This is a genomic window from Streptomyces sp. NBC_00086 (genome assembly GCF_026343255.1).
Taxonomy (GTDB): domain Bacteria; phylum Actinomycetota; class Actinomycetes; order Streptomycetales; family Streptomycetaceae; genus Streptomyces.
In genome coordinates, this window is the sequence record NZ_JAPELZ010000001.1 from 5,472,765 (window position 1) to 5,920,717 (window position 447,953).

Annotated in this window: 444 protein-coding genes, 9 tRNA genes, 1 other RNA gene, 7 pseudogenes and 1 riboswitch (1 of these 462 only partly in view); of the genes and pseudogenes, 291 read left to right on the forward strand and 170 right to left on the reverse strand. The window is 71.5% G+C overall.

The features are described from left to right. Nucleotides 1-396: 396 nt before the first annotated feature. From OG276_RS24595 to OG276_RS24605, 3 genes are read left to right on the forward strand one after another with little or no spacing between them, the layout of a single operon-like run. Nucleotides 397-663, forward strand: a complete 267-nt coding sequence (locus OG276_RS24595; protein ID WP_266908807.1) for a hypothetical protein — start codon at nucleotides 397-399, stop codon at nucleotides 661-663. 15 nt (nucleotides 664-678) lie between these two features. Beyond that, on the forward strand, nucleotides 679-2,727 hold the full coding sequence (locus OG276_RS24600) for a 4-alpha-glucanotransferase (RefSeq protein ID WP_266908809.1): 2,049 nt from the start codon (nucleotides 679-681) through the stop codon (nucleotides 2,725-2,727). Nucleotides 2,728-2,747: 20 nt separating this feature from the next. Beyond that, nucleotides 2,748-2,987 carry a hypothetical protein gene (locus OG276_RS24605; RefSeq protein WP_266908811.1) on the forward strand — a complete coding sequence of 80 codons (240 nt, stop codon included), beginning with the start codon at nucleotides 2,748-2,750 and terminating at the stop codon, nucleotides 2,985-2,987. A gap of 128 nt (nucleotides 2,988-3,115) precedes the next feature. Here the strand turns inward: OG276_RS24605 and OG276_RS24610 are convergent, their stop codons facing one another. Next, the gene (locus OG276_RS24610; RefSeq protein WP_266908813.1) at nucleotides 3,116-3,607 is read right to left on the reverse strand and encodes a MarR family winged helix-turn-helix transcriptional regulator; all 492 of its coding nucleotides are present in this window, start codon (nucleotides 3,605-3,607) and stop codon (nucleotides 3,116-3,118) included. 143 nt (nucleotides 3,608-3,750) lie between these two features. On the opposite strand from OG276_RS24610, the gene OG276_RS24615 reads away from it, so the two are divergent. From OG276_RS24615 to OG276_RS24625, 3 genes are all read left to right on the forward strand, one after another. Further along, complete coding sequence (locus OG276_RS24615) at nucleotides 3,751-4,692, forward strand: EamA family transporter (RefSeq protein ID WP_266908816.1); 942 nt, start codon at nucleotides 3,751-3,753, stop codon at nucleotides 4,690-4,692. Nucleotides 4,693-4,812: 120 nt separating this feature from the next. Then, entirely contained in the window at nucleotides 4,813-5,697 is an 885-nt protein-coding gene (locus OG276_RS24620) for a DMT family transporter (RefSeq protein ID WP_266913092.1), read from the forward strand. A 10-nt stretch (nucleotides 5,698-5,707) separates the two neighbouring features. Then, complete coding sequence (locus OG276_RS24625; RefSeq protein ID WP_266908818.1) at nucleotides 5,708-6,610, forward strand: LysR family transcriptional regulator; 903 nt, start codon at nucleotides 5,708-5,710, stop codon at nucleotides 6,608-6,610. 211 nt (nucleotides 6,611-6,821) lie between these two features. Here the strand turns inward: OG276_RS24625 and pepN (OG276_RS24630) are convergent, their stop codons facing one another. Beyond that, nucleotides 6,822-9,392, reverse strand: a complete 2,571-nt coding sequence (pepN, locus tag OG276_RS24630; RefSeq protein WP_266908820.1) for an aminopeptidase N — start codon at nucleotides 9,390-9,392, stop codon at nucleotides 6,822-6,824. A 140-nt stretch (nucleotides 9,393-9,532) separates the two neighbouring features. Between pepN (OG276_RS24630) and OG276_RS24635 the strand changes: the two genes are divergently transcribed. Then, nucleotides 9,533-10,030 carry a DUF1203 domain-containing protein gene (locus OG276_RS24635; RefSeq protein ID WP_266908822.1) on the forward strand — a complete coding sequence of 166 codons (498 nt, stop codon included), beginning with the start codon at nucleotides 9,533-9,535 and terminating at the stop codon, nucleotides 10,028-10,030. 82 nt (nucleotides 10,031-10,112) lie between these two features. On the opposite strand, the gene OG276_RS24640 is transcribed toward OG276_RS24635, so the two are convergent. Further along, the gene (locus OG276_RS24640; protein ID WP_266908824.1) at nucleotides 10,113-11,141 is read right to left on the reverse strand and encodes an aspartate-semialdehyde dehydrogenase; all 1,029 of its coding nucleotides are present in this window, start codon (nucleotides 11,139-11,141) and stop codon (nucleotides 10,113-10,115) included. A gap of 252 nt (nucleotides 11,142-11,393) precedes the next feature. Between OG276_RS24640 and OG276_RS24645 the strand changes: the two genes are divergently transcribed. After that, nucleotides 11,394-12,881 (forward strand): M28 family metallopeptidase, encoded by a 1,488-nt coding sequence (locus OG276_RS24645; protein ID WP_266908826.1) that lies wholly within the window; start codon nucleotides 11,394-11,396, stop codon nucleotides 12,879-12,881. Between the two features lie 101 nt (nucleotides 12,882-12,982). On the opposite strand, the gene OG276_RS24650 is transcribed toward OG276_RS24645, so the two are convergent. Together OG276_RS24650 and OG276_RS24655 are read right to left on the reverse strand one after the other, a co-directional pair. Continuing rightward, nucleotides 12,983-16,315, reverse strand: a complete 3,333-nt coding sequence (locus OG276_RS24650) for a S8 family serine peptidase (protein WP_266908828.1) — start codon at nucleotides 16,313-16,315, stop codon at nucleotides 12,983-12,985. A 273-nt stretch (nucleotides 16,316-16,588) separates the two neighbouring features. After that, complete coding sequence (locus OG276_RS24655) at nucleotides 16,589-17,149, reverse strand: CGNR zinc finger domain-containing protein (protein ID WP_266908830.1); 561 nt, start codon at nucleotides 17,147-17,149, stop codon at nucleotides 16,589-16,591. A gap of 120 nt (nucleotides 17,150-17,269) precedes the next feature. Here OG276_RS24655 and OG276_RS24660 point away from each other — a divergent pair, with 120 nt between their 5' ends. Both OG276_RS24660 and OG276_RS24665 read left to right on the forward strand, forming a co-directional pair. Then, nucleotides 17,270-17,728 carry a VOC family protein gene (locus OG276_RS24660; protein ID WP_266908831.1) on the forward strand — a complete coding sequence of 153 codons (459 nt, stop codon included), beginning with the start codon at nucleotides 17,270-17,272 and terminating at the stop codon, nucleotides 17,726-17,728. Next, on the forward strand, nucleotides 17,728-18,633 hold the full coding sequence (locus OG276_RS24665; RefSeq protein ID WP_266908832.1) for a pyridoxamine 5'-phosphate oxidase family protein: 906 nt from the start codon (nucleotides 17,728-17,730) through the stop codon (nucleotides 18,631-18,633). The genes OG276_RS24660 and OG276_RS24665 overlap by 1 nt, the downstream gene beginning before the upstream one ends. A 5-nt stretch (nucleotides 18,634-18,638) precedes the next feature. Here the strand turns inward: OG276_RS24665 and OG276_RS24670 are convergent, their stop codons facing one another. Next, complete coding sequence (locus OG276_RS24670) at nucleotides 18,639-19,598, reverse strand: hypothetical protein (protein ID WP_266908834.1); 960 nt, start codon at nucleotides 19,596-19,598, stop codon at nucleotides 18,639-18,641. Nucleotides 19,599-19,844: 246 nt separating this feature from the next. Beyond that, entirely contained in the window at nucleotides 19,845-22,400 is a 2,556-nt protein-coding gene (pepN, locus tag OG276_RS24675; RefSeq protein ID WP_266908836.1) for an aminopeptidase N, read from the reverse strand. 110 nt (nucleotides 22,401-22,510) lie between these two features. Here pepN (OG276_RS24675) and OG276_RS24680 point away from each other — a divergent pair, with 110 nt between their 5' ends. Then, nucleotides 22,511-23,158 (forward strand): DsbA family protein, encoded by a 648-nt coding sequence (locus OG276_RS24680; protein ID WP_266908838.1) that lies wholly within the window; start codon nucleotides 22,511-22,513, stop codon nucleotides 23,156-23,158. Nucleotides 23,159-23,207: 49 nt separating this feature from the next. After that, nucleotides 23,208-23,936, forward strand: a complete 729-nt coding sequence (locus OG276_RS24685; protein ID WP_266908840.1) for a hypothetical protein — start codon at nucleotides 23,208-23,210, stop codon at nucleotides 23,934-23,936. Nucleotides 23,937-23,974: 38 nt separating this feature from the next. On the opposite strand, the gene OG276_RS24690 is transcribed toward OG276_RS24685, so the two are convergent. Further along, nucleotides 23,975-24,631 carry a superoxide dismutase gene (locus OG276_RS24690; RefSeq protein ID WP_266908842.1) on the reverse strand — a complete coding sequence of 219 codons (657 nt, stop codon included), beginning with the start codon at nucleotides 24,629-24,631 and terminating at the stop codon, nucleotides 23,975-23,977. A gap of 182 nt (nucleotides 24,632-24,813) precedes the next feature. Then, nucleotides 24,814-26,229, reverse strand: coding sequence for an amino acid permease (locus OG276_RS24695; protein WP_266908844.1), 1,416 nt, complete (start codon nucleotides 26,227-26,229; stop codon nucleotides 24,814-24,816). Nucleotides 26,230-26,394: 165 nt separating this feature from the next. On the opposite strand from OG276_RS24695, the gene OG276_RS24700 reads away from it, so the two are divergent. Next, nucleotides 26,395-27,177 (forward strand): SDR family NAD(P)-dependent oxidoreductase, encoded by a 783-nt coding sequence (locus OG276_RS24700; protein WP_266908846.1) that lies wholly within the window; start codon nucleotides 26,395-26,397, stop codon nucleotides 27,175-27,177. A gap of 105 nt (nucleotides 27,178-27,282) precedes the next feature. Here OG276_RS24700 and OG276_RS24705 read toward each other — a convergent pair whose 3' ends face one another. Then, entirely contained in the window at nucleotides 27,283-28,680 is a 1,398-nt protein-coding gene (locus OG276_RS24705; RefSeq protein WP_266908848.1) for an amino acid permease, read from the reverse strand. A gap of 284 nt (nucleotides 28,681-28,964) precedes the next feature. Here OG276_RS24705 and OG276_RS24710 point away from each other — a divergent pair, with 284 nt between their 5' ends. After that, nucleotides 28,965-29,546, forward strand: a complete 582-nt coding sequence (locus OG276_RS24710) for a biotin transporter BioY (RefSeq protein ID WP_266908850.1) — start codon at nucleotides 28,965-28,967, stop codon at nucleotides 29,544-29,546. A 70-nt stretch (nucleotides 29,547-29,616) separates the two neighbouring features. On the opposite strand, the gene OG276_RS24715 is transcribed toward OG276_RS24710, so the two are convergent. Then, nucleotides 29,617-31,056 carry an amino acid permease gene (locus OG276_RS24715; protein WP_266908852.1) on the reverse strand — a complete coding sequence of 480 codons (1,440 nt, stop codon included), beginning with the start codon at nucleotides 31,054-31,056 and terminating at the stop codon, nucleotides 29,617-29,619. Nucleotides 31,057-31,276: 220 nt separating this feature from the next. Between OG276_RS24715 and OG276_RS24720 the strand changes: the two genes are divergently transcribed. Together OG276_RS24720 and OG276_RS24725 are read left to right on the forward strand one after the other, a co-directional pair. Continuing rightward, nucleotides 31,277-31,762, forward strand: a complete 486-nt coding sequence (locus tag OG276_RS24720; protein ID WP_266908854.1) for a ribose-5-phosphate isomerase — start codon at nucleotides 31,277-31,279, stop codon at nucleotides 31,760-31,762. A 140-nt stretch (nucleotides 31,763-31,902) separates the two neighbouring features. Further along, nucleotides 31,903-32,709: an Fpg/Nei family DNA glycosylase gene (locus OG276_RS24725; RefSeq protein ID WP_266908856.1), complete on the forward strand. Its 807-nt coding sequence runs from the start codon at nucleotides 31,903-31,905 to the stop codon at nucleotides 32,707-32,709. Between the two features lie 200 nt (nucleotides 32,710-32,909). On the opposite strand, the gene OG276_RS24730 is transcribed toward OG276_RS24725, so the two are convergent. Next, nucleotides 32,910-34,145, reverse strand: a complete 1,236-nt coding sequence (locus tag OG276_RS24730; protein ID WP_266908858.1) for a GNAT family N-acetyltransferase — start codon at nucleotides 34,143-34,145, stop codon at nucleotides 32,910-32,912. 117 nt (nucleotides 34,146-34,262) lie between these two features. Between OG276_RS24730 and OG276_RS24735 the strand changes: the two genes are divergently transcribed. The 6 genes from OG276_RS24735 to OG276_RS24760 all read left to right on the forward strand — a co-directional run bounded on the left by OG276_RS24735 (nucleotide 34,263) and on the right by OG276_RS24760 (nucleotide 42,586). Further along, nucleotides 34,263-35,408, forward strand: a complete 1,146-nt coding sequence (locus OG276_RS24735) for a PP2C family protein-serine/threonine phosphatase (RefSeq protein WP_266908860.1) — start codon at nucleotides 34,263-34,265, stop codon at nucleotides 35,406-35,408. A 789-nt stretch (nucleotides 35,409-36,197) separates the two neighbouring features. Beyond that, nucleotides 36,198-37,121 (forward strand): ABC transporter ATP-binding protein, encoded by a 924-nt coding sequence (locus tag OG276_RS24740; protein WP_266908862.1) that lies wholly within the window; start codon nucleotides 36,198-36,200, stop codon nucleotides 37,119-37,121. After that, nucleotides 37,121-39,556, forward strand: a complete 2,436-nt coding sequence (locus OG276_RS24745) for an FtsX-like permease family protein (RefSeq protein ID WP_266908864.1) — start codon at nucleotides 37,121-37,123, stop codon at nucleotides 39,554-39,556. The genes OG276_RS24740 and OG276_RS24745 overlap by 1 nt, the downstream gene beginning before the upstream one ends. A 792-nt stretch (nucleotides 39,557-40,348) precedes the next feature. Further along, nucleotides 40,349-41,809, forward strand: a complete 1,461-nt coding sequence (locus OG276_RS24750) for a pyridoxal-dependent decarboxylase (protein ID WP_266908866.1) — start codon at nucleotides 40,349-40,351, stop codon at nucleotides 41,807-41,809. Then, nucleotides 41,806-42,261: an HD domain-containing protein gene (locus tag OG276_RS24755; RefSeq protein WP_266908867.1), complete on the forward strand. Its 456-nt coding sequence runs from the start codon at nucleotides 41,806-41,808 to the stop codon at nucleotides 42,259-42,261. The genes OG276_RS24750 and OG276_RS24755 overlap by 4 nt, the downstream gene beginning before the upstream one ends. 130 nt (nucleotides 42,262-42,391) lie before the next feature. Continuing rightward, nucleotides 42,392-42,586 (forward strand): hypothetical protein, encoded by a 195-nt coding sequence (locus OG276_RS24760; RefSeq protein ID WP_250739483.1) that lies wholly within the window; start codon nucleotides 42,392-42,394, stop codon nucleotides 42,584-42,586. A 23-nt stretch (nucleotides 42,587-42,609) separates the two neighbouring features. On the opposite strand, the gene OG276_RS24765 is transcribed toward OG276_RS24760, so the two are convergent. From OG276_RS24765 to OG276_RS24775, 3 genes are all read right to left on the reverse strand, one after another. Continuing rightward, entirely contained in the window at nucleotides 42,610-42,960 is a 351-nt protein-coding gene (locus OG276_RS24765; RefSeq protein ID WP_266908869.1) for a hypothetical protein, read from the reverse strand. 741 nt (nucleotides 42,961-43,701) lie between these two features. Next, nucleotides 43,702-43,971 (reverse strand): hypothetical protein, encoded by a 270-nt coding sequence (locus OG276_RS24770; protein WP_266908871.1) that lies wholly within the window; start codon nucleotides 43,969-43,971, stop codon nucleotides 43,702-43,704. 83 nt (nucleotides 43,972-44,054) lie between these two features. Then, nucleotides 44,055-44,810, reverse strand: a complete 756-nt coding sequence (locus OG276_RS24775; protein WP_266908873.1) for a GntR family transcriptional regulator — start codon at nucleotides 44,808-44,810, stop codon at nucleotides 44,055-44,057. A 78-nt stretch (nucleotides 44,811-44,888) separates the two neighbouring features. Here OG276_RS24775 and OG276_RS24780 point away from each other — a divergent pair, with 78 nt between their 5' ends. The 5 genes from OG276_RS24780 to OG276_RS24800 all read left to right on the forward strand — a co-directional run bounded on the left by OG276_RS24780 (nucleotide 44,889) and on the right by OG276_RS24800 (nucleotide 47,191). Continuing rightward, entirely contained in the window at nucleotides 44,889-45,167 is a 279-nt protein-coding gene (locus OG276_RS24780) for a hypothetical protein (RefSeq protein ID WP_266908875.1), read from the forward strand. A 251-nt stretch (nucleotides 45,168-45,418) separates the two neighbouring features. Next, nucleotides 45,419-45,643 carry a hypothetical protein gene (locus OG276_RS24785; protein WP_266908877.1) on the forward strand — a complete coding sequence of 75 codons (225 nt, stop codon included), beginning with the start codon at nucleotides 45,419-45,421 and terminating at the stop codon, nucleotides 45,641-45,643. Next, entirely contained in the window at nucleotides 45,640-46,368 is a 729-nt protein-coding gene (locus tag OG276_RS24790) for a GntR family transcriptional regulator (RefSeq protein WP_266908879.1), read from the forward strand. The genes OG276_RS24785 and OG276_RS24790 overlap by 4 nt, the downstream gene beginning before the upstream one ends. Continuing rightward, complete coding sequence (locus OG276_RS24795) at nucleotides 46,365-46,709, forward strand: hypothetical protein (RefSeq protein WP_266908881.1); 345 nt, start codon at nucleotides 46,365-46,367, stop codon at nucleotides 46,707-46,709. The genes OG276_RS24790 and OG276_RS24795 overlap by 4 nt, the downstream gene beginning before the upstream one ends. Nucleotides 46,710-46,924: 215 nt before the next feature. Beyond that, on the forward strand, nucleotides 46,925-47,191 hold the full coding sequence (locus tag OG276_RS24800; protein WP_266908883.1) for a hypothetical protein: 267 nt from the start codon (nucleotides 46,925-46,927) through the stop codon (nucleotides 47,189-47,191). A 103-nt stretch (nucleotides 47,192-47,294) separates the two neighbouring features. On the opposite strand, the gene OG276_RS24805 is transcribed toward OG276_RS24800, so the two are convergent. After that, on the reverse strand, nucleotides 47,295-47,585 hold the full coding sequence (locus tag OG276_RS24805) for a hypothetical protein (RefSeq protein ID WP_266908885.1): 291 nt from the start codon (nucleotides 47,583-47,585) through the stop codon (nucleotides 47,295-47,297). A 327-nt stretch (nucleotides 47,586-47,912) separates the two neighbouring features. Here OG276_RS24805 and OG276_RS24810 point away from each other — a divergent pair, with 327 nt between their 5' ends. Both OG276_RS24810 and OG276_RS40970 read left to right on the forward strand, forming a co-directional pair. After that, complete coding sequence (locus OG276_RS24810; RefSeq protein ID WP_323182365.1) at nucleotides 47,913-48,110, forward strand: hypothetical protein; 198 nt, start codon at nucleotides 47,913-47,915, stop codon at nucleotides 48,108-48,110. Nucleotides 48,111-48,234: 124 nt separating this feature from the next. Beyond that, nucleotides 48,235-48,900 carry an endonuclease domain-containing protein gene (locus OG276_RS40970; protein ID WP_353963462.1) on the forward strand — a complete coding sequence of 222 codons (666 nt, stop codon included), beginning with the start codon at nucleotides 48,235-48,237 and terminating at the stop codon, nucleotides 48,898-48,900. Between the two features lie 78 nt (nucleotides 48,901-48,978). Here the strand turns inward: OG276_RS40970 and OG276_RS24815 are convergent, their stop codons facing one another. Continuing rightward, the gene (locus tag OG276_RS24815; RefSeq protein ID WP_266908887.1) at nucleotides 48,979-50,277 is read right to left on the reverse strand and encodes a hypothetical protein; all 1,299 of its coding nucleotides are present in this window, start codon (nucleotides 50,275-50,277) and stop codon (nucleotides 48,979-48,981) included. Nucleotides 50,278-50,747: 470 nt separating this feature from the next. Between OG276_RS24815 and OG276_RS24820 the strand changes: the two genes are divergently transcribed. Next, nucleotides 50,748-51,104 carry a hypothetical protein gene (locus OG276_RS24820; RefSeq protein WP_266908889.1) on the forward strand — a complete coding sequence of 119 codons (357 nt, stop codon included), beginning with the start codon at nucleotides 50,748-50,750 and terminating at the stop codon, nucleotides 51,102-51,104. 443 nt (nucleotides 51,105-51,547) lie between these two features. Here OG276_RS24820 and OG276_RS24825 read toward each other — a convergent pair whose 3' ends face one another. After that, the gene (locus OG276_RS24825; RefSeq protein WP_266908891.1) at nucleotides 51,548-52,024 is read right to left on the reverse strand and encodes a hypothetical protein; all 477 of its coding nucleotides are present in this window, start codon (nucleotides 52,022-52,024) and stop codon (nucleotides 51,548-51,550) included. Nucleotides 52,025-52,035: 11 nt separating this feature from the next. Then, the gene (locus OG276_RS24830; RefSeq protein WP_266908893.1) at nucleotides 52,036-52,506 is read right to left on the reverse strand and encodes an NUDIX hydrolase; all 471 of its coding nucleotides are present in this window, start codon (nucleotides 52,504-52,506) and stop codon (nucleotides 52,036-52,038) included. Nucleotides 52,507-52,524: 18 nt separating this feature from the next. Here OG276_RS24830 and OG276_RS24835 point away from each other — a divergent pair, with 18 nt between their 5' ends. The 11 genes from OG276_RS24835 (at nucleotide 52,525) to OG276_RS24885 (ending at nucleotide 59,654) form a co-directional block, all read left to right on the forward strand. Beyond that, entirely contained in the window at nucleotides 52,525-53,307 is a 783-nt protein-coding gene (locus OG276_RS24835) for a GntR family transcriptional regulator (RefSeq protein WP_266908895.1), read from the forward strand. Between the two features lie 139 nt (nucleotides 53,308-53,446). Continuing rightward, entirely contained in the window at nucleotides 53,447-53,788 is a 342-nt protein-coding gene (locus tag OG276_RS24840; protein ID WP_052871649.1) for a hypothetical protein, read from the forward strand. A gap of 2 nt (nucleotides 53,789-53,790) precedes the next feature. Beyond that, nucleotides 53,791-55,152, forward strand: a complete 1,362-nt coding sequence (locus OG276_RS24845; RefSeq protein WP_266908898.1) for an FtsK/SpoIIIE domain-containing protein — start codon at nucleotides 53,791-53,793, stop codon at nucleotides 55,150-55,152. Nucleotides 55,153-55,230: 78 nt separating this feature from the next. Then, entirely contained in the window at nucleotides 55,231-55,884 is a 654-nt protein-coding gene (locus OG276_RS24850) for a DUF2637 domain-containing protein (RefSeq protein WP_266908900.1), read from the forward strand. 9 nt (nucleotides 55,885-55,893) lie between these two features. Further along, a complete protein-coding gene (locus OG276_RS24855; RefSeq protein WP_266908902.1) occupies nucleotides 55,894-56,085 on the forward strand; it encodes a mobile element transfer protein in 192 nt (63 codons plus the stop codon). Nucleotides 56,086-56,102: 17 nt separating this feature from the next. Beyond that, complete coding sequence (locus OG276_RS24860; RefSeq protein WP_266908904.1) at nucleotides 56,103-56,261, forward strand: hypothetical protein; 159 nt, start codon at nucleotides 56,103-56,105, stop codon at nucleotides 56,259-56,261. Between the two features lie 23 nt (nucleotides 56,262-56,284). Continuing rightward, complete coding sequence (locus tag OG276_RS24865; protein WP_266908906.1) at nucleotides 56,285-56,605, forward strand: DUF1180 domain-containing protein; 321 nt, start codon at nucleotides 56,285-56,287, stop codon at nucleotides 56,603-56,605. An 89-nt stretch (nucleotides 56,606-56,694) separates the two neighbouring features. After that, nucleotides 56,695-56,877 (forward strand): hypothetical protein, encoded by a 183-nt coding sequence (locus OG276_RS24870; RefSeq protein ID WP_266908908.1) that lies wholly within the window; start codon nucleotides 56,695-56,697, stop codon nucleotides 56,875-56,877. 47 nt (nucleotides 56,878-56,924) lie between these two features. Next, nucleotides 56,925-58,250, forward strand: a complete 1,326-nt coding sequence (repSA, locus tag OG276_RS24875) for a replication initiator protein RepSA (RefSeq protein ID WP_266913094.1) — start codon at nucleotides 56,925-56,927, stop codon at nucleotides 58,248-58,250. Further along, on the forward strand, nucleotides 58,243-58,446 hold the full coding sequence (locus OG276_RS24880; protein ID WP_266908910.1) for an excisionase family DNA-binding protein: 204 nt from the start codon (nucleotides 58,243-58,245) through the stop codon (nucleotides 58,444-58,446). Before repSA ends, OG276_RS24880 begins: the two co-directional genes overlap by 8 nt. After that, the gene (locus OG276_RS24885) at nucleotides 58,446-59,654 is read left to right on the forward strand and encodes a tyrosine-type recombinase/integrase (protein ID WP_266908912.1); all 1,209 of its coding nucleotides are present in this window, start codon (nucleotides 58,446-58,448) and stop codon (nucleotides 59,652-59,654) included. The genes OG276_RS24880 and OG276_RS24885 overlap by 1 nt, the downstream gene beginning before the upstream one ends. A 69-nt stretch (nucleotides 59,655-59,723) precedes the next feature. Here the strand turns inward: OG276_RS24885 and OG276_RS24890 are convergent. Next, a tRNA-Gly gene (locus OG276_RS24890) sits at nucleotides 59,724-59,794 on the reverse strand. Between the two features lie 200 nt (nucleotides 59,795-59,994). On the opposite strand from OG276_RS24890, the gene OG276_RS24895 reads away from it, so the two are divergent. The 5 genes from OG276_RS24895 to clpX all read left to right on the forward strand — a co-directional run bounded on the left by OG276_RS24895 (nucleotide 59,995) and on the right by clpX (nucleotide 64,814). Then, a tRNA-Pro gene (locus OG276_RS24895) sits at nucleotides 59,995-60,071 on the forward strand. A gap of 187 nt (nucleotides 60,072-60,258) precedes the next feature. Then, nucleotides 60,259-61,671 (forward strand): trigger factor, encoded by a 1,413-nt coding sequence (gene tig / locus OG276_RS24900; RefSeq protein ID WP_266908914.1) that lies wholly within the window; start codon nucleotides 60,259-60,261, stop codon nucleotides 61,669-61,671. Between the two features lie 321 nt (nucleotides 61,672-61,992). Then, nucleotides 61,993-62,610: an ATP-dependent Clp protease proteolytic subunit gene (locus OG276_RS24905; RefSeq protein WP_250739480.1), complete on the forward strand. Its 618-nt coding sequence runs from the start codon at nucleotides 61,993-61,995 to the stop codon at nucleotides 62,608-62,610. 112 nt (nucleotides 62,611-62,722) lie between these two features. Continuing rightward, nucleotides 62,723-63,373: an ATP-dependent Clp protease proteolytic subunit gene (locus tag OG276_RS24910; protein WP_243334852.1), complete on the forward strand. Its 651-nt coding sequence runs from the start codon at nucleotides 62,723-62,725 to the stop codon at nucleotides 63,371-63,373. 154 nt (nucleotides 63,374-63,527) lie between these two features. Beyond that, on the forward strand, nucleotides 63,528-64,814 hold the full coding sequence (clpX, locus tag OG276_RS24915) for an ATP-dependent Clp protease ATP-binding subunit ClpX (RefSeq protein WP_250739478.1): 1,287 nt from the start codon (nucleotides 63,528-63,530) through the stop codon (nucleotides 64,812-64,814). A gap of 508 nt (nucleotides 64,815-65,322) precedes the next feature. Here the strand turns inward: clpX and OG276_RS24920 are convergent. Next, nucleotides 65,323-66,294: a hypothetical protein gene (locus tag OG276_RS24920; protein ID WP_266908918.1), complete on the reverse strand. Its 972-nt coding sequence runs from the start codon at nucleotides 66,292-66,294 to the stop codon at nucleotides 65,323-65,325. 127 nt (nucleotides 66,295-66,421) lie between these two features. Between OG276_RS24920 and OG276_RS24925 the strand changes: the two genes are divergently transcribed. Then, nucleotides 66,422-69,043, forward strand: a complete 2,622-nt coding sequence (locus tag OG276_RS24925) for a valine--tRNA ligase (protein ID WP_266908920.1) — start codon at nucleotides 66,422-66,424, stop codon at nucleotides 69,041-69,043. 88 nt (nucleotides 69,044-69,131) lie between these two features. On the opposite strand, the gene OG276_RS24930 is transcribed toward OG276_RS24925, so the two are convergent. Further along, a complete protein-coding gene (locus tag OG276_RS24930) occupies nucleotides 69,132-69,713 on the reverse strand; it encodes a vitamin K epoxide reductase family protein (RefSeq protein WP_266908922.1) in 582 nt (193 codons plus the stop codon). Between the two features lie 152 nt (nucleotides 69,714-69,865). Between OG276_RS24930 and OG276_RS24935 the strand changes: the two genes are divergently transcribed. Beyond that, entirely contained in the window at nucleotides 69,866-71,017 is a 1,152-nt protein-coding gene (locus tag OG276_RS24935) for a sensor histidine kinase (RefSeq protein WP_266908924.1), read from the forward strand. Nucleotides 71,018-71,047: 30 nt separating this feature from the next. On the opposite strand, the gene OG276_RS24940 is transcribed toward OG276_RS24935, so the two are convergent. After that, nucleotides 71,048-72,097: a rod shape-determining protein gene (locus OG276_RS24940; RefSeq protein ID WP_266908926.1), complete on the reverse strand. Its 1,050-nt coding sequence runs from the start codon at nucleotides 72,095-72,097 to the stop codon at nucleotides 71,048-71,050. 118 nt (nucleotides 72,098-72,215) lie between these two features. On the opposite strand from OG276_RS24940, the gene OG276_RS24945 reads away from it, so the two are divergent. From OG276_RS24945 to galE, 19 genes are all read left to right on the forward strand, one after another. Beyond that, nucleotides 72,216-73,730 (forward strand): folylpolyglutamate synthase/dihydrofolate synthase family protein, encoded by a 1,515-nt coding sequence (locus OG276_RS24945; RefSeq protein WP_266908928.1) that lies wholly within the window; start codon nucleotides 72,216-72,218, stop codon nucleotides 73,728-73,730. Between the two features lie 3 nt (nucleotides 73,731-73,733). After that, complete coding sequence (locus OG276_RS24950) at nucleotides 73,734-74,093, forward strand: DUF4233 domain-containing protein (protein WP_266908930.1); 360 nt, start codon at nucleotides 73,734-73,736, stop codon at nucleotides 74,091-74,093. 106 nt (nucleotides 74,094-74,199) lie between these two features. Beyond that, a complete protein-coding gene (gene ndk, locus OG276_RS24955) occupies nucleotides 74,200-74,610 on the forward strand; it encodes a nucleoside-diphosphate kinase (protein WP_214950910.1) in 411 nt (136 codons plus the stop codon). Nucleotides 74,611-74,906: 296 nt separating this feature from the next. Then, nucleotides 74,907-75,926, forward strand: coding sequence for a rod shape-determining protein (locus OG276_RS24960; protein WP_069923827.1), 1,020 nt, complete (start codon nucleotides 74,907-74,909; stop codon nucleotides 75,924-75,926). Nucleotides 75,927-76,090: 164 nt separating this feature from the next. Continuing rightward, nucleotides 76,091-77,038 (forward strand): rod shape-determining protein MreC, encoded by a 948-nt coding sequence (gene mreC / locus OG276_RS24965; RefSeq protein WP_266908932.1) that lies wholly within the window; start codon nucleotides 76,091-76,093, stop codon nucleotides 77,036-77,038. 12 nt (nucleotides 77,039-77,050) lie between these two features. Next, complete coding sequence (gene mreD, locus OG276_RS24970) at nucleotides 77,051-77,755, forward strand: rod shape-determining protein MreD (RefSeq protein ID WP_266908934.1); 705 nt, start codon at nucleotides 77,051-77,053, stop codon at nucleotides 77,753-77,755. Nucleotides 77,756-77,768: 13 nt separating this feature from the next. Beyond that, complete coding sequence (gene mrdA, locus OG276_RS24975; RefSeq protein ID WP_266908935.1) at nucleotides 77,769-79,949, forward strand: penicillin-binding protein 2; 2,181 nt, start codon at nucleotides 77,769-77,771, stop codon at nucleotides 79,947-79,949. A gap of 15 nt (nucleotides 79,950-79,964) precedes the next feature. Next, the gene (gene rodA, locus OG276_RS24980) at nucleotides 79,965-81,167 is read left to right on the forward strand and encodes a rod shape-determining protein RodA (protein WP_266908937.1); all 1,203 of its coding nucleotides are present in this window, start codon (nucleotides 79,965-79,967) and stop codon (nucleotides 81,165-81,167) included. Nucleotides 81,168-81,328: 161 nt separating this feature from the next. Further along, nucleotides 81,329-82,852, forward strand: a complete 1,524-nt coding sequence (locus tag OG276_RS24985; RefSeq protein ID WP_266908939.1) for a CYTH and CHAD domain-containing protein — start codon at nucleotides 81,329-81,331, stop codon at nucleotides 82,850-82,852. Between the two features lie 73 nt (nucleotides 82,853-82,925). Next, nucleotides 82,926-84,851 (forward strand): TIGR03960 family B12-binding radical SAM protein, encoded by a 1,926-nt coding sequence (locus OG276_RS24990; RefSeq protein ID WP_266908941.1) that lies wholly within the window; start codon nucleotides 82,926-82,928, stop codon nucleotides 84,849-84,851. A 190-nt stretch (nucleotides 84,852-85,041) separates the two neighbouring features. Further along, nucleotides 85,042-87,993 (forward strand): hypothetical protein, encoded by a 2,952-nt coding sequence (locus OG276_RS24995; protein WP_266908942.1) that lies wholly within the window; start codon nucleotides 85,042-85,044, stop codon nucleotides 87,991-87,993. 113 nt (nucleotides 87,994-88,106) lie between these two features. Beyond that, nucleotides 88,107-89,198, forward strand: a complete 1,092-nt coding sequence (locus OG276_RS25000; RefSeq protein WP_266908943.1) for a hypothetical protein — start codon at nucleotides 88,107-88,109, stop codon at nucleotides 89,196-89,198. 126 nt (nucleotides 89,199-89,324) lie between these two features. Further along, on the forward strand, nucleotides 89,325-90,116 hold the full coding sequence (locus tag OG276_RS25005) for a TIGR03936 family radical SAM-associated protein (RefSeq protein ID WP_266908944.1): 792 nt from the start codon (nucleotides 89,325-89,327) through the stop codon (nucleotides 90,114-90,116). Between the two features lie 242 nt (nucleotides 90,117-90,358). Continuing rightward, complete coding sequence (locus OG276_RS25010) at nucleotides 90,359-94,441, forward strand: Rne/Rng family ribonuclease (RefSeq protein WP_266908945.1); 4,083 nt, start codon at nucleotides 90,359-90,361, stop codon at nucleotides 94,439-94,441. Nucleotides 94,442-94,922: 481 nt separating this feature from the next. Next, nucleotides 94,923-95,243, forward strand: coding sequence for a 50S ribosomal protein L21 (gene rplU / locus OG276_RS25015; RefSeq protein ID WP_214950890.1), 321 nt, complete (start codon nucleotides 94,923-94,925; stop codon nucleotides 95,241-95,243). A 13-nt stretch (nucleotides 95,244-95,256) separates the two neighbouring features. Next, on the forward strand, nucleotides 95,257-95,511 hold the full coding sequence (rpmA, locus tag OG276_RS25020; RefSeq protein WP_030013081.1) for a 50S ribosomal protein L27: 255 nt from the start codon (nucleotides 95,257-95,259) through the stop codon (nucleotides 95,509-95,511). A 179-nt stretch (nucleotides 95,512-95,690) separates the two neighbouring features. Then, complete coding sequence (gene obgE, locus OG276_RS25025; RefSeq protein ID WP_266908946.1) at nucleotides 95,691-97,133, forward strand: GTPase ObgE; 1,443 nt, start codon at nucleotides 95,691-95,693, stop codon at nucleotides 97,131-97,133. 131 nt (nucleotides 97,134-97,264) lie between these two features. Further along, entirely contained in the window at nucleotides 97,265-98,887 is a 1,623-nt protein-coding gene (locus OG276_RS25030) for a glycosyltransferase family 2 protein (RefSeq protein WP_266908947.1), read from the forward strand. A gap of 113 nt (nucleotides 98,888-99,000) precedes the next feature. Continuing rightward, entirely contained in the window at nucleotides 99,001-99,990 is a 990-nt protein-coding gene (gene galE / locus OG276_RS25035; RefSeq protein WP_266908948.1) for a UDP-glucose 4-epimerase GalE, read from the forward strand. 103 nt (nucleotides 99,991-100,093) lie between these two features. On the opposite strand, the gene OG276_RS25040 is transcribed toward galE, so the two are convergent. Further along, on the reverse strand, nucleotides 100,094-101,290 hold the full coding sequence (locus OG276_RS25040) for a glycosyltransferase (protein WP_266908949.1): 1,197 nt from the start codon (nucleotides 101,288-101,290) through the stop codon (nucleotides 100,094-100,096). Then, nucleotides 101,287-104,166, reverse strand: coding sequence for a bifunctional glycosyltransferase family 2 protein/CDP-glycerol:glycerophosphate glycerophosphotransferase (locus tag OG276_RS25045; protein ID WP_266908950.1), 2,880 nt, complete (start codon nucleotides 104,164-104,166; stop codon nucleotides 101,287-101,289). The genes OG276_RS25040 and OG276_RS25045 overlap by 4 nt, the downstream gene beginning before the upstream one ends. A 154-nt stretch (nucleotides 104,167-104,320) precedes the next feature. Between OG276_RS25045 and OG276_RS25050 the strand changes: the two genes are divergently transcribed. From OG276_RS25050 to OG276_RS25080, 7 genes are all read left to right on the forward strand, one after another. Continuing rightward, nucleotides 104,321-105,322, forward strand: a complete 1,002-nt coding sequence (locus OG276_RS25050) for a glycosyltransferase family 2 protein (protein ID WP_266908951.1) — start codon at nucleotides 104,321-104,323, stop codon at nucleotides 105,320-105,322. Further along, complete coding sequence (locus tag OG276_RS25055; protein WP_266908952.1) at nucleotides 105,322-105,780, forward strand: GtrA family protein; 459 nt, start codon at nucleotides 105,322-105,324, stop codon at nucleotides 105,778-105,780. Before OG276_RS25050 ends, OG276_RS25055 begins: the two co-directional genes overlap by 1 nt. Before the next feature lie 123 nt (nucleotides 105,781-105,903). Next, the gene (gene proB, locus OG276_RS25060; RefSeq protein WP_266908953.1) at nucleotides 105,904-107,031 is read left to right on the forward strand and encodes a glutamate 5-kinase; all 1,128 of its coding nucleotides are present in this window, start codon (nucleotides 105,904-105,906) and stop codon (nucleotides 107,029-107,031) included. Between the two features lie 97 nt (nucleotides 107,032-107,128). After that, on the forward strand, nucleotides 107,129-107,527 hold the full coding sequence (locus OG276_RS25065) for a hypothetical protein (RefSeq protein WP_266913096.1): 399 nt from the start codon (nucleotides 107,129-107,131) through the stop codon (nucleotides 107,525-107,527). A 143-nt stretch (nucleotides 107,528-107,670) separates the two neighbouring features. Continuing rightward, nucleotides 107,671-108,948: a glutamate-5-semialdehyde dehydrogenase gene (locus OG276_RS25070; RefSeq protein WP_266908954.1), complete on the forward strand. Its 1,278-nt coding sequence runs from the start codon at nucleotides 107,671-107,673 to the stop codon at nucleotides 108,946-108,948. A 77-nt stretch (nucleotides 108,949-109,025) separates the two neighbouring features. Then, nucleotides 109,026-109,595, forward strand: coding sequence for a hypothetical protein (locus OG276_RS25075; protein ID WP_266908955.1), 570 nt, complete (start codon nucleotides 109,026-109,028; stop codon nucleotides 109,593-109,595). Nucleotides 109,596-109,663: 68 nt separating this feature from the next. Further along, nucleotides 109,664-110,836 (forward strand): hypothetical protein, encoded by a 1,173-nt coding sequence (locus tag OG276_RS25080; protein WP_266908956.1) that lies wholly within the window; start codon nucleotides 109,664-109,666, stop codon nucleotides 110,834-110,836. Between the two features lie 2 nt (nucleotides 110,837-110,838). On the opposite strand, the gene OG276_RS25085 is transcribed toward OG276_RS25080, so the two are convergent. Next, entirely contained in the window at nucleotides 110,839-111,960 is a 1,122-nt protein-coding gene (locus tag OG276_RS25085; RefSeq protein ID WP_266908957.1) for a M48 family metallopeptidase, read from the reverse strand. 141 nt (nucleotides 111,961-112,101) lie between these two features. On the opposite strand from OG276_RS25085, the gene OG276_RS25090 reads away from it, so the two are divergent. The 14 genes and pseudogenes from OG276_RS25090 to OG276_RS25155 all read left to right on the forward strand — a co-directional run bounded on the left by OG276_RS25090 (nucleotide 112,102) and on the right by OG276_RS25155 (nucleotide 126,935). Further along, entirely contained in the window at nucleotides 112,102-112,269 is a 168-nt protein-coding gene (locus OG276_RS25090; RefSeq protein WP_266877591.1) for a hypothetical protein, read from the forward strand. Nucleotides 112,270-112,349: 80 nt separating this feature from the next. Continuing rightward, a complete protein-coding gene (nadD, locus tag OG276_RS25095) occupies nucleotides 112,350-112,967 on the forward strand; it encodes a nicotinate-nucleotide adenylyltransferase (protein WP_243334788.1) in 618 nt (205 codons plus the stop codon). A gap of 23 nt (nucleotides 112,968-112,990) precedes the next feature. After that, nucleotides 112,991-114,709 (forward strand): LCP family protein, encoded by a 1,719-nt coding sequence (locus tag OG276_RS25100; protein ID WP_266908958.1) that lies wholly within the window; start codon nucleotides 112,991-112,993, stop codon nucleotides 114,707-114,709. A 141-nt stretch (nucleotides 114,710-114,850) separates the two neighbouring features. After that, nucleotides 114,851-115,297: a ribosome silencing factor gene (rsfS, locus tag OG276_RS25105; RefSeq protein ID WP_250739445.1), complete on the forward strand. Its 447-nt coding sequence runs from the start codon at nucleotides 114,851-114,853 to the stop codon at nucleotides 115,295-115,297. Then, nucleotides 115,294-115,983 carry a histidine phosphatase family protein gene (locus OG276_RS25110; RefSeq protein ID WP_266913098.1) on the forward strand — a complete coding sequence of 230 codons (690 nt, stop codon included), beginning with the start codon at nucleotides 115,294-115,296 and terminating at the stop codon, nucleotides 115,981-115,983. The genes rsfS and OG276_RS25110 overlap by 4 nt, the downstream gene beginning before the upstream one ends. A 112-nt stretch (nucleotides 115,984-116,095) precedes the next feature. Next, a tRNA-Ala gene (locus tag OG276_RS25115) sits at nucleotides 116,096-116,168 on the forward strand. A gap of 136 nt (nucleotides 116,169-116,304) precedes the next feature. Next, nucleotides 116,305-116,538 carry a hypothetical protein gene (locus OG276_RS25120; RefSeq protein WP_007264019.1) on the forward strand — a complete coding sequence of 78 codons (234 nt, stop codon included), beginning with the start codon at nucleotides 116,305-116,307 and terminating at the stop codon, nucleotides 116,536-116,538. 232 nt (nucleotides 116,539-116,770) lie between these two features. Then, nucleotides 116,771-116,843: transfer RNA gene (locus tag OG276_RS25125), tRNA-Ala, on the forward strand. Nucleotides 116,844-117,160: 317 nt separating this feature from the next. Further along, the gene (gene leuS / locus OG276_RS25130; RefSeq protein ID WP_266908959.1) at nucleotides 117,161-120,034 is read left to right on the forward strand and encodes a leucine--tRNA ligase; all 2,874 of its coding nucleotides are present in this window, start codon (nucleotides 117,161-117,163) and stop codon (nucleotides 120,032-120,034) included. Between the two features lie 188 nt (nucleotides 120,035-120,222). After that, a complete protein-coding gene (locus tag OG276_RS25135) occupies nucleotides 120,223-120,897 on the forward strand; it encodes a hypothetical protein (protein WP_266908960.1) in 675 nt (224 codons plus the stop codon). Between the two features lie 369 nt (nucleotides 120,898-121,266). Beyond that, on the forward strand, nucleotides 121,267-122,112 hold the full coding sequence (locus OG276_RS25140; RefSeq protein WP_266908961.1) for a DegV family protein: 846 nt from the start codon (nucleotides 121,267-121,269) through the stop codon (nucleotides 122,110-122,112). Nucleotides 122,113-122,210: 98 nt separating this feature from the next. Beyond that, the gene (locus tag OG276_RS25145; RefSeq protein ID WP_266908962.1) at nucleotides 122,211-123,290 is read left to right on the forward strand and encodes a ComEA family DNA-binding protein; all 1,080 of its coding nucleotides are present in this window, start codon (nucleotides 122,211-122,213) and stop codon (nucleotides 123,288-123,290) included. A 413-nt stretch (nucleotides 123,291-123,703) separates the two neighbouring features. Beyond that, a pseudogene (locus OG276_RS25150) lies at nucleotides 123,704-125,917 on the forward strand (ComEC/Rec2 family competence protein); the annotation flags it as partial. 136 nt (nucleotides 125,918-126,053) lie between these two features. Beyond that, on the forward strand, nucleotides 126,054-126,935 hold the full coding sequence (locus OG276_RS25155) for a YceI family protein (protein ID WP_266908963.1): 882 nt from the start codon (nucleotides 126,054-126,056) through the stop codon (nucleotides 126,933-126,935). 50 nt (nucleotides 126,936-126,985) lie between these two features. Here the strand turns inward: OG276_RS25155 and OG276_RS25160 are convergent, their stop codons facing one another. Together OG276_RS25160 and OG276_RS25165 are read right to left on the reverse strand one after the other, a co-directional pair. Further along, nucleotides 126,986-127,408, reverse strand: a complete 423-nt coding sequence (locus OG276_RS25160; protein ID WP_266908964.1) for a hypothetical protein — start codon at nucleotides 127,406-127,408, stop codon at nucleotides 126,986-126,988. 369 nt (nucleotides 127,409-127,777) lie between these two features. Continuing rightward, nucleotides 127,778-128,020, reverse strand: a complete 243-nt coding sequence (locus OG276_RS25165; RefSeq protein WP_266908965.1) for a hypothetical protein — start codon at nucleotides 128,018-128,020, stop codon at nucleotides 127,778-127,780. Between the two features lie 74 nt (nucleotides 128,021-128,094). On the opposite strand from OG276_RS25165, the gene holA reads away from it, so the two are divergent. Further along, nucleotides 128,095-129,087, forward strand: a complete 993-nt coding sequence (gene holA, locus OG276_RS25170) for a DNA polymerase III subunit delta (RefSeq protein WP_266908966.1) — start codon at nucleotides 128,095-128,097, stop codon at nucleotides 129,085-129,087. A gap of 467 nt (nucleotides 129,088-129,554) precedes the next feature. On the opposite strand, the gene OG276_RS25175 is transcribed toward holA, so the two are convergent. Beyond that, on the reverse strand, nucleotides 129,555-130,976 hold the full coding sequence (locus OG276_RS25175) for an MFS transporter (protein ID WP_266908967.1): 1,422 nt from the start codon (nucleotides 130,974-130,976) through the stop codon (nucleotides 129,555-129,557). Nucleotides 130,977-131,068: 92 nt separating this feature from the next. Between OG276_RS25175 and OG276_RS25180 the strand changes: the two genes are divergently transcribed. After that, nucleotides 131,069-131,716 carry a TetR/AcrR family transcriptional regulator gene (locus OG276_RS25180; protein ID WP_266908968.1) on the forward strand — a complete coding sequence of 216 codons (648 nt, stop codon included), beginning with the start codon at nucleotides 131,069-131,071 and terminating at the stop codon, nucleotides 131,714-131,716. Nucleotides 131,717-132,237: 521 nt separating this feature from the next. On the opposite strand, the gene rpsT is transcribed toward OG276_RS25180, so the two are convergent. Next, a complete protein-coding gene (gene rpsT, locus OG276_RS25185) occupies nucleotides 132,238-132,504 on the reverse strand; it encodes a 30S ribosomal protein S20 (RefSeq protein ID WP_250739437.1) in 267 nt (88 codons plus the stop codon). Between the two features lie 244 nt (nucleotides 132,505-132,748). On the opposite strand from rpsT, the gene lepA reads away from it, so the two are divergent. The 3 genes from lepA to hemW all read left to right on the forward strand — a co-directional run bounded on the left by lepA (nucleotide 132,749) and on the right by hemW (nucleotide 138,062). Continuing rightward, the gene (gene lepA, locus OG276_RS25190; protein ID WP_266908969.1) at nucleotides 132,749-134,614 is read left to right on the forward strand and encodes a translation elongation factor 4; all 1,866 of its coding nucleotides are present in this window, start codon (nucleotides 132,749-132,751) and stop codon (nucleotides 134,612-134,614) included. A gap of 255 nt (nucleotides 134,615-134,869) precedes the next feature. Beyond that, nucleotides 134,870-136,762, forward strand: coding sequence for a long-chain fatty acid--CoA ligase (locus OG276_RS25195; protein ID WP_266908970.1), 1,893 nt, complete (start codon nucleotides 134,870-134,872; stop codon nucleotides 136,760-136,762). 67 nt (nucleotides 136,763-136,829) lie between these two features. Then, a complete protein-coding gene (hemW, locus tag OG276_RS25200) occupies nucleotides 136,830-138,062 on the forward strand; it encodes a radical SAM family heme chaperone HemW (protein ID WP_266908971.1) in 1,233 nt (410 codons plus the stop codon). Between the two features lie 188 nt (nucleotides 138,063-138,250). Here hemW and OG276_RS25205 read toward each other — a convergent pair whose 3' ends face one another. Together OG276_RS25205 and OG276_RS25210 are read right to left on the reverse strand one after the other, a co-directional pair. Next, nucleotides 138,251-139,048, reverse strand: coding sequence for a DUF3097 domain-containing protein (locus OG276_RS25205; RefSeq protein WP_266908972.1), 798 nt, complete (start codon nucleotides 139,046-139,048; stop codon nucleotides 138,251-138,253). A gap of 28 nt (nucleotides 139,049-139,076) precedes the next feature. Beyond that, nucleotides 139,077-139,802: an MBL fold metallo-hydrolase gene (locus OG276_RS25210; protein WP_266908973.1), complete on the reverse strand. Its 726-nt coding sequence runs from the start codon at nucleotides 139,800-139,802 to the stop codon at nucleotides 139,077-139,079. A 151-nt stretch (nucleotides 139,803-139,953) separates the two neighbouring features. On the opposite strand from OG276_RS25210, the gene hrcA reads away from it, so the two are divergent. From hrcA to OG276_RS25240, 6 genes are all read left to right on the forward strand, one after another. Then, nucleotides 139,954-140,970: a heat-inducible transcriptional repressor HrcA gene (gene hrcA, locus OG276_RS25215; RefSeq protein ID WP_266908974.1), complete on the forward strand. Its 1,017-nt coding sequence runs from the start codon at nucleotides 139,954-139,956 to the stop codon at nucleotides 140,968-140,970. Further along, nucleotides 140,971-142,107 carry a molecular chaperone DnaJ gene (dnaJ, locus tag OG276_RS25220; RefSeq protein WP_243334753.1) on the forward strand — a complete coding sequence of 379 codons (1,137 nt, stop codon included), beginning with the start codon at nucleotides 140,971-140,973 and terminating at the stop codon, nucleotides 142,105-142,107. A gap of 204 nt (nucleotides 142,108-142,311) precedes the next feature. Continuing rightward, entirely contained in the window at nucleotides 142,312-143,403 is a 1,092-nt protein-coding gene (locus OG276_RS25225; RefSeq protein WP_266908975.1) for a nitronate monooxygenase, read from the forward strand. Beyond that, nucleotides 143,400-144,143 (forward strand): 16S rRNA (uracil(1498)-N(3))-methyltransferase, encoded by a 744-nt coding sequence (locus tag OG276_RS25230; RefSeq protein WP_266908976.1) that lies wholly within the window; start codon nucleotides 143,400-143,402, stop codon nucleotides 144,141-144,143. Before OG276_RS25225 ends, OG276_RS25230 begins: the two co-directional genes overlap by 4 nt. Before the next feature lie 75 nt (nucleotides 144,144-144,218). Continuing rightward, a complete protein-coding gene (locus tag OG276_RS25235) occupies nucleotides 144,219-144,578 on the forward strand; it encodes a histidine triad nucleotide-binding protein (protein WP_266908977.1) in 360 nt (119 codons plus the stop codon). Between the two features lie 3 nt (nucleotides 144,579-144,581). After that, nucleotides 144,582-145,490: a ribonuclease Z gene (locus tag OG276_RS25240; RefSeq protein WP_266908978.1), complete on the forward strand. Its 909-nt coding sequence runs from the start codon at nucleotides 144,582-144,584 to the stop codon at nucleotides 145,488-145,490. A gap of 186 nt (nucleotides 145,491-145,676) precedes the next feature. On the opposite strand, the gene OG276_RS25245 is transcribed toward OG276_RS25240, so the two are convergent. After that, nucleotides 145,677-147,068 (reverse strand): MFS transporter, encoded by a 1,392-nt coding sequence (locus tag OG276_RS25245; RefSeq protein WP_266908979.1) that lies wholly within the window; start codon nucleotides 147,066-147,068, stop codon nucleotides 145,677-145,679. A gap of 225 nt (nucleotides 147,069-147,293) precedes the next feature. Here OG276_RS25245 and OG276_RS25250 point away from each other — a divergent pair, with 225 nt between their 5' ends. From OG276_RS25250 to OG276_RS25275, 6 genes are all read left to right on the forward strand, one after another. Then, nucleotides 147,294-148,394: a carbohydrate kinase family protein gene (locus OG276_RS25250; RefSeq protein ID WP_266913099.1), complete on the forward strand. Its 1,101-nt coding sequence runs from the start codon at nucleotides 147,294-147,296 to the stop codon at nucleotides 148,392-148,394. Nucleotides 148,395-148,707: 313 nt separating this feature from the next. Next, the gene (locus tag OG276_RS25255) at nucleotides 148,708-149,754 is read left to right on the forward strand and encodes a PhoH family protein (RefSeq protein ID WP_266908980.1); all 1,047 of its coding nucleotides are present in this window, start codon (nucleotides 148,708-148,710) and stop codon (nucleotides 149,752-149,754) included. A 13-nt stretch (nucleotides 149,755-149,767) separates the two neighbouring features. Next, nucleotides 149,768-150,265, forward strand: a complete 498-nt coding sequence (gene ybeY / locus OG276_RS25260; protein WP_266877564.1) for an rRNA maturation RNase YbeY — start codon at nucleotides 149,768-149,770, stop codon at nucleotides 150,263-150,265. Next, nucleotides 150,262-151,569, forward strand: a complete 1,308-nt coding sequence (locus tag OG276_RS25265) for a hemolysin family protein (protein ID WP_266908981.1) — start codon at nucleotides 150,262-150,264, stop codon at nucleotides 151,567-151,569. The genes ybeY and OG276_RS25265 overlap by 4 nt, the downstream gene beginning before the upstream one ends. Beyond that, nucleotides 151,566-151,928 carry an MmcQ/YjbR family DNA-binding protein gene (locus tag OG276_RS25270; RefSeq protein WP_266908982.1) on the forward strand — a complete coding sequence of 121 codons (363 nt, stop codon included), beginning with the start codon at nucleotides 151,566-151,568 and terminating at the stop codon, nucleotides 151,926-151,928. The genes OG276_RS25265 and OG276_RS25270 overlap by 4 nt, the downstream gene beginning before the upstream one ends. Before the next feature lie 213 nt (nucleotides 151,929-152,141). Next, on the forward strand, nucleotides 152,142-152,498 hold the full coding sequence (locus OG276_RS25275; protein ID WP_243334727.1) for a cytidine deaminase: 357 nt from the start codon (nucleotides 152,142-152,144) through the stop codon (nucleotides 152,496-152,498). Between the two features lie 64 nt (nucleotides 152,499-152,562). On the opposite strand, the gene OG276_RS25280 is transcribed toward OG276_RS25275, so the two are convergent. Continuing rightward, nucleotides 152,563-153,108: a hypothetical protein gene (locus OG276_RS25280; protein WP_266908983.1), complete on the reverse strand. Its 546-nt coding sequence runs from the start codon at nucleotides 153,106-153,108 to the stop codon at nucleotides 152,563-152,565. A 42-nt stretch (nucleotides 153,109-153,150) separates the two neighbouring features. Next, entirely contained in the window at nucleotides 153,151-154,491 is a 1,341-nt protein-coding gene (locus OG276_RS25285) for an MFS transporter (RefSeq protein ID WP_266908984.1), read from the reverse strand. 71 nt (nucleotides 154,492-154,562) lie between these two features. On the opposite strand from OG276_RS25285, the gene OG276_RS25290 reads away from it, so the two are divergent. The 4 genes and pseudogenes from OG276_RS25290 to era all read left to right on the forward strand — a co-directional run bounded on the left by OG276_RS25290 (nucleotide 154,563) and on the right by era (nucleotide 159,655). Continuing rightward, nucleotides 154,563-155,603: a GlxA family transcriptional regulator gene (locus OG276_RS25290; RefSeq protein WP_266908985.1), complete on the forward strand. Its 1,041-nt coding sequence runs from the start codon at nucleotides 154,563-154,565 to the stop codon at nucleotides 155,601-155,603. Between the two features lie 144 nt (nucleotides 155,604-155,747). Beyond that, on the forward strand, nucleotides 155,748-157,172 hold the full coding sequence (locus tag OG276_RS25295; RefSeq protein ID WP_266908986.1) for a beta-xylosidase: 1,425 nt from the start codon (nucleotides 155,748-155,750) through the stop codon (nucleotides 157,170-157,172). 626 nt (nucleotides 157,173-157,798) lie between these two features. Continuing rightward, nucleotides 157,799-158,185, forward strand: a pseudogene (locus tag OG276_RS25300) (DUF916 domain-containing protein); the annotation flags it as partial. A gap of 528 nt (nucleotides 158,186-158,713) precedes the next feature. Further along, nucleotides 158,714-159,655, forward strand: coding sequence for a GTPase Era (era, locus tag OG276_RS25305; protein ID WP_243335076.1), 942 nt, complete (start codon nucleotides 158,714-158,716; stop codon nucleotides 159,653-159,655). Nucleotides 159,656-159,667: 12 nt separating this feature from the next. Here the strand turns inward: era and OG276_RS25310 are convergent, their stop codons facing one another. The 4 genes from OG276_RS25310 to OG276_RS25325 all read right to left on the reverse strand — a co-directional run bounded on the left by OG276_RS25310 (nucleotide 159,668) and on the right by OG276_RS25325 (nucleotide 162,762). Further along, a complete protein-coding gene (locus tag OG276_RS25310; RefSeq protein WP_266908987.1) occupies nucleotides 159,668-160,351 on the reverse strand; it encodes a bifunctional 2-polyprenyl-6-hydroxyphenol methylase/3-demethylubiquinol 3-O-methyltransferase UbiG in 684 nt (227 codons plus the stop codon). Between the two features lie 170 nt (nucleotides 160,352-160,521). Beyond that, nucleotides 160,522-161,343 carry a GNAT family N-acetyltransferase gene (locus OG276_RS25315; RefSeq protein WP_266908988.1) on the reverse strand — a complete coding sequence of 274 codons (822 nt, stop codon included), beginning with the start codon at nucleotides 161,341-161,343 and terminating at the stop codon, nucleotides 160,522-160,524. 27 nt (nucleotides 161,344-161,370) lie between these two features. Then, a complete protein-coding gene (locus OG276_RS25320; protein ID WP_266908989.1) occupies nucleotides 161,371-161,640 on the reverse strand; it encodes a protealysin inhibitor emfourin in 270 nt (89 codons plus the stop codon). 66 nt (nucleotides 161,641-161,706) lie between these two features. After that, nucleotides 161,707-162,762 (reverse strand): M4 family metallopeptidase, encoded by a 1,056-nt coding sequence (locus OG276_RS25325; RefSeq protein WP_266908990.1) that lies wholly within the window; start codon nucleotides 162,760-162,762, stop codon nucleotides 161,707-161,709. A gap of 376 nt (nucleotides 162,763-163,138) precedes the next feature. Between OG276_RS25325 and leuA the strand changes: the two genes are divergently transcribed. Beyond that, the gene (leuA, locus tag OG276_RS25330) at nucleotides 163,139-164,902 is read left to right on the forward strand and encodes a 2-isopropylmalate synthase (RefSeq protein ID WP_266908991.1); all 1,764 of its coding nucleotides are present in this window, start codon (nucleotides 163,139-163,141) and stop codon (nucleotides 164,900-164,902) included. Between the two features lie 369 nt (nucleotides 164,903-165,271). Next, nucleotides 165,272-165,967 carry a TerB family tellurite resistance protein gene (locus OG276_RS25335; RefSeq protein ID WP_266908992.1) on the forward strand — a complete coding sequence of 232 codons (696 nt, stop codon included), beginning with the start codon at nucleotides 165,272-165,274 and terminating at the stop codon, nucleotides 165,965-165,967. Nucleotides 165,968-166,043: 76 nt separating this feature from the next. Here OG276_RS25335 and OG276_RS25340 read toward each other — a convergent pair whose 3' ends face one another. Next, nucleotides 166,044-166,946, reverse strand: a complete 903-nt coding sequence (locus OG276_RS25340; RefSeq protein WP_266908993.1) for an alpha/beta fold hydrolase — start codon at nucleotides 166,944-166,946, stop codon at nucleotides 166,044-166,046. Nucleotides 166,947-167,003: 57 nt separating this feature from the next. Here OG276_RS25340 and OG276_RS25345 point away from each other — a divergent pair, with 57 nt between their 5' ends. The 5 genes from OG276_RS25345 (at nucleotide 167,004) to OG276_RS25365 (ending at nucleotide 171,935) form a co-directional block, all read left to right on the forward strand. Then, nucleotides 167,004-167,780 carry a TetR/AcrR family transcriptional regulator gene (locus tag OG276_RS25345; protein ID WP_266908994.1) on the forward strand — a complete coding sequence of 259 codons (777 nt, stop codon included), beginning with the start codon at nucleotides 167,004-167,006 and terminating at the stop codon, nucleotides 167,778-167,780. Nucleotides 167,781-168,137: 357 nt separating this feature from the next. Continuing rightward, complete coding sequence (locus OG276_RS25350) at nucleotides 168,138-169,646, forward strand: nucleobase:cation symporter-2 family protein (protein WP_266908995.1); 1,509 nt, start codon at nucleotides 168,138-168,140, stop codon at nucleotides 169,644-169,646. 116 nt (nucleotides 169,647-169,762) lie between these two features. Next, a complete protein-coding gene (recO, locus tag OG276_RS25355; RefSeq protein ID WP_266908996.1) occupies nucleotides 169,763-170,509 on the forward strand; it encodes a DNA repair protein RecO in 747 nt (248 codons plus the stop codon). An 11-nt stretch (nucleotides 170,510-170,520) separates the two neighbouring features. Next, a complete protein-coding gene (locus OG276_RS25360; protein ID WP_266908997.1) occupies nucleotides 170,521-171,348 on the forward strand; it encodes an isoprenyl transferase in 828 nt (275 codons plus the stop codon). 17 nt (nucleotides 171,349-171,365) lie between these two features. Beyond that, on the forward strand, nucleotides 171,366-171,935 hold the full coding sequence (locus OG276_RS25365; RefSeq protein WP_266908998.1) for a YcxB family protein: 570 nt from the start codon (nucleotides 171,366-171,368) through the stop codon (nucleotides 171,933-171,935). On the opposite strand, the gene OG276_RS25370 is transcribed toward OG276_RS25365, so the two are convergent. From OG276_RS25370 to OG276_RS25385, 4 genes are read right to left on the reverse strand one after another with little or no spacing between them, the layout of a single operon-like run. Further along, nucleotides 171,932-172,363, reverse strand: a complete 432-nt coding sequence (locus OG276_RS25370) for a Fur family transcriptional regulator (RefSeq protein WP_266908999.1) — start codon at nucleotides 172,361-172,363, stop codon at nucleotides 171,932-171,934. The genes OG276_RS25365 and OG276_RS25370 overlap by 4 nt on opposite strands. Nucleotides 172,364-172,422: 59 nt before the next feature. Beyond that, nucleotides 172,423-173,289, reverse strand: a complete 867-nt coding sequence (locus OG276_RS25375) for a metal ABC transporter permease (RefSeq protein ID WP_266909000.1) — start codon at nucleotides 173,287-173,289, stop codon at nucleotides 172,423-172,425. After that, nucleotides 173,289-174,080 (reverse strand): metal ABC transporter ATP-binding protein, encoded by a 792-nt coding sequence (locus OG276_RS25380; RefSeq protein ID WP_266909001.1) that lies wholly within the window; start codon nucleotides 174,078-174,080, stop codon nucleotides 173,289-173,291. The genes OG276_RS25375 and OG276_RS25380 overlap by 1 nt, the downstream gene beginning before the upstream one ends. Before the next feature lie 35 nt (nucleotides 174,081-174,115). Then, nucleotides 174,116-175,099 (reverse strand): metal ABC transporter substrate-binding protein, encoded by a 984-nt coding sequence (locus OG276_RS25385; RefSeq protein WP_266909002.1) that lies wholly within the window; start codon nucleotides 175,097-175,099, stop codon nucleotides 174,116-174,118. 156 nt (nucleotides 175,100-175,255) lie between these two features. Here OG276_RS25385 and OG276_RS25390 point away from each other — a divergent pair, with 156 nt between their 5' ends. Then, the gene (locus tag OG276_RS25390) at nucleotides 175,256-176,638 is read left to right on the forward strand and encodes a glycine--tRNA ligase (protein ID WP_266909003.1); all 1,383 of its coding nucleotides are present in this window, start codon (nucleotides 175,256-175,258) and stop codon (nucleotides 176,636-176,638) included. A 69-nt stretch (nucleotides 176,639-176,707) separates the two neighbouring features. On the opposite strand, the gene OG276_RS25395 is transcribed toward OG276_RS25390, so the two are convergent. The 6 genes from OG276_RS25395 to OG276_RS25420 form a co-directional block, all read right to left on the reverse strand. Then, complete coding sequence (locus OG276_RS25395; protein ID WP_266909004.1) at nucleotides 176,708-177,436, reverse strand: VC0807 family protein; 729 nt, start codon at nucleotides 177,434-177,436, stop codon at nucleotides 176,708-176,710. Nucleotides 177,437-177,581: 145 nt separating this feature from the next. Then, nucleotides 177,582-178,175, reverse strand: coding sequence for a TetR/AcrR family transcriptional regulator (locus tag OG276_RS25400; protein ID WP_266909005.1), 594 nt, complete (start codon nucleotides 178,173-178,175; stop codon nucleotides 177,582-177,584). 21 nt (nucleotides 178,176-178,196) lie between these two features. Next, on the reverse strand, nucleotides 178,197-179,228 hold the full coding sequence (locus OG276_RS25405; protein ID WP_266909006.1) for an aldo/keto reductase: 1,032 nt from the start codon (nucleotides 179,226-179,228) through the stop codon (nucleotides 178,197-178,199). 125 nt (nucleotides 179,229-179,353) lie between these two features. Then, the gene (locus OG276_RS25410; protein WP_266909007.1) at nucleotides 179,354-179,782 is read right to left on the reverse strand and encodes a MarR family winged helix-turn-helix transcriptional regulator; all 429 of its coding nucleotides are present in this window, start codon (nucleotides 179,780-179,782) and stop codon (nucleotides 179,354-179,356) included. After that, nucleotides 179,782-180,210, reverse strand: a complete 429-nt coding sequence (locus OG276_RS25415) for a polyketide cyclase (protein ID WP_266909008.1) — start codon at nucleotides 180,208-180,210, stop codon at nucleotides 179,782-179,784. The genes OG276_RS25410 and OG276_RS25415 overlap by 1 nt, the downstream gene beginning before the upstream one ends. A 90-nt stretch (nucleotides 180,211-180,300) precedes the next feature. Then, nucleotides 180,301-180,645, reverse strand: coding sequence for a DoxX family protein (locus OG276_RS25420; RefSeq protein WP_266909009.1), 345 nt, complete (start codon nucleotides 180,643-180,645; stop codon nucleotides 180,301-180,303). A 90-nt stretch (nucleotides 180,646-180,735) separates the two neighbouring features. Between OG276_RS25420 and OG276_RS25425 the strand changes: the two genes are divergently transcribed. After that, nucleotides 180,736-181,191 carry a MarR family winged helix-turn-helix transcriptional regulator gene (locus OG276_RS25425; protein WP_266909010.1) on the forward strand — a complete coding sequence of 152 codons (456 nt, stop codon included), beginning with the start codon at nucleotides 180,736-180,738 and terminating at the stop codon, nucleotides 181,189-181,191. A gap of 71 nt (nucleotides 181,192-181,262) precedes the next feature. Here the strand turns inward: OG276_RS25425 and OG276_RS25430 are convergent, their stop codons facing one another. Continuing rightward, entirely contained in the window at nucleotides 181,263-182,723 is a 1,461-nt protein-coding gene (locus OG276_RS25430) for an MFS transporter (RefSeq protein WP_266909011.1), read from the reverse strand. Between the two features lie 64 nt (nucleotides 182,724-182,787). Here OG276_RS25430 and dusB point away from each other — a divergent pair, with 64 nt between their 5' ends. From dusB to OG276_RS25445, 3 genes are all read left to right on the forward strand, one after another. Next, nucleotides 182,788-183,930 (forward strand): tRNA dihydrouridine synthase DusB, encoded by a 1,143-nt coding sequence (gene dusB / locus OG276_RS25435; RefSeq protein ID WP_266909012.1) that lies wholly within the window; start codon nucleotides 182,788-182,790, stop codon nucleotides 183,928-183,930. Between the two features lie 375 nt (nucleotides 183,931-184,305). Then, the gene (gene ppdK / locus OG276_RS25440) at nucleotides 184,306-187,014 is read left to right on the forward strand and encodes a pyruvate, phosphate dikinase (protein WP_266909013.1); all 2,709 of its coding nucleotides are present in this window, start codon (nucleotides 184,306-184,308) and stop codon (nucleotides 187,012-187,014) included. A gap of 493 nt (nucleotides 187,015-187,507) precedes the next feature. Next, the gene (locus tag OG276_RS25445) at nucleotides 187,508-188,596 is read left to right on the forward strand and encodes a helix-turn-helix domain-containing protein (protein ID WP_266909014.1); all 1,089 of its coding nucleotides are present in this window, start codon (nucleotides 187,508-187,510) and stop codon (nucleotides 188,594-188,596) included. A gap of 139 nt (nucleotides 188,597-188,735) precedes the next feature. On the opposite strand, the gene OG276_RS25450 is transcribed toward OG276_RS25445, so the two are convergent. After that, the gene (locus OG276_RS25450) at nucleotides 188,736-189,896 is read right to left on the reverse strand and encodes an alkaline phosphatase PhoX (protein WP_266909015.1); all 1,161 of its coding nucleotides are present in this window, start codon (nucleotides 189,894-189,896) and stop codon (nucleotides 188,736-188,738) included. Between the two features lie 257 nt (nucleotides 189,897-190,153). On the opposite strand from OG276_RS25450, the gene OG276_RS25455 reads away from it, so the two are divergent. Together OG276_RS25455 and OG276_RS25460 are read left to right on the forward strand one after the other, a co-directional pair. After that, nucleotides 190,154-190,618, forward strand: coding sequence for a group III truncated hemoglobin (locus OG276_RS25455; RefSeq protein ID WP_266909016.1), 465 nt, complete (start codon nucleotides 190,154-190,156; stop codon nucleotides 190,616-190,618). A 123-nt stretch (nucleotides 190,619-190,741) separates the two neighbouring features. Next, a complete protein-coding gene (locus tag OG276_RS25460) occupies nucleotides 190,742-191,149 on the forward strand; it encodes a VOC family protein (protein ID WP_266909017.1) in 408 nt (135 codons plus the stop codon). 3 nt (nucleotides 191,150-191,152) lie between these two features. On the opposite strand, the gene nirD is transcribed toward OG276_RS25460, so the two are convergent. From nirD to OG276_RS25475, 3 genes are all read right to left on the reverse strand, one after another. Next, a complete protein-coding gene (nirD, locus tag OG276_RS25465; protein WP_266909018.1) occupies nucleotides 191,153-191,488 on the reverse strand; it encodes a nitrite reductase small subunit NirD in 336 nt (111 codons plus the stop codon). Continuing rightward, nucleotides 191,485-193,974 (reverse strand): nitrite reductase large subunit NirB, encoded by a 2,490-nt coding sequence (gene nirB, locus OG276_RS25470; RefSeq protein ID WP_266913101.1) that lies wholly within the window; start codon nucleotides 193,972-193,974, stop codon nucleotides 191,485-191,487. The genes nirD and nirB overlap by 4 nt, the downstream gene beginning before the upstream one ends. 98 nt (nucleotides 193,975-194,072) lie before the next feature. Continuing rightward, nucleotides 194,073-195,434: an NAD(P)/FAD-dependent oxidoreductase gene (locus OG276_RS25475; protein ID WP_266909019.1), complete on the reverse strand. Its 1,362-nt coding sequence runs from the start codon at nucleotides 195,432-195,434 to the stop codon at nucleotides 194,073-194,075. Nucleotides 195,435-195,600: 166 nt separating this feature from the next. Between OG276_RS25475 and OG276_RS25480 the strand changes: the two genes are divergently transcribed. From OG276_RS25480 to OG276_RS25495, 4 genes are all read left to right on the forward strand, one after another. Then, nucleotides 195,601-196,902, forward strand: a complete 1,302-nt coding sequence (locus tag OG276_RS25480; protein WP_266909020.1) for a ferredoxin reductase family protein — start codon at nucleotides 195,601-195,603, stop codon at nucleotides 196,900-196,902. Between the two features lie 689 nt (nucleotides 196,903-197,591). Then, entirely contained in the window at nucleotides 197,592-198,368 is a 777-nt protein-coding gene (locus OG276_RS25485; RefSeq protein WP_266909021.1) for a TSUP family transporter, read from the forward strand. 49 nt (nucleotides 198,369-198,417) lie between these two features. Next, nucleotides 198,418-199,410 carry a class I SAM-dependent methyltransferase gene (locus OG276_RS25490; RefSeq protein WP_266909022.1) on the forward strand — a complete coding sequence of 331 codons (993 nt, stop codon included), beginning with the start codon at nucleotides 198,418-198,420 and terminating at the stop codon, nucleotides 199,408-199,410. Then, complete coding sequence (locus OG276_RS25495) at nucleotides 199,407-199,919, forward strand: hypothetical protein (protein ID WP_266909023.1); 513 nt, start codon at nucleotides 199,407-199,409, stop codon at nucleotides 199,917-199,919. Before OG276_RS25490 ends, OG276_RS25495 begins: the two co-directional genes overlap by 4 nt. A gap of 16 nt (nucleotides 199,920-199,935) precedes the next feature. On the opposite strand, the gene OG276_RS25500 is transcribed toward OG276_RS25495, so the two are convergent. Beyond that, nucleotides 199,936-201,354: an MFS transporter gene (locus OG276_RS25500; RefSeq protein ID WP_266909024.1), complete on the reverse strand. Its 1,419-nt coding sequence runs from the start codon at nucleotides 201,352-201,354 to the stop codon at nucleotides 199,936-199,938. Nucleotides 201,355-201,468: 114 nt separating this feature from the next. Between OG276_RS25500 and OG276_RS25505 the strand changes: the two genes are divergently transcribed. Further along, nucleotides 201,469-202,059, forward strand: a complete 591-nt coding sequence (locus OG276_RS25505) for a helix-turn-helix domain-containing protein (protein ID WP_266909025.1) — start codon at nucleotides 201,469-201,471, stop codon at nucleotides 202,057-202,059. Nucleotides 202,060-202,086: 27 nt separating this feature from the next. Here the strand turns inward: OG276_RS25505 and OG276_RS25510 are convergent, their stop codons facing one another. From OG276_RS25510 to OG276_RS25525, 4 genes are all read right to left on the reverse strand, one after another. After that, nucleotides 202,087-202,719, reverse strand: coding sequence for a class F sortase (locus OG276_RS25510; RefSeq protein WP_266909026.1), 633 nt, complete (start codon nucleotides 202,717-202,719; stop codon nucleotides 202,087-202,089). Nucleotides 202,720-202,855: 136 nt separating this feature from the next. After that, nucleotides 202,856-203,419: a hypothetical protein gene (locus OG276_RS25515; RefSeq protein WP_266909027.1), complete on the reverse strand. Its 564-nt coding sequence runs from the start codon at nucleotides 203,417-203,419 to the stop codon at nucleotides 202,856-202,858. Between the two features lie 229 nt (nucleotides 203,420-203,648). After that, the gene (locus tag OG276_RS25520; RefSeq protein ID WP_266909028.1) at nucleotides 203,649-204,926 is read right to left on the reverse strand and encodes a HAMP domain-containing sensor histidine kinase; all 1,278 of its coding nucleotides are present in this window, start codon (nucleotides 204,924-204,926) and stop codon (nucleotides 203,649-203,651) included. Next, nucleotides 204,923-205,633, reverse strand: coding sequence for a hypothetical protein (locus tag OG276_RS25525; protein ID WP_266909029.1), 711 nt, complete (start codon nucleotides 205,631-205,633; stop codon nucleotides 204,923-204,925). Before OG276_RS25525 ends, OG276_RS25520 begins: the two co-directional genes overlap by 4 nt. A 310-nt stretch (nucleotides 205,634-205,943) precedes the next feature. Here OG276_RS25525 and OG276_RS25530 point away from each other — a divergent pair, with 310 nt between their 5' ends. Further along, entirely contained in the window at nucleotides 205,944-206,372 is a 429-nt protein-coding gene (locus OG276_RS25530; RefSeq protein WP_266913103.1) for a gamma-glutamylcyclotransferase family protein, read from the forward strand. Between the two features lie 97 nt (nucleotides 206,373-206,469). Here the strand turns inward: OG276_RS25530 and OG276_RS25535 are convergent, their stop codons facing one another. Beyond that, the gene (locus tag OG276_RS25535) at nucleotides 206,470-206,886 is read right to left on the reverse strand and encodes a DUF2690 domain-containing protein (RefSeq protein WP_266909030.1); all 417 of its coding nucleotides are present in this window, start codon (nucleotides 206,884-206,886) and stop codon (nucleotides 206,470-206,472) included. Between the two features lie 206 nt (nucleotides 206,887-207,092). On the opposite strand from OG276_RS25535, the gene OG276_RS25540 reads away from it, so the two are divergent. Together OG276_RS25540 and OG276_RS25545 are read left to right on the forward strand one after the other, a co-directional pair. Beyond that, entirely contained in the window at nucleotides 207,093-208,403 is a 1,311-nt protein-coding gene (locus tag OG276_RS25540) for a sensor histidine kinase (RefSeq protein WP_266909031.1), read from the forward strand. Then, nucleotides 208,400-209,062: a response regulator transcription factor gene (locus OG276_RS25545; protein ID WP_266909032.1), complete on the forward strand. Its 663-nt coding sequence runs from the start codon at nucleotides 208,400-208,402 to the stop codon at nucleotides 209,060-209,062. The genes OG276_RS25540 and OG276_RS25545 overlap by 4 nt, the downstream gene beginning before the upstream one ends. Here OG276_RS25545 and dnaG read toward each other — a convergent pair. The 4 genes from dnaG to OG276_RS25565 all read right to left on the reverse strand — a co-directional run bounded on the left by dnaG (nucleotide 209,059) and on the right by OG276_RS25565 (nucleotide 214,548). Further along, nucleotides 209,059-210,990 carry a DNA primase gene (gene dnaG, locus OG276_RS25550; protein ID WP_266909033.1) on the reverse strand — a complete coding sequence of 644 codons (1,932 nt, stop codon included), beginning with the start codon at nucleotides 210,988-210,990 and terminating at the stop codon, nucleotides 209,059-209,061. The two genes, OG276_RS25545 and dnaG, sit on opposite strands and share 4 nt — an antisense overlap. 34 nt (nucleotides 210,991-211,024) lie before the next feature. Further along, nucleotides 211,025-212,299: an NAD(P)/FAD-dependent oxidoreductase gene (locus OG276_RS25555; protein WP_266909034.1), complete on the reverse strand. Its 1,275-nt coding sequence runs from the start codon at nucleotides 212,297-212,299 to the stop codon at nucleotides 211,025-211,027. Nucleotides 212,300-212,392: 93 nt separating this feature from the next. Beyond that, nucleotides 212,393-213,736 (reverse strand): deoxyguanosinetriphosphate triphosphohydrolase, encoded by a 1,344-nt coding sequence (locus OG276_RS25560; protein WP_266909035.1) that lies wholly within the window; start codon nucleotides 213,734-213,736, stop codon nucleotides 212,393-212,395. A 77-nt stretch (nucleotides 213,737-213,813) separates the two neighbouring features. Continuing rightward, nucleotides 213,814-214,548 carry a sirohydrochlorin chelatase gene (locus OG276_RS25565; RefSeq protein WP_266909036.1) on the reverse strand — a complete coding sequence of 245 codons (735 nt, stop codon included), beginning with the start codon at nucleotides 214,546-214,548 and terminating at the stop codon, nucleotides 213,814-213,816. Nucleotides 214,549-215,269: 721 nt separating this feature from the next. On the opposite strand from OG276_RS25565, the gene OG276_RS25570 reads away from it, so the two are divergent. From OG276_RS25570 to OG276_RS25580, 3 genes are all read left to right on the forward strand, one after another. Beyond that, a complete protein-coding gene (locus OG276_RS25570; RefSeq protein WP_266913105.1) occupies nucleotides 215,270-215,884 on the forward strand; it encodes a vancomycin high temperature exclusion protein in 615 nt (204 codons plus the stop codon). Nucleotides 215,885-215,899: 15 nt separating this feature from the next. After that, nucleotides 215,900-216,721: a glucose 1-dehydrogenase gene (locus OG276_RS25575; RefSeq protein ID WP_266909037.1), complete on the forward strand. Its 822-nt coding sequence runs from the start codon at nucleotides 215,900-215,902 to the stop codon at nucleotides 216,719-216,721. Between the two features lie 228 nt (nucleotides 216,722-216,949). Further along, a complete protein-coding gene (locus OG276_RS25580; protein ID WP_266909038.1) occupies nucleotides 216,950-219,055 on the forward strand; it encodes a molybdopterin oxidoreductase family protein in 2,106 nt (701 codons plus the stop codon). Here the strand turns inward: OG276_RS25580 and OG276_RS25585 are convergent. Further along, on the reverse strand, nucleotides 219,052-220,035 hold the full coding sequence (locus tag OG276_RS25585) for a nucleotidyl transferase AbiEii/AbiGii toxin family protein (protein ID WP_266909039.1): 984 nt from the start codon (nucleotides 220,033-220,035) through the stop codon (nucleotides 219,052-219,054). The genes OG276_RS25580 and OG276_RS25585 overlap by 4 nt on opposite strands. Next, the gene (locus tag OG276_RS25590; protein ID WP_266909040.1) at nucleotides 220,032-220,613 is read right to left on the reverse strand and encodes a hypothetical protein; all 582 of its coding nucleotides are present in this window, start codon (nucleotides 220,611-220,613) and stop codon (nucleotides 220,032-220,034) included. The genes OG276_RS25585 and OG276_RS25590 overlap by 4 nt, the downstream gene beginning before the upstream one ends. Before the next feature lie 175 nt (nucleotides 220,614-220,788). On the opposite strand from OG276_RS25590, the gene OG276_RS25595 reads away from it, so the two are divergent. After that, on the forward strand, nucleotides 220,789-221,895 hold the full coding sequence (locus OG276_RS25595) for an RNA polymerase sigma factor (protein ID WP_266909041.1): 1,107 nt from the start codon (nucleotides 220,789-220,791) through the stop codon (nucleotides 221,893-221,895). Nucleotides 221,896-221,960: 65 nt separating this feature from the next. Here OG276_RS25595 and OG276_RS25600 read toward each other — a convergent pair whose 3' ends face one another. Further along, nucleotides 221,961-223,886, reverse strand: a complete 1,926-nt coding sequence (locus OG276_RS25600; protein WP_266909042.1) for an ABC transporter ATP-binding protein — start codon at nucleotides 223,884-223,886, stop codon at nucleotides 221,961-221,963. After that, on the reverse strand, nucleotides 223,883-225,616 hold the full coding sequence (locus tag OG276_RS25605) for an ABC transporter ATP-binding protein (RefSeq protein ID WP_266909043.1): 1,734 nt from the start codon (nucleotides 225,614-225,616) through the stop codon (nucleotides 223,883-223,885). Before OG276_RS25605 ends, OG276_RS25600 begins: the two co-directional genes overlap by 4 nt. Before the next feature lie 226 nt (nucleotides 225,617-225,842). On the opposite strand from OG276_RS25605, the gene OG276_RS25610 reads away from it, so the two are divergent. Beyond that, complete coding sequence (locus OG276_RS25610) at nucleotides 225,843-226,208, forward strand: hypothetical protein (protein ID WP_266909044.1); 366 nt, start codon at nucleotides 225,843-225,845, stop codon at nucleotides 226,206-226,208. Between the two features lie 4 nt (nucleotides 226,209-226,212). Here the strand turns inward: OG276_RS25610 and OG276_RS25615 are convergent, their stop codons facing one another. Both OG276_RS25615 and OG276_RS25620 read right to left on the reverse strand, forming a co-directional pair. After that, on the reverse strand, nucleotides 226,213-227,652 hold the full coding sequence (locus OG276_RS25615; RefSeq protein WP_266909045.1) for an FGGY family carbohydrate kinase: 1,440 nt from the start codon (nucleotides 227,650-227,652) through the stop codon (nucleotides 226,213-226,215). Between the two features lie 151 nt (nucleotides 227,653-227,803). Continuing rightward, on the reverse strand, nucleotides 227,804-228,112 hold the full coding sequence (locus OG276_RS25620; RefSeq protein ID WP_266909046.1) for a YtxH domain-containing protein: 309 nt from the start codon (nucleotides 228,110-228,112) through the stop codon (nucleotides 227,804-227,806). A 146-nt stretch (nucleotides 228,113-228,258) separates the two neighbouring features. On the opposite strand from OG276_RS25620, the gene OG276_RS25625 reads away from it, so the two are divergent. The 3 genes from OG276_RS25625 to OG276_RS25635 all read left to right on the forward strand — a co-directional run bounded on the left by OG276_RS25625 (nucleotide 228,259) and on the right by OG276_RS25635 (nucleotide 228,671). Further along, a tRNA-Asn gene (locus OG276_RS25625) sits at nucleotides 228,259-228,331 on the forward strand. Between the two features lie 5 nt (nucleotides 228,332-228,336). Next, nucleotides 228,337-228,409, forward strand: a tRNA-Asn gene (locus tag OG276_RS25630). A 188-nt stretch (nucleotides 228,410-228,597) separates the two neighbouring features. Further along, nucleotides 228,598-228,671: transfer RNA gene (locus OG276_RS25635), tRNA-Ile, on the forward strand. 199 nt (nucleotides 228,672-228,870) lie between these two features. Here OG276_RS25635 and OG276_RS25640 read toward each other — a convergent pair. The 3 genes from OG276_RS25640 to OG276_RS25650 all read right to left on the reverse strand — a co-directional run bounded on the left by OG276_RS25640 (nucleotide 228,871) and on the right by OG276_RS25650 (nucleotide 230,933). After that, nucleotides 228,871-229,698: a SigB/SigF/SigG family RNA polymerase sigma factor gene (locus OG276_RS25640; protein ID WP_266909047.1), complete on the reverse strand. Its 828-nt coding sequence runs from the start codon at nucleotides 229,696-229,698 to the stop codon at nucleotides 228,871-228,873. A 195-nt stretch (nucleotides 229,699-229,893) separates the two neighbouring features. Next, the gene (locus OG276_RS25645; RefSeq protein WP_266909048.1) at nucleotides 229,894-230,349 is read right to left on the reverse strand and encodes a hypothetical protein; all 456 of its coding nucleotides are present in this window, start codon (nucleotides 230,347-230,349) and stop codon (nucleotides 229,894-229,896) included. Continuing rightward, nucleotides 230,346-230,933 (reverse strand): hypothetical protein, encoded by a 588-nt coding sequence (locus OG276_RS25650; RefSeq protein ID WP_266909049.1) that lies wholly within the window; start codon nucleotides 230,931-230,933, stop codon nucleotides 230,346-230,348. Before OG276_RS25650 ends, OG276_RS25645 begins: the two co-directional genes overlap by 4 nt. A gap of 417 nt (nucleotides 230,934-231,350) precedes the next feature. On the opposite strand from OG276_RS25650, the gene OG276_RS25655 reads away from it, so the two are divergent. After that, the gene (locus tag OG276_RS25655; protein WP_266909050.1) at nucleotides 231,351-231,707 is read left to right on the forward strand and encodes a hypothetical protein; all 357 of its coding nucleotides are present in this window, start codon (nucleotides 231,351-231,353) and stop codon (nucleotides 231,705-231,707) included. A gap of 42 nt (nucleotides 231,708-231,749) precedes the next feature. On the opposite strand, the gene OG276_RS25660 is transcribed toward OG276_RS25655, so the two are convergent. The 5 genes from OG276_RS25660 to OG276_RS25680 form a co-directional block, all read right to left on the reverse strand. Beyond that, nucleotides 231,750-232,466 (reverse strand): GAF and ANTAR domain-containing protein, encoded by a 717-nt coding sequence (locus OG276_RS25660; protein WP_266909051.1) that lies wholly within the window; start codon nucleotides 232,464-232,466, stop codon nucleotides 231,750-231,752. 18 nt (nucleotides 232,467-232,484) lie between these two features. Further along, entirely contained in the window at nucleotides 232,485-233,219 is a 735-nt protein-coding gene (locus tag OG276_RS25665) for an ANTAR domain-containing protein (protein WP_266909052.1), read from the reverse strand. Further along, nucleotides 233,216-233,899, reverse strand: coding sequence for a hypothetical protein (locus OG276_RS25670; RefSeq protein WP_266909053.1), 684 nt, complete (start codon nucleotides 233,897-233,899; stop codon nucleotides 233,216-233,218). Before OG276_RS25670 ends, OG276_RS25665 begins: the two co-directional genes overlap by 4 nt. After that, nucleotides 233,896-234,072 carry a hypothetical protein gene (locus OG276_RS25675; protein WP_266909054.1) on the reverse strand — a complete coding sequence of 59 codons (177 nt, stop codon included), beginning with the start codon at nucleotides 234,070-234,072 and terminating at the stop codon, nucleotides 233,896-233,898. The genes OG276_RS25670 and OG276_RS25675 overlap by 4 nt, the downstream gene beginning before the upstream one ends. 426 nt (nucleotides 234,073-234,498) lie before the next feature. Next, a complete protein-coding gene (locus OG276_RS25680) occupies nucleotides 234,499-235,692 on the reverse strand; it encodes a glutamate--cysteine ligase (protein WP_266909055.1) in 1,194 nt (397 codons plus the stop codon). Between the two features lie 269 nt (nucleotides 235,693-235,961). Here OG276_RS25680 and OG276_RS25685 point away from each other — a divergent pair, with 269 nt between their 5' ends. Further along, nucleotides 235,962-237,233, forward strand: coding sequence for an MFS transporter (locus tag OG276_RS25685; RefSeq protein WP_266909056.1), 1,272 nt, complete (start codon nucleotides 235,962-235,964; stop codon nucleotides 237,231-237,233). A gap of 230 nt (nucleotides 237,234-237,463) precedes the next feature. Here the strand turns inward: OG276_RS25685 and OG276_RS25690 are convergent, their stop codons facing one another. Next, nucleotides 237,464-237,862: a cupin domain-containing protein gene (locus OG276_RS25690; RefSeq protein WP_266909057.1), complete on the reverse strand. Its 399-nt coding sequence runs from the start codon at nucleotides 237,860-237,862 to the stop codon at nucleotides 237,464-237,466. 49 nt (nucleotides 237,863-237,911) lie between these two features. Between OG276_RS25690 and OG276_RS25695 the strand changes: the two genes are divergently transcribed. Both OG276_RS25695 and OG276_RS25700 read left to right on the forward strand, forming a co-directional pair. After that, nucleotides 237,912-238,748 (forward strand): AraC family transcriptional regulator, encoded by an 837-nt coding sequence (locus tag OG276_RS25695; RefSeq protein ID WP_266909058.1) that lies wholly within the window; start codon nucleotides 237,912-237,914, stop codon nucleotides 238,746-238,748. Nucleotides 238,749-238,860: 112 nt separating this feature from the next. After that, a complete protein-coding gene (locus OG276_RS25700; RefSeq protein ID WP_266909059.1) occupies nucleotides 238,861-239,958 on the forward strand; it encodes an esterase-like activity of phytase family protein in 1,098 nt (365 codons plus the stop codon). Between the two features lie 20 nt (nucleotides 239,959-239,978). On the opposite strand, the gene OG276_RS25705 is transcribed toward OG276_RS25700, so the two are convergent. The 3 genes from OG276_RS25705 to OG276_RS25715 form a co-directional block, all read right to left on the reverse strand. Then, on the reverse strand, nucleotides 239,979-241,328 hold the full coding sequence (locus OG276_RS25705) for a carboxyl transferase domain-containing protein (RefSeq protein WP_266909060.1): 1,350 nt from the start codon (nucleotides 241,326-241,328) through the stop codon (nucleotides 239,979-239,981). 380 nt (nucleotides 241,329-241,708) lie between these two features. Continuing rightward, entirely contained in the window at nucleotides 241,709-243,304 is a 1,596-nt protein-coding gene (locus OG276_RS25710) for a GAF domain-containing protein (RefSeq protein WP_266909061.1), read from the reverse strand. Further along, complete coding sequence (locus tag OG276_RS25715; RefSeq protein ID WP_250745591.1) at nucleotides 243,301-244,338, reverse strand: rod shape-determining protein; 1,038 nt, start codon at nucleotides 244,336-244,338, stop codon at nucleotides 243,301-243,303. The genes OG276_RS25710 and OG276_RS25715 overlap by 4 nt, the downstream gene beginning before the upstream one ends. A 242-nt stretch (nucleotides 244,339-244,580) precedes the next feature. On the opposite strand from OG276_RS25715, the gene OG276_RS25720 reads away from it, so the two are divergent. Further along, on the forward strand, nucleotides 244,581-245,285 hold the full coding sequence (locus OG276_RS25720; RefSeq protein ID WP_266909062.1) for a triacylglycerol lipase: 705 nt from the start codon (nucleotides 244,581-244,583) through the stop codon (nucleotides 245,283-245,285). Here OG276_RS25720 and OG276_RS25725 read toward each other — a convergent pair. Further along, a complete protein-coding gene (locus OG276_RS25725) occupies nucleotides 245,282-245,878 on the reverse strand; it encodes a hypothetical protein (protein ID WP_266909063.1) in 597 nt (198 codons plus the stop codon). The two genes, OG276_RS25720 and OG276_RS25725, sit on opposite strands and share 4 nt — an antisense overlap. A gap of 80 nt (nucleotides 245,879-245,958) precedes the next feature. Here OG276_RS25725 and OG276_RS25730 point away from each other — a divergent pair, with 80 nt between their 5' ends. Beyond that, a complete protein-coding gene (locus tag OG276_RS25730) occupies nucleotides 245,959-246,723 on the forward strand; it encodes a hypothetical protein (protein WP_266909064.1) in 765 nt (254 codons plus the stop codon). Between the two features lie 82 nt (nucleotides 246,724-246,805). Here the strand turns inward: OG276_RS25730 and OG276_RS25735 are convergent, their stop codons facing one another. Continuing rightward, a complete protein-coding gene (locus OG276_RS25735) occupies nucleotides 246,806-247,228 on the reverse strand; it encodes a MarR family winged helix-turn-helix transcriptional regulator (protein ID WP_266909065.1) in 423 nt (140 codons plus the stop codon). A 104-nt stretch (nucleotides 247,229-247,332) separates the two neighbouring features. On the opposite strand from OG276_RS25735, the gene OG276_RS25740 reads away from it, so the two are divergent. From OG276_RS25740 to OG276_RS25750, 3 genes are all read left to right on the forward strand, one after another. Next, the gene (locus OG276_RS25740) at nucleotides 247,333-248,355 is read left to right on the forward strand and encodes an NADP-dependent oxidoreductase (RefSeq protein ID WP_266909066.1); all 1,023 of its coding nucleotides are present in this window, start codon (nucleotides 247,333-247,335) and stop codon (nucleotides 248,353-248,355) included. A 66-nt stretch (nucleotides 248,356-248,421) separates the two neighbouring features. After that, nucleotides 248,422-248,844, forward strand: a complete 423-nt coding sequence (locus OG276_RS25745) for an organic hydroperoxide resistance protein (RefSeq protein ID WP_266909067.1) — start codon at nucleotides 248,422-248,424, stop codon at nucleotides 248,842-248,844. A 135-nt stretch (nucleotides 248,845-248,979) separates the two neighbouring features. Further along, nucleotides 248,980-249,843 (forward strand): EI24 domain-containing protein, encoded by an 864-nt coding sequence (locus tag OG276_RS25750; protein WP_266909068.1) that lies wholly within the window; start codon nucleotides 248,980-248,982, stop codon nucleotides 249,841-249,843. On the opposite strand, the gene OG276_RS25755 is transcribed toward OG276_RS25750, so the two are convergent. Next, nucleotides 249,833-250,765, reverse strand: a complete 933-nt coding sequence (locus OG276_RS25755; protein WP_266909069.1) for an NAD(P)-dependent oxidoreductase — start codon at nucleotides 250,763-250,765, stop codon at nucleotides 249,833-249,835. The genes OG276_RS25750 and OG276_RS25755 overlap by 11 nt on opposite strands. 97 nt (nucleotides 250,766-250,862) lie before the next feature. On the opposite strand from OG276_RS25755, the gene OG276_RS25760 reads away from it, so the two are divergent. Continuing rightward, complete coding sequence (locus tag OG276_RS25760) at nucleotides 250,863-251,213, forward strand: helix-turn-helix domain-containing protein (RefSeq protein WP_266909070.1); 351 nt, start codon at nucleotides 250,863-250,865, stop codon at nucleotides 251,211-251,213. A 16-nt stretch (nucleotides 251,214-251,229) separates the two neighbouring features. Here the strand turns inward: OG276_RS25760 and OG276_RS25765 are convergent, their stop codons facing one another. From OG276_RS25765 to OG276_RS25775, 3 genes are all read right to left on the reverse strand, one after another. Next, nucleotides 251,230-251,964, reverse strand: coding sequence for a class I SAM-dependent methyltransferase (locus OG276_RS25765; protein WP_266909071.1), 735 nt, complete (start codon nucleotides 251,962-251,964; stop codon nucleotides 251,230-251,232). Nucleotides 251,965-252,236: 272 nt separating this feature from the next. Beyond that, a complete protein-coding gene (locus OG276_RS25770; RefSeq protein WP_266909072.1) occupies nucleotides 252,237-253,010 on the reverse strand; it encodes a carbon-nitrogen hydrolase family protein in 774 nt (257 codons plus the stop codon). A gap of 25 nt (nucleotides 253,011-253,035) precedes the next feature. Further along, nucleotides 253,036-253,623, reverse strand: coding sequence for a TetR/AcrR family transcriptional regulator (locus OG276_RS25775; RefSeq protein ID WP_266909073.1), 588 nt, complete (start codon nucleotides 253,621-253,623; stop codon nucleotides 253,036-253,038). A 166-nt stretch (nucleotides 253,624-253,789) separates the two neighbouring features. Between OG276_RS25775 and OG276_RS25780 the strand changes: the two genes are divergently transcribed. Further along, a complete protein-coding gene (locus OG276_RS25780; RefSeq protein WP_266909074.1) occupies nucleotides 253,790-256,249 on the forward strand; it encodes a beta-glucosidase in 2,460 nt (819 codons plus the stop codon). A gap of 90 nt (nucleotides 256,250-256,339) precedes the next feature. Here OG276_RS25780 and OG276_RS25785 read toward each other — a convergent pair whose 3' ends face one another. Beyond that, nucleotides 256,340-257,251, reverse strand: a complete 912-nt coding sequence (locus OG276_RS25785; RefSeq protein WP_266909075.1) for a GDSL-type esterase/lipase family protein — start codon at nucleotides 257,249-257,251, stop codon at nucleotides 256,340-256,342. A 250-nt stretch (nucleotides 257,252-257,501) separates the two neighbouring features. On the opposite strand from OG276_RS25785, the gene OG276_RS25790 reads away from it, so the two are divergent. Continuing rightward, nucleotides 257,502-257,996: a DUF3145 domain-containing protein gene (locus OG276_RS25790; RefSeq protein ID WP_243329390.1), complete on the forward strand. Its 495-nt coding sequence runs from the start codon at nucleotides 257,502-257,504 to the stop codon at nucleotides 257,994-257,996. A 139-nt stretch (nucleotides 257,997-258,135) separates the two neighbouring features. Here the strand turns inward: OG276_RS25790 and fabF are convergent, their stop codons facing one another. The 5 genes from fabF to OG276_RS25815 form a co-directional block, all read right to left on the reverse strand. Continuing rightward, nucleotides 258,136-259,401, reverse strand: coding sequence for a beta-ketoacyl-ACP synthase II (gene fabF / locus OG276_RS25795; protein WP_250745573.1), 1,266 nt, complete (start codon nucleotides 259,399-259,401; stop codon nucleotides 258,136-258,138). A gap of 76 nt (nucleotides 259,402-259,477) precedes the next feature. Then, nucleotides 259,478-259,726 carry an acyl carrier protein gene (locus OG276_RS25800; RefSeq protein ID WP_243329395.1) on the reverse strand — a complete coding sequence of 83 codons (249 nt, stop codon included), beginning with the start codon at nucleotides 259,724-259,726 and terminating at the stop codon, nucleotides 259,478-259,480. 61 nt (nucleotides 259,727-259,787) lie between these two features. After that, entirely contained in the window at nucleotides 259,788-260,792 is a 1,005-nt protein-coding gene (locus OG276_RS25805; RefSeq protein ID WP_266909076.1) for a ketoacyl-ACP synthase III, read from the reverse strand. Between the two features lie 19 nt (nucleotides 260,793-260,811). Further along, nucleotides 260,812-261,744 (reverse strand): ACP S-malonyltransferase, encoded by a 933-nt coding sequence (locus OG276_RS25810; RefSeq protein WP_266909077.1) that lies wholly within the window; start codon nucleotides 261,742-261,744, stop codon nucleotides 260,812-260,814. A gap of 89 nt (nucleotides 261,745-261,833) precedes the next feature. After that, the gene (locus OG276_RS25815) at nucleotides 261,834-263,051 is read right to left on the reverse strand and encodes a CdaR family transcriptional regulator (RefSeq protein ID WP_266909078.1); all 1,218 of its coding nucleotides are present in this window, start codon (nucleotides 263,049-263,051) and stop codon (nucleotides 261,834-261,836) included. Nucleotides 263,052-263,132: 81 nt separating this feature from the next. Between OG276_RS25815 and OG276_RS25820 the strand changes: the two genes are divergently transcribed. Beyond that, a complete protein-coding gene (locus OG276_RS25820; RefSeq protein ID WP_266909079.1) occupies nucleotides 263,133-263,837 on the forward strand; it encodes a pirin family protein in 705 nt (234 codons plus the stop codon). Nucleotides 263,838-263,860: 23 nt separating this feature from the next. Here OG276_RS25820 and OG276_RS25825 read toward each other — a convergent pair whose 3' ends face one another. Beyond that, nucleotides 263,861-264,688, reverse strand: coding sequence for a serine hydrolase (locus OG276_RS25825; RefSeq protein ID WP_266909080.1), 828 nt, complete (start codon nucleotides 264,686-264,688; stop codon nucleotides 263,861-263,863). A gap of 51 nt (nucleotides 264,689-264,739) precedes the next feature. Here OG276_RS25825 and OG276_RS25830 point away from each other — a divergent pair, with 51 nt between their 5' ends. Continuing rightward, complete coding sequence (locus OG276_RS25830) at nucleotides 264,740-265,156, forward strand: MerR family transcriptional regulator (RefSeq protein ID WP_266909081.1); 417 nt, start codon at nucleotides 264,740-264,742, stop codon at nucleotides 265,154-265,156. Continuing rightward, nucleotides 265,153-266,175: an aldo/keto reductase gene (locus OG276_RS25835; RefSeq protein ID WP_266909082.1), complete on the forward strand. Its 1,023-nt coding sequence runs from the start codon at nucleotides 265,153-265,155 to the stop codon at nucleotides 266,173-266,175. The genes OG276_RS25830 and OG276_RS25835 overlap by 4 nt, the downstream gene beginning before the upstream one ends. A gap of 211 nt (nucleotides 266,176-266,386) precedes the next feature. Here the strand turns inward: OG276_RS25835 and OG276_RS25840 are convergent, their stop codons facing one another. The 3 genes from OG276_RS25840 to OG276_RS25850 all read right to left on the reverse strand — a co-directional run bounded on the left by OG276_RS25840 (nucleotide 266,387) and on the right by OG276_RS25850 (nucleotide 269,373). Beyond that, entirely contained in the window at nucleotides 266,387-267,241 is an 855-nt protein-coding gene (locus tag OG276_RS25840; protein WP_266909083.1) for a DUF4429 domain-containing protein, read from the reverse strand. Nucleotides 267,242-267,314: 73 nt separating this feature from the next. Next, a complete protein-coding gene (locus OG276_RS25845; RefSeq protein WP_323182414.1) occupies nucleotides 267,315-268,454 on the reverse strand; it encodes an alpha/beta hydrolase in 1,140 nt (379 codons plus the stop codon). A gap of 259 nt (nucleotides 268,455-268,713) precedes the next feature. Continuing rightward, nucleotides 268,714-269,373, reverse strand: coding sequence for a TetR family transcriptional regulator (locus OG276_RS25850; protein ID WP_266913109.1), 660 nt, complete (start codon nucleotides 269,371-269,373; stop codon nucleotides 268,714-268,716). A 91-nt stretch (nucleotides 269,374-269,464) separates the two neighbouring features. Here OG276_RS25850 and OG276_RS25855 point away from each other — a divergent pair, with 91 nt between their 5' ends. Beyond that, nucleotides 269,465-271,081, forward strand: a complete 1,617-nt coding sequence (locus OG276_RS25855; protein WP_266909084.1) for an MFS transporter — start codon at nucleotides 269,465-269,467, stop codon at nucleotides 271,079-271,081. 261 nt (nucleotides 271,082-271,342) lie between these two features. Further along, the gene (locus OG276_RS25860; protein ID WP_266909085.1) at nucleotides 271,343-271,873 is read left to right on the forward strand and encodes a peptidase inhibitor family I36 protein; all 531 of its coding nucleotides are present in this window, start codon (nucleotides 271,343-271,345) and stop codon (nucleotides 271,871-271,873) included. Nucleotides 271,874-272,156: 283 nt separating this feature from the next. On the opposite strand, the pseudogene OG276_RS25865 reads toward OG276_RS25860, so the two are convergent. Then, a pseudogene (locus OG276_RS25865) lies at nucleotides 272,157-272,882 on the reverse strand (potassium channel family protein); the annotation flags it as partial. A gap of 72 nt (nucleotides 272,883-272,954) precedes the next feature. Next, the gene (aceE, locus tag OG276_RS25870) at nucleotides 272,955-275,687 is read right to left on the reverse strand and encodes a pyruvate dehydrogenase (acetyl-transferring), homodimeric type (protein WP_266909086.1); all 2,733 of its coding nucleotides are present in this window, start codon (nucleotides 275,685-275,687) and stop codon (nucleotides 272,955-272,957) included. A gap of 446 nt (nucleotides 275,688-276,133) precedes the next feature. Here aceE and OG276_RS25875 point away from each other — a divergent pair, with 446 nt between their 5' ends. From OG276_RS25875 to OG276_RS25900, 6 genes are all read left to right on the forward strand, one after another. Continuing rightward, nucleotides 276,134-276,559, forward strand: a complete 426-nt coding sequence (locus OG276_RS25875; RefSeq protein WP_243329420.1) for a DUF3052 domain-containing protein — start codon at nucleotides 276,134-276,136, stop codon at nucleotides 276,557-276,559. Nucleotides 276,560-276,776: 217 nt separating this feature from the next. Further along, nucleotides 276,777-277,235 carry a peroxiredoxin gene (locus tag OG276_RS25880; RefSeq protein ID WP_266909087.1) on the forward strand — a complete coding sequence of 153 codons (459 nt, stop codon included), beginning with the start codon at nucleotides 276,777-276,779 and terminating at the stop codon, nucleotides 277,233-277,235. 160 nt (nucleotides 277,236-277,395) lie between these two features. Then, entirely contained in the window at nucleotides 277,396-277,971 is a 576-nt protein-coding gene (locus tag OG276_RS25885) for a TerD family protein (RefSeq protein WP_266909088.1), read from the forward strand. Nucleotides 277,972-278,185: 214 nt separating this feature from the next. Next, the gene (locus tag OG276_RS25890; RefSeq protein WP_266909089.1) at nucleotides 278,186-278,761 is read left to right on the forward strand and encodes a TerD family protein; all 576 of its coding nucleotides are present in this window, start codon (nucleotides 278,186-278,188) and stop codon (nucleotides 278,759-278,761) included. 25 nt (nucleotides 278,762-278,786) lie between these two features. Next, nucleotides 278,787-279,902 (forward strand): DUF475 domain-containing protein, encoded by a 1,116-nt coding sequence (locus tag OG276_RS25895; RefSeq protein ID WP_266913111.1) that lies wholly within the window; start codon nucleotides 278,787-278,789, stop codon nucleotides 279,900-279,902. A 148-nt stretch (nucleotides 279,903-280,050) separates the two neighbouring features. Beyond that, the gene (locus OG276_RS25900) at nucleotides 280,051-280,791 is read left to right on the forward strand and encodes a Tellurium resistance (protein WP_250745558.1); all 741 of its coding nucleotides are present in this window, start codon (nucleotides 280,051-280,053) and stop codon (nucleotides 280,789-280,791) included. A gap of 43 nt (nucleotides 280,792-280,834) precedes the next feature. Here the strand turns inward: OG276_RS25900 and OG276_RS25905 are convergent, their stop codons facing one another. After that, nucleotides 280,835-281,593 (reverse strand): TerD family protein, encoded by a 759-nt coding sequence (locus OG276_RS25905; protein WP_266909090.1) that lies wholly within the window; start codon nucleotides 281,591-281,593, stop codon nucleotides 280,835-280,837. A gap of 193 nt (nucleotides 281,594-281,786) precedes the next feature. Between OG276_RS25905 and OG276_RS25910 the strand changes: the two genes are divergently transcribed. From OG276_RS25910 to OG276_RS25925, 4 genes are read left to right on the forward strand one after another with little or no spacing between them, the layout of a single operon-like run. Next, entirely contained in the window at nucleotides 281,787-282,953 is a 1,167-nt protein-coding gene (locus OG276_RS25910) for an HpcH/HpaI aldolase/citrate lyase family protein (protein ID WP_266909091.1), read from the forward strand. Then, complete coding sequence (locus OG276_RS25915) at nucleotides 282,950-285,568, forward strand: phosphoribosyltransferase (protein WP_266909092.1); 2,619 nt, start codon at nucleotides 282,950-282,952, stop codon at nucleotides 285,566-285,568. Before OG276_RS25910 ends, OG276_RS25915 begins: the two co-directional genes overlap by 4 nt. Continuing rightward, nucleotides 285,565-286,395, forward strand: a complete 831-nt coding sequence (locus OG276_RS25920; RefSeq protein ID WP_266909093.1) for an HAD family hydrolase — start codon at nucleotides 285,565-285,567, stop codon at nucleotides 286,393-286,395. Before OG276_RS25915 ends, OG276_RS25920 begins: the two co-directional genes overlap by 4 nt. Before the next feature lie 19 nt (nucleotides 286,396-286,414). Then, a complete protein-coding gene (locus OG276_RS25925) occupies nucleotides 286,415-287,074 on the forward strand; it encodes an O-methyltransferase (RefSeq protein WP_266909094.1) in 660 nt (219 codons plus the stop codon). On the opposite strand, the gene OG276_RS25930 is transcribed toward OG276_RS25925, so the two are convergent. From OG276_RS25930 to OG276_RS25960, 7 genes are all read right to left on the reverse strand, one after another. Continuing rightward, complete coding sequence (locus tag OG276_RS25930) at nucleotides 287,071-287,286, reverse strand: zinc ribbon domain-containing protein (RefSeq protein WP_266909095.1); 216 nt, start codon at nucleotides 287,284-287,286, stop codon at nucleotides 287,071-287,073. The two genes, OG276_RS25925 and OG276_RS25930, sit on opposite strands and share 4 nt — an antisense overlap. Before the next feature lie 398 nt (nucleotides 287,287-287,684). Then, on the reverse strand, nucleotides 287,685-288,668 hold the full coding sequence (locus OG276_RS25935) for a sugar kinase (RefSeq protein ID WP_266913113.1): 984 nt from the start codon (nucleotides 288,666-288,668) through the stop codon (nucleotides 287,685-287,687). An 8-nt stretch (nucleotides 288,669-288,676) separates the two neighbouring features. Further along, nucleotides 288,677-289,294 carry a bifunctional 4-hydroxy-2-oxoglutarate aldolase/2-dehydro-3-deoxy-phosphogluconate aldolase gene (locus tag OG276_RS25940; protein WP_266909096.1) on the reverse strand — a complete coding sequence of 206 codons (618 nt, stop codon included), beginning with the start codon at nucleotides 289,292-289,294 and terminating at the stop codon, nucleotides 288,677-288,679. Nucleotides 289,295-289,361: 67 nt separating this feature from the next. Beyond that, entirely contained in the window at nucleotides 289,362-289,844 is a 483-nt protein-coding gene (locus OG276_RS25945; RefSeq protein ID WP_266909097.1) for a hypothetical protein, read from the reverse strand. A 113-nt stretch (nucleotides 289,845-289,957) separates the two neighbouring features. Further along, a complete protein-coding gene (locus OG276_RS25950) occupies nucleotides 289,958-290,650 on the reverse strand; it encodes a FadR/GntR family transcriptional regulator (RefSeq protein ID WP_266909098.1) in 693 nt (230 codons plus the stop codon). 315 nt (nucleotides 290,651-290,965) lie between these two features. Further along, entirely contained in the window at nucleotides 290,966-291,508 is a 543-nt protein-coding gene (locus tag OG276_RS25955; RefSeq protein ID WP_266913115.1) for a DUF4383 domain-containing protein, read from the reverse strand. Between the two features lie 252 nt (nucleotides 291,509-291,760). Further along, nucleotides 291,761-293,008 (reverse strand): hypothetical protein, encoded by a 1,248-nt coding sequence (locus OG276_RS25960; protein ID WP_266909099.1) that lies wholly within the window; start codon nucleotides 293,006-293,008, stop codon nucleotides 291,761-291,763. Between the two features lie 116 nt (nucleotides 293,009-293,124). Here OG276_RS25960 and OG276_RS25965 point away from each other — a divergent pair. Next, nucleotides 293,125-293,199: transfer RNA gene (locus OG276_RS25965), tRNA-Val, on the forward strand. 95 nt (nucleotides 293,200-293,294) lie between these two features. On the opposite strand, the gene OG276_RS25970 is transcribed toward OG276_RS25965, so the two are convergent. Further along, nucleotides 293,295-294,644, reverse strand: coding sequence for a hypothetical protein (locus OG276_RS25970; protein ID WP_266909100.1), 1,350 nt, complete (start codon nucleotides 294,642-294,644; stop codon nucleotides 293,295-293,297). Nucleotides 294,645-295,024: 380 nt separating this feature from the next. Continuing rightward, nucleotides 295,025-295,513, reverse strand: coding sequence for a helix-turn-helix transcriptional regulator (locus OG276_RS25975; RefSeq protein WP_266909101.1), 489 nt, complete (start codon nucleotides 295,511-295,513; stop codon nucleotides 295,025-295,027). A 211-nt stretch (nucleotides 295,514-295,724) separates the two neighbouring features. On the opposite strand from OG276_RS25975, the gene OG276_RS25980 reads away from it, so the two are divergent. The 35 genes from OG276_RS25980 to OG276_RS26150 all read left to right on the forward strand — a co-directional run bounded on the left by OG276_RS25980 (nucleotide 295,725) and on the right by OG276_RS26150 (nucleotide 312,513). Next, nucleotides 295,725-295,928 (forward strand): helix-turn-helix domain-containing protein, encoded by a 204-nt coding sequence (locus tag OG276_RS25980; protein WP_266909102.1) that lies wholly within the window; start codon nucleotides 295,725-295,727, stop codon nucleotides 295,926-295,928. Beyond that, on the forward strand, nucleotides 295,925-296,185 hold the full coding sequence (locus OG276_RS25985; protein ID WP_266909103.1) for a hypothetical protein: 261 nt from the start codon (nucleotides 295,925-295,927) through the stop codon (nucleotides 296,183-296,185). The genes OG276_RS25980 and OG276_RS25985 overlap by 4 nt, the downstream gene beginning before the upstream one ends. Before the next feature lie 102 nt (nucleotides 296,186-296,287). Next, nucleotides 296,288-296,566 (forward strand): hypothetical protein, encoded by a 279-nt coding sequence (locus OG276_RS25990; protein WP_266909104.1) that lies wholly within the window; start codon nucleotides 296,288-296,290, stop codon nucleotides 296,564-296,566. Next, nucleotides 296,559-296,819, forward strand: a complete 261-nt coding sequence (locus OG276_RS25995) for a hypothetical protein (protein ID WP_266909105.1) — start codon at nucleotides 296,559-296,561, stop codon at nucleotides 296,817-296,819. Before OG276_RS25990 ends, OG276_RS25995 begins: the two co-directional genes overlap by 8 nt. Further along, nucleotides 296,816-297,031 (forward strand): hypothetical protein, encoded by a 216-nt coding sequence (locus tag OG276_RS26000; RefSeq protein WP_266909106.1) that lies wholly within the window; start codon nucleotides 296,816-296,818, stop codon nucleotides 297,029-297,031. Before OG276_RS25995 ends, OG276_RS26000 begins: the two co-directional genes overlap by 4 nt. Beyond that, nucleotides 297,028-297,216: a hypothetical protein gene (locus OG276_RS26005; protein WP_266909107.1), complete on the forward strand. Its 189-nt coding sequence runs from the start codon at nucleotides 297,028-297,030 to the stop codon at nucleotides 297,214-297,216. Before OG276_RS26000 ends, OG276_RS26005 begins: the two co-directional genes overlap by 4 nt. Next, nucleotides 297,213-297,512 carry a phiSA1p31-related protein gene (locus OG276_RS26010; protein ID WP_266909108.1) on the forward strand — a complete coding sequence of 100 codons (300 nt, stop codon included), beginning with the start codon at nucleotides 297,213-297,215 and terminating at the stop codon, nucleotides 297,510-297,512. The genes OG276_RS26005 and OG276_RS26010 overlap by 4 nt, the downstream gene beginning before the upstream one ends. Next, nucleotides 297,512-297,754 (forward strand): hypothetical protein, encoded by a 243-nt coding sequence (locus OG276_RS26015; protein WP_266909109.1) that lies wholly within the window; start codon nucleotides 297,512-297,514, stop codon nucleotides 297,752-297,754. The genes OG276_RS26010 and OG276_RS26015 overlap by 1 nt, the downstream gene beginning before the upstream one ends. Beyond that, entirely contained in the window at nucleotides 297,747-297,929 is a 183-nt protein-coding gene (locus tag OG276_RS26020; protein WP_266909110.1) for a hypothetical protein, read from the forward strand. The genes OG276_RS26015 and OG276_RS26020 overlap by 8 nt, the downstream gene beginning before the upstream one ends. Before the next feature lie 4 nt (nucleotides 297,930-297,933). Next, complete coding sequence (locus OG276_RS26025) at nucleotides 297,934-298,314, forward strand: hypothetical protein (RefSeq protein ID WP_266909111.1); 381 nt, start codon at nucleotides 297,934-297,936, stop codon at nucleotides 298,312-298,314. Further along, on the forward strand, nucleotides 298,311-298,592 hold the full coding sequence (locus OG276_RS26030) for a hypothetical protein (RefSeq protein ID WP_266909112.1): 282 nt from the start codon (nucleotides 298,311-298,313) through the stop codon (nucleotides 298,590-298,592). The genes OG276_RS26025 and OG276_RS26030 overlap by 4 nt, the downstream gene beginning before the upstream one ends. Further along, the gene (locus tag OG276_RS26035; protein WP_266909113.1) at nucleotides 298,589-298,972 is read left to right on the forward strand and encodes a hypothetical protein; all 384 of its coding nucleotides are present in this window, start codon (nucleotides 298,589-298,591) and stop codon (nucleotides 298,970-298,972) included. Before OG276_RS26030 ends, OG276_RS26035 begins: the two co-directional genes overlap by 4 nt. A gap of 115 nt (nucleotides 298,973-299,087) precedes the next feature. Further along, a complete protein-coding gene (locus OG276_RS26040; protein ID WP_266909114.1) occupies nucleotides 299,088-299,729 on the forward strand; it encodes a hypothetical protein in 642 nt (213 codons plus the stop codon). Nucleotides 299,730-299,839: 110 nt separating this feature from the next. Next, on the forward strand, nucleotides 299,840-300,073 hold the full coding sequence (locus tag OG276_RS26045; RefSeq protein ID WP_266909115.1) for a hypothetical protein: 234 nt from the start codon (nucleotides 299,840-299,842) through the stop codon (nucleotides 300,071-300,073). Further along, on the forward strand, nucleotides 300,073-300,933 hold the full coding sequence (locus OG276_RS26050; RefSeq protein ID WP_266909116.1) for a YqaJ viral recombinase family protein: 861 nt from the start codon (nucleotides 300,073-300,075) through the stop codon (nucleotides 300,931-300,933). The genes OG276_RS26045 and OG276_RS26050 overlap by 1 nt, the downstream gene beginning before the upstream one ends. An 8-nt stretch (nucleotides 300,934-300,941) precedes the next feature. Beyond that, nucleotides 300,942-301,907: an AAA family ATPase gene (locus OG276_RS26055; protein ID WP_266909117.1), complete on the forward strand. Its 966-nt coding sequence runs from the start codon at nucleotides 300,942-300,944 to the stop codon at nucleotides 301,905-301,907. Nucleotides 301,908-301,978: 71 nt separating this feature from the next. Next, nucleotides 301,979-302,344: a hypothetical protein gene (locus OG276_RS26060; protein WP_266909118.1), complete on the forward strand. Its 366-nt coding sequence runs from the start codon at nucleotides 301,979-301,981 to the stop codon at nucleotides 302,342-302,344. Then, complete coding sequence (locus OG276_RS26065) at nucleotides 302,341-302,610, forward strand: hypothetical protein (protein WP_266909119.1); 270 nt, start codon at nucleotides 302,341-302,343, stop codon at nucleotides 302,608-302,610. Before OG276_RS26060 ends, OG276_RS26065 begins: the two co-directional genes overlap by 4 nt. Next, on the forward strand, nucleotides 302,607-303,443 hold the full coding sequence (locus tag OG276_RS26070) for a hypothetical protein (RefSeq protein WP_266909120.1): 837 nt from the start codon (nucleotides 302,607-302,609) through the stop codon (nucleotides 303,441-303,443). Before OG276_RS26065 ends, OG276_RS26070 begins: the two co-directional genes overlap by 4 nt. After that, complete coding sequence (locus tag OG276_RS26075) at nucleotides 303,443-305,122, forward strand: DNA cytosine methyltransferase (RefSeq protein ID WP_266909121.1); 1,680 nt, start codon at nucleotides 303,443-303,445, stop codon at nucleotides 305,120-305,122. The genes OG276_RS26070 and OG276_RS26075 overlap by 1 nt, the downstream gene beginning before the upstream one ends. An 84-nt stretch (nucleotides 305,123-305,206) precedes the next feature. Then, the gene (locus OG276_RS26080; RefSeq protein WP_266909122.1) at nucleotides 305,207-306,028 is read left to right on the forward strand and encodes a helix-turn-helix domain-containing protein; all 822 of its coding nucleotides are present in this window, start codon (nucleotides 305,207-305,209) and stop codon (nucleotides 306,026-306,028) included. Continuing rightward, nucleotides 306,028-307,350, forward strand: a complete 1,323-nt coding sequence (locus tag OG276_RS26085; protein WP_266909123.1) for an AAA family ATPase — start codon at nucleotides 306,028-306,030, stop codon at nucleotides 307,348-307,350. Before OG276_RS26080 ends, OG276_RS26085 begins: the two co-directional genes overlap by 1 nt. Then, a complete protein-coding gene (locus OG276_RS26090; RefSeq protein WP_266909124.1) occupies nucleotides 307,347-307,526 on the forward strand; it encodes a hypothetical protein in 180 nt (59 codons plus the stop codon). The genes OG276_RS26085 and OG276_RS26090 overlap by 4 nt, the downstream gene beginning before the upstream one ends. Continuing rightward, entirely contained in the window at nucleotides 307,526-307,966 is a 441-nt protein-coding gene (locus tag OG276_RS26095) for a hypothetical protein (RefSeq protein WP_266909125.1), read from the forward strand. The genes OG276_RS26090 and OG276_RS26095 overlap by 1 nt, the downstream gene beginning before the upstream one ends. An 85-nt stretch (nucleotides 307,967-308,051) precedes the next feature. After that, the gene (locus OG276_RS26100; protein WP_266909126.1) at nucleotides 308,052-308,333 is read left to right on the forward strand and encodes a hypothetical protein; all 282 of its coding nucleotides are present in this window, start codon (nucleotides 308,052-308,054) and stop codon (nucleotides 308,331-308,333) included. Continuing rightward, entirely contained in the window at nucleotides 308,330-308,707 is a 378-nt protein-coding gene (locus OG276_RS26105) for a hypothetical protein (RefSeq protein WP_266909127.1), read from the forward strand. Before OG276_RS26100 ends, OG276_RS26105 begins: the two co-directional genes overlap by 4 nt. Before the next feature lie 73 nt (nucleotides 308,708-308,780). Beyond that, nucleotides 308,781-309,119: a hypothetical protein gene (locus tag OG276_RS26110; RefSeq protein WP_266909128.1), complete on the forward strand. Its 339-nt coding sequence runs from the start codon at nucleotides 308,781-308,783 to the stop codon at nucleotides 309,117-309,119. 73 nt (nucleotides 309,120-309,192) lie between these two features. Next, on the forward strand, nucleotides 309,193-309,537 hold the full coding sequence (locus OG276_RS26115) for a hypothetical protein (RefSeq protein WP_266909129.1): 345 nt from the start codon (nucleotides 309,193-309,195) through the stop codon (nucleotides 309,535-309,537). Beyond that, nucleotides 309,534-309,884 carry a LuxR C-terminal-related transcriptional regulator gene (locus tag OG276_RS26120; RefSeq protein ID WP_266909130.1) on the forward strand — a complete coding sequence of 117 codons (351 nt, stop codon included), beginning with the start codon at nucleotides 309,534-309,536 and terminating at the stop codon, nucleotides 309,882-309,884. Before OG276_RS26115 ends, OG276_RS26120 begins: the two co-directional genes overlap by 4 nt. 116 nt (nucleotides 309,885-310,000) lie before the next feature. Beyond that, nucleotides 310,001-310,249 carry a hypothetical protein gene (locus OG276_RS26125; protein ID WP_266909131.1) on the forward strand — a complete coding sequence of 83 codons (249 nt, stop codon included), beginning with the start codon at nucleotides 310,001-310,003 and terminating at the stop codon, nucleotides 310,247-310,249. Next, nucleotides 310,222-310,494: a hypothetical protein gene (locus OG276_RS26130; RefSeq protein ID WP_266909132.1), complete on the forward strand. Its 273-nt coding sequence runs from the start codon at nucleotides 310,222-310,224 to the stop codon at nucleotides 310,492-310,494. Before OG276_RS26125 ends, OG276_RS26130 begins: the two co-directional genes overlap by 28 nt. Next, complete coding sequence (locus OG276_RS26135) at nucleotides 310,491-310,655, forward strand: hypothetical protein (RefSeq protein ID WP_266909133.1); 165 nt, start codon at nucleotides 310,491-310,493, stop codon at nucleotides 310,653-310,655. Before OG276_RS26130 ends, OG276_RS26135 begins: the two co-directional genes overlap by 4 nt. Continuing rightward, nucleotides 310,655-311,674, forward strand: a complete 1,020-nt coding sequence (locus OG276_RS26140; RefSeq protein ID WP_266909134.1) for a hypothetical protein — start codon at nucleotides 310,655-310,657, stop codon at nucleotides 311,672-311,674. Before OG276_RS26135 ends, OG276_RS26140 begins: the two co-directional genes overlap by 1 nt. Beyond that, a complete protein-coding gene (locus OG276_RS26145; RefSeq protein ID WP_266909135.1) occupies nucleotides 311,667-311,852 on the forward strand; it encodes a hypothetical protein in 186 nt (61 codons plus the stop codon). Before OG276_RS26140 ends, OG276_RS26145 begins: the two co-directional genes overlap by 8 nt. 31 nt (nucleotides 311,853-311,883) lie before the next feature. Further along, entirely contained in the window at nucleotides 311,884-312,513 is a 630-nt protein-coding gene (locus OG276_RS26150; RefSeq protein WP_266909136.1) for a hypothetical protein, read from the forward strand. A 49-nt stretch (nucleotides 312,514-312,562) separates the two neighbouring features. Here OG276_RS26150 and OG276_RS26155 read toward each other — a convergent pair whose 3' ends face one another. Continuing rightward, a complete protein-coding gene (locus OG276_RS26155; RefSeq protein WP_266909137.1) occupies nucleotides 312,563-313,333 on the reverse strand; it encodes a GntR family transcriptional regulator in 771 nt (256 codons plus the stop codon). A 256-nt stretch (nucleotides 313,334-313,589) separates the two neighbouring features. Here OG276_RS26155 and OG276_RS26160 point away from each other — a divergent pair, with 256 nt between their 5' ends. The 10 genes from OG276_RS26160 (at nucleotide 313,590) to OG276_RS26205 (ending at nucleotide 320,768) form a co-directional block, all read left to right on the forward strand. Further along, nucleotides 313,590-313,823 (forward strand): helix-turn-helix domain-containing protein, encoded by a 234-nt coding sequence (locus OG276_RS26160; RefSeq protein WP_266909138.1) that lies wholly within the window; start codon nucleotides 313,590-313,592, stop codon nucleotides 313,821-313,823. 204 nt (nucleotides 313,824-314,027) lie between these two features. Continuing rightward, nucleotides 314,028-314,258 carry a hypothetical protein gene (locus OG276_RS26165; RefSeq protein ID WP_266909139.1) on the forward strand — a complete coding sequence of 77 codons (231 nt, stop codon included), beginning with the start codon at nucleotides 314,028-314,030 and terminating at the stop codon, nucleotides 314,256-314,258. Between the two features lie 37 nt (nucleotides 314,259-314,295). Next, nucleotides 314,296-314,457 (forward strand): hypothetical protein, encoded by a 162-nt coding sequence (locus OG276_RS26170; protein ID WP_266909140.1) that lies wholly within the window; start codon nucleotides 314,296-314,298, stop codon nucleotides 314,455-314,457. A gap of 25 nt (nucleotides 314,458-314,482) precedes the next feature. After that, nucleotides 314,483-315,568: a hypothetical protein gene (locus OG276_RS26175; RefSeq protein WP_266909141.1), complete on the forward strand. Its 1,086-nt coding sequence runs from the start codon at nucleotides 314,483-314,485 to the stop codon at nucleotides 315,566-315,568. Nucleotides 315,569-315,751: 183 nt separating this feature from the next. Next, a complete protein-coding gene (locus OG276_RS26180; RefSeq protein WP_266909142.1) occupies nucleotides 315,752-315,937 on the forward strand; it encodes a hypothetical protein in 186 nt (61 codons plus the stop codon). 115 nt (nucleotides 315,938-316,052) lie between these two features. Beyond that, a complete protein-coding gene (locus tag OG276_RS26185; protein ID WP_266909143.1) occupies nucleotides 316,053-317,138 on the forward strand; it encodes a hypothetical protein in 1,086 nt (361 codons plus the stop codon). A 2-nt stretch (nucleotides 317,139-317,140) separates the two neighbouring features. Further along, complete coding sequence (locus OG276_RS26190) at nucleotides 317,141-317,509, forward strand: hypothetical protein (RefSeq protein ID WP_266909144.1); 369 nt, start codon at nucleotides 317,141-317,143, stop codon at nucleotides 317,507-317,509. A 67-nt stretch (nucleotides 317,510-317,576) separates the two neighbouring features. Further along, entirely contained in the window at nucleotides 317,577-320,069 is a 2,493-nt protein-coding gene (locus OG276_RS26195) for a hypothetical protein (protein ID WP_266909145.1), read from the forward strand. 22 nt (nucleotides 320,070-320,091) lie between these two features. Then, entirely contained in the window at nucleotides 320,092-320,319 is a 228-nt protein-coding gene (locus OG276_RS26200) for a hypothetical protein (RefSeq protein ID WP_266909146.1), read from the forward strand. A gap of 8 nt (nucleotides 320,320-320,327) precedes the next feature. Beyond that, nucleotides 320,328-320,768: a hypothetical protein gene (locus tag OG276_RS26205; RefSeq protein ID WP_266909147.1), complete on the forward strand. Its 441-nt coding sequence runs from the start codon at nucleotides 320,328-320,330 to the stop codon at nucleotides 320,766-320,768. 2 nt (nucleotides 320,769-320,770) lie between these two features. Here the strand turns inward: OG276_RS26205 and OG276_RS26210 are convergent, their stop codons facing one another. Further along, nucleotides 320,771-320,971, reverse strand: a complete 201-nt coding sequence (locus tag OG276_RS26210; protein ID WP_266909148.1) for a hypothetical protein — start codon at nucleotides 320,969-320,971, stop codon at nucleotides 320,771-320,773. Nucleotides 320,972-321,176: 205 nt separating this feature from the next. Here OG276_RS26210 and OG276_RS26215 point away from each other — a divergent pair, with 205 nt between their 5' ends. The 18 genes from OG276_RS26215 to OG276_RS26295 all read left to right on the forward strand — a co-directional run bounded on the left by OG276_RS26215 (nucleotide 321,177) and on the right by OG276_RS26295 (nucleotide 336,083). Further along, complete coding sequence (locus OG276_RS26215; protein ID WP_266909149.1) at nucleotides 321,177-321,410, forward strand: DNA-binding protein; 234 nt, start codon at nucleotides 321,177-321,179, stop codon at nucleotides 321,408-321,410. 119 nt (nucleotides 321,411-321,529) lie between these two features. Beyond that, nucleotides 321,530-324,040: a hypothetical protein gene (locus tag OG276_RS26220; RefSeq protein ID WP_266909150.1), complete on the forward strand. Its 2,511-nt coding sequence runs from the start codon at nucleotides 321,530-321,532 to the stop codon at nucleotides 324,038-324,040. A gap of 30 nt (nucleotides 324,041-324,070) precedes the next feature. Then, on the forward strand, nucleotides 324,071-324,769 hold the full coding sequence (locus OG276_RS26225; protein ID WP_266909151.1) for a hypothetical protein: 699 nt from the start codon (nucleotides 324,071-324,073) through the stop codon (nucleotides 324,767-324,769). Further along, nucleotides 324,766-325,359, forward strand: a complete 594-nt coding sequence (locus OG276_RS26230; protein WP_266909152.1) for a bifunctional 2-polyprenyl-6-hydroxyphenol methylase/3-demethylubiquinol 3-O-methyltransferase UbiG — start codon at nucleotides 324,766-324,768, stop codon at nucleotides 325,357-325,359. Before OG276_RS26225 ends, OG276_RS26230 begins: the two co-directional genes overlap by 4 nt. Continuing rightward, complete coding sequence (locus tag OG276_RS26235; RefSeq protein WP_266909153.1) at nucleotides 325,359-326,240, forward strand: NAD-dependent epimerase/dehydratase family protein; 882 nt, start codon at nucleotides 325,359-325,361, stop codon at nucleotides 326,238-326,240. Before OG276_RS26230 ends, OG276_RS26235 begins: the two co-directional genes overlap by 1 nt. 17 nt (nucleotides 326,241-326,257) lie before the next feature. Beyond that, nucleotides 326,258-326,437, forward strand: coding sequence for a hypothetical protein (locus OG276_RS26240; RefSeq protein WP_266909154.1), 180 nt, complete (start codon nucleotides 326,258-326,260; stop codon nucleotides 326,435-326,437). Beyond that, nucleotides 326,437-326,766 carry a hypothetical protein gene (locus tag OG276_RS26245; protein WP_266909155.1) on the forward strand — a complete coding sequence of 110 codons (330 nt, stop codon included), beginning with the start codon at nucleotides 326,437-326,439 and terminating at the stop codon, nucleotides 326,764-326,766. The genes OG276_RS26240 and OG276_RS26245 overlap by 1 nt, the downstream gene beginning before the upstream one ends. 294 nt (nucleotides 326,767-327,060) lie before the next feature. Then, nucleotides 327,061-327,261 (forward strand): hypothetical protein, encoded by a 201-nt coding sequence (locus tag OG276_RS26250; protein WP_266909156.1) that lies wholly within the window; start codon nucleotides 327,061-327,063, stop codon nucleotides 327,259-327,261. A 212-nt stretch (nucleotides 327,262-327,473) separates the two neighbouring features. Then, nucleotides 327,474-328,145 carry an HNH endonuclease gene (locus OG276_RS40975; protein ID WP_353963463.1) on the forward strand — a complete coding sequence of 224 codons (672 nt, stop codon included), beginning with the start codon at nucleotides 327,474-327,476 and terminating at the stop codon, nucleotides 328,143-328,145. 148 nt (nucleotides 328,146-328,293) lie between these two features. Further along, on the forward strand, nucleotides 328,294-328,728 hold the full coding sequence (locus tag OG276_RS26255; RefSeq protein WP_266909157.1) for a hypothetical protein: 435 nt from the start codon (nucleotides 328,294-328,296) through the stop codon (nucleotides 328,726-328,728). After that, the gene (locus OG276_RS26260; protein ID WP_266909158.1) at nucleotides 328,721-330,451 is read left to right on the forward strand and encodes a terminase; all 1,731 of its coding nucleotides are present in this window, start codon (nucleotides 328,721-328,723) and stop codon (nucleotides 330,449-330,451) included. Before OG276_RS26255 ends, OG276_RS26260 begins: the two co-directional genes overlap by 8 nt. Then, on the forward strand, nucleotides 330,448-331,878 hold the full coding sequence (locus tag OG276_RS26265; RefSeq protein WP_266909159.1) for a phage portal protein: 1,431 nt from the start codon (nucleotides 330,448-330,450) through the stop codon (nucleotides 331,876-331,878). Before OG276_RS26260 ends, OG276_RS26265 begins: the two co-directional genes overlap by 4 nt. Further along, complete coding sequence (locus OG276_RS26270) at nucleotides 331,859-332,671, forward strand: hypothetical protein (protein ID WP_266909160.1); 813 nt, start codon at nucleotides 331,859-331,861, stop codon at nucleotides 332,669-332,671. Before OG276_RS26265 ends, OG276_RS26270 begins: the two co-directional genes overlap by 20 nt. Nucleotides 332,672-332,674: 3 nt before the next feature. Next, nucleotides 332,675-333,310, forward strand: coding sequence for a hypothetical protein (locus tag OG276_RS26275; RefSeq protein WP_266909161.1), 636 nt, complete (start codon nucleotides 332,675-332,677; stop codon nucleotides 333,308-333,310). A 15-nt stretch (nucleotides 333,311-333,325) separates the two neighbouring features. Further along, a complete protein-coding gene (locus OG276_RS26280) occupies nucleotides 333,326-334,282 on the forward strand; it encodes a phage major capsid protein (protein WP_266909162.1) in 957 nt (318 codons plus the stop codon). Between the two features lie 29 nt (nucleotides 334,283-334,311). After that, the gene (locus OG276_RS26285; RefSeq protein ID WP_266909163.1) at nucleotides 334,312-335,295 is read left to right on the forward strand and encodes a glycosyltransferase family 4 protein; all 984 of its coding nucleotides are present in this window, start codon (nucleotides 334,312-334,314) and stop codon (nucleotides 335,293-335,295) included. Between the two features lie 9 nt (nucleotides 335,296-335,304). Continuing rightward, nucleotides 335,305-335,721: a hypothetical protein gene (locus OG276_RS26290; protein ID WP_266909164.1), complete on the forward strand. Its 417-nt coding sequence runs from the start codon at nucleotides 335,305-335,307 to the stop codon at nucleotides 335,719-335,721. Then, entirely contained in the window at nucleotides 335,721-336,083 is a 363-nt protein-coding gene (locus tag OG276_RS26295) for a hypothetical protein (protein ID WP_266909165.1), read from the forward strand. The genes OG276_RS26290 and OG276_RS26295 overlap by 1 nt, the downstream gene beginning before the upstream one ends. Here the strand turns inward: OG276_RS26295 and OG276_RS26300 are convergent. Beyond that, a complete protein-coding gene (locus OG276_RS26300) occupies nucleotides 336,073-336,402 on the reverse strand; it encodes a DUF4429 domain-containing protein (protein ID WP_266909166.1) in 330 nt (109 codons plus the stop codon). The genes OG276_RS26295 and OG276_RS26300 overlap by 11 nt on opposite strands. A 28-nt stretch (nucleotides 336,403-336,430) precedes the next feature. On the opposite strand from OG276_RS26300, the gene OG276_RS26305 reads away from it, so the two are divergent. The 20 genes from OG276_RS26305 (at nucleotide 336,431) to OG276_RS26400 (ending at nucleotide 352,419) form a co-directional block, all read left to right on the forward strand. Further along, nucleotides 336,431-336,763 (forward strand): HK97 gp10 family phage protein, encoded by a 333-nt coding sequence (locus OG276_RS26305; protein ID WP_266909167.1) that lies wholly within the window; start codon nucleotides 336,431-336,433, stop codon nucleotides 336,761-336,763. Then, nucleotides 336,763-337,164 carry a hypothetical protein gene (locus OG276_RS26310; protein ID WP_266909168.1) on the forward strand — a complete coding sequence of 134 codons (402 nt, stop codon included), beginning with the start codon at nucleotides 336,763-336,765 and terminating at the stop codon, nucleotides 337,162-337,164. The genes OG276_RS26305 and OG276_RS26310 overlap by 1 nt, the downstream gene beginning before the upstream one ends. 74 nt (nucleotides 337,165-337,238) lie before the next feature. Next, nucleotides 337,239-337,823: a phage tail protein gene (locus OG276_RS26315; protein ID WP_266909169.1), complete on the forward strand. Its 585-nt coding sequence runs from the start codon at nucleotides 337,239-337,241 to the stop codon at nucleotides 337,821-337,823. Between the two features lie 94 nt (nucleotides 337,824-337,917). Continuing rightward, nucleotides 337,918-338,244, forward strand: a complete 327-nt coding sequence (locus OG276_RS26320) for a hypothetical protein (RefSeq protein ID WP_266909170.1) — start codon at nucleotides 337,918-337,920, stop codon at nucleotides 338,242-338,244. A gap of 65 nt (nucleotides 338,245-338,309) precedes the next feature. Next, nucleotides 338,310-338,660, forward strand: a complete 351-nt coding sequence (locus OG276_RS26325; RefSeq protein ID WP_266909171.1) for a hypothetical protein — start codon at nucleotides 338,310-338,312, stop codon at nucleotides 338,658-338,660. Nucleotides 338,661-338,679: 19 nt separating this feature from the next. Next, the gene (locus tag OG276_RS26330) at nucleotides 338,680-342,966 is read left to right on the forward strand and encodes a hypothetical protein (RefSeq protein WP_266909172.1); all 4,287 of its coding nucleotides are present in this window, start codon (nucleotides 338,680-338,682) and stop codon (nucleotides 342,964-342,966) included. Then, nucleotides 342,966-344,372, forward strand: coding sequence for a hypothetical protein (locus tag OG276_RS26335; protein WP_266909173.1), 1,407 nt, complete (start codon nucleotides 342,966-342,968; stop codon nucleotides 344,370-344,372). The genes OG276_RS26330 and OG276_RS26335 overlap by 1 nt, the downstream gene beginning before the upstream one ends. A gap of 2 nt (nucleotides 344,373-344,374) precedes the next feature. Next, complete coding sequence (locus OG276_RS26340) at nucleotides 344,375-345,463, forward strand: DUF5047 domain-containing protein (RefSeq protein ID WP_266909174.1); 1,089 nt, start codon at nucleotides 344,375-344,377, stop codon at nucleotides 345,461-345,463. Beyond that, nucleotides 345,463-345,687, forward strand: a complete 225-nt coding sequence (locus tag OG276_RS26345; RefSeq protein ID WP_266909175.1) for a hypothetical protein — start codon at nucleotides 345,463-345,465, stop codon at nucleotides 345,685-345,687. The genes OG276_RS26340 and OG276_RS26345 overlap by 1 nt, the downstream gene beginning before the upstream one ends. An 8-nt stretch (nucleotides 345,688-345,695) precedes the next feature. Next, nucleotides 345,696-346,259 carry a hypothetical protein gene (locus OG276_RS26350; RefSeq protein WP_266909176.1) on the forward strand — a complete coding sequence of 188 codons (564 nt, stop codon included), beginning with the start codon at nucleotides 345,696-345,698 and terminating at the stop codon, nucleotides 346,257-346,259. 9 nt (nucleotides 346,260-346,268) lie between these two features. Continuing rightward, nucleotides 346,269-348,119, forward strand: coding sequence for a glycerophosphodiester phosphodiesterase family protein (locus OG276_RS26355; protein ID WP_266909177.1), 1,851 nt, complete (start codon nucleotides 346,269-346,271; stop codon nucleotides 348,117-348,119). An 8-nt stretch (nucleotides 348,120-348,127) separates the two neighbouring features. Continuing rightward, nucleotides 348,128-349,039: a hypothetical protein gene (locus tag OG276_RS26360; protein WP_266909178.1), complete on the forward strand. Its 912-nt coding sequence runs from the start codon at nucleotides 348,128-348,130 to the stop codon at nucleotides 349,037-349,039. A 10-nt stretch (nucleotides 349,040-349,049) separates the two neighbouring features. Then, nucleotides 349,050-349,409 carry a hypothetical protein gene (locus OG276_RS26365; RefSeq protein ID WP_266909179.1) on the forward strand — a complete coding sequence of 120 codons (360 nt, stop codon included), beginning with the start codon at nucleotides 349,050-349,052 and terminating at the stop codon, nucleotides 349,407-349,409. A gap of 562 nt (nucleotides 349,410-349,971) precedes the next feature. Continuing rightward, entirely contained in the window at nucleotides 349,972-350,190 is a 219-nt protein-coding gene (locus tag OG276_RS26370; protein WP_266909180.1) for a hypothetical protein, read from the forward strand. A 125-nt stretch (nucleotides 350,191-350,315) separates the two neighbouring features. Further along, a complete protein-coding gene (locus OG276_RS26375) occupies nucleotides 350,316-351,023 on the forward strand; it encodes a recombinase family protein (protein WP_266909181.1) in 708 nt (235 codons plus the stop codon). A gap of 22 nt (nucleotides 351,024-351,045) precedes the next feature. Further along, nucleotides 351,046-351,489, forward strand: a complete 444-nt coding sequence (locus OG276_RS26380; RefSeq protein ID WP_266909182.1) for a helix-turn-helix domain-containing protein — start codon at nucleotides 351,046-351,048, stop codon at nucleotides 351,487-351,489. Continuing rightward, a complete protein-coding gene (locus OG276_RS26385) occupies nucleotides 351,486-351,704 on the forward strand; it encodes a hypothetical protein (protein ID WP_266909183.1) in 219 nt (72 codons plus the stop codon). Before OG276_RS26380 ends, OG276_RS26385 begins: the two co-directional genes overlap by 4 nt. Before the next feature lie 32 nt (nucleotides 351,705-351,736). Further along, nucleotides 351,737-351,997: a hypothetical protein gene (locus OG276_RS26390; protein WP_266909184.1), complete on the forward strand. Its 261-nt coding sequence runs from the start codon at nucleotides 351,737-351,739 to the stop codon at nucleotides 351,995-351,997. A gap of 38 nt (nucleotides 351,998-352,035) precedes the next feature. Next, the gene (locus OG276_RS26395) at nucleotides 352,036-352,263 is read left to right on the forward strand and encodes a hypothetical protein (RefSeq protein WP_266909185.1); all 228 of its coding nucleotides are present in this window, start codon (nucleotides 352,036-352,038) and stop codon (nucleotides 352,261-352,263) included. A 36-nt stretch (nucleotides 352,264-352,299) separates the two neighbouring features. Then, a tRNA-Cys gene (locus tag OG276_RS26400) sits at nucleotides 352,300-352,419 on the forward strand. A 28-nt stretch (nucleotides 352,420-352,447) separates the two neighbouring features. Here OG276_RS26400 and OG276_RS26405 read toward each other — a convergent pair. The 3 genes from OG276_RS26405 to OG276_RS26415 form a co-directional block, all read right to left on the reverse strand. After that, the gene (locus OG276_RS26405; protein WP_266909186.1) at nucleotides 352,448-352,690 is read right to left on the reverse strand and encodes a hypothetical protein; all 243 of its coding nucleotides are present in this window, start codon (nucleotides 352,688-352,690) and stop codon (nucleotides 352,448-352,450) included. Between the two features lie 177 nt (nucleotides 352,691-352,867). Then, on the reverse strand, nucleotides 352,868-353,119 hold the full coding sequence (locus tag OG276_RS26410; RefSeq protein ID WP_266909187.1) for a hypothetical protein: 252 nt from the start codon (nucleotides 353,117-353,119) through the stop codon (nucleotides 352,868-352,870). Nucleotides 353,120-353,128: 9 nt separating this feature from the next. After that, entirely contained in the window at nucleotides 353,129-353,293 is a 165-nt protein-coding gene (locus tag OG276_RS26415) for a hypothetical protein (protein WP_266909188.1), read from the reverse strand. Nucleotides 353,294-353,340: 47 nt separating this feature from the next. On the opposite strand from OG276_RS26415, the gene OG276_RS26420 reads away from it, so the two are divergent. Continuing rightward, nucleotides 353,341-354,003 (forward strand): HAD family hydrolase, encoded by a 663-nt coding sequence (locus OG276_RS26420; RefSeq protein ID WP_266909189.1) that lies wholly within the window; start codon nucleotides 353,341-353,343, stop codon nucleotides 354,001-354,003. Here OG276_RS26420 and OG276_RS26425 read toward each other — a convergent pair. Then, the gene (locus OG276_RS26425; RefSeq protein ID WP_266909190.1) at nucleotides 353,984-355,204 is read right to left on the reverse strand and encodes a transcriptional regulator; all 1,221 of its coding nucleotides are present in this window, start codon (nucleotides 355,202-355,204) and stop codon (nucleotides 353,984-353,986) included. The genes OG276_RS26420 and OG276_RS26425 overlap by 20 nt on opposite strands. Before the next feature lie 192 nt (nucleotides 355,205-355,396). Here OG276_RS26425 and OG276_RS26430 point away from each other — a divergent pair, with 192 nt between their 5' ends. Next, on the forward strand, nucleotides 355,397-355,600 hold the full coding sequence (locus OG276_RS26430) for a hypothetical protein (protein ID WP_266909191.1): 204 nt from the start codon (nucleotides 355,397-355,399) through the stop codon (nucleotides 355,598-355,600). Beyond that, nucleotides 355,597-355,773, forward strand: coding sequence for a hypothetical protein (locus OG276_RS26435; RefSeq protein WP_266909192.1), 177 nt, complete (start codon nucleotides 355,597-355,599; stop codon nucleotides 355,771-355,773). Before OG276_RS26430 ends, OG276_RS26435 begins: the two co-directional genes overlap by 4 nt. Before the next feature lie 239 nt (nucleotides 355,774-356,012). On the opposite strand, the gene OG276_RS26440 is transcribed toward OG276_RS26435, so the two are convergent. After that, nucleotides 356,013-356,252 (reverse strand): helix-turn-helix domain-containing protein, encoded by a 240-nt coding sequence (locus OG276_RS26440; protein WP_266909193.1) that lies wholly within the window; start codon nucleotides 356,250-356,252, stop codon nucleotides 356,013-356,015. A 548-nt stretch (nucleotides 356,253-356,800) separates the two neighbouring features. Here OG276_RS26440 and OG276_RS26445 point away from each other — a divergent pair. The 3 genes and pseudogenes from OG276_RS26445 to OG276_RS26455 form a co-directional block, all read left to right on the forward strand. Further along, a pseudogene (locus tag OG276_RS26445) lies at nucleotides 356,801-357,111 on the forward strand (NUDIX hydrolase); the annotation flags it as partial. Then, nucleotides 357,108-357,320 carry an e9imm peptide gene (locus OG276_RS26450; RefSeq protein ID WP_266909194.1) on the forward strand — a complete coding sequence of 71 codons (213 nt, stop codon included), beginning with the start codon at nucleotides 357,108-357,110 and terminating at the stop codon, nucleotides 357,318-357,320. The pseudogene OG276_RS26445 and the gene OG276_RS26450, both read left to right, overlap by 4 nt. A 440-nt stretch (nucleotides 357,321-357,760) precedes the next feature. Next, nucleotides 357,761-358,054, forward strand: coding sequence for a hypothetical protein (locus tag OG276_RS26455; RefSeq protein ID WP_266909195.1), 294 nt, complete (start codon nucleotides 357,761-357,763; stop codon nucleotides 358,052-358,054). Between the two features lie 109 nt (nucleotides 358,055-358,163). Here OG276_RS26455 and OG276_RS26460 read toward each other — a convergent pair whose 3' ends face one another. Further along, nucleotides 358,164-358,718 carry a hypothetical protein gene (locus tag OG276_RS26460; RefSeq protein WP_266909196.1) on the reverse strand — a complete coding sequence of 185 codons (555 nt, stop codon included), beginning with the start codon at nucleotides 358,716-358,718 and terminating at the stop codon, nucleotides 358,164-358,166. Nucleotides 358,719-358,860: 142 nt separating this feature from the next. Between OG276_RS26460 and OG276_RS26465 the strand changes: the two genes are divergently transcribed. Further along, nucleotides 358,861-359,091 carry a DUF2277 domain-containing protein gene (locus tag OG276_RS26465; protein ID WP_266909197.1) on the forward strand — a complete coding sequence of 77 codons (231 nt, stop codon included), beginning with the start codon at nucleotides 358,861-358,863 and terminating at the stop codon, nucleotides 359,089-359,091. Here the strand turns inward: OG276_RS26465 and OG276_RS26470 are convergent. The 6 genes and pseudogenes from OG276_RS26470 to OG276_RS26495 all read right to left on the reverse strand — a co-directional run bounded on the left by OG276_RS26470 (nucleotide 359,055) and on the right by OG276_RS26495 (nucleotide 365,194). Beyond that, nucleotides 359,055-359,860: pseudogene (locus OG276_RS26470) on the reverse strand (universal stress protein). The gene OG276_RS26465 and the pseudogene OG276_RS26470 overlap by 37 nt on opposite strands. Nucleotides 359,861-360,038: 178 nt before the next feature. Beyond that, nucleotides 360,039-360,554, reverse strand: coding sequence for a hypothetical protein (locus tag OG276_RS26475; protein WP_266909198.1), 516 nt, complete (start codon nucleotides 360,552-360,554; stop codon nucleotides 360,039-360,041). A gap of 786 nt (nucleotides 360,555-361,340) precedes the next feature. After that, complete coding sequence (locus OG276_RS26480; protein ID WP_266909199.1) at nucleotides 361,341-361,967, reverse strand: DedA family protein; 627 nt, start codon at nucleotides 361,965-361,967, stop codon at nucleotides 361,341-361,343. Between the two features lie 171 nt (nucleotides 361,968-362,138). Further along, complete coding sequence (locus OG276_RS26485; protein ID WP_266909200.1) at nucleotides 362,139-363,791, reverse strand: alkaline phosphatase D family protein; 1,653 nt, start codon at nucleotides 363,789-363,791, stop codon at nucleotides 362,139-362,141. 119 nt (nucleotides 363,792-363,910) lie between these two features. After that, complete coding sequence (locus tag OG276_RS26490) at nucleotides 363,911-364,576, reverse strand: HNH endonuclease family protein (protein ID WP_266909201.1); 666 nt, start codon at nucleotides 364,574-364,576, stop codon at nucleotides 363,911-363,913. A gap of 411 nt (nucleotides 364,577-364,987) precedes the next feature. After that, nucleotides 364,988-365,194 (reverse strand): hypothetical protein, encoded by a 207-nt coding sequence (locus tag OG276_RS26495; RefSeq protein WP_266909202.1) that lies wholly within the window; start codon nucleotides 365,192-365,194, stop codon nucleotides 364,988-364,990. Nucleotides 365,195-365,298: 104 nt separating this feature from the next. Between OG276_RS26495 and OG276_RS26500 the strand changes: the two genes are divergently transcribed. Continuing rightward, nucleotides 365,299-365,751, forward strand: coding sequence for a VOC family protein (locus tag OG276_RS26500; protein ID WP_266909203.1), 453 nt, complete (start codon nucleotides 365,299-365,301; stop codon nucleotides 365,749-365,751). Between the two features lie 419 nt (nucleotides 365,752-366,170). Here the strand turns inward: OG276_RS26500 and OG276_RS26505 are convergent, their stop codons facing one another. Together OG276_RS26505 and OG276_RS26510 are read right to left on the reverse strand one after the other, a co-directional pair. Beyond that, nucleotides 366,171-366,851 (reverse strand): HAD-IA family hydrolase, encoded by a 681-nt coding sequence (locus tag OG276_RS26505; protein WP_266909204.1) that lies wholly within the window; start codon nucleotides 366,849-366,851, stop codon nucleotides 366,171-366,173. Between the two features lie 132 nt (nucleotides 366,852-366,983). Next, nucleotides 366,984-368,075, reverse strand: coding sequence for a peptidoglycan-binding protein (locus OG276_RS26510; RefSeq protein ID WP_266909205.1), 1,092 nt, complete (start codon nucleotides 368,073-368,075; stop codon nucleotides 366,984-366,986). A 722-nt stretch (nucleotides 368,076-368,797) separates the two neighbouring features. Between OG276_RS26510 and OG276_RS26515 the strand changes: the two genes are divergently transcribed. Continuing rightward, nucleotides 368,798-370,858 (forward strand): MFS transporter, encoded by a 2,061-nt coding sequence (locus OG276_RS26515; protein WP_266909206.1) that lies wholly within the window; start codon nucleotides 368,798-368,800, stop codon nucleotides 370,856-370,858. A 20-nt stretch (nucleotides 370,859-370,878) separates the two neighbouring features. Here the strand turns inward: OG276_RS26515 and OG276_RS26520 are convergent, their stop codons facing one another. Beyond that, a complete protein-coding gene (locus OG276_RS26520; protein WP_266913117.1) occupies nucleotides 370,879-371,310 on the reverse strand; it encodes a GNAT family N-acetyltransferase in 432 nt (143 codons plus the stop codon). Nucleotides 371,311-371,631: 321 nt separating this feature from the next. On the opposite strand from OG276_RS26520, the gene OG276_RS26525 reads away from it, so the two are divergent. Then, nucleotides 371,632-372,027: a nuclear transport factor 2 family protein gene (locus OG276_RS26525; RefSeq protein WP_266909207.1), complete on the forward strand. Its 396-nt coding sequence runs from the start codon at nucleotides 371,632-371,634 to the stop codon at nucleotides 372,025-372,027. 54 nt (nucleotides 372,028-372,081) lie between these two features. Here OG276_RS26525 and OG276_RS26530 read toward each other — a convergent pair whose 3' ends face one another. Continuing rightward, nucleotides 372,082-372,453 (reverse strand): antibiotic biosynthesis monooxygenase, encoded by a 372-nt coding sequence (locus OG276_RS26530; RefSeq protein ID WP_266909208.1) that lies wholly within the window; start codon nucleotides 372,451-372,453, stop codon nucleotides 372,082-372,084. A gap of 224 nt (nucleotides 372,454-372,677) precedes the next feature. Here OG276_RS26530 and OG276_RS26535 point away from each other — a divergent pair, with 224 nt between their 5' ends. Continuing rightward, nucleotides 372,678-374,618 (forward strand): bifunctional glycosyltransferase 87/phosphatase PAP2 family protein, encoded by a 1,941-nt coding sequence (locus OG276_RS26535; RefSeq protein ID WP_266913119.1) that lies wholly within the window; start codon nucleotides 372,678-372,680, stop codon nucleotides 374,616-374,618. A 436-nt stretch (nucleotides 374,619-375,054) separates the two neighbouring features. Here the strand turns inward: OG276_RS26535 and OG276_RS26540 are convergent, their stop codons facing one another. Beyond that, a complete protein-coding gene (locus tag OG276_RS26540; protein ID WP_266909209.1) occupies nucleotides 375,055-375,405 on the reverse strand; it encodes a DUF6193 family natural product biosynthesis protein in 351 nt (116 codons plus the stop codon). A 145-nt stretch (nucleotides 375,406-375,550) separates the two neighbouring features. Then, entirely contained in the window at nucleotides 375,551-376,795 is a 1,245-nt protein-coding gene (locus OG276_RS26545) for a cytochrome P450 (RefSeq protein ID WP_266909210.1), read from the reverse strand. Between the two features lie 275 nt (nucleotides 376,796-377,070). On the opposite strand from OG276_RS26545, the gene OG276_RS26550 reads away from it, so the two are divergent. Further along, nucleotides 377,071-378,240, forward strand: a complete 1,170-nt coding sequence (locus OG276_RS26550) for a steroid 3-ketoacyl-CoA thiolase (RefSeq protein ID WP_266877343.1) — start codon at nucleotides 377,071-377,073, stop codon at nucleotides 378,238-378,240. Nucleotides 378,241-378,404: 164 nt separating this feature from the next. Here OG276_RS26550 and OG276_RS26555 read toward each other — a convergent pair whose 3' ends face one another. The 7 genes from OG276_RS26555 to OG276_RS26585 all read right to left on the reverse strand — a co-directional run bounded on the left by OG276_RS26555 (nucleotide 378,405) and on the right by OG276_RS26585 (nucleotide 386,789). Beyond that, on the reverse strand, nucleotides 378,405-378,809 hold the full coding sequence (locus OG276_RS26555) for a transglycosylase SLT domain-containing protein (protein ID WP_266909211.1): 405 nt from the start codon (nucleotides 378,807-378,809) through the stop codon (nucleotides 378,405-378,407). Nucleotides 378,810-379,142: 333 nt separating this feature from the next. Continuing rightward, complete coding sequence (locus OG276_RS26560) at nucleotides 379,143-380,075, reverse strand: ECF transporter S component (RefSeq protein ID WP_266909212.1); 933 nt, start codon at nucleotides 380,073-380,075, stop codon at nucleotides 379,143-379,145. Continuing rightward, nucleotides 380,072-382,153 (reverse strand): ABC transporter ATP-binding protein, encoded by a 2,082-nt coding sequence (locus OG276_RS26565; RefSeq protein WP_266909213.1) that lies wholly within the window; start codon nucleotides 382,151-382,153, stop codon nucleotides 380,072-380,074. Before OG276_RS26565 ends, OG276_RS26560 begins: the two co-directional genes overlap by 4 nt. Then, nucleotides 382,150-383,490, reverse strand: a complete 1,341-nt coding sequence (locus tag OG276_RS26570) for an energy-coupling factor transporter transmembrane component T (protein WP_266909214.1) — start codon at nucleotides 383,488-383,490, stop codon at nucleotides 382,150-382,152. The genes OG276_RS26565 and OG276_RS26570 overlap by 4 nt, the downstream gene beginning before the upstream one ends. Next, entirely contained in the window at nucleotides 383,487-384,161 is a 675-nt protein-coding gene (locus tag OG276_RS26575; RefSeq protein WP_266909215.1) for an SCO2322 family protein, read from the reverse strand. The genes OG276_RS26570 and OG276_RS26575 overlap by 4 nt, the downstream gene beginning before the upstream one ends. Next, on the reverse strand, nucleotides 384,161-385,423 hold the full coding sequence (locus OG276_RS26580) for a prenyltransferase/squalene oxidase repeat-containing protein (protein ID WP_266909216.1): 1,263 nt from the start codon (nucleotides 385,421-385,423) through the stop codon (nucleotides 384,161-384,163). Before OG276_RS26580 ends, OG276_RS26575 begins: the two co-directional genes overlap by 1 nt. A gap of 142 nt (nucleotides 385,424-385,565) precedes the next feature. Then, nucleotides 385,566-385,645: riboswitch (cobalamin riboswitch) on the reverse strand. 79 nt (nucleotides 385,646-385,724) lie between these two features. Then, the gene (locus OG276_RS26585) at nucleotides 385,725-386,789 is read right to left on the reverse strand and encodes an MBL fold metallo-hydrolase (RefSeq protein WP_266909217.1); all 1,065 of its coding nucleotides are present in this window, start codon (nucleotides 386,787-386,789) and stop codon (nucleotides 385,725-385,727) included. A 267-nt stretch (nucleotides 386,790-387,056) separates the two neighbouring features. Between OG276_RS26585 and OG276_RS26590 the strand changes: the two genes are divergently transcribed. The 3 genes from OG276_RS26590 (at nucleotide 387,057) to OG276_RS26600 (ending at nucleotide 389,708) form a co-directional block, all read left to right on the forward strand. Continuing rightward, the gene (locus tag OG276_RS26590) at nucleotides 387,057-388,535 is read left to right on the forward strand and encodes an aldehyde dehydrogenase (protein WP_266909218.1); all 1,479 of its coding nucleotides are present in this window, start codon (nucleotides 387,057-387,059) and stop codon (nucleotides 388,533-388,535) included. Next, nucleotides 388,535-388,768, forward strand: coding sequence for a ferredoxin (locus tag OG276_RS26595; RefSeq protein ID WP_266909219.1), 234 nt, complete (start codon nucleotides 388,535-388,537; stop codon nucleotides 388,766-388,768). Before OG276_RS26590 ends, OG276_RS26595 begins: the two co-directional genes overlap by 1 nt. A gap of 286 nt (nucleotides 388,769-389,054) precedes the next feature. Beyond that, nucleotides 389,055-389,708 carry a hypothetical protein gene (locus OG276_RS26600; RefSeq protein ID WP_266909220.1) on the forward strand — a complete coding sequence of 218 codons (654 nt, stop codon included), beginning with the start codon at nucleotides 389,055-389,057 and terminating at the stop codon, nucleotides 389,706-389,708. 28 nt (nucleotides 389,709-389,736) lie between these two features. On the opposite strand, the gene OG276_RS26605 is transcribed toward OG276_RS26600, so the two are convergent. Next, a complete protein-coding gene (locus OG276_RS26605) occupies nucleotides 389,737-390,405 on the reverse strand; it encodes a TetR family transcriptional regulator (protein WP_266909221.1) in 669 nt (222 codons plus the stop codon). Between the two features lie 260 nt (nucleotides 390,406-390,665). On the opposite strand from OG276_RS26605, the gene OG276_RS26610 reads away from it, so the two are divergent. The 3 genes from OG276_RS26610 to OG276_RS26620 all read left to right on the forward strand — a co-directional run bounded on the left by OG276_RS26610 (nucleotide 390,666) and on the right by OG276_RS26620 (nucleotide 393,956). Then, complete coding sequence (locus tag OG276_RS26610; protein WP_266909222.1) at nucleotides 390,666-392,051, forward strand: glycosyltransferase family 4 protein; 1,386 nt, start codon at nucleotides 390,666-390,668, stop codon at nucleotides 392,049-392,051. Nucleotides 392,052-392,112: 61 nt separating this feature from the next. Beyond that, on the forward strand, nucleotides 392,113-392,871 hold the full coding sequence (locus OG276_RS26615) for a class I SAM-dependent methyltransferase (protein WP_266909223.1): 759 nt from the start codon (nucleotides 392,113-392,115) through the stop codon (nucleotides 392,869-392,871). Further along, complete coding sequence (locus OG276_RS26620) at nucleotides 392,868-393,956, forward strand: prenyltransferase (protein ID WP_266909224.1); 1,089 nt, start codon at nucleotides 392,868-392,870, stop codon at nucleotides 393,954-393,956. Before OG276_RS26615 ends, OG276_RS26620 begins: the two co-directional genes overlap by 4 nt. Before the next feature lie 80 nt (nucleotides 393,957-394,036). On the opposite strand, the gene OG276_RS26625 is transcribed toward OG276_RS26620, so the two are convergent. From OG276_RS26625 to OG276_RS26640, 4 genes are all read right to left on the reverse strand, one after another. Continuing rightward, on the reverse strand, nucleotides 394,037-395,716 hold the full coding sequence (locus OG276_RS26625) for a hypothetical protein (RefSeq protein ID WP_266909225.1): 1,680 nt from the start codon (nucleotides 395,714-395,716) through the stop codon (nucleotides 394,037-394,039). 14 nt (nucleotides 395,717-395,730) lie between these two features. Continuing rightward, complete coding sequence (locus tag OG276_RS26630; RefSeq protein WP_266909226.1) at nucleotides 395,731-397,071, reverse strand: hypothetical protein; 1,341 nt, start codon at nucleotides 397,069-397,071, stop codon at nucleotides 395,731-395,733. A gap of 164 nt (nucleotides 397,072-397,235) precedes the next feature. Further along, nucleotides 397,236-397,430 (reverse strand): hypothetical protein, encoded by a 195-nt coding sequence (locus tag OG276_RS26635; protein WP_266909227.1) that lies wholly within the window; start codon nucleotides 397,428-397,430, stop codon nucleotides 397,236-397,238. Between the two features lie 221 nt (nucleotides 397,431-397,651). Beyond that, nucleotides 397,652-397,954 (reverse strand): hypothetical protein, encoded by a 303-nt coding sequence (locus OG276_RS26640; protein WP_266909228.1) that lies wholly within the window; start codon nucleotides 397,952-397,954, stop codon nucleotides 397,652-397,654. A 127-nt stretch (nucleotides 397,955-398,081) separates the two neighbouring features. Here OG276_RS26640 and OG276_RS26645 point away from each other — a divergent pair, with 127 nt between their 5' ends. Next, nucleotides 398,082-398,726 carry a hypothetical protein gene (locus OG276_RS26645; RefSeq protein ID WP_266909229.1) on the forward strand — a complete coding sequence of 215 codons (645 nt, stop codon included), beginning with the start codon at nucleotides 398,082-398,084 and terminating at the stop codon, nucleotides 398,724-398,726. A 100-nt stretch (nucleotides 398,727-398,826) separates the two neighbouring features. Then, nucleotides 398,827-399,240, forward strand: a complete 414-nt coding sequence (locus OG276_RS26650; protein ID WP_266909230.1) for a hypothetical protein — start codon at nucleotides 398,827-398,829, stop codon at nucleotides 399,238-399,240. A gap of 38 nt (nucleotides 399,241-399,278) precedes the next feature. On the opposite strand, the gene OG276_RS26655 is transcribed toward OG276_RS26650, so the two are convergent. From OG276_RS26655 to OG276_RS26675, 5 genes are all read right to left on the reverse strand, one after another. Then, on the reverse strand, nucleotides 399,279-400,010 hold the full coding sequence (locus OG276_RS26655) for a hypothetical protein (RefSeq protein WP_266909231.1): 732 nt from the start codon (nucleotides 400,008-400,010) through the stop codon (nucleotides 399,279-399,281). Nucleotides 400,011-400,151: 141 nt separating this feature from the next. Further along, a complete protein-coding gene (locus OG276_RS26660; RefSeq protein ID WP_266909232.1) occupies nucleotides 400,152-401,162 on the reverse strand; it encodes an LLM class F420-dependent oxidoreductase in 1,011 nt (336 codons plus the stop codon). 106 nt (nucleotides 401,163-401,268) lie between these two features. Continuing rightward, entirely contained in the window at nucleotides 401,269-402,087 is an 819-nt protein-coding gene (locus OG276_RS26665) for a hypothetical protein (RefSeq protein WP_266909233.1), read from the reverse strand. A 148-nt stretch (nucleotides 402,088-402,235) separates the two neighbouring features. Beyond that, complete coding sequence (locus tag OG276_RS26670; RefSeq protein WP_266909234.1) at nucleotides 402,236-403,228, reverse strand: N-acetylmuramoyl-L-alanine amidase; 993 nt, start codon at nucleotides 403,226-403,228, stop codon at nucleotides 402,236-402,238. A 131-nt stretch (nucleotides 403,229-403,359) separates the two neighbouring features. Then, complete coding sequence (locus OG276_RS26675) at nucleotides 403,360-404,001, reverse strand: class I SAM-dependent methyltransferase (RefSeq protein WP_266909235.1); 642 nt, start codon at nucleotides 403,999-404,001, stop codon at nucleotides 403,360-403,362. A 204-nt stretch (nucleotides 404,002-404,205) separates the two neighbouring features. Between OG276_RS26675 and OG276_RS26680 the strand changes: the two genes are divergently transcribed. Then, nucleotides 404,206-404,829: a hypothetical protein gene (locus OG276_RS26680; protein ID WP_266909236.1), complete on the forward strand. Its 624-nt coding sequence runs from the start codon at nucleotides 404,206-404,208 to the stop codon at nucleotides 404,827-404,829. A 128-nt stretch (nucleotides 404,830-404,957) separates the two neighbouring features. On the opposite strand, the gene OG276_RS26685 is transcribed toward OG276_RS26680, so the two are convergent. Further along, the gene (locus OG276_RS26685) at nucleotides 404,958-405,539 is read right to left on the reverse strand and encodes an AAA family ATPase (RefSeq protein ID WP_266909237.1); all 582 of its coding nucleotides are present in this window, start codon (nucleotides 405,537-405,539) and stop codon (nucleotides 404,958-404,960) included. Nucleotides 405,540-405,632: 93 nt separating this feature from the next. Continuing rightward, nucleotides 405,633-406,517: a LysR family transcriptional regulator gene (locus OG276_RS26690; RefSeq protein WP_266909238.1), complete on the reverse strand. Its 885-nt coding sequence runs from the start codon at nucleotides 406,515-406,517 to the stop codon at nucleotides 405,633-405,635. Nucleotides 406,518-406,594: 77 nt separating this feature from the next. Between OG276_RS26690 and OG276_RS26695 the strand changes: the two genes are divergently transcribed. From OG276_RS26695 to OG276_RS26710, 4 genes are all read left to right on the forward strand, one after another. Next, nucleotides 406,595-407,332 carry a hypothetical protein gene (locus OG276_RS26695; protein WP_266909239.1) on the forward strand — a complete coding sequence of 246 codons (738 nt, stop codon included), beginning with the start codon at nucleotides 406,595-406,597 and terminating at the stop codon, nucleotides 407,330-407,332. Between the two features lie 195 nt (nucleotides 407,333-407,527). Then, nucleotides 407,528-409,519 (forward strand): serine/threonine-protein kinase, encoded by a 1,992-nt coding sequence (locus OG276_RS26700; RefSeq protein WP_266909240.1) that lies wholly within the window; start codon nucleotides 407,528-407,530, stop codon nucleotides 409,517-409,519. A 122-nt stretch (nucleotides 409,520-409,641) separates the two neighbouring features. Continuing rightward, complete coding sequence (locus OG276_RS26705; protein WP_266909241.1) at nucleotides 409,642-411,771, forward strand: acyl-CoA dehydrogenase; 2,130 nt, start codon at nucleotides 409,642-409,644, stop codon at nucleotides 411,769-411,771. A gap of 23 nt (nucleotides 411,772-411,794) precedes the next feature. Beyond that, a complete protein-coding gene (locus tag OG276_RS26710; RefSeq protein WP_266909242.1) occupies nucleotides 411,795-412,982 on the forward strand; it encodes a lipid-transfer protein in 1,188 nt (395 codons plus the stop codon). Between the two features lie 824 nt (nucleotides 412,983-413,806). On the opposite strand, the gene OG276_RS40845 is transcribed toward OG276_RS26710, so the two are convergent. Further along, nucleotides 413,807-414,277, reverse strand: a complete 471-nt coding sequence (locus OG276_RS40845; RefSeq protein WP_323182415.1) for an amidohydrolase family protein — start codon at nucleotides 414,275-414,277, stop codon at nucleotides 413,807-413,809. 450 nt (nucleotides 414,278-414,727) lie between these two features. Beyond that, nucleotides 414,728-415,228: pseudogene (locus tag OG276_RS40850) on the reverse strand (amidohydrolase family protein); the annotation flags it as partial. 248 nt (nucleotides 415,229-415,476) lie between these two features. Here OG276_RS40850 and OG276_RS26720 point away from each other — a divergent pair. After that, nucleotides 415,477-416,718, forward strand: a complete 1,242-nt coding sequence (locus OG276_RS26720) for a cytochrome P450 (RefSeq protein ID WP_266913121.1) — start codon at nucleotides 415,477-415,479, stop codon at nucleotides 416,716-416,718. Nucleotides 416,719-416,847: 129 nt separating this feature from the next. Here the strand turns inward: OG276_RS26720 and OG276_RS26725 are convergent, their stop codons facing one another. Next, nucleotides 416,848-417,216, reverse strand: coding sequence for a DNA-binding response regulator (locus OG276_RS26725; protein WP_266913123.1), 369 nt, complete (start codon nucleotides 417,214-417,216; stop codon nucleotides 416,848-416,850). Between the two features lie 352 nt (nucleotides 417,217-417,568). Here OG276_RS26725 and OG276_RS26730 point away from each other — a divergent pair, with 352 nt between their 5' ends. From OG276_RS26730 to OG276_RS26740, 3 genes are all read left to right on the forward strand, one after another. Further along, complete coding sequence (locus OG276_RS26730; protein ID WP_266909244.1) at nucleotides 417,569-418,441, forward strand: MaoC/PaaZ C-terminal domain-containing protein; 873 nt, start codon at nucleotides 417,569-417,571, stop codon at nucleotides 418,439-418,441. A gap of 74 nt (nucleotides 418,442-418,515) precedes the next feature. Further along, nucleotides 418,516-419,592: a Zn-dependent alcohol dehydrogenase gene (locus OG276_RS26735; RefSeq protein WP_266909245.1), complete on the forward strand. Its 1,077-nt coding sequence runs from the start codon at nucleotides 418,516-418,518 to the stop codon at nucleotides 419,590-419,592. 24 nt (nucleotides 419,593-419,616) lie between these two features. Continuing rightward, on the forward strand, nucleotides 419,617-420,561 hold the full coding sequence (locus OG276_RS26740; protein WP_266909246.1) for a 3-oxoacyl-ACP reductase: 945 nt from the start codon (nucleotides 419,617-419,619) through the stop codon (nucleotides 420,559-420,561). A gap of 71 nt (nucleotides 420,562-420,632) precedes the next feature. Here the strand turns inward: OG276_RS26740 and OG276_RS26745 are convergent, their stop codons facing one another. The 3 genes from OG276_RS26745 to OG276_RS26755 form a co-directional block, all read right to left on the reverse strand. Next, the gene (locus OG276_RS26745; protein ID WP_266909247.1) at nucleotides 420,633-421,274 is read right to left on the reverse strand and encodes an HAD family hydrolase; all 642 of its coding nucleotides are present in this window, start codon (nucleotides 421,272-421,274) and stop codon (nucleotides 420,633-420,635) included. Nucleotides 421,275-421,311: 37 nt separating this feature from the next. Continuing rightward, nucleotides 421,312-422,442, reverse strand: a complete 1,131-nt coding sequence (locus tag OG276_RS26750) for a hypothetical protein (RefSeq protein ID WP_266909248.1) — start codon at nucleotides 422,440-422,442, stop codon at nucleotides 421,312-421,314. A 269-nt stretch (nucleotides 422,443-422,711) separates the two neighbouring features. Continuing rightward, nucleotides 422,712-425,138, reverse strand: a complete 2,427-nt coding sequence (locus OG276_RS26755) for a serine/threonine-protein kinase (protein WP_266909249.1) — start codon at nucleotides 425,136-425,138, stop codon at nucleotides 422,712-422,714. 101 nt (nucleotides 425,139-425,239) lie between these two features. Between OG276_RS26755 and OG276_RS26760 the strand changes: the two genes are divergently transcribed. The 4 genes from OG276_RS26760 (at nucleotide 425,240) to OG276_RS26775 (ending at nucleotide 428,834) form a co-directional block, all read left to right on the forward strand. Beyond that, complete coding sequence (locus tag OG276_RS26760) at nucleotides 425,240-426,097, forward strand: Nif3-like dinuclear metal center hexameric protein (RefSeq protein WP_266909250.1); 858 nt, start codon at nucleotides 425,240-425,242, stop codon at nucleotides 426,095-426,097. Then, complete coding sequence (locus OG276_RS26765) at nucleotides 426,094-426,837, forward strand: zinc ribbon domain-containing protein (RefSeq protein WP_266913125.1); 744 nt, start codon at nucleotides 426,094-426,096, stop codon at nucleotides 426,835-426,837. The genes OG276_RS26760 and OG276_RS26765 overlap by 4 nt, the downstream gene beginning before the upstream one ends. Then, nucleotides 426,837-428,249, forward strand: coding sequence for a bifunctional RNase H/acid phosphatase (locus tag OG276_RS26770; protein WP_266909251.1), 1,413 nt, complete (start codon nucleotides 426,837-426,839; stop codon nucleotides 428,247-428,249). The genes OG276_RS26765 and OG276_RS26770 overlap by 1 nt, the downstream gene beginning before the upstream one ends. Nucleotides 428,250-428,456: 207 nt before the next feature. Further along, on the forward strand, nucleotides 428,457-428,834 hold the full coding sequence (locus OG276_RS26775) for a hypothetical protein (protein WP_266909252.1): 378 nt from the start codon (nucleotides 428,457-428,459) through the stop codon (nucleotides 428,832-428,834). Nucleotides 428,835-428,899: 65 nt separating this feature from the next. Here OG276_RS26775 and rnpB read toward each other — a convergent pair. Then, an RNA gene (gene rnpB / locus OG276_RS26780) (RNase P RNA component class A) lies at nucleotides 428,900-429,301 on the reverse strand. Nucleotides 429,302-429,379: 78 nt separating this feature from the next. Here rnpB and OG276_RS26785 point away from each other — a divergent pair. Continuing rightward, entirely contained in the window at nucleotides 429,380-430,147 is a 768-nt protein-coding gene (locus tag OG276_RS26785) for a MerR family transcriptional regulator (RefSeq protein ID WP_266909253.1), read from the forward strand. After that, nucleotides 430,144-430,980 (forward strand): hypothetical protein, encoded by an 837-nt coding sequence (locus tag OG276_RS26790; RefSeq protein WP_266909254.1) that lies wholly within the window; start codon nucleotides 430,144-430,146, stop codon nucleotides 430,978-430,980. Before OG276_RS26785 ends, OG276_RS26790 begins: the two co-directional genes overlap by 4 nt. 153 nt (nucleotides 430,981-431,133) lie before the next feature. Here the strand turns inward: OG276_RS26790 and OG276_RS26795 are convergent, their stop codons facing one another. From OG276_RS26795 to OG276_RS26820, 6 genes are all read right to left on the reverse strand, one after another. Next, nucleotides 431,134-431,730 (reverse strand): hypothetical protein, encoded by a 597-nt coding sequence (locus tag OG276_RS26795; protein ID WP_266909255.1) that lies wholly within the window; start codon nucleotides 431,728-431,730, stop codon nucleotides 431,134-431,136. Beyond that, nucleotides 431,727-432,899, reverse strand: a complete 1,173-nt coding sequence (locus OG276_RS26800) for an MAB_1171c family putative transporter (RefSeq protein WP_266909256.1) — start codon at nucleotides 432,897-432,899, stop codon at nucleotides 431,727-431,729. The genes OG276_RS26795 and OG276_RS26800 overlap by 4 nt, the downstream gene beginning before the upstream one ends. A 1-nt stretch (nucleotide 432,900) precedes the next feature. Beyond that, nucleotides 432,901-433,602, reverse strand: a complete 702-nt coding sequence (locus tag OG276_RS26805; protein WP_266909257.1) for a hypothetical protein — start codon at nucleotides 433,600-433,602, stop codon at nucleotides 432,901-432,903. 142 nt (nucleotides 433,603-433,744) lie between these two features. Next, on the reverse strand, nucleotides 433,745-434,257 hold the full coding sequence (locus tag OG276_RS26810) for an XRE family transcriptional regulator (protein ID WP_266909258.1): 513 nt from the start codon (nucleotides 434,255-434,257) through the stop codon (nucleotides 433,745-433,747). Between the two features lie 596 nt (nucleotides 434,258-434,853). Continuing rightward, entirely contained in the window at nucleotides 434,854-435,759 is a 906-nt protein-coding gene (locus OG276_RS26815; protein ID WP_266909259.1) for an AraC family transcriptional regulator, read from the reverse strand. 165 nt (nucleotides 435,760-435,924) lie between these two features. Beyond that, a complete protein-coding gene (locus OG276_RS26820; protein WP_266909260.1) occupies nucleotides 435,925-437,367 on the reverse strand; it encodes an RNB domain-containing ribonuclease in 1,443 nt (480 codons plus the stop codon). 169 nt (nucleotides 437,368-437,536) lie between these two features. Between OG276_RS26820 and yaaA the strand changes: the two genes are divergently transcribed. Further along, a complete protein-coding gene (yaaA, locus tag OG276_RS26825) occupies nucleotides 437,537-438,337 on the forward strand; it encodes a peroxide stress protein YaaA (protein WP_266909261.1) in 801 nt (266 codons plus the stop codon). Between the two features lie 214 nt (nucleotides 438,338-438,551). Here the strand turns inward: yaaA and OG276_RS26830 are convergent, their stop codons facing one another. Then, entirely contained in the window at nucleotides 438,552-439,181 is a 630-nt protein-coding gene (locus OG276_RS26830; protein WP_266909262.1) for a MerR family transcriptional regulator, read from the reverse strand. A gap of 112 nt (nucleotides 439,182-439,293) precedes the next feature. On the opposite strand from OG276_RS26830, the gene OG276_RS26835 reads away from it, so the two are divergent. Then, nucleotides 439,294-440,307: a hypothetical protein gene (locus OG276_RS26835; protein WP_266909263.1), complete on the forward strand. Its 1,014-nt coding sequence runs from the start codon at nucleotides 439,294-439,296 to the stop codon at nucleotides 440,305-440,307. 22 nt (nucleotides 440,308-440,329) lie between these two features. On the opposite strand, the gene OG276_RS26840 is transcribed toward OG276_RS26835, so the two are convergent. Both OG276_RS26840 and OG276_RS26845 read right to left on the reverse strand, forming a co-directional pair. Beyond that, the gene (locus OG276_RS26840; protein ID WP_266909264.1) at nucleotides 440,330-441,079 is read right to left on the reverse strand and encodes a bifunctional DNA primase/polymerase; all 750 of its coding nucleotides are present in this window, start codon (nucleotides 441,077-441,079) and stop codon (nucleotides 440,330-440,332) included. Between the two features lie 144 nt (nucleotides 441,080-441,223). Then, nucleotides 441,224-441,868: a TetR/AcrR family transcriptional regulator gene (locus OG276_RS26845; RefSeq protein WP_266909265.1), complete on the reverse strand. Its 645-nt coding sequence runs from the start codon at nucleotides 441,866-441,868 to the stop codon at nucleotides 441,224-441,226. Between the two features lie 97 nt (nucleotides 441,869-441,965). Between OG276_RS26845 and ddaH the strand changes: the two are divergent. Then, nucleotides 441,966-442,802: pseudogene (gene ddaH, locus OG276_RS26850) on the forward strand (dimethylargininase); the annotation flags it as partial. 72 nt (nucleotides 442,803-442,874) lie between these two features. Here the strand turns inward: ddaH and OG276_RS26855 are convergent. Further along, nucleotides 442,875-443,879, reverse strand: coding sequence for a small ribosomal subunit Rsm22 family protein (locus OG276_RS26855; protein WP_266909267.1), 1,005 nt, complete (start codon nucleotides 443,877-443,879; stop codon nucleotides 442,875-442,877). A gap of 56 nt (nucleotides 443,880-443,935) precedes the next feature. After that, nucleotides 443,936-445,267: a Bcr/CflA family multidrug efflux MFS transporter gene (locus OG276_RS26860; protein ID WP_266909268.1), complete on the reverse strand. Its 1,332-nt coding sequence runs from the start codon at nucleotides 445,265-445,267 to the stop codon at nucleotides 443,936-443,938. Nucleotides 445,268-445,375: 108 nt separating this feature from the next. On the opposite strand from OG276_RS26860, the gene OG276_RS26865 reads away from it, so the two are divergent. From OG276_RS26865 to OG276_RS26875, 3 genes are all read left to right on the forward strand, one after another. Then, nucleotides 445,376-446,146, forward strand: coding sequence for an SDR family oxidoreductase (locus tag OG276_RS26865; RefSeq protein ID WP_266909269.1), 771 nt, complete (start codon nucleotides 445,376-445,378; stop codon nucleotides 446,144-446,146). Between the two features lie 119 nt (nucleotides 446,147-446,265). Next, nucleotides 446,266-447,129 carry a PhzF family phenazine biosynthesis protein gene (locus tag OG276_RS26870; RefSeq protein ID WP_266909270.1) on the forward strand — a complete coding sequence of 288 codons (864 nt, stop codon included), beginning with the start codon at nucleotides 446,266-446,268 and terminating at the stop codon, nucleotides 447,127-447,129. Beyond that, nucleotides 447,129-447,716, forward strand: a complete 588-nt coding sequence (locus OG276_RS26875) for a GNAT family N-acetyltransferase (protein WP_266909271.1) — start codon at nucleotides 447,129-447,131, stop codon at nucleotides 447,714-447,716. Before OG276_RS26870 ends, OG276_RS26875 begins: the two co-directional genes overlap by 1 nt. Nucleotide 447,717: 1 nt before the next feature. Here the strand turns inward: OG276_RS26875 and efeU are convergent, their stop codons facing one another. Further along, a protein-coding gene (gene efeU, locus OG276_RS26880) for an iron uptake transporter permease EfeU (RefSeq protein ID WP_266909272.1) crosses the window boundary here: on the reverse strand, nucleotides 447,718-447,953 show its final stretch. The gene runs 625 nt beyond the window's last position; only the last 236 of its 861 coding nucleotides appear in the window; its start codon lies beyond the right edge, outside the window — the gene reads right to left on this strand; it ends in the stop codon at nucleotides 447,718-447,720.

Below are 447,953 nucleotides of genomic sequence, written 5' to 3' on the forward strand. Positions count from 1 at the left end.
AGCCACCCCGTCCCGAGTCGTCCCCCGCTCGTACGAACGAGCCAGAGCCCACCATCCGTACGGGTGGGGTGTCAACGTCCGCGGGTGATCTGACCTGGATCGGCCAGGAATGCGATGCCGCCGACTGGGTAGGGCTGTCATGTCCTCCGGGCCGCGCGCCGGAGGGTGTTCCCGACGATTCCGCACGCCAGGGCGAAGGTTTTCGGCGTGCGCCGGTCGCCGCGGAGCTCCGCAACACCTCCCGCGCACGGCCCGAACACAGGCACGTCTGTACGGATTCACGGATCGCACAGGAGAATTTCCTCTGTCGGTGGTGCGCGGACGGTGCGCGGACCGACACAGTGGGAGCCGTCCACGGGTCCTGACCGATCCTCACGTACGAAGGAGTGCCTGCCGGTGAACGCCAAGGCCGTGAAAACCGAGAACGTCATCACCTCCACCAGTTCCACCGTCTCCATATCCGCCGGATCCGCCCCGAAACGGCGTCCGCCGCTCGCCCACCTGCCGGCGCAGTCCGGACCGGACGAGCGGCCCCTCACCAGCGAGCCGTCGCTCGCCGACGCCGCGCACGCGCCGTTGACCAGTGAGCCCCCGCTCGCCTACGAGGCCCCGCTGACCAGCGAGCCGACCACCCATGCCGCGGCGGCCGCCGCGGGTGACTAGACGACAAGGAACCTGATGGACGACCTCGCCCGGCTCGCGGCCCTGTACGGAGTCGCCACCACCTACCAGCCCGCCGAGGACGTCACCCTCCGGGTCCCGGAGGCCACCGTCGCCGCCGTGCTGCGGCAGCTGGGGGTGAACACGGACACCCCGGAGTCCGTACGGGCGCACCTGGCCGCGGCCGAACACGACGCGGCCCACCGGCTGTTGCCGCGCGTGCTGGTGTGGTGGGCCGGGTCCCGGCCGCCCGTGGAGCTGGGCGCGCTCCCGCCGGGGACCCGGACGCGGCTGGAGGCGGAGGCCGAGGGGGACGGGCCGCCCGAGGCGGCGGGCCGCGCGGTCCCGCAGGAGCCGCCGGCGGCCTGGAGCGCGGCCGACGCGGGGGAGCCGCCGCTCGGCGTGCACCGGGTCCACGCCGAGGCCCCCGACGGCCGCACCGCCACCGCCACCCTGATCGTGGCCCCCGACCGGGCCCCGGCGGCGCCCGAGCGCACCCACGGGCTGCTCGTCCAGCTCTACTCCGTGCTCTCCGAACGCTCCTGGGGCATGGGCGACCTGGGCGACCTGGCGGAGCTGGCGCGCTGGGCGGGGCGCGTCCACGGAGCCGGCTTCGTCCAGGTCAACCCGCTGCACGCGGCCGTGCCCGGCACCCCGACCGACCCCTCCCCGTACCGGCCGTCCTCGCGCCGCTTCCCCGACCCGGTGCACCTGCGGATCGAGGACGTCCCCGAGTACGCCGACTGCCCGGACCGGGCCGCCCTCGCGGAACTCGCCGACCGGGGCGCCCGGTTGCGGCGCGAGGTGCTGGAGAAGGGGGCGCTGATCGACCGGGACGCCGTCTGGTCCCTCAAGCGGGCCGCCCTGGAGCTGCTGTACGCCGTCCCGCGCAGCCCCGAACGGGAGGCGGCCTACGAAAACTTCCGCGCCGAGCAGGGCGCGGAGCTGGACCTGCACGCCGCCTGGTGCGCCGGGCACGCGGGGGAGGATCCGAAGGCGCGGGCCGACTTCCACCGCTGGCTGGTCTGGCTGACGGACACCCAGCTCGCCGCCGCCCAGCGGGCCGCCAAGGACGCCGGGATGGCGATCGGCATCGTGCACGACCTGGCCGTCGGGGTGCATCCGCAGGGCTCGGACACCTTCGGGCTGCCCTTCTACGCCAAGGGCTGCTCCGTCGGCGCCCCGCCGGACGCCTTCAACGCGCGCGGCCAGGACTGGGGGCTGCCCCCGTGGCGGCCCGACCGGCTGGCCTCGGCCGGGTACGCGCCGCTGCGGGCCCTGCTGCGGGGGGTGTTCCGGTACGCCGGCGCCCTGCGCATCGACCACGTCATGGGACTGTTCCGGCTCTGGTGGATCCCGGAGGGGACCCCGCCCGCCGAAGGCGCGTACGTCTCGTACGACGGGGAGGCGATGCTCGCCCTGCTGGTCCTGGAGGCGCACCGGGCGGGAGCCCTGGTCATCGGAGAGGACCTCGGCACCGTGCAGCCGGGGGTCCGTCAGGCGCTGGCCCGGCGCGGGGTGCTGGGCACCTCGGTGCTCTGGTTCGAACGGGACTGGGGCGGGGACGGGGAGCCGCTGGAGCCGGAGCGCTGGCGGGCCGACTGCCTGGCCACCGTGACCACCCACGATCTGCCGCCCACGGCCGCCAAACTGGCCGGCTCCCACGTGGAACTGCGCGACCGGCTGGGCCTGCTGACCCGTCCGGCGGAGCGGGAGCGCGCCGAGGACGAGGCCGACACCGCGCGCTGGCTGGACGTACTGGAGGACCTCGGGCTCGACACCAAGGGCGAGGAGGCCGCCGTACGGTCCCTGTACGGGTTCCTGTTGCGCACCCCGGCCCGGCTGGTGGGGGTCTGGCTGCCCGACGCGGTGGGGGACCGGCGGCCGCAGAACCTGCCCGGCACCTGGGACCAGTACCCCAACTGGCGGCTCCCGGTCGCCGACGCGGAGGGCCGGCCGCTGACCCTGGAGGCACTGGCCGCCTCGCCGCGGGCGAACGCCCTGCTGGGGGCGGTGCGGGGGGCGGCGGGAACCCGTACGGCACCCCCGGGCGCGCGCGGCGTTTAGGTGTTCGCTACGTTTGCACCGTGGACAAGAAGAACGCTCTGCGCGCCGGCGCCGTCACGGCCGGAACGACGCTGATGATGCTGCTGATGACGTCTCCCGCCCTCGCGGTCACCCGTGACGACGGCGACGACCCGGGTCCGGGCCTGAGCGTCGCCGAGACGCTCGGCCTCTACGTGGCCGCGCCGATCGTGCTGTTCCTGCTCATCGCCGGTCTGGTGATGGTCGGCGACAAGTCGCGCAAGACGCAGAACGAGAGCTGACTCCAGCGAGCCCGACCCCTCCGGGGGTTCCTCGCTCGATCCGATTCTTCCGGGGCGCCGGGGGTCCATGAGGACCCCCGGCGTCTCGTCGTACCCGGGCCCGGTCGTGGCCCGGACCGCCGGCCCGGCTAAGGGACTCCTGCCATCACCTTGCGCAGCAGGCCGGTGAGCGCCTCGGTCTCCGCCGCGTCGAGCCCGGTGAGCGCTTCGTGCTGCACCTCCAGTCCCGCCTCGACCGCCTCGTCGATGAGCGCGAGGCCCCGGTCGGTGATCGTCACCCGCAGCCCCCGCCGGTCGTCCGGATCGGGGCTCCGGCGGAGCAGCCCGGCCTTCTCCAGCTTGTCCAGCCGTCCCGTCATCCCGCCCGTGGTCAGCATCAGCGTGGCCGAGAGCTGGCGGGGCGAGAGGGTGTACGGGCTTCCGCTCCGGCGCAGCGTGGCCACGACGTCGAACTCCCCGCGCGAGATTCCGTAGCGCGCGTAGGCCTTCTCCATTGCGTCGCCCATGGCTTTGGAGATCCGGTAGATCCGGCCGAAGACGGCCATCGGCGCGGTGTCCAGATCGGGGCGCACCGCGAACCACTGGTCGGCGATCGCGTCGACGGGGTCTTTGTCGGTCATAGGCGCAGTATCCGGCTTCCACTTATTCGTTGGCAAGGAAAGTTGCTTACAGGAAAGTAGCTTAGTGCTAAGCTACTTTCAAGTGAGCTACTCGCCGCAGCCGCTCGCTTGAGCTACTCGTCCCTGCCAGAGGAGTACCCGTCGTGAAGCGCCTCGCCGCCCTCGCACTGACCGCCCTCGCCCCCATCTCCTGGGGCTCCACCTACTTCGTGGCCTCCGAGCTGCTGCCGCCCGACCGGCCGCTGTTCACCGGGGTCATGCGGGCCCTGCCCGCCGGGCTGCTGCTCACCGCCCTCGCGCGGAAACTGCCCACGGGGCAGTGGTGGTGGAAGGCCGCGGTCCTCGGCGGGCTCAACATCGGCGCCTTCTTCCCGCTCCTCTTCCTCTCCGCCTACCGCCTGCCCGGCGGGGTCGCCGCCGTACTGGGCTCCGCGGGGCCGCTGTTCGTCGTGGGGCTCGCCGCCCTCCTCCTGGGCGAGCGGGCCCGGCTTCGGACCGTGCTCGCGGCCGTCGTGGCGGCCTTCGGCGTCGGCATGGTGGTGCTGACCGCGCAGGCGCAGCTCGACCCGGTCGGGCTGGTGGCCGGCGTCGTCTCCTCCGCCTCGATGGGTGCGGGCATCGTCATGACCAAGCGCTGGGGGCGGCCGGAGGGCGTCGGCCCGCTGGCCATGACCGGCTGGCAGCTCACCGCGGGCGGACTGATCATCATCCCGGTCGCCGCCCTGGTGGAAGGGGCGCCGCCGGTCCTCGACGGTGAGGCCTTCCTCGGCTACGGCTACATGATGCTGATCAACACCGGCATCGCGTACTGGCTCTGGTTCCGCGGCATCGGACAGCTCACCGCCACCTCGGTCACCCTCCTCGGCCCGCTCTCGCCGCTCACCGCGGCCGTCATCGGCTGGGCCGCCCTGGGGCAGGAGCTGTCGCCGGTGCAGGTGCTGGGCATGGTGATCGCCTTCGGTGCCACCGTCGCGGGGCAGCTCGCCGCGGGCGCGCCGCGACCGAAGACCGCACCGTTCAGTTCTGCTGAAGAAACCAATCGAAATGTTTCGATGGACCTGACGGGTGCCTCGGTGCGACGGTAGACCAACGAACCGACACTCCGAACCCCGAGGGGGAGACACACAGTGGCCGTCACGGACCGCGTCCGCACCGTCCCGCAGGAAGCCCGGCAGGAAGCCCACGAGGAAGTCCAGCAGGAAGCACTGCCCGGCAAGGCGAAGAAGGGAGCCGCCGGTCTCGGCGTCCTCCTCGCCCTGATCGCCACGGTCGTCTGGTCCGGCAGCTTCGTCGCCACCCGGGGCATGGCGGACAGCATCCCGCCCGTCCAGGCCGTCTTCTGGCGCTGGGTGATCGCCACCGTGGCCGTCGCCCCCTTCGCCGCCCGGCAGGCCTGGCAGCAGCGGGCCCTGATCCGCAAGCACTTCGGCTACATCGCCCTGGCCACCCTCTTCGGCGTCACCCTCTACAACACGCTCGTCCACCAGGCCGGACTGACCACCTCCGCATCCAACATGGGCATGATCATGGCCGCCTCGCCGGTCATCATGGCCCTGTACGCCCGGCTCGGCGGCGAGAAGCTCGGAGCCCGGCGCACCTTCGGACTGGCCCTCGCGGCCCTCGGCGTGCTCCTCCTGGTCGGCAAGGGGTCCATCCGCTTCGACTTCGCCGCCGGCGACCTGTGGATGTTCGGCGCCGCCCTGTCCTTCGCCACGTACAGCGCGCTCCTCAAGCGCAAGCCCGCCGAACTGGGCGGCCTCGCCTTCCTGCTCACCACCTTCGTGCTCGGCGCACTGATGCTCGCCCCCGTCTACGCCGTGTCCGTCGGCGTCCAGGGCGGCTTCCAGGTCACCCCCTCCACCGCCGGAATGCTCCTGTACGTCGGCGTCTTCTCCTCCGCCGTCGCCTTCTTCGCCTGGAACAAGGCCGTCGCGATGATCGGCGCCGCCCGCGCCGGAGTCGTCTACTACCTCCAGCCCGTCTGCGTCGCGGGCCTCGGCCTGCTGCTCCTCGGCGAGACCACCGGCCCGACGCAGCTCCTCTGCATGGCGCTGATCCTGGGCGGCGTGGGTCTGGGTGCCCGGCGGTAGGTTCGGTCCCATGATCGAGTGGGACATCAAGAAGCTGCGGATCCTGCGGACCCTCGCCGAACAGGGGACCGTGACCGCGACGGCCGAGGCGCTGCACATGACGCCCTCGGCCGTTTCGCAGCAGCTGACCAACCTCGCCAGGATGCTCGGGGTCCCGCTGCTGGAGGCCCAAGGCCGCCGGGTCCGCCTCACCGACGCCGCGCACCTCGTACTGCGGCACGCGGAGGCCGTGTTCGCGCAGCTGGAGCGGGCCGACGCGGAACTCACCGGATACCTCGCGGGGGAAGCGGGGGAGGTCCGGATCGGGGCCTTCTCCACCGCCGTACCGGTCCTCGTGGTCCCGGCGGTCGCGGCCCTCAGGCGCTCGCACCCCGGCGTGGAGGTCCGCGTACGGGAGACCGAGGCGGCCGAGTCCTACGAGCTGCTGTCCGCCGGAGTCGTCGACCTCGCGCTCTCCCTCGCGGCGCACGCCCCGACCGCCCGCGATCCCCGCTTCACCCGCCGGACCCTGCTGGAGGACCCCCTCGACGTGGCCCTGCCGCCGGAGCATCCGCTGGCCGGGGCGGGGGAGCTGCGGCTCGCGGACCTGTCCGGGGACCCGTGGATCTACGGGGGCTCCGGCCCCTGGTCGGAGATCACCCGCAATGCGTGCGAGGCGGCCGGGTTCGTGCCCGAACAGGCCCACTCGGCGTCCGGGTGGACCGCGATCCTGGCCATGGTCGAGGCGGGCATGGGGGTCGCGCTGGTTCCCCGCATGGTGGCGAGCCGCGCGGCCGGCGTCGCCGTCCGGGGCCTGCCCCACGACCGGCCCACCCGGCACGTCATCGCCGCCCTGCGGCGGGGCTCCGAATCCGCCCCGGCCGTGGCCCACGTCCTGGCGGCCCTGCGCTCCGTCGCCACCGCCCGGCCGTAGCGGTGGGGGCGGGGCCGCTGCGCGGGGCCATCCCCTACCCGCCCTTCCACCGTTCCCCGGGCTCCGCCCGGACCCGGTCCTCAAACGCCGGACGGGCTGGATGGGGCCGGCGCCGGCCCGCACGTGAACGCCGGCGAGGCTGGGAAATCCAGCCTCGCCGGCGTTTGAGGCGCGGGGTCCGGGGCGGAGCCCCGGGAGCGGACCCGCAGGGTCAGGCCTGGGCGTCCGCCGTCTGGGCGCGCAGCGCCCGCTCTACGCCGGCGCGGGACTCGGAGACGAGACGCCGCAGGGCCGCGTTCGGCTCGGCCGAGGCCAGCCAGGCGTCCGTCGCCGCGAGGGTCTCCGGGGAGACCTGGAGGGTCGGGTAGAGCCCCACCGCGATCTGCTGCGCGATCTCGTGGCTCCGGGTCTCCCAGACCCCCTTGACCGCCGCGAAGTACTTCGCCGTGTACGGGGCGAGGAGCTCGCGCTGGTCGGTCTGGACGAAGCCGCCGATCACCGCCTCCTGCACCGCGTTCGGGAGCGAGTCGCCCTCGACGACCGAAGCCCAGGCCTCGGCCTTGGCCTCCGCCGTCGGACGCGCCGCGCGGGCGGTCGCCGCGTGCCGCTCGCCCGCCGCGGTCTTGTCCCGCTCCAGCTCGGCCGCGATGGCCGCCTCGTCGGCGACGCCGGTGGCGACCAGGCGCTCCAGGAACGCCCAGCGCAGCTCGGTGTCCACGGCCAGACCCTTGACCTCCGCCGAGCCGTCCAGCAGCGCCGCCAGGTAGGTCAGCTGCTCCTCGGTACGGGCCGTCGCCGCGAAGGCGCGGGCCCACGCCAGCTGGTGGTCGCTGCCCGGCTCGGCCGCGCGCAGGTGCTCCAGCGAGGCCTCCGTCCAGGTGGCCAGGCCCTGGTCGCGCCACGCCGGGTCGGCGTACAGCTCGATGGCCAGCTTGACCTGGCGGTGCAGCGACTGGACGACGCCGATGTCCGATTCCTTGCCGATGCCCGACAGGACGAGGGCCAGGTAGTCGCGGGTGGCCAGTTCGCCGTCGCGGGTCATGTCCCAGGCCGAGGCCCAGCACAGCGCGCGCGGCAGCGATTCGGTGAAGTCGCCCAGGTGCGCGGTGACGTTGGCGAGGGACACCTCGTCGAGGCGGACCTTGGCGTACGACAGGTCGTCGTCGTTCAGCAGGACCACGGCCGGACGGGTCCGGCCGATCAGCTCCGGCACGGCGGTGAGGTCGCCGTCGATGTCCAGCTCGATCCGCTCGCCGCGCACCAGCTTGCCGTCGGCCAGGTCGTACAGGCCGACCGCGATGCGGTGCGGGCGCAGGACCGGCTCGCCCTTGGCACCGGCGGGCAGCGCCGGGGCCTCCTGGCGGACGGCGAAGGCGGTGATGGAGCCGTTCTCGTCCGTCTCGATCTCGGGGCGCAGGATGTTGATGCCGGCCGTCTCCAGCCACGCCTTCGACCAGGCGGTCAGATCGCGGCCGGAGGTCTCCTCCAGGGCGCCCAGCAGGTCCGACAGCCGCGTGTTCCCGAAGGCGTGCGCCTTGAAGTACGCCTGCACACCCTTGAAGAAGGCGTCCTGGCCGACGTAGGCCACGAGCTGCTTGAGGACCGAGGCGCCCTTGGCGTACGTGATGCCGTCGAAGTTGACCAGGACGTCGTCCAGGTCACGGATGTCGGCCATGATCGGGTGCGTGGAGGGCAGCTGGTCCTGCCGGTACGCCCAGGTCTTCATGGAGTTGGCGAAGGAGGTCCAGGCGTGCGGCCACTTCGAGCCCTCCGCGTACGCCTGGCAGGCGATGGAGGTGTAGGTGGCGAACGACTCGTTCAGCCACAGGTCGTTCCACCACTCCATGGTGACGAGGTCGCCGAACCACATGTGCGCGAGCTCGTGCAGGATCGTCTCGGCGCGCGTCTCGTACGCCGCGTCCGTCACCTTCGAGCGGAAGACGTACTGGTCGCGGATGGTGACCGCGCCCGCGTTCTCCATCGCGCCCGCGTTGAACTCCGGCACGAAGAGCTGGTCGTACTTCGCGAACGGGTAGTCGTACGCGAACTTCTCCTGGAACCAGGTGAAGCCCTGCCGGGTCACGTCGAAGATCTCGTCGGCGTCGAGGAACTCGGCGAGCGAGGGACGGCAGTAGATGCCGAGCGGGACGGACTGCCCGTCCGCGCCCTCGTAGGAGCTGTGCACCGCGTGGTACGGGCCCACGATCAGGGCCGTGATGTACGTGGAGATGCGCGGGGTGGGCTCGAAGCGCCAGACGTTGTCGGCGGGAGCATCCGGTGTCGGGGAGTTCGAGATGACCGTCCAGCCCGCGGGGGCCGTCACGGTGAACCGGAACGTCGCCTTCAGGTCGGGCTGCTCGAAGCTCGCGAACACGCGGCGCGCGTCCGGCACCTCGAACTGGGTGTACAGGTACGCCTGCTCGTCGACCGGGTCGACGAAGCGGTGCAGACCCTCACCGGTGTTCGTGTACGCGCAGTCGGCGACGACGCGGAGCTCGTTGGCCCCGGCGGCCAGGTGCGCGAGCGCGATCCGGGAATCCCGGAAGACGGCCGCCACGTCGAGGGACTTGCCGTTGAGGACGACCTCGTGCACGGCCGGAGCGACCAGGTCGATGAAGGTCTCGGCGCCGGCCTCGGCGGACTGGAAGCGCACGGTGGTCACGGAGGGGTAGGTGCCACCCTCCTGCGCGCCGCTGAGATCGAGTTCGATCTCGTACGAGTCGACACTGAGCAGCTTCGCGCGCTGCTGAGCCTCTTCACGGGTCAGATTCGTGCCTGGCACGCGGTCATCTCCTTCGATGGTGACGTTCCGGCCCATCCTTCCACGCGGGCCGGGCCACTGGGCCGGAGTAATCCACGGGCGAAACTCGACGTCCGATTTCCGCCAGCTCCGACCGGTCCGCCGGCAGCACCCTGGACCCCATGACCACCCACACCGCGCTCGCCATCGCCCCACCCGTCCTCGCGCTCCTGCGCACCCTCGACGACGCCGGACGGCCCTGCACGCCCTACGAGGACCCGGAGGGCGGCGCCCCGCTGCGCTGCTGCCTGCGCCGCAGCGCCCCCGGCGAGCGGATCGCCCTCGTCGTGTACGCCCCGCTGCGCCGCTGGGCCGCCGCGACCGGCGTCGACCCGGGGGCCTACGACGAGCAGGGCCCGGTCTTCATCCACGCCGCAGACTGCGGCGGACCGGCGCCGGAGACCGGCCTCCCCTTCGCCCACCCCGGCGCCCTGCGCACGGCCCGCCGCTACGACGCGGCGGGCCACATCCTCGGCGGACGGGTGCTCGACCTCGCCGAGGACCCGGACGCGGTGATCGGGCGCGCGCTGACGGAGGCCTTCGAGGACCCGCGGACCGCGCTCGTCCACGTCCGCGCGGCCGAGTACGGCTGCTACCTCTTCGAGGTCCGCAGGGTGTAGCCGGGACCGCCGACGGGCGGAACGCCGAAGGGCGGCACCGTCACGGTGCCGCCCTCCGGCCGTACGAGCCGTGCGCGCGGGATCAGCCGCGCAGCTCCTCCGCGACCAGCTCCGCGATCTGGACCGCGTTCAGCGCGGCGCCCTTGCGGAGGTTGTCGTTGGAGAGGAACAGCGCGAGGCCGTTCTCGGTGGTCTCGTCGACGCGGATGCGGCCCACGTACGAGGCGTCCTTGCCGGCGGCCTGCAGCGGGGTCGGGATCTCCGAGAGCTCGACGCCCGGGGCGTCCTTCAGCAGCTCGTAGGCGCGCTCGACGCTCAGCGGACGGGTGAAGCGGACGTTGACCTGGAGGGAGTGGCCGGCGAAGACCGGCACGCGCACGCAGGTGCCCGAGACCTTGAGCTCCGGGATCTCCAGGATCTTGCGGGACTCGTTGCGGAGCTTCTGCTCCTCGTCGGTCTCGAAGGAGCCGTCGTCGACGATCGAGCCCGCGAGGGGGATCACGTTGTAGGCGATCGGACGCTTGTAGACGGCGGGCTCGGGGAACTCCACCGCGTCGCCGTCGAAGGTCAGCTGGTCGGCGGCCTCGGAGACCGCGCAGGCCTGGCCCTTGAGCTCGGCGACGCCCGCCAGGCCCGAGCCGGACACGGCCTGGTAGGTGGTGGCGATCAGCGCGGTCAGACCGGCCTCGTCGTGCAGCGGGCGCAGCACCGGCATCGCGGCCATCGTGGTGCAGTTCGGGTTCGCGATGATGCCCTTGGGGCGGTTCCGGATCGCGTGCGGGTTGACCTCGGAGACCACGAGGGGGACCTCGGGGTCGCGGCGCCAGGCGGAGGAGTTGTCGATCACGACGGCGCCCTGGGAGGCGACCTTCTCGGCGAGGGCCTTGGAGGTGGCGCCGCCCGCGGAGAAGAGCACGATGTCCAGGCCGGAGTAGTCGGCCGTGGAGGCGTCCTCGATGGTGATCTCGCGGCCCTCCCATTCGAGGGTGGAGCCGGCCGAACGGGCCGAGGCGAACAGCCGCAGCTCGTCCACCGGGAACTTGCGCTCGGCCAGGATGCCGCGCATGACTCCGCCGACCTGTCCGGTGGCTCCGACGATTCCGACCCTCACGGTGACTCCTCTTGGTACGTACGACGCGGGCGCGCGTGAAGCCATCATGCGTTCGACCCCACGAGCCTTGTCCAATCCATTGTCCGAGGAGCGGACGGTGTTCTCCGTGTGAACCCCCGTGACAACTCCGTGGCGGCCGTGTTGCACCGCCGCCCGGTGGGCGTTTCGCCTGGTCGCGGCCGATTACGGTCCCGTCTGTCGCGTCCGAAATCCGGACGGGCGTTCCGTCATCCGAACTCGGGGAGATTCACCGTGCGTGCCATCCGCCACCGCCGCCGGTCCATACCGGCGCTCGCCGCCCTCGCGGCCGCCGCCGTCGCCGCACCCGTCCTGCTCGCCGCCACCCCGGCGGCCGCCCACCCGCGCGAGGGCCGGCTGGCCAAGGAGCTGGTGGAGGAGGTCACCGCCCGCGGCGCCTACCGCCACCTGGCGAAGTTCCAGCAGATCGCCGACGCCAACGGCGGCAACCGCGCCGCCGGCACGCCCGGCCACGCGGCCTCCGCCGCCTACGTCCACGACACGCTGAAGAAGGCCGGGTACCAGGTCTCGTACCAGGACTTCGACATCCACGAGGCGCACACGAGGACGGAGAAGACCACCGTCCTCGGCGCGGAGTCCCGTGAGCTGGCCACCGCCGCCTTCACCTTCACCAAGTCCACCCCGGCCGGCGGCCTGACCGCCGCGCTCGCCCTCGCCCGGGTCGACGAGAGCCCCGGCTGCGACGCCGCCGACTACCAGGCCGGCGCCTTCACCGGGAAGATCGCCCTGGTCAAGCGAGGCACCTGCACCTTCGTCGAGAAGCAGCGGGCCGCCGCCGCGGCGGGCGCGATCGGCGTGATCGTCTACAACCACAGCGGGACCACCCCGGTCCGCGGCAGCTTCTCCTCGCCCGCCGAGGGGATCATCCCGAGCGCCGGCATCACCCTCGCCGACGGGGAGGCGCTGACCGCGGCCGCCGCCAAGGGGGAGGTGAGCGTGCGGCTGGAGCTCGACCAGGAGCACGTGAAGAAGACCACGCGCAACGTGATCGCCGAGACCCGCGGCGGCCGCGCGGACCGCGTGGTCACCGTCGGCGCCCACCTGGACTCGGTCCCCGAGGGCCCGGGCATCAACGACAACGGGTCCGGCTCGGCCGGTCTGCTGGAGGTGGCCCTCAAGCTCGCGGACGAGGGCGCCAACAAGAAGGGCAAGGGCAAGCAGACCGCCAACAAGGTCCGCTTCGCCTGGTGGTCGGCGGAGGAGCTCGGCCTGCTGGGCTCCGAGCACTACGTCGCGCAGCTGTCGGAGCGGCAGAAGAAGGACATCGCCCTGTACCTGAACTTCGACATGATCGCCTCGCCGAACCCGGTGCAGTTCGTCTACGACGGCGACGACTCGGACAAGACGGGCGAGGGCGCGGGCCCGGCCGGCTCCGCGCAGATCGAGGCGCTGATCAACGGCTTCCTCGACAAGAAGGGCAAGCCGCACGAGGGCAGCGACTTCGACGGCCGCTCCGACTACGGCCCCTTCATCGCGAACGGCATCCCGGCCGGCGGCACCTTCACCGGCGCCGAGGGCATCAAGACGCCGGAGCAGGCCGCGCGGTACGGCGGCACGGCCGGGGCCCCGTACGACCCGAACTACCACGGGGCCGGGGACAACCTGAAGAACATCGACCTGAAGGCCTTCGACACCAACCTGGACGTGATCGCCCACGCGGTGGGCACGTACGCGCAGGACCTGGGCTCGCTGGGGAAGTAGCCCGCACCCGAGGGGGAAGCCGGAGGGGGAACCGGCGGGGAAACAGGCGGGGGCGGTGCTCTGACGAGCACCGCCCCCGCTGTGTTCAGGCTCCTACCGGGTTACGGCAGGACCTTCTCGATCTGCACGCTGCCGGTGCCGGCGGCGGTGCCGCGGGCGTTGAGCAGCTTGACTTCGCCGAAGAACTGGCGGCCTTCCGGAGCGGCGCTGTTGACCAGCACGTTCGCGGAGACGGTTGCCGAGGCACCGTTGGCGAGGTTGACCGCGGCGGCCTCGTCGACCTGGACGGTGCCCAGGGCGGCCGAGTAGTAGACGTCGCGGTAGTCGTACGTGGTGGAGCCGGACGGGATCGCGTAGCCGAACACCTCGATGGTGTAGGTGCCCGCGGCCGGGTTGACGAGGCTCACGGCCTCCTCGGAGTCGCCGTCGGCGGAGGTGCCGACCTTGACGCCGTCCTTGTACACGTCCAGGTCGAGGTCGGCGGCGGCGTCGGAGACGTTGCCGATCGCGATGTCGAGGCGGGAGACGCCCTCGCCGATCGTGACCTCGGTGGTGTGGGTCTCACCGGCGGCGATGGTCGGCTTGGCGACCTTCGCGGAGCCGAGCGAACCACCCTGGAGCTTGCCGCCCGTGATGGCGGCCCCGTCGTTCTTCACCGTCCACTGGACCGGCGCCGGGGTGCCCAGCTTGACCTCGGGCAGGACCTTGACCGCGGGGTCGAAGGCCGCGCCGAGCACGGAGACGTCCAGCTTGTACGGGTTGTCGAGCAGCGGCGACGTACGACGCGACTCGACCTCGATCTCCCAGACGCCCGGCTGCGGGTTCGGGTACGAACGCAGGTCGGGGCGGCACTGGTTGGCCGGGTTGTCGTAGTTCGGGTAGCACTGGGTCGTCGCGCTGTCCTCGACGCCCACGCCGTACGGGTGGATCGAGATGAAGCGCGTCTGGCTGCCCGCGTTCAGACCGCCGAGGGCGACCTCGAGGGTCTTCGCGCCCGCCGGGACGGTCACGAAGTACGACTTGTGGCTGTTGCGCTGCACGGAGGAGGTGTCCGAGTAGCTGAACGAGGGCTTCGCCAGCGGGGTCGAGACGACGACCGTGGAGAGGATCTGCTTGTCGATGCCCTCGGTGAAGGGGTCGTCGAGCTGCAGGATGCCGCTGTGGACGCCGGCCGTCGTGGCCTTGGCCTCGACCTTGATGGTGACCGGCTTGTTCAGGGGCAGGGTGACGTAGTCGTAGCCGCCGATGACCTTGAACGTGCCGTCGTTGTTGCGCCAGCTCAGCTCGTGCGGGGTGCCGTACTTGACGCCCGTGGTGCGGGTGACGACGACGTCGTAGACCTTCTTCTGGCCGACCTTCAGGCCGCCCTCACGGTCGTAGACGCCGGTGCCGAAGCCCGGGGTCTTCAGGAACTGGTCGATCGCGGTGTCGACCGGCGCCTTGACGGTGAACTCGTTGGCCTTCGCGCCGCGCTGGATGGACTCCCACGCGCCGGGGATGTTGATCAGGCCCGCGCCCTGGGCGTGCGCCGGAACGTCCGCGATCTTCTTCGCGCTGCTGGTGAGCGCGATGCGCAGGTTCGCCGGGGTGAGGGCGATCTTGTGCTGCTTGGCGGCCGAGATCAGCAGGGCGCTGGCGCCCGCCGCCTGCGGCGAGGACATCGAGGTGCCCTGGAGCATGCCGTAACCGGCCGGCAGGGTGTAGCCGGCCTCCTTCACCGGTGCACCGGGCAGCCAGGTCTGGATGGTGTTGATCGACGCGCCGGGGGCGGTGATCGTCGGCGTGAAGCCGCCGTCCTCACGCGGACCGCGCGAGGAGAAGGGGAACATGTTGTACTTCTTGGCCACGCCGGAGCCGTAGTTGGCCGCCCAGGTCTCCTTGGAGACCGCCGCACCCACGGAGATGACCTTGTCCGCGAGACCGGGGTCGCCGATGGTGTTGATGCCGGGGCCCTCGTTGCCCGCCGAGATGACGAGCTGGACACCGTAGGTGTCGATGAGGTTCTTGTAGAGCTCGGAGCGCGCGTTGTTGCCGTCGTTCAGGGCCGGCAGGCCGCCGATCGACATGTTGACGATGTCCACGCCGCGGTTGACGACGAGGTCGATCATGCCCTCGGTCAGCGCGATGTTGGTGCAGCCGCCGGACCAGGAGCAGGCGCGCGAGGAGACGAGCTTGGCGCCGGGCGCCTCGCCGTTCATCGCGCCGCCGAACAGGCCGTTGGCGGCGGTGATGCCCGCGACGTGCGTGCCGTGCTCGGACTCGATGATGCCGACGTTGACGAAGTCGGCCTTCTTGCCGACCCAGTCACCGCCCAGCGGGTCCATCGGGACGTCCTTGCGGATCTCGATCACGAACGGGATGCGCTCGGCGACCTCGGTCGCCGGGTTGTCCGTGCCGAAGTAGCCGATCTGGTAGCCGTCCTTGTACGGCTTCATCGGCTCGTTGTTCGTGAAGTCGTTGTCCTGGTCGGTGTCGACGCGGACGGTCCCGGCGACCGGGTCGTAGAGCAGGCCGAACCGGTCGGTGGTGTCCCCGTCCCGGTTGACGTCGCCCTTCATGTCACCGTTGGCGGTGATCGACTCGGTGAAACGGCTCCACTGGAAGGAGCCCTCCGGAGCCTTCCAGCTGCCGCCGCCCGCGGTGAAGGTGCCACCGGCGACCGGGGTGATCTGCGCCCGCCAGGTGGCGTCGCTGTCGGTGATCGGGTCGGTCGCGGTGACCCAGTCGACGATCTTGCGCTCGCCGGTGGTGGTCTTCTGGAGCGCCGGGTGGCCGAGGTCGACGCCCGAGTCCATGATGCCGATGGTCACACCGCGGCCGTCGGCCTTCGGGTTGCTCTTGAGGAAGTCCAGCGCACCGGTCTCGAAGGACGGGTTGTACGGGTTCTTCGCCGGGGTGTTCTTGCCCGGCCCGGGGTAGGTCTCGGCGGCGGTCCGCTTCACCGTCCCCGTCTCGCGGTCCGCGTCCGGACGGGGGTCCGGGAGCTGGATCTCGTGCCGCAGGTCGATGCCGTGCACGGAGGACAGCTTGGCGGCCGCCTTCAGCGCGGCCTCCGCCTTGTCGGTCGGCAGCGTGGCGCGCACGTAGCCGAGCTTGTCGTACGTCTGGCCCACCGAGGCGCCCTGGACGTCGTCGAGCTGCTTGGCCACCTGCTGGGTCTCGCCGGGGGCCGTCGCGACCATGACCGTGACGGTCTTCTCGCCCTTGGTCTTGGCTTCCTGGAGCAGTTCGGCGTCGGCCGAGCCGAGCTTCTGGTCGGCCGACTTCACCGCGGGGCTGGGCGCGGGGGTATTCGTGCCGGTCGCCGCGAAGACGGGCATGGCACCGGTGGCCGCGAGGGCGGCCACCAGGCCGGCCGCGGCCGCGACGCGCGCGGCGCGTCGGGTCGCGGGTATGGCGCCGTCTTTGGAACGAGCGGGGGAGTCGAGGGTCATCAGCATCCCTGGCTAAGTGAAAGGTACGGTCCGGATTTCGGTGCCGGATGACCGGTCAGCCTCGCCTAAGTGACAGCTCTTTGGGGAGAGTTGTCACGGACCGATACCTGCCATGGCGGACTCCCGCCATCTCGGGGCATACGCCAGAAGGCCCGTACCGGAGCGAACCGGTGCGAACCTTCGGGGTGGAACATGGATTTGTAGACTTCCCGACCGTGCGTCAGGGGTGATGCCGGTCCCCGTCTCAGATCAGGTGTGACAACTTCCCGGCATTCAGCGCTCGCGCGTGCGCGCGTAGTGGCGGGATGCTTTCGCCCGGTTTCCGCAGGCCGACATCGAGCACCAGCGCCGGGTGCCGTTGCGCGAGGTGTCGTGGAAGCGCAGCACGCAGGTCTCGGAGGCGCACTTGCGGATCCGCCCGGGGTCGGAGCCCAGCAGCTCCAGGTAGTCGCGGGCGGCCGTCCAGGCCGGACCCCAGGTCGGATCGTCGAACTCGGTCCGCTCGCCCGGCCCTTCGGCGGTCAGGGTCGCCCGGATCCGCCCGTGCTCCAGGACGGCGTCGACCAGGGTGCGGGCGCTCTCGTCCGCCGGGTCCGCGACCGCGCGGGCCAGTGCCTCGCGGGCGGTGAGCAGGTGGACCAGGGTCGCGGCGTCGGCGCGGAAGCGGCCGGCCAGCCCCGTGCTCTCCAGCCAGAGGGCGAGCCCTTCGACGCGGGTGAGCCCGAAGGCCCCTGCGAAGAGGTCGACGCCTTCGCCGTCCTGGACCCATCGGGTGTTGACCAGGTCCAGGGCCACCGGTTCCCCGGTCAGGGGTCGTGGGTCCGCCGTCGTCATGTCCGCCTCCTCGTGGCACTAACCCCTCAAGAGTACGTGAGCGGTTGACTCCCCTGGTTCTAACCATTAATCTCGATTTAGAAGGTTAGGAATTTGGGTAGTTCTGGGGAAGGAACCGTTGTGACGACCGTCATCAGCAAGCTGCGCACCGGCCACGTGGGCCTGAACGTCACGGATCTCGCCCGGTCGCTGGTCTTCTACCGCGACGGCCTCGGCTTCGAGCTGCTCGGCGAGGGCAAGGAAGAGGACCGGCGCTTCGCCTTCCTCGGCCAGGACGGCGAGCTCGTGCTGACCTTGTGGCAGCAGGCCGAGGGGGCCTACGCGCCCGGCGCGGCCGGACTGCACCACCTCGCGCTCTCCGCGGACGCCGTCGAGGAGGTCAGGGAGTACGAGGAGCGGCTGCGCGGCCTGGGCGTCGATTTCGCCTACGAAGGGGTCGTCCCCCACGGCGAGGGGGCCGCCTCCGGCGGCATCTTCTTCCACGACCTCGACGGGACCCGTCTGGAGATCTCCGTGCCGAGCGGCGCCGAAGGCGCCGAGGCTCCCACCACAGGGGCCCCGACCTGCGGGTTCTTCTAATGTCCGGGTATCACTGGGGCTCGCTGGCCGTCCAGGAGCGGGTCGGCGTCCGGGAGCACGCCGTGCACGTCGGCCAGTCCATCACCCCGCACATCAAGGACGTCGCGGCGGCCTTCCTGGGGCTGCAGCCGCACCTCGTCGTCGGCGCGGCCGATCCCGGAGGCCTGCTCTGGGCCTCACTGCTGACCGGCGCCCCCGGCTTCGTACGGGCCACCGGGCCGGACCGGATCACGGTCAGGGGAGGGATCCCCGAGGGCGATCCGCTGGCCGAGGCGCTCGCCACCGCCGGCACCCGGGTCGGGACCATCTCCCTCGACCCGCGCACCCGGCGCCGGATGCGGCTGGGCGGAACCCTGGAGGTGACCGCCGGCGGGTTCGCGCTGGCGGCCGAGCGGGTCTTCGCCAACTGTCCCAAGTACCTCCAGAAGCGGCAGCCTGTCCAGCTCGTCGCCGAAGGAGCCGGTGTCGTGCGGCGCGGGGACGCGCTCACCCCCGACCAGGAACGGGCCGTCCGCGCCGCCGACACCTTCTTCGTCGCCACCTCCGCGGGGGCGGACGGGGCCGACGCGAGCCACCGGGGCGGAATGCCGGGCTTCGTCGAGGTGCTGTCCCCGACGGAACTGGCCTGGCCGGACTACGCGGGCAACGCGATGTTCCTGACCCTGGGGAACCTGCTCGCGGACCCGCGGGCCGGGCTGCTGTTCCCGGACTGGGAGAGCGGGGCGCTGCTCCAGCTCAGCGGGCGGGCGGAGCCCGAGTTCGGGGCGGGCGGGGAGCGGCGGGTCCGCTTCCGGATCGAGTCGGTGGTTCAGAGCCTGCACCCGGGGCGGCTGCTGTGGAGCGCCCCGGAGTACTCGCCGGCCAATCCGGCGCTGCCCGCGCCGCCTTGGCAGCCTGCGGGGTAGGGCCCTCACCTGGGCAGGACGACGAGGTAGGCGGCGGGCTCGCGGTCGTCGGACGCCGTCAGGGCGGTCCGTACGACCGCCGCCTGCTGCTCGGGCCAGTCGCGGAGCTTGCGCGGGGTGATGTGTAGGACGGTGATTCCGCACCGCTCCAGGGTCTCCCGCTTGCGGACGGACTCCGACCACGCCTCGTCCTCGCCCTGGCGCGGGGCCCGGGTGTCGATCTCCACGGCCACCGCCTGCTCCGGCCAGTACGCGTCGACCCCGCCCAGGTGCGGGCCGCCGGGCAGCCGCAGGTCCACGTTCCAGACGGGCTCGGGGAGCTCGTAGCCCCGTACGAGCTGGTACAGCCGGTCCTCGGCGATGGCCCGGCCCTCGGCGAGCAGCGACTCGACGGCGTCCACCACGTGCGGGCGGTTCAGCAGCCGGGCCACCGTCAGCTCCCGCACCACGGCGGCCGGTTCGCAGTGCCCGCCGCGGACGGCTTCGCTGAGCAGGCGGCGGACCGTACCGGCGTCGGAGAGGTGGGCGACGGCGTCGGCGACGGCGCGGGCCACGGGGGCGACGGGCAGGCCCGTGACCTCCACCGGCCGGGGCGGGGTGTGCGTCCGGACGATGCGGACCTGTCCGGCGGAGCGCAGCCGACGGGTGTTCGGGACGAGCACGTCGATCTGGGGGAGGCCGAGCAGGGCGGGGGCGGAGGAGAACCGGTACAGCGCGAGGGCGGCCAGCCCGGTGATCATGACCTCGTCCCCGCGGCGTCCGGCGTAGAGGAGCGCCGCGTGCAGCCGCTCCTCGCTCGTCGCGGTACCGGCGTGGAGCAGGAACACCCCCGGCAGGATCTGCTGCCAGGACCGCTCGGCGGCGTCGGAGGCGGAGACCCCGTGCTCGCGGAGCTGGGCCAGCGACAGCACGCGGGGGCGGTTGTCGGTGAGGTGGGCGAGGGGGAGGGGTGCGTTGTGGTTCATGACGCTGAGATTCCCTCAGGCCATGGCCTCGCTAACCCCTGTTACACATCCGTCGGCAAATCGGGACAAGACGGGGCTAAAGTACGGACGTTCGACTGCCGATGGGCTGCGCGGCGCACCCCCGATTTCCTGGGACGCAAACGCCGGCGGGCTGGAAAATCCAGCCCCGCCGGCGTTTGAGGCGCGGGGTCTGGGGCGGAGCCCCAGGGAACGGTGGAAGGGCGGGTAGGGGACAGCCCCGCAGGGCTAGCCCGCCGCCACGTCGCAGGCCTGCGCGCGCAGCGCCCGCGCCAGGTCGTCACGGGACTCCAGGACGAGCCGTCGCAGCGCCGGCGCAGCCGACTCGTGCGCCGACAGCCACGCGTCAGTCGCGTCCAGCGTCTCCTGGGAGTCCTGGAGGGACGGGTACAGCCCCCGCACCACGTCCATGCCGATCTGGATCGACCGGTCGGCCCAGATCCGCTCGATCACGGCGAAGTAGGGCTCCGCGTAAGGCGCCAGCAGCCCCCGCTGCGAAGACTGCTGCATCCCCGCGATCGTCGCCTCGACCAACGCGTTCGACAGCGTGTCCGACTCCACCACCGCGGCCCACGCCTGGTCCTTGACCGCCGCGGACGGCCGCGCCGCCATGCACCGCACCTGGTGCCGCTTGCCCGACGCCGTGTCGTCCCGCGCCAGTTCCGCCGCGAGGACCTCCTCGCCGATCGCCCCGTGCGCGGCCAGCGGCAGCAGGAAGTCCCAGCGCAGCTCCTGGTCCACCTCCAGCCCGTCGATCCGCGCCGATCCCTCCAGCAGCCCCAGCAGCAGCTGGAAGTCGCCCTCGGTCGCCGCACCCGCCGCGAAGAAGCGGGCCCAGGTGAGCTGGTGCTCCGACCCCGGCTCGGCGAACCGCAGTTCCTGCAGCGCGCACGCCGCCAGCACCTTGCCGCCCTGCTCCCGCCAGTCGGGCGCCGCGTAGTGGTTGACCGCGGTCAGGGCCTGCGCGTGCAGCATCTGCAGGACGCCGACGTCCGTCTCCCGGCCCGCGTGGGCCAGTACGAGCGAGACGAAGTCCCGCGCCGGCATCAGCCCGTCACGCGTCAGGTTCCACAGCGCCGACCAGCACAGCGCGCGGCTGAGCGGGTCCGCCACCGAGCCCAGGTGCGAGCGCAGCGTGGCCAGCGACGACTCGTCGAAGCGGATCTTGCAGTAGGTCAGGTCCTCGTCGTTGACGAGCACCAGGGCGGGCTTCTCCTGCCCCGCCAGCTCGCCGACGACCGTCCGGGCCCCCGCGACGTCCGCCTCGGCCCGTGCGTAGCGCACCAGCGCGCCGTCCGGGTCCAGCCGGTACAGGCCCACCGCGACCCGGTGCGGGCGCAGCTCGGCGCCGTCCTGGACCACCGCCAGCTCGGTCACCCGGCCGCCCGCGTCGCAGGTCACCACCGGGGTCAGCGCGTTCACGCCGGCCGTCTGCAGCCAGGCCCGCGACCATTCGGCCATGTCCCGGCCGGAGACGTCCGCGAGTACCGACAGCAGGTCGTCCAGGGTGGTGTTCCCGTAGGCGTTCGCCTTGAAGTAGCGCCGCGCGCCCTCCAGGAAGGCGTCCCGGCCCACGTAGGCCACGAGCTGCTTGAGCACCGCCGCGCCCTTGGCGTAGGTGATGCCGTCGAAGTTCAGCTTGGCGTCCTCCAGGTCACGGATGTCGGCCGTGATCGGGTGGGTGGACGGCAGCTGGTCGGCCCGGTAGGCCCACGCCTTGCGGCTGTTGGCGAAGGTGACCCACGCCTGGTCGAAGCGGGTGGCCTCGACCAGTGCGAAGGAGCCCATGAAGTCCGCGAAGGACTCCTTCAGCCACAGGTCGTCCCACCACTTCATGGTGACCAGGTCGCCGAACCACATGTGCGCCATCTCGTGCAGGATCGTGTTCGCGCGCCGCTCGTACGAGGCCTGCGTGACCTTCCCGCGGAAGATGTACTCCTCCCGGAAGGTCACCATCCCCGGGTTCTCCATCGCGCCCAGGTTGTACTCCGGCACGAAGGCCTGGTCGTACTTCCCGAAGGGGTACGGGTAGTCGAAGATCTCGTGGAAGAGATCGAAGCCCTGCTTCGTGACGAGGAACACCTCGTCCGCGTCGAAGTGCTTCGCCAGCCCCTTGCGGCAGATCGCGCCGAGCGGGATCGTCAGGTCCCCGCGCGTGTAGGAGTCCGTGACGTAGTGGTACGGCCCCGCCACCACGCAGGTGATGTACGTGGAGATCGGCGCGGTCTCGGCGAACCGCCGGGTCTGCCCCTCGCGGGACTCCTCGACCCCGTTGCTCCAGACCTGCCAGCCCTCGGGCGCCGTCACCTCGAAGCGGTACGGGGCCTTGAGGTCGGGCTGCTCGAAGTTCGCGTACACCCGCCGGGCGTCGGCCGGTTCGTACTGGGTGTAGAGGTAGACCTCGCCGTCCTCCGGGTCCACGAAGCGGTGCATGCCCTCGCCGGTCCGGCTGTACGCGCAGTCGGCGTCGACCACGAGCACGTTCTCGGAGGCCAGGTCGTCCAGGGCGATCCGCGCGCCGTCGAAGACGACGGCCGGGTCCAGCTCGCGCCCGTTGAGGCTCACGCTGTTCACCGCGGGCGCGATGAGGTCCGCGAAGCTCGATGCCCCCGGAGCGGCGGCGCGGAAGCGGACGGTGGTCACCGAGCGGAAGGTCCTGGGGCCGTCGGCCGGTTCGGCCTCGTCCACCGCGGACCTCAGGTCGAGGACCACCTCGTACCCGTCGACGGACAGCAGCTCGGCCCGCTCGCGGGCCTCGTCACGGGACAGATTCTCTCCGGGCACGTGCACTCCTTCGTGCGTGATCGCGATACCTGACCGAATCCTCCCACGGGGGAATGCGTGTGCGGTCGGAGCGGTTGGGCAGGGAGGAACGTTCCGATCTGAGGAGAGACATGGCTGACACCCAGGTGCGCGAGAAGACCGCCGTCGACTTCTGGTTCGACCCGCTCTGCCCCTGGGCCTGGATGACGTCCCGCTGGATGCTGGAGGTCGAGAAGGTCCGTGACGTAGAGGTCCGCTGGCACGTGATGAGCCTCGCGGTCCTCAACGAGAACAAGCTCGACGAACTGCCCGAGCAGTACCGCGAGCTGCTCGGCCCCAAGGGCTGGGCTCCCGTGCGCGTGGTCGTCGCCGCCCAGCAGAAGTTCGGCGACGAGGTGACCGGCAAGCTCTACACCGCGCTGGGCACCCGCTTCCACAACGGGGGAACGGGCCCGACCCGCGAGGCCATCGCCGAGGCCCTGAACGAGGTGGGCCTGCCCGCCGAGCTGCTCCACTACGCGGACTCCGACGAGTACGACGAGGTCCTGCGCGACTCCCACAACGACGGCATCAACCGCGTCGGCCAGGAGGTCGGCACCCCGGTCATCTCCGTGCCCGGCGCCGACGGCGAAGAGGTCGCCTTCTTCGGCCCGGTCGTCACCCCCGCCCCGCGCGGCGAGGCCGCGGCCCGCCTCTGGGACGGCACCCTGCTCGTCGCCTCCACCCCGGGCTTCTACGAGATCAAGCGCACCCGCACGCAGGGCCCGATCTTCGACTAGTCGCGGCTCCCGGGAGGCGGGCGTCCCCTTCCTCCCTTAACGTCCCCCTATGGGGACCAGCTCGACGCACGACAGTACGCGCGGGGAACCGCTCGGCCGCAGCGGCGGCCGGGCGGAGCCCGCGATACCGAACGGCAACGCCGCGCACGCCGCCCTGCCCGCACGCCCCCGAGACCGGGTGCTGCGGGCAGCTTGCGTCGTGGTGCCCCCGCTGTGGACGGCCCTCGGGGTCCACCAGGCCGCCGGCACCCTGCGCCACTACCTCCGCGGCACGGGCCGCCCGTACCGGGTCGACGCGCGGGCCCTGCTCGCCGTGCCCGCCGTACGGCAGGACGTGGACCGGCGCCTGGCCGAGTGGCGCCGGGACGCGCGGGCGCTCGGCGAGCCCGGCGCGTACGCGGCGGACAGCGGCTGGCGCGGGGTGCTGATCAGCCGGCGCGCCCGCGAGGGAGGCAGCGCGGACTGGTGGCTGGCGCTGCGCGGGGCCCAGTACCGGATCAGCGGCACGGTACGGGTCCACGAGGACGGCTCCGTGGTGAGCGACTACCGGTTCCAGGTGCACAAGAGCTGGAACTTCGACCGGGGCGAGTCGGAGTTCGGCGTCCCCTTCACCCCGTTCGCCCGGCTCCACGAGACCGGGCTGGCGCGGGAGTTCACGGTGGTCGGGGAGGTGGACGGACTGGTCGACCAGGCGGCCGGCGCGGGAAGCGCAGAAGGCCCCCGCGAGTCACGTCCTCACGGGGGCCTTCTGGTGGACACGCCCGCGAGTGAAGGTTGAGAAGACGATCACGAGGCGGACGGGCTGGGTGGCGCTGATCAGCCCTTGACGGGGATCAGCAGCGGGGTGTTCGCCTTGGCGTCTGCGTAGCGCTTGGCCACGTCCTGCCAGTTGACGACGTTCCACATCGCCTCGATGAAGTCCACCTTCTGGTTCTTGTACTGAAGGTAGAAGGCGTGCTCCCAGGCGTCGAACACGAGGACCGGGGTGCTGGCCACGCCGACGTTGCCCTGGTGGTCGTAGATCTGCTCGACGATCAGGCGGCCGCTGACGGGCTCGTACGCGAGCACGCCCCAGCCGGAGCCCTGGGTCGCGGAGGACGCGAAGGTCAGCTGCTTCCTGAACTTCGCGAAGGAGCCGAAGGATTCGGTGATCGCGTCGGCCAGCTCGCCCAGGCCGTCGGCCGCGGTGGGCTCGCCGCCGCCCTCGCCGGTCTTCGGGCTGGCCATGTTGTGCCAGTAGATGCTGTGCAGGATGTGGCCGGAGAGGTGGAAGGCCAGGTTCTTCTCCAGGCCGTTCAGCGCACCCCAGTTCTCCTTGTCGCGCGCCTCCGCCAGCTGCTCCAGCGTGTTGTTGGCGCCCGTGACGTAGGCCGCGTGGTGCTTGTCGTGGTGCAGCTCGATGATCTGCGGGTTGATCACCGGTTCGAGAGCCGCGTAGTCGTAAGGAAGCTCAGGAAGCGTGTAAATGGCCATGCGTGTATCCGGTCCCCTCGGCGTGCCAACTGCTTATTGCAATCAATGCGCAACTGCACGCTAGCAGTATCTATTCCTCAGTTCTCATAAGGGTCACCTCACTTGACCGGACCTCCACAACGCCGAAGGCCGGGCCCATGCGATCGCATGAGCCCGGCCTTCGGGACGGCTGTACGGCGGGGTTACGCGGCTTCGCGCGCCGCCGCCCGGCGCTGGATGACGTAGCCGGTGGCGGCCAGGGCCACGGTCAGGCCGCCGGTGAAGACGAGCTGGATCCGGGTGTCGTCGCCCATCGCCATCAGGACCAGGACCCCGACGAGCCCGGCCAGCGCGACCCAGGTCAGATACGGGAAGCCCCACATCTTCACGACCAGCTTCTCGGGGGCCTCGCGCTCCGTGCGGCGCCGCAGCACGAACTGCGAGACGGCGATGAAGCCCCAGACCACGAGGATGACCCCGCCGACCATGTTCAGCAGCCAGGCGAAGAGGGTGTCCGGGTACCAGTACGACAGCAGCACGGTGACGAAGCCGAAACCGGAGGAGGCCAGCACCGCCCGGCGCGGCACCCGGCCGGAGAGCTTGCCCAGTGCCTTGGGGCCCTGGCCGCGGGCGACCAGGGAGTAGGCCATGCGGGAGGAGCCGTAGATGTTCGCGTTCATCGCGGACAGCAGGGCGATCAGGATGACCACGTTCATGACCTGCCCGGCGTGCGGGATGCCCAGGTGGTCCAGGGTGGCCGCGTACGGGCCCTCGGTGGTGACCGCCGGGTCGTTCCACGGCAGCAGCGTGACGATGACCAGCATCGAGCCGACGTAGACGATCGCGATCCGCCACATGGTGGTCTTCACGGCCTTGGCGACGCCCCGGACCGGGTTGTCGGACTCGGCGGCCGCGATGGTCACCGTCTCCAGACCGCCGTACGCGACCACGGAGGCGAGCAGGCCGACCAGCAGCCCGTCCACGCCATTGGGCAGGAAGCCGCCGTCGTGCAGCAGGTTGGCGGTGCCGGGGGAGCCGGTGCCGGGCAGCATGCCGAGGACGGCCAGCACGCCCAGGCCCAGGAAGAGGCCGATCGCGCCGATCTTCAGGGCGGCGAACCAGAACTCGAACTCGCCGAAGTGGGAGACGGCGGCCAGGTTGGAGCCGCAGAACATCGCCATGAAGACCAGCACCCACATCCACGAGGGGGTGCCCGGGAACCAGCCCGTCATGATGTGCGCCGCGCCGATGGCCTCGATGGCCACGCCCACGCACAGCAGGGTCCAGAACATCCAGCCGGCGGTGAAACCGGCCCACGGGCCGATGGCCCGCTCCGCGTGCACCGAGAAGGAGCCGGAGGCGGGGTTCGCGGCGGACATCTCGCCGAGCATCCGCATCACGAACATCACGAGCAGCCCGGAAGCGGCGTACGCGAGCACGATCGAGGGCCCGGCCGCCGCGATGCCGGCGCCGGAGCCGACGAAGAGACCCGCGCCGATGACCCCGCCGAGGGCGATCATCGAAAGGTGGCGCTGCTTGAGTCCGTTGCCGAGGGGCGATCCGGCTTCGGGCCGGTTCGCGGCCTCTTGCTCGGGCGGGGTCAGGGTGCTCTGGCTCATGGGGAGGTGCCTGTCCGGTGTGCGGTGGGACGGGAGGGAGTGCCCCAGTCTCGCCCGTGTCCGCTCCCCGGACCTTATGTGTCCGTTATCCGGACAGGCGGATGACCGGGTGTGATCATCCCCGTACGCTGGCGCATCGGACCGGAGCGCACGACGGAGGGCCGAATGGACCACGGAATAAGGGAATTGGCCGCGACGGGCCGGGGCGTGCTCGTCACCGGAGCCTCGCGGGGCATCGGACGGGCGATCGCCACGGCGTTCGCCGAGCAGGGCGACCGGGTCGCGGTGCACTGCACGGTCCGCGGGCCCGACGCCGAGCGGACCCTCGCGGAGCTGCCGGGCGAGGGGCACGTCCTCGTCGCCGGCGACCTCGCCGACCCGGCGCGCGTGGAAGCCCTCGCCGCCGAGGCCCAGAAGGCGCTCGGCGGGATCGACGTCCTCGTGAACAATGCCGCCGTGATGGTCGCGCATCCGCTGCCCACCACCTCGTACGCCGACTGGCAGGCCGCCTGGCAGCACACTGCCGCGGTCAACCTCTTCGGCGCCGCCAACCTGGCCTACTGCGCGGCCCGCCACATGATCGACGGCGGCCGCGAGGGGCGCATCGTCAACATCGGCTCGCGCGGTGCCTTCCGGGGCGAGCCCGACCACCCCGCCTACGGCGCCACCAAGGCCGCGCTGCACGCGCTGGGCCAGTCCCTCGCCGTCTCCCTCGCCCCGCACGGCATCGCGGTGGCCGCCGTCGCACCCGGTTTCGTCGCCACCGAGCGGGTCGCCGGCCGGCTGGAGGGGGAGGAAGGCGAGCGGATCCGGGCGCAGAGCCCCTTCGGCCGGGTGGGAACCCCGCAGGAGATCGCCGCCGCCGTGCTCCACCTGGCCTCGCCCGCGGCGCGCTGGAGCTCGGGCGCCGTCCTCGACGTCAACGGGGCCTCGTACCTGCGCACCTGATGCCTCTGGGGCCTGATGCACCTGGCACCTGACGCCTCGCGCACCTGACGCGCGAAGGCCCCCGCGCGGGGTGCGCGGGGGCCTTCGCGGGGGACCGGCCGGTGGTCAGGCCTTCGCGGCCCGGAGCTCGCGGACCCATGCCACCAGCAGCACCGCGGCCGCGGCACCCGAGGACCACAGCAACTGCGGCCGCGCCGAATCGTCGAACAGCATCAGGACCAGCACCGTGGCCATCCCGATCAGCGCCGCCCACGTCGCGTACGGGAACAGCCACATCGGCAGCGTCAGCCGCTCCGGCATGTCCCGCTCGATCTTCCTGCGCAGCTTCAGCTGCGAGACCGCGATCAGGGCCCACACGAAGATCAGCACCGCGCCGACCGCGTTGAGCATGTAGAGGAAGATCGTGTCCGGCCACAGCAGGTTCAGCACCACCGAGACGAACCCGAAGGCCACCGACGCGAAGACCGCCCGGCGCGGCACCCCGCCGCCCGACACCTTCAGCAGGGACTTCGGCGCCTCGCCCCGCTCCGCCAGCGAGAACACCATGCGCGAGGACCCGTACAGGTTCGCGTTGAGCGCCGACAGCAGGGCCACGAAGATCACGACGTCCATGATCTGGCCGGCGTGCGCGATGCCGATCGAGTCGAGGACGGCCACGTACGGGCTCTGGCCCGGCGTCAGCGAGTCCCACGGCAGCAGGGTCACGATGACCAGCATCGAGCCGACGTAGAAGAAGAGGATGCGCCACACGGCGCTGCGCACCGCGCGGGACACGGACCGGGCGGGGTCGTCCGACTCGGCGGCCGCGATGGTGACGACCTCCAGGCCGCCGAAGGCGAAGACGACGGCCAGCATGCCGGCGACCACACCGCTCGCGCCGTTCGGGAAGAAGCCGCCCTGGCCGGTCAGGTTGGCCATCCCGACCGGATCCGTGTCCGGCAGCAGGCCGAAGACGGCCAGCGCGCCGAGGACCAGGAACAGCACGATCGCGCCGACCTTGAGCGCCGCGAACCAGAACTCGAACTCGCCGAAGTTCCGCACGGCGGCCAGGTTGCTCACGGTGAAGACCACCATGAAGACGAGCACCCAGACCCACTGGTCCACCGAGGGCAGCCAGCCGTTCGCGATCTTCGCCGCGGCGGTCGCCTCCACGGCCAGCACCACGACCAGCAGGAACCAGTACAGCCAGCCGGCCGAGAAACCGGCCCAGCGGCCGAGCGCCTTCTCCGCGTAGACCGAGAAGGAGCCGGAGGCGGGCATCGCCGCCGACATCTCCCCGAGCGCCCGCATCACCAGCATCGCGAGGATGCCCGCGAGCAGGTACGAGCAGATGATCGCGGGACCGGCGATGGTGATGCCGGCGCCGGAGCCGACGAACAGCCCGGCGCCGATCACGCCGCCGAGGCCCAGCATGGTCAGGTGGCGCTGTTTGAGGCTGTGGCTCAGGGGCTCGGGTGGGAGCTCGTCCGTGGTGCCGGGAGGGGCGGACGGGAGGTCGCGCATGAAGGGTGCTCGTACTCTCTAAGGCCTCGCGGCGGTGGGGGCTCCGCGACAGTTGGAGGGACCCTACAGTCTCTCCGGAGAGCACCCATCCGCGCAAAACGGACGTGTTGTCGTTCATTGCCCGTGATGCGGATCACTGCACCCGGGGCGCGGAGTGGGGTCTTTGTGTACTCCCCACCAAACCGGGGAGTACGGCTTTGTCCCGGGCAGCCCTGATGCGGCCCCGGACCCGGAACTAACGTCGGTGATCGTCCCTGTCGACCCCACCTCCCGCGGAGTCCCCGATGAGCACCGCTTCCGTTCCCTTCCGCCCCGGCGCCGTCCTCGCCGACCTGCTGCCCGCGAGCCGCGTCCGCGATATCGCGCTCGTGGCCGGCGGAGCCGCGCTCACCGGCCTGGCCGCGCAGATCGCCGTCCACGTCGACGGCCTGGCCGCCCCGATCACCGGGCAGACCTTCGCCGCGCTGCTCGTGGGCACCGCGCTGGGCGCCGGCCGCGGCTTCCTCTCGCTGGCCCTCTACACCCTGGTCGGCATGGCCGGCGTGCCGTGGTTCGCGGGCGGCGCTTCCGGCGCGGGCGGCGCGACCTTCGGGTACGTCCTCGGCATGCTGCTGGCCTCCACCCTCGTCGGCGCCCTCGCGCGGCGCGGCGCCGACCGCTCGGTGCTGCGTACGGCGGGCGCGATGGTGCTGGGCTCCGCGGTCGTCTACGCCGTCGGTGTCCCCTACCTCGCGCTGTCCACCGGGATGTCCCTCGGCGCGGCCGTCGCGGGCGGGCTGACGCCCTTCCTGATCGGCGACGCGCTCAAGGCCGCGCTGGCGATGGGCCTGCTGCCGGCCGCCTGGAAGCTCCTCGGCCGCGCGTGAGCGCTCGTACTCCACACGGCAGCCCCGGACCGCACTGCGCGGTCCGGGGCTGCCGTCGTTTCCGGAGCTGTTACGCGGAGGCCTTCAGGGCGGCCTTGCGGCGCAGCTGTCGTGCCACGCCGATCGCGATCACCACGGCCGCGACCAGCAGCGACAGCAGGACGGTCTCGCGGTTGTCCTTGTCGTAGACCATGTAGCCGAGGACGAAGGTGATCATCGCGGCGGTGGCCCAGGTCAGGTACGGGAAGAACCACATCTTCACCGTCACCTTCTCCGGGGCCTCGCGCATGAGGATCCCGCGCATCCGCAGCTGGGTCAGGCAGATGACCAGCCACACGAACAGCGCGATCGCGCCCGAGGCGTTCAGCAGGAAGCTGAAGACGGTGTCCTTGAAGGCGTAGTTGAAGTAGACGGCGGCGAAGCCGAAGACGACCGAGCCGAGGATGGCGGCCATCGGCACGCCCCGCTTGTTCACCTTGGCGAAGGACTTCGGGGCGTCACCGCGCTCGCCCAGCGAGAAGGCCATGCGGGAGGCGGTGTACAGGCCGGAGTTCAGGCAGGACAGCACGGCCGTCAGGACGATGACGTTCATGATCTGGCCGGCGTGCGCGATGCCGATCGAGTCCAGGGCCGCGACGTACGAGCCCTTCTCCACGATCGAGGCGTCGTTCCACGGCAGCAGGGTCAGCACGATGAAGATCGAGCCCAAGTAGAAGACGCCGATGCGCCAGATCACCGAGTTGGTGGCCTTGGTGACCGCGCGCCGCGGGTCCTCGGACTCGCCGGCGGCCAGCGTGACGATCTCGCTGCCCATGAAGGAGAAGACGACCATCAGCACACCGGTGAGGACTGAGCCCCAGCCGTTCGGCATGAAGCCGCCCGTGTCGGTGAGGTGGGCGAAGCCCGCGCCCGGGTTGTCCGAGCCCGGCAGCACGCCGAAGACGGCCAGCAGGCCGATGATCACGAAGCCGCCGATGGCGACCACCTTGATGCCGGCGAACCAGAACTCGAACTCGCCGTACGAGGCGACCGAGCCGAGGTTGGTGACCGTCAGCACGGCCATCACGATCAGCGCCCAGGCCCACTGCGGGACGGCCGGGACCCAGCTTTCGAGGATGACGGCGCCGGCGGTGGCCTCCACGGCCAGGACGACGACCCAGAAGAACCAGTACAGCCAGCCGATGGAGAAGCCGGCCCAGCGGCCGAGCGCCCGGTCGGCGTACGCGGAGAAGGAGCCGGAGTTCGGGCTGGCGGCGGCCATCTCGCCCAGCATCCGCATGACGAAGACGACCATCGCGCCGACCAGCGCGTAGGACAGCAGGATGGCGGGACCGGTCTTGGCGATACCGCCGCCGGAACCGACGAAGAGCCCGGCGCCGATCACGCCGCCGATGGCGATCATGGACAGGTGGCGGTTCTTGAGACCGGCCTTCAGGCCGTCGGAGGGCTTGCCTTCACCGGGATCGCCGGTGGGGGAGCCTTCCTTCTGAAGGGTCGTCGTGGAGCTCATGAACGGATCCTTAGGTTCTCGGGTGGCGAGCCCCGGCATTCAAACCTGAGATGAACGCAGGGCGGAAGACCCCAATCCGGATCGTTGCTTCGGGACGAACGACCAGGACCTGGGTCCCGCGGTGTCCCATCTGCGTTCTTTGGGTTTACTTGAGCTTTAGAAGTGACTTACGCGACACCCCGCGGCGGGTCCCCGGGCCGGCGCGTGCCACACTCGAACCATGCGCGTGTACCTCGGATCCGACCATGCCGGCTTTGAGCTCAAGAACCACCTGGTGGACTGGCTCAAGAACAACGGCCACGAGCCCGTCGACTGCGGGCCCCACATCTACGACGCGGTGGACGACTACCCGCCGTTCTGCCTGCGGGCAGCCGAAGGGACCGCCGCGGACGCCGACTCCCTCGGCATCGTGATCGGCGGCTCCGGCAACGGCGAGCAGATCGCCGCGAACAAGGTCAAGGGCATCCGCGCCATCCTCGCGTGGAGCGTCCAGACCGCCGAGCTCGGCCGCGAGCACAACAACGCCAACGTCATCTCCATCGGCGGCCGGATGCACACCCAGGACGAGGTCGTCAGCTTCATCGACGCCTTCCTGAAGACCCCGTACTCCGGCGAAGAGCGCCACACCCGCCGGATCGACATGCTCTCCGCCTACGAGACCACCGGCGAGCTCCCCCCGATCCCGGCCCACCACCCGCAGGGCTGATCCCGCTTCCGGCCGCGACGCCCTCCGGGGCGGCGCGGCCGGTTTTTCATTTCCGGCCCGCTTTCCGGTCGGCTTCCCGGCCCGCTTCCCCGCCGGCTTCCCCGCCCGCGTCTCCGCCCGCTTCTCCGAGGAGTACCGCCGTGCCCGAGGGGCATACGATCCACCGCCTCGCCGAGGACCACACCGAGCGCTTCGCCGCCCGCCCGGTCCGCGTGAGCAGCCCGCAGGGCCGGTTCGCCGAGAGCGCGGCCCTCCTCGACGGACGCGAGCTGGAATCCGCCGAGGCGCACGGCAAGCACCTGTTCCTCGAACTCGGCGACGCCTGGATCCACATCCACCTCGGCCTCTTCGGAAAGCTCGGCTTCGGCCCCGCCCCGGCCCCGCCGGCCACCGACACGGTCCGCCTCCGGCTGCTGAACGAGGACCACTACGCCGACCTGCGCGGACCCACCGCCTGCGCGCTCATCGGCGAGGGCGAGAAGAAGGCGATACACGACCGGCTCGGCCCGGACCCGCTGCGCCCCACCGACGACCCCGACCGCGCCTGGGCCCGGATCTCCCGCTCCCGCACCACCGTGGCCGCCCTGCTCATGGACCAGAAGGTCGTCTCGGGCGTCGGCAACGTCTACCGCGCCGAGGTCCTCTTCCGGCACGGCATCGACCCCTACCGCCCGGGCAAGGACCTCACCCGCCGCGAATGGGACGCGATCTGGGCCGACCTCGTCCTCCTCATGCGCGAGGGCGTGCGCAACAACCGCATCGACACGGTCCGCGACGAGCACCTGCCCGAGGCCATGGGCCGCCCGCCGAGGGTGGACGACCACGGCGGCGAGGTGTACGTCTACCGCAGGGCCAACATGCCCTGCCACATCTGCGGCGGCGAGATCCGCACCGCCGGTCTCGCCGCCCGCAACCTCTTCTGGTGCCCGGGGTGCCAGGGCCGCTAGGGCCTGTCGTCAAATTCCCGCCTGCCCCGCGGCGTCTGGCACGCGCTCTCGCCGCACCGGGCGAAAGCCCGAGTACGTCCAGTACTCGGACTTCCGCCCGGCACGACGAGAGCACGCACCAGACGCCGCGGGGCCGCCCTTCGGGCGACGACGGGAATTTGACGACAGGCCCTAGGGCCGCCCCTTCCGGGGCGCCCCCGCTAGAAGCCGTGCGGCAGCCACGGGGCCACGTCTCCCGCGAAGGCTCGGGAGGTACGGGCCAGCGCGCCCGGCCGCACCTCGCGCACCAGGCCGGCCGCGCCCAGCGAGTTCAGGGTGACCCCGCCCAGGTACGCCGCGCCCAGCTCCCGTACCGACAGCTCCAGGTCGGCCGGGTCATCCGTCCGGGTACAGACCGCGGCCCCGTCCGCCCCGACGGCCAGCCGCCAGCGCCCCGCGTTCCACGGGCAGAAGGCGTCCTCCACCTCCAGCACCACGTCCGGCGCGGCCCCGTACGCCCGCGCGGCCAGCGCCGCCGGCAGGTCCACGAGCCGTACGTGCAACGCGTCGCGCAGCCGCACCTGCGTCCGCCGGACATCGGTGACCAGGTGCAGCAGCGCATCGTCCGCCGGCCGCTTGACGGCCCGTACGGTCCAGGTCAGGTCGATGGAGCACACGTACCGCCACAGCGCCGCGTACGCCGCCGGATCGAGCGCGTCGAGGTCCGCCACGTCCACCCGGCCGTCCGAACCGGTCAGGTCCCACTCGGGCTTGACCCGGTAGCGGGCGTACCCGACCACCTCGCCGTCCGCCCGCTCGGCGACCACGCACTTCAGCGGCGACCCGCCGTGCCGCGTCGCCTCCGGATCGAGCAGCGCCTGCAGCTCCCAGCCGGGCTGCCGGGCCGGCATCCCGGGACGGCCCGCGACCAGCGCCGCGTAGACCCGCTCGCAGTCGGCCAGGGCCTTGCGCGGATCGACCAGCCGCAGCCGTACGTCGTCGGTCCCCGGCGGCACGGAGAGCCGTACGCGGGTCTTGTCGATCTCCACGGACATCGAGTACGCGGCGGTGCCGTAGCCGAAGCGCCCGTAGATCGCCGGATCCGAGGCCGTCAGCACGGCGATCGGCTCACCACCCGCCCGGACCTCGTCCAGTTGGCGGCGCATCAGCGAGGTCAGCACGCCCCGCCTGCGGTGCGTGGGGGAGACCCCCACCATCGTGACCCCGGCGGCGGGCACGAGCGCCCCGCCCGGCACCGAGAGCCGGAAGGAGAAGGCCCCCGCCGTGCCGACGCAGGTCCCGTCGTCCCAGACTCCGAGGGACCGCTCCGTCTCCGTCAGCGACCGGTAGAGTTCCCGCTCCTCGGGGGATTCGGGCACTCCACCGAACGCCAGTTCCAGCTGGTCGTACCAGACATCCCACTCATCAGCCAGCAATACGCGCGTCTCAAGAGGCATACGGCCATCCCTATCAGGGCAATCCGTCCCGGTCGATCTCTTTTCGGGTCGCCGATGGGCCCATCTCAGGGGGTACCCCTGCGCGCGCACAGCCAGGATGGATAGGGTCCCGAAGCAATGGCCGGAGCACACGTGGAGTCCCTCCTGGCCCGGACCCGCATGACGTGGCACCGGGCGCGCACCGCGCTGCGCAAATCCGCCGTCGACTACTTCCGCGGCGACGCCTCCGACTGGCTGGCCTTCGGCGGCCTGATCCTGACCATCCCGGCCATCGCCTGCGGCACGCTGATGCTGCCCGTGTGGTTCTCGCCCGCCGCGCTCGTCCTGCCGATCGTGGCCGGGGGCCTGCTGCTGCGCCCCGCCAGTCTTCTCGCCCTGTACGCGGCCTCCGCGGCCGCCCTCATCGTCGAGGCCCTCGTCCTCGGCCCGTACACCCAGGGCCCGGCGCGGGTCACTCCCGGCACTGTCCTCGTCGTCGCCGCCTGCGGCTTCTTCGGCCTGGTCATCGCCCAGTTCCGCAGCCGCGTGGGCGTGCCCTGGCGGCGCGGCGGCACCATGCTCTTCGACCTGCGCGAACGCATCCGGGTCCAGAGCAAACTGCCCGCCCTGCCGCGCGGCTGGCACCGGGAGATGGCCCTGCGGCCGGCCGGCGGCCAGTCCTTCTCCGGCGACTTCGTCGTCGCCGCCCGCACCAACGGCGGCCGCACCCTGGAGATCGTCCTCACCGACGTCTCCGGCAAGGGCATGGAGGCGGGCTCCCGCGCCCTCCTCCTCTCGGGCGCCTTCGGCGGCCTCCTCGGAGCGCTCCCCCCGCACGGCTTCCTGCCCGCCGCCAACGGCTACCTGCTCCGCCAGGACTGGGACGAGGGCTTCGCCACCTCCATCCACCTCGTCCTGGACCTGGAGACCGGCGACTACGAACTCCTCTCCGCCGGCCACCTGCCCGCCCTCCAGCTCTCCGCCGGCACCGGCCGCTGGCAGGAGATGACCGGCGAAGGCCCGCTCCTCGGCGTCTACGACGGCGCGGACTTCACCCCCGCCCGGGGCAACCTCCGCCCCGGCGACGTCCTGATGCTCTTCACCGACGGCCTGGTCGAAACGGCCGAGCGCGACATCAGCGAGGGCATCGACCGCCTCACCGGCGAGGCCGACCGCTACGTCGCCGCCGGCTGGGAGGGCGCGACCTGGCACCTCATCGAAAAGGTGGCCAAGGACGTCAACGACGACAGAGCCCTCCTCCTGATCCGCCGCGCCCCTTTTTAACGCGTCCCTCGCACCGCGCACCTTTCTTACGCGTCCCTCGCACGGTCCGGCCCTGGCGGGCCTCCCCGGCTTCGGCCCGCTGCGCCGGACTCCGTCCGGCGGTGGCTGGTCGGGGGTGCCGCCGCTGCCGTCGCGGCGTGGGGCCGGTGGGCGGGTGCGGCTGGATTGGCCCTGCGGGGCGAGTTCCCCTACCCGCCCTTCGCCCGTTCCCCGGGCTCCGCCCGGACCCTTGCCGGGTGCGGCGACGTCGCCGGGGGCCAGCCCCCGGACCCCCGCGCCTCAAACGCCGGCGAGGCTGGATGCGGCCTCCGGCAAGCCGGCCCAGGACGTGCTGCGTTGCGTGCTGCGCCGACAATCCAGCGCAAGCCGTGTTGCGCAAGCCGTGCTGCCCGAGAGGTGCTGTGCAAGCCGTGCTGCGCAAGCCGTGCTGCCCAAGTGGTGCTGTGCGAGCTGTACTGCGCGCACGTCCAATCCAGCGCGGGCCAAATCCAGCCTCGCCGGCGTTTGAGGCGCGGGGTCTGGGGCGGAGCCCCAGGAGCACTTCAGCCCGTCCGGCGCTTGAGGACCGGGTCAGGGCGGAGCCCTGGGAACGGTGGAAGGGCGGGTAGGGGACTTCGCCCCGCAGGGCAACCCTCGCCGCGGCCGCCGCAGCGCACCCCCCGACCGATGCTCGGGTTACCCCCACCCCCGGTCCGCCAGCTCCCGTCATGGCCCCGCCCACCGCCCCCTCCGTAGCGTCGGAGACACGATCACCACCGGGCGATCGACCGGCACGGAAGGCGGCACACCATGGGGCTCCGGCGCAGCAAGCGACAGGCCGACCAGCAGACGCAGCAGACGCAGCACGGGCACCCGGGCCAGGCCAGCCAGGCCGAGGCGTCCCACGACGCCAGCGCCAGCGCCACCGCCCCCGCCGTCGAACTCCGCTCCGTCCGCCGCCAATACGGCCGCGGCGCCACCGCCGTACACGCCCTGCGCGGCATCGACCTCAGCCTCCCCCGCGGCAGCTTCACCGCGGTGATGGGCCCCTCCGGCTCCGGAAAGTCCACCTTCCTCCAGTGCGCCGCCGGGCTGGACCTCCCCACCGAGGGTTCCGTCCGCCTGGGCGGCACCGAGATCACCGGCATGAACGAGAACCAGCTCACCGAACTCCGCCGCAGCCGCCTCGGCTTCGTCTTCCAGGCCTTCAACCTCCTCCCCTCCCTCACCGTCGAGCAGAACGTCCTGCTCCCCATGCGCCTGGCCGGCAGCCGCGGCCCCACCGCCACCCAGGGCCGGGCCCGCGCCGCAGACCTGCTCGCCCGCGTCGGCCTGGAAGGCAAGGGCCGCCGCCGCCCCGCCGAACTCTCCGGCGGCCAGCAGCAGCGCGTGGCCATCGCCCGCGCCCTGGTCACCCGCCCCGACGTGGTCTTCGCCGACGAGCCCACCGGCGCCCTCGACACCACCACCGCCGCCGAGGTCCTCGGCCTGCTCCGCGATGCCGTGGACACCCTCGGCGCCACCGTCGTCATGGTCACCCACGACCCGGCCGCCGCCGCCCACGCCGACCAGGTGCTCTTCCTCGCCGACGGCCTCATCACCGACCGGCTCCCGCGCAGCTCCGCCGCCACGATCGCCTCCCGCATGACGGCCCTGACCGCGCGAGCGTCCGCCGTGTCCGCCGCGCCTGCTGCCCCGTCCACCGCTCCCCGGTACGCAGGAGCAGCCGCCTGATGTCGCTCCGCCCCCGTGCCAACGGCCTGGCCCGCGCCGTGCTCCGGTTCCGGCCCGCCGCCTTCGCCGGCACCTTCGTCGCCCTGTTCCTGGCCGTCGCCATCGTCTCCGCCTGCGGGATCCTGCTGGAGACCGGGGCCCGCGCGAACACCCCGCCGACGCGGTACGCCGCAGCTCCCGTCGTCGTCGCCGCCGATCAGCAGGCCCGCATGCGGATGGGCCGCGGCGACGGCGCCTACGAGGTCTCCGCGCCGCTCCCGGACCGGGCCAGGGTGGACGCCGCGCTGCTGGAGCGACTGGCCCCGCTGGGGCGGGCGGTGCCGGACGTGGTGTTCCCCGTACGGGACGGAGCGGGCGGCACGCTCGACGCCTCCGGCTGGGGCTCCACCGCCTTCAGCCCGGCGGAGCTCCGCGCGGGCAGCCCCCCGGCCGGCCCGGGCGAAGTCGTCCTGGGCGGGGCCGGCGGCCCCGACCGGGTCACGCTCGACACCCCCGCCGGGCCGCGGGAGTTCCGCGTGGTGGGGCGCGCGGACCGGCCCGGAGCCTGGTTCGCCGACACCGAGGCCCGCACCCTGTCGGGACACCCCGACGCCCTCGACGCCATCGTGCTGTTCGGGGCCGACGCGGCGCGGGCCCGGGCCGCCGTCGACGGCCGCGCCCAGGTACTGACCGGTGACGCCCGCGCCCTGGACGCACGGCTCGCGGGGGCCCAGGAGGTCCTGACCGGCCTCGGCGGCTCCTTCGGCGGGATCGCCACGCTCGTCGCCGTCTTCACCGCAGCCGGCACCGTCGCCCTCTCCGTCGGGCAGCGCTCCCGCGAGTTCGCCCTGCTGCGCGCCGTCGGAGCCACCCCGCGCCAGATCCGCCGTACGGTCGCCACCGAAGCCCTGCTCGTCGCGCCGGTCGCGGGCGCGCTGGGCTGCCTACCCGGCATCGCGCTCGCGGCCTGGTGGTTCGGGCAGCTCAAGGCGAAGGGCGCCGTTCCGGCCGGGATCGACCTCGTCGTCTCCTGGATCCCCCTGGTCAGCGCGGTCGGTCTCGCACTGGCCGCCGCCCTGGTCGCCGGCTGGGCCGCATCCCGCCGTCCCGCCCGCATCCGGCCCGGCCTGGCCCTCGCCTCGGCCGCCGTGGAACGGCTGCGACCCGGGTGGATCCGTACCCCGCTCGGCCTCGCCGCCCTGGCCGGCGGAACGGCCTGCGCGACCCTGGCTGCCACCAGCAGCGGCCCGGACGCCGCCAACGCCGCCCTCGGCGTCGTCATGCTCTTCATGCTCGCCGTCGCCCTGCTCGGCCCCCTGATCGCCCGCGCCTGCACCGCCGTCTTCGGGCTCCCGCTGCGCGCGGGCGGCGCACCCGGCGAGCTGGCCGCCGCCAACTCCCGTACGCACGCCCGCCGTCTCGCGTCCGCCATCACCCCGATCGTGCTCGCCATGGCCTTCTCCTCCACCCTGGTCTTCCTCCACACCAGCGAGGACCGGGCCGTACGGCAGCAGCAGGAGGCCGGACTGCTGGCCGACCACATCGTGTCCCTCGGCGGGTCCGACCCGCACGGCGACACGGACGGGACGGCCGTCCACGGCACGGCCGTCGACCGCGCGGCCGTCGACCGGGCGGTCGCGGCCGGGGCCGTCGCCCTCACCCGTACCTCCGTCCTCACCGTCGTCGGCTCCGGCGGCGACCGGACCTTCCACACCGCCTCCGCGCAGGGCGTCACCGGGGACCTGACCAAGGTCCAGGACCTGGGCGTCCGTTCGGGGGACCTCGCCCGGCTCGCCCCCGGCACGGTCGCCATCGACCGCACCCTGGCCGAGGCCACCCACACCGGGACCGGCGACCGCGTCGACCTGCGCCTGCCCGACGGAACCCGTGCCGCCCCCGAGATCGTGGCCGTCTACACCCGCGGCCTCGGCCTCGGCGAGGTCACCCTCCCCGCCGCCGACCTGGCCGGCCACACCACCGCCGGCCGCCCCACGGAACTCCTGTTCCGCGGCCCGGCCCCCGAAGGCCTCGGCCCGGTGCTGTCGGCCGCCGCCTGGACTTCCGAGCAGAGCGTGGACCGGCAGCTCAACGCCTGGGCCAACACCACCATGGCCGCCGTCCTCGGCGGCTTCGCGGCCGTCGCCGCCGCCAACACCCTGGTCATGACCGTCCTGGACCGCCGCCGCGAACTCCACATGCTCCGCCTGATCGGCTCCACCCGCCGCCAGATCCTGCGGATGCTCTCCTGGGAAGCCCTCCTGGTCAGTGGCACGGGCATCGGCCTCGGCTCGGCGATAGCCCTGGCCACGCTGACCCCCCTGACGAAGGCGATGACGGGCACCGGCCCGTACGTCCCGCCCCTCGTCTACGGCTCCTTCGTGGCGGCCGCCATCGCCCTGACCCTGGCGGCCACGACCCTCCCGGCCCGCCGCGCCCTGCGCCTCAGCCGAACCTGATGTCCCGCACGCCGACCAGCGCCAACGCCGGCCCCTCAGATCCCACACCCGTCCCGACGCGACGTGCCTCTCGCCGCAGCCCCGCCGACGTTCGAGGGCCGGGGTCCGGCCCTCCCCGCCGCCGGGCTGCTGGGATGACCGGTGCCCGGTCATCCCAGCAGCCCGCAGCCCAAGGCCCCGGGCCCGGCGTTTGCACCCCGAAGTCCGGGCCCTTCCAGCCGCCCGGGGTTTGCCCCCCGGGGTCTGGGCACTTCCAGTTGTCCGGACCCCGGGTTCTGGGCCCTTCCAGCTGTCCGGCGTTTACACCCTGGGGTCCGGGCCCTTCCAGCCGTCCGGCGTTTGCCCCCGGGGTCTGGGCACCTTCAGCCGTCCGGCGTTTGAGGACCGGGGTCTGGGGCGGAGCCCCAGAGGGGTCCGGGCACAGCCCGGCACCCCTCCCCAGCCCGTCCGGCGCTTGAGGACCGGGTCAGGGCCGGCCCTGGGAACGGTGGAAGGGTGGGTAGGGGACTTCGCCCCGCAGGGCCGCCCCCACGCGCAGCGACGCCGCGTACCTGCTCCGGCCCGAGGGGCACCACCGTGGTTCCGGGAAGGCCCCGGGCAGCAGCACAGCCCAGACGGCGGCCCAGCCAAGACGGCGGCACGGCCCCGGGCAGCGGCCCCCCCAGACGGCGGCACACCCAGGGCAGCGGCCCACCCCAGGCGGCGCCACCCCGCAGCGCCACACCCGCGCCCCCGACCACTCGCTCAGGATTGGCCCGCCCGCCGCCCCGAGGCGACACATACCGTGCCCCCATGGACCGCACCCTCGCCGCCGACCTGTCCCGCCTCCCCGAGCTCCTCGACGCCACCCGCGACGCCGCCGCCGCGACACTCGCAACGCTGGACACGCGTCCCGTCGTACCACTACGAGCCCCCGCGGACCCGACCCAGCCGACCCAGCCGACCCAGCCGACCCAGCCGACCCATCCGACCCATCCGACCCAGCCGACCCCGACCCCACCGCTCCCCGAACACGGCACCGGCACCAAGGCCGCCCTCGCAGCCTTCGCGGAGCGCTGGGCACCCCGCCTGTCGGCCTCCGCCGGCCCCCGCTACCTCGGCTTCGTCACCGGCGGCGCCACCCCCGCCGCCCTCGCGGGCGACTGGCTCACCGCGGCCCACGACCAGAACTCCAACTCCGCCCTGGACGGCGGAGGTCAGGACCTCGAACGCGAAACCATCACCTGGCTCCGCGAGCTGTTCCACCTCTCCGCCGCCCACACCGGCACCTTCGTCAGCGGCGCCACCATGTCCAACACCACCGGCCTCGCCATCGCCCGCGAATGGCTCGGCGAACGCCTCGGCGTCTCCCCGGCCGAGGACGGCGCCGCCGCCCTCGGCCCGGTCCGCGTCCTCTCCGGAGCCCCGCACTCCTCCATCGCGAAGGCGCTCTCCGTCCTCGGCCTCGGCCGCAGTTCCCTCGTCCCCGTCCCCACCCTGCCCGGCCGCGAGGCCGTCGACCCGGCCGCCCTGGACCGCGCCCTCGCCGACACGCCCGGCCGGCCCGCCGTGGTCGTCGCCAACGCCGGCACCGTCAACACTGTGGACTTCGACGACCTCCGCGCCATCGCCGCACTCCGCGAACGCCACGACTTCTGGCTGCACACGGACGCCGCCTTCGGCGCGTTCGCGGCGCTCTCGCCGGCCCACGCCCACCTCACCGACGGCCTCGACGCCTCCGACTCGATCTGCGTCGACCTGCACAAATGGCTCAACGTCCCCTATGACAGTGCCGTTCAGTTCACCCGCCGCCGCGATCTCCAGGCCCGCGTCTTCCAGAACGCCGCCACCTACCTCGGCCCGCTCTCAGAAGAACCCGACCTGGTCCACCTCACCCCGGAGAACTCCCACCGGCTGCGCGCCCTCGCCGCCTGGTTCACGCTGCGCGCCTACGGCCGCGAGGGCCACCGCGAGATCGTGGAACGGGACATCGCCTGCGCCCGCTCCCTCGGCGAATCCCTCACACAGGACCCGCACTTCACGGTCCTCGCCCCCGTCCGCCTGAACGTCGTCTGCTTCACCCTCGCCGACGCTCCCACCCGGGCCCGCCTGACAGCCCTGCGCGAAGCCGCCGGACCGGAGGTGTTCGTCACCCCCACGACCTACGCGGGAACCCCGGCCCTGCGCGCCGCGTTCTCCAACTGGCGCACCACACAAGCAGACGTACGCCGAATCGCGCAGGCCCTCCACAAGGCGGCGAAGGAGCTCGGATGACGCACAGCCCACTCACCCTCATCGAGGTCGAGGCCCTCGCCCGCACCGCGCACGAGGGCCAGACCGACAAGGCCGGCAGGCCGTACGCGGAACACCTCGCCGCCGTCGCCGAGGGCGTCCGCGCCCGCGGCGGCACCGCCGAACAGCAGGCGGCGGCCTGGCTCCACGACGCGATCGAGGACGAAGCCCTCACCCCGGCCTGGCTGGAATCGGCCGAACTGCCCCAGTCCGTCAAGGACATGATCTTGGCCGTCACCAAACGCCCCGGCGAACCGGTCGAGGCGTACACGGCCCGCATCCTCGCCACCCCCGGCGCCCTCCTGGTCAAGGAGGCCGACCTGGCCCACAACGCGGACCCCGCCCGCCTCGCGGTCCTCGACGCCCCCACCCGCGACAGGCTGTCCGGGAAGTACGCCTATGTCCGCTCCCTCCTGGGCCTCACCACCCCCTGACGCAAAAGCGTCACCGTCTCTTCGCCACGGGACGGATAGCCGGGGCCCGTTGGTGGGAGGATGGAGCATGTGGGGGTGCGCACGGCCGCGCCCCGGGCCGACCAGGGGACGACCGAAGGTGTGATCAGAAGTGGCCATTTCGCTGTCAGTGGTAGTCCTGTTGGCGATCATCCTCGTGGTGCTCGTCCGCGGAGGCCACCTCAAGGCCGGCCCCGCGATCGTCGCGGTCCTCTTCGGCTTCTTCCTCGCCTCCAGCTCCATCGCCCCGGACGTAAACCGCTTCCTGAACTCCCTCGCGGACACCATCGCGGGCATCAAGCTCTGACCCGTCCCGCCCGGTGACCGCGGTCAATTGGCCGACTGCAGACGCTCGGTGACGGCTGCCAGCGACCCGCTGCACTGGTCGCCCGCGAGGGAGCCGAGGGCGGCACCGGCCATGACGAACGCGTCGAGGAAGCGGGAGCCGCCCGAGGCGTGGAGGTTGCCCAGCTTGTGGGCCATGTACGCCGTTCCGCCGGCGCAGGCCGCCTTGTAGATGCTCTCCAAGTTCGGCGAGAGATCGGTCGTCAGGGCGGACGGTGCCGTGGTGCGCGCGGAGGTGCCCGCCGCGGCGGTGGTGTTCATCGCAGCGTCGATCATGCGGTTCGCGGCGTTGTCCACGGCTGCCGGGTTCTTGACCTCGCAGTGCCGGAACACCAATCCGATGGCCTCCGGGATGAGGGGGGCGTGCGCCGTCTGGAAGCCGGGCAGCCGCTCCAGCAGCCGGTCCGCGGCGGCGGTGCCCCTCGTATCGCTGCTCGCAGGACAGACCCCGCAGGACAGGCGACGAACCCAGCGGGAACGACGAAGGGCCAGGTCGAGGAAACATCCTCTGACCTGGCCCTTTGCGTCTCTGAGCGGGTGACGGGAATCGAACCCGCGTAGCTAGTTTGGAAGATCGCGTACCCGCCCCTGGCCCGACCAGCCAAGACGCTGACCAGCTCGTTCCTGGGATCCTCGCCGCCGTTCCCCTTCACTCCCCGCTCGCCGCCGCCCAACCAGACACGCGAAAGACACGACTTCTACGAGGTCTCTGAAGGACGCGAGTGAACGGGGACCTCCGTCACCGACCTCTTCGCTGCCGTGTTCCGGGCGTGAGCCTCGCGTCGAAGACGTCGCTCATAGTCCGCGATCTGACGCGCCACGGACTCACTGGTAGCGGTTCGGATCACCCGCTCGTTCTCGCGATCCACCAAGAACGGCCCGTTGCCCCCAGGCCGAGGGCGCTGCCCACTCCGCCCCTCACCGACTGCTCCCCAGTAGAAGAGCCATCCGAACGCGAGCTGCTGCACCCGGAGAATCCCAAGCTCATACTCCACACACTCCCGCACTTGCACGATCTCGGCGAGCACCAGCCGGCGGGCGTCCTCCTCAGTCAACATCGTTCGATGGTGCCACGCGTCATCCACCCATGTTGATGTCAGCGCTGGATGTCAGACCCTCGTCCTGCGACTGCTCCAGACCTTCCAGGAACGCGTTGTGGAAGTCGCGCTCGACAGCTCGGCAGGGCGCGCTGAAGAACATGCGCTGGGCATCACCGAGCCCGCATCCCACCACCTGCATGGTGACCCTGACGGCGTCCACCCCGTCGCAGCCCCGCTCCTTCAAGAACTCCTGCAGGGCGTTCCCGTCGCGCCTCGCCGCCCAGACGGGTCCCGCGACTGCGGTCATATCTGCGATCCGAGCCATACGTACGGCATCCACTACGCTTCCCCCTGCTCCTGGACCCGACAGGCCAGACGGCGCCACCCGCGCTAGCGGCTGATCGGAACCTCGTAGACGATCTCGCACAACGCGACGGGAATGACAATGTCCGCCGTCTCCACGGGCTGCCCCTGGTCGCTGTAGTAGGTCCTCCGAATGTGCGTGACCAGAGCGGCCTTCTGAATCCCGAGGAACGATGCTTCCTCGGCGGTCGCCTGCCGCGGCTCCGGCTGCTCTACGGCGTGGCTGACCGTGATCCCAATGACGGCCATCCGGTTCACAACACCAACGCCGGCGTGCGGCCCACCCTCCGGCAGGACCACGAGCGTGCCGGCGGTGAGCTCGTACGGCTCCCAACTCGTCGACAGCTGCACAGGCCTGCCATCGGCAAGGAACTCGTACACAGTGCGCACGCACAGCTCCCCAACCGGGATCCCGAGACGCGCGGCGATCTCGACCGGCGCGGGAACCTTCGCCTCGGTCCGACTCTCCCAGTTGCCCTGCCTACCCAAGGCCTGCATGTCCGCACGGAAAGGCGAACTGCCCGGCTGCTCACGAGCCGACGACCGGACAACCCGCACACGCTGCCGCGGCTCCGCGACATACGTACCCGAGCCCGCTCGTCCCTCCAGCACACCCTGAGAGATCAAGAGCTCCTGCGCCCGGCGCACCACGTTCTCGCCGACACCACACTCCTCGGCGATCTGCGTCCGCGAGGGGAGCCGGTCACCAACGTTCCAGTCATGCTCCGCGATCCGCTGCCGCAGTACGTCGGCGATACGGAGATAAGGCGGCTGCTCAGGCATGTAGAAAATCTAGTCCACTAGCTCTAATCTAGTTAACTAGCTTCACTCAACGTGTTCACTCGGCGACGGAGGCCCTCGGTGCCCGCTTCGGATTCAAGAGCCGAGAGCATCGCCGCCCGACTGTCCGCCATGGGCCTGACCACACGAGTGGAGGAGCACGCCCGCTACACGTCGATCGAAGCGGAGGTACCAGAAGCGCTGCCCGCCTCCACCTGGAGGGAGGTCCTGGAAGTGGCAGCGGAGGCCGACCGCTTCGGACTCCTAGCCAGCAGCTTGACCGGCCGCACCCTCTGGGCCGCCGTACGTAAAGCGGTCCCCGCGACGGGCGACGTCCGGGGACCTGGCCGACAGCAGTAGGAGCTGATCAGCATGTCGAACCGTATGGTCCCCACAACCGCCCGCACCAGGGGGCGCCCCCTCCGGCCGGCATTACCGCCCGCCGCGGACCCCACCCCCTACCGGTCGAGCGCGTGCACGATCGGAACCCACCACGAGTGCGCGCAGTCGTCCCCCGCCACGGGTCCGGTAGGCGTCCCCGTGATCTACGAGGCCTGCGACTGCCCCTGCCACACCCCAAACGACCGGCCCGAACCGCGGCAGGTGACCCAGTGAGCGGATGGACCCCTAGCGGCGCCCTCGCCGCAAACGTCGAGATCACCTCGACCACCGTCCAACGCGGCGACGTAATCCAGATCGGTGGCCAACCGTGCCGCGTCATCGACCTGATCCAACTCCCCGCCAGCGCGAAGCGACTCTGCTTCGAGTCGGGCGAACTCCTGACCATGCACGCCCGAACCCGCTTCATCGCCCTCCGAATGCGGAGGAACTGGTGACCCAACCCGCCCCGTCCCGCCGCCACGCCATCGCCGAGGACCTCCGTAACCAGATCTCGAAGGGTCACTTGAAGGCCGGCGAACGCCTCCCCTCTGAAGCCCGCCTGGCCGCCCACTACGAGGTCAGCACACCCACGCTCCGGAGCGCCCTCGCGCTCCTCCAGGGCGAAGGCCTAGTAGAGAAGATCCACGGCAGCGGCAACTTCGTCCGCCACCCACTCCGCAGGACCACGTACATCGGCGGCGGACACACGCCGAGCGCACCGACCCAGGCCGAGGAGGCTCTCCACACCACAGTCCGCGCCACCAACCTCCGAGCGCACGGCCATCTGACCGTCCTCCTCAAGGTCTCGCCCCGCAGCCCGTTGACTGAGTTCCTCTGCCTTAGCCACGAGGGGAAGACACCGCACAGCCTTGCCCGCATCTACGTCCCCCGAGACCTGGCGCCGACCAGCGTCCCGGAAGGACTGCTCACCGCACGAGTGCCAGACCAGCGCCCACCACTGTCCGTGGTCCAGGAAACGGTCAGCACCCGCCTCCCAACTCCAGTCGAAGCGACAACCCTTCGCATCAGCCCGACCCTGGCCATCCTCTCGATCACACGCGTGGCAAGCGACACGACCGGCCGCGTGGTCGAGGCGGCCCTCCTGACCCTCCCAGGCGACCGCGCCGATGCCGTCTTCACCACGCACCACACGACCGAAGACAGGAGGGCGGAACGATGACACCCCACAACGAGCTGCGACTCCTGCCGTGGTCGGGCCCCGACGGCAAGCCCTGTTTCCTAAGCGCCGACGACACCCCCGGCTACCTGTCCCGGATCGCTGACAATGCCGAGGCGATGCAACTCGACTTGGGCACCGAGCTCATGGACCACGCACTCGACGTACTCGCCGGTAAGGAAGCTGACCCGGACGAAATCCGCGTCCTGGCGGCAGACCTGACCAGAGCACTGCGAGACACAGTCCGCGTAGCAATCAGCCGCGGCCACCGCCTAGAGACATCGGCAGCATCCGCTCGCGGAGAACGCGAAGTCGCACCTCGTCCGCCAACAGCCGTGGGCTAGCGCGACCCCCAACGACAGCAAGCCTCCAGACGAGCGCTGGGGGCTTCGCTGTGTGCGTTGCGACTTTCCAAGCCAGTTGCTGTTCCATGGCCTCGTGTACGAGGCTGTCCACCTGCGTTCACGCCCTGGCGGCATCTCAGTTGAGTTCGGTTGCCGTCCCGCCCTGAGGGCCGTGAACCGAACTGAACGGGACGGAAACTGAGATGGGGGCTCCGGTGGAACGAGTAGAGGCTGAGCTGTTCACCTACGGCGGGAACGACGCCGTGGTGCGCCTCCAGGGCCGCAAGTTTCCTGGTGTCCTGATCCAAGGGGACACCCTCAGCAGCCTCCAAGGGGATGTGGCCGAGCTGATCGAGTTGTGTACCGCGGGCGACCTGGAAGAGGCCAAGTACGTGGCGGGCCTCATCCATGCCGACCTGCGGGAGAAGCTCAAGCGCTACACCGAAGCGCTGGAGGCCCACGGGATCTCCCGCCCTTTCTGATCTGTAGCTGCAGCCAGACTGGTCAGCGATGGCCACACCGGCCCCTTCGAGGCTGCGGAGAGCCACTAGGTGTGCATCCGCCGCCGTTGATGGCCGGCCGCCCTCACTCGTCGTCGCAGCGCTCCAGGATCAACCCGAGGGACCCGTCCTCCAGTCCGTTGCTGTCTTCGAGGTGCAGGTGGCTCCCATCGGGAACACCCTCCCCGGCAAGTACAAGTAGATGCCCTGCAAGCGTTCTGAGCCCCGGGGCATTCGCCTCGATCACGACCTCTCCCCCCAAGCCCCGCACCTCAATCCGCGCGTCCGCCTCCCACGTGAAGACGTGCGCGACACCATCGGTCACGGCCGTGACTTGGGTGCTCTCAACGGGGGCGCTGCGGGATTCAGAGGTCATGGCGACCATCATGCGCCCGGCGCACACGGCTCCGGAGGCCCCGTGCGTCTCAAGTGTTTCAGCAGGCCAGGGGCTCGGGAGGGGACCGTGAGTCGGCCCCCGTCCACGAATAGGCCGCGAGGCCAGCCGAGCCTCGTCGTGTGGTAGCGGTCGGCCGAGGGCTCAGGAGAGACCAGTGCCTGCATGTCATGAGTGGCGCTGAGCTGCATTTTTGTTGATGGAAGTTGGTGCTGGCCGGGCAACGTCCCGCGTACACACCGGAGCGGAGTAGTCCATTCCGGAGTCTGGCCACAGGCGTTGTCGGTGGGCTGTTCTACGGTGTCGCTCATGGCACCTTCTGACATCACACGCGCGGGCATCTTGCGGGCAATTGCAGAGCATGACGAGGTCGGACAGGAGACCTTCCGGGCCACTTACGGCTACCACGCGGCGATCACCTATCTGCTAGTCCATGAGGGGCGGGAGTACGACTCCAAGGCCATCGCTGGCGTTGCTCACCACCGCTACGCACAGACGCTCCGCTAGGCGTCCAAGCATGCGGACAAAGGACTGTGAAGAGTGTGGGGCCCCGTTCGCTCCCTCAGGGCCAGCTCGTTACTGCGGAGAACGCTGCCGTGCAGAAGGGAAGGCGCTGAAACTGACAGCGGGCATGTACGGGCTTACCTTGGAGCAGGTCCGCATGGTTCGCACGGTGGGTGCCTGCATGATCTGCTCATCGACAGTATCCGGATTCGAGTCCGGCATATTTGCCGTAGATCATTGTCATGACAGTCAAATCGTCCGCGGCATCCTCTGTCAAGCCTGCAATTTTCTTCTGGGCAACGCTCGCGATAATGTCGAAATTCTCTTGAGCGCTATAAAATACCTACTCAAAGACCATGCGGCTGAGCCATGGAATCAAGGTAGGAGTCGAGCCGAAGTGGTCGCTCACCGAAAAGAGCAGCGGCTCTCGGCTCGACTCGAACGCGCCGAGAGTGATCTAGAGATGGCTGAGCGGCGTATCAGGGAACTCGAATCCGTCTTGTCGGAGGTAGCTGAAGACACGGCAGTGGCTGCACGTCGTCGAGCCAGGGATGCCGATGCGGTCGAGAGATTCGTCAGCGAGTTCATTGCGCCTGCTGCCCGCAGTTCGCGCGTCGCGGCCAGCGCCATACGCACCACTTGGGCTGACTGGACGGGAGGCGCAGTATGCCCAGTTCGGAGCCTTCACGATGCTCTCCATAAGGTGGGAGGCGTCGAGCGCCGATCCTCGACCGGTAAGTACTGGGTCGGAATAGCCCTTCGGTCAATCCCATCGGGTCGTGCGGAGAACTAGACAGCGACGGTATACGGATCCGGAGGCCCCGTGAACCTCGAGTTGACAGTTGTCATGCAGTGGTGAGAGCCCCATGTGTCAGCCTGCCTGAACGACAGCCCTCACCTTCGGCCCAAGCCACGCCCATTCGGAGTGGTTCTGGATGCGTTCAAAAACGGCGGTCGGGGCAGACGATTCCCGAAGCGCACACACAACGTAAAGCCAGTAAAGGGACTCGGCAAGGAAGTACTGGGAGCTGCCACCTTGATTGGGTCGCTTGCCAAGATGGTGGCCAATGTCATCCCGGTTGGACTTTACAATGCGAGACCAGGCGTCAACATCCCCGACAAGCTCCGCAAAAAGGTCTCCTCCCAGATTGCAGCAATGATCTAGGGCGCCGGGTAGCTTAACGTTTTTATAGCCGATTCGAGTTCGCCCGAAGGCTTCAATGGCAACGGCGCGATGAAACAGGCGGTCTTCGACGAAGAGCCCAGCTCGATAACGGCTAGCCATTACGCGGCCGAGAGTGTCGCGATGGCGGACCATGCTCTCCATCCAATTCGACACCCCATCGATTCCACCAAGCTCGTCGAAAGTGAAGAACATCTCCGCAGCATGGCGAATTCCTGGCTTCTTGCTGGTGTCTCTTGCGATCCACTCGGCAAATAGTGTGATCGGAATTCGGTGATTTTGGTCACCGGAATCTACCGCAACATCGGGATGGCAGAAACTGAGTTGGTCATATTCTGCGACGCGTCCGGTGGCAATGCTGACCAAGTCCTGCAAGTCGCTTACATGCTCGATGGCATCCGACGTCGAAATCAAGCCGGGAAATTCAAGACGCCATACGTAGCGCTCGCGAAGCGACTGCTCTGTCCCGGTATGGGAAGGCAGCCCGATGCGATGCTCGAGTTTGATTGACAGGCCGCTGGGCAAGGTGGCGCACCGCTCGGGCTGCCGGCGCACCTCCAATGATGCGTAAGGACTTCCTTCTGTGGTCTCCTCGTGGGTGTAGTGCTTTGCGATAATTCCTCGGTTCCCTACCCATTGAGTCAGGTGGCGCATGTCAGCTGTCACGCCATCGGCATTGGGCTCGTCGTCTTCAGTGAACCATGTCCCCTTGAATACTTGTTGTACTGAAATCCTCTCGACCTCGCCGGTGTAGTTTTTCTGAAAGCAGTCTTCGAGTGTAAACTCCTTTCGGCCTGCGAGTCCGTGAATTCGGCTGTATATTCCGTCATTCGCTTGCAATGCATCTTGGGGGTTAAAGGTGCCGATCAGGCGGAGCTCGGTTCCTGTATCTGGATGATAAGAGAGAATGCCCGCTACTTTGTTCCCCTCGTCGCTTGGCAGCCACCATTGGCCCTCGACTTCCAGGCTACGTGAATCCTCGGGCATTCTTGATCTCCTACGGTGAGTCCGAGTGCTTGCAAGGCTCCTGCTTGTCAGGATGCCACCTAGGGGGTCTGCTCTGAGTTATTTTCGCGAGCCCGGATGCTTAGCGGTATGCCTCAGTGGATCGGTCCATCCGCGGGTGATCTTGAAAACCGTCGTGGCGCGAGTCGCGGTGGGTTTAAATCCCACACCCACCGCAGGTGAACGGCCCCTGACCAGCCAAAACGGTCAGGGGTCGTTCGCATGAGCGTGGTCCGGCAGCGCCCGTCGTTCCCCGCTGTTTCCCCCTGGAACGGGCACGGGAGGGGCGCGGCCCGCCATCTGATCCGTACCTCTGGCCAGACCGGTCAGCGACGGCCATCGGCTGCTACAAGCTCCCGGAGGAGCGGTGCTGTACGGGCCGGTTACTGGGGGGCGGTGCCGCGTTGCTGTACTCAGTGCGACGGACGGCAGGGGCGCTCTAAGGTTCGCTCATGAAGTGGCTTGCAACAATCTTCGCTGCCCTCGGGGGCGTTCTTCCTATCGCCGCGGTGCTCTGGGGTTGGCGATCAACTCGCAGGGAGTACAAGCGGTTGGTGTCTGATCTCGACGCCATCGACGCTGTCATACATGCCCCTGAAGGGACGTACCCGGATATGACGGCCCAGTCCGACGCAATGAAGGCAATTCGCGCGCCGCATTTCACATACGGACGCACCATGTACACCTACGAGTGGATCCAGCGGTTGATCCTTGAGCAAGCGATGTCGGAACTCCGAGGGCCAGCGTGGCTTGCTGGGGCAGGTATCGCCTTCGGCACGGCGGCGAGTGTTTGGTCCACCTGGCTGTAGCTCAGCCACAGCCGACCCCTGCTGTCATCCCGTCTGCCGTCGTCCCACACGTAGTGGTAGCGGGGCAGTCGTCAGGGGCCCAGGTGGAGCGCCCTGCTGGACGAACGACCTGGGCCCCTGGCGGCTGGTCTGCTACGGCTTGCCCTGGGACGACGGCAGGCGGGATGACAGCCCCCACCCCGAACCACAACGGAGCCGCGGGCGCACGACTGGCCCCCGCCATCCCAGAGTCAGAGCGCCCCCGCCGGAGGCATCAGTCCTGACGGACGGCTCACCGATCAGGCCGGGCTTACCCAGCCCATCAAGTCCTGAGCCATTGGCGCGCGGCTGGCGTCCCGGGCTGGAGCGGGGCGCAGACAGGAGCGCAGGCCCGGGGCGACGGGCGCGCGACGCCGCCTTGGCGGCGGAAGCGCCCTTGATGAAGTAGGGAAACTCTTATCGCGCTAGGGCCCGGTGGCTGCAAGGGTGGCCCGGTTGGCGTTGATGTGCGCTGCCAGTTCGGTAAGCGCACACTCGATGCGGGCACTGGCGATCGGGTCGAAGTCCGATACTTCGGCCGCTGTGGCCAGGTAGTTGGAGGGCTCGATCCCCCAGGCCTCGATCAGGCTCCATCCAGCCTGGACCTGGGCAGTCTGTCCGTCTGCGGATGACACTCGTAGCCAGGCTGTGCACTGGTCCGAGAAGTCGTACGGCAGATAGGCGGTGCCGCCTACATCCTTGAGCTCGATGATCTGTGCGCCCCACTGCTCCAGCAGCCGAGCGAGCCGCGCACCCAGGCCGCCTGGGGCAGTCGCCGAGTCATCGATCGCGAGGTAGTACGAATCGCATGGGTGCTGGTGGGAGCCGATGCGTAGCCGGAGGTCTTTGTGGTCCCCTCGGGTGCGGACACGGTCAAAGTGCAGAGCGATGTCCGCGGGCATGAGCGTCTCTTTCAGTACGTGCTTGTGGTCAGCTGGCGGCCGTCGTGGCTGCGGACGTGGGGGCCTGCGTCGTCCAGGGCGTCTAGGAGACGGATCGCGTAGACCTCGGACATTTGGGCGGTGACCTCTTCTGGGGTGAGCCATGCGACCGCGGTCGATTCCGCCGAGGTGCGCTCGGTGCCGCCTGCCGGCTTGCAGCGGAAGACCAGGGCGACGATGCCTCGGGTGGTGTTCTTGTAGACCCCGGTGAGCTTGTCTACCTCGACCTTGATGCCCGTCTCCTCCAGGACCTCGCGGCGGACGCCGGCCTCCGGGGACTCGGTGAGTTCGAGTACTCCGCCCGGCAGTTCCCAAGTCCCGTTGTCCGCGCGACGGATCGCCAGGAGTCGGCCGTCCTCGCGCAGCACTGCCCCGGCTACGGACACGGAGTGCAGTGGCGTTGACTTGGCCTGCGGGGAACCCGTACTCATGTACAGGAGCATAGGAGGAAGAGAAGGACTATGGGAACCGCAGTAGGAGGGGGCCGAGGGGCTGTGCCGCGCTACGTGCAGATCGCTGAGGACATCGTGCAGCAGATCCGCGCCGGGGTGCTGAGTGCCGGCGACATGGTGCCGAGTGAGTCCGAGCTCGTGGAGCGCTACGGCGTCGCGGGCGGGACGATCCGCAAGGCCATGGTGGAGGTTCGGGCCAGCGGGCTCGTGGAGACCCGGCATGGCAAGGGGTCGCTGGTGAAGGCTCGGCCGCCCGTGCGGCACCGGTCCTCCGATCGCTTCCGGCGTACGCATCGGCAGGAGGGTAGGGCGGCGTACCTCGCTGAGTCCGCGCAGTCCGGGGCCGAGGCCAAGGTGAGCGTGCTGTTCATCGGGCCGATGGAGGCGCCGGAGGAGATCGCGTCGCGGCTCGGGGTCACCGCGGGGACTCAGGTGCTGGCCCGGCGTCGGCTGTACTTCCGGAACGGGACGCCCGTAGAGACGGCCACCTCGTACCTGCCCTGGGACGTCGTGAAGGACATCCCGGAGCTCTTCGCCGAGAATCCGGGGCCCGGCGGCATCTACGCACGGCTGGAGGATCACGGCCACGTCTTCGCCGAGTACGTGGAGACGCTCCAGGCCCGGCCAGCCGCCAAGGCTGAGGCGACCGAGCTATCGCTGACTCCCGGCGCACCCGTGGTGCATCTGCTCCGCGATGCCGTCACGGAGGAAGGCCGTGTGGTCGAGGTCTGCGACACCCTCATGGCCGCTGACCAGTTCGTCTTCGAGTACCGGATCCCCGCACGCGACTGACGCTCGCTCAACTCCCCACAGCCCGCTACGAGTTTCTCTTCGTAGCGGGTTGACTCATGTATAGGAGTCGGGCACTCTTCTTCATGTCACTCCTGTACATGAGTGACGGAGTTCAGCATCTATAGAGGAGTGATCCGCTGTGCGTCAGATTCCCGTCGACACCTCGGCCGCCATGGTGATGGTCGCCCAGCCCCCGGCCGTGAAGATCAAGGACCGTCGGACCGGCGAGATCGCCACCGACCCCGAGACCGGGTCCCAGATGATGACCGTGGACGTGCTGTTCGCCTCCTACGGAGAGGCGGAGGTCCTGTCGGTGGTCGTGCCGGCGCCCGGGATCTCGGGGGAGCTGGTCATGGGTACCCCCGTCGCCCTGACCGGCCTCGTCGCCCGCCCGTGGGAGAACGAGTTCAACGGCCAGAAGCGCCACGGCATCAGCTTCCGCGCCGTCGCCGTCACCTCGCTCACCGCCAAGGCGGGCTGAGCATGAACGCCTTATGGGTCACGCTGCTGGTGGTCCTCGCCCTGGCACTCGTACTGCGCTGGCAGCGGCCCACCTGGTACTGGATGACCTTCGGGGTCACCTTCGCGACGATCCGCGTACTGATCCGCTACCGCTCGGTGATGGACGCCTGCGGGCTCACCGTCCCGCCCTCCCGCTGGCGACTAGCACTCGCTCGGGTGGCTAACAGGCCCGCACCTGAGGCTCGTTCGCCGCGCATCCTGCGGCTGCGGCCCACCTCGACCGGCCTGGTCCTACGGCTGAAACTCCGGCCCGGACAAGACGCGTTCGACTTCTCCGCCTCGTCGGACCGGCTCCGCCACTCCTTCGCCCTCCACAACGTCGTCTCGCACGAGATCCGCTCCAGCGTCGTCGAGCTGAGGATGACCGGATACGACGTACTCAAGCGGGTAAGCATGCCGACTGCTGCCGCGCCCGATGAACCGCTCCGCGTGCCGGTGGCCCTGCGGGAAGACGGGCAGGTTCATCACCGGGACTACCGGCAGGTCCCGCACGCCTTGAACGTCGGCGCGACCAAGTCCGGGAAGTCCGTCTACCAACGCACGCTCGTCTCCGGCCTGGCCTCACAGAACGTCGCCCTCGTCGGCATCGACTGCAAGAACGGCGTGGAACTCTCGCCGATGGCCCGGCGGTTCACCGCCCTCGCCGACAACCCGGACGATGCAGCGGAGCTGCTCGCCGCACTCGTCCAGTACATGAGCCGCGTCTACCAGGTAATCCGGGCCGAGCAACGGATCAGCATCGACCTCCCGGATGCGGAGATCACCGCCGAAATTTGGGACCTGCCCGCGCACCTTCGCCCCGTACCCGTCGTGCTGCTGGTGGATGAGGTTGCGGAGCTCGCCCTCGCCGCGGGTAAGGCAGAGGAGGCTCGACGGGACCAGATCGTCACCGACCTGGTCCGCCTCGCCCAGCTCGGCCGTGCCGCCGGCATCCACCTGGAGATCTGCGGCCAGCGCTTCGGCTCCGAACTCGGCAAGGGCATCACCATGCTCCGCGCCCAGCTCACCGGCCGTACCGCCCACCGCGTCAACGACGAAACCTCGGCCAACATGGCCTTCGGGGACATCTCCCCGGACGCCGTCCTCGCCGCCGTCCAGATCGACAAAGACCGCCCCGGCACCGCCGTGGCCGGAGACTCCTCCGGCGGCTGGTCCCGCATCCGGGCCCCGCACACCACGCTCCGCCAGGCCGTGAACACCTGCAACGCCCAAGCGCACCGCACCCCGAGCATCCCGGAGTTGGAGCCCTTCCGGCCCGCGCTCCCGGTACGCGTCCTCGTCGGCAAGGTCCAGCCGAAGACCGCCTCGGCACCTGCCTTCTGATCACTAGCCCCACCCGGTCGGCGCGGCCTCATCGCGCCAAGTCCCTACCCCACCCATGCCCGAAACGAGGTGAACACCATGACCCGCCTGGTCCGCCCGGACGCCGTCCTCGTCCAGGCCGTCATCGCCGGAGCCCTCTCCTTCGCCCACCTCCACGACCTCGCCGAAGCCGCCGGACAGGACGGCTGGAAGGCCTGGGCCTACCCGGTCAGCGTGGACCTGCTCCTCGTCGCCGCCTGGCACCGCCTCCGGTCCCTCCGGGATGCGGGGGAGCCCTCGCGGTCGGCCTGGTCCTGGTTCGCCGTAGCCCTCGCGGCCTCGCTCGGCGCGAACGTCGCGACCGCCGGCCTACTCGACCTCCGCGATGTCCCTGACTGGCTCCGCATCCTCGTCGCTGGATGGCCGGCACTCGCCTTCCTCGGCGGCACGCTCTTGGTCCACCGGCCTACGTCGCCCAGCGCACCGGAGCTCGGCCCTGACCCGGCGCCCCTGCCCGTGGTCGAGCGGGCGACAGAACCCGGCGTACAGGCCGACGAGTTCCCCGCCCTACCCGCTCCAGCCCCGGTGCCCGCGACGACGGTCACCGCTCCGCCCGCCCTCGTCGCGCACGCCCAGAAGATCGCCGCCGACCACCGCACCCGCACCGGCTTGGACATCGACACCGAGACCCTGCGCGCCCGGCTCGGCGTACCGCCCGCCATGGCCGAAGCCATCGCCGCCCAGCTCGCCTGAGGAGCTCCCATGCCCGCCCGGATCAACTTCCGCTCGCTCATGAAGATCGGCCCCGTCCAGATCGGCACCTACCGCGATAACCGCGGCCGCAACAAGGACACCGCCGTCTGCACCACCGACGGCTGCGGCTGGTCCTCGGACTACAACTCCTCGACCGCCGCCCAGCTCGCCGCCCGCTCGCACCGCTGCCGCGTCGCCTGACCCGAAAGGCCCACGCCATGGACGTCCCGCTCTGGTTCGCCCTGCTGGTCGTCGGTGTCCTCGGCTACAAGCTCGTCCGCCCGCCGCTCTGGCTCGTCGCCGTGATCCTCGTCGGCGGCTTCCTCCTCGCGGACAGCTTCCTCGCCCCGGCCATCGACACCGCGATCAACAAGTAACCCGCCCTGGAAGGAGAACGGCCATGTTCAAGCCCAAGTACCCCAGCCCCGACACCTACACCCCGGCGACCATCCGCCCGACCCCCATGCCCGTCGAGTACTCGGAGCCCGGCTCGGCGCCCGTCCCGGTGAAGTCCCCGAGCGCCTTCGGCGGCCTGGTCCAGAGCTCGCCCGGCACCGCGCTCGCAATCGCCGCCGGCGGAGTCGCTGGAGTCCTCGCGCTGGCCTCCGTCGCTGTGTCACTGCTCTTGGCCGTCGCGGTCACCGCCGTCGCCCTGTCCATCAGCGCCGTCGTCATGCTCTTCCTCGTCCGCGCCCTGCGCCAGGAGTTCAAGAGCCGTTGACCGGCCCCGGGACGGCCTCAACCGCCAAGTCTCCGCCGTCCCGGCGCCGCATTCCTGCCCGATCCAACGAACCGGACGGAACCACCATCATGAAGCAGAACACCCCGGGAGAGCTCTGCCCGAACTGCGACGGCCACGCCTCCGTCGCCATCACCCTCGGCGGCCGCGACCACAACGGCCACCTCCGCACGATCACCGCCCACTGCTTCACCTGCCACGGCACCGGAACGCGCCGCCCCATCCGCCGTCCCCACTGGACGGTGACCGCGTGACCAACACCGCGACCATCGCGGGCCTGGACCCGGCCACCCTCGGCGACATGCTGAAGGTGGCCGGCGCCCCCGGCTACGCACGCTGGGAAGACCAGATCCACCGCACCGGAGGATGCTCCGACCCGATCCACATCACCGGCTGGACCATCGCCAAGGACAAGACCTCCGGCGAGATCCTGCACCGCTACTCCACCGAGAACGAGCCTGGTGCCCGCCTCCGCATCGCCTGTGGCAACCGCCGCGCGTCCCGTTGCCCGGCCTGCGCTTGGACATACGCCGGAGACACCTATCACCTGATCCGGGCAGGCCTGGCGGGAGACGACCGCCGCGACATCCCCGCGACGGTCCGCGAACACCCCCGCGTCTTCGCCACCCTCACCGCCCCGTCCTTCGGCCCGGTCCACAATCGCCCCACCGGCCGGCCTTGCCGCTGCGGCACGCACCACCAGGAGGACGCGCTCGAACTCGGCACCGCCCTCGACCCGGCCAGGTACGACTACGCCGCCGCTGTCCTCTTCAACAACCACGCGGGACAGCTCTGGCAGCGCTTCACCACTCGCCTACGCCGTGAGATCGCCGCCTCCGCCGGCCTCACCCAACGCGAGCTGAAGGAGGAAGCCCGGATCTCCTACGGCAAGGTCGCCGAGTTCCAGAAGCGCGGCGCCATCCACTTCCACGCCGTGATCCGGATCGACGGACCCGCAGGCCCGCTCGGCCCTCCGCCGTCCTGGGCCACCACGGAGCTGCTCGACCGCTCGATCCGGGCCGCCGTAGCCCACGCCTACACCTCGATCACCGTCCCGGCCGCTGCTCACCAACCCGCCCGCACCTTCAGGTGGGGAACCCAGCTCGACGTACGCCCGATCAAGGCCTTCGGGGACGGCTCCGACATCACCGAACAGGCGGTCGCCTCGTACGTCGCCAAGTACGCAACCAAGGCTGCCGAGAACACCGGCACCCTCGACCGTCGCATCGGCAACCGCGAGGCCTTGGTCCTTCTGGACGTCCCCGACCACACAGCCCGCCTGATCGGGGCCTGCCTCGACCTCGACCCGCTCTACCCGGACCGCCGCCTTGCCGCCTGGTCGCACATGCTCGGCTTCCGCGGCCACTTCTCCACCAAGTCGAGGCAGTACTCCACCACCCTCGGCGCCCTCCGCCAGACCCGCGCCGACTACCGCGCCGCCCAGGAACGCGAAGCCCGCGGCCTGGACGACGTCGAGCCGGACACCGTGCTCGTCCTCGCCTCCTGGCAGTACGTCGGCCACGGACACAGCCCGGGGGAATCCGTCCTCGCCGCCACCATCGCCCGGGATATCCAACTCAACCGCCAGACCGCCCGCGAAGCCCTGCAAGGAGAGCAGCATGAATGAGCGCTACCTCAGCGTCGTCCAGGTCGCCGAACTGCTCGGCACCACCGTGCGGTTCCCCCGACGCCTCGTCGAGGAACGGCGGATCACGTACGTGAAGGTGGGCCGACACGTCCGTATCCCTGAGAGCGCCGTCCGGGCCTACATCGAAGCCCACACCGTCGCGCCGCGCCGCAGCCGTCTAGGGGTGGCAGCCTGATGGCCGGGAAGCGCCGACCGTTCGGCCGGGTCCGCAAGCTGCCCTCCGGGCGGTACCAGGCTCGGTACCTCGGCCCGGACGGACAGCTCCGCCCCGCGCCCGAGACCTTCCGTACCAAGAAGGACGCGGACGACTGGCTCGCCGACACGCAGACCGAGATGCGACGGGGTGACTGGCGTGATCCCGACGCCGGGAAGGTCGCCTTCGGGCCGTACGCCGTCGCCTGGATCAAAGAGCGTGAGCTGACCAGCACCACGCGACAGCTCTACGGCTCGCTCCTCAAGCACCACCTGGACCCGGTCCTCGGCGGGGTCAACCTGGGGGAGATCTCGCCACCCCTCGTACGGCGCTGGCGTGCCGACAAGCTCGCCGGCGGTACCGGGCCCACCACGGTGGCCAAGGCCTACGCCCTGCTCCGCGCCATCCTGGGTACGGCCGTGTCCGACGAGCTGATCCGGCGCAACCCCTGCCAGGTCAAGGGCGCCAGCAGCGTGCACACCCCGGAGCGACCCACCGCCACGGTTAAGGAGGTCTACGCGCTGGCCGAATCGATCCAGCCGCGCTACCGGACCCTCGTGCTCATGGCCGGATTCCTCGGGCTGCGCTGGGGCGAGCTGATCGGCCTCCACCGGCGGGATGTCGATCTGGAGCAACGGACCGTGCGTGTCCGGCGGGCTGTCGCCGAACTGAGCAACGGGCAGCGGGAGATCAAGGCGCCGAAGAGTGCCGCGGGTAAGAGGACGGTCTCCATCCCCGGCGTGATCCTCCCGGACCTTCATGAACACCTGAAGCGGTACGCGGAGGCCGGCGCCGATGGGCGTGTCTTCGTCGGGGCCAAGGGGGCGACCCCGCGCCGGAACCACTTCAACCGGCTCTGGCACAAGGCGTGTCGAGAAGCGGGGATCAAGGGGCTGCACTTCCACGATCTCCGGCACACGGGCAACACGCTGGCCGCGTCAACGGGTGCCAGCACCCGGGAGTTGATGACGCGCATGGGTCACAGCACCGCCCGTGCCGCGCTGATCTACCAGCACGCCAGCGCCGATCGGGACCGGCTGATCGCCGATGCCCTGAGCGGGCTCGTGAAGAAGAGCCGCAAGATCGAGAAGCCCAAGGTCCCCAAGACTTCCAAGAAGCCCGTGAGGGCCACCAAGGGCACGAAGGAAGATCCACAGCGGAAGGGGCACGCAGGGGGCACGCGGAGCTGATCGCAGCCCCGGGAACGACGAAGGGCCAGGTCGAGGAAACATCCTCTGACCTGGCCCTTTGCGTCTCTGAGCGGGTGACGGGAATCGAACCCGCGTAGCTAGTTTGGAAGACTAGTGCTCTACCATTGAGCTACACCCGCAGCACGTGCGACGCAGGTCCGGGGACCGCGGCACGAACAGCATCCTAGCGGGTCCCGGCGGGGGATCGCACACAGCATTTCGCGCCCGCGTGTGGCCGCGGCCGCGCCGCCGGGGCATCGCCGTGGGCCCCGGGCGCGCCTTTCGCCGAAACTCCGCGCGGCGGAGGGTCTTCGGGCATGTACCCTACGTGTCGCACCGACGGGGTGTGGCGCAGCTTGGTAGCGCGTCCGCTTTGGGAGCGGAAGGTCGTCGGTTCGAATCCGGCCACCCCGACCAGCAGGAGGACCGCGCGATCCCCCTTCGGGACCGCGTTGATGATCGCGTTGTGGGCTGATTGCCGCTTGCGGCTACTATGCAAGCTGCGTGCCCGTGTGTCTGATGTACCGGGCCCGATCCGCTGAGAACCGCTAGACCGCGGCGATGAGCAGAGACCCCCAGCAGTCAGCCACAAGGAGACCGAACCGTGAAGAGCGCCGTGGAGACCCTGAACCCGACTCGGGTTCGGCTCACTGTTGAGGTGCCCTTCGAGGAGCTCAAGGACAGCCTCGACGCGGCCTACAAGAAGATCAACCAGCAGGTCACGGTGAAGGGCTTCCGCAAGGGCAAGATCCCGGCCCGTGTCATCGACCAGCGCTTCGGCCGCGGTGCGGTGCTGGAGGAGGCCGTCAACGACGCCCTCCCGAAGTTCTACACCGAGGCCGTCAACGAGGCCGACCTGAACCCGCTGGGCCAGCCCGACGTCGACATCACCGAGCTGAAGGACGGCGAACTGCTGGCCTTCACCGCCGAGGTCGACATCCGTCCCGCGATCGAGATCCCGGACTACTCCGGCATCGAGGTCACCGTGGACGCCGTCGAGGTCTCGGACGAGGACGTCGAGAAGTCGGTCGAGCAGCTGCGCGGCCGTTTCGCGACCACCAAGGACGTCGAGCGCGCGGCGCAGGACGGCGACGTCGTCACCATCGACCTCGAGGCCAAGGTCGACGGCGAGGTGCTGGAGGACGGTGTCGCCCAGGACGTCTCCTACACCATCGGCTCGGGCGAGCTTCTCGAAGGCATCGACGAGGCCGTCAAGGGCCTGGAGGCCGGTGGCGAGGCCACCTTCACCTCCCAGCTGAAGGGCGGCTCCGCCGAGGGCAAGGACTCCGAGGTCACCGTCAAGGTCACCAAGGTCCAGGCCCGTGAGCTGCCGGAGCTGGACGACGAGTTCGCCGGCCTGGCCAGCGAGTTCGACACCATCGAGGAGCTGAAGGCCGACAGCCGCAAGCGCCTCGAGAACATGAAGCAGTACGACCAGGCCACGCAGGCCCAGGAGCGCGTCCTGGAGAAGCTGCTGGAGCTCGTCGAGGTCCCGATCCCCGAGAAGCTCCTCGCGGACGAGGTCCAGACGCGCAAGCACAACCTGGAGCACCACCAGCTCGGCCAGATGGGCCTCACCATCGAGAAGTACCTGGAGATCCAGGGCAAGACGGTCGAGGAGTTCGACGCCGAGACCGCCGAGCAGGCGATCAAGGGCATCAAGACCCAGTTCGTCCTCGACGAGCTGGTCAACAAGGAGAAGCTGAACGTGAACCAGGAGGAGCTCACCGAGCACCTCATGCGTCGCGCCGCCTCCTCCGGCATGTCCCCCGACCAGTTCGCCCAGGCCGTCGTCGAGGGTGGCCAGGTTCCGATGCTCGTCGGCGAGGTCGCCCGCGGCAAGGCCCTCGCGGCCGTCGTCGAGGCCGCCAAGGTCACCGACACCAACGGTGAGGTCGTCGACCTCTCCGACGACGAGGACGACGAGAACGCTGAGAACGCGGTCGAGCAGGCTGCCGAGACCGTCGAGAACGTGGTCGAGGCCGACGGCGAGATCGCGGCCGACGAAGCCAAGTAACACCCGGGGTCACCCCCACTGAGCAGCACCAGAGCACGGCCCGGAGGGCCCGTACGCCATCGCGTCCGGGCCCTTCGGCCTTGCTGCGGGACGCCCTCCCGGAGACCCCCTGCGAGACCCTCCGTGAGGGGCCTCTGACCTTGCGCTCCGAGCGAACAGTTCGGGAAGCGGGATGGCGTTGTCGTAGCTGCGCGTTAGGGTCCATGAATACGAGGGCACGGGAGTACCCGACGCCGGTGGACATCGTCCGCACGGCAGGTCCGCGCCCCAGAACGAGACGCTGAGACGGCACATGGCCGTCGGAGACGAGCAGGTGGATACGTGACGAATCTGAAGCCTTACGCCGCGGGTGAGCCGTCCATCGGTGGCGGCCTCGGCGACCATGTCTACAACCGGCTGCTCGGCGAGCGCATCATCTTCCTCGGCCAGCAGGTCGACGACGACATCGCCAACAAGATCACCGCGCAGCTCCTGCTCCTGGCCGCCGAGCCGGAGAAGGACATCTACCTGTACATCAACAGCCCCGGTGGCTCGGTGACGGCCGGCATGGCCGTCTACGACACCATGCAGTACATCCCGAACGACGTGGTCACCATCGGTATGGGCATGGCGGCCTCCATGGGCCAGTTCCTGCTCACCGGCGGCACCCCGGGCAAGCGCTTCGCGCTCCCGAACACCGACATCCTGATGCACCAGGGCTCCGCCGGCATCGGCGGCACCGCCTCGGACATCAAGATCCAGGCCCAGTACCTGCTGCGCACGAAGCAGCGCATGGCTGAGATCACCGCGCACCACTCCGGCCAGACCGTGGAGACGATCATCCGCGACGGTGACCGCGACCGCTGGTACACGGCGGAAGAGGCCAAGGCCTACGGCCTGATCGACGAGATCATCTCCGCCGCGTCGCTGGTCCCGGGCGGCGGCGGCACCGGGGCCTGATCCCGGCCCCGGCCCGGCGTGAGGGATCCCCTACGGGGGCCCTTCGCCCGCCCCGCACCAGGCAAGCCTCAGCCCGCAGAACGCCACCAGGACGGTGAACACCCAGATGCACATGAACAACCTTTCTCCCGCGAGCGGCCTCTACACCGGCGCGCCGGTGGACAACCGCTACGTCGTGCCGCGCTTCGTGGAGCGCACCTCGCAGGGCGTCCGCGAGTACGACCCGTACGCGAAGCTCTTCGAGGAGCGCATCATCTTCCTCGGCGTGCAGATCGACGACGCCTCCGCCAACGACGTCATGGCGCAGCTCCTGTGCCTGGAGTCGATGGACCCGGACCGCGACATCTACCTGTACATCAACAGCCCCGGCGGCTCCTTCACCGCGCTGACGGCGATCTACGACACGATGCAGTTCGTGAAGCCGGACATCTCGACGGTCTGCATGGGCCAGGCGGCCTCTGCCGCCGCCGTCCTGCTCGCCGCCGGCGCGCCCGGCAAGCGCATGGCGCTGCCGAACGCCCGCGTGCTGATCCACCAGCCCTCGGGCGGCACCGGCCGTGAGCAGCTCTCCGACCTGGAGATCGCGGCCAACGAGATCCTGCGCATGCGCGACCAGCTGGAGAACATGCTGGCCACGCACTCCTCGACGCCGATCGAGAAGATCCGCGACGACATCGAGCGCGACAAGATCCTGACGGCCCAGGACGCGCTGGCGTACGGCCTGATCGACCAGGTCGTCGCGACCCGCAAGACTTCGAACTGAACCTTGCCGCCAGTTGGCGTGGGCACGTCGCGGGGATTACGCGATGTGAACCACGTCAAGGGGGCCCCGCACGGGGCCCCCGGCAAGGTACCGTCGGATATGAGGCACCAGGAGCGCTGAACCAGGCGTCTCCCAGGCGAAGGGGAAGCACCTCGTGGCACGCATCGGTGACGGCGGCGACCTGCTCAAGTGCTCGTTCTGCGGAAAGAGCCAGAAGCAGGTGAAGAAGCTCATCGCGGGACCCGGTGTGTACATCTGCGACGAGTGCATCGACCTCTGCAACGAGATCATCGAAGAGGAACTCGCGGAGACCTCCGAGGTTCGCTGGGAAGAACTTCCCAAGCCCCGTGAGATCTACGAGTTCCTGGAGAGCTACGTCGTCGGCCAGGAGCCGGCGAAGAAGGCGCTCTCCGTCGCGGTGTACAACCACTACAAGCGCGTCCAGGCCGGAGAGAACGGCGGCGGGACGGGCCGTGACGACGCGATCGAGCTCGCGAAGTCCAACATCCTCCTGCTCGGCCCCACGGGCTCGGGCAAGACGCTGCTGGCCCAGACGCTCGCCCGCATGCTCAACGTCCCGTTCGCCATCGCGGACGCGACGGCGCTCACGGAGGCCGGGTACGTCGGCGAGGACGTCGAGAACATCCTGCTCAAGCTGATCCAGGCGGCCGACTACGACGTCAAGAAGGCCGAAACCGGGATCATCTACATCGACGAGATCGACAAGGTCGCCCGCAAGAGCGAGAACCCGTCGATCACGCGCGACGTGAGCGGCGAGGGCGTGCAGCAGGCCCTCCTGAAGATCCTGGAAGGCACCACCGCTTCCGTGCCGCCGCAGGGCGGCCGCAAGCACCCGCACCAGGAGTTCATCCAGATCGACACGACGAACGTGCTGTTCATCGTGGGCGGCGCCTTCTCCGGCCTGGAGCGGATCATCGAGTCCCGCGCCGGCGCCAAGGGCATCGGCTTCGGGGCGACCATCCGCTCGAAGCGCGAGATCGAGGCGAGCAACCAGTTCCAGGAGGTCATGCCGGAGGACCTGGTGAAGTTCGGGATGATCCCCGAGTTCATCGGCCGTCTGCCCGTCATCACCTCGGTCCACAACCTGGACCGCGAGGCCCTGCTCCAGATCCTCATCGAGCCGCGCAACGCCCTGGTGAAGCAGTACCAGCGGCTGTTCGAACTCGACGGCGTGGAGCTGGACTTCGAGCGCGAGGCCCTCGAAGCCATCGCCGACCAGGCGATCCTGCGCCAGACCGGCGCGCGCGGCCTGCGCGCCATCATGGAAGAGGTCCTGATGTCGGTGATGTACGAGGTCCCGTCCCGCAAGGACGTGGCCCGCGTGGTCATCACCTCGGACGTGGTCCGCTCCAACGTCAACCCGACGCTGGTCCCGCGGATCGTCCCGAAGGACCAGGGCCCGCACGAGAAGTCGGCGTAGCTGCCAGGCAGGGTACGCGTAAGCGGAAGGGGCGCCCCCGATTGGGGGCGCCCCTTCCGCGGTCGGCCCAACTTGCGCTGCAATCAGACATAAGTTCGCTATGGTCTGGCGTGACGCAGGGTTCCTTGATCGGCTTTGCCTCGAACGGCTTTCGATCGAGAGGTAAGAGCGTGAAGTTGAACCGTGTCATGGGAGCCCTGGCGGTAACGGTGGCCGCTACCGTGCTGCCGATGGTGGCGGCTACGCCGGCGTCGGCTGATCAGGGTGATTGCCAGCATTACCTCCACACGCAGGGCTATCGGATAGGCCCGAAGGTGGAGTCTGGTTGTAAGGCGGGTAGCGTCAGCGTCCTTGTCAACCCAGGACGCTGGGGTTCGTGCTACTTCGGCTTGACAAACATTGGAGTCAGGAAGGAGCCCGCCGTCGAGGCGTGCTACCGCGCGGGCCGCTAGCCCTCTGGCCGTGGCCGGCCTGCACGGAGACGAGTGCCCGTGCAGGCTGCTGGCGATCAGGCCTTAGAGCGGGCCGTGTTGTAGAGCTTCGCGGTGTAGCCCGCCGTCTGTTCCAGGGTGAAGCTCTGGGCGCCGCCCATGACGGAGGCGAAGTCCACCATGCTCACGATGGACAGGGTGCTGTAGTCACCCCAGATGCAGACCGGGATGGTGAAGGGCTTCGTGAGCGGGCTCGTGTCCGACTTCTTCGGAGTGAGCTTGAGCTCCTGGCACTTCATGACCGCACCCTTGAAGCCGGCCGGCTTCATCACCTTGGGGGAGCCGACCAGTTCCGCCTGCCCGTCGTCCTCGCTCTTCATCGAATCGGCCTTGGCCATGGCGAAGTAGGCGTCCACGGCCTTCTCCGGGTTGGCGATCTCGCCGTACACGCCCTGGAAGTTGAGCGCCTTGACGGCCAGCGGGTTCTTAGGGTCACCGGACTGGTAGGCCTGAGCGACCTGGGTCGGGTTCTTCACGCCGACCGCTTCCGCCTCCTTGCGGTCCTTGTCGGTGAACTCCTCAGGCTTGCTCTTCGGGTCCTTCTTGAAGTCATCGACCGACGCAGGGGCGACCAGCTTGTAGCCCTTGGTGTCTGCGGAGATGTCCGCGGAGGCGCCGCCGCCCTGCGTGAAGTACCAGCCGCCGCCGCCGATCACGGCCACCGCCAGGACCACCGCGATGATCACGCCGGCCTTCGACTTCTTCGGGGGCTGCTGCGGGGGCATCCCGCCGCCGTACGGAGGCTGCTGCTGGTAGCCGCCGTACGGGGCCTGCTGCTGGGGGAAGCCGGGCTGCTGCTGCGGGTAGCCCTGCTGCGGGACTCCCTGGGGGGCCTGCTGCGGGTAGCCGTAGCCGGGCTGCGCGCCGGGCTGCTGGCCGTAGGGGCCGGGCTGCTGTCCGTACGGGCCCGGCTGCTGCGGCTGCTGTCCGTAAGGCCCCGGCTGCTGCGGCTGCTGGCCCCCGTACGGTCCCGGCTGGTTGTAGCTCATCCCGCGTCCCCCCATGAGGTTGTTTATGCGTCCCACACATCCTGGCGGAAGCCGGAGGCGCTCAGGGCGCCGGGTCCTGGGAAAGCCGGTTTCATGACTGGACTGTTACCGCTCTAAACTGTGGCTCGTGACCGAGAACACGCAGACACCCAGCAGCCCCTACTCCGAACTGCCGACTTCGTACGCGCCGGCCGATGTAGAGGGGAAGCTCTACGAGCGCTGGGTAGAGCGTGGGTACTTCGAGGCGGACGAGAAGAGCGACAAGCCCCCCTTCGCCATCGTCATCCCGCCGCCGAACGTCACCGGAAGCCTCCACCTGGGGCACGCCTTCGAGCACACGCTGATCGACGCCATCACCCGCCGCAAGCGCATGCAGGGCTACGAGACCCTGTGGCAGCCCGGCATGGACCACGCCGGCATCGCCACCCAGAACGTCGTCGAGCGCGAGCTCGCCAAGGAGGGCAAGTCCCGCCACGACCTGGGCCGCGAGGCCTTCGTCGAGCGCGTCTGGCAGTGGAAGGGCGAGTCCGGCGGCCAGATCTCCGGCCAGATGCGCCGCCTCGGCGACGGCGTCGACTGGTCGCGCGAGCGCTTCACCATGGACGAGGGCCTGTCCGAGGCCGTCCAGACCATCTTCAAGAAGCTCTACGACGACGAGCTGATCTACCGCGCCGAGCGCATCATCAACTGGTGCCCCCGCTGCCTCACCGCGATCTCCGACATCGAGGTCGAGTACCAGGACGACGAGGGCGAGCTCGTCTCCATCCGCTACGGCGAGGGCGACGCCTCCATCGTCGTGGCCACCACCCGCGCCGAAACGATGCTGGGTGACACGGCCGTTGCCGTCCACCCCGACGACGAGCGCTACAAGCACCTCGTCGGCACCGAGATCGAGCTGCCGCTCACCGGCCGCCGCATCCCGGTCGTCGCCGACGAGCACGTCGACCCCGAGTTCGGCACCGGCGCCGTCAAGGTGACCCCGGCGCACGACCCCAACGACTTCGAGATCGGCCAGCGCCACGGCCTGCCCAACCTCGCCGTCATGGACGAGCACGCCGTCATCACCGTCCACGGCCCGTTCCTGGGCCTGGACCGGCTGGAGGCCCGTTCCGCCATCGTCGCCGCGCTGCGCGCCGAGGGCCGGATCGTCGCCGAGAAGCGCCCGTACACGCACTCCGTCGGCCACTGCTCGCGCTGCAAGACCACCATCGAGCCCCGCCTCTCGCTCCAGTGGTGGGTCAAGGTCGGCCCGCTCGCCAAGGCCGCCGGTGACGCGGTCCGCGACGGCCAGGTCAAGATCCACCCGCAGGAGATGGAGAAGCGCTACTTCGACTGGGTCGACAACCTCCACGACTGGTGCATCTCGCGCCAGCTGTGGTGGGGCCACCGCATCCCCGTCTGGTACGGCCCGAACGGCGAGATCGTCTGCGTCGGCCCCGACGAGCAGCCGCCGAGCGGCGAGGGCTGGACCCAGGACACCGACGTCCTGGACACCTGGTTCTCCTCGGGCCTGTGGCCGTTCTCCACGCTCGGCTGGCCGCAGCAGACCGACAGCCTGGCGAAGTTCTACCCGAACGCCGTCCTGGTCACCGGCTACGACATCCTCTTCTTCTGGGTCGCCCGGATGATGATGTTCGGCCTGTACGCGATGGACGGCACCCCGCCGTTCCACACCATCGCCCTGCACGGCATGGTCCGCGACGAGCGCGGCAAGAAGATGTCGAAGTCCTTCGGCAACGCGGTCAACCCGCTCGACTGGATGGACAAGTACGGCTCCGACGCGGTCCGCTTCACCCTGGCGCGCGGCGCCAACCCGGGTGTCGACGTCCCGATCGGCGAGGACTGGGTCCAGGCCTCCAGCAAGTTCGCCAACAAGATCTGGAACGCCACCCGCTTCGCGATGATGAACGGCGCCACGATCGAGGGCGACCTGCCGTCGGTCGAGGAGATGTCGGCGACCGACCGCTGGATCCTGTCCCGGCTGAACGAGACCGTCGCGCAGGCCGACGCCTTCTACGAGGACTACCAGTTCTCGAAGCTCAGCGAGGCGCTCTACCACTTCGCGTGGGACGAGGTCTTCGACTGGTACGTCGAGCTGTCGAAGACGACCTTCTTCGCGGGCGGCGAGCCGGCCAAGGCCTCCGCCCGGGTCCTCGGCGAGGTCCTCGACGTCATGCTGCGCCTGCTGCACCCGGTGGTCCCCTTCGTCACCGAGACCCTGTGGACCACGCTGACCGGCGGCGAGTCCCTGGTGATCGCCGAATGGCCCAAGGACAGTGGCTTCCGCGACGCGGCCGCCGATGCCGAAATCGACGGCGTCCAGAGCCTGGTCCGCGAGGTCCGCCGGTTCCGCAAGGAGCAGGGCCTCGACGACAAGCAGAAGGTCCCGGCCCGCCTGGACCTCTCCGCCACGGCGCTGGCCGCCCACGAGGCCGCCATCCGCCAGGTGCTGCGCCTCCAGCCGGAGGGCGACGACTTCAGCGCCACCGCCACCCTGCCGGTCGGCGGAGCCACGGTCGCGCTCGACCTGTCGGGCACCATCGACATCCCGGCGGAGCGCAAGCGGCTGAGCAAGGACCTGGCCGCCGCCGAGAAGGAGAAGCAGCAGGCCGAGGCGAAGCTCGGGAACGAGGCGTTCATCGCCAAGGCCCCCGACAACGTCGTGGACAAGATCAAGGGCCGGCTGACCAAGGCGGAGGACGACATCGTCCGTCTCCAGGCCCAGCTGGCGGCGCTGCCCGAGGGCTGAGCACGCCTGTAGGACACAAGCGAAGGCCCCCACGCCGTCGGTCGACGTGGGGGCCTTCGCCGTATCTGTTCCCCGCGGGGGCCCGGCGTCACAGCAGCCGGGTGCCGAACTTCGTCAGGATGAGCACCGCGACCACGCCGTACGCGGCCAGCGGCACCACCCAGTGGGGGAGCGCCCGCAGCCGGGAGCCGGCCGGGGCCAGGTGCCGGGTGACGTACCAGAACAGCGGGATCATCACCGCCCAGACGACCATGCACCACGGGCACAGGGCGCCGATCACGTACAGGCACTGGCTGATCAGCCACACCGTGAAGGCGAACCCGGCCGCGATCCCGGCCCACAGTCCGAGCCACAGCCGGCGGGGGAGCACCGCCCCGGCGACCAGGGCCGTACCCAGCCCGGCCAGGACCGCGAAGCCGGCGAGGCCGAGCAGCATGTTGGGGAAGCCGAGCAGGTTGCCCTGCCAGGTGGTCATCACGTCGCCGCAGCTCAGCACCGCGTTGACGTTGCAGCCCGGGGTGAAGAGCGGGTCCTCCAGGGTGCGGATGCGGTCGTAGGTGAGGACGCCCGAGGCCAGGGTGCCGATGAGGCCGCCGATCAGCAGGAGCAGGGCGGTGCCCCGGGGGGTGGCTGTTCCCTGATGGGCGGTCGTTCCCTGGTGGGTGGTCATTCTCCCGACGCTACGAGCCCGCGAGCGGCCCCTGGTAGAGCGCAAGGCCTCCGGGCCGGGGGACCTCCGGCCTGTCCGAAGTGCCCTAAATCACGCGTTCTCGGGTCCTGGTGGCCCGGATCCGGGCGCGCCGACCACGGATGATGGAGGGCATGCACGTCAAGCCCGCCCTCTCGGCGCCCCACCGGCTGCTGGCCTTCGGCCGCCGGCTCGCGCAGGGCTGGGCCGGTTCGCCGCGCGCGATGGACCTGCTCGCGGCCCTCAGCTGCCTGGGCCTGATGGCGCTCGACCTGCCGGGCCTGGCGGCCGCCGACAACTCCCTGAGCGGGCCCTCCGCAGCGGTCGTGCTGGCGCTCGGCTGCTCCACCCTGCTGGTGCGGCGCCGGCTGCCCTGGGTCTCGTACCTCGCCGCGCTGCTCTTCATCGGCTGGCTGCACGAGCTGACCCTGATCCAGTTCGCGCTGTACTCGGTGGGCCGCTTCCGCGGGCGCCGGGCCGGCGTCCTCGCCACCCTCGGCTACCTCGCCTTCGCGGTGTGCCTCTTCTGCTGCGTGCCGGGCTGGCCGATGGCCCGGGCCGAGACCCTCAGCTCCTTCCTCAGCCTCGTCGTGCCCATCGGGGTCCTCGCCTCGGCCGTGGGCATCGCCGCCTACCGCCACGACCTCGTGCGCGAGCTCGACACCCGGCGCGCGGAGTCCGCCGTCCTGCAGGCCGTCCAGCAGGAGCGGACCTCCGTCGCCCGCGACGTCCACGATTTCGTCGGGCGCGAGCTGACCCTGCTGACGGTCCGCTCCGAGGTGTTGTCGATGCGCTCGCGCGAGACGGCGTACGCGAAGGACTTCGAGGAGCTCGCCGACACCGCCCGGCGGGCGCACCTGGTGCTCAACGAGATCATCGTGCAGCGCGGGGAGCGGGCGGCCACCCCGGGCGTGGAAGGGCTGGCGGCGCTCGCGGAGGAGAGCGGGCGCGCGGGTTCGCCCGTACGGCTCGCCCTGGATCCGGACGTGCACGGGCTGTCGCCGCTGCGCCAGGCGGCGGTCTACCGGGTGGTGCAGGAATGCCTCACCAACGCAGCCAAGCACGCGCGCGGCGAGACCATCGAGGTGTCCATCGCGGCGGACGGGCCGCAGCTGCGGATCGCCGTCCGCAACGGGCTGGCGCGGCGCAACCCGACCAGGGCCCCCGTCTCGGCGGGCTCGGGCACGGCGAGCATGTCCGAGCGCGTGCGCAGCCTGGGCGGCACCCTGACGGCCACGCGGACGCAGGACGCGTACGAGGTCCTCGCGACCCTTCCGAAGGGCTGAGCCTTCCGGGATGCCGGCCCCTTCCGGGGGTCAGGCCCTCGCCGGCGCCAGCAGGCTGCTGAGCGCGTCCATGTCCTCCACGCAGCGGCCCGATCCCAGCGCCACGCAGTCCAGCGGGTCGTCCGCGACGAAGACCGGGATCCCCGTCGAGGAGGCCATCCGCAGGTCCAGGCCGGGGAGCAGCGCGCCGCCGCCGGTCAGGACGATGCCGTGCTCCATGACGTCGCCGGACAGTTCGGGCGGGCATTCCTCCAGGGTGGTGCGGACCGCCGCGATGATCGCCTCCACCGGTTCGTCCAGGGCGGCGCGCACGTCACGCGCGTCGAGTGCGAGCGTCTGCGGCATGCCGCCGACCTTCTCGCGGCCCCGCACCGTGAAGGTCGCGCTCTCCAGCTCCGGCCGGTCCGGCACCGGCCATGCCGAACCGATGGCGATCTTGAGGTCCTCGGCCGTGCGGTCGCCGATGAGCAGCGAGTGCTCCTTGCGGACCCAGTCGGTGATCGCCGCGTCCATCCGGTCGCCCGCGACCCGCAGGGACCGCGAGGTGACGATGCCGCCCAGCGAGATGACCGCGACCTCGGAGGTGCCGCCGCCGATGTCGACGACCATCGAGCCGCGCGGCTCGGACACCGGGAGCCCGGCGCCGATCGCCGCGGCCATGGGTTCCTCGATCAGGTGCACGGTCTTGGCGCCGGCCCGTGCGGAGGCGTGGATGATGGCCCGCCGCTCCACCGGGGTGACCCCGGACGGTACGCAGATCACCATGCGGGTGCGCACCCGGCGGCCGGGGACGGCCTTGCGGACGAAGTGCCGGATCATCTCCTCGGCGGCCTCGTAGTCGCAGATCACGCCGTCCTTGAGGGGGCGGATCGCGGTGATGGAACCGGGAGTGCGGCCGATGGTCTCCTTGGCCTCGGTACCCACGGCCAGTGCGGTGGTGGTGCCCGCCTTGACGGCCACCACGGACGGCTCATTGAGGACGATGCCGTGCCCCCGTGCGTAGACGAGGGTGTTGGCGGTTCCCAGGTCTATCCCTATGTCGCGGCTGGAACCTGTCTTGTTCGTGCTGGCCTGCGGCATTTGCTCCCCAATCTCCTGCCCGCAAGGCTTGCATAACGATCAGGTCGCACCCGCAGGAGAAGGTCCCGATACGACCGGGCCGAAAGTCCCCCCGGCCCTCGTCCGTAGACTGGGTCCCGTGAGTGAGCAGCAGCCCGAGAGCCACGATGACAGCTTCGACGCCTTCGACCAGATCGTGGCGGAAGAGTCCGACCGCGACCCCGACCTGGCGGTGATCGAGGCGGGCAGCCGCACCCTGCGGACGCAGGCCGGTCCGCCCCAGGGCGACCCCGTGCCCGAAGAGCCCGCCGACCCCGAGGTGGCCAAGGCGCTGCGGGAGGTGGAGCAGGAGCTGGCCGGCCGCTGGGGCGAGACCAAGCTGGAGCCGTCCGTCACGCGCATCGCCTCGCTGATGGACGTCCTGGGCGAGCCGCAGCGCGCGTACCCCTCCATCCACGTCACCGGCACCAACGGCAAGACGAGCACCGCCCGCATGATCGAGGCGCTGCTGAACGCCTTCGAGCTGCGCACCGGCCGCTACACCAGCCCGCACGTGTCCTCGGTCACCGAGCGGATCAGCCTGGACGGGGCGCCGATCACCGCCGAGCGGTTCGTCGAGACCTACCACGACATCAAGCCCTACGTGGAGATGGTGGACGCGGCCGAGGAGTTCCGGCTGTCGTTCTTCGAGGTCCTCACCGGCATGGCCTACGCGGCCTTCGCGGACGCGCCCGTGGACGCGGCCGTGATCGAGGTGGGCATGGGCGGCACCTGGGACGCCACCAACGTCATCGACGGCGCGGTCGCGGTGGTCACCCCGATCAGCCTGGACCACACGGACCGGCTCGGCTCCACCACCGGTGAGATCGCGCAGGAGAAGGGCGGCGTCATCAAGCAGGGCGCCACCGTGATCCTGGCGCAGCAGCCGGTGGACGCGGCTCAGGTGCTGCTGAAGAAGGCCGTGGAGGTCGACGCGACCGTGGCCCGTGCGGGCATGGAGTTCGGCGTCGTCACCCGCGAGGTCGCGGTGGGCGGGCAGCAGCTGACGCTGCGCGGGCTGGGCGGCGAGTACGACGGCATCTTCCTGCCGCTGCACGGCGCCCACATGGCGCACAACGCGGCGGTGGCGCTGGCCGCGGTCGAGGCCTTCTTCGGGATCGGCGCGGACCACGCGCGGGTGCTGGACGCGGAGACCGTGCGCAAGGCCTTCGCCTCGGTGACCTCGCCCGGCCGCATGGAGGTCGTGCGGCGCAGCCCGACGGTGGTCCTGGACGCGGCGCACAACCCGGCCGGGGCGCGGGTCACGGCGGAGGCGGTGACCGAGGCCTTCGGCTTCAGCCGGCTGGTCGGGGTCGTGGGCGCGAGCGAGGGCAAGGATGCGCGCGGGGTCTTCGAGGCCTTCGAGCCGATCTTCGCGGAGGTCGTGATCACGGAGAACACCAGCCACCGGGCGATGCCCGCCGACGATCTCGCGGCCATCGCGGTCGAGGTCTTCGGCGCCGACCGGGTGCAGGTGGAGCCGCGGCTGGACGACGCCCTGGAGGCGGCGATCACCCTGGCGGAGGAAGAGGCGGAGTACGGAGGGGCCGGGGTCCTGGTGACCGGGTCCGTGATCACGGTGGGCGAGGCCCGCCTGCTGCTGAAGAGGGGCTGAGGGATGCGCACGCTGTGTGCTTCGACGCTGATCGCCGAGTTCTTCGTGATCGGCTTCGCCGGGCTGGTCGCGATGAAGGGCGATCTGAGCCAGGCCACGGTCTGGACCGTCTGCGGGATCGCGATGCTGGTGTCGGTGCTGCTGTGCGGGATGCTCTCGCGCCCCGGGGCCGTCCAGATCGGCTGGGCCCTGCAGATCGGGCTCGTGCTGAGCGGCTTCGTCGTCCCGATGATGTTCATCCTGGGCGTGGTGTTCGCGGGCCTGTGGTGGTGCTCGATCCACTACGGCCGCCGCATCGACGAGATCAAGGCCCGCTGGGCCGCCCAGGCGGAGGCCCAGGCCGCCGCCCCCACCGAGGCGTAGCCCGCCGGGGAGCCGCAGCGCGGCCCCGGGAAGGCCCCGCACGGCGGGGGCCCGGGCACCTGTAGCCTCGTCGGACCGCACCCGTATGCCGCAAGGAGTTACCCATATGACCCAGCGCACGCTCGTCCTCCTCAAGCCCGACGCCGTCCGTCGCGGCCTGATCGGCGAGATCGTCGGCCGCATCGAGCGGAAGGCCGGCTGGACCATTCCCGCGCTGGAGCTGCGCACGCTGGACCAGGAGACCCTGGAAGCGCACTACGGCGAGCACAAGGGCAAGGTCTTCTACGAGCCCCTCATGGGCTTCATGGCCAGCGGCCCGGTCGTGGCCCTGGTCGTCGAAGGGGAGCGCGTGATCGAGGGTGTCCGCCAGTTGGCCGGACCCACTGACCCGATTGCCGCCGCGCCCGGCTCCATCCGGGGTGACTTCGGTACCGTCACCCGGGAGAACCTGATCCACGCCTCGGACTCCGAGGAGTCCGCGGAGCGGGAGCTGAAGCTGTTCTTCCCGGCGCTGTGATCACTCTTTTCTGACGCAACATCAGCCGAATAGCGCTCATGACCTGGGGCGACCGAAGTAATTTCGGTCGCCCTCCGGTATTACCGGGCATATTCGGGAACGCATGGACAGGACACGACGTCACCACTAAGGGGGCGGGTATCCGTTCCGGCGGGCTTGCCGGAGTCCCGTCGCGCGGTGGCCGTACTTGCGGCACTACGATGGGGCCTCCACCCACACACCCACCTCGCCGACCTGACAGCAGCCGCTATCAACTGGAAGGCCAGACGCTCCTCATGGGGAACAAGGGGAACAACATGTCGTTCATCGGCCGTGACATGGCGATCGACCTCGGGACCGCCAACACGCTGGTGTACGTGAGGGGCCGGGGAATCGTCCTGAACGAGCCGTCCGTGGTCGCCATCAACACGAACACCGGTGGCATCCTGGCGGTCGGCTCCGAAGCCAAGAAGATGATCGGGCGCACGCCCGGCAACATCGTCGCCGTGCGGCCCCTCAAGGACGGCGTCATCGCCGACTTCGAGATCACCGAGCGGATGCTCCGGTACTTCATCCTCAAGATCCACAAGCGCCGTTACCTGGCCCGCCCGCGCGTCGTGGTCTGCGTACCCTCCGGCATCACGGGAGTGGAGCGCCGCGCCGTCATCGAGGCGTCCACGCAGGCCGGCGCCCGCCAGGTGCACATCATCGAAGAGCCGATGGCCGCCGCCATCGGAGCGGGCCTGCCCGTCCACGAGGCCACCGGCAACATGGTCGTGGACATCGGCGGCGGCACCACCGAGGTGGCCGTCATCTCCCTCGGCGGAATCGTCACGGCACAGTCCATCCGGGTGGCCGGCGACGAGCTCGACAACGCGATCATCCAGCACATCAAGAAGGAGTACTCGCTCCTCCTCGGTGAGCGGACCGCCGAGCAGATCAAGATCACCATCGGGTCGGCCTACGACCTCGACAAGGACGAGCACACCGAGATCCGCGGCCGCGACCTGGTCTCGGGTCTGCCCAAGACCGTCGTGATCTCGGCCGCCGAGGTCCGCAAGGCGATCGAGGAGCCCGTCAACGCCATCGTCGACGCCGTCAAGACCACCCTCGACAAGTGCCCGCCGGAGCTCTCCGGCGACATCATGGACCGCGGCATCGTCCTGACCGGAGGCGGCGCCCTGCTCCGCGGCCTCGACGAGCGGCTGCGCCGCGAGACGGGCATGCCGATCCACATCGCCGAGGACCCGCTCGACTCCGTCGCGCTCGGATCCGGCAAGTGCGTGGAGGAGTTCGAGGCGCTCCAGCAGGTGCTGGACGCCCAGCCGCGGCGCTGATCCGGCCCGCCGCACGGCGGTGGAACACAAATGATCCGCCGTACGGGTGCTACCGGGCCCGTGCGGCGGATCGTTGATATACAGGCAAGGTCCGGTGCGAGCCCCGGCTCCACCGGAGCGGCTTCGCCGCACGGCTATCTACGAGGAAGGCACGGCCGCCGCACGTGAGGGACACACGAGAAAGCCGGCTGCTCCTGGTGCTTCTGATCGCCATCGCGTTCGCTTTGATCACGGTGGACATCAGGACGGGTGAGGAGTCTCCGGTCGACGGTGCCCGACAGGCCGCCGCAGCGGTCTTCGGACCGGTCGAAAAGGGCGTGGCGAAAGGGGTCGACCCGGTCGCCAACGCCATAGGGGCCGTACGGGACTCCGGCGAGCGGCACAACCGCATCGCGACGCTGGAGCGCGAGAACGCGGCGCTGAAGGCCAAGCTGGGCAGCGACGACCAGACCCGCAGCCGGATCCGCGAGCTCGACGAGATGCTCAAGCGGGCGGGCGCGGGCCAGTACGGCATCAAGGGCGCCGAGGTCATCGCCATAGGAGCGGCCCAGGGCTTCTCCTGGACCGTGACCATCGACGCGGGCAGCAAGGACGGCATCGAGCGCGACATGACCGTCCTCAACGGGGACGGACTCGTCGGCCGCGTCGCCACCGTCGGCCCCGACACCGCCACCGTGGTCCTCGCCAACGACCCCGACTTCACCGTCGGCACCCGCCTGGAGAAGACCGGCGAACTCGGCTTCGCCACCGGTCAGGGCGACCGGGAGCTCTCCGTGCAGATGCTCAACGGCAAGGCCAAGATCAACACCGGCGACCGGCTCGTCACCTTCGGCTCGCGCGGCAACAAGCCCTTCGTGCCCGGCGTCCCGATCGGCGAGGTGATGAAGGTCGACCCCGCGCGCGGCGACCTGACCCGGACCGTCTGGGTCCGTCCCTTCGTCGGCTTCTCCCGCCTGGACATCGTCGGCGTCGTGGTCATGCCCCCGCGCCAGGACCCGCGCGACGCGGTCCTGCCGCCCAAGCCCGAAGCGCCCAAGCCCACCCCGACGGTCACCGTCACGGTCACCCCGTCGCCCGGCGCGTCCGCGTCCGGCAAGCCGGCCGAGGACTAGGAGCCGATCATCATGCGTTTCAACCGGATCCTGCTCTCGGGCACGCTCGTCGTGGTCGCCCTGGTCGTCCAGGTCTCCATCCTGGGCCGCCTCCAACTCCCCGGAGCCGTCCCCGACCTGGTCCTGCTCACCGTCGTCGCCCTCGCGCTCGTGTACGGGTGCGTCAGCGGCGCCCTCATCGGCTTCGCGGCGGGCCTCCTCACCGACCTGGCCCCGCCCGCCGACCACGCCGCCGGCCGCTACGCGCTCGTGCTGTGCGTCATCGGCTACGTCGCCGGCCTGGTCCGCCCCGACACCGGGCGGTTCCGCTCCGCCTGGGGCCCGATGCTCACCGTCGTCGGTGCCGCCTTCGTCTCCACCCTGCTCTACGCGGGCGTCGGCGCCCTGGTCGGCGACACCGCCGCCCGTCACGTGGGGCTGAGCGGACTCGTGTTCACCGCGGTCCTCTACGACCTTCTGCTCGCCCCCTTCACCGTGCCGTTCATCATGGCCCTGGCCCGCCGCGCGGAGAACGACCCGATGGCCGTCGAGGCCAACGGCGGCCCGCCCGCGGGCAAGGACATCGCCTCCGGCTGGCTGGCCGGCGGCACCGGGCTGCGGATCGGCAGCCAGCGCGGCGGCCTGCGGATGAAGACGGCCCGCAGCCGTGCCAACCGGGCCGGCCGGATAAAGGGCGTCAAGGGAATCAAGGGTGTGAAGAGCGTCAAGAAGCTGTGAGGGAGGAGTCCTTGTGACCAACATTCCGGAGACCGGCCGTACCTCCCGGGTGCAGATCCGGCTCGTGATCATCCAGGTTCTCGTCTGCTCGATGTTCCTCACCCTCGGCGGCCGGCTCTGGTACCTCCAGATCCGCAACGGCGCCGAGTACTACCACGAGGCCAAGAGCAACCACGTCCAGCGGGTCGTCCAGCCCGCCGTGCGCGGGACGATCCTCGACGCCCGGGGCGTCGCCCTCGCCGACAACGAGACCCGCCTGGTCGTCTCCACCAGCCGCACGGCGCTGATGAAGATGAAGGACCGCGGCCATGACGTCATGACCCGCCTCGCCGGGGTCCTGGACATGACCCCCAAGGCGGTCATGGAGAAGGTCCGCCTCTGCGACTCCCAGACCCCCGCGCCCTGCTGGAACGGCTCCCCGTACCAGCCGATCCCGATCACCCTCGACGCCACCACGCAGCAGGCGCTGCAGCTGCGCGAGCGCCCCGAGGAGTTCCCCGGCATCACCGCCGAGCCCGTCGCGGTCCGCCGCTACCCGGCCCCCGGCGGGGCCCGTACCGCCCAGGTGCTCGGCTACCTCTCGCCGGTCACCGACGAGGAGATCCAGAAGGCCAAGGACACCGACTCGCCGCACCTGCGCTCCGACCAGGTTGGCCGATCCGGGATCGAGCGCACGTACGACAAGTACCTGCGCGGCAAGGCGATGGTCACCTCCTACGAGGTCGACAACCTCGGCCGGGTCATGCACCAGACCGAGTCCGACCCGGGCGTGCCCGGATCCACCCTCGTCACCAGCATCGACGCCCGGGTCCAGTCCGTGGCCGAGTACGAGCTCCAGCTGGCGATGAAGACGGTCCGCCAGGAGACCGACAAGATCACCGGCCGCAAGTACGAGGGCGACTCGGGCGCCGTCGTCGTCATGGAGACCAAGACCGGCCGGGTCGTCGCGATGGCCTCCCAGCCCGACTACGACCCCAACGCCTGGGTCGGCGGCATCGCCGCCAAGGACTACGCGCGCCTCACCAGCGAGGGCTCCAACTACCCGCTGCTCAACCGGGCCATCCAGGGCCAGGCCCCCGCCGGCTCCATCTTCAAGGTGGTGTCGGCGAGCGCGGCCGTCCGGGCCGGGTACGCCTTCGACGACAAGTACAACTGCAGCGCCTCCTACAGCATGGGCAACCGGAGCTTCGCGAACTTCGAGTCCAAGGGGCACGGCCCCATCACGCTCGGCGAGGCCCTCAAGTTCTCCTGCAACACCGTCTTCTACGCCCTCGGCCACAAGGAATGGCAGCGCGACGGCGGCCTCAAGCCCAAGAAGGACGCCCACGACTGGTTCTACCGGACCGCCCGCGAGTTCGGCCTCGGCTCCGAGACCGGGATCGACCTGCCGAACGAGGTCACCGGCCGCATCCCCGACCGGGGGTGGAAGAAGGGCTTCTGGGCGGCCAACAAGGACTCCTGGTGCAAGCAGGGCAAGAAGGGCGGCACCTACGTCGAGCAGATCGCCTACGAGAGCTGCCTCGAAGGCAACCAGCTCAAGGCGTTCGACAGCATCAACTTCGCCATCGGCCAGGGCGACGTCCTCGTCACCCCCATCCAGATGGCCACCGCCTACTCGGCGATCAGCAACGGGGGCACCCTCTACGACCCCACGGTCGGCAAGGCCGTGATCAGCGCCGACGGCAAGCACGTCCAGATGATCAAGCCGAAGGCGCACGGCAGGCTGCCGATCGACGCCAAGACCGTCAAGGACCTCGACAAGGGCCTGCGCATGGTCGTCGAGCCCGGCGGCACCGCCGCCTGGCGCTTCGGCGGCTGGCCGCTGGACAAGATCCCGATGCGGGCCAAGACCGGCACCGCCCAGGTCTACGGCAAGCAGACCACCTCCTGGCTGGCGACCTACACCGACGACTTCACCATCGTCATGACCATCTCCCAGGGCGGCACCGGCTCCGGAGCCTCGGGCCCCGCCGTCCGCAACATCTACAACGCCATCTACGGCCTGGACATGGCGGGCAACCAGGACCTGAAGAAGGCGCTCCTCCTGGGACCCGAGAAGAAGCTGCCCAGGATCCGCCCCGACGGCGGCATCGATTCCCCCGAGATCCGGCCGTACGTACCCCCGTCCCCGGAAGAACTGGCGCCGCCCGCGCTTGCCGGCCCGCCCGCCCAGCGCCCCGCGCAGCACGACTGAGTACCGAGGACCGACATGCAGACCGCCAACAAATTCTCCGTGGCCCGGTACGCGCCGGAGCAGCGGGGAGCGATGGCCAAGCTCACCGCCCGCGACTCCGTGGTGCGCCGGCTCGACTGGCCGATACTCCTCTCGGCGCTCGCCCTCTCCCTCATCGGCGCCCTGCTGGTGTGGTCGGCGACCCGCAACCGGACCTCGCTGAACAACGGGGACCCGTACTACTTCCTCTTCCGGCACGCCATGAACACCGGCATCGGCCTCGTGCTGATGATCGGCACCATCTGGCTCGGGCACCGCACCCTGCGCGGCGCCGTACCGATCCTCTACGGGCTCTCCGTCGTCCTGATCCTCGCCGTACTCACCCCGCTCGGCGCCACCATCAACGGGGCCCACGCCTGGATCGTGGTCGGCGGCGGCTTCTCGCTCCAGCCCTCCGAGTTCGTCAAGATCACGATCATCCTGGTCATGGCGATGCTGCTGGCCACCCGGGTGGACGCGGGAGACCTCGCCCACCCCGACCACCGCACCGTCGTCAAGGCGCTCTGCCTGGCCGCCTTCCCCATGGGCATCATCATGCTGATGCCCGACCTCGGCTCCGTCATGGTCATGGTCGTCATCGTGCTCGGCGTCCTGCTGGCCTCCGGCGCCTCCAACCGCTGGGTGCTGGGCCTGCTCGGCTCGGGCGTCGGCGGGGCCATCCTGATCTGGCAGCTCGGCATCCTCGACGAGTACCAGATCAACCGCTTCGCGGCCTTCGCCAACCCCGAGCTCGACCCGGCCGGCGTCGGCTACAACACCAACCAGGCGCGCATCGCCATCGGCTCCGGCGGCCTGACCGGCTCCGGCCTCTTCAAGGGCTCGCAGACCACCGGCCAGTTCGTGCCGGAGCAGCAGACCGACTTCGTCTTCACGGTGGCGGGCGAGGAGCTGGGCTTCGTCGGAGCCGGGCTGATCCTGGTGCTGCTCGGGGTCATCCTGTGGCGCGCCTGCCTGATCGCCCGAGAGACGACCGAGCTGTACGGCACGATCGTGTGCGCCGGGATCATCGCCTGGTTCGCCTTCCAGTCCTTCGAGAACATCGGCATGACCCTCGGGATCATGCCCGTGGCCGGACTCCCGCTGCCCTTCGTGTCCTACGGAGGATCCTCGATGTTCGCCGTGTGGGTGGCCATCGGGCTGCTCCAGTCGATCAGGGTGCAGCGGCCCATGTCGGCTTGACCCGGCGCCGGGCCGGGGCGGGATCGGGCCGGCCCGGGTCGGGACGGGACGGGCTCGGGGGCGGGCTCAGGTCGGCTCGATCCCTCGGTTGGCGGGCTGTTTTTCCGCCGCACCAGCCGTTTTCCTTCCCGCCGCATTCCGTTCAGGACTACGTTCGATCCATGGCGGACACGAAGCGCGAGATCGAGCGCAAATTCGAGTTCAGGAGCACCAAGGCCGGACGGCGCGGGGTGCCCGACCTGACGGGCACGGCCGCCATCGCGGCCGTCACCGACCAGGGCACGGCCGAGCTCGACGCCACCTACTACGACACCCCCGATCAGCGGCTCGCCGCCGACGGGCTGACCCTGCGCCGCCGCACCGGCGGCAAGGACGCCGGCTGGCACCTCAAACTGCCCGTCGCCCCCGGCGTGCGCGACGAGATCACCGCCCCCCTCGGCGACACCGTGCCGGACGCGCTGACCGCGCTGCTGCGCTCCCGCGTCCGCGACACCCCGCTGGAACCGCAGGTCAGGCTGCTGTCCTCGCGCAAGCTCAGCCACCTCCTCGACGCCGACGGCGCCCTCCTCGCGGAGCTGTCCACCGACGCGGTGCGGGCCGAGCGCGCGGACGCCACCGCCGCCTGGACCGAGGTGGAGGTCGAGCTCGCCGACGGCGCCGACCCGGCGCTGCTCGACGCCGTGGAGACGGTCTTCCGCAAGGCCGGACTCCGGGTCAGCGACGCCCCCTCCAAGCTCGCCCGGGCGCTGACCGAGACCGGCGGGCAGCCCCCGGCCCGGACGGCTGCCGCCACCGGCCCCGCCGAGGACACGGTGGGCGCGCACGTGCTCGCGTACCTGCGCGAACAGCGCGACACCCTCATCGCCCAGGACCCCGCCGTACGCCGGGGCCTGCCCGACTCCGTCCACCAGATGCGGGTCGCCACCCGGCGGCTGCGCGGCGCCTTCAAGACCTACCGGCGGATCCTGGACCCCGCCGAGACCGGCCCGATCGGCGAGGAGCTGCGCTGGCTCGCCGCCGAGCTCGGCGTCGACCGCGACCAGGAAGTCCTGCTGGAGCGGATCCAGACCCGGCTCGACGAACTCCCGCGCACCCTCGTGCTGGGCCCGGTCCGCGGCCGCCTCAAGATCTGGAACGTCGCCCGCCGCGCCGGCTCGCGCCGCGCGGCGCTGGCCGCGCTCGACAGCCGGCGCCACGTCGCCCTGCTCAACGCCCTCGACGCCCTGCTGGCCGACCCGCCGCTGCTGAAGGCCGCCGCCCGGCCCGCCGCGTCGGCCCTGCCCGCGGCGGTCCTCGGGGACTACGAACGCCTCGCCGGCAGGATCGAGGGAGCCCTGTCCATGGACCCGGGCGAAGACCGCGACCTGGCCCTGCACGAGGCCCGCAAGGCCGCGAAGCGCACCCGGTACGCGGCCGAGGCGGCGGCCCCGGCCCTCGGCAAACCCGCACGCAAGCTGGCCAAGACGGTGAAGGCGGTCCAGAGCCTGCTCGGCGACCACCAGGACGGGGTCGTCGCCCGCGACGCCCTGCGCGGCCTCGCCGTCCAGGCGGCCGGCGCGGGGGAGTCCTCCTTCACCTGGGGCCTGCTCTACGGCCGTGAGGAGGCGCTGGCCGACCGCCGCGAGCGGGAGCTGCCGCAGGTGTGGGCGGCCACCGCGGGACCGGCTGCGGCGGTGCGCGGCTGATCGCGCGGGCGGTGGGGCTCCGGGCCCCGGGGTACGCTTGAGAGTCGCCCCCTGCCCGCTTCACGAAAGTCGCGTGATGACCGAGTCGGTCTTCCCTCAGCTTGAGGCCCTGCTTCCGCACGTCCAGAAGCCGATCCAGTACGTCGGCGGTGAGCTCAACTCCACGGTCAAGCCGTGGGAGAGCGCCGACGTCCGCTGGGCGCTGATGTACCCGGACGCGTACGAGGTCGGGCTCCCCAACCAGGGCGTCATGATCCTGTACGAGGTGCTCAACGAGCGCGAAGGCGTGCTCGCGGAGCGCACGTACAGCGTGTGGCCGGACCTCGAAGAGCTGATGCGCGAGCACAAGGTGCCGCAGTTCACCGTCGACTCCCACCGTCCGGTCGGGGCCTTCGACGTCTTCGGGCTCTCCTTCTCCACCGAGCTCGGCTACACGAACATGCTGACGGCGCTGGACCTCGCGGGCATCCCGCTGGAGGCGAAGAACCGTACGGTCGACCACCCCATCGTGCTCGCGGGCGGCCACGCGGCCTTCAACCCCGAGCCGATCGCGGAGTTCATCGACTGCGCGATCATCGGCGACGGCGAGCAGGCCGTCCTCGACATGACCGAGATCATCCGCGCGTGGAAGGCCGAGGGCCGCCCGGGCGGGCGCGAGGAGGTCCTCCTGCGCCTCGCGAAGACCGGCGGCGTCTACGTGCCGGGCTTCTACGACGTCGAGTACCTGCCGGACGGCCGCATCGGCCGCGTGGTCCCGAACCGCTCCGGCGTGCCGTGGCGCGTGTCCAAGCACACCGTCATGGACCTCGACGAGTGGCCCTACCCCAAGCAGCCCCTGGTCCCGCTCGCCGAGACCGTCCACGAGCGGATGTCCGTGGAGATCTTCCGCGGCTGCACCCGCGGCTGCCGTTTCTGCCAGGCCGGCATGATCACGCGCCCCGTGCGGGAGCGAAGCATCACCGGCATCGGCGAGATGGTGGAGCGCGGCCTGAAGGCCACGGGCTTCGAGGAGGTCGGCCTCCTCTCGCTCTCCTCGGCGGACCACACCGAGATCACGGACATCGCCAAGGGCCTGGCCGACCGCTACACGGACGAAAAGGTGGGCCTGTCCCTCCCGTCGACCCGCGTGGACGCCTTCAACATCGACCTGGCCAACGAGCTGACCCGCAACGGCCGCCGTTCCGGTCTGACCTTCGCCCCCGAGGGCGGCTCCGAGCGCATGCGCAAGGTCATCAACAAGATGGTCTCGGAAGAGGACCTGATCCGTACGGTCGCCACCGCGTACGGCAACGGCTGGCGCCAGGTGAAGCTCTACTTCATGGTCGGCCTGCCGACCGAGACCGACGAGGACGTGCTCCAGATCGGCGACATGGCGGTCAACGTCATCGCCAAGGGCCGCGAGGTCTCCGGCCAGAACGACATCCGCTGCACCGTCTCCATCGGCGGCTTCGTCCCCAAGCCGCACACCCCCTTCCAGTGGGCCCCGCAGCTGTCGGCCGAGGAGACGGACGCCCGCCTCGGCAAGCTCCGCGACAAGCTCCGCGGCGACAAGAAGTACGGCCGCTCCATCGGCTTCCGCTACCACGACGGCAAGCCCGGCATCGTCGAGGGCCTGCTGTCCCGCGGCGACCGCCGCATCGGCGACGTCATCCGCGCCGTCTACGAGTCGGGCGGCCGCTTCGACGGCTGGCGCGAGCACTTCTCGTACGACCGCTGGATGCAGGCCGCGGAGAAGACGCTGCCCGCGTACGGCGTGGACGTGGCCTGGTACACGACCCGCGAGCGCACCTACGAGGAGGTCCTGCCCTGGGACCACCTCGACTCCGGCCTGGACAAGGACTGGCTCTGGGAGGACTGGCAGGACGCCCTCGACGAAACCGAAGTCGAGGACTGCCGCTGGACCCCGTGCTTCGACTGCGGCGTGTGCCCGCAGCTCGACACCAGCATCCAGATCGGCCCGACGGGCAAGAAGCTGCTGCCGCTGTCGGTCGTGAAGTAGCGCGTCCGCACCCCGTCCCTACGACGACGGCCCGTCCGACCCACTGGGGTCGGGCGGGCCGTCGTCGTGCGGGGGGTGTGAGGTGGACCATAAAGATCGAACGGGCGTGCGCCGGTTTCGCTAGGATCCGCTGGCCCCATGCGTCTCAGTGATCGACACGAGGCGGGGGCCGATTCCTGGGGGGAATCCCGTGCCACACCTTTTCCGTGCCGTCCGCTGTCGGGGGAGAGACGGACGCCGCGGCGTCGTCGCGCTCGTCGCCCTGATCGTCGCCGTACTGGCCACGCTCGTCGGACCGGTCGGCGCCGCCACCGCGGCGGTGACGCCGAAGGACGGCCAGTCGGCCGCCGTATCGCCCGCCGCTTCGCCCGTGGCCGAGGGAGCCTCCGCGCTCACGGCCGCGCCCGCGCCGAAAGCGGCGCCCGCAAAGCCCGAGCCGAAGCGCCCGGAACCCGCTGCCGCGCGGGCCACCGCCGCGCGCGAGGTCAGCCGTACCGCGGGCGCCGACACCTGCTCCGGTGCCATCGCGCCGGACACGCTCTACACCTGCGCCGAACGCCCCGAGGGCGGCTCCCGGTTCACCTTCACGCTGACCTCGGCGACCGACCTGGTTCTCGTACAGGCCGTCTCCCTCAGCGGCGGGACCGAGTACCCCAAGCTGACCGCGCCCGACGGGTCCGCGGTCGCCTGCACCTCGGTGTACGGCACCGAGGCGCGCTGCCCGACCAACAAGGCCGGCGCCTACACCCTCGACGTCAACAGCTCCTCCACGGGCGGCTTCTCCGTCTCCTACAAGGCGCTGCTGTCCAGCACCACCTGCACCAACGTCGCCGCGTCCTCGGCCACCCTCGGGGCGCCGAGGGCCGTCGAGGCCACCCTGGCCGCCGGCTCCACCGGCGACTGCTTCCGCCTGCCCACGGCGTTCGCCGCGGGATCCGTCCTGCGCGCCCACCTGACCTCCTACGAGGTACTGGGCACGATCTACGACGCCACCGGCAAGCAGCTCTGCTCCACCCGTGACGAGGGCCTGGACTTCGACTGCAAGCTGACGGGCACCGCCCCGTTCACCCTGCTGGTCAACGAGGAATACGGACGGAGCGTGCCCTACGGGTTCACCGTCGCCCGCCTGTCCGGCGCCAGCGGCTGCCCGGTCGTCGACGCACAGGCCTACGGCACCGTCCCCGACGCCGGCTCCTCGGTGCCCTGCCGCATCCTGCGCGTGACGGCCGCGGGGCCCTACGTCTTCGGTCCGGTCGGGACCTCCTCGTGGACCTACGGGACGCTCCACCGGGTCAACGGCACGGAGGTCTGCACGTCGACCCCTCTCACGCCGTGCACCCTTGCCGCCGGCTACTACACGTGGGCGCGTGGCGCGGACAACCTCAAGGACGCGTACGGCATCTCGTTCTACGCGACCAACCAGACCGCCGGCTGCACGGATGCACGCGACGACGGCTTCGCATCCGGTCCCGCGCAGGGCACCTTCACCGGAGCGGGCCAGCAGCTGTGCCGGACGCTCCCGACGGCCACCGGCAAGGGGCTGTACTTCTACGACACCCCGCCAGCCGACGACGGCGCGAACGTGGACACGACGGTCTACGACGCCAAGGGCGTCCAGCAGTGCGTCGCCACGTCCGGCCTCTCCGTCTGCAAGCTGACCGGCACCGCCCCCTTCCGCGCGGTGCTGTCCGCCCCCACCACGGGCGCCTACCGGATGACCATCCACGGCACGGGCAACACGGCCGGCTGCGCCACCTGGGACAGCAGCCCCTTCGGTCCCTCGCCGGGCACCACGTTCGATCTCACCGCTGACAAGCAGGTCGCGTGCCTCGCGCTCGGGGCGGGCAAGCACTCGACCGCCGAGATGATCGACTACACGAACACCACCAACCGGGTCAACGCCTCGGTGCAGATCTACGACGGCGCCGGCAACCAGGTGTGCAGCACCGTCGGGGGTTCCACGACCCGCTGCGACCTCCAGGCCACCCCCGCCTATTCGGCGCTGCTCATCGGCACCGGCTACACCGACAGCTACCGGCTGGTCCGCCGGGACATCTCGCAGACCGCGAAGTGCCCCGCGCCCACCTCGCTGACCGTCGGCGGCGCGTCCACGGGCTACACCTTCAAGTCCGCCCTGGACAGCACCTGCCTGCAGTTCAAGACGGCCACCACCGACAAGCTCGTGATCTCGCAGCGGACCCCCACGGCGGCGTACCGCACCGGCGCCGTGCTCGTCGTGGTCGACGCCACCGGAAAGGCCCTCTGCCGGCAGTGGGGCAACGCCTGCCGGGTCACCGGCTCGACGGGATACCTCGTCTACGTGCTGGCCTCCGGCTACGACGGCAGCACCCCCATCGTGGCGCACATCGACACCTGGAAGGTCGCCACCGCGGCCGGCTGGGCTCCGGAGTGCACCTCGAAGCGCATCGGGGCGGAGAACTTCCCCGTGCGCAGCGGCACGCTGACCGAGGCCGCGGCCGGTTACTGCGCCGTCGCCACCGTGAAGCCGGGGCAGCGCTTCAACATCTACGGCGCGGACAACAGCGTGGCGTCCGGGACCAACCCCAACGTGGAGATGCTGAGCGCCACCGGCTTCACCGGTTCGGGCCTCGACCCGCTGGTCCAGTGCGGCAACAACAACGTGGGTGACTTCGACTTCTACTGCTCCACCTCGCAGAGCGCCCCGCAGGGCGAGTACCTCTTCCTGCTGAGCGCCTACACGGCGGCCACGCCGCTCAAGTACCAGATGCAGGGCGTCTGTGTCTTCGGGTGCGCCTCGCGCCCGAAGCAGGCCGACGCCACCTCGGTGACGCCGGCGACGAGCCCCGCCGGGACCACCACCAAGGTGGCCCTGCGCGGCACGAACCTGACCCTCGGTACCGACGTGGTCCTGAGGGCCGCCGACGGCAGCACGAGCCCGTACCGGATGGTCCGGGCGACGGCGGTCAACACCGCCGGGACCGTGCTCGTCGTGGAGCTCAGCACCTTCGGCCTCGAGCCCGGCACCTACGACCTGGTGCTGGACAGCCCCGGGTTCACCGCGGGCACCCGCTCGCCCGGGTACCTCCCCGGTGCCTACAAGGTGACGGCCGCCCCGCCGCCCGCGCAGACCCCGCCCGGCGGTCACCCGCTGGCGAACTGACCGGACGGCGACGGCCCGTACCACCCCGCACGGGGCGGTACGGGCCGTCGCCGTGTCCGGACCGTTGCGGTGTTCACCGCAACGCGGGGGGCTCCTGCGGAGTCCTTATCTGCATGGAACTGCAAGAGGCGCGCGCACCCGGGGGAGAAGGCTGCCTCGTCGGAGTCGTCCGGATCCCCGTGAAGGTCGTGGCGGTGCTGGTCGTGCTGCCCCTGCGGGTGCTCTGGGACCTGCTCGTCGCCGCGGCGCGGATGCTGAACCGGAGCGTCCTCGGGCCGCTGGGGCAGGCGTTGCGCTGGTTGTACGAACGGGCCGTGCTGCCGGTACTGCGGGGGACCGGGTGGCTGATCGGGGCCCTGTTCAAGCTCGTCTTCCACTGGCCCTGGGTGGGTCTCTGGCGCTACGTCATCTTCCCGGTGGGGCGGGCCGCGTACGTGTACCTGCTGCGGCCGACGGGCGTCGGGCTCTGGCGGTACCTGCTCGTCCCGGTCTGGCAGTACGGGCTGCTGCCCGCCGGCCGGGGCATCGCCTGGCTGCTCGTGGGCGCCGTCCGGTACCTGCTCGTGCTGCCCGGCGGCGCGCTGTACCGCTACGTCCTCGCCCCCGTCGGGCACGCGCTGCGGTGGCTGGCCCGGGGGTTCGCGGCCGGTGCGGCCTGGCTGGCCAAGGCCCTGTTCGTCTGGCCGTGGGTCGCACTGTGGCGGTATCTCGTACGGCCCGTGGTGGCCGGGGCCTGGCAGTACCTGCTCGCACCGGCCGGGCGAGGGGTCTGGGCGTACCTCCTCGTGCCGCTCTGGCAACTGCTCGTCGGGGCCTGGCACCTCGCGGGGCGGGTGAGCCGGGCGCTGGGGCGCGGGCTGCTGTGGGTGTGGCGGTGGGCCGTCGTGCGGCCCGCCGGGTGGCTGCGCCGGCGCGTGGTCACCCCCGTCGGGAACGCGCTGCGCGCCGGGTGGGCCGCAGGCCGCCGGGCCGCCCGGGCGGTGCACCGGCAGGCGATCGCTCCCGTCGGCCGTGCGGTCGGCGAGGTGTGGCGCGCCTCCCGCCTCGCGGTGCGCGAGGCGCGGGCCGACGTACGGCGGGCGCTGTTCGGGGGGCCGCCCCGGGAACCAGCGAGGTCACAGGCGCGTACTCTGGGTAGTAACAGAGCCGCAGGCGACACGCCCGCCACGCAGATCCCGACGAGCCCCCTGCACAAACAGGGGTGAGCCGGAGGGCAGGCGAGGCCGGCAGGCCCCACAGACCTCAGGGCGACGCGCGAGCCGCGGAGCCCCGCACAAGGAGATGAACCACTGGGCAAGCGACAGCCCGAAGGCCCGCCTCCCGCACCGGTAGTGCAGCGCATCCGCCTGCGCTACACCAAGCGCGGCCGCCTCCGGTTCACCAGCCACCGGGACTTCCAGCGCGCCTTCGAGCGGGCCCTGCGCCGCTCCGAGGTGCCCATGGCGTACTCGGCGGGCTTCACCCCGCACCCCCGCGTCTCGTACGCGAACGCCGCCCCGACCGGGACCGGCAGCGAGGCCGAGTACCTGGAGATCGCCCTCGCCGAGCCCCGCGACCCCGCGGTCCTGCGCGAGCTGCTCGACGAGTCGATGCCCGTCGGCCTCGACATCATCGACGCCGTCGAGGCGCACACCTCCGGCCTCGCCGACCGGCTGACGGCCTCCGTGTGGGAGCTGCGCCTGGAAGGCGTGGAGCCCGGGGACGCCGAGAAGGCCGTCGAGGCCTTCCTCGCCGCCGAGGCCGTGGAGGTCCAGCGCCGCACCAAGAACGGCATGCGGACCTTCGACACGCGGGGCGCCGTGGTCAGCCTGGAAGTGGTTCCCGTTACGGCCACCGCAGCGGCTGATAGGCCCCTGGACAATGCTTGTGCGATACTGCGGCTGGTTGTTCGGCATCTGACACCTGCCGTGCGACCCGACGACGTCCTGTCCGGTCTCCGAGCTGTGGCCGACCTAACGCCGCCGGTCCCCGCTGCGGTGACCAGGCTGGCGCAGGGGCTCTTCGACGAGGAGTCCGGCACGGTGACCGACCCGCTCGCGCCCGACCGCGAGGCTGTCACGACCGCCCCACCCACGGCGGCCGTAACCGCCGACGCGAAGGCGCCGGAAGGTCCCGCCGCGTAAGGATCGTCGTCGTCGCGCAGCCCTGGGACTCGGGAGCCACCTGGGTCGGGCCGCGCACAGACCTGAAGACTTGAAGACTTCCGCCAGGCCGTACGGACTTTCGCGTACGGAACCGGCGGCCATTGAACTGAGCTCCCGTGTGGCGAACGCGCCCCGGAGGCCGGTTCCGCGCTCATTACGCGGGGCCGTGCCGGACCGGAAGTCAGCCGCGGCGCCCGGGAGCGTGACGGGAGAAACCCCGCATGCTCAACAACGAAAACGACAACACCGCCAACAACGCTGCCGCCGACAGTGGCAGCCCGAGCGACAACCTGCCGCCGCGCAGGCGCCGGCGCGCCGCGTCCCGGCCGGCCGGCCCGCCCGGCGGCGCCGTAGCCGCCGCCGAAGCCGCTCCGGCGCCCGTGGTGGCCGCAGCTCCCGCCGAGGATGCCGCCCCGGCCGCCGCCCCGGCCCGTACCCGCCGCCGTGCGACCCGCGCCGTGGCCGCCCCCGAGGCTTCCGCAGCCGAGGTCGTCGTCGAGGCTCCCGCAGCCGCTCCGGCCGCCCCGGCCGTCGAGGAGGCCGCTGCTCCCGCGCCGCGTGCCCGTCGCCGTGCGACCCGCGCCGTGGCGGCCCCCGAGGCGCCCGTCGCCGAGGCTCCCGCGGCTGCTCCGGTTGCCGAGGTCGTCGAGGAGGCCGCAGCCCCCGCGCCGCGTGCCCGTCGCCGTGCGACCCGCGCCGTGACCGCTCCCGAGGCCCCCGTTGTGGAGGCCCCGGTGGCTGCTCCCGCCGCCGAGGTCGTCGAGGAGGCCGCAGCCCCCGCGCCGCGTGCCCGTCGCCGCGCCACTCGCGCCGTGACCGCTCCCGAGGCGCCCGTCGCCGAGGCCCCGGTCGTCGAGGCCCCCGTGGCCGCTCCCGCCGCCGAGGTCGTCGAGGAGGCCGCAGCCCCCGCGCCGCGTGCCCGTCGCCGTGCGACCCGCGCCGTGACCGCCCCCGAGGCGCCCGCCGCGGAAGCCGCCGTGGCCGAGGCTCCCGTCGCCGCCGCCAAGGCCACCGTCACCGTCGCCGACGCCGTGGACTCCCCGAAGCGCGGCGGCCGCCGCCGCGCCACCCGTTCCACCACCGCTCCGGCCGCCGCCGCCCCCGCCGCGCAGCCGGTGGCTCCGGCCGCCGAGGCGCCCGCCGCCGAGGCTCCGGCCCGTGGCCGCCGCGCCGGGCGTCCCGCCGTCGCCGTATTCCAGGCCCCGGTGTTCGCCGAGCCGATGTTCCAGACCCCGGAGACCGCAGCCATGATGGCCGCGGCCGCCGCTGCCGCCGCCCCGGCCGAGGAGGTCGAGGAGGAGGAGCTCGACCTCGTCGAGGCCGAGGTCGAGGCCGCCCCCGCCCCGCAGCCGGCCGGCCGTCGCCGCCGCCGTGGCCGCGGAGCCGCCGCCGAGACCGCCGCGCCCGTGGCCCAGGCTCCGGCCGCCGCCGCTGCCGCGCCGTCCGGCCCGGTCACGCTGGCCGACGTAGAGCTGGTCGAGGAAGAGGCCGAAACCGAGTCCGCCGAGCTCTACGAGGACGAGACCGACGAGTCGGGCGACCGCCCGTCGCGCCGTCGCCGCCGCGGTGGCCGTCGCCGTCGTCGCGGTGAGGCCGCCGACCTCGACGAGTCCGCCGAGGAAGAGGCCGAGGCCGCCGAGTCCGCCGAGGAGGCCGACGAGGAAGAGGCCGAGGACGACGAGGAGAACGGGGCCCTCGGCTCCAGCTCCAGCCGTCGTCGCCGGCGTCGTCGCCGTCGCAGCGGTGACGGTGGCACGGACGCCGACGCGGCCGAGGACGACGGTGTGCGCACGGTCGTCAAGGTCCGCGAGCCGCGCCCGGCGCGCGAGCGCGCGGAGGCCCTCACCGGCTCCACCTCCTCCGACGAGGTCCAGTCCATCAAGGGCTCGACCCGCCTGGAGGCCAAGAAGCAGCGCCGCCGCGAGGGCCGCGAGCAGGGCCGCCGCCGCGTCCCGATCATCACCGAGGCCGAGTTCCTGGCCCGCCGCGAGGCCGTCGAGCGCGTCATGGTCGTCCGCCAGTCCGGCGAGCGCACCCAGATCGGCGTCCTCGAGGACAACGTGCTCGTCGAGCACTACGTCAACAAGGAAGAAGCCACCTCGTACGTCGGCAACGTCTACCTGGGCAAGGTCCAGAACGTGCTGCCGTCCATGGAGGCCGCCTTCATCGACATCGGCAAGGGCCGCAACGCGGTCCTGTACGCCGGTGAGGTCAACTTCGAGGCGCTCGGCATGGCCAACGGGCCGCGCCGCATCGAGGCCGCCCTCAAGTCCGGCCAGTCGGTCCTGGTGCAGGTCACCAAGGACCCGATCGGCCACAAGGGCGCCCGCCTGACCAGCCAGGTCTCGCTGCCCGGCCGCTACCTGGTCTACGTGCCCGAGGGCTCGATGACCGGCATCAGCCGCAAGCTGCCCGACACCGAGCGCGCGCGCCTGAAGACCATCCTCAAGAAGATCGTTCCCGAGGACGCGGGCGTCATCGTGCGCACCGCCGCCGAGGGCGCGAGCGAGGACGAGCTGCGCCGCGACGTCGAGCGCCTGCAGGCCCAGTGGGAGGACATCCAGAAGAAGTCGAAGCAGATCTCGACCTCTTCGCCGAGCCTCCTGTACGGCGAGCCGGACATGACCGTCCGCGTCGTGCGCGACATCTTCAACGAGGACTTCACCAAGGTCATCGTCAGCGGTGACAGCGCCTGGGAGACCATCCACGGCTACGTGAACCACGTGGCCCCGGACCTGGCCGACCGGCTGAAGCGCTGGACCTCCGAGGTCGACGTCTTCGCGACGTACCGGATCGACGAGCAGCTCGCCAAGGCGCTCGACCGCAAGGTGTGGCTGCCCTCGGGCGGTTCCCTCGTGATCGACAAGACCGAAGCGATGATCGTCATCGACGTCAACACCGGCAAGTTCACCGGTCAGGGCGGCAACCTCGAAGAGACCGTCACCAGGAACAACCTGGAGGCGGCCGAGGAGATCGTGCGCCAGCTGCGGCTGCGCGACCTCGGCGGCATCGTCGTCATCGACTTCATCGACATGGTCCTGGAGTCCAACCGCGACCTGGTCCTGCGGCGCATGCTGGAGTGCCTGGGCCGCGACCGCACCAAGCACCAGGTCGCCGAGGTGACCTCGCTGGGTCTGGTCCAGATGACCCGCAAGCGGGTGGGCCAGGGTCTGCTGGAGTCCTTCTCCGAGACCTGCGTCCACTGCAACGGCCGTGGCGTCATCGTGCACATGGAGACCCCGACCGTGGTCGGCGGCGGTGGCAACGGCAAGCGCTCCAAGCGCCGCGGCGGCCAGGGCGGACACGAGCACGACCACGAGATCGAGGCCGTGGACACCGCCGAGGGTGATGACTACGAGATCGAGACCGAGGCGGAGCTGGCGGCCGAGGTCGCCGCTCCCGTGGCGCTGCCCGAGCCCTCCTTCGTCGCCGACGAGGAGCTCTACGGCAGCCCGGCCGAGGCCGAGGCCGCTGCCGGAGGAGTGAGCGGGCGCCGCAACCGCCGCCGCGCCACCCGCAAGGCGACCGCTCCGGCGGGCGCCCCGCGCGGTGCGGCGACGGACCGTGCCCCGGCGGCCGCGGCTCCCGTGGCCGAGCCGGTGGTCGAGGCGGATGTCATCGAGGTCGTCGAGGCCGTGGAGCCCGAGATCGCCATCGAGGCGGTCGAGATCGCCGAGGCCGTCCAGGCCCCGGAGCCGGTCGCGGAGGAGGCCCCCAAGGGCCGCACCCGCCGCCGCGCCACCCGTAAGGCGACCGCTCCGGCGGGCGCCCCGGCCGAGGCCGTCCAGGCCCCGGAGCCGGTTGCCGAGGCCCCCGCGGCCCCGGTGGCCGAGCCGGAGCCCGAGGCCGTCATCGAGGCCGCACCGGTCGTCGTCGAGGCCCCGGCCGAGACCCCGGCCGAGCCCGTCGAGGCCGCGCCGGCCCGTCCGCGTCGCCGTGCCACCCGTAAGGCCACCGCTCCGGCCGGTTCCCCGGCGGGCGCGGAGGCGGCCGTACTGGTCGTCGAGGCTCCGGTCGAGACGCCGGCGGAGACCCCGGCCGAGGCCGAGGCCGTCGTCGAGGAGGCCGCCCCGGCGGCTCCCGCCAAGAAGGCGGTCCGCAAGACGGCCGCCAAGAAGGCGACCACGACCGCGGCGAAGAAGGCCCCGGCCAAGAAGGCGGCGGCCGTGAAGAAGACCGCCGCCAAGAAGACGACGACGGCGAAGACGGCCGCGAAGAAGACGGTCGCGAAGCGGGCGACGAAGAAGACCGCGGCGGCGGAGCAGCAGACGCTGCCCTCCGTCTCGGCTCCGACCGAAGCCTGATCCGCGGCTCCCGCTGCACCCGGCCCCGCCCGGCACCGCATTCGGTGCCGGGCGGGGCCTTTTTCCGCGGCGTACGCCCACGGCGCCTGTGCGCCGCCACAAGGGCCCGGCGCTTCCCCGCGCGGGGCGGGGCCGACGGCGGGCCACGGCACGACGAGGCGGGCGCACACGGCCGTCGGGCGGCCTCGAACGGGTCACCGACCGGGCGGCCACCGGGCGGCCGGCCCTGGTCCGGCGCCCGCGGGCAGCGCTGCGGACAGCCGGGCCGGCCCGCCGGGGCCCCGTTCGGGACCCCGGTTTGACCCTCCAGACCGGGCCCCGTAACCTAGGTCGCTGGCGTGTCTATGTGCACGCCAATCCACTGAGCACCTCACCTCCCGTACCGCCGCCTCGCGGCTGGGACGGGGGAGGCCGGCCTGCGGTTCGTCGCGGGGTCGGCTGGCTTCAGGGGTTCCCGAACTCGAGTGAGAGAGAGATCCGCGTGTACGCCATCGTGCGCAGCGGTGGTCGCCAGCACAAGGTTGCTGTCGGCGACATCGTTGAAGTTGACAAGATTCCCACTGCCAAGGTTGGCGACACGGTCGAGCTCTCGACCCTGCTCGTTGTCGACGGCGAAGCCGTGACCAGCGACCCGTGGGTCCTGGCCGGCATCAAGGTCCAGGCCGAGATCGTGGACCACCACAAGGGTGCCAAGATCGACATCCTTCGGTACAAGAACAAGACCGGCTACCGCCGTCGCCAGGGTCACCGCCAGCAGTACACGGCGATCAAGGTCACCGGTATCCCCGCGGCTGCGAAGTAAGAGGGACTGAGACATGGCACACAAGAAGGGCGCATCGTCCACCCGGAACGGGCGCGATTCCAACGCTCAGCGGCTCGGCGTGAAGCGCTTCGGCGGTCAGGTCGTTTCCGCTGGTGAGATCCTCGTCCGCCAGCGCGGCACCCACTTCCACCCGGGTTCGGGTGTCGGTCGTGGTGGCGACGACACGCTGTTCGCGCTGCAGGCCGGTTCGGTCGAGTTCGGCACGCACCGTGGCCGCAAGGTCGTCAACATCGTTCCGGCCGCCTGATTCAGCTCTGCTGATCTGAAGCGTTCGTAACACCCCGAGGGCGGATCTCAACTCTTCCCGGCGCCAGCCGGGAAGAGAGGTCCGCCCTCGGCGCGTTGTCACATAGACACGTTTAATGGGTAGCAAGGCCTACCCCCCGGGCTTTCCGGGATATTCCCGCTGTATCTGGAGGAACAACCATGACCACCTTCGTGGACCGCGTCGAGCTGCACGTCGCCGCGGGTAACGGGGGCCACGGCTGCGCCTCCGTTCACCGGGAGAAGTTCAAGCCGCTCGGCGGCCCCGATGGCGGCAACGGCGGCCGTGGCGGCGACGTCATCCTGGTGGTGGAGCAGTCGATCACCACCCTGCTGGAGTACCACCACAGCCCCCACCGCAAGGCCACCAACGGCGCGCCCGGCGCGGGCGACAACCGCTCCGGCAAGGACGGCCAGGACATCATCCTGCCGGTGCCGGACGGCACCGTCGTCCTCGACAAGGAGGGCAACGTCCTCGCCGACCTCGTCGGCCAGGGCACCACCTACGTGGCTGCCGAGGGCGGCCGCGGTGGTCTCGGCAACGCCGCGCTCTCCTCTGCCCGCCGCAAGGCGCCCGGCTTCGCCCTCCTCGGCGTACCCGGCACCGGCGGCGACGTCATCCTGGAGCTCAAGACCGTCGCCGACGTGGCGCTGGTCGGCTTCCCGAGCGCCGGCAAGTCCTCGCTCATCTCGGTGCTCTCGGCCGCGAAGCCGAAGATCGCCGACTACCCCTTCACCACCCTCGTCCCGAACCTGGGCGTCGTCACCGCCGGCTCGACGGTCTACACGATCGCCGACGTCCCGGGCCTCATCCCGGGCGCCAGCCAGGGCAAGGGCCTCGGCCTGGAGTTCCTGCGCCACGTCGAGCGCTGCTCGATCCTCGTGCACGTCCTGGACACCGCGACGCTGGAGTCCGACCGCGACCCGCTCGCCGACCTCGACGCCATCGAGGAGGAGCTGAAGCTCTACGGCGGCGGCCTGGAGAAGCGCCCGCGCCTCGTCGTCCTCAACAAGGTCGACATCCCCGACGGCCAGGACCTCGCCGACATCGTCCGCCCGGACCTCGAGGCCCGCGGCTACAAGGTGTTCGAGGTCTCCGCGGTCTCCCGTACGGGCCTCAAGGAGCTGTCCTACTTCCTCGCCGAGGTCATCGCGAAGTTCCGCGCCCGTACGCCGAAGCAGGAGGCGACCCGCATCGTCATCCGGCCGAAGGCCGTGGACGACTCGGGCTTCACCATCGCCTACGACGAGGCCGAGGACGTGTACCGCGTGCGCGGCGAGAAGCCGGAGCGCTGGGTCCGCCAGACCGACTTCAACATCGACGAAGCCGTCGGCTACCTCGCCGACCGCCTCAACCGCCTCGGCGTCGAGGCTGCGCTGAAGAAGGCCGGTGCCCGTGCGGGTGACGGCGTCGCCATCGGTTCCGACGAGAACGCGGTCGTCTTCGACTGGGAGCCGACCATGATGGCCGGCGCCGAGATGCTGGGCCGCCGCGGTGAGGACCACCGTCTGGAGGCTCCGCGTCCGGCGACCACCCGCCGCAAGGAGAAGGAAGCCGAGCGGGATTCCGCTCAGAAGGAGTACGACGAGTTCCGTCCCTTCTGACCGGGGCCCGTGTCCGTGGACGACGGCCGGATCTCCGGCCGTCGTCACAGGCGAGTCACAGGTTCCGTTTATCGCCCGTTGGAGTGACGCGTCTTAAGGCCACGTTTACTCTGGTGGCCTAGGATCCACGGGTGACGACCACCAATACCCCCACAGTTGCCGTCGTCGTGATCGCGTACAACGATGCCGAGCTCGTCGGTCAGGCCGTCTCCTCGGCCCTCGCCCAGGGGCCGGTTGTCGCCGAGGTCATCGCGGTCAACGATGCGTCCTCCGATGGCACCGCCCAGGTGCTGGACGAGCTGGCGGCCAGCCACCCCCGCGTGAAGGTCGTGCACCGCACGGAGAACAGCGGGGGCTGCGGCACGCCCCGCAACGACGGGATCGCGGCTGCCACCGCCCCGTACGTCATGTTCCTGGACAGCGACGACGTCCTGCCCGCCGGGGCGATCGACGCCCTGGTGCGCGCGGCCGGCGAGCACCGGTCGCCGGTCACCGTCGGCTCCTGCGTCCGCCGTGAACTGCCCGAGAGCCGCGACGTGCCCTGGGTGCCCGGCCTGTACACGCCGGGCGAGGTCATCGACCGCCCGGCGGACAGGCCGCAGCTGGTCCGCGACACCCTCTGCGTCAACAAGCTGTACGAGCGGGCCTTCCTGGACATGTACGGGATCCGCTTCCCGGACGGCCGGTTCATCTACGAGGACTTCGTGTTCACGGCCCGCGTGCTGGCGGCCCGCCCCCGCATCGCGGTGATCGGCGACCTCGTCTACGTGTGGCACGTGCGCCGCAACGCCGCCCAGGTCTCCATCTCCCTGGACCGCAAGGACGTCGGCAACTGGAGCGCCCGCGTCGAGGCCCACCGCGTGGCCTCGCGCCTCATGACCGCCTCCTCGCCCGAGCTGGGCCGTGCCTGCCAGGTCAAGTTCCTGGAGTACGACCTGCGCATGTACCTGCGCGAGCTCGGCGAGGACCCCGGCTACCAGGCCGCCTGGTGGACGCTGACCCGCGACTACGTCGCCGGGTTCGCCGACGCGGACATCGAGGCCGCCGGGGCGCACGCCCGCTGGATCGTGCGGGTGCTGCTCGCCAACGAGGCGCCGCCCGCCCCCGCCGACCTGCTGCGGCTGACCCGCTTCGCCGCCGACCCGCCCCGCCTGCTGCCCCCGTACGCGACCGGCCCCTCCGGAGCGCCGGTCTGGAGCGACACGCTGCCGGTGGAGCTGGACGGACTGGAAAAGCTGGAGACGGCCGAGCTGCCCATCACCATCGACGCCGAACCGAGCGGCTGTGCGGGCCTGCGGATCCAGGTGCACGACCTGTACGGGCGCCTCGCCGCGGCCGGCCCGCGCACCGTCCAGCTGTGCTTCCAGCCCCGGGGCGACCTGGGAGAGCTGCTGGTCGCCGAACCGGTGGAGCTCACCCCCGCGGGGGACGGCGACCGGTGGACCGCGTTGCTGCCCTTCCGGCTCACCACCCTGGCGAGGCTCGGGCGGGGCGAAGGCCGGCGGGGCCTGCAGGCGTGGGACGTGAAACTGAGCGTGGAGTGCGCCGACGGGAGCTCCGTGGTCACCTCCCCGCGCCCCCTCAGTCGCCTGCTCCACCGGCGGGTGCTGCCCAGCAGCCGGTACGGTGTGCTGTTGGCGCAGCCGTACCGCACGACCGGCGGATCGCTGGCGCTGAGGCTCGCGCCCGGTGCCTCGGGCGTCATGAGCCTGGCCCGCCACCGGTTCCACAGAGCTCGCATAATCCGCGGCTAGCGCGGGCCCCGGCCGCCCCGGCAGCCGGGACGCAAGGCCGGACGGAAAGCCGGGACGCAAAGCCGGACGGGAAGCCGGAAGAGAAGCACGAAAGAGAACTGAGGAGACAACGCATGACGTTTCTGATCACTGGTGGTGCCGGTTACATCGGGGCGCACGTCGTCCGCGCGATGCTGCTTGCGGGGGAGGAGGTCGTGGTTCTGGACGACCTCTCCACCGGCAACGCCGACCGCGTCCCGGAGGGTGTCCCGCTGGTGGTCGGTTCCGTGCTCGACCGGCAGGTCCTGGACGAGACCTTCGCCCGGCACCGCATCACCGGCGTGGTCCACCTCGCGGGCAAGAAGCAGGTCGGCGAGTCCGTCGAGAAGCCGCTGCACTACTACGAGGAGAACGTGGGCGGCCTCACCGTCCTGCTCCAGGCCGTGGCGGCCGCGGGCGTGCGCAACTTCCTCTTCTCCTCCTCCGCCTCCGTGTACGGGATGCCGGACGTGGACCTCGTCACCGAGGACACCCCGTGCCTGCCGCTGAGCCCCTACGGCGAGACGAAGCTGGCGGGCGAATGGCTGGTCCGCGGCGCGGGCAAGGCCCACGGCATCTCCACCGCGTGCCTGCGCTACTTCAACGTGGCGGGCGCCGCGACCCCCGAGCTCGCCGACACCGGCGTCTTCAACCTGGTCCCGATGATCTTCGAGCGGTTCGACAAGGGCGAGGGCGCCCGGATCTTCGGCGACGACTACGCGACCCCGGACGGCACCTGCATCCGCGACTACATCCACGTCGCCGACCTCGCCGAGGCCCACGTGGTGGCCGCCCGCAAGCTCGTCGAATGGGGTGCGCAGGGCGAGTACAAGGACCTCACCGTCAACATCGGCCGCGGCGAGGGCGTCTCCGTCCGCGAGATGGTCGAGCTGGTGAACGAGGCCACCGGGCACACCGATGCCGCCTACGCGCCCGCGGTCTCCCCGCGCCGCCCCGGCGACCCGGCGAAGGTCGTCGCCTCCGCCGACCGGATCTCCGCGGAGCTGGGCTGGAAGGCCCGCCACGACGTGCGCGAGATGATCACCTCGGCCTGGGAGGGCTGGGAGGCCCACCGCAAGGCCTGAAACAGGTAGTGCGTACGAAGCCGCCCGCCCCGGTCGATTCCGGGGCGGGCGGCTTCTTCGTACGTACTGCGCCGGACGGGTCCGGCGGCTCAGCGCGTGGGGATCAGCGCTCCAGGAAGGAGAACAGCTCTTCCCACCGGTCGGTGATCTCGACGCTGGAGAACCGCTGCACATTGTGGAAGGCGGCGTCGCCGAGCCGGTCGCGCAGCTCGCGGTCGGCCATCAGCCGGTCCAGCTGCCCGCCCAGCTCCATCGTGTTGCCGAGCCGGGCCAGCAGCCCGTCCTCGCCGTGCGTCACGATCTCCCGGACACCCGGCGCGCAGTCGAAGGCGGCCACCGGCACGCCCGCGGCCATCGCTTCCAGCAGCGTGATCGGGAACCCTTCGGCGCGCGAGGCCTGAGCGAAGACGGAGGCTCCGTTCAGCGCGCCCAGCACATCGCTGGTGCTACCCATCCACTCCACGGAGTCCTGCAGGCCGAGCCCGGCGGCGTGCGCCCGCAGGTTCGGCTCCTCCACACCGGCCCCGTAGATCCGCAGGACCCAGTCGGGGTGGTGCGGGGAGGCGTCCGCCCATGCGTCGAGCAGCAGGTCCACGCCCTTCTCGAAGGCGAGGCGGCCGACGCTCGCCACGACCTTCCCGGTGCGCGGCGCGGGGGAGTCGGGCATGAACGGCAGCGGGTTCGGCATGCTGGAGACGTTCTCCATGCCCGAACGGATCCAGAGGTCCGCGTCCTCGGGGGTCAGCACGAGCATGCGGTCGACCTCCCGGTAGTACCGGCGGACCCGCTGGCCCCGGGAGGACTTGTTGCTGGCCTCGAAGGACTCGTGGCTCATGCCGATGACCGTGCACCCCTTGGTGTCGGCCAGGGCCACCCACTCCATCGCCCAGACCTGGGTGACGATCAGCACGGCGCCGGGGCGGGCCGCGCGCAGCAGCTCGCCCAGCTGGTCCGCCTTGGCCTGCATCGTCGCCCTGCGGGCCGCCTGGCGGCGCCGTTCGGGCGCGTTGAGCCGGCCCTTGATGCCGTGCAGCGTGCGGGCCGCCGCCGGGTGGGCTTCGTAGAGCGTGGTCACCGCGTAGGGGAGGTCCGCCGGGAACTTCTGGCGGAGTTCCTCGGCGACGGGGGTGATGCCGATGACGTGGACCCGGTGTCCGCGGTCGCTGAACAGCCTGGCCATCTGGTGCGACCAGGTGGTCACGCCACCGAGCTCGTCCACGCTGTTGGAGACGAGGAAGATGTCACGGCCGCCGGCGGCCTCGCCGGGGCTCTGCGGTGCGGTGGAAGTCTGCTGGCTCACTTGCCGCTCCTGGTGAAGAACTTCTCGACGATCCGGCGGGCCGCGTCCCCGCGGTCGTACTCGCCGAACTCGGCGAGGAAACGCTGGCGCGCCTCGGCGTACTTGGCATCGGCCTCGTCGAAGGCGGCGAGGGCCTGGAGCAGTTCGTCCGCGGTGGCGACCACCGGGCCCGGGGCCTTCTCCTTGAGGTCGAAGTACGTGCCGCGGATGTCGTTCGCGTACTTCTCGTAGTCGTACGCGAAGAACAGCATCGGCCGGTCCAGGACCGCGTAGTCGAACATCACGGACGAGTAGTCGGTGATCAGCCCGTCGGCGAGCGCCAGCAGCGGCGTGATGTCGTGGTGCCGGGACACGTCGATGACCCGGCCCGCGACCGACGGCGGCAGCGTGACGCTGTTGAGGTAGTGGGTGCGCACCAGCAGCGTGTAGCGGTCGCCGAGCCGGTCGGCGAACTCCTCCACGTCGAAGGGGAACTTGAAGCCCTCCACCGTGCCGTCCGCCCGCGCCCGGAAGGTCGGCGCGTACAGCAGCACCTTCTTCTCCGGGTCGATCCCGAACTCGCCCGCCAGAGGACCGCGGACCCGCTCGCCGCTCTGCGCCTCGGCGCGGTGGGCCGCGACCAGGGCGTCGTTGCGCGGGTAGCCGGTGCGCAGCAGCACCTCGTCACGCAGCCGGAAACCCTTGGCGAGGGTGCGGGCGTCGTGCTCGGAGCGGATCAGGAAGTGGTCGAAGCGGTCGACGGCCGCCTGGAAGCGGTCCTGGCCGGGACGGTCCTGCGCCTTGGTGCGGGGCTCGTGGAAGCCCATCCGCTTGAGCGCCGAGCCGTGCCAGGTCTGGATGTACGTGGTCCCCGGGCGCTTGGTCAGCGCCAGCGGGAAGCCCTGGTTGTCGACCCAGTACTCGGCCTGCGCCAGCGCCCGCAGGTAGGCCCAGCTCCAGCGCCGCACCAGGGTGGCCTCCTTGGGGAAGCCGGTGGGCTTGCCGCCCGCGTACGACCAGATCGCCTCGAACTGCGCGCCGGAGCGCACCAGCTCGTCGTAGATCGCCTTCGGGCTGTCGCTGTACTGCTTGCCCATGTGGCTCTCGAAGACGATCGTGCCCTTCTTGATGGGCAGCTTCGAGAAGACCTCGTGGTAGACCTTCACCTTCTGCTCGCCCGAGCCGAAGTTGCGGCGGGCCCGCAGGGCCTTGCGCAGGCTCCGCTTGACCACGCCGGCGGCCTTGCCGTGCATCGCGCCGTCGATCAGCGTCTGGGTGCGCACGGCGGCGGCGCCCTCGGCGGTCAGGACGTAGGAGAGGTTGCCCTTCTTGGTCATCTCCGGCTCGAAGCGGTCGGAGACCAGCCGGGTCAGCCGCGGGCGCACGCGCAGCCGGGCGGCGTTCTCCAGGTCGACCCCGCCGACGGAGACGCGGGTGGTGAGCCGGTCGGAGCCGGCCGTCAGCTTCAGGCGTACGTCCCAGACGGCGTCGATGATGCCGAGCGGGCGGACCGTGCTGCCGATGTCGGCCGTGGCCTTCCACTCGATCGTGTCGCCGGCGTGGCGAACGGTTGCCACCGGGAAGCTGAAGGAGCGGACGCCGATCTGCCGGCGGGCCCGGAACTCCAGCGAGGCCTTCAGCGCCACGTCCGGGCGGATCCGGCCCAGCGGGTTCACCACGGCACCCGAGAGGGTGACCGTGCCGCGGCCGTCGTCCTCGTACCCGGTGAGGCGGTTGCCCAGGGTGAGGGAGGCGAGCGGTGCGCCGGCGTAGGGCTGGTTGGTGACGTCCAGTATCCGCCGCGCCGTGTCCGCGTCGGGGCCGTCGATGTGCTGCTCGCACCAGTAGACGCGCCCGTAGCGCTCGGCGAGCGGTGAGGTGAGCCGGCCCTGGTTGGTCATGGCGTCGGCGGCGGGCAGGAGGTTGTCCCAGTCCTCCTTGCCGAGCAGGTAGGCGCAGATGGCCTGGAGGTTGCTGACGCTGTCGTACGCGGCCGGGTCGATGCCGGCCAGGTAGCCGTTGGCGAGCCGGGCGAACTCCTGGCGGTAGGCGTCACCGAGCAGGGGCAGGTCCCGCAGGTGGAGCACCAGGTCGTGCTTGAGGAACTTGATGTCCTTCGCGGACTTGATCTCCGCGTGGCCCTTGGCCGCCAGTAGTTCGTCGACGCGGCGGTGGATCTCCATCCGGTGGACGAAGTTCTCGATCTCGTGGCGCCGGTTGCTGATCGACTTCGCCGAGGCCTTCTCGATCACGTTCCAGTAGTAAACGTGGTTCGGGATGAGCGTGATGCGGCTGGCGGCGACGTAGGCCTGCGCGGAGAAGAGCAGGTCCTCGTAGTGGATGCCGACCGGGAATTCCAGGCCCTGCTCCAGCAAGAACGCGCGCCGATAGCACTTGTTCGTGGAGAGGGTGTCGTAAACCAGCAGGTCGGGGTACTCGGTGATCGACTCCAGCGTGCGAGTGCGCGCGTAGATCCACGGGTACCACTCGGTGGTCTTCCCCGAACGGCTGTCGAGGTGGACCCGGACGCACATGCCCGAGACCAGGTCGGACCCGGTCCGCTCGGCGGCGTCCAGCATGTTGCGGCAGGCATTGCGTTCCAGAACGTCATCGCTGTCCAGGAACATGACGTAGGTACCGGTGGCCTGCTGGATGCCGTAGTTGCGCGGGGCGCCGCAGCCCCCGCTGTTTTCCGGCAGCTGGAAGGCGCGCACCCTCCCCGGATGCGCGGCTTCGAGCTGTTGGGCGACCGCGTAGGACCCGTCCTTGCTGCAGTCGTCGACGATCACGACTTCGACCCCGTGCAGGGTCTGGTCCAAAACCGACTGAACTGCTGCCGGGAGACGCTCTGCGTCGTTGTAGACGATGACGACCACGGAGACGTCAGGCACGTGCACCTCGATCCCTCTGTTTCATTGCGCTTATCCCGTTAAAGCTACCGTGTGCCGCCCTCAGCCCCCGCAGCGCTCCCACTGGCGTGCATACTTCTATGAGAGGTGAGTGGCAGGTCCGGTCGCCGTAATCCACCCGTTCGGACCGCAGGAAGTGTTCATGAAGCTGTCTGTAGTAGTCCCTTGCTACAACGAGGAAGCTGTCATCGACAGCTTCGACACGGAGATCCGCAAGGTTCTGGATGCTCTGCCCGTCGAGTACGAGGTCTGCTACGTCGACGACGGCAGCCGCGACGGGACCCTCGAGAAGCTCCGCAAGATCGCGGCGCAGCACACGGACCAGACTCGCTACGTCTCCTTCAGCCGGAACTTCGGCAAGGAGGCCGGCATGCTCGCGGGCCTGCGCGAGGCGACCGGCGACGCCGTGGTCATCATGGACGCGGACCTCCAGCACCCGCCGGAGCTCATCGCCACCATGCTCGACTACTACCGGCAGGGCCACGACCAGATCATCGCCCGCCGCACCCGCGAAGGCGACAAGAAGCTCCGCTCGGCGCTCAGCCGCCTCTACTACCGGGGCGTCAACCGCTGGGTCGACGTGGAGCTCACCGACGGCGTCGGCGACTTCCGGCTGCTGTCCCGCCCGGCCGTGGACGCGCTGCTGTCGCTGCCCGAGTACAACCGCTTCTCCAAGGGCCTGTTCTCCTGGATCGGCTTCGACACGGTCCACTTCGACTACCGCAACGCGCAGCGCGAGGCCGGCGAGACGAAGTGGAAGTTCGGCGCCCTGCTGAACTACGGCATGGACGGGCTCATCTCGTTCAACAACAGGCCGCTGCGCATCGGCATCTGGGTGGGCGCGACCCTGGTGGGCCTGACGGGTCTCTACGCCCTGTGGATCACCATCATGGCGATGACCCACGGGGTGGAATCCCCGGGATACGTCACCACCGTCGGCCTGATCGCAGGCCTGGGCGGCATTCAGATGATCATGCTGGGCCTGATCGGCGAGTACATCGGCCGCATCTACTACGAGACCAAGCGCCGGCCGCACTTCCTGGTGAAGGAGTCGCACGGCACCGACCGGACGGGCGCCCCCACGGACATCCGGGACGCGGCTCTGCCGCAGGCCGAGGCCGTGATCGCCGAGCGAAGCAACTGATGTCGCGCACGACGGACGGGCAGTCGGGCACCGACCGGAAGACCCAGCTCGGCCAGATCGTCCGGTTCGGTCTGGTCGGCGCGGTCAACACCGGAACCTTCTACGTCCTCTACCTGCTCCTGCACCCGTGGATGCCGTACTTCGCCGCCTACTCCCTCGCCTTCGTGCTGGCGATGGTCGGCTCGTTCTTCATGAACACCTACTTCACCTACCGGACCCGGCCGACCTGGAAGAAGTTCCTCCTCTTCCCGCTGACCAACGTCACGAACTTCGTGGTCCAGTCCGCCGGCCTGTACGCCCTGGTGAGCTGGGCGGGCATGAACACCAAGATCGCACCGCTGGTCGCGGCCGTCGTGGCGATCCCCTTCACCTTCGTCATCTCCCGCAAGATCCTCATTCCGGGGACGGCCGGACCGGCCGGAGAACCGGAGCAGGCCCACACCGCGTCCACGGTCTGAAACCGGAGGGCGCCGCCGCCCGGCCACCCCGTAGATTGAGCGGGCAGGTTCGCAGGTTCCTGTTCGTACGTGCTGTTCGTACGTGCTGTGCGTTCGGCGAGGGTCAAGGGTCAGGGGACAGAAGTGTCAGCGGCTAGGCAGGGTGTGCTCGACGCGCGCAGGATCGTGGTCAAGGTCGGCTCCTCCTCCCTGACCACGGCGGCCGGCGGACTCGACGCCGACCGGGTGGACGCGCTGGTCGACGTACTGGCCAAGGCGCGCAGCGGCGGCGAGAAGGAGATCGTGCTGGTCTCCAGCGGAGCCATCGCCGCCGGACTCTCCCCGCTCGGCCTGCGCCGCCGCCCCACCGACCTGGCCCGCCAGCAGGCCGCCGCGAGCGTCGGCCAGGGCCTGCTCGTCGCCCGCTACACGGCCTCCTTCGCCCGGTACGGCGTACGCGTCGGCCAGGTGCTCCTGACCACCGACGACACGAGCCGGCGCGCGCACTACCGCAACGCCTACCGGACCCTGGACCAGCTCCTGGCCATGGGGGCGCTGCCCGTCGTCAACGAGAACGACACCGTCGCCACCGACGAGATCCGCTTCGGCGACAACGACCGGCTCGCGGCCCTCGTGGCCCACCTGGTCCGCGCCGACCTCCTCGTCCTGCTCTCGGACGTGGACGGGCTCTACGACGGGGACCCGTCCCAGCCCGGCACCACCCGCATCGACGAGGTGCGCGGCCCCGAGGACATCGCCCACGTCACCATCGGCAGCGTCGGCAAGGCGGGCGTCGGCACCGGCGGCATGGCCACCAAGATCGAGGCGGCACGCATCGCCGCCGCGGCCGGCATCCCGGTCGTCCTGACCTCGGCCAGCCAGGCCGCGGACGCCCTGGCCGGGCGGGCGACCGGCACCCACTTCCACTCCACCGGACGCCGCTCGACGGACCGGCTGCTCTGGCTCCAGCACGCCTCGACCCCGCAGGGGCACCTCGTACTGGACGACGGCGCCGTCCGCGCGGTGACCGAACGCGGCAGCTCGCTGCTGCCCGCCGGCATCGCCTCGGTCGAGGGCGACTTCGTCGCCGGGGACCCCGTGGAACTGCGCGCGGCCGACGGCCGGGCGGTGGCGCGCGGCCTCGTCAACTTCGACGCCAAGGAGCTTCCGCAGCTCCTCGGCCGCTCCACTCGCGAGCTCGCGCGGGAACTCGGACCCGAGTACGAGCGGGAGGTCGTCCACCGCGACGATCTGGTCCTGCTGCAGGGCTGAGGTTCGGTAAAACCGCCGCGCGGCGAGCCGAGGACTGGTCAACTGTGAGAGGCGGACAGGCGTAGCGCAGACAAGGAGGCGGCTGGTGAGACGAGCGCTGACCAGCGTCGGCACCGGGGACGGTGACGTCGGTGGGACCGGGGAGGACCGGGACGCCTCCCGTCTCTGGCACATCACCCTGAGCGTCTCCGGGAAGCCCGCGCCGCTGTCCGACGTACGCCGTGGGCTGGAGCAGCTCGCCCATGACCACCCCTTCCTGCTGACCAGCCGCTACGCCGACGACCACGCGGAAATCCGCTACTGGGAGGAAGCCCGCGACCTCCACGACGCGGCGGCCGTCGCGCTGCGGCTCTGGGGGGAACACCGGTCCTCGGCGAACCTCCCGCCCTGGGAGATCGTCGGCCTCGAAGTCATCGACCGCGCCACCTACCACCAGCGCGTCGCCGAAGGCTACGGTCCACCCCCGGCCCACCCCATGGGCGTGCACCCCTATTGACGCTGGTCGAGGTGTTTGCCACTGCCGTCCCGGCGCCCCGGCAACAGGCGGCTGTGGCAAGCACCCCGCCCGCGTCAAAAAGGGTGCGTCTCGCGGGGTGGAACCCCATCGGCCCAGGGGTGGACGGGGATTACCCTGGCGGCATGACCTCGCTCGATGCCACGACCTCGCCCGTGATCGCCACCGCGCAAGCCGCCCGGACCGCCGCCGCGGCCATCGCCCCCCTCCCGCGGTCCGCGAAGGACAGGGCCCTGCTGGCCATCGCCGACGCGCTGGAGGCCCGTACGGCCGAGATCGTCGAGGCCAACGCCGTCGACACGGCGAAGGCGGCCGCAGCCGGGACCAGTGAGACCGTCATCGACCGTCTCACCCTCACCCCCGACCGCATCGCGGCCATCGCCTCCGACGTCCGTGACGTCGCGGCCCTGCCCGACCCCGTCGGCGAGGTCGTCCGCGGCTCCACGCTCCCCAACGGGATCGACCTCCGCCAGATCCGCGTCCCGCTCGGCGTCGTCGGCATCATCTACGAGGCCCGCCCCAACGTCACCGTCGACGCCGCCGCCCTCTGCCTGAAGTCCGGCAACGCCGTCCTCCTGCGCGGCTCCTCCTCGGCCTACGCCTCCAACACCGCCCTCGTGGCCATCCTGCGCGACGCCGTCGTATCGGCCGGTCTCCCCGCCGACGCCATCCAGCTCGTACCGGGCGAGTCCCGCGACTCCGTCCGCGAGCTGATGCGCGCCCGCGGCCTCGTCGACGTCCTCATCCCGCGCGGCGGCGCCTCGCTCATCAAGACCGTCGTCGAGGAGTCCATCGTCCCGGTCATCGAGACCGGTACCGGCAACTGCCACGTCTACGTGGACGACCAGGCCGACCTGGCCATGGCCGTGGACATCCTCGTCAACTCCAAGGCCCAGCGGCCCTCCGTCTGCAACTCCGCGGAGACCCTGCTCGTCCACCGGGACATCGCCGACGCCTTCCTGCCGCTCGCCCTGGACGCCCTCGCCGACGCCGGCGTGACCGTCCACGGCGACGAGCGGGTGCTCGCGTACGCGGAGGACTCCAAGGTCACCGCCCTCGCGGCCACCGACGAGGACTGGGCCGCCGAGTACCTCTCGTACGACATCGCCGCCGGTGTCGTGGACTCCCTCGACGAGGCCGTCGCCCACATCCGCCGGTGGACCTCCGGCCACACCGAGGCGATCGTCACCACCTCGCAGGCCGCCGCGCGCCTCTTCACCCAGCTGGTCGACTCGACCACGGTTGCCGTGAATGCCTCCACCCGGTTCACGGACGGTGGCCAGTTCGGCTTCGGCGCGGAGATCGGCATCTCCACGCAGAAGCTGCACGCCCGGGGCCCGATGGGGCTTCCCGAGCTCACCTCGACCAAGTACATCGTCACCGGCGACGGTCACGTACGGTAGTCGCCGCCTGAACGCGGTGTGGCCGGATTTCGGCGTACGCCCTGCCCAAAGGTGCCCCTCAGGTCTACGCTGGTCTCGTGCCGGACGACGTGGGGGGCAAACCGTTCCCGGACGACGGGACCCCCGAAGAAAATGCAGACGACCGCGGAGGCGCGGACAAGGACTTCGCCTCCGTGGTGTTCGACGAGGACTTCGTCCGGAACGCCGAGATCCGTGAACCGAGCGCCGCAGAGCGCCAGCGGGCCGGCGATCGGGCGCGCGCCGAGGCGGCCGAGGCCGCCCGCGCCGCCTTCGCCGGCGGCTGGACGGGCGACGAGGACTACGACGCGTACGCCTACGGCGGCGCCGACGGCTACCACTCCGAGGACTCCGGCTGGGAGCACAGCCACGGAGCCGGCTCCGCGGAGGGCCCGTACGGGGCCTACGGCGGCAGTCTGCGCCCCTACCGCGGCCGCTCGCCGTGGCTCCGCCCGGTCGCCTGGGTGCTCGCCTTCGTGATGGGCCTCGGCATGATCGCGCTCGCTTTCAGCGCCGTGTACCGCAGCGCGGCGAGCGACGCGGAGCAGGCTCCGGCCCCCGCCAGCACCCCGATGGGCGAAGTCACCGGCGCCGGAGCGTTTATGGACCGCGTCAGCCGCCAACCCTGAAGGTACGACCCCGCTCCCCATCGCCGGAGCCGGGGGCTTCTCTGGAGCGGGGACAGCGGGGAGAAGCGATGGCCAAGCCAGGAGATCCGCCGAACGGCACCCCCGAGGGTGCCGGCGGGGCCGACGACGAGTTCCGGTCCGACGAGTACCGGTCGGTGGTGTTCGACGAGGACTTCGTCCGGGCTGCCCGGCTCCAGGAGTTCTCCGCACAGGAGCGCATGGGCGAGCACGCCCGCGCCGTACGGAGCCGGTCGATCTGGTCGAGCGGCGGGGGCCATCCGGGATCCCGCAGCGGCTCCGGCGGCGGAGCGGCCCGGCAGGGCCGGATCATCGTGCTGTGCATCGCCCTGGCGCTCGCCGGCGCCGTCTACATGGGCATGCGCAATCCCTACGTGCCGCCCGCCGGGGACCCGGCCGAGGCGATGAGCAGCACCGTCGTCCCGCTCGCGCCCACCGAGGCCGTGCCGGGCGGCCGGCCCGCGGACCTGTACGCGCAGAGTCCGGCGGCCCAGTACCGCGTCGGGGCGGCCGGGATCACCTTCCCCGGCGTGCGCCGCACCCGCCACTTCAGCGAGGAGCAGGTCCAAACCGCGCTGACCGTCGCCAAGGACTACCTGGTGCAGTCCTCGCTGGACCCCGACGTCCTGTCCGGCGAGGCCTCCCGGCCGGTGCGCGTGCTGCTCGACCCCGACCAGGTGACGCAGTTCGACCAGAGCATGCTCGCGCCGTCCGGCAACGGGCGGCACGCCGTCACCGGCTGGCTGGTCCGCTTCGACCCGGCGACCGCCGTGGTGGCCGACACCCGGGTCCGCGTCAGCGGGGTACTCGCCTTCGCGGAGACCGCCCCGAACGCACTGGAAGTGACCTCCGACCACACCTTCGTCTACGCCGTGCGTCCGGCCACCGGCCATCCGGCCGCGGTGGACGGGGCCTCGCTCTTCACCGTCCGCCGGGAGCTGCGGCTGCGCTTCGACCGCGACGACCTCACGGCACGGCGGGCGGAGCTCGTCTCGGCCTACGTGATGGCCGGCCCGCAGGCCTGCTCCGCCGACCCGGCCGCAGGCTTCCGCCCACTGACGGCCGGCGCCGGGCCGACCACCACCGGCCCGGCGGCGACCGACCCGTACGCCAGTGGCAGTCCGCGCCGCACGGCCGGGCTGTGCGGGGTGCTCGCGCCGACGGCCACGCCGGAGCCGCCGGGGACGCTGCGGGCCCCGGCGTCCCCGTCCGCCCCGGGGTAGCGTCAGCCCTGCTCCGTAGCCCCGCCCTTGCCGGTGTCCGTGTCCTTGCCCTTGTTCTCGGCGCTGCCGCTGCTGCCCGAGGAGCCGCCCGCACCCGCGGCACCCATGCCCGAGAACTTCTCCCGCAGCTTGCCGCCCAGGTCCGCCGTGCCGCCGGCGATGTCGCCGACCAGCTTCAGCAGCGGGTCCTTGCTCGTGCGCACCGTGTCGGCGTAGTGCGCGGCGGACTGCCGGAAGGAGTCGGTCACCGAGGTGTCCTTGTCCTCCTCGCGCCGCGGGTAGTGGCCGTCCATGATCCGCTGGTGGTCCCGGTTCTGCGACCACTTCTTCAGCTCGGCCGCCCGCACCGTGGTGAAGGGGTGCGTCCGGGGCAGCACGTTGAGGATCTTCAGGACGGAGTCGCGCAGGTCGCCGCTCTCCTCGTACTCCTCGGCCTGGGCGAGGAACGCGTCGACATTCATCTCGTGGAGGTGGTTGCCGCCCGCGAGCTTCATCAGCCCGCGCATCGAGGCGTGCACGTCCTGTCCCACCAGCAGCCCGGCCCGGTCCGCGGACAGCTCCGACTTGCGGAACCACTCGCGCAGCGCCGTCACGAGCGCCATGATCGCCACATTGCCCAGCGGGATCCACGCGACCTTGAGCGCCAGGGTCGTCAGGAACAGCAGGATCGTGCGGTACACGGCGTGCCCCGACAGCGCGTGGCCCACCTCGTGGCCCACCACCGCCCGCATCTCCTCCTCGTCGAGCAGCTCGACGAGGGCCGTGGTGACCACGATGATCGGCTCGTCCAGCCCGATGCACATGGCATTGGGCTTGGGGTCCTGCTGGACGTACATCTGCGGGACCTTCTCCAGGTCCAGGATGTAACAGGCGTCCAGGAGCATCGCGTGCAGGTGCGGGAACTGCGTCTCGCCCACCCGGACGGAGTCCGAGAGGAAGAGCAGTCTCAGACTGCGCTCGGGCAGCAGCCCGCTCAGCGTTTTGAAGACCGTGTCGAAGCCGGTCAGCTTGCGCAGGGCCACGAGCGCGGACCGGTCCGCCGGATGCTCGTACGCCCGTGAGGAAATACCGGGGAACCTCTTTCGGTCCCGCGCCGGTGCCTTCTCGAATCCCGTCCCCGTCATAGCGCCCTCCCCGTTGATGTGTGCGGCTGGCCGCCCGTCTATCCTCTCCAACGCCTGAGTCGGCGTGAGCGTGCCCCAGGCCCCCGCATACGATGTGAGCGAAATCTCCGCCCGCTCCCCGACTCGATAGGTACCTGCCTGATGAGCCTCGCCTCCACCGCCCACAACCTGGTCGTTCTCGCCTCCGAGGGAGCCGAGAAGCACGGCGGCAACCACGACAGCCTGAGCCCGTACCTGACCGGTGGCGCGGCCTTCGGCATCCTCCTGCTGATGCTGTGGGTCACCACGCGCCTGAACCGGGACCGCTGAACCCCCCAAGGCCCGGTCCGCCGAGTACGCGCCCGTAGGCGGGTCCCTGCCGCGCCACCGGGCCAGTAGGCTCTGCGCTCATGGGAGAGCAGGAAATGCCTACCGGCCCGGTGAAGCGCAGGCTCGGGGTGATGGGCGGGACATTCGATCCGATCCACCACGGACACCTGGTGGCCGCCAGTGAGGTGGCCGCGCTGTTCCACCTCGACGAGGTGATGTTCGTACCGACCGGCGAGCCGTGGCAGAAGTCGCAGCGGGCCGTGTCGTCCGCCGAGGACCGGTACCTGATGACGGTCATCGCGACCGCCTCGAACCCGCAGTTCTCGGTGAGCCGCATCGACATCGACCGCGGCGGGCCGACTTACACGATCGACACCCTGAGGGACCTGAGCGCCCTCAACGACGACGCCGACCTCTTCTTCATCACCGGCGCCGACGCCCTTGCACAGATCCTGACCTGGCGGAACGCCGAGGAGCTCTTCGCCCTCGCGCACTTCATCGGTGTCACCCGGCCGGGACACGTGCTCACCGACGACGGCCTGCCCGAGGGCGGCGTCTCCCTCGTCGAGGTTCCGGCGCTGGCCATTTCGTCCACGGACTGCCGTGCCCGCGTGGCCAAGGGGGATCCTGTCTGGTACCTCGTGCCCGACGGCGTGGTCCGCTACATCGACAAGCGTGAGCTGTACCGGGGAGCCTGAGCTTCCGGAGAGAGGGGCCCGCGGTGAATGACCGACACGAGCCGTACGACCCGTATGCCGGCCAGGAGCAGCAGCTCGTCGGCTACGACGCGTACGGGCGGCCGCTGTACGGCCAGGCGCCCGCGCAGCCCGCCCCCGAGCCCCCCTACGAGCAGCAACAGCAGCAGCAGTACGAGCAGGGCTACGGCTACGACTACCAGGGGTACGGCGGACAGCAGCAGCCGCCGCAGCAGCCGCCGCAGTACTACCCGCAGCAGCCCCAGCAGCAGTACCCGCAGGCCACACAGGCCCCGCAGTACGGGTACGACACCCAGTCCGTGCCGCAGTACGACACCCAGGCCACCCAGCAGTGGATCCCGCAGCAGGCCGCCCCCGAGGCCCCGGCGCAGGCGCCCCTGCGGGCCACCGCGCCCGAGCCGGAGTTCCGTCCCGCGCCGCAGGTCCCGGAGCCCCGCCGGGCCGACGGGCCGGGGCAGGGGTCCTCGTACCAGACCGAGCAGTTCGCCTTCATCGACCAGCCGGACGAGGACTCCGAGGACGTCATCGACTGGCTCGCCTTCACCGAGAGCCGGACCGAGCGCCGCGAGGAGGCCCGCCGGCGCGGCCGCAACCGGGTGGTGGCGCTGATCGTCGTCCTGGCGCTCTTCGTCGTCGCGGGCCTCGGCTACCTCTGGTACGCGGACAAGCTGCCCTTCCTGGAGGCCCCCGGCAAGGCGTCGGACGGCGCGTCGGCCACCGGCCCGCAGAAGCGCGACATGATCGTCGTGCACGTGCACAACACCAAGAAGGGCGGCACCTCCACGGCGCTGCTCGTCGACAACGTGACCACCAAGCAGGGCGCCACCGTCCTGGTGCCGAACACGCTGAACGTCTCCAAGGACGACGGCACCACGTCCCAGCTGGGCAAGGCCGTCGCGGACGGCGGCCTGGGCGTACGGGAATCCCTCGACTCGGTCTTCGGCACCCGCATCGGCGGCACCTGGCGGCTTGACACCCCCTTCCTGGAAAACTTCGTGGAGCTGGTCGGCGGCATCGAGGTCGACACCGACGTGGCCGTCCCGGCGGACGACGCGGCGAAGGTGCCCGCCGTCGGCCAGGGACCGAAGCAGAGCCTCAGCGGTGCGATGGCGGTCGCCTACGCCACGTACCGCGCGCAGGGCGAGCCGGAGGCCAAGCAGCTCGACCGGCTCGGCAAGGTCCTGCTGGGCCTGCTGCGCAAGGTGCCCGGCGATCCGAAGTCGGCGGCGATGACCGTGGAGACCACCGGGCAGATCCTGGACCCCGCGCTGAACGCGCAGACGCTCGGCGCGCTGCTGGCCAAGCTCGGCGAGCACGCCAAGGTGGGCAAGTACCGCACCGACGTGCTCGGGGTGAAGCCCGACGGCGGCCTCACGGACGACGCCAACAAGAAGGTGGTCAAGGAGATCCTCGGCGGCACCGTCACGGAGGCCCAGCCCGGGGCCCTGCCGCGGGTCGGCCTGAAGGACGCCACCGGCGACGACAAGACGGGCACGGCGGCGAAGGCGGCCCTGCTCAACGGCGGCTACACCTTCGTGGACGGCGGCAAGGCCGACAAGACCGCGGCCGCGTCGCAGATCACGTACCAGGACGACGCGCAACGGGAGAAGGCGATCGAGGTCGCCAAGACGCTGGGCCTGCCCGAAACGGCCGTGAAGAAGGCCGAGAACGCGGTGAACGCGGACGTCGTGGTGACGCTGGGCAAGGATTACAAACCGTCCTGACCCCTCGGGAGGCCTACTGCGGCCTGCTCCGGCGGCACCCGTCGGGTGCGGCTCCGCCCGCGCGGCACGCTGCGCGCGGGCGGTGTCGGCGGTACATGAGACCCTTGTAAGGATCTGCCCGCCAACCCGAAAGCATGGCCAGTGACCGCCACGGACCGCTCCATCGAGCTCATCACCGCCGCCGCCCAGGCCGCGGCCGACCGGCTCGCGCACGACATCATCGCGTACGACGTCAGCGACGTGCTGTCGATCACCGATGCCTTCCTGCTCGCTTCGGCGCCCAACGACCGCCAGGTCAAGTCGATCGTCGACGAGATCGAGGAGAAGCTCCTGAAGGAGCTGGGCGCCAAGCCGGTGCGCCGCGAAGGCGACCGCGACGCCCGCTGGATCCTGCTCGACTACATCGACATCGTCGTCCACGTGCAGCACAGCGAGGAGCGCGTCTTCTACGCGCTGGAGCGCCTGTGGAAGGACTGCCCCGAGATCGACCTCCCCGAGGACGCCAAGCTCACCAAGGGCAAGGCCGAGGAGCACGCCGCGCTGCGCGCCGCGCAGGGCGACGACGAACTGGACGGTGATCTGTTCTGAGCGCGACCCACGACGGCACCACCGGTGCCGGTACGACCAGCGGGAACGGCCGGACCAGCCGCAAGATCGTCCTGTGGCGGCACGGCCAGACCTCGTGGAACCTGGAGCGCCGCTTCCAGGGCTCCACGGACATCGAGCTGACCGAGGCCGGTGTGGCGCAGGCGCGCCGTGCCGCCCGGCTGCTCGCCTCGCTGAAGCCCGACGCCATCGTCGCCTCGGACCTGATGCGCGCCGCCGCCACGGCTGCCGAGCTGGCGGCCGTCACGGGTCTGGCAGTGACGCACGACGAGGCGCTGCGCGAGACGTACGCCGGCGAATGGCAGGGCCTCACGCACGACGAGATCCTGAAGAAGTACGGCGACCAGTACGCGGCGTGGAAGCGCGGCGAGGCGGTCCGCCGCGGCGGCGGCGAGCTGGAGACCGAGGTCGCCGACCGGGCCGCGCCGGTGGTGCTGGAACACGCCGACCGGCTGCCCCCCGGCGGCACGCTCGTGGTGGTCAGCCACGGCGGCACCATCCGTACGACGATCGGCCGCCTGCTGGGCCTGGACTCGTACCACTGGGAGGGTCTGGGCGGGCTCTCCAACTGCTGCTGGTCCGTCCTGGGCGAGGGCGCGCGAGGCTGGCGGCTGATGGAACACAACGCCGGCACGCTGCCCGAACCGGTGCTCGGCGACGACGACTGAGCCCACCTCGGAGCGGCTCCCACCCGGATTTCACTTTCCGGCTGGTCACAGGCTAGAGTTCTTCTTGTTCGCAGCGCAGAACACCGGAAACGGGGGGAGCGTCGCGGAGAGCGGGGCTATAGCTCAGTTGGTAGAGCGCCTGCATGGCATGCAGGAGGTCTGGAGTTCAATTCTCCATAGCTCCACAATCAAGATCCCGTCCCCAACAGGGGGCGGGATCTTTGCTTTTGTCCACAGCTGCCCGAGCGAGCACCGGCATGGCAGAATCGGACGGCCGGAGGGGGACGACGACGGCCCGACGCGGGAGGGAGTCGCTGACGGATGGGTGCACACCGGCGGCGGTGCGACTGGTGCAACAACGGCACGCCGATCGTGCGGGACATGGAGCCGGTCAACCCCGACTACCAGTACTGGTGCGAGGAATGTGCGCGGGCGCTGATCATAAAAGGCGACCCGATCGAGACGTACCGAGAGCTGGAGGGCGAGCCGATCTACGGGCGGCTGCTCGACGAGCACTGCACGCTGAAGCGGTTCTACCAGTTCGCGCGGGCGTGACGCGGGGACGCGCAACGGCGTGAGCCGGTGACGCGGGACGGCATGACGTAGGGGCACGGAACGGCATGGCGTAGGTATGCGCAACGAGCCGGGGCATGTGACGAATCGCCATGAAACGGACATGGCCCGGAGCTCGCGGAAACCGATTTTTGGACCAGGGCCATCACCGTGTAATGTTTGGGATGTCGCCAAGGGGGACCGGAAACGGGCCACGAAGCGGCAGGCAAGACAAGGGGCTATAGCTCAGTTGGTAGAGCGCCTGCATGGCATGCAGGAGGTCTGGAGTTCAATTCTCCATAGCTCCACAGTGAAGAAGCGGGCCACCGGAAACGGTGGCCCGCTTCTCGTTGTGCGTGCACCGTTTGTGTGCCCACTGGTTGGGCGTCCACTGGTTGGACGTCCACCGGTCGTGCGTCCACCGGCCGGAAGGGTCGAGCGCCCCTCGGGGCCGCTGCGGTACCCTGACGCCATGCGTGCCGTACGCCTTCTGCTTACCGAGCCGCGCTGAACAGTTCCGACCCCACGAAGCGGTCGGCCCCGGCGCGGCGCCCCCTCCTGTGCGAGGGGTTTTTTCGTTTGGGCAGCAGAACCGGCAGAGACGATCGATGGAGCTTCAGGAATCATGAGCGAGACGAACACCCCGGCCCCCGAGGCGGCCGAGGCGCACCGTTACACGGCTGCCATGGCCGCCGACATCGAGGCACGCTGGCAGGACGTATGGGACGCGCAGGGCACCTACGAGGCTCCCAACCCGACCGGTGACCTGGCCGGCGACGCGGCGGTGGTGGCGCGCCCGAAGAAGTTCATCATGGACATGTTCCCGTACCCCTCGGGTGCGGGGCTGCACGTCGGCCACCCGCTCGGGTACATCGCCACCGACGTCTTCGCCCGCCACCAGCGGATGACCGGCCACAACGTCCTGCACACCCTGGGCTTCGACGCCTTCGGCCTGCCGGCCGAGCAGTACGCCGTGCAGACCGGTACGCACCCGCGCGTGTCGACCGAGGCGAACATCGAGAACATGAAGGTCCAGCTGCGCCGGCTGGGTCTGGGCCACGACAAGCGCCGGTCGTTCGCGACGATCGACCCGGACTACTACAAGTGGACCCAGTGGATCTTCCTGCAGATCTACAACTCCTGGTACGACGCGGACGCCGCGAAGGCCCGGCCCATCGCCGAGCTGGTCGCCTCCTTCGAGGACGGCTCCCGTGAGCTGCCCGGCGGAGCCTCCTGGGCCGCGCTGAGCGCGGGCGAGCGCGCCGACGTACTGAACGAGTACCGGCTGGCGTACTCCTCGGACGCGCCCGTCAACTGGTGCCCCGGTCTGGGCACCGTACTGGCCAACGAGGAAGTCACCGCCGACGGCCGGTCCGAGCGCGGCAACTTCCCCGTCTTCAAGTCCAAGCTGAGCCAGTGGAACATGCGGATCACGGCCTACGCCGACCGCCTGATCGACGACCTGGACGCGCTGGACTGGCCCGAGGCCATCAAGCTGCAGCAGCGCAACTGGATCGGCCGCAGCGAGGGCGCCCGCGTGGACTTCGCGGTCGGCGACGGCGACGCCATCACCGTCTTCACCACCCGCCCCGACACGCTGTTCGGCGCCACCTACATGGTGCTGGCCCCCGAGCACGAGCTGGTCGAGAAGATCGTCCCGGCCGCATGGCCCGAGGGCACCCACCAGCTGTGGACCGGCGGCAACGCGACCCCGGCCGAGGCCGTGGACTCGTACCGCAAGCAGGCCGCCGCGAAGTCGGACGTCGAGCGGCAGGCCGAGGCCAAGGACAAGACCGGCGTCTTCACCGGCGCGTACGCGACCAACCCGGTCAGCGGCGACCAGGTGCCCGTCTTCATCGCGGACTACGTGCTGATGGGCTACGGCACCGGCGCGATCATGGCCGTCCCGGCGCACGACAGCCGCGACTTCGAGTTCGCGCGCGCCTTCGAGCTGCCGATGCGCTGCGTCGTCCAGCCCACGGACGACCGCGACGCCGACCCGCTGGAGTGGGAGGGCGCGTTCTCCTCGTACGACGGCACGATCGTCAACTCGACGGGCGAGGGCGTCTCGCTGGACGGTCTGGGCGTGGTCGAGGCCAAGGCCGCGATCACCGAGTGGCTGACCGGGCGCGGCATCGGCGAGGGCACCGTCAACTTCCGGCTGCGCGACTGGCTGTTCAGCCGCCAGCGCTACTGGGGCGAGCCCTTCCCGATCGTCTACGACGAGGACGGCGTCGCCTACCCGCTGCCCGAGTCGATGCTGCCGCTGGAGCTGCCGGAGGTCGAGGACTACTCGCCGCGCACCTTCGCGCCCGACGACGCGGCCTCCCAGCCGGAGACCCCGCTGTCGCGCAACCAGGCGTGGGTCAACGTCGAGCTGGACCTGGGCGACGGGCGCGGGGTGCGCCCGTTCCGGCGCGAGACCAACACCATGCCGAACTGGGCCGGCTCCTGCTGGTACGAGCTGCGCTACCTGGACCCGAACAACGGCTCGGCCCTGGTCGACCCCGAGATCGAGCAGTACTGGATGGGCCCGCGCGAGGGTCAGCCGCACGGCGGCGTCGACCTGTACGTGGGCGGCGCCGAGCACGCGGTGCTGCACCTGCTGTACGCGCGCTTCTGGTCCAAGGTGCTGTTCGACCTGGGGCACGTCTCCTCGGTGGAGCCGTTCCACAAGCTGTTCAACCAGGGCATGATCCAGGCGTACGCGTACACCGACTCGCGCGGTGTGTACGTCCCGGCGGCCGAGGTCGAGGAGCGGGACGGCGGCTACTTCTACCAGGGCGAGCCGGTCAAGCGTGAGCACGGCAAGATGGGCAAGTCCCTGAAGAACGCCGTCACGCCGGACGAGATCTGCGAGGAGTACGGCGCGGACACCCTGCGCCTGTACGAGATGGCGATGGGCCCGCTGGACGTCTCCCGTCCCTGGGACACCCGGGCCGTGGTCGGCCAGTACCGGCTGCTGCAGCGCCTGTGGCGCAACGTGGTGGACGAGGAGTCGGGCGCCGTGACGGTCGTCGACGGGGAGCCGGACGAGGCCACCCTGCGCGCGCTGCACAAGGCGATCGACGGGGTCGGCGGCGATATGGCCGGACTGCGGTTCAACACCGCCATCGCGAAGATCACCGAGCTGAACAACACCCTGACGAAGGCGGGCCGGCCGCTGGAGCGCTCGGTCGCCGAGCGGCTGGTGCTGCTGGTGGCTCCGCTGGCCCCGCACATCGCGGAGGAGCTGTGGCAGCGCCTGGGCCACGGCGAGTCGGTCGTCCACCAGGACTTCCCGGTCGCGGACCCGGCGTACGTCGTGGACGAGAGCGTCACGTGCGTCGTCCAGATCAAGGGCAAGGTCAAGGCCCGCCTGGAGGTCTCGCCGACGATCTCCGACGCGGAGCTGGAGCAGCTGGCGCTGGGCGACGAGGCGGTCGTGGCGGCGCTGGGCGGGGCGGAGATCCGCAAGGTGATCGTGCGTGCGCCGAAGCTGGTGAACATCGTCGTCTGATGTCTTCGTGTGACGTCTTCGCGCGATGTCTTCGTGTGACGGCTCCGTCTGAAGGCTCCGTCTGACGGAGCCGTCTGACGCGAGTAGGGGTAATCCCGTACGGGCAGGTTGGGGGTTCGATTGGAACCCGCGGCCTGCCCGTGGCGTTTACGGTGGAAGGGACGTAATCGGCTGGGGAAGGGACCCTCATGGAGGCGGCTTTTATCATCGTGGCCCTGGTGCTGCTGTTCGCCTTTCTGGGGCTCGGTGCCTATGTGACGACGAAGGTGGTCAAGGCTGCCGCGCGCGGCGTGGACCGGACCATCACCCAAGCCCGCCGCACCGTGGAGGACACCACCCTGAAGGCCCGCAGCTTCGGCCAGGTCGGTGTCGCGGGCACGCTGGCCACGCTGCGACTGGACCTGCGGAACTCGATGCGGGCGACGCAGCAGGCGCTGTACGAGGGGGTCCAGACGGACGCCTCGCTGAAGGAGTCGATCGGCCTGTTCGAGCGGCTGAGCGTGCACGGGCACGAACTCGACGACGAACTGAAGCGCCTGGAGGCGGAGCCCGACCGCCAGCGGATCGCGGCGGTCATGCCGGACCTGCGGGAGCGCACGGCGCAGATCACGCAGGCGGCGGATTCGCTGCGCTGGGCGGCGCGCGACCGCGCACGGCGCTTCGCGGAGGACGACCTGTCGCACCTGTCGGCACAGATCGACGTCGAGTCGGGCGCCCTGCGGGACTGGTCCCGCGCACCGGCCGACGACCTCCCGCACGCGACTCCCACGTGGAACACCCCCGAGCCCCCGGCGCTCTCGGAACCCGCCCCGACCCCCCAGTACCCCTGGCAGAAGACCCGCCGCCCGGAAGCGACGACCTGAGCCGGGCCGCATCCGGATCCAGGTCTGGGTGTTTCCAGCCGTCCGGCGTTTGAGGACCGAGGTCTGGGGCGGAGCCCCAGGGGGTCCGGGCTCAGCCCGGTACCCTTTCCCAGCCCCGCCGGCGTTTGAGGCGCGGCTCCGGGCCGAGCCCGGGGAACGGTGGAAGGGCGGGTGGGGGACCCGGCCCCGCAGGGCCGATCACCTGCGGCCGGAGCGTGTTCGGAGTCCGTCCGGAGCCCGTCCGGAACCTGGGGCGGCGTGCCCGCGGACTGCTCGGAGCCCGGCGACAGGCCACCCGGACCCGGGGCCCGAGGCCCATCGGCAGACCCGGGCTGCCGGAACACCCCCACTGCCGGTAACCTCCGCCTCATGTCCCGCCATGTCGCGATCGTCACGGATTCCACGGCCTACCTGCCCCAACCGGCCATGGCGCGGCACGGAATCACCTCCGTCCCGCTGACCGTGGTCCTCGGCGACGAGGCCCTGGAAGAGGGCACCGAGATCTCGGCCAAGAGCCTCGCCCTGGCCCTGCAGAAGCGCCGCTCGGTCACCACGTCCCGCCCCAGCCCCGAGGACTTCTCCCGCGCCTACCGGGCGGCCGTGGAGGCCGGTGCGACAGGCATCGTCAGCCTGCACCTGTCCGCGGAGTTCTCCGGCACCTACGACGCCGCCGTCCTGGCAGCGAAGACCGCCACGGTGCCCGTCCGCGTCGTCGACACCGGCATGGTCGCCATGGCCCTGGGCTTCTGCGCCCTGGCCGCGGCGGAGGTGTCCGAGGCCGGGGGGTCCCTGGACGAAGCCGTCGCCGCGGCCGAGAAGCGGGCCGCCGGGATGTCCGCGTACTTCTACGTCGACACCCTCGACTACCTCCGCCGCGGAGGCCGCATCGGGGCCGCGCAGGCCCTCCTCGGTTCGGCGCTCGCGGTGAAACCGCTGCTGACGCTGGACGGAGGGCGGATCGAGATGCTGGAGAAGGTGCGTACGGCCTCCAAGGCCATCGCCCGCCTGGAGGAGCTGGCCGTCGAGCGCGCCGGGTCCGGCCCCGTCGACGTCGCCGTGCACCACCTCGCTGCCCCGGAGCGCGCGGAGAAGCTGGCGCAGAGGCTTCGCGAGCGGATCCCCGGGCTGGTCGAGCTGCACGTCAGCGAGGTCGGCGCGGTGATCGGCGCACACACCGGACCGGGGTTGCTGGCGGCGGTCGTCTCCCCGCGCTGATCACCGGACCGGGTGACGGAGATATCCACAACGGTCCGGTCATCCACCGGAACTGAGGCTTCCGAACGCGTCTCGCGGTGCGGCCCTACCGTCGTGCCATGACTCTTCGTACGCGCACCTCAGGTCCCGCCGGCGCCACCAGTGGCCCCGGCCGTCCCCGTCTCTCCGACAGCCGTCTTCGCCACCGCCGCGGACAGCGACCAGGCCGCCCCGATCCCGCGGTGGTGCGACGCCGGGCCGAGGCCCTGCTCGGAGCGGGCCGGCCCCCGGGCGCTCCGCCGCCGGGGGGCACCCCGGGCGGGGCGGAGCCGCCGGGCGCCCGCTCCGTCGGGGCGGTGGCGGAGCCCGAAGCCGCGGTCCGGGCGGAGCCGCCGGCCGTGGCCGGGGCGGGGGTCCGGTGTGAGGCACCGGCCCGGGTCGGGGCGGGGGTTCCGACCGAAGCGCCTGCCCGGGGCGGGGCGGTGGCCCCGGTCGAGGCGCCTGCCCGGGCCGAGGCGGAGGCCCCGACCGAGGGTCGGGAGGCACCCGGTGGGGCTTTACGGTGGCTCGCGGTGCGGGAGCGGCTGCCCCTGTGGCTGCACACCCGCTGTGGGGTGGAGCCGCGCACGGTGGCCGCCGTCTCGGTGGTGCTGGTCGTCGCGGTCGGGTTCGCAGCACAGCAGTACAGGGCGGCCAGGCCCCGGCCGGTGACCGCGCCCGCCGTGGTGGCGCCCGCGGCGGCCGCCCTGCCGGCCCCGACCGCGGCACGGGCGGGTCCTGCCGCCGGTCCCATCCTGGTGGACGTCAGCGGCAAGGTCCGAGACCCCGGAGTGCGCAAGCTGCCTCCCGGCTCTCGCGTGGAGGATGCTTTGGCCGCCGCCGGGGGAGTGCGGCCCGGGACGGACACCACCGGGCTGAACCGGGCCCGGGTCCTGATGGACGGCGAACAGGTACTGGTCGGCGCTCCGGCCCCGCCGCCGCCGACCGGCCGGGGAGGTCCCGCCTCCGGGCCGCTGAGCCTCGGCACGGCCACGGCCGAGCAGTTGGACGGCCTGCCGGGGGTTGGCCCGGTCCTCGCGCAGCACATCGTGGACTTCCGCACGGTGCGCGGGGGCTTCCGCTCGGTGGAGGAGCTCCGGCAGGTCAACGGGATCGGTGAGCGCCGATTCGCCGATCTGCGCGAGCTGGTGCGGCCGTGAGGCGGGGCGGCGGAGCGGGGCCGGGTCCGGCCGGGCGGGGGTTGAGCGCGCGGGATCCGGTGGGGCCGGGTTCGGCCGGGCGGGGTCTGCGTGGGCGGGGTTCGGCCGAGGGGGAGGCGGTCGGGCGGGGTGCGCGTGTGCGGGGTTCGGCCTCGGGGGAGGCGGTCGGGCGGGGTGCGCGTGTGCGGGGTTCGGCCTCGGGGGAGGCGGTCGGGCGGGGTGCGCGTGTGCGGGGTTCGGCCGGGCGGGAAGTGGTGGGGCGGGGTTCGGCCGGGCCGGAGCTGGGGCCGGTGGATCTGCGGTTGGTGGGGCCGGCTCTCGCCGTTTGGGGGGCGGCTGCCGTGGGGCTCGGGGTATCGGCCGGCCGCAGTGCCGTGGCGGCGGGGCTGGGGGTCGGGGCGGCCGGGCTGCTGATGCTGGCGGGCCGCCGGCGCTCCGTGCCGTTCCGGACGGCCGCGGCGGTGGTCCTGCTGTGCGCGGCCGCCGGCGCCGGCGTGGCGGGCCTCCAGCGGGCCGAGGCGCGGGCCGGGCCGGTCCCGGAGCTGGCCCGGGACCATGCCCGGGTGCTGGCGGACCTCACCGTGGGCTCCGATCCGCGGACGGCCCGCACCGGGAGCGGGCCGCCGGTGGTGGTGCTCGACGCCGTGGTGACCCGGGTGACCGGGCCCGATGGTGCCCGGACCCGGGTGTCGACCCCGGTGCGGGTGCTGGCGGGGCATCCGGGGTGGGACCGGCTGCAGCCCTCGACACGGGTCGCGGTGGTGGCCCGGCTGTCCCCGGCGCGGGGCGGGGAGCGGGCCGTCGCCCTGCTCCGTCCCGCCGGGGACTCCCCGCCGCGGGTGACCGGCGGTCCGGACACCGTCCAGCGGATCGCCGGGCGGCTGCGGGCCGGGCTGCGCGAGGTCACCGACGGGCTGCCCCCGGACGCCAGGGCCCTGCTGCCGGGACTGGTGGTGGGGGACACCTCCCGGGTGGAGCCCGATCTGCACGAGGCGTTCCGCGCCACCGATCTGCTGCACCTGCTGGCCGTCTCCGGCTCCAACCTGACCGTGGTGCTCTTCCTGCTCATCGGGGCCCCGGCCCGCGCGCAGCAGGCCGAACGGGGCGGGCTGGCCCCGCGTCTGGGGCTCTCGCTGCGGGCGACGGCCCTGTGCGGGGTGGCGCTGACCCTGGCCTTCGTGGTGGTGTGCCGGCCGGAGCCCAGCGTGCTGCGGGCGGCGGCCTGCGGCTCGGTCACCCTGCTGGCCATCGCCACCGGGCGGCGCAGGTCCCTGATCCCGGCGCTGGCCACCGCCGTCCTGCTGCTGGTGCTCTACGACCCCTGGCTGGCCCGGAGCTACGGCTTCCTCCTCTCCGTCCTGGCCACCGGAGCCCTGCTGACGCTGGCTCCCCGGTGGAGCGCGGCCCTGCAGCGGCGCGGGATGCGGCCGCGCTGGGCCGAGGCGCTGGCGGCCGCGGCGGCGGCACAGGCGGTGTGCGCGCCGGTCGTCGCGGTGCTGTCGGCCCGGGTGAGCCTCGTGGGGGTGCCCTGCAACCTGCTGGCCGAGCTGGCGGCGGGACCCGCGACCGTCCTCGGGTTCGCCGCGCTCGCGGCTGCCCCGGTGTGCCGGCCGGTGGCCGAGGTGCTCGCCCGGTGCGCGGGCGTGCCCGCCGGGTGGATCGCCGCCGTGGCCCGGGGCGGGGCGAACCTGCCCGGGGCGGAGCTGGGCTGGCCCGGCGGGGTGGGCGGAGGGCTGCTGCTCGCCGCGGCCACCTTCGCGGTGGTGGTGCTCGGCAGGCGGTTCGGCTGTGGGCGATGGCTCGCCCCCGCCCTGGCCGTGGTGCTGCTCCTCGCCGTACTGAGGCCGCCACTGGTCACTCGTACGATCAAGGGTTGGCCGCCGCCCGACTGGATCTACACCCAGTGCGCGGTGGGCCAGGGGGACGCCGCCGTACTCGCGGTCGGCCCCGGTACGGCCGTGGTGGTGGACGCGGGCCCCGAGCCCGGGCCGGTGGACGTGTGCCTGAGGGAACTGGGCGTGAGCCGGGTGCCGCTGATCCTGCTGACGCACTTCCACGCCGACCACGTGGGCGGGTTGACGGGGGTACTGAAGGGCCGATCGGTGGGTGTGGTGCAAGTCACCGGGCTGGAAGAACCGCCGGGCCAGGCCGCGTTCGTACGGCGGACGGCGGCGGCCGCCGGGGTACCCGTCGTCCGTGCGGGGGAGGGGGAGCGGCGGCGGGCCGGGCCGCTGGAGTGGCAGGTGCTGTGGCCGCCGGCCGCGGGCGCCTTTCCCGAGGGACCCAACGACGCGAGCGTGGCCCTGCTGGTACGCGGCGCGGGCCTGACCCTGCTCCTGCTGGGCGACCTCGAACCGGGCTCCCAGCAGGCCTTGCTGAGGAACCATCCGGAACTGGGGCCGGTCGACGTCCTCAAAGTCGCGCACCACGGCAGCGCCCACCAGGATCCCGGGCTGTACGAGCGGATCCGGCCGCGCCTCGCGATCGTCCCGGTGGGCGCCGGGAACAGGTACGGGCACCCCGCGCCGGGTACGCTCGCCCGGCTGCGGGATTCGGGTGCGGCCGTACTGCGCACGGACGAGGACGGTTCGGTCGCCGTCACCGGCAGCGGCCCGCGGCTGCGGGCGTTCCCGGCCATTCGGCGACGGGTACGGCACGGGCATACCAGGAGTGACCGCTCCGTTTGCCCCCAACCCGACAGCATGATCGAATTCGTTTTCGCCAGAGCGGTCCAAGCCCACACAGCACGGGGGTGCATGAACCATGTTCAGTCGCAGACGGGGGACGGAGACGGCGGGAAGCGCCAGTCCCCAGACATCCGCGACACTGACGCTTCCTCATACCGCGCGGCTGCTCAGCTGCCGGGTTCTCGACACGGTCCACCAGCCGGTCCGGCAGGCCAAGTTCGAGGTGACCGATCCGATAGGCCGACGGATCGTCAGCGGGGAGACCGACCCCTTCGGCGGGTTCACGGCGGCGGTGCCGGCGGGCGAGTACCGGCTGGCCGTCACGGCCGAGGGCTACGCGCCCTTCCACGGGGCGACCCTGGTGGGGGACCCGGCGCAGCCGGGCACCGGGGAGATCGTCCTGGACCCGGTGGATCCGCCGCTGCTGCCGCAGCCGGGCCACTGGGAGCTCGATCCGGGGCATTCTTCGATCGGCTTCTCGGCCCGGCACATCGGCTTCGCCCGGATCAACGGCAGGTTCAACACCTTCGCCGGTGCGGTTCGGATAGCCGAGCGTATGGAGGACTCCTCCATGCACGTGATCATCGACGCGGCGAGCATCGACACCGGGCTGCGCATGCGGGACGACCACCTGCGCTCCGCGGACTTCCTGGACGCGGCCCGCCACCCGACGGTGGAGTTCTACAGCGAGCGGTTCATCCACCGCAGCGGCAGCCGCTGGTCCGTGGCGGGCGCTCTCACCCTGCACGGGGTCAGCCAGTCCGTGACCCTGGACACCCACTACCTGGGACTGGGTACGGGGCTGGAGGGCGAGCCGAGGGCGGCCTGCCGGGCGACGGCCGAACTCAACCGCGAGGACTTCACGCTGAACTGGCAGTCGATGCTGGCGCACGGGATCGCGGCGATCGGTTCGAACGTGGAAGTGACCCTGGACACGCAGATCGTGCACAAGGCCTGACCGGGCGGGGCCCGCCACGACAGGGAGTGCCCTGCCCCGAGGCGATGTGGTCAGCCGCCGGGTGGAGTCGTGTCCGCCGCGCCCGAAGGCCTGGGCACGACTCCGTCCAGCGGTGCCATCACCCAGTTTTCGCCCTCCCGGGTCACCGTCTCGGTGACCCGGACGGGCGCCCGGTCCGTACCGGCCGTGCCGCTGAGCGTCACCTTCCACATGTTGCTGAATTCCGAGGTGCGGCTCCAGCTGACGTCCCAGTCCCGACCGCCGTACGCGGCGATCCGGGCCTTCGCGTCCTGAGCGCCGTGCGGATGGGCGTCGAGCAGCCGGGCCAGGCCGTCCTGGTCGGATGCGTTGAGCACACGGACGTAGTCACGGAAGAAGCGGTCCTGGTCCGCCAGGTCGGGCCCGTCGCCACCACCGCATCCGGAAAGCAGCGCGGCACAGAGCACGGTCACCAGGAGGACGAGGGCGCGCACCGCTCGGTCAGGTGCGGAACGCGCAGTAGATCCCGTTGGGGTTGGACGCCACAATGCTCGCCACCGACTTCCGGTAGGGGTTGGCGGAATGGTAGGTGAGATGGCGGCGCCGCTACTGCTCCGGTAGAGGTTGATGCCGGTCAGCTCCCAGGTGGTCCCGCGGGGCCCGGGTCTACGCGGAGGCCGGGGTCGATGCCGTGGTGCGGCGCATCGCCGATTTCCCGGTCAGGCTGACCGGTCCTGAGTCGCGCGTCGATCTCGTACGGATCCGGTTCGCGTCGGGGGCCCTGGTCAAGCACGGGCGCGCACGATCACGGGATCAGCTGGTGCGTCATCGTGGACAGCCGGCACCCGGGCCGGGTCCCGTGGCTACGGGGCTTCGAGCCAGCCGTCGTACTCGGCGGCGAGCGCGTCGAGGGCCGTGGCGTCCAGCCGTTCGCGCGGGTCCTCGACGACCACCAGCCACTGGGCGTCCTCGGCGTCGTCCTCACCGGCGAGGGCGTCGCGGACCAGCTGCGGTTCCTCCGGGAGGCCGAAGCGGTCGACCACCTCCCGCGCCACCTCGTCGGCGGTGTCGCGGTCGGGCAGTACCAGTACATGTCGCACGTTCACCCGGACATTCTCGGGTACGGGGCAGGGGGCCGGGGCGCGAGGGTCTGTCAGTGCGGCGTGGGATGCTGGAGGCGATGGCCACCAGGAAGAATTCCACCGACGATCCGCTCGCCCCGATCACCCTCGCGGTGGGGCAGGAGGACCTGCTGCTCGACCGCGCCGTGCGGGAGGTCGTGACGGCGGCGCGAGCCGCCGATGCCGACACGGACGTGCGTGACCTCGCCTCCGAGCAGCTCCAGCCCGGCACGCTGGCCGAGTTGACCAGCCCCTCGCTCTTCTCCGAGCGCAAGGTGCTCGTCGTGCGCAATGCGCAGGACCTCTCGGCCGACACGGTCAAGGAGGTCAAGGCCTACCTCGCCGCGCCGTTCGAGGAGATCGCCCTCGTCCTCCTGCACGCGGGCGGCGTCAAGGGCAAGGGCCTGCTGGACGCCGCGCGCAAGGCGGGTGCCCGCGAGATCGCCTGCCCGAAGATGACGAAGCCGGCGGACCGGATGGCGTTCGTGCGGGGAGAGTTCCGGACGCTGGGCCGTTCCGCCACGCCTGAGGCCTGCCAGACGCTGGTCGACGCGATCGGCAGTGACCTGCGGGAGCTGGCGAGCGCGGCGGCGCAGCTGTGCGCGGACGTCGAGGGCACGATCGACGAGGCCGTGGTCGGCCGCTACTACACCGGCCGGGCCGAGGCTTCGAGCTTCACCGTCGCCGACCGGGCGGTGGAGGGGCGGGCCGCGGAGGCCCTGGAGGCCCTGCGCTGGTCCCTGTCCACCGGGGTGGCCCCGGTGCTGATCACCAGCGCGCTGGCCCAGGCGGTCCGGGCGATCGGGAAGCTGGCCTCGGCCCCGCGGGGGGCCCGTCCCGGGGACCTCGCGCGTGACCTCGGCATGCCGCCGTGGAAGATCGACCGGGTCCGGCAGCAGATGCGGGGGTGGTCGGCGGACGGTGTCTCTGACGCCCTGCGGGCGGTGGCGGATGCGGATGCGGGGGTGAAGGGCGGGGGCGATGACCCCGAGTACGCCCTTGAGAAGGCGGTCGTCGCGGTCGCCCGGGCGGCGCGGACCCGGCGGGGCTAGCTCCGGGTTCCCCGAGGCGGGCCCCGGCCCGGGCTGAGCCCTGGTTCCTGGAGCTGAGCCCCTGAGCCCCTGGGCCCCGGAGTCGAGCCTGGGCCCCGGGGCTCGGGCTGTTCGTCTTGAAAGCGGGGCCGGTTAGCCGACGCTGGTGTGCGGCTGCGGGCGGGGGCCCTGCGGGGGTTGTCCCCTACCCGCCCTTCGCCCGTTCCCCGGGCTCCGCCCGGACCCGGTCCTCAAGCGCCGGACGGGCTGGGTTGGTGCCGCCCGGACTGTCCTTGTGCGTCGGTCGGGGGTGGGTTGGTGGTGCCCGGGCCCGGTCCTCATGTGTGGGTCGGGGTGGTTGGTGCCGCCTGGGCCGTCCTTGTGTGCCGGGCGGGGGGTGGGTTGATGGTGTCCGGACCTGTCTTCGTGGGCCGGATGGGCTGGGTTGGTGCGCCCGGACCTGTCTTTGGCGTGGCGGGCTCGTGGGGTCAGTGGGCCATTGCGTGGGGGGAGGTGGGGTCGGGGTGGCCCGGGGGGAGAAGGAAGGGGACGGCCAGAACTAGGGCCAGGGCCGGGTAGGCGAGGGTGGTGAAGTCTGCTGAGGCCAGGGCGGCGATGGCGAGGGCCGCGCCCAGTTCGTGTGAGGTGCCGACCAGGCCGGAGGCGAGTCCGGTGTGGGCCGGGGGCACTTCGGAGAGGGCCGAGGTCGTGGCGCACACGAACGCCGCGCCGAGTCCGAGGGCCAGCAGGGCGAAGCCGGGGACCAGGCCCGACCAGAGGCCGTCCAGGGAAGTGAGGGCCGCGCCCGCGGCGGCCAGGGTGAACGCCGCCGCGCCGACGGGGCGCCAGCCGAAGCGGGGGAGCAGCCGGGAGCCCAGGTGTGCGCCCGCCGTGGCGGCGACCGCCGCCGGGAGGAAGGCCAGCCCGGTGACCAGGGGGCTTCGCCCGAGGGATTGCTGGATGTGCAGGGAGCTCAGGTAGAACCCGGTCACGAGCAGGCCCGCCGCTCCCAGCATCACCGCGCTGCCGCCGAGCAGGGAGCGGCGGCCCGGCATGGCGGGGGGCATCAGCGGGTTCGTGGAGCGGCGTTGTGTCACCAGGAGGAGGGCCGCTGCGGCCAGGGCGCCGACGGCCGGGAGCCAGGAGCGTTCGGTCAGCCCGTAGACGAGTGCGGCCGCGGCCAGGGTCGGCAGGAGGGTCGCGGGGATGTTGACCGGTGTCCGGCGGCCGGCGGCGGTGCCGCGGAGCGCGCGGCCGAGCAGGAGCGGGACGCCGAGCAGGGCGAGTACGCCGACGGGCAGGTTGAGGTAGAAGATCCAACGCCAGCCGGGTCCGTCGGTGAGGATTCCGCCGAGCAGGACCCCGAGGGCCGCGCCGGTGCCGCCGATCGCCGCCCAGGCGCCGAGGGCTCGGTTCCGGGCCGGGCCCTGGAACAGGGTCGTCACCAGGGACAGGGCGGCCGGCGAGAGCAGGGCGGCGCCGACGCCCTGTGCGGAGCGGGCCGCGATCAGGGTGGCGGAGTCCGCCGCGAGCCCGGAGGCCGCCGAGGCTGCGGTGAAGAGGGCCAGCCCGGTCAGGAACGTCCGCACCGCACCGAACCGGTCCGCGAGCCGTCCGCCGGCCAGCAGGAGGGCGCCGAAGAACAGGGTGTACGCCGTGACGACCCAGGTCAGGCCGGGGCCGGAGAGGGACAGGTCGGTGGCGATGGCGGGGAGAGCGACGTTCACGACGGTGACGTCCGCGATGAGCATGAACTGGGCCACGCAGAGGAGGACGAGGAGGGGGCGACGGCGCGGGTGCGGCGGGGGCGGGGGCTGATGGTCGTGCTGGTGCGGAGTCGGGTGGGGGTGTGCGTTCGTGTCCCGGTTCTGGTCCCGGGTGTGCGGGGTGTGTGGGGCGTGCGAGGGCATGGCGAAGCCGCTCCTAAAGTTAACAGGGGTGTTAGGGATTGAGTATGCGGCTTCGCCCGGGGAATGTGAACAGTGGTGTTAAGTTTGCAGGCATGGTTTCCGACGCACCCCGCGCCCGCCGCGCAGACGCCGAGCGCAACACCGCCGCGATCGTCGACGCGGGCCTGGACTGTTTCCTCGCCGACCCGCAGGCGAGCATGGCCGCCGTCGCCCGCGCTGCCGGAGTCAGTCGCGTCACGCTGTACTCGCACTTCCCGACCAGGGAGGCCCTCCTCGACGCCGCCCTCGACCGGGCCGTCGACGAGGCCGCGGCCACGCTTGAGGCGCTCGACGGTGGGGGAGGGGCAGCCGGGGCCGGTGGCGGCGCCGAGGAGCGTGGTGTGGAGGAGGCCCTCGGGCTCCTCATCCGCAGCTCGTGGAGGGTCCTCGACCGGCACTCCGCGGTGTTCGCGGCCGTCTCCGCGGCGCTGCCGCCCGAGCGGCTGCGCGAGCGGCACGACCGGATCCTGGCTCCCGTACGCCGGCTGATCGGCCGCGGCCGGGAGAGCGGCGAACTGCGCGCCGACCTGTCCGCCGACTGGCTGGTCACGGTCGTCTACAGCCTGGTCCACGCGGCCGCCGCCGAAGTCCAGGCCGGGCGGATGACCCCTGCCGAGGCGCCGGAGATCCTCACGGCCACCGTCCTCGCCGCCGTGACGGCCCGCCCCGCCGCACCGGGAAGCCCTACGGGGCCGGCCTGAGGGGTCCCGTACGGGCCGGGGGGCTCCCCGTGCGGCCGGCCGGCGCCTCTGTGCTGCCGACGGGCCCGGGCCTTGAGCGGGCCGGGGCGCTGAGTGACCCCGAGCCTTGGGTGGCTCCGGGCCTTGGGTGGCCCCCGGGCTCCGAGCTGAGTCGGAGTCTGAGCGGGCTGAGGCCCCAAGAGGGCCGGCTCGCCTGGATCGGCGGTTCTGCGTGGGCCGGGAGCTCGCCTGGATCGGAGGCTCGCCTGGGGCGGGGGTCCGTACGGCTCGGGGGCGCCCTGGGGTCTCGACCCCCGGAGGCTCCCGGGGCTCCATGGGCATGCGGCCCCGTGAGTGCCGCAGGGCGCCGCATGCCGAAGGCCCCGGTCGCTGCCCTGGGGAAGGGAGGCGGTCGGGGCCTTCGGTTACTTCTGGGGTTGCACCGCACCCGCGTGGCGAACGCTTCGTGTGCGGCGCGGAGTGCCGGTCGGGAGCGGGAGAGAGGGCCCGCTGGATCCTTGCCCGGCTATCACATCAGGGGCTCAGCCCTGAAGGGAGGCAACCTTGGTGGCCAGCGCCGACTTCTTGTTGGCGGCGGCGTTCTTGTGGATGACACCCTTCGAGACGGCCTTGTCGAGCGCGCGGGAAGCGGCGCGGGAAGCCACGGTGGCCTTCTCGACGTCACCGGCGACGACGGCCTCACGGGCCTTGCGGATGGCGGTCTTGAGCGAGGACTTGACGGCCTTGTTGCGAAGGCGAGCCTTCTCGTTCGTCTTGTTGCGCTTGACCTGGGACTTGATGTTCGCCACGAAAGAGCCTTTGCAGGTTCAGAGATTTGATCTTCGGATTGCGTCCCGTAGAGCTAGAGGGCACACGAGACACAGCTGCTCAGGTTACCAGCTGCCTTCCGACCGGCCCAAACCGAGCGCACTCCCCGGTTCATGGGACCATGGGAGTCTGCGTATAGATCCGACTAGACCCGACCAGATCTGATTTCGCGCAGACCGACGCCCACACTTCGTTCCGACTGCGACCCGAGAATCAGGACACTGCGTGCCCGCGATCCCCAGCCACGTGCCCGAGCCGAGCCGTACCGACCCGGCGCTGATCCGCAATTTCTGCATCATCGCGCACATCGACCACGGCAAGTCGACCCTTGCCGACCGGATGCTCCAGCTCACCGGTGTGGTGGACTCGCGGCAGATGCGCGCCCAGTACCTCGACCGCATGGACATCGAGCGTGAGCGCGGCATCACGATCAAGTCCCAGGCCGTCCGGCTGCCCTGGGCGCCCAACACGGGCGAGGATCAGGGCAAGACCCACGTCCTCAACATGATCGACACCCCCGGGCACGTCGACTTCACCTACGAGGTCTCGCGCTCCCTCGCGGCGTGCGAGGGCACGGTCCTCCTGGTGGACGCGGCCCAGGGCATCGAGGCGCAGACCCTCGCCAACCTGTACCTGGCGATGGAGAAGGACCTGGCGATCGTCCCGGTCCTGAACAAGATCGACCTGCCGGCCGCCCAGCCGGAGAAGTTCGCCGAGGAGCTCGCGAACCTGGTCGGCTGCCAGCCCGAGGACGTCCTGCGCGTCTCGGCGAAGACCGGTCTCGGCGTGGACGTGCTGCTCGACAAGATCGTCGCCACGGTCCCGGCCCCCGTTGGTCCCAAGGACGCCCCGGCCCGCGCGATGATCTTCGACTCCGTCTACGACTCGTACCGCGGTGTCGTGACCTACGTCCGTGTCGTCGACGGCCAGCTCAACAAGCGCGAGCGCATCCGGATGATGTCGACCGGCGCCACGCACGAGCTGCTGGAGATCGGCGTCTCCTCCCCGGAGATGACCCCGGCCGACGGCATCGGCGTCGGCGAGGTGGGCTACATCATCACCGGCGTGAAGGACGTCCGTCAGTCCAAGGTCGGTGACACCATCACCAGCCTGCACAACGGCGCGACCGAGGCCCTCGGCGGCTACAAGGACCCGCGCCCGATGGTCTTCTCGGGCCTGTACCCGCTCGACGGCTCGGACTACCCCGACCTGCGCGAGGCCCTGGACAAGCTCCAGCTCAACGACGCCGCGCTGGTCTACGAGCCGGAGACCTCGGCGGCGCTCGGCTTCGGCTTCCGCGTCGGCTTCCTCGGCCTGCTCCACCTGGACGTGGTGCGCGAGCGCCTGGAGCGCGAGTTCGGTCTCGACCTGATCGCCACCGCGCCGAACGTGGTCTACCGCGTCGTCCTGGAGGACGGCAAGGAGGTCACCGTCACCAACCCGAGCGAGTTCCCCGAGGGCAAGATCAGGGACGTGTTCGAGCCGGTCGTACGGGCCACCCTGCTCGCGCCCTCCGAGTTCATCGGCGCGATCATGGAGCTCTGCCAGCAGCGCCGCGGCACCCTCCTCGGGATGGACTACCTCTCCGAGGACCGGGTCGAGATCCGCTACACGCTCCCGCTCGCGGAGATCGTCTTCGACTTCTTCGACCAGCTGAAGTCCAAGACGCGCGGGTACGCCTCCCTCGACTACGAGCCCACCGGCGAGCAGGCCGGCAGCCTGGTCAAGGTCGACATCCTGCTGCACGGCGACAAGGTCGACGCCTTCTCCGCCGTCTGCCACAAGGACGCCGCCTACGCCTACGGCGTGCGCCTGGTCGCCAAGCTGCGCGAGCTCATCCCGCGGCAGGCCTTCGAGATCCCGATCCAGGCGGCCGTCGGCTCCCGCGTCATCGCCCGCGAGACCATCCGCGCCATCCGCAAGGACGTCCTCGCCAAGTGCTACGGCGGTGACATCTCCCGTAAGCGGAAGCTGCTGGAGAAGCAGAAGGAAGGCAAGAAGCGCATGAAGATGGTCGGCTCCGTGGAGGTCCCGCAGGAGGCCTTCATCGCCGTCCTGTCCAGCGACGAGTCCGGCGGCAAGAAGAAGTAGCCGCAGCGACGGTCATCGGACGAGAAGCAGGCCCCCGCGCTCCGGCGCGGGGGCTTGTTTCGTTATGAATCGGCTGCCCGGGGACTCTTACGCGCCAGGCGGAGGGCCCCTAGTCTGATCAATGCTCGTTGGTTACTCGCCAGTTTTTTTGGTCGGATGCGGCCAAGCCCTGACTCAGCCACCCACCCTGACCCACCACCCAGTCAGTCCGCCCCTGTGATGAACAGGCCCTGCCGAGTGGTCCGGAGGATGTCCGTGAGCGACACACAGACCTTGATCGAGAACCGCCCGCCCACCGTGGCGACCCTCTTCCTGGAGCGTGTCGCCGCCACGCCGAACGGCGAGGCCTACCGCTATCCGGTGCCCGCGGCGGACGGCCGGGGCGGCCCGGACGACTGGAAGTCGCTGAGCTGGGGCCAGGCCGCCGAGCGGGTATTCGCCATCGCGGCCGGGATCATCGACCTCGGGATCCAGCCGGAGCAGCGCGTGGCGCTGTCCTCCAACACCCGTGTGGAGTGGATCCTCGCCGACCTCGGCGTGATGTGCGCCGGCGGCGCCGTGACCACCATCTACCCGAGCACGAACGCCGAGGAGTCGGCGTTCATCCTCTCCGACTCCGACAGCCGGATCCTGATCGCCGAGGACGCCGCGCAGCTGGCCAAGGCCCGCGAGCGCCGCGCCGACCTGCCCGAGCTCGCGCACGTGGTGGTCCTGGAGGCCGCCGACGCCGTCGCGGCCGACGGGGACCCCGAGGGCTGGGTGCTCTCCCTCGCCGACCTGGAGGCGCGCGGGCGGGAGTACCTCGCCAAGCACCCCGAGGCGGTCAAGGAGCGGATCGCGGCCATCACCGCCGACCAGCTCGCCACCCTCATCTACACCTCCGGCACCACCGGGCGCCCCAAGGGCGTGCGGCTGCCGCACGACAACTGGTCGTACATGGCCAAGGCCACCGTCGCCACCGGCCTGATCACCAAGGACGACGTCCAGTACCTCTGGCTGCCGCTCGCCCACGTCTTCGGCAAGGTGCTCACCTCCGGCCAGATCGAGGTCGGCCACGTCACCGCCGTCGACGGCCGCATCGACAAGATCATCGAGAACCTGCCGATCGTGCAGCCGACCTACATGGCGGCCGTCCCGCGCATCTTCGAGAAGGTCTACAACGGGGTCGCCGCCAAGGCCCGGGCCGGCGGCGGCGCCAAGTACAAGATCTTCCAGTGGTCCGTCGGCGTGGCCCGCGAGTACGCCAAGGTCACCCAGGACAACTTCCGCCGCACCGGCCGGGCGAGCGCCCCCTTCGGCCTCTCCACCAAGCACAAGATCGCCGACGCGCTCGTCTACTCCAAGCTCCGCGAGGCCTTCGGCGGCAACCTGCGCGCCGCGGTCTCCGGCGCCTCCGCCCTCGCCCCCGACATCGGCTACTTCTTCTCCGGCGCGGGCATCCACATCCTGGAGGGCTACGGGCTCACCGAGTCCAGCGCCGCCTCCTTCGTCAACCCCGGCGAGGCCTACCGCACCGGCACCGTCGGCAAGCCGCTCCCCGGCACCGAGGTCCGCATCGCCGACGACGGCGAGGTGCTCCTGCGCGGCCCCGGCATCATGCAGGGCTACCACCAGCAGCCCGAGAAGACCGCCGAGGTGCTGGAGGCCGACGGCTGGCTGCACACCGGCGACATCGGCGAGCTCTCCGCGGACGGCTACCTGCGCATCACCGACCGCAAGAAGGACCTGATCAAGACCTCGGGCGGCAAGTACGTCGCCCCGGCGGAGATCGAGGGCCAGTTCAAGGCGCTCTGCCCGTACGTCTCCAGCATCGTCGTCCACGGGGCCGACCGGAACTTCTGCTCCGCCCTCATCGCCCTCGACGAGCCCTCCATCCTGGTCTGGGCCGCCGAGAACGGCCTGGAGGGCAAGACGTACTCCCAGGTCCTGGCCGCCCCCGAGACGAACCGGCTCATCGAGACCTACGTCCAGACCCTCAACGAGGGCCTCCAGCGCTGGCAGACGGTCAAGAAGTTCCGCCTCCTGCCGCGCGACCTCGACGTGGAGCACGGGGACCTCACCCCGAGCCTCAAGCTGAAGCGGCCGGTCGTCGAGCGCGAGTTCAAGCACCTCATCGAGGAGATGTACGAGGGCTCCCGGGAGGCGTAGTCCGGGGCGCGGCCGCAGGCGCCGCGCACGCGTAAACGACCTTGGGGCAGTGCGGGACAATGGGCTCATGCCTTCCGCACTGCCCGACGGTGAACCCATGCCCGAAGACGGCTCGCTGCCGCTCCACGCCCTCGAGGGAGCGGGGGAGCGGCCGCTCGGGTTCTACCTGCACGTTCCGTACTGCGCCACGCGCTGCGGGTACTGCGACTTCAACACCTACACGGCCACCGAGCTGCGGGGCACCGGCGGTGTGCTCGCCTCTCGGGAGAACTACGCCGACACCCTGATCGACGAGGTCCGGCTGGCGCGCAAGGTGCTCGGGGACGACCCGAGGGCCGTGCGCACCGTCTTCGTGGGAGGCGGCACGCCCACGCTGCTGCCCGCCGGCGACCTCGTACGGATGCTCGCGGCGATCCGCGAGGAGTTCGGGCTGGCCGAGGACGCCGAGGTGACCACCGAGGCCAATCCGGAGTCGGTGAACCCGGAGTACCTGGCGGAGCTGCGCGCGGGCGGCTTCAACCGGATCTCCTTCGGCATGCAGAGCGCCAAGCAGCACGTCCTGAAGGTGCTGGACCGCACGCACACCCCCGGGCGGCCGGAGGCCTGCGTGGCGGAGGCGCGGGCGGCGGGCTTCGAGCACGTGAACCTGGACCTGATCTACGGGACGCCGGGGGAATCGGACGAGGACTGGCGGGCGTCGCTGTCGGCGGCGCTGGGGGCCGGGCCCGACCACATCAGTGCCTACGCGCTGATCGTGGAGGAGGGCACCCAGCTCGCGCGGCGGATCCGGCGGGGCGAGGTCCCCATGACGGACGACGACGTCCACGCGGACCGGTACCTGATCCTCGACTCGGTGATGGCCGAGGCGGGGTACTCCTGGTACGAGGTCTCGAACTGGGCCACCTCCGAGGCCGGGCGGTGCCTGCACAACGAGCTGTACTGGCGCGGCGCCGACTGGTGGGGGGCCGGGCCCGGGGCGCACTCGCACGTGGGCGGGGTGCGGTGGTGGAACGTGAAGCATCCCGGCGCCTATGCGGCTGCGCTGGCGGAGGGGCGCTCGCCCGGGGCCGGGCGGGAGCTGTTGTCCTCCGAGGACCGGCGGGTGGAGCGGATCCTGCTGGAGCTCCGGCTCGTGGACGGGGTGCCGCTGTCGCTGCTCGCGCAGGCGGGGCTGGCCGCCTCGCGGCGCGCCTTGGCCGACGGGCTCCTCGAAGCAGGCCCGTACGCGGCCGGGCGGGCCGTCCTGACCCTGCGGGGGCGGCTGCTGGCCGACGCGGTGGTCCGCGACCTGGTCGACTAGCCCCGTCCGGGGTGGGTAGCCCTGCGGGGCCGTCCCCTACCCGCCCTTCCACCGTTCCCCGGGCTCCGCCCGGACCCTCCCCCAGCTACCGCTGGGAGGTGCCCCCTGCCGCGTGCGGCGCCGTTCCCGGGGGCCAGCCCCCGGACCCCCGCGCCTCAAACGCCGGCGGGGCTGAATTTTCGCCGACTCTATGCCGTCACGTGGTCGATCAAGTGCTCCACCGCGCCCAGGAGGGTGGGCTCCAGGTCCTTGTACGAGGTCACGCGGGACAGGATGTGCTGCCAGGCGGCTCCGGTGTTCTCCGGCCAGCCCAGGGCGCGGCAGATGCCCGTCTTCCAGTCCTGGCCGGGCGGGATCACCGGCCAGGCGCGGATGCCGAGGGCCGAGGGTTTCACCGCCTGCCAGACGTCCACGTACGGGTGTCCCACGATCAGGACGTGCGGGGAGGTCACGGAGGCGGCGATGCGGGACTCCTTGGAGCCCGGCACCAGGTGGTCCACCAGGATGCCCAGCCGGGCGTCGGCGGCCGGGGCGAAGTCCGCGACGACCGAGGGGAGGTCGTCGATGCCCTCCAGGTACTCCACCACGACGCCCTCGATCCGCAGGTCGTCGCCCCAGACCCGTTCGACCAGTTCGGCGTCGTGGCGGCCCTCCACGTAGATCCGGCCCGCCCGCGCCACCCGTGCCCGGGCCCCGGGCACGGCGAGCGAGCCCGAGGCCGTACGGGCCGGGGCGGCCGGCCCCCGGGCCGGGCGGGTCAGGGTCACCACGGCGCCGTCCAGGAGGAAGGCGCGGGGTTCGAGGGGGAAGACGCGGCGCTTGCCGAAGCGGTCCTCCAGGGTGACCGTGCCCGCCTCGCAGGCCACCACCGCGCCGCAGAAGTCCGTACCCGCCACCTCGACCACCAGATCGGGATCCGCCGGCACCTCCGGGACGGGCTTGGCGCGCTTCCACTGCGGGGTCAGGTCGGGGGAGTACTCACGCATCCGGCCGAGGGTAGGAGAGCGGGCCGCCTCAGGGGGCCGACACGCCGAAACGGGTTGCCAGTGTGTCGCGTTGGGCACGCACGAAGGCCGCGTCGACCACCGCTCCGTGACCCGGCACGTACAGAGCGTCGTCCCCGCCCAGGGCCAGCAGCCGGTCCAGGGCCGCCGGCCACTGCCCGGGCATCGCGTCCGGACCCGCCTGCGGCTCGCCCGACTCCTCGACCAGGTCGCCGCAGAAGACCACCTCGCGCGCTCCGGGTACGAAGACGGCCAGATCGTGCCCGGAGTGCCCGGGCCCCACGTTCGCCAGCAGCACCTGCACCCCGCCCAGGTCGAGCGTCCACTCGCCCGACACCAGGTGCCGGGGAACCACCAGCAGGTCCGCCGCCTCGGCCGCCTCGGCCTCCGCCAGCCCCTGGCGGACCGCGTCCTCGCGCAGCTCCTCCCGGCCCGCCGAGAGCACGGCGTCCAGCCCGACCGGACCGTAGACCTCCACTCCCGCGAACGCCGCACCACCCAATACGTGGTCGAAATGTCCGTGTGTGAATGCGAGATGGGTCACGCGGCGGCCCGCCAGCCGCTCCGCCTCGGCCCGCACCGCAGAGCCCTCCCGAAGGCAGGATCCGGGGTCGATCACGAGGGCCGAATCCTCGCCCACCACCAGTCCCACGGTGCAGTCCCACACCGGCAGCCGCTTGCGGCCGACCCGTTCTGTGAGCTGTTCCCAGCCCGCCTCTTCCCAACGCAGGTCCATGCCGCGACGCTACCTTGGCGGGCCGCCCTTGCTACGGGCGTACCACCCCGCCGTACACTGACCGGGGGATCTCTGGCACTCGAACGCTCAGAGTGCCAGCAGGCAGAGCCTGCCGAAGCCGCGAACGACGGAAACGATGGAGGTGTGCGCGATGCTCAGCGAACGCAGACTCGAAGTGCTGCGCGCCATCGTCCAGGACTACGTCGGGACGGAGGAGCCGGTCGGCTCCAAGGCGCTCACCGAGCGGCACCGGCTCGGCGTCTCGCCCGCCACCGTGCGCAACGACATGGCCGTGCTGGAGGACGAGGGCTACATCGCCCAGCCCCACACCAGCGCCGGCCGGATCCCCACGGACAAGGGCTACCGCCTCTTCGTCGACAAGCTGGCGGGGGTCAAACCGCTGTCGACGCCCGAGCGCCGGGCCATCCAGAACTTCCTCGACGGGGCCGTGGACCTCGACGACGTCGTCGGCCGGACGGTGCGGCTGCTCGCGCAGCTCACCCGGCAGGTCGCCGTCGTCCAGTACCCGTCGCTGACCCGCTCCACCGTCCGGCACGTGGAACTGCTCTCGCTGGCCCCGGCCCGCCTGATGCTGGTCCTCATCACGGACACCGGCCGGGTCGAGCAGCGGCTCGTCGACTGCCAGACCCCCTTCGCGGACACCTCGCTCGCGGACCTGCGGGCGCGGCTCAACAGCATTGTCGTCGGCCGCCGGTTCACCGACGTGCCGCCGCTGGTGAAGGACCTTCCGGAATCCTTCGAGACCGAAGACCGGGTGACGGTGCGAGCCGTCCTCGACACCCTTCTCGAAACGCTGGTCGAGGAGGCGGAGGAGCGGCTGATGATCGGCGGCACCGCCAACCTCACCCGCTTCGGACACGATTTTCCCCTGACGATCAGGCCGGTGCTCGAAGCGCTGGAGGAGCAGGTCGTGCTCCTCAAGCTGCTGGGCGAGGCCAGTGAGTCGGGAATGGCCGTAAAGATCGGGCATGAGAACGCCTACGAGGGACTGAACTCCACGTCCGTCGTCTCGGTCGGCTACGGTTCGGGCGGCGAAGCAGTCGCCAAACTCGGCGTGGTCGGACCGACCCGCATGGACTACCCCGGAACGATGGGAGCGGTACGCGCAGTGGCACGTTACGTCGGACAGATCCTGGCGGAGTCGTAAGTGGCCACGGACTACTACGCCGTTCTCGGCGTGCGCCGCGACGCATCGCAGGACGAGATCAAGAAGGCATTCCGGCGGCTCGCGCGCGAGCTGCACCCGGATGTGAATCCCGATCCCAAGACGCAAGAGCGTTTCAAGGAGATCAACGCCGCCTACGAGGTCCTCTCGGACCCGCAGAAGAAGCAGGTCTTCGACCTCGGCGGCGACCCGCTGTCCTCCTCGGGCGGCGGCGGAGCCGGCGGCTTCGGAGCGGGCGGCTTCGGCAATTTCTCCGACATCATGGACGCCTTCTTCGGCCAGTCCTCGCAGCGCGGACCGCGCTCGCGGACCCGCCGCGGCCAGGACGCCATGATCCGCCTCGACCTGGAACTGGACGAGGCCGCCTTCGGCACGACCAAGGACATCCAGGTCGACACGGCCGTCGTCTGCACCACCTGCTCCGGCGAAGGCGCCGCCCCCGGCACCTCGGCGCAGACCTGTGACATGTGCCGCGGCCGCGGTGAGGTCTCGCAGGTCACCCGGTCCTTCCTGGGCCAGGTCATGACCTCGCGCCCCTGCCCGCAGTGCCAGGGCTTCGGCACCGTGGTCCCGACCCCGTGCCCCGAGTGCGCGGGCGACGGCCGGGTCCGCTCCCGCCGCAGCCTCACCGTCAAGATCCCGGCGGGCGTCGAGAACGGCACCCGGATCCAGCTCGCGGGCGAGGGCGAGGTCGGCCCCGGCGGCGGCCCCGCCGGCGACCTGTACGTGGAGATCCACGAACTGCCGCACCCGACCTTCCAGCGGCGCGGGGACGACCTGCACTGCACAGTCACCATCCCGATGACCGCGGCGGCCCTGGGCACCAAGTGCCCGCTGGAGACGCTGGACGGCCTGGAGGAGATCGACATCCGCCCCGGCACCCAGTCCGGCCAGGCGATCCCCCTGCACGGCCGGGGCGTCACGCACCTGCGCGGCGGCGGCCGCGGCGACCTGATCGTCCACGTCGAGGTCACCACCCCCAGCAAGCTGGACCCGGCGCAGGAGGACCTGCTGCGCCAGCTCGCCAAGCTGCGCGGCGAGGAGCGGCCGCTCGGCCAGTTCGCGCCGGGCCAGCAAGGCCTGTTCAGCCGTCTGAAGGACGCCTTCAACGGGCGCTGATCCGCACGCGCGGAGCACCGTAGGGGCGGCGTCCCGGCGGTGTACGAGAACACCTGCGAGCCCGGTCCGGGGATGCCCCGGACCGGGCTCGCGGCATGCGGGACGGCAGGGCGGCGGCGGTATTCGGGCACCCCGGTGAAGGGGACTATGCCAGGCGAATGCCGTGATTCGGTCCCGTGAGCGGGACATGGCACGATGCAGCACATGTCCTCCGCACCGAACGGTCTCTTCGCGTACCCGATCGTGCAGGCGCCCATGGCGGGCGGCGCTTCCTGCCCGCCGCTCGCGGCCGCCGTCTGCGAAGCGGGCGGACTGGGCTTCCTCGCCGGCGGCTACAAGACCGCCGACGGCATGTACCAGGAGATCAAGCGGCTGCGCGCGCTCACCCGCCGCCCCTTCGGCGTCAACCTCTTCCTGCCGCAGGCCTCCCACGTGGACCCGGCGGTCGTGGAGGCCTACCGCGGGCACCTCGCCAGCGAGGCCTCCTGGTACGAGATCTCCCTCGCCGACGAGGACATCATCGGCACCAGCGACGACGGCTACGACGCCAAACTGGCCATTCTCATCGAAGACCCGGTACCCGTGGTCTCGTTCACCTTCGGCCTGCCCTCGCCCGCGGCCTTCACCTGCCTGCGCAAGGTCGGTACGTACACGATCGCCACCGTCACCTCCGTCGAGGAGGCCCGCGCCGCGCAGGCGGCCGGCGCCGACGCCGTCTGTGTCCAGGGCGTGGAGGCGGGCGGCCACCAGGGCACCCACCGCGACGACCCGCAGGGCGACGGCACGGCCGGAGTCGGCCTGCTCGCGCTCGTCGCGCAGGTGCGCGAGGCCGTGGCCCTGCCGATCATCGCGGCGGGCGGCCTGATGCGCGGCTCGCAGATCGCCGCACTGCTCGCCGCGGGTGCGGAGGCCGCGCAGCTCGGCACGGCCTTCCTGGCCTGCCCGGAGTCCGGCGCGCACGCCCTGCACAAGAAGGCCCTGACCGACCCGCTGTTCGTCCGCACGGAGCTGACCCGGGCCTTCTCGGGGCGGCCGGCCCGCGGACTGGTCAACCGGTTCATGCGCGAGCACGGCCCGTACGCCCCGGCCGCGTACCCGCAGGTCCACCACCTGACCGCGCCGCTGCGCAAGGCCGCCGCCGCGGCCGGGGACCCGCAGGGCATGGCCCTGTGGGCGGGCCAGGGCCACCGGCTGGCGCGGGCCCTGCCGGCCGGGGAACTGGTGGAGGTGCTCGCGGCGGAACTCGGCGCGGCACAGGACGTGTTGAAGGCAATGCAGATGAGGAGTGCGTCATGACCGCCCCGGTGTTCGTGGTCGAAAAGGTTCCCGCGGGGCCGGAGTTCGTCCTGGACGGCCCCGAGGGCCGCCACGCGGTCTCCGTGAAGCGGCTGGCCCCCGGCGAGGCCCTCGTGCTGACCGACGGCCGGGGCGGCTGGGCCGAGGCCGTGGTCACGGCCGCCGAGGGCAAGGACCGCCTCGTCGTCTCCGTGTCCGGGGTCCACGAGGAGGCGGAGCCGGCCGTCCGGATCACCGTCGTCCAGGCCCTGCCCAAGGGCGACCGCGGCGAGGTCGCCGTCGAGACCATGACGGAGACCGGCGTCGACGCGATCGTGCCCTGGCAGGCCTCGCGCTGCATCACCCAGTGGCGCGGCGACCGGGGTGCCAAATCCCTCGCGAAGTGGCGGGCCACCGCCCGCGAGTCCGGCAAGCAGTCCCGCCGGGTCCGCTTCCCCGAGGTCGAGGAGGCGCTGTCGACCAAGCAGGTCGCGACCCTGCTCGCCGGGGCCGACCTCGCCGTGGTCCTGCACGAGGACCGGGACGCCCCCTCGGGCGCGCTGGCCACCGCGGAACTGCCCGCCGCCGGCTCCATCGTCCTGGTCGTCGGCCCCGAGGGCGGGGTCTCCCCGGACGAACTCGCCGCCTTCGCCGCGGCCGGGGCGCACCCGTACCGGCTGGGGCCCTCGGTGCTGCGCACCTCCACGGCGGGCACGGCCGCCGCGGCGGTGCTGCTGGCGAGGACGGGCCGCTGGTCCTGACCGGTCCGGTCCGGTCCGGCCGGTGGCGGTGGATACCATGCCGGAACCGATCACCCGTCACGAAGGGTTCAGCACATGGCCGGGGAACCGCAGGCCGACTGCCTGTTCTGCAAGATCGTCGCGGGGAACCTCCCCGCGACGGTCATCCGGGAGACGGACACGACCGTCGCCTTCCGCGACATCAACCCGCAGGCGCCCACCCACGTCCTCGTCATCCCGAAGGTGCACTACCCCAACGCAGCCTCCCTCGCGGCCGCGGAGCCCGGGATCGCCGCCGACGTCCTGACGGAGGCCGGCCGCGTCGCCGCCGACGAGGGACTCGCCGAGCGCGGCTACCGCCTCGTCTTCAACACCGGCGCCGGCGTCGGCCAGGTCGTCTTCCACGCCCACGTGCACGTCCTGGGCGGCCGCGGCTTCGAATGGCCCCCGGGATAAACCGTGTCCGTACGAGAACTAGTGGTCCTCGGCACCGCCAGCCAGGTGCCCACCCGCCACCGCAACCACAACGGCTACCTGCTGCGCTGGGACGGGGAGGGCATCCTCTTCGATCCCGGCGAGGGCACCCAGCGCCAGATGCTCCGCGCCGGGGTGGCCGCGCACGACATCAACCGGATCTGCGTCACCCACTTCCACGGTGACCACAGCCTCGGCCTCGCCGGGGTCATCCAGCGGATCAACCTCGACCGGGTCCCGCACCCCGTCACCGCCCACTACCCGGCCTCCGGACAGAAGTTCTTCGACCGGCTGCGGTACGCCACGGCCTACCGCGAGACGGTGCAGCTCGCCGAGGAGCCGGTGGCCGAGGACGGGATCCTGGCGCGCGGGGACGCGTACACCCTCGACGCCGTACGGCTGTCGCACCCGGTGGAGTCCTTCGGTTACCGGGTCACCGAGCCCGACGGGCGCCGGATACGGCCCGAACTGCTCGCGCTCCACGGGATCAAGGGGCCGGACGTGGGACGGATCCAGCGCGAGGGCAGCCTCGGCGGGGTCACCCTCGACGAGGTCAGCGAGGCGCGCCCCGGACAGCGGTTCGCCTTCGTCATGGACACCCGGCTCTGCGAAGGCGTCGAGGTGCTCGCGGCGGGCTGCGACATGCTGGTGATCGAGTCGACCTTCCTCGACGAGGACGTCCAACTGGCCACCGACCACGGACACCTCACCGCCGGGCAGGCCGCCCGGGTGGCCCGGGACGGGGGAGTGCGGCACCTCGTGCTGACGCACTTCTCGCAGCGCTACGGCGATCCGTCCGAGTTCGAACGGCAGGCCCGGGCGGCCGGCTTCGAGGGCGAGCTGACGATCGCCGCGGACCTCGTACGGGTGCCCGTGCCCAAGCGGGGCGGATAGCGGGTCCCGGCACGGGGGTCGCGGTCTAGTGCTGTGACCGGAAAGGTTCACCGGGTCGCGACGCCCGGCACGGCACCTCGCCGCGTTGTCGGACCACGCCGGTACGTCCAGTACGAGGCGCGGTCCTCCGCCTTGCGATGCACCGCACCGAACGCCGCGACCCGGCAAACCTTTCCGGCCACAGCACTAGACGCCGGTGCGGATGCGCCTGCGGGGGCGTTCGCGGGCTCGGCGGGACGCCGCCGGGGAGAGCAGCAGGACCCGGAGCGGGGGCAGGCGCAGCGGGCGGGCGCGGAGCCGCGCGAGCTCCACGACCTCCAGCTCCTGCGCGCCGACCCTCGGCACCGAGCCGGCCGGCGTCCCGGCTCCGGCGGCGAGCACGGCCGCCGGGGCCCCGCCGCGCCGGCGCACCGAGCCGGGGGTCAGCGGGCGTCCGCCGACGTGCAGGGCGACCGCGGCCATCGGCCCGGCCACCGCCAGCAGCAGCCCCCCGAGGACCAGACCCATGCCCGGGAACCCCGCGCCCTCGGCGAGCAGGCTCCCGGTGACGGGCCCGCAGGCCACGCCGAGCGAGGACGCGGAACCGACCAGGACGGCCCAGCGCCCGAGCGGGTCGAGGGCGGCGGCGAGGCCGATGGCGTAGGAGAGCACGACGGGGTACACCGCGTTCCACAGGATCTCCCCGGCGGCGAAGGAGCCCAGGTCCCGCGCGTGCGAGGCCAGCACCACGCAGCAGGCGATGACCGCCGTGCCCACGCCCACCGGGACCGCCCGGCCGAGCCGGGCGCCGAGCGCGGAGGCGGCGGTGACCCCGAGCAGCCCGGCGCCGAGCGCGGCCGCGAAGACGATCCCGAGGGTGACCTCGGACAGGCCCGCCTGCTGCGCGCCGATGCGGCCGCTGACGCCCCACAGGGCGTTCTGGGCCAGCGACCACAGCATCAGGGCCCCGGCGAGCACCACCCCGGCGCGCGGGTACGGCAGCCGCCCCGGAGCCCGTACGGCACTGTCGGCGCGCTCCGCGTGCTCCGTGCGGTCGGCCCCGTCGAGGCGGCCCGTCGCCGGCCAGCACACGAGCGCGACCAGGGCGATCGCCGCGAACGGCAGCCCGTGCCCGCCGCCGAGCCGGGGCAGGGTCAGGTACAGGGCCCCGGCCGTCGCCGACACCGACAGCAGCCCCAGCGAGGAGGTCCGGTGCGGGTCGCGCTGCGCCGCGATCCCGGAGGCGGCCACGGCGGTGGCCGTGCCCGATCCGAAGCCGCCGAGGACGGCGCCCGCGATGACGAGGGGGAGCTGCGCGGTGGCGGCCGCCGTGCCGTACCCGAGGACGGCGAGCAGCAGCCCGAGCCGGGCCAGCGGACGCGGTCCGTGGCGCCGGATGCGGGAGGCGAGGGTGAAGCCGGCGGCGGCCGAGCCGAGCAGCAGGACCGAGCCGATCAGTCCGGCCTGCGCGGGGCTCAGCGGGAGGTGGGCGTCGAGCCGGCCGACCACGGTCGGCAGCAGGTACGGGGCGACGTAACCGGAGGTGAAGAGCGCGACGAGCGGCCAGGCGGCGGGCGGCGCGGGGGTGCGGTCGGGCACGGATGTTCCAGGTGGTGCAGGTGGAGCGTGAGATTCCGCAAGAGCGCGGGGCTCATATCTATCAAGCGGCCCGATCTTCCGAGAAGGGCGTTCAGGCGGTGATCTGCGTCACACTGTTACCTGGGTCCTCCCACGAGGGAGGGCCTGACGGCGGACGTGAGTTAAGCCAAGTGAAGAAACGACCCGCCAAGATTCACCACGTGCGCCGAACCGAACGGGGAGTACATCGTGACCAGTCGCAGCAGCCGGGACAGCCTCGACTCCGCCGTGGACCCCCTCGGTCCGCTGCGCGACCCCCAAGAACCCGGCTGCGACGTCTTCCTGACGGGCACGGTCTTCCTCGACATCATCTTCACCGGCCTCGACTCGGCCCCCGTGCGCGGCACGGAATCCTGGGCGCGCGGCATGGGGTCCAGCCCCGGCGGCGTCGCCAACATGGCCACCGCCCTCGCCCGGCTCGGTCTGCGCACCTCCCTGGCCGCCGCCTTCGGGGACGACCACTACGGGGAGTACTGCTGGGACGCCCTCGAACAGGGCGAGGGCATCGACCTGTCGATGTCACGGACCGTGCCGGGCTGGCACAGCCCCGTCACCGTCTCGATGGCGTACGAGGGCGAGCGCACGATGGTTTCCCACGGCCACGAGGCCCCGCTCCCGGCGGACCCGGGCCCGTTCCCCCAGTGCCCTCCCCGCGCCCGCGCGGCGGTGGCCTCCCTCGGCCCGGGCGGCGGCGAGGCCTGGGTCGCCGAGGCGGCCCGCCGCGGGGCCAGGGTGTTCGCCGACGTCGGCTGGGACGACAGCGGGCGCTGGGACCTGGGGGCGCTCGCAGACCTGGAGCACTGCGAGGCCTTCCTGCCCAACGCGGGGGAGGCGATGGCGTACACGCGCACCGACTGCCCGCGCGCGGCGGCCCGGGCGCTGGCCGAGAAGGTGCCGATCGCGGTGGTGACGATGGGCTCCGAGGGCTCGTACGCGGTGGACGGGCGGACCGGGGAGACGGCCGAGGTCCCCGCGATCGCGGTCGACGCCCTGGACCCGACCGGCGCGGGCGACGTGTACGTGGCGGGCTTCCTGACCGGCACCCTCGCCGAGTGGCCGCTCGCGGACCGGCTCGCCTTCGCGGGCCTGACGGCCGCCCTGTCGGTGCAGGAGTTCGGCGGCTCCCTGTCGGCCCCCGGCTGGCCGGAGGTGGCCCACTGGTGGCGCACCGCCCCGGAGGCCCTGCGCGGGCGGTACGGCTTCCTGGACGACCTCGTCCCGCGGGCCGCCGCCCCGGCCAGCAGGCGCCGGGCGGTCCCGACGATCGGCTTCCGCCAGTCGGCGTAGGCCTGGCCGGCCGGGGAACGGGGTGAGGTGCGGGGCCGCGCCCCCGACCCGGACGCCCGCGCCGCCCCGGGCGGGACGGCCGGGTGCGGCGCCGTTTCCGGGGCCGGCCCCGGACCCCCGGTCCTCAAACGCCGGAGGGGCTGGTGTGGGCCGGTGGATCGGGTGCGGGGCAGGCCCCCGTGGCAGACCCCCGAGGCAGACCCCGTAAAACCCCTCGGGGATGGCGGGGCGGCGACGTAGGCTTGGAAGTCCGGTGGCCGTCGATCGGCGCGGCCCCTCAGTGGGAGGTATGCGCAGGCCACAGTGCCGGCCCATGACTCAGACACCGACAGCCAAGACCCCCGCGCCGGGGCAGGCGCGAGCCCACTTCTCCGTACCGGCCACCCATCCGATGGTGTCCGTCCTCGGCTCGGGCGACGCCCTGTTGCGCGTGATCGAGAAGGCCTTCCCGAGGGCCGACATCCATGTTCGGGGCAATCAGGTCAGCGCGATCGGCGCGGCGGCGGAAGTCGCTCTGATCCAGCGCCTGTTCGACGAGATGATGCTGGTGCTCCGCACCGGGCAGCCGATGACGGAGGACGCAGTGGAACGCTCGATCGCCATGCTCAAGTCGAGCGGCAACGGCGAGGGCCCGGACGAGACGCCCGCCGAGGTGCTCACCCAGAACATCCTCTCCAGCCGCGGCCGCACCATCCGCCCCAAGACCCTCAACCAGAAGCGGTACGTCGACGCGATCGACAAGCACACGATCGTCTTCGGCATCGGCCCCGCCGGTACCGGCAAGACCTACCTGGCCATGGCCAAGGCGGTCCAGGCCCTGCAGTCCAAGCAGGTCAGCCGGATCATCCTGACCCGCCCGGCGGTGGAGGCCGGAGAGCGCCTGGGATTCCTCCCCGGCACCCTCTTCGACAAGATCGACCCGTACCTGCGGCCGCTCTACGACGCCCTGCACGACATGATCGATCCGGACTCGATCCCGCGGCTGATGGCGGCGGGCACCATCGAGGTCGCGCCGCTGGCCTACATGCGCGGCCGCACCCTCAACGAGGCCTTCGTCGTCCTCGACGAGGCGCAGAACACCACCCCCGAGCAGATGAAGATGTTCCTGACCCGGCTCGGGTTCGACTCGAAGATCGTCGTCACCGGCGACGTGACCCAGGTCGACCTGCCGGGCGGTGCCAAGAGCGGTCTGCGGCAGGTGCAGGACATCCTCGAAGGGGTGCCGGACATCGCCTTCTCGCGGCTCACGTCCGAGGATGTCGTCCGGCACAAGCTGGTCGGCCGTATCGTCGACGCGTACGAGAAGTACGACGACAGCCAGGACGCGAAGCAGTCGCGGAACGGCTTCCAGCGGAAGTAGAAATCAGCGCACCATGTCGATCGACGTCAACAACGAGTCCGGAACCGAGGTCGACGAGCGGGCGATCCTCGACATCGCCCGCTACGCACTCGCCCGGATGCGGATCCACCCGCTCTCGGAGCTCTCCGTCATCGTCGTCGACGAGGACGCGATGGAGCAGCTCCACATCCAGTGGATGGACCTGCCCGGACCCACCGACGTCATGTCCTTCCCGATGGACGAGCTGCGTCCGCCGAAGAAGGACGAGGAGGAGCCCCCGCAGGGTCTCCTCGGTGACATCGTGCTCTGCCCCGAAGTCGCCAAGAAGCAGGGCGAGGACGCGCCGACGCAGCACTCCATGGACGAGGAGCTCCAGCTCCTGACCGTCCACGGGGTGCTGCACCTGCTCGGGTACGACCACGAGGAGCCGGACGAGAAGGCCGAGATGTTCGGCCTCCAGGCGGCGATCGTCGACGGCTGGCGCGGCGAGAACGGCGTGACGGGCCCGTCCCCGGCGCCGACCGTCTCATGACCGGTGATCTCCAGCTGATCACCGGGGCCGTCCTGCTGGTCGTGGTGGCCTGGTTCGCCGCGTGCGCCGAGTCCGGGATCGCCCGGATCTCCGCCTTCCGCGCCGAACAGGCCGTACGGGAGGGCCGGCGCGGCAGCGCCAAGCTGGCCCAGGTCGCCGGCGACCCCACCCGCTACGTCAATGTCGCGCTGCTGGTCCGGGTCACCTGCGAGATGGCGGCGGGCGTGTTCGTCACGTACGTCTGCCTCGACGAGTTCGGGGAGAACTGGACCGCGCTGCTCGTGGCCATCGCCGTGATGGTGCTCGTGTCCTACGTGGCGGTCGGCGTGTCCCCGCGCACCATCGGCCGGCAGCACCCGCTGAACACGGCGACGGCGGCGTCCTACGTCCTCGTACCGCTCGCCCGGATCATGGGGCCCATCCCGCAACTGCTGATCCTCCTCGGCAACGCGCTCACCCCCGGGAAGGGCTTCCGCAAGGGGCCCTTCGCCTCCGAGGCGGAGCTGCGCGCGATGGTCGACCTCGCGGAGAAGGAATCGCTGATCGAGGACGACGAGCGCCGCATGGTGCACCAGGTCTTCGAACTGGGCGACACGCTCGTGCGCGAGGTCATGGTGCCGCGCACCGACCTGGTCTGCATCGAGCGGTACAAGACGGTCCGTCAGGCGACCACGCTCGCGCTGCGGTCCGGTTTCTCGCGGATCCCGGTGACCGGGGAGAACGAGGACGACATCGTCGGCATCGTGTACCTGAAGGACCTGGTCCGCAAGACGCACATCAGCCGGGACGCGGAGAGCGACCTGGTCTCCACGGCGATAAGGCCCGCGGTGTTCGTGCCGGACACGAAGAACGCGGGCGACCTGCTGCGCGAGATGCAGTCGGTGCGCAACCACGTGGCGGTGGTCATCGACGAGTACGGCGGCACCGCCGGCATCGTCACCATCGAGGACATCCTGGAGGAGATCGTCGGCGAGATCACCGACGAGTACGACCGGGAGATCCCGCCGGTGGAGGACCTGGGCGGGGACCGCTACCGGGTCACCGCGCGACTGGACATCACCGACCTCGGCGAACTGTTCAAGGTGGACTCCTTCGACGACGAGGACGTGGAGACGGTCGGCGGACTGCTCGCCAAGGCGCTGGGCCGGGTACCGATCGCCGGTGCCTCGGCGGTGGTGGACCTGCCCGACGGACGGCCGCTGCGGCTGACGGCGGAGTCCCCGGCGGGGCGGCGGAACAAGATCGTGACCGTGCTGGTGGAGCCGGTGGTTCCGGTGGAGGGCCAGGAAGGGGAGACGGAGTGACGCCGGCGGAGCTGCGCGCGTTCTGTCTCGGGTTCAACGCGGCGGTGGAGGAGTTCCCCTTCACCCCGGAGACCTCGGTGTTCAAGGTGCTGGGGAAGGTGTTCGCGCTGAGCGCGCTGGACGCCGACCCGCTGAAGGTCAACCTCAAGTGCGACCCGGAGCAGGCGGTGCGGCTGCGGGCGGAGCACGAGGCGGTCGTACCGGGCTGGCACATGAACAAGCGGCACTGGAACACGGTGACCGCGGGCGGGCCGGGGGCGCTTGCCGACGCGCTGGTCCGGGAGCTGGTCGAGGACTCGTACGACCTGGTGGTCGCCGGTCTGCCGAGGGCGGAGCGGCTGCGGCTCGACCGGCCGTAGGGGGTGTACCCCCCCAGGTGTTCCCCGGAGTGGAATCGGGGAGGGGCCCAAGGTCATGGATCACGGGACCTTCGGGGCCGTGGATCCGCTTACCCAGCGCTTAGTTTTATCCCTGCGCCACCAAGATCCCGGGGGGACACCGGGGGTGGAGGGGAGAGCGCGTCGGCGGGGTCGTCGTGCGGCCCCGCCGACGCGCTCCATATGCTTCGGGCTATGACCGACAGCACCGGGATCGACCCCGAAGACACCAAGATCATCACGTTGGCGCGCAGCGCCCGGGCCCGCAACGGCGTGCCCGAGGGGGCGGCGGTCCGGGACGAGACCGGCCGTACGTACGTCGCCGGGACCGTGGCGCTGGACTCCCTCAAGCTGAGCGCGCTCCAGACGGCCGTCGCGATGGCCGTGGCCAGCGGCGCCCAGTCCCTGGAGGCGGCGGCCGTCGTCAGCGCCGCCGAGGCCCCCTCCGACGCCGACCGCGCGGCGGTCCGCGACCTCGGCGGCCCGGACACCCCGGTCCTCCTGGCGGGCCCGGACGGCACCCTGAAGTCGACGACTCCGGCTGGGGCCTGATCCGTCGGGCGGCGGGCTTCGGCTCCGGCCGGTCCTGCTCCGGCCGGTCCTACACCGGCCGGTCCTACACCGGCCGGTCCTGCACCGGCCGGCCGCCGAGGCCCGTGTGCCCGACGCCGCGCGGTGAGAAGGTGACCGGGCCGATCCAGCCCTGGAGCACCCGGACGACCTGGGACGGCAGCGGGGTCACGGGGTCGAAGCTCCGGCCGCGGGCCCAGTTCTCGAAGAGCCCCTCCGTCGTCCCGACCGCGGTGACCACCATGGTGACCCGGAGCTCCGAGCCGTCCGCCCAGGTGTGCCACAGGGCCCAGCCCTCCGGGCGGGGTTCCACGGCGAGCCGCGCGCACATCTCCTCGTAGCTCTCGTCGGTCCCGGCCGGTACGAGCCCAGGCCGGAGCAGGCAGGCCCCGACGAGACGGATTCGGGGCCGGTCCTCCTCGGTGCAGCCGTCGCCCTCGAAATGGTGACTGCGCAGGGTCCGGGAGAGGGCGTCCAGCTCGCGCCGGAACGGCTCCGGGAACTCGGTGCCCGAGGACTCCGCGACGACCCGGTGCGCGAGTCGCTCGATTTCACGGAGGTGGTCGAGCTCGGAGAGTTCGGGTGCGCTCATGACCGGCAGTGTCGCAGCGGGGCGCACCCTCCGGACACCCGTTTACGACCCGGCGGGAACGGCGCGGCGGCGGATGACCATCGCCATCAGGGCGGCCATCGCGCACAGGGCGCCCGAGGCGTACCAGACGGGGTCGTACGAGCCGAAGGCGTCGCGGGCCAGGCCGCCGAGGAAGGCCACCACCGCCGCGCCGATCTGGTGCGAGGCCAGGACCCAGCCGAAGACGATGGCTCCGTCGTCCCCGTAGTGCTCGCGGCACAGGGCGATCGTCGGCGGGACCGTCGCGACCCAGTCCAGGCCGTAGAAGACGATGAAGAACACCATCGGCGGGTGCACGGTCGGGGCCAGCAGGATCGGGAGGAACAGGAGCGAGATCCCGCGCAGGGCGTAGTAGACGGCGAGGAGGCGGCGCGATTCGAAGCGGTCCGTCAGCCAGCCGGAGAAGACCGTGCCGATCACGTCGAGCACGCCGATCACGGCGAGCAGTCCGGCCGCCGCCGTCACCGGCATGCCGTGGTCGTGGGCCGACGGGACGAAGTGGGTCCTCACCAGCCCGTTCGTCGAGGCCCCGCAGATCGCGAAGGTGCCCGCCAGCAGCCAGAACGGTCCGGTCCGGGCCGCCTTGACCAGGACGCCCACGGCCCGGCGGGCGGCGCCGGGGACGGGCGCGGGCTTGGCCGTGTAGGTGCCCCCGTACGGGGTGGTCCCGATGTCCGCCGGGTGGTCGCGCAGCAGCAGCCAGACGAAGGGCACGACGGTCAGGGCCGCCAGCGAGACGGTCACCGACGCCGGGCGCCAGCCGTGGTTCTCCACCAGCCAGGCCAGCAGCGGCAGGAAGATCAGCTGGCCGGAGGCCCCGGCGGCGGTCAGGATGCCGGTGACCAGGCCGCGCCGGGCGGTGAACCAGCGGTTGGTCACCGTCGCCGCGAAGGCCAGCGCCATCGAGCCGCTGCCCAGGCCGACCAGGACGCCCCAGTACAGGATCAGCTGCCAGGAGGTGGTCATCCAGACCGTGGCCACCGAGCCGCCGGCTATGACGGTCAGGGCGACCGCGACCACCTTGCGGATGCCGAAGCGGTCCATCAGGGCGGCGGCGAACGGCGCGGTGAGCCCGTACAGCGCGAGGTTCACGGAGACGGCGAGGCCGATCGTGCCGCGGGACCAGTCGAACTCCTCGTGCAGCGGCTCGATGAGCAGACCGGGGAGGGAGGCGAAGGCGGCGGCGCCGATGATCGTCACGAAGGCGACGGCCGCGACGAACCAGGCGCGGTGGACGCGGTGTGCGGGGTGCGGCGCGACGGCCGTGGAGTCGGGTCCGGCCGCCGGGCCGGAGGCGGGTGTCGGCGCGGGGGACGGGCCGGGGCCCGGGTCTGTCTGCGTCACGCCGATAGTTTCCGGCCGCCGGGGTCTCGTACGACAGTGGCCTGACCGACACCCTTCGATATGATCGGGCCATGGAGCCTCGCGCGCACCGTGTCCACCGTGTGGTCGTACTCGCCCTCGCCGGTCTGCTGCCCTTCGAGCTCGGCATCCCGCACCGGATCTTCGGGCGGGCGAAGGATCCCGCCGGGCGGCCGCTGTACGAGGTCCTCACCTGCGGGCTCGCCCCCGGCCGGGTCCCCACGGACGCCGACTTCGACGTCCACGTCGAGCACGGTCCCGAACTGCTGGCCACCGCCGACACGGTGGTGGTCCCCGCCTCCTACGAGCTGGGCCCGGTCCACGACGAGGGCCGGCTCACCCCCGAACTGGCCGCCGCGCTCGCGCACATCAGGCCCGGCACCCGGCTCGTCTCCATCTGCACCGGCGGCTACGTCCTGGCCGCCGCCGGGTATCTGGACGGCCGCCGGGCCACCACCCACTGGTCCTCCGCCGGGCACTTCCAGCAGACCTTCCCGGCCGTCCTGGTCGACCCGGGCGTGCTCTACACCGACGACGGGGACGTGCTCACCTCCGCCGGAGTCGCCGCCGGGATCGACCTGTGCCTGCACATCGTGCGCCGCGACCACGGCTCGGCCGTCGCGAACCACACCGCCCGGTACACCGTCGTACCGCCGCACCGCGACGGCGGGCAGGCGCAGTTCATCGACCGCCCGGTGCCCGAGCCGCAGCAGGCGAGCACCGCCGCGGCCCGCGCCTGGGTACTGGACCGGCTGCACGAACCACTGCGGCTGACCGACCTGGCCCGGCAGGAGGCGATGTCGGTACGGACCTTCACGCGCAGGTTCCGCGAGGAGTCGGGGCTCAGTCCGGGCGAATGGATCCTGGGGCAGCGGGTGGAGCGGGCCCGGGCACTGCTGGAGCAGACCGACCTGCCGATGGAACACGTGGCCCGGGAGGCGGGCTTCGGGAGCGCGCAGTCCCTGCGCAAACACGTCCAGGCGGCCCTCGGCGTGAGCCCGACGTCCTACCGGCGGACCTTCCGGCAGGCGGCACCGGGCGCCACACTGCCATCTCCTGATGGGACATCAGTTGCTGCCGGGTCCGTGCATTGACTTATCCCCCCGCCCGCTCGTGAATGGCCCCCTGGCGGGGTACGGGATCCCAGGGGGCGGTCAGTGCGGACTTCGGCGCGAACACCGGCGCGGGCAACGGCGCGGACGACGGCGCGGCACAGAGGGTGGTCGGCGGCCGTCGGCATGGCGGTGCTGGCCGCCGCGACCGGGGGAGCGCTGAGCGCGCCCGCCGCCGCGGAGGGGGAGACCCCTGCCGGTCAGGTCGAGTTCCCCACGCACTGCCTGCCGCCGCAGGAGGCGGGACTGCCGCCGGCCGACGGGCCCACCACCGCCCGGATCACCGTCGACGACACCACGCCGCGCGTGGGCGACACCGTCACGGTCACCTACCAGGTCACCCGGACCCCCGCCGTGAACCCGCTCTCCGTCGGCCTGCCCGCCGACGTCCTCACCCCGACCGGGCGGATCGTGCTCGGGGGCGTGCAGCAGGGCGAGGTCACGGTCGTCGGGGCCAAGCGCAACGATCCCGTCGAGGCGGGCGGGGCGCTGCCCGCCGTCACCATGACCGGCACCTTCACCGTCACCGCCCCCGGCGAGATCACCCTGGCCCCGGGCGGCTACACCCTGCACACCGGGCACCTGCTGGAACTGGACACCGTCTGCGCGGGCGCCTTCGGGAGCGAGCCGCCGGGGGCGGGACCGGCACCGACCGCGTCGGCTTCCGCGTCCGCGTCTGCGTCCGCGGCGCCGTCGCCGGTGTCCGCTTCGCCGGTGTCCCCGTCCTCGTCTCCGTCCGGGTTGCCGGTGCCCGCCGGGCCGCCGGTCGCGCAGCGGATCACCGCGAGTCCGCTGCCGACGGCCAACCTGCGCGCCGTCGCGCTCGGTACGGCGGCGGGAGCGCCGGGCGCGAAGGTCAAGGTCACCGGAGCCGGTTTCGTCCCCGGCGCGGAGGTCACCGTGACCGGCCGGGCGGGTACGGCGGAGACCGCCGACCGGGTCGCCGCGAAGGCCGACGAACTCGGCGTGGTCCTCGCGGAGCTGCCGGTCACGGACCGGGCGACCACGGCGGTCGTGGCGTACGAGGGCGCCGCCTGGACTCCGGAGTCGGGCTCGGGCCCGGCCGCGTACACGGTGATCGTCGCCGCCCCGCTGCCGCCGGGCAGCCAGACGGTGACGGCGGTCGTGGAGCCGGGCGAGCTCGGGATGACGCAGGAGGGCGACGCCGTGACGCTGGCCGCGGTCCCGTACGGGGACGGCGGAGCGGCGGCCGGACGGATCGGCACGGTCACCGTCAAGGACGCCCGCGGCGGGCCGGCCGGATGGTCCCTGATCGGCAAGGTCACCGATTTCACCGGCTCCGGCGGGGTCCGCATCCCGGGCGCCTCCCTGAGCTGGACCCCGGCGTGCGCGGCCGCGCCCGGCAGTCCCAGCGCGTGTACGCCGGGCAGTGCGGGCACCGTCGGGCCGGACGGGGCGGTCCTGGCCTCGACCGGTGACGCCGCGCTCGTCGGCGGCACCTTCACCGTCGACGCGGCCGTCACCCTGCAGGTGCCCCCGTACACCCCGCCGGGCGCCTACACCGCGGTGCTGACCCTGACGCTGTCGTGACCCGGCCCGGCCCCGCAGCCGCCGCGGTGCCGCCGCGCGGGGCGGAGCCCCCGCAGCGACCCTCGCCACTGGGCGGGGCGGCGGAGTCCCCGCAGCGACCTTTGCCGCTGCGCGGGGCGGAGTCCCCACAGCGGCCTTTGCCGCTGCGCGGGGCGGAGTCCCCACAGCGACCTTTGCCGCTGCGCGGGGCGAAGTCCCGTACCCGCCCTTCGCCCGTTCCCCGGGCGCTGCCCGGACCCCGAACCCCCTGGGGCTCCGCCCCAGACCCCGCGCCTCAAACGCCGGCGGGGCTGGATTCGGCCGGTGTCAGCCCGTACGTGAACGCCGCCGGGTTGGAAATTCCAGCCCCTCCGGCGTTTGAGGAGCGGGGGTCCGGGGGCCGGCCCCCGGGAACGGCGCCGCACCCGGCAACGGGTCCGGGGCGGAGCCCCGGGGAACGGGGGAAGGGCGGGGCGGGGAGAGCCTCTCCGGAGCGGTCCACCGCTGCCCGACACCGGCCGACCGTTGCACCGGCACCGGCACCGGCACCGGCCCGGGCCGCCCAGGCCCAAGCCCGGGCCCAGCCGCAGCCACCACCACCGCCACCGCGGGCACGGCGGCTCCTCGCCGCGTTCGCGGCCGCCGCCGTGATCCTGGGGCTCGGGATTCTTCTGCTCGGCGGAGCCGGACCCGCGGCCGCCGCCGACAACGGGCAGTGGTCCGTCCTGCCCGCCGCCAACAAGCTCGGGCAGCGCCCGTACTTCTACCTCGCCGCGGCCCCCGGCCAGACCGTCACCGACTCCGTCACCATCGCCAACCGCACCGACCGGCCCCGCACCTTCCGCCTCTACGCCGCCGACGCCTACAACACCGCCCGCGACGGCGGCTTCGCCCTGCGCGGGCCCGAGGAGCCGCGCACCGCCACGGGCGCCTGGACGGTGCCGGCGCGGGAGCGGATCACCGTCCCGGCGAAGGCGTCGGTCGACGTCGGCTTCACCCTCACCGTCCCCGACCGGGCCGAGCCCGGGGACCACCCCGGAGCCGTCGTCGCCCTGGAGGACCGGCCGGCCGGTACCGCGATGCCGGGGATAGGCGTGCAGCAGGCAGTCGCCGCCCGCCTCTACCTCCGGGTCACCGGCCCCACCGCGCCCGCGCTGGCCGTCGAGGACCTCCGCACCGACCGCACCGCCGGCACGGCCCGCGGCACCGCCGGCGCGGAGATCTCGTACACGCTCCACAACCTCGGTAACGTCACCCTGCGCCCCCGAGCCACCCTGACCGTCTCCGGCGCCCTCGGCCGGAGCCTCCTTTCCCGCCCCCTCGCCGGCCTGCCCGCAGAACTACTGCCCGGGCAGCGGGTCCGGCTCACCGCACCCTGGGCGGACCCGCCCGCGCTGGAATGGGCCGAGGTCACGGTCGTGGCGCGGGCCGACGGGGCGGCCGCCCGGGCCACCGCCGGACATGCCGCGCACCCCTCCCTGAACGGGCTGCTGGCGGCCGCTCTCGCCCTCGTGGCGGCTGCCTGGTCGGCGCTGGGAGCCGCATCGGGGAGAATGGCCCGTATGAGCGATCGTTCCCCCGAGACCACCAGCCCGCACCGTGCGGGCTTCGCATGCTTCGTCGGCCGTCCCAACGCGGGGAAGTCGACCCTGACCAACGCGCTCGTGGGTACCAAGGTCGCGATCACCTCCAACCGGCCGCAGACCACCCGCCACACGGTCCGCGGCATCGTGCACCGCCCCGACGCCCAGCTCGTCCTCGTCGACACGCCCGGCCTCCACAAGCCGCGCACCCTGCTCGGCGAGCGCCTCAACGACGTCGTGCGCGCGACCTGGTCCGAGGTCGACGTGATCGGCTTCTGCCTGCCCGCGGACCAGAAGCTCGGCCCCGGTGACAAGTTCATCGTCAAGGAGCTCGCGGGGATCAAGAAGACCCCCAAGATCGCCATCATCACCAAGACCGACCTCGTCGAGTCGAAGGTGGTGGGCGAGCAGCTCATCGCCGTGCACCAGCTCGCCGAGGAGCTGGGCTTCGAGTGGGCCGAGATCGTCCCGGTCTCGGCGGTCGGCGACACCCAGGTCCAGCTGCTGGCGGACCTGATCGCGCCGATGCTGCCGAAGAGCCCGCCGCTGTACCCGGAGGGCGACCTCACCGACGAGCCCGAGATGGTCATGGTCGCGGAGCTGATCCGCGAGGCCGCGCTGGAAGGCGTACGGGACGAGCTCCCGCACTCCATCGCCGTGGTCGTCGAGGAGATGATCCCCCGGGAGAACCGCCCGGCGGACCGTCCCCTGCTGGACATCCACGCCAACCTCTACATCGAGCGGCCGAGCCAGAAGGGCATCATCATCGGCCCGAAGGGCGCCCGCCTGAAGGAGGTCGGGATGAAGTCGCGCAAGCACATCGAGGCGCTGCTCGGCACCCCGGTCTTCCTCGACCTGCACGTGAAGGTCGCCAAGGACTGGCAGCGCGACCCCAAGCAGCTCCGCAAGCTGGGCTTCTAGGGGGTTTGGCTCCTACGGGAGCCGCCGCACCTTCAACGCGTTGTCCGTACGGGTCCCGGGCCGGCCGTCAGGCTGGTTCTGGACCCGTACGTGTTCCTCCGCCAGCAGGACCTCCCAGGCGCCGGCCTCCAGTTCCAGCTGGGCCAGCACCTGGTCCGGGGTCGGGAAGTCCACCTCCGGGCGGTCCTCCTGCCAGGACGCCCAGCCCGCGTGGCCGACGACGAGCAGGATCCCGCCGGGGGCCACGGCCGCGGCGGCCCGGCGCAGGATCCGCTCGCGCGGGAACTCCCCGAAGGTGTGCAGGAAGCACGCGGAGACCAGGTCGTATGCCCCGGCCGGGAAGGACTCCGCGAGGTCGTGCCGCTCCCAGGCGGTGCGCTCCGTGACCCCGGCGTCCGCGGCGTGGGCCGCCGCCCGCTCCAGGGCGACCCCGGAGATGTCCGTCCCGGTGACGTACCAGCCCTGCCGCGCGAGCCACACGGCGTCGCCGCCCTCTCCGCAGCCGAGGTCAAGGGCCCGGCCGGGAGCGAGCGGGGCGGCCTCCCGGGCCAGCACGGCGTTGGCCTCGCCGCTCCAGATCCTTTCGCTCTCGCGGTAGCGGGAGTCCCAGAACTCCTCGCCCGCGAAGCCGGTCTCGAAGCCGGTCTCGAAGCCGGTCTCGGGGGAGTGGGGGGCGTGGTCGTGCGCGTGCGCCATGGCGGTCTCTTTCCGGTCGGTACGGGTACGGGTGCCCGCGCCTTCGATGCTCCGCCCGCACCGCGGCCCCGGCCAAGCGACCTTGCCGTTCCCGCAAAACAACCGGCTCGGAGTTGCGCGGGACGCCCCTCGCCGATCACGGCAGCCGACAGGTCACACCAGCCGGCCGATCACAGCGGACGGTCCGCGATCAGGGCCGTGCCCACGGAGCGGAAGCCGAGGCGGGCGTAGAGGCGGGCCACGTCCTCGTCGCCCGCCGACAGGAAGACCGTGCGGGCTCCGCGGGCCAGGGCGTCGGTGACCAGGGCCGCCGTCACCGCGAGGGCCAGGCCCTGGCGGCGGGCCGAGGGGAGGGTGCCGACACCGACCACCTCGGCCACGTCGCCGACCGGGACGTACTGGCCGGAGCAGAGCACCACTCCGTCCCGTACGGCCGCCGCCAGGGCGGTGCGGCCCGACTGGATCATCCCCGCGACCCGGACCCGGCGGCCCTCCGAAGCCGGCTCCCGCTCCGCGAGCGCGAGCTCCGCCGGGCCCGCCTCGCCCACCGCCGTGCCGGGAGCGGCGAAGGCCAGCATCGGCACCGTCACCGCGGGGCGCAGCAACGGATCGGCCGCGCCGAAGACGCGTACGTCCGGATGCGCGGGGAGCCGTACCGCCGCGGGGTCGAGGACCATCAGCGGATGCGCGTGGACGCTCAGCCCGGCCGCCTCCGCGGCGGTTCGCAGGGAGGGCGTGGTTTCGGCCACCCACTCGAAGGCCTCGGGGATCTTCAGCTCCCGCTGCCGGGCCAGTACCCGCTCCACGTCGGCCACGCCGACGCCACCGGCCGAGGCGGCGCCGAGCGCGGGCCGCGCGTAGTACGGCCAGCCGTCGCTCTCCTGGACGAAGAGGGTCAGCGGGCCGAAGTCCTCGGCCCGCGCCCCGCCGGCCCGGGGCGCCGTGTCGTAGTAGCGCTCGAGCTCGGGCAGGCAGGCGGAAGGTGTGATCATCCGGCCATCAAAGCAAGTCGGGCCTGCTCAAGCACCTTCTTTGAGGACGCGGGAGATCAGCGTGCGCTGCGCGTCCGAGAGGTTCGGGTCCTGGCAGAGCACCGTCCGCCCGTCCACCGTGATCCGGTACGAGAAACCGTCCCGGATCCGGTCCGCCGGATCGCCCGGAGGGGCGGGCCGCAGGGCCAGCTGCACCAGCGCCTGCCACTCGTCCTCGTCGGGCAGGCCCGAGGTGTCCACCTCGCCCCGCCGCTCGATCCCCGCGAAGCCGCCGGTCCGCACCACCTGAATCCGCATGACCGCCCTTCTACCCGGCGCCCGCCGCCCCACGCCTGCCACCCCGGGTCCGCTACCCCGGGCCCGTTACCCCAAGCCGACCGTCGACCACGCCTTCTGCAGGGCCTGGTGCTCCGCGCCGCCGTCGCCGTACCGGGTGACGGCCGCGGCGGTCGTCAGGGCGGCGAACCGCGCGAAGTCCGCCTTCGGGCCCAGCTCCCCGCCGGTCAGGGTGTCGTACCAGATCCGTCCGGCCCGCTCCCAGGCCTTGCCGCCGAGCTCGGTCGCGACGAGGTAGAAGGCGTGGTTGGGGATGCCGGAGTTGATGTGCACCCCGCCGTTGTCGCGGGAGGTGCGGACGTAGTCGTCCATCGTCGCCGGCTGCGGGTCCTTGCCGAGCTCGTCGTCCTCGTACGCCGTCCCGGGCGCCTTCATCGACCGCAGGGCGGAGCCGCTGTCGACCGAGGGACCGAGCAGTCCGGCGCCGATCAGCCAGTCGGCGTCCTCGGCGGTCTGGTCGAGGGAGTACTGCTTGATGAGGGAGCCGAAGACATCGGACACGGACTCGTTCAGCGCGCCGGACTGGCCGTAGTACTCCAGGTCGGCGGTGTGCTGGGTGACCCCGTGGGCCAGCTCGTGCCCGATGACGTCCACGGACACGGTGAAGTCGAGGAAGAGGTCCCCGTCGCCGTCGCCGAACACCATCTGGCTGCCGTCCCAGAAGGCGTTGTTGTAGAGCCGGTCGTAGTGGACGGTGGCGTCCAGCGGCAGCCCGGCGTCGTCGATGGAGTGGCGGCCGAAGGCCTTGAAGAAGAGCTCGAAGGTGGCACCGAGCCCGGCGTAGGCACGGTTGACGCTGGCGTCCTGGCCGGCGTCCTCGCCCTCGCCGCGGACCTTCTTCCCGGGCAGCCGGGTCCGGTGTTCGGCGTCGTAGATGGTCCGCTCGGGGGCCTCGGACGGGGTGTCCCCGGCGGGCGGGAGCACCGTCATCAGCCGCCGCACCCGGTGGGAGGCGTCCAGTTCGAGGGTCCGCCGCGCGGCGGCGGCCCGGGCGGGGTCCTCGGACCGGGCGATCTTGTCCAGGAGGTGCGGCGGCACCACGGTGCAGAAGACGGGGTGGCGGCGAGCGAAGAAGGCATCCATGCCCGGCAATGTGGCAGCGGGTGACGCCGATGTCACTAGGTGCAACCATGATTCATTCGGTCGCCTGAAAGGGCTCGCGGCGCTTTGACGGATCGACCGGACATCGGGCCGGTCAGGCAATACACAAAGAGGCTTAGCTCACAAAGGGTGCAAAACGGACCTGCGGGTCTTGCATACTGGAACAGGTCCCGCATTACGGGGCGGCTCGGTTAGGCTCGGCCCATCATGCGTTTCGGGCTGCTCCTCCTTAGCTGCCGCGGCGAGGGCCTGTAGTCGTAGGCCGACCCCCTCCCCGCGGAGTTTGGTGTTGCGGTTTTGCGACCGTCCGTCGGCCGTCCCAGCGAACTACACGCGGACACGCGAGGAGCCCTACGCCATGAGCCAGCACACTTTTGTCGGTCGCCCCACGCCCATCACGAACGCGACCCACACCCAGAAGCCCTCCGGGATGCCCATCCACAAGTACGGCTCGTACGAGCAGGTGGACATCCCCGACCGCACCTGGCCCGAGGCCCGCGTCACGAAGGCGCCCCGCTGGCTGTCCACGGACCTGCGCGACGGCAACCAGTCGCTGATCGACCCGATGACCCCCGCCCGCAAGCGCGAGATGTTCGACCTGCTGGTGAGCATGGGCTACAAGGAGATCGAGGTCGGCTTCCCCTCCTCCGGTGACACCGACTTCAACTTCGTGCGCTCCATCATCGAAGAGGGCGCGATCCCGGACGACGTGACCATCTCCGTACTGACCCAGGCCCGCGAGGACCTGATCGAGCGGACCGTGGAGTCGCTGGTCGGCGCCAAGCGCGCCACCGTGCACCTGTACAACGCGACCGCGCCCACCTTCCGCCGGGTCGTCTTCCGCGGCTCCAAGGAGCAGATCAAGCAGATCGCCGTCGACGGCACCCGCCTGGTCATGGAGTACGCCGACAAGCTGCTGGGCGCCGACACCGTCTTCGGCTACCAGTACAGCCCGGAGATCTTCACGGACACCGAGCTGGACTTCGCCCTGGAGGTCTGCGAGGCCGTCTGTGACGTGTGGCAGCCGTCCGAGGGCCGCGAGATCATCCTGAACCTGCCCGCCACCGTGGAGCGTTCCACGCCCTCCACCCATGCGGACCGCTTCGAGTGGATGGCCCGCAACCTGACCCGCCGCGCGCACATCTGCATCTCCGTGCACCCGCACAACGACCGCGGCACCGCCGTGGCGGCCGCCGAGCTGGCCCTGATGGCCGGCGCCGACCGCATCGAGGGCTGCCTGTTCGGGCAGGGCGAGCGCACCGGCAACGTCGACCTGATCACGCTGGGCATGAACCTGTTCTCCCAGGGCATCGACCCGCAGATCGACTTCTCGCAGATCGACGAGATCCGTCGCACCAGCGAGTACTGCAACCAGATGGAAGTACACCCGCGCCACCCCTACGCGGGCGACCTCGTCTACACCGCCTTCTCCGGCTCCCACCAGGACGCCATCAAGAAGGGCTTCGACGCCATGGAGGCCGACGCGGCCGCCAAGGGCGTCACCGTCGACGACATCGAGTGGGCGGTCCCGTACCTGCCCATCGACCCGAAGGACGTCGGCCGCTCCTACGAGGCGGTCATCCGGGTCAACTCGCAGTCCGGCAAGGGCGGCATCGCGTACGTCCTGAAGAACGACCACAAGCTGGACCTGCCGCGCCGCATGCAGATCGAGTTCTCGCGGATCATCCAGGCCAAGACCGACTCCGAGGGCGGCGAGGTCACCCCGACCGCGATCTGGAACGTCTTCCAGGACGAGTACCTGCCCAACCCCGAAAACCCGTGGGGCCGCATCCAGCTGCGCTCCGGCTCGACCGCCACCGACAAGGACGGCACCGACACGCTGACCGTCGAGGCGGTCGTGGACGGCGTCGAGGCCGTGCTGAACGGCACCGGCAACGGCCCGATCTCGGCCTTCTTCGACGCGCTGGCCGCCATCGGCATCGACGCCCGCCTGCTGGACTACACCGAGCACACGATGAGCGAGGGCGCCTCCGCCGTCGCCGCCTCGTACATCGAGTGCGCGATCGACGGCCGCGTCCTGTGGGGCATCGGCATCGACGCGAACACCACCCGCGCCTCCCTGAAGGCGGTCATCTCCGCCGTCAACCGCGCGGGCCGCTGACCCGTTCGTTCGTGGACCCCGCTCCTCCTTCCGGAGGGGCGGGGTTCCGCCGTTCCCGGGGGCTTCGGCGGGCCGGGCAGCAGCCGTCGGCGCGAGCACCCGCGGCGGCCCGGCCGATGCCGCTCGCGGCGCAGGTCACCGGACGGGACTTCTCGTTCATGCGGCCGAGCGCGGGCAAGCCGGGGGGCGGCCGCGGGCGACGGGCGCGCAGGTGGGGCCGGGTGCGGGGCCGGATGCGGGCAGGGGCGCAGATCGGCCAAGTACGGCGGCCGGGCGATGTTGTCTTGTCACACGACTGACGCATCCTCACCGATGTGGCTAACATCACGCCAACCCGGCGATGTTGCCGGAAGGTTACGGAGGTGCGACGTGCTGCCAGTTCGGGGTGGGGACGGCCGGAAGCTGACGGTCTGGGGGATCCGCACCACCTGGAGCACCGTGGGGGACGGGGAGTTCTTCTGTCCCGACTGCGGTGGCGACCGCAATTACCGCCGGCGCACCGGGCGCCGCCGGTTCACCGTCCTCGGGGTGCCGCTGCTGCCCCGCGGGCAGGCGGGTCCCGTCGTCGAGTGCCAGGGCTGCCACGAGCGGTTCGGCACCGAGGTCCTGGACCACCTCACCACCACCCGCTTCTCCACGCTGCTGCGCGACGCCGTGCACACCGTGACCCTGGCCGTGCTGGCCGCCGGCGGGACGGCCTCGCGCAGCGCGCTGGAGGCCGCCGTGGGCGCCGTACGGTCCGCCGGGTTCCAGGACTGCACCGAGGAGCAGCTGGAGTCGCTCGTCGACGGGCTGGCCGCGGAGGAGGGTCGGCTCGGGCTCTACGACGGCCCCGACTGCTACGGCGCCGCGCTCTCGATCGAGCTGCACGAGGCCCTGGAGCCGCTGGCCCCGCACCTGGCCGGCCCGGGCCGTGAATCGATCCTGCTGCAGGGCGCGCGGGTCGCGCTGGCGGACGGCCCGTACATCCCCGCGGAGCGCGAGGTGCTCGCGACCGTGGGCGCGGCGCTGCGGATCGACTCGGACGAGGTCGCACGGCTGCTGTCGGCGGTCCGGGCGCCGTAGGAGCGGCCCCGGACCGGTCGCGTACGGGATCCTCGCCAGAGCCTGCCGTCAGACTCCCGGCAGGCCCCTGCGGGGCTCAGGCGGCGCCCCGCGCCACCGGGGCGGGGTGCGCCGCGATGAAGCGGCGCAGGGCCGCGCACAGCCCCTGGGGGTTGTCGAACGGGATCAGCGTGCGGGCGTCCGGGACCTCCTCGTACGTGCCGTACGGAAGCAGCCCCGCGAGCCGGCGGCCGGTCCGCGGCGGCATCATCCGGTCCTCCGCGCCCCAGAGGACGAGGGCGGGACGGTCGAAGGAGCGCAGCCGCTCGGCGGCCCGGACGTAGGTGTCCTTGCGGGTGGCGTGCAGGAACGCGGCCAGGTCGCGGCGGATGGCCGGGTCGGTGAGCAGCGGGCCGTACCAGCGCAGGACCAGATCGTGCGGGATCGGCCGCTTGGCCATGCCGCCGAGGGAGGTCCGCATCCCGGCGAGGAAGGGCGAGCGGAAGGACCGCAGGAGCAGGTGGAGCGCTCCGGGGATCTTGCTCGCGGTGTGCAGGGCCTTGCCCTGCAGGCCCGGCGGGTAGTTGTCGAGGGCCTCGCAGGAGGCGAGGACGAGGCGTGCGATCCGCTTGTCGTTCACGCCCACGAGGAGCTGGGCGATACCGGCGTCGTTCTGGACGAGGGTGACCTCGCGCAGGTCGAGGCGGTCGAGGAACTCGGCGAGGAGGCCCGCGACCCCATGGGCGGAGAGGTCGGCGCCGGGGTCCATGGGGAGGCGGTGGCCGCCGATGGGCAGGACCGGGACGAGGACGCGGAAGTCGGGGCGCAGCTCGTCGACGACGCCCTGCCAGACGGATGCGTCGAAACCGAGGCCGGGGACGAGGACGATCGTCTCGCGGGCGGGTCCGTCCGCCGCCTCGGTGTCCGTGTCGGGGCCGGTCTCCGGGCTGTCGGTGTCGGTGTACTCGATGGTGCTGGAGCTGAGGGCGATGGCGAGCATGCGGTTCCCCCTGGTCGGATCCACTAGATAGACCGATCTAGTGAGAGACTAGCCCCGATGACGACGACAGGCGATACGCGAGCACGCATTCTGGGCGCGGCCACCGAGCTCTTCCGCCGCCAGGGGTACGCGGCCACGGGCATGAAGCAGATCGTGGCGACGGCGCAGGCGCCCTACGGGTCCGCCTACCACTTCTTCCCCGGAGGCAAGGCGCAGCTGGGGGAGGAGGTCCTGCGAACCTCCGGTGCGACCTATCTGGCGCTGATCGGCGAGCTCTTCGGGCCGGGCGCCGGCCATCACGACGACCCCGTCCTGGCGACGCGGGACGCCTTCGCGGGCGCGGCCGTGACGCTGGAGGAGCTGGACTTCGCCGACCCCTGCCCCGTCGCCACGGTCGCGCTGGAGGTGGCGAGCACCCACGAGGGGCTGCGGCTGACCACCTCCGAGATCTTCACTTCCTGGACCGACGCGCTGGCCGCGTACTACGCCGGCCACGGCATCGCGGCCGCGCAGGACACGGCGGGCTCGGTGATCGCGCTGCTGGAAGGCGCCTTCATGCTGGGCCGCGCCCACCGCCGGACGGAGCCGGTGCTCGCCGCCGCGACGGCGGCGCAGGCGATCGTTTCGGCCGCGCTGGTGGTTTCGGACGTGGCCGCGTCCACGGTGTGGGCGAAAACGGCACAATCTGAGGTAACGATCGGGCCTCGCACCCCCGATTCAGAGATCCTTCCGCGTGTCGTGAACCGCGGAGGCGTGCCATCCGTACGGGGTGTTTCCACCAGATGGACGGACGGAGCGGAGCCTTCTTCTTTGCGTGGCCGAACGGCCCGCTGAGGGTTAACCCGCACGTCACCGCGGACGGCCTTCGCGTTCGCGCAGCTGGAATCGCCGATTTCGCGAAGCGTTGGACATAGTCGACGCCGGGGGTCCGCGCCACTGGAGAAATCTCCAGATCCTGCACGCCGCCCGGTCAACATTTTGTAGAAGTCGACGATATCTGTGAGCGGCCCCACAGGCGTTCAATTCCGGTCACACGAGGAGACGCCGCCGGTAACACCGCGGAGCTTCGATTCACGTGGACGCAACGACAACCCTGACGGATCAACGGGCTAACGACCCACTCCGGCCAGGGACTACCAGCTTCCTATCGCTTCCTCTCAGTTACCTACCTCATTGAAGGGCAAGGCAGAGATGGCACGTGTCGCCGCACCGCTTTCCGCCACCGGAAAGCAGAGCACGCACCCGGTCGACGAGGTGCTCCCCCTCCCCAAGCTCGCGCTGTACGGCTTCCAGCACGTACTCGCGTTCTACGCCGGTGCGGTGATCGTTCCGATCATCGTCGGTGGCGCCCTCGGGCTCTCCACCGAGCAGCTGGTCTACCTGATCAATGCCGACCTCTTCACCTGCGGTATCGCCTCGATCATCCAGGCGTGGGGCATCGGCAGGATCGGTGCGCGGCTCCCCCTGATCCAGGGCGTCACCTTCACCGCGGTGTCCCCGATGATCGCCATAGGTCTCGGAGCCGGCGGCGGGACGGCGGGTCTGCTCGTCATCTACGGCGCGGTCATCACGGCCGGCATCGCCACCTTCGCCTTCGCCTGGCTGCCCCCCAAGGCCTTCCGCACGATCATGCGGCTCTTCCCGCCGGTCGTCACCGGCACGGTGATCACCGTCCTCGGCATCGTGCTGATCCCGGTCGGCCTGAACGACGCCGCGGGCGGCCTCGGCAGCCCCGACTTCGGTGACCCGAAGCACTTCGCCTACGCCGGCGGCACGATGCTCTTCATCCTCATCCTGATGAAGCTCGGCAAGCCGTTCCTCAACAGCATCTCCATCCTGCTCGGCCTGGTCGGCGGCACCGCCGTCGCCTTCCTGCTCGGCGACGCCAAGTTCGGCAACGTGAGCAACTCGGACTGGATCGGCATCACCACGCCGTTCTACTACGGCGCCCCGAAGTTCGAGTGGTTCCCGATCGTCCTGATGCTCATCGTCATGCTGATCACCATGGTCGAGACCACCGGCGACACCTACGCCGTCGGTGACATCGTCGGCAAGGACATCGACAGCGAGACCGTGGCCCGCGCCCTGCGTGCCGACGGAGCCGCGACCGCCCTCGGCGGCGTCCTGAACTCCTTCCCGTACGTGGCCTTCGCCGAGAACGTCGGCCTGGTCCGCATGACCAAGGTCAAGAGCCGCTTCGTCGTGGTCGCCGCGGGCGTCTTCATGATCGTGCTCGGCATGATCCCCAAGGCCGCCGCGATCGTCGCCGCGGTTCCGCACGGAGTGCTCGGCGGCGCCGCGACCGTGATGTTCGCGATGGTCGCCCTGGCGGGCATCCAGACCCTGGCCAAGGTCGACCTCAAGGAGGAGAAGAACGCGCTCGTCGTGGGCGTCTCCCTGGCCTTCGCGCTGCTCCCCGCCACCGTCCCGGTCCTCTTCAAGGACCACATGGACGCCGACCTCTCCTCGCTCCTCAACAGCGGTGTGACGCTCGGTGCCACGGCCGCCATCGTCCTGAACCTGATCTTCAACGGTCTGGGCAAGGACGATGCGCACGACGCCCCGGCCGAAGCCCCGCAGGCCGACGCTCCCGCGGCCGAAGCCCCGGTGGCCGTCGCCGCCGCGTCGGACGACGAGCCCACGGCAGCCATCCCGGCCCAGTCGGGCGAGGGCGAGCCCGCCCCGGCGCCGACCGCCTGATCCTCCCAAGGGGTGTCCCCCGCCGGGCCTCGTGCCCGGCGGGGGTCGCTGCCGTCCGGGGAGTGCGTGCCGTCCGGGGAGTCCGTCCTGTCGGTGGCGTACGGGACAATGAGCCCATGAGTCTGTTCCGCGACGACGGCATCGTGCTGCGCACCCAGAAGCTGGGTGAGGCGGACCGCATCATCACGCTCCTGACCCGGGGCCACGGCCGGGTCCGGGCCGTCGCCCGGGGCGTGCGGCGCACCAAGTCCAAGTTCGGCGCCGGGCTGGAACCCTTCTCCCACGCCGACGTGCAGTTCTTCTCGCGCACCGGGGAACTGATCGGCCGCGGCCTGCCGCTCTGCACGCAGACCCAGATCATCGCCCCGTACGGCAACGGCATCGCCACCGACTACGCCCGCTACACCGCCGGCACCGCGATGCTGGAGACCGCCGAGCGGTTCACCGACCACGAGGGCGAGCCCGCCGTACAGCAGTACCTGCTGCTCGTCGGCGCCCTGCGCACCCTCTCGCGCGGCGAACACGCCCCCAACCTCATCCTCGACGCCTTCCTGCTGCGCTCCCTCGCCGTCAACGGCTACGCGCCCAGCTTCGACGACTGCGCGAAGTGCGGACTCCACGGACCCAACCGGCACTTCTCCGTCGCCGCGGGCGGGGTCATATGCGGCGACTGCCGCGTTCCCGGCAGCGTCGTACCCTCGTCGGAGGCCATCGCCCTGCTCAGCGCACTGCTGACGGGCGACTGGGGGCATGCCGACGCGTGCGAGGCGCGTCACGTGCGGGAGGGAAGCGGGCTGGTTTCCGCCTACTTGCACTGGCATCTGGAGCGCGGGCTACGCTCCCTTCGATACGTCGAGAAATAGGAGCTGGGCACATGGCACGACGCGGGATTCTGGGGCGCTCTCGCCGCGAGTACAAGGTTCCCGAGCCGCACACCTCCGGTGAGCGCCCGCCGAAGATCCCCGGCGAGCTCGTCCCGAACCACGTCGCGATCGTCATGGACGGCAACGGCCGCTGGGCCAAGGAGCGCGGGCTGCCGCGCACCGAGGGCCACAAGGTGGGCGAGGGCGTCGTACTCGACGTGCTCAAGGGCTGCCTGGAGATGGGCGTCAAGAACCTCTCCCTGTACGCCTTCTCGACGGAGAACTGGAAGCGCTCGCCCGACGAGGTGCGCTTCCTCATGAACTTCAACCGCGACGTCATCCGCCGCCGCCGCGACGAGATGAACGAGCTGGGCATCCGCATCCGCTGGGTCGGCCGCATGCCGAAGATGTGGAAGTCGGTCGTCCAGGAGCTCCAGGTCGCCCAGGAGCAGACCGTCGACAACGACGCGATGACCCTCTACTTCTGCGTCAACTACGGCGGCCGCGCGGAGATCGCGGACGCGGCGCAGGCGATCGCGCGCGATGTGGCGGCGGGCCGGCTGGATCCCTCGAAGGTCAACGAGAAGACCTTCGCGAAGTACATGTACTACCCGGACATGCCGGACGTGGACCTCTTCCTGCGCCCCAGCGGCGAGCAGCGCACCTCCAACTACCTGCTCTGGCAGAGCGCGTACGCCGAGATGGTGTTCCAGGACGTCCTGTGGCCCGACTTCGACCGCCGCAACCTCTGGCAGGCCTGCTACGAGTACGCCCAGCGCGACCGCCGCTTCGGCGGCGCCGTCCCGAACCAGGGCGAGGGCAGCGCCGGCCGCCCCTGACCGTAGGCTCCGCTGTCATGGATACGAACATGCATGCGGAGCAAGTGGGGACGCCAGGCGGCCGGGCGGTCGAACTGGTGTATCTGACGACCAGGCCGGAGCTCGCCGAGGCGCTCCGGGCCCGGTCCGCCTCGACGGCCGCGGGGCGGCGCCTGCGCTGGATGTACCCCGTGCTCGGGACGCTGCTGGTGCTGTTCGGGGTGCTGACCGTGGTCTTGGACGGGACCGTCAGTGCCCGGGCTGTTGGCGTGGCCGTCGCCGGGGCGGTGCTGTGGGCGCTCTCGCCGCTCGTTCCCCGTCTGACGCCCTGGCTGCTGGCGCGGTCGTTCGGCGGCTACGTGGAGAAGGCGGGGGAGGCTCGGGTCCTCGTCGACGACTCCGGAGTCCGGGTGACGACGGCCGACAGCGAGGCGCGCATCGGGTGGAGCGCGCAGCCCACGTACCTGGAGACACCGGGCTCGTTCGTCATGCTCAGCGACGACAAGTCGGCGGTGGCCCTCACGGTCCTGCCCAAGCGGGGCATCCTGCCCCCGGCGGACACCGACGCCCTGCGGGCGATCCTGGACCGGAACCTGCGCAGGCTCTAGGCGGCCTTGGCAGCGCAGTCGGCGCAGGTGCCGAAGATCTCCACCGTGTGGGCGACGTTCACGAAGCCGTGTTCCGCCGCGATCGCCTCCGCCCACTTCTCCACCGCGGGGCCCTCCACCTCGACGGCCTTGCCGCACTTGCGGCAGACCAGGTGGTGGTGGTGGTCCCCGGTGGAGCAGCGGCGGTAGACGGACTCGCCGTCGCTGGTCCGCAGCACGTCGACCTCGCCGGCGTCCGCGAGGGACTGCAGGGTGCGGTAGACGGTGGTCAGACCCACGGAATCACCGCGGTGCTTGAGCATGTCGTGGAGTTCCTGGGCACTGCGGAACTCGTCCACCTCGTCCAGCGCCGCCGCCACCGCGGCCCGCTGTCGGGTGGATCGTCCTCGTACTGGCGCGGTATTCGTCTCGCCAGGCGCAGTCGCCACCGGTTCCTCCTCGTCTCGGGTGCGGCCCATTGTGCCAGGCGGCCGCCTGCCCGAGGTCTTCAGACCTTTACGTCGTCCCGCGTACAGACTTCCTCGGCGGCGCGGGCGGCCTGGGCGCGGCGCCGGGCCAGGGGGGTGGACACCGCCGTCATGACGATGAACACGGCGATGGCGAGCAGCACGATGGCGCCCCCGGAGGGTGCGTCGACGTAGTAGGTCGCGGCCGTTCCGGAGAGCGAGACCAGGACGCCGATCAGCATGGCCAGGCTCAGGGTGGCGGTGAAGCCCCGGGTGACGCGCTGGGCGGCGGCGACCGGGATCACCATCATGGCGCTGACCAGCAGCAGGCCGACGATGCGCATCGCGACGGTGACGGTGATGGCGGCGGTGACCGCCATCAGCAGGTTCAGGAAGCGCACCGGCAGGCCGGTGACCCGGGCGAACTCCTCGTCCTGGCAGACCGCGAACAGCTGGCGGCGCAGGCCGACGGTGACCGCGATGACGAACACGGCGAGGATCGCGGCGGTGACGGTGTCCTCGGTCGAGACGGTCGTGATGGATCCGAACAGGTAGCTGGTCAGATTGGCCGTGGAGCCGCCCGGGGCCAGATTGATGATCATGACGCCGCCGGCCATGCCGCCGTAGAAGAGCATGGCGAGCGCGATGTCCCCGCTGGTCCTGCCGCGGGAGCGGATCAGCTCCATGCCGACCGCGCCGACGATCGCGACCAGGGTGGCCATCCAGATCGGGCTGGTGTTGAGCAGGAAGCCGAGCGCGACGCCGGTCATGGCCACGTGTCCGATGCCGTCGCCCATGATGGCCTGCCGGCGCTGGACGAGGTACGTGCCGATCGCGGGGGCCGTGAGACCGACGAGGGCGGCGGCGATGAGGGCCCGCTGCATGAAGGCGTAGTCGAGGAGGTCCATCAGCTCAGCAGTCCCGTCCGGAGGGGCTCGGCGTCGTGCGCGGAGTGCGGGTGTACGTGGTCGTGGCCCGGCAGCGCGTGCTGCCCCAGGGCCTCCGGGGGCGGGCCGTCGTGGGTGACGCAGCCGTCGCGCAGGACGACGGCGCGGTCGATGAGCGGCTCCAGCGGGCCCAGCTCGTGCAGGACCAGCAGCACGGCGGTGCCGGCGGCGACCTGGCTGCGCAGGGCGTTCGCGAGGATCTCCTGGTTGGCCAGGTCTACACCGGCCATCGGCTCGTCCATGATCAGGAGCTCGGGTTCGCCGGCGAGCGCGCGGGCGATGAGCACCCGCTGGTGCTGGCCGCCGGAGAGGGCGTTGACGGAGGCGTCGGCGTGCGAGCCCATGTCGACCAGGTCCAGTGCGTGCTCCACGGCGGCCTTGTCGGCCTTGCGCAGGAGCCCGAAACGGGTCCGGGCGAGGCGGCCGGCGGAGACGACCTCGCGGACGGTGGCGGGCACCCCGCTGGCGGCGGTGGTGCGCTGGGGCACGTACCCGATGCGCGACCAGTCGCGGAAGCGCTTGAACTCGGTGCCGAAGAGGGACAGGGCGCCGTCGCTCAGCGGGACCTGGCCGACCACGGCGCGGACGGCCGTGGACTTGCCGGAGCCGTTGGCGCCGAGCAGGGCGACGACCTCACCGCTGCGGACGGTGAGGTCTATGCCGCGCAGCACGGGGCGCGAGCCGAGCGAGGCCGTGGCCCCGCGCAGGGATATGACGGGCTGGTCCAGGGCCTGGCCGGGCTTGGACTCCATGGCTCGTGCCTCCGATGCCGCTACTGCTGTCGCCATTACTTGCTGCCGAGTGCCTTCTGGAGGTTCTTCAGGTTGGCCCGCATGACCTCGAAGTAGTCAGCACCCTGGGACTTGTCCGTGATTCCCTCCAGGGGATCCAGGACGTCGGTCTTCAGGCCGGTGTCCGCCGCGAGGGTCTTGGCCGTCTTGTCGCTGGCCAGGGTCTCGAAGAACACCGTCGACACATTGTCCTGCTTCGAGAGGGTCTGCAGCTCCTTCATCCGGGCCGGGCTCGGCTCGGACTCGGGGTCGACGCCGGAGATGCCCTCCTGGTCGAGGCCGTAGCGCTCGGCGAGGTAGCCGAAGGCGGAGTGGGTGGTGATGAAGGTCTTGGAGGCCGTGTTCTTCAGGCCGTCCTTGAACTCGGTGTCGAGCGCACCCAGTTTGGCGACGAGCTCGTCGGTGTTCTTCTTGTAGTCCGCCGCGTGGTCGGGGTCGGACTTCTCCAGGGCCGCGCCGACGCCCTTGGCGATCTCCGCGTACTTGACCGGGTCGAGCCAGACGTGCGGGTCCTCGCCGGACTCGCCGTGGTTGTGGCCGTCACCTTCGGTGTGGCCCTCTTCGGCGGCCGCGTCATGACCGTCGTGGCCGGAGGTGCCGTGCACCTCCAGCTTGGTGAGGGTGGCGGCGTCGACGATGTTCTTCACGCCGGACTGGGCGATGGCCTTGTCGACGGCGGGCTGCAGCGTCTTGAGGTAGAGGACGACATCGGCCTCGCCGAGCTGCGCGGTCTGCTTCGGGGTGATCTCCAGGTCGTGCGGCTCGACCCCGGGCTTGGTGAGGGTGTCGACCTGCACGTGGTCCTTGCCGATCTGCTCGGCGAGGAACTGCATCGGATAGAACGACGCCGTCACGCCGAGCTTGCCGTCCTTGGCCCCGGCGGCCCCGGCCGTCCCCGAGCAGGCGGTGAGGGCGGTCGCGGCGAGGGCGGCGGTTGCGGCGAGGGCGGCGGTGGGTATGAGGCGTCGTCGTACGTTCATGACATCCATTTTCATCAAAGATGGAAACGATTGTCAAAAACCCTGGTGGGAGGGGTGTGGAGGGCCCGTTTAAGGCGGTCTCGATTTGAAAGGGGGGGTGCGCGCGCCGGTAACCTTGAGGCTTCGCCGTTCGTCCTCGTAAATGAAGAGAGCACCGTGGCCGCCGACAAGATCGAAACCATCGTCAGCCTGAGCAAGCGCCGTGGCTTCGTTTTCCCGTGCAGTGAGATCTACGGCGGCTCCCGGGCTGCCTGGGACTACGGCCCGCTCGGCGTCGAGCTCAAGGAGAACATCAAGCGCCAGTGGTGGAAGGCCATGGTCACCGGACGTGAGGACATCGTCGGCATCGACTCCTCCGTGATCCTGGCCCCCGAGGTCTGGGTGGCCTCCGGTCACGTCGGCACCTTCTCCGACCCGCTGACCGAGTGCACCTCCTGTCACAAGCGCCACCGCGCCGACCACCTGGAAGAGGCGTACGAGGCCAAGCACGGCCGCACGCCCGCGGGCGGTCTCGCCGACATCAACTGCCCCAACTGCGGTGTGAAGGGCCAGTTCACCGAGCCCAAGCAGTTCTCCGGCATGCTGGAGACCCACCTCGGCCCGACCCAGGACACCGGCTCCAAGGCGTACCTGCGCCCCGAGACGGCCCAGGGCATCTTCACCAACTTCGCCCAGGTGCTCACCTCCTCGCGCAAGAAGCCCCCCTTCGGCATCGCGCAGGTCGGCAAGTCCTTCCGCAACGAGATCACCCCCGGCAACTTCATCTTCCGCACCCGCGAATTCGAGCAGATGGAGATGGAATTCTTCGTCAAGCCGGGCGAGGACGAGCAGTGGCAGGAGTACTGGATGCAGGAGCGGTGGAACTGGTACCGCGACCTCGGCATCCGCGAGGAGAACATCCGCTGGTACGACCACCCGAAGGAGAAGCTGTCCCACTACTCGAAGCGCACCGCCGACATCGAGTACCGCTTCAACTTCGGTGGCAATGAGTTCTCCGAGCTCGAAGGCGTGGCCAACCGCACCGACTTCGACCTCAAGGCCCACTCCGCCGCCTCCGGCCAGGACCTCGTGTACTTCGACCAGGAGTCGAAGGAGCGCTACACCCCGTACGTCATCGAGCCGGCGGCCGGTGTCAACCGCGCCATGCTCGCCTTCATGCTCGACGCGTACAACGAGGACGAGGCCCCGAACGCCAAGGGCGTCATGGAGAAGCGCACCGTGATGCGCCTCGACCCGCGCCTGGCCCCGGTCAAGGTCGCCGTCCTTCCGCTGTCCCGCAACCCGCAGCTGTCGCCGAAGGCCAAGGGCCTCGCCGCCGACCTGCGCAAGTTCTGGAACATCGAGTTCGACGACGCGGGCGCCATCGGCCGCCGCTACCGTCGCCAGGACGAGATCGGTACGCCGTTCTGCGTCACCGTCGACTTCGACACCCTCGACGACAACGCCGTGACCGTGCGCGAGCGCGACACCATGAAGCAGGAGCGCGTCTCCCTGGACCAGATCCAGAGCTACCTCGGCAGCCGCCTGCTCGGCTGCTAGGTTCCGCCGCTCGAACGGCAGTGGCCCGGTGCGCGATGCGCACCGGGCCACTGCCGTCTTCCGGGCCGGTTACGCGGGCGCCGGACTGCCGGCCGCGGCGGCCGCGGCGGCCGCCAGAGCTGCGGCCCTCGCCTCGCCCTCGGCCTGGGTGCGCTTGGAGAACCGGACGGTCCAGACGATCAGCGAGACCAGGAAGCCGTAGATCAGGACGGGGCTGACCCACACCATCGTGTCGACGCTCAGCGTGTACGCCAGCGCCACCCGCAGCGCGGCCTCCACCAGGTAGGCGACGCCCCAGACCGTGGTCATCCGCCGCATCGCCGCGCGGAAGTCGGGGTACTGCCAGAGCCCGTTGAAGTACGCCACGCCCTCCTTGGTCCCGTCGGTCCCGAACTTGCGGCCGAAGTAGAACATCAGCGGCCGGGGCGTGAACAGGGTGGCGACGCACAGCGCGCCGAACAGGCCCGTCACTCCCGAGTCCTTGATGAGCAGGGCGCGCGCCGAGTGCGCGCCGATCAGCGTGACGAGAGCGGTGATCACCAGGAAGACCAGGGTGACCACGGCGAACTCGTCGACCTTGCGGCGCCAGGCGAGGTGGACGAGGGAGTCGACCACCGGCCAGCCGCCGCTGACCAGGAGCGCGGCGAACTCGCTCCAGCCCCGGTCGGTGAGCATGTTGTACGTGAGGATGGGCGCGACCACGTTGAACCCGATGGTCAGGATCCAGCCGATCGCGGCGGCCGATCCGGACCTGGCCGGCGGCCCGGACTGCGCTGCCGGTTCTTGCTGAGCGGACAAGGTTCCCCCTGGAACAGACCTGATGGTGTGCGGTAAGGGGGAACCTAGGAACCTGGCAGGTGCACGGCAAGGGCCCGCCGTCCCAAATGATGATCAAGATGTCCGGAGCGGACAGTTCCAGGCGTCAGGCGTCAGGCGTCAGGCGTCAGGCGCGCAGGCCGCGCATGACCAGGGCGGTGACCGCCTCGAACTCGGCGGTGATGGTCGGGTCCAGCCAGTCCGCCGCGTACTGCGGATCGTGGAAGCGCCCGGTGGCGTCGAACACCGCGCGCGCCGCGGCTGGTACGTCGGGCGCGCTGATCGAGCCCGCCGCGACCCCCTCGCCGATGATCCGGGAGAGCTGCCCGATCAGCTCGGTGATGTGGTTCTCCACCACGCCACTGCTCTCGCCGAGCAGCACGATGTACGTCGCGAACAGCTCCGGGTCGTCACCCGCCTTGTGGCGCTTGGCCTCGAACAGAGCCTCCAGCCACGATTCCACCTTGGAGAGGGCGGGCTCGGCCGGAGCCGAGGCGATCTCCTCCAGCATGATCTCGCTCTTGGCGAGCCAGCGTTCCGTGACGGCCTCGCGCAGTGCGGCCTTCGAGGGGAAGTGCCGGTACACGCTGCCGTGGCTGACGCCCAGGGCGCGCGCCACGTCCACCACGGTCGCCTTGGTCGGGCCGAACCGGCGCAGTACCTCCTCGGTGGTTGCGAGGATGCGCTCGGGGGTGAGGGGCTCGGCGGCTGCGGGTGGCATGAGTACGACCGTACAGCCGGATCAGTGCTCGCTGTCCAGGTGGGCCATCTGCGCTGCCGGGTACCGGTCGCCGGCGGCCGCACCGGCCGGGACGGCGTCCTCGATGGCCGCGAGGTCGGTCGGGGTCAGGACGACCTGAAGGGCGCCCAGTGCCTCGCCGAGCCGGTCGCGCCTGCGGGCGCCGACCAGCGGCACGATGTCCTCGCCCCGGGAGAGCACCCAGGCGATGGCCGTCTGGGCGACGGTGACGCCCTTCTCGTCGGCGACCTTGCGCAGGGCGTCGACCAGATCGAGGTTCCGGTCGAGGTTGCCGCCCTGGAAGCGCGGGCTCATCCCGCGGAAGTCGCCCGGAGCCAGGGCACGGTCGCGGGTGAAGTGCCCGCTGATCAGGCCGCGGGACAGCACCCCGTACGCCGTGATGCCTATGCCGAGCTCGCGGGCGGTCGGCAGGATCTCCTCCTCGATGCCGCGCGAGATCAGGGAGTACTCGATCTGGAGGTCGGCGATGGGAGCCACGGCGGCGGCCCGGCGCAGGGTGTCCGCGCCGACCTCGGAGAGCCCGATGTGCCGGACGTGCCCGGCGGTGACCGCATCGGCGATGGCGCCGACGGTCTCCTCGATCGGTACGTCGGGGTCCACGCGGGCGATGCGGTAGATGTCGATGTGGTCCCGGCCGAGCCGCTGGAGCGAATAGGCCAGGAAGTTCTTGACGGCCTCCGGCCGCCCGTCGTACCCGGTGAAGCCGCCCTCGACCGTGCGCAGGGCGCCGAACTTCACGCTGGTCAGCGCCGACTCGCGGGCCGCGGCGGGGGCGGTGCGCAGGGCTTCGTTGATGAGGAGCTCGTTGTGCCCCATGCCGTAGAAGTCGCCGGTGTCCAGAAGGGTGACCCCGGCGTCCAGGGCGGCATGGATGGTGGCGAGGGACTCCGCCCGGTCGGCCTCGCCGTAGAGGGCGGACATCCCCATGCAGCCCAGCCCCAGGGGGAAGATGCCGGGTCCGGTGCTGCCGAGAGTGCGGGTGCCGGCCTTTGAGGTGCTCTGGTTCGTCGTCATGGAACGAGAATGACATGACGGCTGACAGGTTTCAATATCTGTCAGTCCTTCGTGTGAGGAAGCCCCGCCCGCAAGGCGGACGGGGCTGGGTGGGGCGGGGCGGGAGGGTGGGGGAGGGCGTGAGGTCAGGACTCGGGGCGGGCCAGGCGGCTCAGCAGGGTGATGGCGTCCTCGCGCGGGACCGGCCGGAAGAACTCCTCGTCGACCCCCTCGACGGCGGCGATCGCCCGCGGAGCCAACTCGGCCCCGGCCGCGGTGACGCGCAGCCGCTTGGCGCGGGTGTCCGCCGGATCGACCTCGCGGGCGAGGAGCCCCTTCTGTTCCAGGGTGCGCACCACCTGTGAGGTCATCTTCACGTCGGTGCCCGCCTGGCGCGCCAGTGCCTGCTGGTTGGGCTGCTCGCCCTGTTCGTTGAGCCACCAGGCGCAGGCGAGGAGGACGAACTGCACGTGGGTCAGGCCCAGGGGCCCCAGCGCCGCGGCGATGCCCCGCTGCCAGCGCAGGGTGGCGTGCCAGAGGAGGAAGCCGGGGCTCTCGCCGGGGGTCAGGGGCATCAGCCCTGGGCCGTCCGGACCAGCGCGGCCATGGTGTCGGGCCAGTCGGCCGTGATGGCCGGCCCGATCTCCGGGCCCGCCTCGGCGGCGCCCTCGCCGCTGATCTCCATCCGGTACACCACCCGGCTGCGCGCCGGGTCGAGTGCCGGGTCGAGTCGGTAGACGCGATGGGTGGTCCGCAGGACCAGGCCGGCGAAGCGCGCCTCGTCGATGAACATCTCGCCCTCGGCGACCTCGGCGACGAGCAGTTCCACCGGGTCCTGGCCGGCCGGGGTCATGGTGATCTCCGCACCCGCCGCGAAGGGGCCCCGGAGCTCGATCTTCTCGATGTCGGCGTTCCAGGCGCCCCAGTTCTCGACGTCGGCCCACAGGGCCCAGATCGCCTCGGGTGCGGCGGTGGTCTCGATGCCGTGCTCGTACTCCCACATGGGGGCCTCCTGGTAGATATTCTTCGCGCAGACTATCTGCGCGAAGAATAACTGTCCAGGAGGTCGGGCGGGGGGTGCGGCTCGGGCGCGTCAGGCCGCCACGCGCAGGACCAGGGCCGCTGCCGCGACCAGGGTGAGGACGGCCGCGGGGGCGAAGGCGTAGTCCTTCGCGCGCAGGTGGAAGACGACGGCGCCGATGAAGTAGAGGGTCACGCCGATGGCGGCGGCGATGCCCAGCGGGGTCAGCCACAGGCCCGCGACCAGGCCTATCGCCCCGGCCGCCTTGAGGGTGGCCAGCCGGGGGAGCCAGGAGTCGGGCACGCCGACCTTCCCCATGCTCTCCGTGATCGCGGGGTTGCGCTGGAGGGTGAAGGTCGCGGACGCGGCGAGCGTGAGGGCGAGCAGTCCGGCGACGACGGCATAGGCGATGAACATGGTGGGCTCCAACGATCGGCGATGTAGAACCATTGAATACCATCAACGATTGTCCAGGCGCAATCATTTCCCGGTTGTTACGATGTGGACATGACGGCGCTTCAGGACCCCACGCACCCGCCGCAGCGACTGGGCATGCTGCTGGCCTGGCACGGATCGATCACCCAGACCCGCATGAAGCAGGCGCTCAGCGCCGCCGGACTCACCCCGCGCCACGCGATGGCCCTCACGCACCTGGACGGCGGGCCCATCGGCCAGCGCGCGCTGGCCGAGCGGTTGGAGGTGGACCCCAGCGTGCTCGTCGGGATCCTCAACGACCTGGAGGGCGACGGGCTCGTCGAGCGCCGCCGGGACCCGGCCGACCGCCGCCGCCACAACGTCGCCATCACCGACGCCGGCACCGCGGCCCTCGCGAAGACGAACGCGGCCCTCGACGCGGTGGAACTCGGACTCTTCGCCCGCCTCTCGGACCGGGACCAGGAGGCGCTGCGCGGTCTGCTGGACCGGATCGACTCGAACAGCGAGGACTTCGCCTGCGGGGAGTAGGCGGCCAGGCGCTCAGGCGCTCAAACGCTCAAACGCTCAGACGGGCACGCGAGCAGCCGCCCAGCCCCGGCTCAGTGCCGCGGCGAGGCGCCCGTGCGTGCAGGGCCGGCCTTCGGCTCCAGGGCGCGGGCCGTGCGCAGGGCCGTCTCGCGGGCCCAGCTGCCGCTGGTGGCGAAGCCGACGCACAGGACGAGCAGTCCGCACACCGTGATGATCCACCAGGCGGGCCGGGCCGAGGCCACGAACTCGGCGGCGGAACCGGACCCGCCCGCCATCCCGGCGGCCAGGACCGCGCCCACGATCGCCACGCCCAGCGCCCCGCCGGTCTGCCGGCTGGTGGAGGCCACCGCGGCGGCCACCCCGGCCTGGGCGCGCGGCATACCGGAGACCGCGGTGTTGGTGATCGGGGCGTTCACCAGGCCGAACCCGATGCCGAAGAGCACGTACCCGCAGAACAGCATCGGCGTCGAGCTCTCGGCCGAGAAGGCGGCGAACAGCAGCCCGCTCGCGCTCATCGTCACGCCCGCGACCAGCAGCGGCAGCCGCGGCCCCCGGGTGGCGACGAGCCGTCCCGACACGGGCGCGCAAAGGAAGGCGAAGACCGCCATCGGCAGCATGTACAGGCCGGCGTCCAGCGCGCCGAGGCCCCGTACGTCCTGGAGGTACAGGGTGTTCAGGAACAGGAACCCGGACAGCGCGGCGAAGGCGCTGACCGCGATCACCGTGGCCCCGCTGAAGGGGGCGCTGCGGAAGAACCGCGGGTCGATCAGGGGCTCCGACCGCCGCGACTCGTAGACCAGCAGCCCGGCCAGGGACGAGGCGGCGACGAAGGCGCAGCCCAGGATCAGCGGGGAGCCCGGTCCGGCCGCGGGGGCCTCGATGATCCCGAACGTGACCGAGCCGAGCAGCCCCATGACCAGCAGCTGCCCGACCGGGTCCGGGCGGCGCGGGTGGTCGGCCCGGGACTCCGGGATGTAGCGCAGGGTCAGGGCCAGGGCGAGGAGGCCGACGGGGAGGTTGATCCAGAAGATCGACCGCCAGCCGACCGAGTCCACGAGCAGGCCGCCGATCAGCGGGCCCGCGGCCATGGAGATGCCGACGACCGCCCCCCAGACGCCGATGGCGCGTGCCCGCTCGCGCGGTTCGGTGAAGGTGTTGGTGATGATCGACATGGCGACCGGGTTGAGCATCGAGCCGCCCACGGCCTGGATCATCCGGAAGGCGATCAGCCAGCCCAGGCTCGGCGCGAGCGAGCAGAGCACCGAGCCCGCGGTGAACAGCACGACGCCGACGATGAAGACCTTGCGGCGGCCGATCCGGTCCGCGGTGGAGCCGGCCAGCATCAGCAGCGAGGCCAGGACCAGCGTGTACGCGTCGATCGTCCACTGCATACCGGCCACGGAGGCGCCCAGGTCGCGGCGCATGGAGGGCAGGGCGACGTTCAGGACGGTGTTGTCCAGACTGACGATGAGCAGGCTCATGCAGCAGATCGTCAGGATCAGCAGGCGCCGCCGCTGGGTCAGCTCGTCCATGCGGCCGATAGTACGCCTAACTAACGACATGCGATCAACGGCACGGCTGAGCCACAATGGGGGAATGACCACGCTCCCCCCGCCTCTCGCGATCGGCCCGCACACCGTGCAGCCCCCGGTGGTGCTCGCGCCGATGGCCGGCATCACCAACGCCCCGTTCCGTACCCTGTGCCGCGAGTTCTCGGGCGGCAAGGGGCTGTTCGTGAGCGAGATGATCACGACCCGGGCCCTGGTCGAGCGCAACGAGAAGACCATGCAGCTGATCCACTTCGACGAGACCGAGAAGCCCCGCTCGATCCAGCTGTACGGAGTCGACCCCGCGACGGTCGGCAAGGCGGTCCGCATGATCGTCGAAGAGGACCGCGCCGACCACATCGACCTCAACTTCGGCTGCCCGGTGCCCAAGGTCACCCGCAAGGGTGGTGGCTCGGCCCTCCCGTACAAGCGCAACCTGCTGCGCGCGATCCTGCGCGAGGCCGTCGCGGGCGCCGGCGACCTGCCGGTCACGATGAAGATGCGCAAGGGCATCAACGACGACCACCTCACCTACCTCGACGCCGGCCGGATCGCCGTCGAGGAGGGCATCACCGCCATAGCCCTGCACGGCCGCACCACCGCCCAGCACTACGGCGGCACCGCCGACTGGGAGGCCATCGCACGGCTCAAGGAGCACGTGCCGGAGATCCCGGTGCTCGGCAACGGCGACATCTGGTGCGCCGAGGACGCGCTGCGGATGGTCCGCGAGACCGGCTGCGACGGGGTCGTCGTCGGGCGCGGCTGCCTGGGGCGGCCGTGGCTGTTCAACGACCTGGTCGCGGCCTTCGAGGGGCGCCCGGAGGACTTCCACAAGCCGACGCTGCGGGAGGTCGGGCAGACCATGCTCCGCCACGCACAGCTGCTGGGGGAGTGGATCGGCGACGAGGCGCGCGGGGTGATCGACTTCCGTAAGCACGTGGCCTGGTACACCAAGGGCTTCTCGGTGGGTTCGGAGATGCGGCAGAAGCTCGCCGTCACCTCCTCCCTGGCCGAACTGGATGCTCATCTGAGCGAGCTGGATTTGGATCAGCCCTGGCCGGACAGCGCGGACGGTCCGCGAGGCCGTACGTCCGGAAACAACCGGGTTGTCCTGCCCGAGGGCTGGCTGAAGGATCCGTATGACTGCGCGGGCGTGAGCGAGGAAGCCGAACTGGACACGTCCGGAGGCTGAGAAATCGCTGGCAAAGCGTGCCATGCGTGGCGTGACATACGCCACGCATGGGTGAGGTTTCGCTCAGATGAGCGCAATAGTCACGGGTAAGACTTTCAAAGGGTGGCACTGGGTGCCACCCTTTCTGCGTTCAAGTATTGAACGCAAATGTATCGATGATCGCTCATCGGAGCGGAAACAAGCCCCAGTGGGCACCTTGGTCTTCGGGACCTGAAAGGTCTTCGTGTGTTCTGGCTACTCACCAGTTACATTCGATTGGCTGGCACCCAGGTGGTTACGGCCGTATGACCGCCAAGTGGACGTACCCATAAGCCTTCGATCTGGGTATGTTCCTGGCCGTCAGGGCAGCCACCGAGCCTCGAGGAGTCGAGACCCGTGTCGGAAAACAAAGATCAGAAGCTCGTCTACGACTTCACGGAGGGCAACCGCGACCTCAAGGACCTTCTCGGCGGCAAGGGTGCCAACCTCGCCGAGATGACCAACCTGGGTCTGCCGGTCCCTCCCGGCTTCACCATCACCACCGAGGCCTGCAAGGTCTACCTCGACAGCGGCGAGGCCCCGGCCGAGCTGCGCGAAGAGGTCAGCGCGCACCTCGCCGCCCTCGAGGCGAAGATGGGCAAGAAGCTCGGCCAGTCGGACGACCCGCTGCTGGTCTCCGTGCGTTCCGGCGCCAAGTTCTCGATGCCGGGCATGATGGACACGGTCCTCAACATCGGCCTCTCCGACGAGTCCGTCACCGGCCTCGCCACCCAGGCCGGTAACGAGCGCTTCGCGTGGGACTCGTACCGCCGCCTGATCCAGATGTTCGGCAAGACCGTCCTCGACGTGGACGGCGAGCTGTTCGAGGAGGCCCTCGACGAGGCCAAGGCCGCCAAGAAGGTCACCGTCGACACCGACCTCGACGCCGCCGACCTGAAGAAGCTGGTCACCCGCTTCAAGAAGATCGTCGCCAAGCAGGCCGGCCGCGACTTCCCGCAGGACGCCCGCGAGCAGCTCGACCTCGCCGTCGAAGCGGTCTTCAACTCCTGGAACACCGACCGCGCCAAGCTTTACCGCCGCCAGGAGCGCATCCCGAGCGACCTGGGCACCGCGGTCAACATCTGCTCCATGGTCTTCGGCAACCTCGGCCCCGACTCGGGCACCGGCGTCGCCTTCACCCGCGACCCGGCCACCGGCCACGCGGGCGTCTACGGCGACTACCTCCAGAACGCCCAGGGCGAGGACGTGGTCGCGGGCATCCGCAACACCGTGCCGCTCGCGGACCTGGAGACCATCGACAAGGTCTCGTACGACCAGCTCATGACGATCATGACGACGCTGGAGACCCACTACAAGGATCTCTGCGACATCGAGTTCACCATCGAGCGCGGCCAGCTGTGGATGCTGCAGACCCGTGTCGGCAAGCGCACCGCCGGCGCCGCCTTCCGCATCGCCACCCAGCTCGTCGACCAGGGCCTGATCGACGAGGCCGAGGCCCTCCAGCGCGTCAACGGCGCCCAGCTCGCGCAGCTGATGTTCCCCCGCTTCGACGAGGACGCGAAGACCACCCTGCTGGGCCGCGGCATCGCCGCCTCCCCGGGCGCGGCCGTCGGCAAGGCCGTCTTCGACTCCTACACGGCCGTCAAGTGGTCGCGGTCCGGCGAGAAGGTCATCCTGATCCGCCGCGAGACCAACCCGGACGACCTCGACGGCATGATCGCCTCCGAGGGCATCCTGACCTCGCGCGGCGGCAAGACCTCGCACGCCGCCGTCGTGGCCCGCGGCATGGGCAAGACCTGCGTCTGCGGCGCCGAGGACCTCGAAGTCGACACCAAGCGCCGCCGCATGACGGTCGGCGGGACGGTCGTCGAAGAGGGCGACGTCGTCTCCATCGACGGCTCCACCGGCAAGGTCTACCTCGGTGAGGTACCCGTCGTACCGTCCCCGGTCGTCGAGTACTTCGAGGGCCGCATGCACGCCGGCGCCGACGACGCCGACGAGCTCGTCGCCGCCGTGCACCGGATCATGGCCTACGCCGACCGCGTACGCCGCCTGCGCGTGCGCGCCAACGCCGACAACGCCGAGGACGCGCTGCGCGCCCGCCGCTTCGGCGCCCAGGGCATCGGCCTGTGCCGCACCGAGCACATGTTCCTCGGCGAGCGCCGCGAACTGGTGGAGCGTCTGATCCTCGCGGACACCGACGACGAGCGCGAGGAGGCACTCAGTGCCCTCCTGCCGCTGCAGAAGAAGGACTTCGTCGAGCTGTTCGAGGCGATGGACGGGCTGCCCGTCACCGTCCGCCTGCTCGACCCGCCGCTGCACGAGTTCCTGCCCGACATCACCGAGCTGTCGGTGCGCGTCGCCCTCGCCGAGTCCCGCAAGGACGCCAACGAGAACGACCTGCGCCTGCTCCAGGCCGTGCACAAGCTGCACGAGCAGAACCCGATGCTGGGTCTGCGCGGCGTCCGCCTCGGCCTGGTCATCCCCGGCCTGTTCAAGATGCAGGTCCGGGCGATCGCCGAGGCCGCGGCCGAGCGCAAGAACGCCAAGGGCGACCCGCGCGCCGAGATCATGGTCCCGCTCGTGGGCACCGTCCAGGAGCTGGAGATCGTCCGCGAGGAGGCCGACGCGGTCATCGCCGAGGTCGAGGCCGCCACCGGCACCGACCTCAAGCTGACCATCGGCACCATGATCGAGCTGCCCCGCGCCGCCCTCACCGCCGGCCAGATCGCCGAGGCCGCGCAGTTCTTCTCCTTCGGCACGAACGACCTGACCCAGACCGTGTGGGGCTTCTCCCGCGACGACGTCGAGGCCAGCTTCTTCACCGCCTACCTGGAGAAGGGCATCTTCGGGGTCTCCCCCTTCGAGACCATCGACCGCGACGGCGTCGGCACCCTGGTCCGCAGCGCCGTCGAGGCCGGCCGGGCCACCCGCCCCGACCTCAAGCTCGGCGTCTGCGGAGAGCACGGCGGCGACCCCGAGTCCGTCCACTTCTTCCACGAGGTGGGCCTGGACTACGTCTCCTGCTCGCCGTTCCGGATCCCGGTCGCGCGCCTGGAGGCCGGCCGCGCCGCCGCCGAAGCGAAGGGCAGCGACAGCCGCTGACCCTCCGCGGCCCCGATGCCGGGGCCCCATCGACCGCGCCTGCCCCCGGGTTCCCTGACGTCCGGTGGCAGGCGCGTCTATTTCCCCGGCCTTGCCCGCTGTTCCCCGGCGCTCTGCGGCGTTTCACGGCGCCGCCCGGCGTTCCCCCGTGTTCGCGGGCGTTCCCCCGGGCCAGTCTTCGTTCAATGTTGTTCCAGATGCCTTAACGGCAACAGGCGGTGGACGGATCCCCACCCGTCCACCGCCTGTCGCCAATCCGCCGGACACGTCGGCGCTTCCCGGTGCGACCGACCGCCAGGCCCCGCAAAGCCCCCCACGGCCTTCGCGGAGCGTTTCGGTCGCGCCGGAGTGTGCCCGGCGGAGTACAGGATTTCGGTTGTCACACCTCCGCCGAAAGGGGTTTCAACTGTGGCTGAAAGGCCATGGTGACCACGTGTGACGGCGTGCATACTCAAGGGGCGGGGGGATTGCGGTTGCACAGGTGGGGGTTCGGGTGCTGCGTATCCATTTCACTGGAGTGGACCTCGCGCGCGTAAGGATGGCAGGGCGTCCGGATGCGTTGTGGGAAACGATTCTGAGTTTTCACCGCTTACGGGACCGGCGGGATACCCGGCTCTTCGGCGATTGGCGTGCGGAAACACGCACCAGGTTGAATGGTGAAACACGACTTCTCGGTGCGCTGATACCGAGCCGCGGGTATTTCCCCGATTTCCTGACCCCCGTGGAGGGGCAGTACGGGTGGGACGTGGGCCTCGACGCACTGCGCGGGATCCGCCCCGAGCGGCTGCGGCGCGAGCTCACGCTGCTCGGCAGGGGCGTGGAGAGCGGCTCCGGCATGGCCGCGGCCTTCGGGATGCCGGCGGCGGCCGACGGGGGCGCGTACCGGGGCTCCGAGGTCCTGGTCCCCAGGCGGCTGCGGGACTTCATGGAAGGGGACACCGCGCACCTGCCCCGGCTGATGGAGGAGCTGCGCCGGTACCACCGGGCGGCCGTGGAGCCGTACTGGAGCCACATCCAGGCACAGATCGAGGCCGAGCGGGCCGCGCGGGGGCGGGCGCTGCTCGACGGGGGAGCGGACGAGCTGCTGGCCTCGCTGCCGCCGATGCTGCGGTGGCGGGCGCCGGTGCTGGAGTGCGACTACCCCGTGGACCGGGACGTACGGCTGCGGGGGCGCGGGCTGCTGCTCCAGCCCTCCTTCTTCTGCCGGCGCACGGCGGTGACCCTGCACGATCCGGAGCTGCCGCCCGTGCTGGTGTATCCGGCGGCGGCCGAGCTGGCCTCGGCGCAGGCCGCCGGCGGCGATGCGGCGCGGCCGGCGGAGGAGCGGCGCCGGCACCGCCAGCACACCCTGGGCAAGCTCGTCGGGCACACCCGGTCGGTGGTGCTCCAGGCCATCGGCGACGGGGCCACCACGAGCGAGCTGGCGCGGCGGGCCGGGGTCTCGCTGGCCTCCGCGAGCCAGCACGCGGGGGTGATGCGGGAGGCCGGGCTGGTCACCACGCTGCGGCGGGGCAACGCGGTGCTGCACACGGTGACGCCGCTTGGCGCTGCGCTGCTGAAGGGTGGGGCCGTGGTGTCGTGACGCGCCGCACCCCGGCGGGTTCGTGACCCGTCGGGGTGCGGCCGGTGGTGCCGTGCGGCGCCGTTGCCGGGGGCTCCGCCCCCCGACCCCCGAGCCTCAAACGCCGGGGGGCTGGAGTTGGGCTCGGCCGGTGGGTCGGTCAGGTGCGGAAGGGGCCCGTGACCTCGTACGTGATGCCGCCCGTCGAGCTGCCGCTCGTGCCGCGCTGGCTGCTGAAGTAGAGGCGGTTGCCGGCGGGGGAGAAGGCGGGGCCGGTGATCTCCGAGGAGGACTGGCCGGTGACCCGGAGGAAGGGGGCGACGATGTCGTCCGGGGTGATGACGCAGATCTCCAGGTTGCCGCCGTCCTCGGCGATGTACAGGTCGCCGTACGAGGAACCCGTGACGTTGTCGACGCCCGTCAGGGGGGCGTTGCCGCCGGGGACCAGGGAGTCGTCGTAGGCGAGCTCGTAGGTGCTGTTCGCGAGGTTGAGCTGCCAGACCCGGTTGTCGCCCTTGGTGGTGAACCAGACCGTGTCGTTGGCGTAGTGGCAGCCCTCGCCGCCGTTGAACTTCTTCGAGCCCGAGACCTGGGTGCGCGTGGTGGTCGGCGAGCCGTCCGGGTCCGGGACGTTGGCCCAGGTGAAGGAGCCGGAGGTGGCGGTGCCGGCCTTGAGGACCTGGAGGGTGCCGGAGGAGAGGTTGCCCCAGGTGGTGGGGATGAAGCGGTAGAAGCAGCCGCTGGTCTCGTCCTCGGTGAGGTAGATGACCTGGCGCACCGGGTCGGCGGCGGCCGCCTCGTGCTTGAAGCGGCCCATCGCGGGGCGCTGCACGGAGGCGTTGACCCCGTACGGGTCGGTCTCGTAGACGTAGCCGAGGCTGACCTCCTCGCAGGACAGCCAGGTGTTCCACGGGGTCTTGCCGCCCGCGCAGTTCTGGCGGGTGTTGGAGAGGATCCGGTAGGCGCCGGTGACGGTGCCCGAGGAGTTGAACTTCACCGCGCTCGCACCGCCGGAGGGGTTGATCTCCGAGTTCGACACGTAGATCCAGCCCGTGCCGTCGGCGAAACAGGCACCGCCGTCGGGGGCGCTGTGCCAGGTGTACGAGGTGCCGGCGACGGTCTGGCCGGAGCGGGCGATGACCCGGCTGCTGAAGCCGGCGGGCAGCATGATGCCGTTGGCGTCGGCTGCACCGAGCGCCCCGTAGGGTCCGGCGCCGGGCTGGGCGGGAGCCGCGTAGGCCGCGCCGTGCATCAGCGTGCCGCCGAAGGCGGCGGCGGAGGAGCCGATGACGGCCCCGCGAAGGAAGGTACGACGTTCCACGGTCACTCCTGTGGGAGGAGAGCTCCGCGCCCGGTCGGGCGAGGAGTCACGCACGCGTCGAGGAACTTAGAACCGTCGAGTTGACGTGACGTCAATTCCATATGACACGGGAGCGACCGGCACGAGGTCAATCCTCCCGGAGGGCCGGGCGAATCGGGCGGGCCTGGAATCGGAGCGGCAGCAGACAGGGGGCGGGACGGCGTAATGCGGGACTTTCTGCCCTGGGGAGGAGGCCGGTGCGGGAGGATGGTGGAGTGATGACCCCCCATGCCGCCGACGCCGACATCACCGGCCGCGCCGACCTCGACGTCGTGCTGCGCCGCTTCTACACGGCGGCCTTCGCCGACCCGCGGATCGGGCCCTTCTTCACCGAGATCGCCGGTACCGACCTCGACGTGCACCTGCCCAGGATCACCGACTTCTGGGAGCGGTCCCTCTTCCGCAGCGCCGACTACCGGCGCAACGCCTTCGCCCCGCACGCGGCGCTCCAGTCGGCCCGCGAGATGACCGCCGAGGACTTCGGCCGCTGGGTGCAGCTGTGGCGGGCCACGATCGACGGACTGCACCGGGGGCCGAACGCGGAGCGGGCCAAGGCCCAGGGCGAGCGGATCGCGCTGACCCTGCACAAGCGGCTGGCCGGCGCCGATGCCTCCCTGGAGAGCGCCGACGGGCTGGGCTTCGTACCGCTGGCGGCCCTGAGGCTGCGCTCGATGACGGCCTGACCTGCACGTTCGTAGCGCGCCGAAGAAACGTCGAAAAAACTTCGCCGGGAGCGATGAGTTCCCCGGGGGCCCGCGGTCTACCTCTCGAAAGCAACGGAACACGCCGAGAGAAGAGAGACCCCCATGTCCTCCACCATGATCTTCGTCAACCTGCCGGTCAAGGACCTGGAGGCCACCAAGACCTTCTGGGGCAAGCTCGGTTACGGCTTCAACGCCCAGTTCACCGACGAGAACTGCGCCTCGATGCCCATCACCGACTCGATCGTGGCCATGTTCCTGACCGAGGCCCGGTACAAGGACTTCACCCACAAGGACATCGCGGACGCGACCAAGACCTCCGAGGTGCTGCTGTGTCTGAGCGCCGAGAGCCGCGACGCCGTCGACGAGCTCGTCGACGGGGCCCTGGCGGCGGGCGCCACCGAGCCCCGTCCCGCACAGGACCACGGGGTCATGTACGGCCGCGCCTTCGACGACCTCTCCGGCCACACCTGGGAGATCATGTGGATGGACCCGTCGATCGTCGAGGGCTGAGCCTCAGACGGAGGTCGCGGCGGTCCGCACCGGGTACGTCCGGACCGCCACCTCCGCGTCGTCCAGGCAGTGCCCCGACTCCAGGTCGAAGCGCTGCTTGAGCAGCGGCGAGGCCACGAAGGCCCGCCCGGCGGCCGAGCCGACCAGCCCGCGCGAGAGCACCTGCGCCCCGGTGAAGGGGTCCCGGTTGCCGATCGCGTACGGGCGTCCCGCGCGGTCGACGAACACGGCGGCCTGGCTCCCGTCGGGCAGCAGCGCCGCCACCCCGCGCCCGGGGGTCAGCGCCGACAGCTCGCACACGGTGAGCCATCCCTCCGCCACCTGCAGTTCCACGGTCATCGGGTGCCTCCCAGGGGCTCCAGGGTCAGCACGGTCAGGTCGGGCTTGACCTGACCGCGTTCGGGGACGAACTTCACGCTCGGGTCGGGTGCGCCGGGGGCGTTGACGAAGGACACGAACCGGCGCAGCCGCTCCGGGTCGTCCAGGGTCTCGGCCCATTCGTCGCGGTAGTGCGCCACGTGGTCGGCCATCAGCGATTCCAGCTCCGCGCACAGCCCGAGCGAATCGCGCACGATCACGTCCCGCAGGTGCTCCAGGCCGCCCTCCAGCCGGTCCAGCCAGGTGGAGGTCCGCTCCAGCCGGTCGGCGGTGCGGATGTAGAACATCAGGAACCGGTCGATGAGCCGCACCAGTTCGGCGTCGGACAGGTCCTGGGCGAGGAGGTCTGCGTGGCGCGGGGTGGCCCCGCCGTTGCCGCCGACGTAGAGGTTCCAGCCGCTCGCCGTCGCGATGATCCCGAAGTCCTTGCTCTGCGCCTCCGCGCACTCGCGGGCGCAGCCGGACACCGCCGACTTGAGCTTGTGCGGGGCGCGCAGGCCGCGGTAGCGCAGCTCCAGGTCGATGGCCATCCGTACGGAGTCCTGGACCCCGTAGCGGCACCAGGTCTGGCCCACGCAGGACTTCACCGTCCGCAGGGCCTTGCCGTACGCGTGCCCGGACTCGAATCCGGCCTCGACGAGCCGGGCCCAGATGCGGGGGAGGTCGTCGAGGGCGGCGCCGAAGAGGTCGATGCGCTGCCCGCCGGTGATCTTCGTGTAGAGGCCGAAGTCGCGGGCGACCTCACCGATCACGATGAGCTTGTCGGGGGTGATCTCGCCGCCGGGAATGCGCGGCACGACCGAGTACGAGCCGTTGCGCTGCATGTTGGCCAGGAAGTGGTCGTTGGTGTCCTGGAGGGCGGCCTGCTCCCCGTCCAGGACGTAGCCGCTCGCTCCGAGGGTGGGGGCGAGCGAGGCGATGATCGAACCGACGGTGGGCTTGCAGACCTCGCAGCCCTCGCCGCCGCGCGCCTCCTCGCGGCCGTGGCTGTCGAGGAGCTTCTCGTACGAGGTCACGCGCAGGGTGCGGACGATCTCGTAGAGCTCGGCGCGGGTGAAGGGGAAGCAGTCGCAGAGCCCCTTGTCGGCGGCCGGCGGCATCAGCTGGCCGATCACCTTGAGGCAGCTTCCGCAGCCGGTGCCCGCCTTGGTGCACTTCTTGACCTCGGGCACCGTGGTGTGGGCGGTGATCGCCTTCTTGGTGACGTTGTGGCAGGAGCAGATCACCGCGCCGTCCGGGAGCGAGGCCGGGCCGAGCGCGACGGGTGCGCCGGCGCCGGCGGGCAGCACCAGCTGCTCGGGGGTGACGGGCGGTACGGAGCCGGTGAGCGGGCGCAGCAGGCCGTAGGAGTCGGCGTCGCCGACCAGGACGCCGCCGAGCAGGACTCCTTCGGCGGAGACGACCACCTTCTTGTAGACGCCCGAGCGGGAGTCGGAGTAGACGACGTCGAGACTGCCGGCGGTGGCTCCGTGGGCGTCGCCGAAGGAGGCCACGTCCACGCCGAGGAGCTTGAGCTTGGTGGAGAGGTCGGCGCCGGTGAACTCCTTCTCGCGGCCCAGCAGGTCGGCCGCGGCCGTCTCCGCCATCTCGTAGCCGGGGGCGACCAGCCCGTAGACGCGGCCGTCGGAGGCGAGCGCGCACTCGCCGATGGCGTAGACGTGCGGGTCGGAGGTGCGGCAGCGGGCGTCGACGGAGATGCCGCCGCGTTCGCCGACGGTCAGGCCGCTCTCGCGGGCGAGCTGGTCGCGGGGCCGGACGCCGGCGGAGAAGACGACCAGGTCCGTGTCGACGCTGGAACCGTCGGACAGCTTCATGCCGCTGACCGAGCCGTCCTCGCTGGTGAGCACCTCCTGGGTGCCGACGCCCGTGTGGACGGTCAGCCCCATGTTCTCGATGGTGCGCAGCAGGGCCGCGCCGCCGCCCTCGTCGACCTGGACGGGCATCAGCCGGGGCGCGAACTCCACGACGCGGGTGGCGAGTCCGAGGCCCTTGAGCGCGCCGGCGGCCTCCAGCCCGAGCAGGCCGCCGCCGACCACGGCGCCGGTGGTGCGGGTCTTGGCGTACTCCTCGATCGCGAGGAGGTCCTCGATGGTGCGGTACACGAAACAGCCCGGGGCGTCCTTGCCGGGGACGGGCGGCACGAAGGGGTAGCTGCCGGTCGCGAGCACGAGCACGTCGTACGGGAACACCTGCCCCGTGCGGGACGTGACGGTGCGGGCTTCGCGGTCGATGCTCTCGGCCGGGTCGTCGAGGTGCAGGGCGATCCCGTGCTCCTCCATGAAGGAGGCCGGGGTGAGGGAGAGGTCCTCGGGGGTGCTGCCGGAGAAGTACGAGGTCAGGTGCACGCGGTCGTAGGCGGGCCGAGGCTCCTCGCAGAGCACGGTGATCCGGTGCGTGGCGGTGGCGCCGAGTTCGGCGAGCGCCTCCAGGTACCGCTGGCCGACCATGCCGTGGCCGATGAGCACGAGGGCGGGGCGGGTTCCGGGGGCCTGGGTGGTGGCCTGGGCGGTGCCCGGGGCGGGCGTGGGCGTGGCTGCGGCCATGATCAGGAGCCTCCGTCGTCGGTGAGCAGGTGGTGCAGGTCGATCAGACCGTGCTGGTCGGTGAGGGGGGCGCCGTCCTCCCAGCTGCGGGCGAGGGCGCCCACGCTGGAGAGTTCGCCGAGCAGGACCCCGCCGACGAGGCGGTCGCCGCGGACGACGACCTTGCGGTAGGTGCGGCGGGTGGCGTCGGTGAGCCGGACCACGTCGTCGCCGGGGAGCGGGGTGGTCTCGCCGAAGGCGGCGAGGTCGAGGGGCCGGTCGCCGCCGGCGGTCAGGGTGAGGCGGGTCAGGGCGCGGGTCCCGTTGTAGGCGGGGTCCTGGTCAAGTCCCTTGCCGGTTCCGAGCAGGACTCCGGCGAGGGCGTCGGCCTGTTCGAGGGCGGGGCCGGCCAGGCCGTACACCCGGCCCTCGTGCTCGGCGCAGTCGCCGACGGCGTGGATGCGGGGGTCGCTGGTGCGGAGCTCGTCGTCGACGAGGATGCCCTTGCGGACGTCGAGGCCGGCGGCCTGGGCGAGGCCCGTGCGGGGGCGGACCCCGCAGGCGAGGACGACGATGTCGGCGTCCAGGCGGTAGCCGACGGCGAGGTCGACACCGGTGACCTTGCGGTGGCCCGGGGCGGGGTCGGCGACCCTGCGGGGCGTTGCGGGCTCTGCCCGGACCCGCTCCTCGAACGCCCGAGGGGCTGGATCTCGGCTGACGCCGTCAGCAGGGTGCGGCTGGTCCGTGGTCGTTGCCAGGCCGCGGACGCGGCATTCCGTGTGGATCTCCACGCCCAGGTCTGTCAGGTGGGTGCGCAGGAGTTCCGAGGCTTCCGCGTCGAGTTGGCGTTCCATCAGGCGCTCGCCCTGCTGCGCCAGGACCACCTGCGCGCCCCGCTCGGCCAGCGCGCGGGCCGCCGAGACGCCGAGGAGGCCGCCGCCGATCACCACCGCGCGCACCCCGGGACGTACGGCCGCCGACAGGGCCAGGCAGTCGTCCATGGTGCGGAACGCGTGGACCCCGGCGGGGAGTTCCCGCCCTTCGGGTTCGAAGAGGCCGCGCAGGGGAGGGAGCACCGGGTTCGACCCCGTGGCCAGGACGAGGGTGCCGTACGGCTCGACCGTGCCGTCGTCGCAGTGCACCACCTGCTCCGCGCGGTCGATCCGTACCGCCCGCACGCCGCGGCGCAGCGCCGGGCCGGGGGCCGGGAGGGCCGTCACCTCCGGCGCGTACCGGCCGGCCAGGACCTCCGCGAGGAGGACCCGGTTGTAGGGGGCGTGCGCCTCCTCACCGAGGACGCGGACGTCCCCGCCCAGCCGGGCGGCGAGCCGCAGGCCGGCGAGGCCGCCGCCGATCACCACCACGCGTTGCTGTTCCGAGGTCATGACACGAGAGTGCGCGGCCGCTGTTTCCCCACGGCATCGCCGTTGTTTCCCCGACGGAACGCCGACCTCAGCGTGCGGGTTAAGCGTCCGTGAGGCGTTCCTCAAGGCCGCCTTAAGGATCACGGGAGGGCCGGGGAGCCCGCCGGAGCGCCCGTAGCGTGGCCGTATGCGAGAGCGAGACATGGCGGTTCGGGTCAAGGGCGGGATGCTCGGCGGGGCGGGGACCGTGGCCCTGCTGTGGGCCGCCCAGGTGCGGCCCTCGGCCCGGCTCGACGCGCTGTTCGCCACCGCCGCGCACCTGTCCGGCCTGCTCGCCGGGTACGGGGTGCTCGTCCTGCTGTTCCTCATGGCCCGGGTCCCCGCCGTCGAGCACGGGGTGGGCGCGGCCCGGCTCGCCCGCTGGCACGCGCTGGGCGGCCGCCACGTCCTGCTCCTCTGTTTCGGGCACGCGGCCTTCGCGCTCTGCGGCTACGCCGTGCACGAGGGGGTCGACGTGCTCTCGGCGGTCCGGGAGCTGCTCGGCTACCCGGCTCTGGCCGCCGCGGCGGCCGGGACCGTCCTCCTGGTCGCCGTCGGCATCACCTCCGCCCGCTCCGTACGCCGCCGGGTCAGCCACGAAACCTGGCGGGGCGTCCACCTGCTGGTGTACCTCGCCGCCGCCCTCGCCTTCGGACACCAGCTCGCCGGGCCCGACCTGGCCCCCGTCGCCTGGTTCTGGGCCCTCGCGCACGCGGTGGTCGCCGTCCTGCTGGTCTGGTACCGCGCCGTGGTCCCCGTACGGCAGGCCCTGCGGCACGCGCTGCGCGTCGCCGAGGTCCGAACGGAGGGGCCCGGAGTGGTCTCCGTCCTCGTCTACGGGGAGCACCTCGCGGAGCTGCGCGCGGAGCCGGGGCAGTTCCTGCGCTGGCGGTTCCTCCAGCGGCGGCTGTGGCACACCGCGCTGCCGTTCTCGCTGTCGGCGCCGGTCCGCGGGAACACCCTGCGCATCACCGTGAAGGCCCTCGGCGGCCACTCCCGCCGGATCCGCAGGCTGCGCCCCGGCACCCGGGTGCTGGCCACCGGCCCCTTCGGGGCGCTCACCGCCGCCCGGCGGACCCGGGCCAAGGTGCTGCTGATCGCCGGCGGGGTCGGGATCACCCCGATGCGGGCCCTGTTCGAGACCCTGCCCGGCGGGCCGGGGGACATCACCCTGCTCTACCGGGCGGGCGCAGAGGAGCACCTTGTGCTGCGCTCCGAACTGGAGGCCATCGCCGCCGAACGGCAGGCCGGGCTGCACTACCTGCTCGGGCCGTCGGGCGCCGCCTTCGACCCGCTGGCTCCGCAGGCGCTGGCCGAGCTGGTCCCGGAGCTGGCCGAGCACGACGTGTACCTGTGCGGGCCGCCGGGGATGGCGGACGCCACGCAGTCGGCGCTGTTGCGGGCGGGGGTGCCGGCGGGGCGGATCCACGCCGAGTGCTTTGGCTTCTGAGCCCGCGCCTGATTCCGGCCCCGCCCCCGTTTCCGCCCCTGCGCCCGCGCCCGCACCCGAGAGGTCGCCGCTCCGTGCGTCACCCGTTGCACGTCACCCTGCCCGTGTCCCTGGCCGCTGCGCGGGGCTCGTCCCCTACCCGCCCTTCGCCCATCCCCCAGACTCCGTCCGGGGGGACCCCCAGCCGGGGCTCCGCCCCGGACCCCGGTCCTCAAACGCCGGACGGGCTGGATTTGGCTGCGGCCGGCCTCGGCCCCTGGCCCGGCCCCGGCCCCGGTTCTCAAGCGCCGGACGGGCTGGGTTTGGTTGCGCCTGGCCTCGGCCCCTGGCCCGGTTCCCAAGCGCCGGACGGGCTGGGTTTGGCTGCGCCCGGGCCTAGACCCGGGCTTTGGGTGCCGGAGCGGCCGAAGGGGCCGCCGTTCGTGGCCGTGGCTGCGGCCCGGCATCGTCGGCCGCGGGTCTCACCGGTGCGGGTGGTGCTGGACGTGCTCGGGGCCGTACCGCCCGCCCGGCGGTTGGCGGCGGGGCTCGGGTTGGCCAGTGTGCTGGCGGCGAGCGTGCTGACGGCGGTGGTGGATCCCTCGGCTCCCGCGGCCCCGGACCGGGCTCCGGCCGGGCGAAGCTCAACCTTTGCGCAAGTTTCCGGGGATTGATGGCCACTGCACCCAACCGCTCCATAAGGTCGGGCCGTGCCTGACATATCGACAACCATGATCATCATGCTGTGCGTGGCCGCCGCCGCGGCCGGCTGGATCGACGCCGTCGTGGGCGGCGGCGGCCTGCTGCTCCTGCCCGCCCTGCTGCTGGGCCTGCCCCACGCCCATCCCGCCACCGTCCTCGGCACCAACAAGGCCGTCGCCATCGTGGGGACCTCCGGCGCGGCAGTGTCGTACCTGCGCAAGACCTCGGTGGACGTGAAGCTCGCCGTCCGCATCGGCCTGGCCGCGCTCGTCGGCTCGATGGGCGGGGCCGCCCTGGCCGGCGGCATCAGCAAGGACGCGCTGCGCCCGCTGATCATGGTGGTCCTGGTGGTCGTCGCGGCTTTCGTCCTCTTCCGCCCCGGCTTCGGCGTCGCTCCCGGAGCCGCCGCCGTCAGCCGCCGGCGCGTCCTGCTCACCATCGCCCTGGCCGGTCTCGGCATCGGCTTCTACGACGGGCTGATCGGCCCCGGCACCGGCACCTTCCTCGTGCTGGCCCTGACGGCCCTGCTCCACCTCGACCTGGTCACCGCCTCCGCCACGGCGAAGATCGTCAACGTCTGCACCAACGGCGGAGCGCTCGCGATGTTCGCGTACCAGGGCATGGTGCTGTGGCAACTGGCCGCCCTGATGGCCGTGTTCAACCTGGCCGGCGGCATGATCGGCGCCCGGATGGCACTGAAGAAGGGCAGCGGATTCGTCCGCGGAGTGCTCCTGACGGTCGTCGGCGGCCTGGTGCTGAAGCTGGGTTTCGAACAGTGGGGCTGACCCGGCACGCGCACGGGCCGGACCGCGGCCGGGGGATAAAGTTGCGGGTGTGCCCCACCTTGAGATATCCGACCTGATCACCGTCACCGATCCGCTCAGCGGAGCGCGGATGCCGGTGCGCCGGGGTGATGTGGTCCGCCGGCTCGACGAGGCGGGGGATCCGCGTGCGGCCCGGATCGTCGCCGGGCTGCCGGCCGGCCCGGACGACGTGCTCGACCCGCTCGCCGTGGACCGGCTGATGATCGGGGTCCACACCGAGCTGCAGCGGCTCAGCGAGGAACTGCGCATCGGGGAACGGCTGGTGCACGTACTGGACCCGCTGTTCGAGGCCATCCGCGAGATCGCGGGCCGCCGCGGCCGGTTCCGCCTGGTCGACATCGGATCCGGTCTCGGCTACCTCGTCCGCTGGCTGGCGTCCACCGGCGCCCTCGGCCCGAACGTCGAGCTGATCGGCGTCGACCTCGACGCCGCCCTCGTCGCCGAGGCGGACCGGCTGGCCCGCGCCGAGGGACTCGACTGCCGGTTCGTCCACGGCAACGCCTTCGACCTCCCGGAGATCGCCACCGTCTACGTCTCCACCGGGGTGCTCCACCACTTCCGCGGGCCGGCGCTCGCCGAGTTCTTCGAGGCGCAGGCCGACTCCCAGGCGCTCGCCTTCTGCCACTTCGACATCGCCGCCACCCGGCTGGCGCCCGTGGGCGCCTGGATGTTCCACCGCGCCCGGATGCGTCATCCGCTCGGCCGCCACGACGGGGTCGTCTCCGCCCGGCGCGCCCACTCGGACGAAACCCTGCTGCGCGCCGCGACCGTACCGGGCATCCGGCCGCTGCTCTACGAGCCCAAGGGCCTGTCCAACCCCTTCTGCACCACCCTGCGCCCGGTCCTCGGCATCCGCCCCTACCTGGAGGACCCGCTGCGCCAGGCCCTCGGGCGTTCCTCCCGGCGGCTCGTGGGCGCGGAGCACCTGACCCGCGGCGGACCGCCGAGGCACGACGCCGCGTCCTGGTCCGCCTCCGGGGCCGCCTCAGGGGCCGGGCGATGAACCCGGTCCTGCCGCTCGCCGCCCTCGGCCTCGTCGACGCGGCGTTCAGCGGCTTCCGCGCCTACGCCGGCCGCGACGCCCGGATCCGCAAGCACCGTGCCGTCCTGCGCGCCTCCCTGCGCGGGCTGGCGGTCGGCGCCGTCCTGCTGCTCGCCCCCGCCCTCACGGCCGGCGCCGTCCTGTTGCTCGCCGAGGACACCGACCGGGCGTACGGGGTCCTCGCCGACGGCGGGACCGGCTTCCTCGTCCCGATCGGGGCCTACGCCCTCGCCGTCGGGCTCTCGCTCGCCGCCTACTTCGCCCTGCCGTACCGGGCCAGCACGCTCTCCATGGTCGTCGGGCTCGGCCCGCTGACCCTGGCCCGTCCGCTGGTCGTGGCCGGGGCCTGCGCCGGTGCGCTCGTCGCCGGGGGCGGCTGGACCTCGCTCCTGGTGGGAGTCGTGGCGGGGGCCGCGGTCCTGTGCGTGGAGCCGTACGTCCACCGCCGCTGGTACGCGTTTCCGGTCTAGGCCCGTCGTAGGACGCCTAGGCCCTCTCTTTCGGGTCCTGCCGGGCCCCGGAGGCCCGGGCCACCACGATGAGGAACAGTCCGCAGCACGTCACGAGCAGCCAGCCCGGCCGGGACGCCCGGGCGAGGCCGTCCGGGCCGGCGCCCGCGGCCAGGGCCCCCGCGACGGCTATGCCGACCGCCGATCCGACCTGGCGGGCGGTGGAGGTGACGGCTCCGGCCACACCGGCGCGGGACGGCGACAGGCCGCCGACCGCGGTGTGGGTGAGCGGGGCGTTGGCGAAGCCGAACCCGATGCCGATGAGCAGGTGGGCCAGCAGGAGCAGCGGCACGCCCGTGTCCGGGCCCAGGTCCACGAGGCAGAGCCCGCCCGCCGCGGTGAAGCCGCCCGCGAGCAGGAGCGGACGCCGCGGCCCGAGTCGCCCCGTCAGGCTGCCGGACCACGGAGCGCACACGGTGGCCCCGAGCGCCATGGGCAGGGTCGCCGCACCGGCCGCGAGCGGGGTCCAGCCGCGGGCGTTCTGCAGATACAGGGTGGTGAGCAGCAGGCTCACGCTCAGCGCGGTGAACACCGCCACCGCGCCCAGTACCGCCGAGGCGAAGGGCGGCCGCCGGAACAGCCGGGGGTCGATCAGGGGCTCGGGCCGGCGGAGCTCGACCCGGACGAAGGCCGTCGCGGCCGCCGTGACGACGGCGTAGCAGGTCAGAGCCGTGGGGGAGGCCCAGCCGATGCGGGGGCCCTCGATCAGGACGCCGACCGAGACGCACAGGGCGGTCGTGAGGAGCAGCTGGCCGGGCAGATCGAGCCGCCGGGCGCGCTGACCGCGGGACTCCGGCACGAACAACGCGACCAGGACGAGCGCGCCGACGACCACCGGGGCGTTGATCCAGAACACCGACCGCCAGCCGAAGGCGGCGATGAGGGCCCCGCCGACGACCGGGCCCGCGGCCATGCTGAGCCCGAAGACGGAAGCCCACAGGCCGATGGCCCGGGCCCGCTCCCGCGGATCGGGCATCGCGTTGACCACGATCGCCAGGGCCACCGGGCTCAGCATCGAGGCCCCGATCCCCTGGACGGCCCGCGCCGCGACGAGGAAGCCGAGCGAGGGCGCCAGGGCGCAGGCGACGGAGGCGAGACCGAAGACGACCAGCCCGCACCGGAACACGCGACGGCGTCCGAACCGGTCCGCGAGGGCGCCGGAGGCGATGAGGAGGCTGGCCAGGACCACGGTGTAGGCGTCCACGACCCATTCCAGACCGCGGGTGCCCACCTCCAGGCCCCGTCCGATCGCGGGCAGACCCACGTTGACGATGGTGGTGTCCACTCCGATGAGGAACATGCTCAGCGCGCAGACGGCCAGTACCGTCCACCGGCGGCGCGCGCCGAGGGCGGGCCCGGGCCCCGCTGCCGTCCCGGCCGGGATCGTCGTGGTCATGGGTCCGCCTTCTGTCCAGGCGGTCTGTCGGCCGCCGGCTTCGGATGTCGGCCCATGCTCCGACCGCGTGGCGGCCGCGGCCCAGGAAATTTGCCGGTACCGCAAAATGGCCCCATGGCCACGGACATGAGCAGGGACGCCGAACACGCCGAACTCGAGCGGACCCTCGACGCCATCGGACCGCGGCTACGGGCGCTGCGGCGCGAGCGCGGCCTCACCCTGGAGGCCCTCTCCGAGGCCACCGGGATCTCCGTGAGCACGCTCTCCCGCCTGGAGTCGGGCAAACGGCGGCCGACCCTCGAACTGCTCATCCCCCTCGCGCGGACCCACCGCGTGGCCCTGGACCAGCTCGTGGCCGCCCCGGTCACCGGTGACGAGCGCGTCCACCTGCGGCCCCGCCGCCGGGACCACGGGAGCGTCCTGGTCCCCCTGACGCAGTACCCGGGCCGCGTCCAGGTCTTCAAGCAGGTGCTCGCGTACCGGGAACCGAAACTGGTGACCCACACCGGCTACGAGTGGCTCTACGTGCTCGCCGGCGAGCTCCACCTCGTCATCGGCGAGCGGAGCCTCACCCTGCGCCCCGGGGAGGTCGCGGAGTTCGACACCGGTGAACCCCACTGGTTCGGCCCCGCCGAAGGCGAGGTGGTGGAGATCCTGCACCTGTTCGGACCCCATGGCGACCAAGCCGTCGTCCGCACCGGCTAGGGCACTGGACCCTGCCCGCCCGTGCGTTCAATACGTACCGGTCAGGTGGGCGAAGACGACCACGTTGCCCTGGTAGCCGGTGCGCTGGGAGAAGCCCCCGCCGCAGGTGATGACGCGGAGCTCGGCACGCGGTGACGACCCGTACACGCGGGAATCGGGGAAGGCCTTGGCGTCGTAGACCTCCACCGCGTGGACGGTGAACACGGCCGTACGTCCGTCGGCGCGGGCGATCTCGATCTGGGCCCCCCGGCGCAGGGCGCCGAGGTGGTAGAAGACCGCGGGCCCGGACGCGTCGTCCACGTGCCCGGCGACGACGGCCGTGCCGGTGGCGCCCGGGGTGGTGCCCTCGCGGTACCACCCCGCCAGGTCCCGGCGGGCGGGCGGCGGCACTTCGAGACTGCCGTCCGCCTGCAGCCCCAGCCCGGTGAGCGGGGCGTCCACCCGGATGGACGGGATCCGGATCCGGGTGGGCGGCGATCCGGGGAGCGCGGCGATGGCCGCGGGGAACCGGGCCTGGGCGCTCAGCGCCTCACCGGGGGAGGGCAGCGGGGGCCGGACGGGCTCGCCGGAGCCGCTGCCGATGAGCCAGACGCCGATGCAGGCGGCGAGTGCGACGAGCCCGCCGCCGCGGGCGCGGGCGCGGCGTGCCTCTGCCTCCATGCGGCCCCCTCGGCTTGGTGACGTGGTGACGTTTTGACTGGCCGTCGCCCGGCCCCGCGAACGGGGGGGACCTCGCGGGGCGGGCGACGGGGGACGGTACCGGTCGGACCGCGGCCGGAGCCGCGGTGGGCGTCCGTCAGTTCCGCGTGCCGCTCGCCCGGCGACGCAGGAACCAGGTACCGCCGACGGCGGTTGCGGCCAGCACTGCCGCTCCCGCCGCGATCTTGGCGGGGTCGGTGGTGGTGGTCGTGCCACCGCCCACCCCGGTGCGCACGTGGCCCTGGGGGGCCCGGTCGTGCTCGGTGACGATCAGGTCGCCGGTGGCGAACTTGCCGTTCGCGCAGGTGGCGCCGATCGAGTGGGTGCCGGGGCGGGTTCCGTGGGCGACCTGGAATTGTCCCACGACCACCTCCTTGTGGGTGCCCGGAGTCAGCTTGAAGCGGCCGCCCCCGACGGTGGAGGCGTCGCCCTCGGCGTGACTGCCCGGGCCGCAGGCCTTCGTGTTCACCGTGACGGTGGTGCCGGGTGCGGCGGACTTCGGCCACACCTCCAGCGGGGCGAAGTCGCCGGGCGCGAAGCCCGCCGTGCCGAAGCCCGACATGCCCAGGTCCGCGGCGGCGACCGCGCCGGCGACCGGGCCGGTGAACGCGGCGGCGGTCAGCGCGGTGGCGGTGAGCACGTGGGCGGTGCGTCGGCGCATGGGGGGTCTCCTGTGGACACGGGGTCGTGTTTCCGAGGTAACCCGGGAGTCGGGGCGGGCGCCTGCTGATGTGGTGTCAGATTGGGGGTGGGGGGTGGGGGCGGTGGGCTGTTGTCGCAGGTGGGAGAGGTGTGGGGGCATTTGTGGGGCCCCACCCCGTCCGGGTGACGGTGGCCTCGCGGGTGCGGGTCGCCGCCGCGGTCGGAAAGGGGCGGTGGGGCCCGAGGGGTTAGGCCGGGGGGAGGGTGAGGGTGGCCGCGGCGCCGGTGGGGGTGGGGTTCGTGAGGGTGACCCGGGCGCCGATGACCTGGGCCTGGCCCAGGGTGATGGTCAGGCCCAGGCCCGTGCCCTGGCCGCGTTCGGTCGCGCCCGTCAGGAACCGCTGCGGGCCGTCCCGCAGCAGGGTCTGCGGGAAGCCCGGACCGTGGTCCCGGACGGTGACCGTGTTCCCGGCGACCGTCACGGTGATCGGGTCCCCGCCGTGCCTGCGGGCGTTGACCAGCAGGTTCGTCAGGATCCGCTCCAGCCGCCGGACGTCCGTGCGGACGCGGGCCGTCCCGTCGGCGGCGCCCAGGACCTGCGCCTCCACCCCCGAACGCCGGGTGACCGCTTCCACCAGCGGCCCCAGGGGGTGGATGTCCAGCTGGGCCACCTCCCGGTCCCCGTCCAGCCGGGCCACCTCCAGGAGGTCCTCCGTCAGACTGCACAGGGCCGCGACCCGGTCGCGCACCAGCTCGGTGGGCCGCCCCGGAGGGAGCAGCTCGGCGGCGGTGAGCAGCCCGGTCAGCGGGGTCCGCAGCTCGTGCGCCACGTCCGCCGTGAACCGCTGCTCCGCCACCAGCCGCCGCTGCAGGCTCGCCGCCATCGTGTCGACCGCCGCGGACAGTTCGGCCACCTCGTTCCGCGTCCCCGGTACGCCCGACGGGCCTATCCGTGCGTCCAGTTCGCCCGTGCTGATCCGCCGGGCCGTCTCGGCCGCCGACCGCAGGTCCTTGCTCAGCCGGCTGGCCAGTGCCGCTCCGCCGATCGCCGCGAGGGTGACGACGACCGCACCGAAGGCCAGCAACTGCTGGTCGAGGTCCCGCAGTTCCGCCTGTTCGGCGGCCAGCGGCTGGCGTACGGAGAGCACTTGGCTGCCGCCGACCGACCGGGCGGCCCACACCGCCGGGTGGCGGCCGTGCAGATCGAGGTAGGTGGTGCGCTGTCCGGCGAGGGCGGCCTGCCGCAGGGGTTCGGGCAGGCTCGGGCAGTCGAGGCGCGCGTCGGCCTCCCCGACCTTGTCGAAGTCCAGCTGGCCCGTGAGCTCGTACACCTGCCGCACCCGGACGAGCTGCGCGAGGGCGCTCTTGCGCGCCGAGTCGGCCACCTGGTTCGCGCGTGCCTCGTGGATCAGGATGCCGATGGTGAGCGCGACGAGCGAGCAGCCGACGGCGAGCAGGACGGAGATCTTCCAGCGCAGGCCGAGGGAGTGCAGGAGCCTGCGGCAGCGGAGCAGGAAGCGCCTCACCCGCCGGCCTGCTTCGTGGGGGCGGGTGAGTCGGGGCCGCTCGGCGGCGGGGCCGGGCACGTGCCGGAGCCCCGGCCGGAGATGGCGTTGCCGAACCTGTGCTCGTCGCTGAGCAGGCTCATCCGCCGGCCGTCCCAGTGGTAGCGGATGTCGTGCGCGGAGCCGTCGTCGTCGGTGGTGCGGACCAGCAGGTCGGTGCCGAGGACCTCGGCGGTCATCCGCCGGCCGCTGGTGAAGAGGATCGGAACGACCTTCCCGCCGGCCGCGGTGTAGACGCTCAGCACCGAACGCCCGCTCTGGGTGTCGGCGGCGAGGATCAGCTCGGGTTTGCCGTCGCCCGTCAGGTCCGCGAACCGGGCCGGCCGCACTCCGGCCCTGCCGGGACCCTCGATCCTCTTCCCGTCGCCGAAGCGCTTCATCGCCTTGTCCGCGCGGAGCACGGCCATCACGTCGACCTTCTCGATCCCCTCCGGTCCCACGGCCGGGCCGCCCTCGAGCGGCTGCGGCGGCGGCACCCGGCCGGCCACCGCCGTACCGCCGGAGCTCGGGGACCCGGTCCACGAGGGCCACAGCGGCTTCGGCCGGGGCTGGGAGATCACGGGCTGCACGACCTCGCCGTGCCCGAGGCCCCCGGGCGCGGCGCAGCCGCCGAGGCCGATGCAGAGCAGAGCGGCTGCGGCGAGGCTGTGGCGGGTCGGTCGATTCATGGGGAGCGGAACCGTCGGGTGGTGGGGGAGGGCGGGGCGCGGGGAGGCAGACTGGCGGTAGACGGAGCCGGTCACGGGGACCGGGCGGTTGTGCAAGGGCGGTGCGTAGGCGGGCTCCCGCGTCCGAAGCCGGGACTTCCGGCCCGGCCGGCGGCCGGTGGGAGCCCGGTCAGCAGCTCAGCCTGAATCGTGGGAGGTCCGCATGACATCGGCCGATCGGCCGGAAGGCCACGCCGAAGGAACGATTCCGCGGGTGGAGGAGCCGGTGGAGTCGGAGAAGCCGGACGAGGCGGATGAGCGGGACGAGCCGGTGGAGTCGGACGAGTCGCAGGAGCTCCCCTTCTTCGTCTACGGCACCCTGCGCCCCGGCGAGGTCAACCACGACCTGTTCCTGCGCGGCCGCACGGCCGCCGAGGAGCCCGCCCGCCTCCCGGACGCGGCCCTGTACGAGGGCCCCGGCTACCCGTACGCCGTGGACCGCCCCGGCTCCGCCGTAGCCGGAGAGCTGATCACCCCGGCCCCCGGGGCGTACGGGGAACTCCTCGCGGCGCTCGACCTGCTGGAGGAGTACGCGGGCCCCGGCCACCCCGCCAACATCTACGACCGCACCACCCGCCGGGCCCTGCGCCCCGACGGCACCCCCGTCCGCGCCTGGGTCTACCTGGCCGCCCCGCGCCTGGCCCACCACCTGGCCCGCTCCGGCACCCGCATCCCGGGCGGCGACTGGCTGCGCCGCTAGTGGGTGTCCTGGCCGCCCCCCCCCCGGCCGTGCAGCGGTACCCGTCCGTGCGGCCACCCGCCCCCCGTGGGCGGGCGTACGCACGGCAGTGAAGGTCCTAGTACCAGCCGGTACACCGCACGGTGCCGGTGCTGTCGTTCTTGGCGCAGGCCCGCATCTTGTAGCCCGCGTCGTTGTAGGCCGGGGTGTGGGTGTCGGTGCCGCTCTGCACGGTGGTCACGCCCCACGGACCGGCCCAGGTGGTGCCGCCGTTGCTGGAACGGTCCACCCAGACCTGGTCGCCCGGGTCGGCGTTGGTGATCCGGCCCCACGCGCAGCGCGAGGACGTGCTGTAGCGCAGCTCGATGACGATGGTGTTGTCGACCTTGACCGTCGGAATCGGCGTGACGGCGTTGCTCGTGGAGCAGGCCAGTACCCCGGTGCCCGCCGCCTGCGCGGCGGTGCCCGTGAGGCCGAGGCCGGCGAACAGTGCGACGCCCGCCGCCATGACGGCGGCCTTCTTGGTGAACTGCATGGAATCCCCCTGTGTGGCGTAGAGGCGATCGGCGCACCGGGCCGGCGTGCCGTCGGTTGAACACCCGTACGGTCCCCCGGACGACCCCCGCCCGGCGTCAACCGCAGAGTGGACCTCACCGGTAAACCTCTGCGGCAGAAGGGTGCCGCCGCCGACTACACCCCTGGTATGACGACCACTGCCAACGCCCCGCGTAGGGTTCGCCGATGCGCACCAGGGCCTGGCCGGCGGCTGACCGGTTCCGCTCCCTCGATCCCCGGCTGGTGGACGCCCTGCTGGCCGTGGGCCTGACCGGCGTCGCGGCGGTCACCGGAGAGCAGTACCACCCGGCGGGCTGGCCCCGGTTCGACGCCACCGCCCACCTGTACACCGCGCTGGTCGGACTGCCGCTCGCCGCCCGCAGGACCGCCCCCGTGTCCGTCCTCGTCGCGTGCTGCCTGGCCTACGCCGGGTACCTGGCCGCCGGGTACGCGCCTTCCCTCAACTTCTGGGGCCCCCTGGTCGCGCTGTACGGGGTCGCGTCCCGCCGCCCGCCCCGTGCCGTCGCCGTGTGCGCCGCGGCTCTGGTCGTGGCCGTGATCTTCCTCAGCGGGCTGAGCGAACCCGCGATGGAGCTGTGGGTGGCGGTCCTGCAGGCCCTGTGCGTCCCGGGGGTGGTGTGGGCGTTCGGCAACGGCGCCCGCCTGCTCGAGGAGCGCAACCGTCAGCTGGCCGCCGTCACCGCCGAGTTGTACCGCGAGCAGGAGTGGCGGGCCCGCCGCGCGGTCGCCGAGGAGCAGCGGCGCATCGCCCGCGAGCTCCACGACATCGTCGCCCACCACATGTCCGTCATCAGCGTGCAGGCGGGGATGGCCGGTTACGTGTTCCCGGCCGCGCCGGAGAAGGCCCGGGCGGCGCTCGGCACGATCGCCGAGACCAGCCGCGAGGGGCTGCGCGAACTGAGCCGCATCCTGACGCTGCTGCGCTCGGGCGGGGACGAGGAACCGGACGGCCGGCGCGACCCCACCGCGGACGGCGACCGGGGCGACGAGCGGACCCCGTACGCGCCGATACCGGGCCTGGCGGGCCTGGCGGAGGCGGCGCAGCGGGTGCGGGACACGGGCATTGCGGTGGAACTGCGGACGGACGGCACCCCGCGGCCGTTGCCGCCGGGTGTGGAGCTGTGCGCGTACCGGGTCGCCCAGGAGGCCCTCACCAACGTCATCAAGCACGCCCCGGCGGCGTGCGTCGACGTCCTCGTCGCGTACCTCCCGCACACCCTGGTGGTCACGGTCACCGACGACGGCGGTGGCGGCGGAGCGGCCGCCGATGCGCGCCGATCAGATCAGGCCAACGTTGCCCCGGGGCCGGGGCACGGGTTGATCGGCATGCGTGAACGCGCGAGGCTCTACGGCGGAACAGTGGTCGTCGGCCCGCGGACCGAGGGGGGATTCAGCGTGCGCCTCACCCTGCCGGTCACCGCCGCGCCGGACACCACCGCGCGTCCCCCCGGCCCGGAGAACCGGCCGGCGTCGTGATCAGGGTCCTCGTCGTCGACGACCAGATCCTGATTCGGGCCGGACTGGCGGCGCTGCTCCAGGCGGCGCCCGGCATCGAGGTGGTCGGCGAGGCCGAGGACGGCGAGGACGCCGTGGTCCGCGCGGCCGCCACCCGCCCGGACGTGATCCTGATGGACATCCGGATGCCCGGCCTCGACGGCCCGGCCGCCACCGAGCGGATCCTCGCGGCGTCGGTGGACCCGCTGCCCCGGGTCCTCGTCCTGACCACCTTCGATCTCGACGAGTACGTGTACGCGGCCCTGCGCGCCGGAGCCTCCGGGTTTCTGCTGAAGGACACCGGCCCGGAGCGGCTGATCGAGGCGGTCGTGGCGGTGGCCCGCGGCGACATGCTCTTCGCCCCGAGCGTGACGCGGCGCCTCATCGAGTCCTACGTGAACCGCGCGGACCCGGTGCCGGACACCCCGGCCGCCCTCGACGCCCTCACCGCCCGCGAGCGCGAGGTGCTGCGGCTGACGGCGCGCGGGCTGTCCAACACGGAGATCGCCGAGCTGCTCTTCATCAGCGAGGCGACCGTCAAGACCCACCTCAACCGGACGATGAGCAAGCTGGCCCTGGACAGCCGGGCCCAGGCCGTCGTCGTGGCGTATGAGACGGGCCTGGTCGTTCCGGGGGCCTAGAGGCCTTCCGCGCCGCGGTTGCGCAGGCGCCGGCCGTACTGCTGGAGCACCCACAGCTCCTCCTGGACCGCTGCCAGTTGCTCCGGCGCGTCCTGGTGGCCGAGGCGGGACAAGGTGCCCTGGATCTCGTGGACCCGGCGGTCGACCGCGCGGAGGCGGACCTGCACCAGCTGGACCCCGGCGTAGACCTCGTCCACGGTCTTCGCGTGGATGGCCTCGACGACGAGCTCGGTGACCAGCGCGCGGACGGTGTCGTTCGGCGCGGCGTCCCGGACCCGGGTCACGTAGTCCTCGGTGCCGAGCGAAGCGCCGCCGGCGTCCAGGATGGCCTGGCGGACGGCCGCGTAGGGCGGGGCGGTGAACTCGTCCATCCCGTACGCGTCGAAGGCGGGCGAGACCAGGGCGGGGCGCTGGAGCGCCAGCTTGAGCAGCTCGCGCTCGGTGATGTGCGCGGGGCTGCGCAGGTTCAGCGCCGGACCCGTGGGGCCGCCGGACGGCGCCGGGATGTCCTCGTACGAGTGGCTGGAGTGGCTGGAGTGACCGGAGCCGCCGGACTGGCCCCGGCGCTGCTGCTGGGGCTGGTTGCCGCGCTCCCGGGCCCAGCGGTCGAGCTGGGCGATCCGCTTGACCACGAACTGCTCGTCGCGCATGCCGAGCATGCCCGCGAGCTGGACCGCCGACTCGTGCTGGATCGCGACGTTCTTGATCTTCTTGATGATCGGGGCGGCTTCCTCCAGCGCGGCGGCCCGCCCCGCCGGGTTCTCCAGGTTGTGCCGGGCCACGATGTGCTTCAGCGCGAACTCGAACAGCGGGGTGCGGGCCTCGACCAGCCCCGCCACGGCCGCGTCGCCCTTGGCCAGGCGCAGGTCGCAGGGGTCCATGCCGCCCGGGGCGATGGTGATGGAGGTCTCCGCGGCGAACTTCTGGTCGTCCTCGAAGGCCCGCAGCGCGGCCTTCTGCCCGGCCGCGTCCCCGTCGAAGGTGAAGATCACCTCGGCGGTCGCGTTGTCCATGAGGAGCCGGCGCAGGATCTTGATGTGGTCGCCGCCGAAGGCCGTGCCGCAGGTGGCGATCGCGGTGGTGACCCCGGCCATGTGGCAGGCCATGACGTCGGTGTAGCCCTCGACCACGACGGCCCGGGAGGTCTTGGCGATCTCCTTCTTGGCCAGGTCGATGCCGTACAGCACCTGGGACTTCTTGTAGATGGCCGTCTCGGGGGTGTTCAGGTACTTGGGCCCGTTGTCGTCGTCGCGCAGCTTGCGCGCGCCGAAGCCGACGACCTCGCCGCTGATGTCGCGGATGGGCCACATCAGCCGGCCGCGGAAGCGGTCGATGGGCTTGCCGCTGCGGCTGTCCTGGGACAGGCCCGAGGTGATCAGTTCCTTGTCGGTGAAGCCCTTGCCGCGCAGGAAACGGGTCAGGTGGTCCCAGCCGGCCGGGCTGTAGCCGACGCTGAAGTGCTGGGCCGCGGCCTGGTCGAAGCCGCGCTCGGCCAGGAACTTGCGGCCGATCTCGGCTTCGGCGCTGCCCAGCTGGTCCATGTAGAACTCGGCCGCGGCCTTGTGCGCCTCGACCAGCCGGATGCGCTCGCCGCGTCCGCTGCTGCCGGCGGTGTAGCCGCCCTCTTCGTACCGCAGGGTGATGCCGGCCAGGCCGGCGAGGCGTTCCACCGCCTCCGAGAAGGAGAGGTGGTCGATCTTCATGACGAAGTCGAGGGTGTCCCCGCCCGCCTGGCAGCCGAAGCAGTGGTAGAAGCCCTTGCTGGGGCTGACCTGGAAGGACGGGGACTTCTCGTCGTGGAAGGGGCAGAGGCCCTTGAGGTTGCCGCCGCCCGCGTTGCGCAGCTGGAGGTACTCGGAGACCACGGCGTCGATCGGGACCGCGTCCCGTACCGCCTTCACGTCGTCGTCGTTGATCCGTCCTGCCACCGCGCCAGTCTACGGCCGGGCGGAGGCAATCCCGTCAGGCCCCTTCCGCCGGAACCAGGGCCGAAAGCGGAATCGACGGATCCGCCAGCCTCTCCCGGTCCACGGGCGCCTTCGACCTGATCAGGGCCTGGATGTCCTCCGTGACGTCCCACACGTTCACGTTCATCCCGGCCAGGACCCTGCCGTCCGAGAGCCAGAAGGCGATGAACTCCCGCTTGCCCGCGTCCCCGCGGATCAGCACCTGGTCGTAGCCGCCCGCCGGGGCGTACCCCGAGTACTCCAGGCCCACGTCGTACTGGTCGGAGAAGAAGTACGGAACCCGGTCGTACGAGACCTCCTGCCCCAGCATCGCCCGCGCGGCGGCCGGACCGCCGTTGAGCGCGTTCGCCCAATGCTCCACCCGCAGCCGGGTCCCCAGCACCGGGTGGTGCGCGGCCGCCACGTCCCCGACCGCGAAGACGTCCGGGTCGGAGGTGCGCAGCGAGGCGTCCACGGCGATCCCGCCCCCGTGCTCCCGGTCCACCAGGGCCAGGCCCGAGGTCTCCGCCAGCGCGGTCCGCGGGGCGGCCCCGATCGCCGCGAGGACCGCGTGCGCCGGGTGCTCCTCCCCGTCGTCCGTACGGGCCGCCAGCACCATGCCGTCGTGCCCGACGATCTCCGTCAGATGGGAGCCGAAGTGGAAGCGGACCCCGTGCTCGGTGTGCAGGTCGGCGAAGAGCCGGCCGACCTCCGGACCGAGCACCGCGTGCAGCGGGGTCGGGGCCGGCTCGATCACGGTGACCTCGGCCCCGTACCCGCGGGCCGCCGCGGCGACCTCCAGCCCGATCCAGCCGGCGCCCGCGATCAGCAGGTGCCCGTTGTCCCGGCCCAGGCCCGCCAGGGCCTTGCGGAGCCGCTCCGCGTGCGAGAGCCGGCGCAGGTGGTGCACCCCGACCAGCTCGGTGCCGGGGATGTCGAGCCGGCGCGGTTCGGCGCCGGTGGCGAGCAGCAGCTTGTCGTAGGGCAGCGCCGTGCCGTCGCCGAGGACGATCTTCTTGGCGTCCCGGTCGAGGTGGACCGCGGGCTGGCCGAGGTGCAGCTCGATGTCGGAGGCCGCGTACCAGGACGGCTCGTGCACGAAGACGCTCTCGCGCTCCTCCTTGCCCGCCAGGTACCCCTTGGAGAGCGGCGGCCGCTCGTAGGGATGCTCACGCTCGTCTCCGATCAGGATCACCCGCCCCGTGAACCCCTCGGACCTCAGCGTTTCGGCCGCTTTGGCTCCGGCGAGCCCTGCGCCGACGATGACGAACGTCCGGTGTGCGTCGACCACCTGATGCCTCCTCATAACCTCTGCGCCACATGCGGGCACATGCGAGCGTCCCGCACCGAGCCTGCCGCGTGAAGGGGGAGTGGCCCGATCGGCTCACCCTTCGGCGCGTCGCGCGCGCTGGGTGAGGCGGGCGTGCAGGGAGCGTGCGGCTGCGTCCGTGAGGGCCGCGATCTGGTCCACGACCGCCCGCTTCCTGGCCCGGTCGTCCGGGGCCTCGTCGAAGATCGCGCGGAACTGGGGGTCCAGACCCTCGGGTGCGCGGGCGCTGACGGCCTCCGCGAGCTCGGCCAGGACGATGCGCTGATCGGCGCGGATCCGCTCCTGCTCGTCGCGCTGTATGACGTACAGGTCGGCCACCGCCTTCAGTACGGCGCACTCGTTGCGGGCCTCGCGGGGCACCACCAGCTCCGCCGCGTACCGGGTCAGCCGGCCGGTCCCGTACGCCTGCCGGGTGGCGCCCTCGGCGGCCAGGCAGAAGCGGCCGATCAGCTGGCTGGTCGCGTCCTTCAGCCGGGCCTGGGCCACGGCCGAGCCGTCGTACCCGTGCGGCCACCACTCCTGCTCCATCAAGCGGTCCAGGGCCTCGCGGAGCTCTTCCGGCTCGGTGTCGGAGGGCACGTACCGGCCGATGGCCACGCGCCAGATCTCGGTGCGCTCGGGCTCGGCGAACAGCAGGTTCGGGTCGAGGTGGCCGGCGTGCAGGCCGTCCTCGAAGTCGTGGACGGAGTACGCCACGTCGTCCGACCAGTCCATGACCTGCGCCTCGAAGCACTTGCGGTCCGCGGGCGCGCCGCGGCGCAGCCACTCGAAGACGGGCAGGTCGTCCTCGTAGGCGCCGAACTTCACCGAGCCCGGGTCGGTGGGGTGGTCCCCGCGCGCCCAGGGGTACTTGGTGGCGGCGTCCAGGCAGGCCCGGGTGAGGTTGAGCCCGACGCTGACCAGGGTGCCGGTCTGCGGATCGGGGACGAACCGCTTGGGCTCCAGCCGGGTCAGCAGGCGCAGCGACTGAGCGTTGCCCTCGAAGCCGCCGCAGTCCTTGGCGAACTCGTTGAGCGCCTCCTCGCCGTTGTGGCCGAAGGGCGGGTGCCCCATGTCGTGCGACAGGCAGGCGGCTTCGACCAGATCGGGATCGCAGCCGAGCGCGGCGCCGAGCTCGCGGCCGACCTGGGCGCATTCGAGGGAGTGCGTCAGCCGCGTACGGGGACTCGCGTCCCAGTCGTACGAACGCGTCCCCGGGGTCACCACCTGCGTCTTCCCGGCGAGCCGGCGCAGGGCGGCGGAGTGCAGCACGCGGGCGCGGTCGCGCTGGAAGGCGGTCCGCCCGGGCCGTTTGTCGGGCTCGGTGGCCCAGCGCTCGGTATCGGCGGGATCGTACGGCTCGCCGGGCAGGTCGAGGGCGGGTCGGACAGGTGCGGTGGTGCCTTCCATGCCTTCCATGGTCCAAACGGTAACCGCACGGGCCGACAAGACGAGTCAAGAGGAGCAATCCGAGCGATTGCGAACCAACCCGACCGTTACGCGGTGGCCAGTTCGAGCGGCTGCTCCCGCTCTACGGGCGCTGCGAGCGCGGCGGCGGCTTCGTCGTAGCGCTGGAGCACCAGCCGGGCCAGCGCCGGATGGGCCCCCAGCGGGGCGGCGGCCGGACCCGGTGCGGCGGCGGCGCTCTCCGCGGCGAAACGGCCCGGGGCGGTGAAGTAGGAGGCGACCGCGACCCGGTGGAGCCCCCGCGCGGCCAGCGCCCGCACGGCGGCGGCCACTCCGGGCGCGGTGCCCGAGGCATAGGCGGCCACCACGGGCACCCCGCCGAGGCGTTCCGAGAGCAGGTCGGCGGTGGCCCGCACATCGGCGGCGGAGTCGGGGTCGCGGGACCCGGCGGCGGCCAGCACCACCGCCGACCCGGCGCTCCAGCCGGCCTCCACGAGCCGCTCGTACAGTGCCTCGACGAGCAGCGGATGCGGCCCGAGCGGGGCGGCGACGCGGGTCCGCAGATGCCCGGCGCGGGCGGCGGCGGCCGGCAGGTCCCGCTTGACGTGGGTGCCGCGGCCGAGCAGCAGCGGCACCAGGACGGCGGCCCCGGCGGTCCGGTCGAGGGTGTGGTCCAGCAGCGGGTGGTTCAGCTCGATGTGACCGAGCCGGACGTCGAGGCGGGGACGGAGCTCGCGGACCCGTTCGAGCAGGGCTTCGACGGTGTGGAGGGCACGCGGATCGCGGCTGCCGTGGGCCACGGCGACGAGGGCGGGCTGCTGCATGGCGGGACTCCTGCGTGGTGTCGGGGGCGCAGACCTCTGAGCTGCGTACCGAGCTGGGCGGTGATCCGGGTCAGCAGCTCCGCCGTGGTCGCGGGCGGCAGTGGTGGGAGGGGCCGTGGTGGGAGGGGCTGGGGCGGGGACTCGGGAGGATGCGCCGGCTCCGTCATGAACCGATCCTGCGCGCGGCAGGTTGCCGATGCGTTGCGCGGGCGTGACGGGTGTTTGCCACCTGCTCACAGGGGGGTGGACGGCGGGGTGGGGTCGGGGCGCGCTTGCCGGTGCGCGGGCTCCCGGGGCCTTCGGCGTGCGCGCGCGTGAGGTGACGGTCTGGCTGCTGGTCGCCCTGGCGTCCGCGGCGCTCCTCACCGCCGCTTCCGGCAGCACCACCGGGAGGCGGAGCCCGAACTGCGGTTGGCGTGGGTCTCCTTCCCGCTGCCGGCGCTGGGCCGGGGAGCGGCGCAGGCCGTGGTGCGGTCCCTGTCGTGAGGCCCGGGGCAGGGGGCACCGGGCAACCGCCGGGACCGTACACGCGTCCGTAGACGACAGGACCGGCGGCAGTAGGACCGGCAACAGCTGGACCACCGGCACCACCAGCAAGGGGATCGCATTGAGGCGCGCAGCACTACGAGGTCTGCCGGGGGCGGCATGGGAGCGGCTGAGGGCCGTACGGATCACCGTGCCCCGGACCGTGCGCGCCCGGCGGAGGGCCGTCCAGGTGGTGATGGCGCTCTGCGTGCTGGCCCTGCTGCCCTCGGCGTGGACGCACGCGTCCGCCGGGCCCCGGCTGCGGACCACCGCCGACGCGCCCGCCGCCGAGGTGGCCGTGGTCTTCGGCGCCGGGCTGTGGAACGGCCGGCCCACCCCGTACCTCGCGCGCCGGCTCGACGCCGCGGTCGAGCTCTACCGCGCGGGGAAGGTCAAGGTCGTCCTGGTCACGGGCGACAACAGCCGCACCGACTACGACGAGCCCGACGCGATGCGCGCGTACCTGACGGGCCACGGGGTGCCCGACGCCCGTGTCGTCAGCGACTACGCCGGATTCGACTCGTGGGACTCCTGCGTCCGGGCCCGGGAGGTCTTCGGCGTGCACCGGGCGGTGCTGATCAGCCAGGGCTTCCACATCCGCCGGGCCGTCGCGCTGTGCCGGGCCGCGGGCGTGGACGTGTACGGGGTCGGGGTGTCCGACGTGCACGACGCGACCTGGTACTACGGCGGGGCCCGCGAGGTCTTCGCCGCCGGCAAGGCGGCCATGGACGCGGTCTTCGAGCCGGAGCCGCGGTTCCTGGGGCCGAAGGAAGAGGGGGTGTCGCGGGCCCTGGCCTCTCTGGCAGACTGACGCCGCGATCGGCATATGCCGATTAGTCATATACCGATCTGTCTCGTGCGTCAGGGGTGTGGAACCGTGGCTGTTGTGGATCTGAGCGGCAAGGTCGTCGTCATCACCGGTGGGGCCCGCGGCCTCGGCGCGGCGGCCGCGCAGACCGTCGTGGAGGGCGGCGGCAAGGTGCTGATCACCGACGTCCTGGAGGCCGAGGGAGCCGAGACGGCGGCCAAGCTCGGCGACGCGGCGCGCTTCCTGCGCCACGACGTGACCAGCGAATCCGACTGGGACGCGGCCCTCGCCTTCGCCCTCGCCGAGTTCGGCCGCATCGACGGACTGGTCAACAACGCCGGCATCGCCACCGGCCAGTTCCTGGAGCACGAGAGCGTCGAGCACTTCCGCAAGGTCGTCGAGATCAACCTCGTCGGCGTCTTCATCGGCATCAAGGCCGCGATCCCGCTGATGCGGGAGAACGGCGGCGGCTCCATCGTCAACATCTCCTCCGCCGCCGGCCTCACCGGCCTCGCCCTGACCGCCGGCTACGGGGCCTCCAAGTGGGGCGTGCGCGGACTGTCGAAGATCGGCGCGGTCGAGCTCGCCGAGTCGAAGATCCGCGTCAACTCCGTGCACCCCGGCATGACGCTCACCCCGATGACGGCCCCGGTCGGCATCCAGGCGGGCGAGGGCAACTACCCCGGCGCCCCCCTCGGCCGCGTCGGCCTCCCCGAGGAGATCGCCGCCGCCGTCGCCTTCCTCCTCTCGGACGCCGCGGGCTACATGACCGGCGCCGAGCTCGCGGTCGACGGCGGCTGGACGGCCGGCCTCACGGTGAAGTACCTGACGGGCCAGTGACCCCGGGCCCGGCGCCGGGCACGGGCCAGTGACCCCGGGCCCGGCGCCGGCATCGTGTGCGCCGGGACCCCCGGCCCCGGCGACCGGATCGTGTACGCCGGGATCCCCGGCCCCCTCCGGAGCGCCGGGCCTCCTCACCGGAGCCGCCGGGCCGCGCTGAGGTGGAGCACGCCGACTTGTAACGCGGGGCGGCCGTCGGCGTAACACCGCCGACGCACGCTGGGCTCCATGCACAAGCCGGACGCCGTCACCGCCGCCACCGCCACGCACTGTCCGTACTGCGCGCTGCAGTGCGGCATGAACCTCCGCCCCGAGCCCGGCGGCGCGGGCGTGCTGGTGGAGGAGCGTGCCGACTTCCCCGTGAACCGGGGCGCGCTGTGCGGCAAGGGCCGTACCGCCCCCGCCGTGCTCTCCTCCCGGGTGCGCCTCACCGAGCCGCTCATCCGCACCCACGCAGGGCGGCTGGAGCCGGCCACCTGGGAGGAGGCCCTGGACGCCGTCGCCGAGGGCCTCGCCCGCACGCGGCGGTCGTACGGGGCCGACGCGGTCGGGGTGTTCGGCGGCGGCGGGCTGACCAACGAGAAGGCGTACGCCCTCGGAAAGTTCGCCCGCATCGCGCTGGGGACCTCGCAGATCGACTACAACGGCCGGTTCTGCATGTCCTCCGCCGCCGCCGCGCACCAGCGGGCCTTCGGGCTCGACCGGGGGCTGCCCTTCCCGCTGGAGGACATCCCCCGGACCGGCTGCGTCATCCTCGTCGGCTCCAACCCCGCCGACACCATGCCGCCCGCGCTCCGCTTCTTCCGGGAACTCCGCGAGAACGGCGGCACGCTGATCGTGGTGGACCCGCGCCGCACGCGCACCGCCGAACAAGCCGACCTGCACCTGGCCCCGCGCCCCGGCACGGACCTCGCGCTGGCGCTCGGCCTGCTGCACCTCGTCGTCGCGGGCGGCCACACCGACGAGGCGTTCATCGCCGAGCGCACCAGCGGCTGGGAGGAGGCCCGGGCCGGCGCGATGGCGCACTGGCCGGAGCTGGTGGAGCGCATCACCGGAGTGCCGGTGCCCAAGCTCCGCGAGGCGGTGGCGATGTTCTGTGCCCCCGAATCCGCGATGGTGCTCACCGCACGCGGCCCCGAGCAGCAGTCCAAGGGCGTCGACACCGTCGGAGCCTGGATCAACCTCTGCCTCGCCACCGGCCGGGCCGGCCGCCCGCTCTCCGGCTACGGCTGCCTCACCGGCCAGGGCAACGGCCAGGGCGGTCGCGAACACGGCCAGAAGGCCGACCAGCTCCCCGGCTACCGCAAACTGACCGACCCGGCGGCCCGGGCCCACGTCGCCGGGATCTGGGGGATCGACCCCGACACGCTCCCCGGCCCGGGCCGCAGCGCCTACGAACTCCTCGACGCACTGGGCGGGGACGTCAAGGCCCTCCTCCTCATGGGCTCCAACCCGGTGGTCTCGGCCCCGCGCGCCGGCCACATCGAGGACCGCATCCGCTCCCTGGACTTCCTGGCCGTCGCCGACGTGGTCCTGTCCGAGACGGCGGCCCTGGCCGACGTGGTCCTCCCGGTCACCCAGTGGGCGGAGGAGACCGGCACCACCACCAACCTGGAGGGCCGCGTCCTGCTGCGCCGCCGGGCCCTGACCCCGCCGCCGGGGGTCCGCTCCGACCTGGAGGTCCTGCACGGCCTGGCCACCCGCCTCGGCATGCCGAAGGCCTTCCCGACCGACGCCGAGGAGGTCTTCGAGGAGCTGCGCCGCGCCTCGGCGGGCGGCCCGGCGGACTACTCGGGCATCACGTACGCCCGCATCGAAGCGGAACAGGGCGTCTTCTGGCCCTGTCCGGCGGAGCCCGGCCCCGCCGCCGAGCCCCACCCCGGCACCCCGCGCCTCTTCCTGGACCGCTTCGCCACCGAGGACGGCCGGGCCCGCTTCGTGCCCGTCACCCACCGCGACGCCGCCGAGGTCCCGGACGCGGAGTACCCGCTCCTCCTCACCACCGGCCGGGTCGTCGCCCAGTACCAGTCGGGCGCGCAGACCCGCCGGGTGGACGAGCTCAACGAAGCCGCCCCCGGCCCCTTCGTGGAACTCCACCCGCGCCTCGCGGCCCGCATCGGCGCGGTCGACGGAGCCCCCCTCGCGGTCACCTCCCGGCGCGGCCGCGCGGTGGCCCCGGCCCGGATCACGGACACCATCCGCGCGGACACCGTCTTCATGCCCTTCCACTGGCCGGGCGAGGGCCGCGCGAACACCCTGACGAACCCGGCGCTGGACCCGGTGTCCCGGATGCCGGAGTTCAAGGTCTGCGCGGTCCGGGTGGAACCGGCCTAACGCTCCGCGAAGGTGGGCGCCAGCGCCGCAAGCAGGCGCTCCGCGTAGGACTCGGCGGAGCCGGGGATCGTCGGGTACTCCGTGTGGAACGCGGCCCAGTCCGTCCGCGCGAGTTCCTCGAAGTGCGCGGGGGCAGGGACCGGTTGCCCGCCCCCGCCGACCTCGAATTCGCCGGAGAGCCGGAACACCTCCGCCAGCAGCGGGTACGGCAGCGCGCAGCCCTCCGCCAGCAGAACCGCGTCGTATAGGTCCTTGCCCTGCGGGTACAGGTCCCCGGCCAGCCACAACAGCTTCCAGGCGAGGGACAGTTCCCGGGTGGCCCCCAGCAGCGGGACCCCCGCCACCACCACGGGCTCGGGCAGGGCGGGCAGGGGCTCGTTGAAGACGAAGTCCAGCTGGACCTGGCCGCCCCGCATCCCCGGTGCCGACCAGGGCAGGACCAGCCTGCGCCCCGGAACGCGCTCGTACGTCCAGATGTACTCGGAGACCGCCTCCGAAGCCGGCATCACCAGGCCGCTGTACGGGGCCAGCCGCTCGGCCCCGGCCGCGATCGCGTCCAGCAGGCGCCCGGTGCGGTCCTCCTCGATCATCCAGTCCGCGGGAACCACGACGAAGTCCAGGTCGTGCGGCTCCCGCGCGATCTTCCCGAACCACTGCGCCATCAGCATGCTGCCGCGCAGCACCACCGAATCGGCGTCGCCGGAGGCCCCGACCGCACGCAACGCCACGTCCATCGCCGTCCGCCGGGCCGACCGCCAGGCCTCTCGCGCCGCCGGCTCCGGGATCACCGGATCCAGCGGCCGGTACGCCTCGGAGAAGTGCTTGAGGGCGGGATCGAAGGCCACCGCGGTCGGATCGCCCCGGTCGCCCGTCCGCAGGGTCCGGGGCCGCTCGTCCCTCCGTCGCCGCTGCTCCGCCGCCGCCTCCGCGGGATCGTCCGGACCGCCCGGAATCGACGGTTTCCACTCCTGGCCGCTCATCGCGGGTCCCCCTCCTCGATCCACCCGTCGTCCACCGACAGGTCGCTGTCGTACAGCACGAACTCCCGCTCCTCCGAGCGGATTTCATACCCGGCCCCGGCCAGCGCCGCGACCAGCGCATCGCACGCCGCCCCCGCTTCCGCCGCCGTACCCCACCACCGCTGGGTCACGAAACGTTCCTGCCGCGCCCCCGGCAGGACCCGGCGGGCGTTCCAGGAGACGTGGGCCGCGTGCCGGACCGCCAGGGACTCCAGGGCCGGGCGGTCCCAGTCGACCGGGAGCCGCAGTTTGAGATGGTGTTCGAAGTAGCCGCCGCCCGGCCCCGGGGGCTCCGTGGTCCACGGGACCGTCTCCACCTTGACCCGGACCGGGTCGAAGCCGGCCGCGCGCAGCCGGGGCACCAGGACCTCGTGCCCGCCCCGGTCGGGCAGCGTCAGCATCGGCTGCGAGGTCATCCGGCCCCGGGCCAGCACGATGTGCGTGACTTTCAACTCCCGCTCCACGGCCCACGATTCGAGCCGCGCCAACTCCACCGGGTCCGGGCAGCGCACGGTGACATGGGTTTCGTACACAGACATGACCACGATCCTCTCGGACATGCGTCCGATCCGCATCGGGGTTCCGGTCCGGGGGTAACGATGGGTCACGCACCGGACCCAGAAAGTGGTCGCACGCCCCTCGTGGCAGCGATGTGTCGTACCCCACACTGAGGTGCGGTGCACCCGTCCTCGGAGCCCTGTGGAGGTCGCCCCCGTGCAGACCCAGAGCCTGACCGTCACCGTCAGCCCGCCCGCCGAAGTGCCCGCGGCCGAAGAGCCCGAGCCCGGGGCGGAGGCAGACGCCGTGCACGAGGAGGAGGCGGAGGAGCCCGAGGAGCCAGAAGTCCTGGAGCTGATGGAGAAGGTGCCCACGCCGCGCAAGCGCCCGGCGGAAGGCTCCGGCGGAGCGGGACCGTCCGCCGACCTCTTCCGGCAGTACCTGCGCGAGATAGGCAGGATCCCGCTGCTCACCGCCGTCGAGGAGGTCGAGCTCGCGCGCCGCGTGGAAGCGGGCCTGTTCGCGGAGGAGAAGCTCGGCAGCGGAGCCCCGCTCGACCTGCAGCTCACCCTCGACCTCGACAAGCTCGTGGTCATGGGCCGCATGGCCAAGCGCCGCCTCATCGAGTCGAACCTGCGGCTCGTCGTCTCCGTGGCCAAGCGCTACGTCGGCCGCGGACTGACCATGCTCGACCTGGTCCAGGAGGGGAACCTCGGACTGATCCGCGCCGTCGAGAAGTTCGACTACGCCCGCGGCTACAAGTTCTCCACCTACGCCACCTGGTGGATCCGCCAGGCCATGTCCCGGGCACTGGCCGACCAGGCCCGCACCATCCGGGTCCCCGTCCACGTCGTGGAGCTGATCAACCGCGTCGTGCGCGTCCAGCGCCGCATGCTCCAGGAGCGGGGGTACGAACCCACCGCCGAAGAGGTCGCCGTCCACCTGGAGCTGACCCCCGAGCGGGTCCTGGAAGTGCTGCGCCTCGCGCAGGAACCGGTCTCCCTGCACGCCCCCGTGGGCGAGGAGGACGATGTCGCGCTCGGCGACCTCATCGAGGACGGGGACGCCGCCTCCCCGGTCGAATCGGCCGCGTTCTTCCTGCTCCGCGAGCACCTCGAAGCGGTGCTCTCCACCCTCGGGGAGCGGGAGCGCAAGGTCGTCCAGCTCCGCTACGGGCTCGCCGACGGGCGGCCGCGCACCCTGGAGGAGATCGGGCGGATCTTCGGGGTGACCCGGGAGCGGATCCGCCAGATCGAGTCCAAGACCCTCAACAAGCTCCGCGACCACGCCTTCGCGGACCAGCTGCGCGGCTATCTGGACTGAGCCCGTACGCGGGCAGGTACGGAAAAGGGGCGCCCCGTAGGGCGCCCCTCCCGGTACCGGCCGCGCTAGTCGACCTCGGCCACCGCCTGCGCGAACTGCGCCGCGTACAGCCGCGCGTAGGCGCCGCCCGAGAGCAGCAGCTCCTCGTGCGTGCCCTGTTCCACGATCGAGCCGCTCTCCATGACCAGGATCAGGTCCGCGTCGCGGATCGTGGACAGCCGGTGCGCGATCACGAAGGACGTACGGCCGTGCGCGAGGCGCGCCATCGCCTTCTGGATCAGCACCTCGGTACGGGTGTCCACCGAGCTCGTCGCCTCGTCGAGCACCAGGATCACCGGGTCGGACAGGAACGCCCGCGCGATGGTGATCAGCTGCTTCTCGCCCGCGCTGACGCCGGCGCCCTCGTCGTCCAGCACCGTGTCGTAGCCCTCGGGCAGGGTGCGGACGAACCGGTCGGCGTGGGCCGCCCGCGCGGCCTCCTCGACCTCGGCGCGCGTGACCTCGCGCGTGGCTCCGTACGCGATGTTCTCCGCGATGGTGCCGCCGAACAGCCAGGTGTCCTGGAGCACCATGCCGATGCCGCTGCGCAGTTCCTCGCGGGTCATCTTCGCGATGTCCACCCCGTCGAGGGCGATCTCCCCGCCCGTGACCTCGTAGAACCGCATCAGCAGGTTGACCAGCGTGGTCTTGCCGGCGCCGGTCGGGCCGACGATCGCGACCGTCTGTCCGGGGTCGACGCTCAGCGAGAGGTTCTCGATCAGCGGCTTGTCGGGCTCGTAGCGGAAGGCGACCTTGTCGAAGGTGACGTGCCCGCGCAGGTTCTCCGGACGCTCCGGAACCTCCGCGTCCGCCTCCTGCTCCGGGGCGTCCAGCAGCTCGTAGACCCGCTCCGCGGAGGCGACGCCGGACTGCACCAGGTTCGCCATGGAGGCGACCTGCGTCAGCGGCATCGAGAACTGGCGCGTGTACTGGATGAAGGCCTGGACGTCACCGATCGACAGGGTGCCCGAGGCCACCTTCAGACCGCCGACGACCGCGACGAGCACGTAGTTGATGTTCGAGATGAACAGCATCACCGGCTGCATGATCCCGCTGACCAGCTGCGCCTTGAAGGAGGCCCGGTACAGCGCCTCGTTCTGCTCGGCGAACAGGGCCGCGGACTCCTTCTGCCGGCCGAAGACCTTGACCAGGGTGTGGCCCGAGTACATCTCCTCGACGTGCGCGTTCAGGGCGCCCGTGGACTTCCACTGCGCCACGAACTGCGGCTGTGACTTCTTGCCGATCTTCGCGGCCACGTACGCGGACACCGGGATGGTCACCAGCGCGACCAGCGCCAGCACCGGCGAGATCCAGAACATCATCGCGAGCACGCCGACGATCGTCAGGAGCGAGTTGAGCAGCTGACCCATCGTCTGCTGGATCGTCTGCCCGATGTTGTCGATGTCGTTCGTGGCCCGGCTGAGCACCTCGCCGCGCTTCTGCTGGTCGAAGTACGACAGCGGCAGCCGCGAGAGCTTCGCCTGGAGCTGCTCGCGCATCCGGTAGACGGTGCCGTTCATGATGTGGTTCGACAGCCGGGTGGCGACCAGCATCAGCAGACCGGCGACCGTGAAGACGGCCAGCGCCCACAGCGCCACCGACCCGACCGCGCCGAAGTCGATGCCCTTGCCCGGGGTGAAGTCGGTGCCGGACAGCATGTCCGCCATCCCGCCGTCGCCCCTGGCGCGCAGAGCGTCCAGCGCCTGCTGCTTGCTGAGGCCCTTGTCGAAGCTCCGGCCGACGATCCCCGCGAACACGAGGTCGGTGGCCTCGCCGAGGATCTTCGGCCCGGTCACCGACGCGGCGACGCTGCCGACGACCGCGAGGATCATGCCCCACAGCTTGGCCCGGTCGCGCGCCAGCGCGGCCAGCAGCCGCTTGCCCGAGCCCTTGAAGTCCATGGACCGCGTCGTCGGCGGTCCCATCATCATCCGTCCTCCGGGCCCGCTCACGCCGCCTCCGCTTCCGTCAGCTGGGAGAGCACGATCTCCCGGTAGGTCTCATTGCCGGCCATCAGCTCGTGGTGGCGCCCCTCGCCCACCACCTGCCCCTCGTCGAGGACGATGATCCGGTCCGCGTCGCGGATCGTGGAGACCCGCTGGGCGACGATGACCACGGTCGCCTCCTCGGTCTCGCGGGCGAGCGCGGAGCGCAGCGCCGCGTCCGTGGCGTAGTCCAGGGCCGAGAACGAGTCGTCGAACAGGTAGATCTCCGGGCGCTGTACGAGCGTGCGCGCGATCGCGAGCCGCTGGCGCTGGCCGCCGGAGACGTTGGTGCCGCCCTGGGTGATCGGGGCGTCGAGCCCGCCCTCCAGCTCGGACACGAAGCCCTTGGCCTGCGCGACCTCCAGCGCGTGCCAGAGCTCCTCGTCGGTGGCCTCGGGGCGCCCGTAGCGCAGGTTGCTGGCGACGGTGCCGGAGAAGAGGTACGGCTTCTGCGGCACCATGCCGACGGTCTTGGCGAGCAGGTCGGGGTCGAGGCGCCGTACGTCCTCCCCGTCCACGAGCACGTCGCCGCCGGTCGCGTCGAACAGCCGGGGGATCAGCCCCAGCAGCGTGGACTTGCCGCTGCCGGTGGAGCCGATCACCGCGGTGGTCTCGCCGGGGCGGGCCACGAGGTCGACCCCGCGCAGGACGGGGGCCTCGGCGCCCGGGTAGCGGAAGTCGGCGCCGCGCAGTTCCAGGCGGCCGTGGTGGAGCAGCTTACGGACCGGGTCGGTGGGCGGGACCACGCTGGATTCGGTGTCCAGGACCTCCTGGACGCGCTCGGCGCAGACCTCGGCGCGCGGCACCATCATGAACATGAAGGTGGCCATCATCACGGACATGACGATCTGCATCAGGTAGGCGAGGAACGCCGTCAGCTGGCCGATCTCCATCCCGCCGGCGTCGATGCGCATCGCGCCGAACCAGACGACGGCGACGCTGGAGATGTTCACGACCACGATCACGGTCGGGAACATCAGGGCGAGCAGCTTGCCGGCCGCCAGCGAGACGCCGGTGAGGTCGGCGTTGGCCTCGCGGAAGCGCTCCTTCTCGTAGTCGTCGCGGATGAAGGCGCGGATCACCCGGTTGCCGGTGATCTGCTCGCGCAGGACCCGGTTGACCGTGTCCAGGCGGGTCTGCATCTTCCGGAACAGCGGGCGGGTCTTCAGCACGATGGCGCCGACCGACAGGCCGAGGATCGGGACCACCGCGAGCAGCACGCCCGAGAGCTTCACGTCCAGCGAGAGCGCCATGAAGATGCCGCCGACGCACATGATCGGCGCGGAGACCATGAGCGTGAAGGTCATCAGCACGAGCATCTGGATCTGCTGCACGTCGTTCGTCGTACGGGTGATCAGCGACGGGGCGCCGAAGTGGCCGAGCTCGCGCGCGGAGAAGCTCTGCACGCGGTCGAAGACGCCGGCCCGGACGTCCCGGCCGAAGGCCGCGGCGGTGCGGGCGCCGTAGTAGACGGCGCCGACGTTGCAGACGAGCTGGACCAGCGAGACGCCGAGCATCAGTGCGCCGAAGCGCAGGATGTAGCCGGTGTCGCCGTTCACGACACCGTTGTCAATGATGTCGGCGTTCAGCGTGGGCAGGTAGAGGCTCGCGCTGGTCTGCAGCAGTTGCAGCAGGACCAGCACGGCGATCGGTTTCCGGTACGGACCCAGGTGGGTCCGCAGAAGTCGTATGAGCACGCGCAGGCTCCGGTCGGCAAGATCGAGGGGGATTCACTCCATCTTCTGCCAACCGGAGGCCGGAACCCACCGCTTTTCGTAAAGGCCGGTCAAAAGGAGTAGGCGGGGCCGCGCGGCCCCAAGCCCAGCCGCCGACCGCGTCCCGGTGGCCGCGCGGACGCCGGGCGCGGAGAGGAGGATGGGGTCCGGAGGGGGAATCTCGGGACGGACCGTCCGTGGAGGAACCATGACGGCAGTCACACGGGAGCAGATCCCCGTCCTCTTCGAGGGCAACGGCGCCGAACTGCGCGTGCAGGAGCTCGGCGGCGGCTTCTCGGTCGCCTTCGGGCGCTTCGCCAAGGGCGTCGACATGACCCCGGCGTTCAAGGGCCTGCCGGACGACCTGTGCCCGTGCCCGCACTACGCCTACGTGATCAAGGGCCGGATCATGATGCACACGAAGGACGGGGACGAGGTCTACTCGGCCGGGGAGGCCTGCTACTGGGCGCCCGGCCACGCCCCGGTGGCCCTGGAGGACACCGAGTACCTCGACTTCTCGCCGACGGAGGAGTTCCGGGCGGTGGTCGAGCACGTGAAGGCGCAGCTGGCCTAGGGACCTAGAAGGCCCCGGGGTGGATCTGGTCCCGGGTCGCGACGTACTGCTGGCGCGCGCCCTGCCAGGCCGGGTACTCCTCGTCCGGCTCGAACAGCTGCGCCGCGGGCGCCGGCCACACCGGCGGGGTCTTCGAGGCCGCGCCGCCCTGCGCCAGGCCGAGCGCCCACGCGGCCTGCCGGGCCGCGCCCAGGGCCGCGTAGTCCGCCGGCGCCGGCACGAGGACCTGCGTGCCGAACAGTCCGGGTGCGAAGGCCTGTACGGCCGGCAGCTCGGCGGCGGCGCCGAGCAGGAACACCCGGCGGATCTCCACGCCGCGGCTGCGCAGCACGTCGAGCGCGTCCACCAGCCCGCACAGCATGCCCTCGAAGGCGGCCCGCGCGAGGTGCTCGGGCTTCATGGAGTCCCGGCGCAGCCCCGACAGGGTCCCGGCGGTGTGCGGCAGGTTCGGAGTCCGCTCACCCTCCAGGTACGGCAGGAGTACGAGTCCGTGCGCGCCCGGGGTCGACTTCAGCGCGAGCTCGCTCAGCCCCTCCAGGTCGGTGCCCAGCAGTTCGGCGGTGCCGCGCAGGGCCCGTACGGCGTTCAGCGTGTTCACCACCGGCAGGTGCAGCCCGGTGGCGTCGGCGAGGGAGGTGATCAGGCCGCCCGGCTCCGACAGCGCCTCGTGGTGTACGGCCATCACCGATCCGGACGCGCCCAGCGAGACCACGGCGTCGCCGGGTCCCATGCCCAGCCCGAGCGCGGCCGCCATGGTCTCCCCGGTGCCGGCGGAGATCAGCAGCCCCTCGGGCGTGGTCCCGGCGGCTTCGGCCGGGCCGAGCACCTCGGGCAGCAGCGCCCGGTGCCCCAGCGCGAGCTCGACCAGGTCGGGGCGGTAGGCGCCGGTGGCCGCCGACCAGTAGCCGGTGCCGGAGGCGCCGCCGCGGTCGGTGGTGCGCCGGGCCGGGCGGCCCAGCAGCTGCCACACCAGCCAGTCGTGCGGGGACATCAGTACGGCCACCCGCCGGGCCGCCTCGGGCTCGGTACGGGCCAGCCAGGCGAGCTTCGCCACGGGCTGCGCCGAATGGGGGACGGAGCCGACGGCCTCGGCCCAGGCCTGCCGGCCGCCGAAGGCCTCGATCAGCTCGGCGGCTGCGACCTGGCCGCGCTTGTCGTTGCCGATGAGGGCGGGACGGACGAGGCCGCCCTGCGCGTCCAGCGGCAGCAGCCCGTGCTGCTGCGCGGAGACCCCTATGGCCTGCACCCCTTCGAGGAGCCCGCCGCCGGCGGCCTCGCCGAGCGAGAGCAGCCAGGCCTGTGGATCGGTCTCGTGCGGCACCGCCTCGCCGGTGGGCTGCGGATGAGGGGCGTACCCCTGGCGCAGCACGGCGCCCGTCTCGGTGTCACAGACGACGATGCGTGTGAACGCGGAAGAGCTGTCCAGCCCGGCGACTATCCCCATGCGGTGAATTCTGCCGCACGCCGGGGCGGTCTCGACCGCCCCGGCGGGTGCGGGAAGGGTCCCGTCCCATATGTGGAGCCCCGCGCACCGCACCGGGAGGGAGCCGGTGCGCGGCCCCTCACGTGAGGACCCGCGCTCCGGACCGGTCCGGTCAGGTGTTGCTGGTGCCCCAGTCGTCCTCGCCCGCGCCACCGCCGCCGACCCGTGCCCGCAAGCCCCGTACGCGTCCGGAGAGGGCGTCGGGCATCGCGTCGCCGACCTTGTCGCTCACCGCGGCGTAGGCCTTGCCGGCGAACTCCCGACCGGTCTGACCAGCGCTCTCGGCGGCGTTGCGGACCGCGGGGTTCTGCGCGAACTCGCGCGCGGACTTCTTCAACTGTTCATACCGCTCGCGTCCGGCCCGGGTCCCGAGCACGTACCCGAGGGCCAGCCCGACCGCGAACGTGACCTTGTACCGCATGCCTGCCACCCTTCGTCGTGTGGTGCCCGGCCCGCTGGCGATACCGATTGGCGGAGCACCCCCCTGCTTGCGCTAATCTATGACTCGCAACGGGCGCTCGCCCCCTGGCCAAGGCCAGAGGTGGGCTGTTCGGTGCAACGCAGCAATCCCCTGTAGCTCAATTGGCAGAGCAGCCGACTGTTAATCGGCAGGTTACTGGTTCGAGTCCAGTCGGGGGAGCGCGGTCCCCTGTAGCTCAATTGGCAGAGCAGCCGACTGTTAATCGGCAGGTTACTGGTTCGAGTCCAGTCGGGGGAGCAAGAAGGAACGAGGACCCCAGGTGGGTCCTTTTTCTTTTTTCTGCCCTCCGCGCGCAACCGGGCACGGCCCGATGCGGTCTCTCTGGGCAGGCGAAGCCGATCATGCGAGGCATCCGAGGCAGGAGATCGTATGAGCGGCTATGCTGCGGCAGACGGCGCGCACACATGTACGCGCCACGCCGTGAAGGGGCGGTAGCTCAGCCGGTTAGAGCAGCGGACTCATAATCCGTCGGCCGTGGGTTCGAGTCCCACCCGCCCCACTGCGAGCCGCAGGTGAAGAAACGATCTCATCTGCGGCTTTGGCGTGTCCGGGGGCGGTCTTGTCAGCGGACGGGCCCTCAGGCGGGACTTCGGACGGGCCCTCAGACGGGGACTTCGGACGGGCCCTCAGACGGACTTTCGGGCGGGACTTCAGGCGGGACTTCGGACGGGCCCTCAGACGGACTTTCGGGCGGGACTTCAGGCGGGCTTTCGGGCGGGCCTTCGGGCCGCGTCGGACATGGCCTGGGCGCGTAGGGATTCGCAGATGCGGCGGATCAGCCGGGACACGTGCATCTGGGACAGGCCGAGCTCTTCGCCGATGCGGCTCTGGTCCATTTCGCGGAAGAACCTCAGGTAGAGGATCCGCCGGTCGCGCTCGGGCAGGGCGCGCAGCAGGGGGCGGAGCGTCTCGCGGTCGACGATGCGGTCGAAGGCGGGCTCCGGGGAGCCGAGGGTTTCCGCCAGCGTGTAGGCGCCCTCCTGGCGGCCGTGCGCGGCCTCGATGGACAGGGGGGACCAGCTGTTCAGGGCGCCCTGGCCCCTGCGCACCTCCTGCTCGGTCAGGCCGGTCGCCGCGGCGATCTCGGCCGGCGTGGGGCCGCCCGAGTCGCGCGAGGGGGACAGGTCCCGGTCGGCCGTACGGACCTGCGTGCGCAGTTCCTGGACGCGGCGCGGTACGTGCACCGCCCACAGGTTGTCGCGGAAGTGCCGCTTCAGCTCGCCGACGATCGTCGGGATGGCGTAGGCCTCGAAGGCGGTGCCCAGGCCCGGGTCGAAGCGGGAGACCGCTTTGACCAGACCCACTTGGGCGACCTGGCGGAGGTCCTCCATGGGCTCCCTGCCGTTGTTGAAGCGGCGGGCCAGCCGAATGGCCATCGGGATCCAGGCGCACACCACCTCCTGGCGCAGCGCGGCCCGTTGCGGGCCCTGCGGAAGGGACGCGATGCGGAGGAATGCGGCCGCGGTGTCGGGGGAGTCGTCGGCGTAGGGGGTGCGCCGGGTGCTCTGCGTGCCGGTGTGGGTCATGGACACGGGTCTCCTTGGCTCGGCGGCCGTCACGCGCCGTGGGAGCCGACCGCGCGGAAAGGGCGCGGCCCCGGTGGTGGGAACCGGGGCCGCACCCTTCGTTCGCGCGGTGGCGACGAGAGGCCGGCGGGGTGGCCCGTCGGGGAGGACGGGCCGTCCCCGCCGGCGGTCAGGGGCTGATCGGAGCGGGCCCGCTCACATGCGCAGCAGCCGCAGGGTGATCTCCCGGTACTCGCGCAGGGCGAGCCGGAGGTCTTCCGTCTCGGCTTCGACGCCGCGGCCCCGGTGGGTCGCGCCGATGACGCGCCGGCGTTCCACGAGGGCGGCCGTGACCCGGGTGGTGGCCTCGGCGAAGGTGATGTCGGCTTCCTGGACGGCTTCGTGCGGGCTCTGGATGAACGTGCCGAGAGCGTGCTGGAGGTGCAGGGTCAGCCTGTCCCGGTCGCTCTGCGCGAGCAGGGCCATGTGGGCCACGGGGGTGACGGGGGCGACGGGGTTCGTGGGTGGCGTAGCGGCCGGGGTGTCCGCGGGGGTCCCGGGCGGCACCTCGCGCGGTGCCTCGCGGGGTGCGGGGACCCCGCGAGGGTCGCGCCGCGCCGGGGGCGGCCTGCGGGCCGGGTCCTGCCGTGCGCGTTCCTCGTCGTACGTCATCGCGTGCCACTTCTTCCCTCGACGGGGTGCCGCTGCGGACGGTGCCGGCCCGAGTCGGCCGGCTGCTGCGCGACCAGGGCGTCGAAGAGCTCCCGGGCTCCGATCATGGCCCGCCTCTTCTCCTCCGTGCCGCCCTGGCCGTGGACGGCCGCGTGCATCCCGCGGTAGCCGTCGACGTGCTTCGCGTGGTGCACGGACAGCGCGGCGAGCCGCTCTTCGAAGGGCCCGCCGTCCGGGAAGCCCCGGTCCGCCGTCAGCCGGGCCAGCAAGGCGTCGGCCTCGGTGATCGCCTCTTGCGGGGAGTCGACGAACCGCCTCTGGATACCGGCCCACTGGGCCGCGTACTGCTCCCGGGAAGCCGGCGAGAGGGGTCGCTCCCGGACGGAGCCGTGCTGTTTCAGTCGCTCTCCCAGTTCCCGGTCCGCGGCCTTGGTGTCGCCTTCGTGACGGCTCACGAGGCGTTCGTACTCGGGGCCGAAGCGCCGTTTCAGGCCGTGCCCGATCCGGCGGTGGCCGAGTGTGGCCAGGAGGACGGCCGCCACCGCGACGAGGGTCGCGACGAGGAGGGCCGCGATGATGATCACGGCCCTGGAGATGACGGCTCCCCGCTGGTGCCGGCTCGTACGTCGTACTGCTGCATTCCCGTCGTATCCCCTCGGTCGATGGCGCGCGGGTGCCGGGCAGGAGGAGAAGATCCGGAAGGGCATGGCCGGGACCTGCACAGCGGTCACAGGGGTGGTGCCTGCGTTCCGCGGGGTCCGGGCGAAGCGGAGCGGCGGGGGCCTGGCCCGGATCCTCCCGGGGCGCTGCGGCCCGACGCCGTCCTCGTCAGTCAACGCCGGGCGGTGCCCCCTGTCAACAGGGCCTTCGGCGGGGGCCGGGGTGGGGCCGGGGCGAAGGTGGGCGGGGGGCTGTCGCCGAACTCCCCGTGGCACTACGCTGCTTGACGAGGCCCCGGTCCCCGGCAGCGATGATCTGTTCCGCTGCGGAAGGGACCGCTCGTGCCCGTCGTGCTTCTCGCCCTCCTCGTTGTCCTTGTCGCCCTGATCCTCTTCGGCCATCTCAGCCACCTGCTCTGGGTGGTCGCCGCCGTGCTGCTCTTCGCCCTCGTGCACCGCGGACGCAGGAGCGGCGGCCCGGGCTCGGGCCGTGCGGGTGGCCACCGTGACCACGACGGCCACCGTGAGGACGGCGGCCGTGACACCCATGGCACGTACGACACCTACGACAGCTACGGCGACTACCGAGACCACCGGGACCAGCAGCACCGCTGGGACCGCCGCTACGCCCGGCAGCACCGGGGCCGGCGGAGCCGCGAGGACCGCCGCGACCGCCGGGACGGCTGGGAACCGCGCTGACGGCCGGCAACCGCACTTCACGGCCGGCAACCGCGCTGACGGTCAGGCGACCAGACCGGGCAGGGGCTCGGTGCCGTCGATGAAGGCGCCGGCCAGGTCGGACAGCCGGCGGTTGTGCGCGCGGGCGTAGCTCCGCAGTGCGGTGAAGGCCTCCTCCATGCCGATGCCCCGGCGTTCGGCGAGCTTGCCCTTGGCCTGCTCGATCAGCACACGGCTGTTCAGGGCGGTCTGCAACTGCTCGTTGAGCATCGCGCTGTGCCGGGAGGAGCGCTGCTGGAGGAGGCTGATGGTGGCGACGTCGGCCAGGGCCTGGGCGATGCGCGTGGCGGCCGGGTCGAAGGGGCCGGGGCGGGTGCGGAACAGGTTCAGGGCTCCGACGACCTCGTCGCGCAGGCGCATCGGCACGGTCTGGACCGCCGAGTACCCGCTGAGGAGGGCCTGTTCGGTGAAGCGCGGCCAGCGGGCCGCTTCCGTGGCGAGGTCCGGGACGGTGACGGGGGCGCCGGTGTGGAAGCACTCCAGGCACGGGCCCTCGTCGTTCTGGAGCTGGAACAGCTCCAGTAGCCGTACTTGCTCGTCGGAGGCGGCCATCACGCGGAGTTCCCCGTTCAGGTCCGCGAGGAGCACGCCGGCCGCGTTCACGCCGAGCATGCCGACACAGTTGTCGGTCAGCATGCGGAGGAAGTCGATCAGGTCGAAGTCCGCGACCAGGTTGTCCGCCAGTTCGACGAAGGCCTTCGCAAGGAGCTGCTCATTCATCGTGCACACCTTCTGTTGTCAGGCATCGTCGGCCGCGCTCCGTTCCTCGTCCGGGTCCTGCGTGAACCGCAGCCGGCGGGCCACCACGTCGGCGGCCACCTCGGCGAGCCGGCGGCCGTGGGCGTACGCGTAGGCGCGCAGGCGGACGAACGCCTCCTCGATGCCCACGCCGAGCTGGACGGTGAGCATCCCGGTGGCCTGGTCGACCTCGGCCCGGTAGCCGTCGAGGTCACCGCCGGGGCCCGGCGCCGGGTCGATCCGGGTACCGAGGAGCACGAGCGTGGCGGTGTCGGCGAACATCATGGCGTCGGCCAGCTCCCCGGGGTCCAGCTCGACCGGAACCTCGGAGTAGAGGTCGAGGACTCCGGGACTGATCGCGCCGATCCGCAGCGGGAAAGCGAACACCGCCGCCGCGCCGGCGGCGACGGCCTCCGGGGCGAAGGCGGGCCACCGGCGCCGTTCCCCGTCGGCCCGCAGATCGGGCGCCAGGACGGCCGACCCGAGGGCCAGGGCGTCCACACCGGGGCCTTCGCCCAAGGTGAGCTGCAGTTCCTCGATCCGCTCGCTCACCGGGCCGGTGGAACACAGCGGGCGCCCGGCCGTCATCCGGGACGCGGCCGTCACCCCGGCTCCGCAGATGGGGAGCGCGGCCACGGCGGCCGTGCACACGTCCACCACCGCGACCCGTGCGCCGCGCCGGGCCGCCTGCTCGGCCACGAGCACCTGGATCCGGGCCGACCGCCCACCCGTCACCGTTCCGGCCGGCGAAGGCCGTCGGGGCGGTGGGTGCCGGTCGCGGTCGCCGCCGTCGGGCCGAGGGGCAGCACCAGGGCCCGGATCAGCTCCGTGCCGGGCGGCCTGTGGACCTCTCCGATCTCGCGCCACCCCCAGGACTGGAAGGCCTTCAGGGTCCTGATGTCGGAGTCGGGCACCAGGGTGGCGCCGAGCGACGCCCCGTGGTCGTCGAGCAGCCGTTCCTGCAGCCGTCTGCCGACCGTGCGGCACTGTTCGTGCGGGGCGACCACGACCTCGCTGATGGCGAAGACGTGGCCGGAGGCCGTGAGCCGTTCGACATCCCGGGGAAGGGTGCCGAGGAACCCTCGCCACCAGGAGCCGTCCCGCCGCAGCGGGAAGCCGAAGACGCATCCGAACAGGGCGGGCCGCTCCGCGACCAGCATGGCGAAGCCGGGCCGCCGGACATCGCCCGTGAGCCGGTGCAGGAAGGCTTCCCGGCAGCTGTGGGCCGTGCCGATCACCGGGTACGAGGACTCCACGTACAGGTCCGCCACGTCCTCCTTCAGCCCCTCGGCCTGCCACCGGTTCAGCCGCCGCAGACGGAGCTCGGCCAGCGCGTCCGGCCCGGACAGAGCCGTGCGGCGGCCTCGTGGGGGACGGCCCTGTGGCGGAAGCCCCTGCGGCGGGGTGTCCGTCACAGCGCTCCGCCCAGGGCGGGGAGCACGGGAGCGGGACGGTCGCCGTCGTGCAGGCATTGCGCCGGGGAGGCGCGCAGTGAGTGGACGGTCGCCACGTCGATCTCCCCGGCCGGGGAGATCAGCGCGCGGCTGCCCTCGCCGTACCGGTCGGTGTTGGGATCGGGGACACGCATGGTGGGGTGCCTCGGTTCGGTACCAGCCGGGCAGGGCCGTTCGGCGCCGAACTTCCCGGCTCCTCCAGGCACTTCCCGGTGCGGGTGTACGCGCGCGGTGGGCGGAGACCGGTCCGGAGGCCTGTGTTCCAGGATGCGGGACGAGCCGTACCCTCGGATGCGCCGGGCGGGCGGACCTTCAAGTCCGTGCCGGGACGCGGAGATCTGTGGCGGGCAACGCACCGTCGGGGTCTCGAACGGGGACGCTCTGTTCGCAGCATAGCCCGGTGCCAGGTTGGGCGGAGGGGCACAAGCAGGCCTTTCCTGGCCGGTTGCGGTCCGGCGCGGGCCCGCGCCGAGTGCGCCCCCGCCGCGAGCCGCAGGTGCAGAATCGATCGCACCTGCGGCTTCGGCGGTTCCGGCCGCTGCGTTTTGGGGCGGAACCGGCTAACAGGCCTCCGTCTCGTCCGCCAGGTGGCGCAGGACGTCGCTCAGATCGCCGCGGCGGGCGAAGGCCGTGCGCTGGCGGTGCGCCCCCGAGCCGTCGCGCAGGAGGCCGGCCAGGGTCTTCGCCGCGTGGTCGAGGTCGCCGGACGCGGCCAGTTCGGGGGCCACCAGGTCGAGCAGGGCCTCCGCCAGGTCCGCCGCCGGGAGCTCGAAGCCCGTGTACGGGTCCAGCCCGAAGCCCTCCAGGCCGTCGTGGGCCGCCCGCCAGCGCGCGAGACGCAGTACGTCCTCCCGTACGGGCGGGTCGGGCCGCTGCTCGGCGATCTCGCGCAGGGCCGTCGCGACGAGGGCGCGGGTCAACTCCGCCTGGAGGATGGCCGAGTCGATGTCCGGGGACATGTCGGGGGCCCGCAGTTCGAGCGTCGGCCAGTTCCCCGAGGGCCTCAGGTCCCAGTAGACCATCTTGGTGTCGAGGGCCGCCCCCGAGCCGAGCAGGGTCTGCACGGAGCGCCGGAAGTGGGCCGTCGAGGTGAAGTGCGGGGGCAGGCCCGCCGAGGGCCAGCCCGCCCAGGCCATCGCCCGCCAGCTGGCGTGACCGGTGTCGCGGCCGCCCCAGAAGGGGGAATTGGCCGCCAGCGCGATCAGCGTGGGCAGCCAGGGCCGGACCCGGTTGGAGACGGCCACCGCCGTGTCCACGTCGAGGGTGCCGATGTGGACGTGCCGGCCGCAGCTGACGAGGGTGTCGGTGAGCGCGCCGAAGCGCCGGGCCTGCTCGCGCTGGCGCGGCTCGTCGTCGGTCAGGTGGAGCGGGCCCTCCACGGCGAGCACCGGGGAGGGCGCGGCCAGCAGCCGGCAGCCGTGCGCGCGGGCCGCCCGCGCGAGGGTGCGCCGCAGACCGGCGAGCTCGCCGCGCAGGATCGCGGCCGAGTCGGCGACGGGGGTGGAGATCTCCACCTGGTAGCGAGTGCCTTCGGGGTGCAGTTCGTGGGGGAGTCCCGCGGCGGTGGACAGGACGAGCGGGGCGGCCGGGACCACCCGCAGGGTGCGGGCGTCGACGAGGAGGAACTCCTCCTCGACCCCCAGGGTGAGGGGGAAGACCGGACCGGTCGCGCCCGGTGCCGACGTCTTCGGCGCTGCCTTGGTCTCCGTCTTCGTGGTTCCGGTGCTCGTGGTGCTGGTGCCAGGTTCGATCACTGCGCCTCCCTGGACATACGAGTCTTTTCATCATGAGCTGAACCTCAGGCGGGGAGCGCACGTCTATTCGGTCAAATGTCCGGTGATAGTGGCGAGTTAGCGGCAAGAAATGCGCCGCCGCGGGGCCCGGGTTCCGGGTGGGGTGAGTGGTGCGCGTGCGGGAAAGCGGCGTAAGCCCGGGCAGGCGCCCGGTCCGCGCCGGCCCGGCACCGGCCCGGCGCGGACCGGGCGCCCGCCCGGCTCCGGGCAGCGGCGGCTTATCATCCGCTGTGACCCGTACGACCGCTCCACCTCCGCCCATCCGCCCCCGGCGCCGCATATTGGCCGACCTCACCCCGCTGAGAACCTCCCCGGACTTCCGGCGGCTGTGGGCCGGCGGGATCATCTCCTGGCTGGGCCAGGCGATGACCGCCCTGGCCATCTCGCTCCAGGTCTACGAGATCACCGGCTCCAGCTTCTCCGTCGGACTGGTCGGGCTCTGCTCGCTCGTCCCGCTGGTCGCCTTCGGGCTCTACGGCGGGGCCATCGCCGACACCGTCGACCGCCGCAAGCTCGGCCTCTTCAGCGCGATCGGCCTGGCCGCCCTGTCCTTCGCCCTGGCCGGCGCCGCGCTCCTGGACTACCACCGGGTCTGGCTGCTGTACGCCGTCGTCGCGCTCCAGTCCGTCTGCGGGGCCCTCAACGGGCCCGCCCGGTCCGCGATGATCCCGCGGCTGCTCCCGGCCGAGCAGCTGCCCGCCGCCAACGCCCTGAACTCCGTGGTCATGACCTTCGGGATGACCGCCGGCCCGGCGCTGGGCGGGGTCATCGTCGGCTGGTGGGGCTACCAGGCCGCGTACCTGATCGACGCCCTCACCTTCGGCGCCGCCCTCTACGCGATGTGGCGGCTGCCGTCGATGAAGCCCGAGGGGGCCGGTGACCGCACGGGGCGGGCCTCCGTACTCGACGGCCTGCGCTTCCTGGGGACCCGGCCGAACATCCGGATGACCTTCTTCTCCGACCTGGCCGCCATGGTGCTGGCCCAGCCGAAGGCGCTGTTCCCGGCCGTGGCCGTGCTCTGGTACGGCGGCGACGCCAAGACGGTCGGGCTGCTCGTGGCCGCCCCCGCCGTGGGGGCGCTGCTCGGGGGGCTGTTCTCCGGCTGGCAGGGCCGGATCCGCCGGCACGGGGTGGCGATCCTGCTCTCCGTCGCCGCGTGGGGGCTGGCCATCGCGGTGTTCGGGCTGACCCGCGACCTCTGGCTCGGGCTGCTCTTCCTGGCCCTGGCGGGGTGCGCCGACAGCATCTCGATGGTGTTCCGCACCACCATGCTCCAGGCCGCGACCCCGGACGGGATGCGGGGCCGTCTGCAGGGCGTCTTCATCGTGGTCGTCGCGGGCGGGCCCCGGCTCGGGGACTTCCTCGCCGGAGCCGCCGCCGAACTCACCTCCCCGACCGTCGCGATCACGGGCGGCGGGCTCGGCTGCGTACTCGTACTGGCGCTGCTGGCCGCGCGGTGGAGGGGGTTCGCCCGCTACGACGCGCGAACGCCCCAGGCGTGAGGGGCGCGGGCGGGCTCGGGCCGGGGCCAGGACGGCCAGGCCGCTGAGTGCGCCGACGAACATCAAGGCGGGTGCGGGTGCGGGTGCGGGTGCGGGTGCGGGTGAGGGTGCGGGTTCGGCCGCGTCCGGGTCGCAGCTCGCGGGACTGCATTTCAGCGACGGACAGTCCCTCACGAGCCACCAGGCGCACGCCCTTGTGCGCCCCTTTGTGCGCCCCCTTCCGCGCCCCCTTAAGCGTCCACCGGCTCGCGGGTGCGGTCGCTGACCTCCCCGCCGGTGTTGGCGGTGCCGGCGGGCTCGAACATCAGGATCGCCGTCTCCCCGTCGGCCCGCGGGCAGTGCTCCACCCCGCGGGGGACCACGTAGATCTCGCCGGGGTTCAGTACGACGTCCCCGGCGCGCAGCCCGATCGTCAGGGTGCCGCTGACGACGAGGAAGAGCTCGTCGGTGTCCTCGTGGGTGTGCCAGATGAACTCGCCCTGGATCTTGGCGATCTTGACCTCGTAGTCGTTGACCCGGGCGATCCGGTGCGGGGCCCACTGCTCGGTGAAACCGGCCAGCTTCTCCGCGATGTTCACCACGGCCGCCGCCGGGCGTCCGTTCTCGTGCGTGCTCTCGGATGTCGTCATACGGGCAGGCTGCCCGCGTGCGCCCCGACCGGTCTTGTACGTTCCTGACATGCCGGCCGCGCCACGTCCGCTCAGTACGGTCTCCGCCTGGCAGCCGCCGGTGCCGGGGATCGCCGAGGTGTTCCACGCCCGGTTCACCGATCACGCCTACCCCGCCCACGTCCACGACACGTGGACGCTGATGATCCTCGACGGCGGCCGCGTCGACTTCGGGCTCGACCGCGAACGGCACGGCGTCGGTGGCTCGGAGACGGTGGCCCTGCTCCCGCCCGGGGTGGTCCACGACGGGCGGACCGTCACCGAGGCGGGCTTCCGCAAGCGCGTGCTGTACCTCGACGCGTCCGTGCTCCCGGAGTCGCTGACCGGGGCCGCGGTCGACGCGCCGCTGCTGCTCGACGCCGCCCTGCGCGACCGGGTCCACGGACTGCACCGCGCCCTGGGCGCGCGGGAGTTGCCCGCCGGCGCGGTCGAGCGGCTGGAGGCGCAGTCGCGGCTGGCCTTCGTCCAGGAGCGGCTGCGCACGTGGCTGGAGGGCCGTCAGGTGGTCCCGTACGGGGCTCCGGGCCCGGATACGGCCGTACGACTGCGCGAGCTCCTCGATGCGCGGGTCCTCGGCGGGATCGCCCTGGAGGAGGCTTCCGCGCTTCTGGGACACGCCCATCCCACCCACCTGATCCGCAGCTTCCGGCAGGCGTTCGGGCTCCCTCCGCACGCCTACCTCACCGGGCTGCGGGTCGCGAAGGCGCGGCGGCTGCTGCTGGCGGGGATGCGGCCCGCCGAGGCGGCGGTGGCGGCGGGGTTCTACGACCAGGCGCACCTGACGCGGCACTTCGGGCGGCACGTGGGGATCAGTCCGGGGCGGTTCGCCCGATCCGGGTGTGTGTGAAGGGAAGTTGGCGGGTTCGTTGCCATCGCGTTGCCGGGCCTTCCGTTTTCTTTCGATTCGTCATATGACAGTTCGGAAGTTCACCCCTAGCCGACCCAGGAGGAAGGCCTTCATGCGCCTTCGTACGCTCGTCACCACCGCCGTGGCCACCGCCGCGCTCGCCGGAGCACTCGTTCCGCAGGCCCAGGCCCAGGCCCCCGCGGCTCCGCGGGCACCGAAGGAGGACCGTTCCTGCTCGCCGTACCTCTCGATCGCCGGCTACTCGGACTCCCTCGACAAGACCCTCATCGACGGGAAGCTGGTCGGCGGGCTCTCCGGGCTCTCGGTGGACCGGGACGGCACGATCGCCGCGATCTCCGACAAGTCGGCGCTGTACAAGCTGAAGGTGGGCCGCGGCGACACCCCGACGGCGACGGCCGCCGCGCGGCTGCCGCTGACCGACGGCACGGGCAAGGCCCTCGACTCCGAGGGAATCGTCGTCGACCGAGACGGCACCTACCTGGTGACGGACGAGAACGCCCCGGCCATCCGGCGGCACGCACGCACCGGCGAGGTGCTGGGCTCGCTGCCGATCCCGGACGGCTTCAAGCTCGCGCCCGTGGGCCGGGCCACGGTCAACCAGACCTTCGAGTCGCTGACCCTGCTGCCCGGCGGGCACACCCTCGTCGCCGGCGTCGAGGGCGCACTGGCCGGGGACGGCAAGGACGCGCAGGGGCGGACGCTCCAGCGGATCCAGACCTGGGAACGCCGCGGCCGCGACGGTGAATTCGTGCTCGGGCGGCAGTACGCGTACCCGGTGGACGCCGGACACGGGCTGGTGGAGCTCGCGCCGACGCGCGACGGCCGGCTGATCGTGCTGGAGCGCGGCTTCACGCAGCAGTTCAAGATCACGGTGCGGCTGTACCTCGCCGACCCCCTGGGCGCCACGGACACCTCGAAGTTGACGGCGCTGGAGGAGGGCCCGGCGCTGCGGACCGCGGGCAAGACCCCGATCGGCGACCTCGACGGCTGCCCGACGCTGGGCGCGCCGTCCAAGCTGCCGCAGAACCACCCGCTGGTCGACAACGTCGAGGGCATGGTGGTCACGGACTACGACGGGCACGGACGGGTGCGGCTGCTGCTGACCAGCGACGACAACGAGTTCCCGCAGCAGATCACCCGGCTCTACCGGGTGGACGTGAAGCTGCCGGCACGGAGCCGGGGGCACTGAGCGTCACTCCCGTCCCCTCCCTACTCCTCCTTCGCGGGGGAGACGATGCCGCGCGCGACGCCCAGGGCGACCAGGTCCTGGGGGCGGACGCGCAGTTGGTCCGCCGTCGCCGGGGCCGACTCCGGGGGGCGTTTGAGGATGGCCGCCGCCAGTTCGGGGGCGATCACCGAGAAGTAGCTGTCCGGGGTGACCCAGGTGTTGCCCGGCGCCGCCAGGGCCAGGGCGCCGCCCGAGCCACCCTCGCCGATGAGGAGGGTGGTGACGGGGACCCCGGCCGAGGCGAGCGCCGCGAAGGCGTCGGCGATGGCCGCGCCGGCGCCCGCGTGTTCGGCGGCGGCGTCGTTGGCCGCGCCGGGGGTGTCCACGAGGGTGAGCACCGGGATCCCGAGCCGGTCCGCGAGCCGGATGACACGGGCCGCCGTACGGTACCCGGCCGGGCGGGTGGCGGTGCCGCACTGGGCGGCGTAGGCCACGGCCCTGCCCTCCCGGAGCCCGAACCCGCACAGCATCCCGGGGTCCGTGCCGCCCGCCCGGTCCCCGGAGAGGTGGAGGCGGAGCTCGAAGTACGCGTCCAGGTACTGCTCCGCGCGCGGCCGGCCGGGGTGGCGGGCGAGCCGGACGGCGTCCCACCCCGTGGGCGGCAGCGCTACGTCGGCCAGCGCGGCGGGGGGTGCCACGGGCTCGGCGGCGCGGGGCGCGGCGAGCACCCGGAGCCAGGCCGTCAGGGTCAGGGAGAGCTGCGCGGCGGGGACGACGGCGTCCACGTGCCCGGCGGCGTACTGCCCCTCGGCGGTGTAAGCGGCCGGATCCGCGTCCGGCGGCCGCACCCGGGACCCGGCGAACCCGACCTGCGCCCCGGGCAGCGCGAGGATCACGTCGGCCCCCGCCCCGAGGGTGGCCCAGCCGCCGCCGGTGGTGGGGTCGCGAAGGACGGCGATCTGCGGGAGGCCGGCGGCGCGGGTGAGGGCGGACTGGCGGGCCACGCGCTGCAGTTGGGTCAGCGCGAGCATGCCCTCCTGCATGCGGGAGCCGCCGGTGGCGATGAGGGAGACCAAGGGGAGGCGGTGGGTGCGGGCGTGGGTGTAGGCCGCCTCCAGGCGGTCGCCGGTGCGGTGGCCCAGGGACCCGCCGAGGAAGCCGAACTCGAAGGAGATCACGGTGGCTTCGTGGCCGCCGATGCGGGCGGTGCCGGTGACGACGGACTCGTCCTCGCCGGTCCGCGCGGTGGCGCGGGCGCGGGAGTCGTCGTAGCCGGCCCAGCCGAGGGGGCCGTCGGGGGCGGAGTCCCCCGGCGGGGCGGGGAGTTCGGTGAAGCTGCCGGGGTCGGTGGCGGAGGCGATGGCGGCGCGGGCCGAGGGGCGGGTCGTCACGGCGACACCCTACGGGTGCCTCCTCTCGTGTCGCTCGCAGGGCGGCGCCGGGTGCCGGGCGCCGGGCATGGTTCGGCGGTGGCGGTCGGCGTGCCTGCCCCTGCCGCCTGGGACGTGGGCGACGGGCGGGCCGGTGCGGGTGGGTGGGCCCTGCGGGGCGGAGTCCCCTACCCGCCCTTCGCCCGTTCCCCGGGGCTGTGCCCCGGACCCCCTGGGGCTCCGCCCCAGACCCCGCGCCTCAAACGCCGGCGAGGCTGGGTTTATCCAGCCCCTCCGGCGTTTGAGGCGCGGGGTCCGGGGCGGAGCCCCGGGGAACGGTGGAAGGGCGGGTAGGGGACCTCGCCCCGCAGGGCAGATCACCCGCACCCGCCCGCGCAGCGTCAGAGCGGGGATTCCCAGGTCAAGGTGGTGCCCCGGGTGCCCGACTCCGTGCGGCCGTCGTCGGAGACGGTGAGGCGGACCCGGGCGGGGACCGCGTCGACCTCGACGTCGATGGAGGTGACCTCCGTCCGGCGGTGCGCGGCGGCCAGCGCACCGCGCAGGGCGGCGAGGAGGTCACCCGCGACCGGGTCGGGCAGCAGCGCGTCCACCGTCCCCGCGAAGTGCACCGACGGCTGGAAGCCCAGCAGCACCGCCGCCCCGCCGGTCTCCCGCAGGACCCGCCCCCGGAAGGTGGTCGGGGCGTCCGTCGGCGGCTGCTGGAGGGCGAAGATGGCCGTGCGGACCTCCTGGATGGTGGAGTCGAGCTCGTCCACCGCCCGGCTCAGCTCCTCGCCGACCGTGTCCCCGGTGGGTGCCTTGGCGGAGCGCCGCCGGGTGCTCTCCAGCATCATCTCCGTCGCGAACAGCCGCTGGACCACCAGGTCGTGGAGGTCGCGGGCGATGCGGTCCCGGTCCTCGTAGACGGCGAGTTGCTCGCGGTCGTGCTGCGCGTCCGCCAGGACCAGGGCCAGTGCGGCCTGGGAGGCGAACTGCGAGGCCAGCAGCCGGTCGACCGCGTCGTAGGCGGGGCCGCCGCGGACGCGGGGCAGGGCGAGCGTGCCGATGAGCTGGCCGCCGCTCTGCAGGGGCAGCATCATGCTGGGGCCGAAGCGCTCGCGTACGTGCGTGGTCATCCGGGGGTCCGTCGCCGAGTCCTCTATGAAGACCGGCTCGCCGCCCAGGAGTTGTTCCAGGACCGCCGAGCCCGGGGCGATGGCCGTGCCCACCAGGTCCCCGGGGTCCCCCTGCGTGGAGGCGGCCACGATCTCCATGCCGCCCTCGGGGGTCGGCTGGAGGACGACCCCGGCCGCCGCGTCGGCCAGCAGCCGGGCCCGTTCGGCCACGCACATCAGCGCGTCGGCCGCCGGCCGGCCCGCCAGCAGGGTGGTGGTCACGGCGGCGGCGCCCTCGATCCAGCGCTCCCGGCGGCGCGCGGTCTCGTACAGCCGGGCGTTGCCGATCGCTATCCCCGCCTGCGAGGCCAGGACGCGCAGCAGCGCGAGGTCCTCGTCCGTGAACGGGCCGCCGCCCTGCTTGTCGGTGAGGTAGAGGTTGCCGAAGACCTCGGTGTGGACCCGGATCGGGACGCCGAGGAACCCCTTCATCGGGGGGTGTCCCGGCGGGAAGCCGGCCGAGCGGGGGTCCTGGTTCAGGTCCTCCAGCACGAGCGGGCGCGGATCGGTGATCAGGGCGCCGAGCAGGCCGGAACGGCCGTCCGGCTGCCCGCCGATCGCGTTCTTCTCGGCTTCGGTCAGGCCGGAGGTGAACAGCCCGGTCAGCCCGACGCGCTCGGGGTCGACGACCCCGAGCGCTCCGTACCGTGCCGCACACAGGTCGGTCGCCGAATCCACGATGTGCTGGAGGGTGGTCCGCAGTTCGAGTTCGGAGCCGACGCTGAGGACCGCCTCCAGGAGGACGGGCAGGCTGGCCACCTGGCGGGCGGCGACGTCGTTCCCGTCCCCGGGGGTTGCCGGGGACGGCTCGGCGTGCGTCATTCGGCCAGGGGGTTCAGAACCATGGGGGCGATCTTCCCTTCGAGCATCATGCCGAGGCCCAGTACGGCGCAGACGTCCGGCCGTTCGGCGATGGCCACGGGCATCCCGGTGGCATCGCGGAGCATCTGGTCCAGGCCCGGCAGCAAGGCGCTGCCACCCACCATCATGATCCCCCGGTCCGTCAGATCGGCCACCAGGTCCGGCGGGCAGTCGCGCAGCACCTTGCCGATGCCGTCGAGCACGGCGGTCAGCGGGGTGTGGATGGCGTCGCGGACGGCCGCGGTGTCGACGTGGACGGAGCGGGCGAGCCCGGTGGCCACGTCGCGGCCGTGGATGAGGGTCGAGGTCGGTCCGCCGGCGGTGATTCCGTTCCCGTGCAGGGCCAGTTGGAGCGGCCGGACGGCCTGGCTGGGCAGCATCAGCTCGTGCGCGTGGCGCAGGTGCTGGACGACGGCGTGGTCGATGGCCTCGCCGCCGACCGGGATCCGCACGGCGGTGACGATCGAGCCGAGGGAGAGGACGGCGACCTGGGTGGCGGCGGCCCCGCACACCATGATCATCGTCGCGGTCGGCTGCTCCACGGGCAGTCCGCAGCCGACGGCCGCCGCGATCAGGGTGTCGACGAGTTCGACGCGCCGGGCTCCGAGTCCGACCATCGTCTCCACCGCCGCGCGCTGGGCGAGCGGGTCGGCGTCGTGCGGGGTGCAGGCGGCGGCCCGCAGCCGGGGCTTGCGGCGCAGGGCGCGCCGCAGCTTCTCGCCGAGGAGGTGGCGCAGCATGCGCTGGGCCATCTCGATGTCCACGACGGTGCCGCCGGAGACGGGGCGGACCACGCGGATGTAGTCGGGCGTGCGGCCGGTCATCCGCTCGGCGAAGGTGCCGACGGCGATGAGTGCGCCGGTCCGCGTGTTCACGGCGGCGACGCTGGGCTCGTCCACGACCAGGCCGAGGCCCTTGACGTAGACGCGGGTCCTGGCCGCTCCGAGGTCGACGGCCACGTGGCAGCGGCGCAACTGCTCAAGACTGACGGTCACGGCAGATCCTCCCGAGAGCACTGACGCAAGAAGACCGGCGGGTGCCGGTCACACTTCGTATCTTCTCGGGTGAATTACCCGTATTGCCCGATTTGATGCTCCGGCTGGGGGGTGTCGTGAGATACGGAAGGGTCACGAGGGGCGCCGGTGGGTGCTGCACGGGGGTGGAATTCTGCGACGCCAGGCGCGACCATGCCCGCACCGATCGTGCTACTCGTGCGTAACAAGGTAAAGGGGACCCGATGCTGACGGTGCGCCAGAGACTGCTCGCCCTGCTGACGCTCTGCCTGGCGCTGCTCGCGGCGCCCGCACTCCCGGCCCAGGCCTCCGGCGCGCCCTCCGGACCGGCCGCCGCGCGCAATCCGGTGGTCTTCGTCCACGGCTACAACGCCGACCCCGGCGTCTGGGGCTCCCTGCGCGCGGACCTGCGCGCCGACGGATACGCCGACTCCGAGCTCTTCTCCTTCGGCTACGACACCCATCAGTCGGTCAACGAGGTCCTCTCCGGACGGCTCGCCGCCTACGTGGACGAGGTCCGCCGGCAGACCGGCGCAGCCCGGGTGGACCTGGTCGCCCACTCCTTCGGCTCGCTGGTCACCCGCTGGTACGTGAAGTTCGGCGGCGGCGCCCCGTACGTGGACCGCTGGGTCTCCCTCGCCGGCCCCAACCGGGGCACCTCCACCGCCTGGGCCTGCGCCCTGTGGGACCAGGCCTGCCGGGACATGACCCCCGGCTCCTACGTCGTGAAGAACCTGAACTCGGGCGACGAGACCCCCGGCGCGGTGCGGTACGCCACCTTCTGGTCCAACTGCGACGAGGTCATCAACCCCGACGACAGCGTCCCGCTCACCGGGGCGACGAACACCCCGGTCGGCTGCCTCAAGCACAACGACCTGCTCGGGGACGACCCCACCTCGGCGGGCGTACGGGCCTTCCTGCGCTCCTAGACCGGAACCGCTTCCACGGACACCTCCTGGAGCAGGCCGTACGTGAACTCCGCCACGCAGGCCCGCCCCGACGCGGTGAAAGCCAGTCGCCACCGCGTCGGCGCGGTGCCCTCCATCGGGCGGACGGGGGCGAAGGCCCGGGCCACCTCGTCGACCGTCGCCGACCAGGGCAGCAGGTCCTGCGGCGACCGGAGTACGGGACCGGGCGCGCCCGGGGCCCGGACCAGCCACTCGTTCCAGACGGCCCCGTCCGGCGCGGCGAGCACCTCGAAGCGCAGATCGGGCCAGAGCGGCACCGGCCACAGCAGGGCCTCGCACGTCAGATCGCCGATCGTGCGGGAGGAGACGGCCTCGGGCGGTCCGAGCACCGAGCGGTAGCGGGCCAGGGCGCCCCGGGAGCGGGGGGAACGGACCATGGCCTGCCAGCGCTTGTTGGCCTCCCGCTGCTCGGCGAGCGAGGCGCCGAGCAGCCGGCGGGCCTCCTCCGCGAGCCCCGGCTGGAAATCCGCCATCCGGCGCAGCAGCACCAGTTGGAAGCCGGCGGGGCCGAAGGGGCCCGGGGTGAGGGGCGCCGTCCCCGGAGTCTTCGTCATGGACCCGAACCCTTCCACACAGGATCCTCACGATCCCGGTATACGGCCGTTGTGAGCGAACGCGTAGCCTGCGGGTCGCCATGGACTATTGCATCGCCTGCCGCAGGTACCTCAACGGCGCGCTGGCGTGCGCCGGATGCGGGACCCCGGCCGAACGCCTGATATCCGCCGCGCCGGTCGCGCCCGCCCCCGGCTCCGCCGCCGTGTTCGGAAGCGACCCGGCCGCGCTCGCGGATGTGTATGCCGACTCCCTCGTCGTGCTGTCCGGGGAACCGGGGCACGGCCAGGGCCGGGCCCAGGGCCGTGCCGCGGCCCGCCGCCGCACCGGGCACCGCCGACGCCGCCGGACCGCGCTCACCGTGGGGCTCGGGCTGGTTCTCGCCGCCGGAGTCACCCTGGGCATGGCCCGGCTGGCGACCGACGGGGCGCGCACCGACCGGGCGGCGACGGTGGTGCTGACCGACGACGCGGCTCCCGCGGAGCCGGCCCCGGGTCTGACGGGGGATCCGGTCGCCCCCTCGGGGACGGCTTCGGCGAAGGGTCCGGCCGCCGGCTCCGCGAAGGCCACGGCCGGGGGTACGAAGCAGGGCGGCACGGGCCGGAGTACCGGGGGCTCCACGGCCGGGGCGTCGGGCTCCGCCTCCGGGGCGGGACCGTCGCGCAGTGCTTCCCGGACTCCCACGTCCGCCGCTCCGACCACCTCGGGTGCCGGCGGCTCCCCGAGTCCCAGCGCGAGCGCGAGCTCCAAGGGGCCCAAGGGGAAGCCCGGCGGAAAGCCGACCCCGAGCCCGACCCCGACTCCGACCCCGAGGCCCACCGTCGACTGCTGGTGGTTCTTCTGCTGAGGCCTGAGGCCTGAGGCCTGAGGCCTGAGGCCTGAGGCCTGAGGCTCGGGGCGTACGGACGGCCCGCAGGCCGTCCGCGGCCTCAGTCCAGCATCCGCCGGAGCAGGTCCCGCAGGACCGCGCGCTCGGCCGTGGAGAGCCCGGCCAAGGGCTCCCGGGCGAAGTCCAGCGACTCGCGCAGCCGGTCGGCGGTCAGCAGGCCGTCCTCGGTGGGCGCGGCCAGCTTCACCCGGCGGTCGGCCGGGTCGGGGCGGCGCTCGACCAGCCCGCGGCTCTCCAGGCGGTCCACGATGCCGGTGATGTTCGACGGCTCGCACCGGAGCTTCTGCGCGATCTTGCGCATCGGCATCGGCTCCAGGGAGAGCAGGTTCAGCACGCGTGCCTGGGCACCGGTGAGCTGGTGGCTGGAGGCCGCGTGCTCGTACTCCTGGTGGTAGCGGGTCACGACGTCGCCGATGAGCTCGACGACCTCGAGGGTCAGGGGGTCTGCGCGACGGCTGGGCATGGATCCAGCGTACCCATTTACTTGACAACATGAAATATCCAGGCGCATGGTTGTTTCACGTCCTGAAGCATTTTGCACTTCTCCCCCTCCCCAGGAGTGACGCCATGTCCGAGATCCCCGCCGTCAGCCGTGAGTGGCACCTCGTCCGCCGCCCGCAGGGCTGGCCCGTCGCCGAGGACTTCGCCCTGCGCGAGGTCCCGGTCAATGCCGAGCCCGCCGCCGGCCGGATTCTGGTGCGCAACCTCCACATGTCCGTGGACCCGTACATGCGCGGTCGGATGAACGACGTGAAGTCCTACATCCCGCCCTTCCAGCTCGACCAGCCCATGGACGGCGGCGCGGTCGGCGAGGTTGTGGCCTCGGCCGACGAGCGCTTCGCGGTCGGCGACCACGTCCTGCACGGTCTGGGCTGGCGCGAGTACGCGGACGTCGACGCCAAGCACGCCACCCCGGTGGACGCCTCGCTCGCCCCCCTCTCCGCCTACCTCGGTGTCCTCGGCATGCCGGGCCTGACCGCCTACGCCGGGCTCTTCGAGGTCGCCTCCTTCAAGGAGGGCGACTCCGTCTTCGTCTCCGGCGCGGCCGGAGCGGTCGGCAGCCTCGTCGGCCAGTTCGCGAAGATCAAGGGCGCCTCCCGGGTGATCGGCTCCGCCGGCTCCGACGAGAAGGTGACCCTCCTCACAGAGAAGTACGGCTTCGACGCCGCCTTCAACTACAAGAGCGGCCCCGTCGCCGAGCAGCTGAAGGAGGCCGCGCCCGAGGGCATCGACGTCTACTTCGACAACGTCGGCGGGGACCACCTGGAGGCCGCCATCTCCTCCCTGAAGGTCCACGGCCGGGCCACCCTGTGCGGGGCGATCGCCCAGTACAACGCCACCGAGCCCGTGGCCGGTCCGCGCAACCTCGCCCTCGTCATCGGCAAGCGCCTGCGCCTGCAGGGCGTGCTGGTCGGAGACCACGCGGGACTGCAGCCGCAGTTCGTCCAGGACGTGGCCGGCTGGCTGCGTTCCGGGCAGCTCGTCGCCGACGAGACGGTCGTGCGGGGAGTGGAGAACGCCACCGACGCCTTCCTCGGAATGCTGCGCGGCGACAACACCGGAAAGATGATCGTTTCTTTCACCGGTTAGGCTCACTCCACACCGCCGTGACGCGTGGGCGCGAGTCCCGGCGATTTACCAGGAGGATTTCCTTACATGTCCATCCAGCAGTCCGACGTCGCGTACACCGCTGTTGCCACCGCCGAGAACGGCCGTGACGGTCGCGTCGCCACCAACGACGGTCGCCTCGAGGTCGTCGTGAACCCGCCGAAGGAGCTCGGTGGCAGCGGCGAGGGCACCAACCCCGAGCAGCTGTTCGCCGCCGGCTACAGCGCCTGCTTCCAGGGTGCGCTCGGCGTCGTCGCCCGCAACGAGAACGCCGACATCACCGGCTCCACGGTCACCGCCGAGGTCGGCATCGGCAAGAACGACGACGGCTTCGGCATCATCGTCAAGATCTCGGCCTCCATCCCGAACGTGGACGCCGCCACCGCCAAGGACCTCATCGAGAAGGCCCACCAGGTCTGCCCGTACTCCAAGGCGACCCGCGGCAACATCACGGTCGAGCTCGCGGTCTGATCTCCGACCCGCTCGGCCGGTTCGTCCGGTTGATCCGGTACGACCGGTACATCGAAGGCCGCACCCCGGCACCGGGGTGCGGCCTTCGTCACGCCCGGCGTCCACCTGACCGGACGCCAGCCCTAAACTGGCACCATGCGTGATCTTGCGGGGGGATTCGGCTATCTGCTGGCCGGACAGCGATGGGTACTGCGCCACGGACGGTGGCTGGGCTTCGGGCTGCTGCCCGGGCTCGTCTCCCTGGTGCTGTACGCCGGCGCGCTCATCGGCCTCGGCTACGGCGCCGACGACCTGACCGCCTGGGCGACCCCCTTCGCCGACGGCTGGTCCTCCCCGTGGCTCGGGCTCTTCCGCGGCTTCCTGACCGCCCTGGTCTTCAGCCTCGGACTCTTCCTCGCGGTGATCACCTTCACCGCCGTGACCCTGCTCGTGGGCCAGCCGTTCTACGAGTCCCTCTCGGAGCAGGTCGACCGCACCGAGGGCGGCGAGGTCCCGGAGTCGGGCCTCACGCTCGCCCAGGAGCTGTGGATCTCCGCCCGGGACAGCCTGCGGATCCTGGGCCGGGTGCTGCTCTTCGGCATCCTGCTCTTCGCGCTCGGCTTCGTGCCGGTGATCGGGCAGACCGTGGTCCCGGTCCTCGGCTTCTGCGTCTCCGGCTTCTTCCTCGCCCAGGAGCTCACCTCCGTCGCCCTGATGCGCCGCCGGGTGCAGCTCACCGAGCAGCTCGCGCTACTGCGCGGCCGGCGGATGCTGGCCCTCGGCTTCGGGGTGCCGCTCGTCCTGTCCTTCCTGGTGCCGCTCGTCGCCGTGTTCCTGATGCCGGGCGCGGTGGCCGGGGCGACGCTCATGGTCCGGGACCTGGTGGGCGAGGACGCGGAGCGGGAGCCGGAGCAGGGTCAGGGCCAGGGCCAGGCTCAGACAGAGGGCCAGGCGCAAGGTCAGGGCCAGGGGCAGGGCCAGGGCCAGGGTCAGCCGCAGGGCAAGCGGCTCAGCGCCTGAGCAGAGTGATCGCCCCGGCGGTGTCCTCGCCGGAGTGGGCCGCCGGGTCGGCCGCCAGCCGTTCCCGCATCAGGTCCAGGTAGGGACTGATCAGTTCGGGGCTGACCCCCTGTTCCGCGGCGGTCCGCAGCAAGGTGGAGCTCGCCGTGACCTGCATGGCCAGGTTCGACTCGACTCCCGTGGTGAAGTCCCCCGAGACCAGCCGCCCGGCGGCGGCGCCCGCGAAGAAGCCCATCGCCCCCAGCCACTCGGTCAGCAGCGGAGCCAGGTCCTCGGGGGAGATCTCCTCGCCCTCGATCAGCGCGTAGGCGTGCGAGATCCCGGCGAAGAGCCCGCTCATCGCGCTCAGCAGGGCCACGTCGTGCAGGGCCGCGTGGCCGGGGTCGGAGCCGACGAAGCGGGCGCCGGCGGGGACCTCCAGGGTGCTCCGGTGCTCCTCGAACAGGTCGGGGGAGCCGCTGTAGAAGACGTACCCGCCGGCCGCGGGAGCGCCGATCATCGACGGGGTGGCCATGATGCCGGCGTCGAGGAACCGGGCCCCGCGCTCCTGGGCCCACGCGGCCCGGGCGCGGCCGTCGGCGGGGGTGCCGGTGGTCAGGTCGACCAGGTCCTTGCCGGCGAGGTCCAGGCCCTCCAGGGCCTCGCCGACGCTGGCGTGGTCCAGCAGGCAGACCACGATCAGGCCGTTCGCCGCCACCGCCTCGGCGGGGCTCGCGGCGACGACGGCGCCTTCGGCCGCGAGGGCCCCGGCCTTGGCGGGGGTGCGGTTCCAGACGGTGAGGGGGTGCCCGGCGGCGAGCCAGGTGCGGGCGAGGGCGGTGCCCATCGAGCCGAGTCCGAGGAGGGTGAGCGGCGTCTTCGTGCCGGTCGTGCCGGTCTTCGTGCTGCTCTTCGTGCTGCTCTTCGTGCTGGTGTCGGTCATGCCGTTTAGCCTGGTGGAGGGCCGCCAGGTGCTCAAGTACGCACTTCGGAGTGGGTGGTTACCCCGAGGTGAGCGAACAGGTGGGGAGGGGTGCGTGATGGCCATGACACAGCGGCCGGGTGCGGATCACTGCGGGATCGCCGCGGCGATGTCCGTGATCGACGGCAAGTGGAAGGTGTCGGTCCTGTGGGAGCTGGAGCAGTGCCCGCGCCGCTTCGGCGAACTGCGCCGACTGGTCCCGGGGGTCTCGGAGAAGGTGCTCGCGGCCCAGCTGCGCGAGCTGGAGACGGACGGCATCGTCCACCGCGAGGTCTACGAGGAGGTCCCGCCGCGCGTGGAGTACTCCCTGACCCCGCTCGGCCACGAGCTGAACGGGGCCTTGGAGGCCCTCGGCGCGTGGGGAGCGAAGCATCTGCTCCCCGACGCCGCCCAGACGGTCCCCCTCTGACCGAAGGGCCGGGCCCTCACTCCGGGCGGCGGTACAGCGCCGTCCAGAGGAAGGCCTCGCCGAAGGCGTCGGAGGAGGCGGGCTCGTCGTTCATCCGGCGCAGCTCCACCTCGGTGAGGCCCTCGAAGACGTGAGCCAGCGCCTCCGGCGTGTACGCGAGCCCGCCTTCGAGGCGGGCCCTGCCGTAGAACTCCGCGTCCGGCAGCTCCGAGCCCATCGCGCCGGAGGCGAAGCAGGTCAGGGCGAAGCGGCCGCCGGGCGCCAGCAGCCGGTCCAGCAGGGCCAGGTAGCTGACCCGGCGGTGCGGCGGCAGGTGGTGGAAGCAGCCCGAGTCGTAGATCAGGTCGTACGGGCCCACGAGCCCGGCGCCGGCCGCACCGAAGGCGTCCCCCTGGTGGAAGCGGACCCGGGCCCCCGCGGTACGGGCACGCTCCTCGGCCCAGGCCAGGGCCGTCGGGGAGAGGTCGACGGCGTCCACCTCGAAGCCCCGCGCGGCCAGGTGCAGGGCGTTGCGGCCGGGACCGCAGCCCAGGTCCAGGGCGCGGCCGCCCGCGGGGATCAGCCCGCGGTCGAGGCAGGAGACCAGGTTCTCGTCGGGCTTCGCCGCGAAGAACGGGACCGGCCGCTCGCGGTCCGCGTAGAAGCCGTCCCACCAGGCGGAGCCCCCGGCCGTCCAGCGGTCCGCTTCGGGCGCGAAGAGGCCGTCCATGAGGGCGAGCACATCGTCGACACTGCGTATGTTCCGGTCCATCCGAACCCCCTTCAGCTGTCCCCGATTTTATCGGCTGACAGCATGAAATCCCAGGTCAGACGGGGTGCATGGGGTGGCTGGCGGGCCTTGTGGCGACCTGCGGGCACTCACCCGGTGCCCGCCCCCGCGGGCAGGGAGGCCGGGTGCCGCAAGGGCCCTCCCAGCGCCCCCGCGAGCCCTTTCTCCGCCGGTCCGGGCCCTGTTTCCGTACGGGTTCCGGAGCCGGGCACTCCCCGGTGCGGCCCTGCCCGGCGGGCGCCCCGGACGCCCCGTCAGGCCGGTGCCTGCGCCGTCAGAGTGCCCGTTCCTTCGGTCCGACCCTCAGCCGGTACCTCCGCCGGCACCTCCGCCACGGCGACCGACGGCGTGTGCGCGTCCGCCTCGGCCAGCAGGGCCCCGCCCGGCGCCCATACGGCCGCGCCCCCGCAGCCCGTCCACGGCCCGGCGGGTCCGACGTGGTTGGCGAGGGCCACGTACATCCCGAAGTCCCGGGCGATCCCCGGGTGGATCGCGGCGCGCTCGGCGATGCCGTCGCCCGTGCCGTAGAGCGAGCTCGCCAGGTGGACCCGGCAGCCGGCCGCGGCGCCCGCGCCGGGCACGTCCGCGAAGTGGTTGTCGAAGCAGATCCCCAGGGAGAAGCGGATCCCGCCGAGCTCGAACCGCCCCGGGCCCGTCCCCGCGGCGAAGACCTCCTGCTCGTGACGGAACAGGTGCTGCTTGGCGTACGTGGTCACGTGGGAGCCGTCCGCGTCGTGGACCAGGGTCGCGATGACGGGCCGGGGGCCGTCCATGCGCAGCGCGACGTTGACGGCGGTGGCGATCCCGGTGGAGCGGACGGGATCCAGCCGGGGATCCTCGGCGTCGGCGAGCCACAGGCCGGGGTCGGCGGCGAGCGCGGCCAGCTCGTAGCCGGTCAGGGTGAGCTCGGGGAACACCACCAGCGCGGCGCCCTCCTCCCGCGCCCGCACGGCGAGTGCGGCCGCCCGTGCGGCGTTGGCGGACACGTCGGCGGGGGCGCAGCTCAGCTGCGCGGCAGCGATCTTCACCCGGCCCAGCATGCCAGCCCGGAGATCAGGGCGAGTCTTCGGCCCGGGGCCCCTGGATCAGGTCCAGGAAGGCGCGGAAGGTGCCGGGCATGTCCACGGACTCGGGGGCCAGCAGCCACTGGTACTGGAGGCCGTCCATGACGGCGGCCAGCAGGGGGGCCGCCTGCTCGGGGGTGAGGCCCGAGGGGAGCCGGTCGCCGTACTCCGCGCGCAGCACGTCAGCCATCGCGGCGCGCACCTGCGCGTACCGCTCGGCGAAGAACTCCCGTGCCGGGTGGCCGTCGGTGACGCTCTCGCCGAGCAGTGCCGAGAAGGTCTGCACGATGCCCGGCCGCATGGCGTTGTACTCCACCAGCGAGGCCAGCAGGTCCGGGCGCCAGGCGTCGGCCAGGGCGCGGGTGCCGCCGCCGGTGTCCCAGCGGTCGCGCTCCTCCAGGACCGCGACGAGCAGGGCTTCCTTGCTCGGGAAGTAGTGCAGCAGCCCCTGCTGGGTCAGGCCCACGCGTTCGGCGACCGTGCCCAGGGCGGCGCCCCGGTAGCCGCGCTCGGCGATCACTTCGAGGGCCGCGCGGACGATCTCCACGCGCCGTTCCTCACTCCTGGCCCTGACCATCGCCCCGCCACCCCTTCCGTTCCACAGCTGCCAGCAGGACCGTACGGCATGGCCGTGTCGCCATCTGAAGTATCACGAACAGATTACGAACCCTACCGCTCTACAGGTAACGGGTCCACCATGGGGTCACCGCGCCGCACCGCGCACCCGCACCCAACGAGGAGGCATGGCCGTGACCGATGCCGATCAGGTCCGCAACGAAGCCGTGGAGACGGCCCTGGGCAAGCTGGACCTCGACACCAAGACCCGGCTGCTGGCCGGCCAGGACATGTGGTCCCTGCCGGCCGTCCCCGAGATCGGACTGAAGTCCCTGGTCTTCTCCGACGGCCCCATCGGGGTGCGCGGCGTGCGCTGGACCGCCGACGACCCGTCGATCGCCCTGCCCTCCCCGACCGCGCTCGCCGCCGCGTGGGACCCCGAGCTGGCCCGCCGGGCCGGCCGGCTCCTCGCCCAGGAGGCCCGCCGCAAGGGCGTCCACGTCCTGCTCGCGCCCACCGTCAACCTGCACCGCTCCCCGCTCGGCGGCCGGCACTTCGAGTGCTACTCCGAGGACCCGTACCTCACCGGCGCCGTCGGCAGCGGCTACGTGAACGGCGTCCAGGACGGCGGAGTCGGCACCACCGTCAAGCACTTCGTGGGCAACGACGCCGAGACCGAGCGGTTCACCGTCGACAGCGTCATCGCCCCCCGCCCGCTGCGCGAGCTGTACCTGGCGCCCTTCGAGGCGATCGTCGAGAACGCCCACCCGTGGGGCATCATGACGGCCTACAACCGGGTCAACGGCGTGTTCATGAGCGAGAACACCCACCTCGTCAACGAGGTCCTGCGCGCCGAGTGGGGCTTCGACGGCGCCAACGTCTCCGACTGGATGGCGGCCCGCTCCACCACCGGCGACATCCTGGGCGGCCTCGACGTGGTCATGCCCGGCCCCGTCTCCGTCTACGGCGCCCCGCTCGCCGAAGCCGTCCGCTCGGGCGAGGTCCCCGAGTCCGCCGTCGACGACGCCGTCCGCAACGTCCTGCGCCTCGCCGCGCGCGTCGGCATCCTGGAGGGCGCCCCCGCCGCGGTCGGCGAGCTCCCGGCCCCCGTCGACGGTCAGGCCCTGGCCCGCGAGCTGGCCGCCCGCGGCTCCGTCCTCGTACGCAACGAGGCCGCCGCCGGCGGAAAGCCCGTGCTCCCGCTCGACACCGCCCCCGGCCGCACCGTCGCGCTCAGCGGCGCCGCCGCCCGTGACGCCCGCGTCCTCGGCGGCGGCTCGGCCACCGTCTTCCCCGAGCGGATCGTCTCCCCGCTGGACGGGCTCACCGAAGCCCTGCCCGACGGGGCGCTGACCTTCACCGTCGGCGCCGACCCCAGCGACGAACTGACCCCCGCCGACAAGGGCTTCGAGCTCCGCGCGATCTGCCGCGACGCCTCCGGGGCCGTCCTCGGCACGGGCTCGCTGCCCACCGGGCAGGTCCAGTGGATCGGCGACGACCTGCCCGAGGGCGTCACGTACGAGACGATGGCGAGCATCGAGGTCACCGGTGCCTTCGTCCCGCGCGAGAGCGGCGAGCACGCCTTCGGCACCCGCGGACTCGGCGCCTTCACCCTCGCCGTCGGCGGAGAGGTCCGCTGGGACGGCGTCCAGCGGATGGGTGACGAGGCCGACCCCTTCGAGGCCTTCTTCGGCGCCCCCAACGAGCGGACCCGCCTCGCCCTCACCGAGGGCGAAGCCGTCGAGGTCTCCCTGACCTACCAGGTCCCCGACGTGTCCGCCCTGCCGCTCAAGGCGATCATGTTCTCCTTCCTCCACCTCGGCCCGCAGCGCTCCGCCGAGGAGCTCATCGCCGAGGCCGTGGAGGCCGCGCGCACCGCCGACACCGCCGTCGTGGTCGTCGCCACCACCGAGCGGGTGGAGTCCGAGGGCTTCGACCGCAAGGACCTCACCCTCCCGGGCCGCCAGAACGACCTGGTGCGCGCCGTCGCCGCCGTCAACCCCCACACCGTGGTCGTCGTCAACGCGGGCTCCCCGGTGGAACTTCCGTGGCGCGACGAGGTGGCCGCGGTCCTGCTGACCTGGTTCCCCGGGCAGGAGGGCGGGGCCGCGCTGGCCGACGTACTGCTCGGCGAGGCCGAGCCGGGCGGGCGGCTGCCCACCACCTGGCCCGCCGAGTTCGCCGACGCGCCCGTCACCGAGGTCACCCCCACCGAGGGGCGACTGGAGTACACCGAGGGGCTCTTCATCGGCTACCGGGCCTACGAGAAGCACGGGATCGCCCCGGCCTACCCCTTCGGGCACGGCCTCGGCTACACGGACTGGTCCTACGAGTCCCTGGAAGCCACCCCCGCGCAGGCCACGGTCCGCGTCACCAACACCGGTACCCGCCCGGGCCGCGAGACCGTACAGGTCTACCTGGCGCCCGTCGCCGACAGCGTCGAGCGCCCGGCGAGCTGGCTGGCGGGCTTCGCGAGCGTGACCGCCGGCCCCGGCGAGAGCGTCGACGTGGAGATCCCCCTGCCGGAGCGCGCCTTCGAGATCTGGGACGAGACCTCCCGCTCCTGGCAGCGGATCGGCGGCGGCTACGAGGTCCGCGCGGGCCGCTCGCACGGCGACACGCGGCTGACGGCGGCACTCGACCTGTAATGGCCGGAAATCACCCCATGCAGAGGTGATTCACAAGCTGGACCGGGGGCGGGCCCTGACACCCGCCCCCGGTCCGATCCCTCTACGGCGTCAACGCGGAGGCTCGGCGGAGGTCACCTGTCGGTGCGCCAGTTCCGCGAGCCGCGCCTGCCCGTCCTTGCCCGGATGGAACCAGTCCCAGCGGCTCAACTGATCCGCCGAGAAGGGGTACTGGAACACCGCGCCGCCGTCGTAGCGGCACAGCTCGTCCTTCGCGCAGACCTCGCGCAGCGCCTCGTTGTACTCGACCACGCGGGCCCGCACCTGCTCCCGCCGGGCCGTCGCACCGGCGGCCGCCGAGGTCGGATCGGCGAGCATCGACTGACAGATGCCCAGCTTCCAGATCCGGCGCACCATCGGGTCGTCCTTGCCCTGTTCCCACAGCCGCTGGAGGTCCGGGACGCTGGAGACGTACACCTGCGAGGCCGGCGAGGCCGCCCGCAGGCCGGCCAGCGCCTTCTCGAAGCCGGAGCGGAAGGCGGCCACCGGAGTCATCGACGAAGCCGAGGGCCGGCAGGCGTCGTTCGAGCCCACCATGACCGTGACTAGGCCCGGCTTGTGCCCGGCCGCCGAGGCGAGCTGCCCCGGCAGGTCCGCCATCCGGGAGCCGGTCACCGCGTAGTTCCAGCTGCGCGCGGGCACCTCGGCCTCGCCGAGCAGCCGGGCGGCCAGCGAACGCACCTCGGGGTCGTCCCCGGTGGCCCAGGAGGCCTCCGGACAATCGGCCAGCACCGAACAGGCGTCGAAACCGCGCGTGATGGAGTCGCCCACGGCGGCGACCGAGGCCGGCGCCGTGTTCCACCGGGGGGCCGCCTGCGCCCCGCGCTCGCCCCCGGCCTTCGCCCCGTCCGCCGAACACCCGGTCAGCGCACCCGCCGCCAGGAGCAGCACGGCGGCCGCCGCGCCCGCACCCGCGCCCGCGGAGGTCCGACGCGCGCGGCGGCGTGGGGCGGTGGTGCGCATGCGGAAGGTCCCTCCTCGTCGCCCCCGCGTCATTCGGTGGCGTCCTGCTGAGTGAATGCTCTGTGTTTACGGGCCTCGGAGCGACCGTACGTCACACCATGACCCCCGGCGCACGGTAGCTTTTTCCCGTGGCGTTTCGGCCGCAAGTCCCGTAACGCAATGTCAAATAATTTCCGTTACATTACATCACGTCACATACTGTCCGTTTTCTGGAGTTTATTCCCGACCTCGTCCCACACTGGAGGTCCCGGTGACGACACGTGGAGTCCTGTACGTGCACTCCGCACCGCGCGCGCTCTGCCCGCACGTGGAATGGGCTGTTGCGGGGGTGCTCGGGGTGCGGGTGAACCTCGACTGGATCCGTCAGCCCGCCTCCCCGGGCACCTGGAGAGCCGAGTTCTCCTGGCAGGCCGAGGCGGGCACCGCCTCGAAACTCGCCTCCGCACTGCGCGGCTGGCACCTGCTCCGCTTCGAAGTGACCGCGGAACCCTGTCCGACCGCCGAGGGCGAGCGCTACAGCTCGACCCCGCACCTGGGCATCTTCCACGCCGTCACCGGCATGCACGGCGACATCCTGATCCCCGAGGACCGGCTGCGCGCCGCCCTCGCCCGGTCCGCGCACGGCGAGACGGACCTGGAAGCGGAGATCGCCAAACTGCTCGGCAAACCCTGGGACGACGAGCTCGAACCCTTCCGCTACGCGGGCGAGGGCGCCCCGGTGCGCTGGCTGCACCAGGTGGTCTAGCCGCCGACACGCAGAAGGCCCGCCCGGGTGATCCGGGCGGGCCTTCTGTGGTGTTCAAACGACGAACACCGCAACCATCAATTGAGGAACCACAGCGGCGAGCAACCAGCTCCGCGAGAGCGGCGCCGGTTTAGGCGCATTAGACGGTCCGGAACGCCAGCGAGACGTTGTGGCCGCCGAAGCCGAAGGAGTTGTTGATCGCGGAGATCGGGCCCTCCGCCGGGAGCTTGCGGGGCTCGTCGCGGACGATGTCCGCGTCGATGTCGTCGTCGATGTCGTCGAGGTTGATCGTCGGCGGGGCGAGGCGGTTGTACAGCGCCAGCACCGTGGCCACGGTCTCGATGCCGCCCGCGCCACCCAGGAGGTGACCGGTCATCGACTTCGTGGCCGAGATCGCGATGTGGTCGAGGTCGTCGCCCAGCACCTTGCGCAGAGCCTTCAGCTCGGCCGTGTCACCCTGCGGGGTGGACGTGGCGTGCGCGTTCACGTGGACCAGCTCGGCCGGGTCCAGACCCGTGTTGTCGAGCAGGTTCTGCAGGGCGGCCGAGACGCCGCGGCCGGTGGGCTCCGGCTGCGCGATGTGGTGGCTGTCCGCGGACAGGCCCTGGCCCAGCACCTCGCAGTAGACCCGGGCGCCGCGCGCGGCGGCGTGCTCGGCGGACTCCAGGACCACGACGCCCGCACCCTCGCCGAGGACGAAGCCGTCGCGGGCCTTGTCGTACGGACGGGAGGCCGTGGTCGGGTTCTCGTTGTTCTTCGACATCGCCATCATGTTGGCGAACGCCGCGATCGGCAGCGGGTGGATCGCGGCCTCGGTACCGCCGGCGACGACCACGTCGGCACGGCCGGTGCGGATCATCTCGACGGCGTAACCGATGGCCTCGGCGCCGGAGGCGCAGGCGCTGACCGGAGTGTGCACACCCGCGCGGGCGTTGACCTCCAGGCCGACGTTGGCCGACGGGCCGTTGGGCATGAGCATGGGGACGGTGTGCGGGGAGACCCGGCGCACACCCTTTTCCTTCAGTACGTCGTACTGGTCGAGCAGGGTGGTCACGCCGCCGATGCCGGAAGCGATGACCGTGCCCAGGCGCTCGGGCGCGATGGACGCGTCCTCGCCCGCCGGGGCGGTGTAACCGGCGTCGGCCCACGCCTCACGGGCCGCGATGATCGCGAACTGGGCCGAGCGGTCCAGCTTGCGGGCCAGCGGCCGGGGGAGGACCTCACTCGGGTCCACGGCGGCGGTCGCGGCGATGCGGACCGGGAGTTCGGCGAAGCGCTCACCCTCGAGGGGCTTTACGCCGGAACGGCCGGCAAGCAGACCTTCCCAGGTCGAAGCGCTGTCGCCACCCAGCGGAGTGGTTGCGCCGATACCGGTGACGACCACGGTGCGATTGGTCGGGCTCACAGGAATTCTTTCTCCACGTTTCAGGGGGTGAATTGTCACGGCGCCACCGCCAGGTGGCGACAAACGCTCGTCAGGCTCAGGCCTGGTGCTTGAGGATGTAGCTCGCGGCGTCGCCGACGGTCTTGAGACCCTTGACGTCCTCGTCCGGGATCTTCACCTCGAAGCGCTCTTCGGCGGCGACGACGACCTCGACCATGGACAGCGAGTCGACGTCCAGGTCGTCGGTGAAGGACTTCTCGAGCTGAACGTCCTCGGTCGGGATGCCGGCGATCTCGTTGACGATCTCCGCGAGACCTTCGACGATTTCTTCCTGGGTGAAGGCCATGATGGCGCTCCTTCTATAGCTAGCTGGGGTCAAACGGAGCCCGGGATGTGGATCCCGGGCCCTAGGGGAGGGTAACGACCGTGGCGGCGTAGACGAGCCCCGCCCCGAAGCCGATGACGAGCGCGGTGTCGCCGCTCTTCGCCGCTCCGGTCGCCAGGAGCCGCTCCATTGCGAGCGGGATCGAGGCGGCCGAGGTGTTGCCGGTGGTTTCGACGTCACGGGCGACCGTGACGTGCTCCGGCAGCTTCAGAGTCTTCACCATCGAGTCGATGATCCGCATGTTCGCCTGGTGCGGAATGAAGACGTCCAGGTCATCAACGGTGATCCCGGCTGCGTCGAGCGCCTGCTGGGCCACCTTGGCCATCTCGAAGACGGCCCAGCGGAAGACCGCCTGACCCTCCTGGGTGATGGCCGGAAACTTGTTCCCGCCGTCCTTGCCGAGGTACTCGTCCCACGGCACGGTCTGCTTGATGGTCTCCGACTTGTCGCCCTCGGAACCCCACACGGTGGGGCCGATGGCCGGCTCGTCCGAGGGGCCGACGACCACGGCGCCCGCGCCGTCACCGAAGAGGAAGGCCGTCGCGCGGTCCTCCAGGTCGGTCAGGTCCGAGAGCCGCTCCACGCCGATGACGAGGACGTACTCCGCGGAACCCTCGACGACGAGCCCCTTGGCCAGGGTCAGGCCGTAGCCGAATCCGGCGCAGCCCGCGGAGATGTCGAAGGCGGCGGGCTTGCCCGCGCCGATGCGGTGCGCGATCTCGGTCGCCACGGCCGGGGTCTGCTTGAAGTGCGACACCGTCGAGACGATCACGGCGCCGATCTTCTCCGGGGCGATCCCGGCGGCGGCCAGGGCCTTGCCCGAGGCCTCCACCGACATCGCGGCGACGGTCTCCTGCGGGGAGGCCCAGTGCCGCGTCGCGATACCGGAACGCGAGCGGATCCACTCGTCGGACGAGTCGATGGTTTCGAGGATGACCTCGTTCGGCACCACGCGGACCGGACGGTAGCCGCCGACTCCGAGGATGCGGGCGTACGGGGAGCCCTTGGCAGGCTTGATCTTCGACATGCTGAGTGGGCTCCTTCTCTCAGACCGCGTGCTCGGAGACGAGCGCCGCGGCCTTTTCGAGATCGTCCGGGGTCTTCAGGGCCACGCTCGGTACGCCCTTCAGCGCGCGCTTGGCCAGACCCGTCAGGGTGCCACCGGGGGACAGTTCCACGATCCCGGTGACGCCCAGTGCGGCGAACGTCTCCATGCACAGGTCCCAGCGGACCGGGTTGGCCACCTGGCCCACCAGCCGGGCGACGACATCGGCGCCCGTGGTCACGACCTGACCGTCCTTGTTCGATACGTACGTCAGCGCCGGGTCCGCCGGGGAGAGGGCCGCCGCGGCCTTCTCCAGGCCGGCGACCGCCGGAGCCATGTGGTGCGTGTGGAAGGCGCCCGCGACCTTGAGGGCGACGACCTTCATGGAACCCTCGGGCTTCTCGGCCTCCAGGGCCGCGATCTGCTCCATGGTCCCCGCGGCCACGATCTGGCCCGCGCCGTTGACGTTCGCCGGGGTCAGACCCAGCTTCTCCAGGTGCGCGACGACCACGTCCGGGTCCCCGCCGAGGACGGCGGCCATGCCCGTCGCGGTGATCGCCGCGGCCTCCGCCATGGCGAGCCCGCGGGTCCGTACGAAGGACAGCGCGTCCGTGTCGGACAGGACCCCGGCGTACGCGGCGGCGGTGATCTCGCCGACGCTGTGGCCCGCCACGGCGCCGAAGGCGGTGGGGCCGACCTGGGGAACGGCGGTCAGCTCGGCCGCGGCGAGCAGGCCGGCGGCCACCAGCAGGGGCTGTGCGACGGCCGTGTCACGGATCTCGTCCGCGTCGGCCTTCGTGCCGTAGTGGGCAAGGTCGAGCCCGATGGCGTCCGACCAGCCGGCGACGCGGTCAGCGGCGCCGGGCAGTTCGAGCCAGGGAGTCAGGAAGCCGGGCGTCTGTGCGCCTTGGCCGGGAGCGACGAGTACGAGCACCCTCACACTCTCTCTTGTGTTCGGTCCGCGCCGCCCGTGGGGACAGGGACGAAGAACCATCGGGGTAATTGTTGATGTCCGACAAAAGCTTAGGACTGAGGATCGCCGTCGGCCAGACGCCCGAGGATCAGGGCGATCCGCAGCGTGAACGCGGAGCGGACATCCGAGGGCGACCAGCCGGTGACGTCTGTCACACGTCGGAGCCGGTAGCGCACGGTATTGGGGTGCACGAACAGCATCCGGGCGGCGCCTTCGAGGCTGCTCGCCTGCTCCAGGTAGACACTCAGCGTTTCCAGCAGCGCCGAGCCGGCCTCTTCGAGCGGTCTGTAGATCTCCTCCACCAACTGCTCGCGGGCCGAAGGGTCGGAGGCGATCGCGCGTTCGGGCAGGAGATCGTCCGCGAGCACCGGCCTCGGCGCGTCCTGCCAGGCCGTGCAGGCCTTGAGCCCGGCCGCGGCCGCCTGCGCCGACTTCGTGGCGTTCAGCAGGTCCGGGACCACCGGTCCGGCGACCACCGCACCCGCCGCGAACGGCCCGATCAGCGACTTCGCCACCTGCATCGGATTGTCGCTGCCACCCGCGATGACCACGAGCCGGTCGCCCAGCACACCCGTGAGGACCTGCAGCTTGTGGTGGCGGGCGGCCCGCCGGATCGCCTCGACCGTCAGCTCGCTGTCGCCCTCCGGAGCCGTGCCCAGCACCACGCACACGTGCTCGGGGGAGTTCCAGCCGAGGGCCGCGGCCCGTGACAGCGCGCCCTCGTCGGCCTCCCCGGACAGCACCGCGTTGACCACGAGGGACTCCAGCCGGGCGTCCCACGCACCGCGGGCCTCGGCGGCCTGGGCGTAGACCTGGGCGGTCGCGAAGGCGATCTCCCGGGCGTACACCAGCAGGGCCTCGCGCAGGATCGACTCGTCGCCGGGCGCCGCGACCTCGTCGATCGCGGTCTCCATGACCTCGATCGTGGTGCGCACCATTTCGACGGTCTGGCGCAGGGTGATCGCCCGGGTCAGCTCGCGCGGAGCCGTCCCGAAGACGTCGGTGGAGATCGCCTGAGCGGTATCGGGGTGCCGGAACCACTCCGTGAACGCGGCGATGCCGGCCTGGGCGACCAGGCCGATCCAGGACCGGTTCTCCGGCGGCATCGCCCGGTACCACGACAGCGTCTCGTCCATGCGCGCGATGGCGTTGGCGGCGAGCCGACCGGAGGACTTCTCCAGCCGTCGCAGCGTCGCGGCGTGCGGATGGGGCGGAGCCGGATGCGCGGGGTGGGCCGCGGGTGAATGCTCACGTTCGGGTTGGGACACGTGACAAGACTGCCTTATCGGGGCCGCTGCGCGGAGTCCGGTCTCATCCCGGGCCGCGCCCCGGGGGCTACCGTGGCCCCCATGATTGATGTACGCCGAGGCTCCGACCGGTACGAGGGCGGGGAACCCCACACGGGGATCACCACCCGGCACGCCTTCTCCTTCGGCCCGCACTACGACCCCGACAACCTGCGGTTCGGCCCGGTCACGGCGTGCAACGAGGAGAGCCTCGCCCCCGGCGCGGGCTTCGACGAGCACCCCCACAGCCACACCGAGATCGTGACCTGGGTGGCCGAGGGCGAGCTCACCCACCGGGACGCCACGGGCGCCGGCACCCTGGTGCGGCCCGGAGACCTGCAGCACCTCGGCGCGGCGTCCGGGACCCGGCACGTGGAACGCAACGACGGCCCCGGGCCGCTGCGCTTCGTCCAGATGTGGCTGGCGCCGGCCGATCCGGCCGGGGAGCCCTCGTACGAGCTGGTCAGGGGAATCTCCGACAACACGCCCTACGCCGTGCCCGCGGCCGGTGCCGTACTGCACGTACGGCGTCCGGGCGCGGGCGAGCGGGTCGCCGTACCGGCCGCCGCGCGGGTGTACCTGCACGTCGTACGGGGAGACCTGCGGCTGGACGGCGCGGACGGCGCGGACGGCGCCGCCGGTGCCGTCGGCGAGGAGGAGGACGGTGCGGAGCTCGGGCCCGGGGACTCGGCGCGGATCACCGGCGAGCCGGAGCTGGCGCTGATCGCCGGATCACCGGCCGAGGTGCTGATCTGGGAGTTTTCCTAGGAGCGGTCCCGCAGGCGGGGGCCTCAGCGGGTCCTGAGCTCCGCGAGTACGGCGTCGGTGAACGGGGGCCAGGCCTCCACGGCCCACGGGCCGAAGGCGCGGTCCGTCAGCGCCACGCAGGCGGCGCGGGCGTCCGGGTCCACCCACAGGAAGGTCCCGGACTGCCCGAAGTGGCCGAAGGTGCGCGGCGAGGAGCCGGCGCCCGTCCAGTGCGGGGCCTTCCCGTCGCGGATCTCCAGGCCGAGCCCCCAGTCGTTGGGGGTCTGGTGGCCGTAGCCGGGCAGGACGCCCTTGAGCCCGGGGTGCACCACGGAGGTGGCCTCGGCGACGGTGCGCACGTCCAGCAGCCGGGGCTGCTGCAGCTCGGCGGCGAAGCGCAGGAGGTCGCTGACGGTGGAGACGCCGTCCTTGGCGGGAGAGCCCTCCAGGCTGCTCGACTCCATGCCCAGCGGCTCGAAGACGGCCTCGGCCAGGTACGCGGCGAAGGGGATGCCGGTGGCCTTCGCGATGTGGTCGCCCAGCTCCTCGAAACCGGCGTTGGAGTACAGGCGGCGCTGCCCGGGAGGGGCCGTCACCCGGTGCTCGTCGAAGGCCAGGCCGCTGGTGTGCGCGAGCAGGTGGCGCACGGTGGAACCCTCGGGCCCGGCCGGCTCGTCCAGCTCGATCGCGCCCTCCTCGTAGGCGACGAGGGCGGCGTAGGCGGCGAGCGGCTTGGTGACGGAGGCCAGCGGGAAGCGGTGGTCCACCGGGCCGTGGGAGCCGAGCACGGTCCCGTCGGCGTGGACGACGGCCGCGGCGGCGGTCGGGACCGGCCAGTTCTCGATGTTGCGCAGACTCTGCAAGCTCTCCATGCGGCCGAGGGTACTTGCTTGGAGTGCACTCCAAGGATTTAGCGTGGAGCCATGAGCCCGACCCAGACCCCCCTGCGGACGCAGACGCGGTACACGATCAGCGAGGTCGAGACCCGGACCGGTCTGACCCAGCACACCTTGCGCTGGTACGAGCGGATCGGCCTCATGCCGCACGTGGACCGCTCCCACTCGGGTCAGCGGCGGTTCACCGACAAGGACCTCGAATGGCTCGGATTCGTCGGCAAGTTGCGCACCACCGGAATGTCGGTGGCGGACATGGTCCGGTACGCCGAACTCGTCCGTGAGGGCCCGCACACCGCCGCCGACCGGCGCGAACTGCTGGAGCGCACGCGCGACGAGGTGCGCACGCGGATCACGGAACTGACCGACGCGCTCGCCGTCCTGGACTACAAGATCGACACGTATGCGATGCGCAGCACCGTCGCGGGAGAGGAAGACCGGACATGACCGGAAACACCGTCGGGATGGAGCGGGCCGAACTGGGCAAGGGCGGCCCGCTGGTGGGCGTCCAGGGGCTCGGCTGCATGGGCATGAGCGAGTTCTACGGGGACACCGACGAGGCGGCCGCCCGGCAGACCCTGGAAGCGGCGCTGGAGGCCGGGGTCACCCTCTTCGACACCGCCGACGTCTACGGGCGGGGCGCCAACGAGGAGTTCCTCGCACCGTTCGTGGCCGCGCACCGCGACCGGATCACCCTCGCCACGAAGTTCGCCATCGAGCGGACGGACGACCCGCAGTACCGGGGGGTCCGCAACGACCGCGCGTACGTCCGCGGCGCGGTGGAGGACAGCCTGCGCAGGCTGGGCACCGAGGTGATCGACCTCTACTACATGCACCGGCGCGATCCGGCCGTTCCGTTCGCCGAGTCGGTGGGCGCGATGGCGGAGCTGGTGCAGGAGGGCAAGGTGCGCCACCTCGGTCTCAGCGAGGTGACCGGGGCCGAGCTGCGCGAGGCGCACGCGGTGCACCCGATCGCGGCGCTCCAGTCGGAGTGGTCGCTGTTCAGCCGGGACGTGGAGCGCAGCGCGGTGGGCGCGGCGGCGGAGCTGGGCGTGGCCTTCGTGCCGTACTCCCCGCTCGGGCGCGGCTTCCTGACCGGGGCGTTCGCGGACGCCTCGGCGGACCTGACGGCCGGTGACTTCCGGCGCTACCAGCCCCGGTTCACGGGTGACAACGCGCGGACGAACAGCGCGCTGCTGACGCCGGTACGGGAGATCGCGGCGGCCCGCGGGGCCACGCCGGCCCAGATCGCCCTGGCCTGGGTGCACGGGCGTGCGGCGGTGCACGGCCTGACGGTCGTCCCGATCCCGGGCACCCGCAAGCCGACCCGCCTCACGGAGAACGTGGCGGCGACCCGCATCGCCCTGACGGCCGAGGAGCTTTCCCTCCTGGACCCGATCGCATCCCAAGTGGCCGGCGACCGCTACCCGGACATGAGCTCGACTTCGGCGGCGCGCGAGGGGTGACCGCGTGCGGCGCCGTTGCCGGGGGCCGGCCCCCGGACCCCCGCGCCTCAAACGCCGGCGGGGCTGGATTTTGGCCGGCGTCGGACCCGAAGCCGGAGGGCAATTCCAGCCCGCCGGCGTTTGAGGCGCGGGTCCGGGCGGAGCCCGGGGAACGGGGGAAGGGCGGGTAGGGGACAGCCCCGCAGGGCCGCGCCGCGAGGCCCCCGCAGGGTCAGGCCCCGGCCGGGAAGCGGTCCCGCAGCGCCCGGTACTCGGCGTCCGTGAGCAGCCCCGCACTGTGCAGCTCGGCGAGATGCTGGATCCGCTCCCAGGACCGCGGCCCGGGCACGGAAGACCCCACCGCGCCGGAGGCGACCACGGCCCGCGCCCGCAACCCCACGAGCACCGCCGCCGCGAACGGCAGCGACTCGTGCACGGCTCCGTACCCCACGCCGAAGACCGCGGAGGCGAGATCGTGGTCCGGCCGGGGATCCCCGGCGCCCTCGCGGGGCAGGAGCCGCAGGTGCCCGCCGGACCGTTCCGGGGAGTGCCAGGACAGTCCGGTCAGGGCGGCCAGCGGATACCGCTGGTCGCCCGCCTTCCACTTGGCGCTGGTGGCCCCGGTGCGCGACCAGTGGAAGGTGACGGCGCCGCCGTCGAAGGCGAGCCGGGCGTCGTACGCCTTCAGCGTGGCCGGCGGCTCCGGGACGTGGACGAGGAACCGCTCGGCCGGTCCGGACGGTCCCAGCCGCTCGCGCAGGGCCTCGGTGAAGGCCGCCGCCCGTCCGGTCCCGCCGCCGCCACCGGGCAGCACCAGCCGGTACGGATCGCAGGTCTCCCTCAGCTGCCCCGCCGCGGCCTCCATCAGCGGGTCCGCTCCCACCCGTACGCGGGCGTGCAGCACCACGGTGTCCCGCCGTCCCACGGTCAGGCCCACCCCGGACAACGCTTCGAGCGGAACCCGGCGTTCCCCCAGGGCGTGCCAGAGTCTGGGCGTTCGTATCCCCCGTGCGAAGCGGATGATGAGCGAGTTCGTGGTGCGGTCGAACTCCCAGACGGCATGGTTTCCGGCCAGTACGTCACCCATGCGGCACATCGTAAAGGGAGGCACCCCCGTGCGTCCCCCCGCCGTGAGGTCCGATTTCGGGTCGGGCGAGCGGTCAGGGACCGTCCGTCCCGGATGTTCCGCGTCGGCACGTGTCGTCCCCGGCGGCGCACACCGTGGAACCGAACGCACCGGTTCCGATTTTGGCGAAGTTGTCCAGGGATTCGGTCCCTGGCTCGAAGTAGCCGGTGTGGCTCTTGGCTCCGGCCGCCGACAGGACCCGTGCGCCGAACTCCGCGGAGACCGGATCCGCCCCGTGGCCCAGGCCCCCGAACTCCAGGTGGGGCACGTCCGCGATCCAGTCGCCGGCGTCCCGCATCGCCCACACCCGCGCCGAGGTGCCCAGTCCGGTGGCGTTCGCGGCGCGCATCCCGGGGCTGCCCGCCACCACGATGTCCGTGACCCGGTGCGGAAGTTCGTGCGCCGCCACCCCGCACACCACCGAGCCGTAGCTGTGGCAGAACAGCGCCACGCTCGCCTTTCCGGGCAGCGCGGAGGTCAGCGAGCGCAGCCTGGCCGCGCCGTCCACGGCGAGGCGCCCGGTCGCCGCGTCCATGCCGACGCCGGTCGGGGCGGTGTAGCCGGCCCAGGCGATGACCGCGGTCCGGCCGTCCGGGGCGGCCGCGCGCTCGGCCCCGTAGAGGGACTCCGCCATGCCCACGGGGGAGGTCAGCCGGCGCACCGTGCGCTCGAAGGTGAGCGCGTCGGTGTCGACTCCGGGGACGACCACCGAGACCCGGCGGGCCCCGCCGAGGTCGCCGAAGACCTCGGCCACGAGGGCGCCGCCGGTCGGGTCGAAGACGAGGATCTGCCGGCCGGGCTCGGCGAGGGACTCGAAGCGGTGGGCGCGCCGGGCCGCGACGGCGCGGTCGGCGGGGGCCAGCGTGATGTCGTGTGCGCGGGCGGACTCGACCAGCACGGCCCGCTGCAGGGCCATCCGGTTGGCCCGGTAGCGGACGCCGGGCGGCGCGCCGTCGAGATTGCCGACCACCAGCGGGTGGCCCTCGGCGAGCCGGGCGCGCTGGGCGCCGTCGAGGCGCGCGAAGAACCGTTCCACCACGGGCGCCGGAGCATCGGGGGCGGGCAGGGCCCGGCCCTCGAAGCGGGACGCCGCCCAGGAGGCGAGCGCGGCCTCGCGCGGGGACGGCTCGCTCGCGGGCCGGTAGACGGCGGTCCAGCCCGTGGTCGTGAGCATCAGGAAGACCACCGCCAGCGCGAGCAGGGCGCGCAGGGCGGCCGGGCGCGCGGGGGCGTCGGCGGAGTGGGCGTGGGCGGGGCCGGGCAGGTTCACTGCGCCCAGCCTAGGAGACCTCGGCGGCTGCCTGCGCGCCGGGTGACGGGAGTCACCGCCGACCGTGGGACGCCCCGCCGGCGGGTGCGCCCGTACGGGACCCGCGTGCGCGGGCGTCCGTACCCGTACGGGACCTTCGCCCGGCCGGAGGCGATTGCGCCGGTCAGGCGGGCCGGCGCCAGTCGGCGGCCAGGGCCGGGCCGATCTGGTCGAGGTAGGCCTCGGTCATCCGCCGGATGGCGGCCACGCTGGTGTCCTCGCCCTGTCCCCAGAGCCGGCCGGTGACGCGCATCACGCCCGTGAACGCGGCGACGGCCACCCGCGGGCGCGGGTCGGTGTCCACGTCCAGGCCCTCGCGCTCGGCTATCAGCCGGGCGATCTGCTCCTCCAGGTCGGTGGAGCGGCGCAGGTGCACGGCGAGCAGGGCCGGGGTGGACTCGATCAGCCGGTAGCTGCGCATGTACAGGTCGATGGGGACCAGGTCCGAAATGGCCTCGTCGACGGTGTCCCAGGCGTCGAGCACGGCCGAACGCATCGCCTCGAAGGGGCCCTCGGCGGGCGGGCGGGAGCGCAGCGCCGCGACGAAGTGCGATTCGACCAGGTCCTGGACGGCGAAGGCGACCTCTTCCTTGTTGGCGAAGTACCGGAAGAAGGTGCGCTGGGAGACGTCCACGGCGTCGGTGATCTCGTCGACGGTGGTCTCCTCGTACCCCTGGGCGATGAAGAGGAGGAGGGCCGCGCGCAGCAGTGCGTCGCGCGTGCGCTGCTTCTTGCGCTCGCGCAGTCCGGCGGCCGGTGCGGGCGCGGGCCGCTGATCGGTCATCACGGCGGTCAGGGTACCTGTGACGGACCTGACAACGACTGTCTGACGAACCGGTCTGTGAAGTGTCAGTCGCTGTCACTAACCTGTCCGCATGACTAGTCAGATGACCGTCGACGGCGGGGACGCACGCTCGCTCGACAAGGAACCGGGCCTCCCGCCGGTTCGTACGGGCCTCCGGGGCCACCCGTGGCTCACCCTGTTCGCCGTCGCGATCGGCGTCATGATGGTCACCCTCGACGGCACGATCGTCGCCGTCGCCAACCCGGCGATCCAGAAGGACCTCGGCGCCTCGCTCGCCGACGTCCAGTGGATCACCAACGGCTACCTGCTGGCCCTCGCGGTCTCCCTGATCACCGCGGGCAAGCTCGGCGACCGCTTCGGCCACCGCCAGACCTTCCTCATAGGCATCGCCGGGTTCGCCGTCTCCTCGGCGGCCATCGGCTTCTCCGACGGGGTCGAGCTCGTCATCGGCTTCCGCGTCGCGCAGGGCGTCTTCGGAGCGCTGCTGATGCCGGCCGCGCTGGGCCTGCTGCGCGCGACCTTCCCCGCCGAGAAGCTCAACATGGCCATCGGCATCTGGGGCATGGTCATCGGCGCCTCGACCGCGGCCGGGCCGATCGTCGGCGGCCTGCTCGTCGAGAACGTGAGCTGGCAGTCGGTCTTCTTCATCAACGTGCCCGTCGGCATCATCGCGCTCGCCTTCGGCCTGTTCATCCTGGTCGACCACCGGGCGGAGAAGGCCCCGCGCTCCTTCGACGTCCTGGGCATCCTGCTGCTGTCGGCCGGGATGTTCTCGCTGATCTGGGCCCTGATCAAGGCCTCCGAATGGGGCTGGGGGGACACCAAGACCCTGGCCTTCCTCGGCGGGTCGGTGCTGTGCTTCGTGGCCTTCGCCTTCTGGGAGAACTCCGTCTCCGAGCCGCTGATCCCGCTCGGGATGTTCCGCTCGGTGCCGCTGTCCGCGGGCACGGTGCTGATGGTCCTGATGGCCTTCGCGTTCATGGGCGGGCTGTTCTTCGTCACCTTCTACCTGCAGAACATCCACGGCATGAGCCCCGTCGACAGCGGCCTCCACCTGCTGCCGCTGACCGGGATGATGATCGTCGGCTCGCCGCTGGCGGGCCTGGCCATCACCAAGGTCGGCCCGCGGCTGCCGCTCGTCGCGGGCATGGTCGCCACCGCCGTCGCCTGCTTCGGGATGGCCCAGCTGACCCCGGGCACCTCCACCCTCACCATGTCGCTCTGGTTCGCCCTGATGGGCCTCGGGCTCGCGCCCGTCATGGTCGGCGCCACCGAGGTCATCGTCGGCAACGCCCCGCTGGAGCTCTCGGGCGTGGCCGGCGGACTCCAGCAGGCCGCCATGCAGGTCGGCGGCAGCCTGGGCACCGCCGTGCTCGGCGCGGTCATGGCCAGCAAGGTCGGCAGCGTCTTCGAGGGCAACTGGACCGGGGCCGGGCTGCCGCCGCTCACCCCGGAGCAGGCGGACCTCGCGGTGAAGGGCATCCAGGTCGGCATCTCCCCGGTCCCGGCGGGCACGCCGGAGCAGGTCGCGGCGACCATCACGGGGGTCGCGCACGACACGTTCGTGTCAGGGATGAGCACCGCCTTCACCGTCGCCGGCGTGGTCGCGGTACTCGCCGCGGTCGTGGCCGGCTTCACGAAGCGCGGCGAGAACGCGGCGGCGGGGGCGGGCGCGGCCCACATCTAGCCCCGCCCCGGCCGCCTGGCCGTGCACAGTGCCCCGCTGGCTCTGTGCCGCCGGCCGCGCGCCCGTGGCGGTCGAGGGGTCCCGGAGGCGTCAACTCCGGGGCCCCAGCAGCCCCGCCGGACGGTTCCGGCGGGGCTGTCGCCTATCAGGGTGGACCCGCTCGCGGCCCCTTCCGCCGGGACGTCCGCGCAGGTCAGCGTGGTGCGACGGAGCCTTCGGAAACGGTCCGGGGCCCGTACGTCCACCAGGAGTTGACCCGTCATGCGTACGTGGAACACCACTTTCTCCGGCCGCGCCGCCGCCACGGCCACCGTTCTCGCCGCCACCCTGCTGATCCCGGGCACCGCGGAATCCGCCCACGCGGCGGGCCGCGCCCCGGCGCAGGCTCCCCTGCAGGCCCGGACTCAGGCTCCGGCCCGGACCCAGGCCGCGGCCCGGGCCGATGCTCCGGCCCCGGTACGGGCCTCCGGGCGGACCAAGGCGAAGGGGCGGGCCGCCGGGCCGCCGGCGCTCGGGGCCTGCGCCACCGGGCAGCTGTGCCTGTGGGCGAAGCCCGAGTTCAAGGGCGCCCGCACGACCCACGAGCTGAGCACCCTCGACATCAACAGCTGCACCGCCCTGCCCGCCGGGACCACCGCCCAGTCCCTCACCAACCGGACCGGCCGCCCGGTGACCACCTACCAGTCGGCCGAATGCGCCGAGACCGGGGAGTTCCAGACCTACCCGGGCGACGGGGTGTGGCTGCCCCAGTCGCCCTACCAGGTCAGGGCGTTCAAGGTGTGGGAGCGCTGACGGCGCTGCCGTCGCCCGCCTGGACCGGTCCGCCCTGGGCGCCGATGCCCGCGCCCGGGCCGGGCTCCGGGGCGGGCCCCGCGGCCGTCGGGATCCCGTTGGACCCGGCGGACCCGGCGGACCCGGCGGACCCGGCGGACCCGGCGGACCCGGCGGACCCGCCGGACCCGCCGGACCCGCCGGACCCGCCGGACCCGCCGGACCCGCCGGACCCGGCGAACCCGCCGGACCCGGCGAACCCGGTCACCAGCGCGGCCCCGGCCGCCCCGGCCGCCCCGGCGGGAGCCGACCCGCCGAGCCGGGCGACCTCGCCGCGCAGCGCCCGTACCTCTGCCGTCAGTTCGGCGATCGCCGCCGTCTGGGCGCGCTCCACCCGGTCGTCGCGTTCGAAGCGGGAGATGAACCAGGCCGCGATGTTGGCGGTCACCACACCCAGCAGCGCGATCCCGGACAGCATCAGCCCCACCGCCAGCAGCCGGCCGAGCCCGGTGGTGGGGGAGTGGTCCCCGTACCCGACCGTCGTCATCGTGGTCACCGACCACCACAGGGCGTCCCCGAGGTTCTTGATGTTGCCGTCGGGGGCGTCCCGCTCCACGCTCAGCACCGCGAGCGAGCCGAACATCAGCAGCCCGACCACCGAGCCCGCCACGTACGTGGTGAGCCGGATCTGCGGGGCCATCCGCGCCCGCCGCCCCACCAGCATCAGCGTCGAGACCACGCGCAGCAGCCGCAGTGGCTGGATCATCGGCAGCAGCACCGCCGCCAGGTCCATCCAGTGGGTCCGTACGAAGGCCCTCTTGGACTGCGCCAGACCCAGCCGGACGAGGTAGTCGGCGGCGAAGGCGGCCCACACCACCCACTCGGCGCGCCTGCAGGCGCTGTGCACCGCCGGGCTGGCGTCGGGCAGGACGATGGGCACCGCGTAGGCCACGGCGAAACCCAGGGCGAGCACCAGCAGCGGGGTCTGCGTCCGGCGCTCCCACCGCGCCTGGGGAGAGGGTTGCTTCATGCGGAGCATCGTAAGGAACGAATAAGGGGCGCCGGGACAGGTGTCCCGGCGCCCCTTACGGAAGGGTGGCTGCTACGCGTCGCCGCCCGCCGCGCCCGGGTCGGCCGCCCGGACGTCCAGCAGCTGGTACCGGTCGATCGCCTGCTTCAGCGCCGAGCGGTCGATCTTGCCTTCCTTGGCCAGCTCGGTCAGCACCGAGAGGACCACCGACTGCGCGTCGATGTGGAAGAAGCGCCGGGCCGCGCCCCGCGTGTCCGCGAAGCCGAAGCCGTCCGCGCCCAGCGAGGTGTAGTTGCCGGGCACCCAGCGCGAGATCTGGTCCGGGACCGCCCGCATCCAGTCGGAGACCGCCACGAACGGACCCTCCGCGCCGGACAGCTTGGTCGTCACGTACGGGACGCGCTGCTCTTCCTCCGGGTGGAGCAGGTTGTGCTCCTCCACGGCGACGGCCTCGCGGCGCAGCTCGTTCCAGGAGGTCGCCGACCAGACGTCCGCCTTGACGTTCCACTCGGCGGCCAGGATGCGCTGCGCCTCCAGCGCCCACGGCACCGCCACGCCCGAGGCCATGATCTGCGCCCCGACGGCTCCCGAGGTGCCCTCGGAGATCCGGTGGATGCCCTTGAGGATCCCGTCCACGTCCACGCCGGCCGGCTCGGCCGGGTGCTGGATGGGCTCGTTGTAGACCGTCAGGTAGTAGAAGACGTCCTCGGCGTCGGGGCCGTACATGCGCCGCAGACCGTCCTTGACGATGTGCGCGATCTCGTACCCGTACGCCGGGTCGTACGCCACACAGCCCGGGTTCGTCGAGGCCAGCAGCTGGGAGTGGCCGTCGGCGTGCTGCAGGCCCTCACCCGTGAGGGTGGTCCGGCCGGCGGTCGCGCCGAGGACGAAACCGCGGGCCAGCTGGTCGGCCATCTGCCAGAACTGGTCACCCGTGCGCTGGAAACCGAACATCGAGTAGAAGACGTAGACCGGGATCAGCGGCTCGCCGTGCGTCGCGTACGCCGAACCCGCGGCGATCAGCGAGGCCGTGCAGCCCGCCTCCGAGATGCCGTCGTGCAGCATCTGGCCGGTCGGCGACTCCTTGTACGCGAGCAGCAGGTCGCGGTCGACGGCCTCGTACTGCTGGCCCAGCGGGTTGTAGATCTTGGCGCTAGGGAAGAACGCGTCCATGCCGAAGGTGCGGTACTCGTCGGGGGCGATCAGCACGAAGCGCTTGCCGATCTCCTTGTCCCGCATCAGGTCCTTCAGGATGCGGACGAAGGCCATGGTGGTGGCGATCGACTGCTGGCCCGAGCCCTTCTTGGCCGCGGCGTACGTGGCGTCGCCCGGCAGCTGGAGCGGCTTCGCGCGCACCACGCGGGTCGGCACGTAGCCGCCGAGCGCGCTGCGGCGGTCGTGCATGTACTGGATCTCGGGGGAGTTGCGGCCCGGGTGGTAGTACGGCGGCGCGCCGTCCTCCAGCTGGGCGTCCGTGATCGGGATGTGCAGGCGGTCGCGGAAGCGCTTGAGGTCGTCGGCCGTCAGCTTCTTCATCTGGTGGGTCGCGTTGCGGCCCTCGAAGTTCGGGCCCAGGGTCCAGCCCTTGACCGTCTGCGCGAGGATCACCGTCGGCTGGCCCTTGTGGGCCTTGGCCGCCGCGTACGCCGCGTAGACCTTCTTGTGGTCGTGGCCGCCGCGTCCGAGGTGCTGGATCTGCTGGTCGGTCATGTTCTCGACCATCGCCCGCAGCCGGTGGTCGCCGCCGAAGAAGTGGTCGCGGATGTACGCGCCCGTCTCGGTGGCGTACGTCTGGAACTGGCCGTCCGGGGTGGTGTTCAGCTTGTTGACCAGGATGCCGTCGCGGTCCTGGGCCAGCAGCGGGTCCCAGGAGCGGTCCCAGATCAGCTTGATGACGTTCCAGCCGGCGCCGCGGAACTGCGACTCCAGCTCCTGCATGATCTTGCCGTTGCCGCGGACCGGACCGTCGAGGCGCTGCAGGTTGCAGTTGACGACGAAGGTCAGGTTGTCCAGGTGCTCGCGTGCCGCGATGGAGAGCTGGCCGAGCGACTCGGGCTCGTCCATCTCGCCGTCGCCCAGGTACGCCCAAACGTGTGACTTGGAGGTGTCCGCGATGCCGCGGGCCTCCATGTACCGGTTCATCCGGGCCTGGTAGATCGCACCGAGGGGGCCGAGGCCCATCGAGACGGTCGGGAACTCCCAGAAGTCCGGCATGAGCCGCGGGTGCGGGTAGCTGGAGAGGCCGTACGGGGCCTTCGACTTCTCCTGGCGGAACGCGTCGAGCTGCTGCTCGGAGAGCCGGTCCAGGAGGTAGGCGCGGGCGTAGATGCCGGGCGAGGCGTGGCCCTGGAAGAAGATCTGGTCGCCGCCGTCGCCCTCGTCCTTGCCCCGGAAGAAGTGGTTGAAGCCCACGTCGTAGAGGGAGGCGGAGGAGGCGAAGGTGGCGATGTGACCGCCGACGCCGATCCCCGGGCGCTGGGCGCGCGAGACCATGACGGCCGCGTTCCACCGGGTGGCGTTGAGGACCTTGCGCTCGATCTCCTCGTTGCCGGGGAAGAAGGGCTCGTCCTTGGTGGCGATCGTGTTGACGTAGTCCGTGGAGCGCATCTCGGGCACGGCCACGCGCTTCTCGCGGGCCCGCTCCATCAGCCGCAGCATCAGGTAGCGGGCGCGCTCACGGCCCCGCTCGTCGACCGCGGCGTCCAGGGAGTCGAGCCACTCCTGAGTCTCTTCCGGATCGAAGTCCGGTACCTGACTCGGCAGGCCACCAATGATGATCGGATTGCGATCGGATGCGGAAGCCACGCTGTTCCTTCGCTGTCGGGGGAGTCGTGCTGAAGCTGCAACTGGGTCTCGCCGCCTCCCATGGTCTTACGCTCGGCAGAAATCGTCATCTTTACCGTTGGGTAATCCCTGGAGGTGGCGGGATTGTGCTGGCTGCGGCGACGACAACGCCCAAACCGCAACCTTACGCCCATGTCGATCAACCCCTTCGCAAGGCCGTTCGTCCCTCAAACAGGTGCGAAAGTCCCGAGGCCGTGCCGAATGAGGTGGAATGGTGTGGGATGAATCACCAGGGGTACATCCGGAAGGGCTGAAAGTTGCGGCGAGACGGCCGCAATCGTCACCGTTTCGACGGTCTCGGCGGCCGGGTACTTGCGCGATCCGCCGCGCCCGTGTGGACTACGCCCAATGCTGCGCGTACGCGCGCCGCCGAAGAACATTCACCGAACATGAGCAGGAGGCACCCCGTGAGCGCGACCGCGGACCACGCGGAGAACCTGGCCGCCAGGCTGGGTTTCCAGTCCGAACAGGTGGTCCAGGAGATCGGCTACGACGACGACGTCGATCAGGAATTCCGTGATGCCGTAGAGGATCACGTCACCGAACTCGTCGATGAGGACTACGACGATGTCGCAGACGCGGTTCTGCTGTGGTTCCGGGAGGACGACGGCGACCTGACGGACGCCCTGGTCGATGCGACCGAGCTGGTCGAGGACGGCGCACTGATCCTGCTGGTGACTCCCAAGACCGGCAAGGACGGTTTCGTCGAGGCCAGCGACATCAGCGAGGCCGCCGAGACCGCCGGCCTCTCGCTGGCCAAGGGTCTTCCCGTCGGCAAGGAGTGGACCGCCACCAAGCTGGCGACTCCGAAGACGGCCAAGTCCAAGCGCTGAGCCGCGCCCCGCAGCCATGCGGACACACGCACCCCGTTCGCCGGAAGCTTCCCGGTGGGCGGGGTGCGTGCGTTTCGCGGCGGACCGGCAGGGGCCGCGGGCGCGGCACGGCCACGAGCGGCGGACCCATGAGCGACGGACCCACGAGCGGGGGACCCATAAGGTGGGATCACCCGAACAGCCCAACGCAGGGATGCGGGACGAAGGGATGCGACAGATGGCGATCGAGGTCGGCAGCAAGGCCCCGGACTTCGAGCTCAAGGACAACCACGGCAGGGTCGTGCGGCTCTCCGACTTCCGGGGGGAGAAGGCCGTCGTGCTGCTCTTCTACCCCTTCGCCTTCACCGGCGTCTGCACCGGCGAGCTCTGCGAGCTGCGCGACCAGCTCCCGCGCTTCCAGAACGACGACGTGCAGCTCCTCGCGGTCTCCAACGACTCCGCGGCGACCCTGCGCGTCTTCGCCGAGCAGGAGGGGCTGGAGTACCCGCTGCTGTCGGACTTCTGGCCGCACGGGGAGGCCTCCCGCGCCTACGGGGTCTTCGACGAGGAGAAGGGCTGCGCGGTGCGCGGCACCTTCGTCATCGACCGTGACGGCATCGTGCGCTGGACCGTCGTCAACGGACTGCCCGACGCGCGTGACCTGAACGAGTACATCAAGGCTCTCGACAGCCTCTGAGTCCGTGTCGCAGGCTCATGGGCACGTGCCGCCAGGCACGCGGGCCCGTTCGCCTCGAATAAGCCCGTACAGGCGGGAACCCGTCACTAGGATCGAAACGTTGATCCGGTAGCAACCGCACGACGGGGCCCCGCCCCACACAAAACCTTATGGAGGACCCGTGGGAGTCAGCCTCAGCAAGGGCGGCAACGTCTCGCTGTCCAAGGCCGCGCCGAACCTGACCGCGGTCATCGTCGGTCTGGGCTGGGACGCTCGCACCACCACCGGCGTCGACTTCGACCTCGACGCCAGCGCGATCCTGGCCAACGACCAGGGCAAGGTCACCGGCGACTCGAACTTCGTCTTCTTCAACAACCTGAAGAGCCCCGACGGCTCGGTCGAGCACACCGGTGACAACACCACCGGTGAGGGCGAGGGCGACGACGAGGCGATCAAGGTGAACCTCGCCGGCGTGCCCGCCGACGTGGCCAAGATCGTCTTCCCGGTCTCGATCTACGAGGCCGAGAGCCGCCAGCAGAGCTTCGGCCAGGTCCGCAACGCCTACATCCGCGTCGTGAACCAGGCCGACAACACCGAGCTCGCCCGCTACGACCTGTCGGAGGACGCCTCGACGGAGACCGCCATGGTCTTCGGCGAGCTCTACCGCAACGGTGCGGAGTGGAAGTTCCGTGCCATCGGCCAGGGCTACGCCTCGGGCCTGCGCGGCATCGCGCAGGACTTCGGCGTCAACGTCTGAGCCTGCTCCACCCGAGCAGTCGTTCCATCCGTCCGGCGCCGTGCACTCGTGTGTACGGCGCCGGACCGGCTTTACGGCTCCGCCGGCCTCACCGCCTCACCGCGGTACGGCCGCACCGCCGTAGCGCTGCACGCCGCAGCGCTACACGCCGTACCGCCACACGCCGTACCGTCGCATCGCCACACCGCCACCGTCGTCCGGGGAGGACCACAACATGGGCGTCACACTCGCCAAGGGGGGCAATGTCTCCCTCTCCAAAGCCGCACCGAACCTCACCCGGGTTCTGATCGGCCTCGGATGGGACGCGCGCTCGACCACGGGCGCCGACTTCGACCTCGATGCCAGCGCACTGCTGTGCAGCAACGGCCGGGTGCTCGGGGACGAGTACTTCGTCTTCTACAACAACCTGAAGAGCCCCGAGGGCTCCGTCGAACACACGGGGGACAATCTCACCGGCGAGGGTGACGGCGACGACGAGTCGATCATCGTCGACCTGAGCAAGGTCCCGGCCGGTGTGGACAAGATCGTCTTTCCCGTCTCGATCCACGAGGCCGAGGCTCGCATGCAGAGCTTCGGCCAGGTCAGCAATGCCTTCATTCGCGTGGTGAACGAGGCGGACGGCCAGGAACTGGCCCGCTACGACCTCTCCGAGGACGCCTCCAGCGAGACGGCGATGATCTTCGGCGAGGTATATCGGTACGGGGGCGAATGGAAGTTCCGTGCGGTGGGGCAGGGGTACGCGTCGGGGCTCCGCGGCATCGCTCTAGACTTCGGGGTCAACGTTTCGTAAAGCCGTACAACACGATGGGATGCCAGTGGTTCTGAAAACCTTCGGCTGGTCGTTCGCAGTCACTGCGCTCGGACTGGTCGCAGCGGTGCTCTACGGGGGGTGGGAGGCCTTCGGGATCGTTGCGATCCTGTCCATCCTGGAGATCTCCCTGTCCTTCGACAATGCGGTGGTCAACGCCGGAATCCTGAAGAAGATGAATGCCTTCTGGCAGAAGATCTTCCTCACGATCGGTGTTCTCATCGCCGTGTTCGGCATGCGCCTGGTCTTCCCGATCGTGATCGTCGCGATCAGCGCCAAGATCGGACCGATCGAGGCCGTCGAACTCGCGGTGCGCGACCAGGACATGTACAAGCAGCTCGTGACGGACGCCCACCCGTCCATCGCCGCCTTCGGTGGCATGTTCCTGCTGATGATCTTCCTCGACTTCATTTTCGAGGACCGTGACATCAAGTGGCTCGCCTGGCTGGAACGCCCGCTCGCCAAGCTCGGCAAGATCGACATGCTGTCGGCGTGCATCGCGCTGATCGTCCTGGTCGTCACCTCGATGACCTTCGCCGTCAACGCGCACCAGCACGGCGGCACGCACGTGGACAAGGCGCAGACGGTCCTGATCTCCGGCATCCTCGGCCTGATCACCTACATGATCGTCGGCGGCCTCTCCGGCTACTTCGAGAACAAGCTGGAGGAAGAGGAGGAGCACGAGCACGAGGCCGAGGAGGCGGCGAAGAAGAGCGGCAAGCCCGTTTCCGCCGTCGCCATGGCCGGCAAGGCCGCGTTCTTCATGTTCCTCTACCTCGAAGTCCTCGATGCCTCCTTCTCCTTCGACGGGGTCATCGGTGCCTTCGCCATCACCAGCGACATCGTGATCATGGCCCTCGGCCTCGGTATCGGTGCCATGTACGTCCGGTCGCTGACGGTCTACCTGGTCCGCCAGGGCACCCTCGACGACTACGTCTACCTGGAGCACGGCGCGCACTACGCCATCGGCGCGCTCGCCGTCATCCTGCTCGTCACCATCCAGTACGAGATCAACGAGGTCATCACCGGCCTCGTCGGCGTCGTGCTGATCGGATGGTCCTTCTGGTCCTCGGTGCGCCGCAACAAGCGCCTGGAGCTGGAGGGTTCCACCGCCGACGCATGATCACGGCGGTAATGCGGAACGCTCAAGTGCGGGGCGGTCCGGCGGGTCCACGGACCTGTCGGGCCGCCCCGTCCGCATGTCGGGACGCCGGAGTGCCGGCATGCCGCCGGAGGACCAAGCAGGCCAAGGGATCAGGGGGGTTGTGGGGATGGGATTCTTCGACGGCATCAGGGGCAGCCGTGGCACGCAGTTCCAGTCGGGCAGTGCCTCGTCGAACGCGATCGAGCTGACCAAACGCCATCCGACGGTGTCGCTCACCAAACAGGGGGCGGTGCACGGCAATCTGCGCGTGAACCTCTCCTGGCGGATGCGGACCTCGGACATAGGAGGCCGCAGCGCGGGCCAGAGCGGGCAGCTCTTCCGGCATCCGTTCAAACTGTTCAAACCCGACATGGTGCAGGCGCACACCCAGGGCATGGTCAATGTCGACCTCGACATCGGCTGCCTCTACGAGCTGACCGACGGCACCCGGGGAGTCGTCCAGCCGCTGGGGAACCTGCACGGGGACATCAACAGCCCGCCATACGTCAAGCTCAGCGGGGACGACCGGTTCGGGGCGCCCTCCGGCGAGACGATCTTCGTCAATCTCGACCACGCCGAGGAGATCAAGCGGCTGCTGGTCTTCGTGTACATCTACGACCAGACCCCGGCCTTCGACCGGACGCACGCCCTGGTCACCCTCTACCCGATCACCGGGCCGCGCATCGAGATCCCGCTGGAGGAGCGCCACCCGCACGCCCGCTCCTGCGCCGTCGTCTCCCTGGAGAACGTCAAGGGAGAGCTGATCGTGCGGCGCGAGGTCACCTTCGTGTACGGGTTCCAGGCCGAGCTGGACCGGCTGTACGGGTGGGGCCTCCAGTGGGGCCGGGGCTACAAGACGAAGACCTGACGGAGGCGGACGGGCCGGCCGGGCCGCTCGGCCCGGCCGCCGCTCACCGGCGGATGAACTGCGGGCCCTGCGCCGGCAGCCGGAAGGCGGCGTCGCCGGCCGGGGCCGGCACCGGGGGCTGGGACACCGGCTGCGGGTAGCCGTAGGCGGGCTGGGAGACCGGCGGGGCCTGGGTGGGCGGAGCCGGGGTCGCGGGGGAGGCGGACGTGACCTGCCCCTGCCCCTGTGCCTGCCCCTGCTCCTGGGCCGCGGGGGCGTTCTCGTCCACGGAGATCCCGTGGTCGGTGGCCAGGCCCACGAGCCCGTTGGAGTAGCCCTCGCCGAGCGCGCGGAACTTCCACGCGTCGGCCCGCCGGTACAGCTCGCCGCAGATCAGCGCCGTCTCGGCGCCCGTTTCCGGCCGTACGTCGAAGTAGGCCAGCGGTTCGGAGACGCCGGTCGCGGTGGCGTCGTAGAGCAGGATCCGCAGGTCGTGGACCCGCTCGAAGGGGACGTCCTCGGCGGAGGCCACGACGAGGATCCGGTCCACGGCCGGGGTGACGGCCCTGAGGTCCGCCTGGACGGCGTCCGTGATCCCGTCGCCGAGCTGCTTCTTGCCGAGCCGCCAGACGGCCCCGGAGGGGTGGCGGGGCTGGTTGTAGAAGACGAAGTCCTCGTCCGAGCGCACGCGCCCGTCCGCTCCCACGAGCAGCGCGGAGGCGTCCACGTCGGGCACGTCGGGCCCTCCGGTCCAGCGCAGCACCGCGCGGACCGCCACGGCGGCCACGGGGATGTTGGAGCCCTTCTGCATCGCGTGCGTCATGCCGGTCATCCTGCCCTCCCGGGCGGGACCGGGACAATGCGGCCCCCCGTAGACCTTGTCCGGATCGCGAGACCTGGGCATGGTGCAAGAGGGTTACCTGGATTTCATGTGCTTGAGGAACTCTTGACTCGCGTTCGTACGTACTATTACCGGCCATGCCAGATCGGCCGCCGAGCCTGTACGGGGGAAGCACATGCGTCACTTCGGGCACGTATCGCCCATGGTCCGCAAGGACCTCTTCCACCAGGAGCCGGCCGAGTTCACCGCCGCCTCCCCCTCCGCCACGCTCGCGGCCGCCCTGGGAGCCACGCTCTACAGCCCGGCCACCCGGCCCCAGCTCGCCCGTGACATCCGCAAGCAGGCCGGCCTCGGAGTCGTCTCCATGGTCCTCTGCCTGGAGGATTCCATCAGCGACGCGGACGTGGCGGGCGGCGAGGAGAACCTCGTCCGGCAGTTCGCCGCCCTCCACGAGGACCCGGCGGAGCTCCCCCTGCTCTTCATCCGCGTCCGGGAGCCCGAGCAGATTCCCGACATCGTGCACCGGCTCGGCGGCTCGGCGGCGCGACTGGCCGGATTCGTGCTCCCCAAGTTCAGCGAGAGCCGGGGCATCGCCTTCCTCGACGCCGTCGCCCAGGCGGAGGCCGCGAGCGGACAGCCGCGGCTGTACGCGATGCCCGTCCTGGAGACCCCCGAACTGCTCCACCTGGAGACCCGGGTCGAGGCCCTCGCCGGTATCTCCCGCACGGTCAACAAGTACCGTGAGCGGGTCCTGGCGCTGCGCCTCGGCGTGACCGACTTCTGCTCCGCCTACGGGCTGCGGCGCACCCCCGACATGACCGCCTACGACGTCCAGATCGTCGCCGGGGTGATCGCCGACGTGGTCAACGTGCTCAGCCGCGCCGACGGCACCGGCTTCACCGTCACCGGGCCCGTGTGGGAGTACTTCCGCAGCCAGCAGCGCCTCTTCAAGCCGCAGCTGCGCCGCAGCCCCTTCCTGGAGGAGGGCGTCGAGGAGCTGCGCACCGCGCTGATCGAGCACGACCTGGACGGGCTGCTGCGCGAGATCGAGCTCGACCGGGCCAACGGGCTGCTGGGCAAGACCTGCATCCACCCCGCCCACGTCACCCCGGTCCACGCGCTCTCGGTGGTGTCGCACGAGGAGTTCAGCGATGCTCAAGACATCCTGCGCCCCGAGAGCGGAGGTGGCGGAGTGATGCGTTCCGCCTACACGAACAAGATGAACGAGGTGAAGCCCCACCGGGCCTGGGCCGAGCGCACCATGCTGCGCGCCGAGGTCTTCGGTGTGGCGAAGGAGGAGGTCGGCTTCGTCGATCTCCTCACGGCCGGGCTCCAGGTGTGAGCGGGCCGTTGACTGCGAAGAAGGGCAAGAAGATCGAAGCGGTGTGGTCGGGAACGTGGGTCGCGGACCGGCTGGGCGTGAGCCTGCAGGACGCGACGGGTACCGGGACCGGCGGGCCGGCGCTGGAAGACCTCCTCGGGCTGGCGCTGCGGCGCAACCCCAAGCGGGCCCACCTGCTCGTGTCCCGGGTGCTGGGCAAGCACGTCCCGCAGTCCCCGGCGGCCGTGTACGGCGCCGGGTACGGGCTCGGCGAGCGGGTCCGGGAGCTGCTGGGCGACGCGGAGGCGGCCTCGGCGGTGGTCCTCGGGTACGCGGAGACCGCGACCGGGCTGGGCCACTGCGTGGCCGACGGCCTGGGCAGCGCCCCGTACCTGCACTCCACCCGCCGCCCCGTGCCCGGCGTGGAGGCCGCGGGAGGCTTCGAGGAGGCGCATTCGCACGCCACCTCGCACCTGCTGCTGCCCGAGGACCCGAAGCTGCTCGCGGGCTCGGGTCCGCTGGTCCTCGTCGACGACGAGTTCTCCACCGGCAACACCGTCCTGAACACCATCGCCGACCTCCACGCCCGCCACCCGCGCGGCCACTACGTGGTCGTCGCCCTGGTCGACATGCGCTCCCCGGCCGACCGCGACCGCCTGGTCGCCTTCGCGCGGGAGCTGGGGGCGCGGGTGGACCTCATATCCCTGGCCTCGGGCACGGTCTCCCTCCCGGAGGGGGTGCTGGAGAAGGGGCAGGCGCTGGTGGAGCGGTACGAGGCGGAGGCCGCTTCGGCCGCTGCCGCCTCTGCCGGATCTCAGCCCGTGGCCGGCGAATCGCAGCCCGGGGGTGGGCAAAATCAGCCCCTGCGGCGTTTGAGCAGCGGGGTCCGGGGCAGCGCCCCGGCAGACGACCCGCACCCGACCACTCGCGTGGAACTGGACTGGCCGGCCGGGATACCCGACGGCGGTCGCCACGGCTTCACCCCGGCCCACCGGGAGCGCCTGGAGGCCGCCCTGCCGGCCATGGCGGACCGGCTCAAGGCCGCGCTCGGCGCGGCCCCCGCAAGGGTCCTCGTACTCGGCAACGAGGAGCTGATGTACGCCCCGCTGCGCCTCGCGCAAGCCCTGGAGGCGTCCGGCGCCGCTGCCGAAGTCCGCTTCTCCACCACCACCCGCTCGCCGGTGCTCGCCGTGGACGACCCCGGCTACGCGATCCGCACCCGCCTCGTCTTCCCCGCCCACGACGACCCGGCCGACGGCCCCGGAGACCGGTACGCGTACAACGTCGCCGGCACGGCCGGCACGGCGGACGCCGGCTTCGACGCCGTGGTCGCCGTCGTGGACTCGGCCGGGGATACCGCCGAGCTCCGTACCGGCCTGCTCGCGGCCCTCGCGCCGCACACCGGCCGGGTCCTGCTGGCGGTCATACCTTCGTACGTACCCGACCGGCAGGAGCCGATCATGACCGAGCCCCCGCGCGAAGCACTGGGCGAAGCACTGGGCGAACCACTGCGCGGGCCCGCCTTCTCCTCCTACGCCGCCGAGGACGTCGGCTGGCTGCTCCAGGACCTCTCCGACGTGGAGCTGGAAGCCCCGACGGAGGAGCGCGAGGAGGCCATCCAGGCGGGCGGCGCGCACTACGCGGAATCGCTGCCGGTGGAGTTCCAGCCGTCCCCGGAGTACCAGCAGCTCTACCAGAGCGCGCTGACCGCCTCCGCCGCCCGGATGGCCCGCGCCGTCGGAACCGTCACCGAGACGGTCCTCGCCGAGCGCTCCCCGTCCCCCGTCCTCGTCTCCCTCGCCCGCGCCGGAACCCCCGTGGGCGTGCTGATGCGGCGCTGGGCGCAGGCCCGGCACGGCCTGGACCTGCCGCACTACGCCGTCTCCATCGTGCGCGGCCGCGGCATCGACGCCAACGCGCTGCGCTGGCTGGCCGCCCACCACGATCCGGCCGACGTGGTCTTCGTCGACGGCTGGACCGGCAAGGGGGCCATCACCCGCGAACTGCGGGAGGCCCTGGGCGAGTTCGAGGGCTTCAACCCGGAGATCGTGGTCCTCGCCGACCCCGGCTCGTGCGTGGAGACGTACGGCACGCGCGAGGACTTCCTGATCCCCTCCGCCTGTCTCAATTCCACTGTTTCCGGACTGGTTTCGCGTACGGTGCTCAGGTCCGACCTGGTCGGGCCCGCCGATTTCCACGGCGCGAAGTTCTACCGCGAGCTCGCCGGGGCCGATGTCTCCGTCGCGTTCGTCGACACCGTCGCCGCGCACTTCGAGGAGGTGGCCGAGGCCGTGGACGCCGAGGTCAAGGAGCTCCTCGCCGCCGACCGCACGCCGACCTGGGTGGGCTGGCGGGCGGTGGAGCGGATCAGCGAGGAGTACGGCATCCACGACGTGAACCTGGTGAAGCCCGGCGTCGGCGAGACCACGCGGGTGCTGCTGCGCCGCGTGCCGTGGAAGATCCTCGCGCAGCGCGGCGCCGGGGCCGACCTGGACCACGTACGACTCCTCGCGGAGCAGCGGGGGGTGCCGGTGGAAGAGGTCGACGGCCTGCCCTACAGCTGCGTAGGACTCATCCATCCCCGATTCACGCGCGGCGCCACGGGCGCCGACGGAAAGGCCGTGGCCACCAAGTGACCGTTCTCGTAGCCAGTGACCTCGACCGTACGCTCATCTACTCGGCGGCCGCGCTCGGCCTGACCATGCCCGACCCGGTGGCCCCGCGGCTGCTGTGCGTGGAGGTGCACGAGAGCAAGCCGCTGTCGTACATGACGGAGACGGCGGCGGGGCTGCTGGCGGAGCTGTCCGCCGACCCGGGCGCGGTGTTCGTGCCGACCACCACCCGGACCCGCAAGCAGTACCAGCGCATCCGCTTCCCCGGACGGCCGGCGAAGTACGCGATCTGCGCCAACGGCGGCCAGCTCCTCGTGGACGGAGTCCCGGACCGGGACTGGCGCCGCCAGGTCGCGGCGCGGCTCGCCGCGGAGTCCGTGCCGCTGGAGGAGATGCACGCGCACCTGATGTCCGTCACCGACCCGGCGTGGCTGCGCAAGGCGCGGGTGGCGGAGGACCTGTTCGCGTACCTGGTCGTGGAGCGGGCCCTGGTCCCCGCGGAGTGGATCAAGGCGCTGACGGAATGGTCCGAGGCGCGCGGCTGGACCGTCTCGCTCCAGGGCCGGAAGATCTACGCCGTCCCGCGGCCGCTGACCAAGAGCGCGGCCATGCACGAGGTGGCCCGGCGCGTGGGGGCCACGAGCACGCTGGCCGCCGGGGACTCGCTGCTCGACGCGGACCTGCTGCTCGCGGCGGACACGGCCTGGCGGCCGGGCCACGGGGAGCTGGCCGACGCCGGCTGGACGGCTCCGCACGTGACGGCGCTGGCCCAGGCGGGCGTACTGGCCGGTGAGGAGATCGTGCGCGCGTTCACCCGCGAAGTGGCCCGACTGGGTGCACCGGCCGCCTGACCTTGGGCACACTGGCCCCATGACCAAGGGCAACAGCACGAAGATCACAGACGAGCTCTACCAGTACGTGCTCGCGCACAACCCCCCGCTGGACGAGGTCCAGCGGGGGCTGGTGGCGACCACCTACGAGGTGTTCCCGGACTCCGCCGGAATGCAGTCGGCGGAGGAGCAGGGGCCGCTGCTGGCCTTCCTGGTCCGGCTGACCGGTGCACGCCACATCGTGGAGATCGGCACCTTCACCGGCTTCTCCTCCCTGTCGATGGCGCAGGCCATGCCGGCGGACGGACGCCTCATCGCGTGCGACGTCTCGGAGGAGTGGACGGCGTACGCGCGCGAGGCCTGGGCGAAGGCCGGGGTCGCGGACCGCATCGACCTGCGGATCGCGCCCGCGATCGAGACGCTGCGCGCGATGCCGGCGGAGCCGCACATCGACATGGTCTACATGGACGCCGACAAGCAGAGCCAGATCGCCTACTGGGAGGAGCTCGTACCGCGGCTGCGCCCGGGCGGTCTCCTCGTCACGGACAACACGCTGTACCACGGCACGGTGCTGGACCCGGCGGCCACCGGCGGGGCGGCGGGGGTCCAGGCCTACAACGACCACGTCGCGGCGGACCCCCGCATGGAGTCGGTGCTGCTGGCGATCTCCGACGGCATCACCCTGTCCCGCAAGCGCTAGCCGCAGCCGCCCCCACCGCAGCAGCCTCCGCCACCGCCACCCATGGGCGCGGCGGGGGCTGCGCTGGTCCCGCCGACGGCGACGGCGGAGAGCAGCCTGACGGTATCGGCGTGCCCGGCGGGGCAGTCGGCGGGCGCGGAGGACTCGGCCATGGGCCGGCTGACCTCGAAGGTGTCTTCGCAGGTCCGGCAGCGGAATTCGTAACGGGGCATGCGGTACAGGCTACGCAGTGGCGACCGGCCTCCGGAATCCCCGCGCGCCGGATCCGGGGTGCGGATGGGCCGGCCCTGCGGGGCGAGGTCCCCTACCCGCCCTTCGCCCGCTCCCCGGGGCCTGCCCGGACCCCGGTCCTCACACCGCGGACGGGCTGGATTTGCCACTGCGCGGCAAAATTCAGCCTCGCCGGCGTTTGAGGCGCGGGGTCCGGGGCGGAGCCCCAGGGGGTCCGGGCGCAGCCCGGGGCCCTTCCAGCCCGTCCGGCGTCTGAGGACCGGGGTCCGGGCAGCGCCCGGGGAACGGTGGAAGGGCGGGTAGGGGACTCCGCCCCGCAGGGCCCCCGGAACCGGCGGAGCCGGGCCGCACCCCCGTGTCGGCCAGGCCCCGCCGGGGCTCAGCGGACCACCGTGCCCGCCGGGGCGGACAGGAGACCGAGCTCCGCGCGCGTGGGGGCGCCTTCCCAGTCGCCCCGCGAGGCCACCGCGAAGGCGCCCGTGGTGACCGCCCGGTCCAGGCGGGCCTCCGCGGTCGACCCGTCGAGGAACGCCGAGAGGTAGCCCGCCACGAACGCATCGCCGGCGCCGACCGTGTCGACCGCGCGGACGGGCCGCGCCGGGGCGTGCACCGTCCGGCCGTCGTCCGTGTAGGCCGTCGCGCCGGCGGCGCCGAGCTTGACCACCACCTCGCCGACCCCGAGGGCGAGGAGCTCCTTCGCCTGGGCGGCCGGGTCACCCGGCCCCTCCGCCGGGAGGCACAGGGGGAGTTCGTCGTCGGAGGCGATGAGCACGTCCACCGACGGCGCCCACCCGCGCAGCACCTCCGCAGCCTCCTCCGAGGACCACAACCGGGACCGGAAGTTCACGTCCAGGCAGACCAGCGCCGAGTGCTCGGCGGCGAGCCGCAGGGCGAGGGCGCAGGCCGAGCGCGCCGAGCGGGAGAGCGCCGGGGTGATCCCGGTCAGGTGCAGGACCTTCGGCGGGGCCGCCCTGAAGGCCCGCTCCAGGGAACACGCCTTGAGGCGGGAGCCCGCCGAGCCCGCGCGGTAGTAGTGCACCCGCGTCACCTCCGGCAGCCTCGGCTCCGCGAGCATCAGCCCGGTCGGGGCCCCGCCGTCGTCGAAGGAGGCTCCGCGGACGTCGACGCCCTCGGCACGCAGGGTCCGTAGGACCAGCTCACCGGCTTCGTCCTCGCCGACCGCACCCGCCCAGCGGACCGCGTGCCCGAGCCGGGCCAGACCGATCGCGACGTTCGACTCGGCGCCCGCGACGGAGACCTCCATGGACCCACCGAGGCGCAGCGGCCCGCTACCGCGCAGGGCGAGCATCGTCTCCCCGAAGGTGAGGACCTCGGGTGCGGTGACGGTCCCGGTCACGGTCATGGGCCCGGTCACGCGCAGGCCGCCTTGAACTCCGCCGCCCGGCGCCGCAGCGCGGACAGGTCGCCGCCGTCGGCCGCGTCCCCGATCAGCGGGGAGCCGATGCCGACCGCCACCGCGCCGGAGGACAGGTACTCGGCCGCGGCGGCCGAGTCCACCCCGCCGACCGGTACGAACGGCAGGTCGGGGAAGGGGGCGCGCAGGGCCCGCAGGTACGCCGGTCCGCCGATCGTGCCGGGGAACAGCTTGAGCGCGGAGGCCCCCGCCGCGTCGGCCGCGATGACCTCGGTCGGGGTGATGACCCCGGCCAGTACCGGCAGCCCCTGCCGGACGGATTCGTCCACGCCGGCGCCGAGCCCCGGGGTGACCATCAGGTTGGCCCCGGCGTCGGCGGCCCGCTGGGCGTCCTCGGCGGTGAGGACCGTGCCGGCCCCCAGCCAGGCCTCGTCGCCGAGCTCCTTGCGGGCCCGGACGATGACGTCCAGCGCGTCGATCCCGCTGAGGGAGACCTCGATGAGCGGGACGCCCTCCTCGACGAGGGTCATGACGGTACGGAAGGACGCCTCCGCGTCCCGTCCGCGGACGATGGCGACGAGCCGCTCCTGTCGCAGCGCTGCGCCGAACTCCATGGGAATGCCTGCCTTCTGATGTGTGGGGGGTGGGGGGGTGGGGATCCTGCCGGGTGGTGGTGGGGGCTCACCACTCGGCGAAGGAGCCGTCTTCGTGGCGCCACACCGGGTTGCGCCAGGTGTGGCCCTTCTTGTCGGCGGCGCGGACGGCCGCCTCGTCGACCTCGACGCAGAGGCCCGGCCGCTCCGTGCGGACCAGGGAGCCCGTGTCGAAGCGGAACGGCTCGGGGTCGGTGACGTAGTCGAGGAGCTCGGCGCCCTGGTCATAGGGGATGCCGATCGACTGTTGCGAGATGGGGCTCATGCGGCCGCAGCCGTTCATCTTGACGGCCGTGAAGCCCGCCTCGATCTGCCGGACCAGCGCGCCCTCGATCCGCATCGGGACCTGGCCGATCAGGTACTCGGACAGCACCTCCACGGCCGCGCACACCGGCTCGGCACGCCCTTCGACCACGGGTTCGCCCCAGCCGACGACGCCGTCGCCGGTTTCCACGCGTACGAACATCCGGCGCGGCGGCGCCATGAACGTCTCGATGCGGGTGATCTTCACTGCGGACGGTGTCCTCTCCTGTGCAAGGGGTGGCAGGACGGTGTCGGCGGGCTCTAGGGGCGGTCGCTCTACGGGCGGTTGCTCTACGGGTCGTCGCTCTACGGGTGGTTGCTCTACGGATGGTCGCGCTGGGCCATGTCGAGGAGGTCGAGCACGGCCATGTAGGCGCCGTCCGGGTCCCCGGCCCGAATCTGGTCGACCACGGCCTGGTGGATCGCGTGCGGGTGCTCGAAGTCCCCCTCGTGCACAGCCCGGTCGCGTTCCACGAGGGCCGGGATGATCACCCGGTACATCTGCGTGAAGAACAGGTTGTGCGAGGCCGTCAGCAGCGCCAGGTGGAACGAGGCGTCCGCCCGTACGTGCGGCACCGGATCGGAGCCGCTCGCCGCCATCGCCGTCAGTGCGGCGTCCAGCGCGGCCAGGTCCTGTACGGTCGCCCGCTCGGCGGCCAGTGCGGCCGCGGCCGGCTCTATCGCGCGGCGCAGGTCCAGCAGGTCCGAGAAGAAGCAGACGGGCGGGCCGCCCGCGAGCTTCCAGCGCAGGACGTCGGCATCGAAGAGGTTCCAGTCGGCGAGCGGCCGCACGAAGGTGCCGCGCTTCTGGCGGGCGTCGAGCAGACCCTTGGCCATGAGCACCTTGATGGCCTCGCGGAGCACGGTCTGGCTGACGTCGAGTTCCTCGAGGAGGTGGGGGAGGTCGAGCGTGGCTCCCTCTCCGTAGGTGCCGTCGAAGATCCTGCGCGCCAGCTCCTCCACGGCCGCCTTGTGGACCCCGCGGCCGGCGTACGCGGCTTCACCTCCACCCATTTCGTGCTTCCCTTTTCGTGCAGATGGGACTTTAGTCCCTACTTGTCCCCATGGCTTGGCAAAGAGTTGCACAAGTAATCGTTAATTAGCAATTATTGCGAGGCGCTACCGGAATCAACAGTTCCGCCCTCTCCGTCCGCCCGCGCACCGGACCTCGCCGCACTGCCGGGGCTCCCGAGTACGTCCAGTACGCGGGAGCCCCGGCAGCGTGGCGAAGCACGGCACCGGACGACGCGGGCCTGACCGGCAAGATTCGAAAGAGACGGCCTGGCTTCCGTCTTGGGCCGTAGGCCCGGCCCTTTTGCCGCGCCGCGCTTACGCCGGCCTGCCGACGGGCCTTGCGCCCGTACTCGTACGTGCCCGCTGCTCCCGAGCCGCTTGCTCGGGGTGGCGGGCACGCCAGTACGGATTGTCGTGCGGCAGGGCGCTGCCCACCCGCCCGTACATCCCGAACCACATCAGCATCACGCCCACCACGAAGCTGAACAGCACGTTGGGGATGTGGAAGGCCAGGAAGTTCATCTTGGTGTCGAGCAGCGCGAGGTTCACGAACCCGCTCGCGATGAACAGCACGCCCAGCACGATGTTGAGCGTCGAGGCGAAGCTGCCGCCGATGACCATCCCGGCGAACAGCAGCAGTCCAATGCAGATCGACAGGACGCTCAGCGCACCGTTGGTGTTCAGCGCGAGGACCGTGTCCCCGCCGGTGTCGAAGAACCCGATCCGGTCGATGAGCCCCAGGATTCCGAAGGCCACGAGCAGCAGTCCGGTCAGGCCGGCGCCCACCCGGTAGACCTGGCTGAGCCGGTGATCACTGGGGAGGTGCTCGTCGAGGCTCGCGTTGACGGGGCGCATCATGCGGTGCAGGATCCCCGGGGAGTTCCGGGGTGGCGCCGCCGTCGCGTACGGCTCGTGGGCCACGTAGGGCGCGTAGTTCTCATGGGGCTCGTGGCATCCGTAGAGCGCGTGCGGCGCGTACGGCTCCTGCGGTGCGGGTGAAGCGTGGGCGGCCATGGCGCCCTCCTCTGCTCCGTTCCTGGCCCCTCCAGCATCCGCCGATGCCCGAACCCGGACAAGTGGGCCCCGGACGCGGCCCTCGGACCTGACCGCTCAGGCGTGGCCGCGCTCGGTCCGGATGTCCGTCACCACCCGCTGCACGGAGGACCGTACGGCCTCCATCTCCTGGAGGAAGGCCCAATAGTCCGGGTGGCGGTCCTCCAGCGCTGCCAGCGCCCGGGTCACCCGGGCCACCGCCTCGTCCAGCGGGCGGGCGTGCCGGTCCTCGGGGACCGTACGGCCCTCCATCGCCAGGCGCTGCGCGTCCCGGATCGCGAACCGGGTGCGCTGCACCTCAGCCTGCGGATCCCGCGCCACCGCCTCCAGCCGGGTCAGCCGGTCCTGCGCCGCCGACACCGCCTCGTCGGTGGCGTCCAGCGAAGCCCGTACCGCATCGACCAGGGCCGCTACGACCGCCCATTGCTGCTGGTCGCGCGCCCGGCCGGCCTCCGCGAGCCGGTCCTCGGCCTGCGCCACGTCCCGTACCGCCTGTTCCGGCACCTGCTGGAGGTCCTGCCAGCAGGCCGCGCTGAAGCGCCGGCGCAGCTCGCTGAGCACAGGATCCACCCGGTCCGCCCGGTTGCGCAGCGCCTGCGCCCGGGTCCTCAGGCTCACCAGCCGCCGGTCGATCTCCGCGGCCCGCTCCGGGAGCCGCGCCGCCTCGGCCCGTATCGCCTCGGCGTCGCGCAGGATCCGGTCGGCCCGCTGCACGGTCTCCTGTACCCCGTGCTGCGCGGCGCCCTGGTTCAGCTTCGTCAGCTCCGGCCCGAGCGCCGCCAGCCGGGCGGCCAGATCGTCGGCCCGGATCCCCTTGCCGCGTACGTCGTCCAGCGCCGTGCTCGCCGCGAGCAGCGCGGCCCTGGCCCGCTCCCGGGCCGGCGCCACCCGCGCCAGCTGCGTCTCGGCCCGGTCCAGCAACGGCTGCAGCCCGAGCGCGAACCGGTCGAGCTCGCCCTTGACCCGGACCAGCTCCTCCTTGGCCCGCGTCAGCTCCTCCCGGGCCCGCGTCGCGGCGGACGCCTCCAACTCCGCCCGATCGAGATCGTGCGCGTCGACGGCATTGATGTAGACGTGACTCACCTGGTCGATGCGCTGCCCGAGCGCGACGAACCCCTCACCCACCCGCCGGGCCTCCGGCGAGCCGTCCGCGGCCGCGATCGTCTCGATCGAGATCCGCAGATCCCGCTGCGCGCTGTCCAGCTCGTAGAACGCCGCCGCGGCAGCGTCCTTCGCCGCCTGCGCGTCCGCCCGCCGACTCTCGTCCCGCCCGCCGCCGAACCACCGCCGGGGTGCCGTCGTCACAGTCGCCTCTCCCGTACCCGGTCCGTCCGCAATACCCCTGCCCCGGTCCATTCTCCCCCACGGGAACGGGTTTGCGTGGGGGGTGTGCCCTGCATGTAGGCTGTCCACTCATCCACGGGTGCGTAGCTCAGGGGTAGAGCGCTGCTCTTACAAAGCAGATGTCGGCGGTTCGAAACCGTCCGCGCCCACCATGTCTGACCAGGCATCGAGCCCCGGACCATGATCGGTCCGGGGCTCTTTTTGCGCCCGATGGGAGGAAAGTGGGAGATCCACTTCTCCTGGGCGGCTAGCTGACCTGCGCGAGCGCCATCCTCTGCCCTCGCTCCCATCGGGCCTCCAACGCGTCAAGCCGCTCCTTCCGCATCTGCGGAGTCACGTGCTCGTACACGCCCTCGATGTCCCCGGTCACAGCCCAGCCCATCGTCTTGAACCTTAGGGACCGGTCCACCCGGTCCTCCTTCATCCACGTGTCGTGCGTGTGCCTGGCACCGCGCATCGTGAACTCGGGAAGGATCGGCTCCCATCCACCGCGGCCGGCGTAGCCGCGCTTCCGGGAAATGGCGTCGCGGCCGTCGGCGGCAGGCCGGAGGACGCGGCTGTAGTTCCCGCGCCGCCACCACGCCCCCTCCTTCCCAGGGGTGCTGAACACGTACTCGTGCGGCCACTCCTTCAGGTGCTCTTCCCAAAGCTGCGCGAGGAACGGCGGCAGGTCGACCTCCCGGCTCGACGTCCTGTTCTTCGGCGGCCCCAAGTACAGCCGGACCTGACCCTTGGGTTCCTTCCGGCGCTTCACCTTCCACCCCTTCTCCTGGCAGACGGCCAGGCGGGCGTCCTCCGCCGCATGCCAGCGCTTCAGGTCCCCCTCGTCGAGGGCGAACTCCACCTCGTGGAGGGCGCCGACCTTGGGGTCGATCCGGAACACGGTCCGCTCGAAGGGCTTCCCGTCGAGCTCGTCCGTGCGCTTGAGGAGGACGTTGCTGCGATGAAGCCCCGCGAGCTCGCCCCAGCGCAGGCCGGTGTAGCACGCGGTCAGGACCATCAAGCCTTCGACGCCACCCATCCGCTGGTACAGCCGGTAGGCGTCCTCGGGCTGGGCCCAGACCTCTTCGTCGTCATCTTCCTGGTGGCCGACAGCGCCTTGTTGCTGTGTCACGTCATGGACGGCGCGGTCACTCTGCCGGCGGCGGCCGTACATGGGATTGGCCAGCAGGTATCCGGCGTCAGCGGCCCCGGTGAGGATCATGCTGAGCAGGGTCAGCGCGTGGCCGACGGTGGATTGCGCACAGGTCTGCTTGTTGCCCCAGGCGCGCGCCGTGAAAATGTTGATCTCGCATAGCTTCGTCGTGCCGAAGCCAGGGATCAGATGCCGGGCAAGCAGACGTTGACGCTTGATGATGGTGGCTGGAGCTACCTTCTGGGCGGCCATCCAGATGGGCGCGAACTCTGCGAAGGGCGTCCTGGCCTTCTCGGGATCCTGCCAGCGGCCGGCGCGGATCGCCGCCTCTTGGTCCTCGCCCCAGGCTTCGGCAGCCTTCTTTGTACGGAACCCAGGCTCGGAACCCGGCGTCCCGTCTGGCCTCTTGTAGCGGGCGCGCCACGGGGTCTTCCCCGTACCGCGCTTCTCTGCATACGCCATGGCACCCCTCGGTAGTTGGTGGGCGGCCCATCCCGAGACTGCAACAGGTATGGCGGCCGGGTGACTACACCGCCCGGAGGTTTGCACGGGACACGGCAGGCTTGCGGTCCCAGTACCAAACAGACACATTCATCGCGGCCTCGAGCATGCTCGCGGCGGCGGCACTGTAGTCCTCCCTGAGGACCCAGACGACCGGGCAGTCGGGCTGATCGTCAACGACGAGTGACAGCCCACCGGGCATGGCAGCAACCCGGATCACACGGACCAACATGCGGCCCCCTCACATCACCTGACGCGGTAGCCCCCCTCGCAGGTAGGCAAACGATGTCACACAGTTAGGTGAAATGTGGAGTATCGCGTCAGAAATGGTGGTGGATCCGCTACGCCTCGTCGGCTTCGTCGCCAGCGGCGATCTGACGAAGAGCCCGCTGGATGCGGGTCCACTCCTGGAGGGCGGCACGCAGCTCGTCGGGGGCCATGTCGGCGGCTTCGCTGTCGTGCTTGAAGACCACCACTAGGCGGGACTTGGAGCCCGGCAGGGTGAGGTCGACGACTTCAGTTTCGAAGACCTGGCCGTCAGTGAGCTCGCGGGCGATCCGCAGGGGCATGCCTTCGGCGAAGCGGGGAGGGGCGGGTTCGCTCGTGCCTTCGGTGAGGATTCGGGCGGCGGTGCCCGGCTCCCACGACAGGGCCTTCTCGACCTTGCCGATCGAGGCGGGCATGCGCGTGCGCGGCCTGCCAGCTTCGAGGGACTGGATGGTCTGCCGGTTGACGCCGGCTTCGGTGGCGAGGTCGTCCTGACGGGCCAGGCCCAGGTGGTCACGCTGTGCCTTGATGGCGCGCCCGAGTCGCTTCCAGTCACGGTCCATGCGCACATGATGCCTCACGAGTAGGCAACCGCGCGTGGTCGGTTCAGGCCTTTTGACCTGCGCTTAAGGGTACGCACATGCCACCGGCGGTTGCCTTACGCGCCCTTACGCGCCTTCTCGCGCCCCCTGAGTCGATTCAAAGTCGATTGAAGTCGTTTCTTTGCTCCGAACTCCTTGCGTGAAGTCGATCCAATGTCTAACGTAAGTATCGATGAAGCCCAACGGAGTTGCGATCCGGGCAATACGGGAGAGGAGCGGCTGCGGCCTGCGGGAACTCGAACGAAGAACAGGCCTGACCAGGCCCTTCCTCTCTCGGATCGAAACCGGAGACCGCGGCGCGTCTTCCTCAACGTTGCAGCTCATCGCAACGGCACTCGCCGTCCCACTCAAGGCAATCCTCAAGGAGGACACGTGACCACGCCTCACACCGGGGTACTGCTCTCCATCGAAGAGCTTCCGCCCCTGCAGGATCACCGGCTGTACGAGGTTCACGAGGCCAGTCAGTACACCCGCGTGAGCGCTCGCTGGCTGAATCGCGCTGCGGGCGCCGACCAGATCCAGCACACCCGGCTCGGGAAGTTCAAGCGGTGGAGTGCCCAGAACATCCGCGACATCGTCGCCGGCGTTCCGCATAAGCCGGCCCACAAGAGCCGGACCAAGTCTGCCGCCTAGCTGCGGCTATGCGGCCCCGACCGCCGGGCCTTACACCGCCGGCCAGGGCCTCCCGAAGTACCGCCCCTCACTGCACCTGAATGCAGGAAGAAGAGGAACCCGATGTCCCACATCATCGCCGGTGATCCGGCTCCCACCAACCTCACCGCTCATGAGGACCTGCGGAGCGCGCTCGCGCACAGCCGGTTCCTCCAGGACCCCGAGGGCATGGCTAGCGTCGCGATCGACGCCCTCCTCGACGCCTACCGCGCCGAGGTACTGACTGAGGCGCAAGCCCGGCTCGACGAGACGTTCCGGCTGGCGCCCCTCGCCGAGCGTGCTAGCGGCATCAACTTCGCCATCGGTGTCCTGATGTCGCTGCGCGGTGAGTCCCGTGGCTGACCTCCTCCCGCTCGACACGACGTCCCCGGCCATCGCCGGGCTGACCTGCCCGCCGGACGGCCGGTACACGCCGTCGGTGGACGAGCTGGTCCGCCAGGCCGCTGCGGCCCGCGAGCTGGCTGAGCACGCCGCCAAGCGCAAGTTGGCCCCCGGCGCCTACGTGCAGCGCGGCCTCGACATCGAGTGGCATCACGAGCTCGACGACCCGGCCGTCCCGTACAGCCCGTACCTGCAGCTCGGAGGCAAGGCGTGAGCACCACAGTTGGCACGCTCGCCGTGCACCTGACGGCGGACCCCGCCGAGATCCAGGCCGGAAGTGCAGGTCAGTACACGTGGCTGCGGCTCGGCCCGGTCACCCTGCACAGCGACGGATCCAGCCCGGAGGCTCTCCGCACCATGGCTGCCGCTCTGCTGGAGCAGGCCCGCCACATGGAGTCGGCCGTCGCGCTGGTGAGTGCGGCATGACCGCCTTGCTGCCGCAGCTCGCGGATCAGGAGATGGCCGCGCTGGTCGAGGTGGAGGCGGAGTTCGCCCGCCGAGCCCAAGGCTCCAGCCCGTGGTCGGACTCCAAGTTTCTCGACGAAATCCAGGCCGTCCACGTCCGGTTCAACCGGTTCCGGCACTACCAGCAGAAGGCGGTGGCGGCATGACGACCTACCTGCATGACGGTGTCGAGTTCGATCTCGACTGCGAGTTCGTCGCGGTGACCGGCGTGATCTGGATGTGGACCGGAGGCTGGTCGCCGGCGGCTGAGCCGATGCTTCGGTCAGACGGTCCGGGTGTGGATCTGCCGCTGCCGGACGCGTACTACTACCACGGCCCGCTGATCCCGCGCCGTCCGAAGCTGAAGACGCTCATGTCGGCGGCGTTCACCAAGTCTCTGGACGCCGGCTATGTCGAGGACGTCGAGTCCTACGGCGCCCGCATCGACGCGGGGAGCCTGTGATGGGGCTGGAGATGGACCGTCACGACCGGCTGATGGCGGGAACGGCTGGGCACAACTCGCCGGAGGAGCGTGAGGCGGCTGCCGCTTACGTCGCCCGCCGCGCTGAGGGCGACGCCGACCGTGACTTCCTGATGGCCGCCCTCGGACTCGTCAGCCCGGCCCGCACCGTGGCGCTGGCCGCCGCCTCGCTCCTGCTCCTCGCCCTCGGGCACCGAATCCAGACCGGAGGCCACCATGCCTGAGCCCATCCGCATCGACATGAACGACAAGGACGGCGAGGCCTTCGGGGCGGCCTTCATGGAAGCCCTCTTCACCGGTCGGCCGCTGGTGATGTTCGACAGCGCGAACCCTGAGGCTGGTGAGGTCGGCATGGGGCTGGACCTGGACGTGGTCGAGGGCGGTGCCTCCGATGCATGAGCCGATGAGTCCGCAGCGGGAGGCGATCGTCCGCCGCGAGATGGCCGATACCACCTACGGCAACACCTGGCACATCCGCGAGAACACGGTCGAAGGAACCGACGTCTGGGAGGTCACCCACGAGGGGGCTGTTCTGGCGACGCTGCCCGCCTGGGCTGGGCACCTGGCCATGGAGATCGCCGACGCCCCGGACAACATCCGCCAGCTGTTCGCCTCAGTCGACCAACTCCGCGCCGAGCTGGCCGAGGCCACGATCAAGTTGGCGATCGCCGAGCGGCGGAACAAGGAACTGGCCAACACGCTGGTTGAGCGCGACGTCCAGATCGCCGGACTCCTCGCTGACGAGGTCGACCTCAGCGACGAGCAGGCAGGAGTCCCCGCGTGAGCCGCCTCCTCGTCGAGGTCGACGGACAGACCGTGCCTCTGACCGACTGCTTCTGGGTTCGCGCCGACAAGAACGGCTGTGCATACGGCTCGATGGTCGGCCACGCGGCGGCCACCCCGGAGCAGGCCCACCTCGAGTTCACTCCCCGAACCCGAGAGCGCGATCGCGAGGTCCGCCAGGGCTACACGATCCGGCTCCTCACCCGCGAGCAGTGGCGACAGCAAGCGCAGCCCTGCTTCCTCGGCCAGTGCAAGCACCGGAAGGCGGCAACAGCATGAGCCTCCTCGACATAGCGCGCCCCCACGGCCGTCACCGCGCGGTCGACGAGGTCCAGCGGCTCCGCTCCCAGTTGGTGCCGCTGCTGATCCTGATCTGCGACCTGTCCCGCCGGCTCGCGGTAGCGACCGCCGGGTGGGATGCGGCGAACGCGAAGGCCAACCGCCTCTCCAGCATCGAGGAGACCGCGGCCGAGGCCACGCGCCAGCTGCAAGCCCAGACCGCCGAACTCCGGGAGCTGCGGGCCTTCAAGGCCAACGCCACCGCAGTCAGCTCCCTCACCGCGCATCCGGCGGTCACGGAGACGCAGCCGATCCCGGTCCTGCCGCTGCACCTGTCGCCGCTCGCTGGCGTCAGCCCGAGCCACGTGCCGGGCTTCTGATCCCGTCCGCCGCCGGATGACCACAGGCCGACGGCGGACGCACCAACCACACGCAGGACGCCCCCGCCGCGGCGAATGCGGCAGGGGCGCACCCCAAGCATCCCAGGAGACAAGCATGTCAGTACGTCTCAGCGCCTACGACCTGCACAAGGCACTCACTCAGATCGCCCCGCATGTCAGCGACGACTTCGCCCTCCCCGTCCTCAACGCTGCACGCCTCGAGGTCGACGGCGGCAACCTCTTCGCCATTGCCACCGACCGCTTCACGATGGCCGTCGCCCGCATCGGCATCGTCGAGACCGCGACGTGGCAGGCCCACATCCCGTCCGAGCAACTGCCGACCGTCATCGCCTGGCTCGACGCTGCGGGCACCGTCACCATCACGCTCGAGGCCGCTGCGGACGGGGACCTCACTCGCCTCACATTCGACGACGGCGCAGGCGGGCTGCGGATCGACACCGACACCAGCGGCGCCAGCCATTTCCCGGACTGGCGGAAGTACGTGAGCGAGCACCTGTCGGAGCCGTCCGAGCCGATCTTGGGCAGTGGGCTCGACGCGGGCTTCCTTGCCCGATGGCGGCACGCCGGGGAGAGGTTCCGCGCCTCGCAGGCTGGCTCCCACAAGCCGCTCATCCTGATGGACGACGACGCCACGTTCATCGGCATGCAGATGCCCGTCCGATGGGAATCCGCGGGCCGAGACGAGCTAGTCGGTCAGTGGGTCCGCATCCTGGCGCCCGTCGCGGCAACCGCCTGACCATCCCCGACCGGCCGTCGAGCAGCGACCCCAACGCAGCTCCGGCCACCGGCCCTCGCTCCGCCTTCCCCGACGGGGCGAGGGCCGACCCATCCCGAAAGCAGGACCACATGCCCGTCCGACTCGGCCGCTGGGAGATCGACATCTTCCGCAGCGTCCTCCACATCCACCGCGGCCCCGACCCGCACTGCCCCGACTGCGACGGCTCCGGCGAGACCTTCCACCTCGGCATCGGCCAGGCCGACGACGAAGCCTGGGAGATCAGCGACTTCTGCAACTGCTGGAACCCCGTCGGCGCCCGCATCCGCCTCTGGCCCCGTCGCACAGAGAGGGTCCCCTTCTGATGGCCGCCATCGAGACCCCGACCGGGATCCTGCTCGGCACCTTCACCCCCGGCACCCCGGAGTGGGACGAGGCCCGCGCCGGCCTCTGCATCACCGCCACTCAGATCGCCGCGGTCATGGGCTGCTCGCCCTGGTCGAACCGCTTCCAGCTGTGGCACGCGAAGTCCGGCCTCCGAGTCCCGCCGTTCGTCGTCACTCCGCAGATCGAATGGGGCAACCGGCTGGAACCCGCGGTCGGCGCCAAGTTCGCCGACGAGCACCCCGAGATGGCGCTCGCCCCCACCGGAACCTGGCGCCACCAGGACCGGCCGTGGCAGCGGGCGACTCCCGACCTGCTCGGCAGCGAGCTCGTCGAGATCAAGACCAGCCCCGTCGCCAACGAATGGGACGAAGGGGTCCCGCTCCACTACTACTGCCAGGCCCAGTGGCAGCTCGACACCCTCGGGCTCGACGTCTGCCACGTCGCGGTTTTGATCGCCGGCCACGACTACCGCGAGTACGTCGTCGAGTACGACGCCGACGACGCCGCCACGATGCGGACCGCGGCTGAGGACTTCCTCGCCACGGTCCTCAACGGGCAGCGGCCGGCCATCGACGACAGCGAGATCACGTACAACACGATCCGCGTTCAGCCCGACCGCTACGACGTGATCGACGTCCAGATCCCGCCGGACCTCGCAGAGCTGTACGCGACCCGACGCGAGTACGCCAAGGCCGCAGACGCCGAGTACACGGAGGCCAAGTCGCTCCTGCTCGACGCCCTCGGCAACGGCCGCAACGCCGTCATCGGTGACCAGCGGATCGCCTACCGAACCGCCCGCGAAAACGGCTCGACCATCGCCCTCCAGCCCGCCCGATAGGAGTCACCATGTCCCGCCTGCAGGGCAACAGCGGCCAGCCGGCCAGCAACGAGTACGACGACGGTCCGTTCGTCTTCCAGCCCGCCACGAAGGACGGCCAGAAGGCCCGTCTGTCCATCCAGGGCCCTTCCGGGTCCGGAAAGACGTGGACTGGCCTCCAGATCGCCGCAGGCCTTGCCGAGGGCCAGCGCTTCGCGGTCATCGACACCGAGCGCGGCGCCGCCGCCCTGTACGTCAACGACATCGACGCCCAGTTCGACACCCTCCCCATGCACCGCTACGACCCCCGAGACCTGATCAAGGCACTCGCCGCAGCAGGCGCTGCCAAGTATCCGGTCGCGATGGTCGACTCGCTCAGCCACTACTGGAAGGGCACCGACGGCACCCTCGACCAGGTCGAGAAGTTCGCCAAGGCCAAGTTCGGCGGGAACACCTTCGCCGGCTGGGGGCCCGGCGGCGACCTGCAGAACGAAATGATCGAAGCCCTCATGGCCTACCCCGGCCACGTCGTCGCCACGATGCGCTCCTCCCGCAAGTGGGTCCTTGTCGAGAACGAGCGCGGCCAGAAGGCCCCTGTGGACATGGGAATGAAGGCCCAGCAGCGCAAGGACATCGAGTTCGAGTTCGGCGTCGCCGCCGAGATGAACGTCGACAACCAGCTCCGCTTCATCAAGAGCCGCTGCCCCGCGTTCCGGGGACTGGAGCTCGACCGCCCCGACGGGGCCGTCGACATCGCCAAGCCCTACCTGGAGTGGCTGCGGTCCGGTGCCAAGGAGATCGACACCGGCGCGTGGATCGACGCGGCCAGCGCCGAGGACGCCACCCCGGCCAGCCTCTTGGCCCTGTACCGCGAAGTCGAAGCGGCCAGCGCGCTCGCCACCCCGCTCATGCACCCCGAGTCCGGACAGCCGACCAGCCTCGGCGACTACATCCGGATGCGCGGCGCCGCCCTCAAGGCCGCCGCCCAGCAGTAGCAGTTCGGGCGGCTCTCGCCCGAAACGAGAGCCGCCCACCCCAGTGAACCGCACGCGAGAGGACTCACGCCATGCCCCGTCAACTCACCCTCGCCGAACGCCTCGCCACCGCCGAGAAGGACATCCAACTGGCCACGATCCGCCAGCAGTCCAGCTGGGACGCGTTCATCGTCCAGCAGGCCGTCCTCCACTTCGGCGAGATCGCCACCACCTTCTCCTGCAACGACATCCGCCACCTCCTCCCCGAGATGGGCCGCGGCTTCGTCGGCGCCGCCATCAACGGCCTGAGCCACGGCGGAATCATCGAGAAGACGGGCGACCGAGTCCCCTCCGACCTGCCCAGCACCAAGGCCCACGAGATCCGCGTCTGGCGACTCACCGGCCGCGGCCACGAGATAGCCGCGAAGCGCCGTGACCGCCGACGGGAGGCTGCGTGATGGAAACCCTCATCGACCTCGCCATCGTCGTCTTCGTCTTCACCGCCGCCTGGGTCATCCGCCGGCTCACCCGCGACGACGACACCCAGCAGCCGGCCACGAGGGTCTCGCCCCGCCAGCAATTCCTCGCTGACCTCGCCGCCTACCGGGCCCTCCGCGACAACGGCATCGAGCAACAGCCAGGTGACCCGTACAGCGACACCCGCATCGAAGCCGAGCTCCTCTTCATCCCCACCCAGCGCCAGCCCAGGAAGGAACAGCCGTGAAGCAGTCAACTCCCCAACACGGACAGCGAGCCTGCTACCTGCGTGGCTGCCGCCTCTCCGAATGCGAGGCCGACAACTACCGCTACATGGCCCGGCTCCGCCTCGACCACTACGAGGGCAACCGGCGTCGTACTGACGCGGCCCCGGCCTCCCGGCACGTCAAGAAGCTGGTGGCCTCGACCTGGAGCCAGGGGCAGATCGCCCGCGCCACAGGAGTCGCACGGCGAACGATCGGCGCGCTGGTCACTGGCGCCCACAAGACGATCAGCCGGGACACCGAACGACGGATCCTGTCCATCCCGGTACAGCCCCCGATCGAAGCTCCGCGAGACGTCGATGCGGCTGGCACTGCCCGACGAATCCGCGCCCTGATCTTCATGGGGCACAACGGCACTGCCATTGCCGCTCGGGTCGGCCTGCACCGCGATGCACTCAACCGGATCGCCCGAGGGGAACTGCCCTCCGTCCGTGCCTCGACCGCCGAGCAGGTCGCAGTCGTGTACCGGCAGCTCAGCCGAGTGCCGGGAACCTCGATCAGGGCCCGGAACCTTGCAACGGCGAACGGCTGGTCTGGGCCCCTGGCCTGGGACGAAACGACGATCGACGACCCGGCCGCTCTGCCCGAGGTCGACGAGCCGTACACGCCGCCGGCCAAGAACGGCCGCGACTCCATGCGTATGGCCGAGCTCGAACACCTTCTTGCGCTTGGGGAATCGGAGTCGGCCATCGCCAAGCAGATGGGCGCCAGCGAGGCCTACATCCACGACCTGGCCGTCGTGCTCCGCAACCAGAAGAAGACCGCCACCTACGACGACATGCGAAAGGCCGCCTGATGTCCACCGGAGCAAACAAGAAGGCCCGCACCGCTACGCACCGGCCGGCTACCAGGCGCCGCAACTTCCGGCACGACGACCTCACCGCCGTCGACCTGTTCTCCGGCTTCGGCGGCCTCACCAAGGGTATCCAGATGGCCGGGTTCACCACGATCATGGCCGCCAACCACAACAGCTACAAGGTCGAAGTCCACGAGGCGAACCACCCCGACGCCGAGCACTGGATCGCGGACCTGGTCGACCCTGAGGCCGCGGACTACCACTCGGCCCGTGACCTCCCCGCCGCCGATCTCCTGGTGGCTGGCGTGAGCTGCGTGAACCACTCCCAGGCCAACACCATCAAGGCCTACGAGCAGGGCGCGACGCTGTTCGACTACGACGACCCCGACTACGAGGCGCGGGTCACCAAGTCCGAGCGGGACCGAGCGACCGCGAACTGCGTCCTGCACTACGCCGCCCAGCACCACCCCCGGCTGATCCTCGTCGAGTGCACCACCGAACTCACATCCTGGGGACCCGCAGTCCAGGGCCGCGCCAAGGTCGGAGACGGCACCACCTACCGCTGGTGGCTCAAGCAGTTCGAGCTCCTCAACTACCGGCACAAGGTGCTGTACCTGAACTCGCAGTTCTTCGGCGTGCCGCAGTCCCGCGACCGGCTGTACATCGCCTTCTGGGACAAGGCTCTGCCCGCCCCCGACCTCGAACACCGGCCGGTGTCGCGCTGCCACCACTGCGACAAGGACGTCGAAGCGGTGTGGACCTGGCGCACAGGGGTCCCGCCGACCGGGTCGGTCCGCTACGGCAAGCAGTACGAATACCGGTGCCCCAGCTGCCGCCGACCGGTCGTCCCGCCGATGACGCCCTCGCTGGCCGCACTCGACCTGACCACCCTCGGCACCCGCATCGGTGACCGGGCGAAGTCGCTGGCGCCCGCGACGATGGCCCGCGCGGAGCGCTGCCGTCAGCGGTTCGCCGAGTTCCCCGCGGTCCTCATGCCGGCGAAGTCCGTGCACGGTTCGGAGAGACACCCGTGGCAGCCGATGGCCACGCAGACCAGCCAGCAGGAGACATCGATCCTGTCGACCGGCCTGTTCGCCCCGCCGATCGCGCTTGCGGTCGACAACTACCAAGGCAGCCCGCGCGGCGCGAACAGCCCACTGCCCACCCAGGTCGGGTCGGAGACGCTCGCCGTTGTGTCGTCCGGAGTCGTTCCGTTCCGGAAGAACACCCTCGCCGCGATGCACAGCCAGGCCATGCCGACAGTCACCTCGGATCAGATTCCGGGCCTGCTCACGGCCGCCGGCTGGTTCAAGCAGAACGGGCCCACGGGGAACGAGACGGCCCCGCACCCGCTCACCGACCCGCTCGGAACCCTCACGGCCCGGGACACGACAGCACTGCTCATGGCTAACTGGCGGGCCGCGCTCTCCGAGATGCCGCTTGAGGACTGCTACTTCCGAATGATGGCCGCGCACGAGGTAGGCCGCGGTTGTGGCTTCGACGTCGATTTCGCCGGCTACAGCGGCACCTTCACCGTCTGGGGCACCGCTCGGAACCAGGTCGACGGTTTCGGCAACGCCGTATCCCCGCAGGTCGGCGAGTGGATCGGAACGCGGCTCCGAGCCGTCATCCACACCCGCCAGGACAACGGCCCAGAACTCGCCACCGCCGCGGCCTAGCCAACCACCACCCGCACCAGCCAGAGAGAAGACGACGCCGTGAGCAAAGAGGCCATGGACTGGGCGCTTGAGTACGCCCCGCCAATGCCGTCTCAGCTGGTCGCCACGCTGAGCGGTCTCGCTCGGCACGCTGACAGCAAGGGCCGCGGCGCCTACCCCTCCGTTGGCCGGCTCGCCGCGTACACCTGCAAGTCCGAACGGTCCGTGGAGCGGGATCTCGGCGAGCTCCGCAAGCTCGGATTGATCTGGCTCGGCGACCAGGCGAAGGCCGCGCACCTGCCCGAGGGAAAGCGTCCGAGGGTGTACGACCTGGCCCTCGAAACGGTCGTCCCGGGCGGTCGAGCAGGACGCGATGAGGCGACGCGGGCGTCACGGGTGACGCTGACGTCATCCCGCCGCAGGGGCGGGAAGAAGAAGCCCAGCTCAGACGCCTTCCCGGACCCGGGAACGGGTGACGTCCACGTCACCCCTGACGTGGACGTCACCCCTGACGTCCACGTCGCTGATGGGGTGACGTCCACGTCGCTGGAGGGGCGACGCCCACGTCACCCAAACCAAAAGAAGAACCTAAGTACTGAAGGGGGGAGCGCGCGCGTGCCGTCGGCAGCCTCTGCGGCACCGCACGACGACAGCGCTCTGGCCCCCATCGACGAGTTCGGTTTCAAGATCAGCGACGAGATGCGGCGCTGGGCCAAGCGCGACGGCTACAGCGACCTCGTCGACATCGACTACTCCACCGCGCAGTTCCTCGACCACTACCGCTCCACCGGCGCGCAACGGCACTCCTGGCCGGCCGCCTGGCAGAAGTGGATCCGCGAGGACGCCAACCGCGAAGCCAAGCGCCGACAGCGCCCCAACCTCCGCGCCGTATCGGGCGAGTCCTATGCAGACAAGGGGATCTACTAGTGACCATCGAGCTCGCACCGCCCACCGACACCTTCGAACGTGTCCCGCCGCAGGACGAGTACGCCGAACTGTTCGTCCTCGCTGCGTGCCTGCAAGGAGCCCAGGCCCTCACGACCGCTCTGGAGATCCTCACCCCGGCCGCCTTCTACCGCCCGATCAACGCCACCGTCTTCCGGGCCATGGCCGACATGCGGGCCGACGGCAAGAGGGCCATCGACCCGATCACCGTGAACAAGCACCTCGCCGACGCCGGCGACCTCGGATCCGTCGGCGGACCCGGCTACGTCTTCTGGATCATGCAGCAGTGCCCCTACGCCACGAACCCCGGCGACTACGCCGAGGTCGTCCACGACCGGGCCCTGCGCCGCGACCTCATCAAGCACGGTGCCAACCTCGTCGAGAGGGGCTATCAGACCGAGACCGCCACCGCCGACCTCGTCGAGAAGGCCGTCACCGCCGCCCGGGAACTCCGCGACCAGGGCATGGCGGCCGAGGAGCTGCCCACCGAGGACATCCTCGACTTCGTCGAGCACGAGGACACGTTCAACTGGATCGTCCCCGGACTCCTCGAGCGCATGGACCGGCTGATCCTCACCGCGTCCGAAGGCGGCGGCAAGTCCACCCTCCTCCGCCAGATGTCAGTCACCCTCGCCGCCGGTATCCACCCGTTTCGCACCTGGGAGACCATCGAGCCGGTCAAGGTGCTCACCCTTGACTGCGAGAACTCGGCTGCCTCCTCGCGCCGCAAGTTCCGCCCCCTCCTCGCAGCCGCCGCGAAGATCGAGCAAAGCGTCCGGCGAGGCATGTTCCACATCGAGTGCCGCCCGGAAGGCCTCGACCTCACCCAACCCCGCGACCGCGCCTGGATGATGCGCCGCGTCGAAAAGATCAAGCCCGAAGTCCTGATCATCGGCCCCGTCTACCGGCTGCACGCCGGCGACCCGAACAGCGAAGAGCTCGCCCGCAAGGTGTCCGTCGTCATCGACGAGGCCCGCGCCACCGCCGGATGCGCCGTCCTCCTCGAAGCCCACGCCCCCCACCACAACGGCATGGGACAACACCGCAACCTCCGCCCCCTCGGCAGTTCCCTCTGGATGCGCTGGCCCGAGTTCGGCTTCGGCCTCCGCCCCGTCGAAGACGAAAAGTCCGCCGCCAACACCGAAGGCTGCCGCGGCCGACGTGTCGTCCCCTGGCGCGGCATGCGCGACGAGCGCGACTGGCCCGCCTTCATCCGCCAAGGCGAGAACTGGCCCTGGGAGACCTACACCCCGATGGACGCCGACCAGTTCACCGGCTACTCCCCGACAGGAGCGATCTGGTGACCGACACCTGCCCGAACTGCCTCGAGCGCGGCATAGCCCCGATCGCATCCCGCCACCGCGGCCAGCACCTCGCCCACGGCTACCGCTGCCCCTGCTGCCGCCATCAGTGGGCCGTCGGCCGCCTCGCCACCGTCTACCCCACCCAAACCCACACCCAGATCCGAAAGGCCGCCTGATGGACGTCAATCCGCTACCCCGCCTCGGCTACTGCCCCGCCTGCTCCGATGAGGTCCGCGTCCGCGCCGACGGCACCCTGTTCAAGCACTCCAGCCCCGGCTGGCCCTGCTGCCCCGGCAGCCGTCGCCCCGTCGGCCTGCTGGAGCCCACCTTCGTCCGCTGGCTGCACGCCAACGCCGCCCGCAAGGACGCCTACACCAACCGGGTCACCCACCTCGCCCAGCACAAGTTCCGCGGCTGCACCCGCAGCCCCAACCGGACGCCGGCCGACATGACGTGGACGACCGCCGAGGAGCTGCACGATGAGCTGCACCGGCAGCAAGTCCGACTCACCGGCTCTGAGAACCGGTCCGGGTACGGCGGCACGGAGCGCTGCGACTGGGTCTGCCGCGACGTCACCACCGCCAGCCGCATCTACGCCGAGCTGGCCGCCGCATGACCGCACCCGGCACCCCCTGCCACGACGACGGCCAGCCCACCGACGTCCACGCCGCTCGCTACACCGAAGCCCTTGGAGCCGCAGCATGACCGAGACCCCGCTCGCAGTCCTCGAGCTCGAGAAGGAGGGCTGCCAGACCTGGCAGCTCACGCCCCGCAACATCAGCCGCGTCGACAACGACATCGACAAGCTCGGCGTTTTCGCCAAGGGCTACTGGGCCGCCGGAGACGACGGCCGCCTCGAATGCGTCGGCCTCCGCATCGGCGACCGGCCCGGCCATGTGATCGCGTTCTACGGCGACTGGATCATCCGGCACCCCGACGGCGGGTTCACCGTCCACGCCGCGGCCGAGGAGGCCAGCGCATGAGCGGGCAGCCCGCCGCGGTCGAGTTTCTGTACGAGCTGTGGGATGCCAACTGGGACGACGGCCCCCTCGGCAACTACCGGATCCTCCGCCACCGGATCACGAAGAAGACCGCCCGCCGGATCTACTTCGTGCGGTGCGGCGACCGGCCCGCGTTCGTCGACCGGCAGCGCATGGAAGCCGCCGGGGAGATTTTCTACCGGCCGATCGCGCGGACCTTGTACCTGGCCGAGCCGACGCTTCCCCGCCAGCCGAAGCCGGCGTCACTGCCGGAGCTCAAGGCCGCCATGGCCGACGCCCACCCCGACCGAGGCGGCACCAACTCCGCGTTCATCGCCGCCCGCCAGAGGTACGAGCGCGCCCGAACCCTTCCGTGACCGCCGCCGCCCAGCACTACGCCGACCTCGCCGCCGCCGTCTACCGCACCCACCGAACCCGAAAGGCCACGACATGACCGCCCAGCCCGCCCGCCGCCAGCTCACCGAGCTCGAGCATGACGCCGCCTGGCACGCCATCGAAGGCGCGGCCGGCGAGGAAGGCGCCGATCCCGGCACCGTTCTGACCGCCGTCCTGACCGCGCTCGGCATCGACCCGCCAGAGCTCGACGAGATGGCTGCCAGCCTCCGCCGCGACGGCTTCGGCGACGACGAGATCACCGAGATCCTGCGGCACGACGACGCCCTGTGCGGGCACTGCGGCGTTCCCAAGGTCAGCCACCACCACCCGTGGACCAGCACCGCCGACACCATCGCCAGCGCTCCGCAGCACGCCGCAGTCCCCACCCCATGACACGTCCGGCCGGCTGCGGGATAGGCAGCCGGCCGGACACCCCGATCCTCTCACCGCACCGAAGGAGAACCTGATGGGCATTGACTTCAGCCACGGCGGCGCGCAGTGGGCCTACTCCGGCTTCGCCCTCTTCCGAAAGACCATCGCCAACCACGAAGGCATCGACCTCGGCAAGATGCAGGGCTTCGGCGGCAACCGCCACTGGGACTCCGTGGCCACCCCGCTCCGCCCCCTGCTCGACCACTCCGACTGCGACGGCGAACTGACCCCGGCCGAGTGCCGGGAGGTTGCACCCGCCCTCCGCCGGATCGTTGAGGCGATCTGGGAGAGCGGCGACTACGACCACGGCAGTGGCCTGGCCCTCGCTGACGGCATGGAGCAGGCCGCCGCGAACGATGAGCCGCTGGAGTTCCAGTGACCGCGCCTGCCCGGCAGTTGGCCCGCCGTGAACTCCAGGCCCTCCACCTCGTCGCGGCGGGCACCACCCACGCCGAGGCCGCCCGACAGCTCGTTATGACCCCGAAGGGATTCACGGCGACGGTGAACCGGGCGATGCGCAAGCTCGGCGCCCGCAACGCTCCGCACGCGGTCCTTCTGGCGTGCCGGGCCGGGATCCTCGACGGCCGTCTCCTCGAGCACGGTGACCACAACGGCTACGAGACGCACATCCGGCGCCGGATCCCGCTGTGCGACGACTGCCGCGACGGCGAGAAGGCGTACCGCGACGGACTCAAGGCTGCACGGCAGGCCCAAGAAGCGGCCTGAGGGCCCTTCTCCCGCGATTGCAGCGAAATCCCGACCCGTTTCACACCAGAGCCCCTGAGAGGCGCTCAGAGGCCCGATGTAGCCCCGCCGCCCCGACCCGACACCCGGAGGAACCCATGACCGTCGTGCCACTCAACACCGAGACCGAGGTACGGGCCTTCGTGGCCCTCTGCCTGAAGACCCGCACCGTCAGCAAGCTCGCCAAAGTCATGCCCGACTGGCTGCGCGGCCCCGTCGAATCCCACGCCCCCGACCTCGTCGAACTGCGGGAGACCGCCGAACACGCCGAAGCCCAGGCGACCAAGGCGCGGCGTGACTACACGAAAGCCCTCGGCGCATGGATCAGCAGCGAGGCCGGCCAGTGACCGCCCGCCCCCTCGCCATCGGCACCCGAGTAACCCACGTCAACCAGCAGTGGGCCACCAGCACCGCCACCCCCGACGGGACCGCCGAGATCCTCGAGACCCGCGGCCCATGCAACGACGGCACCTGGGAGTACCGGGTCCGCGCCTGCCGCGACTTCAGCCGGCGGCCCGGATCCGACAACCCGATCGACCGTGAGACGTGGTGGAACTCCCGCGCCACCCGACCCGCGAGCACCCAGCCGTGACCGGCCTCGCGTTGGAGGTCGACGGCTGGCCACCCGAACCCTGCGACATCGCCATCCCGGCACCACCCGTGCGCACCGGCCACGGCAACCCGTGCGCCAACGTGCCCACCGGCGAAGACCGCGACGTCGACACCGTGATCATCAAAGGAGAGCTGCTCTGATGCCCACCCCGCCCACCCTCCGCGACCGGGCCCTCGACGCCGTCAAGCAGGCCATCAACACGCTCGGGATGTGGCTGCCACCCGCCGGCCGGGAAGCCGTTGTCGATGCGGTGCTGGCCACCACCGCCGCCGAAGCCTGCTGCGTCTGCGGCGGGGGGCCCGTCACCTACCGGAACTACCGCGAGCAGCCGTTCTGCCAGCCCTGCGCCGACGGGCAGCCCCGCGTCTGCACCCACTGCGGCGGCGACGGATACGACCCAGAAGACCCCGGCGACTACGACCCGGCCGTCCACCAGCACAACCCCAGCACGCGGCAGCCGTGCCCCGAGTGCATCCAGAAGGGGATCCCGCCGCGGCTGGACATAACGCCACACGCCAACCGCGACACCTGCCTCGACAACCCGCAGCTCACCGCCGCGATCGGCTACCCGGTCCGCTGCCCCCACTGCGAGACCACCGTGCCGCCCACCCACTGGACCAAGCACCTCCAACGGCACCACCCCGACGTTGGCGCCTTCCCCGCCGCCGGCTACTGCCCGCACTGCGGACGCGGCGACGCAGGACCCACCGCCGACGAGTACGAAGCCCTGCGGAAGCGGGCCCGCCAAGACGCCGCAGCCAGCCGCGAATCCGAACGGCAGCTCCAGCAGCAGATCGATCGGCAGGCCAAGGAGATCGACCGGCTCCGGGACGCCCTCGCTGGCCTCCACGAGGGCGAGGAATCCCACCCCGAGGCCGCGAACAGCGGCAGCCCCGCCCAGTGGATCTGGAGCTGGAATCGCGCCGCCCCTGAGCAGCGCCTCGACATGGCTGGCCGCATCCTCGCTGCTTTCGAGACCGCCGATGGCTGCTTCCTGCTCAACCACAAGACGGAGACGCCCCGCCGGAAGTCAGCTGAAGCCACCATCGAGCGCGTTCGAGAGGTCGCCGCCTGGCTACGACTGAACTACCCCGGACTGGACGCCGGGCAACGAGTCCTCGCCGCGCTCGAACCGCCGAAGGAGGTCCCCGATGCCTGACCGCATGGAGGAACCCGGCATCTGCCCCGACTGCGACGGTCTCGTCGTCACCACCTGGAACGACCTCACCCCCTTCATCCGCAGCATCAGCTACGACGGCGGCCCGGCAGTCCACGCCGAAGTCTGGATCGCAGTGGCACCCGAGCCGTGCGACAAGCCGCAACCGCCCACCGCCTGACCCAACCCGTACCGCCCGCACAGGAGTTGCCGTGAACGAGTCCACGAACTGCATCTGCTGCACCCGAGAGCTGTGGGAAGACGAGCTGGGGAGGTTCGCTTGCCGCCCCTGCGAGCGCCGCATCGGCGACCAGCTCGCCGCGATAGCCGGCCCCTACGGCCTGTACGCCCGCCTCTGCCTCCGCATGGAACCCGGCGCCCACACCGGAGGCGAGATCGTGTCCGGCAGCAGCAGCCCATCCATCCCTGCCAACCTGCAGATCCTCGACCTCACCGCGGCCGGCGGGATTGTGGGGACGTTGGAATCCTGGGTGGAGGAGTGGTCCAGCCAAGGACTCGCCACCCGAGGCACTGGCGGACGGCTTCAGCACCGCATCGACCAGGCCGTGGCCACCCTCCGGCTCAACCTGCCGCGGGCCGTCGAGCGGCATCCGGCGCTTGATGAATTCGCTCGGGAAATCGATGGGATTCAGCGGACCGCCAAGGCGCTCGTCGACGGCGGGCGGGAGCCGGTCAAAGCCTCTGCGGTCTGCCTGGGCTGCGGGGGAGGGTTCAAGTTTGGGCTGTTCGACATCGGCGGGACCGACTGCAACCGGTGCGGGCACCACCACACGCGGGCGCAACTGCTACAGCCCGAGCAGGCGAACGCGTCCGCGGCATGAACGAAGCCCCCGGCCTCATCCGAGGTCGGGGGCAGTCGTGTGTCCGGGGTCAGGCCTGAGGCTCCTCGTAGGGCGGGATCGGAATTGTGTAACTCAGCGCGTACCGGTCCGCCGCGATCACGATGTCGCACGTCTCCACCGCCCGGTCCTCGACGTAGTACGTCCGAACGATCTCGATGACCGGCACGCCGGGCGCCATCCTCAACGCCTCACCCTCGTAGGGTCGCGGCGCCCGCGCAGTCACATCCTCCGTGACGTGCGTGATGTGCAGCCCGATCGAATCCATCCGCGGCACCACTCCAGTGATCGGCCCGCTCTCCGGGTGCTCGATCGGCGTGCCACCCGTTAGCGCGAGCGGCTCGTAGGACGTGGACAGCATCATCGGCGTCTCGTCCGCAAGGTACGTGTAGGTCGTGCGGACGACCTGGTCTTCGGGTTCGATACCGAGGCGTTCGGCAATGGCTTGGGTTGCCGTCGTGGTCCGTGTCGTGTGGTCCCACTCGGAGCGTCGGCCTTCGGCCTCTGTGGCGCGCTTCATGGGCGAGGCGACCGGCCGCTTGCCGTAGAGGTCACCCGAGATGCGGCGTTCCGGGGGGCGTTGGTCGCGGACGAAGGTGCCCCTACCTTGCTCCTTCTTGACGAGACCTTCGTTTGAGAGCAGCTCGACGGCGCCGCGGACGACGATCCGGGAGACGCCGTACTCGGCCATGAGGTCGACCTCGGTGGGCAGTCGGTCTCCAGCCCGAAGGGCGCCGTCGAGGATGCGCTGTCTGATGTCGTCGGCGATCTGCTGGTAAGCCGGCTTGCCCTGATACGCCACTTTGCCCCTTCCTTGGCCATTGGTCACAACAAGTGAACCACGGGGCTGACCGGCACATCTACGGCGGATCGCGTGATGACACGCTCACAGCCTTGCACTGGAACGACATTCGTCATAACCTTTAGCCATCGGCAACTTCGACAGAAGCCGCAAGTTCTGCAATGCCCCAGAGCGCGCAAAGGCCCCAGCAGGTTGATCCCGGTGCTACCAACACCAGGCCTGCCAGGGCCAGCGCATCAGAGATTGGGTCTCAGAGATGCAGCACAAGCCTAACGTGCCTGCCCCGCAGAGAGGGCAGGCCACCGATCCCCTGAAGGTCAAGGCCATCGCCGACGTCCTCGACGTCGACAGGGCGACTGTGTACCGCGAGATCAAGTCCGGCCGCCTGACTGCCTACCGCGTCGGCTCCGGACGAGGCACCCTCCGCGTCAACCCGACCGTCTTCGAGCAGTACCTCGCGGACCGCGGCATCCCGGCGATGACGTCGTGAGCGCCGCGATCACCGCATGCGACTGGTGCGGACAGGGCAGCCGCGACCCCATCGAACCGCAGGACGGCGAGTGACCAAGCTCCTCGCCAAGTGGCGGTGTCGTCACTGCGACACCTGGAACGGCCGCAAAGACCAGGGCCGCTGCCACTGCTGCGGCAAGCCCCGCTGAATCCCACCCCCAGCTCGACCACTGGAGGCACAGCCATGCCCGAAACCGACATCACCGAGCGCGTCCGCGTTCTGGAATGGGTGACCGTCTACGCCCACCTCAAGGCCCACATGGAGCAGCGCGGCCCGCTCACGGCAGACCAGCGGCACTCGTTCGCCAACGCCGTGGCTGCTCAGAAGAAGCACGGGATCACCGACGCGGAGATCAGCGCCTACCGCGTCAAGCACAAGGACTACCTGGACCGGCTCGCCGCCCGCCAGGCCTGAACCCCCACCCCGCTTGACCACCGGAAGGACCACCGTCATGTCACACCTCACCCTGATCCAGGCCGAGACCGAGGACGCCTGGTACGAGCACAAGACCCTGCAGCAGCTCACGGCCGAAGCCGCCCAGCTCGTCGCCGTGGTCCAGGTCCACGAATTCCTGCAGACCTCCGCCGACCTCGACCTGCCCTACGCCGCCTGATGGCGTCGTCCATTGGAAAGGAGGAGTGATGGGCCGCATCAAATCGATCAACGCGTTCGCCGTGCTGGAGCGTCTCCTCACCGCCGCCGCTCTCGTGTTGACGGCTGTGACCGTCGGCCCTCTGGCTAGCCAGAAGATCGGTCTGGAAGGGCACGCCGCGATGGCCGCCGGCTGGACCATCGCCCTCGTCTACGACCTTGTGTGGGTCGCCTCGATCCGCTACTCCGGGATGGCGATCCGACAGCGCTCGACAGTCGGCATGATCGTCATGTTCGGCATCTCGCTCGTAGCGCTCGGCGTCTCCGTGGTCGTCCTGCTCAAGCTCGGCCACGCCCAAGCGTTCGCCGGAGTACCCGTTGCCGCCGCCGTGTTCATGGGGGTACGCCTCTTCGTCGACAACGTCCTGGCCGACCAGGAAACGTCCACCCGCATTGCGGACCAGTCCGCTGCCGCCCGCAATGCCCAGGCGCTGGCCGCAGCCGATGCCCGGAACCTGGCCTCGGATGCCTGCATGGACGTGGTCGTCGAGACTGCCGAGCACCTCGCGGAGATGGAGCGGCAGATCGCCCGAGCCAAGGTGCTTACCGATGCTCAGAAGAAGATCAGCAAGGCGCGTTCCAAGGCCGAAGAGACCCTCGCCGAGGCCGACAAGAAGTACGGCGTGAAGGCCTCCGCGTTCACGTCCAGGGAGCTGCTGACCATCGGGCCACGCCCCGTGGCCACGGGAGCTGGCCACACCCCGCCTGAGCAGGGTGGCCACACGCTGGCCACGCAGGTCATCCCGGAAATTGAGGCCGCGGCCACGGAGCCCGTCACTCAGGATGAATCGGACACCGAGCCGGACCTGGAACAGGTCCCTGTCGAGGACCCCATGACCCTCGAAGAGCTCGCCCAGGCCGCAGGGGTCGATAAGCCCGAGCCCAACGAGTACCTCACCGACGAACGGCTCAAGGTCGTCATCCGGTGGCTCCGCTTCACGATGGAGCCGCCCCGCTCCTACCGGCAGGCGTATGCCGCCTTCAAGGAGGAGGGCTTCCAGGCCCGCGAGAAGCGTGTCCGCCTCGCCTGGGACGAGATCAAGGCCCATGAAGGCGAAGTCGTACCCGCCTGACCCGCGCCCCGGCACAGCCGGCAAGGCCCAGCGGCGCCAGCCCCTGGACCCTGCCGAGACTGCCGGAAGCAGTCGGAACCACAAACCCGCAGGCCAGCCGAGGAGTGACCCGGGGAGCGGAACGCTCGCAGACCCGGCAAGCAGACCCGGCAGGCCCTGCCCTCCAGTCGAAGGGATGAGGTCATGAGCTCGAACTACTGGACCAAAGAGATCAAGCGCGCAGACGCCGCGTCCCCCAAGGCCGGGGCGACCCGACGAATGGACCGCCTCCGCAGCACTCTTCAGCAGGTCGATCCGGTGATCGCCAACCGGGCCTGGCAGGAAGCGGCGGACGCTCTCCAGCGCATCACCGAACGCTACACACGGTAATCATTCACTCGTTCATTCACCTGGGTAGAGATGAACCGGCGGATCTGCTACGCGCGCACGTGCGCGCACAGCCCAGCCGTTCACCCCTCCCCGTCGCAGTACGTGAGGGGAAGTGATGGAAGTACTGATCGCCGCCTGCCTCTTGGCGTGGGCCGCAGGAGCGCAGAGCGAACAGGCGAAGCTGGGCCTGAGCCCGGCCGAGCGTGATCTGAGGCGGGAGCATGTCCGCCACGAGAGGGCTGTCCGGAAGATCGCCGACAAGCACGGCAGCACGCCGGCGGACAGCGGTGTCGAGCCGCTCACGATTCCCGAGTCCTTTCGGTCCGGGTATCGCGGCCACACTCCGCTGGAGCGGGTCGCCACCCCGGCTGGCAGGCATCTCGGGAACTGGACCGCCAAGGGCGTGTACTGGGCCCGCGACACCGGCCGCTCGGCCCTCAAGGAGTACCGCGAGCGCCGCAAGGCCGAGGGCGAGCCGGACCCGGCCCCGATCATCGAGCCGCCGTTCATGCCGCCCATGCCCACGGAACCGCCCACTGCGGGCGTCCCCAGCGGAGTGGTCATGGCCAAGCCCGAAGCCCCGGCCGCACCGGCGGCAGAGGGTCCGGCACCCGCCCCTCTCGTCGAGGCCCCCGCAACGGCGGCTACTCCGCCCGCCGCTGCGCCCGCACCCGCTGGCGCCGCCCTCGTGCCGGGGCCCCGGGAGCCGGAAGCGCCCACCGCACCCACAGAAGCCTCCGAGCCCATAGCCCCAGCCCAGCCCCACGAGAACGGAGTCGGCCGCATGGCAGCAGAGATCACCTACGAGTCGGTACTGGACGAGAGCGGCGAACTCTCCGCCATGTGCGAAGACGACCTCCTGGCCTACGACCGGATCAGGGACCGCTGCGAACGCGAGATCGGCCGAGCCGACGAGCTCGTCGCACAACTGCGCAGCCCCGGCATGCGGGACTGGATCAGCCGATGCGCCGAGCAGTACCGGGTGATCCTCGCCCAGCTCGACGACCTCAAGTCCAACACGATCGCCCAGAGCGAAGCCGTGACGAAGGCCAAGGCCTCCCTCGAGTCCGGCCAGGGCTTCTACGCCAGCATCGCCGCCGACATGGAAACGGTCGAGGACCGCGAGTTCTACACCTCCGACCGGGTCGACAGCGAAGACGTCAACGCCGAGTCCGAGATCTACGAAACCCAGGGAGCCTGACCATGAGCGCCACCTACGCCGGCGTCCTAGCCCGAGCCGCCGCCTACGGAGTCCGCGCAGCCCGAACCCGCGAAGCCGTCAGCCGGCTGCAGACCCGCTTCGGCGACCGGGCTGACTCCGCCCGCTACCTCTCCGAGGGCATGACCCTCCTCGTGGTCGATGCGCCGACCACGACCGCCTACATGGAGGTCGCGAGCCTCTCCGCCGCCATGGCCGACAACGTAGGCGGGATCGTCTCCGCCGCCGACGTCCTCTCCGTCGCGGCGCAGGGACTCGACGACGAGACCCGAGGCCAGCACAGCCGCATGGCCGACGGAAACCGCAGCCACGACGTGGAGATGGCTGAACCGGTCTTCATCCAGCGCCGCTGACCTGACATCACGAGGGCGGGCCACGCCCATGGCCCGCCCTCCACCACCGCAGACCCGGAGAGACCCGATGGCAACCGCGACCGTACCCAAAGCCACCACCGAAGAAGCCCCCGCCAAGCCCACCCGGCTCCGCGCCGCCCTCGACACCCCCGGCCTGTACGCCGGAGCGGCCCTCGGGACCGCGTCTGCGCTACTGGCCGGCGACCCGCTCCTCTATTCCACCGTCGGCGCCGCTGGCGTCACCGCGGGCTGGGCCTACCTCGGCATGCACCCGGGACCTTGGCGCTGGCTGCCCGGTCAGGGCGAGCCGTGGGAGTGGATGTGCCGCTCGAGCCGTCGCGGCTACCGACGCACCCTGCGCCGCATGCGACGTCGCCTCGCCGCCCCTGCCAATGTTCCAGTCGTCTGGCCTGTGGACCGGCAGGTCATCGCCTGGCACACGCATCCGCAGCGTCCCGCCCTCGTCCGTGAAGTCACCGCCGACGCCCGTCGTGCCCGCTGTGACGCATTCCGCCAGGCCTGGACACGGGTCCTGCCTTCCTGGAAGTCCGGCTGGTGGCGCCGCTACAGCCCGATAGAGATGGCCCTGCGCGCTGGACCACTCACCGCCATTCCCATCACCGGCCACCTCGACATGCCCTGGTGGGCACACCTCCTCATCGGCTCCATTGCCGCGACCTGGGGAAAGTGGGTGTGGCGTAAGCCCACCCCGGCCCAGGCCCCCGCAGAGCAGCAGCTCGCCGGGGAAGACTGGTACCTCGCCCGCTGGGCAGAGTGGATCGCCTGCGACCAAGGACCGCTGCCCGGATCGAAGCTGGTCAGCGTCGAGCTGAACGCGGACCGACTTACCGCGGTCATCGTTTCCACCACGGCCAGGCCCGCCGCCGGACTGGACCAGGACTCCGTGTCGATCGCGTTCGACGTCCCCCCGCGAGCCGTCAACATCCACCGGCCCGACGACATGGCCGCCTCCCGAGCCAAGCTCTCCGTCCGGCTTCGAGCCGTGACGTCGGGGCTTGACGAGAACGACCTTCCCGCAGTGTGGCGGGAGTTCAGCCCCTACCCGCAGAGCGAGCTGTACGACGCGGAAACCACCCGGTTCGGCCGCAAGTTCAAGATCCTCCTCCCCAGGCGGGGCACCGACGTCGGGCAGGTGACCGCCCGCGCCGTCGCCCAAGCCCTCGACATGCAAGGCTCCGCTGCCGAGGCACGACTGCACCTGCGCGTCATCGACGCCCGACGTGTCGAGGTCAATGACATGGCAGTCAACCCGCTCGCCGGCGGCGTGAAGCTCGACCTGGACGCCCTGATCATGGACGACCAGGGATACATCACCATCGGCCGCGACCTCTACGACAACCCCGCCAGGTGGCGGCTGCTCAAGTTCGACGCCAAACGCCGAGGCCTGTCCGGCCGACCCTCCGCATCCGCCAATCACTCCTTCGGATCCGGAACCACCGGCGCTGGCAAGACCAGCCTTGAGGAAGACCTGCAGGTCGCCCAGCGCGCTAACGGGTTCGTCTCCTGGCTCGCCGACGGCAAGGGCGGCGCCGGATACGCCCCGTGGATGAACGACATCGACTGGATCCTCAAGAGCCCCTACGGAGCCATGGTCATGGCGCAAGCCGGCACCGCCGTCTCCGAGTTCCGCTACGCCGAGCAGATGAAGATGCAGTGGCTCGACGAGGAGGGCTACACCGAGAACGGCCGGTCCTTCTTCGTGCCCTTCGAACCCTTCGCCCCCATGTCGCTGACGTGGGACGAGTTCAACGAAATGATCCTCAAGGATCCGCAAGCCGACCACGTCAAGCCCCTGCTTAGCGGCGTCTCCAGCATCGGCCGCCTCTCCCGCGCGGCAGGCGTATCAGCCCGCATCTGGCTGCAGATCCCCAACCTCGACGCCATCGGATCGAACGCCTCCGCAAACGCCGTCCGCGACATGCTCCAGTCCGGGAACATCGCCCTCTTCCGCACCGCCCGCGCCGATGTCGACGCCATGTCCCTCGGCTCCCGCAAACCGCAGTTCAAGCTCGCCCCGCTCCCCGAGCGCTTCCCGGACGGATCCGAAACCGGCGGCCTGTTCTACATGGCCGACGGCACGGCCCAGTACACGCAGTCGCGCGTTGCCTTCCACAGCAACCCCGCCCGCCTCAGCCGGCAGTACCCGCTGACATCCGTGACCGACCGCGAGGCAGAGATCGCCGGCCCCGCCTACCTGCGTCGCGCCGAGTACCGCCACCTTGACGCCGACGGCGAAGACGCCTTCCTCCGCGAGCTCGCCAAAGAAGAACACGCCAAGAGGCCCAAGAACACCACCGTCATCGACACCCGCCCCGCACCCGCCGTCGAAGACGACGACCTCGACGACCTCGTCCCGCCCACCCGATCGCAACTCGTCTGGGATGCCGTCGACAGCGGTGCCCGGCGCAACAAGGCCATCGCCGACGTCACGGGCCTCAAGCCGACCAACGTTGCCAACGCCACCGCCCGCCTCGAACGCCTGGACAAGCTCCGCAAGATCGACCGCGACTGGCACACCGCCGAACTCCTCGACGCCTAACCCAAACGAATCGGAGCCCGCCATGACCATCACCCTCTCCGCCCTCTTCCTCCTCGCCGCCATCGGCCTCGGCGTCTGGTTCAAGAAGGACTCCTCGTTCCGCAAGCGCGAGTTCTTCGCCGTCTCCGTGTTCTGGATCCTCCTCGTCGGCACTCCGTGGGGAGCCGAAGGCGTCGCCAAGGTCCAGGAGATCATCGGCACCGGCGTGCAGACCGCCAGCCAGACCGTCAACTCCGTCTCCAGCAAGTAGGGCCGGCCATGACCACCGACGCCGAGCGCCTCATCGCCGCCGTAAACGAGGCCATGGAGCCCCCGACTACCTACCGCGACCCCAGCCCGAACCCCACCATCGGAACCACGCCGCCCGTACCACAGCCCGGTCGGCCGCCGATGAGCCAGAAGGCGACCGACGCCAGCATGCTCATGCTCGCCGCCGGCGCCGCCTCCCTCCCGATCGGCGGGGCCACGTCGCTGGTGCTTTACACGCTCGGCCACGTCGACCCCGTCGCCCTGGCCATCGGAGCAGCCGGGCCCGTCGCCCTGGTCCTGGCCGTCGGCTCACTGGTCCGGTCGGCTGGCCGCGGGCTGCAGGGCATCAAGGTGGAGCACAACCACTACAGCGGGGCCGTCCATCAGGAACGCCGTACTGCCATTACGGAGACCCGCGGACTGTTCGCCAAAACGATCAACAAGCAGTAGACCTACCGCTCGACCAGGCCCTCGCCGCCCGCGGGGGCCTCCGGCGTGGGTACGGCCCGCGCGACCCAGCGGGTACCGCCCACCTGCGCCGGCCGGAGCGTCACCGTGACGTCGACGCCGTGCTGGCGGAGCAGGGCGAGCAGGGCGAGAGCCTCCGCGCACTCCTCGGCCGTGTCAGCTGCGATGCCGAAGGAGACGCCCATGGGGGCATCATGCCGCGCCTTGAGCTCCGAGGGGGCGGCGCTGGGAGAGGTCCACCGGATCGAGGTTTCGCCACGTGGCCCGAACCATCCCTTTGTCAGTGCAGGTTGACGTGCGACCTGGGCGAACGTATCGTCGGTCTCACTGGACACGTGTGACTCTGAGGCCCGCCCATTCGGCGGGCCTTTGTCGTACCCGGAGGTGGGCATGGCATCCGGAATCGCCCTCGTCGATGAGGAAGCCGCCGCCTGCTGGACAGGCCGACCTGGCGTCACCATCCGCCGCTGGGCCCACGAGGGCCGCATCCAACGGTACGGCTCCGGCCGCGGCCGAGTCCGCTACAACGTCTTCGAGCTGCCTCGGAAGACCGTCGACGACTGGACGGGCGAGGTCACCGTTGGTGAAGCGCCGCCACTGCCCACCGCCGCGCGAGCCGCCTAACCCCGCGACGGGTACGCCGCCGGCAGCCGCAGTAGGCGGCCGACGCTGGCCAGCACCGGTTCGAATCCGGAACGGCGGCGCTACCTGAACACCCGATCTGCCTGACGAGGAGGTGCCCCATGGCCTTCCCTCCCGGCACCCCCACGGTCACGCTGGCCGGCACGATTCCGTCCGCCGTCGCGGGCACCGCCTTCAAGGGCAAGCTCGTCTGCAAGCCGTCCGCCTACCTCGTGGATGCCGGCCGCAACGCCGTCTACCCGGGCGGCGGTGAAGTCGCCTTCGACGCCGACGGCAAGTTCTCCGTAGTCCTCCTGCCCTGCGACGCCGCTGGCATCGAGCCGGCGGGCTGGCGGTGGTTCCTCGACCTGCAGCCCACCCGCGGCCAGCGCGTCCAGTTCTACGCCAACATCGTCGGCAGCGGCACGGTCCAGTACTCCGACCTGACTCCTGTGCCCGCCCCTGGTGGCGGCTCCGGTAGTGGTGGAGTTGGACCTACGGGCCCCGAAGGCCCTCCCGGCCCCACTGGCGACACTGGCGCGACGGGCCCCCAGGGGCCGGCCGGACCGCAAGGCCCCGCCGGAGCTGACGGCGACAACGCTGATGCCGAGGCCTACACCGACGCAGCCATCGCCGACGAAGTCACCCGGGCCAACACGGCCTACGAGACTCCGGCAGGCTCCACCGCGAAGGTGGCCGCACACGACGCCGACACGACCGCCGTTCACGGCATCCCCAACACTGCACTGCTGGAGACGGCCACCGCCGCACAGGCCAAGGCCGATGCCGCCCAGGCCGCAGCCACCAGCGCCGCGGCCACCGACGCCACAACGAAGGTCTCCACCCACGCTGGCGCGTCCGACCCCCACGGCGACCGCGTGGACGCTGCCACCAAGTACCTGGCGAAGACCGCGAACCTGTCCGACGTTGCCAGCCCCGCAACTGCCCGGACCAGCCTTGGACTCGGTGGCGCCGCGACGCTCTCAGTCGGCACCACCGCGGGCACAGTCGCAGCAGGGGATGACGCCCGGTTCACCGCGGCGGCCCCGTGGGTGTTCGACATCAGCGCCTACGGAGCGGTCGGCGACGTGCGGGTGGCGACCGACGGGGCGATGACCTCCGCGAGCGCCGTACTCACCTGCGCGAGCGGCCCGTTCACCGTGGCTTCGTCCCCGGTGGGCAAGTCCGTGATCGTCAAGGGCGCTGCGGCCACGGGTGTCACGAGCCTGGTGACGACCATCCTCAGCCGCCAGAGCGACACGCAGGTCACCCTCTCGACTAACGCGGCGACCACGGTCACGGGCGCACAGGTCGTCTGGGGCACCGACAACACCACCGCTATCCAGGCCGCTGTCGACGCTGCCGAGGCCTACCTCACGGCCGGCGCGACCTATGCGCAGGTCTACACCCCGCCGAAGCCGTACATGATCGCCGGGCCGCTCAACAACACCAAGAGCGGCAACGGCCAGATCGTCTTCGGCGTCTACCCGGTGGCCGCCGGCAAGAAGGTGCTGGAGTTCCGGGGTGAGACCGACGGCGCTGCCGCGGTCCGGCACTGGCAACAGACTGTGCCGCAACTCGCCGGTAGCTGCTGGGTGTCAGCTGGGGTCTTTGCTTCGACGGCCGCGCAGATCACTAACCTGAACGCCGACGGCAACCCGGGCGTGCTGTCGGGGCCACAGGAGGGTTGGGGCTACGGTGCCGCGGCCCTGTACAGCAACATCATGCCGGTGCTCAGGAACATGGCCATCCTGACGACCCACAGCGCATACGGGCTGACCTACGGCGCCGCGACCTTCTGGGGTTGCGCCAACGCGCACATCGAGAACTTCGGGTGCGGCACGCTCGGCACGGTGGCCTCCCCTTCAACGGACTACACCTCACCAGGCGTCTTCGGCACTGGGCTCAGCGTCGGTCTGTTGATGCCAGCGCCTGGCAATAACGACAACGTGATCGGTAAGAACATCAGTGTGGGCGGCGGCTACACCTACGCCATGTTCATCACCGAGCACGCCGTCGTCGACCGCTACATGGCCCTGTACTGCTGGGCCGGGCTCGTTGCGGTCGGTACCTACGCCGGGTCGGTCGGCTCAGTCCACGCGATGAAGGTGCTGAGCGCCTCGATAGAAGCGTGCACGAACGAGCTGCACATCATGGGCGCAGGGTCGGCTGGCATCGGCCCGATCATCGACATCGACCAGCTATCCACCGAGTCCGGCGCTCCGAACATCTCCGCGAGCAGCGCGGGCGCCATCGCCGCAGCCCGCGGCATCGTCCGCCTCACCGGCCTATTCACCGAGTCCGGTGTCTCCGTCGCCAACCCGTGCGGCATCAAAATCATCAACGGGCAGGCGCCATTCCCTGTCCGCTCGATCTCGGCCGACACGACGGTCCGCGTCATCGACGAGGTTCTACTCGTCAACGCGACCGCGGGCGCCCGGGTGATCACGCTGATCTCGGCTGTGGCCACCCCGAACAGCTACACGATCAAGAAGACGGACTCGTCCGGCAACACCGTCACAGTCGCCTGCACTGGGGGGCAGACCATCGACGGGGCTACAACCAAAGTCCTGTCCGCCCAATGGGAGACGGTCACCGTCATCCCCGACGGCACCAACTGGCTCACCGTCTGATCCACCTCTCACAGAAGTCAGGGGGTGCCCGTGGACGACCTCCTGATGATCGTGCCCACGCGAGGCCGGCCCGACAGCGTTCCGGCCATCCTCGACTGCTGGAGGCAGACCGGCGCTACAGCCGACCTGCTGTTCGCCGTCGACGACGACGACCCGATGCTTCCCGGATACCGCGAGCACATGGAGAACCTCAACGACCCGCACATCCGCTGGCGCACCGGCCCTCGCCTGCGGATGTGCGGCACCCTCAACGCCGCCGCAGCCGAAGAGGCCAACCGCTACCGGTTCCTCGCGTTCATGGGCGACGACCACCGGCCGCGGACCCCCGGCTGGGATGAACGCTTCCGGATCTGCCTCTCCGGCGGCCCCGGCATCGTCTACGGCAACGACCTACTGCAAGGCGAGATCATGGCCACCGCCGTAGCGATGACCTCCGACATCGTCACCACCCTCGGCTACATGGCGCCGCCCGCCCTCATCCACCTGTGCCTCGACCTGTGTTGGATGGATTGGGGCCGCGGCATGGGCCGCATCACCTACCTCGGCGACGTCATCCTCGAGCACATGCACCCGGCGAACGGCAAGGCGACCATCGACGCCGGCTACATCGAGTGCAACAGCTCCGCGGTCTCCACTGCCGACGCCACCACCTACTACGACTACCGCGACAACGGCGGCCTCCAAGCCGACCTGGAGAAACTGCGGGCACTCATCGAGGAGGCGGCATGAGCATCGACACCGTGATTGGCGCCTGGAACGCGGCCGACCCCTCCGCGATTCACCCCGCGCGCGGCATCAGCGAGGACGCCTACCGGGAGTCCGGGCAGGTCCAGGCCGAACTGCTCGCCTCCGTCCTGCCTGCTGGCTGCAGGGTCGTCGACTTCGGTTGCGGCGACGGTCGCGTCGCCCTCCCGCTCGTCGAGCTTGGCTTTGACGTCATCGGCGCCGACGGCTCCCAGGCCATGCTCGACCGGCTTGCCACCTCCGCACCCGACGTGCCGACCGTGCTCACTGACGGCATCGACCTCGGGACGCAGATCGGCAAGAAGGCCGACGCGGTCGTCTCCCTTGCCGTACTGATCCACCACAGCTACGAGTCCGCCGAGCGCATCATTGCTGGCCTTCGGGCCGCAGTTCGTGTCAACGGGCTCCTCGTTCTCGACTGGCCGACCAGCGACGACCCCCGCGAGGGCGGCGGCTGGATCAGTGTCACCACCTGGAGCAGGCTCAGGCAGGATGAGATCTGCCAGCGGATCGGCCTCAAACGGCTCGACAGCGATCTTCCCTGGGGTGTGTTCCGCGCCGTGAAGGCCGGCTGATGCGTGTCCTCCTCACCGGGGGTGCCGGCTTCGTCGGCCGTCACCTGCATCGGGCCATGCACGACCGCGGCTGGCAGGTCTCCGCGATCGACCTCACGTTCACTCCGGCGGTCATCAGGCGCGACGCACTGGATCACTTCCGAACCAGCGACGTCCGGTTCGACCTGGCCATCCACTGCGCGGCCATCGTCGGCGGGCGGGCCAGCATCGACGGATCACCCCTCGGCGTCGCCACCAACCTGGCGCTAGACGCCTGGTACATGCGGTGGCTCGCCCGCTCCAAGACTCCACGGGCCGTGTACTTCTCCAGTTCCGCGGCCTACCCCGTCGCACTCCAACAGCCCGGCAAGATCCGGCGGCTCGTCGAGAGCGACATCGACTACGAGCAGCCCGGCCGGCCCGACGCGACCTACGGCCTGGCCAAGCTCACTGGCGAGCAGCTCTGCCAGTACGCCGAAGCGGGCGGTACACGCATGACGGTGCTGCGGCCGTTCTCCGGCTACGGCGAAGACCAGGACGAGACCTACCCCTTCCCGGCGTTCATCCGGCGGGCACGCGAATGGCAAGACCCCTTCGAGATATGGGGCGACGGCAGCTCCACCCGCGACTGGATCCACATCGACGACCTCGTCGGCGCCACCCTCGCGGCCGTGGAGCAGGAGGTCGCCGGCCCGGTCAACCTGGGCACCGGCAAGGCGACCAGCTTCGACGAACTAGCCCGCTTGGTCACCACGGCGGCCGGCTACCAGCCCGAGCTGAAGCACCTACCGAGCGCGCCGCAAGGCGTTCACCACCGCGTGTGCGACCCCAGTCGGATGCTCGACTTCTACACGCCCAAGGTCACCCTCGAAGAGGGGATCCGGCGGGCACTCGCCAACTAGACCAAGGAGCCAGCGCCATGGCCTCGTACCTGATCAAGTACCTCGATGGAGAAGACGAAGTCGTTCAGGCTGAGACGTTGGAACGGTTCGGTGACCAGTACATCGGCTTCACCGATGGGGCCTCAGTCGCTTTCATACCCCGCGGCAACGTGCGCAGCATCGTCCGCCAAGACGCGTCGGACGAGCGAGGCGAGTGATGGCCCGAATCCAGATCCTCGAACTCCCCTCAGGCGTAGACGAGGAGAGGCCGCCCTTCATCCTCGTCGTCGATCAGTGGGAAGCGATCGATGTCGATGCCTACCAGGTGATCACCAGCTACTGGGATGCCTTCGGCGAGAAGATCGGCGCTCGAGGCGTTCTGTTCGCCGAGTGCACCGTCGGCATCCCCGCCAACGAAGCGCTCATCGGCCCGGACGGATACCCACTTCGCTTTCAGGTCGAAGGTGACTTCACCCGCTTCCGCGAGCAGGTCGAAGAGCAGGCCCTGTATGCGCAGGGCAAGCTCACTCGAGCAATGGCCCCGTGAGCGGCGGCTGGAAGGGCTCGGATCGAAAGGCCCGACTGCCCTCAGGCTGGACGAAGATCCGGGCCCAGATCCTGGCCCGCGATCCGGTCTGCAAGATCTGCAACGTCAGGCCATCCCAGTTCTGCGACCACATCGTGGCCAAGGCGGACGACCATACGGAGGCTGGCCTCCAGGGCGTATGCGGACCATGCCACGACCAGAAGTCCTCACGAGAGGGCAACCAAGCCCAACGCGAGAACCCTCAACCGGGACGAACCCGCCCGCCCGAACAGCACCCAGGGCTGAGGTGAGCAGGTGGCCCGCTACCTGATCACTCACCCTAAGGGGCAGCAGGGCGAGGACGTGCTTGTCGAGGACCCGGACCTGACGCTCACCATCTACGGCGAGTGGGCCGTGCTGGCGGACTCTGATGGCCCATGTCTCGCGCTGCCAGCTCATGCGGGGGCGACCATCACGCGGATCGACGAGCAGCCCGAAGACGAGCCGGCTGCTTGAACCCCGGCCCTCGCCACCGCTGAACATCCCCACCCCAAGACTCCTGCGGCCAGCTACCGCAGGCAGGATGGCCCGACGTCTCCAGGCGTCGGGCCTTCCGCATACCTGGAGACAGAATGAACCTCTGCCCCTATTGCACCGCGCCAATGAATAGCACTCAGCGCAAGCAATGTGGGCGCCTCGAGTGCAAGCGGGCTTTCAATGCCGAGCGCATGCGTGAGTACCAGCGCAAGTACAAGGCAGAGCACGGGTACTACCAGACCCGCCTGTATGACAAACCCCGGGTGAAGCAGCACGACATCACTTGTCAGCACTGCGGCAAGGATGCCGTGGTGACCAAGGCCGAGGCAAAGTACTGCTCACACAGGTGCTTCTACGACTCACGCTTCGGTGACGCGAGACCGCGCGACGATCACGCGGGCAGTGCTGAACGCAAGAGGCAACCTGCCCGTCGTCGACGGGCGGAACGCACCCTTCAGGTCGCAGTCAAGGGCACATCCGGTTCTGTGCCTTGGGTTGCCGGCCACTGCTTGCGGTGCGGCGAGACCTTTGTGCGCCGGGACTCGGGCACTGGGGTATCCCACTGCTCGAAGGCATGTCAGCAACGGGACAAGGCGTCGCGACGGAGAGCTTTGGAGAAGGGTGCATCTGTTGGCACCGTGTCCCGATGGCGCGTGCACGTGAGGGATCACTGGACATGCCACATATGCGGCGACCCAGTAGACCGTGATGCGGTCGTACCGGATCTCGCCGCTCCGGTACTCGACCATGTAATGCCGTTGGCCAGAGGCGGAACACATAGCGAGGACAACCTCAAGACCGCTCACTTTTACTGCAACAGCGTCAAGCGTGATCTTGTTGCTAACTGGTCGGCCGCTGCATGACCCTGGGGGGTTAGGGGTGCCGGCCGCTTCTTTTTGATCGGGGCCGTATAGATCACGACTTTCTGTACGGGTTTCCTTGGCGCCGGCGCGGCGCCGCTCACCGCCCCTTGCTCGCCCCGGAGGCGTGCACTAGACCCTGGAGGTCGCCATGGGCACTCGCGGACCCGTCCCGGAGCGCTCCGAAGCGCGCCGGCGACGCAACAAGACCGACGACGTTGGCCTGGTCAAGGCTCCGTCGACCCCGACCGGCCTGCCCGAACTGCCTGAGCCGAATGAGCTCTGGCACCCGATCGCCACCGACTGGTACCTGTCCCTGCGGGAGTCGGGTCAGGCCGCCTTCTATCAGCCTAGCGACTGGGCGATGGCCCGGTACGCTGCCGAGCTCATGTCCCGCGGCCTGCTGGAGGACCGGCCGCCCAATGGCCAGTACGTCGCCGCCCTGAACTCCGTAATGTCGAGCCTGCTGACGACGGAGGGCGACCGCCGGCGTGTCCGTATCGAGCTGGAGCGGAAGCCGGCCGTGAAGGCGGTCTCCGCTTCGGTGACGGCCATCGCCGACTACCGCTCTTCGATCGGTGGCTGACGGCGAGGTCCCGGAGGTCGTCACCCCCTTCACGATCGGCCCGACGTGGCAGCGAGGCGAGGACGGCAAGTTCATCCTCCCCGAGTACACGCTGGGCTGGCAGGCCCTGGCCTGGACGGCGACCTACCTGCAGCACTACGCCGGCGCCCCCTGGCGGTATACCGCCGAGCAGGCCCGGCTGACCCTGTGGTGGTACGCCATGGATCCAGTGACGAACCGGTTCGTGTGGCGTGACGGCGTGATCCAGCGCCTGAAGGGCTGGGGGAAGGATCCCCTGATCGCGACCTTCTCGGCCTTCGAATTCGTTGGCCCCTGCCGGTTCGCCGAGGTAGCCGACGAGGGCAATGAGTGGGGCATCCCGCCCGGCCAGCCGTTGGGGCGGCAGCATCCAGCAGCCTGGGTCCAGATTGCGGCCGTCAGTCAGGACCAGACCCGGAACACGATGACCCTCTTCCCGTCGATTCTGACGAAGCGGGCCATCGAGGAGTACCGGATCGACCTCGGCAAGGAGATCATCTACGCCGACAAGGGCCGGGCCCGGATGGAAGCCGTGACGAGTTCGCCGCGGGCGCTTGAGGGTGGCCGGCCGACCAACACGAACCTCGGCGAGACCCATCACTGGGTTGAGTCGAACGGCGGACACGAGATGGCCGCGGTCATCGAGCGCAATGCCACCAAGTCCGCCGACGGCGACTCCCGGACCCTGGCGAACACGAACGCCTACGAGCCGGGCGAAGACAGCGTCGCCGAACGCACCCGCGAGGCCTATGAGTCGGCGGAGGCCGGACGCGCGGCCGATGTGGGCCTCTTCTACGACTCGTTGGAGGCTCCGGCCGAGGCGAAGCTGTCCGAGGAGTGGATCGAGCCGACCCTGCGGGCTGTCCGCGGTGACTCGACGTGGCTGGACATCGCGCGGCTGAAGGCGTCGATCCTCGACGTCCGTAACCCACCGTCTCGGTCTCGCCGGTTCTGGTTCAACCAGATCACCGCCTCAGAGGACGCCTACCTGGCGCCCTACGAATGGGATGCGTGCCCGCATGAGGGCATCGACCTGCAGGCCGGCGACGAGATCGTCATCTTCTTCGACGGCTCCAAGTCGGACGACGCGACAGGTCTGGTGGCGTGCCGCTTGTCCGACGGCCACCTGCAGACGCTAGGTGTGTGGCAGCGGCGGGCGAACTGGCCCGACGGCGTGCCATGGCGGGTACCGCGCGAGGAGGTCGACGGTGTTGTGGACCTGACGTTCGCTACGTACAAGCCGCTCGCGTTCTTCGCCGACCCGGGTTCCGGGTTCGACGAGGCGGATGGCGAACGCTACTGGGACGGCTTCATCGACGCCTGGGCCCAGCGGTACGGCAAGCGGCTGAAGCTCAAGGCCGTGCCCTCCGGCCATGGCCAGCACGCCGTCATGTGGGACATGCGCGACCGGCGCCGGCAGCAGACCTTCACCGAGGCTGTCGACCGCTTCTACCGGGACGTCCTGGAGCGGCAGCTGACCCACGACGGCCACAAGGTGCTGCGCCAGCACGTTGCCAACGCCCGCCGGCGGACGAACGCCTGGGGCTACACGATCGGCAAGGAACACCGTGAATCGGCCCGCAAGGTCGACCTCGCGGTGTGCGCGATCGGCGCGCGGATGCTCCGCCGGATGGTCATGAACTCGACGGCCTGGACGAAGAGGTCCACGGCCCGTGGCAAGGGACGGGTGGTGGTGCTGCGATGACGACTCCCACTCTTCCTCTCCTGTCGCTGTCGGACGACGAGCTGGGCATCCTGACGATGCTCCGCTCGGATCTGCTGTCGCAGCGCTTCAAGCTGGAGCTGTTCGACGCCTACTTCAACGGCGAGCAGCTGGTCCGAGACCTGGGGATCTCGATTCCCCCGCAGCTGAAGACCCTGCACACGGTCATCGGTTGGCCTCGGATTGGCGTCGAAGCGTTGGAGCAGCGTCTCGACCTGGAGGCGTTCCGCTGGTCTGACGGGGGTGACTCCTCGGACCTGCTGGAGATCGCCGAGGCGAACGACTGGTTCGACGAAGCCTCCCTGGGGCACCTGGACGCCCTCACCTACGGCCGCGAGTACATGGCCGTGGGTTCGGGCGAGGGGGAGGATGCGCCGCCGCTGGTGACGTTCGAGTCGCCCCTCGACATGACCCTGGCCTGGGATGCTCGGCTTCGTCTCTCAACGTCGGCGCTGCGTGAATGCCAGTCCAACGGACAGGACTTCGGGCTCACCCCTGAGCAGCGTTTGGTGACCCTCTACCTGCCCATGCAGACGGTGTACGCGGTGGAGGTGAACGGGGGCTGGGAGGTTCTCGACCGCGACGAGCACAACTTGGGCGTGGTTCCGGTGCTGCGGATGGCCAACCGGCAGCGGACTGCTGACCGGACCGGCCGGAGCGAGATCACTCCCGAGGTCATGTCGATCACGGATGCGGCCTGCCGCCGGCTGATGGGCATCGAGGTCGCTTCGGAGTTCTTTGGGGCTCCGCAGCGCTACATCCTCGGCGCCTCCGAGTCAGCCTTCCAGGACGCCGAGGGCAACACCAAGAGCGCCTGGGAGACCTACATCGGCCGTGTCCTGGCCTTGGAGCGGGACGAGGATGGTCAGGTGCCGACGGTCGGCGCCTTCACAGCTCACGACCCGTCCGGTCAGACGAAGATCATCGATCTGTACGCCCGGATCATGGCTACCCAGCTTGGCCTGCCGCCGCACATGCTCGGCTACACGTCCGACAACCCCGCCAGCGCTGATGCCATCCGTTCCAGCGAGGGCATGCTGGTCAAGAAGGCCGAGCGCCGGATCAGGCGTTTCAGCGCTACCCATCGGGAGGCCATGCGCCTCGCACTGTGGGTCCGTGACGGCGAACCGCCAGAGAAGAGCCGCCGCATCGAGACGGTGTGGCGGAACCCGGCCACCCCAACGATCGCAGCCCAGACCGATGCCGCGGTCAAGATGGTCCAAGCTGGGATCCTGCCCGCTGACGGCGACGTCGTCCTCGAGATGGCCGGCCTGACTGAGGACCAGCGCCAGCGCGTTGCTGCGGAACGGCGGCGCGCTCGTGGCGCTGACTTGGTTCGGCGGTTGACCGCCATCCCTGAGGATGACAAGCCAGCTCCGGAGGCGGACGATGGCGACGTCGGCGTCTGACGGCGGCCGGGCGGCCAATGCGCATCGACGGGCTCAACGCGGCCTGACGCGCCTCCTGACGCGGGATATGCGCGGCCTGCGAAGGCTGATCATTCCGTCTCGGCTCGAGGCTTCCGTTCCGGAGTGGATTGTGGCCGTCCGGGCCCTGGTCGAGCAGTACGGGTCAGCCTCCTCAAGCTTGTCGGCCGACTACTACGAGGCGGAGCGTGCCGCCGCTGCTGTCACCGGCCGCTTCACGGTTCCTCTCGTTGACCCGCCTCCCGACGAGCAGGTCGAGAGCGGTCTGCGTTGGGCCACCAAGGATCTATGGCCGCGTGACCCTGATGACCCCGCCACGACGGATGCCCAGCGAGAGCCGATGGACATCCGCCTACAGCAGGCTGAGGCGAAGGCCGAGGGCGTCGCACAGAAGCTGGTCGCCGATCAGGGGCGCGGCACCGTCAAGGAGGCGGTTCGGCAGGACCGCACGGCCGTTGGGTACGCGCGCGCCGCCGCTCTAGGGGCTTGCGTCTTCTGCAAACTCATGGCCACACGAGGCTTGACGTACAAGTCGGCCGGCTCGGCCGGCCGCGACGTCAACAGCAAGTTCACCGGTGACGACAGTGTCGTGAAGTTCCACGACAACTGTCACTGCCAGATCGTCCCGGTGTTCAAGGGGCAGCGGTTCGAGCTGTCCGATCATGCGCGCGAGTGGGAGCGGATCTACCGCGACTACGCCGCGCCCTACCCAGGCGATCAGCTGAACCGGTTCCGGCAGGCTCTCGCCGACCACGGGCACATGCCCGTTCTGTAACCCATGGCCGCCCTGGAGGTGGCCTTCTCTCAGCCCCTGGAGGGCCGTTTCACCATGCCCGAAAACGAGGAGACCGAGCAGTCCGTCGAGGACCCGCAGGAGCCCGACATCGCCCTGGAGGCTGCGGGCGCCGAAGAGGAGCCCTTCGACCGGGCGCGCGCCGAAGCCAAGATCCGGAAGGCCAACAGCGAAGCCAAAAGCCTCCGTGACCGTCTGAAGCTCCTCGAGCCACTCGCCGCGAAGGCAAAGGAACTCGAAGACGCCCAGAAGACCGAGGCCGAGCAGCTCACCGACCAGCTCGCCACTCAGCGGGAGCGGGCCGAGAAGGCTATCCGTGCCGCGGTCGCCTCCAAGGTCGAGGCCCTGGCCCGCGACTTCGCTGACCCGGAGGACGCAGTCGGCTCGCTGGACCTCACCGCCTACGTGGACGAGGACGGCGCCATCGACACGGACGCCATCAAGGACGCCCTCGCGGAACTCCTCAAGCGCAAGCCCCACTGGGCCCGTCCCGACGAGGGCGGCCCACGCCGCCCCGCCCCGGACCGCACCCAGGGCTCCTCGGGCAACGGCAACAGAACCCCCTCCGACCCCGGCGAAGTCTTCGCCGGACTCATGCAGCAGGCCCTGAAGGGCCACTGAGAGAGGTAGCCCTCCATGGTTGCGACCGCACCCATCAAGCTGAGCGACGTCAATGCGACGTTCCTCCCGCCCACCCTGACCGGCCCGATCTTCGAGAAGTCGGTCGAGCAGAGCGCCGTCATGGCGCTCTCGCGACGCATTCCCCTGTCGATGTCCGCGACAACCGCCATCCCGGTTCCGCTGGACGTCCCGACCGCCGACTGGGTTGACCAGGCCGGACGGAAGCCGCTTGGTACCGGCGGCGTCGACATCAAGACCATGAGCGGCAAGAAGATCGCCGTCCTCATCCCGGTCGCGATGGAGGTCGTGCAGTCCAATGCCGCCGGCCTGTGGACGCAGCTGCAGAACGACCTCCCTACCGCGTTCTCCCGGGCGTTCGACCGGGCCGCGATCCACGGCAAGACCATGAAGGGTGCGACCGGCCCGTTCCCCGACTACCTGGCGGAAACCTCGAAGAGCGTCACCATCGGGGGCACCAGCCAGGCCAACGGCGGTATCTACGGCGACATCGTCAAGGGCATGAACGACACCGTCGATGACGACTGGGACTACACCGGTACCCTCCTGGATCACCGGATGAAGCCCAAGCTCCTCGGTGCGACTGACACCACGGGCCGACCGATCTTCGTCGACACCACGGTCCCGGGCACGGGCGCGGCGCTGGCTGGGACTCTGATCGGCGAGCCGGTCGCCTACTCCCGCTCCGTCTCCGGCAAGCTCCGCCGTCAGACGGGCACCATCGACACGGGCCTGCGCGGCATCGGTGGCGACTGGTCCCAGACGGCCTACGGCGTCGGCATGGACATCACCGTCAAGATCTCCCGCGAGGCGACGTACATCGACGAGGAAGGCGGCGTGCACTCCGCCTTCCAGGAGAACCTCGTTCTCCTGCTGGCGGAGGCCTACTACGGCTTCGTTCTCGGCGACGTCGAGGCCTTCGTCAAGTACCTGGCGGCCGGCGGCTCCTCCTGATGCCGGGCGTGGAGGGTGGCCGGGCGCCGATGCGGATCGTCGCCCGGCTGCACGGCTACCCGCCGCGCCACAACGCCGGAGCGGAGTGGATGGTCCACTCCCAGCTCCGCGCGCTCGTCGAGCGAGGTCACGACGTGTCGGTGTGGCTGTCCCGCTACACCGACGACAAGGCCGACTACGACCTCGACGGCGTCCAGGTGGTGCCTCTTCAGTCCCGCCTGGACGCTGCGTCCGCCATCCGCAGGGCCGACGTCGTCGTCTCCCACCTGGAGAACGTCCCATCGGCCGGAGCGCTGGCCCGCGGCTACGGCAAGCCGCTGGCGGTCATCTGCCACAACACCCACCGCCAGTCCTTCCGCGAGATGGCCGGGGGCTGCGAGCTGGCCGTCTACAACAGCCAGTGGATGAAGCGCGAGGCCGAGCTGTTCTTCGCCGAGTATCCCAAGGGCATCCGGCCGGCGCGGGACGTCATCGTCCGACCGCCAGTCTTCGCCGCTGAGTACCGGACGAAGCCCGGCTCCAAGGTGACGTTGGTCAACCTCAACCTGGAGAAGGGCGGGGCGCTCTTCGAGAAGCTCGCCCGACGTATGCCTGACGTTGAGTTCCTGGCGGTCGTCGGCGCCTACGGGGAGCAGATCGTCCCTGACCTGCCGAATGTCGAGGTCATCGACCACATGTGCGGCCACGAGATGAGGGACGCCGTCTACAGCCGGACCAAGATCCTGCTCATGCCGTCGTCCTACGAATCCTGGGGCCGAGCCGGCGTCGAGGCCATGGCCAGCGGCATCCCGGTCATCGCCCACCCCACGCCGGGGCTGTGCGAGTCGCTGGGTGAGGCTGGCGTTTTCATCGACCTACACGATGCCGACGGCTACGAGATGGCCATCCGCAAACTCCTGACCAGCAAGACCGAGTACGGGCTCGTCGCGAAGCGGGCAAAGGCTCGCTCTGCCGAGCTGGACCCGACTCCCGACCTGGCTACTTGGTGCGACGCCGTGGAAGCTCTGGCTTAGGAGGATCCGATGGCGTTCGTCCCTCCTACCGCCGAACAGCTGGCCCTCTACCTGGGACTGGAGGAGATCGCTGGCGACCGAGCTGACCTGCTGATCGAGCAGGCTGTTGCGCTGGCGCAGTCGGTCGTCAAGCCGCTGCCGGACGAGGCCACTGCGGTTGTCCTGTCCGTTGCGGCCCGCGCCTACGTCAATCCTCAGCAGGTGTCATACGAGACGATCGGCCCGATGTCTGTCCAGCGTCCGACGGGCAGTGGCGGCCTGTATCTCACCAAGGCCGACAAGGCCGCCTTGAAGTCGCTGGCTGGCCGCGGCGGCGCATTCACCGTGGATCCGACGCCAGTGACTGCGACTCCGTCGCCGACCTGGCCGGTTGACGATTCCTACGGTCCCGGGCTGGAGTATGAGCCGGGCTGGGGTTGGGTGTAGTGCCCGCCCCGTACCCCTACGGCGAGACGGTGGTCCGACTTCGCCGCGGCACCTCCCCAGGCCGGGACCCACGCGGGCAGCCGCTCCCCGGCACCCTGACCGAGACGCCTTTCGCGGGTTGCGTCGTCACACCCCGCGCTGAGACGCCGCAGGTCGGCGGGGACCAGCAGCAAGCCAGGGATACCGTCATCGTCGGCTGGACGGTGTACGCCCCGCACGGCACCGACATCGTCACCACGGACCAGGTCCGCATCCGAGGCGAGGTCTGCGAGATCACTGGCCACCCCGGCGACTGGGGCGTCAGCCCCTTCACAGGACTGCCCGGCGTTCTGCAGTTCGCCGCCGACAGGGTTACCGGCTAGGTCGGGCCTGCTCGACGGAGGTCATCAGCTTCTGTGCGGCGTCATTGCTTTTGTGGGGGATCGACAGGCTGTACGGGTCTTCGTAGGGCGGTCGACCACCAACGAGCGAGCCCAGCGGCATTTCCTCACGGGGCCCGCTATCGGGAAGAACGAACTGGACGTACCCGTAGAAGAGGCGGCGCCCCGGCTTGTATCGCGTCGCGACTACGTCGGCTGCTCGGATCCTCGTCGGCGCTGGCCGCGATCCGATCGGAGTCTTCGTGATGGTGATCCACTCACCATCGAAGCTGACGCTGCCCAGCACGCCCTTGACTTCCATGCCACCCCCAAGTTGAGGAGGTGAGGCTATGGCCGCCCGATTCAAGATGTCCAACCGCGGCGTTGGGCAGCTGCTGAACTCGCCTGAGATCGCGGCAGAGATGCTGCGGCGCGCGGAACTCATCAAGAGCGTCGCCGAGGGCACCTCGCCCGTCGGCGGTCCCGGCGACCCACACCCCGGCCAGTACAAGCGTTCCTGGTACGCCAAGGTGGAGCGCAAGGCGATCGGCCGGTCGCGCAAGAAACGTCCGGTCGGCGTGGTTGGGAACTCGGTCTACTGGGCTCGTTGGGTGGAGTGGGGAACCGAGAGGGTCCACGCCCACCACGTGCTGCTGCGGGCCGCCCAGGCCGGAGGCGACTGATGGCGGCCGTCGGCTCAGTGGACGTTGAGCTGCTCGTCATTCAGTGGCTCCAGGCGCAGCTCGGCGGTGGCGTTGTTGTCCGCGACGAGCTCGACAACGACCTGCTCGCCGAGCTGCCGACGGTTCAGGTCGAGCGGATCGCGGCTGGTGACGACGATGGGTTCCGGCTGGACCGGGCCCTTGTCGACGTCGATGTGTACGCCGCAACCCGCGGTGAAGCCGTCGTGCGGGCCACGCAGATTCGCGGCCTGCTGCTCGGCACCCTGCCTGGCTCCACCACTGGCGGCGCTGTCGTCGGCCGGGTGAGAACCCTGACCGCCCCAGGCATCCGCCCCTACGAGAACACCGGGCTCCGCCGCGTCGGGGCCACCTACGAGATCTACAGTCACCCGGTCTCCTGACCGGTCCAGGACCGCGCCGGCCCTGTCCCGACCCCGTCCGTTGGCGGGGTCTTCGCATGTAGGAGACCCACCTCATGGTCAACATCACCCGCGCCGCGGACCTGACTCAGATCGGCGCCAACGGCGGCGGCTGGGTCGCGGACGTCGGCACCGCAGCTCCCGCCACCCCGCTGACCCAGCCGGCTGCCGCCTGGAAGCCGCTCGGCTGCATCTCCGACGACGGCCTCGTGCAGGGCTTCGACGAGGACTCTCAGGAGTTCACGCCGTGGGGCCTGACCTCGCCGATCCGCACTCAGATCACCAAGAGCCTGCGCACGTTCAAGCTCACGGCGTGGGAGACCAGTCGCACCACGGTGCAGTCGCTGCAGTACCGCATCCCCGTCGCGGAGCTCTCTCCGGTCGGCAGCCTCACCAGCTTCGCGGAGACGGCCTCGCCGTCCCCGGACCGTCGGGCCTTCTGGTTCGCGATCTTCGACGGCGACACCTCGCGCGGCTTCTATATCCCCGAGGGCGAGATCAGCGACCGCAGCGACGTCACCCACAAGCAGGACCAGATGGCTGGCTTTGAGTGGACGATCACCGCCTACCCGGACGCCGCCGGCAACACCGTCTACCACGCCGACATGGTTCCGGTCACGCCCGCCTACATCGGGTCCTGACCCCCACAGCGGCGGGCAGGCCGATACCTGGCGCGGTCCCGGCCTGCCCGTCTTCACCACCACCGTGACCGCGCCCGCCTGAAAGGACCGCGCCATGACCGAGAGCGACGCCACCCCCGCCGAGGCCCAGGAGATTGAGGCCGCCGGCCACTACGTCACCGCCGATCTCTGCGGAAAGACTCTGGAGATCATCCCGTCCGGGGCCTGGAGGCAGAGCAGCATGCGACTGCTCAAGGCGAACGAGATGGACGACTTCTTCGCCGATGTCCTCAGCTCCGAGTCCTACGAGCTGTACCTCGACCTCGACCCCACCAACGACGAGCTCGGCAGGTTCCTGGACGACTCCGGTGCCGCCTCCGGTGAGCCGGTGGGAAAGTCCAGTGGACCCAGTCGGTCGCAGAGGCGCACGCGGAAGCGCTAGAAGCCGATCTTGCGCACTACTACCCGCGGGACGCCGACCAGATCGACGCCTACTACCGCGGGGAGATGACGGTCCGCCGGCTGCGCGTCCTGATCCAGGGCCTGCCACCGGAATCGGGCACGCTGACAGCCTTGCGGAACGCAATGCCGGAGGAAGAACTCGACGAGCAGGCCGAGAAGGGTGAGCCGGAGAAGGGCCGCTGGTCGCAGTCTGAGCTTCTGCTCGCCTCGGCCATAGACGCTCTTCGGCGTGTCGAGTACGTGCTGATCTGCGCCAACACGGAGTCGAAGCGTGCCAGGCCCTCACCGCCTGAGCCGATCCCGCGGCCTGGGGCGAAGACCAGGAAGCCGAAGGTCACCCTGACCGAGACCAGCGCCAACAAGCTTTTCGAACTCATCAACGGCGGCGCGGCCTGACGCGCGGGAGGGGGCTCCCGTGGCGATCACCGTGGGTTCAGTCGAGGTCGACGTCATCCCCAACACGCAGGGGATCTATAGCCGCCTCCGCGCCGGCCTCGTGCCGGCGGCCACCCGAGCCGGAGAGGACGCCGGTACTGCCGCTGGACGCTCCTTCGGCCCCGCAATGCAGCAGGAAATCGGGGCCGTCGGAGTCTCGATCGGCCAGCAGATCGGCAGCCAGATTGCCGCCCGCATCACTGCGGAGATCCGCGGCTCTCTGCGGGATGGAGTAACGCAGGGCGGCCGCGAGGCCCGCGCGTCCGCGGCCAGGCAGGGTCAGGAGACTGGCGGAGCGTTCTCCCGCAGCCTGCGCGTCCACCTGGAGGCCGCATTTCGAAGCCTGCCGCAGCTGCAGGTCGGCGCGGACACCACGCAGGCCGACTCCGACATGCAGGCCCTTCGTGCCCGCATGGAGACCCTCGCCGGACAGCGGATCGGCATCGACATCGACGCGGCTGCCGCCCGCGCGGAGATCCGACTGATCGAGGCGGAGCTCACACGCCTTGGCGCCCAGCATCCCAACGTGCAGGTCCGCGCGGACACAGCCGCCGCCCGTGCGCAGCTTGCCCTCGTACACGCCGCAATCGAGGCGGTCGACGGCCGGCGTGTACGCATCGACGTGGACACCTCCGGCGCGCTGTCCGCCATTCTCCAACTGACGGTGGCCATCGGCGGCCTGGCCGTACTACCCGCGATCCCGGTCCTGGCCGCCGGCATCGGGGCGGTCGGGTCGGCCGCGGTGGTCGCAAGCGTTGGCGTCGGAGCTCTCGCCGCGGTGGCAGTGCCCGCTTTCATCGGTATCGCCGGCGCCCTGCAGGCTCAGAAGGCTGCGCAGGAGGCCTCTACCGCGGCCACAAGCCAGGGATCTCAGGCCGGCGCTCAGGCTGCATCACGGGCTCTGCAAATGGCGGGCGCCCAGCAAGCTCTCGCATCCGCCCAGCGCAACGCGGCAGCCCAGATCGCCTCGGCGCGGGACCAGGTACAGCAGGCCGCCCGCGGCGTAGTGGACGCCGAGAGGCAGCTCGCCGACGCTCAGAAGGAGTCGACCCAGGCGCAGCAAGACCTCGTGCAGGCGAGGAAGGACGCGGCACAGCAGCTCGAAGACCTGTCGAGCCGCTACGCGGACGCCCAGTTGTCCGTCCGGGACGCCGAGCTGTCTTTGGCCGAGGCCCAGGAGCGCCGCCGCGAAGTCGAGGCGGACCCCAAGGCCACCCTTCTGGAGAAGCAGCGTGCGGCCCTCGCGGTTGAGCAGGCGACTCAGCGCCTGAAGCAGCAGACCGTCGAGACGAAGCGGCTCGCCGAGGAGCAGGCAACGGCCGCCAAGACGGGCGTCGAGGGAACCCAGGTGGTCAAGCAGGCGCAAGACCGCCTGGCCAAATCCCAGGAGACTGTCGCGGACCGCGCACGCGGCGTAGAGGACGCACAGGCGGGCGTCGCCAAAGCGCAGCAGAACGTCGCCCGCGTGTCCGCCCAGGCCGCCGACTCAATCGCATCCGCCCAGCGTCAGATTGCCTCCGCGTCCGCCTCGGCGGCCGGGGGCGTAAATCAGGCTGCCCTCGCGCAGGCGAAGTATCAGGCGGCCCTGGACAAGCTGTCTCCCAGCGCACGTGGCACGTTCAACGCTTTCCAGTCTCTCAAGACCGCATTCAAGGCCTGGTCCGAGTCGCTGCAGCCCGCTGTGATGCCGATCTTCACCCGGGCGCTCGAGGGCATCAAGAACAGCCTTCCGGGCCTCGCGCCGATCGTCCTCGCCGCGGCGAAGGCTGTGACGGGCCTGCAGGACCGCATCTCCGCCGGCTTCAAGTCGCCGTGGTGGCTGGAGTTCAAGAAGGACTTCGCTGGGTCAGTTGAGCCAGCCATCACTGGCCTGGGCATCTCCTTTGGCCGCATCTTCAAGGGCATGGCCGGCGTCATTCAGGGCTTCCTGCCGCACATGGACTCGATTTCCGAGCGGATGCAGACCATCACTGGCCGTTTCGCCAGGTGGGGCACGCAGCTGAAGGGCTCTCCGGCCTTCGAGAGATTCCTGTCCTACTCGGCCTCTATGGGGCCTGTCGTCGCCGAGACGATCGGGAAGATAGCCGGAGGCTTCTTCGACGTCGCCAAGTCTTTGGAGCCGATCTCAGGTCCGCTTCTGGCGGTGCTCGGCGCGCTGTTCCAAGGGGTGTCGTGGATCGCAACGAACTTCCCGATCGCCATCCAGCTGATCTACGGAATCTACATCGCCACGCGGCTTTGGACGGTGTCGCTGCTTGTGTGGCAGGGCGCCATGTGGCTCGCCACGACTGCTACCTGGGCCTTCAACACGGCCTTCTTTGCTGGCCCCTGGGGCTGGGTCGCCCTCGCGATCATCGCTATCGTCGGCCTTGTCGTCCTCCTGTACACCAAGTTCGACTGGTTCCGGAACTTCATCGCCGTCGTCTGGAAGGCCATTCGTGACGGAGCGGTCTGGCTCTGGGAGAACGGCATCAAGCCCGCATTTGCAGGCATCTGGACGGCGCTGAAGCTCCTCGGCACGGCAGCCATGTGGCTGTGGGAAAACGCCATCAAGCCAGCTTTCGAGGCCATCTGGCTGGCCGCTCGGACTCTCTGGGCGATCGTCGCGGTAGCCGTGATCGTCCCCCTGATTCTTTGGTTCAAGATCCTCGGCGCGATCGCGATGTGGCTCTGGGAGTCAACCTTCAAGCCTGCGTTCGAGGGCATCGCCCAGGCTGCGATGTGGCTGTGGGAGAACGCGCTTCGGCCGGTCTTCGGCTGGATCGCCGACGCAGCCGTCTGGCTGTGGCGCGAGAAGATCAGCCCCGCCTGGGAGGCGCTGAAGTCCGGCACTCGTGGAGTGGGCGAACGCTTCCGAGAGTTCTGGAACTCCTACGTCAAGCCGATCTTTGAATCGATCGCGGAGAAAGCTGGCTGGCTCTACGAGAAGGGCATCAAGCCCCACTTTGACCAGATCCAGAAGGCGGCCGGTCTAGTCAAGGACGCGTTCGTCTGGGCCAAGGACGGCATCAAAACGGCCTGGGACCAGCTGGTCGAGATCACCCGCAAGCCGGTCAAGTTCATCGTCGAGACCGTGTACAACGGCGGCATCGTGCCCGTCTGGAACGCCGTTGCGAAGATCGCGGGGCTTGGTCAGCTCGAGAAGGTCAAGTTCGCGACGGGTGGGTCGGTCTTCGGTGCTGGTACCGGCACGTCGGACTCCATTCCGGCGCTGCTGTCCAACGGTGAGCACGTGTGGACCGCCCGCGAAGTGAAGTCCGCAGGCGGGCACTCAGTGGTCGAATCCCTGCGGCAGCGGGCGCTCCAGAGTGGATCCACGTTCGCGGCCGGCGGCGCGGTCGGCATTCCGCGCTTCGCTGAGGGTGGCGTCGTCGACTGGTTGTCCGGCAAGGCCCAGCAGATCGGCGGGGCCGTGATGACGGCCTTCGACTTCATGTCGAACCCCGGCAAGGCTTGGGAAGCCGCCACGAAGGGCCTGCGGAACAAGATCGGAGAGAACCTCACCGGGAACCAATGGGCCCAGGCTTTGAGTCAGCTCCCCCTGAGGATGCTCGTGGGCCTCAAGGACAAGGTCGTCACGGCGGCCGAGTCGCTGATCGGTGGCGGAACCGCCAGCGGGTCGGTGGCCGCGGCAATGGGCTTCGCTAAGTCGCAGGATGGCAAGCCGTACCAGTGGGGAGGCGCAGGCAATCCATCCTGGGACTGCTCAGGCTTCATGTCCGGCATCGAAAAGGTCATCCTGGGTCAGTCCCCGCTCGGGCGGCTGTGGTCGACGTTCTCCTTCCAGGGGGACACGGCTCCGGCTGGCTGGCGCCGCAATTTGCGCTCCCCGTTCATGATCGGCATAACGAACGCGGGGGTCGGTCACACGGCTGGAACCCTGGCCGGCATGAACGTCGAGAGCAGGGGCGGCGACGGAGTCACCGTCGGCTCCCGAGCCCGCGGCTACAACGACTCGCTGTTCACCGATCGGTACGGCTTCGCTCCTGCTCTCGGGACGTTCGACTCAGGTGGCTTTCTGCAGCCTGGGATGAACCTCGCCTACAACGGGACGGGGCGGCCGGAGCCGGTCTTCACCACGGCGCAGGCTAGCGCGCTGACCCGGGCTGCGGCACGACCTGCCGGCCTGCAGACCGGCGGTCACGTCACCCTCGTCGTCCAGGACGGTCCCACCCTCCAGGCCTATGTCCAGGGTGTCGCCGACTCGCAGGTCTCTGCCTATGACAGGGGCCTGTCCATGCAGGGCGCAGCCGGGAGGAGAAGCTAATGCCGATCATCATCGATCCGGACATCCCGCCGCCGACACCACCTGTCGAGGTCACCTCCCCGGATGGACTCCTCACCGCCCGCCGGGATGACCCATGGGCGGGGGTCTTCCTCACCTATGACGTGAACGTTCCCCCTGCGATCAGGAACCGGGTGCTCAACCCGGCCCTGACCGTGGGCTTGACGAACACGGTGTCGGTGGGGTCGGTGACCCGTGTCTGGCAGGCGGCGGGCGGCGTCCACAGTGCTGGCCGCGTCGAGTGCACCAGCACGGGCGCCGCGTCTGGCGGCACGCTGTGGCTCATCGACACAGTCGCAGCTGGCGAGACGATCCACTTCAGTGCCTGGGTGAAGGTCCCGGGCAGCGGCCTCTCTGACGTCTATGTGATCTTCCGCAACGGAGGGACCACGCTCAGCCTCCAGTCCTTCACCCCGCCCGCGGCCGGTAGCTGGGTACGCGTGACCCGCAGCTACACCGTGGCCGTCGGGCAGACCGTCGACCGGTGCGGCGTCGGCATCATCGCCACCGGCGCTGGCACCATCTGGTCGGCGGACTCGGCGCAGGCCGAGATCGACGTGACAGCCCCCAGCAACTACGTCGACGGGTCGCTGGCTGGCTGTGCGTGGGAGGGGGCTGCGAACGCATCGGCCTCCGTCTATCCTGCTCCGCTCGACCCGGACGACATTGCCCAGGTCCGCTTCGTCCGCCAGGACCCGGGCGCCGCGGAGCCTGTGCGGGTGCGCGGTGGGGATCCGGCGTGGGCGCCCGGCGGCGTGGCTGTGGCCTACGACCATGAGGCGCCGCTGGGTGTGGCGTCCGCCTGGTACGCCTATCCGATCGGCTGGGACGGCACGGTCGGGGCGCGCTCCGATGGCGCGGCGGTCACCCTGCCCGAGCCCACACCTGTCCTTGATGTCTGGCTCAAGTCCCTGACCGATCCGGCTCTGTCGATGCTGGTCAAGGTCATGGCCTGGCCCGAGCTGCAGTACGGGGAGCGTCAGCAGCGCTTCGATGTCCTGGGGGCGTCGTCTCCGGTGATGCGGGTCGATGCCTGGTCGCTGCCCACGTCGACCGTCACGATCGAGACCGACACCCTCGATGAGCGGACCACGCTCCTGGCGCTGCTCACCTCGGGCACTACGTTGCTGGCGCAGACGCGCGCAGAGTACGGCCGGGCGGACACCTACTGGGTTCCCGGTCAGATCACCGAGGTGATGCCGGGGATCGCGTCCGACCCGCACCGGACGTGGACGGTGACGGTCACCGCGGTCGACCGCCCCACCACGGTGGATTCGCCGCTGCGGATCCCGGGCCGCTCCTACGACGACAGCGGGACCACCTGGCCGACCTACGCGGACCGCATCGCGACCGGCCAGACCTATCACGAGGTAACGACCGGGGGGTAAGCATGTGGGCTGTCTCCGCACGCTGGGACCCGGCTCTGCGGGGGGCCGCCCGCCCGGCGGCCCGCGCCACCGTCTACCCGCCGCAGGCCGCCCCCTTCGAGGCACGCCTGCTTTCCTGGTCGGTCACCTCGGACCGTACCGCCCAGGTACGCCGCACCTGCCAGGTCACCCTCGCCCCCGAAACCCCGCGCGGGCTGACCGGCGTCACCACGCTGGGCGGCTACCTGCAGCTCGACGTCGGCCTCGACTACCTCGACGGTTCCCAGGAGCTCATCCCGCAGGGCTACTTCCGCATCGACGCGGACGACACCCAGCGGCCGGACGGCGGCATCGCCATCCAGGGCTACGGACGCGAGAGAGTCATCATCGACGACGCCTTCCTGACACCCCGCACGGCATCGAATTCGTCGGCCCTCGACCTGATCGAGAGCCTGCTGCTGGAGTCGGTCCCCGACGCGGTGGTAGTGCGCCGCACCGCGCGGGACGCCCCGGTCGCCCGCACCACGTGGGAGAAAGACCGGTGGGGCGCCATCGACGGCGGCGACGCCAGCCTCGCCCGCTCCCTCGGCGTCGAGGTGTGGGCCGACGGAAGAGGCCGCTACGTCATCTCCGACGTCCCAACCCTGTCGGACCCGGTGGTGTGGACCGTCGATTCCGGCGCCGGCGGCGTGCTCGTCACCGCCGCCGCCTCGACCTCCGTGGACCGCGTCTACAACGTGGTCGTCGCGGTCGGGGACGCCAGCAATGGGAGTGCGCCGATCGGCCCGGTGATCGTGCAGGACCTGGGAGCCACGTCTCCGACCCGCGTCGGCGGGCCCTTCGGCAGGCGGGTACGGCACTACTCCTCCCCGCTGCTGGGCACCGTGGGCCAGGCCGACACTGCGGCACGATCCCTGCTGGCCAACAGCCTTGGCCTGTCGAAGGGCATGTCCTTCACGGCCGTACCCAATGCGGCTCTTGAGCCGGGCGACGTCGTCCTCGCCAGCGCCGACCAGCCCGAGCTCCACATCCTCGACAAGATCTCGCTGTCGTCGAGCGGCCCCATGTCCTGCGAGACCCGGTCCACGAAGGCCGATGACGGGAGTAGCTGATGTCCCTGATCGACGCGATCATGCCGCTGGCCTCACGGCCCACACCCGGCTCCGCTGTCGTCTCCGCAGTCAACGTGGACGGCACCGTCGACATCGTCGTCGCCGGGGCCTCCCTGACCGCCGCCTGCCTTGAGGCCTACACCGACCGGCTCGTCGACGACATCGTCTTCGTCGTCCCTGTCCGCGGCGGCTACGTCGTCATCGACCGCTTCACCACTGCCTAGGAGGCCCCGTGCCCACCACCCCGATTGGCGCGGCCCCCTACCCGGCCGGCACCGACGCCGACGACGTCCCCGCAGACCTGGAAGCTCTCGCCGTCTGGGCCAGCACCCGGACCAACATGCGCTTCGCCGACGCTGCCGCCCGCGATGCCGCCATCACCAGCCCCGTGGCAGGCATGATCGCCTGGCTGGACACCCCCGGATCCGTCACCGTCCGCACCGCGGCCGCCTGGAAGACCCTCTGGTCGGCGCTGGCATGGACAGACATCACCCTCCCCGCCTCCTGCACCACCTACGGCACCACCCCGCAAGCCGCTCTCGACGGCGGAAACTTCATCGTCCTCAAGGGCGGCATCCAGCGGTCCACCCCGGCCACCAACATCATCGGCAATGCGCTCGTCGGCACCATCCCGTCCAGCCTTGGCGTGCCCCTCAGCGGGGACTTTCCGATCGCCTCGCAGTGGCTGGCCGTCACCACCGGCCGCCTGTACGTCGCCACCAGCCGGGACCTCACCTACGTGGGGGCCGACACGGGTTTCATCAGCCTCAACGGCGTCCGCATCCCCCTCGCCTAAGGAACCGTCATGCGCTATCAGTACGGCTCCGACGGCGGATCCGTCGTCACCGACTCCGACGGCGACATCCAGGTCGCCCGGTCTGGCACCGTGTGGACGGCGAAAGCCGGCGGCTCCCAGATCACCGACATCCTCACCCTCGCCGGCGCCCCGACCGGCGGCAACGTTGTCACCGACAGCCTCGGCAGGCTCGCATTCCAGGGCCCGGACGATGTCACGGCGACCCTGTGGTGGGACTCGGCGGGCGGTACCCGCTGGGCAGTCCTGCCCACGGAGACGGACCGCATCGCCCGCCTGCAGGTGGAGACTTACGGCGTCCTCGCCTCCGCGGTCGGCGCACCCGGCGGTGTCGCTGAGCTCGACGGATCCGGAGATGTCCCGCAGTCCCAGCTCCCGGACCTGTCGGCGTCCTACGTCGCCTACCCGGCGGGCGGCCAGGCCGGCGACACCCTCGTCCGCGGCTCGGGCAGCAGCGTCTCCTGGGGCAGGCTCACCGCAGGCACCATCGCGCCCTGGGATGCCCTCGAAGACCTGACCGGGCCCCGGTGGATCGCGCACCGCGGCGGCGCTCTCCTCGCCCCCGAGAACTCCATCGAAGCGATGCGCATGTCGTGCGAGCTGGGCGCCGACGCTATCGAGATCGACGTCTACAAGGTCGTCGGCGGCGGACTTTTTGTCATGCATGACACGACCGTCGACCGCACCACCAACTTGACGGGCACGCAGGCCACCGCGCTCACCGTCCCCGCGGCACTCCGCGGCCGGATCGACGCCGGCACCTGGTTCGCAAACACGTGGCCCTCCGACCTGCGGATCCCGCTCTTCGCCGACGTGCTCGCCGAGGTCGGCAACCGGATCCCGATCATCGTGCACTGCAACAACACCGGCTCCGGCGCGTCGGCGGTCGCCGAGATCCTCCGCCAGGAGATGGAGCAGTCCGTCTGCATCATGGCGTGGACCGAGGGGGAGCTCGTCGCTGCACGGGCCGCTGGCATCCCCACCGTGCTCCTCGACGCGGACGGGGTCCTGTCCGGGCAGACCTACGCTGGGCTCCTCGCGGCCGGCACCGGCTACCTCGGCGTCGATGCGTCCTCCGCCACGAACGCCACCATCAACGCGGCTGCTGCGGCCGGCCTGCGCGTCATGGTCTACACCGTGAACCGGCGCACCACCTACGCCGCCCTGGCGGGCGGCGGATCCGTGTGGGCCGTCATCTCCGACGACCCCTGGTACGTGCGCGGCACCTCCGCACTCCGCGCCTCCGACCTCTTTGCGGCTGGCACCTTCCATCACGGTATGCCCGCGATCCCCGACCTGGTCGACTACCGCGGCGCCTTCACCATCGGCTCGCCCAACTGGTGGGGGCTCGACGCCTCCGGCACCGTGATTCCCGAGATCAACACGAACAGCGGCTTCGGCGCGGTGGGCCACTTCTACCTCGGGCCGCTCGCCAGCAACTTCACCATGGACTTCGACTACGTCATCGACACCACGGACTACAGCTCGGCATCCCTGCAGGTGTACCTCGGCGTCGGTGACCTCCCCTTCGACGACCAGGGCACCGACACCGCCTGCAACGGCTACAACATCCTCGTCCGGCAGTCCGGGACGATCGACGTCTACCGCGTCACGGCCGGCGTACCCACGAGCATCGGCACGGTGGCGACCGCCGCGATCACGACCGGCACCACGCAGCATCTGCGGATCCAGCTCACGGCCACGCAGATCATCGTGACCCGGACCAATATCGCCCCGACCAACTCGGTCACCGTCACCAACTCGACCTACCGGGGCGGCATGTACCCCGCCTTCGGCGTCCGCGACACCAAGACCCGTTGGGCCAACGTCGCCATCACCTAGGAGGCCTCATGCCTGAGCTCTGGATGCCCGGCGCCACCCGCCTCGACGTGGGTGACCACGCGCCCACCGACGGCGGGAAGCCCAAGGCCATCGCCCACATCACGTGGGACGACAACGGCACCGCCGCCAAGCCCATCGACCTCGTGCCCTACGAGCGGCTCGTCGACTGGTTCGGCCGCAACCCCACGGGCAAGAAGGCCGCACCCCACATCCTGTGGGACCCGTTCACCGGCCGCATCACCCAGTTCCTGCCCGCCGACTCCCGCTCCAAGAGCCTGGCCGACAGCGCCGGCGGGACACGCACGAACCGGGCCGGCAGCATCGTGATCCAGGTGGAGACGCTCTTCTTCCCCTACTGCCGCGTCAACGGCACGACATACGCGCGGCTCGTCGATACGCCCTGCAAGGGCTGGCAGCAGCTTCTCGCCTGGGTCCGCTCTTGGGGAGTCCCGGACACCTGGCCGATGGGCCGCCCCACCGACTTCACAGCCCGCCGCTCCGAGAGCGTCTGGGCCAACCAGGGCGGCTGGTACGCCCACGCCCACGTCCCCGAAAACGACCACCAAGACCCGGGCAGCTGGCCCGCGTTCGCAACGTCCGAGGAGGACGACATGGATGCCACTCAGGCCAAGCAGCTTGCCGAGCTCCACAAGGCGACCGTCCCGTTCATGGGCTGGCAGTACCGGGGTGACGGAGCAGACCGCGATGCCTACGGCGACCTCCGCACCGCGGCGGCCTCAGCCGGCGATGCAGCCGCGAAGGCTAGCCAGATCCTGGCGAAGATCGGCACCCCGCAGCCCGTAGCCCTTACCCCCGAGCAGGTCTCGGCCATCGCCGACAAGCTCGCCGCGTCCCCGACCCTCGCCGAGCAGATCGCCGAGAAGGTCACCGCCAAGCTCGCCACCCGCCTCCAGTCCTGAAAGGGCCACCGTGAAGATTTTCAACCGCGAGCCAGCACTCTGGCTCGGCCTCGTCGCCATCGGCGTCAAGCTCCTCGCCGCGTTCGGCATGAACGTGACCGCAGACCAGCAGGCCGTCATCAACGCCGTCGCCGCAGCCCTCGTCGGCCTCGCGCTCGCCGTCATGGCGCACGATGCTGTCGGCGCCGCGGTCCTCGGCTTCGCCCAGGCCGCCCTCGCGCTCGCCGTCGGCTTCGGCCTCGACTGGTCCGCGGAGCAGCAGGCCGTCGTCCTCGCTGCTGCTGCTGCGGTCGTCGCCATGTGGGACCGGACGCAGATCACCGCGCCCGCGCCGGCCGCCGCGGTGGCCCGGCCGCTCTCGGGCGTGTAGGTGCGGCGCCGTGTGGTCCGGCGGCTCAAGCGTCAGCTGGGCCGCCGCGGCGCCACCCTCACCCCATTCGGGGTGGTCTGGATCCTCTACGGATACAGCATGATCTCCCAACCCCAGGCCGCCCTCCGCGGCCTGCCCCTCCTGCTTCAGCGCGTACCGCTGGACGTGTGGGGCTGGGCTTGGATCGTCACGGGGGCCGTGGCGCTCGTGTATGCGTGGGCCCCGCCGGGCCGTGACGCTGTCGGGTTCGTGTCCTTGGTCGTGGTTGTCGTGCCATGGACTACGGGCTACCTCGCCTCTTGGCTCCTAGGGGAGTACCCCCGGGGCTGGGTTGCGGCAGCGGTGTGGACGGGCGTAGCCGTCCCAATCATGGTGGCGCTGGGGTGGCCGGAGCCGGCCCAGCCGAAGAGAGTGGGCCCTCCGTATGAGCATGAATCCTGAGACGGTCGCCTCGATCGCGGTAACCGTGGTCACGGGGGTTACGGGGGTCTGGGCTGCCCGTGCCGCGAGGCGGACTCCACGGCAGGAGAAGCGTGACGACTTCGCTGCCGTCACTGACCGAATGAACGGCGAGATCAGCCGCCAGGGCCTGCGTATCACCGAGCTTGAGACCACCACCGGAGTTCAGAACCGGCGCCTCGAGGGCGCCGGCGTCGCCATCGCCTACCTCATCGGCCGAGTCCGCGAACTCCACGGCTACATCCGCTCCGTCGGCATGGAGCCGCCGACCGCCGAGCCGATCCCCGAGAAGGCGCGCGAGTTCATCCACCACGACGTGTGAGAGAACTGGAGTGCGAACAGCCCCACCGCTACGGCGGTGGGGCGTTTTGCTGTTTCCCTGACTTCTCTGCGACCTGCACTGTAAGCTTTTCCACGGAAAGACTTACGAGTTCTGGGAGTTGACCGGTGAAGCTTGTCGCTTATGTCCGCGTGAGTACGGCCGGACAGGTCTCCGACGGCTACGGCCTCGGTGTGCAGGAGCAGGCCGTCAAAGCGTGGGCCAAGGCCAACGGTCACCGCATTCTGAAGCTCATTCGCGAAGAGGGAGTGAGCGGCGCCACGGAAGCCGTGGATCGGCCAGGCCTGTCGGAAGCGTTGCTCGCGATTCGGGAACGCGAGGTGGAAGGACTTCTCATCCCGCGACTTGACCGGCTCGCTCGAGCCCTCACCGTTCAGGAGGCAACCCTTGCGATCGTCTGGCGAGACGGCGGTCGCATCTTCGCTACGGACACAGGCGAGATCGTCCGAGACGATCCGGACGACCCCATGCGCACGGCCATGCGTCAGGTCGTGGGTGTGTTCGCCGAACTCGACCGACGCATGGTCGTCAAGCGGCTCCGCGACGGACGCGCAGCCAAGGGCCTCGCAGGCAAGAAACATGTCGGTGCATACGCCTACGGCACCCACGGCGTTGGCGAGGGTCGCGAACGCGACGCAGGACTCAATCCTGCCGAGGAAGCGGCCCACGCCCTGATGCTCGGACTTCGCCGAGCGGGAAACTCATACCGCCAAATCTGTGAGGCGCTCCACGCCGAAGGGCATCGCCCGCGCCGTGCCAAACAGTGGCACCCCATGGTCGTGCGTGCGGTATGCCAGCGCGCCGGCCTCAACTAGAGGCCCAGCCCTGAGGAGTGGCATGAAGTACGACACCTCATCACTGCGCAAGGACACTGACGAGGATGACTTCCCCTATGCCGACAGGACGGTGACCTTCGTCCATGTCGACGGATCCGGGAAGGTCTGGAGCGACCACACCAAGACAGGCAAGATCGCCATACTGAACGACTGGCGCCCCGACGAACTGCTCGTCGCCACCTGGACCGGCGCCCGCCGCAGCGACACCTTCAGCGTGAACTTGAAGGCGGCACGCAAGGCCCTCTTGGGAAGCGCCGAACCTCGACGATCGACGAGCCAGGTGCGCAGGCGCGGACTGGGGCCCCGCCAGATACAGATCATCCAGCAGATGCACGCCGAGCTCGACACCGACGGCAAGCGCAAGTACACAGCTCAGCAGATCGCCGATGAGTTCGGCGTCAGTCGGCCCACCATCTACCGCCACCTCGAGAAGGAGAAGTCATGAGCGTCGAGGTCTACCTGCACTTTCCCGACGGCGCCGCCGGCGACGGGGGCGACCGCACGGTGACGCTGGCCGCTCTTCCATGTCGCGGTGACACCATCGAATGGGACGGCGAAGACGGTTACAGCGAGTGGGTCGTCACCAAGGTCGCGTTCACGGCTCGCCCGGACGTGACGGGAAGCGTCGGCCTGTACCTCTCTCCGGTGCCCAGCGAGTAGTCGAACGTTATGCGTTACCGAGAGGAGGACCCATGCAAGGAGACCTGACCCAACGCATCTACAGGGCCGCGCACGCTGCCGGGCCGGGAGCCACCCGCGAGGAGGTGGCGCAAGCCGTGTGCCTCGAGCTGAGCGCCTGGTGCGAGGAGGAGGCTGCGCTCTACGGCGCCAAGCTGACCTCGAGCCGGCGCGGGATCCGAGCGCCCAGCCCTGGCGATCGGGCTCACCGTGAAGTCATCGAGCAGCTGGCCGACCATCTCGCCCGCGTCGGTGACGCTGCCGCGCCAGCCTGACCGCCCTGCCACACTGGAGCCACCCCGAAGGAGGCGCCATGCCGTACCGCCCGTACCCGAACGCCCACCGCGCCCTGCGTCAGCTCGACCGGCATCATGTCCCGCAGCCGGTGCCAGCCTCCGAGCTGACCCTCCGGCTGAGCGAGCAGGCCACGGCGTGCCTGGCCGCAGCCCACGAGGCCCTGCTCCCGTTCAGGAAGATGGTCGAGCGGCTCCAATCTCAGCCGTACCCGAAGTCCGGCCAGTTCGCGCTGCTTGACTCCTGATCCCTGCCCGCTGTCGGCGCCGCGTGCCACACTGGCTCTGCGGTAGCTCAGCGGCCAGAGCTGCCCAGGGAGTAGGGATCGAGGCCCGCCGCCCGGCAACGGGAGGCAAGTGGCACCCCCTGGGTGCAGGCGCCGGTTCGAGTCCGGCCCGCAGGTCGATCGCGACGACCACAGAGCCCCCACCTCAGGGTGGGGGTTCTTCGCTGTCCTCGTAGGCATGCGGCCTCCCGCCCTGCCAGGCGATGGCCGCCGAGTCACCAAGGACCATGTCGTCCGGGTCGGGCAGGTCGATGCGCCGCAGGAACTCGATCAGGTCCCGGTCGCTGTAGGCGACGCCGAGGACGGTGTCGACACCGCCAATCCGGATCACGACCCGCCGGCCACCCGTCGGGGAGATCCGGTGCACGAGGATCGGCGCACGGTCCATCTCTCCAGCCTGCGTCGTGCTTGCCGAACCGGCATCCCGGGGGCCAGCCCGTTGTCAGTGGCTGGGTCTAGCGTGGACACATCATCCGCGAGCAATCCCTGACCCGCGGGGACCCTGCTGGGCTGCAGGTGCACGAAACCGCCCCACCGGAACAGCGCCCGGTGGGGCGGAGTGCTGTCAGCTGTCGGCTGGCTCCGGATGCAGAGCCGCCTTGACGACCTTCTTCTCCACGTCGAACCGATTCAGCCCGTGCACCTTGGCGTGCTCGGTCACCGCTGTATTGAAGGCGGCTGCCGCCTCCAGCCAGGGCGCCCATCGTTCGACCGAGTACTCCCCGGCCTGCGCTTCCGCCCGGGCCGCTTCGCTGGCGAGCTTCAGCTCGACCAGCCGTGCTCGACCTGCTGCTTCGTCTACCTGTTCGTCTGCCACGGCCGGATCCTAGGCGGCAGGTCTGACATCAGCCCGGATCGCCGCCGCCCACTCCGCGAGAAGCTCCTCGTACCGGACATCCCCGGCCCGGCCCGCGGCGACGAGCGCCCGGATCTCGCGGTTGATCTCCGCGAGAGGGCGCACAGGGCCACGGCCAGGAGGGGTGGGGGACATGCCGCACAGGATATCGGGCTGCACCCACACGGCCGTAGGGTGTGGCCATGATTCGAGCTGTCGTTTTCGATGTTGGTGAGTGCCTGGTCGACGAGACCCGCGAGTACGGCACTTGGGCTGACTGGCTGGGCGTCCCCCGCCACACCTTCGCCGCCATGTTCGGCGCTGTCATCGCCCAGGGCCGCGACTACCGCGAGGTCTTCCAGCCCTTCAAGCCCGGTTTCGATCTGACCGCCGAACGGGAGGCGCGCGCCGCCGCCGGCAAGCCCGAGCACTTCGACGAGAGCGACCTGTACCCGGACGTTCGGCCCGCGCTCGCCAAGCTCCGCGCCGACGGGCTGTGGCTGGCCATCGCCGGCAACCAGACGGTGCGGGCGGGCGGGATCCTCCGCTCACTGTTCACCGAGGACGTCGACCTCATCGGCACCTCAGACGACTGGGGCGCCAGCAAGCCCGACATCGCCTTCTTCGAGCGCGTCGCCGACGTCGTCCCCTACTCCAACGACGAGATCCTCTACGTCGGCGACCGAGTCGACAACGACCTCCGCCCCGGCCAGCAGGCCGGCATGCACACGGCGCTCATCCGCCGCGGCCCGTGGGCCACCATCCAGTGGGACACCGAAGAAGCGAAGAAGCTGCCGACGTTCCGCGTCGACAGCCTCCTCGAGCTCCCCGCCCTGATCGCAGAGTTCAATTCGCGAGAGCGCTGAGCATCGCACCCCAGCTGTAGAGCCGGTCATCGAGGGTGCGGACGCACGGCTCGCTCTGCCACGGAGCGAGCTCGCGCCGTACCTCCCGGACCCGCTCCATGCCCGTCGCGTACCAGTGCGTCTCGAGCAGGTCCAGGGCACGGACCGCGTAGTCGCAGGCCGCTTCGGGGTGGCCGGCTGCCGCCTCGACCGCGGCAAGGTCGCCGAGGACTACGGTCCGCTGCTTGTCGGCGTCCGCGGGGAGGTCCTCGAGGACGCCGAGGAGCGTCTCGCGGGCCTGCGGCAGGTGCCCGGCACGCAGTTGAGTGTTGCCCTTGAATGCAGCGAGGCGGACTCCGCTGAACCAGTCCATCCAGTCGGGGCTCGCCTCCTCGCCGCCGGCTTCGAGGATGTCCTCGCCGTGCGCGATCAGGTTGAGTGCAGCCCGCGTGTTGCCGCACCGGGTCTCGCACTCCGCCTCGACCGCGTCCAGCCACGCCAGGAGCTCGGCCGAGGCTGGCCCGCGGCGGGCGGAGGTACGCGCCATCGCCATGCGCTCCGAGGCGCCAGCCCGGTCACCGGCCCAACCGGGCACGAACGCGGTGTGCGCGAGGATCGCCGCACCCAGCAGCGCATCGTCAGCGTCCCCTGCGGCCTGCAGCGCGCGCAGCCACGTCTCCCGCGCCCGGCCCGGCTCGTTGAGGTCGAAGAACTCGATGCGACCGGCGAGCAGCCACGACTCGGCGAGCGCCGACGCCACGGCCTTGCGGATGACGCCGGACGTCGCGGGCAGGAGAGCGCCGCCCAGGGTGGCGTGCGCTGAGACCGCCGGGTGCAGGGTGGCAGGCGCGACAGTCCAGTACAGGCGGCGGTGGGCGCGCGTGACCGCCGCGAACGCCGAGGCCGCACTCGCCGGCTGCACCGCGTTGGGCACAGCCATCGGTGCCGCGGGCGGCGTCCGCAGCACACGGCCCGTGTCCGGCCCCGTGGGGGCGGAGGGGAAGCCGAGCTCCTCGATGCTGGTCACGCCCAGCAGCTCGACGAGCGCGCGCTGCAGGTCCAGGTACGGGAGCGGCGGCGCGTCGGACTCCCACCGCCGTACCTGCCGGGAGCTCACACTCAGGCCGCGGGCTGCCAGGGCGTCGGCGAGATCCTGCTGCGAGCGGTATCCCGCTGCCTGACGCGCAGCCCGGAGGCGTGCATTGCCTAGCGGTCGGGACATCCCAACCTCCATACGTTGTAGGGGCGGTGGCAAGTCTGGCAGTCCGACCGCTACCAGGCCACGCATCACCCACACGAGCGCACAGACGTCCGCTTTACGGCCACAAAGAGGCCGCTCGATGTCCTCGCCATACGTCCGCTAAGAGGCCACGCTGATCCCCACCACCCGCTGAGACCGGCAGGGAGCACCCCCGTGGCACCACCAATCACACCGCACCCCTTACCCGCGCTGTCGACGCTGACCGAGCAGCAGGTCCGCGGCACCGCCTGCGTGTACTGCGGGATCCATCTCGACAACGGGGACGCCGTCGACCTCGGGGAGCGCCCGATCTCCCGAGCCGGGCAGCGCAGCCGCTGGTTCCCCCGGGCCTGCCCCCAGCACGGGACCGCGGCGTGACCGCCGGACGGATCTGCTGCGAGTGTCAGCAGGCCATCGTCGGCGAGGCCCGCGAGATCGTGCGGCACAGCGCGTCGGGCGTCCGCCCCAACGACTACGTGCACGTGGACCCCTGCCCGCCGTGGCGCCCGAGCCGGTCCCTCGTGGCCCGCTACCTGCCGCGCCACCCCTAGACCCCCGCCTCTCCGGCCGCGGCGGCAGCGGGAGAGGCGGGTATCCAGCCATTCGCATCGGAGTTCACTCGCATAAAGATTCGTGCGAACGTTCGATCGATCAGGAGTCAATCGGTGGGTAGGGCCTGACTGTTGGTGACGTCTTCGCAGGTGGCAGTTGCATATATGCGGAGAACCACTAGAAACCCGTGCATGAGGCAGGCAGACTGGGGCAATCGCACAGCGTGGCCGAAAGGTCTCTATGCGTTTGGCGGCAGCAAACTCTTCACCGATACGCGGAGGACGCAGGCGATGCGCATGAGGTTGCTGAACTTGGCGTCTGTCGTTCCACGCTCGATGCGCTGGATCGTGGACCTGTCGATGCCGGCCCGCTCCGCCAGTCGCTCCTGTGTCAGGTTCTCCTGAAGGCGTGCCACTCGGACGCGGTCACCCAGGGCTATCTGAGCTTCACGAATCCACTGATCTTGATCACCTGGCACCAGCCCAGGTCAGCTCAACAAGATCAACTTGTCAGCAGCAGAAAAGAAGCATCTTGTGATCAATGTCGATCGGTCGGCCGATCGGCGCATCCGCTTGGGCGGCCCGCCGTTGTGCATGGAGGGCTGCCCACCCAAGACGTGTCGGGAACTGCCCCGTGGACTAGCCCCCCTTACGGGTACCCGGCACAGCGTCCCCCGATCCGCTACCGTGGATCGGGGGACGCGTCATTTGCCCTCTCACCTGCAGCGATGAACGAGGTGAGTGGGAGCCAAATGGGAGTGGACCTTGCGCATCGAAACGACTTGAGGCGACTTGAATCGTCCGGAACCGACCGGAGGCGTCGAGGTTTCTGCAGGTCACGCTACGTGCGGACCTCTGATCAGGTGACATCCAACCGGTGAGGCGCCTCTTACAAAGCAGATGTCGGCGGTTCGAAACCGTCCGCGCCCACCAGCGAAAAGACCCCCCGCCGATCATGGCGGGGGGTCTTTTGCATCCACATCTGACACCAACGGGAGCGGATCGGGAGCGCCTCCCGCCCTCCTGAATCGAACTCGCCGAGTCACCCGGGGCCGGCGTCCGCCGCGAAGTCCTGGAAGAGACGGGCGTCGAGGTCGAGGTGGACGAGCTCACAGGGGTCTACGAGAACACCGTCGCCCTGGTTCCCGCTGCAGGCTGTCCGGCGGCACGGAGCGCACCTCGGCGGAGTCGACGGCAGTCGCATGGCTCGCCCCGGAGGAAGCCGCGGAGCAGATGCCCGAGGTCTTCGCGATCCACCTCCTGGACGCCTTGGACGCCTTGGACGACTCAGGCCCTCAAGTCCGCAGCCACGACGGCCGCCAGCTCTTCACGTCATGACCCGCGACGAGGCCGTGCTGCCGGCCCGGCAACTCATGGCTGCCGCTCCGGAGACCGAAGCTGAGGGCGGCGCGATCCTCGAAGCGCTGGAACGGGGTCTGCGGTGCCCACATATCAGCGACTACACCTTCTACCCGGGGCCCGGTCGGCACCCTTCCGCCGAGCAGGTCGTCGAACGAGCGGTGTCCTACGGCCCGATTGCGCTCTGATCCCGAGGGCATGCGGTAAGAGTTTCCCTACTTCATCAAGGGCACTTCCGCCGCCAAGGCGGCGTCGCGCGCCCGTCGCCCCGGGCCTGCGCTCCTGTCTACGCCCCGCTCCAGCCCGGGACGCCGGCCGCGCGCCAATGGCTAAGGACTCGATGGGGGAGGGCCTGGCCTGATCGGTCGGCTACCTGCCAAGACTGATGCCTCCGGCGGGGGCGCCGTGCGCGGGTGCCGGTGGATCGTGGCGAGCGTGGGGGGCTCCCATCCCATCTGCCATCGACCCAGGCAGAGCCGAGCAGACACGGGTCCTGGCGTCCAGGTCGTTCGTACAGTGGCGCGCTCCACCTGGACGCCAGGACCCGCGCCTGCTCCACGGTGTGTGGGTCGACGGCAGACGGGATGGGAGCTGGGCAGAGTGGTGGGTTGAGGGGGAGGATGCCGCCATGGCAGATGCACCGAGGCGCCCTCTCAGCGAGCTTCGACAAGGCGAGACCGTCCAAGCAACGATTACCAGTCACCAGCCTTACGGCCTCACGGCAGAGCTCAACGAATACGAACCGGTGGGCGCCTCGATGGATACGATTCGCCGCAGCAGCGAGCCGGGAGTGAAGCGGCTCGTGCTGGAGCTGCCGCCCGTGGGGGCGACTGTCGACCTAGTCATAGGCAAGGTCCGCGTCTGGGATCACAAGCCGTGGATATGGGTCGACCTCACGGCACCCAGTCCCGTCGAAGACTGACCGTGCCCCCGGCGTGCCCGATCGAGCGGGGAATACCGGGGAACGACGGTCATGCACGGACAGCGCACAGCACGACAGCCCCTGACCGATTTACCTGGTCAGGGGCCGTTCACCTGCGGTGGGTGTGGGATTTGAACCCACGGGCTGCCTCTACGAAGGCGTCGCGGCTGGCCCGGGCCTCTATTCGGCGCTGGTTCGTCCGTGCTCGATGGTCTGCGCTCTGGGCAGGATAGCCGGAGTGCGTGGTGTCGTTCAGTCGGCGGGTCGCGCTCCAGAACGCGTTCACTGCCTCGTAGAGCTCCCGTACGGCGGCGCCGACTGCTGGGGGGCCTTCCAGGAAGGCCACGTGCATCGTGCTCAAGAGCACTGCACGGTCTGCCCTTGCCTCATCCAGTAGCTGAGTGAACGCATCCGTGTCGCCGGCGACCGAGACCATGTCGCCGACCCTGCTGTGCAGTACTGCAGCGGCCTTCGCGAATTCGGCGTACGACTGGCGGCGCTGCTGGTACCTGTGCTCGACCTGCGCATGCCGCAGCTGGGCGGCCTGCATCTCACGGTTCAAGCGGGCTTGCGTTCTGGCGGCGACCGTGGTGAACCAGCCGGTGGTTGCGCTGGCCACGACGGCCGAGCCGGCAGCGATCACGGCCGTCCAGGTGGCATCCATCGTGCCGAGGGTAGGCGTGGTCTGATCCGGGGATGGCGTGGTTGTTGTGATTGGTCGGCGGTGGCCATCGGCTGAGCACCCATGGGCTGCTCGCGCCGTTCACGGCCGTGACGGGGTGGTTGGTGGGCGGGATAGTGGGGGTATGTGCCGATCGATTAAGACGTTGCGTCCGCCCGCGATTCCGGAGAAGGCGACCGAGGAGGAGATCCGGGCCGCCGCCTTGCAGTACGTGCGGAAGGTGTCCGGTTTCAGGGCGCCGGCCGCGCACAACCAGGAGGTCTTCGACGCCGCTGTTGATGCGGTCGCGGAGGCTACGAGGGAGCTGCTGGACGGGATTCACGTGAGGGGGGCGGGGGCGGCCGTGGCCGGGTGAGGGTCAGGCTGCTGCCGGGACGGCGGCCTCCTCCGGGGGACCACCGCCACGGGGCAGCCGGTGTGGAGCAGTACCGCGTTGGTGACGGAGCCCAGGCGCCGGGAGAGCGGGCGCTTGCGGTGGCGGCCGATGACGATGAGGTCGGCGGCCCGGGAGGCGGCGACCAGGTGGCCGGCCGCGTCGCCGGGCGCCGACAACTGCTCGATCTCCACCTCCGGGAACCGTTCGGCGTACGGGCGCAGGTGCGCGACGACGACCTGGAGCCGGGCCCCGCGCCGGGCCGCCGCGGAAGGCGAAGTCGGTGGTGCTCGGGTCGGGGGCCGCGCTGTTGAGGTCGAGTACGACCTGCCCGTTCGGGTCGTGCACCGGCGGCTCGGCGCGCGGGACGACCACCACGGGGCAGGCGGCCTGGCCGGCGCAGGCCATGCCGTTCGAGCCGAGGAGGAGGCTGGCGAAGCCGCCGCGGTCGCGCGAGCCGAGGGCCATCAGCTGGGCGCCCTCGCTCGGGGCCGGCAGTACCCGGTCGGGGGAAGTCCGGCATGGCCGTCGAGGGCCTCTCGGACCCGGATCAGTACGGGGTCGTCGTCGAGGCCGGGCTCGGCGAAGGCTTCGGACAGGGCTGCGCCGATGCTGTTTATGGAGAGGCGGGCGTGCGCGATGCGCAGCGGGGATCCCGTCATCAGGGCCTGGGAGATGGCCCATTCCAGGGCCCGGTGCCGTTCGCGGAACCGTCGACGGCGGCGATCACCGGGCGCGGGCTCTGGTCCATGGCGGGCTCCTCGGGAGGCAGCGGTGCGTGGACTCAGCCTTGCGGGAGGGGGCTCCGGACGGGAGTGGGGAAGGTCCCGAACGGGCGGGACCCTCGGCCACTCCCGTTGAGGGGAGGGGAGGGAGAGGGAGTGGGGGAGGGGAGCACGGGTTCGGGGTGGGTGGGGCGGTGGGTCGGGTCAGGAGGCGTGGCCCGTGCGGCGGCGCAGGATCCAGGCGCCCGCGCCCAGGGCGCCGGCTACCAGGGCGCCGCCGACGGCGATCTGGCCCGGGCTCATGGAGCCGACGCTGCCGCCGAGTCCGCCGCGGGCGGCGCCCGGGGTGATGTTCAGCGCCACGGTGACGCGCTCGCCGCCGGGGCCGCCGCACTCGAAGGTGACGGGATGTGAGCCGGCGCTGATGTTCCGGGAGGTGGTGGCCGCGCCGAAGAGGTTGGTGGCCTCGGCGTTGCCGGGGGTCAGCCAGACGTCGCCGAAGGCGCGGGAGGTGGCCTTGCCGGTGCGCGTGCCGCAGCCGGTGACGTTGAGACTGACCCGGCCCCCAGGGGCGACGTTGGTGGGGGAGACGCTGCCGGAGGGCTGCGCCTGGGCGAGGGTCGGTGGCGCGGCCGCGGCGAAGGCGACGGTCGCGGCGGCGACGGCCAGCAGGCGGGGGAGGGGGCGGTACCGGCGGGGGCTGTGGGGGGTGGCGGGCATGGAGAGGACTCCTCGGGCTCCGGGAACGGCGCGGCGCGGATTCGAGTACGCACCGTTCTCTGGACGCTAGGAGCCCGGCGCGGCCGCGGCGATCGCTGCCGGGTGAACGGGTGAGCCACTGCTCCGCTCGGGGGAGGCGGGCGGACTGGGCGGCGGGGGCGCGGCGGGGGCGGGCGCCGACGGTGGCCTGTCCGGGACTGGAGCCGGAGCCGGGGGATCGGAGTGGGGCACAGGTGGGTGCTGGTGCTGGTGCTGGTGTCGGTGGTGGTGGTCAGGGTGTGGGCCGGTGGGGCCGGGTGTGTGGCCTCTTAGGTGTGCGGGGCTGCGGCGATCGATGCCGGGTGAGGGCGGCTGAGCCGCCGTTCCGCCCGGGGAGGGGCGTCGGAAGCGTGGCCGGGGCCGTGCGCCAAGAGCCCGCGGCGGCTTGTCGAGGGAGTGAGCCCGGGGCGGTGGGGCCAGCGAGGGCGGGCTCGGGGTTGTGCGGCCGAGGGGATCCCGCGCGGGGGTGGTCGGGGAAGGGCTGCTGGAGTGGCGGGGGTGAGTGTGGGCGGGCTCGGGGCTGTGCGGCCGAGGGGATTTCGCGTGGGGTTGGTCGGGGGAGGGCGGCCGGAGCGGCCGGGGTGAGTGTGGGCGTGCTCGGGGTTGTGCGGCCGAGGGGATCCCGCGCGGGGTTGGTCGGGGAAGGGCTGCTGGAGTGGCGGGGGTGAGTGTGGGTGGGCTCGGGGTTGTGCGGCCGAGGGCATGCAGTGCGGGGTTGGTCGGGGGAGGGCTGTCGGGCGTGGGGGGTTAGGTGGCTGCGGCGGTGGTGGGGCGGCGGACCAGGAAGGCTGCCAGGGCGCCCGCGGCGAAGAGGGCGATCAGGGAGACCGCGGTGCCGAGCCAGGTGGTGCCCAGCCACTGGGTGCCGAAGTAGCCGAGGGCGATGCTGTAGCCGGCCCAGGCGATGGCGGCCAGGACCGACCAGGGCAGGAACTCCCTGATCTTGCGTTGGGTTTTGCCCGCGCCGAGGGAGACCACCGAGCGGCCGGCCGGGGCGAAGCGGGCGATCACCACCAGGGCGCCGCCGCCGCGCGCGAGGGCGGTGCCGAGTCGCTCGTGGGCCCGGGTGAGCCGGCGGGAGCGGGCGATGGCCCGGTCGAGCCGGGCCCCGCCCCGCCGGGCCAGCCGGTACGCGGCCATGTCGCCCAGTACCGAGGCGGTGACGGCCGTCACCAGCAGCGCCAGGATGTCCGGCACCTGGGACTGCACGGGTACGGGTCCCGCGGCCCCGGCCGCCGCCGCGGCGGCAGCCGCAGCAGTGATCACCAGCACCCCGCTCGGCAGCACCGGCAGGAACACGTCGAGCAGGATGGACAGCGCCACGAGGGCGTAGATCCATGGGCTCGAAGTCAGCGAGCCCAGAGTCTCAAGCAAAACGGGACTCCCCAGTCCGGTTGACGTGCCTCGGCGTGAGGCGCCGCGACGTCGCGGGGAGCGGCAGGGGCGGCTGACAGCGGAACAGCGTACGCCGGGTGTCCACGGACCGGACGCCCGGGGCCGTGCTCCGGCGTGACGGGTCGCCCCGGCGCCCCGCTCCGCCGCGCGTCAGCGGGGAGGCGTGAGGTCGCGTTCCAAGACCGTCACCAGGCGGGGGCCCTTGCGCGCCTGGTCCAGGCGCAGCCGCGCGGAGCGCCCCGACAGCGCGAGCGTCATGAGCTGGTTGCCGAACCACGGGCCGCCCGTACGCCGCCAGCTCAGCGGCGGCCGGCCCGTCCGGCCGTGCCGGGAGAAGCCCCGGCCCAGCCACCGGCCCAGCCGTGACCAGCCCAGCCGGAAGCCCCATTTCACGGCTGCGGGGATGGAGTTGTGGACCGGGGAACAGGTGAGCTGGAACACCTGCGCCGTGCTCGGTATTCGGGGTTCGGCCACATACGCGTGGTGCACGTCCCCCGAGAGCACGCACACCGTCGCCGGCGCCCGCGGGCCCGTGCCCACCTCCTCGATCAGGTCGCTGAGCATCGCGAACGAGGCCGGGAACGCCGCCCAGTGCTCAAGGTCGCTCCGCCGGCGCAGGTTCTCCCCGATCCGGGCCCACCGCGGGCCCCGCTCCCCGCGGCACAGCGCGGCATTCCACACCTCCGCGTCGTGCACGAGGGGTGGCATCAGCCAGGGCAGTGACGAGCCGATGAGGAGGTGGTCGTAACCCCCGTGTCCGGCCAGTGCGTTCTCGCGGAGCCACTGCCGCTCCGCCGGATCGAGCATGGCCCGCCCGTCCTCGGCGAGCACCCGGGCCGCTCGGGTGTCCACCATCAGCAGCCGGGACCGGCCGAAGTCGCGGCGGTAGCTCCAGCGCACCGTGGCCGGGTCGGCGTCCGCCGAGGTGGCGAAGGCCCGTAGGACGTCGGTGCCGTCGGGGGTCGCCCGGACAGCCTCGAACACGGGGTCGGCCGCCAGCTCGGCGGGGGAGAGGTTGCCGAGGTGCTGGTACACCCAGTACGACATCAGGCCGCTGACCACCCGCTCCTGCCACCACGGGGTGGCGCGCATCTCCGCCTGCCACGCGGCGCTGGTGTTCCAGTCGTCTATGACGTCGTGGTCGTCGAACATGTGCAGGCTCGGGACGGTGGACAGGAGCCAGCGGATCTCCGGGTCGAGCCAGGACTCGTAGTAGAGCCGGGTGTACTCCTCGAAGTCCGCGACCTGGGCTCCGGGGGCCTCGCGGAGGTCCCGCCGGGCCGCCAGCCACTGGCGGGTGGAGCGGGAGAGCTGGTCCGCGTACACCTGGTCGCCGAGGAGGAGCAGCACGTCGGGCCGCACCGCCTCCGGGTCGGCGGCCAGGTCGGCGGCGAGGGTGTCCAGCGCGTCGGGGCCGTGCGGTCCGCGCCGGTCGGCCGGCGGGGCGGCCTGGCGGCAGGAACCGAAGGTCAGGCGGAGGTCGGGAGCGGTCGAGGAGCCCGGTCGCCGCGCGGGCGGGGTGGTGATGGTGCTCGCGGGGAACGGGCTGTCCGGCAGCGGCCAGACCCGGAGACCGTCGAGGAGGACCTCGTAACCCGTGGTGGAGTCAGGGGTGAGGCCGGTGACGGTGATCAGGGCGTAGTGGTGGCCGGCTATCTGGAAGGTGTGGACGCTGCCGCCGGAGCCGTCGGCGCAGCGCACCTCGGCGGTGCACGGGCGGTCCGCCTCGATCCATAGCGTGGCGGAGTCGCCCGCGTCCCAGTCGACGTGGCGCAGCAGCGGTCCCAGGCGCAATGCCCCCATGCAACTCCCCCTCCTTCTTCCGGCCTTGCCGTTCGATCACGGTACGACGGGGAGGGGGCGGTCCACCTCCCCCTGGCGGGGGAAAGATCCTTGGCCAAGGGTGGGGTGGGGTGGGGGTGTCAGCAGGCGTTGAGGATGTTGACCAGGGCCGTCTTCTCCGTCGAGTCCATGCTCAGGGCCCAGTACTGCTTGACCCCGACCCACATGCGCGCGTAGGTGCAGCGGTAGGCGGTGCGCGGCGGCAGCCACTTGCCGGGGTCGAGGTCGCCCTTCGCCTGGTTCACGTTGTCGGTGACGGCGATGAGCTGGGGGCGGGTGAGGTCGTTGGCGAACTGCTGGCGCTTGGCCGTGGTCCAGGAGTTGGCGCCGGAGCGCCAGGCCTCGGCGAGGGGGACCATGTGGTCGATGTCGACGTCGGAGGCGGCCGTCCAGGTGGCGCCGTCGTACTCGGAGTACCAACTGCCGCTGACGGCCGCGCAGGCGGAGTCCTGGACCACGCCCGAACCGTCGCGCTTGAGGACGGTCTCTCGGGTGTTGCAGGTGCCGGAGACGGTGCTCCAGTGGGGGAAGAGGTCGCGGCTGTAACCGCTGGTGGAGCCCTCGGTCTTCGGGGTGACCGTCGCGAGGTAGGAGCGGGCGGCCGCGGCGCTGATGGGGGTGGGAGGGGAGGCGGCGGCGGTGGGGGCGGTGAGGAGGGTGGTCAGGGAGGCCACCGCGAGTATGGACGCGAGCGTGCCGAGTCGACGCGCGTAGACGGAGGGCGTGGAGGGGTGCCTGGAGGACATGAGGGGCTCCTGGGTGGGGGTGGCCGGGTGAGTGGCTGTGCTGTGGGGCGTGGTCATGCTGGCCGCGCCGGGTTTCGAGGTGATGGGCGCGAGGTGACAGTCTGAAGGCATGAGCATGTCATGGCGAGGTTGATGACGAGCCTTGGGGCGGGGGGAGTTGGGATTTGGGATGGGGCGGGTGGGAGTGGCACTAATGTCCCGGCCCTGGTTCCGGTCCGGGTTCCAGCTCCGGGCCTGGCTCTCGTTCGGGGCACGGTTCGAGTCCCGGTCCTGGTGACGGCCCCGGTCCCGGTCCCGGTCCGGATTTCGTGTCCGCCTCGGCGGCGGGGCCGGGCGTGGTGGCCGTAGCGGCAGTGGACATGGCAACGGCGCCGCGCCCGGTCGTTTCGGGGGCGGCGCCGTGATCTGGGATCAGAGTCCGGTGGTGAAGTGAGTGTTGCGGACTGAACCGGAGCTGTAGGTGGTCCGGTCCTTGCGCAGCTGCTCCGTGCGCTCCAGCTCGATCAGGAGTCCCTCCGTCGTCGCCGAGCGGCGGCGCCCTTCCCGGCGCATCACCTTGACGACGGCGTAGATTCCCACGATCCCCATCAAGGCGAAGAGGACAATCAGTTCGGTCATGACATTTCCCCCGCGGTCCGCTCTCGGCCCGTGCGTTCCGGTGATCCGGTGCGCCCAGGCCGACCGTACCTTCCATTGTCAGACCTGCCTGCGAGGCTGAGGCCATGGAGACCACGCTGCAACTGACCATCGACTGCGCCGATCCCCGGGTGATGGTGACGTTCTGGACCGAAGCGCTGGGTTACGTGCCGGAGCCGGCGCCGGACGGGCATGCGACGTGGCGCGCGTACTGGGAGGGCATGGGGGTGCCCGCGGAGGAGCTGCCCGAAGGGGTGGGGGATTTGGCGGAGTCGATCGTGGATCCGACCGGGCGGGGGCCCCGGGTGTGGTTCCAGCAGGTTCCGGAGGCCAAGGCCGGGAAGAACCGGGTGCACCTGGATCTGAAGGTCAGTGGGGGGCGCGGGGTTCCGATGGAGCTGCGGACGCGGCGGGTCGACGAAACGGTGGAGCGGCTCACGGGGGCGGGGGCGACTGTGCTGCGCGTGCTGGACGAGCTGGAGACGCACTACGGGGTGGTGCTGCAGGACCCTGAGGGGAACGAGTTCTGCGTCGCTTGAGCCGGCGGGGGTGGAGCGGGGCGCGGGGGCGCGGGGCGGTTTGGCCGGTGAGGCGTGGCCGGTGGGGTGGACCCGCCGGGCAGGTCGGACTTGGCCGGTGGGGGCTTGTCCGTGGGGTCTGGCCGGGTGGGTGGGCCCGGCCACTCGACTGGGTGAGGCCCGCTCAAGGCGGGGCGCTTGGGGCGGCGGGCGCCCTGCTGTCGGGTTGCGGAGGGCCTGGGCCTGGCGGGGTGAGTCGCGCCGGTTGGGCCTGACTGTCCGGGCCCGAATGTCCGGGGTGAGGGTGCCTGCCCCTGGGGTCGGCTCCTGGCCCACGTCCAGCAGCATTCCGTCCGGGGCACCAGCAGGGCGTCGGTAAGCGACTCCCCGGGGGCCGAGCGGGGGTGGCCGGGTCTGGTCGACCGGGCGCGTCGGCTGGGTTAGATCGTCTGGAGGGTGAGGGTGATGGAGCCGTCGGGGGAGGTGGCAAGGGCGACGGCGGTCAGGTCGAGGACGCGGGCGGTGGGGCCGTGGGCGGCGGCGCGGGGGCCGACGCCGATGACCCGCATGCCCGCGGCACGGCCCGCGGCGATGCCGGCGGCCGAGTCCTCGAAGACGATGCAGTCGGCCGGGTCCACGCCGAGGGCGGCGGCGCCCATCAGGAAGCCCTCCGGGTCCGGCTTGCTGGCCTGCACGGATTCGGCGGTGATCCGGACCTCGGGCATCGGCAGGTCGGCGGCCGTCATCCGGGCCGTGGCCAGGGCCGCGTCGGCGGAGGTGACCAGGGCGTGCGGCAGGGTACTGAGGGCGGCCATGAAGGCGGGAGCGCCACCGATCGGGACCACGCCCTCGGTGTCGGCGGTCTCGCGGGCGAGCATCACCGCGTTCTCGGCGAGGTTCTCCTCCATGGGGCGGTCCGGGAGGAGGATCGCCATCGTGGCGTAGCCCTGGCGGCCGTGGACCACCTTGAGGGTTTCCTGGGGATCCAGTCCGTGGGTGACGGCCCAGTCGTACCAGCAGCGCTCGACCACCGCGTCCGAGTTGACGATGGTGCCGTCCATGTCCAGGAGCAGGGCCTTGGCGGTCAGGACGGCGGTGGTGGCGGTGGCGCTGGCCGGCATGGGAGGGGCTCCAGACGGGACGGGAAAGAGAACAAGTGGTTCCGTCCACCGGTCAGGGAGTGAGGACGGAACCACTTTGTTCCTGAACAATACAAAAGAGGGAGGGGTGCTTGCTACCTGATCCGGTGTGTTCTATCCCTCCAAGGCGCGGCGGGTCGCCGGACCGTAGACGCCCCAAGGGTCCTCGTCGATGTCGTTGTAAGCCTGGAACGTAGAGACCGCGGATTCCGTACGCACGCCGTACTTGCCGTCGTACTTGCCGCGGTAGATGCCCTGCGCTGCCAGCAGGCGCTGGAGCTTCTCCACCTCGGGGCCCGAGTCCCCGTACCGGAGGGTCGGCGCCGAAGGGGGCCGGGAGGTCGGCGCGGAGGAGCGGCTCGGGGTGGGGGACGGGGTCGGGGATGGGGCGGCCGAAGGGGTCGTCGAACGGCTCGGGGTGCGAGACGGCGAGGCGGACGCGGACGCGGACGGGGACGCCGACCGGGAGGGGCTGGGGGTGGTCGACGGGGGCGGGCCGGTGCTCTTGGCGGGCTGCGACGGGGCGACCTGGGTGAGGCTGATCAAGGGGGAGGACGGCTTCGCGTCGAGGAAGGTGGTCTCCGGTGCGCCGGAGCCCGAGAAGGCCCTCAGGACGAGGACGGCCACGCCGATCACCGCGGCGGCGGCAGCGGTGATGGGGAGCGCGCGTATGCGGCGCCGCGGGGGTCCGGAGTCGTGCGGGCCGTCCGCTCCGGCCATCCCGTGTGCCCCGTACCCGTGAGCCGGGCCGGCCTGCTCCCACGTGGGGGTCCCCTGCGACCCGTGCGAGGTGTGTGCCCCGGGCCCGGGCGTCGCGTACGGCTCGTACGCCGGGATCGCGCGCAGCTGCATCGTTTCATCGGGCAGGGAGGCTACGGGTGTCCCGTACGCGGGAGTCTCAGCCTCGGGCGGCAGCGGCGTGGTGCGGGTGGGGCTGGTGGGCTGTGCGGGGGTGTCGGCGGACCCGGCGTACGGCGACGGGGTGCCCGCCGGGCCGGGGTGTGGCGGCAGGCCCGCTGCTTGGCCCGGGTTGGCCGCGGGAATCGGGGCGTCAGGGCGCGTGGTGGTGCCCGCCGGGTGGGCGTGGGGCGTAGCCGTGTCCGCGGGGCGAGGGGTCGCGCCGGTGCTCTCCGGGCCGGGGTACGGGGAGGTGGCCCCCGCCCGGTCGGGCACCAGGGTGTACGCCGGGCCGGGGTATGACGGCAAGCCGGGTGTCCGGCTCGGGTGCGCCGCGGGATCCGGGGAGTCGGGTCGCGTGGTGGTGCCCGCCGGGTCGGTGTGGGGGGTAGCCGTGTCCGCGGGGCGAGGGGTCGCGCCGGTGTTCGCCGGGCCGGGGTATCGCGGCAGGCCGGGTATCTGGCCTGGGTGTGCCGTGAGGCCAGCCCGGTCGGGGGCAGGCGGGGGAGTGCCGGGTGCGCCGCGGGGCGTGGTGCCCGCCGGGTCGGTGTGCGGCGGAGTGCTGTCCGACCAGGCCGCGGGCGGGGGTGCCGTGCCCGCCTGGCCGGGGCGTGGCGTGGTGCCCGCCGGGTCGGTGTGCGGCGGAGTGCTGTCCGACCAGGCCGCGGGCGGGGGTGTCGTGCCCGCCGGGCCGGGGTGTGGCGTGGTGTCCGCCTGGCCGGGGTGTGCCGTCGTGTCCGCCTGGCCGGGGTGTGCCGTGGGGTGCGGCGGGGTGGGGGCGGGTGGGGGTGGGGTGGCGTTCGGGAGGGATACGTAGGGGCGGACGCGCAGGGGCTGGAACCCTGGTGCGCAGTCGCAGGCCCCTCCCGTTCTGCTGCATTCCGGACATTGCTCAGTGCTCACTCGAATCCCTCCCCTGGCTGCTGCCTGCGATTATGCAGACCCCCGGTAACCCGCCCAACCCGCCCGACAGGCCATAACCGGACACACCGATCAGGATGGAGGAGTCGATCAGGCCTGAGGAGGAGCCGATGGTGCAGGACGTGACCACGGAGCCCGACCCGCGGAAGCGGACATCCGGCCCCAGCGCCGAACACGCATCGAGGGAAGTGCTCGTTTCCATCGGTGCGCTGCTGCTGGGGCTGCTCATCTCTTCGCTCGACCAGACGATCGTGTCGACGGCCCTGCCGACGATCGTCAGCGATCTCGGCGGGATGTCGCACCTGTCGTGGGTGGTCACGGCCTACATGCTCGCCTCGACGGCCGCCACGCCGCTGTGGGGCAAGCTCGGGGACCAGTACGGGCGCAAGAAGCTCTTCCAGTCCGCCATCGTGATCTTCCTGATCGGGTCCGCCCTGTGCGGCCTGGCGCAGAACATGCCGCAGCTCATCGGCTTCCGCGCGCTGCAGGGACTGGGCGGCGGCGGGCTGATGGTGCTGTCGATGGCGATCGTCGGAGACATCGTCCCGCCGCGCGAACGCGGCAAGTATCAGGGGCTCTTCGGCGCCGTCTTCGGAGCCACCAGCGTGCTGGGTCCGCTGCTGGGCGGACTGTTCGTGGACCACCTGTCGTGGCGCTGGGTCTTCTACATCAACCTCCCCATCGGTCTCGTCGCCCTCATCGTCATCGCCACGAGCCTGAAGATCCCGGTGCGCACCGAGAAGCACACCATCGACTACCTCGGCACCTTCCTCATCGCCTCCGTCGCGACCTGCCTGGTGCTCGTGGCCTCGCTCGGGGGCACCTGGGGCTGGAGCTCCCCGCAGATCATCGGGCTCGCGGTACTCGGCCTGGTCCTGCTGGTCGCCTTCGTCATCGTCGAGCGGCGGGCCGTGGAGCCGGTGCTCCCGCTCAAGCTGTTCCGGATCCGGACCTTCACGCTCTGCTCGCTGATCAGCTTCATCGTCGGCTTCGCGATGTTCGGCGCGATGGTCTACCTGCCGACCTTCCTCCAGGTGGTCCAGGGCGTCTCCCCGACCATGTCGGGCGTCCACATGCTGCCGATGGTGCTCGGACTGCTGATCACCTCCACCGTGTCCGGCCAGATCGTCAGCCGCACCGGGCGCTGGAAGGTCTTCCCGATCGCGGGCACCGCACTGACCGCGGTCGGGCTGCTGCTCCTGCACCAGCTGGAGCGCACCAGCTCCACCTGGGAGATGAGCGTCTACTTCTTCGTCTTCGGCGCCGGCCTCGGCCTGGTCATGCAGGTGCTCGTCCTCGTGGTGCAGAACTCGGTCAGCTACGCCGACCTCGGTGTCGCCACCTCGGGTGCCACCTTCTTCCGCTCCATCGGCGCCTCCTTCGGCGTCGCCATCTTCGGCACGATCTTCACCAACCGGCTCGACGACAAGCTGGCCGGTGCGCTCAAGGGGGTCCCGCTGCCGCCAGGGCTGGACGCGGGCAAGCTGGAGGCCGACCCGCGTGCCATCGGCGCCCTCCCCGCCGTGCTGCGACCGCGCGTGCTTGACGCCTACTCCACCTCCATCACCGACGTCTTCCTCTACGCGGCGCCCGTGGTGCTCGTGGCCTTCGTCGTGGCCTGGTTCCTCAAGGAGGACAAGCTGCGCGGTTCGGTGACGGCGCCCGATGTCACCGAGACCCTCGCTTCCAACCCCGTCCAGCGCTCCTCCCGCGATGAGGTCGCCCGCGCTCTGACGGTGCTCGGGACCCTCCAGGGCCGCAAGCACGTCTACGAGAAGATCACCGCGAAGGCCGGCTACGACCTGCTGCCCGCCGCCAGCTGGATGCTGCTGCGGATCAACAAGTACGGAACCGTCGATCCGGCCGTGCTGGCGGAGAAGACCATGGTGCCGCTGCGGGCCATCACGGACGCGGGCCGTCAGATCGAGGAACGGGGGCTGGCCGTCCGCGACGGGCTGCCGCTGGTTCTGACGGCGAAGGGGCGGGAGAGCGCGCTGAAGCTGTCGGCCGCGCGGGAGGAGTCGCTCGCCGAGCTGCTCGGCGACTGGTGGACCGCGGACCGCCCGACCGACCTGTCCGAGCTGGTGGCGGAGATCAACTCGGAGCTCTGCGGTTCCGTCGACGAGGAGCCCTACGAGACCCTGCCCCGCCGGGACCACTCCGCCAGGTGAACCACCCCGCGGGGTGCCGGTCAGACCAGGCGCTTCTCGAACCAGTGCTCGGCGTAGGGACCGGAGCTGTACGCGGGTATCTCCGCGTACCCCTGGCGCGCGTACAACGCGCGGGCCTCCACCAGGTCGGACCGGGTGTCCAGCCGGACCCGCTCGGCGCCCAGCGCGCGGCCGGCGTCCTCCAGGACCCGGAGCAGGGCCGCCCCGCCGCCCGTGCCGCGGGCGCGCGGGTCCACGTACACCCGGGTGAGCTCGGCGGTGACGGGGTCCAGGAGACGTATCCCTCCGCAGGCGAGGGGCAGGCCGTCGAGTCTGCCGACCACGAACCGGCCCGTCGGCGCCGTGAGCTCGTCGTCCGGGAAGTCCAGGAGGCCCTGGTCGATCTCGGCCTCGGTGACGGACCGCCGCCAGTACCGCCCGGCCACCTCCGCGTAGTAGGCGCGGCGCAGCAGCGTGGCGTCCGGAGTGGTGAACGGCTCGGCGGCAACCTGCCAGGTCCCGGCCGGGGCGTGGGACGGGGGCGGGGACTGGGACGGAGGGGTGGCCCCGGCCGTGCTCCCGGTACCGGCCCCGGTCGCAGTCCCGGTCGTAGCCGTAGTCGTAGCCGTAGGCGTAGGCGTAGTCGTAGTTGCAGTCGTAGTCGTGGTGGGGGTCTCTCTGCTGGTCATGACGTCATTGTGGAGCCGCCCACCGCCGCCCGCGCTGGAATATCCACAGGGCCGGGCCGATGATAGGAAAAAGGGCAAACCGTTCCCACGAAGGGCGTGACCGTCATGTCGGAGCATCCTGACTGTGCCCTGATCCGCCGCGGCTACGAGGCGTTCGGCCGGGGCGACATGGAGAAGCTGAGCACGATGATGACGGCCGACGTCATCCAGCACATGCCCGGGAGCGGCCCCCTCTCAGGGCACCACAAGGGCCGGGAAGCCGTCTTCGACCTCTACCGCCGACTCGGCGAGGAGACGAACGGCACATTCAACGTACATCTGGACAAAGTGCTCGCCGACGGCCGCGGCCACGTCATGAGTTTCCACACAACGCGCGCCGACCGCGGTGACCGCGGGATCGAGATCCACGAGGGGATCTTCTTCACGATCGTCGCCGGAAAGATCAGCGACCTCGACGTCTGCACCGAGGACATCGAGGAGACCGACGCCTTCTGGGCCTGAGCCCCCAGGAAACCGAGAAGGGCCCGGAGCCGCGGCTCCGGGCCCTTCCAACGCTCAGCCCTGCTTCGGCGCCGCCTGCTGCACGACCTCGAACGACCACACCGTCGAGCCCGTGGCAGCGGGCTTCGGCCGCTCCGCACCGCCCTCGGAGCCCTCGCCGCCCGCCGGAGCGCCACCCGGGCGCCCCGCGCCGCCGCCCTGGTGGGCCGCCTTCATGGGCCCGTCCATCCACGCCTGGAAGTCCGCCTCGGAACGCCACCGCGTGTACACGAGATACTGGTCCGTGCCCTCGACGGGGCGCAGCAGCTCGAACCATTCGAAGCCGTCCGAGCTCTCCACGGAGCCCGCACGGGAGGCGAACCGCTGCTCCAGAACCTCCCGCTGTTCGTCCGGGACGGTGAGGGCGTTGATCTTCACGATGCTCATGCCCGCCATCCTAGGTATCGCGCGGGGGATATCGTCGTCCGGGTAAATGAAGCACGCGGTATGAAACGCGGTACGAAACGCGGCAGCCAGGCGAAGTCAGGGTTGCGGTCAACAGGGCGGGAGGCCGGCGAGGCGTGGCTAACGCGGCGGAGCACAGTGGTGCGAACGGACATGCCGGGGTCATAGGCGGTAGCGGCGGCGGCAGGCTCGGGGCGGCGCGCCTCATGCTGTGGGCACTGGCCCTGCTGCTCGCCGTCAGGCAGGCCGCGGTAGTGCTGCGCGTGCCACCGGGCGAGTGGCTCAGCGGCTTCCACCTCCCGGGCGGCCTGCCCGGCTCGCTCTATGGGAGCGGCCAGTTCACGGGGACGCCCTTCGCGGGGCTGGTCCTCAAACCGCTCCTGGGGCTCGCCGCGCCCTCCCTGGAGGTGGCCTGGACCTGCGTGACGCTGCTGCTCGTCGCCGCCGTCGGGCTGGTCGCCGCGCGCGCCCTGCCCGACCCCGTGCCGCGGCGCACCGCGCTGCTCGCCGCGCCCGTGCTGGTCGCGCTGATGATGGTCTCGCTGCCCGTCCGCGAAGCCGCCCTGCCCGGGCAGACCGCCGTGCTGCCGGTGCTGTTGGTGCTCCTCGCCGTGTTCCGGGTCCCGAGCGAGCGCCCCTCCGGCTTCCTGATCGGCCTGGCCGCAGCCCTGCAGCCCGCGCTGCTGCTCTTCGCGCCACTGCTCTGGCTGTCCGGGCGCCGGGTCACCGCGCGCTCCGCCGCCGTGACCTTCGCCGGCGCCACCGCGCTGTCCTGGGCGGCGCTGCCCGGCGACTCGTGGACGTACTGGGTCCAGCACCTGGCCGGCACCGGCCTCGGCGGCGCACCCGGCAGCATCGCCAACCAGTCCGTGCACGGCGCCCTGCTGCGCCTGGGCCTCTCCGGCCCCGGCGAGATCCTGCTCTACGCCGCCCTCGCGGCTCCGATCGTGTGGATCGGCCTGCGCCGCGCAGCCCGCTACGCCCGTGACGGCCAGCTGCTGCTCGCCGTCGCGATCACCGGCTGCGTGGCCGTCGCCGTGTCCCCGACCGGGTGGCGCCACCAGATGCTGTGGGTGCTGCTCGCGGTCGCCGGCAAGGTCGGCAAGCGGGCCGCCGACCGGCCCGTGTGGCCGGTGGCCGTGGTCCTCGCCATGACCCTGCCCAGCGACGTCCTGCTGCCCAACCTGGTCGCGCTGGCCCCCGTACGGGACAACGTGCTGCTGCTCGCGGCCCTCGCGGCGGCCTGCGCGGTGCCGTTCCTGCCGCGCTCCTCCCCGTACTGGCGCGAGCCGGTCCCCACCGCCTACGGGCGGCCCGCGCCCGCGCGGTGGTCGCGGGTGCCGCTGCTGCCGTTCTGGCGGCGGGTGCTGTCGCGTCCGAACCTGCTGCTGGAACTGCTCCTGATACGGGTCGGGTACTCGCTCTACTCGCACATCCGGGCCGCCGCCCCCACCAGCCGGAGTCTGGCGGAGGGCAACGGGAGCCAGATTCACGGGATCGAGAAGGCGCTCGGCATCGACATCGAGCACGCCGTGAACCACGCGGTGGTGAACACGCCCTGGCTGGAGGCGTTCTTCAACTTCTACTACACCTCCTTCCACTTCGTGGTCCCGCTGGCGATACTGGCCGTCCTGTACTGGCGCCGGCCCAAGGACTACCGCTGGGCGCGGGCCTCGCTGGGCCTGGCGACGGTGCTGGCGCTCATAGGGTTCTGGCTGTATCCGCTGGCGCCGCCGCGGCTCATGCCCGGCATGGGCTACGTCGACACCGTGCACGGGGTGCAGGACCTGGCGAACCCGAGCTACGGGGCCATGACCGCGATCTCGAATCAGTACGCGGCGATGCCCTCGCTGCACTTCGGCTGGTCGCTGTGGTGCGGGATCGTGATCGTCATGATCGCGCCGAGGGGCTGGCAGAAGCTGCTGGGTGCGCTGCACCCGACGATCACGGTGTGCGCGATCGTGGCCACGGCCAACCACTGGGTGCTCGACGCGGTCGGGGGCGCGCTCGTCGTCGGGGCCGGGTTCGGGCTCGTCTACGTGCTGTCGGGGCCCCGGGGCGATGCCGTGCCGGCCGGGGTGGCCGTGCCGCGGCCTCGGCGGCCGGAGCGGGTCGGAGCGGGGTCCGCTGAGCGGACTCGGGCCTAGCCGGTTGGTCGCCTGGCCGGCTGGCCGGCGTCGACGAAGGGGTGACGGGGCGGTGTAGCAGCCCGCCCCGGCGCCCCTTCGCGATGGATCGCCGCGTTCTGTCAGAATCCGCCTGTGGGGTGGCTTTCGCCACTCGGGGCGGGGGCGCGTGCGGGGCGGGCGACGTCGGCGGGCCCTGCGGGGCTGTCCCCTACCCACCCTTCGCCCGTTCCCCGGGGCTGCGCCCCGGACCCCTCGGGGCTGTGCCCCGGACCCCCGACCGTGCGGGGCCGTTGCCGGGGGCGCTGCCCCCGGACCCCCGCGCCTCAAACGCCGGCGGGGCTGGATTTGGGCCGGCGGGAGCTGGATTTGGGGTGGCGGGGCTGGATTGAGGCCGGCGGGAGCTGGGTCTGGATTGGGGCTGGATAGGGCGGATGGGGGCTGGACCCCGGTCGGACTATTCGGCCGGTAGGTGGGATACGACCAGGGCTATCGCCGCCCGGGCCGTGTCCGTTTCGCCGAGGATGGTGGTTTGGCGGGGGCCTCGGACGCGGAAGCGGCCGTTGGGGAGGGGTTCTACGGCCGGGGCGGTCACGGCGAAGGGGTGGCCGGCGGAGGCGCTGAACCAGAGGGTGAAGTGGCTGGTGTACGGGTACAGCCGGCGGAGTTCCGGCTGTTCGCCGGCGGCCTCGATGAGGGCCAGGACCCCCTGGCTCATGGGCTCGGAACCGTCGCCGAGATCGACCATCCGCTGCCACGTCGTGGGCAGCCGCTGCCACCGTCTCGCGCTGGGGTCATCGAGGTTCATCCGGGCAGTCTGGGGTCCGGTCCGCCGCCAAGGCAATGATCCCGAAGGTGGCGGGATGGTAACGACCGGTGACTGGCAAGTAACAACCGAGGGACGGCAGGGGCCGTGCGTGGGAGGTGGGGCCCCTGCCGTCCTGGATCACGGGTCAGCCGTGGCTGACCCGCAGTTCCTTGATGCCGTTCAGCCAGGCCGCGCGCAGCCGGCGCGGGTCCTCTCCGGCGAGGCGCAGGTCCGGCAGGGCGTCGGCCAGGGCGTTGAACATCAGGTCGATCTCCATGATGGCCAGCGACTTGCCGAGGCAGAAGTGCGGCCCGCCGCCGCCGAAGCCCAGGTGTGGGTTCGGGTCGCGGGTGATGTCGAAGACGTCGGGGTTCTCGAAGACCTCGGGGTCGTGGTTGGCGGAGGAGTAGAACATGCCGACGCGGTCGCCGGCCTTGATCTTCTGCCCGCCCAGTTCGGTGTCCTGGGTCGCGGTGCGCTGGAAGGACACCACGGGGGTGGCCCAGCGGACGATCTCCTCGGCCGCCGTCGAGGGCCGGGTCGCCTTGTACAGCTCCCACTGCTCGGGGTGGGTCAGGAAGGCGTGCATGCCGTGGCTGATGGCGTTGCGGGTGGTCTCGTTGCCCGCGACCGCCAGCAGGAGGACGAAGAAGCCGAACTCGTCGGAGCCCAGGTTGCCCTGGCCCTCGGCGGCGACCAGCTGCGTGACGATGTCCTTGGCCGGGCATTCCTTGCGGGCGGCGGACAGGTTCATCGCGTAACCGATCAGCTCCGCCGCGGCGTTGCCGCCGACCTCGGCGGTGATCGCGTACTCCGGGTCGTCGTACGCGATCATCTTGTTCGACCAGTCGAAGATCCGGGACCGGTCCTCCTGAGGTACGCCGATCAGCTCGGCGATGGCCTGCAGCGGGAGCTCGCACGCCACTTGGGTGACGAAGTCGAAGCTGCCGTCCGCCGAGGCTTCGAGGGCCTCGGCGACGATCTTGCGGGCCCGGTCGCGCAGGGCGTCCTCCAGCCCGCGGATGGCCCGCGGGGTGAAGCCGCGCTGCACGATCTGGCGTACGCGGGTGTGTTCCGGCGGATCCATGTTCAACATGATCAATCGCTGGGCATCTATGGTCTCGCGCTGGATGTGCTCGTTGAAGCGGATGATCGCCGTGTTCGTCGTGGAGGAGAACAACTCCGGGTGCGTGGAGATGTACTTGACGTCCGCGTGCCGGGTGACGGCCCAGTACCCCTCGTCGTCGAAGCCGGTGATGCCCCGCTGCTGCGGGCACCACCACACGGGTGCGGTCTGCCGCAGCGATGCGAACTCGGGGTAGGGGACCCGGTCTTGGAGTACGTCCGGGTCGGTGGCATCGAAGCCTTCGGGCAGTGCGGGGCAGGTCATCGGGCGGCTCCAAAGTCTGACGGCCCATCAGAAGTTGGCTTGAAGGTAGTAACGAGTTCTAGAAGTGACAAGGGGCCCCGCGCCAACTGTTGCGTGTGGAATCCGTGGAAGCCGCGTGCAAGACCCTTGCGTACCGGGTGTTCTGGTCATAAGACTGCGGGGAGAACTAGAACGCGTACTAGTTCGGGTGGGGCGCCGGGACGGCCCGCCCGTCAGCTGAGGCGCGCTAGCCGATGCGCGCTGTGCGCTACGCAGGAGCAGGAGAGGACGAGCTCATGGCCGCGGAACCCGTCATCGTCGAAGCCGTACGCACCCCCATCGGCAAGCGCGGGGGCGCGCTCGCCAATCTTCACCCCGCCTACCTTCTCGGCGAGACCTACCGCGAGCTCCTCGCCCGCACCGGCATCCAGCCCGACTGCGTGGAGCAGATCGTCGGCGGCACCGTCACCCACGCCGGCGAGCAGTCGATGAACCCGGCCCGCAACGCCTGGCTGGCCATGGGCCTCCCGTACGAGACCGCCGCGACCACCGTGGACTGTCAGTGCGGCAGCTCCCAGCAGGCCAACCACATGGTCGCCAACATGATCTCCGGCGGAGTCATGGACATCGGCATCGCCTGCGGGGTCGAGGCCATGAGCCGCGTACCGCTCGGTTCCGGATCCAAGCACGGCCCCGGCAAGCCCTTCCCGGACGAGTGGAACGTCGATCTCCCCAACCAGTTCGAGGCCGCCGAGCGCATCGCCCGCCACCGGGGCCTGACCCGCGAGGACGTGGACAAGCTCGGGGTCCTGTCCCAGCAGCGGGCCGCCGCCGCGTGGGCCGAGGAGCGGTTCAAGCGCGAGACCTTCGCCGTGCAGGTGCCCACCACGGAGGCCGAGCAGGCCGCCGGGCAGGGCATGTGGCGGCTGGTCGACCGGGACGAGGGCCTGCGCGACACCTCCATGGAGGCGCTCGCCCGGCTCAAGCCGGTCATGCCGACCGCCGTGCACACCGCCGGGAACTCCTCGCAGATATCCGACGGCGCGGCCGCCGTGATGTGGGCCTCGCGCAAGATGGCCCGCGCGCTCAAGCTGCGGCCGCGCGCCCGGATCGTCGCCCAGACCCTGGTCGGCTCCGACCCGCACTTCCACCTCGACGGGCCGATCGACGCGACGCGGGCCGTGCTGGGCAAGGCCGGCATGTCCCTCAAGGACATCGACCTCGTCGAGATCAACGAGGCCTTCGCCTCCGTCGTCCTCAGCTGGGCCCAGGTCTTCGACCAGGACCTGGAGAAGGTCAACGTCAACGGCGGCGGCATCGCGCTCGGCCACCCCGTCGGCGCGACCGGAGCCCGCCTGATCACCACCGCGCTGCACGAGCTGGAGCGCCGGGACAAGGAGTTCGCGCTGATCACCATGTGTGCGGGTGGCGCGCTGGCGACGGGCACCATCATCCAGCGGCTCTAGCACTGCTGCGCCGCCTCTGGACCCAGTGGGATGGGATCGCGAAGGCCCCGGTGGCCGGACCTGGGGAGGTCGGCCGCCGGGGCCTTCGCATGCGGTGCGTGGGTACTGAGCGGGTGCTGCGTGAGTACCGCTGCGATACCGCTTCGTCTGCTGCCGCTGGTGGTTTAGTACCAGTGGTGGTTCTGCCAGAAGCTCCAGGCGCCCTCGGGGCTGCCGTAGCGGGAGTTCATGTAGTCCAGGCCCCACTTGATCTGGGTGGCCGGGTTGGTCTTCCAGTCCGAGCCCGCCGAGGACATCTTCGAGGCCGGCAGGGCCTGGACCAGGCCGTAGGCACCCGAGGAAGAGTTCGTGGCGGTGTGGTCCCAGCCGCTCTCACGGGAAACGATGTTGTTGAACGCCGCGAACTGCGCCGGGTCCTTGATCATCTGCTGAGCGATCGCCTTGGCACTCATCGGGGCGGCCTGCGCGGGAACGGCGGCCAGCATGGAGCCGGCGACACCCAGGGCGAGGACGGAACCGACGAGGGTCTTCTTCGAAGCGGCGATGCGGCGGATGACGGCGTTGGACACGGACGGACCTTTCGACGGGGGCAAGGACAGTCGCAGGCGTGCACGAGCCACTCACGTGAAAGAGAGGGGCTCACCGGCGGGAGCGGGAGACCCGGGGGTCTCCGTCCGCCTTGCGACTCATCCAGTTCTACGGGGGTAGAGCGCGCCTGGCAACGACCCCTCTTACTAGTGGTCCTCGCAGCCGGGGTGCAACGGCCCCTCTTGGGGTGGGTGGGCATCGCCGCTGGTGGGGGGCCGTGTACGGGGGTGGGCGCGGGCCGTTCAAGGACTACTATCCCGGGTCGTATGTGACCTAGGTCCTGTGGGGCGGGTCACCGGCGGACGGCCCGGATCTCACCCTCCGTGGCTGTTCGTACGCCTTCCAGGGGAAGGTTTGGGTGGATTTATGACCCCCAGATCGAAGGCCACAGGCGCGTCGAACGCCGCTTTCCGGGTCGCCCGCCGCAACGCCCTCAGCAGGGTCGCGCCGATCGTGAGGGTCAGTACGACGGTGAGCGCGGCCCGGCCCAGGTCCCAGCCCAGCGAGGTCGCCAGGCAGTACGCGAGGAAGCGCGCGAGGTTCGCCGGGACGGGGTCCCCGGGGTGGAAGGAGATGCCCTGGCCCATGCCCTGCAGGATCACCCAGCCCTGAAGGTTCATGATCGTGCCGTACGCGAACGAGCCGAGGAACCCGTACAGCGCGAGCATCGCCAGCTCGGCCCGCCCGCGGATCCGGTCCGGACCCGGCAGCAGCCCGGCGCCCAGCGAGAACCAGCCCATGGCCAGCATCTGGAACGGCATCCACGGCCCGACACCACCCGTGAGCAGGGCCGACGCGAACATCGTGACCGCGCCCAGGACGAAGCCGAAGCCCGGGCCGAGGACCCGGCCGCTCAGCACCATCAGGAAGAACATGGGCTCCAGACCGGCCGTACCGGCGCCGAGCGGGCGCAGCACGGCCCCCACCGCGGCCAGTACGCCGAGCATGGCGACGGCCTTGGCGTCCACCCCGTCGTCGGAGATGGTCGCGACGACCACACCGACCAGGAGGGGGAGCAGGGCCGCGAAGAGCCAGGGGGCGTCCTGGGCGTGGGCGAAACCGGACTGGCGGTCGGCGAGGAGCGGCCAGCCGAAGCCGGCGAGACCGATGAGGGTGACGAGGGCCAGGGCGGTGGCGGCGCGGGGGCCGATGCGGAGGGGGCGGGAACGGGGGCGGACGGCCGGGGCGGCGGGGCGGCTCGCGGCCGGGGTGCGGGCGGGGGTGGGGTCCGGGGTGGGGGTGCTCATGAGTCGGCCTGCGTGGAGAGGGCCGCCTCGACCTGGGAGACCGTGAGCCAGTGGCCCGGGGCCAGGATCTTGGCCACCTGCGGGGCGAAGGCGGGGGAGGAGACGACGACCTCGGCGGTCGGGCCGTCCGCGACGATCTCGCCGCCGGCCAGGATCACCACGCGGTGGGCCAGCTCTGCCGCGAGCTCCACGTCGTGGGTGGCCAGGACGATGGCGTGGCCCTCGGCGGCGAGCCCGCGCAGGATCTCCACGAGGCGGGCCTTGGCGGCGTAGTCCAGCCCGCGGGTCGGCTCGTCGAGCAGCAGCAGGGCCGGGCGGCCGGTCAGGACCAGCGCCAGGGCGAGGGCCAGGCGCTGGCCCTCGGAGAGGTCGCGCGGGTGGGTGTCGTCGGGGACGTCGGGCAGGAGCGCGGCGACGAGGGCACGGCACGTGCCGGGCGCCTGGCCGGCGTCGTGGTCGGCGGCGGTGCACTCGGCCGCGACGGTGTCCGCGTAGAGGAGGTCGCGGGGCTCCTGGGGGACGAGGCCGACGCGGGTCACCATCTCGGGGGGCGGCGTGAGGTGGGGCGTGCGGCCGCTGACCGTCACCTGGCCGGTGGTGGGCTCCAGCGTGCCGATGAGGGTGGCGAGGAGGGTGGACTTTCCGGCGCCGTTGCGGCCCATCAGGGCGATGGTCTCGCCCCTCGACACGGTGAGGTTGATGTCGCGGAGGACTTCGGCGCGGCCGCGGCGGAGGGAGACGGCCTTGACCGTGGCCGGGGTGGACCCCGTTGCCCCCGTTGCTCCGGTGGCTCCGGTGGCTCCGGTGGCTCCGGTGGCTCCGGTGGGGCCGGCCGGGGTCGGCTGGGGGGTGCGGAGGCCGCGGCGGCGCAGCCGGGCGAGCAGGCCGGGGCGGGGGCCCTGCGGGGGGCCGTCCCCTACCCACCCTTCGCCCGTTCCCCGGGGCTGCGCCCCGGACCCCTTGCGGGGCTGCGCCCCGGACCCCGCCGGAGGCTGCGCCTCGGCAACGGCACGGGGGTCCGTTCCGGGCGTGGCCTGGGGCTGCGCCCCGGACCCCGCCGGAGGCTGCGCCCCAGCACCGGCACGGGGGCCCGTTCCGGGCACGGCCGGGGGCTGCGCCCCGGCACCAGCCTGGGGCTCCGCCCCGGCCTCAGCCTGGGGCTGCGCCCCAGCACCGGCACGGGGGCCCGTGCCGGGCGTCGTTTCCGGCTGTGGCTTGGTGTTCGTTTCGGGATGGGGTGGGGTCGGTAGGGGTGGGGTGATGGTGGAGAGGCGGGTGCGGAGGGGGGTGGCTTGGCGGCGGGCGTCTCGGATGGAGAGGGGGAGGGGGGACCAGGCTGCCAGGCGGCCCAGGGCTACCACCGGGGGGTGGACCGGGGAGATGGCCATGATGTCCGACGGGGTGCCCAGGACGGGGGGTGCGGTGGGGGAGGGGAGGAGCAGGACGCGGTCGGCGTACTGGACCACTCGCTCCAGGCGGTGCTCCGCCATCAGGACGGTCGTGCCCAGGTCGTGGACCAGGCGTTGCAGGACGGCCAGGACTTCTTCCGCCGCCGCCGGGTCCAGGGCCGAGGTGGGCTCGTCCAGGACCAGGACGCGCGGGTGCGGGGTCAGGACCGAACCGATCGCCACCCGCTGCTGCTGGCCTCCGGACAGGGTGGCGATGGGGCGGTCGCGCAGGTCGTTCAGGCCGAGGAGGTCGAGGGTCTCCTCGACGCGGCGGCGCATGACGGAGGGCGGCAGGCCCAGGGACTCCATGCCGTAGGCGAGCTCGTCCTCGACGACGTCCGTCACGAAGTGCGCCAGCGGGTCCTGGCCGACCGTGCCGACGACGTCCGCGAGTTCCCGCGGCTTGTGCGTGCGCGTGTCGCGGCCGGCGACCGTGACCCGGCCCTTGAGGGTGCCGCCGGTGAAGTGCGGGACCAGGCCCGAGACCGCCCCGAGCAGGGTGGACTTGCCGACGCCGGAGGGGCCGACCAGGAGGGTCAGCTCCCCTTCGGGGAGCGTGAAATCGGCGTGCGCGAGGGAGGGGGCGGTCGCGCCCTCGTAGGTCACCGATACGTCTTCGAAGACGATCACGGGCGGGGTGCCTCCTTCTGCGGTGAGGGGGGTAGGGGGGCCACCAGCGCCGGGAGGAGGCCGATGAGGATCGCCGCGGCCGGCCAGAGCGGGAGGGTCGGGACGACGAGGGGGACGACGCCGGGGCGCAGGGCCTCCGGGTCCAGGGACGCGGCCCGGATCAGCAGCGCCGCCACCGCCGCGCCCGACCCGGCGACCAGCCAGGCCCGTACGCCCCACCGGTCGGGCCGGTAGCGGGTTCGGATCGACCGGCGGCCGCCGAGGCGCAGCCCGGCCAGGGCCAGGAGGAGGGAGAAGAGGAGGAGGGTGAGGCCGTATCCGGCGCCCTCCGCCGCCATGAGCCCGTACGTGCCCGCGCAGATGCCGAGCAGCCCGCCGAGGGTGAGCACGTTGGTGGTGTGGCGCACGGCGGCCGGGACCTGCGCGGTGCGGCCGTAGCCGCGGGCGTCCATGGAGGCGGCGATGGCGACCGAGCGTTCCAGTGCGCCTTCCAGGACCGGCAGGCCGATCTGGAGGATCGCCTTGACCCCGCCCGTGGGGCGGCCGCGCAGGCGGCGGGCCGTACGCAGGCGGACCACGTCCGCGACCATGTTCGGCGCGAAGGTCATCGCGACGACCACGGCCACGCCGACCTCGTACAGGGCCGCGGGCAGCGACTTCAGCAGCCGAGCCGGGTTCGCGAGGGCGTTGGCGGCGCCGACGCAGATGAGGAGCGTGGCCAGCTTCATGCCCTCGTAGAAGGCGAACACGAGCTGCTCGGCGGTGACCCGGCCACCCAGCCGGATGCCCTGCGTCCAGTCCGGGAGCGGGATCTCCGGGAGGGTGAAGAGGATGTGCGCGCCGGGGATGGGGGAGCCGAGGAGCATGGAGAAGACGAGGCGCAGCCCGATGACGAAGAGCCCGAGCTTGACGAACGCCCCGTAGGAACGCGCCCACGGGGCGTCGGTACGGCGGGCCGCGACCACGTACCCGGCGACGCCGACGATCAGGCCGAGGAGCAGCGGGTTGGTGGTCCGGGAGGCGGCGGTGGCGAGCCCGAGGGCCCAGAGCCACCAGGCACCCGCGTGCAGGGCGTTGCCACGCGATGCCTCGGGGGCCTGCCATTTCTTCTTGTACGTCGGCACGCGCGGGGTGCGGATCGCCCCGGCGGGGGCGTTCGGGCCGGTCGGGGGCGGGACGTAGCCTGACGCGCCGTGGGGCGTGCGCCCGGCCTGCGGCCGGGCGGGGTTCCCACCCGCACCACCCGTGCGGGTGGGCGGGCGGGAGCGGGTGGCCCTGATGCTGGGTTGCCCGCCGTCGGCGACCGTCCCGCCGTCCTGCGTGGGGCCGTCCGTCATCGGGTGCGGCGGCGGGACTGCCAGAACGCGGCTGCGCCCAGGGCGGCCACCGCTGCGATGCCCGCGAGGAGGCCCGCCGACGGGCCCCCGCCGTTCGGGTCGGATTCGGCGGTCGGCTCGCCCGGGGCGGTGGCCGTTGCCGTGGCCGTGACGGTGTCCTCGACGGGTTCGCCGCAGCCCCGCTTCGGGTAGCCCGAGACCGCGCACAGCAGCGCCGCGCTGTTGTAGCGCAGCGGCTTGGCCACCTCGGCCAGCGCCTCGGCCGTCGTGGCGTCCGGGGCGACCTGCGCGCACGCCGTGCGCGGAGCGTCCTGCGGCGGGGTCTCGCCCGCCTGGGCTTCGGCGGGCGTGCCGAAGTCGATGACCAGGGCGATCCGCTTCTTGCCCGCCACCGGGGCGGTGCCCGAGCAGATGGCCGCGAAGTCGGCGTCCGCGCGCGGCGGGGCGGCCTGATCGGCCGCGTCCTTGCTCACCACGAAGTGGAAGCCCTGCACGGAGCCGTCCGCCGGGCGCAGCGAGGAGGGGCCCTGGGTGGCGTACGCCCACGTGCCGCCCGCGCCGTCCCAGAACGACCAGTAGCGGTAGGTCGAGGCCAGGGCGGGCGAGGCGGCCAGCACCGTCAGGATGACGCCGAGCACGAGGACCGGCAGAGCCGGACGGCGGCGGCGCATCAGAGCTGGTTCTTCTTCCGGCGGCCGCTCAGCACGATGCCGATGCCCATGCCGGCCGCGGCGCCCGCGAGGATCATCCACCAGACGTTGCTGCCGGAGTCCTTCTCCTTCTTCTCGTCCTTCTTCTCCGCCGGCTGGTCGGACGCCTTCGCGGAGGCGCTCTGCGGCGCGGGGCCCGTCGCGTTCAGGGCCGCGACCAGGTCGGTGCCGCCGAAGGACTTCGGGTCGGTGCCGGTCGCGTGCGCGGCCAGGACCAGGGTGCCCAGGGCGGCCGGGCTGCCCTTGGACCACTCGGCGGAGTTGGTCTTCAGCCACTCCAGGGCGCCCGCCGCGGACTGCTTGTGCCCGGCCGCGGCCAGGGCGATGACCGCGTCGGCGGTGTTGCCGGTGTCCGGGGTCGGCTGGTCGGCGCCCGGGGTGAGGGCGGTGAGGTGGCCGTCCTTCTTCAGGGCCTGCGCCAGGTATCCGGCCGCGCCCTGGGCCGCCGCCGCCGGGTCACCGGCGGTCGCCGGGCAGGCGAGCGCGGCCGCGGGGGCGTCCGTGGGAGAGGAGGAGGGGGAGACGAGCGCGCCCTTGCCGAGGCCGGCCAGTACGGCGGCGGCCGTCGCGTCGGCGTTGGCGGGGAGCTTGCCGTCGGCCGTCGGCTGGTAGGCGAAGGCACCCCGGTCGGCGGCCGGCTCGGCCGAGCAGCCGAGCTGGAAGGCGAGCAGACCCTCGTACGCGGACTTGCCGTCCTTGGACTTGACCTCGGTCGGCTTCTCGCCCGCCGCCGACAGCGCGCTGATCACCACGGAGGTGGAGCTGGCCTCGCTCGGGGAGCCGGGGACGTAGGCCCAGCCGCCGTCCGCGTTCTGGACGGACTTCAGCCAGTCCACGCCCTTCTTCACGACCGCGTCCTGGCCGCCGAGCGCCTTCAGCGCCTGCACGGCCACCGCGGTGGCGTTCGTGTCGAGCATCGTCTTCGCGTCGCACGCGGCGGCGGTGTCCGCGCGGAAGGAGGCGAAGCCGCCGTCGGCGCACTGCTGCCCGACGAGCCAGTCCACGGCCTGCTGCGCGGGCTTCACGCCCACGGTGTGCTGGGCGAGCAGCGCGAACGACTGCCGCCACACTCCGTCGTACGTCGGGTCGTTCTTGCCGTAGAGCCCGGAGGGGACCACGGGCGCCGGGGACGGGGTGGCGACATCGGCGAGGGCCGCGGGGGCCGCGCCCACGCAGAGCACGGCGGAGGCGGCGAGCGTGGCGGCGCTGCGGCGGACGTTCATGGCGGGGCGGGTGCCTCTCGTGCTGGGGACCCGGAGGCAGGCAGCACAGCAGCGGAGGCTGGCACCGGGCTCCGGCTCCGTTTACCTCGACGGTGCCGGCCGCCGGAGGCCCCGGCGGCACGAGCCGCGCACCTCCGGAACGGGGCAATCCGGCTCCCCGCCCCGATGCTGCCGGGGAGGATCACGGTTGCGGGTCAGCGCCGGATTCGCACCGGCTTCCCCCCGTACGGAAGTGTGGACGACGCCCATACTCTACCGGCCCGTAGCTCCGGTGCCGGGTGGCGCCGCCCACCAGCACCCCTTACACGGCGCGGTACGTCACGGGGTCGGTGCCCGGCACCGCCTCCGCGCGGCCCTGCTTCACCAGGCGCCGCAGGTGGGCCTCCGCTTCGGAGACGGCGATGTTCCGGGAGCCGTACGGGATCTGTTCCCAGGGCCGGTTCCACTCCATCCGCTCCGCCAGCGCCCACGGGGTCAGCGGCTCGGCGGCGAGCAGTTCGCGCAGCCCGGTCAGCCGGTCCTCGTGGTGGTCCAGGAGTTCCCGTACGCGGCCCTGCGCGTCGGTGAAGGCGTGCTGGTGGGCCGGGAGCACCTCGGCGGGCTGGAGGCGGCCGATGCGTTCGAGGGAGTCGAGGTAGTCGCCGAGGGGGTCGGTGACCCGCTCGGAGGAGGGGTCCTCGTAGAGGCCGATGTGCGGGGAGATCCCGGGGAGCAGGTGGTCCCCGGAGAAGAGGCGGCCGTTGCCGGGCAGGTTCGCCGGGTGCTTCTCCTCCAGGTGCAGGCAGACGTGGCCGGGGGTGTGCCCGGGGGTCCAGATCGCCCGCAGCCGGCGGCCCGCCAGCGGCAGCAGCTCGGCGGGCACGATCTCCCGGTCGGGGACGGCGGCCCGCAGCCCCGGGAGGGTGCTCATGCGGCCGCTCGCGCGGGCGGCGCGCAGCGGGGCGATGTGCTCCTCGGGGGCTCCGGAGGTGGCCAGCTTCTCGGCCATGTAGTCGAACCAGACGCCGGGTTCGGAGGCCCGGGTCCGCACCACGATCTCGGTGTCGGCGGCGTGCATGGCGATCCAGGCGCCGGAGGCCTCGCGGACCTGGCCGGACAGTCCGTGGTGGTCCGGGTGGTGGTGGGTGATGACCACGCCGTGCACGTCGGCGACGGCGATGGACAGGGCGCCGAGGCCGGCGACGAGGGTGTCCCAGGACTCGGGGTCGTCCCAGCCGGTGTCGACGAGGACCGGACCGCGGTCGGTGTCGAGGACGTGGACGAGGGTGTGGCCGAGCGGATTGTCGGGGATGGGGACCTTGATGCCCCACACGCCGCCGCCGTGATCGGTGACGTGAGGTGTCACGTCTGGGGTGTCCTCTGCCATGAGGGGCTCCGCTCTAACGAGAACAGGTCTAACGAGAACAGGTCCGACGAACCAACGGGAACAGGTCTGCGGACCAACGAGAACAGGTCTAACGAGAACGTGTTGCATTAGTCGCCCAAGTCGACCACTTCTGCGGGCTCCTGACTAGTCGTTGGATCTTCGGGGTCTCGCGCGAACCGGCGAGAGGGCGGTTCGGTCAGTGCCGTGGACTCCTAGAACTAGAACTGGTATCAGTTCTGCAACGCCAAGCCGCAGGAGGCATCAGCCATGACCGAGCTCGTGGAACACGGAAAACTGTTCATCGGCGGTGAGTGGACGGATCCGCTGGGCTCCGACACGATCAAGGTCGTCTCGCCCCACACCGGGCAGGTCATCGGCAGCGTCCCGCACGCCTCGAAGGCGGACGTCGACCGGGCCGTCGCCGTGGCCCGCAAAGCCTTCGACGAGGGCCCCTGGCCGCGCACCACGCTCGAAGAGCGGATCGCCGTCGTCACCCGGATCAAGGACGCGATAGGCGCCCGCTACGAGGAGATCGCCGCCTCGATCAGCTCCCAGAACGGCTCCCCGTACTCCTGGAGCATCATGGCCCAGGCGCTCGGGCCGATGATGGTCTACGACGCCGCGATCACCGTGGCCCGCGACTACCCCTACGAGGAGTACCGCCAGGGCGCACTCGGCCCGATCCTCGTCCGGCGCGAGGCCGTCGGCGTCGTCGCCGCCGTCATCCCGTGGAACGTCCCGCAGTTCGTGGCCGCCGCCAAGCTGGCGCCCGCGCTCCTCACCGGCTGCACGGTGATCCTCAAGCCGTCCCCCGAGGCGGTCCTCGACTCCTACATCCTCGCCGACATCGCCAGCGAGGCCGGGCTGCCCGAGGGCGTGCTGTCGATCCTGCCCGCCGACCGCGAGGTCAGCGAGTACCTCGTCGGCCACCCGGACGTGGACAAGGTCGCCTTCACCGGCTCCGTCCCCGCCGGCCGGCGGGTCATGGAGGTCGCCTCGAAGAACCTCACCCGCGTGACCCTCGAACTGGGCGGCAAGTCCGCGGCCGTCATCCTCCCGGACGCCGACCTCGCCACCGCCATCGCCGGCATCGTCCCCGCGGCCTGGATGAACAACGGCCAGGCCTGCGTGGCCCAGACCCGCGTCCTCGCCCCGCGCAGCCGCTACGAGGAGATCGCCGAGGCGCTCGCCGCCGCGGCCTCGGCGCTGGTCGTCGGCGACCCGATGGACCCCGCGACGCAGCTCGGCCCGCTGGTGGCCAGGCGGCAGCAGCAGCGCTCGCTCGACTACATCCGGATCGGCCAGGAGGAGGGCGCCAAGGTCCTGTCCGGTGGCGGGCGTCCGGCCGGCTCGGACCTGGACCAGGGCTGGTACGTGGAGCCGACCCTCTTCGGAGACGTCGACAACTCGATGCGCATCGCCCGCGAGGAGATCTTCGGCCCGGTCGTCTGCCTGATCCCGTACGGGGACGAGGCGGAGGCCGTACGGGTCGCCAACGACTCGGAGTTCGGGCTCAGCGGCAGCGTCTGGACCGGTGACGTCGAGCACGGCATCGACTTCGCGCGGCAGGTGCGGACCGGCACCTTCAACGTGAACACCTTCAGCCTGGACATGCTCGGGCCGTTCGGCGGCTACAAGAACAGCGGCGTCGGGCGGGAGTTCGGTCCGGAGGGGCTGAGCGAGTACCTGGAGCACAAGATGATCCACCTCCCGGCAGGGTACGCACCCCCCGCGGCCGGTGCGTGATGGGTGACCGGTGGCACGTCGAGGTGGACCGCGGGGTCTGCATCGGCTCGGGGATGTGCGTGAACCACGCCCCTGAGGGCTTCGCCCTCGACACGGCGCGGCAGTCGCACCCGCGGCTGGCGGAGACGGACGCGAGCGAGCCGGTGCTCGCGGCGGCCGAGGGGTGCCCGGTCGAGGCCATCGCGATCACGCTGCTGGGCAGTGGCGAGGCGGTGTTCCCTCCGGAGGAGTGAGGGGGTCGCCGGGGAGCCCGGGGGCCGGGACCAGGGTGCGGGGGCCGGTGCTGGGCTCCCGGCCTGGGCCGGGCCGGGCCCCAGGTATCCCAGGCCCCCGGCCCGTTGCCGAGTGCGGCGCCGTTGCCGTTGCCGTGGGCGACCAGTCCCCGCACCCCTGCGCCTCCCACGCCGCCGGGGCTGATTCCGGCCGGCGTCGGCCTGAATGGGTCGACGTGTGAGACTCCTGTTGCGACGGCCCGGCGCACGTGGACGGGCGGCACGGTGAGGGTGGGGGACGAGCGGTATGCGCAGGAACGGGTGGGCGGCCGGAGCGTTGCTCGGGGCGATGGCGGCGATGGTGGCGACGCTGGCGACGGGCTGCGGGACGGCCGGCGACGGCGGGAGCGCGGACGCGTCGGCCAAGGCATCGGCCCAGGCGTCTACCAAGGCATCGGCACCGGCGTCCGCATCGACGTCGGGCGGCTCCGCCTCGCCCGCGGTCACGGGCGCCTTCGGCAAGGAGCAGGCAGCAGCCGACGTGGTCGCCGCCACGGCCGCGGCCGACCTGGGGCAGTCCGGGGAGACGGCCACCGCGACCCCGGACCCGGCGGACCCGAAGGCCAAGCGCCGCGCCGAGGTACTGGCCTGCGCGGCGCCCTGGCAGACGACCGTGCCCGCCGGCGACGCCGTGAAGGCGTACGAGGCCACCATCGCGACGCTGGAACAGCGCGGGTGGAAGCGCGGGGAGCGCCGGCAGGTGGACATGCTCACCCAGACGACCCTGACCAAGCAGGGCTGGACGGTGCTCGCCCGCCGCTACGACTTCTCCGGCGGCAAGGGCGCCGGGATGGGCATGCCCGACATGCTGTCCTTCATGGCCACGGACCAAGCGTGTGCGGAGCGTTTCACGGACGCCGAACTCGAAGACGCCTTCAAGGACGACGAAGCACAGGGTTAGCCCCGCCCCCGCCCCCGCTACGGCGGGATCAGGACTTTTTCGCAGGCGCAGCAGGGGCCGTCGTCGGGGGCTCCGGGGCCGTGAGGTCGATCAGGCGGCAGACCGTTTCGATGTCGATCTTCACCTGGGCGATCGACGCGCGGCCCGAGAGCCAGGTGATCAGGGCCGAGTGCCAGGTGTGCTCGATGACCCGGACCGCGGAGAGCTGTTCCGCCGTCGGCGGGGCGTCCAGGCCCATCGCGTCCAGGATGATCGCCGTCGTGAGGCGGGACACCGTGTCCACCTCGGGGCTCACGCTGCGGTCCGCGAAGGTGAGGGCCCGGACCATCGCGTCCGCCAGCTGCGGCTCGCGCTGCAGCGCGCGGAAGGCGCGCATCAGGGTCTCCGCGACCCTGGCCGCGGGCTCGTCCCCGGCCGGCGGGCGCTTGCGCAGCGTTCCGTGCATGTGCTGGAGCTGGTCCTGCATGGTCGCGACGAGCAGGTGCACCTTGGAGGGGAAGTACCGGTACAGGGTGCCCAGGGCCACGCTGGAGGACTCCGCCACCTCCCGCATCTGCACCGCGTCGAAGCCGCCCCGGCTCGCCAACTGGGCGCTGGCGTGCAGGATCCTCCTGCGGCGTGCCTCCTGGCGCTCCGTCAGGGGCGGAGACGCCGGTGTGGTGACGGCTGGGGTCACGGCCTTCGCTTCCGCTGTCATCTGTCCCGTTCCGGTTCCAAGGCGTTTCAGTTCCAGGGCGTTCAGGTCTGCGCCGGGGCGACCGCGCGCGCTGCCCCGGGCTGTCGTGCGCCCCAGCATGGCAGGCGCCCGATCCGTGGCGCGAATCACCCGCCACCCCTCTTACGGTGTGGTTTCCGGCCGGTAGATTCAATGCTCTTCAGCGGATCAAGTCTGAAACTTGTTCTACATTATCCGAGCGGTTACGCTCCGGCGAAAGTGCAGGGAGAAGGGGGCCGAGAGTGACCGCAGAGGCCATGGTGACGAGCCCTCTCACGGGTTCGGCCGCCGACGGCGGCCGCCCGTTGCGGATCGCACTCCTCACCTATAAGGGGAACCCGTTCTGCGGTGGCCAGGGCGTCTACGTCCGCCACCTGGCGCGCGAGCTCGTGAAGCTGGGCCACAGTGTCGAGGTCATCGGCGCGCAGCCCTACCCGGTGCTCGACACCGACGCCCTCACCGGCGCCGGCGCCACCCTCACCGAGCTGCCCAGCCTGGACCTCTACCGCAGCCCCGACCCGTTCCGCACCCCCAAGCGCGACGAGTACCGCGACTGGATCGACGCCGTCGAGGTCGCGACCATGTGGACCGGCGGATTCCCCGAGCCGCTGACCTTCTCGCTCCGCGCCCGCCGCCATCTCGCGGCCCGGGCGGGCGAGTTCGACGTCATCCACGACAACCAGACGCTCGGCTACGGGCTGTTGGCGGACCTCGGTGCCCCGCTGGTCACCACCATCCACCACCCCATCACCGTCGACCGCGAGCTGGACCTGGCCGCCGCCAAGGGCCGCAAGAAGCGCGCCTCCGTGCGGCGCTGGTACGGGTTCACCCGCATGCAGGGCCGCGTGGCCCGGCGGCTGGCCTCCGTGCTCACCGTCTCCGGCTCCTCCAAGAAGGAGATCGCCGAGCACCTCGGTGTCCGGGACGAGCGCATCCACGTCGTCCACATCGGCGCCGACACCGACCTGTGGTCGCCCGACGCCTCCGTGGCCGAGGTGCCCGGGCGGATCGTGACCACCTCCAGCGCCGACGTCCCGCTCAAGGGGCTCGTGCACCTCGTCGAGGCGCTCGCGAAGCTCCGTACCGAACAGCCCGACGCCCACCTCGTCGTCGTCGGCAAGCGGGCCGAGCAGGGCCCGGTGGCCCGTGCGATCGAGACGTACGGACTCCAGGACGCCGTCCGCTTCGTCAAGGGCATCACCGACACCGAGCTCGTCGACCTCGTCCGAAGCGCCCAGATCGCCTGCGTGCCCTCGCTGTACGAGGGCTTCTCGCTCCCGGCCGCCGAGGCCATGGCCACCGGCACCCCGCTGGTCGCCACCACCGGCGGCGCGATCCCCGAGGTCACCGGCCCCGACGGCGAGAGCTGCCTCGCCGTACCGCCCGGCGACGCGGGCGCGCTGGCCGCGGCCCTGGGCCGGCTGCTGGGCGACCCCGAACTGCGCACCCGGCTCGGCGCCGCCGGCCGCGAGCGGGTGCTGTCCCGCTTCACCTGGGCCAAGGCCGCCGAGGGCACCGTGGTTCACTACCGCGCCGCCATCGAGCGGGCGGCGGCGGGCGCGCAGGATCCAAGGGCTCTGAAGGCCTCCAAGCCCTCGAAGGCCGCGAAGGCCGCAACGACCCGGTGACCTCCACCTTCCGTCCGATGCAGTTCCCCTCCCCACCCCGCGACCGCGAAGGCAGGACCACGTGCTGACCGTCGATTTCTCCCGGTTCCCGCTCGCCGCAGGCGACCGCGTACTCGATCTGGGCTGCGGCGCAGGCCGGCACGCCTTCGAGTGCTACCGGCGCGGCGCCCAAGTGGTCGCCCTCGACCGCAACGGCGAGGAGATCCGCGAGGTCGCCAAGTGGTTCGCCGCGATGAAGGAGGCGGGCGAGGCCCCGGCCGGCGCCACCGCCACCGCCATGGAGGGCGACGCCCTCGCGCTGCCCTTCCCCGACGAGTCCTTCGACGTCGTCATCATCTCCGAGGTGATGGAGCACATCCCCGACGACAAGGGCGTCCTCGCCGAGATGGTCCGCGTCCTGAAGCCCGGCGGACGCATCGCCATCACCGTGCCGCGCTACGGCCCCGAGAAGATCTGCTGGGCGCTCTCCGACGCCTACCACGAGGTCGAGGGCGGCCACATCCGCATCTACAAGGCGGAGGAGCTGCTCGGCAAGATGGAGTCCGCGGGCCTCAAGCCGTACGGCACCCACCACGCGCACGGCCTGCACTCGCCGTACTGGTGGCTCAAGTGCGCCTTCGGCGTCGACAACGACAAGGCGCTGCCCGTCAAGGCGTACCACAAGCTCCTGGTCTGGGACATCATGAAGAAGCCCGCGCTCACCCGGCTCGCGGAGCAGGCCCTGAACCCGGTCATCGGCAAGAGCTTCGTCGCCTACGCCACCAAGCCGCACCTCCCCGTGGACGCTGCCGCGGCCGAGGCCGTGGGCGCCGCGCAGTGAGCTCTCCCGGGCGCACCGCACCCGAACACCTCGTCCTGGACGGCGTACTGACGGCCGATCAGGCCGCCGCCACCGTCGCCGGGATCCTCGCCGCGCAGCGCGCCGACGGGGCCATACCCTGGTTCCGCGGGCACCACCTCGACCCGTGGGACCACACCGAGGCCGCCATGGCCCTCGACGCCGCAGGCGAGCACGAGGCCGCCGAGCGGGCCTACGACTGGCTGGTCCGCCACCAGAACGACGACGGCTCCTGGTACGCGGCCTACGCCGACCGCGAGGACGGGGTCGACACCCGCGAGCCGCAGGACGCGAGCCGGGAGACCAACTTCGTCGCGTACCTCGCCGTCGGCGTCTGGCACCACCACCTGTCCACCGGCGACGAGGCCTTCCTCGACCGCATGTGGCCGGCCGTGTACGCGGCCGTCGAGTTCGTCCTGCGGCTCCAGCAGCCGGGCGGCGAGATCGGCTGGAAGCGCGAGCCCGGCGGCGAGGACGTCACGGACGCGCTGCTCACCGGCTCCTCCTCCATCCACCAGGCGCTGCGCTGCGCGCTGGCCATCGCCGAGTACCGGGGCGATCCGCAGCCCGACTGGGAACTGGCCGCGGGCGCCCTCGGGCACGCGATACGCCGGCACCCGGAGCGGTTCCTGGACAAGTCCCACTACTCCATGGACTGGTACTACCCGGTCCTCGGCGGGGCACTGACCGGCGCGGAGGCGAAGGCCCGGATCGAGGAGCGGTGGGAGGAGTTCGTCGTACCGGACCTCGGCGTACGGTGCGTGCTGCCGAACCCCTGGGTGACCGGCGGGGAGTCCTGCGAACTGGCGCTCGCGCTGTGGGCGACGGGGGAGTCGGACCGGGCCCTGGAGATCCTGCGCTCGATAGGCCACCTGCGGGCCGACAACGGCATGTACTGGACCGGGTACGTCTTCGACGACCGGGCGGTCTGGCCCGTGGAGCAGACCACCTGGACGGCGGGCTCGCTCCTCCTCGCGGTGGCCGCCCTGGGCGGCGACGAGGCCACGGCCCAGGTCTTCGGCGGCCAGACCCTGCCGACGGGCCTGGAACCGGACTGCTGCGGCTAGCGACTGGCGGCCGACGGCCGAAGCAAAGCGGGCACGGGCGCGATCTGCGCCCGTGCCCGCTTTACGTCTCGCGACCTGCCCTACACCACGTCGACGTGGTCCTCGCGCCCGATGGCGGCGTAGTACGGATCGGTGGCGTCGAGGTAGTGGATCTGCCAGGTGCCGTCCTGACGGGTGGTGACCTTGGTGAGGAACGAGCCGTTGGCGGCGGTCGTCGCGCTGCCCTGGTAGGTCCAGCCGGAGCCGGTGGCATCGGCCTTGAAGTAGACGCGGACCCGCTGGCCGGCGAGCGGCAGCCAGGCGGTACCGGACTTCACCTGGAGGGTGCCGCCGGCGTTGATCCGGGTACCGGCGGGGATCCCCTCGGGGGCCAGGTTGTCGCCGACGATCCGGGTCGTCTTGCGGGTGAGCCTGCCCACCCGGGCGGTGGGGCCGATGTCGGCGGCGCCGGCGTAGCTCAGGCGGACGTAGTGGCCGTCCTGCGCCGCCGTGTGCTTCACCTGCTGGCTGAAGGTCGTCCCGAAGGCGGTGGTGAAGGACTTCACCGTCTTCCACCCCGTCTTCCCGTCCGGGGACATCTGTACGTCGACCGTGGCCCGGGCCCCTGCGGGTGCGGACCCCTGCTGGAGGGCCAGCTGGCCGGCGACGGTGATCGTCCGGTTCTTGTCCGCACTGACGCTGAACGGCGTGAAGCCGGTGGTGTGCGTGGCGTCCACGGCCAGGCGGGAGGAGAGCTCGCCGGTGAACCACCCGTTGTTCCACCCCGGCGGGAGCAGCTCCACGCGTGCGTACCCGTCCCGCGTGACGGGGTAGGGCAAGTCGAAAGCGCCGGCGGCGTCACTGTTCCGCTGGAGCAGCGAGCAATGGTCGGCCGCACACCCCTCGTTGGACAGCCTCACCACCATGCCCGCCAGCGGTCGGACGGTGCCGTCGGAGGCGGTCCAGGTCACGACTCCCTGCACGGGCACCTGGCTGCCGTAGCGCCCGGTGATCCCCGCGGTGGGCTGCCGGATGGTGAGTTTGGCGGGGGTCGCACGCACCTGAAGGTCCAGGGCGCGCTCTGCCCTGTCGTCGTAGGGCCCCGATTCCGGGGCGAACGAGGCATCGAGTCCGGGATCTCCTTCACCGCCGTCGAACTGGAAGAGGGTCGCGAAGCGGCCCGCGCCGTCGGTGGTCAGACGCTCTTTCAGATGGTGGCCCCGGACGGTGAGGTCCACCGGGGCGTCCGCCAGCGGCTTCACCTCGTGGGTACGGGGGTGCTCGGCCACCAGGGTGCCGGAGGCCTTCCCGCCGCGCCGCTCGTAGGAGAGCACCGGAGTACTGGACACCAGCGAGGTGAACCGGGGGTTGAGCGCGTAGGCGAAGCCCCATGCGTCCTTGCGGTGCACCGTCTCGTCCTCGGCGCCCTTGTGGAGAACGATGTCGAGGTCGTACATGCCCATCTCGTCAAGGACGACCGGGGCCGATTCGGCCACGCTGCTGAAGCAGTGGTCATCCTCGGTGGCCACGCACTTCCAGGTACCGACCCCGACCTCGGCCGCGACCGTCTGGCCGCCCTTGGGCCGGACCCGGAGCGTCGTGGTCCCGTCGATCGACTCGTCGTTGTGCAGCTGGATGCGGAACTCGCCGCCGGACTGCACGACAATCACGCGGGGCGGGAAACGGATGTCGTCGGCGTGCGCCACGGAGCCGAGGCCGAGGCCGGATGCGGCCGTGGTGACGGCCAAGGCGATGCCGAGCGATGTCATCAGCTTGTTCAAGGATCCTCCGGGCATCACGGGTTCACCACCGTGAGGTTGGGGCTGGTGCCGGGCTCGAGTTGCTTGGAGCCCGCGAAGTGGACGCGCCAGAACCCGCCGGCGGGGAAGGTGCCCGGCTCGAGCGTGCGGTTGATCGGCCCGGTGCGCCAGTGGGCCATGGTCTTGTACGTCTTCCAGCCGGTCTTGCCGTCGGCCGAGTGCTGGATGAGGTACGGGTCCCGTTCGGTGTTCGTGCCGTAACCGAGCCGGGTGCTGCCCTGGATGGTCAGACGGCCCTGCGGGTCCTTGATCGCCTTCATGTTCAGGAAGGCGAGGGTCCGGTCGACCTTGACGGTGACCTTGGCCGGGGAGACGCTGTCGATCAGTGCTCCGGGACCGTGGGTCACCGTGAGCACGCCGTCTCCGTGCAGGGTGTACCGCGACCAGGTGAAGTCGGGTCCCTCTCCTGACGTGCCGAACCATCCGCACTTGTAGCCGACGCCGGGCACCCAGACTTCGCAGGGCTCCCGCTCGCTCAGCAGGTTGCTGTCGGCGAGGGGATGCAGTGTGCCGTCCCCGCCCTGGTAGAAGACCTTGCCCGCGATGCTGAAGCGGCTCCCGTATCCCGGTGCCAACGAAGACGGGCCGCTCAGTGTGACGACGACCTTGCGCTTCTCGACGGGAACCACCGTCGTGGCCGGGGCGGCGCCCGCGGCTTCGGCCTTTACGGCCGTGCTGGTGTTCCGCGAGGTGTAGGTGAAGGTGGTGGAGAACGTGCCGTCGTTCTCGGTAACCGCCGCCTTCGGTATCTCCTCATCGAGCCCGCCGACGAACTTGAGCAGCACCTTCCGTCCCTTGAGCGGGGTCTCGGCGCGGGTCCGCGGGTCGCGCACGACCAGCTTGCCGGTGAGGTTCGCCGTCGGCTTCTCCAGGGAGACCGGCTCGCTCGGCGGGGTCAGGGTGAGCGCGGGGTGCGGCAGGTAGCGCAGCTCGCCGCTGTCGGCGCAGCTGACGGACTTGCCCGCGGCGTCGGTGTACCGGACGTCGAGGTCGTAGCGGCCGAGTGCCGCGAGTGCGGGCAGCGCGGCGGAGCGGTGGCGCACGCCGAAGCCGGGCCGTGCCGCGGACTCGAAGCCCCCGGCGCTGGCCAGCACCTTCGTCGTGCCCGGGGTGCGAACGTCGACCCGGAGGTCCTTCAGGGCGCCGAAGGCGTCGACCTGCACCCGGGCCGCGTCGGCCGGATCGGTCGAGGCGATCACGTCACAGGCGCCGTCGGCCGTAGCGGCGAGGCTGGCCGGTGCGGCGGCGACCATCGTCGCGGCGATACCGAAAGCGGCAACGAGAGCCGTTGCCGTGCGAGTTGTCCTGGCGGACATCGGTGGATGTCCTCCCGTCTCCTGGTGATCCGAGGGCCGGGCCGGATCGGCCCTGCCCGGTTTTCTGTGCTGCCTGCGCCCGTGCGGGATCCTGTGCGGGGCGGGCATGGCGGGACCCCCGTACCGGCCTCGCCCGCCCCGCATCCGGCTGCGCGCGGCACGCGTCAGCGCACGGCGGCGTAGTCCTCGCGGTGGTGCGCCCGTCCCCCGGCGGAGACGGCGAACAGGAAGACGCCGAGGGGTTCCCCCGGGGCGGCCGTCACCTGGTCCGGCGCGGCGGCCGGGGCGGCGGGCGCGGCCGGCGGGTGGGGTGCGGAGTGGGCGGGCAAGGCCGCCTCCATCGCCGTGTTCTTCTTCACTGGAGCCCCCCGGGCGAAGTCCAACTGATCAACTCTCGCCCGTACGACCCACGGCGGGCACGGATGGTTGCCCTCGTATGCAGGAATTCCCGAAGGAAGCGCGCGCGGCCGCCGACGGCATGCCGCAGCTCGCCCTCCGGCCGACGGGAGGGCGAGCGGTGTTCGACGTGCGGCAGCGGACCACCGGGCCCACCGGCCTCGGTGCCGCGCTGCTGGGCCGTCTAGCGGCGGTAGAGCCGGCCCGCGATGGCGTGGCCGATGACGATGTAGGCGACGGCCGCGATGCCGTAGCCGACCACCACCTGGATCCAGTCGCGGTCGAAGGTGAACAGGTCGTAGGACCAGCCGGCCAGCCAGCTCGCCGCGTCGTGGATGAAGTCCACCAGGGCGTTGCCCTGGTTGGCGTCCAGCAGGTACAGCAGGATCCACAGGCCGATGATGAAGGCCATGACGTCCGCCACGACCGCGACGGCGCGGCCCGCCTGGCTGCTTCCTCTGGTGTGCACTCGCGTGTGTGTGGGCATGCCGCTCGTCTTGCCGCTTCCCGGCCGGGTAAACCCGAAGGCGCATACCCGAACGGGTCCCCCGGGTGGCGGAGTCGGGTGGCCGGGGTGAGGCTGCGGGGGACGCCTCAGTCCCCGGAGGAAACCCGTGTCCCTACCCACCACAGCCGTTCGTTTCCGCCGTGCCCTCACGGCGGTTCTCCTGTCCTGCGCCCTGCTCGGCGGTGCCACCGCCTGCGGCTCGGGCGGTGGCGACAAGACCGCCGCCGGTCAGGCCGACGAGGTCTCGGTGGCCATGGCCGCGTTCGCCGAGGCCGACGCCGCGGCCTCGGCCGAGGACGCGGAAGCGGCCGCCGCCACGCCCTCGGCCACCACCCCGGCGGAGAAGCAGAAGTTCGCCAAGGCCCGCTTCGTCGCCAACGCGGGGCTCGCGGCCGGTGCCACCTACCAGTGGATCATCAAGCCGTACCGTGACGGCAAGTTCAAGAAGGGCACCAAGGGCCGGACCTTCGCCCTGGTGAAGGCGGGCCTCGCGGGCGCCTTCGCCTACAACCGGCTGAAGGCGGCCACCGAGAACGCCAAGGGCGACCCGTTGCTGTCGAAGGCCGTGGGCCCGCTGACGGCGGGCATCGACTCCCTCAAGGGTCTCGGCTCCAAGCTGCGCAAGGGCCAGGCGGGCGACGCCGACATCGGCGCCTTCGAGGACGTCATCAACAGCGTCAAGGAGGCCGGGAAGAGCGCGGGCGCCACGGTGACCGACAAGATTCCGAGCGCCGGGCAGCTGACCGGCTGAGCACAGCCGCCGCCTTCGCGGTGTCGCCGTCCTGGAACAGGCCGGACCGGAACATTCCGGTCCGGCCTGTTCCCTCTGTTTCACCTGTTTGAATGGGTCGGTGATCGAGTACGTGGTCCTCGCCGGCGCCGCCGCCGGAACCGGCTGGCTGATGCGCCGCAAGCACCTGAGGCGCCAGTCCGTCGCGCCCGTGCCGGGGCTCCCCTGCATGGCACGCCGGCCCGCGGGCGCCGGCCGCTGGCGCAGCGGCCGGGTGTACGCGGACCGGGGCGCGGCCCGCTGGGTGCCCGGCCGGGGCGAGCCCGTGGCCCTGACCGGCGGCCGGGCCACCGGCGTACGGGCGCCCTCCGTGAAGGAGGGCATCTCCATCAACCCGGGCTCGCGCATCGTGACCGTCGAATTCGCGGGGGACGGCGGCGGCATGGAGATCGCCGTGATGCCGCTGGACCTGCGGGAACTGCTGGCCGCGGTGGAGCCGGCGGATCCGGACCCGGCCCCGGAAGAGACGGCTTAAGGCCTGTGCCCTGGGACGGGCCCGGTTCGTGGGCGCCGTCACGGGACGTAGCGGACGTCCTTGAGGGGTGCTGCTCGCTGTGCGCCGAACGCCTCCACGACGCTGCCGCCGGCGCCGGTGTGCACGACCTGGAGCGCGACGCGGGCGTCCTGCTCGCGCAGGTCGATCCGGACGCGGGGGGAGCCGCCTTCGGGCTCCATGTCCACGATCCGCCCATCGGGGTAACCGGCCCGCCTGAGCGCGGCCCGCACCTCGGTGGCGTTCGGCCCGATGCCCTTGAGGGCGGTGGTGACGTGGGCGCCGAACGTGTCGGCGAAGCAGATCTCGGGCGCGGCGAGGGGGACCGGCTCGAGGAGTTCGGTGTCGGGAATGCGGGCGGCCGAGGCGTCGGGCGCGTCGGCCGAGGCCGGGTCGGCCGAGTCCCGGCCGGGGGGCAGGGGCACGCGGTCCCCGGCCTCGCCGGGCACGCGGTCCCCGGAGGGGGCCGGGGGGGAGGGCGGGACATCGTCGGGGCCGAGGACCTTGCCGGTCTTCGTGTCGTCCAGCGGCGGGCAGCCGTCAGTGACCTTGAGGGACAGCTCCATGAACGCGAACGCCCGCTCGCCGGTGACGTCACCCCCACCGCCCTCGCCGCCCCCCTCGGCCACGGAGGCGACGCGTTCCGCGTCGATCTTGGTTCCGGCGGCGCCGCCGGCGGAGGTGCCGGCGCAGGCGGTGAGGGTGAGCGCACCCAGTACGAAGGCGGCTGCGGCATAAGCGATTCGGGGCATGTGATCAACGTAGGGCGGCTCGGCGGCTCGGCGGCACGGCCGTGAGTACCCGTACTCACGTGTGAGCGGAGGAACGACTCACCACGGTGCGGGGGCTGTTGGCCGGGCGGCGCGGGCCAGGCGAGATCCGAAAGAGACGGCCTAGCTGTTCAGCTCCGCCAGGACCCGCAGGGTGTGGGGGTCGGGGGCGGTCAGGAGCAGGTCGGTCACCGGGCCCTTGCGCCACAGCTCCAGGCGCTCGGCGATCCGCTCCCGCGGTCCGACCAGGGAGATCTCGTCCGCGAAGGCGTCCGGGACGGCCATGACGGCCTCTTCCTTGCGCCCGGCCAGGAACAGCTCCTGGATCCGGTGCGCCTCCTCCTCGTAGCCCATCCGCCCCATGAGGTCGGCGTGGAAGTTGCGTGCCGCGTGGCCCATCCCGCCGATGTAGAAGCCGAGCATCGCCTTCACCGGGAGCAGCCCCTCCGCGACGTCGTCGCAGACCTTCGCCCTGGCCATCGGGGCGATCATGAACCCCTCGGGGAGCTCGGAGAGCGAGGCCTGGTAGACGTCCGTGCGGGTCGGCGACCAGTAGAGGGGGAGCCAGCCGTCCGCGATGCGGGTGGTCTGGGCGATGTTCTTCGGGCCCTCCGCGCCGAGCAGGATCGGCAGGTCCGCCCGCAGCGGGTGGGTGATGGGCTTGAGGGGCTTGCCGATGCCGGTGCCGTCCGCGCCCCGGTACGGGTGGCTGTGGAAGCGGCCGTCCAGTGCGACCGGGGCCTCGCGGCGCAGCACCTGGCGGATGACGTCCACGTACTCCCGGGTCGCCGTCAGGGGGCTGGAGGGGAAGGGGCGCCCGTACCAGCCCTCGACCACCTGCGGGCCGGACAGGCCGAGGCCCAGCATCATCCGGCCGCCGGACAGGTGGTCCAGGGTCAGGGCCTGCATGGCGGTGGCGGTCGGGGTGCGGGCGGCCATCTGCGCGATGGCGGTGCCCAGGCGGATCCGCGAGGTGTGCGCGGCGATCCAGGTGAGCGGGGTGAAGGCGTCCGAGCCCCAGGCCTCGGCCGTCCACACGGAGTCGTAGCCGAGGTTCTCGGCTTCGGCGGCGAGGTCGAGGTGGTCCGGGTTGGGGCCGCGGCCCCAGTAGCCGAGTGCGAGTCCGAGGCGCATGTGACGGTCCCCTCCACGAATCTGACGATGCGTCAGGTGACTGTAGGGCAACGGCCCCCCGCCCGGAAGGGCGGGGGGCCGTCGTGACGTCTGCGGGCTCGCGGGATCAGCCGCGCTGGATGCCCGAGGTGTCGTTCAGGACGCCGCGGCGGCCGTCCTGGGTCTGGGCGATGAGGGTGGCCGGACCGCGCTGCTCCACGGCCAGGTACCAGGTGCCGGGCGCGAGCTCCGCGATCGGGGCGGGGTTGCCGTCCTCGGCGAAGAGCGGACGGGCCACCGGAACGGCGAACCAGAACGGAGTGAAGTCCGCCGCCGGGGCCGGCTGCGGGGCCGCGTCCTGCGGGGTCTGGGGCTGCTCGTTGCCGCCGCCGTAGGGCGGGGCCGGCTGCGGGGCGGCCCCGTACGGCTGCGGCTCCTGGCCGCCCGGGTACCCGTACCCGGCACCCGGCTGCTGCGGCTGGCCGCCGTACGGCGGGACGGGGGCGACGGCGGGCTTCGGGTCCGGGATCAGCTGCCCGGCGAGCGCGGGCACCTTCGGCCCGAAGAGGGTCACGCCGGCCAGCACGGCCGTGGCGAGGAAGCCGATGACGGCGCCCGCGCCCAGGTCGGCCCCGGTCGGGCAGGTGATCAGGGCCCAGAGCGCGGACCAGGCCGCCGCGACGGAGAGCACCGTGCCCCAGGCCTGGAAGGGCAGGCCCAGGAGCTGGCGCCCGGCGGGCTGCAGGCGGGCCGTGACGAGCAGGCCGACGGCGATGAACGCGAGCAGGAAGATGCTCGGCAGCGCCAGGTGGAACACGTCGGTGTCCCATGCGCTCGGTGCGTCGACGCCGGGCGCGGAATAGAAATCGAGGAACGAGGCGATGAACAGCAGCACCGCTGCTCCGATCACCACGCCGTCGCCTCGAGTGAGGGATCGGATGTTCACGTCTTAGGTGTCCTTCTCGGTCTCGTCGTCTCGTGGTGCGTGGGTGCCCGCCGTGACGCAGGGGGGCGGGCGGCACCATGGTACGGAGCTTTGCCGCGGCCGAGAGGATCGGGGCTGCGGGCCGTCCGGAGGGACGGTCCTGGTGGCCCTACCCGCCGAGGAAGCCGACGATGCCGTCCGCGATGCCCTGGGCCGCTTTCTGGCGCCACTCCGGACTCGACAGCTGCGCCGCGTCCTTGGCATCACGCATGTTGCCGCATTCGATGAACACCTTGGGCCTGGTCGAGAGGTTCAGTCCGCCCAGATCGTCGCGGACGACCAATCCGGTACCGCTGCCGAGGTAGTTGGCGGGCGCGGAACCGGTGGTCCGGGCGAAGTTCCCGGCGATCCGCTCGCCGAGCCGCCGGGACGGTTCGATGATCTTCGCGGTGTCGGCGCCGCCGCCCTTGACCTTGGCGGGGAGGATGACGTGGAAACCGCGGCTGCCGGACGAGACCCCGTCCGCGTGGACGGAGACCACGGCGTCGGCGGCGGCCTCGTTGCCGATGCGGGCGCGCTCGTCGATGCACGGGCCGAAGGGGCGTTCCTTGCCGGCCTCGTGGGTGAGGACCACCTTGAGGCCCTTGGCCTCCAGGACGGTGCGCAGGCGCCGGGACACGTCCATGCTGAACTCGGCTTCCATGTAGCCGGAGTTGGTGGTCGTGCCGGTGGTGTCGCACTCCTTGCGGTTGGTGCCGATGTCCACCTGGCGGTTGATCTCGGTGGTGTGCTTGAAGTTGCCCGTGTTGTGGCCGGGGTCGATGACGACGGTGCGGCCGGCGAGGCCCTTGGCGGCGGCGGGGCTCGGGGAGGTGCCCGGGGCCCCGGAGGGGGCGGCGCTCGCGCCCGGTGCGGGGGTCGGCGCGGCCGACGCGGAAGATGCCGCCGCCGACGCCGCCAGCGGCATCACGATCCGGGGCGGCCGCGAGTCGTCGCCCGCGCCCCCGCTCAGCACCTCGGTCAGTACCCACCCGGCCAGAGCGGCCGGGGCGATGGCGGCCACCGCGACGACCAGGGTCGACCGGCGGGCGTACCAGGGCCGGTCCGGACTGATGGACGTCGAGGACTCGGGAAGCGGCGGGGAGCTTTCGTCGTAGCGCACCTGGCGATGCTAGACCGGCGGTCGGTCGGCCGTACGGACCCTGGGCCATCCGGGGGCGCGGTGAGGTTATATGCCGGGGGCGGGGATGCGGCGCGGGGCCGCACCCCCGGGGCCGGGCCCGGTGCCGGGGGTCAGATGCCCTCGCCCGTGCGGCGCAGGACGCGCAGGGAGTCGGTCACCGAGACCTCCTCGAAGGCGCCCGAGGCCAGGGCGCGCAGGTAGATCCGGTACGGGGCCTGGCCGCCGTCGGCCGGGTCGGGGAACACGTCGTGGATCACCAGCGTGCCGCCCTCGGCGACGTGCGGGGCCCAGCCCTCGTAGTCGCCCGTGGCGTGCTCGTCGGTGTGGCCGCCGTCGATGAAGACCAGGCCGAGCTTGCCGCCCCAGGCCGCGGCGACCTTCGGGGAGCGGCCGACGATCGCGATGACGTGGTCCTCCAGGCCGGCCTTGTGCAGGGTCCGGCGGAAGGTGGGCAGGGTGTCCATCAGCCCGACCTCGGGGTCGACGACGCTCGGGTCGTGGTACTCCCAGCCGGGCTGCTGCTCCTCGCTGCCCCGGTGGTGGTCCACGGTGAGCGCGCTCACCCCCGCCTCGCGGGCGGCGTCGGCGAGCAGGATCGTGGAGCGCCCGCAGTAGGTGCCGACCTCCAGCAACGGCAGCCCGAGCCGCGCCGCTTCGGCCGCCGCCGCGTACAGGGCGAGCCCTTCCCCCACGGGCATGAACCCCTTGGCGGCCTCGAAGGCGGCGAGGGTCTCCGGCTTGGGGCTGGCCATGGTGTTCCTCCTGCGGGGTGGTCTGCGTACGGCGTACATCGGCGGCCCATGGTGCCTTACCCGCTGGTAGGACGCCATGCCCGGGGGTCTGGCCCGCTGTGCGGGGGCGGGCCGCGGCGGCGCACGGGTCGACATGAGCTGCCGTCCATCAACATCTCGACAGTTTTACTTGTCGTTCTGGCTGGTGGCAGGTAGACATGTCACATGGATGATTCGGTAGCGATCCCGACCCCCGACAGGAACGACGAGGACTTCTGGGCCGCCGTCATGAACCTCGTGGAGCCCGCCTGGAGCGAGCCCGCCGAGGACGAGGCGTTCGACATGGACGACCAGGTGCTCGACGCGGTCCGCCCACTGGCACGGCGCATCTCGACGCGCGCCCAGGCCTACCGGGCCGCCGGCAAGCCCTTCGACTCCGCCCTCATGGCCGCCCCCGACGTACAACTGGCCCTGCTGCGGGCGCTCTACGAAGCCAAGCGGTCCGTCGAGCGGATGGCGGAGAGCGCCGCGACCGTGGCCGGCCGCAGCGGAGCCAGCTACACGCAGCTCGGCGCGGCCTGGGGCGGCATCAAGCGGCAGTCCGCCCGCCTCAAGTGGCCCCACGCGGTGGCGAAGCGGTCCGCCAGCGAGTCCATCCCGCTGCGCTACGCCGGCGGTACCGCCGTCATCCACCACGACCCGGACGCCGACGCCTGGTGGTACACCGCCGTCGCCGCGGACGGGCGGGAGGAGGAGTCGCAGGCCGTGCACCCCACGTACGCCGAGGCCATCGCCCGGGCGACCGAGTTCCTCCTGGGCCACGGCGGGCCCGACGGGCCGGGGGCCTGAGGGCGCGGGCGCCGCTCGCTCAGTACCCCCTGACGAGGAGGCCGGCACGGCCGTCCGGAGGGAGGCCGCGGAGGCCTTCGGGTACGAGAACTCCTTGCGGGCGGGGCGCGGCGGGGAACGGAGGCAGGCTAGGGCCTGTCGTCACCGATCCCGGGGCCAGACACCAGGCCGGTGGCGGCCAGGATCGCTTCGACCGTCTCCTCGACCGTCTGCCCGGCGTTGTCGATCCACGTTCCCTCCTGCCCGATTTCGGAGCGCATCGCCCCGTCCAGCGGGGACCAGTCCACGGCAAGGGCCTTCTCGCGGGCCTGGTTGCGCTGCCACGCGACCTCCGGGCCCGGGGCCAGTACGACGACGTGCAGCGGCACCGCCGTCAGCGTCGTGCGGTAGAAGTCGAGGTGGGAACGGCGGACGACGACGTCGTCGAGCACCGGGACGAAACCGGCCCGGGCGAAGCTGTCCGCCAGCAGGCAGGCGTTGCGGGCCCGCAGGAAGATCTGCCGGTCGGCCTCCGGGTTCGCGGCCGGGGACGGCCACTGCCCGCCATTGACGATCATGTCCTGGAGTGCGTCCACCTCCACCCGGGCCGACATCCGCAGCCGCGCGGCCAGCGCCCCGGCCACCGTGGACTTCCCGCTCCCGGGGATGCCGGTCAGGAGGACTGCTGCCGCGGCCGGTTCGCGGTCGACGGGTATGAGGGACAGGGTCATGGGAGCTCTCCGGGCGATCACTGGGGGCGAGGTCCGTTTCCCGGCCCCTTCGGCCATTCTCGCAATCCATGATCGGGACGGGCCCGGCCAGGCCTATCCCGCGGCCGTGAGGAGGGCCGCCAGGCGGGCCGCGTGCGGTGTCGGGTCCGCCGGGTGGAGGAGTTCCGTGCGGTGGAGCAGCCGCGGGGCGGCGACCGGGACCGCCCTGGTGCCGGGGAAGGCGGCGGCCAGGGAGAGGGGGAGGGCGGTCAGACCGTGCCCGGCGGCGGCCAGCGCGGCCAGCGCGTGCGGGTCCGTGCCGTGGTGGCGGATCCGCGGGTGGAAGCCGGGGCTGTGGCTGACCTCGCGGAGCCGGGCGAGGGGGACCGCCGTGTCGGGGGCGTCGATCCACTGCGCCTGCGCGAGGTCGGGCAGCCGGACCGAACTGCGCCGCGCCAGGGGGTGGTCGTGGGGGAAGAGCACGGCCAGGGGCTCCTCGGCGACGGCGAGGGTGACCGTGGGGCCGAGGTCCGGCAGCGGGAGGGGGTCGCTGGGCGCGGCCACTCCGTCCACGAGGCCGAGGTCGGCGCGGGCGGTCAGTACCTCCTCGACCACCGCGTCCCGGCCCAGGACGTGCAGGTCGGCCTCCACCGGCCCCGCGGCGCGCAGCCGGGCCAGGGCCCGCGCGAGCGCCGGGCCGAAGGCCGCGGGGGAACAGGCCAGCGTCAGCCGGGCGCCGGGGGCCCGGTGCAGGCGGGCGATGTCGGCGCGGGCCGCGTCCAGGCGCAGGAGGAGCGCGGGGGCGTGTTCCATCAGCCGGACCCCCGCCTCGGTGGGGGCGACGGGCCGGCGCTCGACCAGCCTGGCGCCCAAGTCGGCTTCGAGCGCCGCGATGTGCTGCGAGACGGCCGACTGCGTGTAGCCGAGGACCGAGGCGGCGGTGGAGAAGGAGCGGTGTTCGAGGACCGCGACGAAGGTGCGCAGCAGATGCGGATCCATGCGCATCAGTATCGCTTATGCGGGTAGTGCGGATCATCGTTGGACGTGATGGGCCGGCGGCTCGGAGGATGGCCGTCATGAACGCGAACCACATCTCCGAACCGGCCGCACCCACCGCCCGCATCGCTCTGATCGCTGACCGTTCCGACGCCGTACGCTCCCACGCCCGCGTCCCCGGCCTGCTGGAGGCGCTGCGCCTGCGCGAGGGCCTGGACCTGGACGCCTACTGGATCCCCACCGAGGAAGCCGGTGAGGGCATGGACGGGTTCGACGCCGTCTGGGTCCTGCCCGGCAGCCCCTACCGCAGCGAGAGCGGGGTGCTCACGGCGATCCGGGACGCCCGCGAGAACGGCATCCCCTTCCTCGGCACCTGCGGCGGCTTCCAGCACGCCCTGCTGGAGTTCGCCCGTACGGTCTGCGGCCTCGACCGGGCCGCCCACGCCGAGAACGACCCGGCGACGGCCGAGTCGGACGCGGTGGTCGTCCCGCTGGCCTGCTCGCTCGTGGGCCACGAGGGGACCGTACGGGTCACCCCCGGCTCCCGCGCCGCCCGGCTGCTCGGCGCGGACCGCACGCAGGCCCGGTACCACTGCAACTACGGCCCCAACCCGCTCCACTTGGACCTGCTGCGGGCGCACGGCATGACCTTCACGGGCGCCGACGAATCCGGCGACATCCGCATCGCCGAACTGGCCGAGCACCCCTTCTTCCTGGCCACCCTCTTCCAGCCCGAACTGGACGGCGACGGCACCCGCGCCCACCCGCTCGTCGCAGGCCTGGCGGCGGCCGCCGCCGAACACGCGCGGAGCCGCTAGCCGCCGGCCGCCGGCCGCGGGGGCCGGGGCTCTGGTCGAAGCTCTTGGGCGACTCCTCCGGCAGCGGACCGTCCGGATTCCTCGCAGTCGCCCGACCTCGCCTTCGAGGCTCAGGTGAACTGGCTCTACCCTGAGCCGAGTTCGACGGGACGGGCCGACCGGCCGCCCGCAGTGGATCACCGGGGGACGGGCAGCATGGGCAGCGGGACCGGCAAGGGGCAGGGCGGCGGCAGTGATGACAACGTCGACGGCGGCATAAAGCCGCTCTTGGCGGGGGATCCGAGCCGGATCGGGCCGTACCTGCTGCTCGGGCGCCTCGGCGCCGGCGGGATGGGCCGGGTGTTCCTGGCCCGGTCCGAAGGCGGGCGTACGGTCGCGGTGAAGGTGGTGCACGAGGAGCACGTGGCCGACGCGCAGTTCCGGGCCCGCTTCCGCCGCGAGATCGACGCCGCCCGGAAGGTGGGCGAGCGGTACACCGCACCCGTCCTGGACGCGGACCCCGACGCCGAACGGCCCTGGGTGGCGACCGGATACGTACCGGGACTCTCGCTGGAGCAGATCGTTCGCCGGCACGGTCCCCTGCCCCTGGACTCCGTACACGCCCTCGCGGACGGGCTGCTGCACGCGCTCGAGGACATCCACACCGCCGGGATCGTGCACCGCGACCTCAAGCCGTCGAACGTGATGCTGACCGTCGAGGGCAGCCGGGTCATCGACTTCGGGATCTCGCGGGCCCTGGAGACCTCCGTCGAATCGCTGCTCACCAGCACCGGCATGGTCGTCGGTTCGCCCGGGTTCATGTCGCCCGAGCAGGTGCGCGGGCAGCGGGCCGGGGCGAAGAGCGACGTGTTCACGCTCGGCTGTGTCCTGATGTACGCGGTCACGGGCGAGCTGCCCTTCGGGCACGGGGCCAGCAACCAGCACGCGGTGATGTTCCAGATCGTGGAGGGCGAACCGGCCCTGGAACGGGTGGCGGACGCCTCGCTGCGCGCGCTCATCGGCCGCTGCCTGGTCAAGGGCGTCGAGGAACGGCCGGGCGTGGACGAGCTGCTGGCGGATCCGGATCGGGTCCGCCCGGCGGTGCGCGGCGGTGCGTGGCTGCCGCCCGAGGTGGTGGAGCGGCTGGCCCGGCAGGCGGCGCGGCTGCTCGACGCGGAGGCGGTGCCGGTGGAGGTGCCGGGTCCGGAGTCCGTGTCCGCGCCCCTGGGGGACGGGGGAGCGGGGGGTGCGCAGACCCCCGACCGGGGCACGCTCGGGCTGCGGCCGGGGTCGGGAGGGGCTGGTGGGTCCGGTGGGGCCGGCGAGCAGGTCGTCGGGGTCGTTGAGCCGACGGGCGGGTCGGCGGCCGGTCCGGCCACGGCCGGCGGTACGGCGGACCGCGAGCAGCGCCGGGCGCGGCGGCGGCTGACCGTAGCCGTACCGGCCGTCCTGGTGCTCACCGTCGGCGGGGGCACGGTGGCCCTGCTCCAGCCGTTCGGCGGCGGCGGAGGGTCGCAGGCCGCGCCCCCGGCGAGCAGCGCGCCCCTGACGCCCGGCGCTTCCGCGGGCTCCCCTTCGGCGGCGAGCGGTTCGCCGGCCTCCGGCGCACCGAACTCCGAGAGCCCGCAGGCCCCCCAGAGCCCGCCCGCGCCGGTGCCGGACGGCCAGGCCGTCGCCGGACAGGGCGCGGCGGCGGGCGCGGGGACCCCCGGCGGGGGCTCCGGCACCCCGGGCGGCAGCAGCGCGACCCAGGGCGGCGGCGGGGGTCCGGCCGGCGGCGGCACCGGTACAGGAACCAGCCCGAGCGCCACCCCCGGGGGCTCGGGCTCGCCGAGCGGTGGCGGATCACCCGGCGGCGGCGGCTCCGGCGGCAACGACACGGTCCCCGCGTACTTCGCCGGGACCTGGACCTACAAGGGCGACTTCAACATCGGCCAGCCGGGGACGGTGATCATCACCCGGTCCGGGGCGGTCCGCCTGATCAACGAGTCCCAGACGGGCCACTGCGAGAACATCGCCAAGGTGACCTCGCTGGCCTCCGGCGGGACCCGGATCAACATCGGCGCGGCGGCGGTGGACAAGTCCAAGTCCACCGGCCAGTTCTGCGGGGTCCTGGACCCCTCCTTCTTCACCAAGAGCCTGCCGGTCGGCCTCCAGCACAACGTGGGCCCCTCGCACGGCGAGGGCTACTACTACGAGAAGTCCTGACGTCCGTGCTCGGCACGGCTTGAGATCCGGTCCGGACGGCAGGGCTGCGGCGGTCCGCAAAGCGAGAACACGTTTCAGTTCTGACCTTCCGTCAGAATGCAACGTGTTCTACTCTGCCGCGCATGGGCATCGGAATCACACAGGAACAGCGGGAGTTGGCCGAGGCCGTACGCGGCTGGGTCGCGCGGGCCGTGCCGCCCGAGGAGGTGCGCAAGCTCCTCGACACCCCGCCGCAGACGGGCTCGCGGCCCGCCTACTGGGACGGGCTGCTCGCCTCCGGGCTGCTGGAGCCGCACCTGGAGGGCGGAACCCTGCTCGACCTCGCCGTCGTGGTGGAGGAGGCCGCCCGGGCGGCGCTCCCCGGGGCGTACCTGCCGAGCGTGCTGGCCTCCGTACTCCTGGACCGGGCCGCGGCCGAGCCCCTCGGGGGGCGGGTCGGGGCCGTGGCGCTCGGGCCCGGGGACCTGACCGCCGTCGCTGTGGAGGGCGGCTACCTCCTCGACGGCACCGCGCCGCCGGTGCTGGGAGCGGGCGAGGCCGACCTCGTGCTGCTCGCCGCCGAGACCGCGCACGGGACCCGCTGGTTCGCCGTCGACGCCGCCGCGCTGGACATCCGTACCCAGGACAGCGCCGACCCCACCCGGCCCACCGCCGAGGTCCGCGCCCGCGGGGTCACCGCCGGGCCGGGCGCCCTGCTGGAACTCGACGCCGCCCTCGTACGGGACCTCGCCTGCGTGCTGTTCGCCGCCGACGCCTGCGGCACCGCCGCCTGGGCGCTGCAGACCGCCGCCGAGTACGCGAAGGTGCGCGAGCAGTTCGGGCGGCCCATCGGGCAGTTCCAGGGCATCAAGCACCTGTGCGCCGACATGCTGGTGCGCGTGGAGCAGGCCCGGGCGCTCGCCTGGGACGCCGCTCAGGCCACCGAGGAGCCGGCCGAGGTGCGCTCCCTGGTGGCCGCGCTGGCCGCCGGCACCGCGCTGGACGCCGCGTACTCCTGCGCCAAGGACTGCGTCCAGGTGCTCGGCGGCATCGGCTTCACCTGGGAGCACGACGCCCACATCTACCTCCGCCGGTCCCTCGTCGCCCGCCAGCTCCTCGGCTCCGGCGACGGCCACCGGGTCCGTGCCGTACGGCTCGCCGCCGCCGGCGCGCGGCGCGAACTGCGCCTGGAACTGCCCGCGCACGCCGAGACCCACCGCGCGAAGGCCCGTACCGCCATCGCGGACGCCGCCGGCCTCGACCCCGCCACCGCCCGCCGGGTGCTGGCACCCACCGGGTACGCGGCCCCCTACCTGCCGGCCCCGTACGGGCTCGGCGCCGGACCCGTCGAACAACTCGTCGTGCAGCAGGAACTGGCCGCCGCCGGGGTCAAGGTCGCCGACCTCGGGATCGCCACCTGGGTGGTGCCCTCGCTGCTCGCCTACGGGACCCCCGAACAGCAGGAGCGCCACCTGCTGCCCACGCTGCGCGGGGACGTCACCTGGTGCCAGCTCTTCTCCGAGCCGGGCGCCGGCTCCGACCTCGCCTCGCTGCGGACCAAGGCGGAGCGGGCGCCCGGCGGGGACGGCTGGATCGTCAACGGGCAGAAGGTGTGGACGAGTTCCGCGCACAGCGCCGACTACGGGATCCTGCTGGCCCGCACCGACCCGGACGCCCCCAAGCACAAGGGGCTCGGCTACTTCATCGTGGACATGAAGACCCCCGGGATCGACATCCGGCCGCTCAAGGAGATCACCGGCGAAGCCCTCTTCAACGAGGTCTACTTCGACGACGTGCCGCTGCCGCCGGACGCCCTCGTGGGCGCGGAGGACGGCGGCTGGAAGGTCGCCCGCAACACCCTCGGCAACGAACGCGTCCACATGGCCGACCAGATGACCTTCGACACCGGCCTGGAGGCACTGCTCGCCCGCTCCGCCGAACTCGAAGGCGGGTACCGGGTGCGGATCGGCGCCCTGGCCGCCGAGGCGCACGCGCTGGCCTGCATCGGGCTGCGCACCACGCTCCAGCAGGTCTCCGGACTGGAGCCGGGCGCGGGCGCGTCCGTACGCAAACTCGTCCAGACCCCGCACCAGCAGCGGACCGCCGAGCTCACGCTCGAACTGCTGGGTCCGGCGGGCGCGGTGAGCGAGGGGGCGGGGAAGCGGGCGGTGCACGGCATGCTCATGTCCCGCTGCCTGACCATCGCCGGGGGCACCACACAGGTCCAGCTCAACGTCGTCGCCGAGCGGATTCTCGGCCTTCCCAGGGACTGAAGCGAAGGGCAGTGGGGACACACATGAAGTCGTACATCGTGGGCGTCGGCATGACGAAGTTCGAGAAGCCGGAGTCGAGGGACTGGCAGTACTGGGACATGGTCAAGGAGGCCGGCGACGCGGCGCTCTCCGACGCGGGCATCGACTACGGGCTGGTCGAGCAGGTGCCGGTCGGCTACTGCTTCCAGGCCTCCACGGCCGGCCAGCGGGCCGCGTACGAGCTGGGGCTGAGCGGGGTACCCGTCTACAACGTCAACAACAACTGCGCGACGGGCTCGACCGCGCTGATGATGGCGCGGCAGTTCGTGGAGGGCGGGATCAACGACTGCGTGCTGGCGCTGGGCTTCGAGAAGATGAAGCGCGGGGCGCTGGGCGGGGGCGCGGACGGCGGGGACTTCAAGACCTCGCCGGTGGCCCGGCACTACGGGATCATGGCCGCCGGGCACGGCTTCGAGATGTCGCCGCCGACCGCGCAGATCTTCGGCAACGCGGCGCGGGAGCACATGAAGCTCTACGGGACCACGGCCGCGCAGCTGGCGGCGGTCGGGGCGAAGAACCACCGGCACTCGGCGAACAATCCGAACGCGCAGTTCCAGGACGTCTACACGGTCGAGGAGATCCTCGCCGCGAAGACGATCCACGAGCCGCTGACGAAGCTGCAGTGCTCGCCGACGTCGGATGGCGCGGCGGCCGCGGTCGTCGTGTCGGAGCGGTTCGTGGAGCGGCACGGGCTGGGGGAGCGGGCGGTGGAGATCGTCGCGCAGTCGATGACCACGGATACCGAGGCCTCCTTCGCCTCCGGCTCCTGCATCGACGTGGTCGGCAAGCCGATGACGGCGGCGGCGGGGCGGGCGGTCTTCGCGGCGTCCGGGCTCGGGATCGGGGACGTGGACGTCATCGAGCTGCACGACTGCTTCTCGATCAACGAGCTGCTGACGTACGAGGCGCTGGGCATGTGCGAGGACGGCGGCGCCGGGGAACTGGTGGAGTCGGGCGCGACGACGTACGGCGGGCGGTGGGTGGTCAACCCGTCGGGCGGCCTCATCTCGAAGGGCCACCCGCTGGGTGCGACGGGCCTTGCGCAGGCGGCGGAGCTCGTCTGGCAGCTGCGGGGTGAGGCGGGGGCGCGGCAGGTTCCGGGGGCGAGGGTTGCGCTGGCGCACAACATCGGGCTGGGTGGGGCGGCGGTGGTTACGCTCCTGCGGCGGTAGCTCCGCGGGGTGCGGCGCGGCGCCGTTGCCGGGGACCAGTCCCCGGGCCCCTGCGCCTCAAGCGCCGGCGGGGCTGGGGTTTGCCTGGGTCCGGCCCGGCTGCGGATGGGGGCCGGTGCCGGGGGCGGGGTGGGGTGTCGGCCTGGACTGCATGATTTAGGCGCCCTCTGTTCCGCTTTGACAGGGTTCGGGCTGTACCTGCGCCACAAATCACGCTCTACGTCCAGGCCGACACCCCACCCCGCCCCCGTCCCCGACCCGGGCGGCCAACTTGCGCGACCGGGGGGTCGGCTTGCCAGGCTCGGGTGTCTTCGTGCCCGGCCCGGGTGCCCCGGCCCCGACTGGGGCGCGGATGTCTCCCACCGGGTGTCCCCGTCCCCGACTGGGGCGCGGATGCCTCCGACCGGGTGTCCCCGTCCCCGACTGAGGCGCGGACATCTCCGACCGGGTGTCCCCGTCCCCGTCCCCGAGTGAGGCGAGGACGTCTCCGACCGAGATTCCCGGCCCTGGCTGGGGAGCTGGCGTTCGCGGCTCCTGCCTGGACGGCTTCCGGCTTCGCCGGTGGTGGGGGCTTTCGGCCCTGAGTGGTTGGGGGGTCGAGCCCCTGGGCTCTTCAGCCGCCGGGTGGTTGGGGCCTTTTAGCCGTCCGGCGTTTGAGGACCGGGGTCTGGGGCGGAGCCCCAGAGGGGGTCCGGGCGCAGCCCGGTACCCCTTCCCAGCCCGTCCGGCGTTTGAGGACCGGGTCAGGGCCGGCCCTGGGAACGGTGGAAGGGCGGGTCGGGGACTTCGCTCCGCGCAGCGGCCACGGCGAGGCGCGGCGCCGCTCAGACGGGCGCAGGGCTCAGCGCAGCCAAACTCGGCATCAACCGCAGCGCGTTCTCCCGGTTGATCGCCCGATGGTGCGCCGGCGTCAGGGCGGGGTCACCCGCCAGCGCCGGCAGGGCGATGTCCGTGACCATCTCCGCAGGGCACGCCGGCCAGTCGCTGCCGAAGAGGATGCGGTCGGGGGACGCCATCGCCAGCAGGGTGCCCGCGGGGGACATGGGCCCGGCCGTGTCGTAGTAGAAGCGGAGCAGGTGGTCCCGGACCATCGCCGGGTCGACGGGCGGGGTGAGCGCCCCCGCGAAGGCCTGCACCCGGGTGGCGATGTGCGGGAGGAAGCCGCCCGCGTGCGGCAGGATCACCGACAGGTTCGGGAACCGGTCCAGGGTGCCCTTGTGGATCATGTTCAGCGCGGCCCGCGTCGTGTCCAGGAGGAAGTCGCACAGGAAGTTCGGAATCCCCGGGACGGCCACGGCCCCAGGTCCGCCGCCCGCTCCCGGGCTTCCGCCTGACCCTGGGCCTCCGCCTGACCCTGGGCCTCCGCCTGACCCTGGGCCTCCGCCTGACCCTGGGCCTCCGCCCGGCCCTGGGGCTCCGCCCGGCCCTGGGCCTCGGCCCGTTCCTGGGCCTCCGCCCGCGCCCGGCCCCGCGCCCGGCCCTGCGCCTCGGCCGGTTCCTGGGCCTCCGCCTGGCCCCGGGCCTCCGCCCGCGCCTGGGCCTCCGCCCGTACCGGGTCCTCCGCCCGTGCCCGGCCCCGCCCCCGGGCCTGCGCCCAGCCCCGCCCCGGGGCCTCCGCCTGCGTCCAGCCCTGAGCGCGCGCCCGCGCCCGGCCCTGGTCCTCCGCCCGAGCCTGGGCCTCCGCCCGAGCCCGGACCTCCGCCAGGGAACGACCCCCCGCTCGGCAGCGGCAGGTTGTGCGGGTGTGTGTCCACGATGGCTGAGCGTTCGTTGAGTTCGGCGAAGAGTGGGTCGTAGGAGGGGTCGCCCAGGTAGACGCCCCCGTAGTTCGCCGTGACGTTCACCCCCACCGCCCCCAGCTCGTCGAGTCCGCGCCGCAGCGCCCAGCGGGCGACCTCCGGGGCGTCGAGGAAGAGGGGGGTGTGGAACGCGAAGCGGCCCGGATGGGCGTTCGTGACGTCCGCGGCCGCCCGCAGGGTGATGGCGGTGGCCTCGCGCAGTTGTGCGGACGTCGTGTAGCGCGCCGGCAGCATGGGCTTGAGGACGGCGGTGGCGATTCCCGCCCGGTCCATGAGGTCCAGGGCCGCCGCGGAGTCCCAGCGTGCCCACGGCGGCAGGGCCTTCCGGTTCGCCAGGCCCTGGACCTCGGCCCACTCCAGCCACTCCGGGGCGCAGAAGTGGTGGTGGACGTCGATCCGGTGGCGACTGGCGTCGTCCAGGGGGGAGAGGTCTGCGGTGTCCGGCATGGGGGGACCTTATGGCGGGGCCCCGCGGGTGTTCGCGGGACGGGTCCGGGACCCGGCCGATCCGCTCAGGCGGGCGTAGTTTCGGGCCCGAACGGGGTAACGGATGTTATTCGGGCCGCGGGCCGAGGGAGTGAGGTGGCTGGACAGTCGAGCCCCGAGCCCCACGAGAGGTCTGAGCCGTGACGACCGAACCCGCAGTGGCCGTGAGTGACGGCCTCCCCGTCGACGAGGCCGTCGCGGCCGTGTCCATGGGTACGCCGGAGTACCGTACGTGCCCCTACCCGGTCTACCGGTCGCTGCGCGAGCAGGCCCCCGTCTGCAAGCTGACCACGCGCCACGGGGTGGACACGTATCTCATCACCCGGTACGAGGACGCCCGCCTCGCGCTGTCCGATCCGCGCATCGGCAAGGACATGCACGAGGGCATCGACATCTACCACGCCGTTTTCGGGGACACCTGCGACGCCCTCGACGACAACCTGATCTTCGCCGACCCCCCTCGGCACACCCGGCTGCGGCACATCGCCCACGAGGCCTTCACCCCGCGCCACGTCAAGCTCCTGCGCCCGCGCATCGAGCAGCTCGCCGGCGAACTGCTGGCCAAGTGCCCGACGGACACCCCCGTCGACCTGATGGCCTCCTTCGCCATGCCGCTCCCCGTCATGGTCATCTGCGAGCTGCTCGGCATCGTCGGGGACGAGCGCACCGACGTGTTGAAGTGGTTCGGACAGGTGACCCGCTCCCGGTTCAGCAAGGACATGTCCGGCGAGCTGGCCGCGGCGGAGGACTGGCTGCGGAACTACTTCCTCGATCTGGTCGGCCGTAAGCGCGCCGAGCCCACCGACGACTTCCTCACCGTGCTGATCCAGACGCAGCACGAGGACGGGGCCCTGACCGACGACGAACTCGTCTCGATGATGTGGGTCCTGCTCTTCGCCGGCCACAAGACCACGACCTACCAGATCGGCAACGCGGTCTTCTCCCTGCTCGCCCACCCCGACCAGCTGGCGCTGGTCCGGGAGGACCGCGCGCTCCTGCCCCAGGCGGTCGAGGAGCTGGTCCGGTTCGAGTGTTCCGTGGAGACCTCCACGTTCCGCTACGCCCTGGAGGACCTGGAGATCGGGGGAGTGGCCGTCCCCCGGGGCTCGCTGGTCCAGATCGCGATCTCCTCGGCGAACCGCGACCCGGAGAAGTTCGCGGACCCGGACACCCTGGACATCACGCGCAAGGGGCTGCAGAGCACCCAACTCGGCTTCGGTCACGGACCGCACTACTGCCTCGGCGCCCCGCTCGCCCGCATGGAGCTGGAGATCGCGCTGACGGCCCTGCTCGACCGGTTCCCCGACATGGTCCTGGCCACCCCGGAGGCCGGTCAGGAGGACTGGCTCAAGGGGCCCTTCCCGGCCTTCCGCGGGCTGGAGCGGCTGCCGGTCGCCCTGGACCCCTCGCGGACGGTCGACGACTGGACCGAGGCTACGCCCACCGGCTGAGTCCGCCCAGACACGCGCGCGTACGCCCGCCCCGTCGATCCGGAGGGATCGACGGGGCGGGCGCGTGTGTGCCCGGGCGGACGTCCGTGCGTGTGGTGGGCGTCCGTGCGTGTGGTAGGCCTACGAGGCCTACGAGGCCTGCGGGGTCTCCAGTGCCGGGTCGACCACCGTCTCCCCCCGGGAGGCGCGCCGGACGCAGTCCGCGAGGTCCTCGACCGGGCCGTCCCGCAGGACCAGGCCCGCCGCTCCGGCGGCGAGTGCGGCCTGCGGCAGGCCCGGGTGGGCGGAGCCCGTCAGCACCAGGATCCGGCATTCCGGATCCTCCGCCAGGAGCACCGGTACGCGCTCCACCGACTCCGTCAGCGCCACCGCCGGGCGGGCCAGCGCCGAAGTCACCACCTCGATGTCGGGCTGGAGGCCGAGGAGGACCGCCAGGGCCGGGTTCGGCGGGTCCAGGAGCACCCGCAGGGATCGGGCGGGGCGCAGGGGAACGGGCATCTCATCCACCCGGCCAGGGTAGGGGCGAAGTGTCCCGTACCGGCGTAACGCACCGCGGGAGAAGTGAGTCTGACAGAGAGTCAGGAGTCTTCCCAACTGCTGGGGCGTGCGTTATACATTCCTTCACCGGGCAACCTAGAACGCGTTCTAGAGTGCCGGGTCCCTCATACGACCTCGGTGCGGCCGACGGTGCGGACGGCCGCGCCGAGGTCTTCCAAGGCACCGCGCTTCCACAGCCGGTGCCGTACGGCCGGTACTACGCGACCGGTGCTCCAGAGCCGGTGCCACACGACCGGCGCCAGACAGCCGGTGCCCCGAAGAGGGTGTTTCCAACACAGGGAGCAGCACGCCCATGCCGATCGATGCCGCCAAGGCCCTCGCCGCCGAACCCCGCCAGGGGAACATCGCCTGGGACCACAAGGACATCCAGCTCTACCACCTCGGACTCGGCGCGGGGACCTCCCCGAACAACCCCGGGGCCGCCACCGACCCCGACGAGCTGCGCTACACCCTGGAGTCCAAGCTCCACGTGCTCCCCAGCTTCGCGACCGTCGCCGGCTCCGGCATGGCCATGATGGGCGGCCTCGCCGCCCCCGGCATCGAGGTCAACCTCGCCAACGTGCTGCACGGCAGCCAGTCCATCGAGCTGCACCGGCCCATCCCGGTCAAGGGACAGGCCGCCTCCACCGCCAAGGTGGCCGCCGTCTACGACAAGGGCAAGGCGGCCGTGATCGTCCTGCGCACCGAGGTCGCGGACGCCGACGGGCCGCTGTGGACCTCCGACGCGTCGATCTTCGTCCGCGGCGAGGGCGGCTTCGGCGGAGACCGCGGTCCCTCCGTCAAGGCCGAGCAGCCCGAGCGGGCGCCCGACCGGGTGGAGGAGCGCAAGATCCGCGAGGAGCAGGCGCTGCTCTACCGCCTCTCCGGAGACTGGAACCCGCTCCACGCGGACCCCGAGTTCGCCAAGATGGCCGGCTTCGACCAGCCGATCCTGCACGGCCTGTGCTCGTACGGAATGACCCTGAAGGCCGTGGTCGACACCGTCCTGGACGGCGACGTGTCCCGCGTCCGCGCCTACCGCACCCGCTTCGCCGGGATCGTCTTCCCCGGCGAGACCCTGCGGATCCGGATGTGGCAGGAGCCCGGCCGCGTCCTGGTCACGGTGAGCGCCGCCGACCGGGACGACGCCCCGGTCCTCGCCGACACCGTCGTCGAACACGGCTGAGCCGTACGCAGCTGAGCGGACGCCGCAGCCGAAGCACGCGAGATACCCCGCAGACCCAGAGAAGGAGCCGCACCGTGCGCGCAGCACTCCAGAGCGAGATAGGCCAGGACAAGCTCGAAGTCGTCGAGGACATGCAGGCCGTGGGCTTCGGCCCCGGCAAGGTCAAGATCCGCATCAAGGCCACCGGCCTGTGCCACTCCGACCTCTCCGCGATGAGCGGCGTCCTCCCGCAGCCCGCCCCCTTCATCCCGGGCCACGAGGGCTCCGGCGTGATCACCGACGTCGGTGACGGGGTCACCAGCCACAAGATCGGCGACCGGGTCCTGGTCTGCTGGCTGCCGCCCTGCGGGCACTGTCCCTCCTGCAGGCGCGGCCAGGGCCACCTGTGCCTGGAGGCCTTCGGCAACGTGGCCACCCCCAACTTCCAGCGCGGCGACAGCCCCATCTTCGGCTTCGCGGGCACCGGCACCTTCGCCGAGGAGATGGTGGTCCCGGCGGGCTGCGCCGTACCGATCCCCGACGACGTGCCCTTCGACATCGCCGCCCTGATCGGCTGCGGAGTCACCACCGGACTCGGCGCGGCCATCAACACCGCCAAGGTGGAGGCCGGTTCCTCGGTCGCCGTCATCGGCTGCGGCGGCGTCGGCATCTCCGTCATCCAGGGCGCCAAGGTGCAGGGTGCGGCCCAGATCATCGCCGTCGACCCGGTCGCCTCCCGGCGCGAGGCCGCACTGCGCTTCGGCGCCACCGAGGCGGTCTCCCCGGAGGAGTTCGCCGACGCCAAGAACCGGATCACCGCGGGCGAGGGCTTCGACTACGTCTTCGAGGTCGTCGGCAAGTCCGCGACCACGAAGACCGCCTACGACATGACCCGCCGCGGCGGCTCCGTCGTCGTGGTCGGCGCGGGCGCCCTCGACGACAACTACTCGATCAACATGTTCTCCCTCTTCTTCGACGAGAAGAAGATCCTGCCGTCGATGTACGGCGGCGGCGACGTGCTCCGCTCCTACGAGCGCACCATCGCGCTGTGGCGGGCCGGCCGGGTGGACCTGGCGGGCCTGATCACGCACCGCGTGCAGCTCGCCGAGATCAACGACGCGCTCGACCAGATGCGTACGGGCGTGGCCCTGCGCACCTGCATCGAACTCTGACCCGTTTCGAGAGGAACCGTACGGATGTCACTGCCACTTGAGGGACTCGTCGCCATCGTCACCGGGGCGGGCCGCGGCCTCGGCCGGTCCGAGGCGATCGAACTCGCCCGGCTCGGCGCGAGCGTGGTCGTCAACGACTTCGGGCAGCCAGGCCGCGACGGCTCCGGCGAGGCCTCGGCCGCCCCGGCGGAGGAGGTCGCGGCGGAGATACGCGCCGCGGGCGGACAGGCGGTGGCGCACCTGGGCGACGTGGCCGACTTCGAGCAGGCGCGCGAGCTCGTCGAGCTGGCGGTGAACAGCTTCGGCAAGCTCGACATCCTGGTCAACAACGCGGGCATCCTGCGCGACCGGATGGTCTTCTCGATGTCGGAGCCGGAGTGGGACTCGGTCATCCGGGTCCACCTCAAGGGTCACTTCAACACGACCCACTTCGCCTCCGTGCACTGGCGCGAACGCTCCAAGGCGGCCGGCGGGCCGGTCTACGGCCGGATCATCAACACCTCCTCCGAGGCCTTCCTCGGCGGCTCGGCGGGCCAGCCCAACTACGCGGCGGCCAAGGGCGGCATCGTGGGCCTGACCACGTCCACCGCCCTGGCCCTCGCCAAGTACGGGGTGACGGCCAACGCCATCTGCCCGCGCGCCCGCACCCGGATGACGGAGGACGTCTTCGCGGGCTTCCAGGTACCGGAGGAGGGCAAGCTCGACGCCCTCGCCCCCGAGCACGTCTCCCCGCTGGTCGGCTACCTGGCCTCCCCGGCCTCGGCGAAGGCCAACGGGCAGCTGTTCGTGGTCCACGGCGGCATCGTGGTCGTCATGGAACGCCCCAAGGTGGCGGCGAAGTTCGACACCACCAAGGAGTCCTTCTCCTACGAGGAACTCGACGGGCTCCTCACCCCGCACTACGACTCCCGCCCGGCGAACGAAACCTTCGCGGCGGCGGAAGTCCTCGGCCTCAAGCACGACGGCTGACCGCTGCGGACCACGCCGGTGGGGCGCAGGACCCTCGGGTCCTGTACCCCACCGGCCTGCCCGGACGGCCCTCACCGCGCGAGGGCGAAGGCCAGCGGCTCGTGGAGGTCGGCCGGTTCCCGGTAGTGCACGCCGGTCATGCCCAGCGCGACGGCCGCCTCGATGTTCTCCAGCCGGTCGTCGATGAACAGGCACCGGTCCACCGCGGCCCCCGCGCGCCCGGCCGCGATCTCGTAGATCTCCCGGTCCGGCTTGGCCACGCCCACCCGGGCGCTGCTGACCACGTGATCGGCGAGGTCGGTCAGCCCCAGCGCTTCCAGGTCGTCCTCCAGGTCGAGGGTCGCGTTGGTGACCAGGACCAGCGGCGTGCCCGACGCCCTGACCCGGCGCAGCATCGCCACCACCGTGGCGTCGGCCGAGAACGGCGAGCCGGCGAAGGCCCGGGCCAGTTCGTCCGCGCGGGCCGGGGACAGCCTGCCGTCCTTCGCCAGCTCGGCCGCGACCGCCAGGACCCACTGCTCCGGGGTGGTGAGCCCGAGCAGCAGCGGCCCGTCCAGGGCGGGGGCGAAGGCGACGGCCGAGGTCGTGCCCGGCACGAGGCCGGCCGAGGCCTCCAGTTCGCTCACGCGGGCCGTGTCGTAGAAGCGGATCACGTTGTCGAGGTCGCAGAGGACCGCGTCGTAGGGCTTGGAGTTCGTCGCGGAGTTCGTCACCGCGCCTGGATAGCAGACGCCCGGGAGCGGGCGGCGCTCACCCCAGCGGAGCCTGCTGCAAGGGCACCGGCCGCGCGGGCGCCGGCGGGAGGGGGATCGGGTCCAGGCGGATGGGCGGGGGCGGGGAGACCGGGAGGGTCATCCCCAGGAGGCCGCAGGGGACTTCGGGGGTGGAGTACGGGAGGTGCAGGCGGCCCTCCGGGGTCCAGCGGCCCGTTGCGCCGAGCCAGCCGGCCGGGGCGCCGAGCCGGAACACGTGCCGGTCGGCGGGGCGCCACAGGGCCAGCCCGGCCACGGCCCCGTCGTAGCCGTCGCCGGCCTCGTCCACCCGCAGGGCGACCCCGCAGCTCTCCGGCATCAGCACCTGCCCCGGCTGCACCGCGAACGGCGTCGCCGTGGCCCCGACGGCCCGCAGGCACTCCGGGAACCGCACCGGGCGGGCGCTGCCCAGGACCCCCCAGCCGAGCCGGGGTTCGCCCGGCGCGTCCGAGCGGATCAGCAGCAGCCCGCTGTCGGGGTCGGCGAGCAGCAGCCGGTCGTCGCTGTCCTCCGCGATCTGGAGCAGCGGCGAGATCTCCCCGCCCCGCCGCAGGTCCACGGCCACCGCCTTGGTCACCGGCCCGCCCGGGCCGTCCAGTTCGCGGTCCAGCGCGAGGAGCCGGCCGGTCCGGTCCAGCCAGACCCCGCCCGAACAGCGCCCCGGGATCCCGGCGACCCGCTCCGGCCCGAAGGGGACGCCGGCCACCTGCCACACCGTGGTCGAGGTGGCCCCCACGGCCAGGGCGAAGGCCCCGTGCCCGTCGGGGGACGGGGGCAGCAGGGTGACCCGTACGCCGTCGGCCGCCGGGATCGCGCCGAGCTGCAGCTCCCCGGTCCGGGGCCCGGCGCCCGCTGCGCCGCCGCCCGTGGGGTACAGCAGCGCGAAGCCGTGCCGCTCCGCGACCCGACGGTGGATCAGCACCCGCCCGTCGGCCAGCGGCAGCACCTCGCTGTCGGCCTCCTCGGGCTGCGCGAGGGGCAGGGGCACCGCGTACGGCTCGGGGCCGGTCAGCGTCCAGCGCTCCGGATAGCGGGCTTCGCCGTGCCCGGCGAGCCGGGCGGCGTAGGACCCGTCGGCGGCGATGGTGAACGGGGTCGCGCTGGTCTTCTCGATGGCACAGACAGTCATCTGCGGACACCTCCGCCGAGGAAGGTAGTGATCGCGCTTCCCTCCGGACAACGCGACAATCCCCGCTTCACACATACGGGTGGCGGGTCGGCGATTCCGCTGTGAGGGAGGAGGCGATTGTGCTGTGCGATATCGGGGTGTTTGGGGTGAGGGGCCTGGTTAGGTACACCTAACCCGCTTTTCCGGTCTTTGCCCGCTCCCCCTCCTCGGGAGACGTCCCGGGTCCCTCCGACGACCTGCGCGGCCTCCTGGTCAAGCGGCCCGCCGGCTCACGTGGCCCGCACGGTCCAGACCGGCCCGAGCCCGGGGAGGTCCGCCGACCGCACCTCCTCCGGCTCCGGGACCAGACCCAGCCGCTCCCGGACCCCGCGGGTCAGTTCGTGCCGGCCGCCCAGCGCCCGCGTCAGCTCCGCCAGCAGCTCCCGCCACATCGGCCGCGCCACCGCCTCCCCGTGCAGCGCGGCCACCCCGGCCGCCTGCGCGCAGCGCCCGCGCAGGGTGACCGGCTCGTCCGCCCCGAACAGTTCGCCGCGCCGCGGCAGTACGGCGTTCAGCAGCGCCAGCGCCTCCGCCTGCCGGTCGCGCGCGGACAGGGCCAGCGCGAGCCGGAACCAGGCGTCCACCGTCAGCCGGTCCCCGCTCCCGAGCAGCGCCTCCAGATCCGGTGCCAGCTCCTCCCACTGCGCGAGGTCCGCCGCCGGATCGACGGCCCGCGTGGTCAGCGCCAGCAGGTAGCGGGCCCGTAGCACCAGCTCCCCGGCCGGGCCCTGGTGCGCGTACAGCGCCGGCATCAGTTCCACGAGCAGCGCGCGCGCCTCCGACGGGCGGCCCGCGCCCTCGGTGTGTTCGGCCAGCCGGAACCGCGCCAGCAGCGTCAGCGGGTGCTCCTCCCCGAGCGCCGCCGTGCAGTCGCTGATCAGCACCCGCCAGGTGGGCAGCGTCTCCTGCGCCGTGCCCGCGTCGGCGACCCAGCCGGCCATCACGATCCGGGCCGCGTACGTCTCCTCCCGCCCGTCCTCCAGCAGCCCCACCAGATGGGACACCAGCACCCGCAGCCGGGCGGCGGCCTCCGCGTTGCCCCGCAGCCGCAGGACCGCGTCGCACAGCTCGCGCCGGGCGTCCGCGCCGAGCGCCCCCACCGTGCGCTGCTCGGAGTCCAGCCGCGGGATCAGGGAGAGCCACAGCTGGACCGCCCCCACGTCGTCGCCGGACTTGGCCAGCTGGGTGACGTACTGGTACCGGGTGTGCAGGGTGAGGCTGTCGGTCTCCCCGAGCACCCGGCGCAGATCGCGCACGACGTCCGCGTAGAGCTCGGCGGCCTCGCGCAGGGCGCCGGCACTCGCCAGGTACCAGGGCAGCAGGCAGCGGGCGTAGAGGGTGCGGCGGTCCTCGGGTCCGTGCAGGGCCTCCATGTGCGGCACGATCCGGCCGAGCAGCGCGGAGGCCTCCCCGAAGAGTCCGTCCCGGGCGCAGGCGCAGGCCAGGTCGAAGCCGAACCCCACGGTCAGCGGGTCTTCGGCGCCGAACAGCCGGACGGTGTCGGTGAGCAGTTCGCCCAGCGCCAGCCGCGCGATGCCGGGGTCGTCCTCCGCGCGCGCCACCCGGCCGCGCTCCACCAGTGCGGCGCGGATCCGGGCGCTGAAGACCTCGCCGGGGTCGGGGTCGGCGTACTCGCCCTCCAGCACCTCGTCGTCGTTCGCGTCCTCGTCTTCGTCCTCGGCGGGCTCCTGTACGGACGGCGCCCCGGCCGGCAGGTCCGGCTCGGTCGGTACGTACGCCCCCGCTCCGGCGGACCCGGCCCCCGCGGGCGCGGCCGCCGCGGGGCCCGCAGCGGTGGCGGCGAGCGTACGGCTCAGCGTGCGCAGCCGGTCCACCACCTGCGCGGCGTCGGCCGGCCGGTCCGCCGGATCCTTGGCCAGCAGGTCCATGACCAGCCGGTCCACGGACCCGGGCACCGGCAGTAACGCGCTCGGCGGCGGCGGCACCTCGTGCACCTGCTGGTACATGACCTGCAGCAGGCCCCGCTCCAGCGTGAAGGGCGGCCGCCCGGTGAGCATCGTGTAGAGGAGGCAGCCCAGGGCGTACAGGTCGGTCCGCCCGTCGACCGGCCGGCCGTCGCACTGCTCGGGCGCCATGTAGGCAGGGGTGCCGACCATCCGGGCGCCGGTGAGCTTCGTGTGGTGGGTGTCGTTGTCCTCCAGGAAGCGGGCGATCCCGAAGTCGAGGAGCTTGACCAGCCCGCCGTAGGTGACCATCACGTTGCCGGGCTTGAGGTCCCGGTGGACCACCCCCGCCTCCGGCCCGTGCGCCGACTCCAGGGCCAGCGCGATCTGCTCGGCCCAGGCCAGCGCCTGGGGGAGCGGGGGCAGCCGCTGCGCGAGCTCCTCCGCGAGCGAGCGGCCCCGTACGAGCTCCATCACGATGTAGACGAGCGGTACGTCGTCCTGCGCCACGCTGTTGTAGTCGTACACGGCGACGATGTGGGGGTGCGCGAGCCGTCCCGCCGCCGTCGCCTCCCGGCCGAGCCGGGACACCAGCTCGGGGACCAGCGCCGGATCGGCTTCCTCGCGGATCAGCTTGATCGCGACCTTGCGGCGGATGCGCCGGTCGATGCCCTCCCAGACCTCGCCCATGCCGCCCACGTCCAGGCGCCGGACCAGCTCATATCGGGCGTCGAGCACTTCTCCGGCACGCATGGATCCCCCCGTTTCCCCTGCCGCCGCAGACAGTATCCGCATCGGCCCGCGGATGGGACGGGAAGACCGGGGCCGGTCGCCACGGACGGTAGCCTTGGCCTGTGCCCCGTCTCTCTGAAGTCATCGCCGCGCTGGACGCTCTGTGGCCCCCCTCGCGGGCCGAGGAGTGGGACGCCGTCGGCACCGTCTGCGGCGACCCCGACGCCGAGGTCTCCCGGGTCCTGTTCGCCGTCGACCCCGTCCAGGAGATCGTCGACGAAGCGGTGAAGCTGGGTGCCGACCTGCTCGTCACCCACCACCCCCTCTACCTGCGGGGCACCACCACCGTTTCCGCCGGCACCTTCAAGGGCCGGGCCGTGCACACGCTGATCAAGAACGACATCGCGCTGCACGTCGCCCACACCAACGCCGACACCGCCGACCCGGGCGTCTCCGACGCCCTCGCCGGCGCCCTCGACCTGCGCGTCACCGGCCCGCTGGTGCCCGACCCGACCGACCCCCAGGGCCGCCGGGGCCTGGGCCGGCTCTGCGAGCTGGACCGCCCCGAGACGCTGCGCGAGTTCACGGCGCGCGTCGCCGCCTGGCTCCAGCCGACCGCGCAGGGCATCCGGGTGGCCGGCGACCCCGACGCGATGATCCGCACCGTCGCCGTCAGCGGCGGCTCCGGCGACAGCCTCTTCGCGCAGGTCCGGGCCGCCGGTGTCGACGCGTACGTCACCGCCGACCTGCGCCACCACCCGGTGTCCGAGGCCCGCGAGCAGAGCCCGCTCGCCCTCGTCGACGCCGCCCACTGGGCCACCGAATGGCCCTGGTGCGAGCAGGCCGCGGCCCAGCTCGACGCCATCTCCGAGCGCAACGGCTGGGGTCTGCGGACCCACGTCTCGCGCACGGCCACAGACCCGTGGACGGCGCACGCGCCGTCCGTGACATCCCCTTCTCACCCTGGAGCCCCCAACTGAACGCCGAGCCCGCCGACCAGATCCGACTTCTCGACGTCCAGGCCCTGGACGTCCGGCTGTCTCAGCTGACCCACAAGCGCAAGATGCTCCCCGAGCACGCCGAGGTCGACTCGCTGACCAGCGACCTGGCCCAGCAGCGCGACTTCCTCGTCGCCGCCCAGACGCAGGCCACCGACGCCGCCCGCGAGCAGACCAAGGCCGAGCAGGACGTGGACCAGGTGCGCCAGCGCGCCGCCCGCGACCAGGCCCGTCTGGACACCGGCGTAGGCATCTCCGCCCGCGACCTGGCCAACCTGCAGAGCGAGGTCGTCTCCCTCGCGAAGCGCCAGGGTGACCTGGAGGACGTGGTCCTGGAGGTCATGGAGCGTCTGGAGGGTGCGCAGGAGCGCGTCACCGAGCTCACCGACCGGGTCGCCTCCCTGGAGACCAAGCTCGTCGACGCCACCGCGCGCCGCGACGCCGCCACCGGCGAGATCGACGCCGAGGTCGCCGGCATCGCCAAGGACCGCGAGGTCATCGTCACGGCCATGCCGGCCGCGCTGATCGCCCTCTACGAGAAGATCCGCGTGAAGCAGGGCGGCGTCGGCGCCGCCCGCCTGTCGCAGCGCCGCTGCGAGGGCTGCCGCCTGGAGCTCGACCTCGCCGAGGTCAACGAGATCAAGGCCGCCGCCCGCGACCAGGTCGTCCGGCACGAGAGCTGCGGCCGCATCCTGGTCCGCATGGCCGACTCGGGCATCTGATGCCGCGGTTCGTTGTGGAAGCCGACGGCGGCTCCCGGGGCAACCCGGGGCCCGCCGGGTACGGCTCCGTCGTCCTCGACCCGGTGACGGGCGAGACGCTGGCCGAGCGCGCGGAGTACATCGGCGTCGCGACGAACAACGTGGCCGAGTACAAGGGCCTCATCGCCGGGCTGAAGGCCGCCCGCGAGCTGGACCCGGACGCGGTGGTCCTCGTACGCATGGACTCCAAGCTCGTCGTCGAGCAGATGTCGGGCCGCTGGAAGATCAAGCACCCGGACATGAAGCCGCTCGCGGCGGAGGCGGCGAAGGTCATGCCGCGCGCCCAGGTGACGTACGAGTGGATCCCGCGCGAGAAGAACAAGCACGCGGACCGGCTCGCGAACGAGGCGATGGACGCGGGCAAGCGCGGCAAGCAGTGGGAGCCCGCGAACTCCTCGGCCGCCCTGGACGCCTCGGCGGCCCGCACCCTGGCGACCCCGCCCCCGGCGGGCCCCGTGGGCGACGCCGCAGCGGGCGCCGCGGCGGTCCGCGCGGCCCTCGCCTCCGGCGCTGGTACGCGGACCCGCGCGAGCGCCGCTGCGGGTGCGCGGGCCGGCTCCGCACAGGCAGGGGCCGACACCCTGTTCGCCGACCCGGCGGACCTCGCCGACCCGGCGGCTCCGGCGGGCCTTTCCGACGAGGCGGCCCCGGCGAGCTCGCCGGCCCCTGCTTCCGGTCCGGGCACGGCAGCGCCCACGATCACCGGCGCCGCGCCCGCGGCGGGACAGGGCTGGGGACCCGACATGGGGCCCCCGGCCACCTTCGTGCTGCTGCGCCACGGAGAGACCGCGCTGACCCCGCAGAAGCGGTTCTCCGGAAGCGGCCGGGGCAGCGACCCGGAGCTCTCCGAGGCGGGCCGCCGCCAGGCCGCCGCCGTCGCGGAGTCGCTGGCCGCGCGCGGCACCATCGAGACGGTGATCAGCTCCCCGCTGCGGCGCTGCCGGGAGACCGCGCAGGCCGTCGCCGACCGGCTCGGGCTCACCGTCACCGTCGAAGAGGGCCTGCGCGAGGTCGACTTCGGCGCGTGGGAGGGGCTGACCTTCGCGGAGGCGCGCGAGCGCCACCCCGAGGACCTCCAGGCGTGGCTGGACTCCCCGAAGGCCGCCCCCACGGGCGGCGGCGAAAGCTTCGCCTCGGCCACCCGCCGGATCTCCGCGACCAGGGACCGGCTGCTCGCCGAGCACGCGGGCCGCACGGTCCTGCTGGTCTCGCACGTGACGCCGGTCAAGATCCTGGTCCGGCTGGCACTGGGCGCCCCGCCGGAGGCCCTGTTCCGCATGGAGCTCTCGGCGGCCTCCCTCTCGGCGGTCGCCTACTACGCCGACGGCAACGCCTCGGTCCGCCTCCTGAACGACACGTCCCACCTGCGCTGAGCCACCGCGCCCGGCCGCACGACGAGACCCCCCGCCCCGACCGGGCGGGGGGTCTCGTCGTAATCCCCGAGCCGTGAGGCGCCGCCGGTTGGTAGAAAGGGCGACGTCAGCGTGAGGACCGCAGGAGGGAGCCGCCCGTGCCGCGTTACCCGTCCGGCTTCCGGTAGCACCCCCAGGAAGGCCCTGGGGTGCGGCTGGAGGCTCTCCTTGTCCCGCACCGCCCACCACATTCCCCCCGCGCGCACCCGGTTCGCCGTACAGCGGCGCGAGCAGCGCGACGCCCTCGCCTGGCATCCGTACGGCGGTCCCTGGCGCCGGGTCGACCTGCGCAGCCTGCGGTACTCCGCCGCCGAGCTCCGCACCGCGGCGAAGGAGGGCCGGCGCCCGCAGCCGCGGGAGGTCCGGCGCGCCTTCGACAGCTGGAGGTACTGCTGCGCCTTCGCCGGTTCCCTCTCCGAGGCCGCCCACCTCGCGGAGCGCGCCGCCCGCGCACGGGCCCGTGCCGCCTGCCGCGCCGCGCTCCACGACCCCGACACGGTCATCGAGCCCTACCGGCCCCGCTACGGGGTCCACTGGGAGGCCTGAGCGCAGGCACCGGTACGACGAAGCCCCCGCCCCGAACGAACGGGTGTGCGGGGGCGGTTCGCCGACAGACGAGCCGGCCTGTACGCCGGGTTCTGTCGCCCGGTGACCTCGCGGTCGCCGGGGAGACGGCCATCCATCTAGGACCGGCGTTGCCGCCGGCCTCGTGCGGTCTACCCGCGAACTCGGGCGGGCAGCCCTCGAACGTTCGCGCAGGGTCGTCCGGAGACGACCCCTCTTGACCTTGCTCCGGGTGGGGTTTACCTAGCCGCCTGAGTCGCCTCAGGCGCTGGTGGTCTCTTACACCACCGTTTCACCCTTACCGGGGGCCGAAGCCCCAGGCGGTCTGTTTTCTGTGGCACTGTCCCGCGGGTCACCCCGGGTGGCCGTTAGCCACCACCCTGCCCTGTGGAGCCCGGACGTTCCTCGGCGGGATCCGGAGATCCCGACGCGGCCGCCCGGCCGACTCGTCTGTCGTGCCGACCATGCTACCGGCTGCGTCATCACGGCTTGACCTTGACGCAGCGGCAGGGTTTCTACTGGAACCCATGCGGATCGGAGAGATCGCCGCGCTCGTCGGGGTCACCACCCGGGCGATCCGGCACTACCACCACGTCGGCCTGCTCCCCGAGCCGGACCGGCGCCCCAACGGCTACCGCGCCTACAGCGTGCGCGACGCCGTCCGGCTGGCCCGGGTGCGCCGGCTGACCGAGCTCGGGCTGAGCCTCGACGAGGTGCGCGACGTGCTCGCGGACGACGCGGGGCGCGAGCTCGCCGAGGTACTGGCCGAGCTCGACGCCGACCTCGCCCGCCAGCAGGCCGAACTGGCCGAGCGCAGACGGCGCCTCGCCGTCCTGCTCGCGGCCCCGCCCGGGGAGGTCGAGCCGGTCTCGCCCGCGCTCGCGGAGCTGCTCGCCAAGGCGCCCGCGACGGCCTCGCCGTCCGCCGCGCTCGACCGCGAGCACCTGAGCCTGCTCGACGCCTCGGGCGCCGTGGGGGAGGAGCTCTACGCCGTACTCGGCACGGTCGCCGCCGATCCGGCCGTGCTCGCGCTGTACGAGCGGCTCGACGAGCTCGCCGACGCGGACGGGGACGACGCCCGGATCGGGCCGCTCGCCGCGGAACTGGTGGCCGCGGTGCCGGCCGAGGCGTTCGCCGCGGTGGCAGGACCGGGCGGCGGCGGGCCGCAGGCGGCGCCGGGCTTCCTGGAGGCCCTGCTCGCCGAGTACGCCCCGGCGCAGGCGGAGGTCGTCCGCCGGGTGATGGAAGCCTTCACGGGCACGCGGGCCACACAGACGGACAGGGGACGGGAATGAGCGCGATACGCGCGGCACGGACCGGGGTGGCCGCCGTGCTCCCCGTGGAGCTGGCACTGCTGGTGTGCCTGGCCGCCGGGGTCCGCCCGCCCGGCTGGGCCCTCGCCGTCGTCGAGGTGATGGTGCTCGGGGTCCTCCTCCTGGAGGCCGGCGTCCTGTACTTCCTGTACGCCGCCGCCCGCGCCCGCGGCGCCGACCCCCGCACGGCCCGCCGCGAGGCCGTACGGGCCGTGGTCCCCGTGACCGTACGCCGCCTCGTGCTCCACGAGCTGCGCGCGTCCGCCTCGTTGGCCCGGTGGGTGCTGCGCCGGCCGCCGCACGGGGTGCGGCCCGGGGACCACGCAGCCCCGTACACCGGACCGCAGACGGCCATGATGTACGGGCTGGTGTTCGTGTCGCTGATCGAGACGGTGGCGCTGGCCTTCCTGATCCCCTGGCCGGCCGTCCACCGCGTGGTGCTCGTCCTCGACGTGTACGGGGTGGTGCTGATGCTCGGGCTGCACGCCGCCTGCGTCACCCGGCCGCACGTCGTGAGCCCCGACGGGACCCTGCGGATCCGCTACGGAGCCCTCTTCGACCTGACCGTCCCGCCGGACGCGGTGGCCTCGGTCCGGGTGGACCGCCGCTACCCCGAGGGACGGCTCGTCTCCCTCTCCGAGGACGGGGTGCTCGACCTGATCGTCGGCAGCCAGACCACGGTCACCGTGGAACTGCTCCGCCCGCTCGCCTTCCGCCGTCCGCTCGGCGCTCGCGCCGAAGCCCGCGTCGTCCGCTTCCACGCGGACGAGCCCCGTGCGCTGGTCGACGCACTGCGGCAGCCCGCACCCCCGTGACGGGCTGCCGCAGTGACGGCCGTGTGCGCCGAGCGTGACAAGCCGGTGCGCGCCTGTCTTGTCGAAAACGGCACGGCCGGAAATCGGCACGGTGGGAGAACGGCGCGGTGAGGAAACGGCACGGTGAGGAAACGGCTGCCCCGCCGGGTCCGGCTAGCGCACCAGCGCGAAGGTGGTGGCCGCCACGGCCGCGCCCACCGCGGTGCCCGCGAGGACCTGGGCGAGGGTGTGGTCCTTCAGCTCGACCCGGGACCAGCCGACGAGGGCGACCAGCGGGTAGGCGAGCAGCAGCCAGGGCCCGTAGGTCAGGGCGAGCATGGCGACGCTCCCGGAGGAGACGGCCGCGTGCACGCTGATCTTCCAGACGGGGGTCACGGCGAGCAGGGCCGCGAGGGTGGCCAGCATGGCCGCGATCAGCGCGATCATCGTGCGGGGCGAGCCGAGGAGCGCCATCAGCAGGATGCCGGTGGCGACCGAGCCGATGATGAACACCATCACGACGATGCGCTGTTGGCGCTGGCCGACGTGCCGGTCGGCCCAGCGGCCGCGCCGGATGCCGTACTTGATGAAGGCCAGCGGGATGACGGCGGAGAACAGGCAGCCCAGGAGTCCCCACCCGATCCCGGCGAGGCCGGCGGTGTGCCAGCCGATCAGGAGGGTGTCGGCGATGATCCAGGTCTTGGGATCGAGCCCGTCGGTGATCAGGCGGGCGGATCGGGACCCGGTGGGCTGGGTGAGCGTGGCGGTCACGCCGTGGCCTCCTGGCTGGTCGCGGTGAGGAATTCGTCGGCCACGGCGGAGTGGTAGATCCGCGCGAGCTGGATGAGCCGCAGTACTTCGGCGGAGAAGTCGAGTTCGTCGATGCCGACGGTGGCCGTCGGCTCCTGGGTGCCGTGGAGCGGCAGGACCCCGCGGGCCTTGCCCTCGCGGGCCGCCCGCATCCGCAGGGCCTCGGCCGCCGGGCTCGTCGCCGGGTCGAACCCCGCCTCCAGGGCGGCGCGGTCCGCGCGCTCGCGGACCTCGGGGGCGGTGTACGCGTCCAGGGTCAGGGCGGCGTCGCGGATCTCGATCACCCGCCGGTACAGCCGCAGGCGCGGGCTGCGCAGGAGTCCGGTCTTCAGGACGATGTCGGGGGTGACCGCGGTCAGGTCCTGCCAGAGCGGCTGGAGCCGGCGGTGGTGGCGGCCGTCCTGGACGGTGCGCCAGGCCACGCCGAAGGCGGGGATGCTGCTCCCGATGAGGATGAAGCCGATCGCCAGGTACTTCAGGGCGTCGGTGACGTTGTCGACCGCGATGTCGCTGGTGCCGTCCGTGAGGCCCGCGAGGCGGCTCGCGATGTACCCGGCCCGCAGCAGGGTGTAGAGGACGCCGACGGCGGTTCCGATGCCCATGAGGCGGACGCCGGTCCGCAGCCACAGGGCGCTGGCGTGCCGGGCGCTGCCCCAGAAGAGCCAGGTGGCGGTGGCCATGGCGATGCCGAGGTAGACGATGAACAGGAGGTAGTAGACCGTGGCCCAGCCGTTGCCCGCGGTCTCCTCGAAGAAGTCGGTCATCTCGTGGGCCCGCGGGACGAAGAAGACGAAGAGCACCCCCATCGCCGTCATCGCGGTCAGGGCGGCGTAGTGCCGGGCCCGCAGCCGGCGGCCGGTCTCCGGGCGCGCGATGGCGACGACGAAGTCGACGACCGCGCCGGCCGCGATCATGCCCAGCCAGTGCTTGAAGAGGGTGGAGAGGTTGTTGACCCCCGCCCCGGCGTCCAGGGTGCGCATCACGCCGGGGAGACGGAGCGTCATGGAGACGGTCAGGGCGGCGAACGCCGTCCACAGGGCCCGCTGTTTGACCGACCGGACGGCTGACGGGGCGCGCCAGAGCGTCACCGACCAGAGCATGGCCAGGATGGCGATTTCGAGCTGCTTCACTTCACGACCACGTGTTTCGAACGGGGTGCCCGAGGGCGTCATGGAGGCGTACGAGACGGTCCTCGGCCTCACTGTCACTGGAGGTCGACTGCGTCGTGTTGTAGCGGCCGGCCCGCTCGTGGATGAGCGTGGCCAGGGTCTCGGCCTGCCGCTCCTGCGGGCTGGCGAACTTGCTCCGCCCCATGAGGTGCGCCAGGCGGTCGATGTCGAGGCCGAGTTCCTCGTCGATCGATTCGGTCCTGCGCGCCACGTTCCTGATCCGGGCCGCCTCGGTGCGGATGATCGAGGCGACGGGCAGCTCGGGGCGGTCGAGTCCGGAGACGGCCGTGTGCGTACGGGTCAGCAGGCGCTGGAAGTGTTCGGAGGCCCGGGCGATCTCCCGCTCCGACGCCTGTTCGGGGATGTCGAGTTCGGGGGCGACGTGGCCGAGCAGCATGTGCGAGATCTCGTGGAGGACGATCTGCACCTTGAGGATCTCGGCCGCGACGGCGTCGTAGAAGACGAGGTCGGCGACATCGAGTCCGAGCCAGATCCCGCAGGGCAGCGCCGGGTCGGGCGGTCCGTCGAGGGGCAGCAGGATCAGCGGCCGGCCGCGCTGCGCGGCTATGCCCTCGCAGAAGGCTTCCAGGTCGAACGGCCGGGGGATGACGAGCCGGTCCGCGACGGCGGCGCACTCCGCGTCGGCGCGCTTCCACCAGCGCATGGTCGCCCTCCCCGCCCGTCATCGAACAGTCCGCACACCCGATCGGATCTGAGAGTAACCGGAAGCGCAGCAGGGGCTCGCTGAGGACGTATCGGTGGCCGGAATATGGCTGACCGGGCGAGGCGCGTGGCTGATTCGCGCCTCAGGCGTCCTTGCTGCGCCGGCGCCGGGGCTTCACATCCGGAAGCCCTTCGGCCTTGCGGAGCTGCTTGATCAGGCCGGTGACGGACCGCATGGATCCGGCGGACAGCCCGCTGAGGCGGAAGGCCGCGGCCTTGACTTGCTCGTCCTCCAGGACCTGGGCGAACTCGTCGGCCGCGGCGGCCTTGCCCATCTCCTCGCGCAGCCGCGCGATCCGCTCCTCGATCCGGTGCTCGATCGCCTGGGCGTTCTCGCCGTCGGCCAGGTACCCGACGGTGACGCCGAAGAAGTTGGCGATCGCGCGGATCGAGTCGATGCCCGGGTTCGGGTTGTTGTTCAGGCGGATGGTCTGGACCGTGCCGTGCGAGACGGAGGGCCCGGACAGCTTCTTGGTGCCCTCGGCGATCTCTTGGTACGTGTACGGCCCGCGGCCCGCCGGATGGATCGTCTCGATCAAGAAGCCGAGGCGGTCACCCATGGTGTCCCGCCGGTCGGTGGGGGTCTCCTCACCCATCACCGTCACTGCTCCCGTCTACGGCTGGATCTCAATGGTCCAGTACTAAATCATCACCGACATTATCTACCTGCCTAGATGGCTTTCACCACACAGTGCAATGAACTGCGTCTACCCAGCTAGCGGACCCCGTGGAATGTGACCCACGCCATATTGGCCCCGGGGCGCCCCGCAGGACCTTGACAGGGCATGCGTGCCACGGCGTATCTTCGTCCAGCCGTCTAGCCCACTAGATGGTTCGGCGCTCGATCGCTCGACGCAAAGCGTCTAGCCGACTGAGTATCGGAGCCGGTGGGCGGGGCGGAAGAGGGAGGAGTCGCGATGCCGTCACGGCGGCAGGCTCCAAGCGCAGGACCATGGGTCGGCGCGCTCGCTCACGGGCTGAGGTACGGGGGTCCCCAGCCCGGGGTGGGTGAACCGCCCGTCGACGGGAGCCGACGCCCGTCGGCGGGGTCCGGCGGAATCCAGCGGGGGAGCCGCCGCCGGACGGCGCGGTCCGGCCGCGGCCCGGGGTGCGATCCGAGGCGCGCCCCGGGCTGCGCCCCGGACCGCGATCCGAGGCGCGCCCCGGACCGCGATCCCGACCGCGATCCCGCCTAGCCGGACAGCATCACGCTGCTGACCCGGCCCGCCATCCGGTCCAGCACCGAACCGGGCGCCAGGCCGCCCCGCAGCAGGACGAACCGGGACGGGGGCAGTCCCGTCATCGCCTTCACCTCGCGGCTCAGGTGTGCCTGGTCGTGGTAGCCGCACGCCGCCGCCACCTGTGCGGCCGCCGTTCCCGCCGCCAGCATCCGCAGGGCGTGCTGCAAGCGGAACACCCGGGCCATGGCCTTGGGCGACAGGCCCACCTGCTCGCGGAACCGGGCCCGTACGGTACGGGCGCTCCACCCCGTCGCGGCGCTCACCCGGGTCAGGGAGCGGGTGTTCGCCCAGAGCCCGGAGAGGGCTCCGTCGACCTCGGGCGCGGGGGAGGGGCCGCGGTCGAGGCGGGCGCAGAACAACTGGTCCAGCAGGGCGAAGCGCTCCGTCCACGAGGGAAGCGCCCGCAGCCGTTCGGTGAGGTGGCGGCCCTGCGCTCCGAGCACGTCCACCAGATCCACGTGGGCGTCCTCGAAGTGCCACATCGGGATGCCGAACAGCCGGTAGCAGCCCTGCGGGGTCATGTTCACCTCCAGCCCGTGCACCACCCCCGCGTGCACCCCGACCGCCGGCACCGTGCGCGGGCCGCTGATCATGGCCCGGGCGGCGGGCCGCAGCTGGGTCGCGGCGAGGTCCTCCGTACGGGAGACCCACAGGCCCTCGGAGAAGCTGAAGACCAGCGTCACGCAGCCGGTGGGCAGCTCCAGGCGGCGCCTCGGGGCAGCGAACTCGGTGTGGAACCCCGTGTAGTTGATGATGAGCGGCCGCAGTGCGGCGGCCGGCCGGCGGCGGCGCGCCGACCGGCGGCCCGGGGCGGCGGCAGGCATCGCGCGTACGTCGAAGGTCTCGACCGAGCCCATGTCCGGGCCCTCCCCCCGCTGTTGCGCGGCCGGTGATGCCGCGCGGTCGGCCGATGATGGCAGGTCACGAGGCTCGATGGCCAGAGCGGTCCGGGAGCGGATCCCGGCCGGGGCCGCGGCCCCGGCCCCGGCAGGCGGGCCGGGAGGCGCCGGCGCCGCACCCGGCTAGACCGGTGCGAAGAGCACCTTCGCCCGACCCGGGTCGGCCTCCGTCAGCCGCACCCTGATCCGGTCGCCCAGCGGCAGCTCCGCCGAGGTGGACTCCACGCGGCCGATCACCGCCGGCTCCTCCAGGTGGACCGTGCCGACCAGCGGCTCGTGGTCCTTGACGTCGATGACCGTGGCCTCGAAGGTCTCCCCGACGCGGTCCTTGAGCAGCGCCGCCTCCACCAGGTCCACGGACTCCCGCTCCGCCGAGTTCGCCAGCCGGGTCCCGTCCGACATCTCCTTCGGCAGGGCGTCGAGCGCCTCCAGCGCCCACCCGGGGGGCTCCGTCCCGGCGACGGCCGCCACGCACAGCTCGCCCGTGTACCGGTCGACGAGCCGGCGCAGCGGTGCGGTGCAATGGGCGTACGGGGCCGCGACCGCGGCGTGCAGGACGGGGTCCGGGGTCCGGCCGCCGGTGAAGACCGTGTAGCCGGCGCCGCGCAGCAGGGCCGTGCACTCCTGGAGGAAGGCGGCGTGGGCCGGCCGGTGCGGATCGAGCCCGCGCACGAGCTCCGCGTACGGGACGTGGTGCGGCCAGTCGATCCGCAGGGCCTTCGCCGCCCGGCGCAGCCGCCCGACGGCTCCGTCGGGGGCGGTCGGCAGGGTCCGCAGGATCCCGGCCCCGGCGGCGAGCATCAGCTCGGCGGCGGCCATGCCGGTCATCAGGGAGATCTGCGCGTTCCAGCCGTCGGCCGGGAGCGGAGCCCGGTAGGCCAGGCTGTACGAGCCCTCCTGCTCGACGATCTCCTGCTCGGGCACGTTCAGCGAGATCCCCCCGCGCTCCGCCTCCAAGGCCTCGCGCAGCCGCCCGATGTCCTTCAGCAGGGCCAGCGGCTCCTCGGCGGTGCCGGTGTCGATGGCCTTCTGGACGCCGTCGTAGTCGAGTTTGGCCCGGCTGCGCACGAGCGCACGGCGGACATCGGTGCCCTCCACCCGGCCCTCGGCATCCAGGTCGAGCCGCCACAGCAGGGCCGGGCAGGTCTGGTCGGGGAGCAGGCTGGCGGCGCCCTCCGAGAGCACGGCCGGGTGCAGGGGGACCTTCTCGTCGGGGAAGTAGAGGGTGGTGACCCGGCGGTGGGCCTCGGCGTCGAGGGCGCCGCCGGGGGTGACGTAGGCGGCGACGTCGGCGATGGCGTAGTGGACCCGGTAACCGCCGGAGGCGCGCTTCGCCAGGTGCATGGCCTGGTCCAGATCGCGCGAGGTCGGTGGATCGATCGTGAAGAAGGGGATGTCGGTGGCGTCGAAGTCCGGCAGGAGGGGGCTCTGCACCGCCCGCTCGGCCTCGGCGAGTACGGGCGCCGGGAACTCCTCCGGCACCTCCAGCTTCGTCCGCAGTTCACGCAGCGCGGCCCGCAGGGCAGCCCCGTCTGCGCCGGTCATGATCATATGACGGCGTGGCATGAGCCGAGCCTAGGGGGTGTCCTGCCGATCGGGCCGGATCAGGGAGCGGTGTCTGGTGCCGTACATCGCAAGGCGGAGGCCGGCGGGCCCGGGCGGCACGGCGAGCCGACTACCCTGGTCGGGGGCCGCACCCCCGCCGTTGTGCCGTGCCCGTCGAAGGAGAACCACCGTGCTCGTGCTGCTGCCGCCGTCCGAAGGAAAGGCCGCCGGCGGCTCCGGCGCACCGCTGAAGCCGGAGACGCTCTCGCTGCCGGGGCTGGCCGCGGCCCGCGCCGCGGTGCTGGAGGAGCTGGTCGAGCTGTGCGTGGGCGACGAGCTGAAGGCCCGCGAGGTGCTCGGCCTGAGCGAGGGCCTGCGCGGTGAGGTCGCCAAGAACACGGAGCTGCTGACTGCGGTCGCCCGCCCGGCGGGCGAGATCTACACGGGCGTGCTCTACGACGCTTTGGGCCTGTCGACCCTCGCGCCGGAGGCGGCGGCCCTGGCCGCGGAGTCCCTGCTGGTCTTCTCGGGTCTGTGGGGGGCGGTCTCGGTCGCGGACCGCATTCCCTCCTATCGCTGCTCGATGGGCGTGAAGCTGCCGGGGCTGGGGGCGCTGGGCGCGTTCTGGCGTGAACCGATGGCTTCGGTGATGCCGGAGGCGGCGGGGGAGGGCCTGGTCCTGGACCTGCGGTCCTCGGCGTACGCCTCCGCGTGGAAGCCCAAGGGGGAGGTGGCGGGGCGCACGGCGACGGTGCGGGTCCTGCACTCCCAGATGGTCGACGGGGTGGAGAAGCGGTCGGTGGTGAGCCACTTCAACAAGGCCACCAAGGGCCGCCTGGTCCGCGACCTCCTGTCGGCGGGCGCGGTTCCGGAGTCCCCGGCGGAACTCGTGACGGCCTTGCGCGACCTGGACTTCATGGTGGAGGCCGAGGCGCCTGTGAAGCCGGGCAAGGGCTGGTCCCTTGATGTGGTCGTCACGCAGATCCACTGACCGGGTCTGGTCTGGCTGCGGACGGGGGCCGGTGCCGGGGGCGGGGTGGGGTGTCGGCCTGGACTGCATGATTTAGGCGCCCCCTCCTGAACTCCGACAGGGTGTGGGGTGTACCTGCGCCACAAATCACGCTCTACGTCCAGGCCGACACCCCACCCCGCCCCCGTCACCGGCCTGGGCTGGGCTGGGCTGGGGGTGGGGTGGGCCGGTGTCGTCAGTTCGTTCCGTAGGTCCGGGACGAGGCGTCCACCTGGGCCAGTCTGCGCAGTGCTGCGAACATCGCGTCGCCCAGGACCGTGCCGACCGCGACCGATTCGACCAGGTCCTCCCGCGCCACCGCGTGCGTCGTGTAGGCGAGGTCTGCGCCGGCCGCCAGCTCGGCCGCCTCCGCGTACGCGTCGAGCACCTCCGTGAAGGCTCCGTGACCGGCCCGCTCCAGTGCGGCCAGTGCGGCGGCCAGTGCCTCGCCCGCGGGGGTGTCCGCGTCCGCGTGCCAGCCGCGCCGCTCGATGATCCCGGCCACCTTCGCCCGCGCGAGCTCGGTCTCGGCGTCGGGCGTCCCGCTGTGCTCGGGAACCAGCGCGTCCGCCACCGAGCCGAGCATCTCGTGGACCGACCGCTCCTTGTCGTCGATGGCGCGGATCACTTCCCCGATGGCCGCCACGGGGAGCTTCCCCACCTCCAGGAGGCCGCGGATCAGGCGCAGCCTGCGCTCGTGCGTCTCGTCGTAGCGCGCCTGGTTGGGGCTGCTGAGCAGGCCGGCCGGGAGCAGGCCCTCCCGTAGGTAGTACTTGATCGTCGGTACCGGTACCCCGGTCCGCGCGCTCAGCTCTCCGATGCGCATCTTCGCTTCCGTCCGTCCCTGGGCCCCTTGTGTGTGCCGTGTCCATCATAGATAGTGGCACTACCGGATAGCGGCGAGTGCCATTATCCATTTGGATTTCGGGGGTAGAGAAATGCCGCTCGTGTTTCCGCGTGCCTGGCACCGTCCGCTGATGGTGCTCGCCGCCTCGATGGCCTTATGGGCGGCCGGTTCCGCCATCGGCCTGCTCGTTGACGCCCGGACTCTGGTGGGCGCCCCGATCTGGTCCAAACCCCTCAAGTTCGCCGTCTCGCTCACCGGCTACGCCCTGAGCCTGGCCTGGATGATCTCCCTGCTCGAACGGGCCCGGCCCCGGCTCGCCCGGCCCGCGTGGTGGGCGGGCACGGTGGTGGCGGCGGCCAGCGGTGTGGAGATGGTGCTCATCACCGCACAGGCCTTCCGCGGCAGGCAGAGTCACTTCAACTACGCCACACCCTTCGACGCACGGCTGTACGAGATCATGGCCGGGAGCATCGTGGTGCTGTGGCTGGGGGCGCTGGTGATCGCCGTCCTGCTGTTCCGGGCCCGGATCGCGGACCGGGCCACCACCTGGTCGATCCGGATCGCCGCGACCCTGGCGCTGGCCGGCGCCGGGCTCGGCTTCCTGATGACCCAGCCGACGGCCGCGCAGCGCGCGGTCGGTGACGACGGGGCCCCGATCGTGGGCGGGCACGCCGTGGGAGTGCCGGACGGCGGCCCCGGCATGCCGCTCACCGGCTGGTCCACCACCGGCGGCGACCTGCGCGTCCCGCACTTCGTGGGGATGCACGCACTCCAGCTGCTGCCGCTGTTCGTCCTGGTTCTGGCCGCCCTCGCCGCGCGGTTCGCCGTGCTGAACGAGGAGCGGGTGCGGCTGCGCCTGGTGCTGGTCGCGGGCGCGGTGTACGGGGCGGTACTGGCCCTGCTGACCTGGCAGGCGCTGCGCGGTCAGTCGCTGACCTCCCCGGACGGGACGACGCTGGGCGCGGCCGGGCTGATCCTCGCGGCGGCCGCACTGGGGACCCTGCTCAGCCTCCGCCGGGGCGGCGGGCCCGGCGCGCGCGAGGGCGCCGACCCGGCGGGCCCCGGTTCCGTGCCCCGGTCCTCGGTGCGGAGCTCCGCGTCCTAGGCGCCGGGTAGGCGCCGGGGCGTCAGCGGCCCAGGGGCCAGGCGACCGTGGCGGGGGTCTGGTCGGAGGCGCCGGCGTACGTGGCGCACGCGTCCGTGAGGGTTTCCAGCAGGGTCAGCGGATCGACGAGCGGATGCTCCATGCCGCGGAGCCAGGCCACCGAGAGGTCACCCGGCAGTGCGGCCGGCGGCACCAGTACGTAGCTGCCGCGGCAGTGCCAGCGCAGCCCGGGGTGCTCGTCCATCGTCTCGGGGTGGCAGTCCAGTTCGCAGGGCCACCACTCGTCCTCGTCCTCGGGCGTGCCCCGGGTCGCGGTGAAGAAGAGCATCCGGGCCTGGTCGCCCGTACCGCCCGATTCGGCGACCGGGCCGACCTCGATGCCGGCGGCCAGCAGGCGTTCCAGCGCGCTGTGTCCGGCCTCCAGGGGGACGTCCAGGACGTCGTGGACCATGCCCGTCGCGGTGATGAAGTTGGCTGCGGGCTGGTTGCGGGCCCAGCGTTCGACCTGTGCGCGGTCCGTCGTGGACTGCGTCTGCCAGGCGAAGGAGACGGGGTGGCGTGCGGGCGTCGGACAGCCGATCCGGTCGCACGAACACCGGTAGCCGGCGGGATGCGCGGCGGGCGAGATCGGCAGACCCGCCGCGGCGACGGCCAGCAGCAGGGCTTCGCGTTCTCGTGCGGGGTCCGCGGCGTCGGGTTTGGGCTTGCGGCGCAGCCACTGGGAAATCCTGCTCTGCTCGCCGCGTTTGACGCGGCCCGACTCAGACCCCATCTATCCCCTCACCTACACCGTTGCCCCGGCAGACCCTCACATGTTCCCACCATCCTGTGCGCCGGGTGACCGCACCCCCCGAACAGGACTCCCACATAACCACAGAAACCGACCATATGTTCTCGGCCGTCAGGGGCTCATGACTTATCCCACCCCGGGTCCCGCCCCGGCTCCGCCCAGCACCGAGTCCACCAGCGCGTCCGCGTACGCGTGCGTGAGCGGCGCCGTGCGCATCAGCCAGCGGTACGTCAGCGGTCCGACCAGCATCTCCACGGTCAGCCGCAGATCGGTGTCCGGCGGGAGCTGCCCGGCCTCGCGGGCCGACCGCAACCGCTCCTCGTACAGCGCGAGCTGGGGCTCCAGCAGCCGCTCGGTGAAGCGTGCCCCGAGCTCGGGATCGGTGGCGCCGGCCGCCGTCAGGGCGCGTACGGGGGCCGAGTACCGCTCGTCGGCGAACTCGTCCACCGTCGCCCGCATGACGGACTTCAGGTCGGCGGCCAGGTCCCCGGTGTCGGGGAAGCCCCAAGTCCCCTCCGGCTGTGCGTCCCCGGCGAGCGCGAGCGAGGCGTCCAGCAGGACCGCGGCCTTCGACGGCCACCAGCGGTAGATGGTCTGCTTGCCGACTCCGGCGCGGGCGGCGATGGCCTCGATGGTCAGCTTGTTGTAGCCGACCTCCCCCACCAGGTCGAGCGCCGCGTCCAGGATGGCCCGCCGTGAGCGGTCGCTGCGGCGGGTGGCGTCCGGGGTCCGGGGGGCGGTACCGGGATCGGGGAGGGGGCTGGAGCTCATTTCGGCAACTTATCAACCTCGAACCACTCGTCTTTCAGCCGTTCGGGAAACCACCCAATCAGTTCACTGCGCGGTTCCCGCCGAGGAGGGACGATTCTCTTCTCATCACCGTGAGGAGCCTTCATTGCGCAGAGACGCCACACCCCGGCGTTACCTGATGTGCCCACCCGCGCACTTCAAGGTCACGTACTCCATCAACCCGTGGATGGACCCCACGAAACCGGTGGACCTGCCCCTGGCCATGGCCCAGTGGGAGGACCTCCGCGACCGCTACCTGGCCCTCGGCCACACCGTCGAGACCCTCGTCCCCGACCGCGGTCTGCCGGACATGGTCTTCGCGGCGAACGGCGCCCTCGTCGTCGACGGCAAGGTGCTGGGCGCGCGGTTCGCCTACCCCGAGCGGGCCGCCGAGGCGGAGATCCACCTCGACTGGTTCCGCGGCCACGGCTTCCAGGACGTCCACGAGCCGTCCCACGTCAACGAGGGCGAGGGAGACTTCGCCGTCACCGCCACCTACATCCTGGCCGGCCGGGGCTTCCGCTCCAGCCCGCTCTCGCACGACGAGGCCCAGGAGTTCTTCGGCCGCCCGGTCATCGGTCTCGACCTGGTCGACCCGCGCTACTACCACCTGGACACGGCCCTGTCCGTGCTCGACGGCGACGAGGTCATGTACTACCCGGACGCCTTCTCCGAGGGCAGCCGGGCGGTCCTGCGCCGGCTCTTCCCCGACGCGCTGATCGCCGAGGCCCAGGACGCGGCCGCCCTCGGGCTCAACGCGGTCTCGGACGGCCGGCACGTGCTGCTCCCGCAGGAGGCGACCGGACTCTTCGCACCCCTGCGGGCGCGGGGGTTCGAGCCGGTCCCGATGGATCTGGGGGAGCTGCTCAAGGGCGGCGGCAGCGTGAAGTGCTGCACGCAGGAGCTGAGGCCCTAGCCGGCGGCGGGTCCGACGGGCCTGAGCCCGCAGCGGGCTCAGGCCACCTGCGGTCTCAGGCCCTCTGCGGTCTCAGGCCCCCTGCGGAGGCGGCCATTCCTGGCCCCAGTCGGCGTCGCGCGCCGCCTTGTACAGGTCTCCGTGCCGCTTGGTCACGTTGACCCGGGTCTGCCCCTCGGACTCGGGTCCGCACAGCTCCAGCAGGACCAGCCCCTTGCGGATCTGCGGCCTGCGCGTGATCCGGGAGGCGGCCGGCTCCACCGGGAAGCGGGTGGCGGCCACGTAGCTGAACTTCTCGTCCTCGTAGGGGAGGGAGCCGCCCTTGATCTGCCGGTGCAGGGAGGACCGGCTGACCCGGGCCGAGAAGTGGCACCAGTCCTTGCCGACCTCGATCGGGCAGGTCCCGTCGTGCGGGCACGGGGCCGCGACCCGCAGCCCGGCCTCGATCAGCTGGTCGCGGGCCTCACGGATGCGCAGGTACCCCTCCGGCGTGCCCGGCTCGACCACCACCACGGCCTGACCGGCCCGCGCCGCCTCGGCGACGACCTCGCGGCGGGCCTCCGGGGTCAGTTCGCCCAGGACGTAGGAGACCGTCACCAGGTCCGCCGCGGGGACCGTCAGCCCGGTCCCGATGACGGTCCGCCGCCACTCGGCGGCCCGCAGCGTGGGGGAGGAGGAGGCCGCGGCCAGCTCCTTGCCGAGGACCAGCGCCGGGTCCGCCCAGTCCAGTACGGCCGTCTCGCGGGGCCCGCCCCAGACGGAGTCGGCCGCCCAGGCCGCCGCGCCGGTGCCGCCGCCCACGTCCACGTGCGAGGCCGGGGACCAGCCCGGGGCCGCCTCGGCGAGCCCGTCCAGGGCGGACCGTACGGCCTCGAAGGTGGCGGGCATCCGGTACGCCGCGTACGCGGCCACGTCGGCGCGGTTGCGCAGGACGGGCGTGTCGGTCGGGATCTCGCCGCGGTAGTTGGCGATCAGCCGCTCCACGGAGGCCGTGGCCTGCTTCTGCGGGAGGCCTTCGAGCAGGCCCGCGAGGGCGCTGCGCAGGGTTTCGGCGGTGGTGGTGGCGGAGTCGTTCACCCGCCAAGTTTACGGGGCCGGGCCCGGCCTCGAAGGCCGGGCCCGGCCCCGGACGGTCAGGGCGCCGTGCTGACCGTGGTGCCGGTGCGCCAGGGGCGGCACAGGACGGCGAAGCACAGGACCGCGAGGAGGGAGCAGGCCGCCTGGACCACGGCCATCGGTACCGCCGTGTCCTCGCCCGCGATGCCGACCAGGGGGGAGGCGATGGCTCCGACCAGGAAGGAGGAGGTGCCGAGCAGGGCGGAGGCCGAGCCGGCCGCGTGCGGGGCGCGCATCAGGGCCTGCGCGTTGGTGTTCGGCAGGACCAGGCCCATCGCGGACATCAGGACGAACAGCCCGGCGCAGATCGCGAAGAGCCCGACCTCGCCGAAGACCCCCGCGGTCATGAGGAGCAGGGCGGCCGAGGCGGCCATGATGACCGCGAGCCCGTACCCCAGCACCTTGTCCAGGCTGACCCGGCCGACCAGCAGCTTGCCGTTGATCTGGCCCACCGCGATCAGGCCGAGGGAGTTGACGCCGAACAGGAGGCTGAAGGTCTGGGCCGAAGCGCCGTAGATCTCCTGCACGACGAACGGCGAGGCCGAGATGTACGCGAACAGCGCGGCGAAGGCGAACCCGCCGGCCAGCGTGTACCCGGCGAAGACCCGGTCGGCGAACAGCCCGCGCATGGTCCGCAGCGCGGCGCCGACGCCGCCGGTCTGGCGCCGCTCGGGCGGCAGCGTCTCGTCGAGCTTGCGCCAGACCAGGAGGGTCAGCAGGGTCCCCACGACGGTGAGGACGAAGAACACCCCGCGCCAGTCGGCGAAGCGCAGCACCTGGCCGCCGATGAGCGGGGCGATGATCGGCGCCACGCCGGATATGAGCATCAGGGTGGAGAAGAACCGGGCCATCTCGACCCCGTCGTACAGATCGCGTACGACGGCCCGCGCGATCACGATCGCGGCCGCGCCGGCCAGGCCCTGCAGCAAACGGAATGCGATCAGCAGCTCGACGGTCGGGGCGAAGGCGCAGATGGCGGTGGCGAGGACGTAGACGACCATGCCGATGAGCAGGGGGCGACGGCGGCCCCACTTGTCGCTCATCGGGCCGATCACCAGCTGGCCCAGGGCCATGCCCGCGAGGCAGGCGGTGAGGGTGAGCTGGACGGTGGCGGCCGGGCTGTTCAGGGCGGTGGTCACCGTCGGCAGCGCCGGCAGGTACATGTCCATGGACAGCGGGGGGAGCGCGGTGAGCCCGCCGAGGATGAAGGTGACGAGCAGTCCCGTCCGGCGGGCGGCCGTCAGGGGTGCGGTGAGGGCGGCGGAAGGGGAAGGGGAGGGGGTCGAGAGCGACGCTTCTTTCGAGGGCGCTGTCTTCGAGGGCGCGGTCGCGGGGCCTCTCTCCGGCATACGGAAACTCCAGTCCTATCGTCATATCTCAGCACCCCTGCCGCCCCATGCTCTCAGCAATCGGAACGTTCGGGGACGGGCTGCCCGTGTGACGTAACCTGCGGCCCCATGAACGCACGTGTGAAGCAGATCGCCGTAGTGACCGGAGCCGGATCCGGGATCGGCCGCTCCGTGGCCCTCACGCTGGCCGCCGCCGGATGGGCGGTGGCGCTGGCCGGCCGCAGGACCGGGCCGCTGGAAGAGGCCGCCGAGGCCGCGAGGGCCGCCCACCCGGACGCCGAAGTGCTGTGCGTCCCGGCCGACGTGAGCGATCCGGACGACGTGGCATCGCTGTTCGGGGCCGTTCGCGAGCGCTACGGGCGCCTCGACCTGCTCTTCAACAACGCGGGCACCTTCGGCCCGGCCGGAGTCCCGCTGGAGGACATCTCCTACGAGGCCTGGCGCTCGGTGGTCGACGTCAACCTCACCGGCTCCTTCCTCTGCGCGCAGGCGGCCTTCCGGGTGATGAAGGCCCAGGACCCGCAGGGCGGCCGCATCATCAACAACGGCTCCATCTCCGCGCACGTGCCCCGGCCGAACTCGATCGCCTACACCGCGACCAAGCACGCCATGACCGGCCTGACGAAGTCCCTGTCGCTGGACGGACGGCCGTACGGGATCGCGTGCGGCCAGATCGACATCGGCAACGCGGCCACCGAGATGACCGAGCGGATGCAGACCGGGATCATGCAGGCCAACGGGCAGCTCGCGGTGGAGCCCGTCATGGACGCGGCCGACGTGGCGCGCACGGTGCTGCACATGGCGGAGCTCCCGCTGGGGGCCAACGTGCAGTTCGCGACGGTGATGGCGACCGCGATGCCGTACATCGGGCGCGGCTGATCCCGTACGGGAGCGCGGCCGGTCCCGTACGCCGGGCGCGGCCGCCCTCGTACGCCGGGCGCGGCCGGTCCCGTACCGCCCCGGGGAATGCCCGCCCGGAAGCCGGGGTTGTGGCGATCATGACTATCGAAGTGCTGCACTACACCGCCTTCTCCGACGATCCGCAGGGCGGGAACCCGGCCGGGGTCGTGCTCGACGCGAGCGGTCTGGACGAGGCGGCCATGCTGGCGATCGCCGCCGAGGCGGGCTACAGCGAGACGGCCTTCCTCACCGCCCCGCCCGAGGACCTGGGCGGGGAGCGGGGCAGGGCCTTCTCCGTGCGCTACTTCAGCCCGAAGGTGGAGGTCCCCTTCTGCGGGCACGCCACCGTGGCCACCGCCGTCGCGCTCGGCGAGCGGATCGGCCCCGGCGAGCTGCTGTTCGCGACCCGGGCGGGCACCGTGCCGGTGTCGGTGACCCGGGAGGCCGGCGGCGGGCTGCGCGCCACCCTGACCAGCGTCGAACCGCACACCGAGGACCTGGACCCGGCCGACCTCGCCGAGGCCCTGGCCGCGCTGGACTGGCCGGCCGCCGACCTGGACCCGCTGTTCCCGCCGCGGATCGCCTACGCCGGAGCCCGCCACCTGGTGCTGGGCGCCGCCACCCGGGCCCGGCTCGCGGACCTGGACTACGACTTCGCCCGGCTGGAGGCGCTGATGCGGCGCCTCGACCTGGTCACCGCGCAGCTCGTGTACCGGGCGGGCCCGGCGGAGTTCCACGTGCGCAACCCCTTCCCGGTCGGCGGCGTCGTCGAGGACCCGGCGACCGGCGCGGCCGCGGCCGCCTTCGGGGCGTACGCCCGCGAGGTCGGCCTGGTCCCGGCCGACGCGGTCCTCACCCTCCACCAGGGCGCCGACATGGGCCGCCCGGGCGTCCTCACCGTCGAGCTGCGCTCCGGCGACTCCCGGGTCCGGGTCGGCGGCGCGGGGGCGCTGATCCCGTAGTGCGGATCGAGAGGTACGAGGTCCTGCCCTCCGGGCTCGCCGAGCAGGTGGCGGGTCTGGAGGCGCAGGCGTGGCCCGGGTCTTCCCCCGGGCACGACCAGGCGCTCGCCCCGCTCGCGGTGCTGCTCCTGGACGCCGACGGCCGGGTCGCCGCCTCCCTGGCGCTGCTCCACAAGCCGGTCCGGCTCGCTGACGGGCGTACGTACCGCGCGGCCGGGCTGAGCGCGGTGGTCACCCGGGCCGACGTACGGGGGCGCGGGTACGGGCTGCGGCTGGTGACGGCGGCCCGCGCGGGGCTCGCCGCCGATCCGGCGGTGGACCTGGCGCTGTTCAGCTGCGACCGGGAGCTGGTCCCGTTCTACGAGGCGGCCGGCTTCGAGGTGCTGCCCGGCACGGTCCTGGTCGGCGGCACCCCCGCCGACCCCCTTGCCACGGACGACCCGGGCCTCGGCAAGACGGTGCTCGGGGCGTTCCCCGCGCGCCCCACCGGCGCCGCACACGACGAAGGCCGCGCGGACCAGGTCCGCGCGGCCTTCACCGGCATTCGTGTCCCCCTCTACCCGGGGACCATCGACAGGCTGTGGTGAGTCAGGAGCTGCTCGGCTCCGACTCCGGCTTCGACGCCGGCTTCGGCTCGGACGTGCCGCGCCTGCCCAGCGACGGGGCCAGGAACAGGGCGAGCACCGGGACCAGGTACAGGGCCCACACGACGACCTGGAGCACCGTCGGGTCCGGCTGGAAGTTGAAGGTGCCCTTCAGCAGGGTCCCGTACCAGCTGTCCGGCGGGATGGTCGAGCTGATGTCGAAGGCCTTGACGTTCAGCC

Coding starts and splice junctions, on each gene's coding strand:
- OG276_RS24600 (WP_266908809.1), top strand. CDS start 679: ATGGACGACCTCGCCCGGCTCGCGGCCCTGTACGGAGTCGCCACCACC.
- OG276_RS24610 (WP_266908813.1), bottom strand. CDS start 3,607: ATGACCGACAAAGACCCCGTCGACGCGATCGCCGACCAGTGGTTCGCG.
- OG276_RS24625 (WP_266908818.1), top strand. CDS start 5,708: ATGATCGAGTGGGACATCAAGAAGCTGCGGATCCTGCGGACCCTCGCC.
- OG276_RS24635 (WP_266908822.1), top strand. CDS start 9,533: ATGACCACCCACACCGCGCTCGCCATCGCCCCACCCGTCCTCGCGCTC.
- OG276_RS24650 (WP_266908828.1), bottom strand. CDS start 16,315: ATGACCCTCGACTCCCCCGCTCGTTCCAAAGACGGCGCCATACCCGCG.
- OG276_RS24655 (WP_266908830.1), bottom strand. CDS start 17,149: ATGACGACGGCGGACCCACGACCCCTGACCGGGGAACCGGTGGCCCTG.
- OG276_RS24665 (WP_266908832.1), top strand. CDS start 17,728: ATGTCCGGGTATCACTGGGGCTCGCTGGCCGTCCAGGAGCGGGTCGGC.
- OG276_RS24670 (WP_266908834.1), bottom strand. CDS start 19,598: ATGAACCACAACGCACCCCTCCCCCTCGCCCACCTCACCGACAACCGC.
- OG276_RS24680 (WP_266908838.1), top strand. CDS start 22,511: ATGGCTGACACCCAGGTGCGCGAGAAGACCGCCGTCGACTTCTGGTTC.
- OG276_RS24685 (WP_266908840.1), top strand. CDS start 23,208: ATGGGGACCAGCTCGACGCACGACAGTACGCGCGGGGAACCGCTCGGC.
- OG276_RS24690 (WP_266908842.1), bottom strand. CDS start 24,631: ATGGCCATTTACACGCTTCCTGAGCTTCCTTACGACTACGCGGCTCTC.
- OG276_RS24695 (WP_266908844.1), bottom strand. CDS start 26,229: ATGAGCCAGAGCACCCTGACCCCGCCCGAGCAAGAGGCCGCGAACCGG.
- OG276_RS24700 (WP_266908846.1), top strand. CDS start 26,395: ATGGACCACGGAATAAGGGAATTGGCCGCGACGGGCCGGGGCGTGCTC.
- OG276_RS24705 (WP_266908848.1), bottom strand. CDS start 28,680: ATGCGCGACCTCCCGTCCGCCCCTCCCGGCACCACGGACGAGCTCCCA.
- OG276_RS24710 (WP_266908850.1), top strand. CDS start 28,965: ATGAGCACCGCTTCCGTTCCCTTCCGCCCCGGCGCCGTCCTCGCCGAC.
- OG276_RS24715 (WP_266908852.1), bottom strand. CDS start 31,056: ATGAGCTCCACGACGACCCTTCAGAAGGAAGGCTCCCCCACCGGCGAT.
- OG276_RS24720 (WP_266908854.1), top strand. CDS start 31,277: ATGCGCGTGTACCTCGGATCCGACCATGCCGGCTTTGAGCTCAAGAAC.
- OG276_RS24730 (WP_266908858.1), bottom strand. CDS start 34,145: ATGCCTCTTGAGACGCGCGTATTGCTGGCTGATGAGTGGGATGTCTGG.
- OG276_RS24735 (WP_266908860.1), top strand. CDS start 34,263: ATGGCCGGAGCACACGTGGAGTCCCTCCTGGCCCGGACCCGCATGACG.
- OG276_RS24740 (WP_266908862.1), top strand. CDS start 36,198: ATGGGGCTCCGGCGCAGCAAGCGACAGGCCGACCAGCAGACGCAGCAG.
- OG276_RS24745 (WP_266908864.1), top strand. CDS start 37,121: ATGTCGCTCCGCCCCCGTGCCAACGGCCTGGCCCGCGCCGTGCTCCGG.
- OG276_RS24750 (WP_266908866.1), top strand. CDS start 40,349: ATGGACCGCACCCTCGCCGCCGACCTGTCCCGCCTCCCCGAGCTCCTC.
- OG276_RS24755 (WP_266908867.1), top strand. CDS start 41,806: ATGACGCACAGCCCACTCACCCTCATCGAGGTCGAGGCCCTCGCCCGC.
- OG276_RS24770 (WP_266908871.1), bottom strand. CDS start 43,971: ATGACCGCAGTCGCGGGACCCGTCTGGGCGGCGAGGCGCGACGGGAAC.
- OG276_RS24775 (WP_266908873.1), bottom strand. CDS start 44,810: ATGCCTGAGCAGCCGCCTTATCTCCGTATCGCCGACGTACTGCGGCAG.
- OG276_RS24795 (WP_266908881.1), top strand. CDS start 46,365: ATGACACCCCACAACGAGCTGCGACTCCTGCCGTGGTCGGGCCCCGAC.
- OG276_RS24805 (WP_266908885.1), bottom strand. CDS start 47,585: ATGACCTCTGAATCCCGCAGCGCCCCCGTTGAGAGCACCCAAGTCACG.
- OG276_RS24810 (WP_323182365.1), top strand. CDS start 47,913: ATGGCACCTTCTGACATCACACGCGCGGGCATCTTGCGGGCAATTGCA.
- OG276_RS40970 (WP_353963462.1), top strand. CDS start 48,235: ATGTACGGGCTTACCTTGGAGCAGGTCCGCATGGTTCGCACGGTGGGT.
- OG276_RS24815 (WP_266908887.1), bottom strand. CDS start 50,277: ATGCCCGAGGATTCACGTAGCCTGGAAGTCGAGGGCCAATGGTGGCTG.
- OG276_RS24820 (WP_266908889.1), top strand. CDS start 50,748: ATGAAGTGGCTTGCAACAATCTTCGCTGCCCTCGGGGGCGTTCTTCCT.
- OG276_RS24825 (WP_266908891.1), bottom strand. CDS start 52,024: ATGCCCGCGGACATCGCTCTGCACTTTGACCGTGTCCGCACCCGAGGG.
- OG276_RS24830 (WP_266908893.1), bottom strand. CDS start 52,506: ATGCTCCTGTACATGAGTACGGGTTCCCCGCAGGCCAAGTCAACGCCA.
- OG276_RS24835 (WP_266908895.1), top strand. CDS start 52,525: ATGGGAACCGCAGTAGGAGGGGGCCGAGGGGCTGTGCCGCGCTACGTG.
- OG276_RS24845 (WP_266908898.1), top strand. CDS start 53,791: ATGAACGCCTTATGGGTCACGCTGCTGGTGGTCCTCGCCCTGGCACTC.
- OG276_RS24850 (WP_266908900.1), top strand. CDS start 55,231: ATGACCCGCCTGGTCCGCCCGGACGCCGTCCTCGTCCAGGCCGTCATC.
- OG276_RS24855 (WP_266908902.1), top strand. CDS start 55,894: ATGCCCGCCCGGATCAACTTCCGCTCGCTCATGAAGATCGGCCCCGTC.
- OG276_RS24860 (WP_266908904.1), top strand. CDS start 56,103: ATGGACGTCCCGCTCTGGTTCGCCCTGCTGGTCGTCGGTGTCCTCGGC.
- OG276_RS24865 (WP_266908906.1), top strand. CDS start 56,285: ATGTTCAAGCCCAAGTACCCCAGCCCCGACACCTACACCCCGGCGACC.
- OG276_RS24870 (WP_266908908.1), top strand. CDS start 56,695: ATGAAGCAGAACACCCCGGGAGAGCTCTGCCCGAACTGCGACGGCCAC.
- repSA (WP_266913094.1), top strand. CDS start 56,925: ATGCTGAAGGTGGCCGGCGCCCCCGGCTACGCACGCTGGGAAGACCAG.
- OG276_RS24880 (WP_266908910.1), top strand. CDS start 58,243: ATGAATGAGCGCTACCTCAGCGTCGTCCAGGTCGCCGAACTGCTCGGC.
- OG276_RS24885 (WP_266908912.1), top strand. CDS start 58,446: ATGGCCGGGAAGCGCCGACCGTTCGGCCGGGTCCGCAAGCTGCCCTCC.
- OG276_RS24910 (WP_243334852.1), top strand. CDS start 62,723: ATGAACAACCTTTCTCCCGCGAGCGGCCTCTACACCGGCGCGCCGGTG.
- OG276_RS24920 (WP_266908918.1), bottom strand. CDS start 66,294: ATGAGCTACAACCAGCCGGGACCGTACGGGGGCCAGCAGCCGCAGCAG.
- OG276_RS24930 (WP_266908922.1), bottom strand. CDS start 69,713: ATGACCACCCACCAGGGAACGACCGCCCATCAGGGAACAGCCACCCCC.
- OG276_RS24935 (WP_266908924.1), top strand. CDS start 69,866: ATGCACGTCAAGCCCGCCCTCTCGGCGCCCCACCGGCTGCTGGCCTTC.
- OG276_RS24940 (WP_266908926.1), bottom strand. CDS start 72,097: ATGCCGCAGGCCAGCACGAACAAGACAGGTTCCAGCCGCGACATAGGG.
- OG276_RS24950 (WP_266908930.1), top strand. CDS start 73,734: ATGCGCACGCTGTGTGCTTCGACGCTGATCGCCGAGTTCTTCGTGATC.
- ndk (WP_214950910.1), top strand. CDS start 74,200: ATGACCCAGCGCACGCTCGTCCTCCTCAAGCCCGACGCCGTCCGTCGC.
- OG276_RS24960 (WP_069923827.1), top strand. CDS start 74,907: ATGTCGTTCATCGGCCGTGACATGGCGATCGACCTCGGGACCGCCAAC.
- mreD (WP_266908934.1), top strand. CDS start 77,051: ATGCGTTTCAACCGGATCCTGCTCTCGGGCACGCTCGTCGTGGTCGCC.
- rodA (WP_266908937.1), top strand. CDS start 79,965: ATGCAGACCGCCAACAAATTCTCCGTGGCCCGGTACGCGCCGGAGCAG.
- OG276_RS24985 (WP_266908939.1), top strand. CDS start 81,329: ATGGCGGACACGAAGCGCGAGATCGAGCGCAAATTCGAGTTCAGGAGC.
- OG276_RS25000 (WP_266908943.1), top strand. CDS start 88,107: ATGGAACTGCAAGAGGCGCGCGCACCCGGGGGAGAAGGCTGCCTCGTC.
- OG276_RS25010 (WP_266908945.1), top strand. CDS start 90,359: ATGCTCAACAACGAAAACGACAACACCGCCAACAACGCTGCCGCCGAC.
- rpmA (WP_030013081.1), top strand. CDS start 95,257: ATGGCACACAAGAAGGGCGCATCGTCCACCCGGAACGGGCGCGATTCC.
- obgE (WP_266908946.1), top strand. CDS start 95,691: ATGACCACCTTCGTGGACCGCGTCGAGCTGCACGTCGCCGCGGGTAAC.
- galE (WP_266908948.1), top strand. CDS start 99,001: ATGACGTTTCTGATCACTGGTGGTGCCGGTTACATCGGGGCGCACGTC.
- OG276_RS25050 (WP_266908951.1), top strand. CDS start 104,321: ATGAAGCTGTCTGTAGTAGTCCCTTGCTACAACGAGGAAGCTGTCATC.
- OG276_RS25055 (WP_266908952.1), top strand. CDS start 105,322: ATGTCGCGCACGACGGACGGGCAGTCGGGCACCGACCGGAAGACCCAG.
- OG276_RS25070 (WP_266908954.1), top strand. CDS start 107,671: ATGACCTCGCTCGATGCCACGACCTCGCCCGTGATCGCCACCGCGCAA.
- OG276_RS25080 (WP_266908956.1), top strand. CDS start 109,664: ATGGCCAAGCCAGGAGATCCGCCGAACGGCACCCCCGAGGGTGCCGGC.
- OG276_RS25085 (WP_266908957.1), bottom strand. CDS start 111,960: ATGACGGGGACGGGATTCGAGAAGGCACCGGCGCGGGACCGAAAGAGG.
- OG276_RS25090 (WP_266877591.1), top strand. CDS start 112,102: ATGAGCCTCGCCTCCACCGCCCACAACCTGGTCGTTCTCGCCTCCGAG.
- nadD (WP_243334788.1), top strand. CDS start 112,350: ATGGGAGAGCAGGAAATGCCTACCGGCCCGGTGAAGCGCAGGCTCGGG.
- OG276_RS25120 (WP_007264019.1), top strand. CDS start 116,305: ATGGGTGCACACCGGCGGCGGTGCGACTGGTGCAACAACGGCACGCCG.
- leuS (WP_266908959.1), top strand. CDS start 117,161: ATGAGCGAGACGAACACCCCGGCCCCCGAGGCGGCCGAGGCGCACCGT.
- OG276_RS25135 (WP_266908960.1), top strand. CDS start 120,223: ATGGAGGCGGCTTTTATCATCGTGGCCCTGGTGCTGCTGTTCGCCTTT.
- OG276_RS25140 (WP_266908961.1), top strand. CDS start 121,267: ATGTCCCGCCATGTCGCGATCGTCACGGATTCCACGGCCTACCTGCCC.
- OG276_RS25145 (WP_266908962.1), top strand. CDS start 122,211: ATGACTCTTCGTACGCGCACCTCAGGTCCCGCCGGCGCCACCAGTGGC.
- OG276_RS25155 (WP_266908963.1), top strand. CDS start 126,054: ATGTTCAGTCGCAGACGGGGGACGGAGACGGCGGGAAGCGCCAGTCCC.
- holA (WP_266908966.1), top strand. CDS start 128,095: ATGGCCACCAGGAAGAATTCCACCGACGATCCGCTCGCCCCGATCACC.
- OG276_RS25175 (WP_266908967.1), bottom strand. CDS start 130,976: ATGCCCTCGCACGCCCCACACACCCCGCACACCCGGGACCAGAACCGG.
- OG276_RS25180 (WP_266908968.1), top strand. CDS start 131,069: ATGGTTTCCGACGCACCCCGCGCCCGCCGCGCAGACGCCGAGCGCAAC.
- hemW (WP_266908971.1), top strand. CDS start 136,830: ATGCCTTCCGCACTGCCCGACGGTGAACCCATGCCCGAAGACGGCTCG.
- OG276_RS25205 (WP_266908972.1), bottom strand. CDS start 139,048: ATGCGTGAGTACTCCCCCGACCTGACCCCGCAGTGGAAGCGCGCCAAG.
- OG276_RS25210 (WP_266908973.1), bottom strand. CDS start 139,802: ATGGACCTGCGTTGGGAAGAGGCGGGCTGGGAACAGCTCACAGAACGG.
- hrcA (WP_266908974.1), top strand. CDS start 139,954: ATGCTCAGCGAACGCAGACTCGAAGTGCTGCGCGCCATCGTCCAGGAC.
- OG276_RS25225 (WP_266908975.1), top strand. CDS start 142,312: ATGTCCTCCGCACCGAACGGTCTCTTCGCGTACCCGATCGTGCAGGCG.
- OG276_RS25230 (WP_266908976.1), top strand. CDS start 143,400: ATGACCGCCCCGGTGTTCGTGGTCGAAAAGGTTCCCGCGGGGCCGGAG.
- OG276_RS25235 (WP_266908977.1), top strand. CDS start 144,219: ATGGCCGGGGAACCGCAGGCCGACTGCCTGTTCTGCAAGATCGTCGCG.
- OG276_RS25255 (WP_266908980.1), top strand. CDS start 148,708: ATGACTCAGACACCGACAGCCAAGACCCCCGCGCCGGGGCAGGCGCGA.
- ybeY (WP_266877564.1), top strand. CDS start 149,768: ATGTCGATCGACGTCAACAACGAGTCCGGAACCGAGGTCGACGAGCGG.
- OG276_RS25265 (WP_266908981.1), top strand. CDS start 150,262: ATGACCGGTGATCTCCAGCTGATCACCGGGGCCGTCCTGCTGGTCGTG.
- OG276_RS25275 (WP_243334727.1), top strand. CDS start 152,142: ATGACCGACAGCACCGGGATCGACCCCGAAGACACCAAGATCATCACG.
- OG276_RS25280 (WP_266908983.1), bottom strand. CDS start 153,108: ATGAGCGCACCCGAACTCTCCGAGCTCGACCACCTCCGTGAAATCGAG.
- OG276_RS25290 (WP_266908985.1), top strand. CDS start 154,563: ATGGAGCCTCGCGCGCACCGTGTCCACCGTGTGGTCGTACTCGCCCTC.
- OG276_RS25295 (WP_266908986.1), top strand. CDS start 155,748: ATGGCGGTGCTGGCCGCCGCGACCGGGGGAGCGCTGAGCGCGCCCGCC.
- era (WP_243335076.1), top strand. CDS start 158,714: ATGAGCGATCGTTCCCCCGAGACCACCAGCCCGCACCGTGCGGGCTTC.
- OG276_RS25310 (WP_266908987.1), bottom strand. CDS start 160,351: ATGGCGCACGCGCACGACCACGCCCCCCACTCCCCCGAGACCGGCTTC.
- OG276_RS25315 (WP_266908988.1), bottom strand. CDS start 161,343: ATGATCACACCTTCCGCCTGCCTGCCCGAGCTCGAGCGCTACTACGAC.
- OG276_RS25320 (WP_266908989.1), bottom strand. CDS start 161,640: ATGCGGATTCAGGTGGTGCGGACCGGCGGCTTCGCGGGGATCGAGCGG.
- OG276_RS25325 (WP_266908990.1), bottom strand. CDS start 162,762: ATGGATGCCTTCTTCGCTCGCCGCCACCCCGTCTTCTGCACCGTGGTG.
- leuA (WP_266908991.1), top strand. CDS start 163,139: ATGAGCCAGCACACTTTTGTCGGTCGCCCCACGCCCATCACGAACGCG.
- OG276_RS25340 (WP_266908993.1), bottom strand. CDS start 166,946: ATGCTCGCCATCGCCCTCAGCTCCAGCACCATCGAGTACACCGACACC.
- OG276_RS25345 (WP_266908994.1), top strand. CDS start 167,004: ATGACGACGACAGGCGATACGCGAGCACGCATTCTGGGCGCGGCCACC.
- OG276_RS25350 (WP_266908995.1), top strand. CDS start 168,138: ATGGCACGTGTCGCCGCACCGCTTTCCGCCACCGGAAAGCAGAGCACG.
- recO (WP_266908996.1), top strand. CDS start 169,763: ATGAGTCTGTTCCGCGACGACGGCATCGTGCTGCGCACCCAGAAGCTG.
- OG276_RS25360 (WP_266908997.1), top strand. CDS start 170,521: ATGGCACGACGCGGGATTCTGGGGCGCTCTCGCCGCGAGTACAAGGTT.
- OG276_RS25365 (WP_266908998.1), top strand. CDS start 171,366: ATGGATACGAACATGCATGCGGAGCAAGTGGGGACGCCAGGCGGCCGG.
- OG276_RS25375 (WP_266909000.1), bottom strand. CDS start 173,289: ATGGACCTCCTCGACTACGCCTTCATGCAGCGGGCCCTCATCGCCGCC.
- OG276_RS25380 (WP_266909001.1), bottom strand. CDS start 174,080: ATGGAGTCCAAGCCCGGCCAGGCCCTGGACCAGCCCGTCATATCCCTG.
- OG276_RS25385 (WP_266909002.1), bottom strand. CDS start 175,099: ATGAACGTACGACGACGCCTCATACCCACCGCCGCCCTCGCCGCAACC.
- OG276_RS25400 (WP_266909005.1), bottom strand. CDS start 178,175: ATGCCACCCGCAGCCGCCGAGCCCCTCACCCCCGAGCGCATCCTCGCA.
- OG276_RS25405 (WP_266909006.1), bottom strand. CDS start 179,228: ATGACGACGAACCAGAGCACCTCAAAGGCCGGCACCCGCACTCTCGGC.
- OG276_RS25410 (WP_266909007.1), bottom strand. CDS start 179,782: ATGCCCCTGACCCCCGGCGAGAGCCCCGGCTTCCTCCTCTGGCACGCC.
- OG276_RS25415 (WP_266909008.1), bottom strand. CDS start 180,210: ATGTGGGAGTACGAGCACGGCATCGAGACCACCGCCGCACCCGAGGCG.
- OG276_RS25420 (WP_266909009.1), bottom strand. CDS start 180,645: ATGTTCATCGCCTATGCCGTCGTCGCCGGACTGCTCGCCCTCACGCTC.
- OG276_RS25425 (WP_266909010.1), top strand. CDS start 180,736: ATGACGGCGCTTCAGGACCCCACGCACCCGCCGCAGCGACTGGGCATG.
- OG276_RS25430 (WP_266909011.1), bottom strand. CDS start 182,723: ATGGACGAGCTGACCCAGCGGCGGCGCCTGCTGATCCTGACGATCTGC.
- dusB (WP_266909012.1), top strand. CDS start 182,788: ATGACCACGCTCCCCCCGCCTCTCGCGATCGGCCCGCACACCGTGCAG.
- OG276_RS25455 (WP_266909016.1), top strand. CDS start 190,154: ATGACCCCCCATGCCGCCGACGCCGACATCACCGGCCGCGCCGACCTC.
- OG276_RS25460 (WP_266909017.1), top strand. CDS start 190,742: ATGTCCTCCACCATGATCTTCGTCAACCTGCCGGTCAAGGACCTGGAG.
- nirD (WP_266909018.1), bottom strand. CDS start 191,488: ATGACCGTGGAACTGCAGGTGGCGGAGGGATGGCTCACCGTGTGCGAG.
- nirB (WP_266913101.1), bottom strand. CDS start 193,974: ATGGTCGGCCAGCGGTACCTGGAGGCGCTCGCCGAACTCGGCGCCACC.
- OG276_RS25475 (WP_266909019.1), bottom strand. CDS start 195,434: ATGACCTCGGAACAGCAACGCGTGGTGGTGATCGGCGGCGGCCTCGCC.
- OG276_RS25480 (WP_266909020.1), top strand. CDS start 195,601: ATGCGAGAGCGAGACATGGCGGTTCGGGTCAAGGGCGGGATGCTCGGC.
- OG276_RS25495 (WP_266909023.1), top strand. CDS start 199,407: ATGAACCCGGTCCTGCCGCTCGCCGCCCTCGGCCTCGTCGACGCGGCG.
- OG276_RS25500 (WP_266909024.1), bottom strand. CDS start 201,354: ATGACCACGACGATCCCGGCCGGGACGGCAGCGGGGCCCGGGCCCGCC.
- OG276_RS25505 (WP_266909025.1), top strand. CDS start 201,469: ATGGCCACGGACATGAGCAGGGACGCCGAACACGCCGAACTCGAGCGG.
- OG276_RS25510 (WP_266909026.1), bottom strand. CDS start 202,719: ATGGAGGCAGAGGCACGCCGCGCCCGCGCCCGCGGCGGCGGGCTCGTC.
- OG276_RS25515 (WP_266909027.1), bottom strand. CDS start 203,419: ATGCGCCGACGCACCGCCCACGTGCTCACCGCCACCGCGCTGACCGCC.
- OG276_RS25525 (WP_266909029.1), bottom strand. CDS start 205,633: ATGAATCGACCGACCCGCCACAGCCTCGCCGCAGCCGCTCTGCTCTGC.
- OG276_RS25535 (WP_266909030.1), bottom strand. CDS start 206,886: ATGCAGTTCACCAAGAAGGCCGCCGTCATGGCGGCGGGCGTCGCACTG.
- OG276_RS25540 (WP_266909031.1), top strand. CDS start 207,093: ATGCGCACCAGGGCCTGGCCGGCGGCTGACCGGTTCCGCTCCCTCGAT.
- OG276_RS25560 (WP_266909035.1), bottom strand. CDS start 213,736: ATGGAAGGCATGGAAGGCACCACCGCACCTGTCCGACCCGCCCTCGAC.
- OG276_RS25565 (WP_266909036.1), bottom strand. CDS start 214,548: ATGCAGCAGCCCGCCCTCGTCGCCGTGGCCCACGGCAGCCGCGATCCG.
- OG276_RS25570 (WP_266913105.1), top strand. CDS start 215,270: ATGGCGCTCTGCGTGCTGGCCCTGCTGCCCTCGGCGTGGACGCACGCG.
- OG276_RS25575 (WP_266909037.1), top strand. CDS start 215,900: ATGCCGATTAGTCATATACCGATCTGTCTCGTGCGTCAGGGGTGTGGA.
- OG276_RS25580 (WP_266909038.1), top strand. CDS start 216,950: ATGCACAAGCCGGACGCCGTCACCGCCGCCACCGCCACGCACTGTCCG.
- OG276_RS25585 (WP_266909039.1), bottom strand. CDS start 220,035: ATGAGCGGCCAGGAGTGGAAACCGTCGATTCCGGGCGGTCCGGACGAT.
- OG276_RS25590 (WP_266909040.1), bottom strand. CDS start 220,613: ATGTCTGTGTACGAAACCCATGTCACCGTGCGCTGCCCGGACCCGGTG.
- OG276_RS25610 (WP_266909044.1), top strand. CDS start 225,843: ATGACGGCAGTCACACGGGAGCAGATCCCCGTCCTCTTCGAGGGCAAC.
- OG276_RS25615 (WP_266909045.1), bottom strand. CDS start 227,652: ATGGGGATAGTCGCCGGGCTGGACAGCTCTTCCGCGTTCACACGCATC.
- OG276_RS25620 (WP_266909046.1), bottom strand. CDS start 228,112: ATGCGGTACAAGGTCACGTTCGCGGTCGGGCTGGCCCTCGGGTACGTG.
- OG276_RS25640 (WP_266909047.1), bottom strand. CDS start 229,698: ATGACCCACACCGGCACGCAGAGCACCCGGCGCACCCCCTACGCCGAC.
- OG276_RS25645 (WP_266909048.1), bottom strand. CDS start 230,349: ATGACGTACGACGAGGAACGCGCACGGCAGGACCCGGCCCGCAGGCCG.
- OG276_RS25660 (WP_266909051.1), bottom strand. CDS start 232,466: ATGAATGAGCAGCTCCTTGCGAAGGCCTTCGTCGAACTGGCGGACAAC.
- OG276_RS25675 (WP_266909054.1), bottom strand. CDS start 234,072: ATGCGTGTCCCCGATCCCAACACCGACCGGTACGGCGAGGGCAGCCGC.
- OG276_RS25690 (WP_266909057.1), bottom strand. CDS start 237,862: ATGACGACATCCGAGAGCACGCACGAGAACGGACGCCCGGCGGCGGCC.
- OG276_RS25695 (WP_266909058.1), top strand. CDS start 237,912: ATGCCGGCCGCGCCACGTCCGCTCAGTACGGTCTCCGCCTGGCAGCCG.
- OG276_RS25700 (WP_266909059.1), top strand. CDS start 238,861: ATGCGCCTTCGTACGCTCGTCACCACCGCCGTGGCCACCGCCGCGCTC.
- OG276_RS25710 (WP_266909061.1), bottom strand. CDS start 243,304: ATGACGCACGCCGAGCCGTCCCCGGCAACCCCCGGGGACGGGAACGAC.
- OG276_RS25720 (WP_266909062.1), top strand. CDS start 244,581: ATGCTGACGGTGCGCCAGAGACTGCTCGCCCTGCTGACGCTCTGCCTG.
- OG276_RS25725 (WP_266909063.1), bottom strand. CDS start 245,878: ATGACGAAGACTCCGGGGACGGCGCCCCTCACCCCGGGCCCCTTCGGC.
- OG276_RS25730 (WP_266909064.1), top strand. CDS start 245,959: ATGGACTATTGCATCGCCTGCCGCAGGTACCTCAACGGCGCGCTGGCG.
- OG276_RS25735 (WP_266909065.1), bottom strand. CDS start 247,228: ATGCCCAGCCGTCGCGCAGACCCCCTGACCCTCGAGGTCGTCGAGCTC.
- OG276_RS25740 (WP_266909066.1), top strand. CDS start 247,333: ATGTCCGAGATCCCCGCCGTCAGCCGTGAGTGGCACCTCGTCCGCCGC.
- OG276_RS25745 (WP_266909067.1), top strand. CDS start 248,422: ATGTCCATCCAGCAGTCCGACGTCGCGTACACCGCTGTTGCCACCGCC.
- OG276_RS25750 (WP_266909068.1), top strand. CDS start 248,980: ATGCGTGATCTTGCGGGGGGATTCGGCTATCTGCTGGCCGGACAGCGA.
- OG276_RS25755 (WP_266909069.1), bottom strand. CDS start 250,765: ATGACCGACACCAGCACGAAGAGCAGCACGAAGAGCAGCACGAAGACC.
- OG276_RS25760 (WP_266909070.1), top strand. CDS start 250,863: ATGGCCATGACACAGCGGCCGGGTGCGGATCACTGCGGGATCGCCGCG.
- OG276_RS25765 (WP_266909071.1), bottom strand. CDS start 251,964: ATGGACCGGAACATACGCAGTGTCGACGATGTGCTCGCCCTCATGGAC.
- OG276_RS25775 (WP_266909073.1), bottom strand. CDS start 253,623: ATGGTCAGGGCCAGGAGTGAGGAACGGCGCGTGGAGATCGTCCGCGCG.
- OG276_RS25780 (WP_266909074.1), top strand. CDS start 253,790: ATGGCCGTGACCGATGCCGATCAGGTCCGCAACGAAGCCGTGGAGACG.
- OG276_RS25785 (WP_266909075.1), bottom strand. CDS start 257,251: ATGCGCACCACCGCCCCACGCCGCCGCGCGCGTCGGACCTCCGCGGGC.
- OG276_RS25800 (WP_243329395.1), bottom strand. CDS start 259,726: ATGGCCTTCACCCAGGAAGAAATCGTCGAAGGTCTCGCGGAGATCGTC.
- OG276_RS25805 (WP_266909076.1), bottom strand. CDS start 260,792: ATGTCGAAGATCAAGCCTGCCAAGGGCTCCCCGTACGCCCGCATCCTC.
- OG276_RS25820 (WP_266909079.1), top strand. CDS start 263,133: ATGATTGATGTACGCCGAGGCTCCGACCGGTACGAGGGCGGGGAACCC.
- OG276_RS25825 (WP_266909080.1), bottom strand. CDS start 264,688: ATGGAGAGCTTGCAGAGTCTGCGCAACATCGAGAACTGGCCGGTCCCG.
- OG276_RS25830 (WP_266909081.1), top strand. CDS start 264,740: ATGAGCCCGACCCAGACCCCCCTGCGGACGCAGACGCGGTACACGATC.
- OG276_RS25835 (WP_266909082.1), top strand. CDS start 265,153: ATGACCGGAAACACCGTCGGGATGGAGCGGGCCGAACTGGGCAAGGGC.
- OG276_RS25840 (WP_266909083.1), bottom strand. CDS start 267,241: ATGGGTGACGTACTGGCCGGAAACCATGCCGTCTGGGAGTTCGACCGC.
- OG276_RS25845 (WP_323182414.1), bottom strand. CDS start 268,454: ATGCTCACGACCACGGGCTGGACCGCCGTCTACCGGCCCGCGAGCGAG.
- OG276_RS25850 (WP_266913109.1), bottom strand. CDS start 269,373: ATGACCGATCAGCGGCCCGCGCCCGCACCGGCCGCCGGACTGCGCGAG.
- OG276_RS25855 (WP_266909084.1), top strand. CDS start 269,465: ATGACTAGTCAGATGACCGTCGACGGCGGGGACGCACGCTCGCTCGAC.
- OG276_RS25860 (WP_266909085.1), top strand. CDS start 271,343: ATGCGTACGTGGAACACCACTTTCTCCGGCCGCGCCGCCGCCACGGCC.
- OG276_RS25880 (WP_266909087.1), top strand. CDS start 276,777: ATGGCGATCGAGGTCGGCAGCAAGGCCCCGGACTTCGAGCTCAAGGAC.
- OG276_RS25890 (WP_266909089.1), top strand. CDS start 278,186: ATGGGCGTCACACTCGCCAAGGGGGGCAATGTCTCCCTCTCCAAAGCC.
- OG276_RS25900 (WP_250745558.1), top strand. CDS start 280,051: ATGGGATTCTTCGACGGCATCAGGGGCAGCCGTGGCACGCAGTTCCAG.
- OG276_RS25905 (WP_266909090.1), bottom strand. CDS start 281,593: ATGACGCACGCGATGCAGAAGGGCTCCAACATCCCCGTGGCCGCCGTG.
- OG276_RS25910 (WP_266909091.1), top strand. CDS start 281,787: ATGCGTCACTTCGGGCACGTATCGCCCATGGTCCGCAAGGACCTCTTC.
- OG276_RS25925 (WP_266909094.1), top strand. CDS start 286,415: ATGACCAAGGGCAACAGCACGAAGATCACAGACGAGCTCTACCAGTAC.
- OG276_RS25930 (WP_266909095.1), bottom strand. CDS start 287,286: ATGCCCCGTTACGAATTCCGCTGCCGGACCTGCGAAGACACCTTCGAG.
- OG276_RS25935 (WP_266913113.1), bottom strand. CDS start 288,668: ATGACCGTGACCGGGACCGTCACCGCACCCGAGGTCCTCACCTTCGGG.
- OG276_RS25940 (WP_266909096.1), bottom strand. CDS start 289,294: ATGGAGTTCGGCGCAGCGCTGCGACAGGAGCGGCTCGTCGCCATCGTC.
- OG276_RS25950 (WP_266909098.1), bottom strand. CDS start 290,650: ATGGGTGGAGGTGAAGCCGCGTACGCCGGCCGCGGGGTCCACAAGGCG.
- OG276_RS25955 (WP_266913115.1), bottom strand. CDS start 291,508: ATGATGCGCCCCGTCAACGCGAGCCTCGACGAGCACCTCCCCAGTGAT.
- OG276_RS25970 (WP_266909100.1), bottom strand. CDS start 294,644: ATGGCGTATGCAGAGAAGCGCGGTACGGGGAAGACCCCGTGGCGCGCC.
- OG276_RS25975 (WP_266909101.1), bottom strand. CDS start 295,513: ATGGACCGTGACTGGAAGCGACTCGGGCGCGCCATCAAGGCACAGCGT.
- OG276_RS25980 (WP_266909102.1), top strand. CDS start 295,725: ATGAAGCCCAACGGAGTTGCGATCCGGGCAATACGGGAGAGGAGCGGC.
- OG276_RS25990 (WP_266909104.1), top strand. CDS start 296,288: ATGTCCCACATCATCGCCGGTGATCCGGCTCCCACCAACCTCACCGCT.
- OG276_RS26005 (WP_266909107.1), top strand. CDS start 297,028: ATGACCGCCTTGCTGCCGCAGCTCGCGGATCAGGAGATGGCCGCGCTG.
- OG276_RS26010 (WP_266909108.1), top strand. CDS start 297,213: ATGACGACCTACCTGCATGACGGTGTCGAGTTCGATCTCGACTGCGAG.
- OG276_RS26015 (WP_266909109.1), top strand. CDS start 297,512: ATGGGGCTGGAGATGGACCGTCACGACCGGCTGATGGCGGGAACGGCT.
- OG276_RS26020 (WP_266909110.1), top strand. CDS start 297,747: ATGCCTGAGCCCATCCGCATCGACATGAACGACAAGGACGGCGAGGCC.
- OG276_RS26025 (WP_266909111.1), top strand. CDS start 297,934: ATGAGTCCGCAGCGGGAGGCGATCGTCCGCCGCGAGATGGCCGATACC.
- OG276_RS26035 (WP_266909113.1), top strand. CDS start 298,589: ATGAGCCTCCTCGACATAGCGCGCCCCCACGGCCGTCACCGCGCGGTC.
- OG276_RS26040 (WP_266909114.1), top strand. CDS start 299,088: ATGTCAGTACGTCTCAGCGCCTACGACCTGCACAAGGCACTCACTCAG.
- OG276_RS26045 (WP_266909115.1), top strand. CDS start 299,840: ATGCCCGTCCGACTCGGCCGCTGGGAGATCGACATCTTCCGCAGCGTC.
- OG276_RS26050 (WP_266909116.1), top strand. CDS start 300,073: ATGGCCGCCATCGAGACCCCGACCGGGATCCTGCTCGGCACCTTCACC.
- OG276_RS26055 (WP_266909117.1), top strand. CDS start 300,942: ATGTCCCGCCTGCAGGGCAACAGCGGCCAGCCGGCCAGCAACGAGTAC.
- OG276_RS26060 (WP_266909118.1), top strand. CDS start 301,979: ATGCCCCGTCAACTCACCCTCGCCGAACGCCTCGCCACCGCCGAGAAG.
- OG276_RS26075 (WP_266909121.1), top strand. CDS start 303,443: ATGTCCACCGGAGCAAACAAGAAGGCCCGCACCGCTACGCACCGGCCG.
- OG276_RS26080 (WP_266909122.1), top strand. CDS start 305,207: ATGCCGTCTCAGCTGGTCGCCACGCTGAGCGGTCTCGCTCGGCACGCT.
- OG276_RS26095 (WP_266909125.1), top strand. CDS start 307,526: ATGGACGTCAATCCGCTACCCCGCCTCGGCTACTGCCCCGCCTGCTCC.
- OG276_RS26100 (WP_266909126.1), top strand. CDS start 308,052: ATGACCGAGACCCCGCTCGCAGTCCTCGAGCTCGAGAAGGAGGGCTGC.
- OG276_RS26105 (WP_266909127.1), top strand. CDS start 308,330: ATGAGCGGGCAGCCCGCCGCGGTCGAGTTTCTGTACGAGCTGTGGGAT.
- OG276_RS26110 (WP_266909128.1), top strand. CDS start 308,781: ATGACCGCCCAGCCCGCCCGCCGCCAGCTCACCGAGCTCGAGCATGAC.
- OG276_RS26115 (WP_266909129.1), top strand. CDS start 309,193: ATGGGCATTGACTTCAGCCACGGCGGCGCGCAGTGGGCCTACTCCGGC.
- OG276_RS26125 (WP_266909131.1), top strand. CDS start 310,001: ATGACCGTCGTGCCACTCAACACCGAGACCGAGGTACGGGCCTTCGTG.
- OG276_RS26130 (WP_266909132.1), top strand. CDS start 310,222: ATGGATCAGCAGCGAGGCCGGCCAGTGACCGCCCGCCCCCTCGCCATC.
- OG276_RS26140 (WP_266909134.1), top strand. CDS start 310,655: ATGCCCACCCCGCCCACCCTCCGCGACCGGGCCCTCGACGCCGTCAAG.
- OG276_RS26145 (WP_266909135.1), top strand. CDS start 311,667: ATGCCTGACCGCATGGAGGAACCCGGCATCTGCCCCGACTGCGACGGT.
- OG276_RS26160 (WP_266909138.1), top strand. CDS start 313,590: ATGCAGCACAAGCCTAACGTGCCTGCCCCGCAGAGAGGGCAGGCCACC.
- OG276_RS26165 (WP_266909139.1), top strand. CDS start 314,028: ATGCCCGAAACCGACATCACCGAGCGCGTCCGCGTTCTGGAATGGGTG.
- OG276_RS26170 (WP_266909140.1), top strand. CDS start 314,296: ATGTCACACCTCACCCTGATCCAGGCCGAGACCGAGGACGCCTGGTAC.
- OG276_RS26180 (WP_266909142.1), top strand. CDS start 315,752: ATGAGCTCGAACTACTGGACCAAAGAGATCAAGCGCGCAGACGCCGCG.
- OG276_RS26185 (WP_266909143.1), top strand. CDS start 316,053: ATGGAAGTACTGATCGCCGCCTGCCTCTTGGCGTGGGCCGCAGGAGCG.
- OG276_RS26190 (WP_266909144.1), top strand. CDS start 317,141: ATGAGCGCCACCTACGCCGGCGTCCTAGCCCGAGCCGCCGCCTACGGA.
- OG276_RS26195 (WP_266909145.1), top strand. CDS start 317,577: ATGGCAACCGCGACCGTACCCAAAGCCACCACCGAAGAAGCCCCCGCC.
- OG276_RS26200 (WP_266909146.1), top strand. CDS start 320,092: ATGACCATCACCCTCTCCGCCCTCTTCCTCCTCGCCGCCATCGGCCTC.
- OG276_RS26205 (WP_266909147.1), top strand. CDS start 320,328: ATGACCACCGACGCCGAGCGCCTCATCGCCGCCGTAAACGAGGCCATG.
- OG276_RS26210 (WP_266909148.1), bottom strand. CDS start 320,971: ATGGGCGTCTCCTTCGGCATCGCAGCTGACACGGCCGAGGAGTGCGCG.
- OG276_RS26215 (WP_266909149.1), top strand. CDS start 321,177: ATGGCATCCGGAATCGCCCTCGTCGATGAGGAAGCCGCCGCCTGCTGG.
- OG276_RS26220 (WP_266909150.1), top strand. CDS start 321,530: ATGGCCTTCCCTCCCGGCACCCCCACGGTCACGCTGGCCGGCACGATT.
- OG276_RS26230 (WP_266909152.1), top strand. CDS start 324,766: ATGAGCATCGACACCGTGATTGGCGCCTGGAACGCGGCCGACCCCTCC.
- OG276_RS26235 (WP_266909153.1), top strand. CDS start 325,359: ATGCGTGTCCTCCTCACCGGGGGTGCCGGCTTCGTCGGCCGTCACCTG.
- OG276_RS26240 (WP_266909154.1), top strand. CDS start 326,258: ATGGCCTCGTACCTGATCAAGTACCTCGATGGAGAAGACGAAGTCGTT.
- OG276_RS26245 (WP_266909155.1), top strand. CDS start 326,437: ATGGCCCGAATCCAGATCCTCGAACTCCCCTCAGGCGTAGACGAGGAG.
- OG276_RS40975 (WP_353963463.1), top strand. CDS start 327,474: ATGCGTGAGTACCAGCGCAAGTACAAGGCAGAGCACGGGTACTACCAG.
- OG276_RS26255 (WP_266909157.1), top strand. CDS start 328,294: ATGGGCACTCGCGGACCCGTCCCGGAGCGCTCCGAAGCGCGCCGGCGA.
- OG276_RS26265 (WP_266909159.1), top strand. CDS start 330,448: ATGACGACTCCCACTCTTCCTCTCCTGTCGCTGTCGGACGACGAGCTG.
- OG276_RS26270 (WP_266909160.1), top strand. CDS start 331,859: ATGGCGACGTCGGCGTCTGACGGCGGCCGGGCGGCCAATGCGCATCGA.
- OG276_RS26275 (WP_266909161.1), top strand. CDS start 332,675: ATGGCCGCCCTGGAGGTGGCCTTCTCTCAGCCCCTGGAGGGCCGTTTC.
- OG276_RS26280 (WP_266909162.1), top strand. CDS start 333,326: ATGGTTGCGACCGCACCCATCAAGCTGAGCGACGTCAATGCGACGTTC.
- OG276_RS26285 (WP_266909163.1), top strand. CDS start 334,312: ATGCGGATCGTCGCCCGGCTGCACGGCTACCCGCCGCGCCACAACGCC.
- OG276_RS26290 (WP_266909164.1), top strand. CDS start 335,305: ATGGCGTTCGTCCCTCCTACCGCCGAACAGCTGGCCCTCTACCTGGGA.
- OG276_RS26300 (WP_266909166.1), bottom strand. CDS start 336,402: ATGGAAGTCAAGGGCGTGCTGGGCAGCGTCAGCTTCGATGGTGAGTGG.
- OG276_RS26305 (WP_266909167.1), top strand. CDS start 336,431: ATGGCCGCCCGATTCAAGATGTCCAACCGCGGCGTTGGGCAGCTGCTG.
- OG276_RS26310 (WP_266909168.1), top strand. CDS start 336,763: ATGGCGGCCGTCGGCTCAGTGGACGTTGAGCTGCTCGTCATTCAGTGG.
- OG276_RS26315 (WP_266909169.1), top strand. CDS start 337,239: ATGGTCAACATCACCCGCGCCGCGGACCTGACTCAGATCGGCGCCAAC.
- OG276_RS26320 (WP_266909170.1), top strand. CDS start 337,918: ATGACCGAGAGCGACGCCACCCCCGCCGAGGCCCAGGAGATTGAGGCC.
- OG276_RS26325 (WP_266909171.1), top strand. CDS start 338,310: ATGACGGTCCGCCGGCTGCGCGTCCTGATCCAGGGCCTGCCACCGGAA.
- OG276_RS26335 (WP_266909173.1), top strand. CDS start 342,966: ATGCCGATCATCATCGATCCGGACATCCCGCCGCCGACACCACCTGTC.
- OG276_RS26340 (WP_266909174.1), top strand. CDS start 344,375: ATGTGGGCTGTCTCCGCACGCTGGGACCCGGCTCTGCGGGGGGCCGCC.
- OG276_RS26345 (WP_266909175.1), top strand. CDS start 345,463: ATGTCCCTGATCGACGCGATCATGCCGCTGGCCTCACGGCCCACACCC.
- OG276_RS26355 (WP_266909177.1), top strand. CDS start 346,269: ATGCGCTATCAGTACGGCTCCGACGGCGGATCCGTCGTCACCGACTCC.
- OG276_RS26360 (WP_266909178.1), top strand. CDS start 348,128: ATGCCTGAGCTCTGGATGCCCGGCGCCACCCGCCTCGACGTGGGTGAC.
- OG276_RS26370 (WP_266909180.1), top strand. CDS start 349,972: ATGAACGGCGAGATCAGCCGCCAGGGCCTGCGTATCACCGAGCTTGAG.
- OG276_RS26380 (WP_266909182.1), top strand. CDS start 351,046: ATGAAGTACGACACCTCATCACTGCGCAAGGACACTGACGAGGATGAC.
- OG276_RS26385 (WP_266909183.1), top strand. CDS start 351,486: ATGAGCGTCGAGGTCTACCTGCACTTTCCCGACGGCGCCGCCGGCGAC.
- OG276_RS26390 (WP_266909184.1), top strand. CDS start 351,737: ATGCAAGGAGACCTGACCCAACGCATCTACAGGGCCGCGCACGCTGCC.
- OG276_RS26395 (WP_266909185.1), top strand. CDS start 352,036: ATGCCGTACCGCCCGTACCCGAACGCCCACCGCGCCCTGCGTCAGCTC.
- OG276_RS26405 (WP_266909186.1), bottom strand. CDS start 352,690: ATGGACCGTGCGCCGATCCTCGTGCACCGGATCTCCCCGACGGGTGGC.
- OG276_RS26415 (WP_266909188.1), bottom strand. CDS start 353,293: ATGTCCCCCACCCCTCCTGGCCGTGGCCCTGTGCGCCCTCTCGCGGAG.
- OG276_RS26420 (WP_266909189.1), top strand. CDS start 353,341: ATGATTCGAGCTGTCGTTTTCGATGTTGGTGAGTGCCTGGTCGACGAG.
- OG276_RS26425 (WP_266909190.1), bottom strand. CDS start 355,204: ATGTCCCGACCGCTAGGCAATGCACGCCTCCGGGCTGCGCGTCAGGCA.
- OG276_RS26450 (WP_266909194.1), top strand. CDS start 357,108: ATGACCCGCGACGAGGCCGTGCTGCCGGCCCGGCAACTCATGGCTGCC.
- OG276_RS26455 (WP_266909195.1), top strand. CDS start 357,761: ATGGCAGATGCACCGAGGCGCCCTCTCAGCGAGCTTCGACAAGGCGAG.
- OG276_RS26460 (WP_266909196.1), bottom strand. CDS start 358,718: ATGGATGCCACCTGGACGGCCGTGATCGCTGCCGGCTCGGCCGTCGTG.
- OG276_RS26465 (WP_266909197.1), top strand. CDS start 358,861: ATGTGCCGATCGATTAAGACGTTGCGTCCGCCCGCGATTCCGGAGAAG.
- OG276_RS26475 (WP_266909198.1), bottom strand. CDS start 360,554: ATGCCCGCCACCCCCCACAGCCCCCGCCGGTACCGCCCCCTCCCCCGC.
- OG276_RS26485 (WP_266909200.1), bottom strand. CDS start 363,791: ATGGGGGCATTGCGCCTGGGACCGCTGCTGCGCCACGTCGACTGGGAC.
- OG276_RS26490 (WP_266909201.1), bottom strand. CDS start 364,576: ATGTCCTCCAGGCACCCCTCCACGCCCTCCGTCTACGCGCGTCGACTC.
- OG276_RS26495 (WP_266909202.1), bottom strand. CDS start 365,194: ATGACCGAACTGATTGTCCTCTTCGCCTTGATGGGGATCGTGGGAATC.
- OG276_RS26500 (WP_266909203.1), top strand. CDS start 365,299: ATGGAGACCACGCTGCAACTGACCATCGACTGCGCCGATCCCCGGGTG.
- OG276_RS26505 (WP_266909204.1), bottom strand. CDS start 366,851: ATGCCGGCCAGCGCCACCGCCACCACCGCCGTCCTGACCGCCAAGGCC.
- OG276_RS26515 (WP_266909206.1), top strand. CDS start 368,798: ATGGTGCAGGACGTGACCACGGAGCCCGACCCGCGGAAGCGGACATCC.
- OG276_RS26525 (WP_266909207.1), top strand. CDS start 371,632: ATGTCGGAGCATCCTGACTGTGCCCTGATCCGCCGCGGCTACGAGGCG.
- OG276_RS26530 (WP_266909208.1), bottom strand. CDS start 372,453: ATGAGCATCGTGAAGATCAACGCCCTCACCGTCCCGGACGAACAGCGG.
- OG276_RS26535 (WP_266913119.1), top strand. CDS start 372,678: ATGCTGTGGGCACTGGCCCTGCTGCTCGCCGTCAGGCAGGCCGCGGTA.
- OG276_RS26540 (WP_266909209.1), bottom strand. CDS start 375,405: ATGAACCTCGATGACCCCAGCGCGAGACGGTGGCAGCGGCTGCCCACG.
- OG276_RS26545 (WP_266909210.1), bottom strand. CDS start 376,795: ATGACCTGCCCCGCACTGCCCGAAGGCTTCGATGCCACCGACCCGGAC.
- OG276_RS26550 (WP_266877343.1), top strand. CDS start 377,071: ATGGCCGCGGAACCCGTCATCGTCGAAGCCGTACGCACCCCCATCGGC.
- OG276_RS26560 (WP_266909212.1), bottom strand. CDS start 380,075: ATGAGCACCCCCACCCCGGACCCCACCCCCGCCCGCACCCCGGCCGCG.
- OG276_RS26570 (WP_266909214.1), bottom strand. CDS start 383,490: ATGACGGACGGCCCCACGCAGGACGGCGGGACGGTCGCCGACGGCGGG.
- OG276_RS26575 (WP_266909215.1), bottom strand. CDS start 384,161: ATGCGCCGCCGCCGTCCGGCTCTGCCGGTCCTCGTGCTCGGCGTCATC.
- OG276_RS26580 (WP_266909216.1), bottom strand. CDS start 385,423: ATGAACGTCCGCCGCAGCGCCGCCACGCTCGCCGCCTCCGCCGTGCTC.
- OG276_RS26585 (WP_266909217.1), bottom strand. CDS start 386,789: ATGGCAGAGGACACCCCAGACGTGACACCTCACGTCACCGATCACGGC.
- OG276_RS26590 (WP_266909218.1), top strand. CDS start 387,057: ATGACCGAGCTCGTGGAACACGGAAAACTGTTCATCGGCGGTGAGTGG.
- OG276_RS26595 (WP_266909219.1), top strand. CDS start 388,535: ATGGGTGACCGGTGGCACGTCGAGGTGGACCGCGGGGTCTGCATCGGC.
- OG276_RS26600 (WP_266909220.1), top strand. CDS start 389,055: ATGCGCAGGAACGGGTGGGCGGCCGGAGCGTTGCTCGGGGCGATGGCG.
- OG276_RS26605 (WP_266909221.1), bottom strand. CDS start 390,405: ATGACAGCGGAAGCGAAGGCCGTGACCCCAGCCGTCACCACACCGGCG.
- OG276_RS26630 (WP_266909226.1), bottom strand. CDS start 397,071: ATGTCCGCCAGGACAACTCGCACGGCAACGGCTCTCGTTGCCGCTTTC.
- OG276_RS26640 (WP_266909228.1), bottom strand. CDS start 397,954: ATGCCCACACACACGCGAGTGCACACCAGAGGAAGCAGCCAGGCGGGC.
- OG276_RS26655 (WP_266909231.1), bottom strand. CDS start 400,010: ATGCCCCGAATCGCTTATGCCGCAGCCGCCTTCGTACTGGGTGCGCTC.
- OG276_RS26660 (WP_266909232.1), bottom strand. CDS start 401,162: ATGCGCCTCGGACTCGCACTCGGCTACTGGGGCCGCGGCCCCAACCCG.
- OG276_RS26675 (WP_266909235.1), bottom strand. CDS start 404,001: ATGGCCAGCCCCAAGCCGGAGACCCTCGCCGCCTTCGAGGCCGCCAAG.
- OG276_RS26680 (WP_266909236.1), top strand. CDS start 404,206: ATGGATGATTCGGTAGCGATCCCGACCCCCGACAGGAACGACGAGGAC.
- OG276_RS26685 (WP_266909237.1), bottom strand. CDS start 405,539: ATGACCCTGTCCCTCATACCCGTCGACCGCGAACCGGCCGCGGCAGCA.
- OG276_RS26690 (WP_266909238.1), bottom strand. CDS start 406,517: ATGGATCCGCATCTGCTGCGCACCTTCGTCGCGGTCCTCGAACACCGC.
- OG276_RS26695 (WP_266909239.1), top strand. CDS start 406,595: ATGAACGCGAACCACATCTCCGAACCGGCCGCACCCACCGCCCGCATC.
- OG276_RS26700 (WP_266909240.1), top strand. CDS start 407,528: ATGGGCAGCGGGACCGGCAAGGGGCAGGGCGGCGGCAGTGATGACAAC.
- OG276_RS26705 (WP_266909241.1), top strand. CDS start 409,642: ATGGGCATCGGAATCACACAGGAACAGCGGGAGTTGGCCGAGGCCGTA.
- OG276_RS26710 (WP_266909242.1), top strand. CDS start 411,795: ATGAAGTCGTACATCGTGGGCGTCGGCATGACGAAGTTCGAGAAGCCG.
- OG276_RS26720 (WP_266913121.1), top strand. CDS start 415,477: ATGGGTACGCCGGAGTACCGTACGTGCCCCTACCCGGTCTACCGGTCG.
- OG276_RS26725 (WP_266913123.1), bottom strand. CDS start 417,216: ATGCCCGTTCCCCTGCGCCCCGCCCGATCCCTGCGGGTGCTCCTGGAC.
- OG276_RS26730 (WP_266909244.1), top strand. CDS start 417,569: ATGCCGATCGATGCCGCCAAGGCCCTCGCCGCCGAACCCCGCCAGGGG.
- OG276_RS26740 (WP_266909246.1), top strand. CDS start 419,617: ATGTCACTGCCACTTGAGGGACTCGTCGCCATCGTCACCGGGGCGGGC.
- OG276_RS26750 (WP_266909248.1), bottom strand. CDS start 422,442: ATGACTGTCTGTGCCATCGAGAAGACCAGCGCGACCCCGTTCACCATC.
- OG276_RS26755 (WP_266909249.1), bottom strand. CDS start 425,138: ATGCGTGCCGGAGAAGTGCTCGACGCCCGATATGAGCTGGTCCGGCGC.
- OG276_RS26770 (WP_266909251.1), top strand. CDS start 426,837: ATGCCGCGGTTCGTTGTGGAAGCCGACGGCGGCTCCCGGGGCAACCCG.
- OG276_RS26785 (WP_266909253.1), top strand. CDS start 429,380: ATGCGGATCGGAGAGATCGCCGCGCTCGTCGGGGTCACCACCCGGGCG.
- OG276_RS26790 (WP_266909254.1), top strand. CDS start 430,144: ATGAGCGCGATACGCGCGGCACGGACCGGGGTGGCCGCCGTGCTCCCC.
- OG276_RS26805 (WP_266909257.1), bottom strand. CDS start 433,602: ATGCGCTGGTGGAAGCGCGCCGACGCGGAGTGCGCCGCCGTCGCGGAC.
- OG276_RS26810 (WP_266909258.1), bottom strand. CDS start 434,257: ATGGGTGAGGAGACCCCCACCGACCGGCGGGACACCATGGGTGACCGC.
- OG276_RS26815 (WP_266909259.1), bottom strand. CDS start 435,759: ATGGGCTCGGTCGAGACCTTCGACGTACGCGCGATGCCTGCCGCCGCC.
- OG276_RS26820 (WP_266909260.1), bottom strand. CDS start 437,367: ATGCCACGCCGTCATATGATCATGACCGGCGCAGACGGGGCTGCCCTG.
- OG276_RS26830 (WP_266909262.1), bottom strand. CDS start 439,181: ATGCGCATCGGAGAGCTGAGCGCGCGGACCGGGGTACCGGTACCGACG.
- OG276_RS26835 (WP_266909263.1), top strand. CDS start 439,294: ATGCCGCTCGTGTTTCCGCGTGCCTGGCACCGTCCGCTGATGGTGCTC.
- OG276_RS26840 (WP_266909264.1), bottom strand. CDS start 441,079: ATGGGGTCTGAGTCGGGCCGCGTCAAACGCGGCGAGCAGAGCAGGATT.
- OG276_RS26845 (WP_266909265.1), bottom strand. CDS start 441,868: ATGAGCTCCAGCCCCCTCCCCGATCCCGGTACCGCCCCCCGGACCCCG.
- OG276_RS26860 (WP_266909268.1), bottom strand. CDS start 445,267: ATGCCGGAGAGAGGCCCCGCGACCGCGCCCTCGAAGACAGCGCCCTCG.
- OG276_RS26865 (WP_266909269.1), top strand. CDS start 445,376: ATGAACGCACGTGTGAAGCAGATCGCCGTAGTGACCGGAGCCGGATCC.
- OG276_RS26870 (WP_266909270.1), top strand. CDS start 446,266: ATGACTATCGAAGTGCTGCACTACACCGCCTTCTCCGACGATCCGCAG.